Origin of the sequence: Synechococcus sp. KORDI-52 (assembly GCF_000737595.1) — a bacterium.
Lineage (GTDB): Bacteria > Cyanobacteriota > Cyanobacteriia > PCC-6307 > Cyanobiaceae > Parasynechococcus.
Genome location: NZ_CP006271.1, coordinates 1,676,326 through 2,125,675 on the forward strand (window position 1 = coordinate 1,676,326; position 449,350 = coordinate 2,125,675).

General features: G+C 57.3%; 475 protein-coding genes, 4 tRNA genes and 5 pseudogenes (2 of these 484 running past the window's edge). 242 read left to right on the forward strand and 242 right to left on the reverse strand.

Translation table 11 applies throughout. The features are described from left to right. Both dxs and KR52_RS08555 read left to right on the forward strand, forming a co-directional pair. Positions 1-552, forward strand: the final stretch of a protein-coding gene (gene dxs, locus KR52_RS08550) for a 1-deoxy-D-xylulose-5-phosphate synthase (RefSeq protein ID WP_038554724.1). The gene continues 1,380 nt to the left of window position 1, outside the view; the window shows 552 of its 1,932 coding nt (coding positions 1,381-1,932); the start codon falls outside the window, past its left edge; its stop codon occupies positions 550-552. A 13-nt stretch (positions 553-565) separates the two neighbouring features. Beyond that, the gene (locus tag KR52_RS08555; protein WP_038554728.1) at positions 566-1,753 is read left to right on the forward strand and encodes an NAD(P)/FAD-dependent oxidoreductase; all 1,188 of its coding nucleotides are present in this window, start codon (positions 566-568) and stop codon (positions 1,751-1,753) included. Positions 1,754-1,804: 51 nt separating this feature from the next. Here the strand turns inward: KR52_RS08555 and psaK are convergent, their stop codons facing one another. The 3 genes from psaK to KR52_RS08570 form a co-directional block, all read right to left on the reverse strand. Next, a complete protein-coding gene (psaK, locus tag KR52_RS08560) occupies positions 1,805-2,062 on the reverse strand; it encodes a photosystem I reaction center subunit PsaK (protein ID WP_038554730.1) in 258 nt (85 codons plus the stop codon). Positions 2,063-2,130: 68 nt separating this feature from the next. Next, a complete protein-coding gene (locus KR52_RS08565; RefSeq protein ID WP_038554732.1) occupies positions 2,131-2,418 on the reverse strand; it encodes a DUF3593 domain-containing protein in 288 nt (95 codons plus the stop codon). Then, on the reverse strand, positions 2,408-2,704 hold the full coding sequence (locus KR52_RS08570) for a DUF2499 domain-containing protein (RefSeq protein ID WP_038554735.1): 297 nt from the start codon (positions 2,702-2,704) through the stop codon (positions 2,408-2,410). Before KR52_RS08570 ends, KR52_RS08565 begins: the two co-directional genes overlap by 11 nt. Before the next feature lie 54 nt (positions 2,705-2,758). Between KR52_RS08570 and csaB the strand changes: the two genes are divergently transcribed. Continuing rightward, positions 2,759-3,826, forward strand: a complete 1,068-nt coding sequence (gene csaB / locus KR52_RS08575; RefSeq protein WP_038557122.1) for a polysaccharide pyruvyl transferase CsaB — start codon at positions 2,759-2,761, stop codon at positions 3,824-3,826. Here csaB and KR52_RS08580 read toward each other — a convergent pair. Then, complete coding sequence (locus KR52_RS08580; RefSeq protein WP_038554738.1) at positions 3,798-4,775, reverse strand: ABC transporter ATP-binding protein; 978 nt, start codon at positions 4,773-4,775, stop codon at positions 3,798-3,800. The genes csaB and KR52_RS08580 overlap by 29 nt on opposite strands. Positions 4,776-5,117: 342 nt before the next feature. On the opposite strand from KR52_RS08580, the gene KR52_RS08585 reads away from it, so the two are divergent. Further along, positions 5,118-5,357 carry a hypothetical protein gene (locus KR52_RS08585; protein WP_156957675.1) on the forward strand — a complete coding sequence of 80 codons (240 nt, stop codon included), beginning with the start codon at positions 5,118-5,120 and terminating at the stop codon, positions 5,355-5,357. A 197-nt stretch (positions 5,358-5,554) separates the two neighbouring features. Here the strand turns inward: KR52_RS08585 and KR52_RS08590 are convergent, their stop codons facing one another. Then, entirely contained in the window at positions 5,555-5,833 is a 279-nt protein-coding gene (locus KR52_RS08590; protein ID WP_038554743.1) for a ribbon-helix-helix protein, CopG family, read from the reverse strand. A gap of 579 nt (positions 5,834-6,412) precedes the next feature. Between KR52_RS08590 and KR52_RS08595 the strand changes: the two genes are divergently transcribed. From KR52_RS08595 to KR52_RS08600, 3 genes are all read left to right on the forward strand, one after another. Further along, on the forward strand, positions 6,413-6,736 hold the full coding sequence (locus KR52_RS08595; protein ID WP_038554745.1) for a hypothetical protein: 324 nt from the start codon (positions 6,413-6,415) through the stop codon (positions 6,734-6,736). A 591-nt stretch (positions 6,737-7,327) separates the two neighbouring features. Further along, positions 7,328-7,486: a hypothetical protein gene (locus KR52_RS14360; protein WP_156957676.1), complete on the forward strand. Its 159-nt coding sequence runs from the start codon at positions 7,328-7,330 to the stop codon at positions 7,484-7,486. A 739-nt stretch (positions 7,487-8,225) separates the two neighbouring features. Then, complete coding sequence (locus KR52_RS08600) at positions 8,226-8,645, forward strand: hypothetical protein (protein WP_038554748.1); 420 nt, start codon at positions 8,226-8,228, stop codon at positions 8,643-8,645. A 744-nt stretch (positions 8,646-9,389) separates the two neighbouring features. Here the strand turns inward: KR52_RS08600 and KR52_RS15125 are convergent. Further along, positions 9,390-9,650 carry a hypothetical protein gene (locus KR52_RS15125; protein ID WP_038554753.1) on the reverse strand — a complete coding sequence of 87 codons (261 nt, stop codon included), beginning with the start codon at positions 9,648-9,650 and terminating at the stop codon, positions 9,390-9,392. Between the two features lie 503 nt (positions 9,651-10,153). Here KR52_RS15125 and KR52_RS08615 point away from each other — a divergent pair. Further along, complete coding sequence (locus KR52_RS08615) at positions 10,154-10,474, forward strand: DUF1651 domain-containing protein (RefSeq protein ID WP_084222035.1); 321 nt, start codon at positions 10,154-10,156, stop codon at positions 10,472-10,474. A gap of 105 nt (positions 10,475-10,579) precedes the next feature. Here KR52_RS08615 and KR52_RS08620 read toward each other — a convergent pair. Then, positions 10,580-11,584, reverse strand: a pseudogene (locus KR52_RS08620) (carbamoyl-phosphate synthase). A 145-nt stretch (positions 11,585-11,729) separates the two neighbouring features. Continuing rightward, a complete protein-coding gene (locus KR52_RS13725; protein ID WP_071840225.1) occupies positions 11,730-11,987 on the reverse strand; it encodes a hypothetical protein in 258 nt (85 codons plus the stop codon). 993 nt (positions 11,988-12,980) lie between these two features. Between KR52_RS13725 and KR52_RS14365 the strand changes: the two genes are divergently transcribed. From KR52_RS14365 to KR52_RS08635, 5 genes are all read left to right on the forward strand, one after another. Next, a complete protein-coding gene (locus KR52_RS14365; RefSeq protein ID WP_156957677.1) occupies positions 12,981-13,145 on the forward strand; it encodes a hypothetical protein in 165 nt (54 codons plus the stop codon). A gap of 9 nt (positions 13,146-13,154) precedes the next feature. Continuing rightward, positions 13,155-13,439: a hypothetical protein gene (locus KR52_RS08625; RefSeq protein WP_156957678.1), complete on the forward strand. Its 285-nt coding sequence runs from the start codon at positions 13,155-13,157 to the stop codon at positions 13,437-13,439. 3 nt (positions 13,440-13,442) lie between these two features. Next, positions 13,443-13,898, forward strand: coding sequence for a hypothetical protein (locus tag KR52_RS14955; RefSeq protein WP_156957679.1), 456 nt, complete (start codon positions 13,443-13,445; stop codon positions 13,896-13,898). A 640-nt stretch (positions 13,899-14,538) separates the two neighbouring features. Beyond that, positions 14,539-15,114, forward strand: a complete 576-nt coding sequence (locus KR52_RS08630; protein ID WP_051834318.1) for a zincin-like metallopeptidase domain-containing protein — start codon at positions 14,539-14,541, stop codon at positions 15,112-15,114. Beyond that, positions 15,095-15,283, forward strand: coding sequence for a hypothetical protein (locus KR52_RS08635; protein WP_038554758.1), 189 nt, complete (start codon positions 15,095-15,097; stop codon positions 15,281-15,283). Before KR52_RS08630 ends, KR52_RS08635 begins: the two co-directional genes overlap by 20 nt. A 63-nt stretch (positions 15,284-15,346) precedes the next feature. On the opposite strand, the gene KR52_RS08640 is transcribed toward KR52_RS08635, so the two are convergent. Continuing rightward, positions 15,347-15,736, reverse strand: a complete 390-nt coding sequence (locus tag KR52_RS08640) for an AbrB family transcriptional regulator (RefSeq protein WP_038557130.1) — start codon at positions 15,734-15,736, stop codon at positions 15,347-15,349. Positions 15,737-15,984: 248 nt separating this feature from the next. On the opposite strand from KR52_RS08640, the gene KR52_RS08645 reads away from it, so the two are divergent. Then, positions 15,985-16,374 carry a hypothetical protein gene (locus KR52_RS08645; protein WP_156957680.1) on the forward strand — a complete coding sequence of 130 codons (390 nt, stop codon included), beginning with the start codon at positions 15,985-15,987 and terminating at the stop codon, positions 16,372-16,374. A gap of 339 nt (positions 16,375-16,713) precedes the next feature. Here the strand turns inward: KR52_RS08645 and KR52_RS14960 are convergent, their stop codons facing one another. The 13 genes from KR52_RS14960 to KR52_RS08720 form a co-directional block, all read right to left on the reverse strand. After that, entirely contained in the window at positions 16,714-16,938 is a 225-nt protein-coding gene (locus tag KR52_RS14960; protein ID WP_038557132.1) for a hypothetical protein, read from the reverse strand. 1,513 nt (positions 16,939-18,451) lie between these two features. Then, entirely contained in the window at positions 18,452-18,616 is a 165-nt protein-coding gene (locus tag KR52_RS08665; RefSeq protein WP_156957681.1) for a hypothetical protein, read from the reverse strand. Between the two features lie 165 nt (positions 18,617-18,781). Continuing rightward, positions 18,782-19,597, reverse strand: a complete 816-nt coding sequence (locus tag KR52_RS08670) for a carbohydrate ABC transporter permease (RefSeq protein ID WP_038554770.1) — start codon at positions 19,595-19,597, stop codon at positions 18,782-18,784. A 10-nt stretch (positions 19,598-19,607) separates the two neighbouring features. Next, positions 19,608-20,474, reverse strand: a complete 867-nt coding sequence (locus KR52_RS08675; RefSeq protein ID WP_038554773.1) for a carbohydrate ABC transporter permease — start codon at positions 20,472-20,474, stop codon at positions 19,608-19,610. Next, positions 20,471-21,736 (reverse strand): ABC transporter substrate-binding protein, encoded by a 1,266-nt coding sequence (locus tag KR52_RS08680; RefSeq protein WP_038554775.1) that lies wholly within the window; start codon positions 21,734-21,736, stop codon positions 20,471-20,473. Before KR52_RS08680 ends, KR52_RS08675 begins: the two co-directional genes overlap by 4 nt. Then, positions 21,733-23,223 (reverse strand): glucosylglycerol-phosphate synthase, encoded by a 1,491-nt coding sequence (gene ggpS / locus KR52_RS08685; protein WP_038554778.1) that lies wholly within the window; start codon positions 23,221-23,223, stop codon positions 21,733-21,735. The genes KR52_RS08680 and ggpS overlap by 4 nt, the downstream gene beginning before the upstream one ends. Positions 23,224-23,275: 52 nt before the next feature. Next, positions 23,276-23,836 (reverse strand): peroxiredoxin, encoded by a 561-nt coding sequence (locus KR52_RS08690; RefSeq protein WP_038554781.1) that lies wholly within the window; start codon positions 23,834-23,836, stop codon positions 23,276-23,278. 12 nt (positions 23,837-23,848) lie between these two features. After that, complete coding sequence (gene rpmB / locus KR52_RS08695) at positions 23,849-24,085, reverse strand: 50S ribosomal protein L28 (RefSeq protein ID WP_006850205.1); 237 nt, start codon at positions 24,083-24,085, stop codon at positions 23,849-23,851. Between the two features lie 78 nt (positions 24,086-24,163). Beyond that, positions 24,164-26,068, reverse strand: a complete 1,905-nt coding sequence (htpG, locus tag KR52_RS08700; RefSeq protein ID WP_038554793.1) for a molecular chaperone HtpG — start codon at positions 26,066-26,068, stop codon at positions 24,164-24,166. Between the two features lie 87 nt (positions 26,069-26,155). Beyond that, positions 26,156-26,380 carry a ferredoxin family protein gene (locus KR52_RS08705; protein WP_006851587.1) on the reverse strand — a complete coding sequence of 75 codons (225 nt, stop codon included), beginning with the start codon at positions 26,378-26,380 and terminating at the stop codon, positions 26,156-26,158. A 25-nt stretch (positions 26,381-26,405) separates the two neighbouring features. After that, positions 26,406-27,584, reverse strand: a complete 1,179-nt coding sequence (locus KR52_RS08710; protein WP_038554795.1) for an ATP phosphoribosyltransferase regulatory subunit — start codon at positions 27,582-27,584, stop codon at positions 26,406-26,408. Positions 27,585-27,606: 22 nt separating this feature from the next. Continuing rightward, entirely contained in the window at positions 27,607-28,494 is an 888-nt protein-coding gene (locus tag KR52_RS08715) for an inositol monophosphatase family protein (protein WP_038554798.1), read from the reverse strand. Between the two features lie 2 nt (positions 28,495-28,496). Continuing rightward, a complete protein-coding gene (locus KR52_RS08720) occupies positions 28,497-28,865 on the reverse strand; it encodes a 2Fe-2S iron-sulfur cluster-binding protein (RefSeq protein ID WP_038554800.1) in 369 nt (122 codons plus the stop codon). Positions 28,866-28,919: 54 nt separating this feature from the next. On the opposite strand from KR52_RS08720, the gene KR52_RS08725 reads away from it, so the two are divergent. Beyond that, positions 28,920-29,006 (forward strand) — tRNA-Ser (locus KR52_RS08725). A gap of 87 nt (positions 29,007-29,093) precedes the next feature. Here the strand turns inward: KR52_RS08725 and pstB are convergent. From pstB to pstC, 3 genes are read right to left on the reverse strand one after another with little or no spacing between them, the layout of a single operon-like run. Then, positions 29,094-29,915, reverse strand: a complete 822-nt coding sequence (pstB, locus tag KR52_RS08730; RefSeq protein ID WP_038554803.1) for a phosphate ABC transporter ATP-binding protein PstB — start codon at positions 29,913-29,915, stop codon at positions 29,094-29,096. 20 nt (positions 29,916-29,935) lie between these two features. Continuing rightward, on the reverse strand, positions 29,936-30,853 hold the full coding sequence (gene pstA / locus KR52_RS08735; RefSeq protein WP_038554805.1) for a phosphate ABC transporter permease PstA: 918 nt from the start codon (positions 30,851-30,853) through the stop codon (positions 29,936-29,938). A 1-nt stretch (position 30,854) separates the two neighbouring features. After that, positions 30,855-31,802, reverse strand: coding sequence for a phosphate ABC transporter permease subunit PstC (gene pstC / locus KR52_RS08740; RefSeq protein WP_038554808.1), 948 nt, complete (start codon positions 31,800-31,802; stop codon positions 30,855-30,857). A 124-nt stretch (positions 31,803-31,926) separates the two neighbouring features. On the opposite strand from pstC, the gene dnaK reads away from it, so the two are divergent. From dnaK to murQ, 4 genes are read left to right on the forward strand one after another with little or no spacing between them, the layout of a single operon-like run. Continuing rightward, positions 31,927-33,918, forward strand: coding sequence for a molecular chaperone DnaK (dnaK, locus tag KR52_RS08745; RefSeq protein WP_038554810.1), 1,992 nt, complete (start codon positions 31,927-31,929; stop codon positions 33,916-33,918). Next, on the forward strand, positions 33,902-34,834 hold the full coding sequence (locus KR52_RS08750) for a DnaJ domain-containing protein (RefSeq protein WP_038554813.1): 933 nt from the start codon (positions 33,902-33,904) through the stop codon (positions 34,832-34,834). The genes dnaK and KR52_RS08750 overlap by 17 nt, the downstream gene beginning before the upstream one ends. A 43-nt stretch (positions 34,835-34,877) precedes the next feature. Further along, positions 34,878-35,321 carry a DUF3110 domain-containing protein gene (locus KR52_RS08755; RefSeq protein ID WP_038554815.1) on the forward strand — a complete coding sequence of 148 codons (444 nt, stop codon included), beginning with the start codon at positions 34,878-34,880 and terminating at the stop codon, positions 35,319-35,321. Positions 35,322-35,324: 3 nt separating this feature from the next. Further along, positions 35,325-36,275: an N-acetylmuramic acid 6-phosphate etherase gene (gene murQ, locus KR52_RS08760; RefSeq protein ID WP_038554817.1), complete on the forward strand. Its 951-nt coding sequence runs from the start codon at positions 35,325-35,327 to the stop codon at positions 36,273-36,275. Here the strand turns inward: murQ and mtnP are convergent. Continuing rightward, a complete protein-coding gene (gene mtnP / locus KR52_RS08765) occupies positions 36,257-37,207 on the reverse strand; it encodes an S-methyl-5'-thioadenosine phosphorylase (protein WP_371257675.1) in 951 nt (316 codons plus the stop codon). The genes murQ and mtnP overlap by 19 nt on opposite strands. Between mtnP and KR52_RS08770 the strand changes: the two genes are divergently transcribed. Beyond that, a complete protein-coding gene (locus KR52_RS08770) occupies positions 37,206-37,649 on the forward strand; it encodes a peptidylprolyl isomerase (protein WP_038557135.1) in 444 nt (147 codons plus the stop codon). The genes mtnP and KR52_RS08770 overlap by 2 nt on opposite strands. Here KR52_RS08770 and ribBA read toward each other — a convergent pair whose 3' ends face one another. After that, complete coding sequence (gene ribBA / locus KR52_RS08775) at positions 37,650-39,245, reverse strand: bifunctional 3,4-dihydroxy-2-butanone-4-phosphate synthase/GTP cyclohydrolase II (RefSeq protein ID WP_156957682.1); 1,596 nt, start codon at positions 39,243-39,245, stop codon at positions 37,650-37,652. Positions 39,246-39,382: 137 nt separating this feature from the next. Here ribBA and argC point away from each other — a divergent pair, with 137 nt between their 5' ends. Further along, a complete protein-coding gene (gene argC / locus KR52_RS08780; RefSeq protein ID WP_038557137.1) occupies positions 39,383-40,456 on the forward strand; it encodes an N-acetyl-gamma-glutamyl-phosphate reductase in 1,074 nt (357 codons plus the stop codon). Here the strand turns inward: argC and purN are convergent. After that, the gene (gene purN, locus KR52_RS08785) at positions 40,447-41,007 is read right to left on the reverse strand and encodes a phosphoribosylglycinamide formyltransferase (RefSeq protein ID WP_038557138.1); all 561 of its coding nucleotides are present in this window, start codon (positions 41,005-41,007) and stop codon (positions 40,447-40,449) included. The genes argC and purN overlap by 10 nt on opposite strands. Positions 41,008-41,079: 72 nt before the next feature. On the opposite strand from purN, the gene KR52_RS08790 reads away from it, so the two are divergent. The 4 genes from KR52_RS08790 to KR52_RS08805 are packed head-to-tail and all read left to right on the forward strand — an operon-like array spanning position 41,080 to position 44,312. Continuing rightward, on the forward strand, positions 41,080-41,430 hold the full coding sequence (locus KR52_RS08790; protein WP_038554823.1) for a DUF1257 domain-containing protein: 351 nt from the start codon (positions 41,080-41,082) through the stop codon (positions 41,428-41,430). A 1-nt stretch (position 41,431) separates the two neighbouring features. Next, positions 41,432-43,129 (forward strand): M61 family metallopeptidase, encoded by a 1,698-nt coding sequence (locus KR52_RS08795; RefSeq protein ID WP_038554825.1) that lies wholly within the window; start codon positions 41,432-41,434, stop codon positions 43,127-43,129. Further along, positions 43,111-44,037, forward strand: coding sequence for an N-acetylmuramoyl-L-alanine amidase (locus tag KR52_RS08800; protein ID WP_038554828.1), 927 nt, complete (start codon positions 43,111-43,113; stop codon positions 44,035-44,037). Before KR52_RS08795 ends, KR52_RS08800 begins: the two co-directional genes overlap by 19 nt. 35 nt (positions 44,038-44,072) lie before the next feature. Continuing rightward, entirely contained in the window at positions 44,073-44,312 is a 240-nt protein-coding gene (locus tag KR52_RS08805) for a TIGR03643 family protein (protein ID WP_038554832.1), read from the forward strand. A 134-nt stretch (positions 44,313-44,446) separates the two neighbouring features. Here KR52_RS08805 and KR52_RS08810 read toward each other — a convergent pair whose 3' ends face one another. Then, positions 44,447-45,217 (reverse strand): hypothetical protein, encoded by a 771-nt coding sequence (locus tag KR52_RS08810; RefSeq protein ID WP_038554835.1) that lies wholly within the window; start codon positions 45,215-45,217, stop codon positions 44,447-44,449. A gap of 115 nt (positions 45,218-45,332) precedes the next feature. Here KR52_RS08810 and KR52_RS08815 point away from each other — a divergent pair, with 115 nt between their 5' ends. Further along, the gene (locus KR52_RS08815; RefSeq protein WP_038554838.1) at positions 45,333-46,931 is read left to right on the forward strand and encodes a glucose-6-phosphate isomerase; all 1,599 of its coding nucleotides are present in this window, start codon (positions 45,333-45,335) and stop codon (positions 46,929-46,931) included. Positions 46,932-46,943: 12 nt separating this feature from the next. On the opposite strand, the gene leuS is transcribed toward KR52_RS08815, so the two are convergent. Both leuS and KR52_RS08825 read right to left on the reverse strand, forming a co-directional pair. Next, a complete protein-coding gene (gene leuS, locus KR52_RS08820; protein WP_038557139.1) occupies positions 46,944-49,553 on the reverse strand; it encodes a leucine--tRNA ligase in 2,610 nt (869 codons plus the stop codon). Positions 49,554-49,599: 46 nt separating this feature from the next. After that, positions 49,600-49,821, reverse strand: coding sequence for a hypothetical protein (locus tag KR52_RS08825; RefSeq protein ID WP_038554841.1), 222 nt, complete (start codon positions 49,819-49,821; stop codon positions 49,600-49,602). A 264-nt stretch (positions 49,822-50,085) separates the two neighbouring features. Between KR52_RS08825 and KR52_RS08830 the strand changes: the two genes are divergently transcribed. The 4 genes from KR52_RS08830 to KR52_RS14965 all read left to right on the forward strand — a co-directional run bounded on the left by KR52_RS08830 (position 50,086) and on the right by KR52_RS14965 (position 53,155). After that, complete coding sequence (locus tag KR52_RS08830) at positions 50,086-51,210, forward strand: tyrosine-type recombinase/integrase (RefSeq protein ID WP_253912361.1); 1,125 nt, start codon at positions 50,086-50,088, stop codon at positions 51,208-51,210. 131 nt (positions 51,211-51,341) lie between these two features. Beyond that, on the forward strand, positions 51,342-51,755 hold the full coding sequence (locus tag KR52_RS08835) for a hypothetical protein (RefSeq protein ID WP_038554847.1): 414 nt from the start codon (positions 51,342-51,344) through the stop codon (positions 51,753-51,755). A gap of 95 nt (positions 51,756-51,850) precedes the next feature. Continuing rightward, positions 51,851-52,114 (forward strand): hypothetical protein, encoded by a 264-nt coding sequence (locus tag KR52_RS08840; RefSeq protein ID WP_038554849.1) that lies wholly within the window; start codon positions 51,851-51,853, stop codon positions 52,112-52,114. Between the two features lie 843 nt (positions 52,115-52,957). Then, positions 52,958-53,155: a hypothetical protein gene (locus tag KR52_RS14965; protein ID WP_156957683.1), complete on the forward strand. Its 198-nt coding sequence runs from the start codon at positions 52,958-52,960 to the stop codon at positions 53,153-53,155. Positions 53,156-53,900: 745 nt separating this feature from the next. On the opposite strand, the gene KR52_RS14380 is transcribed toward KR52_RS14965, so the two are convergent. Together KR52_RS14380 and KR52_RS08855 are read right to left on the reverse strand one after the other, a co-directional pair. After that, positions 53,901-54,179, reverse strand: coding sequence for a hypothetical protein (locus KR52_RS14380; RefSeq protein WP_156957684.1), 279 nt, complete (start codon positions 54,177-54,179; stop codon positions 53,901-53,903). Between the two features lie 309 nt (positions 54,180-54,488). Continuing rightward, positions 54,489-55,085, reverse strand: coding sequence for an EF-hand domain-containing protein (locus KR52_RS08855; protein ID WP_253912362.1), 597 nt, complete (start codon positions 55,083-55,085; stop codon positions 54,489-54,491). Between the two features lie 443 nt (positions 55,086-55,528). Here KR52_RS08855 and dapF point away from each other — a divergent pair, with 443 nt between their 5' ends. From dapF to dacB, 5 genes are all read left to right on the forward strand, one after another. Continuing rightward, the gene (gene dapF, locus KR52_RS08860) at positions 55,529-56,635 is read left to right on the forward strand and encodes a diaminopimelate epimerase (protein WP_038554861.1); all 1,107 of its coding nucleotides are present in this window, start codon (positions 55,529-55,531) and stop codon (positions 56,633-56,635) included. After that, positions 56,622-57,794, forward strand: coding sequence for a cysteine desulfurase family protein (locus KR52_RS08865; protein ID WP_084221975.1), 1,173 nt, complete (start codon positions 56,622-56,624; stop codon positions 57,792-57,794). The genes dapF and KR52_RS08865 overlap by 14 nt, the downstream gene beginning before the upstream one ends. Positions 57,795-57,806: 12 nt before the next feature. Next, a complete protein-coding gene (locus KR52_RS08870) occupies positions 57,807-58,523 on the forward strand; it encodes a DUF1995 family protein (protein WP_038554866.1) in 717 nt (238 codons plus the stop codon). 62 nt (positions 58,524-58,585) lie between these two features. Further along, positions 58,586-59,092, forward strand: a complete 507-nt coding sequence (locus tag KR52_RS08875) for a DUF4330 domain-containing protein (RefSeq protein WP_038554868.1) — start codon at positions 58,586-58,588, stop codon at positions 59,090-59,092. A gap of 41 nt (positions 59,093-59,133) precedes the next feature. Beyond that, entirely contained in the window at positions 59,134-60,396 is a 1,263-nt protein-coding gene (dacB, locus tag KR52_RS08880) for a D-alanyl-D-alanine carboxypeptidase/D-alanyl-D-alanine-endopeptidase (protein WP_051834419.1), read from the forward strand. On the opposite strand, the gene KR52_RS08885 is transcribed toward dacB, so the two are convergent. Next, complete coding sequence (locus KR52_RS08885) at positions 60,341-61,360, reverse strand: hypothetical protein (protein WP_038554871.1); 1,020 nt, start codon at positions 61,358-61,360, stop codon at positions 60,341-60,343. The two genes, dacB and KR52_RS08885, sit on opposite strands and share 56 nt — an antisense overlap. Position 61,361: 1 nt before the next feature. Beyond that, positions 61,362-61,853 carry a pantetheine-phosphate adenylyltransferase gene (gene coaD, locus KR52_RS08890; RefSeq protein WP_038554874.1) on the reverse strand — a complete coding sequence of 164 codons (492 nt, stop codon included), beginning with the start codon at positions 61,851-61,853 and terminating at the stop codon, positions 61,362-61,364. Positions 61,854-61,922: 69 nt separating this feature from the next. On the opposite strand from coaD, the gene KR52_RS08895 reads away from it, so the two are divergent. Genes KR52_RS08895 through KR52_RS08925 form a run of 7 tightly spaced genes read left to right on the forward strand, consistent with a single transcriptional unit; the run spans position 61,923 to position 68,034 of the window. Beyond that, positions 61,923-62,405 (forward strand): flavin reductase family protein, encoded by a 483-nt coding sequence (locus tag KR52_RS08895; RefSeq protein WP_038557141.1) that lies wholly within the window; start codon positions 61,923-61,925, stop codon positions 62,403-62,405. A gap of 9 nt (positions 62,406-62,414) precedes the next feature. Next, complete coding sequence (gene uvrC / locus KR52_RS08900) at positions 62,415-64,400, forward strand: excinuclease ABC subunit UvrC (protein ID WP_038554876.1); 1,986 nt, start codon at positions 62,415-62,417, stop codon at positions 64,398-64,400. Beyond that, the gene (locus tag KR52_RS08905; protein ID WP_038554879.1) at positions 64,397-64,684 is read left to right on the forward strand and encodes a hypothetical protein; all 288 of its coding nucleotides are present in this window, start codon (positions 64,397-64,399) and stop codon (positions 64,682-64,684) included. Before uvrC ends, KR52_RS08905 begins: the two co-directional genes overlap by 4 nt. A gap of 2 nt (positions 64,685-64,686) precedes the next feature. Then, entirely contained in the window at positions 64,687-66,183 is a 1,497-nt protein-coding gene (locus KR52_RS08910; RefSeq protein ID WP_038554883.1) for a cryptochrome/photolyase family protein, read from the forward strand. A 35-nt stretch (positions 66,184-66,218) separates the two neighbouring features. Further along, positions 66,219-66,791 (forward strand): protoporphyrinogen oxidase HemJ, encoded by a 573-nt coding sequence (gene hemJ / locus KR52_RS08915; protein ID WP_038554885.1) that lies wholly within the window; start codon positions 66,219-66,221, stop codon positions 66,789-66,791. Positions 66,792-66,804: 13 nt separating this feature from the next. Then, positions 66,805-67,452: a PHP domain-containing protein gene (locus tag KR52_RS08920; RefSeq protein WP_038557142.1), complete on the forward strand. Its 648-nt coding sequence runs from the start codon at positions 66,805-66,807 to the stop codon at positions 67,450-67,452. Between the two features lie 27 nt (positions 67,453-67,479). Beyond that, the gene (locus KR52_RS08925; RefSeq protein ID WP_038554887.1) at positions 67,480-68,034 is read left to right on the forward strand and encodes a hypothetical protein; all 555 of its coding nucleotides are present in this window, start codon (positions 67,480-67,482) and stop codon (positions 68,032-68,034) included. On the opposite strand, the gene cobN is transcribed toward KR52_RS08925, so the two are convergent. Then, positions 68,024-71,752: a cobaltochelatase subunit CobN gene (cobN, locus tag KR52_RS08930; RefSeq protein ID WP_038554889.1), complete on the reverse strand. Its 3,729-nt coding sequence runs from the start codon at positions 71,750-71,752 to the stop codon at positions 68,024-68,026. The genes KR52_RS08925 and cobN overlap by 11 nt on opposite strands. A 65-nt stretch (positions 71,753-71,817) precedes the next feature. On the opposite strand from cobN, the gene KR52_RS08935 reads away from it, so the two are divergent. The 3 genes from KR52_RS08935 to KR52_RS08945 all read left to right on the forward strand — a co-directional run bounded on the left by KR52_RS08935 (position 71,818) and on the right by KR52_RS08945 (position 76,742). Then, positions 71,818-72,732, forward strand: coding sequence for a branched-chain amino acid transaminase (locus KR52_RS08935; protein ID WP_038554891.1), 915 nt, complete (start codon positions 71,818-71,820; stop codon positions 72,730-72,732). 63 nt (positions 72,733-72,795) lie between these two features. Then, positions 72,796-76,422 carry a methionine synthase gene (gene metH / locus KR52_RS08940; RefSeq protein ID WP_038554892.1) on the forward strand — a complete coding sequence of 1,209 codons (3,627 nt, stop codon included), beginning with the start codon at positions 72,796-72,798 and terminating at the stop codon, positions 76,420-76,422. A gap of 47 nt (positions 76,423-76,469) precedes the next feature. Then, complete coding sequence (locus KR52_RS08945) at positions 76,470-76,742, forward strand: DUF4090 family protein (protein ID WP_038557143.1); 273 nt, start codon at positions 76,470-76,472, stop codon at positions 76,740-76,742. A gap of 34 nt (positions 76,743-76,776) precedes the next feature. On the opposite strand, the gene KR52_RS08950 is transcribed toward KR52_RS08945, so the two are convergent. Then, positions 76,777-77,007 carry a hypothetical protein gene (locus KR52_RS08950; RefSeq protein ID WP_006851429.1) on the reverse strand — a complete coding sequence of 77 codons (231 nt, stop codon included), beginning with the start codon at positions 77,005-77,007 and terminating at the stop codon, positions 76,777-76,779. 111 nt (positions 77,008-77,118) lie between these two features. Here KR52_RS08950 and KR52_RS08955 point away from each other — a divergent pair, with 111 nt between their 5' ends. After that, positions 77,119-77,514, forward strand: coding sequence for a DUF2237 family protein (locus KR52_RS08955; protein ID WP_038554896.1), 396 nt, complete (start codon positions 77,119-77,121; stop codon positions 77,512-77,514). On the opposite strand, the gene KR52_RS08960 is transcribed toward KR52_RS08955, so the two are convergent. Further along, positions 77,496-78,224 carry an SDR family NAD(P)-dependent oxidoreductase gene (locus tag KR52_RS08960; RefSeq protein ID WP_038557145.1) on the reverse strand — a complete coding sequence of 243 codons (729 nt, stop codon included), beginning with the start codon at positions 78,222-78,224 and terminating at the stop codon, positions 77,496-77,498. The genes KR52_RS08955 and KR52_RS08960 overlap by 19 nt on opposite strands. 75 nt (positions 78,225-78,299) lie before the next feature. Between KR52_RS08960 and KR52_RS13290 the strand changes: the two genes are divergently transcribed. Further along, a complete protein-coding gene (locus KR52_RS13290; RefSeq protein ID WP_253912364.1) occupies positions 78,300-79,220 on the forward strand; it encodes a SpoIID/LytB domain-containing protein in 921 nt (306 codons plus the stop codon). After that, entirely contained in the window at positions 79,210-80,055 is an 846-nt protein-coding gene (locus KR52_RS08970; RefSeq protein WP_038554899.1) for a DUF4922 domain-containing protein, read from the forward strand. Before KR52_RS13290 ends, KR52_RS08970 begins: the two co-directional genes overlap by 11 nt. A 14-nt stretch (positions 80,056-80,069) precedes the next feature. On the opposite strand, the gene KR52_RS14385 is transcribed toward KR52_RS08970, so the two are convergent. Beyond that, positions 80,070-80,546 (reverse strand): hypothetical protein, encoded by a 477-nt coding sequence (locus tag KR52_RS14385; protein ID WP_156957685.1) that lies wholly within the window; start codon positions 80,544-80,546, stop codon positions 80,070-80,072. A gap of 93 nt (positions 80,547-80,639) precedes the next feature. Between KR52_RS14385 and KR52_RS08975 the strand changes: the two genes are divergently transcribed. Beyond that, positions 80,640-81,209 (forward strand): sigma-70 family RNA polymerase sigma factor, encoded by a 570-nt coding sequence (locus tag KR52_RS08975; RefSeq protein ID WP_084221976.1) that lies wholly within the window; start codon positions 80,640-80,642, stop codon positions 81,207-81,209. Next, positions 81,206-81,319: a sigma factor-like helix-turn-helix DNA-binding protein gene (locus KR52_RS15350; protein ID WP_162175617.1), complete on the forward strand. Its 114-nt coding sequence runs from the start codon at positions 81,206-81,208 to the stop codon at positions 81,317-81,319. Before KR52_RS08975 ends, KR52_RS15350 begins: the two co-directional genes overlap by 4 nt. On the opposite strand, the gene KR52_RS08980 is transcribed toward KR52_RS15350, so the two are convergent. Next, complete coding sequence (locus KR52_RS08980; RefSeq protein ID WP_038554902.1) at positions 81,310-81,495, reverse strand: hypothetical protein; 186 nt, start codon at positions 81,493-81,495, stop codon at positions 81,310-81,312. The two genes, KR52_RS15350 and KR52_RS08980, sit on opposite strands and share 10 nt — an antisense overlap. Positions 81,496-81,650: 155 nt before the next feature. Here KR52_RS08980 and KR52_RS08985 point away from each other — a divergent pair, with 155 nt between their 5' ends. Both KR52_RS08985 and KR52_RS08990 read left to right on the forward strand, forming a co-directional pair. After that, a complete protein-coding gene (locus KR52_RS08985) occupies positions 81,651-83,195 on the forward strand; it encodes a DUF3370 family protein (RefSeq protein WP_038554905.1) in 1,545 nt (514 codons plus the stop codon). Between the two features lie 78 nt (positions 83,196-83,273). Next, entirely contained in the window at positions 83,274-84,224 is a 951-nt protein-coding gene (locus KR52_RS08990; protein WP_253912365.1) for a molecular chaperone DnaJ, read from the forward strand. A 63-nt stretch (positions 84,225-84,287) separates the two neighbouring features. Here KR52_RS08990 and KR52_RS08995 read toward each other — a convergent pair whose 3' ends face one another. Together KR52_RS08995 and KR52_RS09000 are read right to left on the reverse strand one after the other, a co-directional pair. Continuing rightward, the gene (locus tag KR52_RS08995; protein ID WP_038554913.1) at positions 84,288-84,821 is read right to left on the reverse strand and encodes a YqhA family protein; all 534 of its coding nucleotides are present in this window, start codon (positions 84,819-84,821) and stop codon (positions 84,288-84,290) included. Between the two features lie 546 nt (positions 84,822-85,367). Continuing rightward, positions 85,368-85,862 (reverse strand): allophycocyanin subunit alpha-B, encoded by a 495-nt coding sequence (locus KR52_RS09000; RefSeq protein WP_038554915.1) that lies wholly within the window; start codon positions 85,860-85,862, stop codon positions 85,368-85,370. 100 nt (positions 85,863-85,962) lie between these two features. Here KR52_RS09000 and rlmD point away from each other — a divergent pair, with 100 nt between their 5' ends. Further along, the gene (gene rlmD, locus KR52_RS09005) at positions 85,963-87,360 is read left to right on the forward strand and encodes a 23S rRNA (uracil(1939)-C(5))-methyltransferase RlmD (RefSeq protein WP_038557149.1); all 1,398 of its coding nucleotides are present in this window, start codon (positions 85,963-85,965) and stop codon (positions 87,358-87,360) included. Here the strand turns inward: rlmD and pheT are convergent. Beyond that, positions 87,350-89,773: a phenylalanine--tRNA ligase subunit beta gene (gene pheT, locus KR52_RS09010; protein ID WP_038554918.1), complete on the reverse strand. Its 2,424-nt coding sequence runs from the start codon at positions 89,771-89,773 to the stop codon at positions 87,350-87,352. The genes rlmD and pheT overlap by 11 nt on opposite strands. Before the next feature lie 127 nt (positions 89,774-89,900). On the opposite strand from pheT, the gene rpmG reads away from it, so the two are divergent. Genes rpmG through KR52_RS09025 form a run of 3 tightly spaced genes read left to right on the forward strand, consistent with a single transcriptional unit; the run spans position 89,901 to position 92,396 of the window. Continuing rightward, positions 89,901-90,095: a 50S ribosomal protein L33 gene (rpmG, locus tag KR52_RS09015; RefSeq protein ID WP_006851071.1), complete on the forward strand. Its 195-nt coding sequence runs from the start codon at positions 89,901-89,903 to the stop codon at positions 90,093-90,095. A gap of 38 nt (positions 90,096-90,133) precedes the next feature. Then, entirely contained in the window at positions 90,134-90,355 is a 222-nt protein-coding gene (gene rpsR, locus KR52_RS09020) for a 30S ribosomal protein S18 (RefSeq protein ID WP_006041316.1), read from the forward strand. Positions 90,356-90,365: 10 nt separating this feature from the next. After that, positions 90,366-92,396: a ribonuclease catalytic domain-containing protein gene (locus KR52_RS09025; protein WP_038554922.1), complete on the forward strand. Its 2,031-nt coding sequence runs from the start codon at positions 90,366-90,368 to the stop codon at positions 92,394-92,396. Here the strand turns inward: KR52_RS09025 and KR52_RS09030 are convergent. Further along, on the reverse strand, positions 92,384-94,171 hold the full coding sequence (locus tag KR52_RS09030; protein ID WP_038554925.1) for an FAD-dependent oxidoreductase: 1,788 nt from the start codon (positions 94,169-94,171) through the stop codon (positions 92,384-92,386). The two genes, KR52_RS09025 and KR52_RS09030, sit on opposite strands and share 13 nt — an antisense overlap. A gap of 87 nt (positions 94,172-94,258) precedes the next feature. On the opposite strand from KR52_RS09030, the gene metG reads away from it, so the two are divergent. Then, positions 94,259-95,803: a methionine--tRNA ligase gene (metG, locus tag KR52_RS09035; protein ID WP_038554928.1), complete on the forward strand. Its 1,545-nt coding sequence runs from the start codon at positions 94,259-94,261 to the stop codon at positions 95,801-95,803. After that, complete coding sequence (lptC, locus tag KR52_RS09040; RefSeq protein ID WP_038554931.1) at positions 95,790-96,956, forward strand: LPS export ABC transporter periplasmic protein LptC; 1,167 nt, start codon at positions 95,790-95,792, stop codon at positions 96,954-96,956. Before metG ends, lptC begins: the two co-directional genes overlap by 14 nt. On the opposite strand, the gene KR52_RS09045 is transcribed toward lptC, so the two are convergent. Beyond that, on the reverse strand, positions 96,901-97,551 hold the full coding sequence (locus tag KR52_RS09045; protein ID WP_038554934.1) for a cofactor assembly of complex C subunit B: 651 nt from the start codon (positions 97,549-97,551) through the stop codon (positions 96,901-96,903). The two genes, lptC and KR52_RS09045, sit on opposite strands and share 56 nt — an antisense overlap. A gap of 62 nt (positions 97,552-97,613) precedes the next feature. On the opposite strand from KR52_RS09045, the gene KR52_RS09050 reads away from it, so the two are divergent. From KR52_RS09050 to KR52_RS09075, 6 genes are all read left to right on the forward strand, one after another. Then, positions 97,614-98,021 carry a hypothetical protein gene (locus tag KR52_RS09050; RefSeq protein WP_038554938.1) on the forward strand — a complete coding sequence of 136 codons (408 nt, stop codon included), beginning with the start codon at positions 97,614-97,616 and terminating at the stop codon, positions 98,019-98,021. A 33-nt stretch (positions 98,022-98,054) separates the two neighbouring features. Next, positions 98,055-98,726, forward strand: coding sequence for a photosystem II repair protein Psb32 (gene psb32 / locus KR52_RS09055; protein ID WP_038554941.1), 672 nt, complete (start codon positions 98,055-98,057; stop codon positions 98,724-98,726). A 13-nt stretch (positions 98,727-98,739) separates the two neighbouring features. Then, positions 98,740-99,888, forward strand: a complete 1,149-nt coding sequence (gene pxcA / locus KR52_RS09060; RefSeq protein ID WP_038554944.1) for a proton extrusion protein PcxA — start codon at positions 98,740-98,742, stop codon at positions 99,886-99,888. Further along, a complete protein-coding gene (gene cobU / locus KR52_RS09065) occupies positions 99,875-100,459 on the forward strand; it encodes a bifunctional adenosylcobinamide kinase/adenosylcobinamide-phosphate guanylyltransferase (RefSeq protein ID WP_051834321.1) in 585 nt (194 codons plus the stop codon). The genes pxcA and cobU overlap by 14 nt, the downstream gene beginning before the upstream one ends. Then, complete coding sequence (locus KR52_RS09070) at positions 100,456-100,947, forward strand: tRNA (cytidine(34)-2'-O)-methyltransferase (RefSeq protein WP_038554947.1); 492 nt, start codon at positions 100,456-100,458, stop codon at positions 100,945-100,947. Before cobU ends, KR52_RS09070 begins: the two co-directional genes overlap by 4 nt. A 339-nt stretch (positions 100,948-101,286) precedes the next feature. Further along, entirely contained in the window at positions 101,287-102,075 is a 789-nt protein-coding gene (locus tag KR52_RS09075) for a M23 family metallopeptidase (protein ID WP_371257676.1), read from the forward strand. An 83-nt stretch (positions 102,076-102,158) separates the two neighbouring features. Here the strand turns inward: KR52_RS09075 and KR52_RS09080 are convergent. Together KR52_RS09080 and KR52_RS14970 are read right to left on the reverse strand one after the other, a co-directional pair. Continuing rightward, positions 102,159-102,232: transfer RNA gene (locus KR52_RS09080), tRNA-Met, on the reverse strand. Between the two features lie 47 nt (positions 102,233-102,279). Further along, positions 102,280-102,564, reverse strand: a complete 285-nt coding sequence (locus tag KR52_RS14970) for a hypothetical protein (protein ID WP_038554953.1) — start codon at positions 102,562-102,564, stop codon at positions 102,280-102,282. Positions 102,565-102,684: 120 nt separating this feature from the next. On the opposite strand from KR52_RS14970, the gene KR52_RS09090 reads away from it, so the two are divergent. After that, complete coding sequence (locus tag KR52_RS09090) at positions 102,685-103,287, forward strand: peroxiredoxin (RefSeq protein ID WP_038554956.1); 603 nt, start codon at positions 102,685-102,687, stop codon at positions 103,285-103,287. A 39-nt stretch (positions 103,288-103,326) separates the two neighbouring features. On the opposite strand, the gene KR52_RS09095 is transcribed toward KR52_RS09090, so the two are convergent. Together KR52_RS09095 and ftsH are read right to left on the reverse strand one after the other, a co-directional pair. Beyond that, a complete protein-coding gene (locus tag KR52_RS09095) occupies positions 103,327-106,074 on the reverse strand; it encodes a UPF0182 family protein (protein ID WP_038554959.1) in 2,748 nt (915 codons plus the stop codon). After that, on the reverse strand, positions 106,071-107,888 hold the full coding sequence (gene ftsH, locus KR52_RS09100; protein WP_253912366.1) for an ATP-dependent zinc metalloprotease FtsH: 1,818 nt from the start codon (positions 107,886-107,888) through the stop codon (positions 106,071-106,073). The genes KR52_RS09095 and ftsH overlap by 4 nt, the downstream gene beginning before the upstream one ends. Before the next feature lie 69 nt (positions 107,889-107,957). On the opposite strand from ftsH, the gene rpmF reads away from it, so the two are divergent. After that, positions 107,958-108,134, forward strand: coding sequence for a 50S ribosomal protein L32 (gene rpmF / locus KR52_RS09105; protein ID WP_038554963.1), 177 nt, complete (start codon positions 107,958-107,960; stop codon positions 108,132-108,134). On the opposite strand, the gene KR52_RS09110 is transcribed toward rpmF, so the two are convergent. From KR52_RS09110 to KR52_RS09120, 3 genes are read right to left on the reverse strand one after another with little or no spacing between them, the layout of a single operon-like run. Continuing rightward, positions 108,098-109,072, reverse strand: a complete 975-nt coding sequence (locus KR52_RS09110; RefSeq protein WP_038554966.1) for a phosphoribulokinase — start codon at positions 109,070-109,072, stop codon at positions 108,098-108,100. The genes rpmF and KR52_RS09110 overlap by 37 nt on opposite strands. Further along, a complete protein-coding gene (locus tag KR52_RS09115) occupies positions 109,062-109,373 on the reverse strand; it encodes a DUF565 domain-containing protein (protein WP_038554970.1) in 312 nt (103 codons plus the stop codon). The genes KR52_RS09110 and KR52_RS09115 overlap by 11 nt, the downstream gene beginning before the upstream one ends. After that, entirely contained in the window at positions 109,370-110,149 is a 780-nt protein-coding gene (locus KR52_RS09120; RefSeq protein WP_038554973.1) for an HAD-IA family hydrolase, read from the reverse strand. The genes KR52_RS09115 and KR52_RS09120 overlap by 4 nt, the downstream gene beginning before the upstream one ends. A gap of 32 nt (positions 110,150-110,181) precedes the next feature. Here KR52_RS09120 and recJ point away from each other — a divergent pair, with 32 nt between their 5' ends. After that, entirely contained in the window at positions 110,182-112,080 is a 1,899-nt protein-coding gene (recJ, locus tag KR52_RS09125; protein WP_038554976.1) for a single-stranded-DNA-specific exonuclease RecJ, read from the forward strand. A gap of 11 nt (positions 112,081-112,091) precedes the next feature. On the opposite strand, the gene psb30 is transcribed toward recJ, so the two are convergent. After that, positions 112,092-112,199, reverse strand: coding sequence for a photosystem II reaction center protein Ycf12/Psb30 (gene psb30, locus KR52_RS09130; protein ID WP_025362280.1), 108 nt, complete (start codon positions 112,197-112,199; stop codon positions 112,092-112,094). Positions 112,200-112,307: 108 nt separating this feature from the next. Between psb30 and KR52_RS09135 the strand changes: the two genes are divergently transcribed. The 11 genes from KR52_RS09135 to fmt all read left to right on the forward strand — a co-directional run bounded on the left by KR52_RS09135 (position 112,308) and on the right by fmt (position 122,282). Then, on the forward strand, positions 112,308-112,682 hold the full coding sequence (locus tag KR52_RS09135; protein WP_038554979.1) for a YkgJ family cysteine cluster protein: 375 nt from the start codon (positions 112,308-112,310) through the stop codon (positions 112,680-112,682). Continuing rightward, complete coding sequence (locus KR52_RS09140; protein WP_038554982.1) at positions 112,672-113,004, forward strand: TMEM165/GDT1 family protein; 333 nt, start codon at positions 112,672-112,674, stop codon at positions 113,002-113,004. The genes KR52_RS09135 and KR52_RS09140 overlap by 11 nt, the downstream gene beginning before the upstream one ends. A 2-nt stretch (positions 113,005-113,006) precedes the next feature. Then, positions 113,007-113,324: a TMEM165/GDT1 family protein gene (locus KR52_RS09145; protein WP_038554985.1), complete on the forward strand. Its 318-nt coding sequence runs from the start codon at positions 113,007-113,009 to the stop codon at positions 113,322-113,324. Between the two features lie 103 nt (positions 113,325-113,427). Then, on the forward strand, positions 113,428-115,749 hold the full coding sequence (locus KR52_RS09150; RefSeq protein ID WP_038554988.1) for an RNB domain-containing ribonuclease: 2,322 nt from the start codon (positions 113,428-113,430) through the stop codon (positions 115,747-115,749). Positions 115,750-115,752: 3 nt separating this feature from the next. Then, positions 115,753-116,361, forward strand: coding sequence for a flavin prenyltransferase UbiX (locus KR52_RS09155; protein WP_038554992.1), 609 nt, complete (start codon positions 115,753-115,755; stop codon positions 116,359-116,361). Continuing rightward, positions 116,358-116,831 carry a hypothetical protein gene (locus KR52_RS09160; RefSeq protein ID WP_038554995.1) on the forward strand — a complete coding sequence of 158 codons (474 nt, stop codon included), beginning with the start codon at positions 116,358-116,360 and terminating at the stop codon, positions 116,829-116,831. Before KR52_RS09155 ends, KR52_RS09160 begins: the two co-directional genes overlap by 4 nt. Before the next feature lie 45 nt (positions 116,832-116,876). Beyond that, on the forward strand, positions 116,877-117,314 hold the full coding sequence (locus tag KR52_RS09165; RefSeq protein WP_038554997.1) for a DUF2996 domain-containing protein: 438 nt from the start codon (positions 116,877-116,879) through the stop codon (positions 117,312-117,314). A gap of 66 nt (positions 117,315-117,380) precedes the next feature. Further along, complete coding sequence (gene acsF, locus KR52_RS09170; RefSeq protein ID WP_038555000.1) at positions 117,381-118,451, forward strand: magnesium-protoporphyrin IX monomethyl ester (oxidative) cyclase; 1,071 nt, start codon at positions 117,381-117,383, stop codon at positions 118,449-118,451. Positions 118,452-118,483: 32 nt separating this feature from the next. Next, the gene (locus KR52_RS09175; RefSeq protein ID WP_038555004.1) at positions 118,484-119,893 is read left to right on the forward strand and encodes a TldD/PmbA family protein; all 1,410 of its coding nucleotides are present in this window, start codon (positions 118,484-118,486) and stop codon (positions 119,891-119,893) included. After that, positions 119,893-121,263 (forward strand): TldD/PmbA family protein, encoded by a 1,371-nt coding sequence (locus KR52_RS09180; protein WP_038555007.1) that lies wholly within the window; start codon positions 119,893-119,895, stop codon positions 121,261-121,263. The genes KR52_RS09175 and KR52_RS09180 overlap by 1 nt, the downstream gene beginning before the upstream one ends. A 2-nt stretch (positions 121,264-121,265) precedes the next feature. Continuing rightward, on the forward strand, positions 121,266-122,282 hold the full coding sequence (fmt, locus tag KR52_RS09185; RefSeq protein WP_038555009.1) for a methionyl-tRNA formyltransferase: 1,017 nt from the start codon (positions 121,266-121,268) through the stop codon (positions 122,280-122,282). A 1-nt stretch (position 122,283) separates the two neighbouring features. On the opposite strand, the gene KR52_RS09190 is transcribed toward fmt, so the two are convergent. Continuing rightward, the gene (locus KR52_RS09190) at positions 122,284-122,502 is read right to left on the reverse strand and encodes a hypothetical protein (protein WP_038557155.1); all 219 of its coding nucleotides are present in this window, start codon (positions 122,500-122,502) and stop codon (positions 122,284-122,286) included. 1,055 nt (positions 122,503-123,557) lie between these two features. Here KR52_RS09190 and KR52_RS14395 point away from each other — a divergent pair. From KR52_RS14395 to KR52_RS13945, 4 genes are all read left to right on the forward strand, one after another. Further along, positions 123,558-123,812 carry a hypothetical protein gene (locus KR52_RS14395; RefSeq protein WP_162175618.1) on the forward strand — a complete coding sequence of 85 codons (255 nt, stop codon included), beginning with the start codon at positions 123,558-123,560 and terminating at the stop codon, positions 123,810-123,812. Positions 123,813-123,885: 73 nt separating this feature from the next. Next, on the forward strand, positions 123,886-124,023 hold the full coding sequence (locus KR52_RS14975) for a hypothetical protein (protein ID WP_156957688.1): 138 nt from the start codon (positions 123,886-123,888) through the stop codon (positions 124,021-124,023). An 833-nt stretch (positions 124,024-124,856) separates the two neighbouring features. Beyond that, entirely contained in the window at positions 124,857-125,162 is a 306-nt protein-coding gene (locus KR52_RS14405) for a hypothetical protein (protein WP_156957689.1), read from the forward strand. 84 nt (positions 125,163-125,246) lie between these two features. Beyond that, positions 125,247-126,227, forward strand: coding sequence for an HNH endonuclease (locus tag KR52_RS13945; protein WP_084221977.1), 981 nt, complete (start codon positions 125,247-125,249; stop codon positions 126,225-126,227). Between the two features lie 705 nt (positions 126,228-126,932). Here KR52_RS13945 and KR52_RS15130 read toward each other — a convergent pair. Both KR52_RS15130 and KR52_RS09210 read right to left on the reverse strand, forming a co-directional pair. After that, complete coding sequence (locus KR52_RS15130; RefSeq protein ID WP_038555017.1) at positions 126,933-127,271, reverse strand: DUF6464 family protein; 339 nt, start codon at positions 127,269-127,271, stop codon at positions 126,933-126,935. Beyond that, a complete protein-coding gene (locus tag KR52_RS09210; RefSeq protein ID WP_038555020.1) occupies positions 127,261-128,001 on the reverse strand; it encodes a DUF475 domain-containing protein in 741 nt (246 codons plus the stop codon). The genes KR52_RS15130 and KR52_RS09210 overlap by 11 nt, the downstream gene beginning before the upstream one ends. A gap of 38 nt (positions 128,002-128,039) precedes the next feature. Here KR52_RS09210 and KR52_RS09215 point away from each other — a divergent pair, with 38 nt between their 5' ends. Continuing rightward, positions 128,040-128,786: a hypothetical protein gene (locus KR52_RS09215; RefSeq protein WP_038555023.1), complete on the forward strand. Its 747-nt coding sequence runs from the start codon at positions 128,040-128,042 to the stop codon at positions 128,784-128,786. A gap of 601 nt (positions 128,787-129,387) precedes the next feature. Here KR52_RS09215 and KR52_RS09220 read toward each other — a convergent pair. Next, positions 129,388-129,654 carry a hypothetical protein gene (locus tag KR52_RS09220; RefSeq protein WP_038555025.1) on the reverse strand — a complete coding sequence of 89 codons (267 nt, stop codon included), beginning with the start codon at positions 129,652-129,654 and terminating at the stop codon, positions 129,388-129,390. Between the two features lie 156 nt (positions 129,655-129,810). Continuing rightward, a complete protein-coding gene (locus KR52_RS09225) occupies positions 129,811-130,242 on the reverse strand; it encodes a hypothetical protein (RefSeq protein ID WP_038555028.1) in 432 nt (143 codons plus the stop codon). 25 nt (positions 130,243-130,267) lie between these two features. On the opposite strand from KR52_RS09225, the gene KR52_RS09230 reads away from it, so the two are divergent. After that, positions 130,268-130,774, forward strand: a complete 507-nt coding sequence (locus KR52_RS09230; RefSeq protein WP_038557157.1) for a hypothetical protein — start codon at positions 130,268-130,270, stop codon at positions 130,772-130,774. 168 nt (positions 130,775-130,942) lie between these two features. Here KR52_RS09230 and KR52_RS14980 read toward each other — a convergent pair whose 3' ends face one another. The 3 genes from KR52_RS14980 to KR52_RS14415 all read right to left on the reverse strand — a co-directional run bounded on the left by KR52_RS14980 (position 130,943) and on the right by KR52_RS14415 (position 132,106). Then, positions 130,943-131,110 (reverse strand): hypothetical protein, encoded by a 168-nt coding sequence (locus KR52_RS14980; RefSeq protein WP_216725516.1) that lies wholly within the window; start codon positions 131,108-131,110, stop codon positions 130,943-130,945. 375 nt (positions 131,111-131,485) lie between these two features. After that, the gene (locus KR52_RS15135) at positions 131,486-131,638 is read right to left on the reverse strand and encodes a hypothetical protein (protein ID WP_253912367.1); all 153 of its coding nucleotides are present in this window, start codon (positions 131,636-131,638) and stop codon (positions 131,486-131,488) included. 261 nt (positions 131,639-131,899) lie between these two features. After that, positions 131,900-132,106 (reverse strand): hypothetical protein, encoded by a 207-nt coding sequence (locus KR52_RS14415; protein WP_156957691.1) that lies wholly within the window; start codon positions 132,104-132,106, stop codon positions 131,900-131,902. Between KR52_RS14415 and mfd the strand changes: the two genes are divergently transcribed. After that, positions 132,105-135,683 carry a transcription-repair coupling factor gene (mfd, locus tag KR52_RS09235; RefSeq protein ID WP_038555030.1) on the forward strand — a complete coding sequence of 1,193 codons (3,579 nt, stop codon included), beginning with the start codon at positions 132,105-132,107 and terminating at the stop codon, positions 135,681-135,683. The genes KR52_RS14415 and mfd overlap by 2 nt on opposite strands. A gap of 79 nt (positions 135,684-135,762) precedes the next feature. After that, positions 135,763-135,930: a hypothetical protein gene (locus KR52_RS14805; protein ID WP_173402216.1), complete on the forward strand. Its 168-nt coding sequence runs from the start codon at positions 135,763-135,765 to the stop codon at positions 135,928-135,930. Between the two features lies 1 nt (position 135,931). Here KR52_RS14805 and KR52_RS09240 read toward each other — a convergent pair whose 3' ends face one another. From KR52_RS09240 to KR52_RS09255, 4 genes are read right to left on the reverse strand one after another with little or no spacing between them, the layout of a single operon-like run. Continuing rightward, positions 135,932-137,281, reverse strand: a complete 1,350-nt coding sequence (locus tag KR52_RS09240; protein WP_038555034.1) for a S41 family peptidase — start codon at positions 137,279-137,281, stop codon at positions 135,932-135,934. Between the two features lie 33 nt (positions 137,282-137,314). Then, complete coding sequence (ispG, locus tag KR52_RS09245) at positions 137,315-138,511, reverse strand: (E)-4-hydroxy-3-methylbut-2-enyl-diphosphate synthase (RefSeq protein ID WP_038557159.1); 1,197 nt, start codon at positions 138,509-138,511, stop codon at positions 137,315-137,317. A gap of 20 nt (positions 138,512-138,531) precedes the next feature. Further along, positions 138,532-139,095, reverse strand: coding sequence for a uracil-DNA glycosylase (locus tag KR52_RS09250; RefSeq protein WP_038555037.1), 564 nt, complete (start codon positions 139,093-139,095; stop codon positions 138,532-138,534). After that, positions 139,092-139,484, reverse strand: coding sequence for a VOC family protein (locus tag KR52_RS09255; protein ID WP_253912368.1), 393 nt, complete (start codon positions 139,482-139,484; stop codon positions 139,092-139,094). Before KR52_RS09255 ends, KR52_RS09250 begins: the two co-directional genes overlap by 4 nt. A gap of 95 nt (positions 139,485-139,579) precedes the next feature. Here KR52_RS09255 and KR52_RS09260 point away from each other — a divergent pair, with 95 nt between their 5' ends. From KR52_RS09260 to KR52_RS14810, 6 genes are read left to right on the forward strand one after another with little or no spacing between them, the layout of a single operon-like run. Continuing rightward, positions 139,580-140,758: a pyridoxal phosphate-dependent aminotransferase gene (locus KR52_RS09260; RefSeq protein ID WP_038555040.1), complete on the forward strand. Its 1,179-nt coding sequence runs from the start codon at positions 139,580-139,582 to the stop codon at positions 140,756-140,758. Positions 140,759-140,785: 27 nt separating this feature from the next. Beyond that, positions 140,786-141,709, forward strand: a complete 924-nt coding sequence (locus KR52_RS09265; protein ID WP_038555043.1) for a putative selenate ABC transporter substrate-binding protein — start codon at positions 140,786-140,788, stop codon at positions 141,707-141,709. Beyond that, positions 141,706-142,410, forward strand: a complete 705-nt coding sequence (locus tag KR52_RS09270; RefSeq protein WP_038555046.1) for an ATP-binding cassette domain-containing protein — start codon at positions 141,706-141,708, stop codon at positions 142,408-142,410. The genes KR52_RS09265 and KR52_RS09270 overlap by 4 nt, the downstream gene beginning before the upstream one ends. Further along, complete coding sequence (locus tag KR52_RS09275) at positions 142,389-143,921, forward strand: ABC transporter permease (RefSeq protein ID WP_038555049.1); 1,533 nt, start codon at positions 142,389-142,391, stop codon at positions 143,919-143,921. Before KR52_RS09270 ends, KR52_RS09275 begins: the two co-directional genes overlap by 22 nt. Beyond that, on the forward strand, positions 143,918-144,604 hold the full coding sequence (locus KR52_RS09280) for a GDSL-type esterase/lipase family protein (protein ID WP_038555051.1): 687 nt from the start codon (positions 143,918-143,920) through the stop codon (positions 144,602-144,604). The genes KR52_RS09275 and KR52_RS09280 overlap by 4 nt, the downstream gene beginning before the upstream one ends. Before the next feature lie 54 nt (positions 144,605-144,658). Then, complete coding sequence (locus KR52_RS14810) at positions 144,659-144,826, forward strand: hypothetical protein (RefSeq protein WP_173402217.1); 168 nt, start codon at positions 144,659-144,661, stop codon at positions 144,824-144,826. A gap of 3 nt (positions 144,827-144,829) precedes the next feature. Here KR52_RS14810 and KR52_RS09285 read toward each other — a convergent pair whose 3' ends face one another. Beyond that, positions 144,830-144,994: a PCP reductase family protein gene (locus tag KR52_RS09285; RefSeq protein WP_038557163.1), complete on the reverse strand. Its 165-nt coding sequence runs from the start codon at positions 144,992-144,994 to the stop codon at positions 144,830-144,832. Between the two features lie 113 nt (positions 144,995-145,107). On the opposite strand from KR52_RS09285, the gene KR52_RS09290 reads away from it, so the two are divergent. After that, the gene (locus KR52_RS09290) at positions 145,108-145,527 is read left to right on the forward strand and encodes a sigma-70 family RNA polymerase sigma factor (RefSeq protein WP_038557166.1); all 420 of its coding nucleotides are present in this window, start codon (positions 145,108-145,110) and stop codon (positions 145,525-145,527) included. A gap of 48 nt (positions 145,528-145,575) precedes the next feature. Continuing rightward, positions 145,576-145,833 carry an RNA polymerase sigma factor gene (locus KR52_RS09295; RefSeq protein WP_038555055.1) on the forward strand — a complete coding sequence of 86 codons (258 nt, stop codon included), beginning with the start codon at positions 145,576-145,578 and terminating at the stop codon, positions 145,831-145,833. On the opposite strand, the gene KR52_RS09300 is transcribed toward KR52_RS09295, so the two are convergent. Further along, complete coding sequence (locus KR52_RS09300; protein ID WP_038555058.1) at positions 145,834-146,553, reverse strand: TIGR00297 family protein; 720 nt, start codon at positions 146,551-146,553, stop codon at positions 145,834-145,836. Between the two features lie 86 nt (positions 146,554-146,639). Here KR52_RS09300 and KR52_RS09305 point away from each other — a divergent pair, with 86 nt between their 5' ends. Beyond that, on the forward strand, positions 146,640-147,071 hold the full coding sequence (locus tag KR52_RS09305; RefSeq protein ID WP_038555061.1) for a hypothetical protein: 432 nt from the start codon (positions 146,640-146,642) through the stop codon (positions 147,069-147,071). On the opposite strand, the gene KR52_RS09310 is transcribed toward KR52_RS09305, so the two are convergent. Both KR52_RS09310 and KR52_RS09315 read right to left on the reverse strand, forming a co-directional pair. Further along, positions 147,061-147,792, reverse strand: a complete 732-nt coding sequence (locus KR52_RS09310) for a 16S rRNA (uracil(1498)-N(3))-methyltransferase (protein WP_038555065.1) — start codon at positions 147,790-147,792, stop codon at positions 147,061-147,063. The genes KR52_RS09305 and KR52_RS09310 overlap by 11 nt on opposite strands. Then, entirely contained in the window at positions 147,785-148,234 is a 450-nt protein-coding gene (locus KR52_RS09315; protein ID WP_038555068.1) for a DUF3531 family protein, read from the reverse strand. Before KR52_RS09315 ends, KR52_RS09310 begins: the two co-directional genes overlap by 8 nt. 41 nt (positions 148,235-148,275) lie before the next feature. Here KR52_RS09315 and KR52_RS09320 point away from each other — a divergent pair, with 41 nt between their 5' ends. Together KR52_RS09320 and hslO are read left to right on the forward strand one after the other, a co-directional pair. After that, the gene (locus KR52_RS09320; protein ID WP_038555070.1) at positions 148,276-148,914 is read left to right on the forward strand and encodes an ABC transporter ATP-binding protein; all 639 of its coding nucleotides are present in this window, start codon (positions 148,276-148,278) and stop codon (positions 148,912-148,914) included. Positions 148,915-148,928: 14 nt separating this feature from the next. Then, positions 148,929-149,846 (forward strand): Hsp33 family molecular chaperone HslO, encoded by a 918-nt coding sequence (gene hslO / locus KR52_RS09325; RefSeq protein WP_038555073.1) that lies wholly within the window; start codon positions 148,929-148,931, stop codon positions 149,844-149,846. Between the two features lie 2 nt (positions 149,847-149,848). On the opposite strand, the gene KR52_RS09330 is transcribed toward hslO, so the two are convergent. The 4 genes from KR52_RS09330 to KR52_RS09345 form a co-directional block, all read right to left on the reverse strand. Continuing rightward, positions 149,849-150,544, reverse strand: a complete 696-nt coding sequence (locus KR52_RS09330; protein ID WP_038555075.1) for a CPP1-like family protein — start codon at positions 150,542-150,544, stop codon at positions 149,849-149,851. 41 nt (positions 150,545-150,585) lie between these two features. After that, the gene (locus KR52_RS09335; RefSeq protein WP_038555078.1) at positions 150,586-150,807 is read right to left on the reverse strand and encodes a hypothetical protein; all 222 of its coding nucleotides are present in this window, start codon (positions 150,805-150,807) and stop codon (positions 150,586-150,588) included. 69 nt (positions 150,808-150,876) lie between these two features. Continuing rightward, complete coding sequence (locus tag KR52_RS09340; protein WP_038555081.1) at positions 150,877-152,523, reverse strand: peptide chain release factor 3; 1,647 nt, start codon at positions 152,521-152,523, stop codon at positions 150,877-150,879. Between the two features lie 6 nt (positions 152,524-152,529). Beyond that, positions 152,530-153,216 carry a trans-aconitate 2-methyltransferase gene (locus KR52_RS09345; protein ID WP_371257677.1) on the reverse strand — a complete coding sequence of 229 codons (687 nt, stop codon included), beginning with the start codon at positions 153,214-153,216 and terminating at the stop codon, positions 152,530-152,532. A 112-nt stretch (positions 153,217-153,328) separates the two neighbouring features. Here KR52_RS09345 and nrdJ point away from each other — a divergent pair, with 112 nt between their 5' ends. Together nrdJ and KR52_RS09355 are read left to right on the forward strand one after the other, a co-directional pair. Next, positions 153,329-155,659, forward strand: a complete 2,331-nt coding sequence (gene nrdJ, locus KR52_RS09350; RefSeq protein ID WP_038555084.1) for a ribonucleoside-triphosphate reductase, adenosylcobalamin-dependent — start codon at positions 153,329-153,331, stop codon at positions 155,657-155,659. A 57-nt stretch (positions 155,660-155,716) separates the two neighbouring features. Next, positions 155,717-155,803, forward strand: a tRNA-Ser gene (locus KR52_RS09355). A gap of 124 nt (positions 155,804-155,927) precedes the next feature. Here the strand turns inward: KR52_RS09355 and KR52_RS15140 are convergent. Further along, a complete protein-coding gene (locus KR52_RS15140; RefSeq protein WP_038555087.1) occupies positions 155,928-156,275 on the reverse strand; it encodes a type I restriction-modification system subunit M N-terminal domain-containing protein in 348 nt (115 codons plus the stop codon). Between the two features lie 295 nt (positions 156,276-156,570). Between KR52_RS15140 and KR52_RS14985 the strand changes: the two genes are divergently transcribed. Next, entirely contained in the window at positions 156,571-156,732 is a 162-nt protein-coding gene (locus tag KR52_RS14985) for a hypothetical protein (RefSeq protein ID WP_156957692.1), read from the forward strand. A 38-nt stretch (positions 156,733-156,770) separates the two neighbouring features. Here the strand turns inward: KR52_RS14985 and KR52_RS09365 are convergent, their stop codons facing one another. The 3 genes from KR52_RS09365 to KR52_RS14425 all read right to left on the reverse strand — a co-directional run bounded on the left by KR52_RS09365 (position 156,771) and on the right by KR52_RS14425 (position 160,472). Further along, complete coding sequence (locus tag KR52_RS09365; RefSeq protein WP_253912369.1) at positions 156,771-157,121, reverse strand: hypothetical protein; 351 nt, start codon at positions 157,119-157,121, stop codon at positions 156,771-156,773. Between the two features lie 1,063 nt (positions 157,122-158,184). Continuing rightward, complete coding sequence (locus tag KR52_RS09375) at positions 158,185-158,409, reverse strand: DUF3104 domain-containing protein (RefSeq protein WP_038555096.1); 225 nt, start codon at positions 158,407-158,409, stop codon at positions 158,185-158,187. A gap of 1,349 nt (positions 158,410-159,758) precedes the next feature. Beyond that, entirely contained in the window at positions 159,759-160,472 is a 714-nt protein-coding gene (locus KR52_RS14425) for a hypothetical protein (protein WP_156957693.1), read from the reverse strand. Positions 160,473-162,577: 2,105 nt separating this feature from the next. Here KR52_RS14425 and KR52_RS09390 point away from each other — a divergent pair. Continuing rightward, entirely contained in the window at positions 162,578-162,868 is a 291-nt protein-coding gene (locus tag KR52_RS09390) for a hypothetical protein (RefSeq protein WP_038555105.1), read from the forward strand. 480 nt (positions 162,869-163,348) lie between these two features. Here KR52_RS09390 and KR52_RS15150 read toward each other — a convergent pair whose 3' ends face one another. Continuing rightward, on the reverse strand, positions 163,349-163,630 hold the full coding sequence (locus KR52_RS15150; RefSeq protein WP_371257710.1) for a thermonuclease family protein: 282 nt from the start codon (positions 163,628-163,630) through the stop codon (positions 163,349-163,351). 162 nt (positions 163,631-163,792) lie between these two features. On the opposite strand from KR52_RS15150, the gene KR52_RS09405 reads away from it, so the two are divergent. Beyond that, the gene (locus KR52_RS09405; protein ID WP_038555108.1) at positions 163,793-164,149 is read left to right on the forward strand and encodes a hypothetical protein; all 357 of its coding nucleotides are present in this window, start codon (positions 163,793-163,795) and stop codon (positions 164,147-164,149) included. A 1,053-nt stretch (positions 164,150-165,202) separates the two neighbouring features. Then, entirely contained in the window at positions 165,203-165,490 is a 288-nt protein-coding gene (locus tag KR52_RS09415) for a DUF3104 domain-containing protein (protein WP_038555114.1), read from the forward strand. Positions 165,491-166,567: 1,077 nt separating this feature from the next. Here KR52_RS09415 and KR52_RS09420 read toward each other — a convergent pair. Together KR52_RS09420 and KR52_RS14430 are read right to left on the reverse strand one after the other, a co-directional pair. Continuing rightward, a complete protein-coding gene (locus tag KR52_RS09420; RefSeq protein ID WP_156957694.1) occupies positions 166,568-166,831 on the reverse strand; it encodes a hypothetical protein in 264 nt (87 codons plus the stop codon). Continuing rightward, positions 166,828-166,971, reverse strand: coding sequence for a hypothetical protein (locus KR52_RS14430; RefSeq protein WP_156957695.1), 144 nt, complete (start codon positions 166,969-166,971; stop codon positions 166,828-166,830). Before KR52_RS14430 ends, KR52_RS09420 begins: the two co-directional genes overlap by 4 nt. A gap of 460 nt (positions 166,972-167,431) precedes the next feature. Between KR52_RS14430 and KR52_RS09425 the strand changes: the two genes are divergently transcribed. Next, complete coding sequence (locus tag KR52_RS09425) at positions 167,432-167,683, forward strand: hypothetical protein (RefSeq protein ID WP_162175620.1); 252 nt, start codon at positions 167,432-167,434, stop codon at positions 167,681-167,683. Positions 167,684-167,717: 34 nt separating this feature from the next. Here the strand turns inward: KR52_RS09425 and KR52_RS09430 are convergent, their stop codons facing one another. Next, entirely contained in the window at positions 167,718-168,002 is a 285-nt protein-coding gene (locus KR52_RS09430; protein WP_038555123.1) for a DUF427 domain-containing protein, read from the reverse strand. Between the two features lie 324 nt (positions 168,003-168,326). Between KR52_RS09430 and KR52_RS09435 the strand changes: the two genes are divergently transcribed. Both KR52_RS09435 and KR52_RS09440 read left to right on the forward strand, forming a co-directional pair. Beyond that, a complete protein-coding gene (locus tag KR52_RS09435) occupies positions 168,327-168,563 on the forward strand; it encodes a hypothetical protein (protein ID WP_038555125.1) in 237 nt (78 codons plus the stop codon). A gap of 17 nt (positions 168,564-168,580) precedes the next feature. Continuing rightward, positions 168,581-168,973: a hypothetical protein gene (locus KR52_RS09440; RefSeq protein ID WP_038557170.1), complete on the forward strand. Its 393-nt coding sequence runs from the start codon at positions 168,581-168,583 to the stop codon at positions 168,971-168,973. On the opposite strand, the gene KR52_RS09445 is transcribed toward KR52_RS09440, so the two are convergent. The 7 genes from KR52_RS09445 to KR52_RS09475 all read right to left on the reverse strand — a co-directional run bounded on the left by KR52_RS09445 (position 168,957) and on the right by KR52_RS09475 (position 173,204). Next, positions 168,957-169,361: an HIT family protein gene (locus KR52_RS09445; protein WP_253912370.1), complete on the reverse strand. Its 405-nt coding sequence runs from the start codon at positions 169,359-169,361 to the stop codon at positions 168,957-168,959. The two genes, KR52_RS09440 and KR52_RS09445, sit on opposite strands and share 17 nt — an antisense overlap. Before the next feature lie 73 nt (positions 169,362-169,434). Beyond that, a complete protein-coding gene (locus KR52_RS09450) occupies positions 169,435-169,722 on the reverse strand; it encodes a hypothetical protein (protein ID WP_038555131.1) in 288 nt (95 codons plus the stop codon). A 69-nt stretch (positions 169,723-169,791) separates the two neighbouring features. Further along, positions 169,792-170,487, reverse strand: a complete 696-nt coding sequence (locus tag KR52_RS09455) for an SDR family NAD(P)-dependent oxidoreductase (protein ID WP_038555134.1) — start codon at positions 170,485-170,487, stop codon at positions 169,792-169,794. Next, a complete protein-coding gene (locus KR52_RS09460; protein ID WP_038555137.1) occupies positions 170,487-171,029 on the reverse strand; it encodes a TIGR00730 family Rossman fold protein in 543 nt (180 codons plus the stop codon). The genes KR52_RS09455 and KR52_RS09460 overlap by 1 nt, the downstream gene beginning before the upstream one ends. Before the next feature lie 149 nt (positions 171,030-171,178). Further along, positions 171,179-171,586 (reverse strand): hypothetical protein, encoded by a 408-nt coding sequence (locus KR52_RS09465; protein ID WP_038555140.1) that lies wholly within the window; start codon positions 171,584-171,586, stop codon positions 171,179-171,181. A gap of 813 nt (positions 171,587-172,399) precedes the next feature. After that, positions 172,400-172,630 (reverse strand): hypothetical protein, encoded by a 231-nt coding sequence (locus tag KR52_RS09470; protein ID WP_216725517.1) that lies wholly within the window; start codon positions 172,628-172,630, stop codon positions 172,400-172,402. A 274-nt stretch (positions 172,631-172,904) separates the two neighbouring features. Next, positions 172,905-173,204 (reverse strand): hypothetical protein, encoded by a 300-nt coding sequence (locus tag KR52_RS09475; RefSeq protein WP_162175621.1) that lies wholly within the window; start codon positions 173,202-173,204, stop codon positions 172,905-172,907. 374 nt (positions 173,205-173,578) lie between these two features. Between KR52_RS09475 and KR52_RS09480 the strand changes: the two genes are divergently transcribed. After that, a complete protein-coding gene (locus KR52_RS09480) occupies positions 173,579-174,346 on the forward strand; it encodes a hypothetical protein (protein ID WP_038555150.1) in 768 nt (255 codons plus the stop codon). 688 nt (positions 174,347-175,034) lie between these two features. On the opposite strand, the gene KR52_RS09490 is transcribed toward KR52_RS09480, so the two are convergent. After that, positions 175,035-175,301 (reverse strand): hypothetical protein, encoded by a 267-nt coding sequence (locus KR52_RS09490; protein WP_038555157.1) that lies wholly within the window; start codon positions 175,299-175,301, stop codon positions 175,035-175,037. A gap of 1,504 nt (positions 175,302-176,805) precedes the next feature. Then, positions 176,806-177,084 carry a hypothetical protein gene (locus KR52_RS09495; protein WP_038555160.1) on the reverse strand — a complete coding sequence of 93 codons (279 nt, stop codon included), beginning with the start codon at positions 177,082-177,084 and terminating at the stop codon, positions 176,806-176,808. Positions 177,085-177,259: 175 nt separating this feature from the next. Between KR52_RS09495 and KR52_RS09500 the strand changes: the two genes are divergently transcribed. Next, a complete protein-coding gene (locus tag KR52_RS09500) occupies positions 177,260-178,066 on the forward strand; it encodes an SdiA-regulated domain-containing protein (protein WP_038557172.1) in 807 nt (268 codons plus the stop codon). Next, positions 178,053-179,006: an SDR family NAD(P)-dependent oxidoreductase gene (locus tag KR52_RS09505; RefSeq protein WP_038555163.1), complete on the forward strand. Its 954-nt coding sequence runs from the start codon at positions 178,053-178,055 to the stop codon at positions 179,004-179,006. The genes KR52_RS09500 and KR52_RS09505 overlap by 14 nt, the downstream gene beginning before the upstream one ends. A 34-nt stretch (positions 179,007-179,040) precedes the next feature. On the opposite strand, the pseudogene KR52_RS09510 reads toward KR52_RS09505, so the two are convergent. Next, positions 179,041-179,939, reverse strand: a pseudogene (locus KR52_RS09510) (DUF389 domain-containing protein). Here KR52_RS09510 and KR52_RS15355 point away from each other — a divergent pair. Together KR52_RS15355 and KR52_RS09515 are read left to right on the forward strand one after the other, a co-directional pair. Next, positions 179,938-180,060: a hypothetical protein gene (locus KR52_RS15355; RefSeq protein ID WP_371257678.1), complete on the forward strand. Its 123-nt coding sequence runs from the start codon at positions 179,938-179,940 to the stop codon at positions 180,058-180,060. The pseudogene KR52_RS09510 and the gene KR52_RS15355 sit on opposite strands and share 2 nt — an antisense overlap. A 163-nt stretch (positions 180,061-180,223) precedes the next feature. After that, complete coding sequence (locus KR52_RS09515; protein ID WP_038555167.1) at positions 180,224-181,090, forward strand: EamA family transporter; 867 nt, start codon at positions 180,224-180,226, stop codon at positions 181,088-181,090. Here the strand turns inward: KR52_RS09515 and cobW are convergent. Continuing rightward, complete coding sequence (gene cobW / locus KR52_RS09520) at positions 181,027-182,133, reverse strand: cobalamin biosynthesis protein CobW (RefSeq protein ID WP_038555169.1); 1,107 nt, start codon at positions 182,131-182,133, stop codon at positions 181,027-181,029. The genes KR52_RS09515 and cobW overlap by 64 nt on opposite strands. 5 nt (positions 182,134-182,138) lie before the next feature. Next, positions 182,139-182,630 carry a pentapeptide repeat-containing protein gene (locus KR52_RS09525; protein WP_371257711.1) on the reverse strand — a complete coding sequence of 164 codons (492 nt, stop codon included), beginning with the start codon at positions 182,628-182,630 and terminating at the stop codon, positions 182,139-182,141. A 73-nt stretch (positions 182,631-182,703) separates the two neighbouring features. On the opposite strand from KR52_RS09525, the gene KR52_RS09530 reads away from it, so the two are divergent. The 3 genes from KR52_RS09530 to ilvD are packed head-to-tail and all read left to right on the forward strand — an operon-like array spanning position 182,704 to position 185,343. Beyond that, positions 182,704-183,309, forward strand: coding sequence for a uracil phosphoribosyltransferase (locus KR52_RS09530; RefSeq protein ID WP_038555175.1), 606 nt, complete (start codon positions 182,704-182,706; stop codon positions 183,307-183,309). Positions 183,310-183,346: 37 nt separating this feature from the next. Further along, the gene (locus KR52_RS09535; protein WP_038555178.1) at positions 183,347-183,625 is read left to right on the forward strand and encodes a hypothetical protein; all 279 of its coding nucleotides are present in this window, start codon (positions 183,347-183,349) and stop codon (positions 183,623-183,625) included. A 44-nt stretch (positions 183,626-183,669) separates the two neighbouring features. Beyond that, positions 183,670-185,343 (forward strand): dihydroxy-acid dehydratase, encoded by a 1,674-nt coding sequence (gene ilvD / locus KR52_RS09540; protein ID WP_038555181.1) that lies wholly within the window; start codon positions 183,670-183,672, stop codon positions 185,341-185,343. A gap of 11 nt (positions 185,344-185,354) precedes the next feature. Here ilvD and KR52_RS09545 read toward each other — a convergent pair whose 3' ends face one another. The 7 genes from KR52_RS09545 to glpX all read right to left on the reverse strand — a co-directional run bounded on the left by KR52_RS09545 (position 185,355) and on the right by glpX (position 192,252). Then, entirely contained in the window at positions 185,355-185,723 is a 369-nt protein-coding gene (locus KR52_RS09545; protein WP_038555185.1) for a hypothetical protein, read from the reverse strand. 4 nt (positions 185,724-185,727) lie between these two features. Next, positions 185,728-186,288 (reverse strand): CIA30 family protein, encoded by a 561-nt coding sequence (locus KR52_RS09550; protein WP_038555188.1) that lies wholly within the window; start codon positions 186,286-186,288, stop codon positions 185,728-185,730. Continuing rightward, positions 186,269-186,982, reverse strand: a complete 714-nt coding sequence (pgl, locus tag KR52_RS09555; protein WP_038555189.1) for a 6-phosphogluconolactonase — start codon at positions 186,980-186,982, stop codon at positions 186,269-186,271. Before pgl ends, KR52_RS09550 begins: the two co-directional genes overlap by 20 nt. An 11-nt stretch (positions 186,983-186,993) precedes the next feature. Next, complete coding sequence (gndA, locus tag KR52_RS09560) at positions 186,994-188,412, reverse strand: NADP-dependent phosphogluconate dehydrogenase (protein WP_038555191.1); 1,419 nt, start codon at positions 188,410-188,412, stop codon at positions 186,994-186,996. Between the two features lie 88 nt (positions 188,413-188,500). Then, a complete protein-coding gene (locus tag KR52_RS09565) occupies positions 188,501-189,796 on the reverse strand; it encodes a glucose-1-phosphate adenylyltransferase (protein WP_038555202.1) in 1,296 nt (431 codons plus the stop codon). Between the two features lie 121 nt (positions 189,797-189,917). Next, positions 189,918-191,216 carry a glutamyl-tRNA reductase gene (locus KR52_RS09570; protein ID WP_038555205.1) on the reverse strand — a complete coding sequence of 433 codons (1,299 nt, stop codon included), beginning with the start codon at positions 191,214-191,216 and terminating at the stop codon, positions 189,918-189,920. Positions 191,217-191,247: 31 nt separating this feature from the next. Beyond that, positions 191,248-192,252, reverse strand: a complete 1,005-nt coding sequence (glpX, locus tag KR52_RS09575) for a class II fructose-bisphosphatase (protein WP_038555206.1) — start codon at positions 192,250-192,252, stop codon at positions 191,248-191,250. Positions 192,253-192,401: 149 nt separating this feature from the next. On the opposite strand from glpX, the gene rpe reads away from it, so the two are divergent. After that, a complete protein-coding gene (gene rpe, locus KR52_RS09580; protein WP_038555208.1) occupies positions 192,402-193,085 on the forward strand; it encodes a ribulose-phosphate 3-epimerase in 684 nt (227 codons plus the stop codon). A 1,281-nt stretch (positions 193,086-194,366) separates the two neighbouring features. Here the strand turns inward: rpe and ccsB are convergent. From ccsB to KR52_RS09620, 8 genes are read right to left on the reverse strand one after another with little or no spacing between them, the layout of a single operon-like run. Next, a complete protein-coding gene (ccsB, locus tag KR52_RS09585; protein WP_038555211.1) occupies positions 194,367-195,311 on the reverse strand; it encodes a c-type cytochrome biogenesis protein CcsB in 945 nt (314 codons plus the stop codon). A 37-nt stretch (positions 195,312-195,348) separates the two neighbouring features. Then, the gene (locus KR52_RS09590) at positions 195,349-196,479 is read right to left on the reverse strand and encodes an LptF/LptG family permease (protein WP_038557174.1); all 1,131 of its coding nucleotides are present in this window, start codon (positions 196,477-196,479) and stop codon (positions 195,349-195,351) included. 29 nt (positions 196,480-196,508) lie between these two features. After that, entirely contained in the window at positions 196,509-197,237 is a 729-nt protein-coding gene (lptB, locus tag KR52_RS09595) for an LPS export ABC transporter ATP-binding protein (protein ID WP_038555213.1), read from the reverse strand. Next, positions 197,234-197,671: an LptA/OstA family protein gene (locus KR52_RS09600; RefSeq protein ID WP_038555215.1), complete on the reverse strand. Its 438-nt coding sequence runs from the start codon at positions 197,669-197,671 to the stop codon at positions 197,234-197,236. The genes lptB and KR52_RS09600 overlap by 4 nt, the downstream gene beginning before the upstream one ends. Positions 197,672-197,723: 52 nt before the next feature. Then, positions 197,724-198,080: a DUF309 domain-containing protein gene (locus KR52_RS09605; RefSeq protein WP_038555217.1), complete on the reverse strand. Its 357-nt coding sequence runs from the start codon at positions 198,078-198,080 to the stop codon at positions 197,724-197,726. After that, positions 198,080-199,888, reverse strand: a complete 1,809-nt coding sequence (typA, locus tag KR52_RS09610; RefSeq protein ID WP_038555220.1) for a translational GTPase TypA — start codon at positions 199,886-199,888, stop codon at positions 198,080-198,082. The genes KR52_RS09605 and typA overlap by 1 nt, the downstream gene beginning before the upstream one ends. A gap of 57 nt (positions 199,889-199,945) precedes the next feature. Next, the gene (locus tag KR52_RS09615) at positions 199,946-202,477 is read right to left on the reverse strand and encodes a U32 family peptidase (RefSeq protein WP_038555222.1); all 2,532 of its coding nucleotides are present in this window, start codon (positions 202,475-202,477) and stop codon (positions 199,946-199,948) included. Further along, positions 202,474-203,226: a D-alanyl-D-alanine carboxypeptidase family protein gene (locus KR52_RS09620; protein ID WP_038557177.1), complete on the reverse strand. Its 753-nt coding sequence runs from the start codon at positions 203,224-203,226 to the stop codon at positions 202,474-202,476. The genes KR52_RS09615 and KR52_RS09620 overlap by 4 nt, the downstream gene beginning before the upstream one ends. Positions 203,227-203,334: 108 nt before the next feature. On the opposite strand from KR52_RS09620, the gene chlP reads away from it, so the two are divergent. Continuing rightward, the gene (chlP, locus tag KR52_RS09625; RefSeq protein ID WP_038555223.1) at positions 203,335-204,702 is read left to right on the forward strand and encodes a geranylgeranyl reductase; all 1,368 of its coding nucleotides are present in this window, start codon (positions 203,335-203,337) and stop codon (positions 204,700-204,702) included. Positions 204,703-204,750: 48 nt separating this feature from the next. Here the strand turns inward: chlP and KR52_RS09630 are convergent, their stop codons facing one another. Then, complete coding sequence (locus tag KR52_RS09630) at positions 204,751-205,026, reverse strand: hypothetical protein (protein WP_253912371.1); 276 nt, start codon at positions 205,024-205,026, stop codon at positions 204,751-204,753. Continuing rightward, positions 205,027-207,192, reverse strand: coding sequence for a glycine--tRNA ligase subunit beta (glyS, locus tag KR52_RS09635; protein WP_038555225.1), 2,166 nt, complete (start codon positions 207,190-207,192; stop codon positions 205,027-205,029). A 73-nt stretch (positions 207,193-207,265) separates the two neighbouring features. Between glyS and KR52_RS09640 the strand changes: the two genes are divergently transcribed. Beyond that, on the forward strand, positions 207,266-209,023 hold the full coding sequence (locus KR52_RS09640; protein ID WP_253912372.1) for an NADPH-dependent assimilatory sulfite reductase hemoprotein subunit: 1,758 nt from the start codon (positions 207,266-207,268) through the stop codon (positions 209,021-209,023). Here the strand turns inward: KR52_RS09640 and KR52_RS09645 are convergent. The 11 genes from KR52_RS09645 to KR52_RS09690 form a co-directional block, all read right to left on the reverse strand. Then, on the reverse strand, positions 208,987-209,688 hold the full coding sequence (locus KR52_RS09645; protein WP_038555227.1) for a M15 family metallopeptidase: 702 nt from the start codon (positions 209,686-209,688) through the stop codon (positions 208,987-208,989). The genes KR52_RS09640 and KR52_RS09645 overlap by 37 nt on opposite strands. Positions 209,689-209,710: 22 nt before the next feature. After that, complete coding sequence (gene recG, locus KR52_RS09650; protein WP_038555229.1) at positions 209,711-212,227, reverse strand: ATP-dependent DNA helicase RecG; 2,517 nt, start codon at positions 212,225-212,227, stop codon at positions 209,711-209,713. Next, complete coding sequence (locus KR52_RS09655) at positions 212,182-213,303, reverse strand: hypothetical protein (RefSeq protein WP_038555232.1); 1,122 nt, start codon at positions 213,301-213,303, stop codon at positions 212,182-212,184. Before KR52_RS09655 ends, recG begins: the two co-directional genes overlap by 46 nt. A gap of 5 nt (positions 213,304-213,308) precedes the next feature. Continuing rightward, positions 213,309-213,971, reverse strand: coding sequence for a translation elongation factor Ts (gene tsf / locus KR52_RS09660; RefSeq protein WP_038555235.1), 663 nt, complete (start codon positions 213,969-213,971; stop codon positions 213,309-213,311). Between the two features lie 84 nt (positions 213,972-214,055). Then, positions 214,056-214,772 (reverse strand): 30S ribosomal protein S2, encoded by a 717-nt coding sequence (rpsB, locus tag KR52_RS09665; protein WP_006850376.1) that lies wholly within the window; start codon positions 214,770-214,772, stop codon positions 214,056-214,058. Between the two features lie 130 nt (positions 214,773-214,902). Then, a complete protein-coding gene (locus KR52_RS09670; protein ID WP_038555239.1) occupies positions 214,903-215,835 on the reverse strand; it encodes a glycosyltransferase family 2 protein in 933 nt (310 codons plus the stop codon). Between the two features lie 90 nt (positions 215,836-215,925). After that, entirely contained in the window at positions 215,926-216,081 is a 156-nt protein-coding gene (locus KR52_RS14815; protein WP_006850288.1) for a hypothetical protein, read from the reverse strand. A gap of 33 nt (positions 216,082-216,114) precedes the next feature. Further along, complete coding sequence (locus tag KR52_RS09675) at positions 216,115-216,795, reverse strand: ATP-binding cassette domain-containing protein (protein ID WP_038555241.1); 681 nt, start codon at positions 216,793-216,795, stop codon at positions 216,115-216,117. Continuing rightward, positions 216,795-217,964, reverse strand: coding sequence for an ABC transporter permease DevC (devC, locus tag KR52_RS09680; RefSeq protein ID WP_038555243.1), 1,170 nt, complete (start codon positions 217,962-217,964; stop codon positions 216,795-216,797). Before devC ends, KR52_RS09675 begins: the two co-directional genes overlap by 1 nt. Next, entirely contained in the window at positions 217,961-218,857 is an 897-nt protein-coding gene (locus KR52_RS09685) for an HlyD family efflux transporter periplasmic adaptor subunit (RefSeq protein WP_038555245.1), read from the reverse strand. Before KR52_RS09685 ends, devC begins: the two co-directional genes overlap by 4 nt. Continuing rightward, positions 218,857-219,600 (reverse strand): phycocyanobilin:ferredoxin oxidoreductase, encoded by a 744-nt coding sequence (locus tag KR52_RS09690; RefSeq protein ID WP_038555247.1) that lies wholly within the window; start codon positions 219,598-219,600, stop codon positions 218,857-218,859. Before KR52_RS09690 ends, KR52_RS09685 begins: the two co-directional genes overlap by 1 nt. Positions 219,601-219,618: 18 nt before the next feature. On the opposite strand from KR52_RS09690, the gene KR52_RS09695 reads away from it, so the two are divergent. After that, a complete protein-coding gene (locus tag KR52_RS09695) occupies positions 219,619-220,902 on the forward strand; it encodes a pitrilysin family protein (RefSeq protein ID WP_038555250.1) in 1,284 nt (427 codons plus the stop codon). Continuing rightward, the gene (locus KR52_RS09700) at positions 220,899-222,155 is read left to right on the forward strand and encodes a pitrilysin family protein (protein WP_038555253.1); all 1,257 of its coding nucleotides are present in this window, start codon (positions 220,899-220,901) and stop codon (positions 222,153-222,155) included. Before KR52_RS09695 ends, KR52_RS09700 begins: the two co-directional genes overlap by 4 nt. Here KR52_RS09700 and KR52_RS09705 read toward each other — a convergent pair. Further along, positions 222,152-222,379 carry an NAD(P)H dehydrogenase assembly family protein gene (locus KR52_RS09705; RefSeq protein ID WP_038555255.1) on the reverse strand — a complete coding sequence of 76 codons (228 nt, stop codon included), beginning with the start codon at positions 222,377-222,379 and terminating at the stop codon, positions 222,152-222,154. The two genes, KR52_RS09700 and KR52_RS09705, sit on opposite strands and share 4 nt — an antisense overlap. Before the next feature lie 56 nt (positions 222,380-222,435). Between KR52_RS09705 and KR52_RS09710 the strand changes: the two genes are divergently transcribed. From KR52_RS09710 to KR52_RS09720, 3 genes are read left to right on the forward strand one after another with little or no spacing between them, the layout of a single operon-like run. Then, on the forward strand, positions 222,436-223,005 hold the full coding sequence (locus tag KR52_RS09710) for a biotin transporter BioY (protein WP_038555257.1): 570 nt from the start codon (positions 222,436-222,438) through the stop codon (positions 223,003-223,005). Further along, the gene (gene lspA, locus KR52_RS09715) at positions 223,002-223,478 is read left to right on the forward strand and encodes a signal peptidase II (RefSeq protein ID WP_038555259.1); all 477 of its coding nucleotides are present in this window, start codon (positions 223,002-223,004) and stop codon (positions 223,476-223,478) included. The genes KR52_RS09710 and lspA overlap by 4 nt, the downstream gene beginning before the upstream one ends. Positions 223,479-223,512: 34 nt before the next feature. Next, positions 223,513-225,102, forward strand: a complete 1,590-nt coding sequence (locus KR52_RS09720) for a YcjF family protein (RefSeq protein ID WP_038555261.1) — start codon at positions 223,513-223,515, stop codon at positions 225,100-225,102. A gap of 121 nt (positions 225,103-225,223) precedes the next feature. On the opposite strand, the gene KR52_RS09725 is transcribed toward KR52_RS09720, so the two are convergent. Then, complete coding sequence (locus KR52_RS09725) at positions 225,224-226,633, reverse strand: pyridoxal-dependent decarboxylase (protein ID WP_038555264.1); 1,410 nt, start codon at positions 226,631-226,633, stop codon at positions 225,224-225,226. A gap of 100 nt (positions 226,634-226,733) precedes the next feature. Here KR52_RS09725 and KR52_RS09730 point away from each other — a divergent pair, with 100 nt between their 5' ends. Continuing rightward, positions 226,734-227,177, forward strand: a complete 444-nt coding sequence (locus KR52_RS09730; protein WP_038557184.1) for a nucleoside deaminase — start codon at positions 226,734-226,736, stop codon at positions 227,175-227,177. On the opposite strand, the gene KR52_RS09735 is transcribed toward KR52_RS09730, so the two are convergent. Next, positions 227,149-228,333 (reverse strand): alanine--glyoxylate aminotransferase family protein, encoded by a 1,185-nt coding sequence (locus KR52_RS09735; protein WP_038555267.1) that lies wholly within the window; start codon positions 228,331-228,333, stop codon positions 227,149-227,151. The two genes, KR52_RS09730 and KR52_RS09735, sit on opposite strands and share 29 nt — an antisense overlap. 107 nt (positions 228,334-228,440) lie before the next feature. Then, on the reverse strand, positions 228,441-228,965 hold the full coding sequence (locus KR52_RS09740; protein ID WP_038555270.1) for an allophycocyanin subunit beta: 525 nt from the start codon (positions 228,963-228,965) through the stop codon (positions 228,441-228,443). A gap of 206 nt (positions 228,966-229,171) precedes the next feature. Here KR52_RS09740 and glnA point away from each other — a divergent pair, with 206 nt between their 5' ends. Then, the gene (gene glnA, locus KR52_RS09745; RefSeq protein WP_038555273.1) at positions 229,172-230,593 is read left to right on the forward strand and encodes a type I glutamate--ammonia ligase; all 1,422 of its coding nucleotides are present in this window, start codon (positions 229,172-229,174) and stop codon (positions 230,591-230,593) included. Between the two features lie 306 nt (positions 230,594-230,899). Here the strand turns inward: glnA and KR52_RS14440 are convergent, their stop codons facing one another. Further along, complete coding sequence (locus tag KR52_RS14440) at positions 230,900-231,268, reverse strand: PilZ domain-containing protein (protein ID WP_156957698.1); 369 nt, start codon at positions 231,266-231,268, stop codon at positions 230,900-230,902. 350 nt (positions 231,269-231,618) lie between these two features. Next, positions 231,619-231,987, reverse strand: a complete 369-nt coding sequence (locus tag KR52_RS09750; protein WP_156957699.1) for a hypothetical protein — start codon at positions 231,985-231,987, stop codon at positions 231,619-231,621. 479 nt (positions 231,988-232,466) lie between these two features. Here KR52_RS09750 and KR52_RS09755 point away from each other — a divergent pair, with 479 nt between their 5' ends. The 3 genes from KR52_RS09755 (at position 232,467) to KR52_RS15155 (ending at position 234,507) form a co-directional block, all read left to right on the forward strand. Beyond that, a complete protein-coding gene (locus KR52_RS09755; protein ID WP_038555279.1) occupies positions 232,467-233,540 on the forward strand; it encodes a class I SAM-dependent methyltransferase in 1,074 nt (357 codons plus the stop codon). A 74-nt stretch (positions 233,541-233,614) separates the two neighbouring features. Next, the gene (locus KR52_RS09760) at positions 233,615-233,929 is read left to right on the forward strand and encodes a copper-binding protein (RefSeq protein ID WP_038557187.1); all 315 of its coding nucleotides are present in this window, start codon (positions 233,615-233,617) and stop codon (positions 233,927-233,929) included. A 323-nt stretch (positions 233,930-234,252) separates the two neighbouring features. Further along, complete coding sequence (locus KR52_RS15155) at positions 234,253-234,507, forward strand: DUF6439 family protein (RefSeq protein WP_071840233.1); 255 nt, start codon at positions 234,253-234,255, stop codon at positions 234,505-234,507. On the opposite strand, the gene KR52_RS09765 is transcribed toward KR52_RS15155, so the two are convergent. Continuing rightward, positions 234,467-234,904, reverse strand: coding sequence for an ATP-binding protein (locus tag KR52_RS09765; protein WP_038555282.1), 438 nt, complete (start codon positions 234,902-234,904; stop codon positions 234,467-234,469). The genes KR52_RS15155 and KR52_RS09765 overlap by 41 nt on opposite strands. Before the next feature lie 53 nt (positions 234,905-234,957). Beyond that, on the reverse strand, positions 234,958-235,677 hold the full coding sequence (locus KR52_RS09770; protein ID WP_038557189.1) for a GUN4 domain-containing protein: 720 nt from the start codon (positions 235,675-235,677) through the stop codon (positions 234,958-234,960). A 40-nt stretch (positions 235,678-235,717) separates the two neighbouring features. Here KR52_RS09770 and mnmH point away from each other — a divergent pair, with 40 nt between their 5' ends. From mnmH to KR52_RS09790, 4 genes are read left to right on the forward strand one after another with little or no spacing between them, the layout of a single operon-like run. Next, entirely contained in the window at positions 235,718-236,761 is a 1,044-nt protein-coding gene (mnmH, locus tag KR52_RS09775; RefSeq protein ID WP_038555286.1) for a tRNA 2-selenouridine(34) synthase MnmH, read from the forward strand. Between the two features lie 29 nt (positions 236,762-236,790). Further along, on the forward strand, positions 236,791-237,174 hold the full coding sequence (gene psb28 / locus KR52_RS09780; RefSeq protein ID WP_038555289.1) for a photosystem II reaction center protein Psb28: 384 nt from the start codon (positions 236,791-236,793) through the stop codon (positions 237,172-237,174). Continuing rightward, complete coding sequence (locus KR52_RS09785) at positions 237,171-238,250, forward strand: AI-2E family transporter (protein WP_038555293.1); 1,080 nt, start codon at positions 237,171-237,173, stop codon at positions 238,248-238,250. Before psb28 ends, KR52_RS09785 begins: the two co-directional genes overlap by 4 nt. After that, a complete protein-coding gene (locus KR52_RS09790; RefSeq protein ID WP_038555297.1) occupies positions 238,247-239,236 on the forward strand; it encodes an AI-2E family transporter in 990 nt (329 codons plus the stop codon). Before KR52_RS09785 ends, KR52_RS09790 begins: the two co-directional genes overlap by 4 nt. A 107-nt stretch (positions 239,237-239,343) precedes the next feature. Here KR52_RS09790 and KR52_RS09795 read toward each other — a convergent pair whose 3' ends face one another. Further along, complete coding sequence (locus tag KR52_RS09795) at positions 239,344-239,556, reverse strand: hypothetical protein (RefSeq protein ID WP_156957700.1); 213 nt, start codon at positions 239,554-239,556, stop codon at positions 239,344-239,346. Between the two features lie 144 nt (positions 239,557-239,700). On the opposite strand from KR52_RS09795, the gene KR52_RS09800 reads away from it, so the two are divergent. Further along, entirely contained in the window at positions 239,701-239,877 is a 177-nt protein-coding gene (locus KR52_RS09800; RefSeq protein ID WP_253912373.1) for a hypothetical protein, read from the forward strand. Here the strand turns inward: KR52_RS09800 and KR52_RS09805 are convergent. The 8 genes from KR52_RS09805 to KR52_RS09840 form a co-directional block, all read right to left on the reverse strand. Continuing rightward, positions 239,868-240,083, reverse strand: coding sequence for a hypothetical protein (locus tag KR52_RS09805; RefSeq protein ID WP_156957701.1), 216 nt, complete (start codon positions 240,081-240,083; stop codon positions 239,868-239,870). The genes KR52_RS09800 and KR52_RS09805 overlap by 10 nt on opposite strands. Then, the gene (secF, locus tag KR52_RS09810) at positions 240,076-241,065 is read right to left on the reverse strand and encodes a protein translocase subunit SecF (RefSeq protein ID WP_038555306.1); all 990 of its coding nucleotides are present in this window, start codon (positions 241,063-241,065) and stop codon (positions 240,076-240,078) included. Before secF ends, KR52_RS09805 begins: the two co-directional genes overlap by 8 nt. Before the next feature lie 3 nt (positions 241,066-241,068). Beyond that, positions 241,069-242,550: a protein translocase subunit SecD gene (secD, locus tag KR52_RS09815; RefSeq protein ID WP_038557194.1), complete on the reverse strand. Its 1,482-nt coding sequence runs from the start codon at positions 242,548-242,550 to the stop codon at positions 241,069-241,071. Between the two features lie 5 nt (positions 242,551-242,555). Further along, positions 242,556-243,539: a pyruvate dehydrogenase complex E1 component subunit beta gene (locus KR52_RS09820; RefSeq protein ID WP_038555309.1), complete on the reverse strand. Its 984-nt coding sequence runs from the start codon at positions 243,537-243,539 to the stop codon at positions 242,556-242,558. Positions 243,540-243,721: 182 nt separating this feature from the next. Next, on the reverse strand, positions 243,722-244,039 hold the full coding sequence (locus tag KR52_RS09825) for a DUF3082 domain-containing protein (RefSeq protein WP_038555312.1): 318 nt from the start codon (positions 244,037-244,039) through the stop codon (positions 243,722-243,724). Continuing rightward, complete coding sequence (ispE, locus tag KR52_RS09830; RefSeq protein WP_038555315.1) at positions 244,036-244,959, reverse strand: 4-(cytidine 5'-diphospho)-2-C-methyl-D-erythritol kinase; 924 nt, start codon at positions 244,957-244,959, stop codon at positions 244,036-244,038. The genes KR52_RS09825 and ispE overlap by 4 nt, the downstream gene beginning before the upstream one ends. A gap of 9 nt (positions 244,960-244,968) precedes the next feature. After that, the gene (rsmA, locus tag KR52_RS09835; protein WP_038555317.1) at positions 244,969-245,793 is read right to left on the reverse strand and encodes a 16S rRNA (adenine(1518)-N(6)/adenine(1519)-N(6))-dimethyltransferase RsmA; all 825 of its coding nucleotides are present in this window, start codon (positions 245,791-245,793) and stop codon (positions 244,969-244,971) included. A gap of 14 nt (positions 245,794-245,807) precedes the next feature. Beyond that, entirely contained in the window at positions 245,808-246,176 is a 369-nt protein-coding gene (locus tag KR52_RS09840) for a YraN family protein (protein ID WP_038555320.1), read from the reverse strand. Between the two features lie 72 nt (positions 246,177-246,248). Here KR52_RS09840 and KR52_RS09845 point away from each other — a divergent pair, with 72 nt between their 5' ends. Genes KR52_RS09845 through KR52_RS09865 form a run of 5 tightly spaced genes read left to right on the forward strand, consistent with a single transcriptional unit; the run spans position 246,249 to position 249,069 of the window. Continuing rightward, a complete protein-coding gene (locus tag KR52_RS09845) occupies positions 246,249-246,734 on the forward strand; it encodes a pentapeptide repeat-containing protein (RefSeq protein ID WP_038557196.1) in 486 nt (161 codons plus the stop codon). Between the two features lie 3 nt (positions 246,735-246,737). Then, positions 246,738-247,166, forward strand: coding sequence for a hypothetical protein (locus KR52_RS09850; RefSeq protein ID WP_038555323.1), 429 nt, complete (start codon positions 246,738-246,740; stop codon positions 247,164-247,166). Further along, positions 247,163-247,597, forward strand: a complete 435-nt coding sequence (locus KR52_RS09855) for a 23S rRNA (pseudouridine(1915)-N(3))-methyltransferase RlmH (RefSeq protein WP_038555326.1) — start codon at positions 247,163-247,165, stop codon at positions 247,595-247,597. The genes KR52_RS09850 and KR52_RS09855 overlap by 4 nt, the downstream gene beginning before the upstream one ends. Positions 247,598-247,633: 36 nt before the next feature. After that, positions 247,634-248,467, forward strand: coding sequence for a hypothetical protein (locus KR52_RS09860; protein ID WP_253912374.1), 834 nt, complete (start codon positions 247,634-247,636; stop codon positions 248,465-248,467). Positions 248,468-248,469: 2 nt separating this feature from the next. Further along, positions 248,470-249,069 (forward strand): 2OG-Fe(II) oxygenase, encoded by a 600-nt coding sequence (locus tag KR52_RS09865; RefSeq protein ID WP_038555332.1) that lies wholly within the window; start codon positions 248,470-248,472, stop codon positions 249,067-249,069. On the opposite strand, the gene KR52_RS09870 is transcribed toward KR52_RS09865, so the two are convergent. Beyond that, positions 249,038-249,427: a hypothetical protein gene (locus KR52_RS09870; RefSeq protein WP_038557199.1), complete on the reverse strand. Its 390-nt coding sequence runs from the start codon at positions 249,425-249,427 to the stop codon at positions 249,038-249,040. The genes KR52_RS09865 and KR52_RS09870 overlap by 32 nt on opposite strands. A gap of 89 nt (positions 249,428-249,516) precedes the next feature. On the opposite strand from KR52_RS09870, the gene KR52_RS09875 reads away from it, so the two are divergent. Together KR52_RS09875 and KR52_RS09880 are read left to right on the forward strand one after the other, a co-directional pair. Next, the gene (locus tag KR52_RS09875; RefSeq protein ID WP_038555335.1) at positions 249,517-249,948 is read left to right on the forward strand and encodes a LexA family transcriptional regulator; all 432 of its coding nucleotides are present in this window, start codon (positions 249,517-249,519) and stop codon (positions 249,946-249,948) included. A 12-nt stretch (positions 249,949-249,960) separates the two neighbouring features. Then, positions 249,961-251,235: a Y-family DNA polymerase gene (locus KR52_RS09880; protein ID WP_038555338.1), complete on the forward strand. Its 1,275-nt coding sequence runs from the start codon at positions 249,961-249,963 to the stop codon at positions 251,233-251,235. Between the two features lie 9 nt (positions 251,236-251,244). Here the strand turns inward: KR52_RS09880 and KR52_RS09885 are convergent, their stop codons facing one another. The 4 genes from KR52_RS09885 to dnaG are packed head-to-tail and all read right to left on the reverse strand — an operon-like array spanning position 251,245 to position 254,292. After that, a complete protein-coding gene (locus KR52_RS09885) occupies positions 251,245-251,631 on the reverse strand; it encodes a hypothetical protein (protein ID WP_051834325.1) in 387 nt (128 codons plus the stop codon). A 3-nt stretch (positions 251,632-251,634) separates the two neighbouring features. After that, on the reverse strand, positions 251,635-251,931 hold the full coding sequence (locus KR52_RS09890; protein ID WP_038555345.1) for a hypothetical protein: 297 nt from the start codon (positions 251,929-251,931) through the stop codon (positions 251,635-251,637). After that, positions 251,931-252,188, reverse strand: coding sequence for a hypothetical protein (locus KR52_RS09895; protein WP_038557201.1), 258 nt, complete (start codon positions 252,186-252,188; stop codon positions 251,931-251,933). The genes KR52_RS09890 and KR52_RS09895 overlap by 1 nt, the downstream gene beginning before the upstream one ends. 55 nt (positions 252,189-252,243) lie before the next feature. Beyond that, positions 252,244-254,292: a DNA primase gene (gene dnaG / locus KR52_RS09900; protein ID WP_038555348.1), complete on the reverse strand. Its 2,049-nt coding sequence runs from the start codon at positions 254,290-254,292 to the stop codon at positions 252,244-252,246. Positions 254,293-254,345: 53 nt separating this feature from the next. Here dnaG and KR52_RS09905 point away from each other — a divergent pair, with 53 nt between their 5' ends. Beyond that, on the forward strand, positions 254,346-255,236 hold the full coding sequence (locus KR52_RS09905; protein WP_038555351.1) for a DMT family transporter: 891 nt from the start codon (positions 254,346-254,348) through the stop codon (positions 255,234-255,236). Positions 255,237-255,239: 3 nt separating this feature from the next. Here KR52_RS09905 and KR52_RS09910 read toward each other — a convergent pair whose 3' ends face one another. Continuing rightward, positions 255,240-255,701 carry a hypothetical protein gene (locus KR52_RS09910; RefSeq protein ID WP_051834326.1) on the reverse strand — a complete coding sequence of 154 codons (462 nt, stop codon included), beginning with the start codon at positions 255,699-255,701 and terminating at the stop codon, positions 255,240-255,242. A gap of 22 nt (positions 255,702-255,723) precedes the next feature. Between KR52_RS09910 and ruvA the strand changes: the two genes are divergently transcribed. Genes ruvA through KR52_RS09925 form a run of 3 tightly spaced genes read left to right on the forward strand, consistent with a single transcriptional unit; the run spans position 255,724 to position 257,120 of the window. Beyond that, entirely contained in the window at positions 255,724-256,368 is a 645-nt protein-coding gene (gene ruvA / locus KR52_RS09915; protein WP_038557205.1) for a Holliday junction branch migration protein RuvA, read from the forward strand. A gap of 56 nt (positions 256,369-256,424) precedes the next feature. After that, positions 256,425-256,694, forward strand: a complete 270-nt coding sequence (gene rpsO / locus KR52_RS09920; protein ID WP_038555354.1) for a 30S ribosomal protein S15 — start codon at positions 256,425-256,427, stop codon at positions 256,692-256,694. A 12-nt stretch (positions 256,695-256,706) separates the two neighbouring features. Continuing rightward, positions 256,707-257,120, forward strand: coding sequence for a PAM68 family protein (locus tag KR52_RS09925; protein WP_038555356.1), 414 nt, complete (start codon positions 256,707-256,709; stop codon positions 257,118-257,120). A 22-nt stretch (positions 257,121-257,142) separates the two neighbouring features. On the opposite strand, the gene KR52_RS09930 is transcribed toward KR52_RS09925, so the two are convergent. From KR52_RS09930 to trpD, 8 genes are all read right to left on the reverse strand, one after another. Next, positions 257,143-260,661 carry a DNA polymerase III subunit alpha gene (locus KR52_RS09930; protein ID WP_038555358.1) on the reverse strand — a complete coding sequence of 1,173 codons (3,519 nt, stop codon included), beginning with the start codon at positions 260,659-260,661 and terminating at the stop codon, positions 257,143-257,145. 70 nt (positions 260,662-260,731) lie between these two features. After that, positions 260,732-262,207, reverse strand: a complete 1,476-nt coding sequence (gene gatA, locus KR52_RS09935; RefSeq protein WP_038555360.1) for an Asp-tRNA(Asn)/Glu-tRNA(Gln) amidotransferase subunit GatA — start codon at positions 262,205-262,207, stop codon at positions 260,732-260,734. A gap of 28 nt (positions 262,208-262,235) precedes the next feature. After that, entirely contained in the window at positions 262,236-262,481 is a 246-nt protein-coding gene (locus KR52_RS09940) for a DUF1816 domain-containing protein (protein ID WP_038555362.1), read from the reverse strand. 56 nt (positions 262,482-262,537) lie between these two features. Next, on the reverse strand, positions 262,538-264,085 hold the full coding sequence (gene rlmB, locus KR52_RS09945; RefSeq protein WP_038555365.1) for a 23S rRNA (guanosine(2251)-2'-O)-methyltransferase RlmB: 1,548 nt from the start codon (positions 264,083-264,085) through the stop codon (positions 262,538-262,540). Positions 264,086-264,100: 15 nt separating this feature from the next. Continuing rightward, complete coding sequence (locus tag KR52_RS09950; protein WP_038555368.1) at positions 264,101-264,511, reverse strand: Mini-ribonuclease 3; 411 nt, start codon at positions 264,509-264,511, stop codon at positions 264,101-264,103. After that, positions 264,508-264,897, reverse strand: coding sequence for an STAS domain-containing protein (locus tag KR52_RS09955; protein WP_038555371.1), 390 nt, complete (start codon positions 264,895-264,897; stop codon positions 264,508-264,510). The genes KR52_RS09950 and KR52_RS09955 overlap by 4 nt, the downstream gene beginning before the upstream one ends. A 42-nt stretch (positions 264,898-264,939) precedes the next feature. Further along, positions 264,940-266,100, reverse strand: a complete 1,161-nt coding sequence (gene carA / locus KR52_RS09960) for a glutamine-hydrolyzing carbamoyl-phosphate synthase small subunit (RefSeq protein ID WP_173402218.1) — start codon at positions 266,098-266,100, stop codon at positions 264,940-264,942. A 7-nt stretch (positions 266,101-266,107) separates the two neighbouring features. Then, entirely contained in the window at positions 266,108-267,154 is a 1,047-nt protein-coding gene (gene trpD, locus KR52_RS09965) for an anthranilate phosphoribosyltransferase (protein ID WP_038555378.1), read from the reverse strand. Between the two features lie 150 nt (positions 267,155-267,304). Here trpD and KR52_RS09970 point away from each other — a divergent pair, with 150 nt between their 5' ends. The 4 genes from KR52_RS09970 (at position 267,305) to msrA (ending at position 270,476) form a co-directional block, all read left to right on the forward strand. Continuing rightward, entirely contained in the window at positions 267,305-269,068 is a 1,764-nt protein-coding gene (locus tag KR52_RS09970; RefSeq protein WP_038555380.1) for an ABC transporter ATP-binding protein, read from the forward strand. 68 nt (positions 269,069-269,136) lie between these two features. Next, positions 269,137-269,406, forward strand: a complete 270-nt coding sequence (locus tag KR52_RS09975) for a hypothetical protein (RefSeq protein ID WP_038555383.1) — start codon at positions 269,137-269,139, stop codon at positions 269,404-269,406. Positions 269,407-269,504: 98 nt separating this feature from the next. Then, entirely contained in the window at positions 269,505-269,735 is a 231-nt protein-coding gene (locus KR52_RS09980; RefSeq protein ID WP_038555386.1) for a hypothetical protein, read from the forward strand. A 24-nt stretch (positions 269,736-269,759) separates the two neighbouring features. Beyond that, on the forward strand, positions 269,760-270,476 hold the full coding sequence (msrA, locus tag KR52_RS09985) for a peptide-methionine (S)-S-oxide reductase MsrA (protein WP_038555388.1): 717 nt from the start codon (positions 269,760-269,762) through the stop codon (positions 270,474-270,476). Between the two features lie 40 nt (positions 270,477-270,516). On the opposite strand, the gene KR52_RS14445 is transcribed toward msrA, so the two are convergent. The 3 genes from KR52_RS14445 to KR52_RS14990 all read right to left on the reverse strand — a co-directional run bounded on the left by KR52_RS14445 (position 270,517) and on the right by KR52_RS14990 (position 273,037). Beyond that, positions 270,517-270,822: a hypothetical protein gene (locus tag KR52_RS14445; protein WP_156957702.1), complete on the reverse strand. Its 306-nt coding sequence runs from the start codon at positions 270,820-270,822 to the stop codon at positions 270,517-270,519. Positions 270,823-271,262: 440 nt separating this feature from the next. Next, entirely contained in the window at positions 271,263-271,466 is a 204-nt protein-coding gene (locus KR52_RS09990; protein WP_038555391.1) for a hypothetical protein, read from the reverse strand. A 1,085-nt stretch (positions 271,467-272,551) separates the two neighbouring features. Further along, positions 272,552-273,037: a hypothetical protein gene (locus KR52_RS14990; protein WP_084221980.1), complete on the reverse strand. Its 486-nt coding sequence runs from the start codon at positions 273,035-273,037 to the stop codon at positions 272,552-272,554. Positions 273,038-273,804: 767 nt separating this feature from the next. Here KR52_RS14990 and KR52_RS14455 point away from each other — a divergent pair. The 3 genes from KR52_RS14455 to KR52_RS10000 all read left to right on the forward strand — a co-directional run bounded on the left by KR52_RS14455 (position 273,805) and on the right by KR52_RS10000 (position 274,460). Beyond that, entirely contained in the window at positions 273,805-273,969 is a 165-nt protein-coding gene (locus tag KR52_RS14455; protein ID WP_156957703.1) for a hypothetical protein, read from the forward strand. A gap of 67 nt (positions 273,970-274,036) precedes the next feature. After that, the gene (locus KR52_RS09995; protein ID WP_038557207.1) at positions 274,037-274,372 is read left to right on the forward strand and encodes a hypothetical protein; all 336 of its coding nucleotides are present in this window, start codon (positions 274,037-274,039) and stop codon (positions 274,370-274,372) included. Between the two features lie 14 nt (positions 274,373-274,386). After that, a tRNA-Pro gene (locus KR52_RS10000) sits at positions 274,387-274,460 on the forward strand. 80 nt (positions 274,461-274,540) lie between these two features. Here the strand turns inward: KR52_RS10000 and KR52_RS10005 are convergent. From KR52_RS10005 to KR52_RS10025, 5 genes are all read right to left on the reverse strand, one after another. Then, positions 274,541-275,176: a Crp/Fnr family transcriptional regulator gene (locus KR52_RS10005; protein ID WP_038557210.1), complete on the reverse strand. Its 636-nt coding sequence runs from the start codon at positions 275,174-275,176 to the stop codon at positions 274,541-274,543. 180 nt (positions 275,177-275,356) lie between these two features. Further along, a complete protein-coding gene (gene pstS, locus KR52_RS10010) occupies positions 275,357-276,331 on the reverse strand; it encodes a phosphate ABC transporter substrate-binding protein PstS (RefSeq protein ID WP_038555393.1) in 975 nt (324 codons plus the stop codon). A gap of 181 nt (positions 276,332-276,512) precedes the next feature. Further along, on the reverse strand, positions 276,513-277,517 hold the full coding sequence (gene pstS, locus KR52_RS10015; protein ID WP_038555396.1) for a phosphate ABC transporter substrate-binding protein PstS: 1,005 nt from the start codon (positions 277,515-277,517) through the stop codon (positions 276,513-276,515). A 23-nt stretch (positions 277,518-277,540) separates the two neighbouring features. Then, entirely contained in the window at positions 277,541-277,810 is a 270-nt protein-coding gene (locus KR52_RS10020) for a hypothetical protein (protein WP_038555398.1), read from the reverse strand. Positions 277,811-277,889: 79 nt separating this feature from the next. Then, a complete protein-coding gene (locus tag KR52_RS10025; RefSeq protein WP_038555401.1) occupies positions 277,890-278,732 on the reverse strand; it encodes a 3'-5' exonuclease in 843 nt (280 codons plus the stop codon). Between the two features lie 85 nt (positions 278,733-278,817). Here KR52_RS10025 and KR52_RS10030 point away from each other — a divergent pair, with 85 nt between their 5' ends. Continuing rightward, complete coding sequence (locus KR52_RS10030; protein WP_038555403.1) at positions 278,818-279,273, forward strand: peroxiredoxin; 456 nt, start codon at positions 278,818-278,820, stop codon at positions 279,271-279,273. Positions 279,274-279,275: 2 nt separating this feature from the next. After that, positions 279,276-280,004 (forward strand): DUF1350 family protein, encoded by a 729-nt coding sequence (locus KR52_RS10035; RefSeq protein WP_038555406.1) that lies wholly within the window; start codon positions 279,276-279,278, stop codon positions 280,002-280,004. On the opposite strand, the gene acs is transcribed toward KR52_RS10035, so the two are convergent. Beyond that, a complete protein-coding gene (acs, locus tag KR52_RS10040) occupies positions 279,994-281,967 on the reverse strand; it encodes an acetate--CoA ligase (protein WP_038555409.1) in 1,974 nt (657 codons plus the stop codon). The genes KR52_RS10035 and acs overlap by 11 nt on opposite strands. 129 nt (positions 281,968-282,096) lie before the next feature. On the opposite strand from acs, the gene KR52_RS10045 reads away from it, so the two are divergent. Further along, positions 282,097-282,747 (forward strand): HAD family phosphatase, encoded by a 651-nt coding sequence (locus KR52_RS10045; protein WP_038555411.1) that lies wholly within the window; start codon positions 282,097-282,099, stop codon positions 282,745-282,747. A gap of 23 nt (positions 282,748-282,770) precedes the next feature. Here the strand turns inward: KR52_RS10045 and sds are convergent, their stop codons facing one another. From sds to KR52_RS10070, 5 genes are read right to left on the reverse strand one after another with little or no spacing between them, the layout of a single operon-like run. Further along, positions 282,771-283,742, reverse strand: a complete 972-nt coding sequence (sds, locus tag KR52_RS10050; protein WP_038555414.1) for a solanesyl diphosphate synthase — start codon at positions 283,740-283,742, stop codon at positions 282,771-282,773. Between the two features lie 37 nt (positions 283,743-283,779). Further along, positions 283,780-284,577 carry a glutamate racemase gene (gene murI / locus KR52_RS10055; protein ID WP_038555416.1) on the reverse strand — a complete coding sequence of 266 codons (798 nt, stop codon included), beginning with the start codon at positions 284,575-284,577 and terminating at the stop codon, positions 283,780-283,782. Then, positions 284,574-285,668 carry an N-acetylmuramoyl-L-alanine amidase gene (locus KR52_RS10060; RefSeq protein WP_038555419.1) on the reverse strand — a complete coding sequence of 365 codons (1,095 nt, stop codon included), beginning with the start codon at positions 285,666-285,668 and terminating at the stop codon, positions 284,574-284,576. Before KR52_RS10060 ends, murI begins: the two co-directional genes overlap by 4 nt. Before the next feature lie 5 nt (positions 285,669-285,673). After that, positions 285,674-286,495 (reverse strand): carbon-nitrogen hydrolase family protein, encoded by an 822-nt coding sequence (locus KR52_RS10065; RefSeq protein WP_038555422.1) that lies wholly within the window; start codon positions 286,493-286,495, stop codon positions 285,674-285,676. Positions 286,496-286,529: 34 nt separating this feature from the next. Continuing rightward, complete coding sequence (locus tag KR52_RS10070; RefSeq protein ID WP_038555425.1) at positions 286,530-287,261, reverse strand: 2-phosphosulfolactate phosphatase family protein; 732 nt, start codon at positions 287,259-287,261, stop codon at positions 286,530-286,532. 63 nt (positions 287,262-287,324) lie between these two features. On the opposite strand from KR52_RS10070, the gene KR52_RS10075 reads away from it, so the two are divergent. From KR52_RS10075 to glmU, 4 genes are read left to right on the forward strand one after another with little or no spacing between them, the layout of a single operon-like run. Beyond that, a complete protein-coding gene (locus KR52_RS10075) occupies positions 287,325-288,887 on the forward strand; it encodes a UbiD family decarboxylase (RefSeq protein WP_038555428.1) in 1,563 nt (520 codons plus the stop codon). A gap of 24 nt (positions 288,888-288,911) precedes the next feature. Then, entirely contained in the window at positions 288,912-290,237 is a 1,326-nt protein-coding gene (gene aroA, locus KR52_RS10080; protein WP_038555430.1) for a 3-phosphoshikimate 1-carboxyvinyltransferase, read from the forward strand. Next, positions 290,218-291,135, forward strand: a complete 918-nt coding sequence (locus KR52_RS10085; RefSeq protein WP_038555433.1) for a tRNA (5-methylaminomethyl-2-thiouridine)(34)-methyltransferase MnmD — start codon at positions 290,218-290,220, stop codon at positions 291,133-291,135. The genes aroA and KR52_RS10085 overlap by 20 nt, the downstream gene beginning before the upstream one ends. A gap of 36 nt (positions 291,136-291,171) precedes the next feature. Further along, positions 291,172-292,524, forward strand: coding sequence for a bifunctional UDP-N-acetylglucosamine diphosphorylase/glucosamine-1-phosphate N-acetyltransferase GlmU (gene glmU, locus KR52_RS10090; protein ID WP_038555444.1), 1,353 nt, complete (start codon positions 291,172-291,174; stop codon positions 292,522-292,524). Between the two features lie 10 nt (positions 292,525-292,534). Here glmU and murF read toward each other — a convergent pair whose 3' ends face one another. From murF to menD, 6 genes are read right to left on the reverse strand one after another with little or no spacing between them, the layout of a single operon-like run. Next, complete coding sequence (gene murF / locus KR52_RS10095) at positions 292,535-293,899, reverse strand: UDP-N-acetylmuramoyl-tripeptide--D-alanyl-D-alanine ligase (RefSeq protein ID WP_038555447.1); 1,365 nt, start codon at positions 293,897-293,899, stop codon at positions 292,535-292,537. Next, entirely contained in the window at positions 293,896-294,615 is a 720-nt protein-coding gene (locus KR52_RS10100; RefSeq protein WP_253912375.1) for a hypothetical protein, read from the reverse strand. Before KR52_RS10100 ends, murF begins: the two co-directional genes overlap by 4 nt. A 59-nt stretch (positions 294,616-294,674) precedes the next feature. After that, a complete protein-coding gene (glgA, locus tag KR52_RS10105; protein ID WP_038555450.1) occupies positions 294,675-296,210 on the reverse strand; it encodes a glycogen synthase GlgA in 1,536 nt (511 codons plus the stop codon). A 55-nt stretch (positions 296,211-296,265) separates the two neighbouring features. Continuing rightward, positions 296,266-296,811, reverse strand: a complete 546-nt coding sequence (locus KR52_RS10110; protein ID WP_038555453.1) for a L,D-transpeptidase — start codon at positions 296,809-296,811, stop codon at positions 296,266-296,268. A 5-nt stretch (positions 296,812-296,816) separates the two neighbouring features. After that, positions 296,817-297,686, reverse strand: a complete 870-nt coding sequence (gene menB / locus KR52_RS10115) for a 1,4-dihydroxy-2-naphthoyl-CoA synthase (protein ID WP_038555456.1) — start codon at positions 297,684-297,686, stop codon at positions 296,817-296,819. A 5-nt stretch (positions 297,687-297,691) separates the two neighbouring features. Then, complete coding sequence (gene menD / locus KR52_RS10120; protein WP_051834328.1) at positions 297,692-299,377, reverse strand: 2-succinyl-5-enolpyruvyl-6-hydroxy-3-cyclohexene-1-carboxylic-acid synthase; 1,686 nt, start codon at positions 299,375-299,377, stop codon at positions 297,692-297,694. A gap of 57 nt (positions 299,378-299,434) precedes the next feature. Between menD and lepB the strand changes: the two genes are divergently transcribed. Beyond that, on the forward strand, positions 299,435-300,025 hold the full coding sequence (gene lepB / locus KR52_RS10125) for a signal peptidase I (RefSeq protein ID WP_038555459.1): 591 nt from the start codon (positions 299,435-299,437) through the stop codon (positions 300,023-300,025). Positions 300,026-300,074: 49 nt separating this feature from the next. Beyond that, positions 300,075-300,428 (forward strand): DUF760 domain-containing protein, encoded by a 354-nt coding sequence (locus tag KR52_RS10130; RefSeq protein WP_038557215.1) that lies wholly within the window; start codon positions 300,075-300,077, stop codon positions 300,426-300,428. Here the strand turns inward: KR52_RS10130 and KR52_RS10135 are convergent. Then, positions 300,418-301,614: a DUF4336 domain-containing protein gene (locus KR52_RS10135; protein WP_038555461.1), complete on the reverse strand. Its 1,197-nt coding sequence runs from the start codon at positions 301,612-301,614 to the stop codon at positions 300,418-300,420. The genes KR52_RS10130 and KR52_RS10135 overlap by 11 nt on opposite strands. 243 nt (positions 301,615-301,857) lie before the next feature. On the opposite strand from KR52_RS10135, the gene KR52_RS10140 reads away from it, so the two are divergent. Next, positions 301,858-302,952, forward strand: a complete 1,095-nt coding sequence (locus KR52_RS10140) for a hypothetical protein (protein ID WP_253912376.1) — start codon at positions 301,858-301,860, stop codon at positions 302,950-302,952. A 31-nt stretch (positions 302,953-302,983) separates the two neighbouring features. Here KR52_RS10140 and KR52_RS10145 read toward each other — a convergent pair whose 3' ends face one another. Next, positions 302,984-303,289, reverse strand: coding sequence for a hypothetical protein (locus tag KR52_RS10145; RefSeq protein ID WP_038555466.1), 306 nt, complete (start codon positions 303,287-303,289; stop codon positions 302,984-302,986). A gap of 151 nt (positions 303,290-303,440) precedes the next feature. On the opposite strand from KR52_RS10145, the gene KR52_RS10150 reads away from it, so the two are divergent. Genes KR52_RS10150 through KR52_RS10165 form a run of 4 tightly spaced genes read left to right on the forward strand, consistent with a single transcriptional unit; the run spans position 303,441 to position 310,480 of the window. Continuing rightward, positions 303,441-305,129, forward strand: coding sequence for a class I SAM-dependent DNA methyltransferase (locus tag KR52_RS10150; RefSeq protein ID WP_253912377.1), 1,689 nt, complete (start codon positions 303,441-303,443; stop codon positions 305,127-305,129). Further along, the gene (locus tag KR52_RS13295; RefSeq protein ID WP_051834329.1) at positions 305,122-306,450 is read left to right on the forward strand and encodes a restriction endonuclease subunit S; all 1,329 of its coding nucleotides are present in this window, start codon (positions 305,122-305,124) and stop codon (positions 306,448-306,450) included. The genes KR52_RS10150 and KR52_RS13295 overlap by 8 nt, the downstream gene beginning before the upstream one ends. Beyond that, positions 306,450-309,557, forward strand: a complete 3,108-nt coding sequence (locus KR52_RS10160; protein WP_173402220.1) for a type I restriction endonuclease subunit R — start codon at positions 306,450-306,452, stop codon at positions 309,555-309,557. The genes KR52_RS13295 and KR52_RS10160 overlap by 1 nt, the downstream gene beginning before the upstream one ends. After that, positions 309,554-310,480 carry an endonuclease NucS domain-containing protein gene (locus KR52_RS10165; RefSeq protein WP_038555468.1) on the forward strand — a complete coding sequence of 309 codons (927 nt, stop codon included), beginning with the start codon at positions 309,554-309,556 and terminating at the stop codon, positions 310,478-310,480. The genes KR52_RS10160 and KR52_RS10165 overlap by 4 nt, the downstream gene beginning before the upstream one ends. Positions 310,481-310,483: 3 nt before the next feature. Here the strand turns inward: KR52_RS10165 and rmuC are convergent, their stop codons facing one another. From rmuC to KR52_RS10195, 5 genes are all read right to left on the reverse strand, one after another. Continuing rightward, entirely contained in the window at positions 310,484-311,923 is a 1,440-nt protein-coding gene (gene rmuC, locus KR52_RS10170) for a DNA recombination protein RmuC (protein WP_038555471.1), read from the reverse strand. 994 nt (positions 311,924-312,917) lie between these two features. After that, the gene (locus KR52_RS10180; RefSeq protein ID WP_038555476.1) at positions 312,918-313,286 is read right to left on the reverse strand and encodes a hypothetical protein; all 369 of its coding nucleotides are present in this window, start codon (positions 313,284-313,286) and stop codon (positions 312,918-312,920) included. Further along, complete coding sequence (locus KR52_RS10185; protein WP_038555478.1) at positions 313,270-313,755, reverse strand: hypothetical protein; 486 nt, start codon at positions 313,753-313,755, stop codon at positions 313,270-313,272. Before KR52_RS10185 ends, KR52_RS10180 begins: the two co-directional genes overlap by 17 nt. A gap of 82 nt (positions 313,756-313,837) precedes the next feature. After that, positions 313,838-314,365 (reverse strand): hypothetical protein, encoded by a 528-nt coding sequence (locus tag KR52_RS10190; RefSeq protein WP_156957704.1) that lies wholly within the window; start codon positions 314,363-314,365, stop codon positions 313,838-313,840. Positions 314,366-314,381: 16 nt separating this feature from the next. Continuing rightward, positions 314,382-315,731: a hypothetical protein gene (locus KR52_RS10195; RefSeq protein ID WP_156957705.1), complete on the reverse strand. Its 1,350-nt coding sequence runs from the start codon at positions 315,729-315,731 to the stop codon at positions 314,382-314,384. Between the two features lie 560 nt (positions 315,732-316,291). On the opposite strand from KR52_RS10195, the gene KR52_RS10210 reads away from it, so the two are divergent. Beyond that, entirely contained in the window at positions 316,292-317,827 is a 1,536-nt protein-coding gene (locus KR52_RS10210) for a sulfotransferase domain-containing protein (protein ID WP_253912378.1), read from the forward strand. 17 nt (positions 317,828-317,844) lie between these two features. On the opposite strand, the gene KR52_RS10215 is transcribed toward KR52_RS10210, so the two are convergent. From KR52_RS10215 to arsB, 4 genes are all read right to left on the reverse strand, one after another. Next, positions 317,845-318,525: a glutathione S-transferase N-terminal domain-containing protein gene (locus KR52_RS10215; RefSeq protein WP_038555494.1), complete on the reverse strand. Its 681-nt coding sequence runs from the start codon at positions 318,523-318,525 to the stop codon at positions 317,845-317,847. Positions 318,526-319,119: 594 nt separating this feature from the next. After that, a complete protein-coding gene (locus KR52_RS10225) occupies positions 319,120-319,929 on the reverse strand; it encodes a glutathione S-transferase family protein (protein WP_051834330.1) in 810 nt (269 codons plus the stop codon). Between the two features lie 354 nt (positions 319,930-320,283). Continuing rightward, entirely contained in the window at positions 320,284-321,468 is a 1,185-nt protein-coding gene (chrA, locus tag KR52_RS10230) for a chromate efflux transporter (RefSeq protein ID WP_038555499.1), read from the reverse strand. Positions 321,469-321,481: 13 nt separating this feature from the next. After that, positions 321,482-322,492: an ACR3 family arsenite efflux transporter gene (gene arsB, locus KR52_RS10235; RefSeq protein ID WP_038555502.1), complete on the reverse strand. Its 1,011-nt coding sequence runs from the start codon at positions 322,490-322,492 to the stop codon at positions 321,482-321,484. Positions 322,493-322,984: 492 nt separating this feature from the next. Between arsB and phnC the strand changes: the two genes are divergently transcribed. From phnC to KR52_RS10270, 7 genes are all read left to right on the forward strand, one after another. Further along, positions 322,985-323,749 carry a phosphonate ABC transporter ATP-binding protein gene (phnC, locus tag KR52_RS10240; RefSeq protein ID WP_038555505.1) on the forward strand — a complete coding sequence of 255 codons (765 nt, stop codon included), beginning with the start codon at positions 322,985-322,987 and terminating at the stop codon, positions 323,747-323,749. A gap of 44 nt (positions 323,750-323,793) precedes the next feature. Next, positions 323,794-324,690, forward strand: a complete 897-nt coding sequence (phnD, locus tag KR52_RS10245; protein WP_038555508.1) for a phosphate/phosphite/phosphonate ABC transporter substrate-binding protein — start codon at positions 323,794-323,796, stop codon at positions 324,688-324,690. A gap of 55 nt (positions 324,691-324,745) precedes the next feature. Further along, complete coding sequence (phnE, locus tag KR52_RS10250) at positions 324,746-325,555, forward strand: phosphonate ABC transporter, permease protein PhnE (protein ID WP_038555510.1); 810 nt, start codon at positions 324,746-324,748, stop codon at positions 325,553-325,555. Further along, on the forward strand, positions 325,552-326,553 hold the full coding sequence (locus KR52_RS10255; RefSeq protein ID WP_084221983.1) for a phosphonate dehydrogenase: 1,002 nt from the start codon (positions 325,552-325,554) through the stop codon (positions 326,551-326,553). Before phnE ends, KR52_RS10255 begins: the two co-directional genes overlap by 4 nt. Next, entirely contained in the window at positions 326,550-327,320 is a 771-nt protein-coding gene (locus KR52_RS10260) for a phytanoyl-CoA dioxygenase family protein (RefSeq protein WP_038555513.1), read from the forward strand. The genes KR52_RS10255 and KR52_RS10260 overlap by 4 nt, the downstream gene beginning before the upstream one ends. Next, on the forward strand, positions 327,317-327,922 hold the full coding sequence (locus KR52_RS10265) for a hypothetical protein (RefSeq protein ID WP_038555515.1): 606 nt from the start codon (positions 327,317-327,319) through the stop codon (positions 327,920-327,922). Before KR52_RS10260 ends, KR52_RS10265 begins: the two co-directional genes overlap by 4 nt. Positions 327,923-328,263: 341 nt before the next feature. Beyond that, complete coding sequence (locus KR52_RS10270) at positions 328,264-330,333, forward strand: 4Fe-4S binding protein (protein WP_038555518.1); 2,070 nt, start codon at positions 328,264-328,266, stop codon at positions 330,331-330,333. Positions 330,334-330,448: 115 nt separating this feature from the next. Here KR52_RS10270 and KR52_RS15280 read toward each other — a convergent pair whose 3' ends face one another. Continuing rightward, positions 330,449-330,577 (reverse strand): hypothetical protein, encoded by a 129-nt coding sequence (locus KR52_RS15280; RefSeq protein WP_256382161.1) that lies wholly within the window; start codon positions 330,575-330,577, stop codon positions 330,449-330,451. 45 nt (positions 330,578-330,622) lie between these two features. Between KR52_RS15280 and KR52_RS15160 the strand changes: the two genes are divergently transcribed. Continuing rightward, the gene (locus tag KR52_RS15160) at positions 330,623-331,153 is read left to right on the forward strand and encodes a hypothetical protein (RefSeq protein ID WP_038555521.1); all 531 of its coding nucleotides are present in this window, start codon (positions 330,623-330,625) and stop codon (positions 331,151-331,153) included. Here the strand turns inward: KR52_RS15160 and KR52_RS10280 are convergent. The 4 genes from KR52_RS10280 to KR52_RS10295 all read right to left on the reverse strand — a co-directional run bounded on the left by KR52_RS10280 (position 331,150) and on the right by KR52_RS10295 (position 337,382). Further along, positions 331,150-331,536: an EAL domain-containing protein gene (locus KR52_RS10280; RefSeq protein ID WP_084221985.1), complete on the reverse strand. Its 387-nt coding sequence runs from the start codon at positions 331,534-331,536 to the stop codon at positions 331,150-331,152. The two genes, KR52_RS15160 and KR52_RS10280, sit on opposite strands and share 4 nt — an antisense overlap. Before the next feature lie 296 nt (positions 331,537-331,832). Then, the gene (locus KR52_RS10285) at positions 331,833-332,726 is read right to left on the reverse strand and encodes a DUF4434 domain-containing protein (protein ID WP_051834331.1); all 894 of its coding nucleotides are present in this window, start codon (positions 332,724-332,726) and stop codon (positions 331,833-331,835) included. Continuing rightward, positions 332,723-335,164, reverse strand: a complete 2,442-nt coding sequence (locus KR52_RS10290) for a hypothetical protein (protein ID WP_156957706.1) — start codon at positions 335,162-335,164, stop codon at positions 332,723-332,725. Before KR52_RS10290 ends, KR52_RS10285 begins: the two co-directional genes overlap by 4 nt. Positions 335,165-335,216: 52 nt before the next feature. Beyond that, positions 335,217-337,382: a glycosyl transferase family protein gene (locus KR52_RS10295; protein WP_038555528.1), complete on the reverse strand. Its 2,166-nt coding sequence runs from the start codon at positions 337,380-337,382 to the stop codon at positions 335,217-335,219. A 576-nt stretch (positions 337,383-337,958) separates the two neighbouring features. Between KR52_RS10295 and KR52_RS10300 the strand changes: the two genes are divergently transcribed. The 3 genes from KR52_RS10300 (at position 337,959) to KR52_RS15170 (ending at position 338,898) form a co-directional block, all read left to right on the forward strand. Beyond that, the gene (locus KR52_RS10300; RefSeq protein WP_038555531.1) at positions 337,959-338,264 is read left to right on the forward strand and encodes a helix-turn-helix transcriptional regulator; all 306 of its coding nucleotides are present in this window, start codon (positions 337,959-337,961) and stop codon (positions 338,262-338,264) included. 95 nt (positions 338,265-338,359) lie between these two features. Further along, a complete protein-coding gene (locus tag KR52_RS15165) occupies positions 338,360-338,728 on the forward strand; it encodes a pentapeptide repeat-containing protein (RefSeq protein ID WP_253912379.1) in 369 nt (122 codons plus the stop codon). After that, positions 338,653-338,898, forward strand: a complete 246-nt coding sequence (locus KR52_RS15170) for a pentapeptide repeat-containing protein (protein WP_253912380.1) — start codon at positions 338,653-338,655, stop codon at positions 338,896-338,898. The genes KR52_RS15165 and KR52_RS15170 overlap by 76 nt, the downstream gene beginning before the upstream one ends. 222 nt (positions 338,899-339,120) lie before the next feature. Here the strand turns inward: KR52_RS15170 and KR52_RS10310 are convergent. After that, positions 339,121-339,537 (reverse strand): annotated as a pseudogene (locus tag KR52_RS10310) (chromate transporter); the annotation flags it as partial. Between the two features lie 276 nt (positions 339,538-339,813). On the opposite strand from KR52_RS10310, the gene KR52_RS13760 reads away from it, so the two are divergent. After that, on the forward strand, positions 339,814-341,061 hold the full coding sequence (locus tag KR52_RS13760; protein WP_071840234.1) for a patatin-like phospholipase family protein: 1,248 nt from the start codon (positions 339,814-339,816) through the stop codon (positions 341,059-341,061). Between the two features lie 545 nt (positions 341,062-341,606). Here KR52_RS13760 and KR52_RS10315 read toward each other — a convergent pair. Next, on the reverse strand, positions 341,607-341,891 hold the full coding sequence (locus KR52_RS10315; protein ID WP_051834333.1) for a hypothetical protein: 285 nt from the start codon (positions 341,889-341,891) through the stop codon (positions 341,607-341,609). Between the two features lie 324 nt (positions 341,892-342,215). Then, positions 342,216-342,356: a hypothetical protein gene (locus KR52_RS14460; protein ID WP_156957707.1), complete on the reverse strand. Its 141-nt coding sequence runs from the start codon at positions 342,354-342,356 to the stop codon at positions 342,216-342,218. Positions 342,357-343,013: 657 nt separating this feature from the next. Here KR52_RS14460 and KR52_RS13765 point away from each other — a divergent pair. Continuing rightward, positions 343,014-344,045: an aromatic ring-hydroxylating dioxygenase subunit alpha gene (locus KR52_RS13765; RefSeq protein ID WP_071840235.1), complete on the forward strand. Its 1,032-nt coding sequence runs from the start codon at positions 343,014-343,016 to the stop codon at positions 344,043-344,045. On the opposite strand, the gene KR52_RS13770 is transcribed toward KR52_RS13765, so the two are convergent. The 6 genes from KR52_RS13770 to KR52_RS10350 all read right to left on the reverse strand — a co-directional run bounded on the left by KR52_RS13770 (position 344,009) and on the right by KR52_RS10350 (position 351,515). Next, on the reverse strand, positions 344,009-345,184 hold the full coding sequence (locus tag KR52_RS13770; RefSeq protein ID WP_084221987.1) for a Rieske 2Fe-2S domain-containing protein: 1,176 nt from the start codon (positions 345,182-345,184) through the stop codon (positions 344,009-344,011). The genes KR52_RS13765 and KR52_RS13770 overlap by 37 nt on opposite strands. 192 nt (positions 345,185-345,376) lie before the next feature. Continuing rightward, the gene (locus tag KR52_RS13775) at positions 345,377-346,534 is read right to left on the reverse strand and encodes an MFS transporter (RefSeq protein ID WP_156957708.1); all 1,158 of its coding nucleotides are present in this window, start codon (positions 346,532-346,534) and stop codon (positions 345,377-345,379) included. An 896-nt stretch (positions 346,535-347,430) separates the two neighbouring features. Then, complete coding sequence (locus tag KR52_RS15360; protein ID WP_371257712.1) at positions 347,431-347,712, reverse strand: DUF1330 domain-containing protein; 282 nt, start codon at positions 347,710-347,712, stop codon at positions 347,431-347,433. A 608-nt stretch (positions 347,713-348,320) separates the two neighbouring features. Next, entirely contained in the window at positions 348,321-349,259 is a 939-nt protein-coding gene (locus KR52_RS10340) for a phycobilisome rod-core linker polypeptide (protein ID WP_038555540.1), read from the reverse strand. A 331-nt stretch (positions 349,260-349,590) separates the two neighbouring features. Then, positions 349,591-349,719 carry a hypothetical protein gene (locus tag KR52_RS15285; protein ID WP_256382165.1) on the reverse strand — a complete coding sequence of 43 codons (129 nt, stop codon included), beginning with the start codon at positions 349,717-349,719 and terminating at the stop codon, positions 349,591-349,593. A 1,310-nt stretch (positions 349,720-351,029) separates the two neighbouring features. Beyond that, positions 351,030-351,515, reverse strand: coding sequence for a CAAD domain-containing protein (locus KR52_RS10350; RefSeq protein ID WP_084221988.1), 486 nt, complete (start codon positions 351,513-351,515; stop codon positions 351,030-351,032). A gap of 964 nt (positions 351,516-352,479) precedes the next feature. On the opposite strand from KR52_RS10350, the gene KR52_RS13780 reads away from it, so the two are divergent. From KR52_RS13780 to KR52_RS10395, 6 genes and pseudogenes are all read left to right on the forward strand, one after another. Further along, the gene (locus KR52_RS13780) at positions 352,480-354,567 is read left to right on the forward strand and encodes an EAL domain-containing protein (RefSeq protein ID WP_071840238.1); all 2,088 of its coding nucleotides are present in this window, start codon (positions 352,480-352,482) and stop codon (positions 354,565-354,567) included. Between the two features lie 1,079 nt (positions 354,568-355,646). Further along, positions 355,647-356,746 (forward strand): annotated as a pseudogene (locus tag KR52_RS10370) (S-(hydroxymethyl)glutathione dehydrogenase/class III alcohol dehydrogenase). A 115-nt stretch (positions 356,747-356,861) separates the two neighbouring features. After that, complete coding sequence (fghA, locus tag KR52_RS10375; protein ID WP_253912381.1) at positions 356,862-357,629, forward strand: S-formylglutathione hydrolase; 768 nt, start codon at positions 356,862-356,864, stop codon at positions 357,627-357,629. A 331-nt stretch (positions 357,630-357,960) separates the two neighbouring features. Continuing rightward, positions 357,961-358,941 (forward strand): phosphate/phosphite/phosphonate ABC transporter substrate-binding protein, encoded by a 981-nt coding sequence (locus tag KR52_RS10380; RefSeq protein WP_216725518.1) that lies wholly within the window; start codon positions 357,961-357,963, stop codon positions 358,939-358,941. An 89-nt stretch (positions 358,942-359,030) separates the two neighbouring features. Next, the gene (locus KR52_RS10385) at positions 359,031-361,310 is read left to right on the forward strand and encodes a bifunctional diguanylate cyclase/phosphodiesterase (protein WP_162175623.1); all 2,280 of its coding nucleotides are present in this window, start codon (positions 359,031-359,033) and stop codon (positions 361,308-361,310) included. Between the two features lie 401 nt (positions 361,311-361,711). Continuing rightward, a complete protein-coding gene (locus KR52_RS10395; RefSeq protein WP_038555559.1) occupies positions 361,712-361,963 on the forward strand; it encodes a hypothetical protein in 252 nt (83 codons plus the stop codon). Between the two features lie 107 nt (positions 361,964-362,070). Here the strand turns inward: KR52_RS10395 and KR52_RS10400 are convergent, their stop codons facing one another. Next, positions 362,071-362,274: a hypothetical protein gene (locus KR52_RS10400; protein ID WP_156957709.1), complete on the reverse strand. Its 204-nt coding sequence runs from the start codon at positions 362,272-362,274 to the stop codon at positions 362,071-362,073. Between the two features lie 394 nt (positions 362,275-362,668). Between KR52_RS10400 and KR52_RS15175 the strand changes: the two are divergent. The 3 genes and pseudogenes from KR52_RS15175 to KR52_RS10415 all read left to right on the forward strand — a co-directional run bounded on the left by KR52_RS15175 (position 362,669) and on the right by KR52_RS10415 (position 365,583). Beyond that, positions 362,669-363,129: pseudogene (locus KR52_RS15175) on the forward strand (GGDEF domain-containing protein). A gap of 318 nt (positions 363,130-363,447) precedes the next feature. Then, positions 363,448-364,653, forward strand: coding sequence for an iron-containing alcohol dehydrogenase (locus KR52_RS10410; protein ID WP_253912382.1), 1,206 nt, complete (start codon positions 363,448-363,450; stop codon positions 364,651-364,653). A 111-nt stretch (positions 364,654-364,764) separates the two neighbouring features. Continuing rightward, the gene (locus KR52_RS10415; protein ID WP_038555564.1) at positions 364,765-365,583 is read left to right on the forward strand and encodes an alpha/beta fold hydrolase; all 819 of its coding nucleotides are present in this window, start codon (positions 364,765-364,767) and stop codon (positions 365,581-365,583) included. A gap of 8 nt (positions 365,584-365,591) precedes the next feature. Here the strand turns inward: KR52_RS10415 and KR52_RS10420 are convergent, their stop codons facing one another. After that, complete coding sequence (locus KR52_RS10420; RefSeq protein ID WP_051834338.1) at positions 365,592-366,980, reverse strand: cytochrome P450; 1,389 nt, start codon at positions 366,978-366,980, stop codon at positions 365,592-365,594. A gap of 246 nt (positions 366,981-367,226) precedes the next feature. Between KR52_RS10420 and KR52_RS10425 the strand changes: the two genes are divergently transcribed. The 5 genes from KR52_RS10425 to KR52_RS10445 all read left to right on the forward strand — a co-directional run bounded on the left by KR52_RS10425 (position 367,227) and on the right by KR52_RS10445 (position 371,476). Further along, positions 367,227-367,622 carry a thioredoxin domain-containing protein gene (locus KR52_RS10425; RefSeq protein WP_156957710.1) on the forward strand — a complete coding sequence of 132 codons (396 nt, stop codon included), beginning with the start codon at positions 367,227-367,229 and terminating at the stop codon, positions 367,620-367,622. Positions 367,623-367,655: 33 nt separating this feature from the next. After that, complete coding sequence (locus KR52_RS10430) at positions 367,656-368,477, forward strand: cytochrome c biogenesis CcdA family protein (protein ID WP_051834340.1); 822 nt, start codon at positions 367,656-367,658, stop codon at positions 368,475-368,477. Continuing rightward, a complete protein-coding gene (locus KR52_RS10435) occupies positions 368,474-368,986 on the forward strand; it encodes a sigma-70 family RNA polymerase sigma factor (RefSeq protein ID WP_051834341.1) in 513 nt (170 codons plus the stop codon). The genes KR52_RS10430 and KR52_RS10435 overlap by 4 nt, the downstream gene beginning before the upstream one ends. A 2-nt stretch (positions 368,987-368,988) precedes the next feature. Then, entirely contained in the window at positions 368,989-369,705 is a 717-nt protein-coding gene (locus KR52_RS10440; RefSeq protein WP_156957711.1) for an anti-sigma factor, read from the forward strand. 64 nt (positions 369,706-369,769) lie between these two features. Beyond that, positions 369,770-371,476 (forward strand): alpha-keto acid decarboxylase family protein, encoded by a 1,707-nt coding sequence (locus tag KR52_RS10445; protein ID WP_038555570.1) that lies wholly within the window; start codon positions 369,770-369,772, stop codon positions 371,474-371,476. Between the two features lie 34 nt (positions 371,477-371,510). Here the strand turns inward: KR52_RS10445 and KR52_RS13310 are convergent, their stop codons facing one another. The 4 genes from KR52_RS13310 to KR52_RS10460 form a co-directional block, all read right to left on the reverse strand. After that, a complete protein-coding gene (locus tag KR52_RS13310) occupies positions 371,511-372,224 on the reverse strand; it encodes a Coq4 family protein (protein WP_162175624.1) in 714 nt (237 codons plus the stop codon). A 64-nt stretch (positions 372,225-372,288) separates the two neighbouring features. Then, the gene (locus KR52_RS15180; protein WP_253912383.1) at positions 372,289-372,840 is read right to left on the reverse strand and encodes an ecdysteroid 22-kinase family protein; all 552 of its coding nucleotides are present in this window, start codon (positions 372,838-372,840) and stop codon (positions 372,289-372,291) included. 12 nt (positions 372,841-372,852) lie between these two features. Continuing rightward, complete coding sequence (locus KR52_RS15185; protein WP_253912384.1) at positions 372,853-373,362, reverse strand: ecdysteroid 22-kinase family protein; 510 nt, start codon at positions 373,360-373,362, stop codon at positions 372,853-372,855. A gap of 500 nt (positions 373,363-373,862) precedes the next feature. Then, entirely contained in the window at positions 373,863-374,351 is a 489-nt protein-coding gene (locus KR52_RS10460; RefSeq protein WP_038555572.1) for a DM13 domain-containing protein, read from the reverse strand. 348 nt (positions 374,352-374,699) lie between these two features. On the opposite strand from KR52_RS10460, the gene KR52_RS13315 reads away from it, so the two are divergent. Next, entirely contained in the window at positions 374,700-376,463 is a 1,764-nt protein-coding gene (locus KR52_RS13315) for a GGDEF domain-containing protein (RefSeq protein ID WP_156957712.1), read from the forward strand. A 432-nt stretch (positions 376,464-376,895) separates the two neighbouring features. On the opposite strand, the gene KR52_RS10470 is transcribed toward KR52_RS13315, so the two are convergent. After that, on the reverse strand, positions 376,896-378,275 hold the full coding sequence (locus KR52_RS10470) for a glutamine synthetase (protein ID WP_051834344.1): 1,380 nt from the start codon (positions 378,273-378,275) through the stop codon (positions 376,896-376,898). A 154-nt stretch (positions 378,276-378,429) separates the two neighbouring features. On the opposite strand from KR52_RS10470, the gene KR52_RS10475 reads away from it, so the two are divergent. Then, positions 378,430-378,615: a hypothetical protein gene (locus tag KR52_RS10475; RefSeq protein ID WP_038555574.1), complete on the forward strand. Its 186-nt coding sequence runs from the start codon at positions 378,430-378,432 to the stop codon at positions 378,613-378,615. Beyond that, positions 378,612-380,069 (forward strand): sodium:solute symporter family protein, encoded by a 1,458-nt coding sequence (locus KR52_RS10480; RefSeq protein WP_038555576.1) that lies wholly within the window; start codon positions 378,612-378,614, stop codon positions 380,067-380,069. The genes KR52_RS10475 and KR52_RS10480 overlap by 4 nt, the downstream gene beginning before the upstream one ends. Before the next feature lie 151 nt (positions 380,070-380,220). On the opposite strand, the gene KR52_RS13320 is transcribed toward KR52_RS10480, so the two are convergent. The 4 genes from KR52_RS13320 to KR52_RS14995 form a co-directional block, all read right to left on the reverse strand. After that, positions 380,221-381,669: a GGDEF domain-containing protein gene (locus tag KR52_RS13320; RefSeq protein ID WP_084221992.1), complete on the reverse strand. Its 1,449-nt coding sequence runs from the start codon at positions 381,667-381,669 to the stop codon at positions 380,221-380,223. Continuing rightward, the gene (locus tag KR52_RS10490) at positions 381,666-382,610 is read right to left on the reverse strand and encodes an ABC transporter substrate-binding protein (protein ID WP_156957713.1); all 945 of its coding nucleotides are present in this window, start codon (positions 382,608-382,610) and stop codon (positions 381,666-381,668) included. The genes KR52_RS13320 and KR52_RS10490 overlap by 4 nt, the downstream gene beginning before the upstream one ends. 263 nt (positions 382,611-382,873) lie before the next feature. Next, positions 382,874-384,514, reverse strand: coding sequence for a bifunctional diguanylate cyclase/phosphodiesterase (locus tag KR52_RS13790; RefSeq protein WP_162175625.1), 1,641 nt, complete (start codon positions 384,512-384,514; stop codon positions 382,874-382,876). 830 nt (positions 384,515-385,344) lie between these two features. Then, positions 385,345-385,491, reverse strand: coding sequence for a hypothetical protein (locus KR52_RS14995; protein WP_156957714.1), 147 nt, complete (start codon positions 385,489-385,491; stop codon positions 385,345-385,347). Between the two features lie 195 nt (positions 385,492-385,686). On the opposite strand from KR52_RS14995, the gene KR52_RS10500 reads away from it, so the two are divergent. Beyond that, entirely contained in the window at positions 385,687-385,950 is a 264-nt protein-coding gene (locus KR52_RS10500) for a hypothetical protein (RefSeq protein ID WP_038555582.1), read from the forward strand. 10 nt (positions 385,951-385,960) lie between these two features. On the opposite strand, the gene KR52_RS14470 is transcribed toward KR52_RS10500, so the two are convergent. Beyond that, positions 385,961-386,176, reverse strand: coding sequence for a hypothetical protein (locus KR52_RS14470; RefSeq protein WP_156957715.1), 216 nt, complete (start codon positions 386,174-386,176; stop codon positions 385,961-385,963). A 155-nt stretch (positions 386,177-386,331) separates the two neighbouring features. Between KR52_RS14470 and KR52_RS10505 the strand changes: the two genes are divergently transcribed. Next, complete coding sequence (locus KR52_RS10505; protein WP_038555585.1) at positions 386,332-386,514, forward strand: hypothetical protein; 183 nt, start codon at positions 386,332-386,334, stop codon at positions 386,512-386,514. A 2-nt stretch (positions 386,515-386,516) separates the two neighbouring features. On the opposite strand, the gene KR52_RS10510 is transcribed toward KR52_RS10505, so the two are convergent. The 4 genes from KR52_RS10510 to KR52_RS10525 all read right to left on the reverse strand — a co-directional run bounded on the left by KR52_RS10510 (position 386,517) and on the right by KR52_RS10525 (position 389,346). After that, positions 386,517-388,151: an FAD-dependent oxidoreductase gene (locus KR52_RS10510; RefSeq protein WP_038555588.1), complete on the reverse strand. Its 1,635-nt coding sequence runs from the start codon at positions 388,149-388,151 to the stop codon at positions 386,517-386,519. Between the two features lie 238 nt (positions 388,152-388,389). After that, positions 388,390-388,599 carry a hypothetical protein gene (locus KR52_RS10515; protein ID WP_038555592.1) on the reverse strand — a complete coding sequence of 70 codons (210 nt, stop codon included), beginning with the start codon at positions 388,597-388,599 and terminating at the stop codon, positions 388,390-388,392. Beyond that, the gene (locus tag KR52_RS14825) at positions 388,592-388,744 is read right to left on the reverse strand and encodes a hypothetical protein (RefSeq protein ID WP_173402221.1); all 153 of its coding nucleotides are present in this window, start codon (positions 388,742-388,744) and stop codon (positions 388,592-388,594) included. Before KR52_RS14825 ends, KR52_RS10515 begins: the two co-directional genes overlap by 8 nt. A gap of 410 nt (positions 388,745-389,154) precedes the next feature. Further along, positions 389,155-389,346 carry a hypothetical protein gene (locus tag KR52_RS10525; RefSeq protein ID WP_253912385.1) on the reverse strand — a complete coding sequence of 64 codons (192 nt, stop codon included), beginning with the start codon at positions 389,344-389,346 and terminating at the stop codon, positions 389,155-389,157. A gap of 538 nt (positions 389,347-389,884) precedes the next feature. Here KR52_RS10525 and KR52_RS13795 point away from each other — a divergent pair. Beyond that, positions 389,885-389,989, forward strand: a complete 105-nt coding sequence (locus KR52_RS13795; RefSeq protein WP_071823061.1) for a DUF4278 domain-containing protein — start codon at positions 389,885-389,887, stop codon at positions 389,987-389,989. Positions 389,990-390,242: 253 nt separating this feature from the next. Here KR52_RS13795 and KR52_RS10530 read toward each other — a convergent pair whose 3' ends face one another. The 9 genes from KR52_RS10530 to KR52_RS10580 all read right to left on the reverse strand — a co-directional run bounded on the left by KR52_RS10530 (position 390,243) and on the right by KR52_RS10580 (position 397,973). Further along, positions 390,243-391,028 (reverse strand): J domain-containing protein, encoded by a 786-nt coding sequence (locus KR52_RS10530; RefSeq protein ID WP_038555601.1) that lies wholly within the window; start codon positions 391,026-391,028, stop codon positions 390,243-390,245. 15 nt (positions 391,029-391,043) lie between these two features. Further along, positions 391,044-391,709 (reverse strand): SDR family oxidoreductase, encoded by a 666-nt coding sequence (locus KR52_RS10535; protein WP_038555603.1) that lies wholly within the window; start codon positions 391,707-391,709, stop codon positions 391,044-391,046. Between the two features lie 68 nt (positions 391,710-391,777). After that, entirely contained in the window at positions 391,778-392,011 is a 234-nt protein-coding gene (locus tag KR52_RS10540) for a hypothetical protein (protein ID WP_253912386.1), read from the reverse strand. A gap of 483 nt (positions 392,012-392,494) precedes the next feature. Beyond that, positions 392,495-392,764 (reverse strand): hypothetical protein, encoded by a 270-nt coding sequence (locus tag KR52_RS10550; RefSeq protein WP_253912387.1) that lies wholly within the window; start codon positions 392,762-392,764, stop codon positions 392,495-392,497. 1,991 nt (positions 392,765-394,755) lie between these two features. After that, on the reverse strand, positions 394,756-395,121 hold the full coding sequence (locus tag KR52_RS10560) for a hypothetical protein (RefSeq protein WP_038555616.1): 366 nt from the start codon (positions 395,119-395,121) through the stop codon (positions 394,756-394,758). Positions 395,122-395,598: 477 nt separating this feature from the next. After that, the gene (locus tag KR52_RS10565; protein WP_038555619.1) at positions 395,599-395,922 is read right to left on the reverse strand and encodes a hypothetical protein; all 324 of its coding nucleotides are present in this window, start codon (positions 395,920-395,922) and stop codon (positions 395,599-395,601) included. Positions 395,923-396,030: 108 nt separating this feature from the next. Next, a complete protein-coding gene (locus tag KR52_RS14475; RefSeq protein WP_156957716.1) occupies positions 396,031-396,429 on the reverse strand; it encodes a hypothetical protein in 399 nt (132 codons plus the stop codon). Positions 396,430-397,388: 959 nt separating this feature from the next. After that, positions 397,389-397,553 carry a hypothetical protein gene (locus tag KR52_RS10575; RefSeq protein WP_156957717.1) on the reverse strand — a complete coding sequence of 55 codons (165 nt, stop codon included), beginning with the start codon at positions 397,551-397,553 and terminating at the stop codon, positions 397,389-397,391. Between the two features lie 81 nt (positions 397,554-397,634). After that, positions 397,635-397,973, reverse strand: coding sequence for a phenylpyruvate tautomerase MIF-related protein (locus KR52_RS10580; RefSeq protein WP_038555629.1), 339 nt, complete (start codon positions 397,971-397,973; stop codon positions 397,635-397,637). A 158-nt stretch (positions 397,974-398,131) separates the two neighbouring features. On the opposite strand from KR52_RS10580, the gene KR52_RS10585 reads away from it, so the two are divergent. Genes KR52_RS10585 through KR52_RS15290 form a run of 3 tightly spaced genes read left to right on the forward strand, consistent with a single transcriptional unit; the run spans position 398,132 to position 400,141 of the window. After that, positions 398,132-398,473: a hypothetical protein gene (locus KR52_RS10585; protein WP_038555632.1), complete on the forward strand. Its 342-nt coding sequence runs from the start codon at positions 398,132-398,134 to the stop codon at positions 398,471-398,473. 13 nt (positions 398,474-398,486) lie between these two features. Then, complete coding sequence (locus KR52_RS10590; RefSeq protein ID WP_051834350.1) at positions 398,487-399,977, forward strand: glycosyl hydrolase family 57; 1,491 nt, start codon at positions 398,487-398,489, stop codon at positions 399,975-399,977. Positions 399,978-400,018: 41 nt separating this feature from the next. After that, positions 400,019-400,141, forward strand: coding sequence for a hypothetical protein (locus tag KR52_RS15290; RefSeq protein ID WP_256382167.1), 123 nt, complete (start codon positions 400,019-400,021; stop codon positions 400,139-400,141). Positions 400,142-400,262: 121 nt separating this feature from the next. Here the strand turns inward: KR52_RS15290 and KR52_RS15005 are convergent, their stop codons facing one another. Then, complete coding sequence (locus tag KR52_RS15005) at positions 400,263-400,424, reverse strand: hypothetical protein (protein WP_216725519.1); 162 nt, start codon at positions 400,422-400,424, stop codon at positions 400,263-400,265. A 332-nt stretch (positions 400,425-400,756) separates the two neighbouring features. On the opposite strand from KR52_RS15005, the gene KR52_RS14830 reads away from it, so the two are divergent. After that, positions 400,757-400,915, forward strand: a complete 159-nt coding sequence (locus KR52_RS14830) for a hypothetical protein (protein ID WP_173402222.1) — start codon at positions 400,757-400,759, stop codon at positions 400,913-400,915. Positions 400,916-400,918: 3 nt separating this feature from the next. Here the strand turns inward: KR52_RS14830 and KR52_RS14665 are convergent, their stop codons facing one another. Next, positions 400,919-401,095 (reverse strand): DUF4175 domain-containing protein, encoded by a 177-nt coding sequence (locus KR52_RS14665; protein ID WP_162175626.1) that lies wholly within the window; start codon positions 401,093-401,095, stop codon positions 400,919-400,921. A gap of 158 nt (positions 401,096-401,253) precedes the next feature. Between KR52_RS14665 and KR52_RS10600 the strand changes: the two genes are divergently transcribed. Next, a complete protein-coding gene (locus KR52_RS10600) occupies positions 401,254-401,694 on the forward strand; it encodes a DUF1499 domain-containing protein (RefSeq protein WP_253912388.1) in 441 nt (146 codons plus the stop codon). Positions 401,695-401,701: 7 nt separating this feature from the next. On the opposite strand, the gene KR52_RS14835 is transcribed toward KR52_RS10600, so the two are convergent. After that, entirely contained in the window at positions 401,702-401,842 is a 141-nt protein-coding gene (locus KR52_RS14835; protein WP_173402223.1) for a hypothetical protein, read from the reverse strand. Positions 401,843-401,928: 86 nt separating this feature from the next. On the opposite strand from KR52_RS14835, the gene KR52_RS10605 reads away from it, so the two are divergent. The 3 genes from KR52_RS10605 to KR52_RS10610 all read left to right on the forward strand — a co-directional run bounded on the left by KR52_RS10605 (position 401,929) and on the right by KR52_RS10610 (position 404,437). After that, complete coding sequence (locus KR52_RS10605) at positions 401,929-403,305, forward strand: DUF2130 domain-containing protein (protein ID WP_038555641.1); 1,377 nt, start codon at positions 401,929-401,931, stop codon at positions 403,303-403,305. A gap of 3 nt (positions 403,306-403,308) precedes the next feature. After that, positions 403,309-403,806, forward strand: a complete 498-nt coding sequence (locus KR52_RS13800; protein WP_071840241.1) for an early protein (E6) — start codon at positions 403,309-403,311, stop codon at positions 403,804-403,806. Positions 403,807-404,119: 313 nt separating this feature from the next. Then, positions 404,120-404,437: a hypothetical protein gene (locus tag KR52_RS10610; RefSeq protein ID WP_038555645.1), complete on the forward strand. Its 318-nt coding sequence runs from the start codon at positions 404,120-404,122 to the stop codon at positions 404,435-404,437. Positions 404,438-404,449: 12 nt separating this feature from the next. Here the strand turns inward: KR52_RS10610 and KR52_RS14840 are convergent, their stop codons facing one another. Further along, on the reverse strand, positions 404,450-404,605 hold the full coding sequence (locus tag KR52_RS14840) for a hypothetical protein (RefSeq protein WP_173402224.1): 156 nt from the start codon (positions 404,603-404,605) through the stop codon (positions 404,450-404,452). 169 nt (positions 404,606-404,774) lie between these two features. Between KR52_RS14840 and rpsU the strand changes: the two genes are divergently transcribed. The 3 genes from rpsU to KR52_RS10625 all read left to right on the forward strand — a co-directional run bounded on the left by rpsU (position 404,775) and on the right by KR52_RS10625 (position 406,045). Beyond that, positions 404,775-404,951: a 30S ribosomal protein S21 gene (rpsU, locus tag KR52_RS10615; protein ID WP_009790002.1), complete on the forward strand. Its 177-nt coding sequence runs from the start codon at positions 404,775-404,777 to the stop codon at positions 404,949-404,951. A 161-nt stretch (positions 404,952-405,112) separates the two neighbouring features. Then, complete coding sequence (locus KR52_RS15010; RefSeq protein ID WP_038555649.1) at positions 405,113-405,352, forward strand: hypothetical protein; 240 nt, start codon at positions 405,113-405,115, stop codon at positions 405,350-405,352. A 3-nt stretch (positions 405,353-405,355) separates the two neighbouring features. Further along, on the forward strand, positions 405,356-406,045 hold the full coding sequence (locus KR52_RS10625; RefSeq protein WP_038555652.1) for a hypothetical protein: 690 nt from the start codon (positions 405,356-405,358) through the stop codon (positions 406,043-406,045). Here KR52_RS10625 and KR52_RS13805 read toward each other — a convergent pair. The 4 genes from KR52_RS13805 to KR52_RS10635 all read right to left on the reverse strand — a co-directional run bounded on the left by KR52_RS13805 (position 406,035) and on the right by KR52_RS10635 (position 407,611). Continuing rightward, positions 406,035-406,337: a hypothetical protein gene (locus KR52_RS13805; RefSeq protein ID WP_071840242.1), complete on the reverse strand. Its 303-nt coding sequence runs from the start codon at positions 406,335-406,337 to the stop codon at positions 406,035-406,037. The two genes, KR52_RS10625 and KR52_RS13805, sit on opposite strands and share 11 nt — an antisense overlap. A 195-nt stretch (positions 406,338-406,532) precedes the next feature. Further along, positions 406,533-406,688: a hypothetical protein gene (locus KR52_RS14845; protein WP_173402225.1), complete on the reverse strand. Its 156-nt coding sequence runs from the start codon at positions 406,686-406,688 to the stop codon at positions 406,533-406,535. Positions 406,689-406,797: 109 nt separating this feature from the next. Beyond that, positions 406,798-407,301 (reverse strand): DoxX family protein, encoded by a 504-nt coding sequence (locus tag KR52_RS10630; protein ID WP_038557249.1) that lies wholly within the window; start codon positions 407,299-407,301, stop codon positions 406,798-406,800. A 91-nt stretch (positions 407,302-407,392) separates the two neighbouring features. Next, on the reverse strand, positions 407,393-407,611 hold the full coding sequence (locus KR52_RS10635; RefSeq protein ID WP_038555655.1) for a CP12 domain-containing protein: 219 nt from the start codon (positions 407,609-407,611) through the stop codon (positions 407,393-407,395). Between the two features lie 190 nt (positions 407,612-407,801). On the opposite strand from KR52_RS10635, the gene KR52_RS14480 reads away from it, so the two are divergent. Beyond that, a complete protein-coding gene (locus KR52_RS14480) occupies positions 407,802-407,960 on the forward strand; it encodes a hypothetical protein (protein WP_156957718.1) in 159 nt (52 codons plus the stop codon). Between the two features lie 94 nt (positions 407,961-408,054). Here the strand turns inward: KR52_RS14480 and KR52_RS14675 are convergent, their stop codons facing one another. Then, positions 408,055-408,225, reverse strand: a complete 171-nt coding sequence (locus KR52_RS14675; protein WP_216725520.1) for a hypothetical protein — start codon at positions 408,223-408,225, stop codon at positions 408,055-408,057. Between the two features lie 75 nt (positions 408,226-408,300). On the opposite strand from KR52_RS14675, the gene KR52_RS10645 reads away from it, so the two are divergent. From KR52_RS10645 to KR52_RS10670, 7 genes are all read left to right on the forward strand, one after another. Beyond that, positions 408,301-408,798, forward strand: a complete 498-nt coding sequence (locus tag KR52_RS10645; RefSeq protein WP_038555662.1) for a hypothetical protein — start codon at positions 408,301-408,303, stop codon at positions 408,796-408,798. A gap of 762 nt (positions 408,799-409,560) precedes the next feature. Further along, positions 409,561-409,806: a hypothetical protein gene (locus tag KR52_RS10650; protein WP_038557251.1), complete on the forward strand. Its 246-nt coding sequence runs from the start codon at positions 409,561-409,563 to the stop codon at positions 409,804-409,806. Positions 409,807-410,571: 765 nt separating this feature from the next. Then, positions 410,572-410,724 carry a hypothetical protein gene (locus KR52_RS13815; protein ID WP_253912389.1) on the forward strand — a complete coding sequence of 51 codons (153 nt, stop codon included), beginning with the start codon at positions 410,572-410,574 and terminating at the stop codon, positions 410,722-410,724. Between the two features lie 289 nt (positions 410,725-411,013). Continuing rightward, positions 411,014-411,250, forward strand: a complete 237-nt coding sequence (locus KR52_RS10655; protein ID WP_038555665.1) for a hypothetical protein — start codon at positions 411,014-411,016, stop codon at positions 411,248-411,250. A 1,382-nt stretch (positions 411,251-412,632) separates the two neighbouring features. Then, positions 412,633-412,863 (forward strand): hypothetical protein, encoded by a 231-nt coding sequence (locus KR52_RS13820; protein ID WP_071840245.1) that lies wholly within the window; start codon positions 412,633-412,635, stop codon positions 412,861-412,863. Between the two features lie 31 nt (positions 412,864-412,894). After that, positions 412,895-413,161, forward strand: a complete 267-nt coding sequence (locus tag KR52_RS10665) for a hypothetical protein (protein ID WP_253912390.1) — start codon at positions 412,895-412,897, stop codon at positions 413,159-413,161. 744 nt (positions 413,162-413,905) lie between these two features. Further along, complete coding sequence (locus tag KR52_RS10670) at positions 413,906-414,676, forward strand: sulfite exporter TauE/SafE family protein (RefSeq protein WP_038555673.1); 771 nt, start codon at positions 413,906-413,908, stop codon at positions 414,674-414,676. On the opposite strand, the gene KR52_RS10675 is transcribed toward KR52_RS10670, so the two are convergent. Next, complete coding sequence (locus KR52_RS10675; protein WP_038555676.1) at positions 414,653-414,883, reverse strand: hypothetical protein; 231 nt, start codon at positions 414,881-414,883, stop codon at positions 414,653-414,655. The two genes, KR52_RS10670 and KR52_RS10675, sit on opposite strands and share 24 nt — an antisense overlap. Before the next feature lie 96 nt (positions 414,884-414,979). Here KR52_RS10675 and KR52_RS10680 point away from each other — a divergent pair, with 96 nt between their 5' ends. The 7 genes from KR52_RS10680 (at position 414,980) to KR52_RS10705 (ending at position 418,002) form a co-directional block, all read left to right on the forward strand. Next, positions 414,980-415,249: a hypothetical protein gene (locus KR52_RS10680; RefSeq protein WP_038557252.1), complete on the forward strand. Its 270-nt coding sequence runs from the start codon at positions 414,980-414,982 to the stop codon at positions 415,247-415,249. Positions 415,250-415,329: 80 nt separating this feature from the next. Beyond that, positions 415,330-415,455, forward strand: coding sequence for a hypothetical protein (locus tag KR52_RS15295; protein ID WP_256382169.1), 126 nt, complete (start codon positions 415,330-415,332; stop codon positions 415,453-415,455). A 4-nt stretch (positions 415,456-415,459) separates the two neighbouring features. Beyond that, positions 415,460-416,359 (forward strand): DUF481 domain-containing protein, encoded by a 900-nt coding sequence (locus tag KR52_RS10685; protein ID WP_084221995.1) that lies wholly within the window; start codon positions 415,460-415,462, stop codon positions 416,357-416,359. A gap of 14 nt (positions 416,360-416,373) precedes the next feature. Beyond that, complete coding sequence (locus KR52_RS10690; protein ID WP_038557255.1) at positions 416,374-416,808, forward strand: nuclear transport factor 2 family protein; 435 nt, start codon at positions 416,374-416,376, stop codon at positions 416,806-416,808. 19 nt (positions 416,809-416,827) lie between these two features. After that, complete coding sequence (locus tag KR52_RS10695; protein WP_253912391.1) at positions 416,828-417,343, forward strand: ATP-binding protein; 516 nt, start codon at positions 416,828-416,830, stop codon at positions 417,341-417,343. Between the two features lie 57 nt (positions 417,344-417,400). After that, entirely contained in the window at positions 417,401-417,583 is a 183-nt protein-coding gene (locus KR52_RS10700) for a hypothetical protein (protein ID WP_038557258.1), read from the forward strand. A 17-nt stretch (positions 417,584-417,600) separates the two neighbouring features. Then, positions 417,601-418,002 (forward strand): OsmC family protein, encoded by a 402-nt coding sequence (locus KR52_RS10705; RefSeq protein WP_038555682.1) that lies wholly within the window; start codon positions 417,601-417,603, stop codon positions 418,000-418,002. Positions 418,003-418,522: 520 nt separating this feature from the next. Here the strand turns inward: KR52_RS10705 and KR52_RS10710 are convergent. The 4 genes from KR52_RS10710 to KR52_RS10725 form a co-directional block, all read right to left on the reverse strand. Further along, positions 418,523-418,720 (reverse strand): hypothetical protein, encoded by a 198-nt coding sequence (locus tag KR52_RS10710; RefSeq protein ID WP_038555685.1) that lies wholly within the window; start codon positions 418,718-418,720, stop codon positions 418,523-418,525. Between the two features lie 220 nt (positions 418,721-418,940). Continuing rightward, entirely contained in the window at positions 418,941-419,801 is an 861-nt protein-coding gene (locus KR52_RS10715) for a bile acid:sodium symporter family protein (protein WP_038555688.1), read from the reverse strand. Positions 419,802-420,015: 214 nt separating this feature from the next. Next, positions 420,016-421,092: a photosystem II q(b) protein gene (psbA, locus tag KR52_RS10720; RefSeq protein WP_038555691.1), complete on the reverse strand. Its 1,077-nt coding sequence runs from the start codon at positions 421,090-421,092 to the stop codon at positions 420,016-420,018. 140 nt (positions 421,093-421,232) lie between these two features. After that, entirely contained in the window at positions 421,233-422,555 is a 1,323-nt protein-coding gene (locus KR52_RS10725; protein ID WP_038555694.1) for a YcjF family protein, read from the reverse strand. Between the two features lie 112 nt (positions 422,556-422,667). Here KR52_RS10725 and KR52_RS10730 point away from each other — a divergent pair, with 112 nt between their 5' ends. The 5 genes from KR52_RS10730 to KR52_RS10750 all read left to right on the forward strand — a co-directional run bounded on the left by KR52_RS10730 (position 422,668) and on the right by KR52_RS10750 (position 426,587). After that, positions 422,668-423,594: a cation diffusion facilitator family transporter gene (locus tag KR52_RS10730; RefSeq protein WP_084221996.1), complete on the forward strand. Its 927-nt coding sequence runs from the start codon at positions 422,668-422,670 to the stop codon at positions 423,592-423,594. Continuing rightward, positions 423,587-424,114 (forward strand): hypothetical protein, encoded by a 528-nt coding sequence (locus KR52_RS10735; protein ID WP_038555696.1) that lies wholly within the window; start codon positions 423,587-423,589, stop codon positions 424,112-424,114. Before KR52_RS10730 ends, KR52_RS10735 begins: the two co-directional genes overlap by 8 nt. A 16-nt stretch (positions 424,115-424,130) precedes the next feature. Continuing rightward, positions 424,131-424,661: a hypothetical protein gene (locus KR52_RS10740; protein WP_038555697.1), complete on the forward strand. Its 531-nt coding sequence runs from the start codon at positions 424,131-424,133 to the stop codon at positions 424,659-424,661. 3 nt (positions 424,662-424,664) lie between these two features. Then, positions 424,665-425,678 (forward strand): tryptophan--tRNA ligase, encoded by a 1,014-nt coding sequence (trpS, locus tag KR52_RS10745; protein ID WP_038555699.1) that lies wholly within the window; start codon positions 424,665-424,667, stop codon positions 425,676-425,678. 312 nt (positions 425,679-425,990) lie between these two features. After that, a complete protein-coding gene (locus KR52_RS10750) occupies positions 425,991-426,587 on the forward strand; it encodes a glycoside hydrolase family 104 protein (RefSeq protein WP_156957719.1) in 597 nt (198 codons plus the stop codon). On the opposite strand, the gene KR52_RS10755 is transcribed toward KR52_RS10750, so the two are convergent. Continuing rightward, a complete protein-coding gene (locus KR52_RS10755; protein ID WP_051834352.1) occupies positions 426,572-426,928 on the reverse strand; it encodes a DUF2605 family protein in 357 nt (118 codons plus the stop codon). The two genes, KR52_RS10750 and KR52_RS10755, sit on opposite strands and share 16 nt — an antisense overlap. A gap of 3 nt (positions 426,929-426,931) precedes the next feature. On the opposite strand from KR52_RS10755, the gene thrS reads away from it, so the two are divergent. The 6 genes from thrS to KR52_RS10785 are packed head-to-tail and all read left to right on the forward strand — an operon-like array spanning position 426,932 to position 434,888. Beyond that, positions 426,932-428,767 (forward strand): threonine--tRNA ligase, encoded by a 1,836-nt coding sequence (thrS, locus tag KR52_RS10760; RefSeq protein WP_038555703.1) that lies wholly within the window; start codon positions 426,932-426,934, stop codon positions 428,765-428,767. Continuing rightward, positions 428,764-429,159 carry a DUF1824 family protein gene (locus KR52_RS10765; protein ID WP_038555705.1) on the forward strand — a complete coding sequence of 132 codons (396 nt, stop codon included), beginning with the start codon at positions 428,764-428,766 and terminating at the stop codon, positions 429,157-429,159. The genes thrS and KR52_RS10765 overlap by 4 nt, the downstream gene beginning before the upstream one ends. 35 nt (positions 429,160-429,194) lie before the next feature. Next, positions 429,195-430,229 (forward strand): glucokinase, encoded by a 1,035-nt coding sequence (locus KR52_RS10770; RefSeq protein ID WP_038555708.1) that lies wholly within the window; start codon positions 429,195-429,197, stop codon positions 430,227-430,229. Between the two features lie 14 nt (positions 430,230-430,243). Further along, the gene (gene thrB / locus KR52_RS10775) at positions 430,244-431,191 is read left to right on the forward strand and encodes a homoserine kinase (protein ID WP_038555711.1); all 948 of its coding nucleotides are present in this window, start codon (positions 430,244-430,246) and stop codon (positions 431,189-431,191) included. Between the two features lie 57 nt (positions 431,192-431,248). Beyond that, positions 431,249-432,784, forward strand: coding sequence for an NAD(P)H-quinone oxidoreductase subunit 4 (locus tag KR52_RS10780; RefSeq protein WP_038555714.1), 1,536 nt, complete (start codon positions 431,249-431,251; stop codon positions 432,782-432,784). Position 432,785: 1 nt separating this feature from the next. After that, complete coding sequence (locus KR52_RS10785) at positions 432,786-434,888, forward strand: M3 family metallopeptidase (RefSeq protein ID WP_038555717.1); 2,103 nt, start codon at positions 432,786-432,788, stop codon at positions 434,886-434,888. 2 nt (positions 434,889-434,890) lie between these two features. Here the strand turns inward: KR52_RS10785 and KR52_RS10790 are convergent, their stop codons facing one another. Genes KR52_RS10790 through KR52_RS10810 form a run of 5 tightly spaced genes read right to left on the reverse strand, consistent with a single transcriptional unit; the run spans position 434,891 to position 442,522 of the window. Next, on the reverse strand, positions 434,891-435,478 hold the full coding sequence (locus KR52_RS10790; protein WP_038555720.1) for a triacylglycerol lipase: 588 nt from the start codon (positions 435,476-435,478) through the stop codon (positions 434,891-434,893). Next, positions 435,475-435,846: a dihydroneopterin aldolase gene (locus KR52_RS10795; RefSeq protein ID WP_038555723.1), complete on the reverse strand. Its 372-nt coding sequence runs from the start codon at positions 435,844-435,846 to the stop codon at positions 435,475-435,477. Before KR52_RS10795 ends, KR52_RS10790 begins: the two co-directional genes overlap by 4 nt. Next, positions 435,846-437,153: a glutamate-5-semialdehyde dehydrogenase gene (locus KR52_RS10800; RefSeq protein WP_173402226.1), complete on the reverse strand. Its 1,308-nt coding sequence runs from the start codon at positions 437,151-437,153 to the stop codon at positions 435,846-435,848. The genes KR52_RS10795 and KR52_RS10800 overlap by 1 nt, the downstream gene beginning before the upstream one ends. 8 nt (positions 437,154-437,161) lie before the next feature. Continuing rightward, entirely contained in the window at positions 437,162-438,070 is a 909-nt protein-coding gene (locus KR52_RS10805) for an ROK family protein (RefSeq protein ID WP_038555729.1), read from the reverse strand. Positions 438,071-438,073: 3 nt separating this feature from the next. Continuing rightward, entirely contained in the window at positions 438,074-442,522 is a 4,449-nt protein-coding gene (locus tag KR52_RS10810; RefSeq protein WP_038557265.1) for a translocation/assembly module TamB domain-containing protein, read from the reverse strand. 66 nt (positions 442,523-442,588) lie between these two features. Between KR52_RS10810 and KR52_RS10815 the strand changes: the two genes are divergently transcribed. The 7 genes from KR52_RS10815 to hemE all read left to right on the forward strand — a co-directional run. Beyond that, positions 442,589-443,026: a Ycf51 family protein gene (locus tag KR52_RS10815; protein ID WP_038555732.1), complete on the forward strand. Its 438-nt coding sequence runs from the start codon at positions 442,589-442,591 to the stop codon at positions 443,024-443,026. Continuing rightward, positions 443,026-443,427 carry a DUF4332 domain-containing protein gene (locus tag KR52_RS10820; protein WP_038555735.1) on the forward strand — a complete coding sequence of 134 codons (402 nt, stop codon included), beginning with the start codon at positions 443,026-443,028 and terminating at the stop codon, positions 443,425-443,427. The genes KR52_RS10815 and KR52_RS10820 overlap by 1 nt, the downstream gene beginning before the upstream one ends. Positions 443,428-443,473: 46 nt before the next feature. After that, on the forward strand, positions 443,474-443,755 hold the full coding sequence (locus KR52_RS10825) for a hypothetical protein (RefSeq protein ID WP_038555738.1): 282 nt from the start codon (positions 443,474-443,476) through the stop codon (positions 443,753-443,755). Continuing rightward, a complete protein-coding gene (locus KR52_RS10830) occupies positions 443,745-445,349 on the forward strand; it encodes a CocE/NonD family hydrolase (RefSeq protein WP_051834353.1) in 1,605 nt (534 codons plus the stop codon). Before KR52_RS10825 ends, KR52_RS10830 begins: the two co-directional genes overlap by 11 nt. A 10-nt stretch (positions 445,350-445,359) precedes the next feature. Beyond that, positions 445,360-446,070: a DUF3887 domain-containing protein gene (locus tag KR52_RS10835; RefSeq protein ID WP_038555744.1), complete on the forward strand. Its 711-nt coding sequence runs from the start codon at positions 445,360-445,362 to the stop codon at positions 446,068-446,070. A 60-nt stretch (positions 446,071-446,130) separates the two neighbouring features. Next, positions 446,131-448,428: a 1,4-alpha-glucan branching protein GlgB gene (glgB, locus tag KR52_RS10840; protein ID WP_038555747.1), complete on the forward strand. Its 2,298-nt coding sequence runs from the start codon at positions 446,131-446,133 to the stop codon at positions 448,426-448,428. Between the two features lie 81 nt (positions 448,429-448,509). Then, a protein-coding gene (gene hemE, locus KR52_RS10845) for a uroporphyrinogen decarboxylase (protein ID WP_038555750.1) crosses the window boundary here: on the forward strand, positions 448,510-449,350 show its 5' portion. The gene runs 218 nt beyond the window's last position; only the first 841 of its 1,059 coding nucleotides appear in the window; it begins with the start codon at positions 448,510-448,512; its stop codon lies off the right edge, out of view.

The following is a 449,350-nucleotide window of genomic DNA, read 5'->3' on the forward strand; positions in this document are numbered from 1 at the left end:
CTGGTGACCTGCCTGCATCACGACGGGCCCACGGCGCTTCGGATTCCCCGGGGCTCCGGGGAAGGCGTGCCCTTGATGGAAGAGGGTTGGGAATCGCTGCCGATCGGCCGCGGTGAACTGCTGCGGGAAGGTGATGATCTGATGATTGTGGCCTATGGCTCGATGGTGGCTCCGGCCCTTGCCACAGCAACGCTGCTGGAGGAAGCCGGGCTCTCCACCACCGTGATCAACGCCCGCTTCCTGAGGCCTCTGGATCAAGCGCTGATCCATCCCCTGGCGCGACGCATCCCTCGTGTGGTCACCATGGAAGAGGGGGCTCTTCCGGGTGGTTTTGGCGCAGCGGTTCTGGAGTCGTTGACCGATCAGGACATCAACGTATCAATGCTGCGGATCGGCATTCCGGACCAGCTGGTCGATCACGCCACGCCGCAGCAGAGCAAGGAAGCTCTTGGCCTGACTCCGACGCAGATGGCTGAACGCATCCTTGAGCGCTTCAGCAACGCCTCTGGTGATCTGCCAGCCAGCGCTTCGATCAAGGCTCTGCAGGCCTGAAGCTGAGGCATCGGTGTCGGTTCTGATCGTTGGCGCCGGGCCGTCCGGTGCCCGTCTGGCGATTCAACTAGCGCGAGCTGGTGTTGAGGTGACCTTGGTGGATCGTTTGGCCGATCCCCACCGCCATGCCTACTCCAGTGGTGCTCTGCCTCTGGAGGCTGTTCGTCGGTTGGCTCTGCCGGATGAGGCTATTGCCGCCACCTGGCAGGGCTGGCAGTTGCATGATCCCTCGGGTCTGGTTCATCAGTGGTGGTCTGCCGGCGATCTGGGGGTGGTGCTCGACTTCGGCCGGCTGCGGTCCTGGCTCTGGGAGGAAGCGCGCAGCTATGGGGTGGAGTTGATCCAGGGCTGCCGTGCTGCTCTGAGCACGCTCACGGTCGATCACGCCAGTGTGCGGCTTCAAACACGCGATGGCCGGTCGTCATTGCGTTCAGCGCGCTGGCTGATTGATGCCACCGGTGCACGCCGAGATCTGCTGCAGCAGGCCGGCCTCAGCCCTAGCCCCGAGGATCCGCTGCTGCAGGGCATCGGCGTTGAGTGGTTGCTGCAGGCCGATCACCGTCAGTCCGCTGCCTGGCGGGATCGGATCAGTTTCTTCCTGGGCACCGCCTGGATCCCCCATGGATACGGCTGGATCTTCCCCATGCAGGGGCAACGGTTGAAGGTGGGCGTCTGTCACCTCCCACCGGCGGATCGTCCGACTCCCGGCAGCCTGGCTGGGCCCCTTCAGCGCTTGATTCAGCGCTGTGGCTTGAGTGCTTGCCCGGTGCTGGACCGCCATGGCGGGCCCTTGTCCAGCAGCATCTCCCGCTCCGAACCATTGGCGGCCGGTGCGCTGCTGGCGGTGGGGGATGCGGCCAGTTCCGCCAATCTGCTGGGCGGAGAAGGGATCCGCCATGCGATGGACAGCGCGGATCAACTTGCCGATCTGTTGATCACTGAAGGGATGCCTGGGGACTCCACGGCCATTGCCTTTCGCTATCAAGAGCAGCTCAAGGCCCAGCAGAGTTGGCGCTGGTTGGTGTCGGGCCGTTTGGCGAGGCGCACCTGGTGGGGCCTCGACAATCCAAGGGCGGACCGTCGTCTCGAACGACTGATCCATGGGCTTTCTGAGACAGCTGAAGCCGCTTCCCTTTCAGAGCTGTTGTTCGAATACAACTTCGAGCGTTACGGCCTCAGGCTGCTGCCGTATCTGCTCTGAGCCAAGGGTTGTTTCAGGGAGGAGACTGGCTCCTCCCTCAAGACTTGTGCTTCAGAGCACGCCGCGGGCGGCCAGACCCTGGATGGCGCCGATGCCGATGATGTGGCCGAGGCTGGTGGTGCCGAGCAGGGCTGCGTGACCCATCCCGCCGAAGAAGGAAGCATTGGGTAGTGCAGCACCGACGTTGGGGTGCTTGATCGTGGCCTTGCCGACCATGATGGCAACCACATTGCAGAGGATCATCACCAGGGCGACCTTGGGAGACCAGGACACGGTGGCGGGAGCGATCGCGAAAAGGTGGGTCAGCATTCGAGCCAATGAGCGACACCTCATCTTCCGGCGATAGCGACGCCTTGCCTTCCTCTCTTAAGAGTTGTTCACCCTTTTTTGGGGGTTGGTAACACCAGACCGATCACCAAAACCGTGTTGCTGAGGGTGAGAAAGGCTTCTGCCCCTCCGTGCAACCAGTCAATCTCCACCAGTTCCGCTGAGCAGCAGCGCAGGGCGGCAATGGCGGCACCAATCGTGACGGCCACAAACAGCAGGGTGAGCTGGAAGCCCCGTTCCGCCATCAGTGGAAGCGCCTCACTTTTGCGGAGCCAGTAGAGAAACAGCAGATAGGGGATCAGCGAGGCCGCGAACAGAGGTGCGGGATCAAAGGCCATGGCCAACTCCGTTCACTCTCCGGCGACGATGGAGCTGCCAGGCTGCCAAGGCCAGGGCGCCATTGCCGATCACGGTGAACAGGGCCTGAAGGGTGACGAGCCCCCGCAGCGCCTCGCTGTTGTCATACAGATGCCAGGTGCAGGCTGCCATTGCACTGACAAGGGCCGGAAGCATGGCCCAGGCCATGCCCGACAGCCCGCGCCGATTCATCAACACGATCGCGACACACCACTCCACCACGGAGGCGACGTGGATCCACCAGGTTCCGAGCGACAACGCGTGCATGCCCTGAATCCTAGGAATCGGTTGATAATGCCCGGAGTGAACAGGTTGCTGCCCGTGGTCCGCCCCACTGCGCCTGTACTGCTGCTTTGTGGCTACTACGGGGAGCACAACCTCGGCGACGATGCCTTGCTTCAGGTGCTCGTGTCGTCACTTCCCCAGCCGCAGCAGCTGCTGATCACCGCCCGCGATCCGGCACCCGTTCTTGCTTTGGCTCCCTCAGCGCAGACGGTGAACCGCCGTTCTTTGCTGCTCTGTGTGCGTGCGGCCCTGCGTGCGGATGTTCTGGTTCTGGGTGGCGGCAGCCTGCTGCAGGACAGCACCAGCTTCAGCAGCCTTGTCTATTACCTGCTGCTGATGGCGGTTGCCCGCCTCGGTGGCGCCGAGCTGGTTCTCTGGGGGCAGGGCCTTGGACCCCTGCAGCATCGGATCAGTCGGCTTTTGGTTCGCACGGTTTTGCCCTTCTGCACGGCAGCGAGTTGGAGGGATCAGCGCTCCTTTGACTGGGCCCAGCGCTGGGCCCCCAGGCTCCCGTCGGTGCTGGCCGTCGATCCGGTCTGGCAGATGCCAGCGCGCCCTTGGATCGGAGGCGACGCCATCGTGCTCAGCTGGCGTCCGACACCTTTGCTGGATCACTTGGGCTGGCGTCGCTTGACGGAAGCTCTGGATCGGCTCAGTGCTGAGTTGGACGTTCCGGTGATCTGGTTGGCGTTCCATGAACATCAAGATGCACCCTTGCTTCAGCGGCTGAGCGACGAAGGCCTCCTGCCCATGCGCCTGAAGAAGCGCAGCTCAACCCTGGTGCCCCAGTCCCTGGAGGCCGTGTTCGACCTGGTGCAGCGAGCGCGCCTGGTGCTGCCCATGCGCTTGCATGCCCTGATCCTGGCCCGACTGGCCAACAGCCCGATGGCTGCTCTCAGCTACGACCCGAAGGTGGAGGCCGCCGCGGCCATGGCCAAGGTCCCCTGCGTCGCTCTGACGTCGGTTCCTTCGCTGGATGACTTGCTTGCCCTTTGGCGTGACCAAGTCGATCGCCCAGCAGATCCTGATCAGACCGAAGCCCTGCGACGCCAGGCGTCAGCGCACAGCGAGCTTCTCAATCGGATGGCAGTCGACGTCCGCTGACGGCATCGAAGCGGTGCTCGCAAGTGCTGGGCCAACTGATGTGTGGTTCAGCTTCAATCTCTGTTTCTCCGGAGCAGACCAGCCGCAGGTCGCCGCGATCGCAGCGCACCAGCAACATCTGGTTGGCTCCGAACCATTCACGGCTGAGGACCGTGCAGGGCGAGCCCTCCGGATCGAGCAGCAGATCGTCCGGTCGGATGCCGATGATCACCCCGTCCTTGGCAGGCAACAGGTTCATCTGCGGGCGGCCGATGAACTGGGCGACATAGGTGCTGGCCGGTTGCAGGTACAGCTCGCGAGGCGTTCCGATCTGTTCAATGCTTCCCTCTCGCATCACAGCAATGCGATCCGCGAGCGCCATCGCCTCCTGCTGGTCATGGGTGACGTAGACCACCGGCTGTTCACCGCCGATCATCAGCCGGCGCAACTGAGGACGAAGGTCTTCTCTCAACTGAGCATCAAGATTGCTCATCGGCTCATCCAGCAGGTACACCAGGGGATCCCGCAGCAGCGCACGGGCCAGTGCGACCCGTTGGCGCTGTCCCCCGGAGAGTTGTGATGGGCGTTGCCGGGCCTGCCCGCTGAGCTGCAACACCTCCAGCATGCTGTGGATTCGCTCCTCGCGGGTTCGGACGTTGCTGCCACGCATGCGTAGGCCGAGTTCGAGGTTCTCCCACACACTCAGGTGTGGGAAGAGGGCATAGCTTTGGAACACCATCCCCACCCGCCTCCGTTCGGCGGGAACGTCAACCACTTCGGTGCCGTTGATGCGAATCGAACCTTCATCAGGTTGCTCCAGACCAGCAATTAGACGCAAGGCCGTGCTTTTCCCGCAACCGCTGGCACCCAGCAGAGCGACGCATTCGCCCTTCGCCACATCGAGGTCCAGACGGTTGAGAACCTGACGTTCGCCGAAACTTTTGTTGATAGCCCGTAGCTCGAGAGTCATCCCTTGATGTCGAAGATGTTTTTTATTGCGACGTGCCTGAGACTGATGGGAATGCACTGGAGCCCTTGCCCGAGAACGTTAGGTAGCCACGGTGAAGCCACAGGTTCGGGGCAATTGATCGCATGAGATTAAGGGTGAATTCTCTTGAACATGCTTCGCCCTCTCCAAACAGTTGTCACCTACGTCTGAGTGGAGAGGGTGCGGGTGTATTTCTTCGAATCAACCTTATGGAAGAGCGGCCTTTCATTGATGGGAGAGTACTGATTCCCTTCCGCGGGACGTAGAGCTGTTCCGCTTGTCAAAACTTTGTGTAAGTGATCCTTGTTCAATGTCAGGTGCTGGGTGCTGCTGCCCAGGCAGCAGCTGGCCTCTTTCTGCATGACGATGCTCTCCGTACCGCGATTGCCCCCCCGTTACAACAAGTCGGATGAGATCGGTAAGCCAGTTCAGGTGAATGGCCACGGTTATCACTTCAGGAAACCTAAAGCCCCCGACCAAGCCATTGCACCAGAGAAGATGACACCTGCTGGACGTGATCTTCTGCGCAAGAAAGGGCTTCTCAAACAACAACCAATCTCATAAGAAATGAATTGAAGTGCAATGACAGACGATCCGCTCGATCCAAAAGTCATGCGCGTGACAGATCGCGGCATCAGTGTTGTGGTGCAAGGCCGTTGCTTCATGAACGTGGTCCTGCCGTCTATTGGTGCGTGGATGCCAGCCAGTCAAGCGGTGTGGCAAGAAGACGAGGAGCTGCTGGACCAGTTGCAGACAGATCTTCAGGCGAACGGGTCGTTGTCTTCTCCGGGGAACACAGTTTTCTCCAGTCGGTTGATGCGAGCCAAGATGTCCTTGACGATTTCCCTGGCTCTCTCGTCCACAACTTGTATTTGGTCGGCAGAGGCTGGATCTCTTGTGTTGATGTTGCCATTGAGCTTGTCGGTTGCTGCGTGACGCAACCAATTGCTCCTGTCTTGACCTGACGCTGCGGCCGCCTTGTCGATCTGCTCCAGCAGGTCACTGGAGATGCGGAGGTTGATGGTCTTCATCACGGCCATGCGCCTTGTCCATTATTTGTATATACGAAAACAGTAGCTCGAGGCTGGTTGACTGGAAATAGATGGACAAAGACTGGGCGCTGTATGCCAGAAATTTCAATTGTCACATAGACACCGTGTGCACAAAGCGTTTAGAGCATGGGTATTGAGAGGCAGACGGGTCTCCCGTTATCAACCTCCGACCTACACGCAGCATCTACAGGTCATGACAACCACCACCGCCACCCACGCCGAGCGCCACGAAGCGCTCGCCACTGTCGGCACAACGCTGACCGCCCTCGGCCTCGTCCTCCTCATTCTTCTCTGAACCATGGACGCCGAACTACGCGAATACCTCGCCACCGTCGGCGCAGGACTAGGCACTTGGTTCATCATCATTATCATGCTTTGAACCCATGACGAACGAGAAACACCAGCTCCCTTTATCCGCACGACAGCCGATGGCTGCTACAGCCACCCTTACAAGACATGGACACCATAGGGATGCTCAGTTGCTGTTCGACCGATACATCTGCATGTCAGTCATCGCAGTCCTGCAACTGAATCCCCAGCCGCCGAACCCCAAGCACCATCAAAACAATGATTGGAAATTTTCTCGTTGCTGGTGCTCTCACGATTCCTTACTGGGGGTTCCAGAAAGTCACCAATCAGCCCAAGGGCGGTTCAACCCAACGTCGTTGGCGTCTCTTCTCGGCAGCCTTTGGAACCTTCTGTGCTCTTGATCTTGGGTTCGCTGCAATCATCGGACAGGCAAGCACGAACCCAAACAAAGGGAGCATTGCCACCCGAGCTGCTGCCCTGCCTGCTGTTTTCTTAATCACCGGATTTGGTACCAAGAAGGTCTGGATGCGTAAGCACTTCAAGGCGTTCGAAGATCCAACCGAACCCGTTACTCTCAGCTGAATTTACTACACCTGTATGCATCACATACAGAGCGATGAATCGTGTCAACGGTATTACCTCTGTCGAGAGGAATTAAGCAGCTCAAAGTTGGTATCAAACGGATGATCAACTGCGTCGCAGTGGGTTTACGTATTGCAGTGGCGGAGTACAAAGACTGCAATGTTGCGGGCTTTTGATTCTCTCTAGGTTTTTCCTATTGGCATCCGTAGGGGCAACCGTTGCAAGTGTGGCCAACTCCCGTAAAGACCTTGCCTTGCTCGCGGGCACCTTCCTCTTAGGGCTTGGAGCCATAAAAGCAGTCCTCTCTTTCTTTGGCGTCTAATCCACTGGCCACTGCTTTCACTCTGTGCCATCGGGTACTTCCGGTGACGCTTTCAAGTCCTTGGGTTCATCTCACGACACGCACCACTTACGGCAGACGACAAGGCATATCGAAGTAATCGCATCTGATACCTCCAAGGTGAGCAACGGACCCGTGCCAACCCGCTATCCACCTGTCTTCGCCAGCTTCAAATGTGTTGCATTTGAACCAAACCCAAAAGCGTTCTCCGCTGCCATCCTTGGCGCGTTAGTCACTTGAGTGATTGATCAATGGACCTTGCCGACTGGTTTCGACTACGCATTTTTCTGTTCGTAGCGGGTTTTGTCGTCTTGTGCATCGTGTCCCTTTCACCATGGAATATCGAGTGGATGAGCAACGACACCCAGCAGCAGGTTGAAGAGCAACTGGAGCAGGAGCGTCAGCCCTGATGCCTCCAAGTGATGGCTGATTGGGGCTGTGCAAGACCACCGAACAAAAGAACCGTTGGATGGGTGGTGTTGAGTACCTCATTGGTGGTAGTGATTCTCAGTTGAAACAGCGATGCTGTGTTCGCGGTGCAAGAACCTCACACATCGCATAATAATCATGCTTTTAAAAGAATCGGCAGAGGTAGTCAGGTGACCAAAGGTTCTGGGATTGGCCATTGGACTGGGTCTTATCGCTGCACCGCTCACAGGTTGTCTAACCCTTGCATATGTGGGGTACCACGCAGCATTAGCGGCAGCTACGGAAAAGAAAAGTTAGATCAGGGATTAAGTTTATTTCTCCATCAACCACGATCTTGATAAAATCAACTCTTTCTTGTTATCACCACCGCTACAATGGTTTGTGCGATGCCAACATGAACCGTCTGTGCTGAAAGTATTTCAGTCTTTGACGTATTTAGGGAGTGCGTTCTGGTGTTAATGAGCCAATCTTAATGATTGCGTAATTAAATATTAAAGAACACTCGTCGTCATCGAAACTGGTGCAGTTTGTCCAAAGTCATAGCCTGTTCCAGGGCCTCGGAGAGTGGACTTGTTCCCGATAAAACTTTCAATCCGTCAGTCATGACGTGATTTTTCTGCACATTTGGATGTGTGACCAAGATCACAAGTTCTGATGACTGGGGTCATCACTTGGGTTGTTGATTGCGGAGATCGTGTGTGCATCGAGAGGTTTCAAGCAATGAATGATTTCCTCAGAGGATCCGGCTGTGTTTGTCTCGGTACTCTCGCTGGTGCAGGCCTGGGTGCGGCGTCGTTTTTCGCCATAGAAGCGGTCTTGCCCACACAAGCCGACGCGGCGCCTGCGCACACCGTTGCCAAAACCAACAAGCATCAGCCGAAGCTCAGTGCAAGGCAAACCATCCTTGAGGCGAACCGCCACCTGATCGCGAATGGCTGGCATCCCGCGCCGGAAAAAACACCAACGCCGGAGGACCGGCGTCTGGCCTCTGTTGCGCTCGAAAGCCTTTCGGCCTGTTCCGGCACGGGTGTTGGCTTCTGCATCTTTGATTACCGCCGAGATCTGCAGCGGCTGTCGGTGGTGACGGTGCCCAGTAAGCCGGGCCGTCCGTCCGTTGGGCGCGTTGACCGTTGGTGGTGAACAAGAATTCCTACCTGCCCCAGTCAGAAATGGCGGGTTTTTTTGTTGTCCTCTCCCACGAAGGAACACCCATGGCAGTCACACAGGAGTCAGACCACCGAAGCAACCATTGCCCTGTTCCTGACGTCGGAGCTGGTTGCGCCGTTAAGGACTAACAAGCCGGAAACCCTCAGGCTTTCGCACCTTGGTGGTGTGCAAGACCTTGGGGAATCGTTGGTGGAGTAGCTATTACTGGAATCGTATGAACCGTTTCTGCTGGTGGAAGATCAGGACAGGCTCCAGGCCTCGCACCTGGGGGTGATCCCTTAACCATCTGAAGAGGCTGGCTGGCCTGGTGTAAAAGAAGTATCTGATGTCGAGTCATGAGCTTTACCCCGCCTCATGAACCCAACCTTCTGAATTCTTCAAGGAGCACCCGATTCAGTCGGTCATCGCAACCAACGACCATCTGGGGATAGATGGTTCCCTCTCGGTAGGGGGCATGGGCAACGGAACAGACGTCTTTTGTTACTTGTTCCCATTTCTCGAGGATCTCTTGAGGTAACTGCTCCTTGAGCGCTCGTCGTGATTCTTCCAACCCTTTGGATGCGCACCACCGCATTTCAACGGTGTTCTGTCCAGGGCACAGAATCTCTGGTTCCGCTGCTCTCACAGAGAAAATTGGGAAAAGCAGCAGGAGAAATAACAGCTTTCTCATGTTCGAATGACGACAGCGGTACTTGAATCGATCAGCCTGATCGACGTCTAGCTCCCCTGAAGGGACTGGCTGTGAATAGTCGTCATCGTATTTTTTAGATCGCCAACATCCCGAAGTCCTTCTGCACTAAACCACGGAGCATTCTCCCAACTGAACCCCTCGCCAAACGTGTTGTCTGGCGCAGTGATGTACCAGTGACAATTCACGTCGGGAGTATCAACTGAGCACCTGGACCAATCCGGATGCCATTGGGGAACTTGGACCCACATCACTGCTGCAAAAACTACGGAGAACAAAGCTTTCAGCATGGCCTGGGAACTGTGAATGAAACTTTATACGAATTAGTCTTAGGTTTGGAACCTTGGAATGAGTTAGGTCACCAGGTCAACAAGCGGGAACTGGTCGAGATGGGTCGTCAGGTGTGGCAGATCAGGTGGTGCAGCTGACGCTGGAGACACACCTGGTCATCAACCCTGTGTGCGGTGATCACAGCCTGTTCACACGTCTGCTGCAGGTTGGAGTTTGCGGGAAGTCGCCCAGCCTCTGGCGTTGAGAGTTGCACCAGGGGTTCTTCCTGCCGTAGCGGAGGGGAGGCTTATGTTTTCCCCGCTGATCTGGTTGTGAATACTGTGGAGGAGAGTCCAGGTGGCCTTCGATCCCCGCGTGGCGGCCGGTTTCCCTGCCAGACCCACACCATCACCATGTCCAGCAGATGGTGAGTGGTGGCGCTCTGCCACAGTTTTTTTTCAGGCGACAGCGTTGCAGCGTTCACGCATCCATGGCTCGTACATGTGTACTTGCTAGATAGATGATGCGCGAGGGCTGGCTGATCGACCGCGACGACTTCTGGATCTGGCGGTTTCACCGGGACGAGAAGGCATGGATCCAGGCCCCAAAGGCCTTGGTTGATCGGGATGGGACTACGCACGATGCCCCGCCACTGCTCAAAGAACGCCGATACCTGCGCAAGCAACCTGCCGACCTGCTGTGGCAATCACTCCAGAGTCAAGGCTGGAAACGGTCGCAGACTTGTGCCTGGGATGTAGCGGTTGAGGTCTGTCACCCTCGCCTGGAGGAGCGCATTCATCAACCCTTCAGCGACGGTGTATTGTCTTTAACTAACAATTCCTGAGCTCAATAGTGCCAAGAATTGGATGATGATTTTTGAATTATTGGTGTGACTGAAGCAATAAAAGCCCCCTGCAGCAGGCCTACGGCATCCTCTATATCTCTCGTCTTACTTATTCATCTCATACCTATCCCTCAAACCATACGGCGAACCTTCCCCTAGACAGTAGTAGGGTATGTGGCCTGTTTGGTCAGGTTCACATTGTCCGTCATGCACCCTCACATCCCGGTTGCTTGGCGGTGCTGTTAAGGCATTGATCACAGGTTGTTGCTGAACTTCCTTGCGCTGTGCTGTTGTGCTGGCACCACCAAAACGAACTTTAAGATCTGCTGAAACTCTGGTCTCGAATGCCTCGTCATAGGAGATATTCACTCCTGCTGGTAAGCCATTGCTGATTTCATAGGCAACTCGTCCAAGCACACCAGAAGCATCAGCCGTACCTAGATCACCATTTTGGTAGTAATAACCAAGTGAAGCATTCAGCTCTGGAGTGATGAAATACCCCACATCAAGCCCGTAGGTATCCAGTGCACCGCCTTGGTAATACCAGTTCAGTGGTTGCTCGGTATCACCAACAGGAATCAAGGCATAAGCGTTGAAATTTCAGTCATTGGAAACAGCCTCAGCATTGACTGCGACCTGCTGGAAGAAAGCACTCTTTTCCGTTCCAAACAACGGAATGCCGGTATCGGTTCCACCTGTATTCATTGGGCGACTGTCTTAACCAGCATTCAGCCCATACATCCAAGAGCGGTCACCATTGAGCCAGCGGTAACCAAGCCGCGATGAGGTGCTGATTGTGGTGCCAGCTACCTTGGTGTTGATGACGCTGCTGTTGTTCTCGTAATCAGCGAAGTTGATATTGGCGAGGACATCAAGAAACCAGACACTGTTGTCGCCAACAGAGAGAGGTAAGAAACCACCAATGCCTGCCTGATTCGGAGTACCCGCTCCTTGCAGCGCACCTTGAAAACCAAAGGTGGGCTTGACCACATCCTTGAGGCTGATGCTCATCACACCGAGATCATCAGCACTGCCGTCCTGTGCCTTCAAAGGCAGCGGGGCGATGGCAACAACATAAGCCAGTAATCCAAGCGACAGGTGGCGGAACATTGGGCTGGCGTCACTGCGCGCATGATTCCAGGCTTTGCTTAATGGTGCTACCCAGCGCAATTGACTGTCGCCATTTCGGCTGAGAAAGCTCTGGAGGCGTCATCCGAATTGACTACGCAGTCGGGTCCAAGCGTTGACTTGTGGATTAGCTTTGTGACTTGAAACCCTTGGTGGAAGGTTCAGCCTTTTTCTTTTTCGCAGGCACGCTGATTCGTGTTTCTGCCGGTTCGTCTTTGAAGACCTTGCCTTCTATCCAGACTGTTAATGCATAGACCAGAATCAGTGCAGGAACTAGAACAAGCCACTCGTTAGTAAACTCATAAGGAATCTGCCTTACCCCAAATACCGTTAGATATCCAGTAGCAAGCGTCAGAATAAGCCGCCGTATGGTTCCAGAATTCAATTGACCTATGCCAGAAATCGAAGTCTATTGGTTGGATCCGTTCTGAACGGCGTTGTTTCAATCTTGTGGTCTTTGCTTTGATGCCATTCTGTGACCGGTGATGCACCCTGTTGTCCTTCATTGGAGTTATGACAGGAGTGCTCCAGTTGATTTGCACCTCTCCGGAGCGGCGAAGCTACCTTTCGAGGGTGTGGCTTCGCTTGCTAGCAATTTCTCTTGTTAACTCTGATGCATGTCACGTAATTCACCATCCCAGCATTCCGTAGATCAAAGTGTTTTGGTGATTCTATAATTTCCTTCGACCTTATTTTGTTGTGATTTATGTCAAGAGATGATGCGGTAAAATGCATGGTAATTTTCTTTTGTTCGCTTAGGTTGAATTGAGCCTGTTGTCGCGTGTGCGAGTTGCTGAGGGTGCCTGAGTGAATTCAGCTAGAAGTGACTTTTTCTGGCACCCTGCTTTCAGTGACCTTTTTTTGGTGGTCTACTCAGAGTTTTCTTGGCTCCTGGTTCTGTAGTTGCATTTACCTGCATCTGCTCGGCTCTTTTGGGATATATAAAATTCTAACTTCCGGCGTATAGAGTTGAAAAAATTTGCTGGAACTCTAATACTCTTCCATCCCCTCTTCTCCTCTCATTGAACAAAATAAGGCATAGTTGAACTAACTTCTGTTTCTGTTCAAGGGTGTTTTGCTCGTGCGCTATAACCATAGTTTTTGTTCAGTGTTATGGGTTTGTGGTGCTAGATGCTCCTCATTTTTGAAAGACTTAGTGCCTTTGCGTGTACCGCTCTTGCTTGCTGGATAGCACAGATCAAAACGTCTAACGCTGGTTTTTGGCTTCAGTAAGGATTGAAAAAGTCAAGGTTGATCTGGTTGTCAGGTGCACGGGCACAACAATCGTCAACAAATCATTTCAAACTTTATTTAGTACCAATCAATTACTATTTTCACAAACTCTGATGGCAGCTACAGAATTATGCTCAGTACTCCAGTGCTTGAGGCTGCTGTCTTTGGTGCAGGTTTTTCTCCTGCCTTAAACAGTGACGCATCCTTTGCCGGATTTGATGGTGGAGTTGAAGTGACCAGCGGTGGCCTGATTACCTATGCCTTTTACACCGCAGTCCTAACAGCCATGGACACCACCCCTGCAGTTTGAAGTGGAATGATGACCAGAAAAGTACAGAGGCAACTCATCCTCAATCAAACGTGGTCAGTTACGAAAGGCGCTTTGCCAGCCGTCGTGAACATTGGCTCCCTCCTGGTCCTCTGTCCTTGGCTTGCACTGCCGGTGACTGTTTCTGGATTCTTTGTGGGTGCTGTCATGACCACGCGTCTGATTTGCAGTGCGATCGATGCTTTGCCCCAGGTTCAGCGTGAAGAGATCAGAGACAAGGCCCAAGTCTTGGGTGTTGATGTACCTGGCATCACTTCTGGGCATGCAGGAGCCTGACCAATGAAGATCCTGATCGATTCAGCTGCAGTTGTTGCTGTATTGCTGGCTGTTCTTTCAATCCGCCTCGTCATTCCTGTTTTGAACCTTTTGTATCGAGCAATCGAGGCATGGTTCGTACCAACGGATGAGCCTGCTCCTGATTCGGTAGCAGTCACTCCAATCAAAAGCACCGCAGTCGGTAAGCCTCGTGCTACTCGTAAGCGACGTACCAGCACTATGAGGCCGCTGCGGTACAAGTCCTTACTTCTAATTAATGTGGGGGAGGAAGTACTTCCTTGCTTATTTAAAGCAATAACCTTTCTCCCTTTGTTTCAGTTCTCTAGCTTAAGTGGTGACCTTTCGATCAAGGTCTTACCTCTATATCTTTGTCACCTAGCAAATGGACAACTGTTCGTTTCGACTTTGGCAGCAAGGCCTCTTCCGCTAAGCGCGTCAACTGTTGCTCCCTTGCCTTGATTGCTGTTGGCCATCTCCTTTTCTGAATTGTATTGATCACCATGATCATTCCTTTAGGTGGACAGTATTTGAGTGGATTCATCTGAATCACATTGCTTGTGGAAGCTAACGGCCTTTTTTCTTGGCCTGTGAGCGATCTCAATATTTGTTCAACCAGGTTCAGTCTGCTACAGCATTTCAGTATCCCGCCATACGTATATGGCTTGCTGTCCCTTTGCGGCTAAAGGCTTTGCCGGTTCATACCGGCTCTTTTCTCTCGTGTCATTCATATCTTCCAATGGCAATGTCCTACACCCCTTCCGAGGACAAGCTCCTTAAAGACCTTGTTACTTTGCTCGAATGCACTGATCATTCGCCGTTGCGTACGCTTGGGCTGGACACCAGGCGAACACCTTAACCTCATCACAGGCAAGCCCTACCAAGGCGTCAATCCTTTGCTGCTTGAGATGGGTCTGTTGCTCTGTGAATTCGACTGGCCTCTTGGGTGTGGTGCTGGTTAAGCCAAAGCATTCGATTGGTTCCCGCAGAAAGGCAGCAAGGGTGTTCGCATCCTTCGCCTTGAATTGAACAGCCGTGAACTGTTGATGCTGATGGAAAACTGCAGCTGGATAGCGAGGGGCAACCTCTCGTATCAGCGTGGGTGTCCTACAAGTCGGTCGTTGTCTTCAATGCCAACGACCTGACGGGTGGAAATGATGACGCCATCGCTGAGCTGAACAAGCGCACTGCTACTCAGCTTGGTGCTTCTCAACTCCCAACTGGTGATGAAGAACGCGTCCTTGATGCTGAAAAGAATCTCTGGACATGGCCAGTACCCACCAACTTCGTTGGCACAAGGGTTTGCTACAGCTCATCCCTCGATCGGATTTCAATGCCGCAAGACGTGAGCTTTGAATCCCGTGAATCCTTTTGTTTCACCTGGCTGCATGAGCAAGCCCACTCCACAGGACATAGCTCTCGCCTTGATCGCAAGCTCGGTAATCAGTTCGGTTCTGCTGCCTACGCAGTAGAAGAGTTGATTGCTGAGATGGCTTCTGTTCTTGCCTGCTACAGGCTGTGGATCGGCTACGACCTTCCGCAACACGCTGCCCACATGAGCAGCTGGGTGAAAGCTCTTAAAGAAGGTGGTGCCAAAGAGCTGATGAAGGTTGTCTCTGAAGCTCGGATTGCTGCTGACTTGATTGCACCTGAGCCTGGTGGGGAGGTGGGGCTATGAACCCTTTCCCATCCCGTCCAACTACACCGCCAACGTGTTCACCGATGGGACCTTCACCTGGCAGTGCACCATCCATTACATGGGTCGTGACTTCAGCTCTCCAGAATTCCAAAACCACAACGACATGCGTCAGTGGGCGAGCGACTTCTATGAGCGCAATAGACGCTGACTCAAAAGCCCCACCACTTGTGTGGCAGGGCTGCAATTGAGCGCTACGGACTAACCGTGGTCCTCATTCATCAACGGCTTCCGCACCTTCACTGTGTTCTGCCGCTGCTCCAGTTGGGATCAGTCGAATGGCTTTCTTGCCCAGCTTGATCTCGAATTCGTCACCGGCCTCCAGGTTCAGCATCGCCGTATAGGCCTTGCCGATCAGCAGATTGCCGTTGCCTTGCACTTTTGCGGTGTAGCTCAGCTTGCGTCCGCCCTTGCCGATCGCAGGGCCACCTGTTGAGAAGTTGATGCCCTTGGCTTCCAGCAGAGCCTCGTAGAACGCTGTGAAGTTAAGGCGTTCGCCGCCATCCTTCTTGTCAGATACGTAGCCGCAAGATCTTACCAGGTCGGACTTAGAAACGTCACCAAGATCTTTCACCTTCGTGAGAAGGTCGGTGCCTGTAAGCATTGGATTGATCCCCATCGGATGACTAATAAATAACTGTTGTTGTGGATACATGTCAACAGTTCTCGCCAAATAATTCAGCCATTACCGCTCAACAGCGGTTCTTTTCCTGGGTGTTCTCAGCCTTGAGAACGTCCTTTGTCAGATCGTCCAATGACCCTATCCATCGTTCCTGTTGATGGTCTTGGCATTGACAACATTGCTGAGCTCTTGGGTTTCCTCGATGAAACCCAAGAGCTCAGCAATCGATGATGACAACGTTGTTCATCGCAGGTGCCAGTGACGCCAGTCATGGCCGCTGTTCTTACCTGCTTTTGGATGACGGATCGCGCATGTGGGTGCCGAATTCCCTGCGCTGCTGGCTGGTGGATTTATCGATCAAGACCCAGCAGTACGCGAGCTACGACCCGCTCGAAAAGCTCCTGATCCGCGTGACTGCTGCTGATGGCATGACCTACGTTTATCGTTGTGGCTTCGACAGCTGGACAGCGACGAGCCCCTTCAAAGAGTTCAAATACATGACTCACAACCAGCTTGCAGATCATGTGACCATCACCTTTCAGGGTAAGGGACAAGCGACTTTTGTTGTCGTCTCCTACTGGGAAGATGGTGCTTTCTTTCCATCGGGTTCAGCTGCCTGAGTCTGCATTCAACGCAGACAAGCTCGGCTACGACGACAAGCTGGACAGCATCAGCTACGTCAATGGCACCAGTCAGGACACCGAAGGTTCACCCTGGTGGTGGCTCAAGTCCAAGCAGAGGACGAGCCTTCGAGGTTCCAGCTGCGGTGCTCGATCAATTGCTTGACGAAATAGCTCAGCCCAAACGGGCACGTTGAAAAGCCAGCGCAGCTCAGACAAAAGAATCTGCCACTGCCTAGGCCCTTGCCTCTCGCCTAACGGTGGGGGGCTTTTGGCATTCAAAGCGTCCACCAAGGAAGCTGACGCCAAACACTCACTTGATCGAGCCAATCCAGCCGTTTATTTCTGGCCCCAGTTGAATCCGAATCGCTTCTGGGCAGCGGCTTCAATCTCCTTTCGGACCTGCTGCATTGCTTCTCGGGCAAATGACTTCTCATTTTCCTGTAACGTAATGATCTGCTTCGTGAGAGCTCGAAGCTTTTCGATGTCCTTACAGCCGTCGATCTCTCTGAAGGCTGCTTCTAGATGACAACGTTGTTCAATTGAAAGATGGTGATTGGTCATTGGAAACATGCAACAGCAGGTGCAACCTTTCGTTTAAGAGAATGCTGCTGGTTCGTTGAAGACCGCTCAGGCTGCAGAAATACTCAACGGTGCAGCTGGATCGCTTATGGGCATTGGGTCAGGCTTGCCTTCTGCAAGGGCCTTGGCACGACGTACATCTGACTGTTGATTGTTCCTTGTGCCTCCATTGCTGCTGCAACAACAGCCCAATTGTGAATTTCAGTAGTCGTCTTGGAAATGAAATTGACTCATTAAATTTCGCAAGAACTTCCGTTAAGTGTGAGGTGGATAGCCGTCTACTGACCGAACCACACCTGTGCCAGGTAGCTGCTAAGAGTCGTTGACATCAGCAAGACCATGCGGGTGCGTCTTAAAAACCAGCGCAGCTAATGCACAAGAATCAGCCACTGCCTCAGACCTTCGGCCTCACCTGTCGCTGGGGGCTTTCCTTTTTCTCCTCTTACGGCTAACGCCGGTCCCTTCTTTACTTGTTTTGCTGCCCTTTCTTCTCCTTGCGGTGTGCCCTGGCCAGGCATCAAAGTCATGCATCCCCTCGGCCTTTGCTTAACCAGCGGTCTCGTTCATCGCTTCAGCCAGCTTGAGTTCTTCAGCGCTGCATCGATATGCTACCCATCCTCATCCTGAATGTTGGCACCTAAGCGGTGGACGTTCAAGACTCCTTTGTAGTGGGCTTGGTTGTTGACTGCCATCTTCAAATACTCAACTCACTTGCCTTGTCATGCAGCAACGTGCTGAACACTGCTGATGTTGAAGTTGGTTTCATCAGTTCCTTCGAGGCCTTGGCGATGTCTTTGTTTTCTTGAATTACCCTGAAGATGCCATCTGATTAAATTATTTTTCTGGTTGGTCTTTTGGTGTTTGTCGACATCAAATCAATTGCCGATATAGAGCGATTCCGTAAAATTTGTATTTACAAATCTATCGGTTACGGTAGCGATTCCAGGTGTGGTGCAGGTGTTGGCGGACGTGTCGATCTTCAGTTCATCAGGTTAATGAAGCTGGGTGACCTCGATGGGCTCAGCAACATGGTCTAGATACTGCTCGACTTGCTTTTGACTCACGCCAACACGGTCGATTTCGCAAATTCCTCCTGCATCTCGCCTCGCACTCATTCGTCGATCAGTTGTTCGAATAAGACCTCCTCGCAGGCAGCGGAGGTGCCTTGCTCTCCATGTCTCTGGTTTGAAAGTCACCGTCCTTCGATCGAGCGGAATCTGCCTCCACCATTTCCTAATCCCCTTGGTGTTACTTCCCGGTCTGCTGCATCAGAGCTTCGGAAGGCTCAATCGCCATCTCATTCAGGATTGGTTTCAGCAATATGTCTGCAATCTCTGCGCGTGCTGCTGCTTGGCCTCTGCATCGCCCTGTTTCTCTCGTTCAAGCAGGACCGTCAGTGTGATGAGCGCCATTCCACGACCCTCTCCCCAACTCCCAGTGGCTTTCGCCCATCAACCGCTCTATTTCGCAGTTGTCAGCAAAGTTATGCAGTTATTCACGTCACATCCTTGGGAGACAGGGCAGATACGGGCTCCGTTGTCGACGATTTCGACTGATGTTTCGCTTTTGCTGCTGCAATCTCAGCTTCAACATGGGCACTGGACTCGGTCCACTGCTTGATCAACCACTTATCGATGAGTTCAAGGGAGTTATCCGGCATCAGTACCGTGGTCAGCTCTAATTGCCCCAACCTCTACAGCTAAGGCAACAACTTCGGCTTGCGCGGCATTAAGAGGGCGTAGCCACTGTTCAGCAACACGTCTAACCGCTGAAAGTCACTGCGACGACTAAGGTTATTGCGAATACAGCAGTCTCGACGCCTGCTTTAACCCTTGATGGCTCCGTTGGTGAGTCCACTGACGATCTGGCGCTGAAACACCAGCACCAGCATAAGAAGAGGAATGGCACCGAGCACGGTGGCTGCCGCGTAGGTGCCGTAGGGGATCGAATAGGTGGATGATCCAGCAATCCGGGCCATCGCCACAGGCAGGGTGAGCAGATTGCTGCGGCTCAGCCAAGTGAGGGCCACGGGATATTCGTTCCAGGCGAACAGGAACACAAGGATTGCCGTGCTGGCGGAGGCCGGTGCAATCAAGGGGAGCAGCACCCAGCGCAGCCGCTGCCAAAGCGATAAACCTTCAAGCTTCGCGGCGTCCTCAAGATCGTTGGGCAGAGCTTCAAAGGCTGCCGTGAGCAGCAGCAGGGCCAGAGGCATCGACAGGGCGCTGTAGGGAATGGCGATGGCGATCAGGTTGTTGCCTAGCGCAAAGCTGCGGGCCAATTCGAGCAGCGCCAGGAACAGCAGCACATAGGGAAACAGGGCAGCTCCCATCACTGCTGCTCGAAGGCTTCCCTTCCACCGATTCGGGAGTTTGGCCATGCCGTAGGCAGCGGGGATGGCGAGCATCAAGGTGAACAGTGTGGTGAGGGAGGCCACAAAGCTGCTGTTGAACAGATATCTCCAGAACGGCGGATCCGTGCTGAGCAGATCCCGGTAGTTGTCGAGGGTCCAACGGCTCCAGAAACTCAGTTGGTCATTGACGAGGGCATCAGCGGTGGTGAAGGAACTCACCAGCTGCCAGAGCATCGGCCCAATGGACCAGACCAGCAGCAGTGCAATCCAGAGGGAACGTCGCGTCATCGATTCACGCTCATCGGTCCAGGGCCTTCAAAACACCGCCGCTCTTCAGCAACAACGTGCCTGCCAGGATCAGTGCGGTAAGCAACAGAAATCCTGCGAGCATCACCGTGGCGCTGTAGCCGAAATCAAGGAAGCGCATGCCGTTGAGGTAGGCATAGAGCGCGATGCTTTCGGTGCTGCCGGCGGGACCGCCACCGGTGAGCACCTGCACCAGATCGAACACCCCGAAAGCCTGAGCAAGTCGGAACAGAAGGCTCAGCAGGATGTAGGGGAGCAGCAGCGGCAGGGTGACTCTGCGAAGCGCCTGAAGGGGCGTTCCCCCTTCCAGGCGAAAGGCGCTGTAGAGATCATCGGGAATGCTCTGAAGCCCCGCCAGAAGAATCAAGGTGATGAAGGGCGTTGTTTTCCAGACATCTGCGAACACGGTCACCAGCCAGGTGATTGATGGGGTGGACAACAGATCCAAGGAGTTGAGGCCAATGCTGCGTGCCAGCACCTCGATCGGACCGTAGGGGGTGTTAAAAATCCAGCGCCAGCCCAGGGCCATCATCGTTGTGGGCAGGGCCCAGGGCAGCAGGGTCAAAGCGCGAACAGCACCCCTCCCACGCCAGCGTTGATTCAGCAGCAGCGCAATGGCCAGGGCCAACAGCAACTCCAACCCCACGGAGATCAGAGCGAATCGCGCGGTTTGTCCGGCATCCAGCCAGAAGCGCTGATCAGCCGCCAGTCGCAACCAGTTGGCCCCGCCATTGGCCATCGGTTCAAGGCCGGTAAGAACGGAATCAGCGTGGAAGCTCAGCCAGGCATAGCGAAGCATCGGCCAGCCGAAGACCACCATGATCAACAGCAGGGCAGGAGCTGCCAGGAGCATGGTCATGGCGCGGCTCCCGCAGCACGCAGCAGGGTCTCGCTGCGTTGCTGAGCGATCTGCATGGTTTCTTCAGCCGAGCCGTTATCTGTGAACAACCCGTTCAGTTGCCGTTGCAATACATCGCTGAGCTGGGCGTATAGCGGGGTTGGTGGACGCACCACCGCATGGTTCAACGCCAGCAGGAGATCCGGCAGCACAGGGGAGCTGGCCAGCATCTCCGGGTCGCTGAACAGATCGGCCTGGGTGGGGGTGTAGCCGTTGATGAGAAAGCGAGAACGCTGCGAGGCTTCGCTTGTGAGGTAGCGAATCGCTTCGACTGCCGCCTCCTTGTGGAGGGACTGCCGCATAAGACTCAGTCCCCAGCTGCCCAGGGTCGCGCCTGGACGTTCGCCCGGTTGCGCCACCATCAGGCTGATGCCGACGTTGCCCTTCACAGTGCTGTCCTCCTTCTGTAGTTCAGCCCAGGCGTAGGGCCAGTTGCGCATCAGGGCAGCATCACCGGCCTTGAAGGCCTGAAGCGACTCCGCTTCGGCGTAGTTGGTGACGGCATAGGGACTGACCCCATCAACAATCAGATCGTCTAACCATCCCGCCGCTGCCGTCGCTGCTGGCGTATCGAGCTCCATGGTGTTGGTGGTGGTGTCCATCCAGTGACCGCCAAAGCCCTGGAGCACTTCGAGGAAGTCGCAGCTCAGGCCTTCATACTGTCGCCCCTGCCAGACGAAACCACTGTTTACAGCTCCGGTCTGCACGAGTTGTCCGACAACAGCCACCAGCTCGTCGGGCGTGGAAGGTGGTTGATCCATCAGATCCGTGCGCCAGTAGAGAAGTCCCACATCCGCTACAAGAGGCCAGCGGTAGAGATGGCCGTCGTAGTCATTGCCCAGCCGCGCTCCTTGCACCAGCTGCTCCTGGTCGCTCTGTTTAAACCAGGGATCCAGAGGTTCCAGCCAGCCGGCGGCGGCATATTTCGGCAGCCAGGTGATATCCATTAGCAACGCGTCGAAGGGCGCATCCCCGAGCAGCAGACTGCTAATAGCCAGGTCTGAAATCGATTCCGTGTTCAACGGACCTCGAATCAACGTGAGATGAATCCGGCCGCGATGCTCGCGGTTGAAAGTCTTCACCAGATCCGCACTGGCATCGGTGAAGGATGAGGGCATGAGGATGCTCACCTCCTCCGCTCGCATCGAGGCTGATCCAACCAGAACACCCAGGCCGATCAGCAGCGCCAAGGCGCCGCCTGCGAGCCAGCGGCGCATTTTCATTGCGGGGTCGAGGGCGACAGACCCGACATCTGTTCCTCCGCCCAGTCGCTAACCGTGTAGCTCTCCACGGCATCGGTCATGCGGCTCATCCGCTCGCGTTGTTCGTCTTCATTCATTTCCAGAGCTGATTCGATGGCCTCATCCATGCGGCGATTCGAATAGGGGTTGGTGAGCACGGCACCATTCAGCACAACTGAGGCTCCGGTGAATTCCGAGAGCACAAGAACCCCACCACGATTGCGTCGAGCTGCGGCGTACTCCTTGGCCACCAGATTCAGGCCATCCCGCAGCGGTGTGATCCAGCAGACATCGGCATGGCAGAACCAGGCGATCATTTCGTCGTAGGGGATCCGGCGGGTGGAAAAGCGGATGGGGACCCAATCGATCTGGCTGAAGCGACCATTAATCCGCCCCGCCATTTCCTCAATCGAGCGTTGGGTGTCTTCGTAGATCTTCATTCCACTGGCAGCGGCCACACAGGCCAGCATCAGCACCACCTGGCCATGCAGGTCTTTGCGTCGTTCCAACAGACGTTCAAAGGCCAGCAGAAGCTCTTCGTTCCCCTTGGTGTAATCCACCCGACTGGCGGAGAGGATCAGTTTTCGGCCTTTTTTGGTGTCTTGAACGATCAACTCCCCATGGCTTTCAACCGACGGGCTCCAGCACAACTCCTGAATCAGATCCGGTGAGGTGCCTACCGGAGAGCTGAGGAGCTGAATGGTGCGACCGTTGTGCTCAAGGTGACTGGTCACCGTGCCTTCCGACAGGGCGGTGCCGACCTCAATGAACTTCTGATCCACAGGGACTTTGGGGCCACGTTTGGCGCCCACCAAAGTTGTGGCGGCACGGGCAAAGTTTTCCGTGTAGCGGGGGATGTGGAAGCCAACGACATCACAACAGAGCAAACTTTCCAGAATCTGCTCACGCCACGGGAGGATCGCGAAAACATCATTCCCCGGGAAAGGAGTGTGATGGAAAAAGGCAATCTTCAGGTCAGGACGTTCGGCTCGGATGTATCCAGGAGCCAGCCATAGGTTGTAATCGTGCACCCACACCGTTGCACCTTCAGCGGCTTCAGCGCATGCCGCCATGGCAAAACGCTTGTTGACCTCTTCAAAGATCTTCCAGTTCGCATTGTTGACATTAAAATAGGTTGGAAATGTATGAAGAATTGGCCAGAAGCATTCTTTGGATGTGATGTGATAAAAGCTGGAGATTTGTTCATCTTCCAGGGGGATTCGGCACATCGTGAACGGCGAAGGGTTGTCCATTTCAAACCGTTCGGTACCTTCATTCGACTGATCGTCGACGCGTCTCCAGGCAATCCAGGTGCCTTTTTCGCAACTGCGAAAAAGATTGCGAAGCGTTGGGATGATTCCGTTAGGGCTTTTCTGATCGACCCATATTCTTTTTCCGTTCTTGTCTTTTGATTCGTCGAACGGCGTGCGGTGGTAGAGGATTACGAACGAACTCTGACCCGCACCCATTTATTCGAACAACGCTTTGTTCGTCCCACCTTTCAGCAAAAGGGCTTTTTTGTCAAACGGTGGCTTTGGTCTGAAAAGACGTCAACGAATCCAGCACCTCGCGGGCGTGACCGTTGGGTCGCACCGCCACCCAACGCTCTCGCAAAACCCCATCGGGATCGATCAGAAAAGTGTGGCGTAGCGAGTACGGCGCCATCCAGGACCCGTAGGCCTTGCTCACGCTGCCATCGGGGTCGGACAGCAGGGGGAAGCTCAACCCTTCGCTTTCGCAGAAGGATTCATGGTCGTCAACGCTGTCAGCGCTGACGCCAACGACCTCGGCCCCGGCCTGAAGAAAGTCGTTGTGGAGGGTTTCGAAGCCCCTGGCTTCAATCGTGCATCCACCGGTGAAATCCCTTGGATAGAAATAAACCGCCAGCCAGCGGCCGCGCAGATCACGGCTGTTCCAGTGGTCGCGATCAGGTTCGGATTGACTTGAACCGGGCAGATCAAAATCGGGAACGGTTGCGCCCGTTTCCAAAACAAGACCCCCGAGGGCCGAAGCCCGCGAGGGTGTGAGCGTCAGAGCTGCAAGGAAAAGGCCGGACTTGATCAGTAATTCCCGCCGATTCACCTGTTGAAGATCTCAGATCTTGGCCAGGTTAATGCCCAAAGACTTGGCGTAGGCGCCGAGGCCTTTCTTCTGGATGGTTTTCAGAGCGCGGGTGGTGACGCGAAGCTTCACCCAGCGGTTGCCTTCCGCCCACCAGAGACGACGCTGCTGCAGGTTGGCCTGCTGCAGCTTCTTGGTGCGGATGTGGGAATGGCTCACGGCCATGCCGTTGTTGGCGCGAGTACCGGTGAGCTGACACACCCGTGACATGACGATGTCCTTCTACTGAGAGGTTGTTTGGAGCTGAAAATCAGTTCCAAACGACCAATTTAGCAAAAGGTCTTCAGCTCATAGACCTCTCTGCATCAAGGCACCCATCAATTCAGCACTGCGGGTTTGGAAACCGGCCAGCTCATTGGGCTCCAGCCCCCCGACGCCCAGACGCGCCATGTCATACAAATGGCGGGCCACATCCTCGGCCAGGCTTGCGGTGGGTGACGTTTCCGCCGCTCCCACCAAAACGCCACCGGCACGCAACTTCAGCATCCCTTCCACGAGGGGATGGCGCCGGTTCACCAGCAACACGTGATGCTCGGGAAGGCCTGGCAGGCGTTGTTCCATCAAGGCGCCCATGTCGTTCAGTCGGCGCATCTGTTCTGGCAGAAGGATCATGGCCGGCGGTGCCCCTTCGGCTTTCAGGGCCTGCACCTGAACGGTCACCTTGTCGTTGGCCAGAGCCGCCTTGATCAGATCCCGCAGTCGGTCGGACTCGGTGGAGCCGTCCTGATCGGTGAGTTCGGCGTCGTTGTCCTTGAGGCTCTCGTCCAGTTCCGAGTCGACACGCTGGAAGGTGAGCTCCTCATGGCGATGCTCCAGCCAGGGGATGAACTGGGTGTCGATCACCGTCTCCAGCTTCAGCACTTCCGCGCCCTGGGAAGTCCAGAGGTTCAGCGCTCCGGCCTGGGCAACGTCATCTGTGATGTACAGCACGCGCTTGTTCTGATCCTCAGCCAGTCGGCTGCGGTATCCCTTCAGGGTGGTGAAGGCACGGCCATCGCAGGCGATCGGGTCCGCGTCATCCCCTTCCCCGGCTGCTGCGGTGGTGGCGAACAGGATCAATTCAGACACCTGTTCGGCGAACTTCTCGTCCTCCATGGCGCCGATCTTCACGAAGGGTGCCAGGGCATCCCAGGCCTCGGCATAGGCCTTTGGATCCTCTTTTTTCAGGTTCCGCAGCCGGTCGGACACTTTCTTGGCAACGAAATTGCCGATGGAGCGAACGCGACGGTCGGTCTGGAGAGCACTGCGGCTCACATTCAGAGGAATGTCGGGTGAATCGATCACACCTCGCAAAGGCAAGAGGTAGCGGGGAACCACTTCCTTGATCGAATCGCTGACGAACACCTGGTTGCAGTACAGCTTGATTTCCCCTTTCTCCCAATCGGCACGACCGGTTTGCTTGGGAAAGAAAAGAATGCCCTGAAGGTTGTAGGGGTAGTCGGTGTTGAGATGAACCCAGAGCAGGGGGTCGCCCTGGAAGGGATACAGGTAGTGATACAGATCGATGTAGTCCTGATCCGTCAGATCTCTGGCGCTTTTGCGCCAGGGCGCATCCATCTTGTTGATGGTTTCCCCTTCCAGCTGCACCGGTACTGCCATGAAGTCGCAGTAGGTGTTGATCAGGGTGCGGATCCGAGCCGGTTCGAGATATTCGAGCTCGTCCTCCATCAGATGAAGGATCACATCCGTGCCCGGCTGCTCTTTCTCCGCGGCGGTGAGGCTGAAGTTCGGTGAACCATCGCAGCTCCAGCGCACGGCTTCAGCATCGGGCCGGGCTGAACGGGTCATCAGCTCCACCCGCTCGGCCACCATGAAGCTGGAATAGAAGCCGAGGCCGAAGTGGCCAATGATGGCGTCGTCTTCCTGTTTGTACTTCTCCAGGAAGTCCTCGGCACTGGAGAAGGCCACCTGGTTGATGTAGCGCTTCACCTCATCGGCGGTCATGCCGATGCCGTTGTCGCTGATGGTGACCGTCTTGGCCTCCCGATCCACCGTGATCCGGATGGCCCCGTCATCACCTTCGCTGCAATCGCCTGCCATCGCTGCCATGCGGCGCTTGCTGATGGCGTCAACGCCATTGCTGACCAGCTCCCGTAGAAACACCTCGTGGCCGGAATAGACGGCCTTCTTGATGATCGGGAAAATGTTTTCGGTGTGGATCTGAATCTGACCCTGTTCTTCCAGCACCGCCATTCCTTTGCTGCGAAAAACTGACACTAGAGACAGGTTTCACCCCAGCTCAACGGCCGTTTCAGGGGGGTCTCCGTACCTGTTTCCGGTTCAGGGCGTCTTCTGCAGGTCTGGACGCTCTTCGGCAACGATGGCCCCCTCAACGGGACACACCTGCAGGCAGATCCCGCAGTCGATGCAGGTGTCGAAATTGATCCAGTAGAAGTCCGTTCCCTTTTTGTTCTTTCCTTTCCCTTGGTCAATGCAGGCCACGGGGCAAGCATCAACGCAGTCGGCGATGCCTTCGCAGACGTCAGTGACGATGGAATGAGCCATGGAGGACATACGGATCTGCGGGATCCTAAGAATCGACCCAATCCAGCTGGAGACCACCCTGGGCCTTCGCCTGCTGCTCAGCCTCCTGCTTGGACGCCAGGGGTTCAAGGGCCATCACGGCTGTGCGTCCCTGCTCATGCCAGCTGCGTTGACGTTCCATGGCGGATTCCAGATTCGAGGCCGTTGAAAAAGCAACGAGAACATCGGAATGCTGTTCTTCGGAAGCATTCAGGTCCGCAATCAGTTCGCGGATCGGATCGATTGCCAAGCTGAAGCCAGCGCCATAGGCCTGGTGATCGGTCGCGCCGCAACGGCGCACCAGATCGTCGTAGCGGCCGCCGCGGGCAATCACCACCGGTGAGCTGCGGCCATCACAGACCAGTTGGAAGACCAGGCCGGTGTAGAGCTCGAAATGGGGCTGGAAGGTTGGGTCCAGCTGGATCGTCACCGCTTGATCCTCAGCTGCCTGGGCGAGATGGGTGCAGAGGCGATGCAGCTCATCGAAGACCGGTTGTTCCCCGCAGAGGCGGGCAAGCTGCGTTAGCACCTGGTCTGGGATGCCCCTGCAGTCCAGGAGGGAGAGCAGCCTGGTCTTCTCAGCGTCGGCCAGATCGAAGCTCTCGATGGCCAAGCGGTCGAAATCGATCAGGGCCGTGCGGATCTGATCACGCATCGCTCCGCTGAACGGACGGAGCACCAGATCCATCAGAGCGGTGTGCCCTAGCAACAGCCTTGGTTTCTGGCTGGATTGCAAACACAGGGTCTGAACGGAAGCCATCAATAGGCTGAGCAGTTCCATCTCCGCTTCATTGCCGCGGACGCCGAACAGTTCAACGCCGCTCTGAAGGTTTTCCTCAATGCACTGCCCCCCCTCATCGGCGGAACGGGTGCGGAACACGGTTCCGGACGCCCAAAGCCTCAGCGGCCTCTGACGATTTGCAAATCGGGTGCAGGCGGCTCTGGCGATGGAGGCCGTCATCTCCGGTCGCAGCCCGAGGGGGTCATCGGCCACCAGTCGAACAATGTCTGCGCTGTCGATGGCACCGCCGGCCATCAGGGTGGCCAGGCGTTCCACCCGGGGTGGAGAGACCTCGTCGTAACCCCAGAGGCGGTAAACCGACGCCAGACGTTCCGTCAGCTGTCGGTTGGTTTCCACCTGACGTGGATTCAGATCCTTTGCGCCAGCTGCAGGTTGCAGCGCCATCTCACGTCCTCTCGGCCACGCCTCAGGATCCCATGGCCGTGACCTCGGGGGCCCCGAAGGCGGCTCCTGGCAATGGTTTCACCTGGGACAAACCCTCGGTGATCGCCGCATGCAGGCTGGCGCCAGCGGCAATGACCCGTCCACTGGAGAGGTCGAAGGGTTGATTGCCATAACCGCTGACGGTTCCACCGGCCAGATCCACCAACGCCACTCCAGCGGCCAGATCCCAGGGAGACAGGCCCCGTTCCCAATAGCCATCCTGGCGCCCAGCGGCCACAAAGGCCAGGTCCACCGCTGCAGCACCGCCCCGGCGCACGCCGTGGCTGCGATGGGTGAACCAGCAGAACTCGGCGTAGTTGTTGTCCAGTCGGGTGTGCCGGTCGTAGGCGAATCCTGTCACCAACAGGGAGTCTTCGAGCCGATCGCAATGGCTCACCTGCAGGGGGCTGTCGTTGCAGAACGCTCCGATCCCCGGTGCCCCCCAGTACATCTCCTTGAGAAAGGGCACAGCGATGGCCCCGAGAATGGGCTGCTGGCCCAGGGTGAGGCCGATCGAGGTGGCAAAGAAGGGATAGCCGTGGGCGAAGTTCGTGGTCCCATCGAGGGGGTCAACACACCACCTCAGGCCGTCCTGCTGACCGGCTGCCCCGCTTTCCTCCGCCAGTACGGCAATCTCAGGGGTCTGCTCCGCCAGCAGCTTCAAGACGATTCCCTCGGCTGCAACGTCGGCATTGGTGACCAGGTCGCCGATGCGGCCCTTGCTTTCGATGGATGACAGGCGCCCGTAATGGCGCATCAGTTCCCGGCCGCCGGCATCCGCTGCTGAGCGGGCCACAGCGACAAGGCGCTCCAGATCGCTTGGGCTGAGATCGGCCTCGTGGGCGGCACGGTTGCAGATCGATTCCGGCATGCTCACTCCTCCTCGAGGGGAATGCGAGCGGTGACGCGTCCTTTGCCGAAGTGGCGTCCGAACTGAAGCTCGTACACCTCATCTTCATCCTGGGTTTCAGCTTCCAGAGGGCCAACGGCGCGGGCCACACAGAGCAGGCCGTAGCCCTTGGCCCTCAGCTCCCGCGACAGACCCATGGCTTCCCTTTGGTCGAGGCTGCCGTTCTGCACGCGAACCGCGCACTCGGTGCAGCATCCGTTCCTGCAGGAGAACGGAAGTGGGTCGCCCTGTTCTTCGAAACTGTGCAGGATGTACTCCCCTTCTGGGACGTCGTGGGTGATGGTGCGACCCTCCTGACGCCAATGAATCGTGATCCTGTGGCTGGGGCGCATGCCGTCCCGCTGGAAACGCCCTGCTACATTGGCATCTGCCCCACGTCAGCCGCTGGAGAGGTGGCCGAGTGGTCGAAGGCGCAGCACTGGAAATGCTGTATAGGGGCAACTCTATCGAGGGTTCGAATCCCTCCCTCTCCGCTTCTCCGGTCCGCAAGGGCCGGATTTTTTTTGTCCTTTTTGAGGTCTGAAAGCCCATCAAGGCCCTGCTCGGGACCGGCTAGACGATCAGCCGAAACGACCGGAAACGTAGTCCTGGGTGGCTTGCTGTTGGGGAGCGTTGAAGATCTTGTCGGTCTCGTTGAATTCCACCAGATAACCCACTTTCCCGGTTCCGCCTTCAACGGCCTCTGCGTTGTAGAAGGCGGTCATGTCGCTGACGCGAACGGCCTGCTGCATGTTGTGGGTGACGATCACGATGGTGAAGCTCTTCTTAAGCTCATGCATCGTCTCCTCGATCTTCAACGTTGAGATGGGATCGAGGGCTGAACAGGGTTCATCCATCAGGATCACTTCCGGCTGAATCGCGATCGTGCGCGCGATGCAGAGGCGCTGCTGCTGTCCGCCGGACAGCGAATACCCGCTCTCATTCAGCTTGTCTTTGCATTCATCCCAAACCGCCGCCTGGCGGAGGGAACGCTCTACAAGCTCATCCATGTCTCCCGAGTAGCCGTTGATGCGAGCACCAAAGGCGATGTTTTCGTAGATGCTTTTCGGGAACGGATTGGGTTGTTGGAACACCATCCCGATCCTGCGGCGCACTTCCACGGGATCAATCTTGGGCCCGTAGAGGTCAACACCTCCAAAAAGGATGCTTCCCTTGAGTGAGCAACCTTCGATCAGATCGTTCATTCGGTTCAAGGAACGAAGCACCGTGGACTTTCCACAGCCGGATGGGCCAATGAAGGCTGTCACTTTGCCACGAGGAATCTCGCAGTAGACGTTTTTGACGGCTTCGAAATTGCCGTAGCTGATCGTGACGTTCTGCAGGGAAAGAGCGACGTCCCTGTTGTGGGACTCGGTTGCTTGGGGCTGTTGAAGAGTCGTCATTGTTTTACGTAGAAAATGGTTTATTTGGCAGCAAATCTCGCCAGCCAGCGAGAGAAGAGGTTCAGGGCCAGGATCATTACCACAAGCACAAACGATGCGGCCCACGCCAGCTCGTTGTGAAATTCGTAGGGCATGATCGCGAAGTTGTAGATCATCACTGAAAGGGTCGCAATTGGAGCGAAGATCCCCTCCGGCGTGAGCAGATCCGACCAGAACGGTGAGAACAGAGCAGTGAAGATCAAGGGAGCTGTTTCCCCTGCTGCTCGGGCAATACCAAGAACAACCCCTGTGGCAATCGGGGTTAATGCGGCAGGGAGGGTGATTCGAACAACGGTGACGAACCGGGAAGCCCCCACGCCGAGGGCACCACGCCGGAGATCGTCGGGCACCAGCTTCAGGCCTTCATCAGTGGTTTTGATCACTGTCGGAAGCATCAGCACCGCCAGTGACATGCCCCCGGCCACGGCGCTGTAGGCGTTTCCGAACAGAATTCGACTGGTGACGATCGTGCCGTAAATGAAAACGCCAGCAATAATCGAAGGTACCCCCGCCAGCACATTGGTGCCGAAGCGGATGAACTGAGCGAACCATCCCGACTGGGAGTATTCAGCCAGAAACACGCCTCCGCCAACGCCCACCGGAACGGCAATCAGTGCGGCGATGGCCGTGACCACCAGCGTTCCGACGATGGCATTGGCAATGCCGCCATCCTCAAGGCCTGGCGGAGGTGGAAGTTGGGTCAGCAGGGCCAGGCTGATTTTGCTTCCACCCTGCACGAGCACATAACCCAGCACCAGGATCAGGGGGAGAACAGCGATGACAGCAAACAGGGCCGCCAGGAACGAGAGTGCCCTGCTGCTGATGTTTCTGCGTTGAAAGGGTTTGTAGCTGAGGTCAGGTGTTGCCTCAACGTGGTTGTGGGTGAGCGTGTGTGTCATGTCAGTACTTCAGGCTTAATCGCTTCACGATCCACTGGGCAAAAATATTCACGCACAAGGTGAGAACAATCAGGACGAATGCTGCGTACATCAGTGATGACACCTGGGAGCCGTCCGCCTCGCCAAACTGATTGGCCAACATCGCCGCGATGGTGTTGCCGGGTGCCAGCAGCGAAACACTGAAATTATTGGAATTGCCGATGATCATCGTGACCGCCATGGTCTCGCCCATGGCCCGGCCCAAGGCCAGCATCACACCACCAATGATCCCGGAAATCGCTGCAGGAAGGATCACATTGACGATGGCGCCCCAGCGCGTTGTGCCCACCCCATAGGCCGCCTGACGAAGTTGTGGTGGAACCTGATTCAGGCAATCGCGGGAGATCGCTGTGATGATCGGCAGGATCATCACCACCAAAATCAACACCGCAGGGATGGTGCCAGGACCCATCGGAGGTGTGCTGAACAGCGGGAACCAATTGAACAGTTGATAAAGAAGCTCCAGTCCCGGACGGATGAACGGTTCCATCACAAAAATGGCCCAGAGGCCAAGCACCACTGATGGGATCGCTGCCAGCAGCTCCACCATCAGGCCGATCACGTCCCGGATTCGCTTGGGGATGATGTTTTCAGTGATGAAGATGGCTGTCCCGATCCCTAGCGGCACCGCGACCATCAACGCGAGCAGTGATGTGATCAGGGTGCCGTAGATCGCGGCCCCGGCCCCGTACTGATCATCCACCGGATTCCAGTCCGAGGTGATCAGAAACTTCCAGCCGTAGCGGGCCATGGACTCCAGGCTCCCCTGGAAGACAACAATCAGGATTGCGAGGAGAACAATCGCCACCACGGAGGCCATGGCGATGGAAAGATTTCTGAAACTGATGTCCACCAACTTTTCTGCCAGTGGACGGCTTCGGAGCAGGTATCGACTGTCCGGGGCGGACATGCATCCAGCGGCGCGCCAGTACAACGTATGTCCCGACCTGCTTGGGGTCATTAAGAACGGCTTAAGCGGGGGGCTGGAGCGGGTTGAAACCTGCCGTTAGCGTGGAGATCAAGTTTCGAGGGATATGGGGCGGATCGTCGGAATCGATCTGGGGACCACCAATTCGGTTGTCGCTGTGCTGGAGGCGGGACGCCCCCATGTGATCGCCAATGCCGAGGGCGGACGAACCACCCCATCTGTGGTGGGTTACACCAAGGATCAGGAACTGCTGGTGGGGCAGCTGGCCCGCCGTCAGCTCGTGCTCAGCCCCCGCAACACCTTCTCCAACCTGAAGCGGTTCGTCGGCCGTGACTGGGACGAACTGGAGGACAGCAGCCTCTCGGTTCCTTATACGGTGCGTGCCAACGATCAGGGGCAGGTTCGGGTGCCCTGCCCGGTGACTGAGCGGGAGTATGCGCCCGAAGAACTGGTTGCCAGCATCATCCGCAAGCTTGTCGACGATGCGTCCACCTACCTAGGTGAACCTGTGGAAGCGGCGGTGGTGACCGTGCCCGCCTACTTCAACGATGCCCAGCGTCAGGCCACCCGCGACGCTGGACGCCTGGCGGGCATCTCGGTGGAGCGCATTCTCAATGAACCCACCGCGGCTGCTCTGGCCTATGGCTTTGACCGCAGCGCCGTCAAACGGGTTTTGGTCTTCGACCTCGGTGGAGGCACCTTTGACGTGTCGCTGCTGCGCATTGCCAATGGAGTTTTTGACGTCAAGGCGACGAATGGCGACACGCAACTCGGCGGCAACGATTTCGATCAACGCATCGTCAACTGGCTGGCTGATGCCTTTGAAGAGGAGCACAAGGTTGATCTGCGGCGCGATCGGCAGGCCCTGCAGCGGTTGACGGAAGCGGCTGAAAAGGCCAAGCAGGAACTCTCCGGTGTGCTCAGCACCCCGATTTCACTTCCCTTCATCGCCACCGGCAGCGATGGTCCGCTGCACATCGAAACCCGCCTGGACCGTGCCACCTTCGAAGGGCTCTGCCCTGATCTGCTGGATCGTTTGCTGAGTCCCGTCCAGGCCGCCCTGCGCGACTCCGGCTGGTCGGCCGACGACATCGATGACGTCGTGCTGGTGGGTGGTGCCACGCGGATGCCGATGGTTCAACAACTGGTGCGCACCCTGGTGCCGATCGATCCCTGCCAGTCGGTGAACCCTGATGAGGTGGTGGCGATCGGTGCTGCGGTGCAGGCCGGAATTCTCACCGGTGAACTCAGGGATCTGCTGCTCAACGACGTCACCCCCCTGTCGCTTGGCCTTGAGACGATCGGTGGACTGATGAAGGTGTTGATTCCCCGCAACACGCCGATCCCCGTGCGTCAGTCCGATGTATTCAGCACTTCGGAAGCCAATCAGTCGTCCGTGGAAATCCACGTCTGGCAAGGGGAGCGCCAGATGGCGACGGACAACAAATCCCTCGGTCGTTTTCGGCTATCCGGGATTCCGCCTGCCCCGCGGGGGGTTCCCCAGGTGCAGGTGGCCTTCGACATCGATGCCAATGGCCTGCTCCAGGTCAGTGCCACCGACCGCACCACCGGCCGCAAGCAGTCGGTGTCGATTCAGGGTGGCTCGAATCTCAATGAAGAGGATGTGACCGCTCTGCTGGCGGAAGCAGAAGCGAGGGCTGATGAGGACAGGCGCAAACGCAATCAGATCGAGCGCCGCAACCGGGCTCAGACCTTGCTTGCCCAGGCGGAGCGGCGGCTGCGCGATGCCTCTCTCGAGCTGGGGCCCTATGGGGCAGAACGGCAGCAACGGGCCGTTGAAATGGCCATGCGTGACGTTCAGGACTGCCTCGCCAACGACGACCTTCAGGAGCTTGATCTTTGTGTGAGCGGTCTCGAGGAGGCGTTGTTCGGGCTGAACCGTCGTCTGTCGGCAGAACGTCAGGCTGATGGCAGCCCGCTTCAGGGGATCCGCAACACACTCGGCTCCCTCAAGGATGAGCTGTTTGCCGATGACTGGGACGACGATCCCTGGGGGCCCCCCAGCCGACCGGGTGAACGTGGCCGTGGTCTGAGCCGGCGTGACCCTGCAGCTTGGGACGATGACTTCTACCGCTAAGCCTGATTACTGGTCTCTGCTGGGGGTCGATTCCGACTGCACGGATCAGCAACTGAAACGGGCGTTTCGCCGGGAGGCACGCCGTTGGCACCCCGATCTCAACAGCAATGATCCTGTTGCTGAAGAGCGCTTCAAGTTGGTCAATGAGGCTTATGCGGTGCTCAGTGATCCCCGCCGGCGTGAGGCGTGGCAGCGGGGAGGTGGATCCCGTACGGATGTTGTCGATCCCTTTGCCCATGGCTTCCCTGATTTTGATGACTACCTCGATGTCATTTTCGGCGGCGGAACAGCTCCTTCCTCAGCTGAGGTTGAGGACGAGCCTGATCAACCCTTCCGGGGTGATGACGCCAGCCGTGAAAACAGAGGTCATGAACCTCCGGTTTCGGCACCGCCGCCGCCGCCGCCTGTGCGTGCTGTAGAAGATCTCGAGTCGGTGGTTCATCTCAGCCCGGATCAGGCTCTCCAGGGAACCGTGGTGGAACTGACGCTCGATGACGGCACGGTGATCGAGCTGAACACGCCTCCGTTAGCAGGAGATGGATGGCGTCTGCGGCTTGAGGGCGTTGCCCCCGGTGGCCGGGATCATTTCCTGCAGCTCCGGGTCGTGACCGACGACGGGCTCCGGATCGACGGCCTGCGGGTTCTCTACAAGCTGATGCTGTTCCCACCGGATGCAGCCCTAGGCTGCGCTGTGGATGTGCCGACACTGGACGGCCCTGTGACACTGCAGGTTCCTCCAGGTTCATCCAGTGGACGTTTGCTGCGGCTGCGGGGGCGCGGGCTGCAGCTGGATGACGAGCGGGGCGACCAGTTGGTGGAGATCGTTGTGGTGATTCCCTCGGATCTGGGTGATGCGGAACGGGCCCTCTACAGGCGTCTTCAGGAACTGGCGAGCGAATCCGAGCAGGGTGGTTGACGATGGGTGAGACTCCGGTCCGGTTGATCTGACGGTTTTCCCGATGCGCGTCCACGTCCTGCTCTTTGATGCCGGTACGGATAGCGAAGGCATCCACTCGCTTGAAATCGCCGGACGAACCGTGGTTCTGTTGTTTGAGAATCCCGACGATGCCGAGCGTTATGCCGGCCTTCTGGAGGCCCAGGACTTTCCGGTTCCAACGGTGGAGGCCCTTGATCGGGAAGACGTTGATCTGTTCTGCCGTGAGGCCGGCTATGAGGCCCGGCTGATTGAGTCGGGCTTTGTGCCCAGCAATGACGAGGAGCGACTGTTCATGGCGCCGCCTCAGAGCAACCGCGATGTGAGCAACTGGAAGGAGGACGCCATGCCTGAGGATGCAAACGCGGATGTACTGGCCTCTGAGCCGGCGCGCCAGGGACTGGAGACCGAACCGGAATCCAATCCTGAACTGGACGAACTGCGGCGCCGCTTGGAGGGTCTGCTCTGAGCCATGGCCGTGTTTGACCCTGATCTGCAGCCCTCCAGCGACCGCGGCCACCTGCTCACCGAGCAGAGCAACCAGCGCAGTTCACACCTGGATCAACTCGACACACTCGCCCTGGTCGAGTTGTTCGCGGACGAGGATCGCCGCCCCCAGGAAGCGGTCGCCGCGGCGGCCCCGGCCCTGGCCCAGGCGGTTGATGCCGTGGCCGAGCGTCTTCGTGCCGGTGGTCGCCTCTTCTATCTAGGTGCTGGCACCTCCGGTCGGCTGGGGGTGCTGGACGCCGCGGAATGTCCGCCCACCTTCTGCAGTGATCCCCAGCAGGTGCAGGGGGTTCTTGCCGGTGGTTCCGCCGCGCTGCTGCGCAGCTCCGAAGGGCTTGAGGACATTGAGGCCGCCGGTCGCTCGGATCTCGAGGATCGGGGCTTCTGCGCCAAGGACTGCCTGGTGGGCATCGCTGCCGGCGGCACCACCCCCTACGTGCGCGGTGGCTTGGCTTTTGCGAAAGGCATGGGTGCTCTGGCCATTGCCATGGCCTGTGTTCCGAGGGACCAGGCACCTCTTCCCTGCGACATCGACATCCGCCTGCTCACGGGCCCTGAGCTGCTGACGGGATCCACCCGGATGAAGGCCGGAACCGCCACAAAACTGGCGTTGAACACCCTCTCCACCGCTGTGATGGTGAAGCTGGGCAAGGTCTATGGCAATCGGATGGTGGATGTGGCCGCCAGCAACAGCAAGCTGGTGGACCGTTCATTGCGGATTCTTCGTGATCTGGCTGGTGTGAAGCGAGAGCAGGGATTGACGCTGCTGAAGGAGGCTGGTGGATCGGTGAAACTCGCCCTGTTGATGGCAGCTGCCGCGTTGTCGGTGGATCAGGCCGAAGCCCTTCTTCAGCAGCACAACCAACAGCTCCGGCCTGCCTTGGTCGCCTGCGGCGCTCAGCTGGACGAGGCGTGATCGAAGGGGCCCCAATAGGGAGCGGTGAACAAATCCAGGTTGGACCGGGTCTGCGCCGGGACTTGATCTTTGGGGGTAATCAAGGCATCGGCTAGGGCTGTATGGGCCGGCGAGGAGGGAGGGTCCTGGCTGAGCCGCTGCATCAATCCACTCAGGATCGGTTCTGTGGCTGAGGCATTGGCCTGAAGGTTTCCGATCAGCATGTCCACGGAGACGGCCTCGTGATCCTCGTGCCAGCAGTCGAAGTCCGTCACCATGCTCAGGGAGGCATAGGCCACTTCGGCTTCCCGGGCCAGGCGAGCCTCGGTGTGGTTCGTCATCCCGATCACCGAACAGTCCCAGGAGCGGTAAAGCCTGCTTTCGGCCCGGGTGGAGAAGGCTGGACCCTCCATGCAGAGATAAGTGCCACCGCGGTGAAGTCGTTGACCCTCAGGCAAATTCTGCTCCGCGGCATCGGCCAGAAGGGCACTCAACCTGGGGCAGAAGGGGTCCGCAAGGCTGACATGGGCCACACAGCCGTTTCCAAAGAAACTGGCCGGCCGATCACGGGTGCGGTCGATGAACTGATCGGGCACGACCATGTCGCGCGGGTGCAGATGGCCCTGCAACGACCCCACTGCTGAAAGCGAGATCAACCAGCGCACCCCCAGCGACCGCATGGCCCAGATGTTGGCCCGGTAAGGAATTTCACTGGGAAGCAGATGGTGATGGCGGCCGTGGCGAGCCAGGAAGACGGTCTCAACCCCTTCGAGCTCTCCCAGTCGCAGATGATCGGATGGTGCCCCGAAGGGTGTGTCGACCGTACGTTCCTCAACCTGGCGTAAGCCGGGGATCGTATAGAGGCCGCTGCCGCCGATCACACCGACGCGGGCTTGAGAGAGGTTGAGCATGGTCGGCGTCTCTTTACACTCCAATTTTGCTCGCGCCACCATGACCAAGGCCTTGATGGAAACTGAAGCAGGCCTGATCGAGCTCGAGCTGTTCGAAGCCGATGCGCCGAACACTGTTGCCAACTTCGTGAAGCTGGCCAAGGACGGCTTCTATGACGGACTTGCCTTTCATCGCGTCATCCCCGGCTTCATGGCCCAGGGGGGATGCCCCAACAGCCGTGAAGGCGCCCGCGGCATGGCTGGAACCGGCGGTCCCGGCTACCAGATCGATTGCGAGATCAACCAGCAGAAACACCAGGCCGGCACCCTGGCCATGGCCCATGCCGGTCGCAACACCGGCGGCTCGCAGTTCTACATCTGCCATGAGGCTCAGCCCCACCTGGATGGCGTGCACACCGTTTTCGGTCACACCGGCAACATGGACGTGGTGCTGAAGCTGGCCAACGGCTCCAAGATCAACAAGGTGTCGATTCAGGACGGCTGATCAGCTCCGGGTCCAGTGCAGCAGTGACGGGCCGTTTTCCAGAAGTCCGTCATTGCTGCTGTTCAACAGATCCTTGAGCTGACGTTCCACCCGCTCCAGGGTCTGGGGAGGATGCAAGGCCATCCGTTCGGTAGGCACCCGCATCAAACCCACGCGTTCTGTGGCCGCCATGGAAGCAATACGGCGGATCACGGCTGAGGCGTCAGTCGTATCAGGGGATAGCTTCCAAACGAACTGCGGCCGGTCCCAGAGTGCCAACAAGCGTGGTTCGTGCAGCGGCTCAAGACTGAATCCACTTGAGTGCGCGATGGCTTCCACCTGCAACCTCACGGTTGACCAGTGTTCCGGCCCGACGTTCACGGCCAAAGCAAGAACCATGCATGGATTTTCTGATTCGAACAGATGGCCGAGCTTTTGTCGCTTGGTCTCCAGATAACCGGCGTTATGGGCGCCGGGGTCCATCACCAGTGGCACCCGCTCCTCCACCTGCAGGCCGTAGCCACCGAGGCCGGCGATTTTGCGGGGGTTGTTCGTCAGCAGCCGCAGCCGGTGGATGCCCAGGTCGGAGAGGATCTGAGCGCCGACGCCGTAGTTGCGCAGATCAGCCGGGAAGCCGAGCCGCTCATTGGCTTCAACGGTGTCGAGCCCCGCTTCCTGGAGGCTGTAGGCCTTCAATTTGTTGATCAGGCCGATGCCCCGACCTTCCTGGCGCAGGTAGACGACCACACCCTCGCCTTCCGCCTCGATCTGGCGTAGGGCAGCCTCGAGTTGGGGCCGGCAGTCGCAGCGCAGTGAGCCGAAGGCATCGCCCGTGAGGCATTCGGAATGCATGCGCACCAAGACGGGTTCGCTCAGGGAATTGGGCTCACCCTTGATCAGGGCAACGTGTTCGGAGCCATCCAGCTCATTGCGGTAGCCCACCGCTTGAAAGCTGCCGAAGCGGCTGGGCATCTGGGCCTGGGCCATGCGGCGAACGAAGCGCTCGTTCTCCAGCCGGTAGCGGATCAGGTCGGCAATGCTGATCAGCTTCAGACCCCAGCGATCGGCGTAGCTGCGCAGTTCCGGTAACCGGGCCATGGAGCCATCGCTGTTCTGGATTTCACAGATCACCCCAGAAGGGCTGAGGCCCGCCAGCTGAGCGAGATCCACGGCGGCTTCGGTATGACCAGCCCGTTTGAGCACGCCGCCGGCGCGGGCGCGCAGGGGAAAGATGTGCCCGGGGCGGCGCAGTTCAGCCGGCCGAGTGGCTGGATTGAGGGCCACCTGAATCGTGGCGGCGCGGTCCTCGGCTGAGATGCCGGTGGTCACCCCATGCTCAATGCCGGCATCAATGCTCACGGTGAAGGCCGTTTCATTGGCATCGGTGTTGCGGTCCACCATCAGCGGCAGATCCAGTTCGTCCAGCCGCTGCCCCTCCATGGCGAGACAGATCAGGCCCCGTGCCTCGGTCGCCATGAAATTGATCGCTTCCGGTGTGGCGAACTGGGCCGCGCAGATCAGATCGCCTTCGTTCTCCCGTTGTTCGTCGTCCACCACGACAACGCACTCCCCATTGCGGATCGCCGCAAGGGCGTCGCTGATGGCATCAAACGCGATGGGTGCGTTCGCGGGGTCAAGGGAACTGGGTTTCAGGAGCCTGGTCGCCGGGAGATGACTTCATTATTGATCTCTGTACGATCAACCGTTGGCTGGTTGGTTCAATGGCAGGCAGGACAACGTCGGCGGTTGAAGCGATGGCAACGGTGAAGGGCGGACGGGTTGCAGTCATCGGGGCCTCCGGTTACGGCGGCTTGCAGACCATCCGTTTGCTTCAGGGTCACCCCGGTCTGTCTGTGAGTTTTCTCGGCGGTGAACGCAGTGCTGGTCAACGCTGGAGCTCCGTCTGCTCCTTTCTGCCTCTTCCGGATGACCCAACGGTGGAATCGGCGGATCCGGATCGGATTGCGGCCTGTTCCGATTTCGCTGTTCTGAGCCTCCCCAACGGCCTGGCCTGTCAGTTGGCACCGCAGCTGTTGGAGCGGGGTGTGCGGGTGGTGGATCTCTCCGCCGACTTCCGTTACCGCTCCCTGGACCAGTGGTTGCAGGTCTATGCCAAGGAAGCCGGCTCCCTCAACCGTCAGGACGCTGAGCTCTGCAGAAGTGCCGTCTACGGCCTGCCGGAATGGAACGGCCCCGCCATCGCTGACGCGACCCTCGTTGCAGCTCCAGGTTGCTTCCCCACCGCCAGCCTGCTGCCCCTGCTGCCGTTCCTCAAACAGGGGCTGATCGAGACCAGCGGCATCATCATCGATGCCAAGACGGGCACCTCTGGCGGTGGGCGGGTGCCGAAGGAGGCGATGCTGCTGGCGGAGGCCTCGGAATCCATCGCGCCCTATGGCGTGATCGGTCATCGCCACACCTCTGAGATCGAACAGATGGCGATGGAGGTGGCTGGCCAGGACGTGCAGCTTCAGTTCACGCCGCACCTCGTGCCGATGGTGCGTGGTCTGCTGTCCACGGTGTATGCCCGCCTGCGTGATCCCGGTCTCACCGCCGAGGATTGCACCACGGTTCTTGATGCGATCTACCGTCACCACCCCTGCGTTGCAGTTCTGCCGGTGGGCACCTATCCCGCCACCAAGTGGGCGCGCCACACGAACCGTGCCCTGCTGTCGGTTCAGGTGGACACCCGCACCGGCCAGCTGGTGTTGATGAGTGCCATCGACAACCTGATCAAGGGTCAGGCGGGGCAAGGCGTGCAGTGCCTCAACCTGATGGCGGGCCTTGCCCCCGAGACGGGACTGCCGTTGCAGTCGTTCTATCCCTGACGCCAGGTTGGCCTTAGCTCAGCCAGTGCTCTGGGAAGTAGCAGGTGTTCCTGCTCCTGAATCCGTTTGGAGAGCTTGGCGTGGTCATCCCCATCAAGAACGGGAACGGCGGCCTGGGCCAGGATCGGGCCGGCATCCAGCTCTTCGGTGACGATGTGTACCGTGCAGCCGGTGACTTTCACCCCGGCCTGCAGGGCCTGCCCGATGGCGTCCAGACCACGGAAGCTGGGCAGCAAGGAAGGGTGGATGTTGATCAGGCGGTTCGAGTAGCCACTGACCAACACATCAGTGACGATCCGCATCCACCCCGCCATCACCACTAGCTCCACCTGGTCGGCCTGAAACAGGCGCACCAGTTCGCCGTCCAGCTCGCGTCGGTCCTGGATCAGGCGATGGTCGAGCACCGAGACGGGAATGCCGAGACGCTCCGCCCGTTGCTGGGCACCACAGCTCGGATTGTTCACCACCAGCCGCCGGATCCGCGCGTTGAGATGCCCGGCTTGTATCGCCTGGGCCAAGGCCTCGAAGTTGCTGCCGCTTCCGGATGCCATCACCCCCAGCTGCAGCGGGGCCTGGTCAGCTCGAATGTTGTGGCTAGGGTCAGTCAAAGCGGGGTCCGGTCCATGTCCCATCTCTCCATCCTGCCGACTGTCTTCACCGACCTCGAGCGTCTGGTTCAGGCCCTTTCTGATGAGGGCTTCACGGTGGAGCGATCGACCGAATTGCAGGGATTCGCGGACGACTCCCATGCTGTGGATCTGCTCGCGTTTCAGGGCTCAGCCATGCCCTTGGGCTGGACGCAGCAGGAGGACGGCACGATCGTGATGCATGGCGACATCCAACGGATCAGCCGCCAGCCGGGGCTTGAACAGCGCTTGCAGCGGGTGACCCGTCGCTATGCCCTGCTCCATGCCATGGACCAGGTGCGCCTCGGTGGCGTGGGTTCCGCCGAGCTGACCCTGCAGACCCGCTGACGTGTTCGAACCGGTTCAGATCCGGCTCGATCTGAGCCATCCCGAAACGCAGACGGTCGGTGTGTCCATCCAGTGGACACCTCAGACCCAACGCCAGACCTTCCATCTGCCGGTGTGGACTCCGGGGTCGTACACGGTGCGTGATCACGCCCAGCACCTGCACAGCCTGCAGCTGTTGGCCAACGGTGAGGAACTGCCGGTGCATCGGATGGCGCCGCACCAGTGGCTTTGTGATCTGCCGGACCTGAGCCCGCTCACGCTCAACTATCAGCTTGAGGCCCGGGATCTGACCGTACGCACCGGGTTGCTGGATCCCGATTTCGCCTCGCTCTGCCTGGCCGCTGTGGCCATGGACATCGACGGCTGCCGCTGGTCACCACACCACGTTGCCGTGACGGCCCCGGAGCACTGGAATGTGCATCTGCCGCTTGAGGCCATCGCTGAAGGCTGGGTCGCTGCCGATTTCGATGCCCTCGTGGACAGCCCGCTGCATGCGGGGCCCTTTCAGGCGGAATCTTTCACGGTGGAGGGCAAACGCCATGAGCTGCTGCTGATCGGCACGCCGCCGATGGGGTGGCCACCGAGCTTCATCAGCGACATCGAGAAGGTGTGCAGTGCCACTTGTCGTTTGCTGGGAACCCTTCCGCCGGCGGGGGACCGCTACCAGCTGGTGCTGCAACTGCTCGATCAGGGCTATGGCGGCCTGGAACACGATCACAGTGCTGTGCTGCAGTTCAGTTGGTCGGCGCTGGCCAAGCCCAAGGGGTACCGGCAGCTGTTGCAGCTGATCGGCCATGAATATCTGCACCAATGGAATGTGAGGCGGCTGCGGCCCGTTGAGCTACGTCCCTACGACTACGGCCAGGCGGTGATCACCGAAGGGCTCTGGTTTGCCGAGGGAATCACCAGCTATTTCGACCTCAGCCTGCCCCTGCTGGCGGGTTGTTCGGATCGGCCGACCCTGCTTAAGGATCTGGGGGAGGAGCTGTCCAGCGTGCTGATGTCACCCGGTTGTTCAATCCAGTCGCTGGCGGCCAGTGCCCGTGAGGCTTGGATCAAGCTTTACAAGGCAACGCCAGCGTCCCGGGACAGCCAGATCAGCTACTACCGCCTTGGTGCTGCGGTGGCCTTCTGCCTGGATGTGCGCCTGAGGCAGCGCGGCCACTCCATGGCCGCCATTCTTCGGGATCTTTGGTTGAGCCATGGTTGCCAGGCCCGCGGCTACACCCGCGGTGACATCAAGGCCGCCTTGCTGCGAAGGGATGCCGAACTGGCGACAGATCTGGATCAATGGCTCGACAAGCCTGAGGCGCTGCCCTTGATCGCTTGTGTGGAGGCCCTGGGGCTGCGCATGGATCCGGTTCCGCTCAAGCACCTCGATCATGGACTCACAATCAAGAATGGAGAGGGCGCCGCCTTGATTCAACGGGTGCGGCGCAACAGTCCCGGGCAACGGGCTGGGCTCGTGGTTGGCGATGAATTGTTGGCGATCAATGGCTACCGGGTCCGCTGTGTCAATGATCTCCCGGTTCTGCTCGAGCAGCAGGTCTGTGTGAGCGTCACCTATGCACGACGCAGCCTCCTTAAGGAGACCCAGATGTTTCCTGACCGAGGTGTGGACCATTGGACGTTGGATTGGGATCCTGGGTGCACAACGGAACAACGTCAACTGCGGGATCGATGGTTCGAGATCGTTTAAGTCGTTGTTGGATCGGACTGCGGCACCGCGTCCATGAGCACCGGGCGCTCTCGCTCACTGCTGCAGCCGCGGGCTCGTTGGCGTTGGGTCTGCTCGGCTGGGTGTTGGTCGATCACGTGGGTCTCTCCCATGCCGGGGTTCGGCCGTCTCTGATGGAACTTCTCGAGCAGATGGGTGAGGAACAAGATCGCCCGCGGGACGAGAACTCCTCCTCCTTATCGCCGTTACCGCCGAAGTCACGATCATGGCGCTCACCACTGGCTCGCCAGTGCTCTGATATCGACAACGGACTCAGGTCCCGTTTGAACAAACTCGATGCCCGCTCGAGCTCATGGAGGGCTTTCGTGAAGATCGATCCCACCAACTTCGGTGAGCGACACGACAAGGATGCCTTCGGTCGTCGAATCGATGCCACGCCTCGGGTTGTGGTTCTGCACGAGACTGTTTATTCGCTGACCTCTGCCTTGAACACCTTCATGACCCCCCACCCAAGGGATGAAGATCAGGTGAGTTACCACACGCTGGTTGGCCAGGATGGTCGTGTCCTTGACATCGTGGATCCGTTGAAGCGCGCCTATGGCGCCGGATTCTCCGCTTTTCTCGGGGAGTGGGCGATCACCAACAAGAAGCTCAAGGGCTCTGTGAATAATTTCGCTTTACATCTGAGCCTGGAAACACCGCCTTCTGGAGCCAACGCCAATGGCTCCCATGTCGGCTACACCACTCAGCAATACGACGCGTTGGCGTTGGTCTTGTCGGGTTGGATTCGCTCCTTCAATCTTCCACCAGCAGCGATCACCACCCATCGCCATGTGGATCTCGGCGGTGAACGGGGTGATCCACGCAGTTTTGACTGGTCGGAACTTCAGGCTCGGCTGGCTGCCCTTGGCGACCTCTGCGTGACTTGAATGTCGTTACCGTTACATCTCAGCTCAAGCCGCCGTTGACAACGTTCACCAGTGAAGATCTCGATCGGATCATCGAAATGGCTTGGGAAGACCGCACTCCCTTCGAGGCGATTGAGTTTCAATTTGGACTCTCCGAGCCCCAGGTGATCGCTCTGATGCGTCAACAGATGAAAACGTCGTCATTCAAGCTCTGGCGCAAGCGTGTGAGCGGGCGTCAAACCAAACACGCCGCCACCTGCCGCTCCAATCGGTTTCGGGCCAGTTGCCACAAATAATTGAGTGCTGCGACGAGAGTCGTTGCAGGTCATGCGCAGAGTTCTTTTGATGCTTCGGATGACGTGGGGCCAGAAGATGTATTGCAGCAACAACTAGGGGCTTGACCGCAGGCAATGAAATCCCCTGAACGTATTCAAACCGTGATGTCGGGATTCGGTTGGCGGCCGCCGTAGATCAGCCCGTGCAATTCAGGGTCTTGCATGTAACCGAGCACCCGAGCGGGGTAATCCAGTTTGCCGTTATGCAGATATGTGAGGGTGGCGATCGCCTTGGCATCCAGATACGAACGACTCGCCTGCAGCATCAGGGTTTCTGGCAGACCAAGGGCCACCTTCAGCCGCTGGAACTTTGCCGCCAGCAGGGTGATGTTCATCTCGGGATCCAGCAACTGATTGCGGGCCCAAGTGATCTCTTCCTGCGTGGGGTTCGCCGGCAGTCGATTTTGGTGGATCAATTCTGAGATGCCGATCTGGGCTGGACCGTGTGTTTTGACCAGACCGGAATGGGCGATGAACGGCAGGCTCTCACCAGGCTTTGAATGCTGAATCTCATCGAAGAGAACGGCCGTGATCAACATTGGATTGACCTGATGCGTTGCCGATTCGCGAAGAATGACGGGCTTCAGTTCGCGCAGGCGAACCAACGTTTGTGAGCGCAGGGGTTGGAGCTGATCAACGCCGCTGGTGAACAGTTGCGCCAGCTGAGTTTGGGGCCCATGCACGCCGAAGCGTCGTTGCAGAAGTTTGAGTTCTTCCGGTGAGAAGTCTGTTGGTTCGAGCCTGTCCTCCATCACCACAGGTCCCTGATCATCACGATCGGCAATGGGATGCGACCACTGACCAACGAGGCAGAAGCTGGCTGCTATTGCCAGCAGTGCCGTTGTCCAACGCAGTGGATCAGGCATGGGGGCTGGAATCGTGATCGGCGAAAGGTGACATGAAACTAGCTTGGGTGTCCTTTTGCGTGGGCATTCGGTCAGATCCTGGATACGTTCAGCGTGTCTGCAACGCCCTCCCGGCATGAGCTTCCCGGATTTCAGCGCCTCCGACGCTCAGATTCAATGGCAGCGGTTCTGTGATCTCGGCTGGTACCACGATGATCTTGGTGTCTGGCTTGACATCAGCCGGATGCATGTCAACGCCGCGGACCTTGAGCAGCTGACGCCGCCGATGGAGACAGCCTTCACTGCCATGCAGCAGTTGGAAGCAGGAGCCATTGCCAATCCGGATGAACAGCGTCAGGTGGGGCACTACTGGTTGCGCACTCCCGAGCTCGCCCCCTCTTCAGAGCTGCAGCAACACATCTCCAGGGAAATCGATCTGATCGCTGCCTTCGGGCGCGATGTGATCAACGGGACAATCAAGGCACCCAACGGTGAAGTCTTCACCGATGTGCTCTGGATCGGTATCGGCGGCAGTGGTCTGGGACCTGCCTTGATGATCAAGGCTCTTCAGAAGCCCTGTGAAGGGCTCCCGTTTCACTTCTTCGACAACGTTGATCCCAACGGGATGAGCAACGTCCTTTCTGGGTTGGAGGGACGCCTGGATCGCACTTTGGTGGTGACGGTGAGCAAGTCGGGGGGCACCCCAGAACCGCACCTCGGCATGGAGCAGGCCCGCTATCGTCTCGAGTCTGCCGGCGGCAAGTGGGCCGGTCAGGCCGTTGCCGTGACGATGCTTGACAGCAAGCTGGATCAACAGGCCCAGGCCGAGGGGTGGCTCAAACGCTTCGACATGTTCGACTGGGTCGGTGGCCGCACCAGCATCACCAGTGCCGTTGGTTTGTTGCCCGGGGCCCTGATCGGTTGCGACATCCGTGATTTTCTCGCCGGCGCGGCACAGATGGATGCCGCCACCCGCACCCCGGATCTGCGCCGCAATCCAGCGGCCCTGATGGCTGCTTCATGGCACGTGGCCGGTGGCGGTCGGGGGCAGCGCGACATGGTAGTTCTGCCTTACCGGGACCGCCTTGAGGTGTTTAGCCGCTACCTCCAGCAGCTGGTGATGGAATCCCTGGGCAAGCGCCTTAATCGCAACGGTGATGTGGTGCACCAGGGCATTGCCGTCTACGGCAATAAAGGCTCCACCGACCAGCATGCCTACGTGCAGCAGCTGCGCGATGGCGTCGACAACTTCTTCGCCACCTTCGTCGAGGTGCTTGAGGACGTCAGTGATATCCCCATGATTGACGGAGAGTGCCCCGGCGATTTCCTTGACGGATTCCTGCAAGGCACCCGCTCAGCCCTTACCGAGGGTGGGCGCCAGAGCATGACGATCAGCATGCGTTGCTTTGATGCCCGTCGTCTTGGCGCGCTGATCGCCCTTTTCGAGCGTGCCGTCGGCCTCTACGGCGAACTCGTCAACATCAACGCCTACCACCAGCCCGGCGTTGAAGCCGGCAAAAAAGCAGCTGCAGCGATTCTTGACCTGCAGGGTCGTGTGGAAGCGATCCTGGCCGATGGTGTCGCCCGTTCCGCTGATGAGATCCGCATGGCTCTTGGGGATGGAACCGACGAATCCATCTTTTGGATTCTGCGTCACCTCACCGGCAATCAGCGTGGCTTCAATGCCCAGGGAGACTGGAGCAAACCCGCCTCCATACGTTTCAGCAAAAGCTGATTGCGATGGGGATCAGGGCACCAGGTTGACCAGTTTCCCGGGAACAACAATCACCCGCCGAGGGGCGGCTCCTTCCATCCATTTCTGCGCCACATCACTGGCCAGGGCCAACCGTTCCAGCTCCTGCTTGTCGGCTGAGGCGGGTACTTGCAATTTGCCTCGCACCTTTCCTTTCACTTGGATCACCACTTCAACGCTGTCCTGCACCAGGGCCGTCGGATCCAGAAGCGGCCAGCTTTCACGGTGCACGCTGCCGCTTCCCCCCAGACGGCTCCAGAAGTCCTCCGCCAGATGCGGCGCGAACGGAGCCAGCAGGCGAACCAGACCTGAAAGCGCCTCTTGCAAGACCGGCGTACTGAGAGCGTCGACGCCTGTGGAACTGATGGCATTGGAGAGCTTCATCAACTCGGAGATCGCCGTGTTCAGCTGAATCTCGTCACTGAGGTCTTCGCTGACGGCTTCGATGGCCAGGTGCAACGCCCGACGCACGCCGCTGTCGGCATCATTCAATTCGCTCGGACGTTGCAGCGGCTCCAGAGAGTCGATGCGGAAAGCACCCGCCTCAACCAGGCGCCACAGCCGTTGCAGGAAACGGAACTGGCCTTCAACATCGGCGTCATCCCACTCCAGATCCTTCTCCGGGGGTGCCTTGAACAGGATGAACATGCGGGCCGTGTCTGCGCCGTAGCGATCAATCACCGCCGCAGGGTCGACACCGTTGTACTTCGATTTCGACATCTTCTCGAACAACACCTCGAGTTTGTCTCCGGTGTTGGGGTCCTGGGGATCTTCGGGATCTGCCACGTCCGCTGGAGCGATGTACTTGCCGGTTGTCGCATTGCGGTAGGTGACGCCCTGCACCATGCCTTGGGTGAGGAGCCGTTCAAAGGGTTCGTTGATGTCGATCAGGCCGCGATCCTTCAACGCCTTGGTGAAGAAACGCGCATAGAGCAGATGCAGGATCGCGTGTTCGATGCCACCCACGTATTGCTTCACCGGCAACCAGCGGTTCACCGCCTCCTTGCTGAAGGGTTTCTCGCTGTTGTGGGGATCCGCGAAGCGCAGGAAATACCAGGAGGAACACATGAAGGTGTCCATGGTGTCGGTTTCCCGCTTGGCCGGCTGGCCGCAGATTGGGCAGGACACGTTGACCCAGTCACTCTGCTGACTCAGGGGCGAACCGCCTTTGCCTGACAAATCAATGCCCCGGGGCAGTTCCACCGGAAGATCCTCGCGCGGCACAGGAACAGCCCCGCAGTCATCGCAGTGGATGACGGGAATCGGGCAGCCCCAGTAGCGCTGACGCGAGATCAGCCAGTCGCGCAGGCGATAAGTGACCTTGCTGCGGGCCCAACCCTGCTCGGCGCCGTGGCCGGTGATGGCGCCCTTGGCCTCGCTGGAGGCAGTGCCATCGAAGACGCCGGAGTTGATCAGGTTTCCGGCATCCGTCCAGGCCTGACCGGCAGCGATGGCGTCAGCAGCTCCCTCGGCATCGATCACCTGCTGGATCGGCAGATCATTCGATTGGGCAAACGCGATATCGCGTTGGTCGTGGGCCGGTACACCCATCACAGCGCCGGTGCCGTACTCGGCCAACACGTAGTCGGCGATCCACACCGGCAGCACTGACCCCGTCAGCGGATTGATCACGTGACTGCCGATGGGCACACCCCGCTTGGGCCTGTCATCACTGGTGCGTTCGATCGTGCTGAGACGAGCCACCTCCTTGCGGAAGGACTCCACCGTGCCCTTCTGTTCAGCGCTGGTGAGACTGTCCACCAGCTCGTTTTCCGGTGCCAGCACCACATAACTCGCTCCAGCGAGGGTGTCGGGGCGCGTGGTGAACACGGTGATTGTCTGATCCTGTGACCCCTCAACGGAGAAGCTAATCTCCGCGCCTTCGGAACGACCAATCCAGTTGGCTTGCATGGTGCGCACCCGTTCCGGCCAGCCCTCGAGGGCATCCAGGTCGTTGAGCAGCGGTTCGGCGTAGTCGGTGATGCGCAGGAACCATTGGTTCAGCTGGCGTTGTTCCACCAGGGCCCCTGAGCGCCAGGAGCGGCCGTCGCCATCCACTTGCTCATTGGCCAGCACGGTCTGATCAACGGGATCCCAGTTGACGGTGGCGTTCTTGCGATAAGCCAGCCCGCCTTCAAGCAACTCAAGGAACAGCCACTGGGTCCAGCGGTAATAGTCGCTATGGCATGTCGCCTGTTCGCGCTTCCAGTCGATCGACAAGCCAAGACGGTCCAGCTGCGCCCGCATCTGATCAATGTTGCGGTCGGTCCACTCGCCGGGGTCAACATTGCGTTCAATCGCTGCGTTTTCGGCGGGGAGTCCGAAGGCATCCCATCCCATCGGGTGCAGCACGGCATGGCCACGCATGCGTTGGACGCGGGCGATCACATCGGTGATCACGTAATTGCGCACATGGCCCATGTGCAGACTTCCCGACGGGTACGGGAACATCGACAGGGCAAAGAAACCAGGCTTTTCACTGTTTTCTTCGGTCGAGTCCACCCCCTCGGCCTTCCAGCTCTCCTGCCAACGCTGCTCCAAGGCAGCTGGGTCATAACGACCGGTCTGGGCACTGGTGTTGACGGCAGGGTTGGCAGCGTTCACGGAACCAGCGCTCGGCAAGGTTGCGATCGTGCCACACGCCTGGTGCTCAACCGAGCGAGCGGATCACGCTGATCTGGCGTCGGTTGATCAGGACAGGCCGACTGGATCCTGGGCGCTCGATGGCCAGAAATTCAGGGTCCTGCCAGATGAGACGCCCTTCGATGGGCTCCTGCCCCAGAACCGCGATGCTGAGGGGAAGCTGTTCCCGAATCCAGTTCTGCAGCAGTCGAACCCCCGGCAGACTTGGGTCGAGGTGCGTTGTCTCCATAGGATTCGAGTGCAATACCGGCCACGCATGCTGCAGTTCAGCAAAGAGTGGAGCCGACGTCAAGAGAACCCAGAACACCACTGATACCAGTTGCTCTCAGCAGGTCCAGGGCATACAATCTGGGCATACACAGCACAAAGTCCAGGTGCTGAGCCTGGTGCTGTCAAAGCAATGCCCAACTACCTGACGAGAAGACAGGGCCGCGATGGCTGGTACTTCCAGCGCCGAGTGCCCCCAGCTTTAACGAAAGAGATCGGCTGTGCCATGTGGCGTAGGAAAGCCGGAACAACCCTTGCTGAAGCGAAGAGGAATGCTGCTGTGTTCCTCCAAGAGACAGAACAACTGATCCAGCAGGCACAAGGTCAGCAACAGACCGACGAGCAGAAGCTCTTATCACTCATCCCTAAGCGTGAAGAGATCCCTGACGACATCGATGCTCACGACCTGATCCAATCCGTCACCAGAGAGCCCACGTACCTGGACAGCAAGGGAACAGTTAATCCCGAGTACCTGAAGCTCTACGAGACGGCCAAGAACGTCCTGGATGGCTCTGCAAGGCCTATGCACACCCCTGAGCAGCTACTGACCCGTGCAGCCCTGCTGAAGGACCCCTCACAGTCCACAGCCTTCGAGTGGCGGCGCTACCTGCTCAAGCTGATGGAACACAGCGGCAAGGAATACATCCAAGAGATCACCAGGGATGACGCCTTGGCTTGGCGTGCAGAGGAGTTGGGCAGGTGTCAGGCATCAACAGTGAAGACACGCCTGAGATTCCTCAATGGACTGTTTGGTGTGGCAGAGGAAGAGGGCTGGGTTCAGTCGAACCCCTTCAAAGACCTCACCAAGCGTGTGAAGGCAAAGCCGAAGAAGAAAGAGGTGGTTGTACTGGACCAAGCCGATCAGAGCTGGCAGAAGCTGCCTCAACACCATCAACTGCTCTGGCACATTCTTAGGTGGTCTGGCGCTCACGCATCAGAGGTGGGTGGACTGCGGTGGGAGGACATCGACCTGCAGGAGGAAGTGATCCACTTCAAGAGCCACGAGACCAGGCCACTGAAGAACTCATACCGAGTGAGGACTGTTCCCATCCATTCACGGCTCCTGCCAATCCTCAAGCAAGAGCAACTAGACGAACGTTGCGAGGGGTTGATCTTCCCCTGGGCCTACAGCGCAAAGCGTGACCGGTGGTGTGAAGCAATGCACTGGCACAAGATCATCGGAGTCAGCCCCAAAGCAACCCATGACTGGGCCGCTACTTGTCTCCGATCCAAGGACATCAATGAGTCTGTGATCGGCAGATTGTTCGGCCACACTCCCAAGACTCAGACAAGTGTTTATGGCGCTGTTGATCTACCAACGATGAGGAAGGCATTGGAACAGTTGACCTAGCTCTCCTCTCAGAATCGTCTCTAACAGGCCTCTAAATTTGCTTTGACTGGGTACAACCAAAGCGCTAAACAGAGGCCTTAGAGAAGCACACAGGCGCCTTGCAGAGAATGTCTAACTGTTCCCAGAATCCTATGGCCAACGCTTACACCTTCACAACACACCTTGATGGCTTCGTGAACGTGCTTCGAGATGCCAATAAATATGACAACAGGTGCTTCAGCTACAAGATCGATGAAGACACCCATGATCAGATCCACGGGGATAGGTGGGAGCTAATCAGATTTGCCAAGGAACAGACCAATGCTAAGAAGCCCTATGAAATACCACTTCCGTGGGATGACGACTTGTGCATCAGATACATCTACAGCGCTGCACTCCCTTCGTGGATCCCTGTGTTCGTAGATGCAGAGGGTAGGGAACTGAACCAAGCCCAGTTGGAGCTGATCAAGAGAGGCTCAAAGGTTGAGCTGTACGTGGAACAGACCCCATTCCTGATGGACACCAAAGTGGCAAGAGCGTTCACGCAAGGGTGGGCACAGTGCTGAGAGTGAAGAGAGTCCGGTGTCTGGACATAGTTGGGACCAGATCCTGGTCACAGGTGAGCAGTCACACCAATAGTTCTCAAGGGAGGTGGGCATCAATGCGCACTGCTGTGGAAAACGCTCCGGTGCGAATCGGCACCGAGAATGTGGAAAACACAGCGTGGCGGAAATCCGCCGCGATCATGCAGAAGCAGTCACTGATCAACCCGATGGACCGCACCCTCTCCGACTTGGTAGGCAGCGCCGTGGTGTTTGACCTGCAGCAACTGCTTGAGACATACCTGCCGGTGGTTGGCAACGAAGGAAGGAATGAACTGATCCAAACCATCAGGACTGCTGCGATGGAATACCTGGATCAGTAGATGATCTGAATCTCTGCGAAAAAGTACCTTGCGCGTTGGCGTAGAACTACTGGGGGTTAGACCCCCTTGATGTTCATTAGGATACATCTTTTCTTTGCAACTGACACAGTGAGTTTCTATGCATGTAAAGATCGTGCGTGCGCACTGACCCACAAATTTCCCTGTCATACCAATGGATCCCACAAACCGTAATGTTCTCGTAAACCCACTGCAGGAGAGGAGATCTCAGCGAAATAAAATTTGCACATTGCTTATAATGCATAAGACGCATACCGGTCACTTAGCATCACCTAGTCACATACCTCGCATACCGACATAGGGTATAAACTACTGCTATGACTATGTTTAGACAATATAAATCTAGTTATAACTTAAAGGCGGGTAAATCAAAAAAAGAGGAGAAGAGACTGTTCCAATCTCTGCTGTGTTCCCTGTGAGGCCACGCTTCGCGTGATGCCACAGGACAACACAACTTTCCTCTGAGGAGATCTTGATCACCATCACCGCAACCCTCTTGATGTTGTGTCTGCTGTGCCCGACGCCGAAGGCGTTATTGCACAGACCACACAGGCTGTTATAACTTCTTTGGGACCAGTATTAAATACATATCACTCATCATCCTCATCTGAGGATTACTCTTGTGTGCTTTCTAAGCCTTCTGTGTGCCCCTCAGGCAAGCGAAAGGGGCGTCTTAGGTATATCTTCAACGTGATATTTCAGGGGCGTTGTAGCTGATCCTGAGAGAAGTAATAAATTCTGTGTCTCTATTGAGGGGTGGATGGTGATCTACATCACAGACCCTCGGTAACTGCACGGGTAAATTCCGTCACCGCCTGTCTTGTCATGAGCTACTGGGAGCAGAACTTCAGAAAGAATCTCAAGCTCATAACCGTGGATGACATCCCATCCGCCCAGCAGCTTCAGGTATCCAAGTGGCTGCAAGTCAGGTGCCATCACCTTCTTGGCGCTTCCAATGACCTTGAGGCTGAATGCCTGATCCAAGAGTTTGACGACTTCGAAAATACTTGCAGCCAGCCATGACCATAAATTTCCAATCATTGGGATGGTATTTGGTCGCAGACCTCCTAGTTATTGGTGCCTTTAGGATCTATGCGCCTGAATTCCTGAGCAAACAAAACACCATAGTTCTATTTATCTCCAGTATTCTTTTATGGATTATCTTTGATATCAAGAAGAGGCGATAATCAGATGAGTAAAAGATTTAGGGTCTCATTCAAGTTTGTGTTTGATCCTAATCCTGCGACATGGATTACACGGTCTTAGACAAATCCCTCTTTTCCTCTAGCGGAGCTGGCCTAACACAAGAGAACAACCATTAGTGAACTGGTCCAGTCCTCCCGCAAAACAAAGATCCGCCAGGGAAAGGTGCTGCTGAACTGATGGCTTTAGATCTGACACCCGTCCAGGCATCCGCCTATCGCTTCACATCTTCGGCAGCAAGAGGCAATACGAGGAACGAGTGGCGCTTCTTCCTGTCCGAGTGCATTTAATTGTTATATTTCAGTCTATCTCTCTCTTGATTCTCTTAAAAACACGTTGTTGAGCATTAGTTATATCTCCGCCTGTATTGGTGCGAGCTTTCGTGCCAACAAGGGGCTTTTCTTGACAATGTCTTTCATTATTTCTATGAATAAAACTTATTTTGTTCTTGCATTTCTTGTAGCGTAAAATGATATTCATGAACAGGTAGCAACTTTGGGATGATCTCATCAATGGTAATCGCTACTTCTTTGGCAATGTCTAACACTTTATTTATCAGCTCAGATTAATTAGGATATTGTGATATTGGCCGCATTTTAAAGTTTTGCACCAGATGTTTTTGCGTATTGTCATGAGCCTGTCTAGCGCCAGACACATTGAAATAGTGCCTTAATTCCGTCTCAAAATTGCCTGTAGGTCTATATCCCAAATATTCAGCCTTAATAACATTGCTTTTAGGGTATATTTTGTCCCAACTAGAAAGACCTGCTGGAGTCAAGACGCCAGTTAAGCCAATGATTGCAATTAATACCTCGTTTCCTTTTGTCTTCTTTTCGGTGCTCATGGTGTCCAGCTCGTCTCATTTTGAAATACAACAACGCTTTGGTGAAATCCTGCGGATGGCGTCCAAACGGATGAGTGCATGGTAAAAACGGAGAACCATCAACCTGACGGCATCAATCAATCGTGGGTGGAATGACCTTCGAGGTGTCGGCACCATCAAAGAGCCTGTTCCCGGCTCCAGTCAGCCGCAGCAGACCAGGGAGGGGGTGACTGGGTTCGTGGGCTCTCCACGCTTACTTTTCTACCCATCTGTGGCGTTTGTCGCCCTAGTCAATATTCAACACACGCGCTAAGTAGGTGTTTTATATATCTATTCAGGCAGCCTTCCGAACAATCTTGCACCAGGAATATTCGGTGAAGGATCGAACCAATACTGCTCAATTAGAAGTAGAAAAGTTTCTAAATCAATCCGTCCAAGTGGTTTGCCCAACATCTCCAACATGGTGTTCAGATTGGTCTCAACCCAGTCACTAGGGTGCCCATAAGCCTCTGCGTAGGCTGCAAGATCATCGGGAACCAACCATCCATCCTGATCCAAATCAAGACATGAGAAAAAGCCTCCAGCGGCCTGTCTAATGAATGCTCGCGCTTTGTCAGGAACCGCTTGAAAGTTGTTCACTACACGTTCATGGGCTTCTACAAACTCGTCTGGTTCTACCTGGCCGTCATTATTTAGATCCCTGTTGCTGTTCTCCTTTTGATAAGTGGCGTAAAGCAGTTTGAGCAGATTGGGGAATGGTCGTTTGTTGTTTCCCCAGCGAGCATCAATTGCATCAGCTACGGGAGCCAGGTCGTCCTCGAATACAAGTTGACCATCACTATTTTTATCGTAAAAACTAAAAAGGTTTCTGTAGCGCCGTTTGAGCTCTGGGTGCATATGAGCGCAAGGGGCGAAGGATTTTTCCATGTGTAGCCAATCTCTTCGCAAGTGGCACAATGCATGTGTGGCATTTGTTGTGGCCTGAAGAGATAACACTCAACGCTCAACGCGCTCTGAGCCATGCATGTGTGCATCTGCGAGCAGCCCTGCGACTCTCTTGACGCAGCTTGCGTCTCTGATCTAGCGGTCTCTCAGGCGGGCCTGGACGGCCCGCTGTCGAGTCCTTAGAGAACAGGAGTTGTATGCCCAGATTCAGGTGGTTTGTTGCCGGAGCTTTCCAGAATCCTGGGACCAGTCGCTGAGATCCATTGCGGCGCAGGGCCTCTCGGTGCATGTTTTTGTGTTCATCGGTACGTCGCAAATCACCCTCTTAAACTGATGAGTCGGGAACTGTTCCCAAGGCAAACTGGGCTTACAACGTGGGCTTAGAGGATCAGCCAAACCCATCGCAAACACTAGGCTCTCAGTCGATGCTCTCGTTCAGCAAATATCAGGGACTTGGCAACGATTTCCTGATCGTTGAAGGCCGGCAGGGACAACTGCCTCATGCCATCAGTGATCCCGATCCAGCCTGGGTGCAGCGCATCTGTGATCGGCGCTTCGGCGTTGGCGGCGATGGCCTGATCCTGGCGCTGCCTCCTCAGGCGGATGGGGACCTGCGGATGCGGATTCTCAATGCCGACGGCAGTGAAGCCGAGATGTGTGGCAACGGCATTCGCTGCCTGGCCCGCTACCTCGCCGATACCGATGGTGATGCCCCCGGCAGCAGCTGGGACATCGAAACTCTGGCGGGAATAATCCGCCCGGAACTGATGGCCGATGGCCAGTTGCGGGTGGATATGGGCCCGCCCTTCCTCACCTCCGAGGGCATCCCCACAAGTCTGATGCCCGAAGACGGAGTGCCGCAGGGGGTGTTGCTCCTGGAGGGAGAGCAACTGAAGGTGGCGGCCGTTGGCATGGGTAATCCCCATGTGGTGGTGCCCGTGGACGACCTCGCCAGCATTCCCTTTGATGCCTGGGGTGCTGCCCTGGAGGTGCATCCGGCTTTCCCGGCCAAGACCAACGTTCATTTCCTCCAAGTGCACAGCCGTGAGCGGCTGGAGATCCGGGTCTGGGAACGGGGTGCAGGCCCGACCCTGGCCTGCGGCACCGGTGCCTGCGCCACCCTGGTGGCAGCGGTGTTGCTGGGCCTCGCCGATGACTGCGCCGAGGTGGTTCTGCCCGGCGGCCCGCTGATGATTGAGTGGCGCGATCGCAACGGTTCCGTGCTGATGACGGGGCCCGCTGAAGCGGTGTTTGACGGGGTTCTGACACCCGATTTGGTGCCGGCAGATTCGACGACGGCGTCGATCAGCGCTGCCCCTGCCTCTCCACCTGCGGCGACGGCCGCGGCCGAATTCGATTGCTCCAAGGATTGCGCTGACCAGTGTCAGCGCCCTGACCACTGCCTCCGCGATGAAGCGCAGCAGAAGGTGCAGGCCTTCCTCAGCAACACATCCCTCGACTCGATGCTCAATCTCGCCAGTGAGTCCCTGGAGCAGCGCACCAAAGCGCGGTTTGAGCGTGGAACGCCCTGAGCTCTACCTGGATGCTGCTGCCACGACACCGCCCCTGCCGCAGGTGATCGCGGTGATGCAGCAGGTGCAGCAAACGGCCTGGGCCAACCCCAGCAGCCTCCATGGAGCAGGGTTGGCAGCAGCGGAGGCCCTCGAGCGGGCGCGCTGGCGCATCGCCGAGCGTTTCTTTGTCAGCCCTGACCAGTTGATCGTCACATCAGGAGCGACGGAATCCGTTCACCTTGCCCTGCTCGGCAGTGCCGCCGGTCTTGTCCCGGGCCGGTTGGTGATCTCTGCGGTGGAGCATCCAGCGGTGGTCGCTGCGGCGGACCGACTGGAGGCCTTGGGCTGGAGCATTGCTGAATGGCCCGTTGATGGCCAGGGCGTTGTGAGGCTGGACCAACTCGATCGGCTGTTGTCTGCTCCCACCCGGCTGGTCTCCCTGATTGCCGCCCAGGGCGAGGTGGGTGCACTGCAACCCGTAAGCAAGATCGCTGAGGCCTGCCGGGAGCGCGGCATCGTCATCCACAGCGATGCCACTCAGCTTGTGCCCCAGGGTTGCTTCGCCTTCGAGCGACTCGGGGTTGATCTGCTGACCCTCTCAGCCCACAAGTTCCGCGGCCCCAGGGGGGTGGGCCTGCTGATTCGGGCCCCGGGTGTGGAACTTTCACCACTCCAGGGCGGTGGCGGCCAGGAACACGGCCTGCGTTCCGGCACCGAACCCGTTGCGTTGGTCAGTGGCATGGCCGAAGCCCTGATGGCCCTTCCCAGCTTTGACCCCGTCAGCCAGCCCGTTCCACCGGGCAGCTCGATCCAGATCCGTCGCCAACGGGATCAACTGCTCGAACGTCTGCTGGAGCTATCCCAGCTTCAGCTCTGCGGTCCTCCCCCGGATCAGCGTCTGCCCCATCACATCGCGCTGCTGGCTACCAGCGCTGATGGCCAGCCCCTGCCGGGACGCGATCTGGTGCGACGGCTGGCGGCGTCGGGGGTGGCCATCAGCAGTGGCAGTGCCTGCAGCAGTGGCAACAGTGCCGACAGTGCTGTGCTCATGGCCATGGGCGTTCCTGGGCCTGAACGGCAGTCGGGCCTGCGGCTGACCCTTGGCCCCTGGCTGTCGGATCAGGATCTCGATGCCGTCTCCGGCCGCTTTGAATCCGTACTCGAGACATTTCCCTGACATGCTTTGGCCATGACTCAATCCGACGCTCCCTGTCTCGCCCTCCCCGCGGATCTGCTCGCGGCCGAGCAAGCCTTGCTGCAAGCCGCCCTGGCGGCCGTTGGATCCGGCGACGGTCAACGCTGGGCTGCAAGCCTCCGTTTTGAGGGCCTTCGCCTGCTTCCGGTGGCGGTGCGTCTGGCGCGTGCACTGATCGCTGCCGGTCAGGATCTGTTGATGGTTTGGCCCGATGCCGGTGCTGCTGCCCTGGCCCGGCGCGATGCGGAAGACCTCAAAGAGGTGATCCTTGATTTCAATCAGCTCAAACGTGCGGTGAACGACGCCCCCGACACCCGTCTGCTGCTTGCGGTGAACCCCTCCCCTGCTGATTACGAGGAGTTCCAGGCGTTGTGTGAAAACCACGCCGGAGTGGTTTTGATGCTGAATGGGCGTCTAGAAGACGCTGCCGTCGGCATCGGCAGTGTGGCCCGGGAGCGTCGAAAGGGTTTCGTGGCCAGCTGGCAGCAGGCCTACTGGCTTCAGCCCCTGGAGGGAGGTGCGTTGATGCGCTGCTTCCCCGATGACTGGCGTCTCTATCGCCAGGATCCCGATGGTTACCGGCAACTTGAGGTGCTTGCCGAGCGGCCAGACCCGGACACCACGGCAGCTTTGCTGGCTGGTGAAGATCCCGACAGCATCAAACAACAGCTGTCCGGTGTGGACCGCTTCCTTGATGGTCTGCGCAACTGAGTCGCAGATGGCTTGATCCACGTTCAGACACTCTTTAAGGTTCGTGCTCAGGCTCCTCACCGATGCTGCTCAACAGGCTGCGATCCCTTTCTGTCATCGATGCAGTGGCTGGTGTTGTCGCCCTCGCTGCCCTGGGTGGGGTGATCTGGTCACCCAAGCTCTCGAATGCGGTCGCGAAAGCCACGGGAGCCGTCAAGCCCGTGCAGGTCAGCGTTGATGTTCGACATCTTTACAGCGCTGATCCCGAGGAACTGTTCAATGCGGCCAGAGAGGAAGCGGCGCTCAATATCGTGATTCGCAACCAACCGGCCGGCCGGTTGACTCTCATTTCTGTCGATGACCTCACCAATCCTCTGATGGCCGTACAGCCCGATGGTTCGGTGGTGACAGCCGATGTCCCAAGCACCCACCTTCCCCGCCATGCCCGATTTGTGATGGAGGCGAATGCGGAAATCAAATCCTCTGGTGTTGTGATCGGCGGCACCAAGCTAAAGGTGGGCGTACCCGTGGAGTTGGAAGGTCGTCTCTATCGCCTCAATGGGGTCGTGAGTGGAGTGACCCCCCTGTGATTCGTTCCGCCCTGCTCAGCCTGTTGGTGCTGGCTCCACAAATGCCCGCCAGGGCAGATCCTCCGCTGTTGTCTCCGCCTCCTGTGGTTCAGCGTCAGGGACAGGCGTTGCTCGGCGGCGGAGCTCTATGCCCGGCGTTGCAATCAGCTCTGGAATCAGCCGTGGGCCCAGAAAAGCACGTCTGGAGCGTCAGCGTGCTTGATCAACGTGGTCGGTTGCTGGCGGATCTGAACGGGGGGATTCCCAGGGTTCCGGCTTCGAATCAGAAACTGGTCAGCACGGCGTTTGCCCTGGATCGCCTAGGCCCTGACTTCAAGCTGAAGACACAGCTCCTGCGTCACGCCGATGGGACGTTGGAAATTGTGGGTGAAGGGGATCCCGACCTCAGCATTGCTGAGATACAGAAGTTCGCCATGGTTGCTCTCGGCCAGGGGGGCTCCCGCAACCCGGCCAGCCCTTCATCAACACCTGTTCAGCTGATGGTGCGGGAGGAACCGCGTCAGCGCTGGTGGCCCGCTGACTGGGACCCAGCGGACCGGTCTTACGCCTACGGCGCACCGATCACCCGCCTGGCTCTCACCAGCAATGCTTTGCATATGGCGGTCATGAATCCAGCGGCACGGCTGCAACGGATTTTGGATTCCACGATTCGCCAGCAGGGCGGCCAGATCCGACTGCAGATGGTGGATCAGCAGACTCGAGAAGCGGCACTGGAGCGGAGTGGTGCGCCGATGGTGGTGCTGCACCGCGAAGAGTCCGCGCCGATGCACGCTCTGCTCAGCCTGGCCAACACCGAGAGTCACAACTTCACCGCTGAGGTGCTGATGCGAGAGGCAGCGGATGCCTGGGATGTGAACCGTGCGGCGCTGTCCACCACCCGTTGGATGCAGGCCCAGGGAATACCCATGAAGGGGCTGAGGGTGCGTGACGGCAGCGGACTCTCGAGGGGTAACCGTCTCACCAGTCGTTCCCTTTCTGTTCTGCTGTGGCGTATGGCACAACATCCTCTGGCGGCCTACTACCAGGCCTCGATGGCGATTGCCGGTCAGAGGGGAACACTGCGCAACTTTCTCCGCGGCACCTCTGTTCAGGGTCGCTTCTGGGGCAAGACAGGAACCCTGACCGGGGTGCGTTCGATCTCTGGAATTCTCGCCACACCCCATGGTCCCCGCTACGTGAGCATGATCTCCAATGGCGCCTACGCGCCCAAACGGGTGATGGGTCAGATTCTGCTGGCAAGCCAGGGTGTCAGCCGTTGCCCCTCATGGAACGCAGGCGGGACGCCGCACGGTGGGCCCGGCTGATGGGCACCGTCTTGGAATCGTCCCCTCCACTGGATGCAGGGGACGCTGATCGGATCGTCTGAATTTTGGACAGTTCCTGCCGGCCGGCCATTACCACCTGAGCCATTTCCTTCAAACGCACTTCCAGCTCACCCAGCGTCTGTTCTGCATAACGGTTGGCGCCGTCCTGAACGCCAGCAGCTTCTTGACGACTGCGTTGAATGAGCGACTCGCATTGCTGCTGAGTCTGCTGACGGAACTGCAGTGCATCGTTGTGGATCCGCTCGGCCTCGTCGCGGCCCTCCTTCTGTAGCCGAAGGGCCTCCAGGCGAATGGTCTCAAGATCCTGCAAGGCCTGCTGACGGTTGGCTTCATGCTGATCAGCATGTTGACGTTTCAGCTCAACAGCCGTTTTCTCAATCTGCTGGATCTGCTGTTGAGCCTGTTGGCGGGTGGCTTCGAGTCGCTCGGCGTGCTGACGCTTCAGCTCAATCGCTTCCTGATCCAGTTGCTGGCGACGCTCGAGGGCTTCCTGCTCCAGCTCCTGGCGACGGGCAGCGAACTGTTGCTCCAACTGCGCAAGCTTGCTCTGCATCTCCTGCTCCAACTTGGCACCCTGCTGTCGCGTGGTCTGCAGGAGTTGCTCACACTGCTGGCGGGTCTGATCACGCAACTCATTCACCTGCCGCTCCGCCTCCTGACGAATGGCAGCGTTGTTCACCAGCTGTTCGCGCTGGCGCTGCGCCTGCTGAACAATGTCATCGGCACTTTTGCGGGCGGTGTTGATGAACTCATCACGCCGATCAATCAATTTCACGGCCCGCTCCAGTTCCTGGGGCAAAGCATCCCGAACGGCATCAAGAAGCTCGACGGCATCGGTTTCGTTCACCAGCCGTCCACCGGTGAACGGCAGTCGACTGCCCTCGAGCACAACCTCCTCCAGCTGATCGAGTTGATCGAGAACGGTGAACCGGACGTCGTTCATCTCAGCTGGCGGAGAAAGCTGAATTAAAGAGCCTGTTGAGGTCCTTCGCCACCTCTGGCGGCACCATATGGTCGATCGATCCACCGAAACGGGCCACTTCCTTCACAACAGAGCTGCTGAGAAAGCTGTGGCGCGCCGTGGTGGCCATAAACACCGTCTCCAGATCCTCCGCTAAGGAGCGGTTGGTGTGGGCGATCTGCAGTTCGTATTCGAAGTCACTCATCGCTCGCAGGCCCCTCAGGATCAGGTCGGCGCGATGGGTGACGGCACAGTTGACGGTGAGGCCATCGAAACTGATCACCTCAACGCCGGAGAGATGGCGCGTCGCGGTGCGGATCTGTTCGATCCGTGCTTCGACGCTGAACGCAGGCCGCTTGCTCGGATTGCTGAGCACCGCAACGACCACCTCACCAAACAGGCTCACGGCCCGCTCGATCAGGTCCATATGACCATTGGTGAGAGGGTCGAAACTGCCGGGGTAGAGAGCCCGCATCGGGAATCAGCGATGGGCGGATCCTATGCAGCGGATCGCTGTTTAGATTTCAGCCAACGCATCCGTGCCATGAGCCTCGACGTCGACGCCAAGAAGGTCCTGCTTCGCAAGATCCCCCACGGACTCTTCATCTGCGGCGTGCGCAACGGCGATGAGGTGAACGGTTTCACGGCCAGCTGGGTGACCCAGGGATCGTTCGAACCGCCGTTGGTGGTGATGGGCGTTCGGGCTGACAGCAGCAGTCACGCCATCATCGAGGCCACCGGCAGTTTCTCCCTCAACGTGCTGCGGGCCGATCAGAAAGATCTGGCAGCCGTGTTTTTCAAGCCCCAGAAGGCGCTCGGTGGTCGCTTTGAAGCAGCACCCTTCGAGGAAGGTGAACTTGGTCTTCCCCTGCTCACCGATGCCGTCGGTGGTGTGGAGTGCGAGCTCGTGGGTTCGATCAAGCACGGTGACCACACCGTCTTTGTGGGAGAAGTGAAAACGGCGCGTCTGATCGCCGATGGCGAGGCTCTTAACCTGGCCAGCACTGGCTGGAACTACGGCGGCTGAGCTGTCCTGGTGGATGCCGCCTCCAGTGCACCGCTGCTGACGCAGCCCGAGCGTCTTGAATGCCGCCTGAAGGAGATCCCTGCTGAGCCGGGTTGCTATCTGATGCGGGACGGCGACGACCGGATCCTCTACGTCGGCAAATCGAAGGCTTTGCGCAGCCGCGTGCGCAGCTATTTCCGCAGCCGCCACGATCTGTCGCCAAGGATCCGGCTGATGACCCGCCAGGTCTGTGAGATCGAATTCATCGTCACCGACAGCGAGGCGGAGGCCCTCGTTCTCGAATCCAACCTGATCAAAAACCATCAGCCGCACTTCAACGTGTTGCTGAAAGACGACAAGAAATATCCCTACCTCTGCATTACCTGGAGTGAGGCCTACCCACGGATTTTCATCACCCGTCGCCGTCGCTTCCGCAGCCCTCTCGATCGCTTTTACGGTCCTTATGTCGATGTCGGCCTGCTGCGCCGCACCCTGTTCCTGGTGAAGAGGGTGTTCCCGCTTCGGCAACGGCCACGACCGATGTACCCCGATCGCACGTGCCTCAACTACAGCATTGGGCGCTGTCCGGGGGTCTGCCAGGAAAAAATCAGCTCAGAGGACTATCACCGCACACTGCGCAAGGTGGCGATGGTGTTCCAGGGACGCAGTGATGAACTGCAGCAGCTGCTTCAGGAGCAAATGGAGCGGTATGCCGAGCGGATGGACTACGAATCCGCGGCCCGGGTTCGTGATCAACTTCAGGGGCTGGATCAGCTCACCGCCGACCAGAAGATGAGTTTGCCGGACTCCTCCGTGAGTCGGGATGTGCTGGCCCTTGCCTTCGATGAACGCTTGGCGGCCGTGCAGCTGTTTCAGATGCGCGCTGGGAAGTTGGTGGGACGTCTCGGCTACACCGCCGACGCTTCAGGCCTGGAACCGGGACTGATTCTGCAACGGGTGATCGAAGAGCACTACAGCCAGGTGGACTCCGTTGAGGTGCCCCCCCAGCTGTTGGTGCAGCACGCTCTGCCCCAGCAGACATTGATGGAGGAATGGCTCTCGGAACAGCGGGAGCGCCGGGTTCAGATCCACTGCCCGCAGCGCCAGCAGAAGGCTGACCTGATTGAACTGGTGCAGCGCAATGCGGAGTTTGAGTTGCTCCGCGCCAAGCAGGGTCAGGAGAAGCAGTCGTTGGCCACGGAGGATCTGGCCCAACTGCTGGAGTTGCCGACCCCGCCGCGGCGGATCGAGGGGTACGACATCAGCCACATCCAGGGCAGTGATGCGGTGGCCTCCCAGGTGGTGTTCATCGACGGACTGCCCGCCAAGCAGCACTACCGCAAGTACAAGATCCGCAGCAGCAGCATCCGCGCCGGCCACAGCGACGACTTCATGGCGATGGCGGAGATCATGCGCCGCCGTTTTCGGCGCTGGGCCCGAGCCAAGGCGGAGGGGGTGGATGTGGGTGCCCTGCGTCACAAAGGCGGCAGTGCCTTGCAGACCGACGGCCTCAATGACTGGCCTGATGTGGTGATGATTGACGGCGGTAAAGGCCAGCTTTCGGCAGTGATGGAGGCCCTGCGGGAGTTGGATCTTCACGAGGATCTCAACGTGTGCTCCCTTGCCAAGCAGCGTGAAGAGGTGTTTCTCCCCGGCGAAAGCCAGCCGCTGGAGAGTGAACCGGATCAGCTCGGGGTTGTGCTTCTTCGCCGCCTGCGGGACGAAGCCCACCGTTTCGCCGTCAGCTTCCACCGCCAGCAACGGGGTGAACGGATGAAGCGTTCACGCCTCTCGGACATCCCCGGGGTTGGGCCCAAGCGGGTCAAGGATCTCTTGGCTCACTTCCATTCGATTGATGCCATCCAACTGGCATCGGTTGAGACCTTGTCGAAGGCCCCTGGGGTGGGCCCGGCGCTGGCACGCGACATCCACGATTTCTTTCATCCTTCCGACGATGGCAGCGACGCTGATGCCAGGACTGCTTTAGAAGAGCAGCCTCAGGGACTCTCCGCATGATTCGTCATCTCTGCATGGCTCTGGCAGGAGTGCTTCTTTTCGCCACTCCGGTCTGGGCGTCTCCCGGCCTGTGCACGGGGCCCGTGTGTGCCGATGGCATCACCCGCAGCGCCAAGAACCACTGGCAGTTGGTGTTGCGGCTCAATGACCAGCAGGGCCATCGCGAAAAAGTGGTGATGAATTGCCGTGCTGGCCAGCTAAGCCCCATGGCAGGACCCGTCGATCGCGCCTATGCCACAGCGCTTGGCCGTCGTGCCTGCCGTCTTGCTGGGGAGGGCAGCTGACGGTGGATCTCAGTCTTGTTTTTCCCCATCAGTTGTTTGAGCAGCATCCTGCGCTTCGGCCGGGGCGGGTCGTGGCCCTGATCGAGGATCCGCTGCTGTTCGGTTGCGATCCCCGCTGGCCGATCCAGGTGCATCGGCAGCGACTGCTTTTGCATCGGGCCTCGATGAATGCCTACGCCGAGATGCTTCAGGCCAGGGGCTTTACCGTGTTGCGGGTGCTGCAGGGGCAGGCGGCCAGCACGGCTGAGATCCTCGGTGATCTGCTCGAGCAGGGCTACCGGGCCTTTCATCTGGCGGATCCGGTGGACGATGTTCTGACCCGGCGGATCTCCGCCTTCGCGTCACGCCATGGCTGTGGTCTGGAGATCGTCGCCACCCCGATGCTGCTTACCCCAGATGCCGTCATCGAGGACCATTTCGGTTCCGGCAAGAAGCCCCTAATGGGTCGCTTCTACGAGATGCAGCGCAAGCGACTGGACCTGCTGATCGATCTTGATGGTGGTCCTGTCGGTGGCCGCTGGAGTTTCGATGCCGACAACCGCAAGAAGCTCCCCAAGGGAATCCTGGTTCCAGAGCCCCCTGCCGAACGCTCGAGCGGCTCGGTTGCCCTCGTTGAGGCTGCACGGCAGCAGCTGATCGGGGAGGGTGTGGCCGGCATCGGCAGCTGGGACGGGTTCCATTACCCCGTCACCCATGGCGATGCAGCCCGTTGGTTGGATCAATTCCTCGAACAACGCCTGCGCCAGTTCGGGGCTTACGAAGATGCGATCAGCGCCCAGCACCAGGTGATGTGGCACAGCGTGCTCACGCCGATGCTCAACATCGGTCTGCTCACGCCGCAGCAGGTGCTGGATCGAACGCTGGAGCGGGCTGAAGCCGGTGACATCCCCTTCAATTCACTGGAGGGCTTTCTGCGTCAGATCGTCGGCTGGCGGGAGTTCATGGCGGCGATGTACCGACGCCATGGGGTGGAGATGCGCAAGGGCAATTTCTGGGGCTTCGACGATCGGCCGATCCCTTCCGCCTTCTACACCGCATCCACTGGTCTGGCCCCGATTGATGACGCCATCCGTCATGCCCTTGAGACCGGGTATTGCCATCACATCGAACGCCTGATGTTGCTGGGCAATGTGATGCTCCTCTGCGGATTCCATCCAACCCGGATCTACACCTGGTTCATGGAGCTGTTCGTGGATGCCTACGACTGGGTGATGGTGCCCAACGTCTACGGCATGAGTCAGTTCGCTGATGGTGGCATCTTCACCACCAAGCCCTATCTCTCCGGCTCGAACTACGTGCGCAAGATGTCGGATTACCGCAAAGGTGAGTGGTGTGACACCTGGGATGGCCTGTTCTGGACGTTCATCCATCGCCATCAGGACTTCTTCCGGCGCCAATACCGCCTCGCGATGATGGCCCGCAACCTGGATCGCATGGCTCCCGACGTTCTGTTGGCCCATCAGCGCCGGGCCAGCGATTTTCTTGACGCGCTCACCTGAGCCCTGCGTAAGGTCGCTCCAGATCAGTCGTGTTGATGACGTTTTCGCCCGAGGCCTACCTCTGGTTCAAGACCCTGCACATCGTTGGGGTTGTGGTGTGGTTTGCGGGCCTGTTCTATCTGGTGCGCCTGTTCATTTATCACGTTGAAACCGAGGAACTGGCGCCGGAACTGCAGCAGCCGTTCCGCGATCAGTACACCTTGATGGAGAAACGCCTCGCCAACATCATCACCACGCCGGGAATGGCTGTGGCGGTGTCGATGGCCATCGGGTTGCTGTTGGCTCAGCCCTCCTGGCTTCAGCAGGGCTGGATGCACGCCAAGCTGGGTTTCGTGGCGGCCCTGCTGGCTTATCACGTCTTCTGTTACCGGCTGATGGGCCAACTCCAAGCCGGCACCTGTGCCTGGTCGGGCAAGCAGCTGCGCGCTCTGAATGAGCTGCCCACGCTGCTGCTGGTGATCGTGGTGATGCTGGTGGTGTTCAAAACGCAGTTCCCTACCAGCGCAGCGACCTGGTTCATTGTCGCCCTGGTGGTGTTCATGGCCGCATCAATTCAGTTCTATGCCCGCTGGCGCCGCCTGCGGGCCGAAGCCTCCGCCAAAGCCTGAGATGACGGCTGAGATGCCCCACCCCCTCCAAGCTGTTCTCGAACAAGTGGGGCCGTCGAGCTGTCCCACGACGTATAACTTTCACTGCCACACCGTTTGCAGTGACGGCAGCCTCGAACCGATCGAGCTCATCCAGCAGGCCACCGAGCGGGGGCTCAAGCACCTGGCGGTGACGGATCACCACAGCAGCCATGCCCACCGTGAGATCCAGGGCTGGCTGGATCAGCGGCGTGCCAGTGGTGTTGAGGTGCCCACGGTCTGGAGCGGCATGGAAATCAGTGCACTGCTGAAGGGGTGCCTCGTTCATGTGCTCGCCCTTGGCTTCGAGCTCAACCACCCTGCGCTCCAGCCCTACAACCGTGGTGATGCCGTCGTCGGTGAATCGCTAAGGGCTGAGGCGGTGGTTAAAGCCATCCATGACGCCGGTGGATTGGCAGTGTTGGCCCATCCCGCCCGTTACCGCCTTGGCCATGACGTGCTGATCGATGAGGCGGCCCGGCTTGGTTTCGATGGCGGTGAAGCCTGGTACGACTACGACATGCAACCAACCTGGTCCGCCAGCCCGTTGATCTGCGAGGCCATCGATCGTCAGCTGAGCAACCTTGGCCTTTTGCGTACGTGTGGCACCGATACCCATGGAATTGACCTTTGCGGCCGCTAAGTTCATTCCATCTCAGTTCCGGTCGACATGGGCTTCTTGGATCGTCTGCTGAAAAAGGATTCCGCAGATTCCGACTCCACGATTCAGCCGCGCAAGCCAGCGAAGGAGAAGCCAGCCGAGTTCTTCCTTGATGCTGATGCTTCCTCTTCCCTGGGGGATGTGAATTACATGCGCGAGTCGAAGACGATTCGCCGCACCTTCCCCGGCACGGCCGCAAGCCCCGGAACGAAGGAACAGATCATGGAGGTGGCTGCCGAAACCGAGAAGCTTGAAAAGAGGAGCGATGGCCTTGGTGGTGTGGTCAAGAAGGAAGAATCAATCACCCTCAACGCGGGCATCCCCACACCGGTGAAGAAAACCTTCGCTACGCAGGTGAGCACCGAAGAGATGAGCAAGCGCCTCAAGGGCACCGCCATCACCGGTGTGAACACGCCTGCTCCCGCAGATGCTGCTCCCGTCGGCCGCAAGGAACAGTTGAAGCCCAAGGAGGAACCGGTTGCCAAGGCGGGTTCCGCTGAGCCATCTTCCAAGCCTGGATCCATCGATCCATTCCGTCAGATGGTCCGAGATCTCAACAAATAAGGCTGCCCCGTTCAATCTGGGCTTCGCTGCTGTTCACCAGAGCTTGGAGGTGCTTCAGCTGGCGATCCGTCGCTGATATCCAGAGGCCTCGATTTGAGGCCTCTAGCAGCCTTTCGGCCATGTCCCGGAGCACCCAGGGGTTGCTCGCTTTCAGGAACTCCAGAATCCGCGAATCGCTCAGCCACTGGTCGCAGACCGCGCCGTAACACCAGTCGGGGACGCGATCGGTCGAAGCGTCGTAGGCAAAAAGGTAATCAAGGCTGGCCCCCATCTCGAAGGCACCCTTGTAGCCATGCTGCATCATTCCCTCGATCCAGCGGGGGTTCAGCATCCTGCTGCGCATCACCTTGTCCAGTTCCTTCTCCAGCCGGTGCAGGCGAGGCCGTTCTGGTCGGGAATGATCTCCAAACCACAGTTGCGGCCGTGCTCCTGACACCTCTTCCACCGCGGCACTGAGGCCCCCCTGGAACTGGTAGTAGTCGTCGGAATCGAGCAGGTCGTGCTCGCGGTTGTCCTGGTTGTGGAGCACCACCTGCACCCTGCCCAGGGCCTGCTCGAGGCCGGAACGATCGAGGCTGGGGGCAGCGCTGCCGTCATAGGACCATTGGCTCCAACTGAGAAAGGCCTGGCCCAGGTCTGCTCGGGAGTCCCAGGCGCCACTGTCGATCAGGGCTTGCAGTCCGGCTCCGTAGGCACCGGGGGCGGATCCATAAATCCGGCCCTGGGGCCCACCTTGACGGGTGAGCTCGGCCAGGGGATTCAGTTCGTCCGGTTCATCGAGGGCCGCAACCATCGACTGGGCCTGATGCACCCAGCCCACCAGTTGGGGAAAGGCATCGCGAAACAGCCCGGAGATGCGCAGCACCACATCCACCCGCGGTCGCCCCAGCAAGCGGGCTGGAATCACCTCCAAGTCCACCAACCTTCGGGTGGGGCCATCCCAGACCGGTCGAACACCGATCAGGGCTAGCAGCTGAGCGATGTCTTCTCCGCCATTGCGCATCGTGGCTGTTCCCCAGACCGACAAAGCCAGATGGCGCAGGGGTTCTCCCTGCTCCAGCAGATGCAGATCCAACAACTGCTCCGCCGAGCGTCGCCCCAGGTCCCAGGCGGCTTCCGTGGGCAAGCCCCGCAGATCGACGGAATAGAAATTTCGGCCGGTGGGCAGTACATCGGGGCGTCCGCGACTCGGTGCCCCTGAGGGCCCAGCAGCGATGCGCTGCCCCTGAATGCCCCGCAGGAATGCCTCTTCTTCGGCGGCGGCACAACCGTTCAAGCGGGGCCAGAGATCGTCGTGCAGGTTCTGCAGGCAGGGATCCTCCCGGCTCCAGGTCCGGAACGGTTCCGCCAGTCCGTCGGCTTGTTCCCCATGGATGATCCGCCTGATCAAGAGCAGGGCCTGCTGCTCCAGCCAGGCGCAACCATCCCCCACCCGTCGGCAGTCTTCGCCACTCAGCAACCTCAGACAGGCCTGATCCGCCTCCGAGAGCTTGTCGCCTTCGTCCTGCTGCCAGGGATCAAAGTCCAGACCTGCCTGCAGGGCCATGGCCTGCAGTAAACCGGGCTGCCCCTGCCGGGGGGGCCGGGCCAGGGCGATCAGCAGTTCATCGGCGGCTTCTGTCGACGGCGCGACGCCGAAGCGGTGAAGGCCTGTGCGGATCTGGGATTCCTTGAGTTCGCAGAGATAGGTCTCCGCCTGATCCAGACAGGTCTCCAGCAGCCCCGGTTGTCGGCGAATCTCCTCTTCGCTCGGGATTCCGGGCCAGTCGAGGGCCAACAAGCTGGCATGGACCGACTGTTCCAACACCTGGGCCCGCTTCCCTCCCAGCTGCCGCACCTCCACCAGCTCATCCAGCAGGCCCTCCAAGCGTTGCAGCGGTCCATGCAACCCTGCCCGCCCCAAAGGCGGTGTGAGGTGGTCCAGCACCACGGCATGACCACGTCGCTTGGCCTGAGATCCTTCGCCCGGGTCGTTGACGATGAAGGGGTACAGGTGGGGGATCGGGCCCAAGGCCAGCTCGGGGCCGCAGGCATCGCTCAACCCCACCGACTTGCCCGGCAGCCATTCGGCACTGCCGTGCTTGCCCACATGCAGCATCACCTGGGTCTGATGCACGCTGCGCAGCCAGAGGTATTGGGCCAGATACCGGTGCGGTGGCGGCAGATCCGGTGAGTGGAGATCGGCGATCTGATCGGCGTCGTAGCCGCGATCCGGCTGGATCAGCACCACCACATGACCGAAGCGCAGGCCGTGGATGGCAAACCCCTTGTTTGGATCCAGATCGCAGGCAGCTTCTGGAGGTCCCCACCGGGATTCGATTAAGCGTCGAGCCGGCTCCGGGACAGTTCTCCACCACGTCTGATACGCGGTGAGGGGCAGATGATCCAGGGCTGGGCGGTGCTGTCCCTCCGGGGCATTGGTGCGACCAGCCAACAGCTGTTGCATCAAGCCATCGCCTGAACCCGGCAAGGTCTCCGTGCCCAGGTCATGGCCGGCGTCCGCCAGCCAGCGGAGCATCCGCGCCGTGCTGTCCGGCGTATCCAGGCCAACGCCATTGGCCACGCGGCCATCGCGCACGGGATAGTTGGCCAGCACCATCGCGACGCGCCGCTCAGCGCATGGGGTCTTGCGGAGCTCCACCCAGCGGCGGCTGTGCTCGGCCAGCCAGGCGATCCCCCGTTGATCCGGCTCCAGGCAAGGAATGGCCGTCGCCAGAGATCCACTGGTTTGCCGATGGTCGCGAAAACCACAGGGCCGCGTCGTGATTCGGGCATCCAGCTCAGGCATCACCACCTGCAGCGACAGATCCATCGGATTCAGCCCCTGGCTGCTCTCCAACCACTGAGCTCGGCTGCGGCTGCTGCTGAGCAGTTGCAACACCGGTCGATCGAGCCGATCCCAGAGGGGGCTGCCCAGGCCGGCCTGTTCGGCCTGAACCGAGGCAAAAGACGTACCCGCAATCACCAGCTCAGCGTTTTGGTGCTGCAACAGGTCGTGAACGCCGGCCTGCACCGCTGGGTCTCTCAAGCTACTGACCCAGAGCAGACAGGGCCGCAGTTCCTCTCGCCGCAGGGCGGCCGTGAGGGCATCCGCCAGGGCCAGATCTCCGGCCTGAAACTGGGCCCGATACAGCACCACACCCACTGCAGCCCCCGCTTCATCGCGCCAATCCCAGGGCATCGGATCCGGGCAAGGCACCACCGCAACGCTGTCGGGCGATGGGTGGGTGCCCTCCAGCAGGGCCTCGAGGGCCTTCAGCAGCTGCCCCATGTTGTCGATGCCACCTTCCCGCAGCAGTGCCGACAGCTGATCGGCCAGTTCAGCACTGCAGGAGCCCAGCCCGTGCAGTTCATTGCACTGATCGGCGGTTCCGGCAAGAACGATCAGTTGCCGCTGCGTCCCTTCGCCGCACCAGCGCTGCAGTTGCTCCAGGCCGTAACTCCAGTGCCCACGGCTGCCGAGCAGCCGTACCATGATCAAGCGTGCGGCCTGAGCCGTGGTGTTGAGGTAGTGGTCCAGCTGGGCTGGGTGGTCCAGACAGCTGAGGGGCAATGCCCGGATCCGCTCGTTCCAGGCTGGGCAGTCCGCCAGGCAGGCGTCGAGGCAGCTGATGTCAGTGCCTGCACTGGTGAGGAACAGCACATCAGCGCTCGGCTGCTCGACGAGCACCACATCTTCCGGTGGGTCCAGACCCGGACAGGTGGCAAGGCGATGCATGGAACCATTCTCCGTGTTGCGGTGACCGGTGGTGAGAAGATTCAGCGATCGGATCCATCACGGTGATGCATCAGTTCCTGCCCTATGCCTGGTTCCAGGGCCAGTGCGTTCCCTTCGAGGAGGCCAGGATCTCCATCGCCACCCATGCGCTGCACTACGGCACCGGTGCCTTCGGCGGCATGCGCGCCATTCCCGATCCTCAGAACAGCAACACCATGCTGTTGTTCCGTGCTGATCGGCACGCCCGCCGGCTGAGCCAGAGCGCGCGATTGCTGCTCACGGATCTGAGTGAAGACACGATTCTCTCAGCCCTCACCGCGATGCTGCAGGCCAACAAGCCTGACCAGCCGATTTATCTGCGGCCCTTCGTTTACACCAGCGATCTGGGCATCGCCCCGCGCCTGCACAACATCGAGACCGACTTTCTGATCTACGGACTCCCCCTGGGGGATTACCTCTCCCCAGAGGGGGTGAGCTGCCGGATAAGCAGCTGGACCCGCCAGGAAGACCGCTCCCTGCCGCTGCGCGGCAAGATTTCTGGCGCCTATATCACCAGTTCCCTGGCCAAGACGGAAGCCGTACAGAGCGGTTTTGATGAAGCCCTGCTGTTGAACAGTCGCGGCAAGATCAGTGAAGCCAGCGGCATGAACCTGTTCCTGGTGCGTGATGGCCAGCTGATCACGCCTGGTGTTGATCAGGACATCCTCGAGGGCATCACCCGCGCCAGTGTGATTGATCTGGCCAAAGCGATGGACATCCCTGTGATTGAACGTCCGGTCGACAAAACCGAGTTGTTCATCGCCGATGAAGTGTTCCTCTCCGGTACGGCCGCCAAGGTGACGCCGATCCGTCAGATCGAATCGACGGTGCTGAATGCCAAGCGTCCTGTGATGGATGCCCTGAAGGCCAAGCTTGTGGCGATCACCGAAGGGCGAGACCCCGCCTATGAGCACTGGGTCACCCGCATTCCGCTTTCCTGAAGGAACAGCCTGAAGTTCATCCTGAGCTTTTCTTAAGATCGGTGCTTCCCCGAGGGTGCATGGATGGTGGTGACGCAGGCAGATCAGCAAGCCACCACCTCCGCATTCCTCGAGTACCTGCATGGCCCCGAGCGGCCTGTGCTCGTATTCGACGGCGCCACAGGCACCAGCCTCCAGGGTCTGGGGCTGACTGCAGATGATTTCGGTGGTCCTGATCTGGAGGGTTGCAACGAAAACCTGGCGGTCACCAAACCGGATGCGGTCAAGGCGGTGCATCGCCAGTTCCTCGAGGTGGGCTGCGATGTCATCGAGACCGACACCTTCGGCGCCGCATCGATCGTGCTGGCGGAATATGGCCTGGAAGACAAGGCCTTCGAGCTGAACAAGCGGGCAGCCGAGCTGGCTCGGGAAATGGCTGATGAATTCAGCACTCCTGAGAAGCCCCGTTTCGTGGCGGGCTCCATGGGGCCCACCACCAAGCTGCCCACGCTGGGCCACATCGATTTCGACACGATGCGGGATTCGTTCCGCGAGCAGGCTGAGGGGCTGATCGCCGGCAATGTCGACCTGTTCATCGTCGAAACCTGTCAGGACGTGTTGCAGATCAAGGCAGCGCTTCAGGGCATCGAAGAGGCCTTTGCCGCCACCGGTGAGCGGCGGGCTCTGATGGTGTCGGTGACGATGGAAACAACCGGCACCATGCTCGTCGGCACGGACATCGCTGCCGTGGTGTCGATCCTTGAGCCGTTCCCGATCGACATCCTCGGCCTCAACTGCGCCACCGGGCCCGAGCAGATGAAGGAGCACATTCGCTATCTCTCCGAGCATTCCCCCTTCACCGTCAGCTGCATTCCCAATGCCGGGCTGCCGGAAAACGTTGGTGGTGTGGCCCATTACCGCCTCACGCCGGTGGAGCTGAAGATGCAGCTCATGCACTTCGTTGAGGACCTCGGCGTGCAAGTAATCGGTGGCTGCTGCGGCACCACCCCCGCCCACATCGGCAGCCTGGCGGAACTGGCGCAGGAGCTGAAGCCAGCACAACGGCCCTCCCGCTGGGATCAGGCCAGCGCGGAGGATGTGCGGCCCAGCCTCAACTACGAGCCCGCCGCATCATCGATTTACGGTGTCACGCCTTACCACCAGGACAATTCCTTTCTGATCATTGGTGAGCGGCTCAATGCCAGCGGCAGCCGCAAGGTGCGTGAACTGCTGGCGGAGGAAGACTGGGACGGGCTGGTGTCCGTGGCCCGCGGCCAGGTGAAGGAAAATGCCCACGTGCTCGACGTCAACGTCGACTACGTCGGTCGTGATGGCGAGCGGGATATGCACGAGCTGGTGAGCCGTCTGGTCACCAACGTCAACCTGCCCCTGATGCTCGACTCCACCGAGTGGCAGAAGATGGAGGCGGGCCTCAAGGTGGCCGGAGGCAAATGCATCCTCAACTCCACGAACTACGAAGACGGTGACGAGCGCTTCTTCAAGGTTTTGGAGCTGGCCCGTCGCTACGGCGCCGCTGTGGTGGTCGGCACGATCGATGAAGACGGCATGGCCAGAACGGCGGAGAAGAAGTTCGCCATCGCCCAGCGGGCCTATCGCGATGCCCTGGAGTTCGGCATCCCGGCCCACGAGATCTTCTACGACCCCTTGGCCCTTCCCATCTCCACTGGTATCGAGGAAGACCGGCTGAATGGGCGCGCCACCGTGGATGCCATCCGGATGATCCGGAAGAACCTCCCCGGCGTGCACGTGGTGCTCGGGGTCAGCAATGTGAGTTTCGGCCTGTCACCGGCGGCCCGGATCACCCTCAATTCGGTGTTCCTCCATGACTGCTGTGAAGCCGGCATGGATTCGGCCATCGTCAGTCCCGCCAAGATTCTTCCGTTGATCAAGATCAGCGATGACCACCAGACGGTGTGTCGTGATCTGATCAACGACAACCGCCGTTTCGAGGACGGCATCTGCGTCTACGACCCGCTCACCGAACTCACCCAGCTGTTCGAGGGAGTCAGCACCAAGGAAGCGCGTGCTTCTGGTCCCTCGCTGGCGGATCTGCCGATTGAGGAACGTCTCAAGCAGCACATCATTGATGGGGAGCGCATCGGCCTGGAGCCATCCCTGGACGAGGCGCTACAGACCTATCCCCCTCTGCAGATCATCAACACCTTCCTCCTGGATGGCATGAAGGTGGTGGGTGAATTGTTCGGCAGCGGCCAGATGCAGCTCCCCTTCGTGCTGCAAAGCGCCGAGACGATGAAATCCGCCGTGGCTCACCTTGAGCCGCACATGGAAACAATCGAGGGTGAGAGCACGAGCAAGGGCAAGTTCCTGATCGCCACGGTGAAGGGCGATGTCCACGACATCGGAAAGAACCTGGTGGACATCATCCTCACCAACAACGGCTACGAGGTGATCAACCTGGGTATCAAGCAGAGCTGTGAAGCCATCGTTGAAGCCCAGCGTGAACATCAGGCCGATTGCATCGCCATGAGCGGTCTGCTGGTGAAATCCACGGCCTTCATGAAGGACAACCTCCAGGCCTTCAACGCTGCCGGGATCGATGTTCCTGTGATCCTCGGCGGTGCAGCGCTGACGCCACGCTTCGTGCAGAAGGACTGCCGCGAGGTCTACGACGGCAAGGTGATCTACGGCCGGGATGCCTTCGCTGATCTGCGCTTCATGGACGCGTTGATGGAGGCGAAGCGGAGCGATAACTGGACCAACACCAAGGGATTTCTGGCAGATGCTCCCGATGGGGTGAGCCTTGATGAAGAGTCGACAACCTCCGAGAACGCTGAAGAGACATCCGCCTCCGCGACGGATGGTCCAGCACCGGATCTGCCGCCGGTGAGCTCGGATCGTTCCGACGCCGTCCCCGCAGAAGCCGCACCGGTGCCCCCCTTCCTGGGCTCCGCTGTGATCACTGAGGCTGACATCGACATCGCTGAGGTCTTTCACTACCTCGACCGCAATGCTCTTTTTGCCGGCCAGTGGATGCTCCGCAAAACCAAGGAGCAGAGCCGGGACGACTACGAAGCGATGCTGGCGGAGAAAGCAGAGCCCGTATTGCAGGAGTGGATGCAGCGTTGCATCGATGAGTCGCTGTTGACCCCCCGGGCGGTGTACGGCTACTTCCATGCGGGACGCGATGGCAACAGCCTTCGGGTGTTCGATGCTGATGGCACGCGGGAACTCGGGCGTTTTGAACTGCCCCGTCAGCGGTCTGGCAAGCGCTACTGCATTGCCGACTTCTTCAACGATCTGGACCCTGATGGACGCCCCAGGGACGTGCTGCCGATGCAGGCCGTGACCATGGGCCAAAAGGCCTCTGTAGTGGCTCAGGAGTTGTTCAAGGGAGATCGCTACAGCGACTATCTGTACTTCCATGGCCTGGCGGTACAGATGGCCGAAGCGATGGCGGAATGGGTGCACGCACGCATTCGCGGCGAACTTGGCTTCGCTGATCCCGACGGCATGGCCCTGCGGGACGTGCTGGCGCAGCGTTATCGCGGTAGTCGCTACTCCTTCGGCTACCCCGCCTGCCCCAATGTGGCTGATTCCAGGCAACAGCTGGAATGGCTCGGCGCCGATCGGATCGGCCTCAGCATGGACGCGAGCGACCAGCTCGAACCGGAGCAGAGCACCACAGCATTGGTGGCTCTCCACTCCCAGGCGCGTTACTTCAGCGCCTGAACCCTCAGGGGCGTCCCATAGCCTGAGACGCCCTGTCTTTGCTCACCATGGCCATTGCCGGACCCGATGGTGTCGATGCCGCCATCAAAGCGGGTGTCGATCTCGATGGAAGTCCAATCCCTGAAGCGATGCTCGTGCTCTACAACCAGGTGATGGATCTGGAGAGTCAGCGCGCTCGCAGTGGTGTTCTGAAATCGATGCGCAACCGGGTGGTCAAGACCGGAGCCAAGCATTTCGACCAGGAAACGCTCAATCAGAAGCTCCAGGAGGCGGGATGGGACGGTCTCAAGGCCAAGGAGATCGCCTTCTTCTACGGATGATCCTCCGCTGACAGAGAAGCAGTTTCTGCCTGGCTCAGTCCTGGCAGAGCTTCTCCATCGTGTCGATCACCTCTTGCTGGAACGATTCCAGGGCACTGGACTCGCTCAGATCAAGGCCCTCGCCAGCGGCGTTCTGAGCCAGGTCCTGGAAATGAAAGGCTCCCTCTCCATTGGCAAGGAACTCGATCGCCGAGCTTTCGCCGCTCTCGCGAAACGCATCACAGAGCGCAAGAAACGCAGCGTCTTCAGTGAACTCCCAATCCATCGAGTGGACATGACTGAATGACCTTTAACCCGCTCCCCCAGGGGTTCGTCAACCGTCTGAAGTCAAAATGTGCCAGTCCTTGGGCAGACTCCCCCTTAATTGAGCCCTCAGATGTCCAGCAGCAGCCCCGAATTTCCGCCGGCCAGGAACGTTCTTGGCGACCCACTGCAGAGTTGCAGTTGTGAGCCGATGACAGGTTGGTATCGCAATGGTCTCTGTCAAACCGATCCATCGGATCTCGGCCAACACAGCATCTGTTGCGTGATGACTGAGCAATTTCTCAGTTACAGCAAGGCCCAGGGCAATGACCTGATCACCCCGATGCCCGCCTTTCAGTTCCCGGGCTTGAAACCAGGGGACCACTGGTGCGTCTGTGCACCACGCTGGAAGCAGGCTTACGAGGATGGCGTCGCACCACTGGTGCGCTTGGAGGCCACGGAAGACACGGCCCTGACCGTGGTGGGCCTTGAGCAGCTGAAGCAGCACGCTCACCAATCGATCGACTGACCGTCCCAGGCCAGAAAAGCCCCTGATTGTTCAGGGGTCTGCTGAAGCAACACCTCCACCAACTGCTGAGCGGCCCGTTCTGGAGAGAAAAGTTTGTCCGGTGCCACGAAGCTCTGGAACGGACGGGACAGGTCTGTGTCCGTCGTGCCGGGATGCAACAGGCTCACGGTGGCTAAGGGCCAGCGGCGGGCCCATTCAATGCTCAGGCAGCGCAGCAGCTGGTTCTGTGCCGCCTTTGCTGCTCTGTAGCCGTACCAGCCCCCGCTGCGGTTGTCGCCGATGCTGCCCACGCGAGCGCTGAGGCTGGCGAAATGGAACGGTTGATCCCGCTGCAGTAAAGGCTCGATCGCCTTGGCCAGCAGGATCGGAGCCATGGCATTGATGCCGAATTGCTGCTCCAATTGGGATCGCTCGACCTGTTGAAGACGTTTTTCCGGTTGAAGCCCTGGCCCGTGCAGGCGTCCGCTGCAGTTGAACACCAAACGCAGGGGGAGACCCTCCGCATGCAGGCTTGAGCTCAGTTGATCCAGATCACTGTCCTTCTCGATATCCAGCTGCAGTGTGGATTCAGGCGGTCCATGACGTCCGGCCGTCAGCACCTTCAGATCAGGGCAGGTGCGCTTCAGTTCTGTTGCCACAGCCGATCCGATCCCGCCGGGGCCAACCACCAGGGCCAAGCCAACCCAAGTGGTCGAGGCTGCTTCGACCATGTGATCTTGCAATGGAGTGAGGACCGTCTAGCGGAAATCGGGCATCATCGGCAGTGAGCCCCCGTACTACAGCTGGTGCCGAGTCACCGTCGTTTCTGGCCCCCAGCAGCTCTTGGTGCCCTGCTCATGGTCGGCTGGGTGATCTGGTCTGCTCGCCCTCTACCGCAACGGGTGGATGAGGAGCCCATCAGCCTCTTGAAACTCCTCGACAACGAAGCGTCCGGCAAGACTCAAGCATCACCCCGTTCATCGACGTCGCAACAGCCGCCCCATGTCGTGCCGAAGCTGCCACCGGCCGACGATGCAACTATCCCCTTGGCGATCCGTGTGGGTCTGATCAGCCAGAGCCCGGTAAGAACCTTCTCGCCTGGCCGTAACGTCCTCTGCCGAAACCAGGAGAACATGGAGATCCCCGCGCAGCAGCTGGGGAACACGATTGCCGAATCGAAACATAAGGAGATTCATTGCTCAGGTGGTCCTGTTCAGATCAACCAGCGGCGCTATTTGGGAGATGTATCGCTGTTCAGAGGTCAGCCAGACTGGCTTGCTGTGGTTTCACTTGATCTGGAGACCTATGTGGCTTCTGTGGTTGGTGCCGAAATGCCCAGCCAATGGCATCAGGAAGCCTTGAAGGCACAAGCCGTGGCAGCCCGGTCCTATGCCTTAGCGCATCTCGCGAGACCAGCCACGACGAGGTATCACCTGGGCGATACAACCCGCTGGCAAGTGTTCTCAGGAGAGTCAAGTGCCACCGAGGCCAGTCGATCCGCAACCTGGGAGACCCGCGGACTCATCCTCAGTTACAACGGCGGCATTGTGGAGAGTCTCTACGCGTCGAACGCACAAATCAGTGCTGAAGCCCATGGTCATCTCGGCGCCAGCATGAGTCAAACCGGTGCACAGCAGCTCGCCCGTCAGGGGCAACCTTTCAATGCAATTCTCAGTAGATACTACTCAGGAGCCTCGCTGGCACGGTTGAAATGGCATGACCAATGATCTGCTCCAAAAAGCGAAGGACGTCGCCACTGCAGCGCAGGCCAATGGATCCCTGGTACCGCTCGAAACCTCGCTCACACACCTGATAGGTCAGCAAGGTGCCCGCTTTGAACTGAGACATCTGCAGAGTGCAACCCCAAAACATCTGCAAGCGGAGGGACCCAAACCGAATCCATTCCTTCCCTGGGATCAACATCTCGAGGTGAAACGTATCGGGAATTCCCATGCAGTGATTCTCAACAAATACCCGGTTCAGTCCGCTCACATGCTGCTGATCACCAAAACCTGGCAACCTCAATCCGGTTGGTTGTCCATGGAGGATTGGAATGCCCTAGCTCTAGTCGATGCCATGACAACAGGTCTGTGGTTCTTCAACAGTGGGCCAGATGCAGGTGCCAGTCAGCCACACCGTCATCTGCAGTTGTTACCTCGAGCGCCAGGAGAACCGATCTGTGCCCGGCAGACTTGGTTTCAACGCTGCGCGGAGGGCATCACCTCGGTTGAGGATGAACCTCTCTTACGGAGCAGTCGCGTTGTCAAGTTGGCGTCGAGCCTGACCGGTGAAAAACTCCATCAAGTCTATTTGACTCTTGCTGAAGAGCTTGAGCTGGGTACACCGGAGCAGAACGATCGTCCACAGGGGGCTTACAACCTCTTGATGTCGAGGGATTGGATGGCCCTCATTCGACGAAGAAGGGAAGGCATACACGGCTTCAACGTCAATGCACTGGGCTTCGCGGGTTCCTTACTGAGTACGGATGCATCAGATCGTGCATGGATCGAGCGCAAGGGACCAGAGGCTCTGCTCCACGCAGTTGCTGACGCTGTTGGTTAATCGCGAAACCAGGCTCAAGCCCTGGCTTTCTCAAGTTGGCCGATGATGAAGTTCCGGTACTCGGAAGCGAGATCATGAAATCCCTGTTCGATTAAGCCGGCAATCACATCGATCGCGTCGTTTTCACATTCCGGAATCAGCATGATTCCACGTTTTCGACCCAAAATCATGTCCTGAATGATCGGTTGCATTCGTCTTGGCTTGCCTGAAGGTTCCTCAAGTACGTCTTGGGCTGGGATAAAACGTGCTCGGTGCTGATCATCGGAATTGATCTGTGCAATGAAGCAATACTGACTTCCATTAACTTCAACCAAGCCCCTGAATTCAGAGAGCTGTGCAGTGGCGTCGACACAACAGTAGTTGTTGCTTTGAGACGGAGATTCACCATTGAATCCACGAATTCTGGTGATGTCTACGTCGGTTTCGAACGACTCTCGAGCCAAGCGGATCACCAAGGATTCACAGAAAGCTTGCTTATTCAAAACATGCATGACTCAAACGCCACTTCAACCCATTCCAATACCTCTCGTTGTAGTGATCGGTACCGCTTCTGAAAGGGCACGAACAGTGCAGTGGCATCACGGATGTCAAAGACAGGCTTGGGCTGCCAGAGCTGGGAATGCCTCCGCAAGCATCCCGTGAACAAGGCCTGTCAGACGCGACGGAACCGACAGGTCCAGGACAACCTTTATTTGGTGAAACCCATTGCTCTGCATTACGCCCAACAGACGGGCCACGACCGCGATGACCTTCTCCAAGTGGGGTGCCTTGGACTGATCAAGGCCTCAAATCGCTTCCAGCCTCAGCGAGGGACCACATTTAGCAGCTTCGCCGAACCGCACATCCGAGGCGCCATTCTTCACTTCCTTCGGGACGGAGTTGGTTTGATTCGCCTACCGCGGGCCGTAGAGGAGCAAGCCATGCGAATCAAGAATGGCAGTGAAGATGGCCTGAGTGCAGCAGATGCATTGGCTGTGCACCATTACAGAAACAAGCGCCAATGGGTCGAATTGAAGGATGACATCGTCGATGACCAGCAGGAAGGAATCGGTCTTGTCGAACGATCTGAAACTTGGATGCAGGTCAGGGCGATGATTCAGAACATCGAATCAGAGGAACGACATGCTCTTCAGATGGTTGTGATCGAGGGGTGAGTCTGAGGCAGACAGCACAACAGCTTGGTGTCTCGGCAATGACCGTTCAACGGCGGGTCAAACGTGGGCTCAGCAGCCTTGCCCGCAGTTTGAAGGAAGCTCAGGACTGACTCTGTGTGTCACGCTCCATCTGATCCTGAAGTGTTTTGATGGCGGCGTTCAAGGCGGCCAATTGACGTTCAGCACTGTCCCGCCAAAAACGAAGCATCGAGAGCTTTCGTTCCTGATGTTGGCGATGACGTGTTGCTTGATCGCCGGTGGTGCTGCAGCAGAAGGGAGGAAGCATGTCAGCAAAAGAAATCTCTATGATCCTGACGGATTTTCAAGCGTGATGCGACCCGGCAAACGCTTGGCTGTGGGTGAAGGTGGAACTACGGTGTGGGCCCACGACAGTTCCACAGTGGTGTTGACGTCCAAACGCACACCACAACGCCCAGTCGCATGAGTATCAGGCGAGTCTCAGCATTGGTCTTGACATGCGTCTCGCTGGCGGGGGGCGAGCTTCTTCTTCAAGGGTCTGCAGAGGCGTACGTCGCCTTGATGGCGGGGCAACGCGCTCGTCCTCTCAACGGAACCTTCAACAACGTTCCGGTCTTGCATTCCAACCAGCCGGAGATTGTCACCGGGCCAGGAATTCTGGTGAACACAGCCCCAGGTTCAGCCATCGCTGCCGAGTCCAACAGGCCACTTCGCAATGCCGCTTACACCTTCAACGGCGAGTTCGGCGTTCACATGCACCACAAGTATTACCCCCAGGATCAGGCCAAGCTGGGGGGACGTCGATCCAGGGGGTTGATGACCCTGGCGCTGATTGCTACGAATCCTGGATCACAGCCGATCACACTTGAATTCGACCGTGGGTCAGTCAAGAACAGCTTTGAGGCGCCTTACCACTCCAACCGTTTGATGGGCGTGAAACCCCTGGGCAAGCGTCCATGGAACACAGGGCCTGGGGATGCCACAGCTGTACAACTGTTGCGCGGTGAATTGGACCGCAAATTGCCTGAGCGACTCGTTATCCCTCCTCGCAGTCGACGCGTTGTCGTGCGGACTGAGCTCCCCGCCCGTGGCATCGCTAACGGACTTTTGAGGGGACGCAGTAATGGACCATTCACCATGGCTGTCGTTGCTGCAGAACAAGCTGGGCAGGATCCCGATCTCTTTGCGGTGCTTCAGTCCGGCCGCCTGGCACCGGGACGGATTTACCTCAACCGCATTCGTGAGATTCAGCTGGGTCGCGTCTTTTCCCGGGTGGCCGGCGTCGCGCTTGGCGACGCCTACAAGGCCGAAATCAACCACGATCTCCGCCAAGGTCCACTGCACGTACCCCTCACGAGCACAAAAAGACATCACTTCGGCACCCGTGACATTCAGGTCAATCCGTTGACCACTCGAATGGTGGATTCAGCTCTCAACAACATCGGCACTTACGGGGTGCGTTACGACGTCACCCTCAATCTGACCGGTTCGGGCCCCCATCAATTGGTGCTGAGTCATCCAGTCGTTTCAGGGAAGAAAACATTCACTGCTTTTCGTGGATCACTTCAGATTGTTCAGGACCGCACCCTCCAGGAAGTTCATGTCGGCATGCGCTCAGGGGAGAGCCTGGCCCTGACGGATCTCAACCTGGCTCCAGGCACCAGCAAACCAATCAAGGTGAGTCTGGTGTATCCAGCCGATGCCACCCCAGGACACCTGCTCAGTGTTGTTCCCGTGCAGCAGCTCGCCATGCTGCACCGTCGCCAACAACAGCAGCGGGATGCCCAGTTGAAACTTGCGGAGACCAAGTCCCGCAAAGTGGGACCCAAAGCAGTCCCACCACCTCCACAAGCCATGCCCGTTGTTGTGAGGCCAGCCCCAGTCCAGCTGAGACCAACACCAGCTCCCGCATCTGCAAAACCTGTTGTCGTGCCTGCCACCACCCCGCGCTACGGAGAGGTGATCCGATCGCAACAGCAGTGGTTGATGCAGCTGCAGGGTCGATAATCTGCCCTGAGGTGAACTGAACTTTTGAGCGGCGAGGACTCAAAACGTCAACGCATCTCTGTCGAGATGTCAGAGCCCATGGTCGAGTTGATCGATCAGCTCAAGAGTGAATACGGTCTTCGATCTCGGGGTCGAGTGATCGAGAGGCTGTTGCAGGATCTGCTGCCACAGCTCGATGCATCCACAGATGCTGAGGCAAGCCCCGTTGAGCACGATGCTGCACCGACGGAATCAGCCACCAGAAGCGAGGAAGTCACAAGCCTGGTTCTGATTGGTTCGCTCAGCCAGCAAAGCACGACGCCAGAGAGTTCAACGTATGAAGCAGGTAAGGCTGCAGCCAGCGGTCCACAGGGCATTGACCTTCCAGGGTTCGTCAGCAAGCGCACCAGTCAACTCAAAGCAACCCTACGGTCCCCCCAAGCACTGGATGCCGCTCAGAGCGATCCCTTGCTCTCAACTGTGGACCCCTCTGATTTGAACAAGGCCAGTTCCGCAGCCGAAGAACACTGGAGATCGCTCTATGGCCAACCACCGGGCCCAACAGTGATCGAAGCTGCCATGACCTGGCTGGCGCGTGATGTTTGGTCCAGCACGGATGCCAGTGATGGGCGTCCATTCACATGGTCTGCTGCGAATGCGGCAGTTGAGACGCTCTGTGCCAGCTGGGAATCCCGGGATCCGTCACTGGGTCAGGTGATGGTGGTCGCTGGAACTCTCGAGGACCCCTTTGCCACATCCTCCCTGGCGGAACGGATGCCGACATTGATCCGTCGTTTTGTAAATCGGTTCCGTCGCAGCCGCCAGGTGACATCCTTCGAAACCCTCGAATCCACGATGACGGTTCATGGAGCTCTCAAATTGCTGGGCTTGTCCACGCAAGCGGGTACCTCAGTCACCCTGAGCTCAATTCGTGAGGCTTACAAGCAACGGGCCCTTGAAGAGCATCCCGATGCTGGTGGTTCCACCGATGCGATGCGCCGACTCAATGAGGCCTATCGACTGCTGCGCGAGCTGTATCGGAACCGCTGACTCAAAAGCCCGACTCAAGACTCGGAACTAGACTCGAAACGAGTCCAGCCCGAGACATCAGAATCACGTCTTGTGGTCCCTTCCGTGGCTGCGAACGATCAGCCATGCACTAAGGGCCAGGAGCGCCACCGAACCGCACAGCGCCAACAGATCAGTGGCGCTGCTCACCTCGAATCCAATCGTTTTCTTGAATGCAGCGACAATCAATCCAACAACGATCACGTTGGATAAATTGTTCTTCAGGCTCTGAAGGCTGTTCACCGAAAGAATGTTGGTGTGCTGCTCAGCACCTCCTTCAAGGCGTGGATCAAGGTCTGAAATCACCAGCTCGTAGATGCCGTAGCCAAAGATCAGCAAAGCAATGCCGATGACGAAATAATCAACACCTCCCACCATCTGAGCAATTGTCTTGGCCGCAATGCTTTTAGCGCTGAAAGGCATGCGCAGAATCACGAGAAAAGCGCTCAACACTTCAACCGACCCAATAACGAAGCAGCCAACACTTCCAAGCAAGCTAAGCACCACCGGAACAATGCTGATCAACCGGAATTTCCAGATGAGTCGCTCAAACCGCCTTTCAATCCAACGCGCGGCCATGAGCAATGTTCAGCAGAACCCATCGCTAGCACAGGCCGCAGAGTTGAATCATTAATCTCATACACAACTCACGCCTGGACTAAAAACGCGTCTCAGCTGGTTCCGGAGCTAATGATCATTCTGCAAAAAATGCATCTTTTCAGTTGATGGAGCTAGCAAATACATGCTCATGAGCATCTCGCCAAAATGATGGATTCCACGGGTCGCGCCCAACGTCCACGGCCAGTCCAAGCCCAGAAGAATCTACCGGAAGTCAGTCGTATCAGGCTTTCTTGAAGCTGCGTACCTGCTGTAGACACAGGTACGCAACTAGATGCGCAGTTTTTCAGCCCTTACTGGCCAAGTCTGGGCTCAGTCACGGGCTAATCGCATGGGAATTGCATTGGGACCCATGCCTGGTCCCATCTTGGCTCACCAACACAAAAAGATAAATCGCTGGTCTTGGTTGAGACGCGCATCAAGCCTCGCTATTGGTCTCACTTGCGATGCTTGGCAATAAAAAACCGGGCTCGAAGGCCCGGATCGTTGCTGATGTCGTTCTTTGAATTAGGTCGACGTCTGCATGCCCTGAATCAAGAAGTCGAAATAAGGAGACGCGAGCTTCACCTGCTGTTCCGACAACAACGAAAGGGACGCTTCCTTCATGCACTTCATCGCCTCAACCATGCCAGGCATTGGAACACCGAGGCTGTTGTACATCTCGCGAGCACCCACCAGGCCAATCTCCTGGATCATTTCGGTGCTGCCGGCCAGCACTCCGTAGGTGATCAGACGCAGATACCAGCTGTAATCGCGCAGGCACTGGGCACGCTGCCGCTGACCGTAAGCATTGCCGCCAGGGGCGACGTAGTCGGGCTTGCGACCAAAAAGTTGCTTGGCGGATTCGTCGACGATCTTCTTTTCGTTCTCGGTCAGAACCTTGACCACAGAAACGCGCATCGCGCCTTGGTCAAGGAAATCCACCATCGTGCGGAGTTCTCCGCTGGTGGGATACCGCAGATCGTCATCGGCCTGGAGGATGAGATCCCGGACAACGCTCATGGAACTGGGCAGGCTTTGTGGAGTTTAGTGGTCTCGACCCGTTCAACTGACCCATCACCGCCCGGGTGTTACGCCATTGCAATGGCAGGGAATCGAGAGCATGACCAAAGTCGACAGCCCGAACAGCAGTGAACCGCGGCCGGGGCTCACGATCGAGCTCGAGGCTGTTGACCTGGATCGCGACGGTAAGGGTCTGGCCCGTTGGAACAACTGGGTGATCGTCGTGCCTGATCTCTTGCCGGGGGAGCGCGCCAAGGTTCAGCTGCAGCAACGCCAGAGATCGCGCTGGTTGAGCCGTCGGGTTGATCAGATCACGTTCTCTGCAGATCGTCGCCGTCCTCCCTGCATCCTTGCTGATGACTGCGGTGGCTGCACCCTGCAACGCCTGGATGACCCCGCCCAAACCCGTTGGAAAGCCCAGCAGATTCAACAGACCATGCAGCGCATTGGGGGGATTGACGTTGCCCCTGCGCCCACGCTTGTTGATGCTGAACGCTGCTTGGGTTATCGCAACAGAGCCTTGATTCCGCTGAAGCGGGGCCAAGACGGACGAATGAAGGCCGGCTACTTCCGACCAAAGACCCACAAGATCGTCAACCTGAACCACTGCCCGGTGCTCGATCCACGCCTGGACGCGTTGGTGGAACCTCTCAAGCAAGACCTGGATGCAGGTGGGTGGCCGGCCGATCATGACCTGCTCGAAGCCCAGGGCCTGCGCCACCTCGGGCTACGGCTGGCCAGCGCCACCGGAGACGTGTTGATCACGCTGATCAGCAGCCATGCTCAACTTCGAGGCCTTGAGGACCTCGCTCATAACTGGGTGCAGCGTTGGCCCGCGGTGAAAGGGGTCTGTCTCAACCTGCAGCCCAAGGCCAACAACCTTGTTCTCGGTCGAACCACCCATTGCCTCGCCGGTGTTCCAACCATTGAGGAACAGTTCTGCGGCATCAAGCTCTCGCTGAGCAGCACCACCTTTGTTCAGGTGAACACGCCGCAGGCGGAACGGATCGTTCAGCGGCTCACGGACTGGCTATCGGCTCAGTGCACCGGCGCACGTGTCGTTGACGGCTATTGCGGCGTCGGAACCATTGCCCTTCCCCTGGCCAAGGCCGGTTTTGATGTTCAGGGTCTGGAACTCAATCCCGACTCGGTGGAGCAGGCCCGGCTGAATGCCATGCACAACGGCCTCTCTTCACGTTGTGCATTTCATGCCGGGGATGTGGCAGACCTCCTCGCTGCGCATCTGGACGACTGTCAGGCGCTGGTGTTGGATCCACCTCGCCGAGGCCTTGATCGACGCGTGGTGGACAGCATCCTTGAGCAGCCTCCGGCCGTTCTGGCCTACCTCAGCTGTGACCCCGCCACACAAGCACGCGATCTCAAAGCACTGCTCGCCCCATCAGGTCCCTACGAGCTGGAGATGCTCCAGCCCGTGGACTTCTTCCCCCAGACAACGCACCTTGAATCGTTGGCGCTGCTGAAACGGGTCAGCTCCTGAGCTCAGCCTGAAACTGCTTGCTCAAAGCGGCACGCACCTTGTCGTGAACAGGCTGAATTTTGTCGTCGGTGAGGGTTTCGTTCTTGCCGCGGTAGCGCAGACGGAAGGCCTGGCTCACTTTGTTGTCGCCCAGCTGCTCGCCCTCAAAGCGATCCACCAGTTCCACCTGCTCCAGAAGAGGTTTGCCCGCCTTGCGGATGGCTTGGATCAGATCGGCAGCTGCACTGGACCGGTCCACGATGACGGCAAGATCCCGCTCGCTGAAAGGCACGGTTGGGTAAGGCTTGAAGAATGGCGTCCAGCGGTTGCTTCGGGTGGCGGCATCCAGCAGTCGCGCAAGGTCGAGTTCGAACAGATAGGTGGCTTCAGGAAGATCGAGCTCCTCAGCCATGGCGGGGTGAAGCTGACCGAAACAGCCCAAGGGGCGTCCCTCCAACACCAGGGTGGCGGCCCGACCCGGATGTAGTCGTGCGTCGTCTGTCAGGCGACGGTCAGACAGCTCCAGCTGCAGGGCCTCCATCACCCTTGTGAGAACGCCACGGGCCTGGAAATAGTCGGGAGCCTGCGGCTTGCCGCTGGTGGCCCAGGTGGAGAGACGTCGATCTCCGCAGATCACGCCAGCCAGAATGGCGGTCTGGCTGACGTCCTCCGGGGAGCCGCTATAGGTGTTGCCGATCTCGAAGACGGAGCAACCCCGCTGCGAGGCCTTCAGATTGCGAACACAGACCTGCAGATGCTCTTCCCAGAGGTTCGTGCGCAGATGGCTTGTGTCGGCCAACAACGGATTGCTGATGGCGATGCGCTGTTCCTGCTCGGAAGCCGGTACGAGCGACAGGGTGGTGATCTCCTGTAGCCCTGTGGAACAGAACAGCTGCCGCAGTCGCCGTTCGGCCTGCTGGCGCGGTGTGAGGGCACCGGGCTCTAGCGGATCCGGCAGGTGGGCCTCAAACCGATCGAAGCCCACAAGACGAGCCACCTCCTCGATCAGATCAACTTCACGCTGGAGGTCTTGCCGTCTCGATGGCGGTGCAATCACCTGCCATCCCTGCTCATGGGGTGAGAGCTGGCAACCGAGGGCTGTCAGGCAGTTTTCGATGCTGGTGTCATCCAGATTCTCCGGGCCATCGGCAGCATCGAGGGGACCAAGCAGCTGATGGAGGGCACTCCGCCTCAACAGCACCGGTTCCGCTTCTGCGGGACCGTCACCGCCCACCCAACGCCCACTTTCAGAGCAGGAAAACTCCTGACTCAACAAGGCCGAAGCACGGGCCGAACAGGGCAGGGTCATTTCCACGGGTAGCCCTTTTTCGAAACGGCTGCTGGCATCCGTGCGCAATCCCAGGGCCCGGGCCGACTGACGAACCCTCGGAGGAGCAAACAGAGCGGATTCAAGCCAGATGTTCCTGGTGCTGGCGGTCACCCCACTCTCGAGACTCCCCATCACGCCAGCGACGGCGACAGGCCGGTCATGGCAAGTGACGACCTGCACACGGCTGTCGAGGGTTCGATTCTGATCATCCAGACCCACAAAGGTTTCCCCATCGCGAGCGGAACGGACCGCAAAACTCTTGGCGTCCACCGGTTGCCCGGTCAGTTGTTCCAGCGCATCGGCATCAAAGGCGTGGAGGGGCTGCCCCTGTTCCAGCATCACCAGATTGGTGACGTCAACCACAGCATTGACGCTGTTCACGCCACCACGCTCAAGGCGCTGCTGCAACCAGGTTGGTGAGGGCTTGGAGCCGTCCACACCCTCGATCTTGGTGATCGAATAGAAGCAGCCGTCCAGTTCTGTGTTCAGCGGAGTGGTGCTGGGATGCATATCCAGCTCGGGCAGGCTCAAGCTGCCACCGGTCAGGGCCGCCACCTCGCGAGCGATACCCACCATCGAGAGGCCGTCGGGGCGATTGGCGGTGATGGCCAGCTCCAGAACGGTGTCGTCGAGTCCCAACAGCGGGGCCACAGGCGACCCGTTGGGCGACAAGGCTTCATCAAGCTCATCCAAGATGGCGATGCCGTCGGATTGCTCCGTCAGGCCCAGCTCGGTCAGGGAGCAGATCATTCCGTTGCTGGCAACACCCCGCAATTCACCGGCTTTGATTGTCAAACCAACGGCGGGGAGGGTGGCTCCGACCATGGCCACCGGCACATGGATGCCGGCACGCACGTTGCTGGCACCGCAGACGATCTGGATGGGGTCCTGAGCTCCAACATCCACGCTGCAGACGCTGAGCTTGTCGGCGTTGGGGTGTTTCTCCCGTTCCAGCACATGGCCGACCACCACGCCCTGGGCCCGGGCGCTGAGGTCATCAACGTCGTCCACCTCAAAGCCCGCCATCGAAAGACGCTCGGAGAGATCGTCCACGGACTCATTCACCTGGACCAGCTGCTTCAGCCAGGAGATGGATACCCGCATCGGATCTAAGCCAGACAGCGCGCGATCTTAGGAAGTCCCCTCTGGGAGAGCTGCTCTGAACCTGTCGGGTCAGGGGGTAAGCTCGATGTTTGTCAATTCGCTTCGCACCTGCGGCGCAACGTCCTTTATGGCCAAGAACAAGGGCGTCCGGATCGTGATCACTCTTGAGTGCACCGAATGCCGGTCCAATCCCGCCAAGCGTTCACCCGGCGTGTCTCGCTACACGACGGAAAAGAACCGCCGGAACACCACCGAACGGCTGGAGATCAAAAAGTTCTGTCCCCACTGCAACAAGTCCACGCTCCACAAGGAGATCAAGTGACCTTGCAGGTCCGTTTTTCCTCCATCCGTTCCTGAGTCATGTCCAGCTCCTTCTTCAAGAAGCGTCTCTCGCCGATCAAGCCCGGTGATCCCATCGATTACAAGGATGTGGATCTTCTCAAGAAGTTCATCACCGAACGCGGCAAGATCCTTCCCCGTCGTCTCACAGGCCTCACCGCCAAGCAGCAGCGCGATCTCACCAACGCCGTCAAGCGTGCCCGCATCGTTGCTCTTCTGCCGTTCGTGAACCCCGAAGGTTGATCCTCCGGCGTTGAACAATTCCGTCCAACCCGGAGATACCGTCGCGGTTGTTCTCAAGGGTTCTCCTCTTCTCGGCCGTCTTCTGTCCATCAAGGGCAGCAAGGCGGTTCTTTCTTTTGGTGGTCAACGTCGTGACCAGGGCCTTCCCCTGCGCGACCTGATTGCCATTGATCCCGAGCATCGCTTCGTTAACAGTGACCTTCCTGCACCTGAGCAGGTGCAGGACAGCGCTCCATCAGCACGGGCCGTCGTGGAGGCTTGGCAGCTGCTGGAAACGGATCAACCGGGGGGATTGACTCGACTGAGCCTCTGCGAGCTGGGCGAGTTGGTGTTGACCCCGTTCAACCTCGCTGGGTTGGCAGCGCTGTGGGCCTGGCTGCATAGCAACCAACAGTTGTTCCGCTGGCGTCGTGACCGTTTGATCCAGCCACTCCCCCGCGAGGAGAGGGCCAGCCTGCGGCGCCAACGCCGAGCTGAGCGGCAGGAGCAACAGCATGAACGACGACAGCTCGCCTTACTGCGGGCTGAGCGAGCCCTCAACGACGATGAACGCCTGGAGCTGGACCCTGTTTGGGACGAGCGCTTCAGCCACTGGATTCAGTTGCTGAAAGACAATCCAGCTGCGGTGGGTTCCGACCTTGATCTCCAGCAGTGGTCGACAGCGTTGTCGATGGGATCGGATGCCGCCGATCTAAGGCAGTGGTTGATCGTGCGTGGGTTGCTCGATCCCAATGAGCCCATTTGCTTGAGGGGCAGCGTCTGGTCTCGTCGTTTTGCCTCTGATCTGGTGGAGGAAGCGAATCGTCTTGTTGCTCTTTCGAATGAAGAGCTGCCTGGGGATGAGCAGCGCATCGACCTCACTCACCTGACCACCTACAGCCTGGACGATGCGGGCACCCGAGAAATTGATGACGCGCTCTCGCTGGAGCGTCGTGATGGCATGGATTGGATCTGGATCCACATCGCTGATCCAAACCGTCTGATCGACATTGACTCCCCCCTTGATCAGGAAGCTAGACGTCGGGCTACCAGTTTGTATCTGGCGGAAGGTGTGATGCCCATGCTCCCTCTGGAGCTGGCGGCTGGCCCCCTGAGCCTGCGGGCAGGGCATCGCTGTGCAGCCCTGAGTGTGGCCGTTCGCCTCGATGACGATGGTGCTGTGGCGGAACAACGGATTGCTCGCAGCTGGATCCGACCTCGCTATGGCCTCACGTACGGCGATGGCGACGAGCTGATCGAACTGGCTCCCCCAGGGGATGAGGCCTTGTCGGATCTCTCGGGACTCTTGATGTTGCGCATGCGCTGGCGCCGCTCCAAAGGAGCCGTGATGTTTGACCGGCCTGAAGGACGCTTCCGCCGCAGCGATGGGGCCTTGACACTGCAGGTGATTGACCCGTCACCCTCCCGCCTGATGGTGAGTGAAGCGATGTTGCTGATGGGGGCTGTTGTGGCCAGCTTTGGGCAAAAGCACAGCCTGCCGTTGCCCTTCCGCAGTCAGCCTGCGGCGGAGCTTCCCTCCAGCGATGAACTCGATCGAATCCCCGAGGGACCAGCCCGTGATGCGGCGATCAAGCGCTGCCTGAGCCGTGGCGTGCAAGGCACGCGGGCCCTGCCCCATTTCAGTCTTGGCCTTGAGGCTTATGTGCAGGCAACGTCACCGATTCGACGCTATGCCGATCTCATCGCCCACCGGCAGATCATTGCCCAGCTGTCTGCTCTTGCACCGATGGATGAAGAGCGTCTTGGGGAGGTTATTGACGATCTCGATGATCCATTGCGCCAATCCATTCAAATCAGCCGAGAGGATCAGCGTCACTGGCAGCAGGTGTGGTTCGCCGAGCATCAGAGCACCGTCTGGACGGCCGTGTTCCTGCGCTGGTTGCGCCCGCAAGATCGCTTGGCCTTGGTTCATGTGAGCGACCTGGCCATGGATCTGGTGGGTTGTGTTTCTGCAGACGACCCTGCCCCTGGCGACGTTCTTGAACTCAAGGTGGGTCGTGCTGACCCGGTACGCGGTGAGCTTCAGCTTCAGTTGGCTTGATCCAGAACCCCGGTGATCCGCACCCAGGGACCCCATGGGTTGCGCACGCCGCGCAGGCTCACTCTTTGGCCGGCGTGATCCGAAGCGGAGAGCCAGCGGTGAATGGCGGCTTCCAGGGTGATCAGAGGCCAGATCCCTTCAGGGGTCTGCAACTGGTACCCCTCCTGGAGGTTGCCTGTGAGCACGCCACTGAGACCGACCTCATGGAACTGGTGTGGCGCCTGGTTCATGCCAGGGGGCATCAGCATGGTGGTCCCAGAGCCTGAAAGGCAGCCCATGGCGTCTAGGTGTTCAGGATGAGCCAAGCCCTGCTCCTGTGCCTTGACCCAGTGCGGATGCCAGTGCGGCCAGTCCCAAATCGGGAGGACTGCTGCAGGGGCCTGGGGCTCGTGGATCAGGGCTGACTGGATCGCCTCAATTGAAAGATCGCCAAGGTCACAGCCCTGGCGAACGGCCATGGCCGCCGCCAGACCCGCCACCTGGCCAAGATTGAGGATCAAAGGCTGCAACCGCGTGGCCCCGTTGGCCATGTGGCTGACGCTGAAGCCTTTCTCCGCCATCACAAGGTTGGAGATGGACTCTGAGATCAGGGCATCGAAGGGGATGCAGAAGGGTGTACCGGTCCAACGCCCTCCCCAGCGCACACTTTTCGGCGCGAGGGGCCAGTCCTCACCGGGGTAGTGATGGTCATTGGCGTAGGTGCCCACCGCGATGCTGGTGCAGCGTCCGGAGGCATCAGTCGGGAGCGGTCCCCGCAGAGCTCCCGTGGAGATCGGCAAGAGGTCGTTTTCCGTGACCGTTGTGCGACCCATCAGCCGCCGACTTTCGCGCCAGTACGGCATCAACGCCAGGCTGGGATCTGCTCCCGGGAAGGCCTCTCCGGCCGTGATCCAACCATCGCTGCATTCCTCCAGCGCCGCCAGGAAATCTTTGCTGTGTCGCTGCATCTCCTGGGCCAGCTCCGCACGAACCTCGACATCAGCGCTGAGACATCGATCGAGGCCGTTGTGCCAGTCGTTGCCCTCGAGGGGCCAGTTCAGCATGACCAGGCCCCTGGGGAGACGGCCATAGGTGATGGTTTTCTCGAGGCCGAAGCTGGCGGTGCTCCGGTCAAAGGGAAAGCGCGGGATCGCACTGGCTCGGTTCGGAGCGAGTTCTCCATGCAGTTGCCCCATCACCACCCAGGTGGGTGACTGAGTGGGTTGCTGCTGAAAGAACGCTTCGCTTTCGAGCCGTGACTGATCAGGGGCGCTGGGTTCATCCCACATCTCCTTGGCTTCCCAACCCCAGCGGAAGGCAGCTAACGAGAAGGCAAGCAGATCACCCAGGTCGCTTCCGTCAACAAAAACGTCAGCCACAAAGGTCTCAACGCCTTCAGCGCTCTGGATTTCAACAGAAGTAATGCGTCCCTGCTGACTGCGGACCTGTTCCAGCCTGCAGTGGGAACGCCACTCCAGCTTTGCTTCCTCCGCCACCCAGCGTTGCAGGATCCGTTCAGCCGTTTGCGGCCTGTATCCGAAGCAGCTCACCCAGTTGTGGTCGAGCCCGCTGGGCTCCTCCATCTCCAGCTCCCGCAGAAAGGCACCCCAGAGCCCGGTCTGCCAACAGGTCAATTCATGGCCATCCGGCGCACAGACACCCGCCGAACTCACCATGCCCCCCAGCCAGGGGCCCGGGGTTAACAGCGTGGTGTCCGCCCCTGACCTGGCGCTCTGCAGGGCAGCGGCGACACCGCCACAACCTCCGCCCCAAACCACCACGTCGCGCTTGGTCATGAATGTAGGGAATCAGGTGAGGTTCTCGACGGCCTTGATCGTTAGAGTCTGGCGTCGCTGCGGTGCAGCGGAGTTCCAATTTTTCCGATGCATTACACCCTCACGACTCCGCTCTACTACGTCAACGCCCGGCCTCACCTTGGAAGCACTTACACGACGCTGGCCTGTGATGCCCTGGCGCGGTTCGAACGCCTCTGCCGTAAGGAGGTGACCTTCGTCACCGGTGTTGATGAGCACGGTCAGAAGATTCAACGTACGGCTGAACGGCAGCAACTCAGTCCTCAGGACCACTGTGATCGTGTCAGCAGCCGCTACCGCGACCTCTGGAAGCAGTGGGGAATTTCAGACGATCGCTTCGTGCGGACGACCAATCCGAGGCACCTGAAGCTTGTCGAGCAGTTCTATGAACGGGTGAAGGCATCAGGCGACATCGTTGTCGGCAAACAGACCGGCTGGTATTGCGTTGATTGCGAGGAATACAAGGACGACCCGGCCGAAGCTGAGTCACCCTCCTGTTCAATCCACCGCAAGCCTCTCGAATGGCGCGATGAGGAGAACCTGTTCTTTCGTCTGTCCCGCTATCAATCCGCCATAGAGGAGTTGGTGGCTCGGGATGACTTCATCGCCCCTGCCAGCAGACGACAGGAAGTGCGCAATTTCGTCGCCCAAGGTCTGCGCGACTTCTCCATTTCACGGGTGAATGTGTCCTGGGGGCTTCCAGTCCCAGACCATCCCGGTCACACCTTCTACGTCTGGTTTGATGCCCTGCTGGGCTATCTCACAGCGCTTCTTGATGACGGCGAAGCGGTATCACTTGATCGACTTGCCTCCTGCGGTTGGCCCGCCTCCGTGCACGTGATCGGCAAGGACATCCTTCGCTTCCATGCAGTGTTCTGGCCTGCCATGTGCATGTCTGCCGGACTGCCGGTGCCGCAAAAGGTTTTCGGCCACGGCTTTCTCACCCGTGAGGGCCAGAAGATGGGCAAATCCCTCGGCAATGTGCTGGACCCGGAACTGTTGCTGGAGCGATGCGGCACCGATGCCGTTCGTTGGTATCTCCTGCGCGACATCCAATTCGGAGACGACGGTGATTTTCAACAACAACGCTTCGTGGATCTGGTGAACAACGACCTGGCCAACACCATTGGCAACCTGCTGAATCGCACCTCGTCGATGGCCCGCAAGTGGTTTGATCAGGGCGTTCCGCCAGCAGGAGATGCCTCAAGTGCTGACCATCCCCTGGCACGCAAAGCCGCGGAAACCGTCAGCACGGTGATGGAGGCGATGCCGCAGCTCGCGTTCAAGACCGCGGCCGAGTCGATCCTTCAGTTGGCGATTGCCGCGAATGGCCATTTGAACGACACCGCTCCCTGGAGTCGCATGAAGGAACCCGGGCAGGAAGCAGCCGTGGCCGAAGATTTGTTTGCCGTACTGGAAACCACCCGCATGGTTGGACTCCTGCTTGCCCCGTTGCTGCCCGACCTCAGCGATCGGATCCTGTCCCAACTTGGAGAAAGCTTGGATCCAGACAACTGGTCGAAACAGCTGAATTGGGGCAGGCTGAGCAGCGGTTCTGCGCTGCCGAAGCCAACACCGGTGATGCAGCGGTTGGAACTGGATGAACCGCTCTGAACAAAGCATGCTGGGTCGCTTGTCACGATGTGGTCTGACGGCAGTTCTTGTGGCGAGTGCATTGCTCACCGCTTGCACAACGAGGCGGCCCGTCGCGGTTGAACCCACGCCGTCCTTCATTTTCCGAGCTCTGGATTTGAGTCAGCGCAGCGACGATGGTGATCGAGACTGGGATCTGAAAAGCCCTGAAGCGCGTTACGACCTCACCAGTCGGACCATCCGTGCTCGAGGTCCCGAGGGCATTCTCTACCGCAACAATCAACCGCACTATCGGATCACCGCCGACCTCGCCACGGTCCTGCGGGATGGCGAGCTCGTTGTACTTGAAGGATCAGTCCAGCTTCGCCAGCTCAACCAACGGGGGGTCACCATCGCTGGAGACAACTTGATTTGGACGCCGGCTCAGTCCCGAATGGTCATCAATCAGCGCCCCACAGCCGATGATGGGGAGACTCAGATTCGTTCCCGCGAACTGGCATTCGAGCAAGACACCGAGCTGCTGGCTTTCGTAGGCCCAACACAGTTGACCCGCGTCGACGAAGCCAGTGATGAGTCAACGGTTGTACGGGGTGGCAGCGGAAGCTGGAATCTGAGCAGCGGTTTTCTGCAGGTGCCTGGTCCGGTGGAGGCCGTGCGCAGCGATGATCGGACCCTCAACGCTTCAGGGCTCGATGGCAACACCCGAGAGGGATACATCGATCTGCAACAGCCGGTCAGGTTGAAGCTCGAGAACGACCGTGGACACATCACCGCAGGCCGGACACGTTGGCTGTTTTCAGAGAAGCAGCTCCGATCCGAGCAACCCGTTCAGGCTGATTTGAAAAACGGCACAGTGAGCGGCCAGGGATTCAGGCTTGATCAGCGCAGCGGCACCGTGGTCATTCCCGGTAACTGCCGTCTGCAACAGCCAACTGAGACGCTGACAGCCCGGCGATGCAGTTGGAACTGGCGCCGTGAAAGGGTTGTGGCCGATGGAGATGTGATTCTGCGGCGGACCAATCCACAGCAAATCACAAGGGCTGCACGGATGGAGGCGAAGATCACCGACGACGGGGAGGTCCGTTTCGGCCAGCCCGGAGCGCGCGTTGAATCGACGATCAAGCTGAATCCGGATACACAGGAGAAACGACGCCAGCCTCAAGTGTCGTTCTGAGCCTCTGGCTCCATCCCTCCAGCCATCGCTCATCCGAGCGGCTGAAACAACGGGGGGACCAGCCCCCCACAATCACAACCCCCTCTTCACCCATAGGGCACACAAGGATTGCGGGCAGCGACGGAAGCATGGCGTCAAATTCCTCTCGTCCAGGAAAAAGAGATGAATTCACCAGGGAGATGGTTTGACCACGTTCCATGGCCCGTTTGCTGATGGCTCCTGGTCGAAAAGGCTCCTGACTGATCAGGCCCCGACGCAGCACGACCTGCTGCCGCCACAGCACGAGAACCGAAGCCGCTGGCGTCGCCGTCAGAAACATGTGACTGCCCCAGGCCAGTTCCTGTTGTTGATCAGCGTTGAGCTGATCTGAGATCGCCAGTCCCTGCTCGCCTGTTAGCGCAACCTTCTCCGCTGACCTTGGATTCGCCCGTGTCCAGAGAACGGCCACCAGCATCAACCCCACTGATGCCATCCCCGCCAGAACCTCTGCCCTTTGCAGGTCTGGCGTCACGGCCTCAGCGACACTCGCATTCGTCACGGTCAGACCCAGCAGCAGAAGTGCACAGATCAGAACGGCCCGGGCGGGAACTGGCATCGACGATGGGTGCTGTCAGAACGCAATCATCCTGCTCAAATACGGAAACGTGCGTCCAAGCCATGACCACCGCCGAGGCCTTTGCCGCCATTGCCCTTGCCGCTGTTGCCTGTGATGGAAAGCTCGGGAGGGACGAAGCCCATGCCCTGCGTCTTCAACTGGAGTATCGATCGCTCTACAACGACTGTTCTGAGGCATCGATGGGTGAACTGTTCGATCGGCTTCTACTGCTTCTGCGAGATCAAGGGATTCAGGGCCTGATTGCATCCGCCCTTCCGCAGCTCAATCAGACCCAGCAGCAGTCGGCTCTTGCCGTTGCTGCACATCTCGTCCATGCCGACCGCAGGGTCACGCAAGAGGAGACCGAACTCCTGAATCAACTCACCCGTCAGATGTCGTTGCCGAACAACGAGGCATGCATGGTCGTTCGAGCAATTGAAGCCCTGAACCGCGACATGCTGGACAGCTAACGGCAGACTGAGGAGGTCATAACGCTTAATGGGATGTCCCTTTTCGCCCGACGCCTGTTGGCCAGTTTGCTCAGTTTCGGGATCTGTCTTCTTCTGTGGGCTCCTCCCAGCATCGCCACCTCACCTGCCGCCTTGGGAGGAACCCTGCCGGAATCACTGGTGATCGACGATGCGGATGTGCTCAGCCGTGCAAGCCGTGGGGAATTGGAAAGCAAGCTGCGCAGTTTCGATGATCAACGGGTGGATGCCCGTCTGATCACCATTCGCCGTCTGGATTACGGCATCACTCTCAACAGCTTCGGCGAGGAACTTCTCGACATCTGGAGTTCCCCGACTGGTAATCCCTTGCTCCTGATGCTGATCGAAACCCAGAACAAGCGTTCCGCCGTGGTCGCGGATTCTGACCTGGAACCCCAACTGCCGTCTTCTCTGCTCTCCAGCACCGCCCGTACGACGATGACGGTGCCTCTGCGGGACGGGGATCGCTACCGTCAGGCGTCTGTGGATGGCCTGACCCGTCTGGCCACTGTTCTCTCAGGTGGAGAAGACCCCGGCCCCCCACAGGAGATTGAACGGGTCACCCTGCCCACCAACATTCCAACCAAGGCGGAAACAGAGGAAAGCGACGCCACCAAATGGGTCATCATCCTTTTGGTGCTGGGAACCATCATTCCGATGGCGACGTGGTGGGTGTTCTCACGCTGATTGAACGATTGCGATGAGCCGCCGTAACTGGATCAACTTGTTCAGCACCAATCAATCCATTGAATTGTCCAGTGATCTGGAGCGTGGCTATGAAGCCGCGCTGCTGATTCAAAGTCTTGAGCTTGAGTATTACGGCGATCGCCTGATTCGCCCGGACCTCAAGCTCTCCGTACCTCGTGCTGTTCAGGCCACGATTCTGCGCCGGTTCAAGACGGCACTGGCCATCTGCCGCAATTCAGCTGCCAATCTTTCTGATCAACGGGGACAACTGGATTCCCAGGAGCTGCGACAACTCCAACTGATCGAATCCGTGGTCAGCCGCTATGGATCACGGCGGTCCAGCGTCTCGCCCACGATCAGTCGTTCACCGGATGCGCTACCTCGCTCACTCCTGGGCGTGTTTGACCGCATTCGTCTGCAGTTGGACCCCTCGACTGAAGATAACGTTGTCGCCGGTTATCGACGCCGTCGTGACAGCACGCTGATCTCATTGCGAGTTCTGCTTCTGCTCATCCTCGTGCCCTTGCTGGTTCAGCAGATTGCTGGAACTTATCTGATTTCACCTGCGGTGAATCACTTTTCACCTGAACTTCCCTTCCTCAGTTATCCCAAACCGAAGCTGGAGGAGAGGGCGACTGAAAAGCTTCGTCTCTACAAACAAGAACTCGAATTCGATGCATTCCTGAACGGTGGTCAGCCCCTGGATGATCTCCAATTGCGCGACAAACTCACGGAGAAGGCAACGGAGCTGAAGCACGACGCCGATGAAGAGAGTCTCAAGGCGATCAAAAATGTCTTTGCTGATTTCGCAGGTCTGATCGCCTTTGCTGTGGTCTGCCTGGTGAGCCGCGAAGAATTGCGCGTTCTGCGGGGATTTATCGATGAGGCCGTTTATGGCCTGAGTGATTCGGCCAAGGCCTTCGCCATCATCCTATTTACGGACATCTTCGTGGGGTACCACAGCCCAGAAGGCTGGAGAGTTTTACTGGATGGCGTTGCGGAACATTTCGGGCTCCCTTCCAGCGAGAGTTTTGTCGATCTCTTCATCGCAACATTCCCCGTCATTCTGGCGACCATCTTCAAGTACTGGATCTTCAGATACCTCAACCGGGTTTCTCCATCGTCCGTTGCAACGCTCAAGGGGATGAATGGCGGTGGATAATCCAGAAACACCGGTGAATCCACCCGCTTCTGGCTTCGATCGCAGCTTGATTCTGGTCAGTGGGCCTGCCCGGAGTGGCAAGAGTCGTTGGGCAGAGCATCTGCTCCGGAGCCACCCTGTTGTGACCTACATCGCCACCGGGGCATCGCGTCCGGACGACCTTGAGTGGCAGAAACGTCTTCAAGCACATCGAGACCGTCGCCCTACCCACTGGAGTGTGGCTGAATCCGGTGGTGAGCTGGTGCAGCTTCTCGAGACCCTTGCACCTGGTCAATCCGTGCTGATCGATGCCCTTGGTGGATTCGTCGCCCATCACCTTGAGCTCGAAGCCACGGAATGGACGCTGCTGTGTGAGCGTCTCGTTGCATCCATCGCGAAATCGAACTGCACCTGTGTGCTGGTGGTGGAAGAGACAGGCTGGGGTGTTGTTCCTCCAACACGGATTGGCGGATTGTTTCGCGATCGCCTGGGAGCTTTGGCCCAACAACTTGACCGCATTGCTGACGCTGCCTGGCTTGTGGTGCAGGGCCGCGCTCTTGACCTTCATTCCTTGAGTCACGTGGTGCCATGACTGGGATCGAACCACTGCGCATCGCCCTGTTTGAACCTCAGATTCCACCGAACACCGGGAATATTGCGCGCACATCTGCGGCATTCAGGGTCCCGCTGACCTTGATCGAACCTCTCGGTTTCAAGGTGGATGACCGCAGCGTTCGCCGTGCAGGTCTCGACTACTGGCCCCACGTTCAGCTTTCGATCGCTCCAAATTTCCCGGCCTTCCAGAACGAACTCGAGCCTGGACAACGATTGATCGGTTGCAGCCGTCGCGGTGGTTCGTCGCTTTCATCCTTTGGATTCCAGCGGGGTGATGTCCTGCTGTTCGGCCGTGAAGACACTGGTCTGCCGGACACAGTGCGTGAGGCTTGCGACACGATCCTCACCATCCCCATGCCCGGTGCCGCTGACGACGCAGGGCAGGGTGGCGTACGAAGCCTCAATCTCTCTGTGGCCTGCGCCCTGGTGACCTATGCGGCTGGACAGCAGTTGCTCTTGTGGTGATCCCCTTAGTGCTCCAACCCCACTTGCATCGGGATGTTCGGGTCGTTACCTTCAACGCGTCTTAGGGATTTCATGCGCGCATTGCTTGCTCTCGCAACGGCAGTTACCCCCGTTGTCGCGGTTGGCGCATGGAGCTCGCTGCCAGGCATCGCAGACAACAGCACCTTCGAGCTTGCTGAGCTGCCACCGCTTCCAGCAGTTGAATCCCTGGATTCTGATCCCCCTTCGAACAATTCAGACACAGAGTTAACAAGTCGACTTTGGTTCACCGTTTCTGCGTCGACACCACTGAAACGATTTGCTGAATTGCTCCGCCTGGACACGACTGCCCTGACGAACTTGAACAAGGTTCCCGCCTCCCATGTCTTTGCGGCTGGGAGTTGGATTGCTCTTCCTGATTCAGCCCGGGTTGTCGCCGTGACACTGTCGTCACTCGATCGGGACAGTGAGCGTCAGACACCCCCCCTTTCAGTGCCGCCGCCGCTAAGCAACGTTGCCAGGATTCAGCGGGGAGACTCCCTCGCTGCTTTTCTCAAGCGTCACGGTGTGACTCAGGAGCAGCTCAAGGACTTCAATCCCGGCCTTGAACTCAATGCATTGACAGTTGGCCGAGAACTTCAGATCGCAAAAGCGTCGTCAGGTCAGTCTGTTCTTGCGGTTCGCCCCCTTGGCAGTGGTGGGGCAGCGTGGCCTGAGCGCAAGCCTTTGCCAACGGCCGACCAGCCCGACCTCCTCAAACCACCCATCGTCGGTTATCAATGGCCGACCAAGGGTGTGTTCACATCCGGCTATGGCTGGCGTTGGGGAAGGATGCACAAAGGCATCGACATCGCCAACAACACTGGTACTCCAATTGTGGCGGCAAGAGATGGCGTTGTTTCGTTCTCAGGCTGGAGAGGTGCTTACGGCTATCTGGTCGAAATCAAGCACAGCGATGGTGAATCCACTCGATATGCCCACAACAGTCGCCTCCTTGTCAAGAAAGGCCAAATTGTTCCTCGCGGTGCCCGTATTTCATTAATGGGAAGCACTGGACGAAGCACAGGCCCCCACCTCCACTTTGAAATCCGTCGCTCCGGTGGAGCTGCCTTGAACCCGTTGATCAAATTGCCCGCCCGTCAGGCTTGAATCTGGAGTCATACGTCAACCGACGCCTTCGAGTCGTGTTCCCCAAACGAGGGAATTGGTTGCTCAGAAGCTGGACATTTCAATGTCAGAGGGGAGACTTGAACTCCCGACCTCAGGGTTATGAATCCTGTGCTCTAACCAGCTGAGCTACTCTGACACAGGCCTCTCGGGCCAGTCGCCATCATACATCTCGGTGGTTGGGGCTCAGCGCATTTCGATCGCACCAAGCCTGTCCCGGAATGTTCTTGGCTGCTCTTCCTTGACGGGAGGTGCTGCCATCTTGATTGCGGGATCGGGCAGCCTCGAGGGGGTCGAACGATGGCTTGATCCACGGTTGGCAGCCAAGCTTTTCAATTGACCGGAACGTTGATCCCGTTCCAAAGGCTTTTTGCGTAAATCCCCCTTCAATTGGTTGAGGAGTCGGAAATGACCGGTGGTACTGAACTTGCGCAGCAGCGCTGGGTCCCAGCTGGTGATTTGATCAGTCATGACAGAATTTTATGGGGAAGGACGGCCTGAGCCGTGATAAATTGAAGATGAAACTGGAAGTCGATTCGACTACGTGATAAGTCGTTTACGTCCTTCAGCTCACTCATTCACCTCCCGATCATGACCGACACCGGTTGCTTGCGTGTGGGCCAGCAGGCCCCTGATTTCACAGCCACCGCAGTGGTGGACCAGGAGTTCAAGGAAGTCACCCTGTCCCAGTACCGCGGCAAGTACGTGGTGCTGTTCTTCTATCCACTGGACTTCACCTTCGTCTGTCCGACAGAAATCACAGCGTTCAGCGACCGCTACGCCGATTTCTCAAGTAAGAACACCGAAGTCCTCGGCGTTTCTGTCGATAGTCAGTTCAGCCACCTGGCCTGGATTCAGACTCCTCGCAACCAGGGTGGTCTTGGCGATATCAACTATCCCCTCGTCGCCGACCTGAAGAAAGAGATCTCCACGGCGTACAACGTGCTCGATGACGCTGAGGGTGTCGCCCTTCGCGGTTTGTTCATCATCGATCCCGATGGCGTGATCATGCACGCCACAATCAACAACCTTCCGGTCGGTCGCAACGTTGATGAAACCCTGCGGGTTCTGCAGGCCTTCCAGTACGTTCAGTCCAACCCTGATGAAGTTTGCCCTGCCAACTGGACTCCCGGCGAAAAGACCATGAAGCCAGATCCAAAGGGCTCCAAGGAATACTTCTCCGCCATCGGCTGATCAGCCCACTTAGCACCCATACGCCTGCAGCCCTGCCCGTTAAACGGGTGGGGCTTTTTTCATGAGCTGATCCAAGGCAAGAGACAAGCTCTGGTCCATGGCAATGGAACGACCATCACTGACGACAATTCGCGCAAGCGAGGGCAGGCCCACTTTGCTGGTGCGAAGGTAGACGGGCTCAACATATAGAAGAGCTGAGCCAACGGGAAGAACCAGCAGATTGCCTTGAACGAGTTCAAGATCGCCCTGATCCCATAGGCCGAACACTTTGCTGACCTCTGGATCTTGATGAATCAGAGCTTGGACTTGTTCTGGACCGAGAATATTTTTGTCTTTAGGGAAATCGATCAGTTCCAATTGCCCGTAATGATCGCCATCATTTCGGGCAGCCAACCATGCGGTGAGGTTTGGCCTTTCCAAGGGAGTCAATGGCTGCAGCAATAAAAATTCTGAGTTGGTATTGTCCTGCAGTTGGGCCGTAACGTGGTATGGCTCAACATCAACTTTTTGACCACCGTAGATCTCACTTGGAACCTGCCAAACATCATCACCGCTGTAGAAGACCCTGGGATCTTCGACGTGGTATCGCTTCAGCTGACTGACCTGAACGTTAAAAAAGTCCTCAGGAACTCTCCGGTGATCACGAACCAATGAGGGCATCGACTGCATCGGTTCAAACAAGCCCGGGAAAGCGCGATTCCAGGCAATCACTATCGGATCCTGAGGTTCCGAGATAAAAAAGCGAACACTGCCGTTGTAAGCATCGACAATCGCTTTCACCGAGTTTCTTAGATACCGATCAGGATCTTCTGGTGATACTGCTGCGCTATAGGCCAAGGTGGAACTGTGGGTGTAACCCTCGACAACCCAATACTGGTGTTGGTTCCGTTGATCAGAATCTCCTTGCTTCGTCGTCATGAATCCGGGAGGAGGATTCGGTATCGAAATCAGGTAAGGGTCACCACGGAAATCAATGAACGGGGCGATGGCAGCCACTCGACTTCGCACTTCACGCCGAATCAAGATTTTGGAGTCAGTATTGATTGCACTAGTTGTGAGCAGACGTAGCTCTCGAAGATAAACAGCAGCTGCACATCGTTGAAGCCAAGACCCAATTGATACCCCACCCGATCCTCGATAGTGAGTCATCACATTGAGATCTCCCTCGGGATAATCGAATTCCGGGATCTGTGTTGGAACAACGGCGTAGGGGGAAGGCAGCATGCCGTAGTACAGCGCGGCATCGCCAACAGGAATCGCCTGTTCGACCTCTGATCGATCAATTCCCAGCCCTTCATTTCCCGTGATTCGAGTATCCGTCCCGAGATCACTGATGAAATAGGAAGGCAAGCCGTCATAACTACGCTCATTCACGGGACTGACGGTGAAGCCATATCCGTGGGTGAAGATGAAATGACGGTTCTGCCAGGTTCTGGATCGGCGCGGCAAGGCGGACTGATCCAATTCACGGGCCGAGAGAATCACCTGTTGTGCCGAATCGCTCTGTTGATTGAGCGGATAACGATCAACGGCCGCATTGGAAAAGCGGTAGTAGACCCGCAGTTGCTGCAGTTGTCGGTTGGCTTCCAGTAAGGGGGCGCTGTCCCACAGGCGCACATTCTCAAGCGTGCTGGCGCCTTGGTCCAGATCAGTTTCGCTGAGCCTTGTCTGCGGTTCGATGACTTGACGTTTGATCAGATCCAGCTGAAAGCCCCTTCGCGTGGCATCAATGGCGTAGGTGAGATAACGAGATTGAAGATTGATCTCCTGCGGCCGGACCACAAGCCATCGGGTCAATGGTGTGGCGACCATCTCGAGTGCCAGAAGCGATGCCAAAGTCACCACCAGTCCTCGACGCAGCCTTCGCCGACAGGGAAACAGAAGCGCCAGAGCAATCAGAACAAGCAGCAGTGTTGTGCCAGCTCGGAACGGAAGGGTGAGGTGTTCCTGGAGCCATCCAGCCCCAGCCACAAGGCCGTGTTGGGTCCAAAGCAGCTGATGTCTTGACAGCCAGACCAGGCCGGCCAATCCCAGCACCAGAAGCGCCGACAGGGATCTGATCAGCTGAACCTGTCGCGGAGCAAAGGCAGGACTGGTCCAGTCAGAGACGGCTTTCGACCGGGCCAGGCAACACCAGAGTTCAAAGCAGAGCGTGAAGGTGGCGCCTAAAACCCAAAGCTCCAGGGCCAGATGCAATCCAGCGAAGCGCCCTAATCCGAAGCTCAGATCAGTTCCAAGCAATGGGTCGTCCAGGCCTTGGTCGGGGATCCAGAGGGCTAACGACCAGATTCCCCAGGCGCGGCTGACGACAACCACCAGCGACCCTGCAACGATCCTTGCCAACCAAGGCCTCAGGCGCGGCCAGCCCATCGCCAGGGCAATCCCCCCTGCCTGGATGAGCATCGCAACTGTGCTGATCCGCTGATGAGGCCAAAGATGCTGATCCCAATCGCCCAACTCAAAGGGATCACGGATGGCCAACGCCAGGAGATCAAGCGTCAGCAATCCACTGATCAGCACCGCTGCAGAACAGAGGGTCAGAGCTGCTCCGTAGGACCAGCCGCTCAGGCTCATCCCCTGGGATGAACTCGGCTTCTGTTCTCTGAATTGTCTGCACCAGAGACGAGCTGCCAACAACGGCAACATCGCCAAGCCCGCGAACAGAAGCTGAAGAAGCCAGCGCTTCAAGAGAACGTGGGTCCATTCGAACTGCTCAAACCAGAGCCACTCGATCTGCATCCGGGCTGCAAAAACAACCAGCGGAAGCAGAAGGAGAAGGCGTCTCATGGGAGGCCGGCGATGTCTCGGAACCGATCACCGCTGATCGTTTCCTCGGTGATCAAAACGTCTACCAGTTGATCCATCAACTCACGACGCGGTTCAAGCAGTGCAATGGCTTGCGCCAGAGCATTCTTGGCCAGCTGACGGATCTGAACATCAATGGCCTGGCCTGTGGATTCGGCATAGCCAGGCCGTTGGTTGAACCAATCGCGACCCAGAAAAACCTCTGCTCCCGGGCCCTCAAGCGCCATTGGTCCGAGGTTGGAGAATCCGAAGCGGGTCACCATCTCCCTTGCCAGTTGCGCAACCATCTGCAGATCTCCACTGGCCCCCTGGGTGATCTCAAGCGATCCGAAGACCACCTGCTCCGCAGCTCGTCCGCCCAGGGCCACCACCAGATCAGCGAGGCAGGAGGAACGTGTGATCAGCCCGGAATCCAGAACCTCCTCGTCGGGCATGAAGCGGGTGTATCCACCGGCTCCTCCCCGGGGAAGGATCGTTACTTTGTCCACCTCATTCGCAGCCGGCAGAAGGCTGGCCACCAGGGCATGGCCCACCTCGTGGTAGGCAATGAGACGTTTTTTGGCGCTGTCCTGCAGCGGGCGGTTGCTCAGGCCCATGGTGATCCGTTCCAAGGCCCCCTCCAGCTGGAACTGACCGATGCGGAGCATGTTCTGGCGAGCGGTCAAAATAGCCGCTTCATTCAGCAGATTCGCCAGGTCCGCTCCTGAAAAACCAGGCGTCCGGCTCGCCCAATCCGACAATGAGACGGAATCATCGAGGGGCCTTGTTCTGGCGTGCACGGCGAGGATGGCCTCACGACCACGGCGATCGGGCAGGCCCACATCAATGCGGCGGTCGAAGCGTCCAGGACGCAATAAAGCCGCATCGAGTACGTCGGCACGGTTCGTTGCGGCAAGAAGGATGACGCCGGAGTTCTCCTCGAATCCATCCATCTCCGTCAGAAGCTGGTTGAGGGTCTGTTCACGTTCATCGTTGCCACCGCCGATACCCGCTCCACGCTGGCGGCCCACCGCGTCAATCTCATCGATGAAGACGATGCAGGGAGATTTGTCCTTGGCTTGGCGGAAGAGATCGCGGACTCGGCTGGCACCAACACCAACAAAAAGCTCCACAAACTCAGAGGCCGCCATCGAGAAGAAGGGAACTCCCGCTTCCCCTGCAATGGCCTTGGCAAGAAGGGTTTTTCCGGTTCCGGGAGGACCGACAAGAAGCACGCCGCGCGGAATCTTGGCGCCGAGCCGAATGAACGCCTCAGGCTGTTTGAGGAAGGTAACCACCTCCTCGAGTTCCAGCCGTGCATCATTGATGCCAGCCACATCTTCAAAACGAAGCTGCAGGTCTTCCTGGGGTTTCAACCGGGGCTGACTACGGCCAAAACCCAGAGCACGATTGGCCATCTGGGCTGAACGCTTCAGCAGCAGCGACAGACCAACAACCACGAGGAGGACCAGAACAAGGGTTCCGGCAAGTTCACGCCCTGCCTCTTCACGACGGATGTCGACCACCGTCAACGGTGTCCCCGAGCTTTCGGCTGCGCGAAGGATCTGGTTGTCGTTGGCGAAAACAGGGACTGTGACCCTTTTGCCATCGTTGTATTGGACCCGGACCTCCCTTCGCCCAGGAACAAGATCCAGCTGCTTGACCTTTTTCGCGTCAATGTCGCGCAGCAGGGTGGAGTAACTCACCGTCTCCCGCTTTGTCCAGAACCCCTGCTTCGGGGAGGGTTCAATCTTCGGAGGGGTCGCTGAACCTTTGGAGCTGTCCGAACCTGCTGCCACGTCAACGCTGCGCTTCATGAAGCCTAGCGATTTGACGCAAGGGGGTTCCAAACGAGACAATCTCGGTTTGGAAATACACCAGGCGCAATGGCCGTCCCGAAGAAGAAAACATCCAAGGCCAAGCGCAACCAGCGCAGCGCCACATGGAAGGCCAAGGCGGCCGTTGCCGCCCAACGTGCAATGTCGATCGGCAAGTCCGTGTTGAGTGGTCGCGCTCAGGGATTCGTCTACCCGGTCAGCGAGGCTGAAGAGAGCGAATCCTGAATCGCACGTGGGAGGTGGATTCGCCGCAAGCTTCGATCTGGATCCACCTCCACAACAACATCTGCACGCATCTGTTGAAAACTGCTCGATGGCAGCGAGCAAAGAATCATGCGGATGAAACGTTCCAATTCGGAATCAGATAGGGATGCTCCCCTCTCTGCCAACAGCGTTTGTTCCTGTTGCCGTTTCCACAACAACGGGGCATTGAAGTCCTTCGGCCTCAATTGCCAGAGCTGATCGAAGCATCTCCAGACAACTTCGTAGCTGGCCAGGAGTGGTTGAAGTCTGTGGCGCCATTCCAGCTCCTCGGGCGTGAGTGGACTCTCGAGATGGGGCTCGTCTGCTGCAGGCTCCACTGGTGTACATCCGACAAACCAGCCTTCAAGTATCAGCAGATCGGCCTGGCAGCGGCGCCATCCGTCACGATCACCCCGCCCCTGTCGTTTGGCTTTATCGAAACAGGGCATCAACACCTCCTGGCCCTGGCGCCACTGCCTGATGCAACTGATCAGCAGATCCAGATCATGGCTGCCTGGAAGGGCGCGCGGAACGTCCCAGGGGTTGCCGCACATCGCTGCATCAAGCCGTTGAGCCTCGTAATAGAAATCGTCAAGTGACACCACCTGGATCGAGAGCCCAAGGACCTCTGCGGCAGCTTCGATCCATAGCCCCAGGGTGGTCTTTCCGCATCCCGGCAGAGCACTGAACCCGAGCAGTCGGCGTTCTCCCTGCCATTGCTCCGCCAGGCTCAGCACTGGCAGACCAATCGACCACAACCAATCAGGCGCAGCTCTGGGGTGCCATTGATCGAGGGCCACCTGGTGGCGCTTCGTCCTGCGCTGCTCAGCGAACCAGGACTTGAGATCACCCAAATCAAGGTGCTGGAGCAAACGTTCCTGATCGCAGCTCGGAATCAGACGTGGGCCCTCAGGATCCAACTTTGAACGCCTCCAGAACTACGGCATAAACAAATCCGAGGCGCAGGTTGTCGAGCCAGGGGACTCGGCGACGCCCAAGCACCATGAGCTCACAGGCCACGAGGGCGTACAACGCTGTGAATGTTCTGACCCCAACGGCATTCGCAAGGTGCACTGTGAGATTGCCACCGATGAAAAAACCGACAAGAAGCAGGAGCAAGGAAGTACTCCGTCGCCACCATGGGCCAGACCAGGACTGGCGCAGGTCTGCACCCCAATGGCTCTGAAGGCCCGCCAGTCGAGTGCGCTGGATTGAGCTCATCGATCCGGCACCGAAAGCAGATTCTCCAGATACTTCAGCGTCACTGTTCCGTCATGGCAAGAGGCGCCGGAAAGCACGGTCGCCTGTTCCCCAGGGTCACCCAGGTGATCCAACATCGCAGTGGCCTTGTCATAGGAATCACGCAAAGCATCGGCATCCCAAGGGGAAGGGGTCAGCAGACACCGCAGACCTGCGGCTCTTGCCGCCGACAGACCTGCAGCGGAATCTTCGACTGCGAGGCTGGCAGCACTGTTGGCCCCACTGCGTTCGAGAGCGAGAAGGTAGCCGTCCGGTGCTGGCTTTCCCGAAGCAACGTCATCCGATGTCACCACCCCATCGAAGCTGGGGATTTGCGTTTGGATCTGTTCCAGCAGAGCCATCACCGACGCCGATCCGCTGGAGGTGACGATCCACTGCTGCACGCCGGCGCTGCTCAACTCCTGCAAAAGCCTCTTCACACCGGGACGGAGATGCACATGCCCTTGACGGACCCGTTCCAGGTAATGGACCCGTTTCCGATCACGCACCTGGTCCAGTTGGTCCTGGCTGAGGGGCACCCCACAGGTTTCAGCATGAAGTTTCACCCTGCGGAGTCCGCCGGGGATCGCCAGAAGTCTGTTGTACAGCTCTTCATCCCAAACAAAGGGGAGATCCAGCTCCTTGAAGGCCATGTTGAAGGCCGGTCGATGACCGTCCATTTCCGTATCGGCCAAGGTGCCATCCACATCCCAAAAGACCGCTGAAAGCCTGTTCACCTTGAGGAGCAGCAACGGCACAATGCTGGAACATCACCGACTGTTGCGTTCCCTTGCCGGCCGTTCCGCTCCACTGGTCCTGGTCCCTTCCAGCCGTGGTGGAACCATCGCCATTGCGAGGGCTTGATTTGCCGCTGTCGCTGCGTTGTCTTCTCCGGCGCCGGGGATTCAGCTCGACAGTCGAGGCCGAAACGTTTCTCTCCCCTGGTGATTTACCACCCACCCGCGATCATTTCCCCGATCTCCAGCAGGCCTGTGCCCGATTGGTGGAGGCCTGCCGATCCCGTGAACGTATCGCCATTTGTGGTGACTACGACGCCGATGGGATGACCAGCACAGCGTTGCTGTTGCGGGCGTTGGCCCCGCTTGGCGCTGATCCACAGCCAGCGATTCCATCGCGGATGGAGGAGGGATATGGCCTCAATACCGTCATGGTGAAGAGGCTCTACGACGATGGAGTGCGACTGCTGGTCACCGTCGACAACGGTGTTGCCGCAAGGGAAGCCCTTGAACTGGCCGCGAGTTTGACCATGGAGGTGATCGTCACCGATCACCACACCATCCCGGCGGAACGGCCACCGATGACCGCGCTCATTCATCCGGCCACCACGCCGGAGGGCTCGCCTTACCGCGGACTCGCCGGTGTGGGGCTGGCCTATGTCCTGGCCCATGCCGTAGCAGAGGCGCTGAACAAACCAGAAGCCATCCGCGTGGCCCGGGATCTGTTTTGCATCGGCACGGTGGCCGATATGGCTCCTCTGGTGGGGGCCAACCGCAGCTGGTTGCTGGAGGGGCTGAACCACCTGCATCGCTCCGAGTGCAAGGGCGTGCAAGCGCTTCAGCGCCTGGCGGGTCTCGGGGAACGTCCGTTGACAGCCGAAGACATCGGGTTTCAGCTTGCACCACGAATCAATGCCGTCGGCCGCCTTGGCGAACCGAAATTGGTGGTGGATCTGCTCACGGCTGAGGATCCTGATTCAGCCATGGCCCTGGCACGCCGTTGCGATGATTACAACCGCCAGCGACGGGATCTCTGCGACGCAATTGAAGCGGAGGCCGTGGCGCTCGTCGAAGCGGAGACCAGTGATGCCATCCCATCCTTTTTGCTGCTGGCACAAAGTCACTGGCACCACGGGGTAATTGGCATTGTTGCTGCGCGGCTGATGGAGCGATATCACCGCCCCACGGCTCTTCTGGCCGGAGATGGGAATGGAACCCTGCGGGCTTCGGTACGAGGGCCCATCGGTTTCGCGGTGGATCGTGCCCTCTCCAATTGCAGTGATCTGTTGACCCGTTTTGGAGGCCATCCCGCTGCGGGGGGATTCACCGTCAAAGCGGAGTTTGTGCATGACCTGCATGAGCGCCTCTGCGCCGAGGCCGATGGCTGGTTGATGACCCAGGCCGAGGGGCGTCCCGTGCAACCCGACGCTCTGCTGCAGTTGAAGGATGTGAACTGGGATCTGTGGCGCCACCTGCAATCCCTGGCCCCCTTCGGCATCGGTCATCCGAAACCTCTCTTCTGGTCGAGGGGAGTGAGCGTTGAGGATCGGCGCGACCTCAAGGGAGGGCACCTGGCCCTGACGCTGCGCCAAGGAGACAGTGAGCGTCGCGCCATCGCCTGGCGATGGGATCCATCGGTGCCTGTTCCCGAGCGTTGTGACGTGGCTTACAGCATTGCGATCAACCGTTGGCAGGGCGAACAGCGTCTGCAGCTGGAGCTCAAGGCCATCCGTGCCCACACAGAGTTGGTGTTGATCGACCGCGGCTCACGGCAGTACACCGCCCAGTTGACGGAAACCTCAGGCCTGAAGCTCACCAATGGCGAAGGTGAGACGCTTCAGGCGAGCATTGAACAAGAAAAATCCCTCACCAGCGATAACGACCTGGCAAGGGATCTTCGGGTGATTCAGTTGATTGAGGAAGCCTCACTGGGATTGGGGCTTCGTCCTTGAAAGCGAGGCGATCAGAGTGCGCCGCGTCGGTAGAAGAGAATGAAGATGACAGCTGGACCGGCAATGGTGATCATCGCCAGGGCGGCAAAGTTGGCGATCAGGTGAATGTCAAAGCCCATGGCGATGCAGCGCTGTCCAAAATCGTTACGCCACCCAGGCTACGGGGCTCTGTCCCAAGAGCGACGGATTTGTTCTGATCTCTGTGATGGCTTGTCACAGCTTCAATCATGAGTCGAGCGACGCCGCAATGGACCTGCATCAAACACTGTGGAGCCTGTTGCCGACTCGCTCCGGAGGAACGCGCTGATGCCCTGGCGGCCTTGAGCGAAGACCAACAACGCACGTACCTGGCCATGGTTGGACCAGACGGCTGGTGCATCCACTACGACACGGGCAGTCAGCGCTGCACGATTTATGAGGAGCGTCCGGATTTCTGTCGCGTCAGTGGCTTAGGTCGTCTGTTTGATGTTCCCGATGATGAGTTCGATGCCTTCGCCATCGCCTGTTGCCATCAGCAGATTCGCAGCACCTATGGCGGTCGAAGTGGTGTGATGCGTAGGTTCAAGCGCGCTCAGACCGCAGGAGGTTCTGTTGAGCAGTGAGCCAACCAGCAGCGAGTCACGCAGCTTTGCTGCCGTTCTCTTCAGCACATTCACCACGGTGTTTGTGGCTGAGCTGGGCGACAAAACACAGTTGGCGACGTTGTTGCTCTCCGCCCAGTCCGGCTCACCGGTTCTGGTGTTTGTCGGTGCCGCGCTGGCTTTGATTTCCTCCAGCCTTGTCGGGGTTCTGGTGGGTCAATGGTTGGCCAGAACTCTTCCGCCTGAACGGCTGGAACTCATGGCGGGAGTGCTGATGGTGGCCCTTGGCGTCTGGCTGGGCCTTCAGGCCGCACGTTCTCTATGGATCACGTCCGGAAGCTGACGATGGATTTTCCTCTTCTAATTTCCACGTTCTTGACTGTGTTCCTGGCTGAACTCGGTGACAAGACACAACTCGCGACTGTTGCCATCAGTGGGACTTCCAATCGACCCCTGGCTGTTTTTCTCGGATCCTCGTCAGCGTTGGTTCTTGCCAGCTTGCTGGGAGCCTTCGCGGGAGGATCTGTCGCCACGGTGATTCCCAGCGACCTTCTTCAGTTAGTGGCCTCCTTTGGTTTTCTCGTGATCGGTGGTCGTCTTCTGGTCCCCATCTTCAGCAAGGCTGAACAAGCGACAGATGGAGATCAGACTCCTGAGCTTTAAAGTGTCCTGAGGAGGGTTGACTCAGCAGGGCCGGATGTACAACGTCGGCCAACCCTCACTACGTCTCTCCCGGCCCTGACGGTCGGTTTCTGCCCACGCCACGATGAAATTCTCGGTTGCCGATCTGCTGGATCAGCTCTCCTCTGAGCAACCCTCCCAGGTGGATCAACTGGCCAAGATCCTGAAGCTCAGCAACAAGTCGGACAAAGCCTCGCTTGATCTCGCTGTTTCATCACTGGTCAAAATCGGTGTGGTCGAACAGTCCAACGAGGGTGGACTCACTCGACCCACTAAGAGTGCTCTGATTGACGCGCGACTGAGATGCAGCAGCAAAGGCTTCTGCTTCGCCATACCCGAGGACGGCGGTGAGGACATTTACATCCGCGACCATCAGCTCAACCATGCCTGGCATGGTGATCGCGTTCTCGTGCGAGTAACCCGAGAAGGCGGTCGTCGCCGTTCTCCCGAAGGTGGCGTTCAGTGCATCCTTGAACGGGCCACCCGGTCACTCCTGGCACAGGTTGAGCAACAAAGCGAGCAGTTGCTGGCAGCCCCACTTGACGACAGGATTCTGGCCGGGATCAAACTGCCTCCCGAGGACTCCCAACATCTGCCGGGCGAAACGGCAGCAAGCGTTGTTGAGGTACGCATTGACCGCTATCCGGTGGCCCAGCACGCCGCCGCCGGACATGTCGTGCGTTCACTGCCACTCAACGGAGGTCCCGCTGCTGATCGGGATCTGCTGCTCACCAAGGCGGGACTCCAGGACCGTGCAGCGGCCCCCCGTAGTTCCGGTAAAACGCCCACGACCAGGGGTCGGGTCGATCTGACGGCACAACCAAGCCTGCTGCTCAAGGGTTGGAAGCAAGAGGATGCACCTGGGTTGCCTGCCGTGCATGTTGAAGCCAAGGATGGCGGTTGTCGTCTCTGGGTCCATGTGCCCAGCGTGGGCGAACGGATCGGTTTGGGCAGCAGCCTCGATGCCTGCCTGCGCGACCGCGGTGAAGCCCTCTGCCTCGGTGAAGTCTGGCAACCCCTGCTGACACCTGCCCTCAACAAAGCGACAACGTTTTCACCCGGCACGGAGGCAGATGCCGTCACTGTTCGTTTGGACATCGCAGCCAATGGTGAGCTCATCGACTGGGAGTTCATGCTGAGCTCGGTTCGTCCCGTCGCTGATGTGAGCGCCGATCAGTTGATCGCCCTTGCGGAACGCAAACCAAAGGCGCGCAGCATTCCAACGGCACTAAAACCCATCAAAGACCAGCTCGGCCAACTGGAAACCCTGCGGTTTTGCAGCACCCTGCTGCTGGAGCACGAGCGCAGCAGCGGGGCTGTGCAACTCGACCTCTGTCCTCCCCAGCTGGAGGCACTTGGGGACCTCCGCAGCGCGGATCCCTCCGGTCTGCGGCATCGCTGGGTTGATGCCTTCAACCCGGTGGACCCTCATGCTTTTCTTCAACCTCTGCTGAGGGCTGCCGACCGTGCATGGACGGCGCACAGAATCGATCTTCAACTGCCTGGGATCATCACGCAAACCGATGAACCTGATAGCAACCTTCTGACCGATGTGGCGAAGACCGCCATCGCCCTGGATCTCCCCCTTGAACTGGATGACGAGGGTTGTCCGTCCGCCTGCGAACTCAGCCAGGTTTTTCAAGCCAGCAATCAGCGTCGCGTGCTTGAACAACAGCTCAGCCACGCCCTGCCTCCAATCCAACTGGTGGCATGCCCACAGATGCCCTCTACCGCAGCTGATTCCGATGCGGAGGAGGCTGTTTCGAGCAGCGCCAACACGTCACTCACGCCTTGGACCTGTGCCACCCAGCACTATTCACACCTGGTGAATCAACAGCTGCTCGTTGCCCTGCTGACAGATGGCAAAGACCGCCCGACAGTGCGTCAGAAGAACCGTTTGAAGCTGGGTCTCAAGGGAGCGGGCGCTGATCTGACCTGGCCCCTCTTCACGGCAACCCAGGACGAAAAGCTGAATGGCCTGGTGAGCGACCGCATTGTGCATCGACTCAACAGCCGTCGACGTCAGGTTTTAGAACTTGAGAAGGATCTTCTTTCGATGATCCAGGCCCGATCAGCTCAGCCGTTGATCGGCCAGCCGGTTGAAGGCCGCATCAGTGGTGTGCAGAGCTACGGCTTCTTCGTTGAAGTTGGCGAAAGTCGTGTTGAAGGACTTGTTCACGTGAGCTCCCTCAACGATGACTGGTACGAATACAGATCCCGCCAGAATCGTTTGGTCGGACGGAAGAACCGTCAGACCTATCAACTTGGCGACGCCGTTCAGGTGCGCGTCATCAATGTTGATGTGCTGCGCAACCAGATCGACCTTGATGTGATTGGCCAGGGATCTGGTGAATCCACAGAGCCTGAATCGTCTGAACCACTGCCCGTTGCCCTCAGCGAGCGCTGATTGATGCATCCATACGTTTTGGCCGTCACCGGTGCATCGGCCCAACCCCTCGCCGAGCGTGCCCTTCAGTTGCTGTTGCTGCGAGGACGCTCAGTGCATCTTGTGCTGAGCCACGGCGCCCATGAGGTCTTTCGCGCGGAACAGGGCTTGTCCATCCCCGTGGATCCTCTGAAGCAACGGGAGTTCTGGAGAGCCAGGCTTGCGGTGGAGAGCGGCGATCTGACCTGTCATCGCTGGAATGATCAAGCCGCCTGCATCGCAAGTGGGAGCTACAAAACCAGGGCGATGGTCATCGTTCCCTGCAGCATGGGAACCGTTGGGCGGATCCATGCCGGCATTGCTGCTGATCTGATTGAACGCTGCGCTGACGTACACCTGAAGGAGCGGCGCCCTTTGGTGGTCGCTCCTCGGGAGATGCCCTTCAACTTGATTCATCTTCGTAATCTCACCGGTCTGGCGGAAGCAGGCGCCACCATTGCCGCCCCGATTCCTGCTTGGTACACCCGGCCAGAGACACTCCAGGACATGGTTGATTTTTTAGTGGTGCGTCTCTTCGATGGGCTGGAAGATGACCTTGCACCACTGAACCGCTGGAGCGGACCTCTGGAATGAGCACCGTTCAGCGGCTGCTGCTGATCCCCTGCCTGGCACCTTTGCTGGCCGTGCTGGCGTTGTGTGCAACCAACATCGGAGCCAAGACCCGACTTCGTTTGCTGGCTTGGACGAGCCCTCCGCTGCCCCTGGGGGCGTGGACAGCTCTCACCGCAAGTGGTGGTGCTGCCGGAGCCGCCCTAACAGCGTTTCTCTTGATTCCAGCGGAACGTCCCCTCAGACGCACACGCCATTCTCCTGCCCCATCCCACGCCCACGAACCGGAATCCGCTGTCAACGAAGCAGCAAGCCGATCCACGACAAGGCAAGGCCCAGAAAGGGATGTAAGGGAACCGGCTCCGACGGTCTCCGTCGCTTACCGCGTGATTCAGCCTCCTCCCTCCGCATCTCGGCAGCAACAGGCTTCATCTAGTGGATCTGGTCCGCAAAACAGCACTGACTGGGGAGATGATCCGGAAGCCAACTGGTAAGGCCACCACAAGGCTGCTTACAGTTGCCCAAGAAATCCTGGATCGGTGAGCGAAACCCCTGTCGAGAAGCAGCCTTCGGCTCAACAGCCTCCTGCCAAGCCGGCGGCAAAAGCGAAACCACCCAAGCCGGAAGACAAGCCCTTCCCGGAATTTATTGACACGCTGTTTTTGCCAGCTGTCGCCAAACAGCTAGCCGAGCACGACATCACAGCTGACCGGTTGGAGCGAGTGGACGGGCAGCGTCCGGTTGTCGGAGGAGAATGCCCGATGGTGATCGGCGAGCTGCCTGGGGGACGTCGCTTCTGGGTCTGCTTTTCCAAGGCTGATATCAACAGCTCCAAGGTGATTGCCCTGGCAGACCCTGGCAGTGAGCCCACCCTGTTGGAAAGCTTTCTGATCGACGAGAAACGCATGTCCCTGCCGCTTCTGGTGTCAAGACTGCTGCAACGACTCAACGGCCAAAAATGGCTCGGAAGTAACTAACCAGTCGCGTTGGCCTCGGGGGTTGGACTGGCGCGCCTACATTGGCAGGATCGTGAACCGCAACTGATGGTCCCTCCCACCGCCGTGGCCGAAGGCAGCGCTGTAGCCATCAAAGATCCTGTAAAGGACACAATCCTGACGCCTCGCTTCTACACGACCGACTTCGAAGCGATGGCGGCGATGGATCTTCAGCCCAATGAGGCTGAATTGGAAGCCATCTGTGAAGAGTTCAGGAAGGATTACAACCGTCACCACTTCGTTCGGAACGACGAGTTTGAGGGGGCTGCGGACAAGCTTGATCCCGAAACCCGCAAGGTGTTCGTCGAATTCCTTGAGCAGAGCTGCACGTCCGAATTTTCAGGATTCCTCCTTTACAAGGAGCTGAGCCGCCGGATCAAGGCCAAAAACCCGCTTCTAGCCGAGTGCTTTGCTCACATGGCTCGCGACGAAGCTCGCCATGCAGGCTTCCTTAACAAGTCGATGAGCGATTTCGGCATGCAGCTGGATCTCGGATTTCTGACGGCCAACAAGGACTACACCTTCTTCAAGCCGAAATTCATCTTCTACGCCACCTACCTTTCTGAAAAGATCGGCTATTGGCGTTACATCGCCATTTACCGCCACCTCGAAAAGAACCCCGACAGCAAGATCTTCCCGATCTTCAACTTCTTCGAGAACTGGTGTCAGGACGAAAACCGCCACGGCGATTTCTTCGACGCCCTGATGAAAGCCCAACCCGACACGGTCCGTGGCCCGATCGCCAAACTCTGGTGCCGCTTCTTCCTGCTCGCGGTGTTCGCCACCATGTATGTGCGTGATGTGGCCCGCAAGGAGTTTTACGAGGCTCTTGGATTGGACGCCCGCACCTACGACAAGATGGTGATCGAGAAGACCAATGAAACCTCTGCGCGCGTTTTCCCCGTTGTCCTCGACGTGAACAACGCCAAGTTCTGGACGCGCCTTGAACGTCTCGTGTCCAACAACGCCGCCTTGGAAAAGGCTGATGCCAGCGATGCCATCGCTCCTGTGAAGTTGCTGCGGAAGCTGCCCTTCTGGATCGGGAACGGTGCCGAAATGGCCAAGCTTTTCCTCATGCCTGCGATCGATAGCGATCGTTTCCAGCCAGCTGTGCGCTGAGGGGACTCCCCCAGCTCAATCGAGGAGATTTCTTGACCAACGCCTTTTCGAATCAGTGGCGAGGACTCTTGGAGTCTTTGCTGCACCGCGGCAGTACTGCAGGAGCCGACCTGGTGGAGGTGTTCCTTGAGGGCACCGATCACATCGGTTTGCTTGCTGAACAGGATCGGATTACCAGCGTCACTCCATCCTTTGCCCGGGGCGCAGGTCTCAGGGTGTTCCGTGATGGCCGAGATGGCTTCGTGAGCACCAACGACCTCAGCGAAGCTGGACTCCAGCGGGCCCTCGATCAGGCCCTTGCCATGCTCGGCCTTGAGGCGCAACAGCTCACTTCGGCGGCAGCCTTTGAGGGGTTAAAGCAGCTGACCGACCACGGTCTGACCAAAGCCGACTGGCTGGGACGCTGTCCATCTCTGGATCAAGCCAGCCAGTGCCTGCTCCAGGGCACAGCCCATCTCGATCGACTGGGTCAGCACTTGCAAGTACGACGCGGCAGCTACGCCCGCGACTGGCAGGAGGTAATGGTGGCAGCCTCTGATGGCACGTTCGCCCGCGACATCCGCCTGCATCAGTCGACTGGCCTCTCCGTGCTTGCCGCCGATGGCGATCACCGCTCCAGCATTGGCAGGCGCTACGGCAGTTCCGATCGTCCGGACGATCTTCGGGACTGGGATTCCGAAGCCAGCGCAGCTGAGGTCTGCACCAGCGCTGGAACGATGTTGCGTGCCGACTACGTGGATGCTGGACAGATGCCGGCTGTTCTCGCCAACCGCTTTGGTGGCGTGATTTTCCACGAGGCCTGTGGCCACCTGCTCGAAACAACCCAGATTGAACGGGGCACCACTCCCTTCGCTGACCGCGTTGGTGAACTGATCGCTCACCCTGCTGTCACCGCTATCGATGAAGGGCTTAGTGGTGGGTCCTTCGGTTCCCTTTCGATGGACGACGAAGGAATGGAACCGGAGCGAACCGTTCTAATCAAAGATGGGGTGCTCCAACGGTTCATCAGTGACCGGGCAGGTGAACTGCGCACAGGCCACAAACGCACCGGAAGTGGCCGGCGTCAGAGCCATGCCTTCGCCGCTGCGAGCCGGATGCGCAACACCTTCATCGACGCCGGATCGCATACCCCTGAGCAGTTGATTGAATCCGTCGACCAAGGCCTGTATTGCAAGGCCATGGGTGGTGGAAGCGTCGGCCCGACAGGTCAGTTCAATTTCTCCGTTGAAGAGGGGTATCTGATTGAAAACGGCAAACTCACCAAACCGGTGAAAGGCGCAACGTTGATCGGTGATGCCAAGGAGGTGATGCCTCGCATTTCGATGTGCGCCAATGATCTGGAACTGGCAGCCGGGTTCTGCGGATCCGTCAGTGGAAGTGTGTTCGTCACCGTGGGCCAACCCCACATCAAGGTTGATTCGATCACGGTGGGGGGCCGTTGATGATGTCCAACAACAACAGCCTCAACGCCTCAGATCTCAGGGACCGCCTGCAGGCTCTCGCCTCCCGCGAAGGAATTCGTCGTTGGGACCTTGGCGCCGCCTGCAGTGACGACTGCTCCGTTCAGGTTGATCGCGGTGAAGCCAAACAACTCAAGGCTTCGCAACGCAGCTCCATCACGGTTCGGGTCTGGAACAACGATGGCCTGGTGGGCATCACCAGCACCACCGACCTCTCGGATGGCGGCTTGGAACAAGCTCTGGTAGGAGCACATACGGCCAGCCGTTTTGGCAATCCCGAGGAGATCCCTCAGTTCTCACCACTTGCCACCGCACCACTTCCGGAGCTCGATCGACCGCTTCAACCACGCCAGGGAATCCTCCCCCTGCTGGACACCCTGCGGGATGCGGAAGCCGATCTTCTGGGTCGCCACCCAGCAATCCAGACCGTCCCCTACAACGGACTGTCGGAATCCCTTTCCCAGAGCCTCTATCTCAACAGCGATGGAGCACTGCGCCAGATGGAGCGCACCCAAGCCAGCCTGTATCTCTACGCAAGAGCGGAAGAAGCGGGTCGAAAGCCCCGCAGTGGAGGTGCTGTTCGTCTGGGTCTTGGCAGCAGCGAACTGGACGTTCAAGGCTGTATCAGCGAAGCGGTTGATCGCACCGTCAGCCATCTGGACTATCGACCGATCGAAACCGGGAGCTACAGGGTTTGCTTCACCCCTGAGGCTTTTCTTTCTCTGCTCGGTGCCTTCAGCAGCATGTTCAATGCGCGTTCGGTGCTTGATGGGGTGAGCTTGAGCCAGAGGGATTCGATTGGATCCGATGTGTCGGTGCCCTTCCTCAACCTCCACGATGACGGCCTCCACCCCGGACACATCAGTGCGGCGGCCTTTGATGGCGAGGGAACTCCGACCCGGCGGCTTTCCTTGATTGAGGGCGGAACCCTGCAGAACTTCCTCCACTCGGAAGCCACGGCCCGAGCCTTTAGTGTTGAACCCACCGGCCATGCTGGGCTTGGAGCCAAGGTTTCGGTTGGGCCTGACTGGTTTGTTGTCGGTTCCAATCCACAGGTGAGCAGCGGCAACAGCCTCAATCACCGCACAGAGTCAGGTCCGTTCGTTCTGATTGAGGATCTGTCGGCTCTTCATGCCGGTGTGAAGGCCACCCAGGGCTCCTTCTCCTTGCCCTTCGATGGCTGGTTGGTGAACAACGGCGAACGGGTGTCCGTTGAAGCGGCAACAGTGGCTGGCGACATACGGTCTGTTCTCAGCGGAATAGCTCATCTGGAAGCGGAGTCTGAAGTCACCCACCGCGGGGTTTCTCCGCATGTTTGGGTGGATGAACTCTCCATCACCGGCGAAGCCTGACGTTGAACATTCTGTTCTGGGGAACACCGGTCTATTCGGTGCCGACCCTTGATGCATTGCATGGGACGGGTCACAACATCGTTGGGGTGGTGACTCAGCCTGATCGACGGCGGGGTCGGGGCAAACAGCTGGTTCCATCACCGGTGAAGGCGAGGGCGGAAGAACTCGGTCTTCAAGTATTCACCCCTGAACGGATCCGACGGGATGACGATTGCAAAGCCAAGCTCGCTGCCCTCGGTGCTGATGTTTCGGTGGTGGTGGCCTTCGGACAGATCCTGCCAAAGGATGTGTTGGAACAACCTCCTCTGGGCTGCTGGAACGGCCACGGATCACTTCTACCGCGTTGGCGCGGTGCTGGTCCCATCCAGTGGGCCCTGCTCGAAGGGGATCAGGAAACGGGTGTGGGGATCATGGCCATGGAAGAAGGGCTGGATACTGGTCCTGTGCTGCTCGAGCAACGCACACCGATCCAACTGCTGGATACGTCCTTCGCCTTGGCCGAACGGCTCAGCACCCTCACTGCAGAGCTGATGGTCCAGGCCATGCCACTGATTGAAGACGCGGGTCCTGGCAGCGAAGAGGAGCGATTAGCAAGACTCAACGTGCGCGCTCAGACCGAGGAGACAACCTATGCCCGCATGTTGAAAAAGCAGGATTACGAATTGGATTGGTCAGCCCCTGCGCTCAACATTCATCGAAAAGTTATGGGGCTTCATCCTGGAGCGTTCACCCATTGGCAGGGCAAACGTTTAAAGGTGCTGCGGACGGAGCCACTGATCGAGCGCTTGCGGGATCAACTCAGCCCTGAAGTGCGGCAACTCTTGGGCCAATGGCCCACCGGGGGACATCCACCAGGGACAATCCTGGCCGTGATTGAGGACATGGGACTTGTGGTGAGCAGTACCGGCTGTCCTCTTCTGATTCGGGAGGCGCAGCTGGAAGGGAAAGTACGCTGCACTCCACCCATTCTGTTGCAGCATCTCAAGGCCACTCCGGGAGACCGCTTCAACAAGTGTTGATTCAGAATTCGGTGTATAACCAACGCGCCTGTGACCAGACCTGATCAAGTTCCTTCTCGGAAAGCTGAAGAGCTTCAGGGAACATCGTCGAGAGCCATTGTTGGCGATTGGACAGGGTATCGACTTCAAAAAAGGTTTGCTGAGATGCCAGCACCCTGAATTTAAGAAACTCGAGCAAACGATGACGCACCCTGATCCTTTGCTCGTAGCTCAATGCCATGGAGAATTGCAGAGAATTCAAACGCCAATGGAGACAGTACCTGTTTCTCGGTTGGACTCGAGCCAAGAGCGGAACAGTAGTAAGGGAATAGTGCATAAAGAACAAGCGGGAAACGACATGCGGATGCGTGCTGAGATGACGTGATGGCGCAACGCAGCGAACAAGAAAGAGTATGGAATGAACGCTTACTTTCAGAGCACTAAATCACGATGGTCGCCATTCAATCGCATCTGGCTAGTGGCAGATGTGATGGATGCGGTGGCAATCGAGTGGGAATAAGCAGCCAGACCAATGATTCAACAGAGCAGGATCAACAAAGCGGTATGGATAGGATTCCGTTCGGACGTTGGTCAGGTGGAGTTGAGATAGCATAGATGGTCGTGAAACCTTGATGCTGGCTATAGCGGCTGGAAGCCTTCGTTTCTAAAAGAGAACGGGAAAGGCAGGACTGGCGGTTCGGGGCATGTAAAGTTCTCAGTAGATAGATACGTTTGCAGATCAATCACCAATGCCAACTGAAATCTTCAGCGCACTCACCCAAAAACACTCTGGGACCTGATAAAAGAATAAAGACATAGTGCCAAATGAGTGACATGATGAATCGACCCAGTTGAACGATTATCTGAAACAGAGGAAAGGACAATGAAACGCTTACGAAAAGAAGGGAAGGTCCAACTCGTGTGCCTGCAAAGAAAACGGAATGCAGATCTTTTGAAAGCGCAGAACCACGAAGCGGAAAATAAATGGGAGACACCCAAGCCATGCAATCATTGCAACACAGTCGAAAGCAGGCAAAATATCTTGCAATCCATGCATGTGCAATAATTGCAACTTATAAACTCGATGATTTTGCAAGTGAGTGAAGTAAAGCCATATGTTCATTTCTAGAAGATATAGGGACTGAATATATAATTAGACAGTTAAATTATTGCTTAGACGCAACCTCGATCGAGTAAGCTACTTGGCTTATTTATGATAGTCGGTGGGTGGGGGTTCTTCATGGTCTTTGACCTAGATTAATGCTAAACCAGAGAGAATCAGGAAAGCAGCACAGAATGAAGTCAAAAGTTAATTACACAAGATATCTTCGTTACTCATTTTCCGGACAGCAGCGCCAGAAACCAATATTGCCATTGGCACTGCTGCGTGCAACACGCTTGCATTTCAAGCCAGTCCTTCCCCTGCTCGGGTCATCAGAGGCCATGATCGTTGCGCAATCCGAAGCATTGCCTGAAGAACCCAGAACGATCAATGCTGTGCTGCTGAATAATGCGATCAACAACATTGAAATGTGCCTGAACATGAAGTGAAATTTAATGAAGAATAGGATGGAAGCTTTCAAGCGTACGTCACAAGAAACATTCGAGTAAATCGCCTTAGCTCGTGGGAAAGCCTAAAAGCGAAGACGGTACAAATGGACAGAGAGAATCGAATGAAGTTGACGTTGCAGATCAGAACAAAATCAAACCAAAAAGAGATGAAAAAAGCTTGCTTGTTTATGCTAGAAACCCGCAGCAGTGAGGGTACTTATCACTATAATCGGAGGAAAAGAAATAATAATTCCAAATTGGTCTCTGGAGGTTGATGCATAGGTATTACCTCATCTATGGAATACTTGGGAGAGACAGCCATGCTGAGTATCGCGTAGTACTTGACCATAATATACAAAATAAATTCGCACATGAAGAGCAAGACTAGAACCACAAGCGAAAGAAATAATTACTGCACAACAATCAACTTTTCAGCTAGAGTTATACCTACACTATTATGAGCCCCAAACAAAAAGCAGGATCAACGCAGCAAGTGATAACGAAAGCCAGGCAACCATAAAAGTTAATCGCACGATGGAAACACCAGCCAAGTCCTAGGCTTGATTGATTCAATTAACCTAAGCTACGTCAATGAAGATATAAATAGCCAGTAGATGCTCAGAACATCGCCACCTAGACTATGCTCAAACATAAAGAACGAAAGAGCAGAAATTCCCTAAATTTTGCTCGAGTTCGGCTAAAAATACATGAAAGAAATAATCCTTTTTAAAAGCATCAAAGAGACACAAATTAAGGCGAGAGATAAAGAGACAGAGCGATTAAATAAACAGCAGTAGCCGAGCACATAGTCATTGCAATGGCTTGCAAAGTCAATACCCAAAAGCGTGTTAAACATAATCGGGAGCGGTGCTGTGCTCATTCGAATAGATTAACAGGAAAGCGTTATTTAATGGCAAAAATTAAATCAGCACTAATGCAATTCATCAGACTCTCATCCTTTTCACTCCATTTTAGAGGAGAAATTTGGAGAAGAAGAGGCAAAGCTATAAGCAGTCAGCAAAAACCATCTGAGTAGATATAAAAATGAAAAACATGAATATAGAAGCCTGGAAAAACTCATGTAATGGAGAATCAAATTCGGTACTAGAATCTGACTGGAATTTCAAACACGTAAATTATCCAGAAATAGAACATGGTCAATCAGGAAACAAGGAGCCATTGAAAAAGAGAGAACGATGGGCAATGTTCAAGATAATATGCAGCAGCAATGGATTGACTAGGACAACAAGTTGGAGAAAAGACAACTCTGAAAGAGAAACAGTTAGTAAGAATTTTCAAAAAGCAAAATACCCTGAGATAGGTATTGATAAATTCGAGTGCCACATGTAAAAAATGCATCTAAGGCATAAGCCGGTATTTACCCTCTGTCCATGGATGTCAGATTACCAGCGATCTCGTTAACACACAAGAACCATGACTACACAATCACAGAACCAAGCTTTATTAGATGGTCTCGCAGATCAGCAGAACCCAGCCGATAGTTACGTACTTTTAGGTGAAAAACTGGACGAAGCGTCAGAAATGACGTGCCCTGCACTGTTATCATCACCTGCAAAAGTAAATATCATTCATAATCCAAACAAGGAGCTTGATAACATTAAACAACTAGGAAATAAAAACGAACTTAAATCTATTGAGAAGAAATTTAAACGTAGATCATGCTTTGAGTTGGACCGTCTACAAAGACGTCAAGAGAATCTAGAACATCATCGGCGAAAGCAGAGAACACAAGCGGTAATTCATGAGGAGGAAAGATTAGTAGAGAAATCTAAATCGTCTCCAAGGGTATTGCCAAAACTGATCGGAAGCATCCTGGTTGAACACTGCTTGTATCGTGTAAATGAGGGATTTACGGAGTCCGCGATATGCACACGTGCTGGATATGAAATCGAAGAAATTGACTTGTTCCGACGGTTCTTCAGTCAAGCCTCTGAGGTAGATGTTGCGCCGTTGGAACAGATGGTTGAGGAGTTGAGGATGATTGCTAGTCCTGGGGATGAGCAGCCATCGAGAATTGGACTCTCAACGGATAGGCAACCGAGGATTGATTCGGTACAAGCATGGAGGTCCAACTTTCGTTCTGCTGTCCTGGCGTGGCATGGAAGCAAGTGTGCCTGCTGCGATATTGACGTTCCTGAATTGATGGAAGTAGCCCACATCGTGCCGCTCGAAGAGAACGGTGCAGATTCCCCTGTCAATGGGTTGCCCTTCTGTTCAACACACCGTAAAGCTTTTGACCGTTTATTATTCGCGATTCATCCGGAGACACTGGACATTGAATTAGCTGAAGGTATGAGTTACAAGTCACTCCAGATCGTAGAGAAGAGGTTGGTCACTGAGGTAAGCAAGGAAGCACTTAGAGCAAGGTGGCAATTATTTCATAAATGGAAATAACTGTGATATAATTGGAAGGATACATGGGGCTAAATGAATTAATAATTTAGAGTCTAGCATTGGCGTCAGATGGAAATATGAAATGCAGTCCACTTGAACACCATTAAACCGGTCCAAGAATGAAGCCATTGGAGATATTAAACGACAAACAAAAACAATGGACACTTTCGTTCGACCACCACATCAAGGACTCTATGAGTCAACCTTTGCTGATCTGTAAACCTGTCAGATGCACCCACAACGAACCGAGACGTATGGAAAGTCAAGAGTGAGAGGTTGTCCATGTCCAATATCAGTCAGCAATAGCTGCCCATCGATCATCGTTGATGTGTGTCCGGTTCGATCTGAATCAACGCTCAATCAAAATCGACGAAGTCAGACTTGTTCGTAGTCACTACTGCATCAGCAGAGCGGTGAAAGGGGTGAATCAAGTCCATTTAAATCATGGCTTTTCACTGATTAGAGTTAACACAATCAAAAACTGCATCACCAATCAACATAAAAACCATGACAACAAAACTCAGTCTTCAAAGAACAGGGTAATCAGAATGTAAGTTCACCATTGTGCTGCACACACAGAACGATCCAATATCTATCACAAGTCATGGAGATTGGATCTGAAACGAAGCAAGGAGAGCACCGGTTGCAGCTAAGGCGGCCCCAGGAGCCGCTGGAGTTGTCCTGTATGCCAAGCAGAATCATGATTCAACGAACTTCCCGATGGCGGCAGGTATCGCAGGGGCCTTCAGGCCACACGGCACAACGCAGCAACGGACTGAGAGCATTGAAACGACAGGTTGGATCTCCAATAACCCAGCCGTGGCGCCATGGCGATGCGTCGACAGGACGAGCGTGAGGTTTCACCAACAAGGTCACAGTCGACCTGACGTAGCAACCATTCCGCAAGGCATAGCGGTGGCGACGCTGCATCACCAGGAATGATTCATCATTCAAAATCAGCCAACGACCAGGCTCGGGTGGATCATCTAGATCCACTCGGTTGATCAAATGCTCACTCTTGACGTGACGAATCTCAACAAGCATGGCCTTGATCGGGATCGTGGTCGCTGTTGCGGATCGACATTCCCCAAGCGAAGAACGCCAAAACAACCAGGAGTGTTAACCAATCAGGTTGATTCAAGCTCGGATCAACAACATGGACGATCAGACGCAATGCAACAAAGGCAACAGCCAGAAAACCAGCTGTTTCAAGTCGGGGATACAGATCAAGCCAGCGAATGAACAAGGCAGAGGTAAAGCGCAACGCCACAATGCCAATGAAGGCTCCTGCAGTGATCAATAAAATCTGATCACTAATTGCAACAGCTGCTGCAACGCTGTCAATCGAGAATGCGAGATCCGTAAAGGCCAATAGAAGAACGGTATTGAGAAAAGGTCGATGCCTTTGGTTGGCTTCGTCCTCATCCGGATGGTCTTCATCATTGGTGGTGGAACGACTTCTGAAATGATCCACCACAAGCCAAACCAGATACGTTGCGGCCAAGAGCTGGACCCAAGCGTGTTGTAGAACCCATTGGGCAGCAATGATCAGGGCGATTCGCAACAACAGAGCAATCGAAATGCCGATGTTCAACGCCAGTCGTTCCTGCTCGGGCTGTCTGCTGCTTCTGGCTATGGCGGCAAGGGCGACAGCATTGTCAGCCGACAAGATCAGCTCGAGTACCACCAAGACAGGGAGCAGAGCAAAAATCTCTCCCCACTGGTCGGCACCTTCAAAGACATCGGATAGTGAGGGCAGTGAGGTCAGGTCCATGCCGGCAGCCTAGAAAGTTCAAGTGCTGTTCCATTGCGATGCAGATCCGGGCTGAGCTTTGTCACGTCGACACCTTGAGATGCATCGTGCGGGTTGAGGCCTGGCACGACGACGCCCTGCAGGGAAGCGCCCTCGGGGAGGCAGCAACAGCAGAGGACGCAGAGGAACGAGCCTTGATGCGGCTGAATTCAAGGCTTCAGCTCAAGCAAGAGCTCCATGTGCACCAGGGAACCCTTCGTCGGCAGAACAGAGAAAGCACGAAACAGGAGCAGCCAGCCCCAGGTAAGGATCCAAACCCGCGTGCGGAGTCCGCACCGGGCGCGGCCGCCTCTCCCACAACACAAAGACGTCCTGATACGGAGGATGTCCCTAGCGAAACTCCCACAGATCCTGATGACTGGAGTGACGAGCTGACTGCTATCGACATGGAAATAAGACGCATCGGATGGTCGAGAGAGCAGGAGCAGGCCTACCTGACACGCGCCTTTGGTCTTGGCAGTCGGCACAAACTCACACGCTACGCTGACCTATTGGCTTATTTACGGCAACTCAAGTTGATCCAAGACAACGAGGATGTGTCCACGGCACCGGCGCCAATCCGTCGTGGAGAATTGCTCAACCAGGGAGATCATATGTTGAAACAACTCGGTTGGACGTCAGATCAAGCTCGTGCCTTTCTCCAACAACATCTTGGCGCGACAAGTCGTCAACAGCTTAAGGACGAACAACTGCTGAAATTCAATATGCTCCTAGAGGAGCAGACAATGACTTTGAAAATTGATTGATAATAATGATTCATTATTGTGGATCCAGTCAAGATTTCTTCAAGAATAATTGACCAAACTCTCCATCCATTCACCTGGCAAGGATTTTACTCGTGCCTTCAGCGCAATAGTGGTCCCATGGAAGTTTGTCGCTTTACATATTCCAGCTGATGTAAAGCAATCGACCTACACTCCTACGTTTTCCAAAAAATCATGAACAAGAAAATCGACGAAATAGTGAATCAACAATCCTCTTAAGAAGAAATCGCAGGATACATTTGCTAGCGTCATCAGTTATCACTCCAAAATCCCATCCTCAGGGATTCATAAAAACAGTCGCTTGAAATATTTATTCCTAAAAGCCCAAAAGAGGTCTTCAATAATGCAAGCAAAGCCTATCCTGTCGACAGACTTAGAGAATAAATCAAAACCACACCTAACCAAAGCGAGTGGCAACTATTTCACCAAATGCCAAAAACAGTATGCCAAAGACATAACATATAGAATGTCAAAAAGTGAAGCTATTTGCATCACTTACATATAGTCAGCACTGCATCACGCGCACAAGGATTTCCCCGATGCGATAAGAGTGACGACTTTCCACTTACATATGAAAAACATACTAACTGCGAAATTTAAACTCTAATTTTGTCTTTGGCTTTTGAAATTTAATAACATTCATGACTTGCAAGCCGGTATTTTCAGACTTCCTTTCTTCAGCCAATGCCTTAAGAATCATGGATCCGGAAGCTTGCCAATCATGTTCCATCTCAATCAACTCCTTGGCGCGGACGAAATATTCGGAGGCCCTGCTTAAATGCTGAGACTTTCGATCAAGGGGAATGGCTTTTAGGGCAGAAGTGATGGCATCTATTTCGTCTCTGTACATTGTACATCATAGTTATTGCTTAAACGATCTAGGATCTAAAGTCTTCATCAATCTGGCTTACGTAGAAGGGCCTCGATGACTGAAGCGGCTTGAACTTAAAAGTGGAACCTGCGACAGACTCCAGGAAAAGGACCATCGCTTCTTGAGAAAGCCCCATTAACGGCGAGATCTCCTGTAAAGGGCTTGATGAGCAAGCGGGAATGCATAAGGCATTTGATTGATTTCACGTTTTATCGCAGACAGGCAAGCAGCTGTACCGTCCGAATAGTCATCACTAATAATACTTTCTTGAGCTTGCTTCAAGGAATATCCTTCTTGCATCCTTGCTTCAAGGTTGAAGGCCGCTTCATAGCTCTGACAGAGTTGGGCGTTGGAAGAGCCCATGCCGCTAATCACAAGCAAAAACTGTGCCATGAGTACGAGGTAAGACTGCTTAAGCATCACGAAAATGTGTCGAGGAGACCCATCAATCGGGTAAACATAAATTTTAAGCACGCGAACCGTAACTAATGCTACCACCTCAAGCTTAGCTAAAGTGTAAACATTCACAAAACCCAAATTTGTTTTTTTGGGCACATCAACTTTCAATGTAGGACTTGCTTTAAATCTGATGATGAATGATCCCGGCAATGTTGTTCGCCAACTGATCAGCGAACTCAGGGATGACATGTCCGAAGCAGGTCAAGAACTTCGAAATCGATACAACTGGGATCTGCAATGTCCTGTTGTCGTTATTGATGCGAGATCGACTCCTAAACGGGTGGTTCGCACATCAATCCGAGGGATTACAGGAGCGATTGCCACAAGCAACGTTATCGATCACCCATTGATGAGGTTATTCCTTGAGCGGTTTCGTGAAGTGGGTGCCGATCAAGCTCTGGATGAATTCATGCATGGACCTGATAGTAAGCGGTTTTCAGAACTCTGGGAGATCTACAACGATGAAGCACAACAACAAGGGTTAGCGGTCTGGTCCCACAGTGATGCTGCCAGGTTTGTGCTGAAGTCGAAAAAATGCTTCGAAGACGGACAGCTGGCCTGCGTTGCCATCACCTCAACTGAAGAACGGGATTCCCATGACGTGTTGACCTTCTCCGTTGACGCCTGTTGGTTGACTTGATCACGGCCAACTCCGGCCGCACATCACGATCGGAGCAGCTGCACCACCACCAGGAGTGCTGATGCTCCAAGAACCCAGAGGAGCCAACTGAGCTGTGGAACTGAGAATGCGAGCACAAGCCCAACAACGAAGAACATCAGGAATCGACCGAGCGTCATGAAAGCACCATTACCCCTGTATTGAAGCGAAAACCTCGGCTCGAGCCACCTGTTCAGGCCTGGATTTTGATGGTTGTTCAGGGGTGAACAGGATCGGAATCGAAGACGCCACGAGCACTCCCCCCACGGTGAGCAGCACCAACAATGGAATCGGGCGCACGACGGGTTGACGCTGCAACGGTGCAGCGCAAATTGAACAGACCGGTGTAACACCCTTGGGAGGGTGGATTACAAACGCTGGTCCACAACAGCACGACGTGCAGCGGTATCGGGCCATTGTCTGGAGCTGTTCCGCCCCAACACACTATCTCTTTGTTGCAGGCTCCAACCGATTTCCGTCCTTGGACGCCTTGAAGTTGGACAAAACAAGACGACGACTGGCGATAATGAGCGACCTGTTTGATGGAATTTTGATCATATAGTTTAGCACATTTTTTATGGTAGACGCATCAGAATGTGCCAATCAAGACTCAATACAATAAGTCAAGTAGTCGTGTAAATGATTTTTGAAGCATCAATTTAGCCTGGCATGAATTTCACTAGTAGATATAAATTACACGAGGAAGGCCAGAGTCACATTAAGAATCGCCAGCCCAACCAGGAAGAATGAAGCCAGCAAGGATGCTTCGGGGAAGAACTTGGCAATCACAAAGCCGACCCCAAAGAACACCGATGAGAGCAAGATGGCGGTGAGGTCCGTACCCATGGGTTGATGCAGACTTGATGATCCACAATGGCAAAACTTCTGTTGGTTCGCGATGGTGCAGAGCCGTCCATCCATGGACCAGATGACATCGCTTACCTCATCAGCGTTGATCCTTTGGGTGACAACTCCAGAATCGACATCTGAGACTTGAAACAAAAGGCACTTTGGATGGCGAACACCTCATTCGCAGAAAAGCACTTGTCCCCTCAAGCAGTCAGCTTCATCCGCGTGGTCCCCTCCACCGATCACAAAGTGGCCGGGTCAAATGGCCAGAAACGCATCTTCAAGCCTCACCATGAGATTGCCACGGCCATCGGAAACCAACTGCTTGGTACCCCCTGAACTCAAAGCGTTCTGATCGAGGGTTGGCAGGTTCAGCCCCATAGTCACGGCTGATTGTCTTTCAACTCGGGCAACGCTTCTGACCACCAGGTTGCGAAGATCATGGATTGCCGAGCCCTGCCCCATGCCGCTCCGTTCCCTGGTGACCAAGCTGCAGGGCACTGCACTCACCGGTGAGCTTGATGAGCGCTCAAGCCGCGCCGAACGCTTGTTGATGCGCGGAGCCGGTCGTTGTAGCCGCGCTTTGGTGGCCAGTGCGTTGTCTCAACGGCGGGGCGCACCTCTGCTGGTTGTGGTGCCAACGCTTGAGGAAGCAGGACGCTGGACGGCGCTGCTGGAATTGATGGGGTGGAGTCAGGCCAGCCTGTATCCCACAAGCGAAGGCTCTCCCTATGAGCCCTTTGACCCCACGAGCGAAATCACCTGGGGGCAACTTCAGGTTCTGAGTGACCTGCTGGGGGACCCCGACTCGTCGTCCTGGGCGATTGTGGCCACCGAACGTTGCTTGCAGCCACATCTCCCTCCGCCGGATGTCCTGAAAACGAAAACGCGCACCTTGCGCAAAGGGGATGAGGTTGATCTGGAGAAACTGGGCGAGACGCTGGCTCAACTTGGCTACGAGCGTGTCACCTCCATTGAGCAGGAGGGGAGCTGGAGCCGTCGCGGGGACATTGTCGACATCTTTCCGGTGAGCAGTGAGTTGCCTGTTCGACTCGAATTTTTCGGAGACGAGCTCGACAAACTGCGGGAATTCGATCCCGCCAGCCAACGCTCCCTGGACCCCGTCGAGGCCCTTCGACTCACACCAACAGGGTTTGGGCCTCTGATGGCGGACCAGCTCAGGGAGACGATGCCCGAGGGACTTGAGCAACTGCTAGGTAGCGAGGGCACTGAGCAGCTTTTGAACGGTGGGACACCGGAAGGCATGCGCCGGCTGATGGGTCTCGCCTGGGAGCAACCCGCCTCACTGCTCGATTACCTGCCGGACACCACAACAGTGGTGATCGATGAGCGACGCCAGGGCTTGGCCCACGGACAACAGTGGCTCAGCCATGTGGAGGAACATCACCACGACATGGCTGCTGAGGCGGGCCTGGACGAGAGCGATCGTGATCGGATCTGGCCAGCGGTTCTGCACCGTGAGATTGAATCCGCCTATGCCTTGACGGAGATCTTCCATGGCTTTGACATGGCAGAACTGCTGGAAGTCGACCAGCACCCCAACAGCTTCGACCTCGCCAGCCGACCTGTTGCGGCCTACCCCAACCAATTCGGAAAGCTCGGAGAACTGATCAAGGGATTTCAAACCGAGCGCACGGCGGTTTGGTTGCTGTCTGCGCAACCCAGCCGAGCGGTTGCTCTGCTGGAGGAGCACGATTGCATCAGTCGGTTTGTGCCGAACGCGGGAGACAGCAATGCCATTTCCCGTCTGATTGAGCAGAACACCCCCGTCGCCTTGAAGGTGAGGGGCACGGCCGAACTTGAGGGTTTGCAGCTGCCGGCCTGGCGGATTGCCCTGGTCACCGACCGTGAATTCTTTGGCCAGCAGAGCCTCAGTTCCAGTGGCTATGTGCGCCGTCGTCGCAAGGCCGCCAGCCGTACGGTGGATCCCAACAAGATGCGCCCGGGCGATTTTGTGGTGCATCGAAACCATGGCATTGGCCGCTTCAAAGCCATGGAAAAACTCGCGATGTCAGGCGACATCCGCGACTACCTCGTGGTGCAGTACGCCGATGGAATCCTTCGTGTTGCCGCCGATCAACTCGGCAGCCTGGGGCGTTACCGCGCCACGAGTGAAACACCGCCGCAGCTCAACCGCATGGGTGGCACGGCCTGGAGCAAGGCCAAGGAGAGGGCCAAGAAGGCGGTTCGCAAAGTTGCTCTTGATCTGGTGAAGCTGTATGCGGAGCGGCAACAGGCTGCTGGCTATGCCTTCCCCACCGACGGCCCCTGGCAGGTGGAAATGGAGGAGTCATTCCCCTATGACCCGACGCCGGATCAACTGAAGGCCACTGCCGACGTGAAACGGGACATGGAACGGCAGGAGCCGATGGACCGTCTGGTGTGCGGTGATGTTGGCTTCGGCAAGACCGAAGTGGCGATCCGCGCCATCTTCAAAGCCATCACCGCTGGGAAGCAGGTAGCGATGCTGGCTCCTACAACCGTGTTGGCTCAGCAGCACTGGCGCACGCTCTCGGAACGCTTCGCGCCGTATCCGATCAAGGTGGCTCTGCTCAATCGGTTCCGAACGGCTTCGGAACGCAAATCCATTCTCGATGGCCTGAAGCAGGGAACCATCGACGCCGTGGTGGGAACCCACCAGTTGCTCAGCAAAGGAGCGTCATTTCAAGAGCTCGGTCTGTTGGTGGTGGATGAAGAACAGCGCTTCGGTGTGAACCAGAAGGAAAAGATCAAAGTGCTGCGAAAGGACGTGGACGTGCTGACCCTGTCGGCAACACCGATTCCCAGAACGCTGTACATGAGCCTTTCGGGGGTGCGGGAGATGAGCCTGATCACCACACCACCGCCGCTGCGTCGTCCGATCAAGACGCACCTGGCTTCCCTGGATCCGGAGGCGGTGCGCAGCGCCATCCGCCAGGAACTGGATCGTGGGGGCCAGGTGTTTTATGTGGTTCCCCGGGTGGAAGGAATCGAGGAGGTGGCCGCAGGCCTGCGGGAGATGCTGCCGGGCCTGAAGCTGTTGGTGGCTCACGGTCAGATGGCCGAGGGCGAGCTGGAGAACGCCATGGTGGCGTTCAACGCCGGCGAAGCCGACGTGATGCTCTGCACCACAATTGTGGAAAGCGGCCTAGACATCCCACGCGTCAACACGATCCTGATTGAGGACGCCCACCGTTTTGGCCTGGCCCAGCTGTACCAATTGCGGGGACGCGTCGGTCGCAGTGGGATTCAGGCCCATGCCTGGTTGTTCTATCCGGGCAACGCATCGCTGAGCGACACCGCTCGTCAGCGGCTGCGCGCCATTCAGGAATTTGCCCAACTGGGCAGTGGATATCAGCTCGCCATGCGGGATATGGAGATCCGTGGAGTCGGCAATCTCCTTGGAGTGCAGCAGAGCGGCCAGATGGAAACCATCGGCTTTGACCTTTATATGGAAATGCTGCAGGAATCCCTGGCCGAAATTCAGGGTCAGGACATCCCCAGCGTTGAAGACACCCAAGTGGACCTCCCCGTCACGGCCTTCGTGCCTGCGGACTGGATCACTGATCCTGATGAGAAGATCGCGGCCTACCGTGCTGCCGCTGACTGCCTCACCGCCGAGTCACTGGTGGAGCTGGCTGCCGGTTGGGCCGATCGCTACGGAGCGCTGCCCGCTGCCGTCGTGTCGCTTTTGCAGCTGATGGAACTCAAACTTCTGGCGAAGCGGTGCGGCTTCTCCAGGATCAAACCGGAAAAGCCCAACATCGTGCTCGAAACTCCCATGGAGGAACCGGCGTTCCGTTTGCTGCGCCAGGGGTTGCCCCAGCATCTGCATGGACGTTTGGTGTATCAGGCCGGCAGCGGCATCCAGCACAAGGTGATGGCCCGCGGTCTCGGTGTTCTCCCCATGGAGAAGCAACTGGAGCAGCTGATGGAATGGCTGCGTCTGATGGCAGCCCAGATTCCCGACGCCGATGGCAAAACCGAGGCACAGCGGCAGGAAGAGCTGCGTGCCAAGAACGCAGAGGTGGTTAAGGTCTGAAACCTGAACCCAATTCTGAGAGAAACGTTACCAACCACGCAATTCTTCGTTACATTGGTCTGAGCGAAATCCGTTGGACATGGGTGAATTCGTCGAGATCGGTACTGGTGGCGTCTCTCTGGAACTGATCAGCGGCGTTTTCTGTGCCACAGCCCTTGGTGTCTACGCCTTGTTCCAACCTGATGCATCGGACGATGACGACTCCAACGGAGGCGGCGGTGGTGGTCTAATGCAGCCGATTTCCTGATCTACGGGAGGGCGTAGCTGAGATTGGCTTGACCCGGTTGGAATGTTGAACCAGCCTCCATCCTCTTGAGTTGCTTCACGAGGGTTCCTTCAGCTCTCCTGTACTGACTGTCTTTCTGGGTTCCGAGATCTTCGATTGAGAAATTCTTGATTTCTTTCTCGGTCATCGCTGCTTCGATATCAGGTTGAATCCCGTTCTTGTGAATATCTGTTCCCTTCGGAGTCAGATATTTGGCGATCGTGACTGTCAGACCTGATCCATCAGCCAATCCGCGCACAGCCTGAACAAGCCCTTTGCCAAACGTCTTCTGACCAACGAGCAGTGCACGGGAGTTGTCCTGCAGAGCACCAGAAAGGATTTCACTGGCACTGGCGGATCCCTGATCGATCAGGACAACAAGAGGTTTTTCAGTGATCGCACTGCCAGTAGCACGCCGCACGTCGCGAATTCCTTCCCGGGTGCGGGTGCTGACGATGGTGCCCTCGTTCAACCATTGCCGGGCGATGTCGACGCTGGCCTCAAGCAGACCACCAGGGTTGCTGCGCAGATCGAGCACGTAACCCTCAGCACCCTGAGACTCCAGATCCTTGATGGCCGAACGCATCTCACGGGTGGCGTTGGCATTAAATTGCTTGAGACGGATGTAGCCAACCTTGCGTCCGTTGGGCGCCGTGTTGAGCATGGCCTTCACGGCATGAATCTCAATACGCGCCCGTTTCAGCGGCACATTGAGAACCTGGCCCTTGCGCCTGAGTCCCAGAACCACATCGGTTCCCTCCGGACCTCGGATCAATTTGACGGCGTCCTCTGTCGTCATGCCTTTGGTGGATGCACCATCAATGGACACGATCACATCCTTGGGCTGAACGCCCGCTCGGGATGCAGGGGTGCCCTCAATCGGGGAGACGACGATCAGCTCCTTCGTGTCTTCGTCGAGACTGAGCTGGATCCCCACGCCCATCAGCTCTCCAGAGGTGTCAATCTGCATTTCCTTGAATTGCTTCGGGTCAAGGAAACGCGTGTAGGGGTCGTCGAGACTGGCCAACATGCCACGAATCACCTCGTAGGATTCGGACGTGCCCCCATAGGACTTGCTGAGCAGATCGCCGCGCAATCGGCGCCACGCTGACTCGTTGTACGTGCCCGTGGAATCCAGGTAGTCGCGATAGACAATCTGCCAGACCTGATCAATTACTTCTTTCGGGCTGTCTCGAATCGATCCGCCGGAAGCCGATGGCAGCGATAGCCCGGGGGAGCTAATACCCATGGCTGTAACCACACCTCCGATGCCGAGCATCACCAGCAACGGAGTCGACTGAACGACGGAACGAAGGCGTTGATTCAGGGCCATGCCCCCCTGGTCTGGTTCATCAGCCTAACGAGATCAGGAGGGGTCCACCCATCGACCGTCCTCTTTGATCAGCTGGATCAGGGCTTCAACACCCTCGGCTTCAGGCACCTTGCGGATTTCATCACGACCGCGATAAAGCGAAATCACGCCCGGGGTTTTGCCGACGTAGCCGTAATCGGCATCGGCCATTTCGCCGGGACCATTGACGATGCATCCCATCACTGCGATGTCCAGACCCGTGAGGTGGGATGTGGCGTTTCGAACCTTGTGCAACACCTCCTCGAGATTGAACAGGGTGCGACCGCAGCTGGGGCAGGCGACGTACTCGACCATGGTCTTGCGCAGACCCAGGGATTGAAGAATCGAGTAACAAACCGGGATCTCCTTCTCAGGGGCCTCCGTCAATGAAACCCGCAAGGTGTCTCCCAACCCATCGGCCAGCAGGGTGGCGATGCCTGCGGTGCTCTTGATCCGGCCGTAATCACCATCACCGGCTTCGGTCACGCCAAGGTGAAGTGGGTAGTTGAAACCTTCCTTGTCCATCGTGTCCGCCATCAGGCGGTAGGCCGCGAGCATCACCGGAGCCCGCGAGGCCTTCATCGAGATCAGGATGTTGTGGAAATCAAGCTCATGGCAGATGCGCACAAATTCCATCGCTGATTCGACCATCCCCTCAGGCGTGTCGCCGTAGGTGAACAGCATCCGCTCCGCCAGGGAGCCATGGTTCACACCGATGCGAAGGGCTTTGTTTTGATCCCGCAGCAGAGTCACCAAGGGTTCGAACGTCTCACGGATGCGCTGGCCGATGGCGGCAAATTCTTCGGAGCTGAACTCCTGGCGGTTCGGATCTGGCTTATCAAAAATGAACAGGCCGGGATTGATCCGGACTTTGTCGACGTGCTGGGCAACCTCCAGGGCGATCTTGACGCCGTTGTGGTGAACATCCGCCACAAGGGGAACGGTGCAGCCGCGTTGACGGAGCTCCTGACGGATCTGTCCCATCGCCTTGGCGTGGGCCATCGACGGCGTCGTCACCCGCACGATCTCACTTCCGGCTTCGGCCAGGCGGATGATGCCGGCTACAGCAGCCGCGATATCAAGGGTGTCCTCGTTGATCATCGACTGCACCACGATCGGGTGCTCGCTTCCCACGGGCACATCACCCACCATCACAGTGCGGGTCACACGGCGGTGGATCTGGGTGTCGTAGCGCCGATCCAGGGCAGTCATGGGGCCGGTGGTGAAGCGGATCAACGTTCGCACAGCCTGCGCCGAACCGCGTCGAGATCCTGTCTTGTCAGATCCAGAGGCGCGCCGACTGCTTTGGAGGGATTGCGCAGCAGATACGAGGGGTGAAAAATCGGCATCACAGAACGGCCATTCCAGCTCTGCCACTGACCACGAAGCTGGGTCATCCCACCCTTGATTCCAAGGATGGCCTCCACAGCGGTGGCTCCCGTCAGCACGATTACCTTTGGATGAACGGCCTCCAATTGCAGGTCAAGCCAGGCCCGGCAGGCAGCCAACTCAGCCTTTTTCGGTCGTCGGTTGTTGGGGGGCCGGCATTTGATCGCATTGCAGATATAGATGTCATGCTCGGGATCCAGATCCACGTCGCGCAGCAATTGATCGAGGGCACGTCCGGAGCGACCGACAAACGGGATTCCCTGAGCATCTTCCTGAGCCCCTGGTGCTTCACCGATCAGCATCAGATCCGCCTTTGGATTGCCGCGACTGATCACGACGGTTTGTCGGGTCGTGGCAAGGTCACAGGCTGTGCAGGCGCTGCAGGCCTGAAGAGTGGAGCCGGTCATGACGTCAAACCAGCAGAGGCCAAGGGAACAAGCAGCAACAGGGGATTGCCCTCCGGGTCGTGGACCCAGGCCTCGGCACCAAAGGGCTCAAGCCGCGCCTCATCGAGAAGCAATCCGCCACACTGCAGCGATGTGTTGAGAAGCCGCTGAAGTTCAGGAAGGGGCTCCTGAGAAGGGGGGAGCTTCAAGCAGGGTGCCAGCGCTCGGCCCCGGATAGGAAAAGGGCGCTGGCGGGAGGGCCGGTAGATCTCCAGCCGGGTGCCATCGCTGAATTCAACGATGCAGTGATGCTTCGCCACTCCAGGCTTCACGGTGGCGTGAAGCAGCTCGCTGTAGAAGCTCGCCAGCCTGGCAGGGTCTTCTGCGGCCAACACCCAGCTGATCTGCATCGCGTTCATGGGTGCTGTGAAATCAAGGTTGTCTGCGACACCATCTGCGGCAGGATGATGACGTTTTAAACGCACCGAGGGGAGGTGCGTTGCCCATGCCGCGCCCGCCAGAACTTTCCGACCGGGCTGTCGCCCTGAAACCGTCTCTGACGCTGGAAATCAGCGCCAAAGCGAAAGCACTACGCGACAGCGGCAAGGACATCTGCAGCCTCAGTGCCGGTGAACCGGACTTTGCGACGCCTCCGTTCATCGTTGAAGCGGCCCAGCGCGCTCTGGAATCCGGCTTCACCCGCTATGGCCCTGCCTCAGGCGATCCCGATCTACGTGCTGCTCTGGCCCACAAACTGAGCGTCGAAAACGGGATTCCAACCCAGCCGGAGCAGGTGCTGGTGACCAACGGTGGCAAGCAAGCCATCTACAACCTGTTCCAGGTGCTGCTCAATCCCGGCGACGAAGTGTTGGTGCCAGCGCCTTTCTGGCTGAGCTATCCCGAGATGGCGGCCCTGGCCGGGGCGAGCACCAGGATCATTCCCACCAAAGCGGAGGATGGCTTTCGCCTCGACCTTGATCTGCTGGACCAGCAGATCACCCCACGCAGCCGATTGCTGGTGATCAATTCACCTGGCAATCCCAGCGGCCAGGTGATGACACAGGCCGAACTGGAGGCACTGGCCGCTCTGGTGGCCCGTCACTCCCAGCTGATGGTGATGAGCGATGAGATCTACGAGTATCTCCTGGCCGATGGTCAGCAGCACTGCAGTTTTGCGGCCATCGCCGAAGAGATCCGCGGGCGCTGCTTCACCGTGAACGGCTTTGCCAAAGGCTGGGCGATGACCGGCTGGCGCCTCGGCTATCTGGCTGGAGATGTTGCCGTGATCAAGGCCGCTTCAGCCCTGCAGAGCCAGAGCACCAGCAATGTTTGCAGCTTTGCTCAACGGGGTGCCCTGGCGGCGATCGAAGGTCCCCGAGATTGCGTGCGCAAGATGGCAATCAGCTACAACCGCCGCCGAACCCTGCTCACTGAAGGGCTCCAGGCTCTTGAGGGCATCACCTTGACGCACCCTCAAGGGGCCTTCTACGCCTTCCCCCGCTTACCGGATGGCGTGCCCGATTCGATGGAGTTCTGCCGGCAAGCTCTGGAACTGGAAGGTCTGGCCATGGTTCCAGGCCTGGCCTTCGGCGATGACCGCTGCATTCGACTATCCTGTGCCGTAGCGGATGAGACGATTAACGATGGACTGATGCGACTCAAGCGGATGCTTGGTTCCTTCTGATCCAATTTGATCACTTCCGATTTCTGAATGTCTGTACGAGAACGCAGGGCCGTGATGGCTACCGGTTTGATTGCCGGCCTCACCCTCACGGCCAGTGTTTCCAGTTGTGGCGCACCCCAGAACGACGCCAAACAGACCGTTCTGCAGATCGGTGCCATCCCCGACCAGAACCCTGAGAAACTGAATCGCCTCTACGGCACGCTGTCTGAGGAACTCAGCGGGAAGCTGGATGTTCCAGTGCGTTACGTGCCGGTGAACAACTACGCGGCGGCGGTGAGTGCCTTCCGCAGCGGCAGTCTTGATCTGGTCTGGTTCGGTGGACTCACCGGTGTGCAGGCCAGGCTGCAGACGCCTGGAGCCCGGGTGCTGGCGCAACGGGATATCGATGCCGAATTCACAAGTGTGTTCATCGCCAATGGCGCCAGTGGGTTGCGCCCCTTCACCAGTGCCGACCAACTCGTTGAGCTGAAGGGACGCCGACTGGCCTTCGGATCGGAGAGTTCCACCTCCGGCCGTCTCATGCCCCAGTTCTTCATGGGCGAAAACGGCGTAAAACCTGAGGATCTGGCGGGGGGTGGACCTGGCTTCAGCGGAAGCCACGACGCCACCATTGCGGTGGTACAAAGCGGTGCCTACGAGGTGGGCGCCTTGAATGAGCAGGTCTGGCGCAGCAATGTGGCGGACGGCCGCATTGATCCAGGCAAGGTGTCGGTGATCTGGAGGACACCGCCCTACGTGGATTACCACTGGGTTGTACGGCCCGGTCTGGATGAGCGCTTTGGGGATGGTTTCACCGACAAGCTCCAAACCGCCTTGCTGGACTTGTCGGCCGAGACACAGAACGGCGCCGCGATTCTTGAGCTGTTCGGTGCGGAACGCTTCATCCCTGCCAAAGACGAGGACTACGTGATGATCGAAACGGTGGGTCGCCAACTCGGAAAGATCCGTTGACGGCACTGCTGGAGCTGCACCAGGCCTGCTTGAGCCAACGGCTCCAACCGATCACCCTCACCCTTCGTGCGGACCAGCGTGTGGTGTTGCTCGGTGCCAGTGGCGCCGGCAAAACCACCCTGCTGAAGCTCTGCAACGGCGCCCTAAGACCCGATGCAGGATCCGTGCACTGGTGTGGTCGCTCCCATCAGCAGCTGTCGCGGCGGCAAAGGCGCCAAATCGGCACGCTCTGGCAGGACCTGCGTCTGGTGGAGGAATTGAGCGTCATCCAGAACATCAACAGCGGTGCCCTGGGACGCCATGGTCTGTTCTGGGCGCTGCGGAACCTGCTTGGCAGCCTGGAACCGACCACCTGTCTTGCACTGATGCACCAGGTGAAACTGGAGGCCGATTTGCTTGAACAGCCCGTACGGGAGCTGTCCGGAGGGCAGCGCCAACGGGTGGCTCTGGGCCGTTTGTTGCATCAGCAGCCTGAGCTCGTGCTGGCGGACGAGCCCCTCTCCGCCCTTGATCCCAACCTCGCCGAGGACGTTCTCAACACGCTGCTTCTATCACCGGGCTGTCTGATCAGCCTGCACCGACCGGATCTGATTCACCGGTTTGACAGGGTTCTGGGGCTCCGTGATGGTGCCCTGGTGATCGATGCGGCTCCAGACACCATTCATCGGGATCAGTTGGAATGGCTCTACGCATCGACCTGAAACCAGCCCTGCCGTTGATCCCGTTGCTGCCGGGCCTGAGCCTGCTGGGCGTTCTTCTGGTGCTGTTGCGCGATGGGCACGGAGGAGGACTTGCTCTTCTGCACCAATTCGCCGCTGGAGCCCTGCGGCCATCGATCGATCCGATCGTGCTGGGCAGCTTGCTCAACGGACTCCAGATCACCCTCGTGATCGCCGTGATGGCCTGGGGCATCAGCAGCGTTCTCGGCGTCGGTCTCGGACTCCTGAGCTCAAGCACCTTCTGGGAGATCCTGGCGGGCGGGCGTTGGCCTGCCCTGGTCTTGCGCCGTTGCCTGGCCCCCCTGCGAGCTGTTCATGAATTGATCTGGGGGCTTCTGCTGCTGCAGGTGTTCGGACTGAATGGCTGGGTTGCGGTCTGCGCTATCGCCATTCCCTACACGGTTCTGATGGCGCGGGTGGTTGCCGATCAGGTGGATTGCCACGTTTCACCGGCCATCCCCGTCCTCAAAGGAGCCGGCGCCACGCCATGGGCCGTGATGCTCACTGGGCTAGTTCCTCCGCTGGCGGAGCCGATCAGTAACCACGTCGGCCACCGCCTCGATTGTGCGCTTCGTTCAACCTTGATTCTGGGTGTGTTCGGCCTCGGAGGACTGGGGACAGACCTCAGCCTCAGCCTGCGCTCGCTTCAATTTCAGGAGATGTGGAGTGGCCTTTGGTTGCTGGCCATCGCCATGGTGGTGCTCGACCGACTGCTGCGAATGCTGCGCAGCTGGTCAGGCGTACTGATTCTTCCCGTGGCCATGGCCAGCCCATGGGTCGCCATCGGCTGGGGAACACAACTGGATCTGCAGCTGGACTGGCCAGTAGCTGAGTGGTCGATGGTGGTTGGCCACCTCATCGACGGTTCCGTTGGGGTCAAGGCTGCACTGGAGATCTCCTGGCCAGCGGTGATTGGTGCCACGGTGTGGATCACCCTGATCGCCGGTTGTGTCGCCACCGGTCTTCCACCGCTGCTGTTGCTGATCTGGCCCAGCCAGGCCAGCCTGCGTCTGCAGGACGTGGTGTGGGGGACGTTTCGACTCATCCCGGCGCCTCTCAGCGCGCTGCTGCTGCTGATGCTGGCCAAACCGAGTCTGGCCCTGGCGGGTCTGGCCCTAGGGCTACACCACAGCGGTGTGATGGGTCGGGTGCTGATGGACGACATCCGCAGCACGGGATTGCACTCCGCCCAAACCATGAAGGCCTGCGGCGCCACCCGGAGGGTGAGCTGGCTTTATGGGCCCTTAGCAGATGTGAGTCGCGCTTACCTCACCTATGCGACCTACCGATTGGATGTGATCCTGCGCGACACCGCGATCATCGGCATGGTGGGGGGAGCCGGTCTGGGCTGGCAGCTGATGGAGGCCCTCAGCTCATTTCATTGGTGGTTGGTTCTCTGGATCGTGCTGATCTCCGCGCTGCTCACGCTGCTGGGTGAGAGCCTGGGGGAACGACTTCAGGGGAGCTGGAACAGCCGGGCCATGGCCTTATGAGCGGTGCGAACAATTCCCCCCGGCAGCTGATCGTGCTCGGGGACAGCGGCGTGCATGGTTGGGGGGACCGTGAAGCGGGTGGTTGGTGCCAACGACTCCGCTTGCGCTGGATGAACCTGCCCAGCACTCCGGTGGTGTACCCCCTTGGCGTTCGAGGAGACGGCCTGGAAAGGGTGGCCGCCCGCTGGCGCAGCGAGTGGTGCTGCCGCGGCGAACTGCGCCGTCAGACACCGGGCGGACTACTGCTCAGTGTTGGGCTGAATGACACCGCCCGCGTTGGCCGGATCGACGGCAGGCCCCAACTGGATGTTGAGGCCTTTTCGTTCGGCATGGGGCAACTTCTCAGTGAGATGACCCAGGAGGCGCAGGTGTTTGTGCTGGGCCTAACGGCAGTGGATGAGCACGTGATGCCCTTTGCCGGCTGCCTCTGGTATGGCAACCGCCAGATCGCTGCAACGGAAACGGTGATGGCAGAACAGTGCCGTGAGGCTGATGTGCCCTTCCTCTCACTGCATCAGGGGATGCTGGAGGAGCCCGACTGGTTGACCTGGATGGAGCCTGATGGGATTCATCTCAATGCCGATGGGCACCGGTGGGTCGACCAGCGGCTGAATCAGTGGGAGCCTTTGCAGACCTGGGCTGGACTCTCGCCAATCAACACATCGACACCTATCAGCATGTGAACAGCAGCCTCAACGGCGACTAATGTGTGGCTCTCCTGACATTGGTGATCAGACTTGGGACCTGACCGCTCTGCAGAACGCGCCGCCGGCCATCCCCCTGCCCAGCGCAAAACAACCCTCAAGTGGGACGAGAACGGTGAACTGACCGCTGTTGACATGGCACGAATCGTTGACCGGCTGACTCAGCCGGAACTGCAGCGCTGTGATCTCGACCCCTTCTAAAGCTCAGCTCGGGGCCATCGCCTGCTTGGCGTCCTGGTAGAAGGCCAGATCGATGTCGGAACGCCCTTCTGAACTCGCCATCGCCTCAACCCGTTGACGCACAGCAGGCCGAACGAAGAACGGAACATCCTTTTTAAGTGCTGCCTGGGCCTCTGGTTGCCAGTCCATCAATTCAAAACCGTTGCACTCATGATCCGGCACGAAAGTGCCGAATTGGGGCACGTAAGGGCCAACCGCTTCCGGCCTGAGGGTTGAACGGTTGGATCAGTTTCACTGATCCATTGATTTCTCAACGTCAATTGCGGCAGGAGTCCCGTCGCGGTCTTCCACCCTGCATTGCACGGCGCAATCAGGAGGTTCTCAAGCACCTCGGGCTGGCCCACTGCGCAGCCCAACGCCAGCGTCAACGTGGGCCTGAGGAGTTCGACGACCTGATTCAAGAATCGCGGGTGGGCTTGATCCATGGGCTTGATCGTTTTGATCAGAACCGGGGCCTCCGGCCCAGCAGTTATCTGCTGTCTCGCGCCACCGGTCAAATCTTGCACTACCGCCGCGATCGATCACGAACGATCCGGATTCCCTGGCGGCTGCGGGATCTCCATGCAGCAGGGATGAAGATCCAGCGTGAACGCGAACAGAATCAGCAACCGAGCCTCAGCGATCAAGATCTTGCCGCCGAACTCTCGGTTCGCCCTGAGTGATGGGCCTCCGCCGTTCAAAGCCATGGCGCCAGCCAGGTTCTCCAGCTGTTGGCCAGCCTTGGGGAGCCAGCACACGCCTGTGCGGAGGATGAACAGCTGGACTGGCTCAAGAGCGTGCTGCACCAGTTGGAGGGGATGACCGGGATGGTGCTGCAAGCCCACTTGATCGAAGGCCAGAGCCTCAAGGATCTGGCTCAGGCCATGAATTGCAGCCGCTCATCCCTTCGCCGTCATCTCCATGAGGGACTCAGCACCCTGCGGGAATGGGCCCGCCGCGATGGCCTGATCCACGTCCAGACCAGATGATCAGAGCGTCATCAGCAGCATCGCCAAAACTGCAGCCAACAGGGTCTGGAGAGCATTGACCAGCTCGTTGCTCAACCAGGCCACGCGATCCTGCACCAGAGCGCCGAGCAGGCTTTCGCCGAGGGTTGCCACCAGACCAACAAGCATCACCACTAAGGCCACAGGCCATGAGGGAACCAGCTGCAGGGTCAGCATCACCAGGGTCATGGCGATGCTGCCGGCGGCACTGGCCAGGGTCCCTTCCAGGCTGATGGCCCCTTCGGTGCCTGGTGGGACCGCCCGAAGGCTGGTGATCAACACCGTGGTGCGTCCGAAACGCTTGCCGATCTCACTGCCGAAAGTGTCGGCCAACTTGGCAGCGAAACTCGCTGCAAAACCGACCATCAACAGCTCGCGTGACTCGACACCGGCACCGACGAGAAGCGCCAGAAAGGCACCAACAGCAGCAGAACCCCAGACGTTTTCCGGCCCGCGCTGGCCACCGCGGGCCTCAGCGAGGCCGCGGCTCTGCTTGTTTTTAAAGCCGATCTTGGTGACCAGACTTCCCAGACAGAGGTAGGCGACCACGGCCAACCAGCCCGACCAACCCAGACAACCCCAGAGGATTGTGCCCAACGCAGCCGCATGGACCCAGCCACTGCGGGTCAGCACAGATGTCCGCTGCGCCAGTGCAATCAAAAAAGTGTTCACCACCAGGGCCTGAATCCAGAGTGCGGACATCACACCGTGTTGCAGTGCCCTAAGCATCTCCTGCCTGCGGCCATTGCAGAGGGAGAATCGGGGGCGTTCGTTCTCTGGTCGACCGGATGGTGTTCAACAGCAACAAGGGGTTTTTCCTCACCCTGGATGACTCCGCCGCTCCGGCCACCCTCGAGCTGACTCAACAAGAAGCTCCGGCAACCGAAAAAGCACCAGTCGAAGAAGCTGTTGTGACAGCCAATGCTGGTGCAACACCCATCGCACCCTCCGAGCCTTCAGCTGTCGCCAAGCCTTCAGACAGTGCGGCCGTTGCAGAAGCTAAAGCTGAATCAAGCTCTCGGCCCACAGCCTCGCTCACCACTGCAGAAGCCATTGCTGCTGAACTGGCTGAGGCAGAGGCCGCCCGCCCGGCCGTGACCTATTCCACTTTTGCACCCAGCAACCTGACGCCTGGTGGCGGACTGCGCCAGCGGAGCCGTCGACCCGGTGCAGCGCTGAAATCCTTCCGGGGCATTGCTCAGGACCTGTTCAAGAGTTGATCAGGCCATCGCGCCAACGCACCAGTCCCACAGCGCCTGCCACTGCAGCCGTTGAACTGCGCAGGATGGTTGCCCCCATCCGCACCGGCCGAATCCCTGCCTCAGAAAAAAGGCTCTGCTCGGCTGAGGTCCATCCCCCCTCAGGACCGATCACCAGCCAAGTGGCCTGAACTTGATTGGCCTGTTGGCGCAAACATTGATCCAACGATGGAGTGTCTGTCGCGCGGGTGACCCCTACGAGACGCACGCCGTCCGCCGCTCCAATCCAGTCGGATATATCAATCACCTCATGCAGCTGCGGCATCCACAACCGCTCGCACTGCTCCACCGACTCACGAATGATCGTGGCCCAGCGCTCCGGTCGATGGTCGGCCTGGGGAACACAGCGATGGCAGCGCAGGGGCTGAATCCGATCAATCCCGAGTTCACAGGCCATTCGGACCACCTCATCCATCCCCCGCCGCATCAAGGCCACAGCCAAGCCCAGCTGAGGTTGGGCCAAGGGCTCATTTTTTTGCGCAGACCTATCGAGCGCAAGCAACTGCGGTTCAACCAGGGTTGCGAGCGTGAGGCGGCCGCAACCATCGATCACATCGACCTGCTCGCCACAGCGCAAACGCAAGACCCTTCTTAGGTAGTGCTGCTCGTCGGTGTTGAGCAAAACCGATCCACCCTCCTCCAGGCGATCCGGCGACAGGAGCAAACGCCGGCGTTCAGCCACCTGAAGGGAAAACGCTATCGGGGTGATCGTCGACCGGCCAATTTTCATTGACCCCACCGACGACCAGCTCTTCGATCTGAACCACGTCGGAATCCAGTTGACGCAAGGCATTGATCAAGACATCAATGGCGACCCCATCCGATGTACCGAGATCCACCCAGCACCGTCCCCAGTCGTTGTGATATTCGAGTTGCCCCATGTTGTGCATCAGAGCGGGCATTGCCGACTCCGCCCCATCGTTGTCGTAGGCCATCCAACTGAGATCGGAACCTGCGTCATGAACCTGCAGGTTCTCTGCGTTGAAGCCCCCTAGCCGGCCGATCACGTACCAGCTGTCGAACACACCATCCACGTAATTCCGCTCCCCCTGGCTGGGAGGTTCCGAGAAACGGATCCACAACCAGCAATTGAAGGGATCGACTTCACGAAAACGAATGTCCATGGGGCCATCGCGACACCGTCATCATCGTTCAAGCTGATCGCATGCTCGAGCTCTCTGGAATCACCTATGCACCTGCAACGGCTGGTGCCCCCATCCTCGACGGCGTCGCTTTTCACGCACAGAAAGGACGGCCGCTGCTGATCGCTGGCGCCAGTGGATCCGGAAAGACATCGCTGCTGGAGATCATCAGCGGCTTGGCGTCAGCCACATCCGGCAGCATCCGCTGGAACGGAAGCGTGATGAAACGACGGCAGCTGCGCTGGCTGTGCGGCATCGTTTTCCAGTTTCCCGAGCGCCATTTCCTCGGTCTGAGCGTGGCGCAGGAACTGCGGCTGGGCCATCGGCGGCTGGGGCATGAGCGCGAACAGAGCGTGCTCGAACGGGTTGGCCTCGACAGCATCGCCTCAACAACGGCACCAGAACGGCTGAGCGGCGGGCAGCAACGGCGGCTTGCCCTCGCGGTGCAGATGCTCCGCGGCGCTGAAGTGCTCCTCCTGGATGAACCCACTGCTGGGTTGGATTGGTCGGTGCGACGCGACGTGCTGGATCTACTCGCCGGCCTGGCCCGTGAACAGGTGTTGATCGTGGTCACCCATGAACCCGAGCTGTTTCAAGACTGGGACTGCGAACGCTTGCGTTTGCAGAGCGGGCGGCTCGAACCGATGACTACATTGCCCTGAGCTTCCAAAGGGACATGGCCGACCGGCTGGTTCGAGCAACAGCCGCTGCAGGTGGCATCCGGTTGGTGGCGGTATCGACAACCAACATCGTGCGTGAGGCAAGGGAGCGCCATGGGCTGTCGTTCCTCACCAGCGTGATGCTCGGACGGGCCATGACGGCGGGACTGATGCTCGCCAGTTCGATGAAGGTGCGCCACGGCCGGGTGAATCTGCGTCTGGGCTCCGATGGTCCGATCAAGAACCTGATGGTGGATGCCGGCCGCAACGGAACCGTGCGCGGCTACGTCGGCGAGCCGGCCCTCGAACTCGACCCGATTCAGAACGAAGCAGGCCATTTCAGCTTCAACTTCAAGGAGGCCGCTGGAACCGGTTACCTCCACGTGATGCGTGACGACGGCAAGGGCGAGCCCTTCAACAGCACCGTTGAACTGGTCAGCGGAGGCATTGGTGAGGATGTTGCCTCCTATCTGCTCCACTCCGAACAAACCCCTTCCGCAGTGTTTGTGGGTGAGCAGGTGAACAGCGCCGGAATCCACGCCAGTGGTGGCCTACTGGTTCAAATTCTTCCCAAAGCGGCGGAAGAGCCGGCCCTGGTGGAGCTGATTGAACAGCGTTGCCGCGAGATCACTGGCTTCAGTCAGCGGCTGGCGGCAAGTGGAGACCAGCTGGAGGATCTGCTTCTAGACGTCTTCCCCGACCTTGATCCCAAACCCCTCGACGATGCCGAGGCCAGTCAGGAGCTGCGTTTTTTCTGCCCTTGTAGCCATGAGCGCAGCAAAGCAGCCCTGGTCCTGATGGGCAGAGACGAACTCACTGACATGCGGGACAAAGATGGCGGAGCAGAACTGACCTGCCACTTCTGCAACAACCGCTATCACGTCAGCGCAGCTGAGCTGCAGGAGCTGATTGACGGCCTGCCGTCGGCGGCCTGACGTCAGGCCAGGAACAGAGCGGCAGCCCACAGCAGCAGAGCGGCAGGCAGGGCTTGGATCTGCAGAGGACTGAGAGCCAGCTGCTCAAAAGCAGTGGGAGAGAGGGCCAGATTGAGCAACGAGCCCGCTGCCAAGCCCACGCTGAGCACCAGCAACGTCCAACCAAGGGATGCAAGCGGGCGGCGACCTCTGCGGATCTGACTGAGAAAAACACCGATGGTTGCCAGAGCCAGCACCAACTGAATGCTGCCGGCCGAGAAGACCAGCAAAGCAACGCCGACGATTCCAGCAATGATTCGCACGGAACGCCCACGCCCATCCACAAGGGCCCAATCGGGCTTCAAACCGGAGAGAGACTGAGAGGGGTCGGGAAGCTTGTTGCGGAGATTCGCGAAAACATTGGTCATCGGTGCCTGTGCAGGCAAAGCAGGGATCGCTCCCGCCGTCGCTTCGCGCTCCGAAGCGGTCGCTGCAGCAGCGCTCACCTGCCCCTGTTGGCGGTCACGCAAACGGGCCATCAGGACAGCGTCGTAAGCCGCCTCAATCTTTGCTCTGGCTTGATCATCGCCAGAGACTTCGGCGAGGCAGCGCGCCTTGGCCGCCTGAACCTGTTCAAACCCCGCATCGCGGCTCAAGCCGAGACGAGCGAATGGATCGTCCGCGTTTGCGTCGGGACTGGGTTCACCCAGGGCTGCCATGGCGTCGATCGGGTTCTTCTCAAGAGCGTATCGGGGCCGGCTCAGAAGAGGGGCGCACCATGACGAAAACCCTCGCTGCGCTCTAGCCGACTGCGGCAGCTCAGGGCATCCAGACGATTCATCCAGCAACGTCGCTTGATCAACGGCATTTGTGGAGGAAGGTGATAACCCTCGAGCATCTCCACCGATTCATCGTCGCCGCGAAAACACACGTATTCGGTGCCGCCGTCCGCATTGTTCTTCAGCAGCCAGAACGTATTCACGGGAGTTTATTTCGCGACATGATTCTGGCGAGAGCGGCGCGGAGGTGTGGATGAAGAGATCAGCCGTGTTCAAAGACTGATCGGTTCCACTCCACTCACCACTGGAGCAACACTGCTGAGTTCAAGTTCGGGATGGTCCTCCCGAAGCTGATTGAGGTTCCACTCATTCTTGAACAGCAGCACAGGTCGATTCCAGGCATCACGAACGGTCTTGCAATTGAAGATCCGCCCAACCTTCTCGAGTTCGCCCCACCCACCACTGATCCAGCGGGCGACCTGGAAACCCATGGCCTCAAGTCGAGTTTCAACGCCGTATTCATTTTCAAGCCGGTGCTGAACCACCTCCAGTTGGAGTTGTCCCACGGCCGCCAAGATCGGATCACGCTTGCTCTCATCAGTGTCGTAGAGGATCTGCACAGCCCCCTCTTCTCTCAGCTCATTCACCCCTTTGCGGAAATTCTTAAAGGCTGATGGGTTGGGGTTACGCAGCCAGCTGAAAATCTCCGGACTGAAACAGGGAATGCCTTCGTATTCCACTTTCGACCCCACATAAAGGGTGTCTCCAATGGAAAACATGCCGGGATTGTTGAGACCGATCACATCTCCCGGATAGGCGTCTTCCACGACGGCTCGGTCCTGACCGAACAGCTTTTGAGGACGTGACAGGCGAATCGCTTTGCCAGTACGGGCATGCTTCACCGTCATGTCTTTTTCAAAACGGCCGCTGCAGACACGGACGAAGGCAACGCGGTCGCGGTGCCTTGGGTCCATGTTGGCTTGAAGTTTGAACACGAAACCGCTGAACCCTTCCCGCAACGGATCCACCAGGCCGTCGCTGCTGGAGCGGGCGATCGGTCGCTGCGCCATCTCGAGGAAGGCATCGAGAAAAGGTCGGACCCCGAAGTTGGTCATGGCGGAGCCGAAGAACACCGGGGTGAGCTCACCGGCATGCACCATCTCGATATCCAGCTCGGCTCCAGCCGCTTCCAGGAACTCCATTTCCTCAACGGCCAGATCAAGGAGCTCCTCCTCCACCAGCTCCCGCAGGGTGGGGTCATCAAGGGATAGCCGTTGCTCGCTGGCCTGCTTGCCCCGTTCAGCACGGCTGAACAGAACCACCTCCTTGCTGCGGCGGTCGATCACGCCGCGGAATTGCTCGCCACTGCCGATGGGCCAGTTCACGGCCCAGGGGGTGAGGCCGAGCTCCGACTCGATTTCATCGAGCAGGGTGAGCGGTTCCCGCCCCGGGCGATCCATCTTGTTGATGAAGGTGAAGATTGGGATCTGGCGCATGCGGCAGACCTCGAACAGCTTCCGGGTCTGAGGCTCCAGGCCCTTGGCGGCATCCTCAAGCATTACGGCGTTGTCCGCCGCTGCCAGGGTTCGATAGGTGTCTTCGGAAAAATCCTGGTGACCTGGCGTGTCCAGGAGATTGATCGTGGTGGCGTCGTAATCGAACTGCAGCACCGTTGAGGTGATTGAAATGCCCCGCTGCTTTTCAAGCTCCATCCAGTCGGAGGTCACCTTGCGCTGCTCACCCCGTGCTTTTACCGCCCCTGCTTGCTGAATGGCACCGCCGTAGAGCAGCAACTTCTCGGTGAGAGTTGTTTTTCCCGCATCCGGGTGAGAAATGATCGCAAAGTTGCGACGGCGATCCACCGCCGAGGCCAAAACCTGGGCCAGATCACCATCAGTGGTCGCTTGACTGCCGCTCATCGGATTTCAGGACTTCACCAAGCCTGACACCACCAGATAACGGTCGTCCTCCGCTGACACCGTCAACTGGTGGAGATCAAGCCGGTGGAGTTCTGCGAACACCTCCTGAGGTTCGAGGGCCGCCGCCAGCGAGGCAGCGAAGTCGTGCTGCAACACCTCTGGCGCCGATGGCAGGTGTTTGAGCAGCAGCTGTTGAATCTCAGCGTCGGAGGCAGGACGCCGCAGATCCCGATGCAAGCTGCGACAACCCGGTGCTGCCAAGTCTCTGGTGACCATCCAGAGCAGATCGGGCTGGTGCAGGTGATGCAAAAGGCTGTTGCTGACGATCAGATCGGCCTGCCCAAGCAGAGGACCTTCAAGAACCTCCTGAAGGGTCTGACAAAGGAATGAGATCTCCAGCTGCTGCTGCTGCGCCCGCTCGCGGGCTACAGCCAGCATCGATTCGGCACCGTCAATGCCGATGATCCGAGCCTTGGGGAGGAGGCCGGCCAACCGAAGCGTGATGTTTCCCGGGCCACAACCCAGGTCCACCACCAGTGGATCAGGCGGCAAAGGTGAAGTGCGCGAGAGAAGACGCTGAATCGCTTCGATGGTGGCTTGATCGCCGGAACTGAAGTCAGCAGCGGCATAGGCCTGCACCTGCTTATCGCCGTTCATCAACTCAGGTTCCAAACGGCGCTGCATCATCCGCATCCCTTGCGCCGTTCAGTTTGAACTGGACACTGTTGATGGTGGTAAAGAGGCCTTGCTCCCACCATCTGTGGCGTTAGGGTTTCGATACTTGTCCTTCGCTCCTGCACCGCACGTGACCCTCACACCAAATCGTGTGCAGACCTCTGCGGGAACTGTCGCCGGGTTTGGCGACTTCCCCGCAACGGCCCCTGCTGCCAATCCGGTCTTCTATCGCACGTACAGCCGGAAAACCCCGAGCGGCCGTGAGAGCTGGAGCCAGGTGGGTACGAGGAACCTGGAGGGTCTGCGGCAGCTGGGCAACCTCAAGGCCGAGGAAGTGAGCCTGCTGGCTCGCATGCAAGCCGAAAAGAAGGCTCTCCCCTCAGGCCGCTGGCTCTGGATTGGTGGCACACGCTGGATCGAACAACCCGAAAACTTCTCCGGCTCTTACAACTGCACTTCCACGAACCTGGTGGATTGGCAGGCCTTTGGTCTGATGATGGACCTGGCGATGATGGGCTGCGGCACCGGCGCCATCATCGAGCCGCATCTGATCGAGCGGCTACCCGTAGTGCGCAACAGCTTTGAGGTTCTCAGCGTCAGCGAGATCGGCATTACCCCTGAAGCCGAGCGTCAGGACGACTGCACCCACAGCATTGATGGAAACAAGGTGACCATCAAGGTGGGCGACACCCGCCGCGGCTGGGTGGACAGCTACCAGCTCATGCTTGAACTCAGCAGCGACGAACGGTTCAAGGGCGGTCCGATTCAGATTGAAGTGGACCTCAGCGATGTGCGTCCCGTCGGGGAAACACTGAAGGGCTTCGGCGGCATGGCAAACCCGGTGAAGCTGAAGGATCTCTACGGGCGTGTGGCCCGACTGCTGAACAAAGCCCAGGGCCGTCGGCTCACCTCGGTGGAGTGCTGCCTGCTGATCGACGAAGCCGCCGTCACGATCGTGGCCGGCAACATTCGTCGCAGCGCCGGCATGCGTCAATTTGCGGCCGACGACCAGGCTGCTGCGTCCTCCAAGGACAACCTCTGGCAGCAGGACGAGGAGGGCAACTGGAGGATCGATCCAGAGCGTGATGCGCTGCGGATGGCCAACCACACTCGCGTGCATCACACCCGTCCCAGCAAAGACGTGGTGCATGCAGCGGTGACCAAACAGTTCCACTCCGGTGAGGGCGCGATCCAGTTCGCTCCCGAAGCGATCGCTCGCTCCAATGCCGATCTGCTCACCACCCCTGAACTGCGCAGTGAGTTCATCGAGATCTACTGCGATCAGGGTCGTGAAGAAGCAGGGCGCTGGCTGTCTGAGAACCATGGCCCCATCGGCGCTGAGGAGCTGGAGCACCGTCTCAGCCGCTACGGCTTGAATCCCTGCGGCGAGATCCTGGGTGCTGATTTCCACTGCAATCTGGCCGAGGTGCACCTCAACCAGATCGACCCCAGCGACGAGGAAGGCCAGGCCGATGCCTTCCGTGCAGGCGCCCTCTCGGTTGCTTGTCTGCTCAACCACCGTTTCGAGGTTGAGCGCTACCGCCAGAGTCGTGAATGGGATCCGATCGTTGGCGTCAGCTTCACCGGTCTGTTCGACTTCTTCGTGCATGCCTTCGGCACGGAATGGCTGCGCTGGTGGGAGGCCGGCCGGCCTGAAACCGAGGAAGGTCTGCGCTTCAAGGGGCAAGAAGCCGCTTACCTGAGCCGTTGGAAGGAGATCGTCAACCAAACGGTGTGGGAGTACTGCGACCGCCATGGTCTGCGTCGTCCCAACCGCTGCACAACTGTCCAACCCGCAGGCACCAAGAGCCTGCTCACCGGTGCTGCCCCCGGCTGGCATCCCCCCAAAGCCCAGCGCTTCATCCGCCGGATCACCTTCCGCAAGAACGACCCCGTGGCCATGGCCTGCATGGACTACGGCTACACCATCGTTCCCTCCCAGTCCGACAAGGATGACGAAGGTCGTCTGCTGAATGACCCCTTCGATCCCCGCTGCACCGAATGGTTGGTGGAGATCCCCACTGAGGTGAGCTGGGCCAATCTGCCGGGTGCCGATTCGGTTGACATCAATGGCTTCAGTGCCATGGCGCAATTCGACTTCTACATGCAGGTGCAGCGCCATTACACCGCCCACAACACCTCCGCCACGATCGAATTCCGCGAGCACGAAATCGAACCGTTGGCTGATGCTCTGCATCAAGCCATGGAGAATGGTGAGGGGTACATCTCAGCAGCACTTCTGGCTCGGTTCGATGCCAACGCCACATTCCCCCGCCTGCCCTTCGAACCCATTGATGCAGCAACCTATGAGGAACTGCAATCCGGAGTGGTGAAGCGGCGCGTCAGCAGTGATTTCTTCGAAGCGCTGCAGCGCTACGACCAAGGTGAGCTGACCGAAGCAGGGCCTGCTGGGTGCGATTCCGATAAATGTCTTCTGCCTCTCGCCAATCCCGAGAGCTGACATCTGATCTGATCCCTATAAAATTGTCTGGTGTCCTGCGGGGCACCTGACAACTCTGGAGAGGTGGTCGAGTGGTTTATGGCTCTGGTCTTGAAAACCAGCGTGTCTTCACGGGCACCGTGGGTTCGAATCCCACCCTCTCCGTATTTCACCCCAGTCGATGAGTGGTTTTTTATGTGCTGGAGCGGATCTCGAAGATTCCGCCACACATTTGCAGACAGTACGCGCTGGTCTCGCACCTTGTATAACCGTATATAAGGGGTAGCTTTTAGGGCACACCTTGTAGTTCGGGGACCACATCAAGGCTGTTAACCAAGGCTTGAGAGCCGACAAAGCAGGCGTATCGATCCGGCAGCGACGCAACAAACTCTGCTTGAGGGCTGTTGCAGAAGAGCTGGCCTGCTTTGCGCAGCATGAACGGCTCTGGGTCGAGCCCTTGTCCCTCTCTGAGGGCCTTCTCCTCTAGGACGGCTGCCTTGGTGGGCTCTAGGACGCAGTCGAGCCTTCGCAAGACGGTGAAAGGCAGGATGACCTTGCCGTAGTCGCTCTGCTTGTAGTCACCACGCAGCAGGTCGGCGACGGACCAGATGAATGCAGAGAGGTTGGTGTCGGACACTCGTCAGGACATCTTCAACTCGATTTTCCGCCAGTCCTGTCATGAAGTCATCCCTCGATTGAGGGATGAGGCGGTGTTTGTTCAAGCGCCTGGGCCATACAGGCAAAAAGAAACCCCCGCCAAAGGCAGGGGCTCCAAAACGTCTCTCGGGAGTGTGACCTTGTTTCCACCCCGTGAGTCGTTTTTCCTCACGCAATCAATATCTCTTCTCAACTGTCACAGTGCCAGTTGTACGTGGACGGCTTGTCGCTTGTCCTCAGTCCGTTTCGAGAATCCAGCTCGTCAATGGCACATGATGGTCATTGGCTCAGCCTTCGTGGTGATCACCCTTAAGAAATCACTGTTCAGCTGGAAGACCGCAGGAATCCTGACGGGAGTGAAGCTGGCGACACTTGCTGTCGTGCTTGGCCTGGCCCGTGCAGGCCTTCTCCCAGTCTGGTTTCCCCACAGGGGGTAGCCCGCTTCAGCAGCCGAGCCAGCCTCAGCACGCATAGATCAAGCAGATCTGGGCTGGAAGATCTGACTGAGATTCACACCAGCTTCGTAGGCCAAGACTCGAACTTCATTTTGTTGCTCTTCTGTGAGGCCATCCCAGAACGCATCCACGAGATCCATGGTGGCTTTACCTGCACCAAAGACACCTAAGACCGATAAGGGGAAGGCCATCCAAGGGAACATCATGAGAACAACTCCCAGGACAGCGCTTACAGCAGCACCCTCTTTGGCAGATGCCCAAACAGACTCAGCCACCAAACGAATTTGAGTTTGACGATCCAGAGCTCCACGCTTTCGCATGGCTTCGGTGCGAAGACCAGTCAAGAGAGCCTGATAAATGGCATAGACCAAGACCCCGCCCAAGGTGGACTCACCCACAAACTCCGTGGAGGAAACAGGACCAACACTCCTGTTGATATTGACGGACGCAAGACCTGCCAGGGGGGCGATCTCGACTCCTGCCTTTGGAATCTGATAGGGATCTCGAGAGCGTCCCATGGTTTCGACCCAGAGATTCCAACTTAAATCTGGGTTCCAATGCCTTCAACTCCACGCGCAAAGGGAAGGCGGCAATCAGCGGCGTAACCCCGGCTTCAGAAGCCCAGCCAGCCTTAGAACTCCACGTTCGTGCCCAGAGCTTGCATCTCTTCTCTCGGTAGAGCTACGACAGAGATCACCGAGCCTCATTCTGCGTCCAAAGTGTCTTACCTTGACGAAAGCTTTGGCGACATCCCGCCTCTGAAGTTCGTGACTGCGCACGAAGGGAGGGAAGCAGAGCGTGTGAAGCGTTTTATCTGGAACCGGATACTGGTCTTGCTAGGGCGCAGCAAAGAGCCCAAAGCGAACTCCATTCTTGAAGAGTTCGACGTCCCACCTGTTTGGGATGACCCACTCATGTGATCAAGTGAACAATGTCAGCTGCCTCAGTCATCTGAACTGAGATCACGCCTATACCGATCAGGGCCGAAAAACCAAATGATCAGCCGGGTGGTGAACCAGGCGAGAAACACGCCCAGAGCTATCGAGACGATCGCCTCCACAACAAGTATTCAGAGAACATCAGCCGGAGCTGGATGCCCTCAATATGTCGTGCTGATCAAGGGACTGGAGAGTGACCGTTAACGGTCAGTCGCGAACTGGCTCGTCCTTGTCTTTGGGTGCCTCGAATTGAGGCTGAGGCTTGGGTGCTGGCTTTGAAGCCAGAGAAGCCTCTAGACGCTGCAGCTGCGCTTCACGCAATGCGGCGGAGATGCTGAGAGTGCGGTCAGTCATCGGTTGGCATTTCCAAAAGCGGAGACGCAGGGCCTAGTGCTGTCGAAAGGGGGCCTACGGATCAAAAGACTGGTAAACGATAGGGAGCTCTGAGCATCTGACCAGCAGGCATAAATACTTAGGGTCAGCAAGTCCTGACCGCTCAGCCCCTTGGGCAGATGTGAGTCACGAGGTCGGCGTTGATCCAGTTGATGACGCCTGTATCGACGTCTGCCACTTGGAACAGCGTTGGAACGTTGGGGTTTCTGGCGCCGCCATCGACCCAAATCACATCAGCCATGCGCCAGGCACCTTCCGTGTCGGTGACGATCACGGTCATACCTGCTTTGACGTGCAGGAAAACCGGATCCGGCTGGGGCGCTGGCATGATCAACCGAAATACACTTATTGCTAGTACATACGTATTATTACAGGAGCCGACCAGGTGTCCAGAGGCAGACACTTAAAGACGCGTGACATCAACAGTTAAGCGATCTAAGACTTTGTAACGAGCTGAACCTTTTGTCTCGGTTGAGTCAAACGGGACTCGATTTGCTGCCTATTCCTGAGGACAGCAGGGATACATGCCATGAAAGCGACCAAGCTCACGACCGCTCCACAGGGCTTCGAGTACTACAGGGTTTGCGACCAAGAAGGCGTCTGCCGTGTAGTCAGAGGCATGTGGGCCGCCCAGCACCTGATAGAAGACATGCCTGAGCTGACAGCCACTAAGACAAAGCTCTACCCAGCGGAATGGGCTTAACCATTTAGGGCACGTTGTAGGGCACACCCGATTTAGGGCACGCACAAAATCAGTGATTGCAATGCTTTTGCAGCCCAAACAGCTGGTCTTGAAAACCAGCGTGTCTTCACGGGCACCGTGAGTTCGAATCCCACCCTCTCCGTCCCCAGTTAGTCCCAGAAAATCCTGAATATCGCAGAAGCCATTCCACGACTGTCTTTTTTGTGTCTGTTGTCCCCTGTCGTCCCAGGAAATGCAGCAGAATGCCAGAGATGTGATGGGTATGGTGATGGGTCTAAAAACCATCGGTATTGGGTATAAGTGTGCTACGCACTAGGTACTCAGACAAAGCTCAATGACAAGCAGATAGCCGCACTACACGCTAAAGACAGCAAACATATTGTCTCCTTAGGTAATTCTCTGTTCCTTGCAATCAAGCCCCTGAAGAGTGAGGGGAAGAAGGGATTCCTAGGCAGAGCAAGGGTCCCACCCGGACAGGATGGAAAGCAGATTAAGGTGCGATTGGAACCTCAAGCTGCGATTATTGACGCCTGTTCAGCGCTGTGAAGCGCGTTAGGAGCAGCGTAGAGGATTCCCATACGTGCATCTAAACGCTCTCTGAGACGCTCTCTGCGTCCTTGTGCATAACGAACCAAGTCAACTCAATGACAACAAAGCGTACTGCTGGATATTTTTAGTCAGTCTTGACTCAAACCCTCGAGCCTATCTAGCATCCAATTGATAGTTGCTTCACGAAAATCTTCTGGATTTAGCACTCGAAATCCACAATATTCCTAAAAGAGCATGTCGCCAAAAAGACAATAAAAACAAAAGACGAAGCCAAAATCTATCAAAAGAATAGTGCAAGAACACGTGTCAACCAGCCATCTTTTATTTGATGAAGCTAAATGCTTTATTGACAAGCGTACTCGCGACAATTAGCGCTCGCCAAAGGCTCATGAAATAATAAAGATTAGACGAAAATCAGAGTCCTCTTAAACACGAAAAGCGTTTCTCAACTTTTTCATAAACTTAGACGCCTTAGCGTCTTCGGCAGTCGTAAATTCTTGTGTTTTTGCGAAGTTACCCTCAGGTAGAACGTTGTAAGTCTCCCCAATGACATTGACGAGTCTTCGGGATACTGAGGATGGCGTTCGGGATGTAACACTATGAATTGAGTCAAAAGTATTGAGAAAAAAGACAAGTGTATTTGCTCTGTATTCTATCGTGCGAAACGGAAAAATCTTTCTATTGGCTACTTTATTTTTATTGAATGACCTAGATACGCGTTTTTTCCATCTCCAAAGTGTAAGGTCGCCGCCTTTTGAATAATCCAACTCGTTTCTGAAGTAAAGAAGACCTGCCCATAGCTCAACAGAGCAATCAGTGTGAGGGCCTATTACACTAGAACTGGTAGAACTTGGAGTATTAATACCAATTTGGCAATCAAGCGAGATTGGATGTTTATCATTTTCCGTAAAGCGAGTTGCGCAAGGATGCTCGGACAATGCTGGAAATAGTTCTGGGTAATAACGCTCGATAGAGGAACCGAACACTCTCAAGACATCATCTCTAAAATCCGTGGAGAGATGGTATGAAACAAAATCCTGCCAAATCTGAGGAAAATCACTGATATTCTTCAGAAAAGCTCCTCCAGGTATATCGACACGAATATTTTCACCGGGATACGAGTCAAAGTGTCGGCTCATGGATATTATGTCTGAATCTTTGGGATAAGTCCTAGAAAGTTCTTCGTATATTTTTTCGGGAAGGCATTCTTCAGTGGCAAGGTACGGGAACGGCTCTAGATGGACACTTTTCTCGATGACTGAGTTCAATACACTTAATTCTTTCATTGGTGAAGCCATAATATGTATTTAATTTAGCATGGAGAGCTTGCAATTGCGGGCGAGCAATAAATTCTTAGATGTATCATGTTGATCCTCCATCACTTCTCACCTTTGATTATGATGAAGCAGAACACTTCGTGGCAATAGTCGCGACTTTCACATGAGAGAATGATGAATTGGAATACTATTTAATTGATCAGTTCTGCAAGTCAATACTTTTCTCGTCTTGCTTCTTCTTGGCATAGGTTCTGGCAGTTGCTTCAGCACTACGCTTTTTAATATTGCTCCTGTCGTAGTGCCGAACATGGATTTCAAGACTGTGCCCAGTTAGTTTGTTTAACTAGATAGACATCATTTCCTTCTTCAATTTGATAATGGAAAGGGCGTCGATCAGTGGACGCTGAAAGAGGCAAAGGAGGAATGGGACCGCATCAGAGCGTGGACAAAAAAGACTGGAAGGGACCCACGGGACCTCTACAGGCGAGAGATGCAGGGCATTGACTCTCCAACGAGAAGACACTTAAGGACGCCATAGACACCTATATAGAGCTCTCAGGGCACAAGGAGAGCACTCTCAAGGACTACAAGAACAAGCTCTGCAATCAGGTCATCCATGCCCTTGGAGCAGAGAACTACTTAAGGGTCCTAGAGTGGAGCAGCGAAGGACGCCGGAAAGTCCTGCCGGTGCTGCTGGTGGCCAAGGTCCAATTGGAGAAGGTCCTCAGCTTGATGGTGTCGTAACTGACTTTGCAAGTCTTCCTTAGTCACCAAATAATAGTGATGTTTATTATGTCCAAGCTAACAACCTTGCCTACTTCTATGACGGGGCAATTTGGGACAGCATCGGAGAAATTGTTGGATCACAAGAAAATGCAGGTGCGCCCGCGGGGAGAATCATTTCTTACGCCGCAGCCACAGAAGCAAAAGACTATCTTGAGTGTGATGGAAGTTGATTAAACACAACTGTATATGCAAGTCTCATTGCGGCCATTGACCATTAAACGGTATCACAGGATACACATAACATGTTGGGGCAAGTATTGCTTCTAATCAGGGAAATATCCAGATGCGTTGTCCCAAACCTAGTTATTGCAAGGGTTCTCAATCTAAATTCAACACGCACCCTCTCCGTTGAGCATCTCAAATTTCCAACGAATTTGAGACAAAATCTGAGATGCGTTGGACCCAGCAGCTGAGCTGGTCAGTGAGCACAAAAAAAGTTCTCCTGTACCAGGATCTCCCCCGGTGCTGTGATTCGCCTGGTGCCTGGATCACGCCGTTGTCATCGCTCTGCTTAGGCAAAAAAAGAGGTAGGCCCCTCAGCCCACCCCCAAACGACGCATTGAAGGCATCTCTGCCCTCTCCTCCATTCTCGCTGACGGACGGGCTCTCGCCGGGTATCAGATGCACCTAATTAGGCATTAATGACTATCCAGATTTTCTCAAGTTGGCTGTGAGGATGGACGAGGCGCATGCACCTCTGCAAACGCTTGGGAGATGGAATGTTCGCGGGTTCCCTCGCCCGCGTCTCCCTAATTACCCAGTCAAGTGAGGGGTGAAAATTGTGCGGCCGATGGTGGTGCACCACCGGAGCGATTCGGCCACTTGTAGAGCTTGGTAGAGGAATCGCTTCCTTTCCGCACCAGCCTCAATTCCTTAAGAATTCTCTTAAGGGCGAGTGGACATGACCCCCACCAAAACAGAGGTCAAATCACAGCTCTCGTCGGACTCGCTCTGTCCGGCTTTCGGGCCCAATTAGCAACCCAACGAGACGATGATGCACGTAAAGTCGCTGTGGTGTCGTGCCACCGCGAGCACTTTTTAGACATCCACAAATTCACTGCGACTTCAGGTTTTGTTGGTAGCGGTTTCCCTCGCTTGACTCCCCCTCAACCCACCTCGGATCGACGAGCGAGACAGCCGCTGGATCTCAACCTACACAGAAGAGCTGTAAGCCGAAGGCAATGCCCCAGGCACTGACCGCGTTTCACCTGCTGGCTGATGGGTACAACTTTCACAACAAGATCGACACCTGCGGCTTTGCCGACAACGAGGAGCTGTGTAATCGGCTTTTCCTGAGCGGTTGGGGGTTGTTTGTTGGCTCGATCGTTGGAGTCTGCGTCTTCTACTGGCTCACCGAGAAAGTGCCGCTCATGCGCAGCTGGCGAGAGCGAGCACCTTGGCCTTTAACCGTCTTGGCCTACGCATCGATGGCGATTGCTGTCGTGCTGTGGTTCATGGCAGAGAACGTCTGACGTGGCTCACCCAGCTTCTGGTGCCCACCCCATTTCTTTTAGCAAGGTCGGACCCAAAGCTTGCATCGCTTCTTTAGGTGCTCACCCTGCTGGAGCTGCTTCTGCCTGAGGTTACAGCCCACCATCGTGTGGCAATGCTGGTCGATGCCGTAAGTGAAGTGTTGGCAGGCCATGCAGACCACGCCACCCTTCCATCCGTCCAGCTCTCGGTCGTCAATGAAATCCCATCCCTCCATGGCTCTTCCGCAGTAGTACGTCAGCACTAGCCTAAGTCCGCAATCTTTGGCAACGGGTCAGCGGAGGAGCTGGCGCTGGAGTCGCAACTGGTCACCAACCCCCTGGGTGGCGGTCACAACTTGGGCACACAAGTGCGTCAACTTGGTGTTGGCGAGGAGTCGCTCAGCCTCTGGAATTGACACCACCAGGGGTTCGCCTTGCCGCAGCGGAGGGGAGGCATACGGCTGCCTCCTTCTCCCTGAATCAGTCTTGCATCAGCTCTGCAAACCACTCGCACTGGTCGGCGTACCGCTCATCAACATCGGCGTAGCCCTCGTGGACCATCAGCTCGTTGACGTTCACGCCATCAACCTCAAGCTCTGCCACGGTCCTGCCGTAGCGATCGGTGGTCTTGCGCTTGATCACCACCTCCTTGCCAAGGATCAGATCACGGAGGAAGTCACGTGAGGCACGAGCCTTGATTGGTTCCTTCAGCTTGTAGCGGGTGGACCTCAGCTTCGGGGCATCAATGCAGTTGAGTCGGATCTTTTCACCGGCTGATGATGTTGCGTGTCACCATCGTAAGCTTTGATAATCATTACCTTAGGTGTGATGTAGCAGCCCATCAGTGGCACTGCGAGAATTAAAATTAAAAGGTTTTTGGTCATCGGTTAAAATCAAAAATGAAGATCTAGAAAGGTTATTGTTTTGGTAGAGAAAATTTTCCAGACCGCAATCGCCATCTTAGGTTCAATCGGTATTTTTTATTGGATTGCCGATCAAGTAGAGAAGCGACGAGTTGACAATGTGCAGGCAAAAAAAGAACTACTGCAACGAAAGAATGCTCGCATCAAAAAGATGGCAAGGGTTCTTCAAGGCATGAATCGTCTTGAAGTGCTTTACTCTCAAAGAGTAGGTGCACTGGAAGGCAGAAGCCCAGTGACTGTACTAAAGGAGTTCAGAGACGTGGTAAAAAAGGATTACATGAATCCCAACACTTACAGCGATTCACTTCTTCTTTCGATTCTTAATGACATCGAAGAAGAGGAATTGAACCAGCGTTAGGGTTCAGAGGAAAGAAGAAAAGTTCAGTCTCCTTCGGGAAAGCTCTCTTCAATGATTGTTGCCAGGGTCATGGCGTGGTTCAACACATGCAGCTTCCGCTGTGCCTGGTGGCTCTGCGTGTCACGTTCCGTTGAGTCACCACCTCACGCAAGGCATTCACCATTTCAAGTGAGCTGCCGAGATGCTTCACCTGTTTGAAAGAGAAGTTGCCAATGGAGATGTGGATCCAAGACTGCAATGCCTTCTCCGAGTGTTCGAAGGTGACTTGCCCTTGTACTGGGTTGAGTTTCTCGGTCTGACTAATCAACGTCCCTCAGGCTCGCCGAACACAGGGGGTAAACACATCACTCAACTGAGAGATGGATGAACAACAGATGATCTACCACCCGGATTGCGCTTCGGGTATGTGTGGTTTCAGGGACTCAGCCAAATGGGTTTTGAAATTTGTGTGGCCGACGGTGATGGATCACCGGAGCGATTCGACCACATCAACATTTTGATACCAGAATCGGTTTGCATCGATACCCACCCTGATTTCTTAAGAATGGCTCTCGATGATGAGCGGACCTGACCTCTGCCGAAACAGAGGTCAAATCTCAGCTCTCGTCGGACATCGCCCTGTCCGGCTTTCGGGTCCGATTGGCAACCCGACGAGACGATGATGCACTGAAAATCGCTGTGGTGTCGTGCCACGGCGAGCACTTTTTAGATGTCCACAAATTCACGGCGACTTCAGGCTTTTTTTGGTATGGGTTTCCTCGCTTGACTGCCCCTCAACCCGCCTCTGATTGCCGAGCCAGACAGCCACTGAATCTCGAACTGCTCAGGAAGAGCTGCACATGCAAGGCTGCTGGGAGCGAGCATCGCCGCCGATCGGGATCTTGATCATCGTCTCGGTAAGGCTGCTGTCGTGCTGTCAGTCGCGGCAGGCAACGCTTGACCCTGGACACCCACGCCAGCTGAGGAGCAAGCCGCCTTTGATCAGCACATTGAACAGTTGCCAAACCTCGGCAAGCTAGCTAACAGTACAGCCGTACTGTCGGAGGGAAGGGCATGTCGGTTGACCACAGCGCTGCCGTCAAGGGTGGTGATGCCAAGTTCCTGCATGTCCGTCCTGGGCACTTCGTGATCGTTGGCAGTGGCGATAAGGCGAAGGGTGACTGGTGGATGGGTCAGGTGGTGTTCTGCGAGGGCGGCGCCAGAGATCCCAAGGTGAATTCCCTGTTCCAGATTGCCGATGTGGATACTGGCGTCATCCGCTGGATCAATGCCGATGAAGTGAGCGATGTGCTCTGGTCGATGGATGGGTGGCCGGGTGTGGCCGATCAGGCGTGGAACTGAGGCTTGAGTTGCACCTGGTCATCAACCTTTCGTGCGCTGATCACAACCTGGTCACACAAGTGCATCAACTTGGAATCGGCGAGAAGACGCTCACCCCCTGGAGTTGAGAGCTGCGCCAGGGGTGCTTCTTGCCTCAGCAGAGGGGAGGCTTACGGCCGCCTCCCTCTCTCTGAAGCTTGGCAAGCTGCGCAGACCCTCAGTGGTTTGCCTCCTGGTGATCTCCCTCCAGATGGATCTAATGGGCTTCTAAGCGAACCATCATCAAAGCGACGTCGTTTCCAGCTTTGATACTTGTAAGCCCACCGGCGTGGGCTTTGACTGAGGAGCAAGCCCGCACTTCATTGTGTGGGCTTTTTCATGGACCACACGTTTCATGCAAAACTCGATGAAGAGGAATCAACAGCGATGCGATAGAGATTCTGTTGATTGAGAGATTAAGCTGAAGCAAGACCACTCCCGTTCCTAGTCGTCATCAGCTTGAGACAAGTTAGATCAGTAAGCATACTTGAGATCATCGCTGCAGATGCAACCATCACACGTATGCCCCCAGCAGCAACACTCTGGCGAAACGTTCTGCGATTGAGAAAGTAGTAAGACAATGTCAAAGCGACAAGAAATCTGCTAAAAACGAATGGTTGAATCAACAATCCAACAATTACTGCTAAAAGCACAAATAATTTGAACGCTGTACGTCGAGAAGTTGATCAATCGAAAACAGAAGCGCAAGAGCTGTCCCGAATGAGTTTAGAAATACGGCCAAAACATAGCCATGAATACCAACACAGTCCCTTGCTCAATATGACATCGACTCTTCATAACATCAAGAAACAGAGAATAGGCAAGCGTCAAGTTTCTATTGGGGAATTCTCATTAAAAAGCGTTCAACTTTTAGCATGGTTCAGCGGCACATGCAGGTTATGTTGGGCGAAGTGGATCCGTTATTCCGTTATGCAAGAGGCAATGCAACCGAAATAGCACAGCCTTAAGGAATGTTCAGCTGGTGAGAAACTGCAATAACTCCCGCCAATCATGATGACCATCTCTGACGCAGAAAGCGCCCGTGAGGGCACAAAGCTTTCATATCAATTGATCCCAAAACTCCTGCCGATCTTCTTCAAGCTCATCGGCATGAGCGAAATACCATCCAGAACCTCCGAATTCGTCAGCGAACCATTGCTCCCCTGCTTCCTTGGACGTAAACGTGCAAGTGATTGCAGATGGAGCACCACTGACACAGTCGTAGTGCTGTTGGGCAGTTTCAAAAAGGTGAAGAATATGCATAGAAAAAATATAAAAACGTCCGTTTCTCAAAAATGCCATATCGCAGGGCAAGGCAATCAAGAAATTGGACGGAATTTTTGGACATAGGCACCTAAGCCAAGGGCGATGGCTACTTCAATGGCTTCTTGATAGGTCGGCAAGGTGTCCCATACCATGCCACTGCAAATGACATCAAACATTTGATTACGAGCAAAGGACATAGAAGAGCAACGCTCCCGATGGAGAGCAATGTTCTTGTTTGATCAGGTTGTTTTGTATCGACAATCACAGCGTATGCGCCTTCGTCAGCAAAGAACAACAATTAACAGTGAAGAAGTCTGCCGCCTAAGCAAGTAAGCACATCAACATGGATGCACATCAGAGGCTCCACACGTCAACGATGCACCTTGGCAGCAGAAGAGAAGACTGCGCACTACACAGAGACTTTTAACAACACATCAACAATACCCAAAAAGCACCTAAAAAAGATGCCACTCTCGAATGCACCAAAATAAACAAAAGAGAATGCAGAGAAGTACCAAACCACCCTGTGTAACGACCCATCGTCCGAAGAACTTCTTCATCTTTCCCACCATTGGTCCGAGACGAGCAGGTGGGCGACGACCGCTTACACCTGCAGCTTGTAGGTTTTCGTTTTTAATTCATCAAGATGACCAGTGAATGGACGGATCACCTTCCCTGATGTTGAACATCGTTAACGATGTCCCCATCGCACGAGGGCAGTGGGAAGAACTCTGCAAAACAGGGCTTATTGATCTCGAAGAAGGCGAACCGCTCGGCTCGCGCCATGCAATAACCGCGTCCGGACGGGCTGACTCAACATCCATCCATTCCTTGCACGGTTCAATGGATGCTCTGGCGATGAATGCGGTTTGTGAGTCCCAAGATGCCCAAGTGATGAGTCTGCAATGACTCCTGAAACCTGCCAACAAATCCCTGAGGGCGATCAGACCAGCGTCACTCCCTTGTTTCGGTAGAAGGCAAAGCGCTCGCGAATGTTTTCAGCGTCTGGCTTGGGAGTGTCGTATGCCCACACAGCATTGGTAATCACCTGATCGCCAACCACCACATCCCAGTAACGGGCCGTCCCCTTCCAGCCACAGACGGTGGTGTGACTCGACTCGCGAAAGAATTCCGAGTTCATCGTTTCGCGGGGGAAGTATGGATTGCCATCCACCTTCACGATGTCGTCGCTCTCCGCAAGCACCCTGCCGTTGAAGATCGCCTGCATGGTCGCTGAATCGTGCTTTCCGGACCCTAATCAAAGCGAAACCGCCATGTGATGGAGGACTGCCAAACCAGTTTTGAGAGAGAGGGCAGCAGCCGTAAACCTCCTCTCTACTGAGACAAGGCCCTCCTGGTCGTGTCAGTCCCAGTGGGCTGAGCTCGTCCTGCCGACTCCAGGTTGATGACCAGGTGCGACTCAAGCCCGAGCGTCGTCCAAGCAACCCGAAAGCAAGTCAGAGGTGTCCAACAAATGATTTCTTAGCTACCCGCAAGTTGCCCAACAGCACCTCTGCAGTTACTTTTGGGTTGCTGAGGCGCTACATGGGTCATGATCAAAACCTCCACCCGCGAGACTCAGGTGAAGCTCACGGTCTCTGTTCCTCCGAGTCTTCATGTGCTGCTCCGCAGCTGGGCCCTGTGCGAAGGCAGAGAGCTCACCAGCGTTGTGCTGCAGTGCGTGGAGCTTTCGGTGCGTCAACTCAAGAGCAATGGCTCCATTCCCGGTGCAGCCGTCCGTGCCTATGAGGGCGCCTGTGATGAACGCCTCGCTGTGGGGAGTCTTTGATCGTGAAGATCGAATGGATGGAACAAGCCCTCCAAGCCCCTGTCATGGAAGCGGTAATCGCCCTGAGCGAACGAGTTCAAACCCTTCAGGAGAATCCGGAGGGGCGGATCTACACCGCTTATCGCGCCATTGATCGGACCCTGACTCTTGGGTATTGCGACGACATTGAGGCCATCAGTGAACAGCTTCGCAATCGGGATTTTGTACTGATGGCCAGTCGCCGCGGAACACGCCGTGAGCAGCGTTTGCTGCTTCTCACCCTCAAGGAAATCGGCATCGCCAAGAGTTACAGCGACAACTGCTTCAGCGCATCACCCGATACCTTGAGCCATCTCAAACATCTCGGCTGGCCACTTGGCAGCCTGCAGCAAAGCAGCATGACGCGTAAACGCTTCAACCTCGAGTGCTAAGCAAGGAGCGGCAGCGCTGAACCATCGTGACCACGACGGCAGAATCCGTTGCCGCTCGATCTCCGCTGTCCATCGCCCGATACAAGTCGGCAACTGCCCAGGCCTTGGAACCAGGCTCATCCAGGTGCCGGGGGATGAGATGCAGATGAAGGTGCTGGGCCCCCTCGCCAAAAGCAATGGCATAGACACGCTGACAGCCCGTGATCTGCTTCACAAGAAGACTGGCATTGCGTACGGCCCGCCCCCAGTCCATAGCTTCGGCCTCAGAGAAATCCACAGGACCTGAACAGTGGCGTAGAGAATCAAGAAGAAGCCAGCCAGGAAGAGGAGCCGGGTCGGGGTGATGGCGCAACACCCAGAGTTCAGATCGCTCAATTTCGTAACGCATTCTGGCTGCAGGGTCGGCATGCAGCTGACAGATGGCACAGGTATCCACGGGACGTTGGGAAGAAGAGTCGTGATCAACGGCGCACGGCACCGCGGCCGTTTCCGATCAAACCAAAATCAATGACCAGCCCGATCAGGACCACCAACAGACCGCTGAATGAAGCCATACCACCGAACGACGCCACAGCCCAGCAGTAACCCAGGGTTGTGGTGGGGAGAAACAGCAGACCCAGGACGGGCAGCACGGGGTTAGGAACACTGGTGTCACTGAAAGGCAGCAGCACGAAACTGCTGTTGATCACCCACATCAACACCAATACAAGACGTGGGGCCAGCAGACCGATTGCCGCCAGAAGACACATCGCAAGGTATCAACACTGCGCCATCCCTAGCGAAGTCAAAAGAGCGCGACAGCGTCGTCACCAGAAGATTCAAGTTTCCAGTGCACAATTCATGGCAACCTCAAAGGGAACGGAGGCCTCCGGCAGCGACAAGAGGGTGCTGGCGAGGGACGCAAGGTCATCGGGTTGAGTCATCGCAGCAGGCTCGACGTCCGTCACTGAACGGGCCATTGCGGTGTTGACCCAGCTGGGGCAGATGGCGGTCACGCGGATCCCATGCCCCCAACCTTCATTGCGCATGCTCTGGCAGAGCCCCATCAAGGCGAACTTGCTCACGGGGTAGCCCGCCATTCGACCTTTAACGCGTTTGCCACTCATCGATACCAGAACCTGAATCCGTCCTTGGCCGCTGGCCACCAGAAACGGCCAGGCAGCACGGGTCAGCCACCAGGGTCCCTTCACATTGATCGCCCAAAGTTCATCCAGATCGTGTTCCTCACCATCTTCAAAGAGCAGGGGTGTGCGATGCAGAATCCCCGCGCAGTGGATCAGAGTGTCGATCTCTCCCCACTGACGAACGGTGTCGTCAACCCAAGCCGCAGCGGTCGCTGGATCCATGGCGTCATAGGCGTGATGCGTAACACCGTCGACGTCCAGCTCCGTTCCTCGTAACGCTTCTGGCTCTCGTAAGCCAAGGCTGAGCCGATGGCCGTCGTCAAGCAGCCGCTTGGCGATGGAACGGCCGATGCCACGACTGGCTCCGGTGAGCAAAACCTTGCGCTGCATCAGAACGCGTTGAGGAGTCGATTGAGCAGAGATTCTGTCGTTGTTGCATCCAGCAGGAGCGCGCGATTCTGCTCCAAGAGAAAACCCGTCGAAACACTGTCATCCAAAAAGCTCAGCAAGGTCTCGAAGTAGCCATTCACATTGAGCAGTCCGATTGGTTTCGCATGTACCCGCAATTGAGCCCATGTCAGGGCCTCAAACAACTCTTCGAGGGTCCCGAGACCACCGGGCATGGCGACGACCCCATCGGCCAGCTCAAGCATCCGAGCCTTGCGCTCATGCATCGAGCCCACAACCTCTAGACGGGTCAGACCTTTATGTACCACCTCATCGAGCATCAGTGCCTGTGGAATCACCCCGATCACGTCCCCTCCAGACGCCAAAGCGGCATCAGCAACATCTCCCATCAAGCCAATCCGAGCTCCGCCATAAACCACGGTGATGCCTTTGAAGGCGAGACATGCACCCAGCTCAGTGGCAGCAGCCTTGAAAACGGCTGGTACAGCGCTCGAGGATCCGCAGTAAACAGCGACCCTCTTCATGGGTTTGAGAGAATCGAAGAATCCAGTCGTACCAACACTTTATAGCAACTGTCAGTGAAGGTGCTAGTACCACGACCCATTCACAGGCCAGAGCAGAACAACCTCTTTCATAGCTTTTAGCTGGGTTGGTCAGCGACCTAAAGGACTGATCAATCAGTCGCGGTCAAAACACTTTCAATCTGATCCGACAGTTGCTGGCCCTTTTCTGTCAGCACCAAGAGCCTGCGCCCTCTGTTACTGGGATCAGGGATCTTGTGGATCAGTCCCAGGCCTTTCCGGTTTTCCAAGCGGTGGTATTGGCTTACCCAATCACTAAGCCTGGAACTTGATGAGTCCGAAAGACGAAGCTCATGCTTCATGGCTTGCATGTGGCAAGCGTCATGGCTGACGACGTAAAGGAACGAAGAGAACACTTGGCAGGGCAGATCTACAGGCTCCATCGCCCTGATCAGTTCAACGGCTCTAAGTGCTCTCAGCAGGGTGTCATTCGTGACGCCATTTCTGAGTGGATCCGTTACAGCGGTGCGACTGGCAGGGATCTTGCCGAGGCCTGTCAACCATGGCTTCGGGGTCCGGTTGTGGGTTGGCAAGATGCTCCAGCGGCTGGAAAGCAACCGAGCCTGTACGGGGGAGAGAGGTCAAGCCATAGGAAGAAAAGACGGGAGCCCACTCCCGCCTAGCTCGTTTGAATTGCGTTGGATGAGGTCTTCCATCCCCTGACCCATCGCACCTCGCAGCAACCCGTCCCCGAGTGCTCTGCAAACGTTAACGACAGTGTTTCGTGGCCGTGGCTTGGGTTCCTTGCCCCTGCTTGCTGGACGCAATCGCTAGGTAGTCCAACAGCAGAAGGAAGAAGTCAGTGGCTTGCTCGGCTTGGGTATGTCGATGCTGGTAGAGGCGTATCGACCATGGCTTCGGGTCCAGGCTGTGCAGGACCTAGTCAGAGAAGACCCACTTCCTTGAGGGCTTTCAGCTTCTTCGCAAGAGTGATCAGCTCTTCATCCTCTTCAATCGCTGGTCATTTTTTGGTAACGACGACCTGAGAGTTGATGACCATGGGTTCAGACGTATCTGGGGTTGGTCACCGTTGCTGACGATGCGTAGTCCTCAAAGACGGCAGACAGCTCATCGGAGTTGTCACGTTGAACTGCCTTCTTCATTGCCATGAAGTCTTCACGACGGGACTGGTAGGCGTCTGACGTATCAGGGCTACCAACCCTTCATGCTGCCAGTGCCTCTCCAATGAGGTCGCCCAAAAGCCCTTACAAAGAGGTCTCCTCAGCCTTGGCTTAGGGAATTCACTTCTTCTAGGACTAATGGCTTCAGCAGCACCTGTGTACGTATCTTCGGCATCTGGGTAAAGGTTCCTGTTAACCTGATAAAACCTCACGCGCACGCAGGTTGGGACTGATCTTGCTGATCTGAAGCCACCCTTCAATGCTTCCAGACAAGACCAAGCGGAGATAGTTCTGAGCCTTATGGTTGAACTCTCCAAGGGTGTATATCTCCTGCATCTCTGAGTAGACCTTTCGTAGATCCTCTTCAAATACTGAACGTATCTGAGGGTCTGCAATCTTTTTCAGAAGTTCGAGCGTGGACATGAACTCTGTATAGAGAAACTCAACCTTGCGGGAAAGACCTTGGTTATCGTGGAACTTTGTGATGAGCGACACGAGATGGACGGAGGTGGTTCCTGTGTCGTAACTCCCTTTGCTTGTGAGAAGACGTATCAACGCACCCCTTTCGATCTGGCCGGTGGAACAGACCACAAAAAAAGACCCATTAAAGGGAGGTAGTTCAGGATTTCCTTGACCCTCTCAAAGGGTTATAGAGGTTTGGCCTTCATGCTCAACCTTCATAGGTGTAGGTCTTGATTCATTCCTTGATGACTGCAAGCTTTGCTTTCGTGGCTGCAACTAGGTCTTTGTCCGTCACATCAGTAACCACAGTGATCTCTTGAATCTTCAAGACGACATCAGTGGGTAGACCACCTCTCTGGAAGAGGACGTTACGGAGAACGTCTACAGTCACACCAAGGAAGCCTTCTACTGCTGCTTCAGCGTTGGTTAATCCAGATACTTTGATTCCAGTTGCTGACTCGACCTCGCGAATTACAGCCTCAGAAGCAAGGCTAAGAATGTTGTTGAGCATCTCCTTCCTGACAGGTAGGTTCAAATCGCAGTAGATCGGACAAGAGATTGGAGCCTGACTGTCCGTAACGTCGTCACTGGGAACTGTGATCTTCGGCGGTCTAATGGTGGGAACCGCCCTCTCTCTCGGCGTCGCGCCACCTATTTATGCGAGGATCAAGCAGCTCGAATCAAAAATGAGCAGCGGCAAGGAAATGGCAACACAACAGAATTGAAGATCAAAACATCTATCTGCTTTTAAGATCCAGATACAGCAACATACTTGAACTGTTCAAAAGTCAATGGTTCAGGAATTTACACATCAGAGCAGAAAACCCTAAAAAGTTTTGTCACGAGGTACGGCAAATAATCCGATTCGCTCTCAGCATGGAAGCCCATGTTTTGAACTGAATTTCGACCATGCCGAATCTTCTGGCTCAACTAGCAACGGATTCATTGAGGCTTGGCAAAGCCTCCGCAGCAATCCATCTGACTGCTGGATGTCTTGCACTTGTTTTTGGGCTGATTGCCACCTTCACCCGTAAGGGAGCGGGACGACATCGATTAGCGGGCAAGATAGGAGTCGGCCTGCTTCTCGTAGTCGTGTCTACAGCGTTTGTGCTGTTGATTCTTCTTGACGTGCTGCCCATGCCGGGAAACATTTCCTACAAACAGGATGCGGTCGACCTGCTAGCCCTGCTGTTCCTGACGGGAACCTATGCAACATTGCAAGGTTATCGCTGGGCGGTGAACCACAAGCCAAAGCTTGACTCAGATGTTGTTCTTATGGGAATGGCGGCATTTATCTCAATTTTTTCGTTCTACAACGCGATCGCAGACCTTGTTTTGTTCCCCTACACATCCACCGACAAGGCACTGCCCATGAACCCAATGACTGCGACAATGATCACCTTTGCCATTGGGGGGCTATTTGCTTATTTCACATACGATGACATCAAAACCTACCTTAAGGGCAAGGTGACACCGCAAGAGCGGGTCTTGAAGCACACCTACAGAATCATGGCAGCGGTCGGTGGTGTCTTCGCGGCCGTAGCTATCACCAATCTTGGCCCGATTTTTGTGACGAACAACTGGAATCCCCTTCCCGTTTACATCGTGCCACCAACACTTTTCGGTGGAATAACCATGTATCTCGCGAATCGCGTCTCCAAACCCAAGACAGCCTGATCCAATCAGTACAACAGCATCTGAATCCGGAGCGATCTCATCATAAGCTCGTCGCTCCGGCTTTTTGATGCATCAGATCGGATCTTTGGGTGCATCTTTTATTGAGGCCACAGATTGCGAAAGACAATCTATCAGGCGCCCGTTCCGCGAACATCTTGTTCTCTTCGCAGCATTCACACTTGTATGTTTCGATCATTTTTCCTTTTGTAGAATGTTATAGGTGAATAAGAAAGCGCCTAGTTGATTGCACATAGGCTTCATGTAGACGCTTTGATAGGTAAGGCGGTGTCCAAGCTAGATGTCCTAAGGAGTCCACCCTGCTCCAGACGATTGAATCGGTCGAAGTCATAGCGTACGATCTGAACCTCCTTCTCAAGAATGAGGTCTTTGAGGTAATCACGAGACACAAGATCCTCTGGCCTGCTACCTCCTCGGACCCCGGGAGCCTGAATGCAAGCCAGCCTCACACGTTCACCACGGGAAGTGGTGATTGTGCTCAGAGATATCCCCTGATGCAGCGATGTCACGAGAGACCTTTCCGACACTAAGGATACTCTAATCTTGTTCTCACCAAACCTTCAGAATAAGAGCGCTGACGATGGCTTTGATGTTTATAAGCCCCTTGCTGTGTGGGGGTGAATCGAATAGAGGGAAGCCTGCGAGCCTTGCGCGGGCTTTTTTATTGTCTTCAACTGTCAGAAAATAGCTGCCCAAGGGGCGTTGAATCAACAGCCTGATACTTCTCACCGCCACCGTTGCAGATTTGTACTGCAGTTGCAGTGAGATTTGCTTGCTGGCTGGAGTTAAGTTGGCTCCAAGATTTCTTGTCGTTGATTCCAGATGTAGTCATCACGCAAAAGTTAAAGTAATTGGCCTGGAAAATCAGCGGCGACAAATACGCAGCCGTACCAAGTACAGCGCCTGCGCATAACACACTTTTGATGAATGGATGCATCACTGATCATGCAATCTCTTGCCAATGCTACTGCCAGGGACCATCATAAGACAAACTAGTTGCCCCATAGAAGACTGGATCTGGTGTAGGTGCAGGAGTTGATCCACCATCACCACCGCCATCATCTGATTGGTCAAGATTGTCTAGAATGCATTGAAGACGATCACGTTCCTGTATGACCTGATCAAGCATGTTTTGGTGGGTAGAGATCCTTTCGTTCAGTTGATTGATTCTGTTTGTCAGGTCATAGCTGACACCTTGGCATTGGTCTGTCATTGGTCATTCAAATAAGGGGCTGTGTGTAGGTGGATAGGGAAGGGATAGTCCTAGACGGAAAGAGATAGGCTATGTAGACTCCACTTTCGTAAAACGAATCTCCAAAACCCTTCCTATCACTTGTTCGAGATTTAATACTTTCTGATATTCCTTTCCCACTCGTCTCGTTCCTTCTTTGTAAGATCTCTACCTAGGGTTGCCAGGAAGACCATCCGTGGATCAGTCCTCCATCCCTCCAGGATCTTGGAATCCTTCTTTGTTCGATTGTGTTTCACATCCTTTAGTCATATCGTTCATAAGGTTTTCCAGTGCTCTTAACTTTGCATCCATTGAAACGGAGCCATATAGATTTGTTGATGACGATGGACTGTGACCAAGGATTGCTCCAATCACACGTTCATTGACATCTGCATCTCTCAACGTTGTAGCGACAGTATCTCTGCAAGCTTTAGGTGATACACCGATCAGCCTTGCCCAGATGAGACTATGACCCCAGCGCTGGTACTTTTCTTTGTAGAGCCCTAGAAAGACATAAGCAGTTGGCGCATATCCTTTGGTGTTGATCTCTGAGGCACTTCCTTCAGTTCAGGAATCATTGGAAGTAACCGCTCTCTGAATGCTGTCTTCATGGCCGTAGTTCATTAGGTCTGATATGCAGAACATCATTCTTTAGATCAATGTCTTGGTACTGAATAGCAGCAGCTTCAGACAAATGGGTGCCTGTGTACCTCATGATGAAGTACAGCCACTGTTGATATTCAGGCAGTAGCTATCTGGCCTTTTGGTCTACACCTTTGAGCCTGACAACTTCTTTTTCTTTGACGATCCTTTGATGAATCGAAGTTTGATGCAAGCAAAAGGATTAGTGTAACTCCACTCTTCACTTACAGCCAACTCAAGCGATCCTCGGATTGTTCTGATCCGCTTCTTCAGGATGACCGGAGAGACAGTGTCAAGAAGCTGGTCTCTGTACTTCCATGCATCGTCATTGGTGATCTTGGCCGGATCGTTCTTCCCGATGATCTTCTAGACCTCTGCAACCCGTTGACGCCATTGCAGACCAGTCTGTGCAGCTGGGTCTTTGAGCTTGATAGCCAGATCAATCAGATGGTCCCATGTGCGGTCTTCGTAGGGCTTGCCTGCTTCACGGTTGGCTTGACGCTCCAAGAGCTTGTAGGCAACTTCAGCCGAATGGCGAGGGCATATGTCCTGAATATGTCCTGGGGTGTCAGACCCTGCTCTTTGAGGTCTCGTAGGACGCCATAGGCAGGGATGGAGTCGACGTGGTCAGCAACGCCTCATTCACCTCACCCGAAGCATTGACAATCTCTAGATCTGTGAAGTTCAGGAACTCAGCAAGGTTGCGCCTTGCTTCCTGCATCGTGTTGCCGACCTTTCTGATCCAGGTCTTGTTGCCGAGCTTCTCCTGTAGCGGTCGCGGAACTGCACGCTGGGCATAGAAGCCAGACCTACCAGGAACACGCTTGATGTAAGGCGTTTTGGACACAGTGCTAGTACCAGGAAGGGTAGAGAACGACTGAGTCCTTGTGCCAATAGCCTTTAAGGGCTATTCACAGCGATCAGATTCATAGCTCGTGGCTGTGATCCCTTCATCCTCACCTGCGATGGCTGGCAAACACGAGCCAAGCCGCGAGAATCACCAGGAACGGGCCCCGATGAGGATGACCTCGATGCGCCTCGAGCTGCTGCGCCGTCACCGGATTCGTGACCCAGGCCTCGGCCTGAATGAACCGTCCGGACTGACCTTGAACGGGGATGGCTCAGCGCTGTACACCGTAAGTGATGACACCAAGGCGATTTTTCGTCTGGATCTCAAGGGGAGGGTGTCGGTGAGCGACTCGTTCTTCATCGGCCTTGACGACTTGGAAGGCATTGCAATCCGTGGGAATGACAGCGAGCTACTCGTGGTGCAGGAGGAGAGCAATTCTGTGGTGGTTGTGGATCTGATCAGCCGGAGGGAACACTCCCGCCGCCCGCTCTCAGCCATGACCAACTACGACACGATCGCGCACTACTTCCGAGACCCTCCAGACAACAACGGATTGGAGGGCATCACCGTGAACACCAGGAACGACCATGTGGTTGTGGTGAAAGAGCGCCAGCCCGGTTTGCTGGTCGAACTGGATTCCACACTTACGACAATCCTCTCCACAAGAGTGCTGCAAGCCAGCCAAGGGTTCATCCATCCCGACCTGAAGGCCGAGAAGCTCGATTTCTCGGGCCTGAGCTACGACAGCAGCAGCGACACCCTCTGGATCGTCAGCGACAAGGGGCGGTGCCTGTTCCAGTACGACTGGGCAGGCGACACTGTTCTTCAGCGCCTCGATCTCACCATCAGCACGGGAGACAAGCCACAACTGATCCGCAAACCGGAGGGTGTTGCCTTCGATCCCGGACGAAAAAGGATGTACGTGGTGAGCGATCGGGACGCGGATCTCTACGAGTTCAAACTCCATGACGACTGCTGAACAGCGCCGGGTCCTGATCACCGGTGCCAGCAGCGGCATTGGCCTTGAAGCGGCAAACATCCTCCTGGCCCGTGGTGATGCACTCACCGTTGTTTGCCGCAATGCAGAACGGGCCGAGAGAACCCGCACGGCTCTTGCTGGTTCCGTTGAGACCTGCATTGCCGATCTGGGAAACCTTACGTCTGTGGCCAAGGCGATCGAACAACTCCGCCATCGCCGGATGCCATTCGATGCAGTGGTGCTCAATGCTGGGTTGCAATACGCCGGCCACGCCTCCCCCCGTTGGAGTGCACAAGGCATTGAACTGACCTTTGCGGTGAACCACCTGGCCCATCAACTTCTGGCTGAAGGATTGAAAGAGCAAACACAAGCCATCGTGATCACCGCCTCTGAGGTGCACAATCCAGCCAGCGGCGGAGGACGGGTTGGCCAGCCTGCAGGGCTGGGCTTGCTGCAGGGACTGCGCCAAGGCCCCGGGGCGCCGATGGTGGACGGAGAAAGTCCGTTCAATGCAGATAAGGCCTACAAAGACAGCAAGCTCTGCAATCTGTTGATGGCCCTGCAGATCCACCGGCAGCGTCCAGACATACCTGTCGTGACCTGGAGTCCAGGGCTGGTGATTCCACGGACATCAGGGGGATTTTTCAGAAACAGTCGCCAAGCCAATCCACTTGGGCAGGCCTTGTTTGGTTTTTTCGCTCGGGATCTCTTGCGATTGACGGAAAGCGTTGAGCGGGCTGGGGCACTGCTGGTACAGCTCATCGATGAACAGCTTCATCAGCCGGGATTCAGCTACTGGAGCAATGCGCTGTTGGGCCCTGGCCAGCGTCAATTCAAACCAACTGAACCCTCCGAGGAAGCGCAGAACAGCGACAAATCGACGATGCTCTGGATGTTGTCGAACAATCTGATCAACTCTTTTTTGACGCCATCTCGCTGAAACCTAAACCGTTCACAAGACAGCAACCATTGCGTTAATTCATTATCTGATGATCGATCTTATACACACGATTGGGGATCACACTGATGTTGACATCAAGGTCATCCAAGCCAAAGTCTTTGGCTCGTTTCAACATCTGCTGATTGACCTTGTTCATAAAGGATTGATCCAAGATGTCTTCGGGTGCATTCAGCACGACATCCAGCCTTGCCTTGTTGTCGACAACACTGACGCTGCTGTACATCAGACGAACTTTTGACCACAACTTCTGGTTGCCTTGCGCGATGGCTACGCGTTTGAATTGTCCCGCTTTGAAGCGACCAAATGCCGCATCCATCTCCTGCCGCACACTGAAGTCATGCAATGCCGATGACAACGGCAGGCTGAGCAGCCCGAGCAATGCCAACCAGACCAGAAGATTTCGCCAACAACTGCGGAATGAGCCGTAACGCTGCAGCAAAAACAACAGAAGGCTGGTGACGGTGATGCCGATCAGGTTCGCGAGGAAAAGCAGAAACGATCCCTCCGCGATCTGATTGGTGAGACCCGCCGCCGTTCCACGGCCAAACACAGCCACCATTTCCGAGCCGAGCGTGAGGCCGATGCCGCTGACGCAGAGCGGTGGCACAAGGGCAACAGCAATCGCCACCCCGGCTATCGAATTCGACAATTGTTTGCGGGTCATCGAGAACGACCCGGCAAGCGCCGCCGCAATGGCGATGCCCAGATCGATGGGGTTTGAGAGGTGCGGCTGGTGATCTCCGACTGCACATCGCTGATGCCAAGCCCCAAACTGATCAACGCTGCGGTTCCAACAACCGCCAGAACGCCGAAGCCAATGATGACGGCGAAACGTCGGATCAATTTCCCATCGCTCACGGCCAAGCCAAAGGCGAGACTGAGGATGTGGTTCATCAAAGGGGCGACGATCATGGCCCCGATCACGACTGCCGTGCTGCTGGAAATCAGCCCGAGGGTGGCGATCACCGCAGAACTGATCGAAAGAATGAAAAAACCAAGCGACGGCTTGGATGAGGCGATCCGAGCCTTATAGAGCGCTGTTCGCGAAATACGACTTTCAAGATGAACCGCCCAATGACCCGAGAGGATGTCCAGCCATAGCGCCAGCACGTTGCACGTCTTCAGGCCTCACATTCCTGAATTGTGCACAGAGTTCGGAACAGCGCAGCAGACTTGCCAACGGTGACCATCGCGCGATGACGGGAGTTCTGGCGGGTCTCGGGGCTGCCATGGCCTGGACGGGAGCCAGTGCGCTTTGGCGGTCGCTATCGGGGCGGATGACGGCGATCCAGCTCAATGCCATGAAAAACGGCCTGGCCAGCCTGTTGTTTCTGCCGGTGCTGCTCACGCTGCCACGGGGAAGTGGAGTGCAGGCCGTGGTGCTGCTGTTGATCAGCGGCTTGATCGGCATTGCTGCAGGCGACAGCTTCTATCTCGGAGCATTGCGGCGGCTTGGCACCCGACGAACCCTCACCGTGGAAGCCAGCGGTCCGGTGCTGGCCAGCATCGCTGGGGTGCTGGTGATGGGGGACAGCTTGGCCGTGAAGAACGGTCTCGGCGCGCTTTTGGTTTCAAGCGCGGTGGTTCTCATTGCCATGCAGGCGAAAGAGACGGGCCAAGGGAAGCAGGGGGGAAGCGCTGCTGACTTCGGCACCGGGCTGCTGTTGGCACTCACCGGTGTGATCTGTGGCCTGAGCGGAGCCTTTCTGGCCCGTCATGTGCTGATCAGCAGCGACCTCACCCCATTGCAGACGGCAGCCATCCGGCTGCTGGGCGGATGGCTTGGTCTGCTCCCCTTCCTCAACGGGACCTGGAGACAGACCAAGCTGATGCAACGGGAGCAATGGAAGCTTGTGATCGCCACCGTGGTCGGAACCAACGGGGGAATCCTGTTGCAACAGCTGGTGCTGCAAACGATGCCCGTTGGAGAAGGGGTGACGCTGATGGCCACGGCGCCAGTGATGGCTCTTTTTGTGGGCCGAATGGAAGGAGACCCGATTCAGCTCTCCGGCGTGGCTGCCGCGGGGCTGGCCTTGGCCGGTGTGGCCTGCACCAGCCTCTGAAGGCCTGATTCCAGAGCCGGACCTGCAGCCTCGTTCAAGGCCAGCACCACCAAATCAGCACCACAGCCCTGTTCGGGACGCCAGGCATGGCTGGGAGCTGCTTCAAACCAGCTGTTCAACCGCGGCCCCACCATCTGGATCTGGAGTGGAAGCGTTTTGCTGGGCAGCCAAACACGCCCCTTGAGTCGAACCACCTGGTGATTGCTCACAAGGGTGGGCAACAGCTGCTCGAGAGCCTGACGGTTCAACGCCCCTTCGACGCGAACATTGCTGCCGACCATGTCGACATGGCTGTGGTCGTGGTCGTGGTCGTGGTCGTGGTCGTGATGAGTGTGGTCGTGGGTTTGATGCGCGGGTTTGTGATCCAGTCCCAGCACAACGGATGTCTCCACCTGTCCCTGAGACACAGGAAGCAAAGCAGTGCCCTGGCGCACTTTGTCTTTGATCCGCCCCTGCACCTCAGCCATCGCTGATCTATCCAGGCAATCAGCCCGGCTGATCAAGACCAGGTCAGCGGCCTGGAGTTGATCCGCAAACAAGTCGTCGATCGCTGTGAGGTGATCCAGGCTGGGATCCTCGGCCCGTTGCCGCTCTAAAGCTTCGGCGTCAGCCACAGGACTGCCCTCGGCGAGGGCCTCTCCATCCACCAACGTCACCACACCATTGACGTGGACACGGCTGCGGATGGCCGGCCAATCTAAGGCCTGAAGCAAGGGCCGCGGCAAGGCCAGACCACTGGTCTCAACAACGATCCCATCCAGTTGATCCGCCCGTTCGAGCAGTTTCTCCATTGTCGGAAGGAAGTCGTCCTGCACCGTGCAGCAGAGGCAACCGTTATTCAGCTCCACCAGTCGGCCCTCCACGTCCTCCTCAGGGCAGAAGCCACAGCTGCGGATCAGGTCACCGTCCAGCCCCACGCTGCCGAACTCGTTGACCATCACGGCCAGACGCTGTCCGCCTTGGGTGAGCAGATGGCGCAACACCGTGGTCTTGCCGGCCCCAAGAAACCCGGTGATCACGGTCACCGGCAGACGTTTAGCCATGGAAATTACGGGCGACAGCCCAGGCTCTCACGGGTTGAAACCCCGCTGTTCGGATTGGTGCCGTCCGCGCGGGCGCAGAGGGCCCGTTGCTGGGGAAGATCGAGCACAGCGTTGGTGAAATCAGCACCATCGATCTGTGCATCCGTGAAGCGGCTCTGCATCATCATCGCGTTGGTGAAGTTGGCTCCCCGCAGATCAGCACCCTCGAAATGGCTAGCGAAACCAACCACATCTGAGAGATCGGCATCACGGAGATCCGCCCCCTGCAGTTGTGAGGTGTTGATCACAGCTCCCCGCAGATCCGTGCCACTGAGATTCACCTCCCGAAGATCAGCTTTGAGAAACTCCTTTTCTTTGAGATCAAGGCCGTGCATGTCGGCCGTGATCTCCTGAACCGCCCGCTGCCCACGCAGCTCGGGAGCGGTGATGGCCAGCGCTGACTCAGGCCAGAAGACCGTGCTGAGACCCAGGAGGATCACCGCCAGCAGCGAGGCCATACGTCGAAGGGCGCCCATGAGACCGGTAATTTGAGCAATCACGTTATGGCAACTGTCAGCGGAGCGAGTCGATATGGCCATGAGCTTGCGGGTGGTAGTTCCACCCCATCCCCTGATCGGTCATTGGCTGACGATGCTCCGGCACCGGGAAACTCCTGCGGCTCTTTACGCCACCGCTCTGCAGGAGCTGGGCCGTTGGCTCACCTACGAAGCCCTGCGGGACTGGCTGCCCCATCGCCGGGAGATGGTGCCCGGAATCCATGGCGACACCGAAGGCAGCCTCGTTGAGGCATCGGTACCGCTGATCGCCATTCCAGTGCTGCCCGCGGGCCTCGAACTTTGGCAGGGAGGACGATCCGTCCTTCCCGATTCCTCCCTCTGCCTGGGGACGTGCCCCCAGGAGATTGAAGCCAACGCTGGAGTGATTCTGTTCGTTGATCAGATCAGCGATGGTGAGGCCACGCTCAAGCTTCTGCAGGAGCTCCAGAGCAAGGGTGTGGATGGACGACGGCTGCGGCTGATCACTGCCCTGTGTGCCAGTCCTGGACTGAAGCTGTTGGGTGAATCGATTCCAGATCTAACGCTGCATACCGCCTGCATCGACGAAGGCCTGGGGGAGCAGGGCGAGATTCGCCCGGGAATCGGTGACCCTGTGCGACGGCTGAACCTCAGACATTGAGAGCGTGACTAACCTTTGAAACAGGTTGATCACATCCATGGCCCAGCAGCACGACACGGGCTCAGGCACCCTGGCAACCCTGGTTACCGGAGCAGTCCTCGGTGCCGCCGGGCTGGCCTGGTGGCTGCTCAATGAGGCCGACAGGCGCAGGCGCTACGGCGCGCAAAAGTCGATGATGCATGCCCCTCGGATGCAGGACGGATCCGAAGTGCTGGACAGCTCACCGAATGGACATCTCGAAGAGCGGGTGGAAAAACTCAATGCGGAGATCGCCCGCGTACGCGCTCAGCTCGAGGGTCTCGGAAGCGAAGGATGAGCGCTCGGTAGGTTGGCTTGATCGCCACTGGTCCGCTCCGTTCCATGCTTCGCTCCGACGCCGTCACCAAGGGGATTCAGCGATCTCCCAACCGCGCCATGCTGCGGGCCGTGGGCTTTGGAGACGGTGATTTCGGAAAGCCCATCCTGGGCATTGCCAACGGTTACAGCACCATCACCCCCTGCAATGTGGGGCTGAACGACCTGGCCAAACGGGCGGAGGAAGCAGCCCGGCAGGCCGGAGGCATGCCACAGATGTTCGGAACCATCACCGTGAGTGATGGAATCTCCATGGGCACTGAAGGGATGAAGTACTCCCTGGTGAGCCGTGAAGTGATTGCTGACGCCATCGAAACGGCCTGCAACGGCCAGAGCATGGATGGGGTACTGGCCGTCGGTGGCTGCGACAAGAACATGCCGGGCGCCATGCTGGCCATGGCGCGGATGAACATTCCTTCGGTGTTCGTTTACGGCGGCACGATCAAGCCGGGCAAACTTGGCGGCTGTGATCTCACTGTGGTGAGCGCATTTGAAGCGGTCGGCCAACTCACCAGCGGCAAGATCGACGAAGAGCAGCTCACTGCAGTTGAAAAAAATGCCTGCCCTGGAGCTGGCAGTTGCGGCGGCATGTTCACCGCCAACACCATGAGTGCTGCCATCGAAACGATGGGGCTCAGCCTCCCCTACAGCTCCACGATGGCTGCCGAGGATGAGGAAAAGGCCGACAGTGCCGCCCGCTCCGCTGAGGTGCTGGTGGAGGCCGTGAAAACCAACATCCGCCCCCTGGATCTGCTCACCAAGGAAGCCTTTGAGAACGCCATCAGCGTGATCATGGCGGTGGGGGGCTCCACCAATGCTGTGCTCCACCTGCTGGCCATTGCCCGCACCGCCGGCGTGGACCTGAGCATCGATGACTTCGAACGGATTCGTCAGCGGGTGCCGGTGATCTGTGATCTCAAGCCCAGCGGCCGCTACGTGACCGTTGATCTGCACAACGCCGGCGGCATTCCCCAGGTGATGAAGCTGCTGCTGGATGCAGGCTTGCTGAACGGCGACTGCCGAACAGTGGAGGGCAAAAGCCTGAAGGAGTCGCTGGCCGATGTGCCATCGGAGCCCCCCGCCGGGCAGGACGTAATCCGCCCCCTCAGCAATCCCCTTTACGCCAAAGGGCACCTCGCCATCCTCAAGGGCAACCTCGCCAGCGAGGGCAGCGTGGCCAAGATCAGCGGTGTGAAAACCCCAGTGCTGACAGGCCCAGCTCGCGTATTCGAGAGCGAAGAAGACTGCCTTGCCGCCATCCTCGACAAAAAGATCAAGGCCGGAGATGTGGTGGTGGTCCGCAACGAGGGCCCCGTTGGCGGACCAGGCATGCGGGAGATGCTGGCTCCCACCTCAGCGATCGTGGGTCAAGGCCTGGGCGACAAGGTCGCCCTGATCACCGATGGCCGCTTCAGCGGTGGCACCTATGGCCTGGTGGTGGGTCACGTGGCTCCTGAAGCTGCAGTTGGCGGAACGATCGGGCTGGTTCAAGAAGGCGACAGCATCACGGTCGATGCTGATCAGCTGCTGCTCCAACTCAACGTGGATGAAGCGGAACTGGATCGCCGCCGGGCGGCATGGAGCAAGCCCGAACAGCGTTACCTCAACGGAATTCTCGGCAAGTACGCGCGGCTCGTCTCCAGCTCGAGCCGAGGTGCGACAACAGACCACGTCGATTGAAGTTGACGGAGTCAAACAGCTGGTTGCACCAGTGCCCATAGGCGACGACCCAGCGCCTCCAGAGGGGCGGCATCCTGTGGTGCTGCGCAGCGCTGCCCCGAGGCGCCATCCATCCAGACCGGATGGCGCCCATGCCACAGCATCGGGCGATCGGGTTGGTCCCACCAACTGAGCATCAGATTGATCTCGTCGCCACTCCGATAGATTTCCAGTTCAAGATCTTGATCAGAACAGCGCTGGCCATCGCCATCGCGGCATTCAATCCGCACATGCAGGTCGTCGATTTGCTCGGGAGCCGAGGGATCGATCAAGACCACGGCATGGTTCCGGGGCTTGAGGCAAACATCCGCCGCCTTGGCAATCAACACCAGAAGGTCCATCGGATCAGGGCAAGGCGCGGATCGATCGGATGAGCATCCGAAAGGAGCCGGCGCGGAAGCCTGGATTGAGATCCCCCGCATCACCGAACTTCGAGTGCAACACCTGAATGCGCGTGATGCCACTGGGATCGAAGCGCAGCGGTAAGCCAACGGGCTTGGCACGCACCGTGGGTCTGAGGTGGGCGAAAGGCACCACAACAGGGGTCACACCGGACGGTTGGGTCGGAACATCCACCACCCAGCGGAGACCACCAGGAATCAGTTCGGTGAGTCCCATCGCCCCATCCCGGCATCCAAGGGCAATCTTCAGGGTGCGTCCCTCACCCTCAACATCCAGCTGAAGTGATGAATAGGTCGACAGATCGAGCGGAGGCTGCAGGCGTGGGGAGCGGCAGCTCACGAACCCACCGCCGGTTTCCACCAGCTCCCCCTCCAGCACGAGTCCGTCGGGGCTCACGCGACAACCGGCACGGGATCGGCCGCCCATGATCGTGTCGTTCAGGCTGGCCCAGTCAGCAAAGTCGCTGCCCTGGAAAAGGATCTGTTCAGAGGCCGGCGGCTGCATCCTGATCAGCAAGGATCAGCACATCATTAGCAGGTTGAACCAGCCGAGCGGGGGTGCGATCGGAGGATTCGGAGGGATCCACCAGTCGCCTGAGGGCCTCCTGTTTTCCAGCCCCACTGACGAGGAAGATCACCTGACGGGCGGCACTGAGCACTGGAGCCGTCAAGGTGATGCGATCCAATCCCTTGCCGCGTCCGATGGTCGTCCAGCGGTCCAAAACCGTTGGAGCCTCCGTACCGGGGAAAAGGGATGCGGTGTGGCCGTCGTCACCGAGGCCTAACAGCATCACATCGAACATCGGTGGAACCCCAGAACAAAGCTGGGCAACCTTGTCTGCGAAGGCGTCAGCACTGGCTTCGGGATTGTCCAGTTCCACAGTGGGCACTGGATGAAAGGCAGCCGAGGCTCCAGGCCCGGGTGCGAGCAGGGTGCGGCGCAGCATGCCGGCGTTGCTGGACGCATCGTCGGCAGCCACCCAGCGCTCGTCACCGAGGACGACATCCACCCGATCCCAGGGCAGCCGTTCCTGACCGAGCAGGGAGTAGGCGCTGGCGGGCGTGCTCCCCCCGGAGAGAGCGATCTGGCAACGATCCCGTTGATCCAACGCCAGATCAATCTGAGCGGCAATCGTTTCACAGGCCTGGCGGGCGAGGTCCTGAGGATTCTTCGCCCGCTCGATGCGGTAGTTGGTCATCGCTCAACCACTCAGCTGAGCCATTCGGTGTGGAACGTGCCCTCCTTGTCGAGCCGTTGATAGGTGTGGGAGCCGAAGCAGTCGCGCATCGCCTGAACCAGATTCTGGGGAAGGCGACCGGAGCGGTAGCTGTTGATGTAGTCGAGGGTGCTGCTGAAGCAGGGAACGGGAATGCCGGCCTCTGCGGCGCCGGCCACCACTTGAGCCAGCCCGGGCAGCCGTCGGTTGATCTGCTCAGCGAACCAGGGATCAACCATCAGGTTGGGCAGTTGTGGATCAGCATCGAATGCATCCTGAATGCGCTTCAGCAAACGGGCCCGAATGATGCACCCCCCCTTCCAGATCTGAGCGATCGATGGCATGTGGAGCTCATAGTCGAGGTCCTGGGAGGCGATGCGCAGCAGTTCCATGCCCTGGGCATAACTGGCGATGCAGCTCAGCACCGTGGCATCCATCAACGGAGCCATGGCATCGTCAGGCGTTCCCAGATCAAAGTCCTTGATTGCAGGACCCTTGAGGATCGATTCCGCCACCATGCGCTGGGGCTTCATCGAGCTCATCACCCGTGCATTCAGGGAGGCATAGATGGTGGGAACGGAAGCGCCCATCTGCAGTGCCGTCACCACGGTCCAGAGGCCCGTGCCCTTCTGGCCGGCCCGGTCGGTGATCTTCTCCACCAGATCGGTGCCATCGACGGGGTCCTTGGTGCGGAGACACACCTCGGTGATTTCCACCAGATAAGACGACAACTCTTCTGTGGCGTTCCATTGACCGAGAACGTCGGCCATCTGCACGCCGCTCATTCCCTTGACCCGCTTCATCAGGTCGTAGCCCTCGGCAAGAATCTGCTCGATGCCGTATTCGATCCCGTTGTGGACCGTTTTGACCAGGTGTCCTGACCCCCCGGGACCGATGTAGGTCACGCAAGGTCCGTCTTCGACCTGGGCCGCCATCTTGTTCACGAGGCTCTCGATGGCCTCGTAGGACGTCTTGGTCCCACCGGGCATCATGCTCGGCCCCTCGAGGGCACCCTTCGCACCACCGGAGACACCCATACCGATGAAGCCAAAACTCTTGCTCTCGAGCTGCTTCACCCGACGTTCGGTGTCGTGATAGTCGGAATTGCCTCCATCAATCAGCAGATCGCCTTCTTCGAGATAGGGAGAGAGCTGATCAACAACGGCATCAACGGCAGGCCCCGCTTTCACCATCATCAAAATCCGGCGAGGTCGTTCCAGCTTCCCAACGAAATCTTCGAGGTCAGTGGCACCCTGAATGTTTTTGTCCCTGCCGCGCCCCTGGAGAAAGTCTTCGGTTTTGGCGTAGGTGCGGTTGTAGACAACACTGGAAAACCCATTGCGCTCGGCATTGAGAACAAGGTTTTCCCCCATCACGCCAAGACCGATAAGGCCGAAATGAGACTTGGACATGGTCTACAGGACCACTGGCAACTGAACTCAGTGTGTTGATCTCGAGCAGCCTCAGCCGCAAATCAACCAACTAATGTCAGAAATGAGGTCAGATCACCGTGCCATCGGGGATGGTGGCGTTTTTCTGAACCACCACAATGCCGTTGCGGATGTAGAAGCCTTGATCCGAGCGATCAGCCTCCTCCACGTGATCCTTGTTGATGATCGTGACACCCGAACCGATGCGAGTGTTCTTGTCAAGGATGGCCCGCTTGACCGTCGTTCCCTTACCCACGCCCAGTGGGATACCACCTCGTTCCCGAAGTACAGAACGTTCATCGCTTGATTCAAAGAAATCGGCTCCCATAACAAGCGTGTCCTGAAGAACAACATCACTCTCGATTCGGCTACGGACTCCGAGGACGCAATGCAGAATGCTGCAGGACTTCAGGATCGACCCTTCCCCGATGATCGAATTGGTGATCTGAGCATCAACAAGCTTGCTGGGGGGCAAGTAGCGGGGACGGGTGTAGATGGGGAATTTCTCGTCGTAGAAGCTGAAGGGCGGTGTGGGCTGTTGGGTCAGGGCAAGGTTGGCTTCATAGAAAGCCCCAATGGTCCCGATGTCCTCCCAGTAGTCATCGAACACATAGCTCTGAAGCTTGTCGCCCCGTGCGAGCGCTTCAGGGATGATCTCCTTACCGAAATCCTTGTGGCCAGGATGCTTGTCGAGCAGATCAAACAGGGTCTGACGGCTGAAGACATAAATGCCCATCGAGGCCAGATACGGCCTCTCTTTGGCTGAATCGGCGCTCAAGCCAAAACGAGAGGTATCCACTGCCATTTCGAGCAGGGAATCGCCCTTGGGCTTTTCACGGAACTCTTGGATCGTGCCGTTTTCATCCGTGCGCATCAAACCAAAGGCCTCGGCCTGTTGGGGATCGACAGGAAGGGCTGCGACGGTGAGATCAGCCCCTGTACGGCGATGGTGCTCAATGAAAAGGCTGTAATCCATTCGGTACAGCTGGTCTCCGGAAAGGATCAGATATTCGTCAACATCCCACTCCTGAAAGAGCCATTGATATTTGCGTACAGCATCAGCCGTACCGCCAAACCAGGAAGGACTGTCCGGAGTCTGCTGAGCGGCAAGAACTTCGACAAAACCACCGCCGAAGGAGTTGCTGAGGTTGTAGGTCTGACTCAAGTGACGGTTGAGCGACGCACTATTGAACTGCGTCATCACATACATCTTGTTGATGTCGGAGTTGATGCAGTTACTAATGGGAATATCAATCAACCGATACTTACCAGCCAGGGGAACTGCCGGCTTGGCGCGCATTTTCGTGAGCGGATACAGGCGAGTACCGGCGCCGCCGCCCAGAATGATGGCCAAAACCCGCTTCATGCCGCTATCCCAAATCGGCGTTGCCGCAAGAACTTACCGGAGTTTTTGGCTTCAGAACCGTCTTCGAGAAGAATCAGTCGAGATTAGTGGGAATCAGATCGCGACAGAAGAGCTCAGGAGCTCAAGATGCTTCCAAATTGAACAGTCGTTCAACAATCCGCAGGGCTTGCTGACGATCCTGCCGGGTCTGCGGCGCTCGCAACTGGGTGACGGGGGTGTGAAGGATTTTGTTGATGATCCCCTTACTCAAGGCTTCAACGACCTTGCGCTCTCGAGCTGAGAAATCAGGTCCCATTCGGCTCAGGGCCTTCTGCAGTTCCTCAGAGCGGATGGACTCCATGGAAGAACGCAGCTGGTTGATCGTCGGCACCGCCTCGAGGCTGTCCCACCATTCCAAGAACTGCTGCGCTTCCTGCTGAAGCAGTTGCTCCGCTTCCCGCGCCATGGCTTGGCGGGCTTCCTGGTTGCGCGCGACGACTTCCTGGAGATCATCAACGTCGTGGGACTCAACCCCATCCACATCGGCAGCGTCGGCAGCGATGTTGCGGGGAACACCGATATCAATTAGGCGAAGCTTGCTGCGCCGGTTCAGAGGGGCCAGACGCGCGGCATGGATGATCGGGTCATCCGCGGCTGTGCTGGTGAACACCAGTGAGCAGGTGCTCAGATATTGATCCAGATCCGAAAGGGGTCTGCATTGAACGGGAAGGTCAGGAAAGTCAGCAGAGAGCTGTTCTGCCCGTTCAACGGTGCGGTTCAGCAACACGACCCCAGATGCGCCCTTGGCCTGCAGATGCTGGAGCAGGAGTCGGCTCATGCGACCGGCACCCACAACCGCGATCTGCTCACTTTCCAGAGTGACCAACTGATCGACACCACGGGATTGGCCAAGTTTGAGCTGAGCCAATTCAACAGCCGCCGAACTGATGGAAACAGCCCCTGTACCAAGATTGGTTTCGCTGCGAACCCGTTTGCCTGTGGTGACAGCCTGAGTGAGCAAGCGGTTCAGAATCGGACCCAGGGATTTGTGCTCCTGGCCGAGCCGCATCATCTTCTTGACCTGGGACAGGATCTGTCCTTCCCCCAACACGAGGCTGTCAAGACCAGAAGCCACCCGCATCAGGTGGTCGACAGCATCTTCGTGATGAAAGCTGAACAGATGTGGTGTCAGTTCACCTGTTTCAAGGCCGGAGTGGCTGCTGAGGAAGTCGCTGACGGCAGAGACGCCGAGGTCCGGATTGCGAACCAGGGTGTAAATCTCCAGGCGGTTGCAGGTGCTGAGGATCGAAGCCTCAAGCACCTGCTCATTGCCGCGAAGGGATTGGAGAGACGTCTCCATGGTCTGCTCAGGAATGCTGAGCCGTTCCCGGATCTCCACCGGTGCCGTGCGATGACTGAGGCCGACGACGGCAATATGCATGGAAACGTTCCTCTCAACCAGTGAATGACGATCAGCTCAGAGCAATGCTCTGGGCACCGTCTTTGATGTGCACGGTGTTGGTGAAGCGACAGGTGTTGTCCAGGTTGCTGATCACCAGGCTGCTTGTGCGTGTGCAATCCGATTCGAACTTAACTCCATCGAAGAGCAGTCCATCGGTGATGCCGCTTCCAGCGAAACAAACATGCTCACCACAGGCCAGCTCCTCGGCCTCGTAGACCTTGTCGGGATCGGTGATGCCCATCTCAGCCAGACGAGCCAGGTTGCCCTCCTTGGTCATATCAGCCCACTCGGAGGTCTGAGCGACAGCAGGGTCATACACCAGCTGACCCTGGAAATGGCCACCGAGAGCACGCATGGCAGCAGCGGAGATCACGCCTTCCGGTGCGGCACCGATGCCCATCAGACAGTGGGTGCCTGTGCCAGCGAAACCGCAGGCGATGGCAGCCTGGACGTCGCCGTCGGAGATGGGCTGAATGCGGGCACCGGTGGCACGGATCTCAGCAATGAGATCCTTGTGACGGGCACGGTCCATCACCACGATGGTCAGCTCGTCGGGGGCGAGTCCCAGGCACTCGCTGAGGATCTTGATGTTTTCAGTGGCCGACTTGCGGATGTCCACTTTGCCCTTGGCGGCCGGAGGAGCAGCCAGCTTCTTCATGTAGAAGTCGGGGGCGTTGAACAGACCACCACGGTCGGAGGCCGCAAGAACCGCCATGGAGCCACGCTGGCTGAAGGCGCAGAGGTTGGTCCCTTCGCAGGGATCGACGGCGAAGTCAACGCCGGGGCCCGTACCGCTGCCAACCTCCTCACCGATGTAAAGCATCGGGGCTTCATCGCGTTCACCTTCACCGATGACGATGCGACCCTGCATTTGGATCTGACCCATACGCTTGCGCATGGCCTCCACAGCAGCGGCGTCGGCCTCGTTCTTCAGGCCTTTGCCAGACAACTTGGCGGAGGCGATGGCAGCCTGTTCGACAACCTCGAGAATTTCCTGAATGAGGGTCTGATCCACGGGACTCCGGATGGGGTGGGACGGGTTGGCGAGATCTGCTGGACGGGCAGTTGCCGGTCGCCGCAGGGGATCTCGACCTCTGAGCGCGGCCCACTGTATCAGTGGTTGCAGGGGTCCCTAAAATCACTCGGCATTTGCGCTCCTCATCCATGAGCACCAAGTCCCTGGTGATCTCGCCGTCGATCCTGTCGGCTGACTTCGCACGCCTCGGCGAAGAAGTGAAAGCCGTGGACGAAGCGGGTGCGGATTGGATCCATGTGGATGTGATGGACGGTCGCTTTGTACCAAATATCACCATTGGTCCTCTGATTGTTGAAGCACTGCGTCCGGTGACTCAAAAGCCTCTGGATGTGCACCTGATGATTGTTGAACCGGAGAAATACGTTCCTGACTTCGCCAAAGCCGGCGCAGACATCATTTCCGTGCAGGTTGAGGCCTGCCCGCATCTGCACCGCAACCTTGCCCAGATCAAGGATCTGGGCAAGAAAGCAGGCGCAGTTCTGAACCCCTCAACACCGATCGACACCCTCGAGTACTGCCTCGAACTCTGTGATCTCGTGCTGATCATGAGCGTCAACCCCGGTTTCGGCGGCCAAAGCTTCATTGAGAACCAGGTGCAGAAAATCCGCGACCTGCGCCGTATGTGCGACGAGAGAGGTCTGGACCCCTGGATCGAAGTGGATGGCGGCATCAAGGCCGGTAATGCCTGGAAGGTGATCGAGGCGGGTGCCAACGCGATTGTGTCCGGCTCCGGTGTGTTCAACCAACCCGATTACGCCGAAGCCATCAAGGGCATCCGCAACAGCAGCAACAAGGAAGCCGTTCTTGCCTGATCAGCAGGGCATGATTTGAGCTCATAGAGCCCGGTAGCAATGCCGGGCTCGTGTTGCGGATGCAAGCATGAAAAGATCAATCGATCTCAGCTGATCGAGCTTAAACAAGGCCTGAGCGATTGAAAACTTTCATGATCTTCAAAGATTTTTTGGCCACACTGAGGCGAAGACCCTACCGATAGTTAGGGCATGAAAGATGACATCAAGCTCGTTGCAGCATTCCTAACCCTCAATGCTGGAGTGTTTGCGTTAATCATCGGTATTTATGTCAAAGGAGGGATGCACATCGGTGCGGTCCTACAGCATTCAGGACATTAGATCTGCTGGCTGAACTTCATCAGGCCCCGACTGCTGAGTGCTGAACTTGAGCTGGACCACGGAAGATCGAAACATCTCCTCTCACCGGCACTGGAACTGTCGAGTTTGAAGTCATCCATGCATAACGACAATTCAACCCATACACAAAACGCTGGATTCAGCTTCAAAGAACGCGAACAGATCGTGGGATCCCTTTAGGAAGCTCGCCTTTTTTGCCCCGTTGCCGGAGCCATGCCACAAACGACCGCACAACCCCTGGCCGGGCATTACACCAATCAGTGACGTTGAACACACAACAGGATTGGATATCGTGGAAGTATAAAAAAACGCGATGGACTACAGGTCACGACGCGAAATTCACCCATATACAGGAGAGCACAATGAGCAGACGGGGGATTCATCCGCTTCTCAGGGGACTTGACCGACCTCAACGGAGTTCAGCAGCGTCAAGAAGTCCTGTCAGGTTCTCAGGCCTTGAATCAGCACAACGTAAACGTTATCTCCGCTTGGAAGAAGAGGAGCACAAAGCATCCCAAACAACCCTCAGGCATCCGTCCTCCCGTTGAGACGATGTCGGCTCGTCATCGAGAGTGAGGATGCGCCGAGCAGGCGGATCACACGTGTTCACCAGCCTCGATCGGAGATTCGTCTCAGGGTGGTTGGACTACGTTTGAAATCACAACTGATGGGTTGCCCCCACCGAAACGCGCAAGGACTCAAACCCATTTTCAAGGGGGGTGGGTGGAGTGAGTCCATTAGACCTCGATCCCCTGTGGCCACCGCTATCGCCGCAAGACCCACGTGTCCTTAGTGAACAGAATTCAAAGTTACAGACCCACAGTTCAAAAGTAAGTTGAGAGTGATCTCACTCGGATCACGGTCTTATGAACGATCCAAGTCAATCATGACCGCAACAAGGATGCTCACGCCTGTTCGATCTCAGATTACGGGGCATGATGACTGTTACAAAACAGCTTGAGTGTTCATTGGGATTGAGAGGAACCATCCATAGCTGTGCAAACCGATGCCCAGCAGATTGACGCCGATGTAACACACAGCGATCACAACAAGCCCCACCACGGCCACAAGAGCAGGACGTCGACCCTGCCAGCCTCGGCTCAGTCGGGTGTGCAGATAAGCCGCATAGACCAGCCAGCAGATCAAGGCCCATGTTTCTTTAGGATCCCAGCTCCAGTAACTGCCCCAGGCTTCATTAGCCCACACGGCCCCACTGACGATGCCCACAGTGAGCATCAGAAAACCAACAGTGATTGTGCGGTAACTGAGGCTGTCGAGTTGCTCATTGGTGCTCAGCTCAACAGCGTGCAGCTGAACAGCACCAGCATCTCCAACAGACGATGCTTGCCGAAAACCACCACTGCCGATGGAACTGCTTCGCAGCTCCAAAGCCTGGTCACGATCCGTGACCAACACCGCTAAGGAGAGAAGCGATCCCACCAACAAAGCGGCGTAACTCACCATGATCACGCTCACATGCATCACCAGCCAGCTGGAACGAAGAGCTGGAACAAGAGGAGCCGCTGACTGCAACTGATCGGGCAACGCGAAACTGGCAAAAGCAATGCAGCCAAGTCCCATCGGTGTGGCCGCTGCCGCCACGATCGGTGAGGGCCATGCCCGCTCAACCAACAGCTGGGTCAACGTGCATGCCCAAGCAAGAAAACACAGCGATTCGTAAAGGTTACTGATCGGGAAGTGGCCGGATTGCCACCAGCGGAGAATCAACTGGGTTGTGAACAGCAGGTTGGCCAAGGCCACCAGCAGTCGAACAAGTGTTGCTCCCGATTGGCTCGCCGCCGCCCAGAAGGCCAAGGGCATGGCGAGCAAGAGCAGGAGGAAGCCAGCAAAGCCGAGGCCGGTGACGAGTTCAAAAGGCGTGTTCAGCACACCATTTCACAAGGGCAAGTCATTCTGACTCGGCAGGTCAGCGGCTGGCCTGTTTCAACAACAGACCACCCCCAGCCAGAAACAAAACCACAGGGAGCCACGCCGCCAGGACAGGTGGAAGGGTGCCTTTCACCCCCAGGGAGCTGAAGCTGAATCCAATCACGTAGTACACAGCAATGATTCCGAGCGTGAGGACAAACGAAAAGCTGCGACTGCTGCGGTAACTGGGCTGAGCTCCCAGAGTGGCTCCAAACAGACCGAACACCAGACAGGCCATCGGAACCGTGAACTTCTCCTGAATTCGAACGCTGAGCTTGCGGGCTTCCTTGAGGCTTCCGGCCTCCTCATAAATTCTCCGGGCCTGAACAGCTTCACTGACCGTCATGTTGACGGCATCGTTCTCGATTCCTGCTAAGCGGAGGGGGCCAGAGCCAAGAGGATAGACATAACGATCGAAATCAGCCTTGGTCGAACTTCCATTGGCCGCCAGGGTCAGAATCTGACCATCAAGAAAATCCCAGCTGGCCTGAGCATCATTCCAGATGGCCTTGTCAGCACGAAGCATCTGGGTGAAGCCGGAGCGAGAAAAATCCAGAACCGTGACATCCTGCATTTCACCGTCCTGAAACTTTCGGGAATAAAAAAGTTGTATCAGGCCCTTTCCGTCCTCCTCACCCTGAGAATCCGTACGAACACCAAAACGGGGATAGATGATGTCTCTCCCTGTCTCACTGGCCAGCGACCGACCTAGAGCCCGCTTCAACGTGACCTCGGCGTAGCGTTGGCTACGGGGCACCACCACGTCGTTGAGCACAAAGGTGAACAACGTCATCACCATGGACAGGGCGATGGTGGCGCTGATCATCCGTACCGTCGTGATCCCGAGGCTTCTCAGAGCGGTAAGTTCACTGTTCGCGGAAAGTCGGGTGAACACGAACAGCGACGCCATCAGGGTTCCGATCGGAACTGAGAAGGCAAGCCAACGCGGAATGCTGAAAAGCAGAACTTGAACAGCGATGGTGATCGGCAGGTTTTTGTCGACCATCTGCCGCACGAGTTCAAACATCACACCGCCCGTAAGCAGCAGCAGAGTGAACAGGGCGGTGAAAAACAGAAGAGGGCCCAGAAGCTCCTTCAGTAGCCAGCGATCAAGCAAAGCCAACCGCATCCATGTGGCCCGTTTGAGACGATCCACAATCACAGTTGGAATCCCTCGCCGAGGTAGTAACGACGGACCTGAGGATCAGCCGCAACCTGATCCGAGCGACCTGCAGCCAACACGGCTCCATCGTTGAGGATGTAGGCACGGTCTGTGGTGGCCAGAGTTTCGCGCACATTGTGATCAGTGATCAGGATGCCCATACCCCGCGACCTCAGCCCCTCAATCAAAAGCTGAAGATCGGCCACCGCAAGGGGATCAACCCCCGCGAAGGGTTCATCTAGAAGGAGATACAACGGTCCATTGACACCGGAAGCAAGGGCTCGGGCCACCTCGCAACGGCGACGTTCTCCACCGGAGAGTTGAAAACCGCGGCGGTTGATGAACCCAGTGAGGTGAAAGTCTTCAATCAGCTGCTGGCGCCGATCCCGCCGTTGCTCCTGGCTGAGATCAATCTGTTCCAGGGCGATATCGAGGTTTTCGCGCACCGTGAGGTTACGGAATACGCTGGACTCCTGGGGCAGATACCCCATTCCAAGACGCGCCCGTTCCGGCATAGGCAGATCGTTGACCCGCTGGCCATCAAGAATCACGTCGCCCTGATCGGGGAAAAGCAGGCCGATCACCAGATTGAAAGTCGTGGTTTTTCCGGCGCCGTTGGGACCCAACAGGCCAACCACCTCGCCGGGGGAGAGATTCAGATCCAGATCCTTCACCAACTGGCGGCCACCAAGGGTGATGGAGACATTCGACAGTTCCAGGGTCATGGGGCCACTGGATTGGTCACGGGTGCAGGATTCAACACAGGCTGGCTGGGTTGAAGCGACCACTGACTGAACACCTGCTGACCCGGAACAGGACTTGCAATGGCCCGACCATCCCCGAGGAGATAGGTGAAACGATCGGCACGCAGAGAATTGCCGTCGGCCTGGATCACGTCGACATCTCCACTCAGCACAATCCGATCCTCTTCCGTGAAGTACTGCGCTTGACGGCTTGTGGCCACAAGTCCGCGGTCGGCGTGTACCAAGCGAACGTTGCCAGTGGCGGTGACCACACCTGTGCTGTTATCTGCTGACTGCAGATCGGATTCAATCGTGATGACGCCGGCCTCGGCAGCTTGTTGAGCTTGGAGAGGCAACAGAGGACAAAGTGCAGCCAGAAGAGGCAGCAAGACCCAAGGGCCCCTGGGATGGAGCATTGACTTACATGCCACGCTTTTCAATCCACATTGCGTTGAGATTACCGGCGGTTCAGGGCTTGATCTGCAGAACGGGGACAGTGCATGACTCGGGATCACCCTCGTGCTGAAGTGCTTCGAGGCGCTGCTGCGCCGCACAGCAAAGCCCTTCAAGATCCAGGCCCAGATCAGGAGTCCCAGGACGTTTCAGACGTCCAAGAGCTTCACCGAACAAGATCGTTGCACCCCGTCGGTTTCCCCGTTGCAGATGCAACTGGGCGACAGCCACCTGAAGGATCCCTTGCAGACTGCGCCGCTCCGGATCAGTCGTTTCATGCCAGAGCTCTTCAAACAGATCATGAGCGGCGTACCACTCACCGGCGTTGAAGAGCTCGAGGCCCTGCTGAAAGCGGGGATCCGCCTGCGGCATCAGCGCTTGGCCTTCGCCGGCTTCTTACCGGGAAGTTTGCGAAGACGAATCGACTCGGGGGTAACTTCGAGCATCTCATCGGGTCCGATGTATTCGAGTGCTCGCTCCAGCGTCATCTGAACCGGAGCTTGCAGCGTGTCCAGTTCCTCAGCACCGGCGGAACGCATGTTGGTGAGCTGCTTAGTCTTGCAGACGTTGATCTCCAGATCCTGGGGCCGGTTGTACTCACCGATGATCATTCCCTTGTAAACCTTGGTGCCCGGGCTGATGAAGAACTGGCCGCGATCCTCGGCGTTCTTCAGGGCATAGAAGGTGGCCGTGCCCTCTTCAAAAGCAATCAACACCCCGTTCCGGCGGGTGTCGAACTCACCCATCATAGGCCGGTATTCATAGAAGGAGTGGCTCATGATTCCTTCGCCACGGGTGGCCCGGATGAATTCACCCCGGAAACCGATCAGACCACGAGAGGGAACGATGAATTCCAGCTGGGTGCGGCCATCAGCACTGGTTTCCATGTTCTGCATCTCGCCCTTGCGGGTGCCCAGTTTTTCGATGCAGCTGCCCACAGCGGGTTCAGGCACATCCATCACCAGGGTCTCCACCGGCTCACAGGGGGTGCCATCGATGGTGCGGTAGATCACCTGCGGCTGGGACACCTGGAACTCATAGCCCTCACGGCGCATGGTCTCGATCAGGATGCCGAGGTGCAGCTCACCGCGACCACTCACCGCAAATCGGTCGGGTGAATCGGTGTCTTCCACACGCAGGGCCACGTTGGTGAGCAACTCACGCTGCAGGCGGTCACGCACCTGGCGGCTGGTGACGAACTTGCCTTCCTTGCCTGCAAACGGGGAATCGTTGACGACGAACGTCATCTGCAGGGTGGGTTCATCCACCTTGATCAATGGCAATGCGGTGGGCTCATCCGGGCAGGCGATGGTTTCGCCGATGTTGACGTCGTCAAAGCCGGCCACGGCCACCAGGTCTCCAGCGGAAGCCTCTTCGATCTCAACGCGCTGCAGACCCTCGAAGCCCAGCAGCTTGCTGATGCGGCCCTTCTTAACGGAGCCATCGTCCTTGATCAGAGCAGCACTCTGACCCTGCTTGATTTTTCCGTTGTGAACACGGCCGATGATGATCCGGCCGAGGAAGTCGGAATAATCAAGGGTGGTGATTTGCAGCTGGAGAGGCTTCTCAGGATCACCAACCGGGGGCGGAACGTGGCGCAGGATGGCGTCGAACAGCGGACGCATGTTGTCGCTGTCGGTCTTCATGTCGGGCTTGGCAAAGCCGCCAAGACCGCTGCCGAACAGGTAGGGGAAATCGCACTGATCATCGTCAGCGCCGAGTTCGATGAACAGATCGAGCACCTTGTCAACGGCGGTCTCGGGATCCACCCGAGCCCGGTCGATCTTGTTGACGAACACGATCGGACGCAAGCCCTGCTCGAGGGCCTTCTTCAGCACAAAGCGGGTCTGGGGCATCGGGCCCTCGTTGGCGTCCACGATCAGCAGACAGCCGTCGACCATTCCCAGCACCCGCTCCACTTCACCGCCGAAGTCGGCGTGACCAGGAGTGTCAACGATGTTGATCCGGGTGTCGTTGTAGGTGACCGCCGTGTTCTTCGACAGGATCGTGATGCCCCGCTCACGCTCCAGGTCGTTGGAGTCCATCACGCACGTGGGGACGGCCTCGTTGTCGCGGAAAATGCCTGACTGCGCCAACAGCGAGTCGACCAGAGTCGTCTTGCCGTGGTCAACGTGGGCGATGATCGCGATGTTGCGGATCGCCTTGTTGTTGGCGCTCATGCGGGCTGACCGTAAGAATTTGTGAAGAACGCCAAAGGCGCAGTGCGACAGATTATCTCAACGTGAGAATCGACTGGTGCGCTCCGGACCCTTGCTGCGCAAGCTGCCGCGGGTGACGCCGAGCTGGTGGTGGATCTTCTCCTGGGACCAGACCTCCTGGGTGGCCATCCGACCGGCCAAGGCCTCGGCGTAGAGAACAACCCGGCGTTGGGTGGCGGCGGCATCCTCATCGAGAAGTTCAAGCCGGATCCTGCGCACGCCCGCTCGCAGCAGTGACGGAAGCGCCTCAACGCCCGATTGCGCCGTCCCATTGAAAAGGGTGTTGCGACAACCCAGATCAGCCCGCAAGGGATGTTCAACGCCGCTGCGGTCCCGCAGGGTGACGTGGTGCTTCTCACAGGGACGACCGCAATCGGTGTGGTCCTTGCCGTCCGAGAGGAACGCACAGAACAGGCAATGCTCCATGTGGAACAACGGCATGTGCTGATGCAGGGTGACCTCCAGCAGAGCCGGATCAACGGCAGCCGCCAGATCCAACAGTTGCTGAAGGTTGAGGTCATAACTGACCGTGAGCCGCTGCAGATTCCAGTGGTCGCGATACCAGTTGAAACTCAGGGGATTGGCGGTGTTGAGGGAAAAGTCGCCGATGCAGGGGGCCAGCGGCGTCAGCACCTCCAGCTGATCGGCATTGCGCACCAGGAAGCCGTCGGGGCGGGCACGAATCAGAGGCTCAAGGGTCCAGCGTTCGTCAGGCCGGGTGATCCGTGCTCCGGCCAACCAGAGACCATCCGCCCAGCAGCCGCGCCCGATCGCCACCGCTTCCCGCAGCTCCCGAGGCTGCTCAAGATCCGCCACCACAGACGAGATCGGCAGACCCTCTGCGGAAAGATCCACCAGCGCCTGCAACTGCTCCAAGCTGCGCACCAGAACCACCAAGCCTGGCTTGGCCTCGCTGATCGATGCGGCAGAGGGGGGACACATTCGAGCCAGAAGCTGCTTGGCATCAGGCGGTGCTGTAAGTGGACGATCAGGGCCTGAGTCCGATGGATCGGCTCGCGAGGCCTCCAACCGCTCCAGCAGGGCCCTGCGCATGCGGTTCAGTTCCGCCACCGGCAGAAAAAGATCGCCCTCCAGCTGCACCTCCAGATGCTGAAGCGACCAGCTGGTTCCTCCGAGCCGCCCCAATTGCTGCTGGAGCCGTTCCCGGTCCAGCGGGCGCTGCGAAGCGCTCTGCAGCGGCATGGCGCTGCAGAGCTTCAAATCCAATCCCTGGGGCTCCAGCACGTGCAACTCCAGCGGTGCATCCAGCCGTCCGGACACCCTCAGGGCCAGATCCCGGGACCGAGCCTCCACCGTGCGGCGCGCAGCACGCTGCCAACGGGATTGCCAGCCGGGGTCACTGGTGAGCCAGACCGAGGCGCCAGGTCTCAAGCCAGAGCCATTCACACGCTCGGGCCCTAAGCGCAGCTTCCAGCGTTCGTCGCCCATCCGCTCACACACCATGATCCGGCCACCGATCTCCCGAGGCGGCTGCAGGGGGTCGGACGACAGCTGTTCCAGCACAAGGCCCTGGCCGGGTTGCAGCTGTTCCCGGCTGCGCAGATGCAACCAACCACCCCGTTCAACCCGCAGCAACTTCCCGAGAAGCGGGCCGCGCTTCTTGCTCCAGCGGCCATGCACCAAGCGGCGATGATTTATCCCTTCCAGCCAACCAGTGGACAGACCCCGGGAAAACGCCAGCTCGAGCTGACGTTTCACCTGCGGAACCGATGCGGAGGTTTGATCCAGGCGCTGCCGATAGGCGTCAGTGACAGCTGACACATAGGCCGCGTCCTTCAAACGCCCTTCAATTTTGAGGCTGGCCACACCGATCCGCTGCAACTCCGGCAGCAGCTCCCAGGCCGCCAGGTCCTGAGGCGACAGGAGATAGCGCTGGTCTTCAAGGGCGTGGGCTTCACCATCCACCACCATTTCGTAAGGCAGGCGACAGGCCTGGGCACATTCACCTCGATTGGCACTGCGCTGCCCAAGGGATTCACTGGTCAGACACTGACCGGAATAGGCGACGCAAAGAGCGCCGTGCACGAACACCTCCAACGGCATCGCAAGGTTCCGCTTGGCCAGTTGTGTCTGCAGGCGCTCAAGATCACGAAGGGCCAGCTCCCGGGCCAGCACCACCCGCTGACAACCGAGTGCAGCAGCCTGGGCAATCCCCGCTGCACTGGTGATCGACATCTGGGTTGAGCCGTGCACACAGAGGTTCGGCACCAGCCGCTGGGCCAAGCGACAGAGCCCCACGTCCTGGACGATCACCGCATCCACCCCCGCCCGGTCTGCAGCGATCAGCAACTGAGACGCTGCCTCCAATTCATCGCTGAACACCAACACGTTGAAGGTGAGGAAACCTTTCACCCCACGCTGATGCAGCCACTGCATCACCTCAGGAAGATCTTGCAGTCGAAAATTTTCGGCCCGCTGACGGGCATTGAAGGCATTGACACCGAAATAGACCGCATCGGCACCTGAGGCGACGGCCGCCCTCATCGCAGCCCAGTCGCCAGCAGGGGAGAGCAGTTCAGGGACGTTCAAAGATCCCGCCTGGAGAACCGACTGGCCGGCTCAAACAAACGCAACGCATCCGCATTGCCCTGAAAACGCCAATGCCAGGGTTCATACATCACACCCTGTTTATTGCCCTCGGGGAACGACAGAACAAAGTGATAGCGAGCGGCGTGGTCCTGCAGCCAACGAAAGGCGTCGGTATCCTGAAAACTCTGAGACAGGTTGGTCTCAGGGAAACGGCCATCGCCGAGATCGACGGCATATCCGGTGCTGTGTTCGGAGTAGCCCGGTGGAGCCGACACTTGAGCGCGTTCTTCTGCCGTTTGGTTCCGTTCGGAAGCCACATCAAAAAAGATGGATTCCTGAAGATCCAGAGAGCGGAATCCACTGAGCAGTCGAAGATCAACCCCGTCAGCAGAGGCGGAACGCATCATCGAGTCGAGGGCATCGGCGGCCTCAACATTCAGCTCAATTCCAGGCTGAAACACCACCAGTTGATCGGCATCGGCCTCTCCATAAGGAAAGTGACCCAACAGACGACCATCAGCATCAGGACGTTCACGAAAACCTGAAATCTCGAGGCTCTGCGAAGGCTGACGACGGGACAACAGGGTGGGGGCCACCATCACCACCACCAGGGTCGCAACGCAAACGAGAACAAACCCGAACAGCAAGCCTGCTGCGCCATTCCCCTGGCGTTGACGAGGCTGTCGGGTTCGACGGGCGACCGGAATGTCCTCCCGCTGGGTGCGTCGCGCAGAGGAGGCCCGAACCAAGGCGCTGATGCATGTTGTTTCGATCGTAAAGGCAGCAACCAGGTCGACCCACAAAGGTTGGTGTGACAGTGATAGCTTCACAAAACAATCCAGCGGAGTTGGGCTGAGATGTTGCGAGTAGCGGTGATCGGCGGTGGCCCCAGCGGCTCCTGTGCTGCCGAAATTCTTGCCAAGGCTGGAATCAAGACTTGGCTGTTCGAGCGCAAACTCGACAACGCCAAACCCTGTGGTGGAGCCATTCCACTCTGCATGGTCGAAGAGTTCGACCTGCCTGACGACATCATCGACCGCAAGGTCCGCAACATGAAGATGATTTCCCCTTCCAACAGGGAGGTGGATATCAAACTGGATCCTCTCGGCTACGACGAAAATGCCTACATCGGCATGTGCCGTCGCGAGGTGTTCGATGCCTTCCTGCGTAACAGGGCCGCTGAGCTGGGAACAACCCTGATCAACGGCCTGGTGCAGAAGATCGACACCGGGACGGACCGTCAGGGCCCGTACACGATCCACTACGCGGATTACAGCGGTGGTGGCCCCACAGGCGAGCAGAAGACCCTGGCTGTGGATCTGATCATCGGTGCCGATGGCGCCAACTCCCGGGTCGCGAAAGCCATGGACGCCGGTGATTACAACGTGGCCATCGCCTTCCAGGAACGGATCAAGCTTCCTGCTGAAGAGATGACCTATTACGAAGACCTAGCTGAGATGTACGTCGGCACGGACGTCTCGCCAGACTTTTATGCGTGGGTGTTCCCCAAATACGACCACGTTGCCGTGGGAACGGGAACCATGCAGCAGAACCAGAGCCTGATCAAGGGTCTGCAGAGGGGCATCCGTGAGCGGGCCAACAAACGTCTGTTCCAGGGCGAGGTGATCAAGGTGGAAGCCCATCCGATCCCTGAACACCCGCGTCCGCGTCGGGTCGTGGGTCGTATGGCGCTTGTGGGAGACGCCGCGGGCTACGTCACCAAGAGCTCCGGGGAAGGAATTTATTTCGCTGCCAAGAGCGGCCGGATGTGTGCCGAAGCCATCGTGGAAATCTCCAACAACGGCGCCTCCATCCCCACTGAGAAGCAGATCAAGTCGACTTACCTCAAGCGCTGGGACCGCAAATACGGCGCCACCTATGCAGTGCTCGACATCCTGCAGCGAATTTTCTACCGCAACGATGCTGCCCGGGAAGCCTTCGTTGAAATGTGCGACGACAAGGACGTGCAGAAGCTGACCTTCGACAGCTACCTGTACAAGCGAGTGGTGATGATGAACCCCTGGCAACAGATCAAGCTCACCCTCCGCACCCTGGGCAGCCTGATTCGGGGCGAGGCTCTGGCTCCGTCCGACTACAACCCTGTTCCTTCGGCCGTTGGCCGTTCCGACGGTGATTTCCTGGCGGAGAAAGCAGCCCAGCAGATCAAGGCTCAGGCTGACGAATCCAAGGGTTCAGAGTCGAAAGAGAAGGCCGGCGTCTCCTGAGGGAGGCCGGCCCATAACATCGCTCCAACACCAGCGCTGAAACCCTGGCTAGTTGCGCGACTCCATCGCCTTGCCAGCCGCATCTTTGATCCGTTCAATCCCCTGCTCAAGGTTCTTGGCAGGGGATGTTTCTTTCTTGGTCGTCGACCAGACATTGACGGCATAAACGGCAGCGGCAGCCACGATCACGGCGGCAATCACAGTGCCAAGGCCATTGCCCCCCTGACGGATCACGACAGGCTGTTGGTTGCTATGGGTCTCTTGATCAGGCATTCCGTCTGAATGGACTGGCCCCTGCTTAGCCGCTGGGGCCAGTGCTGCCATTCATTTGGATTGAATCGATTCAAATTCAGCCAACACCGAAGCCTGATTGCGCAGAACGGCCAACAGGTTGAGGCGATTCAGCCGCAAGGCGCCGTCCTCCACCATCACCATCACGCTGGTGTCACCATCAAAGAAAGCCTGAAGAACCGGAGTGGCGGCCACGAGCGCATCGGCGAGGGCCTGGTACGACCGCTGCTGGGCCAGAGGTTGCAGCTGTTCCAGGGCAGCGAACAGATCCTGCTCACTGGTCGACTCAAACCGTTCAGGCTGAACCACATCGCTGGCAACGAGCTGAGCCCGCTCCAGTTCACCCTTCTCTGCCAGTTTGGCGGCGCGTTGCACAACCGCTTGCACGGCATCCAGCTGTCCACTGTCGCGAAGATCGCGCAGCAGCTGAATCCGCTGTTTCACATCAAGAGGATCACTGAGCAGGCGCGCATTCGAAACGGCCTCTCCCGCGACAGCCTGCACCAGATCCGGCGCATAGCCGTCGTCTTCCAGTTGAGACACGATCCGCTGACGCATCAGCTGGCAGAGATCGTTGTGCAGTTGGCTGGCGTCCACCGCAAAGGCTGGGAACAGGGCAGCCCACGCCGCCACGGCATTGCTAAGGAAAGCCATAAGGTCAAGGCGCCAGCCCATCCCCCAGAGAATCTGCAGAACACCGTTGCCGGCCCTTCGCAGGGCGTAGGGGTCTGACGAACCGGTCGGTCGCTCTCCCTTGGCGAAGATGCTCAGCAGCAGCTCGAGCCGCTCCGCTACGGCCACCACCGCCCCAGCTGCCGTTGCGGGCAAGTCATCACCGGCGCCCCGGGGAAGATAGTGCTCTACCACTGCGAGGGCGACATCGCGAGGCTCTCCCTCCTCCAGGAGGTACTTGCCACCCATCAGGCCCTGAAGTTCAGGGAACTCGCCCACCATCTGGCTGACGAGATCATTTTTGCAGAAATGCGCGGCACGCTGGGCCGCATCCGCCACGCTCTGATCAAGGCCCAGTTGCTTCAACAGCAGGTCCGTGAGCCGCTCGATCCGCTCGGAACGATCCAGCAGACTGCCCAGCCCTTCGGCAAAGGTGACACGGTCGAGGGCTTCACGCCGTGAAGCGCTGGACTGCCGCCGGTCAACGTCAAGGAAAAATTCGGCATCCGCCAGGCGCGCTCCGAGCACGCGTTCATTGCCGCGAACGATCATGGACGATGCAGTGGCTAAACCGTTCCCTACCAAAAGGAATTGGGGACGAAGCACAGCCTCAGCATTGAGTCGCAGGGGGTCTGCCTCCAGACCAGGCACCTGCAGCGGCACATAACGCTGGTGAGCCTGCATCACCGTGCTGATCACTTCCGGGGGAAGCTGCAGGAACCGCTCAGCGATGGTCCCCTCGAGAATCCGGGGGTCTTCAACCAGGTCCACCAGTTCCTCGAACAGCGACTCCGGACAGTCGGGTGATCCGTTGGCGGCCTGAGCCGACTGGTCAAGGCTGGTTCGGATCCGTTTGGCCCGCTCCGCACGATCAACAACAACACCCGCGGCGGCAAGGGTGTCTGCAAACTGCTCTGCTGATGCAATGGAGAGTGGCTCGTCACCATGGAGACGGTGGGCACGGCTGAAACGATCGCTGCGGACCTCGGGGTCAGCACCATCGAGCACCACAGGGATCAGCTCAGAACCCTTGAGCGCCAGCAGCCAGCGGATGGGGCGGCTGAAGCGCTGGGCTCCAGTACCCCAGCGCATGAACCGCCGACCCTGAAGAGCATCAATCCATTGGGGAATCAACCCCTGGAGCAGTTCAACACTGGCTTGACCGGGGGTGAGCACGGTTGCGAAGACGCAAGGTCCCTTCGGAGTTTCACGCTGCTCAAGCTGTGAGGGGTCAACACCGCAGCGCTTGGCGAAGCCGATCGCCGCAGGCCCTGGGATGCCGTCCTTGAAGGCCTGAGCCACGGGAGGGCCCTTGCGGTCCTCCTGAAGATCGGGTTGGCGGTCCTCCAGCTCAGCGACGGAGACCACCAATCGCCGGGGGGTGCCGAACACCGACACCGCTCCATGGCCCAGCCTTGCCTCACGCAGATCACGACTGACCCGCTGCTGCAGCTGATCAAGCGCTTGCCTGACGAAATCAGCAGGAAGCTCTTCGGTGCCGATTTCCAGAAGAAAGGTTGCCGTCACGCCAAGGTCAAAGCCGGAGGCGACTGTATTGGAAGCCGTTTCGCTACGTTCAAATCAAGACAACCTTTTCGGGGTGGGGGAAGGCTCCTTGGCAGTGGTGGAAACAGGAACTCAAACGCTGCCCAAGGCGGAGCAGCGCAAGCTGGACAGCGACCATCTGCGCGATCCGTTGTTGAGCGAGCTCAGCAACGACGATGTTCGTTTCACGGAAGATGCCGTTCAACTGCTGAAGTTTCACGGCAGCTACCAACAGCATCACCGCGAACTGCGCAAAACAGACAAGGTGCGCAGCTGGCAAATGATGCTGCGGCTGCGCAGTCCGGGCGGACGCATCCCTGCCCGGTTGTTCCTCGCCCTCGATGACCTGTCCAATCGCCTTGGAGATGGAACCCTGCGGGCCACCACCCGTCAGGCCTTCCAGATGCATGGCATCGCCAAGGCCGATCTGAAAGAGGTGATTGGCACCATCGTTCGCAACATGGGCTCGACTCTGGCGGCCTGCGGGGACATCAACCGCAATGTGATGGCACCACCAGCTCCTTTTGAGAAAGGCGGCTATCCCGTGGCTCGGCGCCTGGCGGATGAGATTGCCGATTTGCTCAGCCCCGAGGCGGCTGAGGGGGCTTATCTCGACCTTTGGGTCGATGGAGACCTGAGTTATCGCTTCAAGCCCAGCCGAGCCGTTCAGAAGGCCAGAAAGCGCCAGAGCGAAGACGAATTATTTTCCGGCAGCACTGACGAACCTCTCTACGGGGACACCTACCTGCCCCGGAAGTTCAAGGTGGCCGTCACCGTGCCAGGCGACAACTCCGTCGACCTGCTGACCCAGGACATTGGCCTGGTGGCCTTCACCGACCCCTCCGGCGATCTGCGGGGCTGCAACGTCTACGTGGGTGGTGGCATGGGCCGCACCCACAACAAGGAGGAGACCTTTGCCCGCACCGCCGATCCCCTTGGCTACGTCGATGCCGCCAATGTTCTGGATGTCGTCCAGGCGATTCTGGCGCTGCAACGCGACCACGGTGATCGGGAGGTGCGCAAGCACGCCCGCATGAAGTACCTACTGCACGACAAGGGCATCCAATGGTTCCGCGACACCCTGTGCGCGACCTACTTCAAGGGAACCCTCAAGGGGCTGCGCAATGAGCCGAAGGCCAAGCTTCTGGACTACCTCGGCTGGCACCGGCAGAAGGCGGGGATGTGGTTCGTGGGACTGCCCCTGCTCTGTGGACGCCTGAACGGTGATCTGAAGGCGGGGCTCAGGCAGCTCGTCGAGACGTACCAGCTGGAGATTCGCCTTACCGCCAATCAAGACCTGCTGCTCTGCAACATCGGCACCTCTCAGCGGGCCAGCATCCGCACCCAGCTGGAAGCTCTCGGGTTTGAGGTGCCTGAAGCCCCAGCACCTCTGGCCAGGCATGCCATCGCTTGTCCGGCTCTGCCCACCTGCGGACTCGCTATTACCGAATCAGAGCGCATCCTCCCCGATGTTCTGGATCGTCTGGATGCTCAGCTGCGGCGGCTCGAGATTGAGAAATCCCTGCTGGTGCGAATGACCGGCTGCCCCAACGGCTGTGCCCGCCCTTACATGGCGGAGCTGGGATTGGTGGGCAATGGAGTCAACCAGTACCAGCTGTGGCTCGGCGGCACCCCCAACCTCCAGCGTCTGGCGCGCCCCTACATGGAGAAGCTGCCCCTGGACGATTTGGAAAAAACCATCGAACCACTACTCCTCAGCTGGAAAGCCGCCGGAGGCCGACGCAGCTTCGGGGACCACATTGAAAAACTGGGGGATCAGGAAGTGAGCGAGCTGCTGACCGCCTCGGCATAAATCGCGACAGCAGCACTCTTTCGCCAGGCCCAGAGCTGATCGCCGAACGAGTAATGCCACCACTCGTTTGGATGCTGGGCAAAGCCTGCCGCTTCCATCACATCGGCCAGCAACTGCCGGCGTTGATGCCAACAACGGGCATCGGCCTCTTCCCGACCGGCGTAGTGCTGCGGCTCGGACACCGCTCCAATGGCATCGATCTCTCCACCCATGGCCAGCGGCATGCCATCGCTGCCGCTCAGGGTGAGGTCAACCGCGGCACCGGTGCTGTGGGGGGGTGGTGTTGCAGGATCCCGACTGGGAGCTGCCCAGAACCTCCCCACATCGGCCACCACCTGATCGAAGGCGTCCCCCGAGCACACTTCAACACCGCGTGCACGGAGGAGTTCCGCAATGCTGTGGTCCACCATGAAGGCCTGCACGGCGATCGGCCGCCACGCATCAAAAATGCTCAGGCGCAGGCTGGGGTCGTGCTCGATCAACCGCTGCTGAGCATCCAACAGGCGCTGAACGACCCCCAGACGCAATTGGAAAGGATTCCCCGACGCCCCATAGGGCGCCCCAAGCGCCATGTACGGATGGGGTTCCATCCGCAACAAAGCGGGAGGCAGCGCTTGCAAAGGCTCGCCGCACTCTTCGATGGGAATCGGACTCCAGGGGCGCATCGAATCGCGGCAACGGGATGGATCAGTTCAAGGGGGTGCCGCCACTGAGACGACGCTGCTGTGCCTCCAGGGTCTCGCGCAGCAACGGGTGCTGCTCCAGCTCAGGATCGTTGTTCAACAGCTCCTGGGCGGCTGTTCGTGCGTCCTCCAGCACAGCACCATCATCGGCAAGGCTGGCCAGGGCCAGATCAGGCAGGCCCGATTGACGCGTTCCCAGCACCTGGCCAGGCCCCCGCAAGCGAAGATCCATCTCGGCGATCTCAAAGCCATCGGTGGAGCGCACCAGCACATCCAGGCGCTGGCGGGCCAGGGGATTGGAGCTGCCATTGATCAACAGGCAATGGGAGGCGGCGGCGCCACGGCCAACGCGCCCCCGCAACTGATGCAGCTGCGCCAGACCGAAACGTTCGGCATGGTCGATCACCATCACGCTGGCTTCGGGCACATCCACCCCCACCTCCACCACCGTGGTCGACACCAGCACCTGGCTCTTGCCCGCAGCGAAATCGGTGAGCACCGCCTGCTTGTCGGCACTGGAGAGACGTCCATGCAGCAGACCGACAGCCAGATCAGGAAAAACCTCCGAGGCCAATTCGGCGTGGACCTCAACGGCCGAGCGAAGCTCGAGCTTTTCCGACTCGTCCACCAGCGGCAGAACGACATAGGCCCGCTGGCCCAGCTGCACCTCCTCACGGATCAACGCATAGGCCTGCTCCCGCTTTGCAGCCGTGAGCATGCGGGTACGAATCGGTGTTCGCCCTGGCGGCAATTCATCGATCTGGCTGACATCGAGATCCCCATGCATCGAGAGCGCCAGGGTCCGTGGGATCGGTGTTGCCGTCATGGTGAGCAGATGGGGCTGCAAGCCCTTGTTGAGCAGGCGATCCCGTTGATGCACACCGAAACGGTGCTGTTCATCCACCACCACCAGCCCCAGGCGGTTGAACACAACCGGATCCTCGAGCAAGGCATGGGTGCCCACCAGCACCTTCAGCGAACCGTTGGCCAGGTCATCCAGCAGCTCCCGACGGCGGGTCCGCGGCGTGGATCCCGTCAGCAAGGCGACGCTCACATGGAGCTGCGGCAGCCACTGACAGAGGTTGCGGTAATGCTGCTCGGCCAACACCTCCGTAGGGGCCATCAGGGCCCCCTGCCAGCCCGAGGCAATGGTGCTGAGCAACGCTGCAATGGCAACCACCGTTTTGCCCGAGCCGACGTCCCCCTGCACCAGACGGGCCATGGGTTCGCTGCGCGCCAGATCGGCTTCGATCTCCTGAAACACCCTTTGCTGGGCTGCGGTGAAGCGGAAGGGCAGCAGATCCATGAACTCCCCCACAAGCCCGCTGGAGCTGGACTGGAGATCCAGGTCCGGTCCCGTCCGGGAGCGCAGCGCCTGGCGTCGGCGCAACAGGCCGAGCTGCAGGAGCAGAAACTCATCGAACACCAGCCGGCGGCGTCCCCAATCGAGGCTTTCACGGTCCTTGGGCGCATGCAGGGCCTGCAGGGCCTCCGACAGTGCCGGCAGCTGGAATTTCCCCTGGAGCTCGCTAGGGAGAGGATCAGGCCACGATGCCGCGAGGGGCAGGACCTGATCGATCAGGCTGCGGAACCGATCCGCGCCAACCCCTTCGGTGAGGGGATACACCGGGAGAAGCCGGCCGATGCTGTGGGATTTGACCGGAGATGAAGGGCTATCTAGCACCTCGATCAATGGATCTTGAAAGGTGATGCCGTAGGGGCCGTCTTTCACCAGACCACTGACGGCCACGGTGGCACCAACGGGGTAGAGGCGCTGCTGACCTTTGAGGTAGGCCGGAGAACTGAAGCGTTTGCCCGCAAGGAAACGGCTCACTTTCAGGCGACCTGTCGGGTCCTGCAGCTGGAGCTCAATGATGGCGAGGTTGGTGTTCCGTGGGCTGACGAATCCGTTGCACCGGCGAATCGTGGCGACAATCGTGGCCGTTTCCCCCGACACCAGCGCCTCAATGCGGCGCATCGCGGAGTAATCGACATGATCACGGGGGTAATAGCGGAGCAGGTCGCGTACCAGAAGCAGGCCGATCGAAGCCAGCCGTGCCGCGAATTTCGGACCCACACCACGGATCTGGGTGATGGGACTGTCGAGCTGCAGTGGTGATCTGGCGCGCTGCTGAGGAGACGCCTGCACCTTGAGGCGTGGCGGTGCCATCGGAGCCGAGGGTTCCAGGCGATGGCGCAGCTCATGCAGCCACTGACGGGCATCGGTGACCAAACGACGGCGGGCAGGATCAGCGAGGTCCGGATAGTCGGCAAAGCCGGAGCTGAGCTTGGACATGCGCTCACTGACCCCCTGAGGAAAGGGAACGGCCGGAGGCGCTGCGAGTTGCTGCTGCAGAAAGGCGTGAAAGCGCTGCTGGCGACCCTGAAGATTCTGAAAACCACGGTCGGCCTCCAACCCCAGCGAGCGCTGAATGGGAAGCATCCAGGTGAGGAGCAGCGACAGCTGCTTGCTGGTCAGTCCCCGCTCAGCTGCTGCGTTGAATCCGATGGGTTCTGCCAATGGGTCCGGGCCTCACGATCCAGGGAGCGACGCTGCCAATGACGCTGCTGCCGCACCATTGTGAGCAGAGCATGGTGGTGAGTGCGCAAGCGTTTGCGGCACTGACGCAGACGTGGGCTGTCGAACTCCAGATCGTTGCTGCGTAAGAGCACACAGAGCACGTCCATGCCCTGGTCGAGCTCTCCTACGGCCAGAGGGAGGCGCAGGCGAAGCACGTTCGTGGCGGTTGGCTGGGTTTCGACCTGTCCCTTCAGGACAGCATCCAGAAGGCTGATGGGCAGGAGGGTCTGGGCCAGCCCTGACCGCAGCATCTGCACATTCACAGCATGGGACAGATTGCGGAGGCGTCGCTCAAGCGCCTGATCCATGGACTGGATCCAATGCAGAAGCGCGTCCGGTTCACGGGGGAGGAAGTTGTCTTCACTCCCAAAGGACGAATCCAGGCCGCCAACTGCTTCGATGGGGTGTTGGGCCTGGTGCATCGCGTCGCCGGCAAGCTCAAAAAGGGAGCGGAGCACCTCAAGGTCCCCGGAGGTTTGGGCCTCGGGTTGCTCATCAACGGGATCAGTGGCAGGAGCTGAAGCTGCGGGACTCAGGGGGGGATCAAGAGGTGAGGCCAGGCTCAACTGAATGGAACCACTGGGCTCCTCCGGCGGCGAAGCCGATGATGAGGGCTCGGACTCTGGCTCTTTGTTCTGCGTTTGACGGCTGAGGTTCTGGAGCATGGTTCGGCCGGCATGGGCCTGCTGCCGCTGCTGCTCCTGTTGCATCTGCCGAACCAACTGCATCAGCTGCTCAACGGTGAGCAGGACGCTGCAGCGATCGATCAGATCGCTCACCGACGCATGAAAGTGATGACGGGTCGACTCCGGAAGTCGACTGAACCGGGAAGGATCAACCTCCCCAAGAAGATTGAACAGGGCCTGACGCGTGGCTCCGGCAAGGAGCTCCCTCAGCACCTGGAGATAGAGAGCCTGCTCCCTGTACACGGCAGTCGCACGCAGCCGGCACAACCGTTGAAGGCGTGCCAGCTGTTCTGACGGGTCGTAAGCAGGCCTGACGTCCGGGTCGGACAAGGGAATCAGCCGGCGTTCTGCATGGACGCCACTTCAGCAGCGAAATCGTTCTCTTCCACCTCGATGCCCTCGCCCAGGGTGTAACGGGTGAAGCGACGAACTTTCACGTTCTCGCCGATCTTGCCGGCGGTTTGCTTCACGAGGTCCGCAACGGTGATGGAGCTGTCTTTGATGAAAGGCTGTTCCATCAGGGCGAGTTCCTTGAGGCGCTTGCCGATGCGACCTTCAACGATCTTTTCCTTCATCTGCTCAGGCTTGCCCTCGAGATCGTCACGGCCCATCTCGATCGCCTTTTCCCGCTCACGGATCTCGTCGGGAATCTCGTCGGTGGTGACGTACTCAACGTTGGGGCATGCCGCCACCTGCATGGAGACATCACGCAGCAGCGACTGGAACATGTCACCCCGGGCCACGAAGTCGGTTTCGCAGTTCACCTCAACCAGCACACCCACGCGGGCGCCGGTGTGGATGTAGCTGCCGATGGCACCCTCGGCGGCGGTGCGGCCGGATTTCTTTTCAGCGCTGGCGATGCCTTTCTGGCGAAGCCACTCAACGGCCTTGTTGGCATCGCCTTCCGTGGCGGCCAGGGCCTTTTTGCAATCCATCATCCCCGCGCCGGTCTTGTCGCGCAGTTCTTTGACAAGCTTGGCGGATACGGCAGCAGCCATCGGTCGGAGCAGTGAGAAGGGAAATTGAGTCGCCGCCGATTCCCTGATTGGAATCAGCGGCGTGAACTTAGCGGTGAGAGGAGATCAGCCTTCGCTGTCACCACCACGCTGATCATTGGAGCCGTGGCGGCCCTCATTGATCGCATCGGCCAAACGGCCCAGGATCAGTTGCACAGAACGAACGGCGTCGTCGTTGCAGGGAATCGGCACCTCACAGAGATCCGGATCGCAGTTGGTGTCCAGCATGGAAACCAAGGGGATGTCGAGCTTGCGGGCTTCGAGCACGGCATTCGACTCACGACGCTGGTCCACCAGGACCACAACGTCGGGCAGGCGGCGCATGTTCTTGAGACCACCCAGGTACTTCTGGAGACGCTCGAGTTCGCGACGCAGCACAGCACCCTCTTTCTTGGGGCGCATGGCGATGGCACCACTGGACTCCATCCGCTCCAGATCCTTCAGGCGGTCGATCCGAGCCTTCATGGTGGTCCAGTTGGTGAGCATGCCGCCCAACCAGCGTTGGTTCACATAGGAGGCTCCGCAGCGGGCGGCTTCGAGCGCCACCACTTCAGAGGCTTGCTTCTTGGTGCCAACGAAGAGGAAACGCTTGCCGCTGCGGGCAGCAGAACGGGTCCATTTGTAGGCGTTGTTCATGCAGACGGCGGTCTGCACGAGATCGATGATGTGAACGCCGTTGCGCGCGCAATAGATGTAGCGCGACATCTTGGGATTCCAACGACGGGTCTGGTGCCCAAAGTGGGCGCCAGCTTCCATCATCTCGGCGAGGGTGACGACAGCCATGGCTTGAGGGTTTCGGGTTCGCCTCCACCTGCCAGGGACCAGAACAACCAACAAAAGCTGGTCTCACGGTGCACCCGAAACGGGCAGGTGTGCGGAGTGAAAGGACTTATAGAAGGTATCAAAACGTTGATCAGCGGAGTCCCGCCGCTCTTGCTTCACGGAACAGGGCACGCACACCGATGCGATTGAGGGGCAAACGAAGCAGCTCCATCGCCGTGCCCGGGTAGCCATGCCGGATCAGCCAGCGAAGCAGGGGGCGAAGGCTGGCTGGGTTGATCAGGCCACCGAGGGTGAGCACCTCCCAAAGGATGCGATGGAACCAGGTGAACTGAATGATCAGGCGCACCCGACTGGTTGGGTGCTTGCGGTAGAACACCAGCCCCATGCGCGCCCGTTCTCCCTCCACTTCCACAAGGCGGGGGATCTGGTCGAGGCTCAGGGCCGGGTGCCAGTGATAACCGACAGCGTCCGGACATTTCACCAACACAACCCCCATCCGTCGCAGCCGCTCTCCCAGTTCCAGATCTTCCCAGCCGTAGAGGCGGAAACCGGTGTCGAACAGGCCTGAACGCTCCAGCACCTCGCGATCGATAGCCACATTCCCGGTGGCGAAATAAGCCCAGGACAAGTCCCTCAATTTGTGACGTTCGGAAGAGGGGGCTTCGAAATTGGCGGTGTTGATCACTGCGCCATAGGTGAAACAGAGCCGATCACCCCGCCGTTTCCAGCACTGCTTCAAGGCCTTGGCATGGGTCGCCAGGAAGGTTTCTGTGACCACCAGGTCGCTGTCGATGAAAACGATCACGTCACCACGGGCGTGGTCGACGCCACGGTTCCGCCCCTCCGCAGGACCACCGTGCTCCTGCTCGATCAGGCGTACATGGGGAAAACGATGGGCCTGCTCCCGAAGCCAGGCTGGCGTTCCATCGGTGGAACCGTCGTCCACCACCACAACTTCGTAGTCCTGAAGAGCTCCGGCAAGCTGCTGATTTTCAAGTGCCGAAAGGCATTTCTCGAGAATCGGGCGTCGGTTGTAGGTCGGAATAACGACGCTGACGAACATCGCGACAGCCGATGCAGAAGGGAGCCCACCCTACGGACAACAAAAAAGGGGCTCGAAGGCCCCCTGCTCTGAACATCTGCGATCAGTGGATCAGTCGGCTGCACCACCGTTGTTGGCGGTTCCAGTCACGCCATTACCTGCACCTTCGCCGCGGCCATCATTCCGCATCTTGCGCTTTTTGAACTTGCGCGCGTAGGCGCGGTTCCGCTCCTGCTTCTCTTTCTTCAGGTTTCTGCGCTTGGCCATGCGGAACTGCGGGCTCTGGAATCAAATTTCACTCTACTGAACGACATTCAGCAGACGCCCATCCTCCATCTGGAGCAAGCGATCAGCCACATCAACGATGCGCGGATCATGGGTCACCATCAGCACCGCACAGGACTGTTCGCGGGCAAGCCGCTGCAGCAGCTCCACCACCTCACGGCCCGTACGGCTGTCCAGGGCGGCTGTGGGCTCGTCCGCCAGAAGCAGTCTTGGACTGGCCGCAAGAGCACGGGCAATGGCGACCCGCTGCTTCTGTCCCCCGGATAAGTCATGGGGGACCTTGCCCATGTGGTCCTCCAAACCGACGGCGCGCAACCACTGTCGGGCTTCATCCCGGCGGGCTCTGTAGCTGAGATCCGGCAGAAGGTCGGCTCCCATCTGCACATTTTGTTCTGCGGTAAGGCAACGCAGCAAATTGTGGCCCTGGAAAATCATGCCGATGCGGCGGCGGACCTGTTGGCGGCGGCGGCGGCCGGCCCCACGCAGGGGCTGACCAAGCACTGAAACCTGGCCCTGCTGAACCGTCCGTAGCGCACCGATCAACGTCAGCAGCGTTGTTTTTCCACAACCGGAGGGTCCCGTTAACAGCACCACTTCACCGGGCTCAATGCTGAGACTGACGTTGTGAAGAACCTCACGACGCATGTTCCCTTGGCCAAAGCAGTGGCACAACTGATCAACAACAACTGCCGACATCAGAAGATCTCTGCAGGGTCAGCATCGATGAGACGACGCATGGCCAGAAGTGACGACACCATGCACATCACCAGGATCATCACCAACACGGTGAGCGCCCGGGAGACATCCATACCGACGGGAAGTTTCGTGGCATCGCGAACGAACCAATACAGGCCCTGGCCGGCCAGGTAGGCGGGGACATACCCCATCGCCGCCAGATAAAAACCCTCACGAATCACCACTCCCAAGAGATGGCTGAGGCGATAGCCCATGGCCATCAAGGTGGCGTACTCCGGCAGGTGATCACTCACATCGGTGTACAGCACCTGATAGACGATCACGCAACCAACAATGAAACCCATGGCGGCGCCAAGGGTGAAGATGAAACCGATGGATGTGCCGCTCTTCCAATAGTTCTGCTCGAAGTCGATGAAGCCCTGCTTGGTCATGATCGAGACGTCTTTGGGCAGGCGCTCACGCAACCGAGACACCACCTGCTCAGGGTCAGCTCCTGGCTTCAACCGCACCAAACCCACTTCGATCGCTCCTGGCGGCTTCTGAGGCATCAGATCGAGAAATGTCTCGGTGCTCGTGAGCAGATTGCCGTCGGCACCGAAGCTGGTGCCCAGGCTCACCAGACCCGCCACGCGGACACGGTTGCCGGCGATCTCGGTCTCCACCACCCGGCCATCGCGATACCAATCGGCAATGGGTCCGAATTCAGGGCGTGAAAGCTGATCGAACAGGATCCGCCCTTTCTGCTTGAGAGCGTTAGTTTTTTCAGCCAGGGAGGGGTCGACGAAGAAGGGGTCGTCGGGATTGAAGCCCAAGGCCAGGATCGACCGGTTGCGCCGCGTTTCAGGATTGCGCCAGAGCATCAACCCCCAGTGCACCGGGGTCACCCCATCGACGGCTGGATCAGCCAGGGCCTGAACCAGGCGCCGCCTGGGGAAGGCTTCCATGCTCACGGAGCTGGCGGAGCGGGGACTGATCAGAACGACATCGGCATCGAACAGCCGGTGGGCCGTGACGCTGGCATCAAAGAGGCCATCACGGAATCCGAGCTGCATGAACATCAGAATTCCCGCAAAACTGATACCGGCCAGTGCCACCAGCAGGCGAACGGGCTGACGCGTGAGCAGCAGCCAGGACAGTGGAATCCGACGGCCCCGCCAGAACCGGTTCATGGTTCAAAGCGGGCGATCACCTTCAAGCCAGCCAGACGACTGACCTTCGCGGCATCCGCTGGGGTGAGAGCCACATCAACCACCACAACGCGGGCATCCGCATCGCCGGTGGGATCAGTGGAAAGGACAGCCCGTTGTTCCACCTGCGGACTGATGCGCAACACGCGACCGGTCAGTTCATCCCGAAAACCACCGTTCTCGCTGGTCAAACGGACGGACTGGCCGATGCGGATCCGGGAGATGTCAGATTCGTAAACCTCAATGCTGGCCTGCATCGCCTGGTTGGCCCCCACGTCCATCACCCCCTCTGCACCAGGACGCTCGCCTTCACGGGCGTGCAGCTTGAGAACGACACCATCAAGGGGTGAGATCAGCTGACTCAGCGCGAGATCGGCCTCGAGCCCCTTGCGTTCAGCCAGGGCCTGATCCCGCTGACCCTGAAGGCGCACAAGCTCCTCTCGCTTGTTACCCACCAGAGACAACTCGGCAGCACCCCAGTCCGCAGCCTTGCTGAAACGCTCCACCTCAATGGTCTGCAGTCGAATCTCCTGATCCAGGCTGCGCAACTGAGCATCAACACGCTCCAGGTCTGCTAGCAGGCCCTCCCGGTGATCGAAGGCCGCAAGCACCTGGCCCCGCTTGATCAGATCACCCTCATTCACTTGGAGCGAAGCCACCCGCGGCGTCCCTGCCATTCCAGCGTTAGGGGCCGCCAGGTTGCGGATTTCACCGGCGGGCTCAAGCTGCCCCAGGGCAGCGACCGCTTCCGGACGAGCCGTGCGTTCTGGGGGCGGCTCGATGGGCTTGGGTTCTGGCGTCGGACGGAGCAACCAGCCGCCGATGACCGCGATAACCAAACTTCCAGCCAGAACAGACCAGCGTTTACGGCTCATCACAGTGCCGGTGGATTGTCGAAGAGCAGCATGTCGATGTAACGATCGGCCCAGGCCGAATCGAAGGCTTTCTCGAGCACGCGGCGGGTTTTGTCGTTGCGTTTCTGCTGAAGGCAATAGTTCAACTGACCCTCGTATCGGCGGACTGTAGTGAGAGCAGTTGATGGTTCGGGAGTCGCCTCGATCACGCTGGTGGCCATCACCTGCAAGTAATGGCTCACGAGCTCCTGGAAAGCCGCTTCCTCGTCAGCACCATCGGGGCGGATGAAGCACACCTTGGTCGAAAAGATGGCTGACCCCCAGGCCGGCAAATCCCGAACCTGACGGAACGCTGGCCATGGCTTGGCCTCAAGCCGCTGCATCAACTGCTCCGGCAGAGCATCGGAGGTGGGGGACAGATCGACGATCGCCGCAGAGATGCCTGCAGGGCCGGCCACGATGTCGGCTCCGAAAATCGGCAGGTTGTAGTGGGGATCGGGGAACCAGACGCTGTGGAGGATTTGCAGGCCGTTGCCGAGTCGCGCAACCTCCAAATGCAGCTTGCGAAGACCGATGCAGCGAAAAAGTTCGTTGCCGATCGACAGGCCTTCACCATCGAGTTGCCCCTGGATGAAGCGCAGATCCTCATCGCAAGGGAGGATCTCCAATCCGGGCAACCCCGCCCAGGCACTACGGATCGACGCCGCCAAGGCCTGCACGAGGGGATGCTGTCCTGGCGGTTTCGCCAGTGGCTTGGGCTGCATCGAAGGGGCAGGCACAGAATGGAACTTTGCCACGCAGTTCTGAACCTTCCGTTCTCCGGTCCCCCACTCGACCATTGGACCCTCCCCAACGGAGTGCGCTGCGTGACGGCCGACATGCCGGATGCACCCCTGACCTGTCTCGATCTCTGGTGCCGTGCCGGCAGTGCCAGTGAGCGGCCAGGGGAAGAGGGAATGGCCCATTTCCTGGAACACATGGTGTTCAAGGGAAGTGAGCGGCTGGCCGCAGGGGCGTTCGACGAGGCCATCGAAGCTCTGGGGGGCAGCAGCAATGCCGCCACTGGCTTTGATGACGTTCACTTCCACGTGCTGACACCACCGGATCGAGCCCGCGAAGCGTTGGATTTGCTGTTGGAACTGGTGTTACAGCCAAGCCTCGAGCCTGACGGGTTCCACACAGAACGGGGGGTGGTGCTTGAAGAGATCGCTCAATACGCCGATCAACCGAATGAGCAGGTGCTGCAACTGCTGTTGAGCAAGGGCTGTGATCCGCACCCCTACGGCCGACCCATCCTGGGGACACCGAGCAGCCTGAAGGCCATGACACCAGAGGCCATGCGGGCGTTTCATCAGCGGCAGTACCGCGGTTCCAACTGCTGCCTGGCGATAGCCGGCCCGCCATCCACTGCGCTGCGCAGTGCTCTGGAGTCCTCGGCTCTGGCGGGCCTCCTGGATGCCCCTTATCCGTCATCAGCGTCATCCCCCCTGAGCATGCGTCCTGGACGAGAGAGCGTTGTTGTGGACCGGCTCGAATCCGCCCGACTGCTCATGCTCTGGGAAGCACCCCAGGCCGAGGATCAGGCAGGCGTGATGGCAGCTGATCTCGCCACCACGCTGCTGGGGGAAGGACGACGCAGCCGTCTCGTGAACCGCTTGAGGGAGGAACTGCAGATCGTAGAGAGTGTGTCGATGGACCTCTCGGTTCTGGAGCAGGGAAGCCTGATCACGCTGGAGGTGATCTGCCCGGACGAGCATCTGGAGGCTGTGGAAGAGGAGGTGAACCGGCAGCTGCGCGCCATGGCACATGAGCTCGTCAGCGATCAGGAGCTGAAACGGGGCCAGCAGCTGGTGAGCAACGGACTGCGCTATGCCTTGGAATCGACAGGTCAGGTGTCAGGACTCAGCGCCAGCCAGACCCTCTGGAACCGCAAACAGGATCTGTTGCACCCGCTTAATTTCCTTCCGCCATGGACGGCGGAGCGGCTGCGCTCTGACCTGTTCCCCAGGCTTCAACCCGAGCAGGCCTTTGTGCTGGTTGCCCAAGCCCGGCAGGAGAACGGATGAGCAACCCCGAACTTCTGATCGAACAAGTCACCAGCCCTGGGATTCTGGCGGCGAAACTGCTGCTTCCTTTCGGTAGCGCCGACGACCCCTGCGGGAGCCGAGGGGCCCATGACCTGCTGGCATCCCTGCTGAGCCGGGGCTGCGGACAACACGACCACGTGGATCTGGCGGACCTTGTTGAGGGATGCGGCGCAGGTCTGCGCTGTGATGCCCAGGAGGACGCTCTGGTGCTGAGCCTGCGCTGCACAGTGGAAGACGCTGAGCAGCTCCTGCCCCTGTTGGCGCAAATGGTTCGTTACCCCCAGCTCAAGCCTGACCAGGTGGCCCTCGAACGTTCGCTCACGATTCAGGCCCTGCAGCGGCAGCGGGAAGACCCCTTCCATTGCGCCAGCACCGGATGGAGGCAGCTGACCTATGGAAACGGGGGCTACGGCCACGACCCGATGGGCATCGCGGAAGAGCTCGACGGTCTGGATCGAAAGGCGCTGTTGCCTCTCGCCGAACGGCTGCCAAAGGCCCGGAGCGTTCTCGCCCTGGCGGGAAGCGTCCCGCAGCACATCGTCGATACGTTGCAGTCGCTTGAGGACTTTCGCGACTGGCCAGAGGGGGGCAGCACAGATCCCTCCGGCCGCCGGTCTTACGCCGAAGCGGTGGGGCCCGAAACGATCCAGCTCGAACCGATGGACACCGAACAGGTGGTTCTGATGCTGGGGCAGGCGACGCTGGGGCATGGCCACCCGGATGAACTGGCGTTGCGTCTGCTGCAGTGCCATCTGGGGGTGGGCATGTCGAGCCTGCTGTTCCAGCGCATGCGGGAAGAGCATGGCGTGGCCTATGACGTGGCAGCGCACTTCCCTGCTCTGGCGGGGCCGGCGCCGTTTGTACTGATGGCCTCCAGCGTGGAGGAGCGCTCAGACCTCGCGCTAGACCTGCTGCTGGACATCTGGGACGAGCTGCGGGAGGTACCCCTCACTGAGTCCGCACTTGAGCTCGCACGGGCCAAGTACATCGGTCAGCTCGCCCAGGGGCTGCAGACCTGCTCCCAACGGGCAGAGCGACGGGTTCAGCTGAAGGCACAAGGGCTCCCTGAAGATCACGACCAGCGCTGCGTGAATGCCCTGGGGGAACTGACACCATCGAATGTGCGTGATGCAGCCAAACGCTGGCTCGGCGAACCGCGGCTCAGCCTGTGCGGGACCGCTACAGCACTGCATCAACTCGAACGGCGCTGGGGCCGCCGCGCCGCTGCTTAGTCCGCCTCAGCGGCATCCACCGGATCCAGCCGGTCGATGGAGATCAGGAACGTGCCGCGGCGAAAACGAACGGCAACCGTCTCCATCGGATGAAGTGCTACAACCTCGCCCGTTTCTCCCGCAGCCACAAGATCAGGCGGACGTAGCATCGGCATCGGATCGGCCGACTTGAGGTACGGAAGCTGCTGCTTCAGGCGCAGCCGATCACCAATCGATACCGTCATTTGAGTTGGGCAAGACGTGCATTCTCGAGCAGGATGGGTCGAGTTGAGGAGTTGATGTGAGGGCTCTCGCCTCCTGGTGTGGTGCCCTGGCGGGGGTTTTGGCCATCATCATCGGTGGTTTGTTGCCGGCAGCGTTGTTTCTGCCAGCGCCCGACCCCATCGTTCTCCCCCTGCCCGTGACATGGCAGGTGCCGGCACTCCTTCTGTGCGCCATGGTCAGCGGCCCGCGCGCCGGTGTGATGGCTGCGGTGGGGTACTTGACCCTTGGGCTGTTCAGCCTGCCGGTGTTCCATGGCGGTGGCGGGCTGAGCTATGTGCTTGAACCGGGTTTCGGCTATCTGGCGGGCTTCGTTCCCGCAGCCTGGCTCACCGGTCGACTGGCGCAGCAGGATGGCATGGATGACCTGCCCAGACAGTCGCTCTGTGCCCTTGGAGGACTGCTCGTTCTCCAGATCTGCGGGGTGCTGAATCTCGCCATTGGGGCGGTTCTGGGACGGTGGACGCTTGGCTTCCTGGAACTGCTGATCCAGTTTTCGATCGGTCCGCTACCGGCTCAGATGCTGCTCTGCATCGGTGCGGGAGTGCTTTCGATTGTGTTGCGACGGCTGTTGATCATCGAGCCATGAAAGGGACACTTCCGCGTCAACAGACGCTGCTGATGGCTCTGGTCATCGTTGTGGTGGACCAGGTGAGCAAAGGCTGGGCCTCGAATGCTTTGCAGGGGGGCGACACGCTTGCGCTGCTGCCCCAACTGCTCTCTCTGCAGTTGGTGCACAACACCGGAGCAGCCTTCAGCGTGCTGCAGAACTCAACAGCCCTGCTGGGACTGCTCAGCCTTGGGGTGAGCATCGCGTTGATCCTATGGATCTGGCGACAACGGGTGTTGCCGTTCTGGCAGGCCCTCGCAGCTGCTGCACTCCTGGGCGGCACCTTGGGCAATGGGATTGACCGTTGGCGCCTGGGCCACGTGGTGGATTTTCTGGCGCTCGAACCGATCGATTTCCCGATCTTCAACGGGGCGGATGTCGCCATCAATCTTGCTGTGCTCTGCTTCGCCATTGATCTCTGGACGCGCCGGGGTGACACCAGGCGCAACTGACCCAGACTTGACCTGAGGTTGGTGTGACGCAGGCATGAAACGCCAAACCCGGTTGCTCATCGGTCTCGCCGTTGCCTTTGTGGCACTTGTGCTGATCGGCGTTGCCGTTCAGACCATCCGCAGTCTGCTGTGGGACCTGAGTTACTTCCTGCCACCCTGGTTGCTCACGCCGGTGCTGCTGCTGGGGCTCGTGCTGGTGGCCACCGTGGCGGTGCAGGTGGGTTGGCCGATGTGGAAACGCCTCAAATCGCGCCCAGCCCAACGCCAACGTCAAACCTCCGCCGCTCCACGGAACCGTCGGGATGCCGCGACCACCAGCCTCGGCCACGTGGATCGTCTGATCGAACGCATCCAGGACGACATCAGTCGCCGAAGCCTTCAGAGCGAACGTGACCGGGTTGCCGAGGAGCTGAAGCGAGGCGATCTGGTGGTTGTGGTGTTCGGCACTGGATCCAGCGGCAAAACATCGCTGATCCGCGCCCTGCTCAATGAAATGGTCGGCGAGGTGGGAGCGCCCATGGGCGTGACCAAAACCAGCCGCGCCTACCGCCTGCGTTTGAAAGGTCTGGAGCGTGGACTTCAGCTCGTGGACACCCCGGGAATCCTGGAAGCAGGAGACGAAGGCCTCAGCCGGGAGGAAACAGCCCGTCGTCGGGCGGTTCGCGCTGATCTGTTGATTGTGGTGGTGGACGGAGACCTCAGAGCCTCGGAATACGCCGTCGTGACGTCCCTCGCCGGGCTCGGCAAGCGGCTGCTCCTGGTGCTGAACAAGCGGGATTTACGCGGTGTTGACGAAGAGAAAAGACTCCTGCAGGTGCTTCGCTCCCGTTGCCAGGGAGAGCTCAACCCTGCTGATGTGGTGGCCTGCAGTGCCTCCCCTCAATCGATTCCTCAACCCGGGCGTCGTCCCCTGCAGCCGCTGCCTGACGTAAACGATCTGCTGCAGCGCCTCGCCGTTGTGCTGCACGCCGAGGGGGAGGAATTGATTGCCGACAACATCCTTCTGCAGTGCCGATCCCTGGACAGCCGTGGGCGCGACCTGTTGAACGACCAGCGATCCCGGGAAGCCAAACGCTGCATTGACCGCTACAGCTGGATGGGAGCGGGAATTGTCGCTGCCAACCCGCTGCCAGGGGTGGATTTGTTGAGCACCGCAGCGGTGAATGCCCAGATGATCCTGGAGATGGCCAAGATCTACGGGGTCGAGATGTCCCGTGATCGCGCCAAGGATCTGGCCCTGTCCCTTGGACAGACCCTGGGCAAGCTGGGCATTGTCAAAGGGGCCATGAGCTTGCTGGGCACCAGCCTGAGCCTGAGCTTGCCCACTTTGGTGCTGGGTCAGGTGCTCCAGGGGGTGGTGACCGCATGGCTCACCCGAATCGCCGGAAGCAGTTTCATGCGCTATTTCGAACAGGACCAGGACTGGGGTGACGGCGGCATGCAGACCGTGGTTCAACAGGTCTTTGAGCTCAACCAACGGGAACTCTCACTGCAGCGCTTTCTGGCAAACGCCATGCGGCAAGTGGTTGAACCGCTTCAGACGTCCGCGGCGGGACGCCTTCCCCCCCGCCCAGGGCCTCAGCAGGAGGGGGAAGCATCGGCCCCCGGGCGTCAAGAACGGTGATCAAGAGCAGATAGAGCACACCAATCGCCACGGAGATCGCCCCGGTAACGATGGCAACCCAGCGTGAACCCTGCTGCTGTTCCGGCATCGAAGCGTCTCAAACGATGGCGATTGTGGACGATCAGATTGGAGCCAGCGATCGATTCAGCAGACACGACAACTCGCTGAGATGCTGAGCCGTGGTGTGGGGGTTGCCAAAGACCGCCTTGAGGCAGAAACGGTCGCCGTAGAAGGGGCGCGACAGCATGTAACCGTGAGACAGCAGCATCTGTCGAGTCTCCTCACTCCAGCAACCTGCAGCATTGGTACCCCCGTGCTTGGGATGGAACGTCAGCAGGTGAAGGTCACCCGACAATTGCGTGAACTCCCCTAAGTCCAACTGGGCAGCAAAGGCAGCTCGACGTTGCAGGGCTCCGCTGAGCGTCGCCTCGATGCCTGCCTCACCCAACTGACGCAGGCCCAGCCAAAGCTTGAGGATCTCCGCAGGTCGGGTGCCCTGCAAGCCAATCTCCCCGCCGTGATCCATTCCCTTGGGCTCCTCCATATAGGGCAGTCCCGTTGAGAAGGCCTGACGGAGATGGGTTCGATCCCGCAACAACAGCAGAGATGACGCCTTGGTGATGCCGAGCAATTTCTGGGGATTCAGCGTGATCGAATCCGCCCGTTCCATGCCGTCCATCAGGGATGCATGGCTGGAACTAAGTGCGAAAACACCACCGATGGCGGCATCCACATGCAACCAGACCTCAGTATCACGGCAGAGGGTTGCCAAGGCGGAGAGGGGATCAATGGCGCCGCGCACCGTCGTACCAGCCGTGGCCACCACCGCCAGACAAGGGCGCCCCTTGGCTTGAAGGGATCGCAAGCGCTCGGCCAAAGCCTCAAGGCAAAGGCCACCGTCTGAGGCCACCGGAAGCGTCTGAAGCGCATCATCCGCCAGCCCCATCACCCGTGCCGCCTTGTTGATTGAGACGTGGGCGTCTTGGCTGCACAGCAGCACAGGATCCCGATGCGTATCCCCCAAGGCCGCCCGTGCCGCCACCAGGGCCATGAGATTGCTCAGGGTTCCACCGCTGGCCAGAACCCCTCCGGAACCCTCAGGCAAGCCAATTCTGTGGCAGAACCAGCGGCAGAGGTCATGTTCCAAGCCGGTCAAACCCGGCGAAAGTTCCTCTGCCAGGAGGTTGTTGTTCAACCCCGCACAAACCAGTTCCGCCGCAATGGACGCTGTAAGCGGGGGCGGATCGAGATGGGCCAGAGCACCGGGATGGGACGGTTGGTAAGCCCCGTCCATCACCTGCTGAAGGTCACTGAGAAGGGATTCCAAACTGGCCCCCTCCAAGCCGGGGGCAACGTCCGGCAAGGGGCGCATGACGGGCACCGGGCTGGAACGATTGGCGGATCCGATCCAACTGCAGAGCAGATCTGAACTGCGGTGCAGAAAGTCGATCAGCACCGGGTCTACGGCCGAGGGGATGGCGAACGGAGCAAGCCGATCCGGGGGATGCTGAGACGCGGAACTGGCTTGCAACGCAGATAAGTGGACTGCAGTGATCTTCGCGTCTCGTGGGAAGGTGCTCAAAGGACGGCGTTGGACAGCAGTGGATCAGCGGGATACGTTCACTCGCTGGATGGACGTTCTGCTTCAGCGGGCCGAGGAGGTTGGTTTACAGGGAGAGGTTCCCGTCGCAGCAGTGATCCTTGATGGCCAGGGCAGGGCTATCGGCCATGGACGCAACCGGCGCCAGAACAAGAGGGATCCCCTCGGCCATGCCGAACTGGTGGCCCTTCAACAGGCAGCGATCGTTCAGGACGACTGGAGATTCAACAATTGCACCCTGATTGTCACCCTCGAACCCTGCCCCATGTGTGCGGGAGCCTTGGTGCAGGCCCGCATGGGAACCGTGGTTTTTGCGGCAACGGACCCCAAGCGCGGTGGCCTGGGGGGAAGCCTTGACCTCTCCACCCATGCCAGTGCTCATCACCACATGAACGTGATTCAAGGCGTCCGCGAAGCTGAAGCGAGGGGGCAGCTGGAACGGTGGTTCAGGCAGCGGCGGCGACGGAACCGCTGAAGCGAGGCAGCTCAGTCTCAAACAGGTTGAGAAGACGGTTCACGTTTTCAGGGGTGGAGTTGTACCCCATCAGACCGATGCGCCAGATTTTGCCGGCCAGGCTGCCGAGTCCGCCACCAACTTCGATGCCGTGGTTGTTGAGCAGGTGCTGGCTGAAGGCCTTGCCATCCACAGCTTCAGGGATGCGCACCGTGGTGAGGGTGGGCAGTCGCCGGTCGGCCGGAACATGCATCGAGAGGCCGAGACTTTCCAGACCACTCCAGAGCATCTCCGCATTGCGGCGATGGCGTGCCCAGGCCTGATCGAGACCCTCTTCAGCAAGAAGACGCAGGGCCTCTCGCATGCCGAAATTCATATTGACCGGCGCAGTGTGGTGATAGACGCGGTCGCTTCCCCAGTACTGGTTCAGCAAGGAGACATCCAGGTACCAGTTGGGGACCTTGCCCTGACGAGCAGTCATTTTGGCCTCGGCACGGGGTCCCATGGTGAAGGGTCCCAGACCGGGAGGGCAGCTCAGACCCTTCTGGCTGCAGCTGTAAGCGAGATCAACCTTCCACTCATCGATGTACAGCGGAACTCCACCCAGAGAGGTGACGGTATCGAGAAGCAGAAGGCAATCATGCTTCCGGCAGAGGTCGCCAATGCCGTCCATGGGTTGACAAACACCTGTGGAGGTTTCGGCATGAACCATCGCCAGGATGGCAGGCTTGTGCTCGATCAAAGCCGCTTCCAGCTCGTCGAGGGAAAACCAATCCCCCCAGGGCTTCTCGATGGTTTTCACCTCCGCGCGGTAGCGGCCGGCCATGTCCGCCAGTCGCAGGCCGAAGTAACCCTTCACCGCCACCAGAACGGTATCGCCAGGCTCAACGGTGTTGGCCAGAGTTGCCTCCATGGCAGCACTGCCGGTGCCGCTCATCGGAAGCGTGAGGCGGTTGTCGGTCTGCCAGGCGTAACGCAACAGTTCCTGAACCTCACCCATCAACTCCACATAGAGCGGATCGAGGTGACCGATGGGGGTCCTTGACAGCGCCTTCAGAACCGTTGGATGGGCATTTGAGGGACCGGGGCCAAGCAGGAGGCGGTCCGGTGTGGCAATCGGTGCAAACGCTTTGCGGTGACGATCGTCAACAGGAAGAAGAGAGTTCGTCGTCGCCAAAGCCCTGATCGGTGGTTCTCCTGATGAGCCTACGCAGTCACGCCGGAGGAAAGGGGTGCGTTGCGCTTGATTGCAATCTGTTCAAATCTTGTGCTGACCATCAGCCCTCAACGCTGGCGCACGTTGGTTTCACCAAGTCCCTTGGCCAGGTGATCAAAGGGTTGAAGAACGGTGGCGAGCTGATCGGACGCAGCACCGTTGGCCAGAAGCATCTCGGCAACAACGTCTCCCAAAAGAACGATGCTGCGGACTGTTGGACCGGTGGGGACGCCAAGACTCTTATAAGTGTCATCCAGACCGTTCAACACGCGTTCGTTCAGGATCGTGCTGTCGCCCGCCACCAGGGCGTAGCTGGCGTATCGAAGGAAATAATCCATATCCCTCAGGCAGGCAGCGAGCCGGCGTGTCGTGTACGCATTGCCACCGGGAAGCAGAAGGTCGGGCTCGTCTCGGAACAGGCGCTGGCTGGCCTCACGCACAATCTCGGCAGCGGAGCCGTTGATCAGCTCAACGGCCTGAATCCGCAGCGTGGATTCATCCAGATACGCATTGATGCTGTCGATCGCCGAACGATCGAAATAACGACCCAATTGGTCGTAACGACCGATCAGGCCGCTGATTGCATCGCGCATGTCCCTGAATCTCCAGAGGATCCACAGCGGAAGTTAACACCGTTGAGGCGGGCAGATCCCTTGGCAGGCCGGCATTTCAGCCAACTTGACAGAAACGGTTACGCAGTCGCCCTCTGGAGAAAGAAACGTACCCCTTGATACAAAATGGTGTCTTGTGGCTCTATACGGTCACATCACTGCACAATTCAGTCGAGCAGTCCCTTCTTATGTCGAAATCCCCTCAGGACGTCCTGCGCCAGATCAAGGACGAAGGCATCGAACTGATCGACCTCAAATTCACCGATCTGCACGGCAAGTGGCAGCACCTGACGGTGTGCACCGATTTGCTGGAGGAAGAGTCCTTCACCGAGGGCTTGGCTTTTGACGGCTCATCCATCCGCGGCTGGAAAGGCATCCAGGCCTCCGATATGGCCATGGTGCCGGACGCCAACACCGCCTGGGTGGATCCCTTCTACCGGCACAAGACCCTGAGCATGATCTGCTCGATTCAGGAGCCACGCACCGGCCAGCCCTATGAGCGCTGCCCCCGTGCCCTGGCCCAGCGGGCTCTGAATCACCTGGCCAGCACCGGCCTGGCCGACATGGCCTTCTTCGGTCCTGAGCCCGAGTTCTTTCTCTTTGACGACGTTCGTTACAACTCGGCCGAGGGAGGTTCCTTCTACAGCGTTGACACGATCGAGGCGGGCTGGAACACCGGTCGTATCGAGGAAGGCGGAAACCTCGCTTACAAGATTCAGGAGAAGGAGGGCTACTTTCCAGTTGCTCCAAACGACACAGCTCAGGACATCCGCTCCGAGATGCTCCTGCTGATGGGTCAGCTGGGCATTCCCACTGAAAAACACCATCACGAAGTGGCAGGCGCCGGCCAGCACGAGCTGGGCATGAAATTCGCCGAGCTGATCCAGGCCGCCGACAACGTGATGACGTACAAGTACGTCGTGCGCAACGTGGCCAAGAAGTACGGCAAGACTGCCACGTTCATGCCCAAGCCAGTGTTCAATGACAACGGCTCCGGCATGCACGTGCACCAGAGCCTCTGGAAGGGCGGTCAGCCGCTGTTCTTCGGCGAAGGCACCTACGCGAACCTGTCGCAGACAGCCCGCTGGTACATCGGAGGCATCCTCAAGCACGCCCCCGCCTTCCTGGCCTTCACCAACCCCACCACCAACAGCTACAAGCGTCTGGTGCCCGGCTTCGAGGCTCCGGTGAATCTTGTCTACTCCGAGGGCAACCGTTCTGCTGCCGTGCGCATTCCGCTCACCGGCCCGAGCCCGAAAGCCAAGCGCCTCGAATTCCGTTCGGGTGATGCCCTCGCCAACCCCTATCTCGCCTTCAGCGCCATGATGATGGCCGGCCTGGATGGCATCAAGAACCAAATCGATCCTGGCGATGGTGAAGATCGCGACCTGTTTGAACTTCCAGCCGAGGAACTCTCGAAAATCGCCACGGTTCCTGCATCGCTCAACGGCGCCCTGGAAGCCCTCAATTCCGATCGTGGCTTCCTCACAGCGGGCGGTGTGTTCAGCGACGACTTCATCGACAACTGGATTGACCTGAAGTATGAGGAGGTGCAGCAGCTGCGCCAGCGGCCGCACCCCCATGAATTCACCATGTATTACGACGCCTGATCGACAACGAGGGATCACTAAGTGATCCCTTTAACGTAAAAATCAGGTTTCAGAAGGGACCCAACGCGGGTCCCTTCTTTTTTGTTTCTTGACTTGAATGAAGCATCGATCAGAACGAGGGAACCCCTTCAACAGAGGGTTTTTCCCTAACCCCGTGATCTTTACCACTCACTTCACCAGAACAAAATCAGAGATGTTATGGGCCGAAAATCCAAAAGCGACATCACCCAAAACATTGAATCACTCATACGACATCAAGACGCGCAAGGAGGAGATACATTGATCGCCAACCAATGCAAGTAAAAATCATTGGATTTGCTTAAAAGAGTCAAAAAAGCTATCCCGAACAAGGTCAGTCTGATCAAATGCAACTCCAATAAATGTCACAAATACTTCCCTGTGAATCCAGCGAACAGTAGCGTTCCACGCGTAACCCTTTTTTTCAAAAGGTGCGTAGCATTCGATCCTACATTGATCTCCCACCGCAAGAGCTTCGTGAACTCCATTGAGCAAAATGCATGATCCATCTTTGGAAACGTTCCAAATCACGCACTTGGATTGATGTTCCGGAATGCTGGATGCATAAAAATATGACTCCAATCCAGCAATTGGGCTTATCGCAAGATTGAAGCGTTTATTTCTTCGGTTTGTTTGTAATTTTCTGTCGAGGGCCATTAGGGGTATTCAAGCGAACTGGAGCCCGAACAAAAATTCGTTGGTCAACCTCGTCGACATGGCGTTCCACCTCATCATAAGTGTTGCCCCACACAAAGACTACCAACCCTCCAACCACAATCAACCCCCCTTTAGCCATTTACTAGACCTACTGGGAATACACCAAACCGCTAGGAAGCCGGCAAGCATGGAGTCTTTCACAAATAAAAACAGAAATCGATAGGTCTTTCTGCCGATATCAACCTGATGCTAGCCAAAAGTTTAAACCAACAAACAGCCCGTTAATGGCATTTTGTTGTTCAGCAAGCCTGAATAAGCCGGTCATCCAAACAAGCCAGTGACTTAGGATGTCACCAGCCAGGCAAGGCGAGGTTGGCGTTGGGCCTTATTGCCACCTGAGTACCGGCAATTGAAAGCAAGTCATCGGTATCTTTATGGATGAAATTTCCTGAAATTTCGCGTACAAATTCCACTCCCAAACCATACATAGACATGCCGACAAATGACGATTCATTGACGTATTTAACGATAGCGCTGATACGGTTTGGCAAGTTAAATTGAAGATCACAAAACAAAACATCAATATCCTGGTTTGCTACTGGCGCAATGCCGCCGCCTCCCATCAAGAGGTAAGCACCAGACAAGCTGATATCAAGAATATTGGCCGTAGAGTTCAGACGGCCAGGTACTTCTAAATCGACAACAACTTCCGATGTCAACACATGCCTTTCATGATTTCGTCGACCTGCGGTACCCAAGCGAGGAGAATTTCGCCTATCAGGCACCCTTTCAAACATTGTTCAAGCCCGTAACAAATACCTGAATGAAGCCTAACCAAGCCAACCTCAGAAGTCATCGATTCTCATGCAACATTCATTGATCCAACTCATTGCACCCATAACCCCAAATCACGACGAACAAACCGGAGACACTTTCAAATCAAGGAGGAACCTTAGAAAGTCCTTAATACATGACAAAAGTTAGCTGTGAAATGACTCAAATCACATCTCCCATCTGCCAAATGTGAACTCAACCAAGTTTGGCCTAACCAAGTTTTAGACCAACAAATGTTCATTGGGAGTTTCGCTGTCTCCTAAGGACCATGCAGGGTGTCTGTTGAAACGGGTGCTTTTGTGGACTGCTGATCACGCAGTAGTGCGTCGGATCCGCTGGAATAGGCATGTTGTCTTAAGCATCGATGGCGTCTACGCCCCTGAACAAGCTTGCATACCAGACACTTCAGCAAGGCAAAAACCTCGCAGGTCTGGCCCACAAGGAGCTGAGCACCAAGCTGATGGGGTGGCTGGCACCTGATGCCGTGCCCAAAACAGTGCCCGTTCCCTCGGACATGCTTGGAGAGTTACGGCTGGACATGTCCAAGCTTCAGGATCTGGACTGGCGCGAGGCCGAACAGGGGGTCTATCCCGAGCAGCTGCTGTTTGATTCGCCCTGGCTCGAGTGGGTCAGCCGTTATCCGCAGGTGTGGATGGATCTTCCCTCCACCTGGGATCGTCGCCGCGAACGCAACGTGCGCGATCTGCCCCAGGACATCGACGCTGCCCTTTACCCCGATTACTACCTCCAGAATTTTCACCATCAAACCGATGGGTACCTCAGTGACCACTCCGCTGGTCTTTACGACCTGCAAGTTGAGATCCTGTTCAACGGCACAGCTGATGCCATGCGACGGCGGGTGTTGGCTCCGTTGAGACGCGGCTTGAAACATTTCGCTGATCGCCCCCCCGGCTCCATGAAGATCCTCGATGTGGCGACCGGGACCGGTCGAACGCTGCACCAGATCCGAGCTGCAATTCCCCACGCTCAGCTCATCGGCGTCGACCTCTCCGAGTCTTACCTGCGCCAAGCCAACCGCTGGCTAAACACTGGCGATGCCTCACTCGTTCAGCTCATCCGCGCCAATGGAGAAACACTCCCCCTTGCCGATGGAGCAGTTCAAGCCGTGACTTGTGTGTTTCTGCTGCATGAACTGCCGGATGAAGCTCGTCAAAACGTGCTGAACGAAGCCTGGAGGGTGCTCGAACCTGGTGGTGTCTTCGTTCTTGCAGACTCTGTGCAGATGGCAGATTCCCCCAAATTCTCAACGGTGATGGAAAATTTCCGGCGCGTCTTCCATGAGCCCTTTTACCGTGACTACATCGGTGACGACATCGATGCACGTCTTGCTACTTCGGGATTTGAGGGAATCACCGCAGAATCCCATTTCATGACCCGGGTCTGGTCTGCACGTAAGCCCTGCGGAAACAAACCCTGAGGGGATTTGCTGACAACATCTCTTGCACGAACGGCTGTCCGCCATAGGGTGTGCTCGAATCCGAAGGGACATCCATGACCAATCCCTTCCGGCTGCGTTGGCTTCAGGGATGGACCTTCCAGGTGGTTCTTATGGAGGGCCAGGTGCAAGTTGAAGCCCATGGGTTTGGCATCTGCCTGCGCACGGCTGTGTTGCCAGGGGAAACCCCTCAGACAGCAGCTGATCGTTTGGTTCTTTCAGAGGATCGCCGGAGGCGAGCCCTGCACAACGCGTGGCTTCAGGGGCAGGACATATCCAACCGACCGGGTGTTAAGTCCATGTCAACTGCAGCCCCTGCCTCCAATTCGCTGGTAGTGGTGGGACAAGCCCATCGCCAGAAGGCGGCCTGATTGATCAAAGCTGCGCCAGCAGCCAGGCCAGAGTGAAACCTGCTCCACCCATACGCAACGCTCGCCAGAAGCGTATCCCGGAAGCTGTCGGCAGATCCCAGCCGTCCGGAGCTGAACTAATCAAATCAACGGCAAGACGGCGACGCTGACGCCAGCGTCGGGCTGAAACGCTTGAGCCTAAACGCGACTGGCAACGTCCTTGAAGCAACAATCGAGACGCATGGTGCAGCCACAGCAGTTCAGTGCCACACCGTTTGCCTTTGCGCTGCTCCACACCAATGCATCCACATAGGGAGAAACTAGATCAATCTGCTGAACAAGGGATGACATCTCAAGCCGCACCATGGCCCGATTCCGCAACAGCGAAAGCGGAAGAGTTGCATCAGTTGCTTCTCATTGGTGATCGCGACTGGCATCAACTCAAGAACAATCAAAAGCGACGTGGAGCCGAGTTGCTGGCGGCAGCGTTGGTGCAACTCCTGCGCCAGGGAGACAACAGCGATGTTGAAGACTTAACTCAACAGGCACTCGGCTGGGTCAGAGGAGAGCTAAAGGATCCTGGCTGTCCTCGTCACTGACCGGACGACGGCAGGCCAATTGCAGACGGTTGCCACGTCGGCTCCAGCGCACATCGTCAAAACATTGGTGGATAAGAAACAGCCCCCTGCCACTGGGGGCATCAAGGGCCGTAGGCAACGATGCTTTGCGGGAGTGCTGCGGCAAACCGCAGCCTTCATCCTGAACCTGCCAAACCAACCAATTGGGCGTGAGGATGCGTCGAACACGCAGCCTCTTGGCTGGATTTTCAGCGTTGCCATGGCGAACGGCATTCACCAGGGCCTCGTGCAACCCCAACTCGATGCGTTGACTAGTCAGTACACATCCCACGGGTTCGGTGAGCAGTTCCAGCAAGGGAGCCAGTTGCAACGTGGACGGGAGCGTGAACTCTGCCCAGCGAAACCTCTTGGACGGCACAGTCAGGCCCGTTGACGTCGATCTTTAGAACTTACCGTTGATGGAAAGCCCCGTCAGGGTCTGCGCTCGACTAGGGCGGGGTGATTCAGAACAGAATCCATAAGGCGCACCCCCCTCAGCTGGTTGATCAAGGGCATGTGACCCTCGGGCGCCTCGATCGACCAGGTGAATGCAGCTGGATAGCGTGTCCAAACGCCATCACATTTCCAGCCAATTCGGGGCCACAGCCGTTCATAGCGACCATCGAGAGCTGACAACAACCGAGCTTGGGCTGTGAAGCCAAAACGGCCTTGGGAATAGACCGTCCAGAGCCGATCCAGGCTGACCAAATCAATGCCTGACATCGAAGGCACCTCAGTGAAATAGACGTACCCCCTCTTCACGGCTGCATCACCAGCCAGCTCACGCAAACACTGACTGGTGATGCGATCCGCTTCCTCGAACTGTTGATTCAGCAGCTTCTGTTGCAGCGGCCCGTAATCCAGGCCAACGACCGATTCAGCCGTCAACCAGCCTTGAGCGGTGGATTTGCCCAGCCCCGAGATGGCCGCGGGCTGATGGCGTTGGATCACCTGAAGGATCCATCCAGCAGCCCAGTCATCTCCAGCGGGATCAAAACCGGAAAGGAGATCTGGTCCAACTCTGGCCAGCTCTTGGGCGCGGGATTCGATCTGCTTGATCAGAGGGCGTCGTTGGCGAGGTGTTCCCTTCGCGAAACGATCCAGCAGCTGGTCGATGCTGAGCTTGGTGGCGGGTGTGGAACCGGAAAGCATGAGTCGCAACCGGCCCCAACTGGCTCGGTGTTGGCCCACTATGTCAGGCATGGGGGAGATCTGTTCAATCGAGATCCAGGAGCTGCGCAAGCTGAAGGGTGCACTGGTGGACGTGCGCAGCCCCGGCGAATTCGCCAAGGGGCACTGGCCAGGAGCCATCAACCTGCCTCTGTTCAGCGACGAAGAACGTGCTGCAGTTGGTACCACCTACAAGCAAAAAGGGCGACGACCAGCCATTCACCTGGGTCTTGAACTCACCGGTCCCAAACTCAGCCGGCTGGCCCAGCAGCTGGAGACCCTGCGGAACCAAGGCGATCCGAGGATCTACTGCTGGCGTGGAGGGATGCGCTCAGCCAGCGTGGCGTGGCTCGCCCAGCAAATCGACCTCAAGCCAAAACTGCTGCGGGGTGGCTACAAAAGCTACCGACGTTGGGCCCAGAGCCTCTTTGAACAGGACTGGCCCCTGCGTGTGATGGGCGGTCGTACGGGCACTGGAAAGACCGACCTGCTGTTGGCCATGGCAACCCGGGGTGTCGCCGTCGTTGATCTGGAAGGACTGGCCAACCACCGCGGCAGCAGCTTCGGTGGCCTGGGCCTGCCGGAGCAACCCAGCACCGAGCACTACGAAAACAAACTGGCCGAGATTCTTGATCTGCATCAACGCCAACGCAGAACAGCGATCTGGTTGGAAGCCGAAAGCATCCAGGTGGGCTGCTGCCGTATTCCCAAACCCCTTTTTGATCAGTTGCAACAAGCCCCCATCCTTGAGATCCAGCGGGGGCGCAACGAACGGGTGCAGCAGCTGGTCCAGGTCTATGGCCACCAGGGCCGAGCGGCTCTGGCGGAAGCAACCCAGAGGATCAGTCGACGCCTGGGGCCCCAGCGCACCAAGGAAGCCCTCGAGGCCATTGCCAGGGACGACTGGGCCCGAGCTTGCAACGCCACACTCGACTACTACGACCGCTGCTACGACCACGAGCTGGCACGATCACCCAAGCGCGACAGCATCGATATATCCGGCCTCACTGCAATAGAGGCCGCACAGACCCTGATTGAGCGCGGGTTTGTTGAAATCCACGATTAGGATCGCGCCCATTGATTGTCCAGAACGACATGAGCGAAGCAGCGATTCAGTTCTTTCGGGGAGTCAACGAGCCTGTGGTGCCCGATATCCGTCTGACCCGCAGCCGCGACGGCCGCACAGGGCAGGCGACCTTCCGTTTCGAACAGCCGGCTGCGATTGCGCCCGAAACGATGGGTGACATCACTGGAATGTGGATGGTCGATGAAGAGGGGGAGATGGTGACCAGGGAAGTGAACGGCAAGTTCGTGAATGGCAAAGCAAGTGCTCTTGAAGCCGTTTACTCCTGGAAGTCAGAACAGGATTTCGAGCGGTTCATGCGCTTCGCACAGCGCTACGCCGATGCCAACGGACTGGGTTATTCACAAAATCAGGATTCCGATCAGACTGACGCTGGCGACGGCCAGCAGGTTTGAGACTGCCTCAGTGGCTGTCGTTGACAGCCTTCATCTCAGCAATCATTTTGCTGTGGTCCCTAAAAGAACTCTTGCTGCTCTTGTTTGCAGCCATTGTTCTCGCCATGGCCTTGTGCACCCTTGTGGGCATTCTTCGAGAGCGGAGGCCGATGCAACGGCCCCTGGCCCTAGTTCTCTGCATCGGTGGCCTGCTCATGCTTGTGGCAGGAGCGGCCGGTGTTGTCGTGCCGCCGTTCCTCGATGAATTTTCCCTGCTGCTGCAGAAGCTGCCTGAAGCTGGGCAAACCCTTGTACGGATGGGAGTCGACTGGATTGACACCATCAGTGAGGCCATTTACGGGGCCGATGCCTTTCCCGACATTGATGACCTGGAACTGAATGGTCCAAGGCAGCTCGTGCCCGACGGCTCATCACTGGCGGCAGGTGTCAGCAGCGGCTTGTTGGGTCTGCTCGGGCTGGCGGGCAACCTCGGCAACGGCGTTGTGCGCCTCTTGTTTGTCCTGGCGGTTGCTCTGATGATCAGCGTCCAGCCCCAGGCCTACCGCAGTGTGGGACTTCAGCTGATTCCATCCTTCTATAGACGTCGCGGGAGCCGCATCCTGGATCAGTGCGGTGCCGCACTCAGCAGCTGGATGGTTGGCGTGCTGATCAGCTCCTTGGCGGTGTTTGTGCTGTGCAGCATCGCCCTGACCCTGTTGGGCGTGAAACTGGTTCTGGCCAATGCTCTTCTGGCGGGTCTGCTGAACGTGATTCCGAATGTGGGACCAACCATGAGCACCATCTTCCCGATGGCGGTGGCTCTGCTGGATACCCCATGGAAGGCGGCGGCGGTGCTTGGGGCCTATGTGGTGATCCAGAACATCGAGAGTTATGTGATCACCCCTTCCGTAATGCACCACCAGGTGAAACTGCTACCCGGATTGACCCTGGCGGCCCAGTTCCTGTTCACACTGTTGTTCGGCCCCCTTGGCCTGCTGATGGCCCTACCCCTTGCAGTGGTACTGCAGGTGATCATCCGTGAGGTGCTGATTCACGATGTGCTGGATCGCTGGCAACGTCTGGAGCCAGTGCAATGACGGCTGGCACGTTTCTGGTGGCGCTTACCCTCGTGGTGCTGGTGCTGTTGCTCTGGCACCTCCGCTGGGTGCTCCTGGTGGTGTTCGGTGCCGTTGTGGTGTCCGTTGCCCTGGACGTGCTGATCGTGCAGGTTCAGAAACGAACCCGCCTGGGGCGCCCCCAGGCCCTGGCTGTCGTGCTGGGGGTTTTGCTTTTGGCCGGTGGCCTGCTGGGACAGCTGCTGGTCCCGGAACTGATCAGCCAGTTCCAGCAATTGGGAAGGGATCTGCCGCAGCTGACGAGCAAAGTGTCTGACCTGCTGAGCAGTGAACCACGCCTGGCGCAACTTAATGAAGCGTTGGGTCAGGGGCTCAACCTGAAAGGACTTCAGCCGTTGCTTGGGTTCGCCGGCGGTGCAGCGAATTCGCTGATTCAACTGTTCCTGATGGTCCTGCTCGCCATCCTGCTGGCCCTGGATCCGAGTTCCCACCGCCGCATGGTGGTGGCCATGACGCCCCGCCCCGCCCGTCAGCAGATGGAGCACTTGCTGGATGAATCCCGGCAAGCCTTAGGGGGGTGGCTCAGCGGCATGACCCTCTCCGCCACCACAGTCTTCTTGCTCACCTGGGGCGGGCTGTTTCTGCTGAAGGCACCCCTGGCCCTGCTGAGCGCCCTGATATGCGGGCTGCTGACATTCGTACCCACCATCGGTCCAACGGCGGCAACCCTGCTTCCGACGGGGTTGGCACTGCTCCAATCCCCTCAATTAATGGTGTCGGTGCTGGTGTTCAGGCTGGTTCTGCAGAACCTGGAGGCCTTTCTGCTCACGCCGTTGCTGCTCCGCAAAACCGTGAACCTTCTTCCCACTGTGGCCTTGACGGCTCAGCTCAGCCTCGGCGCCCTGCTGGGGCTGCCAGGTGTTCTCCTGGCGCTTCCCCTGGTGGTCGTGCTTCAGGTGCTGATGCAGCGCGTTCTGGTGCAGCAAATCATGGACCGCTGGACCTGACCACAGGGCTTTGATCCGTAACCGAACGAACACATGGCGGCAAGAGTTGTGGCAACAAGGCGTCGAGTGATGGGGCTCCTGGGAGAGGATGCCAATCGCATGCGCGCTCAGAGCAACTGGCGTTTCTTTTTTTCGCTTGAATCACGCTCCCGCTCAACCGCCTGCCAATAGGCCGCAGAGACGGCAACCTCTTGGCCGCGTTCAATTTGATTCAGCCGCGCTTTCAAGGCTTCAACCTCGGCACGCAGCCCAAACACCACTTCGCTGAGACCAGGATTTAACTCCATGGAACCTGAGCAACCAGTTGAGTCGTAGCTCAAGCTGAACGACCGATGATGTTCAAGTCGATACCAACACCACACCCTCCCTGGCGACCAGTCCAATACTGTGTCCGATAGGTCTTGCGGCAAACTGGCTTGGACGTCATCTTCAATTTCTCGCGTTATGAGGAACTGAGGCAAGCCGTGAAGCAGCTTGTTCTTGAGAACCTCGATCCGGAGTTGCTGCACGAGGAAGCCCACGACCTGTTCGAGTCCTGGTGGTCCTCAACCCACAGTCAGGGGCGTTGGAACACCGATGTGAAGCAGCGCACCTGGGATTCGATCTGGCGTGAATTCGGGAATGGCTCCAGTCAGCCGTAACGACGCCAGAGCGAGGGCGAACCCATCAGCACAACCACAGCCAACTGGTGATGCCGAATCGCATAACCAAGACCAGTGACGGTGAACTGATCACTGAGCAGCTGAACCTCAGTCCGCAGATCGCCAAGCGCCAGCAGAATCAACAGGATCGCAAACCAGCGTGCCGGGTGGCGTCGTTGTTGCGCGTCACGGGTGCGATCAATCAAGGGATCGGTCCCAGAGTGTGAGCAGTGACGGCGCCAGAGCGATGCTTGACCAGGAGCCCACGACAACTCCCAAAGCCAGGGCAATCGCAAACCAGTACAGCGTCGCCCCACCAAAGAAGACAAGAGCCAGCAAAGGAAGCAGGGTGGTTCCACTGGTGTACAGGGTGCGGGTCAAGGTGGCCGACACCGCTTGATCCACCTGCAATGAAAGTGGGAGATCCGAGGCATCCTTGCTGCGCTCTCGGATGCGATCGAAGACCACGACCGTGTCATTCACCGAATAGCCGGCAATCGTCAGCAACGACACTGCGAAAAGGCTGTCCACCTCCAGGTGCAGAACAACACCAAGCCAGGCGAACACGCCACAAACAATCGCCACGTCATGGGCCAACGCCACCAGGGCGAGGAAGGCATAGCGACGGTCGTAGCGAAAGCTGATGTAGGCGGCGATGCCAGTGAAGGCCACAAGCAGAGAAATCAAGCTGCTGCGCAGCAGTTGCTTGCCCAAGCTCGGCCCGATGGTGTCAACCGATTGCCCACCGGAGAGGAACGGTCCTGCAACCGGGTCGACCGCTTGGATCACCGCTTGGCCCTGGGCAGCCGACAACGTTGGTAGACGCAACAACAAGGACTGACCAGCATCCAGGAGCTGAACCCTGGGTGCTCCCAGGTTGGGGAGAGGTTGCCCCTCCTCCACAGGCAACTCCAAGGTGCGGATCACGTCGGAGACTGCAATTGCCTTGAGCTCGCCGCAGGAATCATCACAACGGCGCTCCAATTGAATCTGCGTGCCGCCCGTGAAATCCAGGCCCGGGCGCAGGGGAGCTCGAATGGAAGGATCCAGCCAGCTGAGCAGAAGTCCAAGCAAACTGACCGACACCACAAGGCCTGAAATCAACCAGACCCGGCGCCGCATGCTGCTGAGGGACCAGCGCAGATTGCGAACTTGGGCCGCTGTTGCCGATGACGATGATTCAGTCATGGTTCAAGCGGTAGGGGAAGGAAGCTGCCGAGCGGGCAGGAAATTGTTGGCACGACGCAGACCGGCGTACCCCATCAGGAAACGGAGCAGAGTGCGGGTGCAGGTGAGGGCGGTGAACAGACTCAGCAGAACACCGATGCCCAGGGTCGCCGCGAAGCCTTTGACCAGTCCGGTGCCAAGGAAGAAAAGAGCCGCGCAGCTGATCAGCGTGGTCAGGTGACCATCAACGATGGATGAAAACGCCTCGGAGAAGCCGGTATCAATCGAGCGGATCAAGGTGTTGCCTCGACGCAGCTCATCTTTGATCCGCTCGAAGATCAACACGTTGGCATCGACGGCCATGCCAATAGACAGGATGAATCCAGCGATCCCTGGCAGCGTCAGCGTGACAGGAATCAAGGCATACACCGCCAGATTGAACAGGGCATAGAGGCTGAGGGCCATCACAGCCACTGCTCCAGGCAGGCGATACGCCACCACCATGAAGACAGCCACCAGAGCCAGTCCAGAGAGGGCTGCCACAAGGCTGCGGCGAATGTTTTCTGCCCCCAGCGTGGGCCCGATGGTGCGAACCTCAATGATCTCGACAGGGAGTGGCAAGGAGCCACCACGGAGCTTGACCTCCAGCTCGCGGGCCGATTCGGCACTGAAATTGCCACTGATGGTGGCCGCTCCACCGGAGATGCCAGCGCTTTTGAACTGGGGGCCAACACTGGCGGCACTGATCAGCTGATCGTCCAAGGTGATGGCCAGCAACCGATCTGTTCCGGCAATCGACTTGGTGAGGTCAGCGAAAGCCTCAGCACCCTCAGCATCGAAATTGAGGGTCACCTCCCAGCTGTTTGGATTGTTCTGCAGCGGTTGGCGGCCTGCCGTCACCAGCTGCTTTCCCGTCAGCGCTGCCGGCTCGAGCATGGTGAGCAGATCGGAATCAACCTTGTTCAGAAGCTCTCGCAGCTGCTCCTCCTCTGAGTTGGCCTGCCCATCAAGACCCAGGGTCTCCTGGGTTGACTTGAGCTGATCCAGATCCAGAGGCTCCGGCGTTTCTCCGCGGCGGATCTGATCCTCGCGGAGCCTGAGGATCGCTTCCACCTGGGAACGGAGCTGCCTCAGACCACGGAACTCAGCTTCTGTGTCAGGTTTCTGGGCACGAAACTCCAGCAGGGCCGTATCGCCCAGAACCCGAGCGGCAGCGGTGGGATCCTGTTCGCCGGGGAGCTGCAACACCAGCTGCGATTCACCCACCGTCTGCAGAGTGGACTCCGCCACGCCCAGGCCGTTGACCCGGCGATCGAGCACAGCTTTCACCGCTTCCATTTCTTCGGAGCCGACACGGGTGATCTCCCCAGCCGGCATCACCTCAACGGTGAGCTGACTGCCGCCCCTCAGATCAAGGCCGAGCTCCAACGGCGTCCGAACCAAAAACATCCCGGCGGCGATCGCCAGGGCAAGAACAAGGGCAAACCAACCCTGATAACGCGCCATCAACGTCAGATTCCCTTGTTGACCAACGCCTGAGCCGCCTCGACGATCTGATGCGGCTGAATGATCGTGAGGTTCTCCAGGGAACCGTTGTAGGGAGTGGGGATGTCCTGACTGGAGAGACGCACAGGACGAGCATCCAGGTCGTCAAAGCACTGCTCGGTGATCAGGGCGATCAGCTCAGCACCGATGCCACCGGTCTTCATGCATTCCTCCACCACAATCACCTTGTTGGTCTTGCGGATGGAGCGGCTGATTGTCTCCATATCGAAGGGCTTGAGGCTGATCAGATCGATCAATTCAACGCTCACTCCCTCTGCCTGCAGTTGCTCCACGGCCTTGAGGCAGTGATGACGCATCCGTGAGTAGGTGAGGATCGTCACATCGGTGCCTTCCTTCACCAAGTCCGCCTGGTCGAGGGCACAGATGTAGTCGCCTTCGGGGAGCTCCTCACTGAGGTTGTAGAGCAGAACGTGCTCGAAGAAAAGAACGGGATTGTTGTCCCGAATTGCAGCCTTCATCAGGCCTTTGGCATTGGTGGGCGTGCTGCAGGCCACGATCTTGATGCCGGGGACGGCATGGAAGTAGGCCTCAAGCCGTTGGCTGTGCTCAGCGCCGAGCTGACGACCCACACCACCGGGACCGCGCACCACAGTGGGAATGGTGAAGTTGCCGCCGCTGGTGTAGCGGAGCATCCCCATGTTGTTGGAGATCTGGTTGAAGGCCAGGAGCAGGAAGCCCATGTTCATGCCCTCAACGATCGGACGCAAGCCGGTCATCGCGGCACCAACCGCCATTCCGGTGAAGCCGTTCTCAGCAATTGGAGTGTCGAGAACCCGGAGATCGCCGTATTTCTCCGCCAGATCCTTGGTGACCTTGTAACTGCCCCCGTAATGGCCCACGTCTTCTCCCATCACACAGACGTGGGGGTCTCTCCCCATCTCCTCGTCGATGGCTTCCCGGAGGGCGTTGAAGAGAAGTGTTCCTGCCACGGCGTCACAGTGATCCCGGCCAATCCGGGTGGTGAGGCCAAGCTATCTCAGTCAGCGCAGGGTCAACCCCCCGCCGCGAAGGTGAACAACAGCAAAACCGAAAGCAGCATGGCCGGAGACAGCAGCAACGCCAGCTGGCCGAGGTCGTGGGGCGTCATCCAAACCCAGGCAATGAGCGGACATTAGGCAGGGTTCTGATCGCGAGCCGTAAAGAGACTGCGAAGAAACACCAGGGTCAGGCCAAGGGCGACAAAACCGGTGCTGAACGTGGCCAGGAAGGACAAGCCCACCAGCAGGGTCTTCAGGGTGACGGCGATGTTTTGGGCAATCGGCGAGCTGTAGTGCGGGGGGTGAACAGCGAAATAGACCACCATCCGCCGGCTCAGGCCCAGGGCTAGCCAGGCCAAAAGCCCAGCCGTCAGCGCTCCGGAAAGGAAACTCAGCGGACCTTTACGCGGATCCCGTGGTTCGGGGCTCTCAGGTGGAAGGACATCAGTCATGCCTCGATCCTCACGCCATCCCCGCGGAGGGCGCAAGACCAGGCCTTCAGGCCGGCGCGGTCCAACTGGGGGGCGAACTGATCCTGCGCCTGGCGGCATGACGCCAGATCGGAGAACAGCGCAAAGCAACTGGGACCGGAGCCGCTCATGGCCACCGCCAGGCTATGCGGAATGCTCTTCAACAGATCGAGCGCCGAACGCACCGCAGCTGTTTGAGGAGCGACCACCTCCTGCAGGTCATTGCGCAAGGGAGGTGGCAGATCACTGCGCAAGGGGCGGAGCCAATCAGCGCTGCGCAAGGCTTGCCGGCGTTGTTCAAAAGCTGCCTCACCAGCGAGGTAGTGGGATTGATTGAGCTCGCGGCAACGCTTGTAAGCCCAGGGCGTTGAGACGCTCACCGTGGGGTCTTTGACCAAGAGCACCGCCAGGGATTGGAGCGTTGCTGGCAAGGCTTCCAGATGTTCGCCTCGGCCGAAACAGAGCTGACATCCTCCGGCCACACAGAAGGGCATGTCTGAACCGAGCTCAGCGGCCATGCACTCCAGCTCCGCGGGACTGTGGCCCAAGCCCCACAGGGCATTCAGACCCACCAGTGCCGCGGCGCCGTCGCTGGAGCCACCAGCCAGGCCAGCACCGATGGGGATGTGCTTCTCCAGATGAATCGACGCGCCCAATTCACTGAAACCGGAACGGTCCCGCAGTAAACGGGCTGCCCTGAGAATCAGGTTGTCATCGCCAACACTGAGGTTGGGGTCATCGCAACTGAGGCTGAGTTGAGCATCGGCGGTGTTTTCAAAGCTCAGCCGATCCGACAAGTCGATGCTCTGCATCACCATGGCCAGCTCGTGGAAACCGTCGGACCGCAGTCCCAGAACCTCGAGATGCAGGTTGACTTTGGCGGGAGCCGTCACCGAGATCATGGTGGTCGTTCAGTCGCCTTGATTCAAACCCCTGGCCAGGGCGACCCAGGTGGCGGGCGCGAGTTCCTGGGGGCGCTGCTGCAAGCTGAAGCCGGCGGTGACCGCCAAAGCCTGCAAGCAATCGGGTTCAGCCACACCCGCCAGGGAGTTGCGCAACATCTTGCGCCGCGCCAGAAACGCCTGCTTCAACAGCGATTCCACCCGTACGGCCAGAGCCGGCTCCACCCGCTCCGAGGCCGGCAAGGGCTCCAGGCAGATCACCTCCGACTGCACCTTCGGTGGGGGCTGAAAACAGCGCGGCGGCACCGGACACACCGAACGACAGCGGGCCAACAACTGCATCCGCACACTCAGGGCGCTGAAACTGCTGTGGCCGGGCCGGGCACGGATCCGCTGCGCGACTTCCTTCTGCACGAGCAAGACAAGCCGTTGGTAGGGCGGATCCACCGGCCGGTCCAGTCGACCCACCAACCGCTCCAGCAACGGGCCAGTGATGTTGTACGGGATGTTGGCCACCACCTTGTCGGCGATGCGGCCATCGCTCAATTCAAGTGGAGCTTCAAGAACATCCCCTTGATGGAGGCTGAATCCAGGCTGAGCCTCAAAACGCTCCTGCAGACCAGCCACCAGATCGCGGTCGAGCTCAATCGCATGCACCGCCTTCAGCCCCGCGGCCAGGAGCCGCTCGGTCAAGGCGCCGCGTCCGGGCCCAACCTCCAGCACCCGATCGGTGGGCTGAAGATCAGCCGCCTCGACAATCCGCTGCAGCACGGAATCGTCCCGCAACCAGTGCTGGCCGAAGCGCTTTCGGGCGTGGTGTCCGGAGAAAGCCATGGATCAACTGTGCATCAGCACAGCCGTTCCACATCCAGCCAACGAATCGTGCCGCGGGATGGCAGCAAAGGCACAAGAGCCAGCCTGACCCGCAACAGCTGATCGGCTGATGCCGGATGGGCAGCACGCCAACAGCTGATCGTGCGGGCCATGCGACGCCTTTTGGCGGGATGAAAAGCATCCAGGCCATGGCGATCACGGCTCCCAGATCGGCGCCCCTTGACCTCCACCACCAGCAAGGCGTTGTGTCGCATCAGCACCAGATCCAATTCGCCCCAGCGGCAGTGCCAGTTGCGATCCAGCAATCGCCATCCATGCGCTTCAAGCTGCTGCAGGGCCTGCTGCTCCGCCCAGCGACCGCTGTATTGCGACTTCACCGGCATCAACCATCACGTCTCGATCCAAACCATTCCCCCGATGAACGGTTCTAGGGTTCATTTGTGGTTGTTTCGATCATGCGCAGACGTTTCACGGCCATTTTGATCTCCCTGTTGCTGCTGACATGCCAGTGGCTGGCAGTAGCACCGGCTGATGCCGCCATCGATGTGGCCAAACAGGTGCTAATCGGTGCCGACTACGCCGACAAGGACCTGCGTGGAGCCACCTTCAACCTCAGCAACCTGCGCGAAGCCAACCTGTCCGGATCGGATCTCCGCGGAGCCAGCCTCTACGGCGCGAAGCTGCAGGACGCTGACCTCAGCGGCTCCGATCTGCGTGAAGCCACGCTCGATTCCGCCGTGATGACGGGTACCAATCTCTCGGATACCGTGCTGGAGGGAGCCTTCGCCTTCAACACCCGCTTCAAGGATGTGGTGATCACGGGAGCCGACTTCACGGATGTCCCCATGCGCGGGGACCAACTCAAAAGCCTCTGTGCCGTTGCCGATGGGACCAATTCCGTCACCGGCCGCAGCACCCGCGAGAGCCTCGGCTGCGCTTGAACCATGAGCTTTGATCCCCGCAGCCTCGAGCGCCTGCGTGAGTTGGGGCGTCAACTCCCCGCACGCCTGCCGGAACCGGAGAAGCCTTCCGCAGAGCCCAAAGCCAGCCAGGTGCGCCACCGCGTTGAAACCGAGAAGAACCCGGAGGAGCTCTTCCGCGAACTGATGAAGGCCAGCCAGGACGGCACCGTTCCTGAACACCTCATGGCCCGCCTCAAACAGCTGGAGGCCCAACGCAAACCATCGGGTCAAGTGGTGCCCTTCAACAGCGACACCGACGTCCCGGGGCTGGCCGCACCGGCCCACAGCCGGCCCGGACCTGGAAAAAACACCCAGCCCAAACGACCGAAGGTTGACCCAGGCAGCGAGGAGGAAAGCCTCTATGTGGCTTTCGGGCAGTTGCTGCTAGAGGACGACGGAGACGACGTTTGAACCCGGCCCGTTGCCGGATTCTTGCGGTGGGCAAAGTACGTCGCGGCTGGATTCAGGACGGTATTGAGCTCTACCTCAAACGCCTGCCTGGGTTGACCATCAACGAACTCCGGGACAGCAACCCAGACAAGGAAGCCGATGCCATCCGGGCGGCTCTACGACCCGACGAAACCATGATCGCCCTGATGGAACAGGGCGACACCCTGGCTTCGGTTCCCTTCGCGCGACGTCTGGAACAGTTCGGCAACGAGAGGCTGGCCTTTGTGATTGGTGGAGCCGATGGTCTGACCCCTGCACTCAAGGCACAGGCCCACTGGCGCCTGAGCCTCTCCCCAATGACCTTCCCCCACGAACTGGCGCGGCTGATGCTTGTCGAACAACTCTTCCGGGCCCAGGCGATTGTCCAGGGCAGCCCTTACCACCGCGCCTAGGGTTCCGCGATGGTCGCCGATCTCACGTCATCCCCCATGCGTCTGGCACTGCTGTCCCCGATCCATGGCCAGTCGATTGATCACATCGCCCGACAACTCGAGAACTATCGGGTGTTTCTTGCGCCGTTTGAGTTGCGTCATTATTTCCACGTGTCTCTGGAGAGTCACCCAGATCTCCAATCCGAGCTCACCGCCTTCGCCGAACGGGAGGGGCACAACATTGTCTTCACCAAACGAAGGCAGCCCACCTGGCGGCCTTGCACGGCCTACGCCCTGTGTGAACTGATCAAAACGGCGCTTTCCGATCAGCACATCCACGACAAGGTTCTCATTCACACCGATACAGACCTCCTGGTTTCCGCAAAAGCCAAAGACCAGCTCCAAAACCACCGCATTGGCTGCGGGAACAACTTTTTCAAATTCAGCAATGTCCGTTGGAAATGGACAGGAAAAGCGAAAGCAGATCCTCGACTTCAACACTTCATCCAAGAAATGCTGGATGGAGACCTTTCAAAACTCCGCAGCGGGAGAGTTTGCGGAGTATTCATGCCCTGGGCTGTCTTCCAGCTTTTTGGGGTCATGTTCAGATACTACTTTAAAGACGATTATTTCAAGAGAAAGCCCGAGCGTCATTGGCCAGTCACTGAAATCGCGATTCCCAGCATTCTTCATCTTTTAGAAGGTCAGGACGCTATCTTCTCGCCTCCCCTAATTGAAGTACCTAAAGACAAGAAAGTACCCCGCCACATGATCGATCGACTGCTTAAGAGAGGTGATCATTTCGGTCTCAAAAAAATTGCTCGTGATCCAAACAGTGATGCATTTCAGCACGTGCTGCGCTTACAGGCCCAAGCCGCAAAGGAGCTCTGACCGTGCTGCACGTCATCGACAACCTTCTGCCCGCCAGCGCCCTCCAGGACCTACGCGACCTCTGTGACATCCATGGGCGGATCAAGGAGGAGCACGACGGCGATGCTCAGTTCAGCTGGCGCCCCGAGACCGGATCTCCCCGCTCGATCCACGCACCTGCTCAGCAAGCCATCGTCGATCGCTACCTCGACGCAGCCCTTCTCCCCCTGGCAACACCGTTCGCCCCCCAGCGGGCCGGAGTCGAGTGGTGGTGCAACACCAACAACGATCTCGACTGGCACATCGACAAGGACGAACTGGAAGGCCAACGCAGCGGCCGTTTCCTGCTGCCCTTGCTGTCCACCGTGTTCTACCCCCACGTGAGCTGCGCTGGCGGCGAACTGCTGGTGGCCGACAACCCTCCGATCGAGAACGGATACCAGGGGCCCTTACCCACCTTCCACTCAGTGATCTCGATCCCACCGGTGGTGAACCGCCTGGTGCTCTTCTCGCCCGGGATCCTGCATCGGATCAACCCCTTCGAAGGCGAGCGCTATTCCGTGGCCGTGAACATCTGGGAGCAAGCGCCCCTCACCACAACGGCTGCAGAGCCACAGGCTTGAATTTTTCGATCGAAACCGTCCAGGCCCGCGGGGAGAAAGCCTGCAATCCCGCCTTGAACGCGGCCGTATCTCCCGTGTTCAACCAGTCCGCCTTGAGCCTGGGCACGTCCTCCGGCAGCCGCTCCATCGGCAGCTCCACCAGCAGCAGGCTGTCGGCTCCAGCCGCACGCTGCAGAACACCCTGATCACTGCGCTGCCACACCCGCAGCAGCAGCTCCAGCACAAGAGCATGGCCCAACGCCTCCGGAGCTTCCCCCTGCGGAGCCACCTCTTTCTGAGACCGTCCCCCCAGAGGCAGGGCGCGCTGGCCTCGCTGATCAATCAACGCCATGGCCACGAGGTAAGGGGAGTCAGCCAACACCAGATGTCGAAGGCCACCATCTTCACCGGGCCCTCCCCCATGACAAGCAGTACATGCGTACTATTTAGTCAGCTGTTGCTGCTGCCGTGGAGCTCCAACACAGTCCGCTGCCCCTGCAGCCCAAACGCAGTCGGCTCGCGCTTCCTCTGGCTGGGGAACGCATCGCCGCTGGCTTTCCGTCCCCCGCCGATGACTATGTCGATGTGGGGATCGACCTCAATGAACAACTGATCCGGCATCCCACCAGCACCTTTTTTCTGCATGTGAGCGGCAACTCCATGACCGATGCCGGCATCCATGACGGCGATCTCCTGGTGGTTGATCGCAGCCTCGACCCGCGACCGGGGAAGGTGGTCGTGGCTGTCCTTGACGGTGCATTCACCCTCAAGCGTCTGGTGCGCCATCGCGGCCGGTTGCGTCTGGAAGCTGCCCATCCGGACTATCCCCCCCTGGAGCTTCACCGCTGCAGCGAGGTGCAGATCTGGGGCGTCGCCATCCACGTGATCCATCCGCTCTGAAGCGACATCGCCATGCCTCAGGCCACGGCCCTGATCGATGGAAACAATTTCTATGCCTCCTGCGAGCAGAGCCTGGACCCGGCCCTGATCGGCCGCCCCGTGGTGGTGCTGTCCAACAACGACGGCTGCATCGTGGCGCGCAGCGCCGAAGCCCGTGCCCTGGGCCTCCGGATGGGAACGCCGTACTTCAAGGCGCGCCGGGAGCTTGAACAGCACAACGTTGTGGTGCGCAGTTCGAACTACGCCCTCTATGCCGACATGAGCCAGCGGATGATGAGCCTGCTGGAGGCCCACTGTGAAGAGCTGGAGGTGTATTCCATCGACGAAGCCTTCGGGCGGATTCGTCGTCCCAGCAATGGCGACCTGCAAGGTTGGGCCCGCCAGCTGCGGGCACGGGCCCGACAGAACCTCGGCATTCCGATTGCCATCGGCCTGGGAGCCAGCAAGGGGCAAGCCAAGCTGGCCAATCGTCTGGCCAAGCAGACGCCGGACCATGCGGGGGTGTTCGACCTCGGCCAATGCGACAACCCGGATCACTGGCTGGAAACGATTGCGATCGAGGATGTCTGGGGAATCGGTCGCCAATTGGCCCATTGGTGCCGCCTGCGGGGCATCAGCAACGCACGGCGCCTGCGGGACATGCCGAGTGGGGAGCTCCGCGCCAAATGCGGTGTGGTGGGTCTACGGCTGCAACGGGAACTGCGCGGCCACGCCTGCCTGCCACTGGACCTGGCGCCGGCACCGAAGCAGGAAACCTGCGTGAGCCGCAGTTTCAGCCGGCCCATCACCAGCCAGGAGGAGCTGCACCAGGCCATCGCCACCTACGTGGTGCGCGCCGCCGAGAAATTGCGCAAGCAACGGCAACGGGCGGCAACTCTCACCATCTACACCCGCACCAGCCCGTTTGCTCCCGGGTTTTACAGCCGAGCGGCCAGCACGCAGCTGGATCTCCCAAGCAATGACACGGCCGTGCTGCTGCAGGCGGCACAGCCCCTGGTGGCACGGATCTTCCGGCCCCACCGTCAACTGGCCAAGGCTGGCGTGCTGATGCAGCACCTGCAGAGCCACGACATCCTCCAAACCCATCTGATGGTGCCGATGAGTGAAGAACAACAGCAGAAACGGGAATGCCTGATGCAGACCATCGACCGGATCAATCGGCGCTATGGCCGTGGAACCCTGCAATGGGCCGGTTGCGGCCTGCAACCCAGCTGGTTGATGCGGCGAGAGCAACTCAGCCGCGCCGCCACGACCCGTCTGCAGGATCTGCCGGTGGTAAGGGCCTGAAGCCGTCGATCACGGCTCACTCAGAAAACGACAGGCCGGAAGGCTGGTCGCCACCTGGTCCACACCCCTGAGAAAAGCCTCAGCATCGACAGCCCGCGTGCGTACAAAACTGGTTTGGATCTCCTTCAGCTGGGCCAGAGCGTCGTCGCGACTCAGGTCTGAGGATGTGTGGGCAAGGCTGCAGAGGGACGTGGCCACCCCACGGCCGAAGCCGCGGGAACTGGCCTGGCGCTGCACCGCAGACAGCACCATCGGGACGAGGATGCCACCCAACACGAGAACGAGGGCAATGAGGCCCCAGAGGCGACCGCCACGCACCCAGTAGGGAACGAGATAGAGACCACTGTCGGCAGGGGACGGAGACCCCAATGGTGGCGGGGAGGAAGGAGGGGTCATCACTCAGACCTCCTGCAGCAACTGAATGACCTGTTCACGGGTGCTGAGCAGCAACACCATCCGCTCCCCGTGGGCGTTGAGCCCCGTTTGCTCCCGCACCAGATCGGTGCTGGCCAACGCCAATCCGCCGGTTTCGGTGAACAGCACAGGCAGGGTGCCCTGGTGCCCGCGCATGCCCTGCAGATCCAGCGCCTGGCGGACAGCCCGCTGGGCTTTGTCGGAGCCCAGTCGCTCCACGAAGGCCGGCCAGAGGTGGTTGACCGGATCGAGCGCGGCGAAATCAAGCTGCGAATCAGACATCAGGACGGCAGCAAGGCAAGGGCTTCGCTGATCATCTGCGGGGTCACAGGAATGCGCTCGAGCGGATCAGCATTGTCGAGGTAGGCCTCAAAGGAGGGGAAGCGCTCGATCACGGGGTCGGCCCCCTCGGCGGCGCAAGCCTCGACCCAATCCCCCTCCTCCGGCTTCACCGCGACGTAGGCCTGCAGCGCTTCCTCCAGATCGCCACCGTCGCCGACGCCCTCGCCGTGCCAGATCGCTTCGAAGAATTCAGACATCTTCAACCCGAGGAACAGATCCTGATGCAGTTTGCCCAGACCACCGGCCTGTGGCTCAGGCTGCAGGAGGCACGGTGTAACTGGCACAACGCTGCTGATCCAGATGGCCGATGTGTTTTCTCTCGGTGTAATACAGCTCCTGGTAGCGCAGCGCATCACGGTTGAGGTCATCGAACAGGGCCTGAATCCGCACCTCCATATCCACGGAGGCCTGATCTGACGAAGCCTCCTGATCAATCAATACAGCGATGCAGGATTCCAGGGTTTGCAGACGCTGGCCGCCCCAGGCCTCCAACAAGTGCCGGCAGCGCTTCAAGCTTTTTTGCCGCTCCAACAGGGCAGCAATGCCCCGCAACTGCTCCAGCGGCTCCGCCAGGGCAACACGCTGCAATTCACCAGGCTCCAGCAGAGGCGTCAGGCGGGACACGAGCGCACTGCTCTCCAACAGGAGCTGATCGGTGAGCAAGCGGGGCAGATCGATGAGATCCAGCCCCTCGCCGTCGTCGTCGCAGCGGCTGATCGCCTCCAACCGCCCCTCACCCAGGTTGGTCTCCTCGAGGTCCGTGATGGCCGCCCAGAGATGGCGGTGATGGGGAATGGCGAAATCCTCCAGTTCGCGTTGGCGCAGTTCCTGGCGAATCGTGGCCCGATGCCGAGGGCAATGCAGATACAGCCGCAGCAGATCGGCCTCACAGCGCTCCCGATGTCCGGATTCCCCAGGCTGCTCGTGCCGGCTGGAGCGCCCATGCCAACGCTGGCCCTTCACCTGCTGGCGCAGGTCGTCCTCCAGCTGAAGCGCCAGTCGTCCCTGGCCACCACTGAGGCGCTCCGCCACCCGTTGGAGGTAGTGGGTGCGCACGGCGGACTGGGGCAGTTTGCCCAGCAGCCCCACCAGGGCGGTCACCGCCTGTTGGAACTGGTCGGCCCGGCTGAGATCGCGCTCCTCCAGCACCTGCTCGATCTGCCAATCCAGCCAGAGGGGGGCCTGATCGAGCAGAGCGCGGTAATCACCGGCCCCGTTCTGTTTGAGAAACTCATCGGGGTCCTTCCCGGACGGGAGGTGCAGAACCCGCAGCTCCAGCTGGCCCTGCATCGCCAGCTGCTCCACCTCACCGATGGCCCGATTGGCCGCACGAACGCCGGCGCCGTCGGCGTCGAAATTCAGAACGATCCGCTTGCTGTCGCTGACGCGGCACAGCTGGGTGATCTGCTGACTGCTCAGAGCCGTGCCGAGGGAGGCCACGGCGTTGGTGATGCCGGCGGCATGCAGGGCAATCACATCGAAATAGCCCTCCACCACCACCGCCCTGTCGTCCTTGCGGATGGCATTGGAGGCCTTGTCGAGCCCGAACAGATGCTTCCCCTTCTCGAACACTTCGGTCTCGGGGGAGTTGAGGTATTTCGGTTCGCTGCCATCAAGGCTGCGTCCCCCGAAACCGATCACCCGGCCCTGACGGTCATGGATCGGCACCATGACCCGATGGCGGAAGCGGTCATAAAACCCGTTGCCGCCCTTGCGGGGCACCACCAGCCCAGCAGCCTCCAGAAGCTCAGGTGCCAGGCCCTCGACCTGTTGAAGATGCTTGAGCAGACCATCCCACTGATCCGGCGCATAGCCGAGTTGAAAGGTCTCCTGCGTGGCGGGGCTCAACCCTCTGGCTTCATTGAGGTACTTGAGGGCCTCTGCGCCCGTTGGTGCCATCAACTGGCTGCGAAACCACCCGGCAGCCAGGGCAAGGGCCCGTTGCAGCTTGTCCCTGCGGGACAACTGCTGCCGCAGCCGTTCCTGCTGCGGACCATCCACCATCTCGATCGGCAGCTGATACCGCCGCGCCAGATCCAGCACCACATCGCTGAAACTCTGGCGCTGGAACTCCATCAGGAACTTGATGGAGTTGCCGCCAGCACCACAGGAGAAGCAGTAGTAGAACTGCTTGGCAGGCGACACCGTCATCGACGGTTTGCTGTCGTCATGGAACGGACAGATCCCGACGAATTCCCGTCCCTTCTTCTTGAGCACCACGTGCTCGCCCACCACATCGACGATGTCGGCCCGTTCCTTGACGGCCTCGATCGTTCTGGGGTGCAGGCGGGCGTTCACCATCGATCCATTCTGCGAAGTCGCAGGGTTCCGTGCACCCCGTCATCAGAACAGCCATGGCCGAACCGCAGAACCCACAGCCCTGGTGGAACCGGGAATCAGTGCGGGGCAGCCGAGCCCTGATCCTCAGCTCCCTGGCCTTCAGCCTGATGACGGTCTGCGTCAAGCAACTGAACAGTCGGCTTCCGGTGGCGGAAATCGTGCTGTGCCGGGCCCTGATCAGCATCGTTCTGACCACTGTGGGCCTGCGCCTGGCCGGGGTCTCTCCCTGGGGCCAGCGACGGGGGCTGCTGGTGGCCCGGGGTGTACTGGGCAGCCTGGCCCTGCTCTGCTTCTTCGAGGCGATCGACCAGCTGCCGCTCGCTTCAGCGACGGTGCTCCAGTACACCTATCCCACCTTCACCGCCGTGGCAGCGCTGTTGCTTCTGGGCGAGCCCCTGCGCCGACGCATCAGTGCAGCGGTTCTTCTGGGCTGGATCGGCGTCACCCTGGTGGTGCAACCGCAGTGGCTCACTGGAACAGCCCAACCTGCGCAACTGATCCCTGCCCTGATCGGCATTGCTGGCGCTCTGATGACCGCCCTGGCCTACGTGAGTGTGCGGCGGCTGTCTCAAACCGAGCACCCCTTGGTGATCATCCTCTATTTCCCGATGATCTCGGTTCCCATGACCCTGCCCTGGGTTCTGCACCAAGGGGTCTGGCCCCAAGGCATCGAATGGTTCTGGCTGCTGGGGGTCGGTGTGATGACCCAGCTGGGCCAGATCTGGGTGACCGAGGGCCTGCGCTGCCTGCCCGCCGCCCGGGCCACATCGATCAATTACGTGCAGGTGGTCTTTGCCGCTGGCTGGGGCTGGCTTTGGTTCGCAGAATCGATCAATGCCTGGCAGGTGGGCGGCGGGATGCTGGTGCTGGCCGCCACCCTGATCAGCCTGTCGGCGCGACGTTAGAGCTCAAGCTTTTTCCAAACCCAGGGGGTACGTCAGCCAGGCCTGGCGGTCGTCGGATCCGCCCTTGGGTCTGGCCAGACGCCAGCTCTGACCACGGGAGCCCCGCTGCATAAACAGTTCAAACGGACTGTCCACCTGCACACGATCGCCGGGCAGCTGCCAGTCGAAGCGGCCTGAAATCCTCAGGCCCTGCTCGTCACCCAGGGCAAAACTTTCCTGGTCCTCCACCCGCACCCGGCTCACGCTTGGGGCGATGGGCATCGGGGTGAGATCGAGGGAGCTGGCGATTGCCGACTGGGTGAGCTGAATCTGAAGGGCCAGCGCTTCATTTAGTAAAGCCCGTGGCGGCTGAGATCCATTGCATGCCGTCAGTGAAACCAAGATCGATAGAACGCACAGCACCTGAAGCAAACGGCGCACAACGCGCTTGAAAGAAGAGACAGGCAATGACAGCTGCGGCAACATGACGCGGTTGAAACCTCTCCCCATGATCGGCTGGCTGCAGGGACGACCGATGGAGTGCTGGACCCAAGGCAACCGTAGCGGCGTTCTGCTGGTTTGCGGTGGGGTGGGTTACGAGGTGCACCTCACAGAACGGCACCAGCAGAACCTTCCTGCTGAGCAGGATCTGAACCTGTGGATTCATCAGGTGCAGAGGGAGGACGGCAGCAGCCTCTATGGCTTTCCCGTGCGTCAAGAACGGGATCTGTTCCGACTGCTGATCAGCGTCAGCGGTGTCGGACCCCAAGCGGGTCTGGCCCTGATGCAGGAATGCAAGCCCCAGGAACTGGTGGACGCCATCAGCAGCGGTGACCTGCGTCGACTCTGCAAGGCGCAGGGCATCGGCAAACGCACCGCCGAGCGCCTGGCCGTGGAACTCAGAGCCTCCATTGCGGCCTTCGCCGGCGTCGATCCCGCCCCATCGCTCGCTGAGGGAATCAGCTCTGAGCAGATGCCGGAAAGCGGAGCCGACGTCGAAGCCACCCTGTCGATGCTGGGTTACGACGATCTCGAAATCCGTCGCGCCATCCGTGCCATCGCCGAGGGAGCATATGGTCAACCCCCTGCAGGAGAAGATCAGGACGCCTGGCTGCGGGGCTGCCTCCAGTGGCTGAGTCGCGAATCGGCCTAAGCCGTCCCCCGCGAAGGTAAGCTGGTTGTTTGCACTGACAGGGCCGCCCCCCGCGCATGTCGCTTGATACCACCGAGAAGCAGCAGCTGATCAACACCCACCAGACCCACGGCACCGACACCGGTTCGGCCGAGGTTCAGGTGGCGATGCTGAGTGAGCGAATCAACCGTCTCAGCAGCCACCTGCAGAACAACATCCATGACTACTCCTCACGCCAGGGGCTGCTCAAGATGATTGGCCGCCGCAAGCGCCTGCTGAGCTACATGCGCAGCAAGAGCGAGCAACGCTACGCCGACACGATCGCCAAACTGGGCATCCGCGGCTGATCCAACTGCCCCATGGCTGAGCAACGCAATGCCCTCCCCTTTGAGCCCAAAGGGTCTGGCAAGGGAAGCAAGCCTGCTTCAGGGGCTCCTCGACAGGAAGCCATTCCGCGTTACGTGGCCGATCGGATGGCTCGTCGTGTGGCTGTCTTCACAGGCCTCCCGTCCCTCGCTGGGATGGGAGTTTTTGTTGGCAGCTATGTCGTGGTCACCCGCGGCATCGCGGATATTCCTCCTGGACTGACGCTCACGGGCTCCGGCCTGTTCTTCCTACTGGGACTGGTCGGCCTCAGCGTTGGTGTGTTGACCGCCAGCTGGGACCCCGAACCCGGCTCTCTGCTCGGCTTCGAGAATTTCAAGCCGAACGTTCAGCGGATGAAGGAATCGATACGGGCCCAGAAGCAGCAGCAAAAAGACTCAAAAGCCTGATCGGATTCACCTGATGGCCTGATCAGGAGAGCACGAGACGGTCGCTGCTGCGGGCTTCAAAAGCCTGAGTGCGAAGCGAGGCGATCGCTGCATCAACATCTTTGACGCAGAACTGCGACCCAAGTCGCACGTAGCGAACGGTGTCGCCGTGACGCACCTCAGCAACCACGGGCACCTTGACGCCCAACTCATCCCGTTCCGGACGATGTTGGTTCAGGCATTCCCGCAACTTGTGTTGGATGGCGATGTCGCTGGCCTGATCTGAGGGGAGCTGAATCAGCAGAAGATTGAGCTCATCAACGGCGCGGCAGTCTTCAATGATCAGCTGAACGCGCTCGTCACGCCGATCCACGCCAGCCCACACCAACAATCGCGCTTCGGCCATCAGGTGATCGGCGAGGCGGGCGTAGCTCTTGGGGAACACCACGGCTTCGCAACTTCCGGTGAGATCCTCGAGCTGCAGAATCGCCATGCGATCGCCCTTCCGCGTGGTGACCTGGCGCATTTCAGTCACCATCGCAATGGCACTCACCTTGGCTTTGTCTGGCTGTTCTTCCAGGGAGCCCAGACCGATGGGGGCCAGGAGTTTCGAGGAGGGGGTGAGCTGCTTGAGCGGGTGATCGGACAGGTAGAAGCCCACCAGATCTTTTTCGAGACGCAGCTTTTCGGTCGGGGGATAGTCCGGTACCGGTGCAGCCTTGGGTGCATGGCTGAGATCCGCCGGCCCATCGGCATCGGCGGCAGGAGCCATCAGATCAAAGAGGTTGCCCTGGCCGCTGTCTCGGTCTTTGGCCCGTGAGGAGGCCCAATCGAGCAGCAGATCCAGATCAGCCATCAACTGAGCACGGTTGGCCTGCGGATCCATGGCATCAAGGGCACCGCAGTGAATCAACGACTCCAGACCCCGGCGGTTGAGCACCGAGGACGGGAGCCGATCGCACAGATCGGCCAAGGAGCGGAAGGGCCCGTCACTGTCGCGGGCGGCGATCAAGTGACGAATCGCACCGTCCCCAAGGTTGCGTACGGCGGAGAGTCCGAACAGGATCCGATCGCCGTTGGGGGTGAAATCGGTGAGCGAAGCATTCACATCCGGGGGCATCACCTCAATACCCATCGCATTGCAATTGGAGATGTAGCGCTGCACCTTGTCGGCGGCTCCAGCATTCACCGTGAGCAGGGCCGCCATGTAAGCAACCGGGTAGTGCGCTTTCAGATAAGCCGTTTGGTAGGTGACGGCGCCATAGGCCGTGGAATGGCTCTTGTTGAAGCAGTATTCAGCAAAGAGAACCATCTGGTCGAACAGTTCGTCGGCGACCTTTTGATCAACGCCGCGCTCTCCGGCACCTTGAACGAAAATGCCGCGGTGCTTCTGCATCTCGGACACTTTTTTCTTGCCCATCGCCCGCCGCAGCAGGTCTGCCTGACCCAGGGAGTAACCGGCCAGATCCTGCGCTATCCGCATGATCTGTTCCTGGTAGACCATGATTCCGTAGGTCTCGGACAGGATCGGCTCAAGAATCGCGTGGGCGAAGTCGATCGCCTCCCGGCCGTGCTTGCGGTTGATGAATTTGGGGATCAGGCCAGCATCGAGGGGACCCGGTCTGTAGAGAGCAAGGATCGAGGAGATGTCTTCCAGGGATGACGGCTTGAGATCACGCACGATCTGCCGCATGCCACTGGATTCCAACTGGAAGATCCCCTCCAGATCACCTCTCGCCAGAAGGGCAAAGGTCTCTTCATCCTGGGGCGGCAATTTGTCGGGATCGACACGGGTGCCACTGCTCACCTCCACCAGTTCGAGGGTCTTTTCGATCATCGTGAGGTTCTTCAACCCCAGGAAATCCATCTTCAACAGACCCATGGATTCCACGTCTTCCATGAAGTACTGCGTGATCACCTGACCATCGTTGTTGCGCTGCAATGGCACCAGTTCATCGAGGGGGTCAGCGGCGATGACCACACCAGCAGCGTGAACCCCGAAAGTTTTGTTGGTGCCCTCAATCCGCATGGCCATGTCCACCCAACGCTTCACCGTCGGATCAGCCTCGTACTTCTCGCGGAACTCGGGGTTGGGGGATTCCTCGCCGATCATCGCCTTGAGCTTGGCGGGCTTGCCGCGAACCACAGGGATCAGCTTCGCCAGACGGTCGGCATCGCCGTAGGGAATATCGAGCACTCGGGCCACATCCTTCAACACCGCCTTGGACGTCATCCGGTTGAAGGTGATGATCTGCGCCACCTTGTCTTCGCCGTAGCGCTCGGTGACGTAGTCGATCACCTCACCACGACGCTCGATGCAGAAGTCAGTGTCGATATCAGGCATCGACTTGCGTTCCGGATTGAGGAAGCGCTCAAACAGCAGGCAGTTGGTGATCGGATCAATGTTGGTGATCCCCAGGCAGTACGCGACAAGCGACCCTGCAGCGGAACCACGACCCGGGCCGACGGGGATGTTCTGTTCCCGGGCAAAGCGGATGTAATCCCAGACCACCAGGAAGTAGGTGGGGAATCCCATCTGCTCCATGATCTTGAGCTCATGGGCCATGCGCTCGGCATAGTCGTCGGGCAAGGGAGCCTCAAGGCTGAGCTCGAGCCGATCCCGCAATCCCTGCTCCGTCACCTCCCTCAGGTAGCTGACGGGGGTGTGGCCCTCGGGGATGGGGAAGCGGGGCATTTGATAGTGGCCAAGGATGTCGTAGGGCTCCACCTTCTCAGCCACCTTGACTGTGTTGGCGATCGCGTCCTGAACCACCTCAGGCTCAAGGTGATCCCCGAAAAGAAGGCCCATCTCCTCCTCGGTTTTGATGTATTCGGTACCGGTGTAACGCAGCCGCTTCTCATCGGTGATCAGCTTGCCGGTGAGCACGCAGAGCAATGCGTCGTGGGCTTCAACGTCCTGCTTGCTCAGGTAGTGGGCATCGTTGGTCGCAACGATCTGGATGCCGAGTTCCTTGGCAATTTTGACGATCTCCACGTTGACGATCCGATCCTCCGGGGATCCGTGGTCCTGGATCTCGAGGTAATAGTCGTCGCCGAAGACTTCCTGATACCAAGCTGCCACCTTGCGAGCCACATCGGGGCGACCACGCAAAATCGCCTGGGCGATCTCACCGCCGAGGCAGGCCGTGGCGATGATCAGACCTTCGCTGTGTTGCTTCAGCAGTTCCTTGTCAATGCAGGCACGGGAGAAGATCCCGCGTCCCCGCATCCCCCGCAGGTGACTGATGCTGGTGAGCTTTACCAGATTGCGGTAACCGGTGGCGTTTTTCGCCAGCACAACCAGGTGGTACCGCTTCTCTTTCTTAGGTTGCGGGTCGTCAATGGACCCATTGATCACATACATCTCATTGCCGATGATCGGCTTGAGATCCGTACCCCGACAGAGCTTCAGCAGCTCAATCGCGCCGTACATCACGCCGTGATCGGTCAGGGCGATGGCCGGCATGCCCAGCTGCTTCGCCCGCTCCACCATGGCAGGCAACTGCGACGCGCCATCAAGAAGGCTGTAGTCGCTGTGGTTGTGGAGAGGAACGAAAGCCATGGGGTCAGATTAGGACCCGACGCAAGATCCAGCGTTCAGGGGGAACACAACCCCCCACATGTGGCGCAACTCAGGGAACCAGCGCGGCTTCCGGGCGTGACGCAAACACCTGCGCGGCCTGCTCGTACTGGTGAGCCACCTGAAGCAGACGCGGTTCATCCAACACATTGCCGATCAGTTGCATCCCGATCGGAAGACCCGCCGCACTGAATCCACAGGGAACACTGATGGCGGGGAGTCCAGCCAGGTTGACCGGAATCGTCAGCAGGTCGGCCAGATACATCGCCAGAGGGTCGTCGGCGTGGGCGCCAGCCTTGAAGGCCGTGGACGGCGCTGTTGGCGTGAGCAGCACATCCACACTCTTGAAGGCCGCATCAAAGTCTCGCCGGATCAGGGTGCGCACCTGCTGCGCCTTTTTGTAGTAAGCATCAACGTATCCGGCGGAGAGGGCATAGGTGCCAATCAGGATTCGCCGTTGCACCTCGGCGCCAAACCCTTCAGCACGGCTTCTCGCCGTCATTGCAGCCAGGCTGTCGGCGTCTTCGGCACGGAAGCCGTATTTGACACCGTCGTATCGCGCCAGATTGGCCGAGGCCTCCGATGGTGCGATCACGTAGTAGGTAGCGATGCCGTCGTTGAACCGGGGGCAGCTCACCTCCACCAGTTCAGCGCCAAGAGCCTCAAGCTGGGCAGCAGAGGACTGCACCGATGCCTTTACCTCGGGATCGAGGCCTTCGGCGTCGAAGCACTCTTTGATCACCCCTACCTTGAGCCCCTTGATCGACTGGTTGAGGCCGGCACTGAAATCGGGAACCGCTGCATCAAGGCAGGTGGAATCGCGGTGATCGGGTCCTGCGATCACCTGGAGCAGTTCGGCCACATCCTCGACATTGCCGGCGAAGGGACCCACCTGGTCCAGGGAACTGGCAAAGGCCACCAGGCCCCAACGGCTGACGCGGCCGTAGGTGGGCTTGAGGCCCACCACGCCACAGAACGACGCCGGTTGGCGGATGGAGCCACCGGTGTCGGACCCCAGCGAAGCGACACAACTGCCGGCGGCGACAGCCGCAGCACTGCCACCGGAGCTACCGCCCGGCACATGGGCGGTGTTCCAGGGGTTCTGCGTGGCACCAAACGCGGACGTTTCGGTAGAGCCACCCATGGCGAACTCATCCAGGTTTGTCTTGCCCACCAACACACCACCGGCTTGCCAAAGCCGCTCGGTCACCGTGGATTCGTAGGGCGGCACGAACTGCTCAAGCATCCTGCTGGAGCAGGTGGTGCGAACACCTTTGGTGCAGAGGTTGTCCTTGATCGCCAGGGGAAGTCCAGCCAAGGGGCCCAGGTTCTCGCCGGCGGCGCGAGCTTCATCGATGCGTGACGCCTCAGCACGGGCCTTTTCGGCCGTGACTTCAACAAAAGCATTCAGCGAAGGCTCAGAACGTTCAAGCCGCTTGAGGTGCTGATCAACGAGCTCGCGGGAGGAAACCTCGCCGCACTGCAGTTGCTGACGCCACGCGCTGATCGTCATGTCCCTGCGATCCATTGCAGCAAGGACGCTATCAGCCGCAGGATCAGCCCTCCGCTGAGATGGTGAGGGGCTCGGAGCGCCGGGTCCGCAGCAGGGAATGGCTGATCGACTGGGGTTGCTCCGACTTGACGTCGTCCAGGAAGGAGCTGAGCTCGCTCTCCAGCCCCTTGCGGGTGATGAAAGGACCGAACCAATAGGTCACATCAGGGCCTGAGGTCTGAACACGCGCCCACCAAGCGACTCCAAAGCCATTGGCAAGGCTGCGCAGCGGCCGAATCAGGGGACTCATGGGAGAACAAGGACCTCGGGGCATTGTGCCCCGAGATCTTGGTAAGCGCGCTGTTTTCAGGGAGATAGCTGGATGTTCTGATCGAACGGCAAGGCAGCATCCGGCTGCGGTGGGTTCAGATCAAGATCAATCCGATGTTCCGGGGCCTTCTCCACAGGAGCTTCAGGCTGTTCAGGCGGAGCAGCAGCAGCAGCAGAATCCGTCTCAACGGACGATTCAGCACCCGCAAGATTGGGCCGCCGAATCGGCGGAGAAGGCGCTTGGCCGTGAATGTCCTTCATCCAGTTGCGACGTGCCACTTCGTAGACGCAAAGAGCTGTGGCAACGGAGGCGTTGAGGCTGGGAGTGATGCCCCGCAGTGGGATGCGAACCAGCTGATCACAATGGCGCCGGGTCATCAGCGATAAGCCCTGATCCTCGGATCCGGTGACCAGCACCAGCGGGCCGCTGAGGTCGACATCGGTGAGGGTCACATCCCCTTCAGCGGCAAGGCCCACCACCCTGTAGCCGGCGTCCTTGAGCTTTTCCAGGGACCGATTGAGGTTGACCACACGCGCCACCGGCAGGTGTTCCAGGGCTCCGGCGGCCACCTTGGCGGCCGAACCGGTCAAGCCAGCACTGCGGCGCTGGGGAATCACCACACCGTGGGCGCCCATCGCCTCAGCAGAACGAACAACTGCCCCGAGGTTGTGGGGGTCGGTGACACCATCCAAGGCCACCAACAAGGGAGGTTCCCCCAGATCCGAGCAGCCCTCGATGAGGCTGTCGAGGTCGAGGGTTTCCGCCGCCGCCGTTTGAAGGGCGATGCCCTGGTGAACAGACCCACCTGTGATCTGTCCCAGCCGGGCCCAGGTCACCTCTTCCACGAGTACGCCCGAGGCCTTGGCCTCACGCAGAAGCTGGAGGAATTTGGACGCACTGCGCATCTCTGCAGTGCACCAGATGCGATGGATGGGTCGTCCGGCCTCCAATGCGGCCTGGGTGGCATGACGCCCCCAAATCAGATCGTCTGCTGGGGGTATGGCTGCTGCGGCCTCCGGTGCTGCATCTGGGCGCTGAGGACGGCCCTCGTCGTAACGGGATCTGGTGCGTTGGGACGGTTGGCGCCGTTCATCCCCGGAACGCCGACGGTCTCCATAACGGTTGTTGCGATCGCGAAAACGTCCTGGCCCCGAGCGGTCGTTTTGAGAGTCCGAACGGGAGGCGTTCTGATCCCGGTCGTAGGAACGCGAGCGATTGCCAAACCGCTCTTTCGAGCGATCACCCGCTCGATCATCGAAACGATCCCCAGACCGCTCAGTGAACCGATAACCGGAACGATCACCACCGCTCGAGCGCTCCCAGCCGCCATCGCGTGGCGGGCGTCTGTCGCGGAAACCGCTGCCTTCCCGACCACTTTTGGCGTAAGGCGAACGACCGCCATTAGAGCGGCGGTTGCTTGGCATAGGCCGAGCATCGCTGGGGCGCCCCATCGAGGAGCGTCCTGAAGATGGTCGGCCAGCGGGCGTCCTGCCCCGTGGCGGTCGGCCACTGCCACTCCCTCCTGGCCCCGAACGTCCATCGCGGGATGGGCCGCTGGAGCGACGTTCAAAGCGAGGGCTCATGGTGTCAAGGCAACGTTATGGGTTGGATCCGGCTTGCTCCAGGTGATCGAAGAGCTCCGCAAGCCGGGCTGGATTGTTCAGAAACAGCCAGCCCACCATTGTCTCAAATCCTGTGGCCCTTCCATACACAGCGGCATCGGCACGCCGAGGACCACGGCCTGCGCTGTTGCGCCCTCGACGCACGAGATCACGTTCCTCGGAGGTCAGCAGTTCGCGATTTTCCAGCAGGGCCAGAAAACGGGATTGAGCATCGGCGCGCACATCAGCCACGACAGCGCGGTGCAAGTCAGCGGAGCGACCGGGCGTGACTCCATGGCGGAGACGCTGATGCAACTCCCAAACGGCATCACCGATCCAAGCCAGTTGCAATGGGCCCAACTGCTCGTTGATGCCGACAGGAGCGTGGTTGCGAATCCAGTCGCTCAAGCAGCCAGCTGGTTCAGGGCGGTCGGCAGATCGTCCACCAGATGCAGAAACTCTTCAAGTCGCACCAATTTGACCGTCTGGGTCACCCTCGTGTTGCCGACGAGTAGAAACGATCTCTTGGCATCCGTGCATTGTTTGGCCAGTTGCACCAGAGCTCCGAGGCCGGATGAGTCAAGAAAATCGATCTTGCTCAGGTCAAGAACAGCAGGAAGTTTGCTGGCCTTCAGGACATCGGCCACGTAGTCCATGAACTGTTTCTCGGAGTACGCATCCAATTGGCCGGTGAAGTGAAACACCAGACATCCGGCCTTCTGTTCGAATCCGCCCCTTAGAGAGACGGTCAGTCGCTGCAGTTCGCTGATGGGATCAAGCCCCCCAGGCATCATCGGCACGAAGTGTAGTGATGCTGAGCGTGGACTACCACCTCATCAACGACGATCGGCCATCAGCGTCACAAACCGGGCGAAATGATGATCCGCGTCATGGGGTCCAGGACTGGCTTCCGGGTGGTACTGCACCCCGAAAACAGGCTTCTGACGGTGGGCAATCGCCGCCACGGTGCGGTCATTCAGGTTGAAGTGCGTGACATCGATGATGGTGGGATCCAGCGAATCAGCGGAGAGGGCGAAACCGTGATTCTGACTGGTGATTTCAACCTGGCCTGTGGTGCCACAGGGGTGATTGAGACCGCGATGCCCATAGGACAGCTTGAAGGTCTCGCCGCCGAGGGCCAGGCCAAGGATCTGATGGCCCAGACAGATGCCGAACAGGGGTAGATCGGATTCCTCCAGCAACAGCTTGGCCAGGGCAATCCCATGGCTCACCGCCGCCGGGTCGCCAGGGCCATTGGAGAGAAAGACACCGTTAGGGCGATGGGAACGAACCGTGGCCAGATCCGTGTCTGCCGGCAGAACAGTGACGTCACAGCCATGGGCGACAAGGCGGTCGAGGATGGCTCGCTTGATCCCGAAATCAATGGCGACGACGCGGAAAGGAGCGTCGCTGCGACGCTGCAAACGCTGATCGAAGCCAACACTGCAGGCCTGATTCCATTGGTAGGGCTCACGGGTGGTGACGCGGTCGGCCAAATTGAGCCCCTGCATCGACGGGGCCTGCTTCAGGAGCTCCAGCAACTGCGCCGGGGTCTGGCCGTCACTGCTGATCACACCATTCATGGCCCCCACCTCACGCAGGTGACGGACCAGGGCACGGGTGTCCAAACCGCTGATACCCACCAGCTGAAAGGTCTGCATCCAGCTTTCAAGGGGCTGTTCACAGCGCCAGTTGCTGGGCAACGGAGCCAGCTGGCGAGCAATCACGCCACGGGCGTGAGGGCGATCAGCCTCTTGATCATCAGCGTTCACCCCTGTGTTGCCGAGTTCGGGATAGGTGAAGCTCACCAATTGGCCGGCGTAGGAGGGGTCTGTCAGCACCTCCTGATATCCGGTCATCCCAGTGTTGAACACCACCTCACCAATGGTGGTGCCGCGATGGCCAAAGCCGACACCGGTGAGAACCGTGCCATCGGCAAGGACGAGATAAGCCTTGTCTGATGGTGAATCGGGCATCGAAGGGCCGCCGCAGGTCATCAGTCATTCATTCTCCATCTCCGTCGGACAGGGCCTCGCGTAGAGCGACAAGCTTGTCCCAGGCCTTGCCCTCGTTCAGAACAGTCAGAGCCTGGACGGTAGCCGCCGACAGATCGGTTTGCAGCCCAGCAGCCCAGAGCACCAACGCTGTGTTGAAGGCCACCACCTCCGTCTGCGCCAGCGATCCCTGCCCCTGCAGAACGTTCTGAAGGATCTGCTGGTTCATCGCGCAATCCCCACCCCGAAGCCGATCGAGGCCCACCCGCGTCAAGCCCAGGTCTTGAGGGGAAACCTCTTTTGTCGTGATGCCCCCGGATTCGATCAAACGCAAGGCATTGGGACCCGCCAACGACGCTTCATCGAGGCCTCCAGCACCATGAACCACTACAGCGCGGGTCAAGCCCAATTGCTGAAGAGCTCCAGCCATGGGATCAAGAAGCTCCGAACGCGCCACTCCGAGAACCTGCGCCTGAGGCTGCAGGGGATTGACCAGGGGACCCAGCAGATTGAACACCGTGCGCACCCCCAAACTGCGTCGCAGCGGCGCCAGATTCACAAGGGCTGGATGCCAGGCCGGAGCGAACAAAAACGTGACCCCAGCTCCTGGCAAGGCCTCCACCACCTTGTTCAACGGTGCCTTGAGGTTGAGCCCTAACCCTTCCAGGACATCAGCTGAACCCACCTTGCCGCTGGCACTGCGGTTTCCGTGCTTCGCCACACTGACGCCACAGGCGGCGGCGGTGAAGGCGACAGCTGTAGAAATATTGAAGGTGTCAGCACCATCGCCACCGGTGCCGCAGGTATCGACCATGGCCAGATCTGGACGGGCACAGGGGAGGGGGCAGGCCTCTCGCAGGACAGCTGCCATGGCAGCCAGCTCATCGGCCACCATTCCCTTGGCCCTCAGCCCTGCCAGGAAAGCTCCGGTCTGAACAGGTTCGAGTTCCTCAGCCAGCCAGGCACGCATGAGAGCGGTGGCCTCTTCAGAGGCCAGGTTGTTGCCCTGCAACAGGTGGTCCAAACAACTGGACCAGGGACGCGTGTCTGAGGGCATGAAAGATTGGCTGGCAGTAAAAAACCCGGGTGCGAGGCACTCCGGGCCAGGTGATGGGGACCGTCCCACTATCTCTCAGATCAGCGACGAACGACCAGCGGTTGAAGTCGGATGCCTAGGTTGGCGAGCCAACGGGAGCCACGAGCTCGCATGGCTGTGCTTCGTCTCGACCTGATCGGCCGCTACCTGCGCCCCCATCGACGCACCGTCCTGTTGGGAGCCATCACTTTGGTGGTGGTCAACATTCTGCGGGTAACGATCCCGATGGAAGTGCGCAGCGTCGTCGATGAGCTGCAGGAGGGATTCAGCTATTCAGCGATCCTGCGTCAGGCGGGGTGGGTTGTGCTCCTTGCCAGCACCATGGGAGTGATTCGCCTGGCCTCGCGGCAGCTGATCTTCGGAGTGGGTCGGCAGGTGGAAGTTGATCTGCGCCAACGCCTGTTCGAGCACATGCTCCGTCAGGAACCCGAGTGGATTCAAAGCAAGGGCAGCGGTGAAGTCATCAGCCGTGCCACCAGCGATGTGGAGAACATCCGGCGTCTGCTGGGATTCGCGATTCTCAGTCTGACCAACACGCTTCTGGCCTACGCACTCACGCTTCCAGCCATGTTGGCGATCGATCCATGGCTGACCCTGGCCGCTGTGGGGCTCTATCCCGTGATGCTGAGCACTGTGCGGCTGTTTGGTGGGCGCATGATGCGTCAGAAGCGCGCCCAGCAGGAAGAACTTTCGGCTCTCAGCAATCTGATTCAGGAAGACCTCTCGGGGATCGGAGCCATCAAGATCTACGGCCAAGAGGCATCGGAACAGGAGGCCTTTGCGGCACGCAACCGCAGCTACCGAGACAGTGCCATTCGTCTGGGGAGAACTCAGAACACCCTGTTCCCTCTGCTTCAGGGCATTTCATCGATGTCGGTGCTGTTGCTGCTGGCCATCGGCAGCGGTCAGCTCGAATCCGGCCGCCTCAGTGTTGGTGGTCTCGTTGCACTGATCCTCTACGTGGAGCAACTTGTGGTCCCAACGGCACTCTTGGGTTTCACACTCAACACCTTTCAGACCGGACAGGTCAGCCTCGAGCGGGTGGAGGAATTACTGCAGCGCGAGCCTCAGATCAAAGATGCAGATCCTGTGCCTGTCCGCTCTCGCTCAACCCAGCAACGGAAGGGATGCTTTGAAGCCCGTGGTCTGACGGTGCACTACGACAGTGCTGAGAACAACACGCTCAACGGCCTGAGCTTCTGCATCGAACCGGGAGAACTCGTGGCCGTTGTTGGTGCAGTGGGATGCGGCAAAACCACCCTGGCTCGTGCCTTCGGACGCATGGTCCCCCTTTCGCCAGGCCAGCTGTTTTTGGATGGTGTGGATGTAACTCAGATGGCTCTTGAGGATTTGCGCCGTGATGTGGCAATCGTTCCCCAGGAGGGCTTTTTGTTCACCAGCTCCCTGGCTGACAATCTCCGCTATGGCGACCCTGAGGCAACGTATCAACAGGTCGAACTGGCTGCCGATCAGGCTCGCCTGGCTGATGACATCAAGGGATTTCCCGATGGTTTCGAAACCATCGTTGGCGAACGGGGCATCACGTTGAGTGGTGGGCAAAGGCAGCGCACGGCACTTGGACGGGCCTTGCTGATGTCGTCGCCTGTGCTGGTTCTTGATGACGCCTTGGCGAGCGTCGACAACAACACGGCCGCAGCAATTCTCGATTCAATTCGAGCTCAGGATGCTCGCACGATCGTGATGATCAGCCATCAGCTGTCTGCCGCCGCTGCCTGCGATCGAATCCTTGTCATGGAGAGCGGGCGCATCGTTCAACAGGGGCACCACAGCCGACTGATTCAGCAGCCCGGGGTCTACAAGCGACTATGGGAGCGTCAGCAGGCATCACAACAACTGGACACCATGGCTTCCTGAAGAATCTCGGAGCTGTTTCTGACAATTGTGATATTCGTGGCTTAGCTGGAAGAACGGCGATTGTTTTCATGACCAGCGGGTCCCCATTTGCGGTGCGCTGCACGCTCACGTTTGGCGACATCTACGGGCAAGTGCTGGCCTGGATGGCCGTGATCTTTGTGAGCCTGGCTTCAGGTCTCGCCCTGATGGGATCGTCGCGACCGGTGTTTGCCCTTGTTGGGGTGGGGCTGATTCTCGTCCTCAGTCTGCCTTTTCTACTGTTTGCGTTTGTCACAACGCTGTTGAACCATATCCAACTCGAACCACAAACCCCACTCGCTTCAGACAGCCAAAACTGACACCGAATCCTCCAGAAAGTATGGATAATTCGCGACCTTGATTGATCCAATTCAACAGCTAAAACTCCAGAGCAGCACTGCTGATCGGCTGGACAGCCATGAACAGTGAAAGCACGAAGGATTCAGCCTTCATTCCCATCACATATGAACTGTTAGCACCAACCGTCAACGATTTTCATCCATTCCTGCAGCAGGATCAAGGCATTTTTATTCCAGAACAACCTGGTTCGGCCTTCTTTTGTGCGGGCGGTCAGTCAGGCGACCATGGCATCAACTCTCGCTCGATCACGAACTTGATGCGGCAACAACGATCTGAATCAGCTGCCTAAGCTCCGTTAATTGGCGAAATCAACATGCTGCCTTCCTGGCTGTCTCCCCGTGGCGGAGCTGAAGCCTCCACACCGGATAAGCACGCAGTCTTGGGGACGCCGCTCAAAGCTCCACTGATGGCCGACCAAGAGGAAGCAGTCTTTGCCTGTGGATGCTTTTGGGGAGCTGAAAAGGGGTTTTGGCGACTTCCGGGGGTGGTGACCACTGCTGTGGGCTACGCAGGCGGCCAAACCGAGCAACCGACCTACAACCAGGTCTGCTCGGGCAGAACCGGACATACTGAAGTTGTGCGGGTGGTTTGGAGTCGCCCGGCTCTGGACTTCAGCGACCTGCTGAAACTGTTTTGGGAATGCCACGACCCCACCCAGGGAGACCGGCAGGGTAACGACACCGGCAGCCAATACCGATCAGCCATCTACACCTTCAATCCGGAACATCTGCAACTGGCACTGGCCAGCCGGGAGGCTTATCAAGCCGCCCTCACTGAGAAGGGTTATGGCGCCATCACCACCGAAATACTGGAGAATCAAACCTTTTACTTCGCCGAGGACTACCACCAGCAATATCTGGCCAAACCGGGCAGTCGCCCGTACTGCTCAGCAATGCCAACCCAGACTCTGCTCGGTGACTTTGAAGGCTCCAACTACAAACTTCCGAAGCAAGTCTGGGACAAGTACGACTGGTCAATCCAACACTGCGTGCTCCGCTCCGACAATTCCCCCATCCAGCTCTCCATCTGAAACATGATCAACAGAAAGGCGAGTCCTTAGAATTCAAAAATCAGAGATCTTGAGCTGTTGTTTTAGTCTTAAAAATGAAGCCGTTTAAATTCCGGCCTGATTCCATTGTGTTCGGTTCATAGGTTTTCGATTGAATATAGTGTCTTTCCATAAAGACGAATAGGAGATCGTTCTCGGAAATGGGGCCAACGTGACCATCTGAGTTTGTTTGCAATCCCCAATAAGCAGCATTTTTCACTATCCAGTATCTAGGGCGATCCATGGACGGATTGGCTGGATCATTGGATGTGCCCATCGTCAAACGCTGTGAGGCCGTCGCTACTGCAACACACAATCCCCATTTCATCGAAAGACTTCCTCCCGCATTTCAGATGAGTTCAATGAGAATTTGATGAACACAGTCTCCTTGCAGAAGGAATCAGACCTCGACGGCTTCACCCCTTACTGGGGACTGCTGGGGTTTTCCGCATCGCTCTGAAGTTGATGACTGCCACAACCGGTTAAAAGCTTCTTTGCGGAAGCCGTGACCTTCGTTGAGCGACGATGGGCCATCGGGGATGATCAGGCCCCTTTCGAGAAGAGTTCTGAATCTCAGATCCATGCCGTCTCATCGCGGTGAACTCACCAGATCCAGAAGTCGGCGCTGTCGACCACCCAGCCCTGAAACCTTGAAAATTAAATAGATCAACATGCACGAGCAATGAATCGATGATGGCTGCAACGATGTCACCTGTCGAGCAGGGTGACATTTTTGGGACTGGCAAGATGAACCGATCAGAACGATCATCAGCGCTGATTGGTGAATTCCGGCGGCTCACCACTGTTGCTCTTTGCCGTTGCATCGATGAGTTTGAGGACGACGAAAAAGAACATCGCTGTAGCAATCATCCCAGGACCAATCCCAATTCCAAAGATCGACAGCACCCAGCCTCCAAAAAAACTAATGAGCACCCATACAATGATTGCTTCAGTCCTCTCTGCTTGATTCATCAGAGCGATTCAACTAAAACAAGGATCCCCTCAGCGATCAGTTTCCACATCCCCCATTCGAGTGATTGAGGCAGATTTGTGTTGCCCCCTTTGGTTCAAGCACCCTTGGAGCCAGGCGAAACACATGTCGTGCTCTGCTTCAGCGAAAAAAGCATCAAGTCAGATCAGCCAAGACTCCATCACTCGATCCCCTCCAAGGTCTTGCACACCTCCAGAGTGCTAACGATTGAAGGTTCAGGACATTGGCTCGAAGTGTTGAGAGAGGTTGATCCTTCAGGGACAGCAAAGACGGTGTCGGCGGCGATGGGTCCGATGCGGTGGAGAGGTAATGCCCTTGTGTTGGGCCTCCATCAGGTTCAGCAAGCTTGCATTGATAGCAGAATGATCGTCATTTATGACAGAGAATATTCAGCTCATGAAATCTTGTAGACAGCAAATAATCAAATAGAGCTTGTGCTTTTTTGTGATTACCGGTATTCGTATAACGCCTCACTATCTTGAAAAGCTCTTGCTTGGAGGAATGAGAAATCATTATTGTCTTTGATGTGTGAGCGTTCTGGCCCGTTCAACACACCATCGGGTTCTTCGAAGATCCACTCGATGATCGATGTCGCAGGTGCCAGTAATGCTGATCACAGGGGCCCAGAACCTCTGCAACAACTGAGACGAGAGGCATACCAGCAGGTAGCACCCAGCGGCCTGCCCGGATCGTCTTCAGCGAGGTTCACTTACCCCTGGTTTGCCGGAATCTTGCACACGCGTCAGAGGCATTGGGGCGCAGTGCTAAGACAAGTTGTTCAAGCGGGACCACGTCAATGCGGGTGTTGGTGCAAGAAGGTCCAATAGAACGCAGCGCGGTCCGAAGCAACCATCCTCTTCTGGATGTTGGAATCTTTGATCAAGAGCTCTGCAACAGTGCAGCCTGGAATCGCCGCAGACGGCGGCTGAAGGGCTGGTGAATGGCAGCGGATGGCCATCGCACAACAGAGCGCAAGATTGGCAGGACTTGTATTGCTTAATTAGCTAATTAACAGACAACCACAAGAACTTAAAAATTTCCACTTTAAACTGTAGATCAAAACCATTTAATTGCTTGCAGCATGACAGACAGCATTCAGCGTATGCACATCTGCTGCACTTGAAGGCTGATTACCGTTGATCAGGCCTCGTTGACAATCTGCCCGAGCAGTGACTCGAACCCCATCAACCGTATACGTGAATTCAACATCCTCAAGCTGAGGGGATGATTGATCAATTCCGTAATCAAGCATTCGATTGGTTTCAGGCACAACAATCGTGGGAGAATTTTGCACGCGAGAATTGGCAATTGCGGATGAAATCATTGCACCGGTCGCCAATCCTGCAATTCCCCAGGCAGCTCGTCTGTCTTGATACCAGCCCCAATGATTGTGGTGCCAATGACCACCGCCACCGTGATGATGACCGCCCCCACCGTGATGATGACCGCCCCCACCATGATGATGGCCACCGCCACCGTGATGATGGCCAGCGTGAATTGGCATGACTCCTGTCAAAGTCAAAGCCGACGCAAGCACGAAAATGCGAAGCATGTCTTAGACAACACTTCTTGCTTCATAGCCACAGCCAATCAATTGACAAACAACATTAAGTAATAAAAAGAAACCTTGATGAGGCTGTGGCACCTTGGGGACATCCTCTAAAGCATGCACGATTGCTGAGCAAAACTGAATTCACATCAGCCATGGAGGAGATCATCCAGGCACCTGATTTGTGCATGGACAGCCAGGGTCAGATGAAGTTGTGGCGAAGCATCCTTCCAGCCAAGGGGTGACTCCACCCCTGGCAGTTTCAGCGACACCTCAACAGAGTCGGCGATCTCCCGTGTTCCTCAGCGACTTTGAAGGCACCCACTTGAAGCGTCCGAAGCAGGGCTGGGCCAGATGCGACTGATGGATCAGTCAGTGCACGCTCCGATCCGACAACGCCCCGATTCAGTTCAGCGCCTGAACGAGGGAATCAGAAGGATTCAAACAACAACGTCACCAGAGACAGGCCAAAGGCGAAGACCAAAAGAGCTGCTTTGGTGGGTTTCTTTTTTGATGCCATGGGTTCAACCAGCGATGGAGCCAGAAAACAGGGTGAACAGCAGGAGAGAAGCCCAGACCGCAATCAACAGAGTCTTTCGATTGGGCTTCTGATCTGTCCTATCAAGCGACATGGAAGGTGCATCCTGAGTCTTCACTAGAGGTTTTGTATCACCCATCGCGGCTGCAGAAGGTTCACAACAACCTCTTCAACCCCGGGCTGATCACCACCCGCTTGGTTCGGCCAGGATGGTGGTGAATCAAGCCACGACATGCCCGAGCCCTGGTCTGATCGTCAGGTGATCCTGGCCATCGCCCTCACTTTGATTTTGGTTCTCGGTCTGATCCTCGGCAGTGTTACGCGCAACAGAGAGCAGCAAGCACCGATGCTCTGGCGCGACACGCCGCAACCTGAGGCGACACCATTGGCAATCTGACCACCTGCGCAGAAGGAGATTGCCTCTTGGTGCGATCGTGGAAGGAGAAGGAACCCTCCGTTCTGCAGTGAGTGAACGGCCTGATCGATCCGAGCAGCGTCAACTGCATCCTTTGCCCAGGGGGCTTGTTGAGCTCTACGGCTTGATTGCCGTTCTGGTGGTGCTGATCCCTGAATGGTTGGCGGATGGGACCCTGAATCTGGGCCAGGCGAAAGGGCCTGCGGCCCTCCCTATGCGTTCGAGGGCCTGGCGCACCCTTCCGGAGCTGCGTTTGGCTGCGATGAGCTTGGCGGAGCTGCGTCAGGCAGCCTCCGAGCTGCGGCTGTACCAGTACGGGTCAGCGACGCGCGACCAGCTCACCGCGCGGTTGCTCAGGCGACTCAGACGCTGGGATGCACTGTGATAACTTAATTCTGACGGGGCGTGGCGCAGCTTGGTAGCGCACCACTTTGGGGTAGTGGGGGTCGTGGGTTCAAATCCCGCCGCTCCGATTCAACCGTGTTGTTTCCCCACCTGAACATCAACGCTTCAGGGCTTGAGCCGGCAGACATGCCGGCTCTTTTTTTTGCAATCAGTGGCGGCCGGTGCCGGTCACCACCAGATGCCTGGAGGTATCGATCTGCAGCCAGCCTTCATCCCGCAACTGACCCAAGACGCGGGTCACGGTCACCCGGGTGGTGCTGAGGGCGCTGGCGATCTCCTGATGGGTGAGGCGGAGGTTGAGCCGCAAACCGGCCTCACAGGGTTCGCCGAAGTCCTTGGCGAGCAGCTCCAGGAAACCCCGAACCCGTTCCTCAACGCGCCGCAATCCCAGCAGGGCCAGCAGCGACTCGGCCTGGCGGTAGCGGGCAGCCATGGCCTTGGCCAGGCCCAGTGCCAACTGAGGAGAGTGCTCGAGCTCCGCCAGATTGCAGCAGAGCAGATCGCAATCGGTGAGCGCTACAGCCTCATAGGCCTCCACATTGGTGAATGCCGCACCAAAGGGTTCATTAGGGCCCACCAGGCCCAGCACCAGCTCATCACCATGCACCGAGAGTGCCCCCAGCTTCACCATGCCGCGAACCACAAACCAAACGCTGTTCTTCAGCAGAGGAACAAAACTTCCCGAGGTGACATGAACAACATTGCGATTGTCGTAGCTGTTTTCAAGAAACGCCTTGAAACCAAGAGCTGTTGAACTCAGATCAGCCGACGGAGTGGCAAGCATTTGGAATCCCATGAATCCAGGAAAACTGTATTGAGGACAACATCGATTCCCAACAAAGAGCTGGGAGAGATTCGGTTAAGAAGGCTCTAACACTGATCGAAACTCGAATCATTCAGCGCACACAAAAGGGCCCCGAGGGGCCCTTTGAAGGTTGGTTTTTAAAACCACTTCAAGCGAGGATCACTTGCCGATCTTTTTCACAGCGGCCTTGGACTTGGCCAGGATATCGCCCTTGAGGGGAACGAAGCCCAGGGAAGGAGCTTTGTTCTGAGCAGCATTGCTCAGCATGTAGTTGAAGGCGTCCTGCACCACCTTGGCTTTGTCACCGTTGCCGGTTTTGTAAGCCAAAACCCAGGTGAGGGTTGCGATGGGATAAGCACCCTTGGCGGTGGGGTTGGGGTTCTTGCCAGCCAGGTCCTTGTCCAGGCTGATGCCGTTGAGGGCCTTGGCACCTGCAGCCACAGAGGGCTTGAGGAACTCACCGGACTTGTTCTGAAGCGCGGCGGCAACCACCTTGCCCTTGATGTACGACTGGTTCACATAACCAATCGCACCTTCGCGGTTCTGGATGAGGCCTGCCACACCGGAGTTGCCTTTGGCACCCACGCCTGCAGGCCACTTCACCGATTTGCCGGTTCCGAGGGTCCAGGTCTTGGAGAAGGCCTGCATCGAGTTGGTGAAGGCCTTGGTGGTGCCAGAGCCATCCGAGCGGTGAACCCAGGTGAGGGTGCCGGGCTTGCAGCCGAGCTCCTTCCAATCCTTGATTTTGCCCATGGCGACCTTCACGGCCTGCTCCTGAGTGAGCTTGAGATTGCAGCCGGGCTTGTTGTAGCCGAAGGCGATGGTGCCACCCACCATCGGGATCTGAACCACACCGCGGCTGACCTTGGCCATGTCTGCTTTCTTCATCGGGTCATCCGATGCACCGAAGTTCACGGTCTGGTCGATGAAGGCTTTACGGCCGGAACCGGAACCCACGGCCTGATAGTTGACCTGAGGGCCACCCGCCTTGGCCAGGTCGGAGAACCAACGCTGGTAAATCTTGGCTGGGAACGAAGCACCAGCACCGTTCAATTTGGGAGCTGCCGAAGCCGACATGCCTGCCCCGAGAACAAGCAGGGAGGAGGCGAGAAAAGCCTTTTGTGCAATGCGCATCACGACAACCGAAAGAGGGAGGAGGCTGTATCAACCAAGACCTAATCGGAGCTCAAACCTGCTGTCGTTATGCGCCCGTTAACAATGGTTAAGGAAGCATGAAACCCTCTTTAAACCATCAAAAAACCCGGTTTGAAAGGCCAAACCGGGGCATGACGTTCACCCAACCAAGGGTTCATGTTCAAGGCTGAATGCCCTTCACCGCACTGCGGGATTTTTCAAGAATGGTGCCCCGCAGAGGCACAAAGCCCAAGGCCGCCGCACCCTCCTGGGTGGAATCATCCAGCATGTAAGTGAAGACGTCCCGCACAGCATCGGCTTTCGCGCCATTGCCATTGGCGTAGGCGAGCACCCAGGTCAGCGTGGCGATGGGGTACGCACCAGCGGCCTCGGGGTTGGGGTTGCTGCCAGCCAGATTCTCATCGAGCTCAATGCCGTTGAGGGCTTTGGCACCGGCCTCCACGGAGGGCTTGAGGAATTCACCGGATTTGTTCTGGACCGCAGCAGCCTGCACATTCCCCTTGATGTACGACTGATTCACATATCCGATCGCACCAACCCGGTTGTCGATCACCCCAGCCACGCCGGAGTTGCCCTTGGCCCCCACGCCAACCGGCCACTTCACCGATTTGCCGCTGCCAAGGGTCCACGTTGGCGAGAAGGCCTGCATCGAATTGGTGAAGGCCTTGGTGGTGCCGGATCCATCCGAACGATGCACCCAGGTGATCGTGCCCGCTTCACAACCGAGCTCCTTCCAATCGCTGATGGTGCCAGTGGCCACGCCCACCGCCTGCTCCTGGGTGAGCTGAAGCTCGCACCCCGGCTTGTTGTATCCGAAGGCGATCGTCCCCCCCACCATGGGGATCTGGACCACCCCCTGGCTCACCTGCTGGCGGTCGGCCTCTTTGATCGGGTCGTCTGACGCTGCGAAATCCACGGTGCCATCAATGAAGGCCTTGCGTCCGGAACCGGAGCCCACAGCCTGATAGTTCACTTTGATTCCGCCGGAGCCGGCCAAGTCAGCAAACCAGCTTTGGTACACCTTCGCGGGGAAGGAGGCCCCTGCCGCATTGAGGCTGGACACATCGGAGCTGCCAGCACAGGCGGCAAGGCCAACAGCCAGGACGCTGAGGCTAGAAACAACCAGGGAACGATGGGCCAAAACTGTGTGCGTGATTTCGACCATCCTCCCAAGCCGTTGATCCACCCTCAGGTGGTGGGCACAACGCTGGATGCAACGGTGAGCCGCGTGGCCACCGCATAACAACGAAGCCAGCGGTTCACCCGTCTGCGATGGGGGGCGGGAACCTCATGAATCAACTGACTGAGTTCATCAGCCCCCATTCGTCGCAGGGCGCGGACATCCACGTGCCAAAGCGCTTCCGCTTCACGGATCAACCGCGCCCAGGTACGCACTTGCTGCCACTGGCGCAGACGGGAGCGTATGGGCCGTTGATGGGGATGCAGAAAAGCCGTCATGGCTTCAGCGTGCTTCCTGCAGCGGCACTCTCTGCAAAATCACCCAGACCCTTCGGAGTGCTGAAGCAAATGCGCAATCTCAGGCGCTGAGGCGATCGGCCTCGAGCTCAACGGGGGCGACAGCAAACTCCAGGTCCTTGACCTCGCGATCACTCAAACGACGGGTCCAGGCGCCCTTAATCGGATCGTTCCAACGGAAACCCGCTGCCTTGGCCAGATGGCGTTCATCGAAGGACACCCGGGCACGCATCAACCGACGCGGTTCCAGGCCCCGCTCCAACAGCTGCTCAAGGTCGTCACAGCGGGCGAAGACCTCCGCGATGTAGATGCAATCGCTGAGGGCGCGGTGGGCCGCCCAGACGGGGACGCCATAAGCCAAGGCCAGGTCCCGCACCGACGGCCGCGAACGCAACTGACGATCCACCGGCCAGCGGATGTCGTCCATGGTGCACAGCCATGGTGTTGCGGTGGCCGGCACCACACCCAGACCGAACCACTGGCGATCGAAGGCCGCGTTGTGGGCCACCAGCAGATCGGCAGCGTCCAGCAGATGCTCAAACCACACCAGCGCCTCCTGCCAGGGCTGGGGCCGGCGGGTGACGGCGGCGGGGATCCGGTTGATCGCCTCTGCTGCGTTGGAGTCCACCGGCAGAAGAAACGATTGCTGGGCCAGCACCGAACGACTCGGCACATCAAACAAAATGCAGCCCAGCTCAAGGCACTGATCCTGCAGCGGATCCAGACCGGAGGTTTCGGTGTCGATGATCAGCAGGGTGGACGGGGTGACCTCTGGCGCATCCTCGGGCTGATCAGTCTTGGCCTCGGGTTCAACGCCCGGCGGAGAAGGCAACGGCGTTGGCGCTGTTTGGGACTCCGCCTGAGGCTTTGAAAACCCCGCAAGCAAATCGAGCTGTTCAGGCATGGCGCAGTAACTCCCCCCGACCCTGATTCTCCCGCCCCGGGCAAGGTGGCTGCTGCCTAGGGTTCAACCTCTTCTTTTCAATCGAATGGCCCTTGGGATCGGCGATCGGCTCCCCTCCTTCAGCCTGGAAGATCAGAACGGTGACCTTCGCACTCCCGCCTCGGTGAAGGGCCGCTGGTTGGTGCTGTTTTTTTATCCCAAGGACGACACGCCCGGGTGCACGGCTGAAGCCTGCAGCTTCCGCGACAACGCGGAGAGCTTTGCCGCCCTCGATGCAGAGGTCTGGGGCATCAGCGGTGATGACGCCGTCAGCCACCGCCGTTTCGCCACCCGCCACAACCTCACGTTTCCGCTGCTGTGCGACCGCAACAACGCCCTGCGCCGTGAGATGGGTGTGCCCAAAGCTCTTGGTCTTCTACCCGGCCGCGTCACCTACATCGTTGACGGGGAGGGGGTGATCCGTCACAGCTTCAGCAACTTGTTGGATGGCCCGGCCCACGTGCGGGAAGCACAGCAGGTGCTGAATCAGCTGCGCGGTTGAGCATGGCCCACTGGCGTCAACTGGGTGCGATCTGGCAACTGCGGCCGGCAGAACCAACGGGATTGATCGAATTCATCGGCGGCAGCTATCTGGCGGCAACACCCCAGATCAGCTACCGCAGGCTGCTGGACGATCTGGCGGCGGACGGGTTGGCCGTGCATGCCTGGGCCTATGTGCCTGGGTTCGATCATCAACGCCAGGCCCGGGATGCCTGGAGCGACTTCCGCTCAGCGCGTCGCCAACTTGAGGAGCGCTGCGGAGCCCTTGCAGCTCCGCTGCGGCTTGGCCACAGCCTGGGATGCAAGCTTCACCTGCTGGCCCCCGATGGGGGTCGCGGCAGCAGGGCCCTGGTGGCCCTGAGCTTCAACAACTTCAACGCCGACCGTTCGATTCCCCTGCTGGGTGAACTGGCACCCCGGCTCGGGGTGGAAACCGAGTTCAGCCCCAGTCCCACCGAAACGCTTCGCTTGATCAGCCGCCACTACCAACAGGAGCGGAACCTGGTGGTGCGCTTCGGGCGCGATGAGCTGGATCAAAGCAGCGATCTGATCCAGGCCCTGAGAGCACGTCCATCTGATGCCAGCTCAACCCTGGACCTGCCCGGCGATCACCTCACCCCAGCCAGTGCCGGCCTGCGGCGCAGCTTTCTCGGAGACTGGGCGGATGACCCCAAGCGGGTGGCGGTCATCCGTCAGCTGAGCCGAACCATCGGCCAGGCGATCAAGCCCTGAGGCGATCCAGAACGGAGCGGTCCTCCAGGGTGCTGGTGTCGCCACTGACCTCCTGACCCGCCGCCAGGGCCCGCAAAATTCGGCGCATGATCTTGCCGCTGCGGGTCTTGGGCAGGGCATCACTGCAACGGATTTCATCCGGCCGGGCAATCGGACCGATTTCCGTTCCCACGTGGGCCCGCAACTCCTTCACCAAGTCGTCATCGCCCTCACGGCCGGCCTCCAGGGTGACGAAGGCCACGATGCCTTCACCCTTGAGTTCATCGGGCCGACCCACGACAGCCGCCTCCGCCACCGCGGGGTGACTCACCAAAGCTGATTCGATCTCCATCGTGCCGAGACGGTGGCCCGAGACGTTGATCACGTCATCGACGCGACCCATGACCCAGAAGTAGCCATCGGCATCTCGCCGGGCACCATCTCCAGCGAAATAGAGGTAGGACCCATCGGCAGGCCGGATGTGCTCCCAGTAGCTCTCGCGGAAACGTTGGGGATTGCCGTGCACCGTGCGCATCATTCCGGGCCAGGGGGCACGCACCGCCAGGTACCCGCCTTCATCGGCACCACAGCTGTTGCCCTCTGCATCGATGATGTCGGCCTGGATGCCTGGCAGGGGCAGGGTGGCGGAGCCGGGCTTGGTGGGCGTTGCCCCCGGCAGGGGGCTGATCATCACTCCACCGGTTTCGGTCTGCCACCAGGTGTCGACAATGGGGCAGCGGTTGCCTCCAATCACCTCGCGATACCACATCCAAGCCTCCGGATTGATCGGTTCGCCAACGGTGCCGAGCAGGCGGAGGCTGCTCATGTCGAACTGATCCGGCACGGAGCGACCGCTCTTCATGAACGCCCGGATGGCGGTGGGAGCCGTGTAGAAGATCGAGATCTCGTGTTTCTGGATCAACTCCCAGAAGGCCCCGGGATTGGACGGTCGGGGTGCCCCCTCGTACATCACCGTCGTTGCGCCATTCGATAACGGGCCGTAGACGATGTAGCTGTGGCCGGTGATCCAACCCACGTCTGCCGTACACCAGAAGACATCCTCATCCCGGATGTCGAAGATCCACTGGAAGGTGAGGTGGGCCCAGAGGTTGTAACCGGCGGTGGTGTGCACCACGCCCTTGGGTTTGCCGGTGGAGCCGGAGGTGTAGAGAACAAAGAGGCGGTCCTCGCTGGCCATCGGCTCAGCAGGGCAGTCGGCACTCTGACCCTCCACCAGGTCATGCCACCACTGATCACGGCCGGCAACCATCTCCACCTCCTGCTTGGTGCGCTGCACCACAAGCACGCCGGTCACCGAGGGGCAGGCGCCATTGGCCAGCGCCGCATCCACCGCGGGCTTGAGCGACACCGGCTTGTCCTTGCGGAAGCCGCCATCCGCGGTGATCACCGCTTTCACGTCGCCGTCATTGAGACGGTCGCGAAGGGCTTCCGCGGAAAAGCCACCGAACACCACCGAATGGGGCGCACCGACGCGCGCACAGGCGAGCATGGCGATCGCCGCCTCCGGCACCATCGGCATGTAGAGCGCCACCAGGTCACCCTTGCCGATGCCCATGGCCTTGAGGCCATTGGCGGCTTTGCACACCTCGGCATGCAGGTCCTGATAAGTGAACCGACGCACATCCCCCGGTTCGCCTTCCCAGATCAATGCTGTTTTCTGCGCCGTCGGCCCGTCGAGATGGCGATCCAGGCAGTTGTAGGAGAGGTTCGTGGTCCCTCCCTCAAACCAGCGCGCGAACGGTGGATTGGACCAATCGAGCACGGTGTGGAAGGGCTCGAACCAGTGCAGTTCTCGGCAAGCGGCCTCACCCCAGAACGCATCAGGATCGGCTTTGGCGGCATCGGCCATGGCCCGGTAGGCCTCGAGGCTGCCGATGCGGGCCTTGGCGGAGGTGTCTGCTGGCGGCTCGAACACCCGCTGCTCCTGCAGCACGCTTTCGATGGTGGTGTTGGCGTCGGTCACAGCAGACTGCGCAGTGCTTCTCCTCGAAGGGTAAGGATCAGGACCCCGCTTGATCCAGGTCCCGTATCAATCCGTCGGACGATGATGCAGTCGATACGAAAGGATTGAGCTGGGCATCGCCGTTCCAGGATGAAACTGCCACCTGCCGCCTGCCTGTTCGATCTGGATGGGCTGCTGCTCGACACCGAGCCGCTGCATGGCCGGGGTTGGTGGGAAGCCGCGGCCCACTTCGGTACCCAGCTGAGCGAGAACCAGTTGATGCAGTTGAAGGGCCGCCGCCGGCTCGACTGTGCGACCCAGGTGGATGCATGGCTGGAGAAACCGGTGGGCCCCAATGCCCTGTTGGAGGTGCAGCAGCCGATCGTTCGTGCCCTGCTCCCCCATGCGAGCGCGATGCCCGCAGCGCAGGAACTGGTGGCGCAATGCCACAACCGGGGCATCCCCATGGCGCTGGTCACCAGCAGCAGCAGCGACGCCGTTGCCTTCAAAGCAGCCCCCCATCCCTGGCTTGAGCAGATCCAGGAACGGGTCTACGGCGACGACCCTGAGCTTGAGGCAGGCAAACCTGACCCCGCCCCCTTTCGGCTTGCTGCCCAACGCTTGGGGCTCCAGCCCAAAGACTGCTGGGCACTTGAGGATTCCCAGGCCGGGTGCCAATCAGCCCGTAGGGCCGGTTGTCAGGTCTGGCTGGTGAGCGCCCAGGGATCGGAACATCCAGACTTCGCTGCCAACCCCTGTGAAATCAATAGCCTGGGAGTTGTATTGGATCTGTTGTGTTGAACTCGTTGTATTGAGGTTGCTGCTCAGTACAGACGGCTGAGGACAAAGTCCGGCAAGTCCATCAAGGCGCGTTGCGCCGCAGACTCCGGCAGCCAGGCGATCGATTCACGGGATTCGCGGGCAAAGGTTTCCGCCAACTCGCGGGTGCGTTCAATCGCCTTGGAGCCCCGCACCATCTCCAGCGCCTTGTCCAGATCACCGGACTCGGAGAACTGGCGATCGATCAACGGCTGCAACGAAGAATGCTCCTCAAGGGCATAGAAGGTGGGGGCAGTGAGGTAACCGCTGGCGAGATCGCTGGCAGCAGGCTTGCCGAGCTGCTGATCGTTGCCGGTGAAGTCAAGGATGTCGTCAACAACCTGGAAGGCCAGGCCCAACTGACGGCCAAATTGATAAAGGCTGTCGAGCTGGGATGGAGAGCAACCACTGAGCACCCCAGCGGCGCGGCAGCTGTTGGCGATCAGGGAAGCCGTCTTGCAATAACTTTTTTCGAGATAGGTCTCAAAAGTCTGGGCTGTGTCGAAACGATACAGACCCTGTTTGACCTCACCATCGGCGAGATCCATGATCACGCGGCTGAGCAGCTTGACCACATCGAGGTCATCAAGGTTGGCGAGGTGCCAGCTGGCCTGGGCGAAAAGGAAGTCGCCAGCAAGCACAGCGACGCGAGCATCAAAGCGGCTATGGACCGTATCCACACCGCGCCGGGTTGAAGCCTCATCCACCACATCGTCGTGAACGAGCGAGGCCGTGTGGATCATCTCTGTGATCTCGGCCAGGCGGCGATGGCGGGGCGAGAGCTCTCCCTGCGCGGAGAGGGCCCGCGACAGCAGCAGCACAATGCCCGGTCTTATTCGCTTGCCGCCGGCACTGAACAGGTGTTCAGCGGCGGCCTGGAGGATGGGATGACCTGCGCCGATCAGGCTGCGCAGATCTCCGAGCAGGGTTTCAAGGTCTGTCTCTACCGGTTGGAGTAGCTCGGTAACGGTGCTCATGACTCCCCTCGGCGCCGCGATCCTAGTGGCCCCACGCTCAGTCCTGCAGCAGCTGGAGGCTGACGGCAGGCCGCTGGCCCAACCAGGGGGTGGCACGCATCGCAAAGCCATCAGGGTCAGCGGTGACACAGAACCGGCAGCTCTCCAAGGACAACGAGCATGGGATCGAATCAATCGTTTCCGGCGGCCCCAGAACAGCGTCCAATTGACGAGCGACGCCGATGGCCGGGTCAATGATCAGGACCGACTCCGGCAGCAGCTGCCGCAACAGGGGCACCAGCAACGGGTAATGGGTGCAACCCAGCACGATCGAATCGACTGAAGCCGCCAACAAGGGTTCGAGATAGGCCTGGGCCGCACGGCGCAGGTCGTCGCTGTTCATGTCGCCGGCTTCGATCAACGGAACAAAGGCGGGACAGGCCTGCTCAATCACCACCGAACCGGGGTGAAGCGCTTCGATGCTGGCCCGGTAGGCCGAGGAGGCAACGGTGGCCGGCGTGGCCAGCACACCGACACGGCGCGTTTCCACCATCGCTGCGGCGGCGCCGATCAGGCCGATCACCGCGGCCCCGGCCTGGCCCTCGGCCACATCCCTCGCCAGCGCGTTCGTGGTGTTGCAGGCCATCACCACCGTGGAGACATGCTGATCCCGCAACCAGCCCACCACCTCTGCGGCGATGCGACGGATCTCATCCGGTTGACGGTTGCCGTAAGGGACCCGGGCCGTGTCACCGAGGTACACACAGGGAACAGCACCGTGGCGTTCGAGCACCCGTCGGAGAACCGTCAAACCACCCAGGCCGCTGTCGAAGAATCCCAGCAGTTGCTGCGTCATCGCACCTCCTGCTTCAGGTAGTTGAGAATTCCAGCGGCCAGGGCCAGGGCCAACCGGCGGCGATGGGCAGCGTTGGCCAGACGTGGCGCATCAATGGCTCCCGTAACAAATCCCATTTCCACCAGGGCCGAGGGCATGGTGGTGCGGCGGATCACGAAGAAGCGACCACGTCTGACGCCACGATTGGGCGTCCCTGGGGACACGTCCATCATCTGCTGCTGCAGGTAGGAGGCCAGGCGTCCGGAGCGAGGGTCCGAAAAGAAAAAGGTCTCAATCCCGTTCACATCGGGACGGTTCATGCTCAACGCATTGGCATGGATGCTCACGAAAGCGTTTGCCCCAGTTCGATTGGCCAGGGAGACCCGCGGCGGCAGGTCCACATCCACCTCACGCGTGCGGGTCAACCGAACATCAACACCGCGAGCACGGAGCAGATCTGCAACCTGCAGGGAAACATCCAACACCACGTTGGTCTCGCGCAGGCCACCAATGCCGATGGCCCCAGGGTCTGGCCCGCCGTGACCGGGATCGATCACGACACGGTACTTATTGCGGGTCACCGTTGGAAGCCCGGACGGGTCGACTGGCGTTCGACTAGGACGGAAGCCCCCCGGCGGACGCCATGCCGTGGCACGACCCGTCAGATCGCCCTCGCCGAAATCGTTCAAGCCTCGGGTGGGAAGGCCGGTGAAGACCAGTTCCCAGCGATCCGGGGCGGTTCCACGCAGGCGCAGATCATCGGGGTTGAGATCCACATCGGGGCGGAACTCCACCACCAGTCGGGTGGCACCGGCGCGGGGCTTGCCCAGCCGGATTTCACGGACGGCACCCCGTCCTGCCAAGCGGCGCGGGAACCTCAGCTCGCCGGGGAAGTCAATCCAAACCCTGGTGCCACGGCCATCGCTGGCCGCCTGAAAAAAAGCTTCCAACCGGGCGTTGCGGCTCGTGCGCAGCTTGAGGACCCCTTCTTCGGTGAAGGCCCAAGCCGCCAGTGCACTGGCAGCTCGGGCAGGCAAGGCCTGGGTGAAGGCAGTGCACTGCAGGGCCGCGGCCAGAAGCCAGGCCAGTCGTCGGGATGACGCTGGAGGCATGGTGCTCAGAACATGGCGGGCTGACGGTGCCGAAGGCTCGGCATCTGACCCCGAACATGACCGAGGTGATTGGTGTTGACCGGAGCAATGGCTGCTCCCGCCTGAACACCCGCATCAGCGAGAACCGTTCCCCAGGGATCAATCACCAGAGCGTGTCCGTGACTCTGACGGCGACCGTGGTGGAGTCCCGTCTGCGCCGGAGCCAGCACATAGGCCGTGTTCTCAATGGCCCTGGCCTGAAGGAGAACCTGCCAATGGTCCTTTCCGGTGAAGGCTGTGAATGCCGCAGGAATCATCAACAGGTCTGCGCCGGCACCGACGAGATGGCGATACAGCTCAGGAAACCGCACGTCGTAGCAAATGGACAGCCCCACCCTGCACAGACCAGGGATATCAACCACCGGAGGTAGAGCTCTGCCAGGATTCACCGTTGCCGACTCGCGATAGGTGTTGCCGTCCGGCAGGTCGACATCGAAGAGGTGGATTTTGTCGTAGCGGCCCAAAAGAACGCCATCACGGTCCACCAGCTCAGCGCGGTTCAGGGTGCGTGATCCATCACCCACCGGCACGGGAAAGCCACCGCCAAGCAGCGCCACCTGGTATCGACGCGCCATGGTCACCAGGAAGCGACTGCTCTGCTCAGCCAGGGTCGGGGCCAGCTCCAGGCGCTGGCTGTCCTCACCCATGAAGGCGAAATTCTCAGGCAGGCCGATCAGCTCGGCACCACGGCGTGCGGCCAGATCGATCTGCTCTTCAGCAGCATTGAAGTTGACCTCCGGATCCTGACCACTCGTCAGCTGGACGGCAGCCGCCAGGAAGTCGCTCATATCAACCGATCAGATCGACAAACTTTAGTGAGGGTCAGGTCGCCCGAAGCACTCCGGGCTCGACCTGTGTCGGAACGACACTGAGCTGGTCGAGACCAGCACAGCAGCGGAAGTCCTTGTCGTGGTCGCCCAGGCGAATCAACCTCTGACCATGGGTCGCTGTACGGAGGCACGCCTCTGGTTCGGATTGCCACAGACGCCAGAGGGAGACCGCTGCCGTGAGTTCGTCATTGGCGGCACTGCTCCCGGTGGGATCCAGCTCCAGCAAGCGATGGCCCAAGGCGCCAGCGGCCAGGGAGTCTTCCAGGGAATAGGCCCCCTCCCAACCGCTGCCGACAATCGCCACGTGGTTGGGTTGTTTCGCCAGCAAACGCTGGGCCACGGCATCGCGGTTCGGTAACGCCGCCGTCAACAGCAGGGGAACCTCGCGGACACGATCGAGAGCGCGGGTGCCATTGGTGGTGCTCATGAACAGACGCTTGCCAGCCACCCGCTCCGGCGTCACGGCAACGGGTGAATTACCCAGGTCAAATCCCTCGAGCATCTGCCCACCGCGCTCACCGAGCAGCAAACGCCCATCCGCGGGCCACGCCGTTGCCGCCGCCCGCAGATCGTCGAGGCTGGCGAAGGCCTGCACCGCCTCGGCTCCGTTGTGCAACGCCCAGGCAATCGTGGTGGTGGCCCGCAGCACATCAATCACCACCGCCGCATCGGAGTGAAGGTCCTGCGGCATCTCTGCCGGCACATGGAAGTAAGAGATCTGCATGGCCACGCTGAACACCGGCGTGCGACACAGTACCGAGATCGCCTCCGCCGAGATCGTCTTTCCATGGCCCTGTTCCAATCCGGTCCGGCCACCCGAGATCTGCGGGGCTTTCTCAAGCTGCTCGAGGACCGAGGCCAGCTGCGTCGAATTACTGCACCGGTGGACCCTGACCTCGAGCTGGCGGCCATTGCCGACCGGGTGCTGAGTCAGGGGGGGCCCGCCCTGCTGTTCGAGAACGTGATCGGCTCCTCGATGCCGGTGGCCGTCAACACCCTTGGCACCGTGGAACGGGTGGTGTGGAGCATGGGCCTCGAACGGGCCGAGCAGCTGGAGGAGCTGGGGTCACGCCTGGCCCTGTTGCAGCAACCCCGACCGCCCAAGGGGCTGCAGGAAACCATACAGTTCGCCCGGGTCTTCTGGGACCTGGTCAAGGCCAAGCCCGACCGCGACCTCACCCCCCCCTGCCGGCAGCAGGTGTTCCGCGGCGATGAAGTCGATCTCAACAACATCCCCCTGATCCGGCCTTGGCCTGGTGATGCCGGGGGCGTGATCACCCTTGGGCTGGTGATCACCAAAGACCCAGAAACCGGTGTCCCCAACGTGGGCGTCTACCGGCTTCAGAAGCACTCGGTGAACACGATGACAGTTCACTGGTTGAGCGTGCGCGGCGGCGCCCGCCACCTGCGCAAGGCTGCCACCATGGGCAAGAAGCTGGAGGTCGCTGTGGCCATCGGCGTGCACCCGCTGCTGGTGATGGCCGCCGCCACACCGATCCCGGTGCAGCTGAGCGAGTGGCTGTTCGCAGGCATCTATGCCGGAGAGGGGGTTCGTCTGGCCCCCTGCAAAACCATCGACCTGCAGGTGCCCAGCCACAGCGAAGTGGTGCTGGAGGGAACGATCACCCCAGGGGACGTGCTGCCGGATGGGCCCTTCGGGGATCACATGGGGTTCTACGGCGGTGTGGAGGACTCACCTCTGGTGCGCTTCCACTGCATGACCCAACGGCGAGACCCGGTGTTTCTCACCACTTTCAGCGGCCGTCCCCCCAAGGAGGAAGCGATGCTGGCCATCGCGCTTAACCGGATCTACACACCGATCCTGCGGCAGCAGATTCCAGAGATCAACGACTTCTTCCTGCCGATGGAAGCGCTCAGCTACAAGCTGGCGGTGATCTCGATCGACAAGGCCTATCCGGGGCAGGCCAAGCGTGCTGCCATGGCCTTCTGGAGTGCCCTACCGCAATTCACATACACCAAGTTTGTTGTGGTAGTGGACAGTCACATCAACGTGCGCGACCCGCGTCAGGTGGTCTGGGCCATCGCGGCCCAGGTGGATCCCCAGCGTGACCTGTTCACCCTGGAAAACACCCCCTTCGACACCCTGGACTTCGCCAGCGAGCAATTGGGCCTCGGGGGACGACTGGCCATTGATGCCACCACCAAGGTGGGACCTGAGAAAAATCATGACTGGGGTGAACCCCTGAGTCGGCCGGCGGATCTGGAACAACGGGTCAACGACCGCTGGGCCGAGCTGGGTCTGGAAGATCTCGGCACCGACGACCCTGACCCCAGCCTGTTCGGCTATGCCCTCGATCGCCTGATTCAGGGCCTGAAGACCGGCCAATAGGATCAGCCCAACGACGTTGCAACCTTGAGCGGCACAGGCCAACCCGACGACCCTCGTGAGCTCAAGGCCGGAGGAAGCCTCCAGGGACGGGTGAAGGTTCCAGGCGATAAATCGATCTCGCACCGATCGCTGCTGTTTGGCGCCATCGCAGAGGGCACCACAACCATTGATGGTTTGCTCCCGGCCGAAGACCCCCTGAGCACGGCCGCCTGCCTGCGGGCGATGGGCGTCAGCATTAGCCCGATCACCGACGGCGGCATCGTCACCGTTGAAGGGGTTGGCCTGGACGGATTGCAGGAGCCAGCAGAAGTGCTCGACTGCGGCAACTCTGGCACCACGATGCGATTGATGCTGGGCCTGCTGGCGGGCCGCAACGGTCGCCATTTTGTGCTGGATGGCGATGCCTCCCTGCGCCGCCGCCCGATGCGTCGGGTGGGGCAACCGTTGGCCTCGATGGGTGCGGATGTGCGTGGCCGTGATGGGGGCAACCTGGCACCGCTGGCCGTGCAGGGGCGACGGCTCAAAGGAACGGTGATCGGCACGCCCGTGGCCAGTGCTCAGGTGAAATCAGCCCTGCTCCTGGCTGCGCTCACGGCCGAGAGCCCGACCACGGTGATCGAACCGGCCCAGTCCCGTGATCACAGCGAGCGGATGCTGAAGGCCTTCGGTGCCGATCTCACGGTGGGCGGCGAAATGGGACGACACATCAGCGTGCGTCCCGGCGCCACCCTGCATGGCCAAAACGTTGTGGTCCCTGGCGACATCAGCTCAGCGGCCTTCTGGCTTGTGGCAGGAGCCTTGATCCCAGACGCCGATCTCACCATCGAAAACGTGGGGCTGAACCCAACACGCACCGGGATACTGGAGGTGTTGGAGCAGATGGGTGCGCGGATCGACGTGCTCAACCCCCGCGATGTGGCGGGCGAACCGGTGGGCGATCTGCGGGTGACCCACGGCCCCTTGAAACCCTTCAACTTTGGCGAGGACATAATGCCCCGCCTCGTGGATGAGGTGCCGATCCTCAGTGTCGCCGCCTGTTTCTGCGAGGGCGAAAGCAGAATCACTGGAGCGTCTGAACTGCGGGTGAAGGAAACCGATCGGCTGGCGGTGATGGCCCGGCAGCTCAAGGCCATGGGAGCCGATATTGATGAACACGACGACGGCATGACCATCCGGGGCGGTCTACCGCTCAAGGGAGCCGTGCTGGACAGCGAAACCGATCACCGGGTGGCAATGAGTCTCGGCGTGGCAGCCATGCTCGCTGACGGCAACTCCAGCCTGGCGAGAAGCGAAGCCGCGGCCGTGTCGTATCCCTCGTTCTGGGACGAACTTGAAAGGCTCCGCTGCTGAGCTCGGTGGGCTCCGCGTTTACCCGACGGCGGATGGCAGCTTCAGCCTGCACAGCGATCACTTCGGGGAGGCCTTTCACAACTCGGCGGGGGCCCTGAATGAGGCCCGGGCCAAGTTCGTCCAACCCGCGGAGCTGCAGCGCTTCAGCAGCGGCTCTGGCTTGAGGATCCTGGATGTGTGCCTGGGGCTCGGCTACAACACAGCCGCTGTGCTTGAGGCCTTGCCGACGGCTGGGCCGGTCGTGCAGTGGTGGGGGCTTGAGCTGGACCGCCGCCCCCTGGAACAAGCCTTGAAGCAGGCAAGTTTCCAATCCCTCTGGTCACCCCCTGTGCTGGCGAGACTTGAAGCCATTCGCGACCACGGCGGCTGGGATGAGCCCAACAGCCGAGGGATCCAGCTCTGGGGGGACGCCCGTCCGATGCTCCGGGAGATTCCTAAGCATGTTCACTTCGATCTGATCCTTCTGGATGCCTTCTCTCCCCAGCGCTGCCCGGAACTGTGGAGCGAGGAATTCCTGGGAGCCCTGGCGCATCGCTTGGCGCCGCAGGGGCGGCTGCTGACCTACAGCCGTTCCGCTGCGGTACGGACCAGCCTGAAGCGGGCGGGCTTGAGCCTGTATTCCCTGCTTCCGGCCCCGGGCGAACGGGTGGGGTGGAGCAGCGGCACCATGGCCACGCCTGCAGACGCGGCCTGTCCTCCGGACGGCCCTGGTTGGCGCCCCCTCTCGGCGATGGAGTGGGAACACCTGCAGACCAGGGCGGCCGTGCCGTTTCGCGATCCCCAGGGCAACGCCACGGCTGAGGTCATCCTTGAGTGCCGCCGCCTTGAACAAGAGCATTGCGGCTACGAAGCCACGAATGCCTGGCAAAGGCGCTGGCGCAGGGACAGTCCGTCCTGAGCCCGGTAGATTCCGCCCGTCTTCCCCCCGCTCCGCATGCTCGCCGTAGCCGTTCTGGCCGCTGGAAAAGGCACCCGCATGAAGAGCGCGCTCCCGAAAGTGCTCCAACCGCTGGCGGGAGCCACCCTGGTGGAGCGGGTGCTCGCCAGTGCTGGCAACCTGCAACCGGAACGGCGACTGCTGATCGTGGGGCATCAGGCCGAACGGGTGGAGCAACAGCTTGCTCCTCTCGGAGGTCTGGAATTCGTTCTGCAGCAGCCCCAGAACGGCACAGGCCATGCGGTTCAACAGCTGATCCCAGCGCTGGAGGGCTTTGAAGGAGAACTGCTCGTACTCAACGGCGATGTTCCGTTGCTGAGGAGCGAAACGGTCGAAGCGCTTGTGAAGCAGCATCGCGCCAGCGCTGCCGATGTCACCCTGCTGACGGCACGGCTCGCGGATCCCACCGGTTACGGGCGTGTGTTCGCCGATGCCGACGGCCAGGTCAGCAGCATCATTGAGCATCGCGATTGCACGGACGATCAACGCAGCAACAACCTCACCAACGCCGGCATCTACTGCTTCAACTGGAATGCCCTGGCCAACGTTCTGCCGAAGCTCAGCACTGACAACGATCAGGGGGAGCTCTATCTCACCGACACGGTGGCGATGCTGCCGAAGGCCATGCACCTGGAGGTGGCAGATGTCGATGAGGTGAACGGCATCAACAACCGGCGGCAATTGGCCCAATGCGAAGCCCTGCTGCAGCAACGGTTGCGCCACCACTGGATGGATGAAGGGGTCACCTTCATTGATCCCGAAAGCTGCACCCTCAGCGAAGGCTGCAGCTTCGGCAGCGATGTGGTGATCGAACCGCAAACCCACTTCCGTGGCCGCTGCGTGATTGGCGACAACTGCCGGATCGGCCCCGGAAGCCTTGTGGAAAATGCATCTTTGGGAGCCAACGTCAGCGTGGTGCACTCGGTGGTGCGGGAGGCCAACGTCGGCAACGATGTTGCGATCGGCCCCTTTGCTCACCTCCGGCCGGCCGCCGATGTCGGCGATGGCTGCCGCATCGGCAACTTTGTGGAGGTGAAGAAAAGCCAGCTGGGTGCCGGTACCAAGGTGAACCACCTCAGCTACATCGGCGACGCCCAGCTCGGGGAGAAGGTCAACGTGGGGGCAGGCACGATCACAGCGAACTACGACGGGGTGAACAAGCACCGCACCGTGATCGGCAGCAACAGCAAAACGGGTGCCAACTCCGTGCTGGTGGCCCCCATCAATGTCGGGGAACAAGCCACCATCGGCGCCGGATCAACGATCACCAAGGATGTGGCGGATGGCGCCCTGGCGATTGGACGTGCCCGCCAGATGACCAAGGAGGGTTGGGCCGAACGAAAGGCTTAATCCAGCCGGTTCAGAACCGTGGCAACAGTGGAATCAACCGCTCCAGGGCAACGCCGCGACTGGCCTTGAGTAGCACAACATCTCCGGAGTCGAGCCAAGCTGAAAGGGGCGCTGCGGCGTCTTCCGGCTTCGCCACCAGCTCCAGGTTGGGCAGGGATGCCGCAACATCAGCCATCACCTTCCCCTCGGCACCGGCATCCACCAGCACGAGGCCATCCAACCCGAGCTGCACGGCGCGGTCGGCCACCAAGCGATGCAGCTCAAGGCTGCGTTCGCCCAGTTCCAGCATGGTGCCCAGCACAGCAAAACGACGCCCCGGTTGCGCAGCCAACAGCTCCAGGGCCGCCAACACCGCCTCGGGCGACGCGTTGTAGGTCTCATCGAGGAGCGTCAAGCCACCCTGCTGCAGGCGGCGGTTGCGTCCACCCGGAACCATCACCTGCATCCCTTGCAACGCCTTGCGAGACACGCCCAATTGATCAGCCACAGCCACCGCCAACAGCAGATTGCGAGCGTTGTGGCGCCCCTCCAGTTGAAGCGGGAGACGATCCGCATCGATCAGCAACTGGTCACCTTCAATGGCTCCGATCAGATCAGCGCTCTTCAAATCGGATTCAGCCTCGGGATCGTCACTCAGGCGCACCCGCACCACGCGGCCGGACCAGACCGCCGCCAGGGCCGACTCCAGCAGTGGGTCACCGGCGGGGATCACCACGGTCCCCTGCGGATGCAACCCAGATGTGATTTCACATTTGGCCGCCGCAATCGCTTCACAGCTGCCCAAACGCCCGATGTGGGCCGTTCCGATGTTGGTGATCACCGCAAGGTCCGGCTCGGTGCAGCGGGAGAGACGCTCGATCTCCCCAGGCCCGCGCATGCCCATCTCAATCACCAAAGCCGCATCGGCCGCCGTGGCGCCCAGAACGGTGAGCGGGACCCCAACATCGTTGTTGTTGTTGCCCTCACTGGCGACGATGGAGCCCAGGGGTGCCAATGCCGCTCGCATCAACTCCCGGGTTGTGGTTTTGCCCGCTGACCCCGTCACCGCCACCAAGGGCTGAGCCAAGGCACGGCGATGCAGCAAGCCCAGCTGTTGATAGGCCAACAGGGTGTCATCCACCCGCCAATGCAGCAGCTCCGGAGGCAGCGGTTCAGCCCAACTGCGGCTCACCACAGCAGCCTGGACCTGGCGTACCGGCAGTTGATCGAGAAAGTGATGGCCATCGAACCGCTCACCCACCAGGGGGACAAACAAATCACCCGCCTGGAGCTGACGGCTGTCGGTGCACACCCGTCCCACCACGGCATCGGGTTCCAACGTGTGGCCCCGGGGTGCACCCCAGGCATCGGTCAGCTGGCGCAGCGTCAGGGTCATCCCATCAACCCGAGATCAAACAGGATCATGCCGCCTCCCACCCGAGCCGACCGCCCCAGCAACGCACCCTGTTCATTCACCAACTGAAGACTGGCGTAATCCAGATCGAGGGCCGATTGCAGCCAGCTGGAGGCGAGGGTCTGACGCTGGTCAATCGGCATCTGCGCCCAAACGTCAACAGACAACTCCAACAGCAAGCAGTCCTGCTCTGGAACGGGCTTGGCTGAACGGAGCAGTCCATCCGGAACAGCCGTGTCCTGAAACAACTCGAAAAGAGGATCGAAACTGAGTTGGGGTTGGAGAGGCTGCTCCGGCTCCGATGGCTCCAAGGCCGGCTCAACATCCACGGCTTCGGGCATGGGTGCTGGCTCCTCCTCCATGGGCCTTGGTGCTGGGATCAGCTCCGGGGCGGGAAGCTCAAGGGAGGACGTCCGCTGCAGCTCGATCGGCTCCGGACGCGGATCAAGGCGGGCATGGTCCTGCCAGAAGCGGAGCCCGGCCAGCGGCAGCAGGAGCAGCATCACCAGCAGCAGCGGCCAGAAGCTGGAGGCCAGATCCCGCGGCCAGAAGCCTGGAACCGACAGCTCGCCCTCCCGATTACGGCGCCAGAGTTCTTGCCCCCTGAGCCGAACATCGGCGGCCATGGACCGTAGGTTGCGGCCGAATTCCTGCCAGGGGCTGACATAGGGAGCCGGAAGATTGGCCGATATCTCCACGATCTGAGACTCAAATTGAACCTCAGTGGGGGAGTCAGGTCGGGCAGGCTCTCTCAAGCTCAACTGGATCGGCGACCAAAGAGACGGTTGAGGGGATTCCTTCCGGCGGACGTCACCTCAGAAGCAACCGTGGCTTCTTCAGTCTGCTCGTCCGAACGGGAGGGATCAGCAGCCTGACCCTGGGAAAACTGTTCCACCATGGCAGCATCCGGCGTGGGTTCCTTGATGCCGCAAACGTCCTTGTACATCAGGTCGTAATCGACCGCGGAACGATCCCAGCTGTAGTCCTGGTTCATGCCACGTTTCTGCAGCTCGACCCAGCTGTCGCGGTGACGGAAGGCCTCCCAGGCCCGCACCAGGGCTGTGTAGAAGTCGACCGGCTCAAAGCGATCGAAGCAGAATCCCGTCCCGCTTTCGGCAGCGGGGATGTGGGGCGGAACCGTGTCGACCAGACCACCAACCTTGCGAACCACGGGCACTGAGCCGTAGCGCATGGCGTAGAGCTGGCTGATGCCACAGGGCTCAAAGCGACTTGGCATCAGGAAGGCATCGCTGCCGCCGTAAATCAATCGCGACAGATCATCGTCATAGGTGAGGAAGACCGCGCACTTGCCAGGGTGACGGGATGCGAGTTGCCAGAGTCCGGATTCCAACCCGCGGTCCCCGGTTCCCAGCACAACGATCTGGGTGTCGGTGTAGGCCAACAGGCGATCAGCAACCTGCAGCAGCAGATCGACTCCCTTTTGGTCGACAAGACGACTGACCATGCCGAGAACGAAGGCGTCCTCCCGCACCTCCAACCCCATCCGCTCCTGGAGCACCTTCTTGCATACCGCCTTGCCGGAGAGATCGTCGGCGCTGAAGTTCGCCGGCAGGGACCGATCGGTGGCTGGATCCCAGGCATCCAGATCGATGCCGTTGAGGATGCCGCGAAGCTTGCCCGAGATGAAGTTGAGCAGACCCTCCAGCTTTTCGCCGTATTCCGCCGTGCGGATCTCCTGGGCGTAGGTGGGCGACACCGCATTGACGCGGTCGGCGTAGAGCAGTGCGGCGGCCATGGTGTGATCCCCCTGCATGTACCAAGGGCACCAGGTCATCCGGTCGAGTTTCCAGCGCCAGGGGCCCTGGTACTTGAGGTTGTGGATGGTGAACACTGTGCTGATGTCAGGGTCCTGGTGCATCCACACAGGGATCATCCCTGTATGCCAGTCGTGGCAGTGCAGCACCTGGGGTTTCCAGACGTTCCAGGAGAATTCAGCAGCAGCACTGGCGAAGAAGGTGAAGCGCCAGTCCTCATCTTCACCGCCGTATATGCGCTCCGGGTCGAACACCGGATGACCCACCAGGTAAATCGTCATCCCATTGGTGGGATGCTTCGTTTCATAGACCGCGAACTCGGTGCCCATCGTCTGGGCCCGCCAGATTGGGTCCGCCGGCACGTTGAGGCGGCTCCAGAGCTTGGCGTAGCCCGGCATGATCAGGCGCACATCGTGGCCGAGTTTGGCCAATGCCGGCGGCAAAGAGCCAACAACGTCGCCCATTCCTCCAACCTTGATCATCGGGGCGCATTCCGCTGCAGCGAAGAGGATGCGCATGTCTCAGATCGGCGTTGGCGCGGCGACTTTAAGGGGAATTTAGGAATCTGTTCGGTCAGGGAAGAACGGTCACCTGAGTTCCAAGCGACACCTGGCGATACAGAGCACCCACATCCTCGTTGTAGAGCCGCACACAGCCATGGGAGACAGCCCGTCCCACCGTCCAGCGGTGGGGGGTGCCATGGAACCCCGTGGTGGTGCATCCCTTGATCGTGATCCAGGCATCGCCGTCATGGGCATCGCGTCCGAGGCAGTCGCGTTGGAAGGCGATCCAGTGGCTGCCCAGAGGGTTGTCGGGCCCCTGCTCCTCCACCCGTTCGCCACTCACCGGATGCACCCACACCGGATTGGGAATTTTCTGCAGCACTTCAAACCGTCCAGTGGGAGTTTCCCAGCCCGGCATACCGATGGCCACCGGGAAGGCGTTGTTCAGATTTCCCTTCTCGAGCAGAAACACGCGTCGACGACCGCGCAGCATCACCACATGGCGGCTGTTCTGTCCGCGCAGATCCTTTGGCAGTGAGGCGAGACCAGCCGGGACGGAATCCGCTGCCGCCGCCTGAAGCAGGGCAAGCGGTTCCGGCGGAGGAAGAGGCAACATGCCCGTCAGGGTAACCAGCCCGTGTCGGAAAAATCAGGGGAACGCTTCTCAAGAAAGGCATTGCGGCCTTCCAAGGCTTCCTCGGTTCGGTAGAAGAGATGGGTGGCATTGCCGGCCAACTCCTGCAGCCCGGCGAGGCCATCGGTTTCGGCATTGAAGGCAGCCTTGAGGCAACGAATGGCCGTGGGGCTGTGCTGCAGCACGTCCCGGGCCCAACGCACCCCCTCCGCCTCCAGCTGCTCCAACGGCACCACGGCATTAACGAGCCCCATCTCCAGGGCCTCCTTGGCGCCGTAGCGGCGGCAGAGAAACCAGATTTCACGGGCCTTGCGCTGGCCAACCACCCGCGCCAGGTAGCCCGCCCCAAAGCCACCGTCAAAACTTCCGACCTTGGGACCGGTCTGGCCGAACACAGCGTTGTCGGCGGCAAGGCTGAGGTCGCAAAGCAAATGCAGCACCTGGCCGCCACCCATGGCGTAGCCGGCCACCAGGGCAATCACCACCTTGGGCAAGCTGCGGATGATGCGCTGCAGATCCAGCACATTCAGGCGCGGCAGGCCGTCCTCGCCGACATAGCCGCCATCGCCGCGAACGCTCTGGTCGCCACCAGAACAGAAGGCATAGCCACCATCGGGGGCTGGGCCAACGCCGGTGAACAGCACCACACCGATGTCACGGTCATCCCGGATGCGCGTGAAGGCATCACATAGCTCCATCACCGTTTGCGGGCGGAAGGCGTTGCGCTTGGCGGGGCGGTTGATGGCCACACGCGCCAGGCCGTCTGCGCAACGGTCCACCAGGATGTCCTGATAGGTGCCCCACGGTGTCCATTGCGCGGTTGGCGCACCGGGGAGCACCTGACGCATGTCACTCATCGGGTTCAGGGCTCAGTGCGCTCATTCTGAGCAGCGGCGCGCAACTGCAGACGCAGGGCGGCATCATGACCACGGTCGCTGCACAACCGCAACAACACAGGCCGTTGCTGCGATAAGCCCCAGGCCAAGGTCTCCTGCAGATCATCCAGACAGGCCACCTGGCGACCAGGAACACCATGGGCCGCCGCCAGGGCCAGGGGATCCACCTGCTGGGGCATGGCGAACAGGCGTTCGAAGCCCGGTGTGTCGATCGGCAACTGCTGAAAAATCCCGCCGCCACCGTTGTCGATCAGCACCACAAGCAGTGGTGGAGCTGCAGCAGCGGACGACGCGTGCAGCCAACCGTTGCTGTCATGCAGCAAGGCCAGATCACCGGTCACCAGAGCCAACGGACCGAGATTTGCCGCCAGGCCCATGGCGAGCGACAAGGTACCGTCAATGCCCGAGGCGCCACGGAAGCTGAAGCAGCGGTGGCTGCCGCTTGCAGGACCGCCCCAGGTCAACCAATCGCGCACCGGAGAACTGGCGGCGAGCATCACCGGCAACCGCTCCGGCAGGAGCTGGGGAAGCCAGTAGGCCAGAGCGGGCTCGTTGACGGCGCCGCTCAAGGGCAGCTGGGCCTCGATCCACGGCGAGAGGTCGTCGGTGCCGACCGATGGCTTGCTCGCCAGATCACCAAGGGGCTGTTGGGCGATCCAGGCAGCCATCCCCCCCGACCACTGGCTGGCCTGCTGCAGGGGATCCAGAGGCCTCGACTCCCCCTCCGTAATCAACACTTGGGGGCCCTGGTGCCGCTGAAGCCAGGCCTCCAGCCGCCGGCTGGCGGGCATCGGGCCAAGCCGCAACACCTGAACATCCTGAGAAAGGTTCAGCCCATCCAGTTGCAGCTCCCAGTGCTCGATCCGATTGGGGCAATCGGCGGCAACGGCGGCGAGGGGATCGGCCAGCACAGGCCAACCGCTGAGGTTCAACCAACGGTGCAACGCTTGTTGATAGGCCGCCAAAGCGGGCGAAAGTCCGCGCCAGGGGCCGGCAATCACCACCCCCGGGCGCCCAGCATTGAGATGAGGGGCAGGCCCAATCTCGGGAGGAGGCTCAACGCAAGCCGTGGGTGGGCATGCTCCCGAGACGAGCTGGTGTTGCTGCTCGAGACTGGGGTGCAGTGGCTCATCGAAGGGAAGGTTGAGCTGCACCGGTCCCGGCGGCCCGCTGCCTGCACCCTGGGCTTGCTGCCAGGCCTGAACCGCCAGGGCGTTGAGGGCGTCGTTGGCTTGGGTGTGGACGCCGTCTGCCGCTCCACTGCAGAACCAGCGGCAGGCCGCGAGCAGGAAGGATTCCTGATTGACGGTCTGGTTGGCGCCGCAGTTTTTGAGCCGGGCGGGGCGATCCGCCGTGAGCAGCAGCAAGGGCTGACAGGAGCGGTCCGCCTCCACCGCCGCGGGCAGCAAGTTGGCCACCGCTGTGCCGGAGGTGGTGACCACCGCCACAGCACGACCATGGGCAGTGGCCATGCCGAGGGCCAGAAACGCGGCGGACCGCTCGTCAATGGCCGTGACCACCTGCAGCTTCGCCTGGGAGGTCAGCACTCCCGCCGCTGTTGCCAGGGGACCGGACCGGCTGCCAGGGCAAAGCACCAGCTGCTTCAGCCCCTGGAGGCACAGTGCCTCAAGCAGGGTGAGGGCAGCCTGCACATTGATGCGAGCGATGGTCAGGGCAGCAGGCCAGGCTGGTGTGATCTTCGGTCAACGATGACCCAACCCACGACACCCGCTCCAGGAGAAGACAACAAGGGCTTCTGGCGCAATCTGATTCTCTGGGCCCTGCTCGCGCTGCTGTTGCGCTGGATGGTGGTGGAACCGCGCTGGATTCCCTCCGGCTCGATGTTGCCCACCCTGCAGCTGCAGGACCGCATCCTGGTGGAGAAGGTGAGGCCCCGCCTGGCCCGCAGCCGCCACAGCCATCTGCACCGGGGCGATGTGGTGGTGTTCGCTCCGCCCGAGCAACTCGTGGCCGCTGGCTATGACGGATCCGCTGCGCTGATCAAACGGGTGGTGGGGCTGCCTGGCGATCAGCTGGACGTGCACGACGGCAAATTGTTCCGTAACGGCGAACCGGCTGCAGAACCCTGGTTGGCGGAACCGATCAACTACGCCATGGCCCCGATCACCGTGCCAGCCGATCAGCTGTGGGTGATGGGGGACAACCGCAATGCCAGCCTTGATTCCCACCTCTGGGGATCACTGCCTGAAACCAATGTTCTGGGCACGGCGGTGTGGCGGTATTGGCCGCTGCAGAGGTTCGGACCATTACGGATCACCGACAACGGGGATGGCGGTTGATGCCAAGGGCTTGCGTTAAAGTCAAATGCGTGATGTACATCACAATCAGATGTTTAACCCTGAGTTTTTGACAGCTGACAGCAGTGATGCTCATGCGGGAAATAGCCTGATCCAATACCTGCAGGAGCAGTCGCCGGACACCCTGCAGCGGGTCGCGAAATCAGCCAGTAACGATATTCAGGACATTATTCGCCACAATGTTCAGGGATTGTTGGGAATGCTCCCTGGCGAGCACTTTGAAGTGAAGGTGACAGCGAATCGCGACAACCTCGCCAACATGCTGGCCTCAGCGATGATGACCGGGTATTTCCTGCGCCAGATGGAACAGCGCAAGGAGCTCGAGGAAACCCTGTTCGCAGACGAACAGATGGCAATCGAGCCGGACGACGAACTCAAGCTTTGATCACGGGCTGAACGGGCACAACGCCGAGATCGAGCAAACGCTGATCAATGGATCCAAGAAACTCCCAGTTGTCTGAATTGGGAGCCCAATCCTGCTGTTGCAATGAGTCGAGCAGATGTTGCAGGGTTTCGGGCGCGAAGGTGACTGGCGCGCTGTAGTGAGCCGGAACCAGCCAGCGCAGCTCAGCCAGATTGCTCAGCTCATGCAACCAACTCAACAGAGCGTGCTGAGCTCTGGGCAAGACCAGCCGCTCGAGCACCGGGGCCACCTGCAGCCTGGGCGCTTCGCTGCCCATCAAGCCATCGGCAGCCGCCTGCCACCCCGGCATCCAGCGGAAGGGATAGAGGCCGAAGTGGGCCTTAAGGGAGCGAAGCCCGGGCTTGAAGGCATCCCGCAGCAACTCCGGCAGCGCCGGAACCTCCAGTGGTTCTGGTCTCAGATAAGAGGCAAACAGCACCAGCCTGGCCCAGCCACGGCGGCGGGCTGCTGCCGAATCCGTGAGCGGCTCATCTCCGCGTTCACGGGAATGGAACAACAACGGCGTTGGGTCGAGATCGAACAATGCCGGTGGTTCAGCACTGATGCCCACCAGGGCGTCTGTCACCAAAAGAGCCCCTGACGGGCGATGGAAACAGGAGACTTCCTGGAAGCGACCCACGCCAAGGTCGAGGGGTCCGAGGGACAACCACTCACAAACATCGCCATGGGGGAGGCCATCGTCGAACAAGACCTTGGTGCGGCCTGCCGGAACGCCCAGCCAGGCCAGAGGCAACTGCACCGGGAAGCTCCACTGGCCTGGACACACCCACACCTCCGCATCGGGGAAGGCGCGGGCCAAGGGGCCGAGGGGAAGCTTGTGCTCCAAACCGGAGGCGGTGGGCAGCACGATCGTGCGCACCGGACCGTGCTGTTGTTCGAGGCCGGCGATGGCTTGGAGAACCTCGCCGGTGGGCGGTAGGGGGTTCACCAACATCAAGCCACCAGGCACCTTGGCCACGGTGAGCCGCACCGGTACGGCCACGTAATACACCCCTTGCAGCTGCTCCAGGCTCCAGAGCTGGCCGGGGATCAGCTCACTGAACACCGTGCGACGACGGCCATAGGGGTAGAGCGGCAGCAGAGGCCACCATGGCCAGACCTGATCGTCTCGCGAGATACCCTCAGTTGCACTCAGATCTCCTGCCATGACTGGATTTAACTGTCTCGTGGTCTCAAGTTGTGCAACTGGGCACAACCTTGTGCGAGTGGCTTTAGGGACAAAACAGGGATAGGCTAGGCGTGCAAGCCACTCTGTCCCTGTATGACAGCAGCCACTGGGCTTCGCCGCAACAGCGCAAGGCTGAAGGGCCTAGCCAAGTATCTCCGCACCAAGCACTCTGACCGCTTCGGTCTGTCACTGCGACGCAAGACGAGGCCCAGTGGAGAGGAGTTGATCTACCTGACCTTCAACTCCAGGCCTGACGGAAGTGGTGACCAGAAGTGGCTGAAGTTGAACGCGTCATACCAAGACGGGGATGTCGTGATCTCAACTGCCGTCGACACGGCACTCGCAGAGTTCGACAACAACCTCAAAAAGAATGCGGGTGGCCCCGTGGGCAGCTCGCTGGGGGTTTACCAACGACAAGCCTTAGGACGCATCGAAAGCTCAGGGAACTCTGAGAAACACGCTTCGCGACGTGTGAAATGGCTTAAGTCCTGCGTTCAGTGGCTGTCAGAGAACAACGGAAGGGCCACAAGCAGAGACGACCTTCTGCGTTGGATCCAGAGCTGGCCGGCCGAAGCTCGAAGTCGGCGGGATGCGATCTCTGCAGCGTGTCTTTTGTTCGACATCGCTACCGATGGGAAACGACTCAATCCCGGCCGAGAAAACGGCTATCAAGAACCCGCTGCAGGACAGGGGAAGCCAGTCGACCCTGCCGAAATAGAGCGAGTCATCCTGGGCCTTTGGAAGCGTTCTGAAAACTCAGAGCTCGCTCATGCTTGCGCTTGGATCACGAGCTGGGTCGCCCTTACGGGTGCCAGAGGAGCCATGGTGATGGCCTCTGAGTTGTTGTGGAAAGAACCTGGTCAAATTGAAGTTGCTGTTGGGAGCTACGTGCGCTGTCGGGACAGCAAGCGAGGCAGAAACCGACCAGCGAACCTTTGTCCGTCCTGGAGGGGCTTGCTGGAGAGCGTCGGAATTGAACGACTGCAACGACCACCAGTAAGGCTTCGTAAAGCCGCTAGTCCTTGGGACGACAAACCCACCCTTGAACAGCAACGAAAAACTGAACAAGAACTTGGAGCCTTACATGGATGGCTCTGGCGGGAATTATCTGATGAGAAGGGCCTCAAGGCAGACCGAGAACTTATTGGACTGCGCACACTGCGACACAACGCTGCACGACGTCTCCTCGAGGTAAAGCAGTTGGACCTACTGCAAATCGCCGGACTGCTCTCTACATCAGAAGAGATGCTGAGGCGCACCTATGCCGACCATCACCGGTTCCGCTCGCACGAAATCATTCGAGAAGTCTTCGGATAAGGGTTTACATGGGTCAGGCGCCTGCCCTTGCTCAATCCAGATCGCCGGTCTGCACCTTCTGCCGAATCGCGCGCAGCAGCTCACGAATCCACTCCAAGTTGGTCGACACTCCACCGCTGTGGCGTTCGCGCCGTGCTTCGAAGAACAAACAACAGCGCAGCTCGGTGAGCGTGGAAGGTGTTCCGCGGTTCGCTAAATCGGCACAGGGCTCAAACCCGCCCATCACCTCATAGCCGTTGATGGTGTGGGCGAAACGCTCCCAACCCCAAAGCTCTGCCTCGGGATCAGGAATGCTCTCCAGCAACAACTGCTCGTTCGGGATCAAGTGCAGTGGCATGCCCAATCCAGAAGAGATGACCTGAGCTTCGGTGGTGATGGCAACAAGGTCATCCCTCAGTTGAGGGATGAAACTCTCATCAAAGTCCCCACAAATGGGGGAGGCAAACCCAAGTCACTGCAGGCACACTGAGAGGACGGACGAAGGAGCAGTGACCGACTCAGGAACCCTTAACGACAACGTCGAAGACAGCGGTGCACTCGATGCCCTGTTGGCATCAGTACGGGCCGACGAAGCTCCCGCCACAAAGAAAAAAGGACGCAAGAAGAAAGAGGCACCCGCCAAGGACTTCAAGGCAGTGCTCTGGGCATCAGCGGACAAACTCCGTGCCCAGATGGATGCCGCTGAATACAAGCATCTGGTCCTGGGTCTGATCTTCCTGAAATACATCTCCGACACCTTCGTGGAACAGCAGCAGAAGGTGCTGGCGACGGTGAGCAACCCAGAGTCCGACTACTACCTGGGCGATGACCCAGCAGATCACCAGGAAGCACTGGAAGATCGGGACTACTACACCCAGGAGAACGTGTTCTGGGTGCCTGCTGATGCTCGCTGGGAATCCCTGAGGAACCAGGCAAAGCAACCCGACATCGGGCAATTAATAGACAGGGCACTGGTTGCCATAGAAAACGAGAACCCCACGCTTCGGGGGAAGTTGGACAAGCGGTTCGGTGCTGCCCAACTGGAACCAGGGCGGATGGGTGAACTGGTGGACCTCATCTCCACCATTGGGTTTGGCGAAGGGAAGAAGTCAGGCGATGTCCTGGGTGAGGTCTACGAGTATTTCCTTGGTCAGTTCGCCAGTGCTGAAGGCAAGAAGGGCGGTCAGTTCTATACGCCTGCCCATGTGGTGAAGACCCTGGTTGCCGTGCTGGCGCCTCATAAGGGTCGGGTTTATGACCCCTGCTGTGGATCGGGCGGCATGTTCGTCCAAAGCGAGCGGTTCGTCGAAAGTCACGGCGGGCGACGTGACGACATCTCCATTTATGGGCAGGAGAGCAATCCCACGACCTGGCGGTTGGCAGCGATGAACCTGGCGATCCGTGGGTTTGCTGCTGACCTCGGTCAGGAACCTGCTGACACCTTTGCCCGTGATCAGCACCCCGACCAGAAGTTCGACTACATCCTTGCCAACCCTCCGTTCAACATTTCGGACTGGGGCGGGGAGAAATACGACAGTGATCCCCGCTGGACCTTTGGGCGTCCTCCTGCTGGGAATGCCAACTACGCCTGGTTACAGCACATGCTTTGGAAACTTCGCCCTGGCGGGGAAGCAGGTGTGGTGCTCGCCAATGGATCGATGAGTTCCAACCAAAGCGGTGAAGGGCAGATCCGTGAGGCGATGGTTCGTGGTGATGCCGTGGAGGTGATGGTGGCGTTGCCTGGGCAGTTGTTCCTCAACACTCAGATCCCTGTCTGCCTTTGGTTCCTCACCAACGACAAGACCCAACGTGGTCGAGATAGGCGAGGAGAGACCTTGTTCATCGATGCCCGTCAGATGGGTTCGATGGTCAGTCGGGTAGAGCGAGTGCTCACCGATGAGGACATCGCCAAGGTTGCTGACACGGTTCATGCCTGGCGTGCTGATGGAGATGTCGAGACCTCTTATGAAGATGTTTCTGGGTTCTGCTACTCCGCCAAGTTCGACGAGATCGAGAAGAACAGTTTTGTGTTGACTCCTGGTCGTTATGTAGGAGCAGCAGATCTAGAAGAGGACGATGAACCCTTTGATCAGAAGATGAAGCGTTTGACTGCTCTGCTCAAGCAGCAGCAGGAAGAAGGGGCGAGGTTAGACCTACAAATCATGAAAAATTTGGAGGCAATTCTAAATAATGGATAGTCAATGGAGGGCGGTCAAAGTCAGCGATGTAGCTAAATTGATTTATAGATATCCATCGTTTTATGGATTCAATAGACCGCCCAGTGGTATACCTGTCATCAGAGGTGAGCATCTTATCGAAAACGGTGAAATTTGCTCTGACCCAAAGGAATACTGGTTTGTTAGTAAAGAGGATTCGGATAATTTCCCAAAAACGATTCTAGAGAAACATGACATCGTAATGGCGGTTCGTGGCACGGTAGGCAAGTTTTCCAGGGTGAGAAAGTCGCATGCGGGATATCAGATTTCACCCAATACCATCCGAATATCTCCCGATCCTGAGAAAATAGATCCTTCGTATATGTTCTTTGCCTTGCAGCACAGGCATGTTTCAAGTTTTCTGCTTGGGTCTGTTGCTACATCTGCGGTCCCAGGGATTCGCGCTAAAGATATTAACGAAGCGCCTTTGCTTCTTCCGTCAATGAAGGAGCAAGTATTAATAGCCGATTTTCTCTCCCTCATATATGACAAAATTAAACTTCTCAAAGAGGCAAATGAAGCGCTTGACGCTGTAGCGAAAGTTCTTTTCAAGTCCTGGTTTATGGACTTTGACCCTGTAAGGGCAAAGGTAGAAGGGCGACCGACTGGATTGCCTGATGAGATCAATGAGTTGTTCCCCGATTCATTTGAGGAGTCGGAACTGGGAGAGATTCCGAATGGGTGGAGCGTTGCATCAATAAAAGATCAGTCCTCTTATCTCTCCAGGGGAATCTCACCCAAATACTGTGAGAGCGATGAGGGTGTAGTGGTCCTGAATCAGAAATGCATTAGAGGTGGTGCTATCGATTTCTCTAAGTCACGAAGGCACGATCCTGCCAAAAAGAAAATAGCAGGAAGGGAAATTTCAAGGTTTGACTGCCTAGTTAATTCAACAGGAGTTGGGACCCTTGGTCGAGTAGCAATTGTCCCAGAGTTGACATTCGGTGATGTCATTGTTGATTCACATGTCACGGTTGTGAGGGGGAGAAGTGAGCATTCAACCTTCTACTTGACCAATACTCTTTTAAACCGCCAACTAGAAATAGAGGCGCTGGGAGAAGGTTCTACTGGTCAAACTGAATTGTCCAGGGCGGTTCTTGGCGAAATGGCAATAGTTGTGCCTCCAGAAGGCCTTTTAAATGCCTTCTACTCCTCGACTGTTTGCCTCTTTGAGAAAAGATGGTTAAACGAAGCGACATCAGTGACTCTTTCTTCGCTTAGGGATGCCCTCTTGCCCCGCCTCATCTCAGGTGAACTAAGAGTTCCAGATGCCGAGAAGATGCTGGAGGAGGTCGGTATCTGATGGCATTCATCTCAGAAGACGATCTGGAGCAGATGTCCCTGGAGTGGTTCCAGGAGATCGGATACACCTTTATCCATGGACCACTGCTTGCTCCTGACGGAGAGACCCCAGAGCGGGATGACTTCCGCCAGGTGGTGCTTACTGGTCGACTTCGTTCGGCACTGACGAAACTCAACCCAGGAGTGCCAGCAGCAACCATAGAGTCGGCAGTGCTCCAACTGGCGAACCCCAATACTCCTGGTCTGCTGCCATCCAATCGTCAGTTCCATCGCTGGATGACGACGGGTCTGCCCATCACCTACATGGATGGAAACCAAGAGATCGGCATCCGCCTCAAGGTGATTGGGTTTGACGACCCCAAATCCAACGACTGGTTGGTGGTCAACCAATTGGCGATCCAGGGTCTGAAACACAACCGACGCCCTGACGTTGTCGTCTACCTGAACGGTCTCCCCGTAGCAGTCCTGGAACTTAAAAACCCTGCCGACGAGAAGGCAGACATCTGGGCAGCGTTCAACCAACTCCAGACCTACAAGGACAACATCCCAGACCTGTTCACCTCCAACGTGCTGATGGTGATCAGTGATGGCACCTATGCCCGTGCGGGATCGCTATCCGCCTCAAAGGAACGCTTCCAGCAGTGGCGGGTGATCGACGCCGAGCAGGACCTGGATCCACTTGGCAAGTTCCGTGAACTGGAGACCTTGATCCGTGGTCTCTTCGATCAGAAGCGCCTGCTCGACTTCATCCGCTACTTCTGCCTGTTTGAGGACGACGGCAAGATCATCAAGAAGATCGCTGCCTACCACCAGTTCCATGCCGTTCGGGCAGCAGTGGAGCGGGTGGCAGAAGCAAGCAAACCAGGCGGCGACCGAAAGGGTGGAGTGGTCTGGCACACCCAGGGCGCTGGCAAAAGCATTGAGATGGCGTGTCTGGCGGGCAAGTTGCTCACCGACCAACGCCTTCAGAATCCAACCCTGGTGATGGTCACTGACCGTCAAGACCTCGATGGGCAGTTGTTTGGGGTCTTCGCTGGAGCAGGGGATCTCCTTGGCGAGAACCCTCAGCAGGCAGACAGCAGGCAAGAACTACGGGATCTACTCGCCAACCGACCCAGTGGCGGAATCATCTTCACCACGATCCAGAAGTTCGGCACCGAAGAGGGTGAGGACAAGTTCCCAACCTTGAGTGACCGCCACAACATCGTGGTCATCTGTGACGAGGCACACAGGACCCAATACGGATTCAAGGGGCGCCTCGACAGCAAAACAGGCGAGATCAAATACGGACTGGCAAAGGCACTACGGGATGCTCTGCCCGAGGCAACCTTCCTTGCCTTCACGGGAACACCCATCTCTCAAGACGACCGTGACACCCAGGCAGTCTTTGGGCATTACGTCTCCGTCTACGACATCCAGCAGGCAGTCGAAGACGGTGCCACGGTGCCGATCTACTACGAGTCCCGACTGGCGAAGTTGGGATTGAAGGAGAGCGTCCTCTCTGGCGTCGACGACCAAGTGGATGAACTCTTTAGCGATGAGGACGACATCCCTGCTGCTGAGCGAGCAAAGAGTCGTTGGGCAGCGTTGGAGGCGCTGGTGGGTGCTGAACCTCGCCTGAAGCAGGTGGCAGCAGATCTGGTCTCTCATTACGAGCAGAGATCCAAGACCCAACCAGGCAAGGCAATGGTTGTGGCGATGAGTCGGGACATCTGTGCCCGTCTCTATGACGCCATCGTTGCTCTACGCCCTGATTGGCACGACACCGATACGAGCAAAGGTGCCATCAAGGTCGTGATGACGGCATCGGCATCAGACGAGCAGCACCTCCAACCTCACCACACCAGTAAGCAGCAAAAGAAAGATCTGGAGAAGCGGTTCAAGGACCCTGCCGATCCCTTGAAGATCGTGATCGTCAGGGACATGTGGTTAACGGGATTCGATGCCCCGTGTATGGCGACCATGTATGTCGACAAACCGATGAAAGGGGCGAACCTTGCTCAGGCAATCGCCCGTGTGAACAGGGTTTTCAAGGACAAACCAGGCGGTCTGATCGTCGATTACATCGGCATCGCTCCTCAACTGAAGGAAGCACTGGCGACCTACACAGCAGCAAAGGGCAAGGGCAAACCAACACTCGACACCAGCGAGGCAGTTCGGATCCTGAGGGAGCAACTCCAGATCGCCAAGGACATCCTTCACCCAGTGGATTGGAGCGGGTTCAGGGAGAAGGGCAAAGCACTTGAACTGATCTCCAACTGCCTCGACCACATCCTTGGCATTGCTGATGGCAAGCAGCGTTTCTGTGACACCGTTCTGAAGGTCACCAAGGCATTCGCCCTCTGTGGCACCACTGAAGAGGCGATGGCGGTCTCCGAAGAGGTGGCGTTCCTTCAGGCAGTAAGAGCACCCCTGATCAAGGGTGATGGCAGCGGGTCAGGTGACCCCATCGATGTGAACTACAAACTCCAGCAACTGCTGTCTGAGTCGCTGGTGGCAGAGGGCGTCATGGATGTCTTCAAGGTTGCTGGTCTGAAGAATCCCGACATCAGCATCATGTCGGACCAGTTCCTGGCAGAGGTTGCCAAGATTCCCCAGAAGAACCTGGCGGTGGAACTGCTCCAGCGCCTGATCAAGGACGAACTGAAGACCAAGTTCAAGACCAACGTCGTCAAGCAGAAGCGGTTCAGCGAACTGCTGACGGCATCGCTGAACAAATACTCAAACCGTGCTGTCGAGGCGGCACAGGTGATCGCTGAACTGATCGAGATGGCGAAGAAGTTCCGTGAGGAACTAGAACGTGGCGTTGCCCTTGGTCTGACTGATGCCGAACAGTCCTTCTACGACGCTTTGGCAGACAACCCGTCAGCACAGGAACTGATGAAGGAAGACGTGCTGGCGACCATGGCAAGGGAATTGGCGGAGATGCTCAGACGTGACGCCACCATCGACTGGCAGTTCAAGGAAAACGTCAGGGCGAAACTCCGCCTGAAGATCAAGACGCTGCTCAAGCGATATAAATACCCGCCTGATCAGCAGGTCACTGCCATTGATTTGGTGCTCCAGCAGGCAGAGACCTTGGGAGAAGAGCTAGTGGAGGCGGCATGAGGAACTACTACAGAGTGATGCTGGGCAGAGGAAACATGTATGCCGATGTCTGTCGACAGCGGGGGTTTATCGGCGCTGGGTTCGACATCAAGCAAGACCTGAGCAACTCTCTCCCTGAAAATTGGCGTGAGTTCAACCAGAAATTCATCCCGATCTTTCTGGAGGTGAATCCGAGTAAGAGCAAGATCGCAGCAGGTCTCAGTTGTGGTGCTCTCCACACGATCTCAAAGGGGATACAGGTAGGCGACATCGTGTTGTCCCCAAACAGGCAGGGGCGTTATTTCGTCGGTGAAGTGACGGGTGAATACCGCTTCGTCGCTGGTAGCGACCAACCGCATCAACGGGCTGTCGCCTGGCATGAGGAACTCGTTGATCGATCCGACATGAGCGAATCGCTGCGGAACTCGGCAGGGTCGATCGGAACCGTCAGCAACATCTCCAAATACAGAGAGGAGCTAGAGCAACTGATCAAGGATGAGGCGAAGACCCAAGCACTCGTTAGTCAGGACCCGACGGTTGAGGATGCCACCGTCTTCGCTCTGGAGAAGCACCTTGAGGACTTTCTAGTTGCCAACTGGTCCAGCACTCCTCTTGGGAATACTCATGATCTCTATGAAACGGAAGAATCGAGTGGGCAGCAGTTCCCTACGGATACAGGTCCGATCGACCTACTCGCCATCAGCAAGGACAAGCAGGAGTTGCTTGTTGTCGAACTGAAGAAGGGACGTGCCAGCGATGCGGTGGTCGGACAGATCCAGCGATATATGGGTTATGTCAAAGAAGACGTTGCTGAAGACCACCAGCGGGTACGAGGCGTGATCATCGCTTTGGACGATGACAAGCGGATCAGAAGAGCACTACAGGTTGCTCAAGGCATCGATTTCTATCGGTACGAGGTCAAGTTCGACCTGATCAAAAGTTAATAGTCACGCCCCGGCCTGAATCTCTCGCACCACCTCATCAATCTGATCGCTCACATCAATCTCATTGCTTTGCCCGGCCAGCTCAGCGAACCGCCGGCCCTGCGGCAACAAACGGCTCTGCGCTGAACCCACCGCGGCATTGAAGCTCTTGTTCAAGCGAGTGATGTCTCTGCCTATGTCGTTGAACTTGTCGATGAAGGTGAAAAAGCGCTTGTGCAGCTCAACCGCTTGCGCCTGAATCTCGTCGATGTTTTTGGCGATCTCCGCCTGCTGGATCGTCATCGCCAATCCCTTGAGGATCGCCAACAGGCTGGTGGGGAAAGTGAGGATGATGTTCTTGCTGAAGGCGTACTCCAGCAGCTGCGGGTCCCGCTCCAAGGCCATCGATAGGGCACCTTCCACCGGGATGAACAGCACCACCCCATCCACCACTTGGCCCAGGGCGCTGAGCTTTCCGGCGTAATCCTTCTTGCTCAGCAGATCGATGTGGCTGCGCACCTTCTTCAAGTGCTCATTGAGGGCTGCGTCCCGCTGAGCTTGATCAGTGGCCTGCAGTGCATCGAGATAGCTCTCGATCGGTGCCTTGGAATCCACGATCAAGCGGCGTGAGCCGGGGATCGTGATTACACAGTCCGGCCGGTAAGCACCCTCATCGGTACCAACATGCACCTGCTCGTCGAAGTCGCAGTAGGCGATCAAGCCCACAAACTCCAGAATCCGGCGCAGGTTCACCTCACCCCACTGGCCCTTCACATTCGGGGAACGCAGCGCGGAGGTGAGCTGCTGGGCTGCACCTTGCACGTCTTCGCTGCGCTGGCGCAGATCGCGGGTGGTTTCCGCCAGCACCGTGAGCTTGGCGTTGGAATCCTTCTGCAACGCCTCCACCTGCTGGCGCAACTGCAGCACCTCCTTGGCGAACGGCTCACTCACCGTTTCCTTGGTGCTCTTGAGCAAGGCTTCGCGGGAGCCATCCAGCATCTGACCGCTCAATGAGCGGAACTGGGTGAGCAGATCCGTGCGGGCCTGCTCGAGGAACTGGGTTTGGCTCTCCTGGCTGCGCAGCTTCTCGGCCACCTCCGCCATGGTTGCCGTGAGCTTTTCTTTCTCACGCCGCAGCTGATCCATCGCTGCCAGTGCGGTGTCATGGCCGGCCTTGAGTGCATCCCGCTCCTGGCTCACGCCCTCCAGTTGCGTGCGGCTCACTGCCGCCTGTTCGCTGGCCTGTTGGACCTGCTGCTGTGCCGCCCGAAGTTCTGAGCCTTGCGCTTCCAGTTGCTGGCTGAATTGCGCCAAGCCCTGGTCGGCCTTCAGGAGCCGTTCTTCCAGTAGCCGGATCTCACCGGTGCCATCACCGCTTCTATTGCGACCAAACACCCGGCTGAGGATGAAGCCAGCAATCAACCCGGCCAGCACGCCGGTGATGAACAGAAGAGTGGGAGCCATCGCGCACCTAAACCATTCTCCTCAGGTTGCATCGATGGGCTGACAGTCGGGTCCCTCGTCTGGGGGAGAAAGAATGAAAATCTCCTGAGAAATAAATGCAACGAAGAAGATATCCCTCACCTGAAGGCTGCAGTCATTGAAAAGGGGCTGTGTAAGCCACTCGTGGCACTTAGTACAACAAAGATCTTGACCTTTTGATCCCTTTCTCGCCACAGGGGCTGTCAGAGAAGGCCAAGAGTCATCAAGACTGCTTCTTGATTCCAGAGAAATTCACCACGAGGAGCAAGTGGATTGATCTTGCGGCGATGAATACCTTCTTGCAAAAGCCCTTGGCGAAGCATATTTCCAAGAGTATTTCGATGAACTCCGAGACAAGAGGCCAACTCCCGAGTTCGCAACCAAGTAACAGGTGCGTCTTGCATCAAAACCAGACAACTAAGACAAGTTACTAGGCCTTGTCAGTGCAGACCCAACAGGCACCAGACCACAAGCGCAGGGATACAAATCACCACATCTGGTGCTAGACGCCAACCAAAACACCACGGGTTGTGTCGACCCATACGTTGTCGAGGTAAACACCACTGAGGACGTTTTCTTATGGATTTTCATCCACAAGGATTCAACAACCCTGCCTTTGGAGGGCGGAACGTAAGCCATCCGAACCTGACAAAACACGTGCAATCAAGAAATCCTCGTGTTGAAGGTGGAAGGCTTACAAGACCGGGTACGCGCGAAATGCGTCGCGCGGCAGAGCGCTTCCACAAGAAGCAGTCAAAAAAGAATAAATAACAATAGGGGCTTATGCCCCTTTTTCATGAACACGAGAAGTCCTGTAAATGCAGCGAAACTATCTCATTCAATAAGACAAGAGCTTATGTGCCTGGAACGATACTGCACAAATAGAATACAAATACAAAGATCACACCTGTTAAGACCAACCTGATGAGCATGAATTCACTCCACTCACTACTGACGAAGAACATCAACCCTGAAGTCAGCTGATTCCCATTACTTTCTTCAACATCGCCACGAGCTCCTTCTTGCTGAAGCTCTCCAATGGAGGAGGAGGTGCATGGACACCCTGAGCCTCTAGGGCCTTGCACAACTCAGGCTTTTTAAATTTTGAATAGCCCTTGATCCCGTGCTGCTTACACAACCGCTTCAGCGTGACGACAGTCTGCTGCTTGAAGCTTCCGCGACCAAGAAGAGCCTTCAAATCATTCCGGCCAAGCAAAGCAGCCTCTGATTCTCCAGCTGGAACAGATACTGCTTTCAACTCGTGATCAAGCTCACGCAGAGCCCTTGCATCTGATTCAGCTACTGCCTTGAGGTTTGCCCTGAGGGCATCAGCGATTTGTCCCATTAGTTCTCTCGTCGAGCTGCGCTTGGATTGTTTGCTGCTTATCGACGATCACCTGTAGTTGCTGCTTCGTCGAGGTCCACCTATTGATGAATCTGATCACGGCCTTGATCAGACGCCCGATGAAACCAGCACCTTGCATCGAACGACGACCCATCTGATAGGCACCGAATTCATTCACCAGGTCGTCACCGGCATCTTCCAGTTCACCCACCACATTGGTGACGATCTCCAGCATCTCGTAGGCCTCTTGGCGAACCGAGGCTTCCCGTGCAGCAATCTCTCTCAACTTCGCCTCAAGTTGCTGCATGGCGGCTCGGTTGCGGTCCGCCCTACCTCGGTACTGGCCTCGACTCACCATCAACCCCCTATAGCTCTTGCGAAGCTCTAGGTAGACAGCATCGAGCTCTTCACGTTCCAGGGAAGTGGGCTCAGCAGGAAATCGTCCTGTCGGTGGGAACGAAGTGGTCATAAGGCTCCCGAGTTACTACAGCAAGCATGAACCAACAAAAGGGCGTTTGGATCACCCACTCAGGGGATCTTCAGGGAACGGTTCAACTCGGAAGTTGGTCCAGCAGCTCAGCCACCCCCAGTGCTGTTGCCTCAGTGTTCATGGATATATCCATGGCCTTGCAACTTGCAGACAGAGCTGAGGAGAGCTCACGACCTTGAAGTGACAAGCCTTGGTGCTGATGTTGAAGAAGACTCCAACGCACAAAATCCATTAGTTCATCCGCCAGTTGCCCAAGACGACGCGAACGATCGAGCTGAAGGTCGCGGAACTCTCGCAAGTTCTTTTCATGACGATGAAGAACATCTGCAGTGCTCTGCGACCCCATCGTTTTCAGTATTTCTGCGTCGTACACGTCCAAGCGTGTCTGCCAATCCCAGCGATCGGCTCGACGACGCAAGGTTGATATGGAAGAGCCTGTGGCAACCGCAGTCTCCCTGTAAAGCCTGCCGGGTCCAGCATCGCGGTGAACGAGAAGCTGAGCGAAAGAATCGGCAGGCTCCCCTGGAAGTTGCTCGAAAGTAGGCATCGTTGTTTGAACTAGATGATTCAGGCTTCCAACGGGAACCAACAGGAGTCATCGAGCGTCACTGAGAACGTTTATGGACAAGCCTCTTCAAGTTGGCGAGGTGCTCACTGTTGGCCTTCTTGTACCACCAACGCTTCTGAGGCGATCCATATCTCTGCAACAACTCAGTGATGGCAGATGAGATAGAGGCGCAGGTGAGGCCTTCTTCTTCTGCACGTTTAAGTGCTGCCACTGCGCGCATAGACGCATCTTCTGATCGCTTCTTATTCGCTGCCTCCTTCCAGCTGCCCTCATAACAAGGATCGAAGACAGCAGCTTTTTTACAAGCAGAACGACCTGGTCGCTCCTTACGAAGAATCTCCTCAACGTGTCCGCAGTGGTCATAAAAACCAGGACAAGCCACCAACAGCTCACAGACCTCATCAGCTATGAGATCGGCCTCTGCGTGTTGACTGCGCGCAACCATCAAGGCGGCGAGCTGGAGTTGCTGAGTTTGGCCACGACCAGTCCAGCCAACCTTGAGCAGGTACTTGGCATCCTCCACGCTGATCGGTGAGAAATCAGACTTGTTAGGGGGCTCCCCCAACAGCCCCTCACCCTTAACCGCGGAAACTACTGGCGACGCGAAACGCCGTGAGAAAGGGACAACCCAATTGAGTGGAACAAACTTGAGATCACCATCGGCACGCTCCTGAACCCAGTTGTAAGGACCACAATCTGGCTCCCTATGGCTGATCAACCTGGATTCAACGAGCTGGTTGTACGGAGCAGCCTCCTCCCAGTGAGCTCGAAATGCTCCTGGCTCCTCGACGATCCCGAATCCTTCAACACAAACGCCATTCCCTTGACCTGTGCAGGGCATACGGATCGCCCTGTAATCACTGTCACGAGCCTTGTCGTTGGGAAAGACCTCCAGAACACCTCCCGATAGCTGCAGAAGTTCGGGTTCTTGGAAGGCGTAGGACTCAGCATCCAAACCAGATTCAATGCCGGGCGTTAACAGTGCCCTTTTCATGGTTAGGGCAGCATCAAAAGTCTTAACCGGCTGAGACAGCGGAAACCAGAGATGGATACCGCCACTGAAGCTGGAGCGAATTTGCAGCGGGCGATTCAGTCCCATCAAGCGGCATCTCTCAAGCAGCGTCTCGAGGGAACCCTCACCACGATCTGGATGGTGAGGAGATCGATGTTGATCAACGTCCAAGACAAGCCAGTTGGTTGTCTTGTTCGGACGGATTGCCAAGTACTGCGGCTGACCACCAGCCAGACCAAGGTGTTGAGCCAGAAGAGAGGCTGTTAACCAGCCAGATCGCGTGGTCTTTCCCCCGCTGTTTTCGACCACGTAGCCATATCCAGGGCTTAAGACCCTCAGGAACCACTCCTCAAGCCGTTCACGCTTGAATCCCATAGGCCAGGAGCAAGGGTCATAACGACGGATCAGAGCCCCGCCTCTTCAAACTACCCAGCCTCGTCATCCCCATTTGAAGGGCGTTCAGTTGCATATAACTGTCCCCAGTTGCACAAAAAATGAGGGACAACTCAAAGACAAGCCCCTCAGAACTGTTCCTGCAACTCGGAGCCAAGTGGCAGTAGCCCGAGGGCCCGTTTTGGTACTTGACCGAGATGCCCTCAGTTGCCCTGAGATCGGCGTTCATGAAGGCAAGAATTGTCGCGAGTTCCCTGTACGTGGAACTATCGGCCAAAACTCGGCTCAAGTTGCTCTACTTGAAAGCCAGAGACAATTTGAGCGAAGGAATTCTCAGGCAACTCACCCACGGAAGAAGGACCAATAGCACTGAGCTGCCAGTAGAGCTACTGCTTGCTCTGAAAAGACACGTGCAGATCGATAGCCATCGAACGCGTGCATATCTCGGACTAATAATTTTGCCTCGCGATTAGGCAGCCATCAATAGGTTGCCAATAATGAGGTTCCGCCGACTCCGTTCCATGCAATCGCTTGACCAACGTATGCAGCGTGTTGTTGTCCGGCGTCAGGAACTGGCACAGCGATGGGATGCTCTGCGGAACAACGATCTGCTCCAGCTGCTGGTCGTGACGTTGCCAAATCTGTTGCGGGCAGAGCGGTGCGGAGTGTTTGTGCTCGATCCCGATACCGATGAGCTGTGGCTAGAGGCCGGCACGAAAGTTGTGCAACGACAGATCTGTGCTGACCTTGAGGGTTCGATGGTGGGTGAGTGCGTCATCACCGGCAGCTGTGTCAACCGCTCAGGGCTGGAGATTTTGGAGGGAGCACACCAAAAAGCGGGTGAAGCTCTTTCTTACAAGGTGTCCACCGCGATCACCGTGCCAATCCACGGAGATGCGTTGGAGGTTGTCGGAGCGCTTCAAGTTTTGAACCGCATCGATGGACAGCCCTTTTCTGCTGCTGACCAAACCCAACTGGAAGCGGTGGCCAATGCAATCCAGCCATCGGTGCAGGTCATGTACGCAAGTCGGGCCCTGCAGCAGCGATCGCTCAAGCTTGATCACACCATCGAAGTGCTGCGTGATCGCCTCGAGGCGCTGCGTCCTGGCCACAGTTTCCGCACCTTTGAACCAGCACTGCTGGCCCATGAAGAAGGCTTCTTGCATCACCGCTGGAATGGCCGTTGCTATCCACCATTCATCGACTATCGAGCTACCGAGCACCTCACAAAGACTTGGGACACTCAGCCGAATGACGTGCTTCTAGCCACCCATCAGAAAGTTGGTACCCATCTGGCGAAAAAATATCTGGTGGAACTGGTGCGAGCCAATGTTGACCTGCCCGGCAGACATCCGATGGTGGATGGTGATATCGGGCATGGAGCGATGCCCTGGCCTGAGGTTCTGTTGTCCCAAGAGACCCCCGCCGATTGGCAAAGGTTCCAGGCAGCCACCTCGGATTGCCCACGGCTTTGGTATCTGCACTGCGCCGTTGACGATTTGCCATGCCGACGCATTCATCCTCAAACGCGTTTCGTTGTGGCCATTCGCGATCCACGAGCCGCGCTGGTTTCCCAGTACTTTTTCTGGGTGCGCCACCCACTTCTGCAAGTGGATCCCGAACTCGAACTGGATCGTTTCGCTGAGCTGTTTGTGCAGGGAGATCTCTACTTCGGTAGTTATTTCCGTCATATCCGCGGTTGGTTAACACCCGAACCCCGACTGCAGGCATCCCAGATTTGCGCGCTTCGTTATGAGGACATGGTTGAGCGCAAAGCTGAAACCGTTGAGCAGCTTCAGCAGTTCCTTTTCCCTTCAGCGACTTTGGAACCAGAGCGGGCTGCAGCAATTGCAGCTGGGACCGAGTTTCAGGCCATGAAACAAGGCATTACGGCGAATCCAGGCAGTTTTCATCTCAATCCCAAGCTGTATTTTCGAGCGGGAACCACAGACAATTGGCGTCAGCATCTGTCGCATCGAGCCGAGGCGTTGGTGGCGAAGGCCGCTCGGGAGCAGTGGGCAGGAATGGAGACGCATCCTCTGCTGGCAGGCTATCTCGAGGAGCTTGCTGATCTTTAGTGTTGGAGTCCTTTTGCTCAGACGCTGGAACGGTTTGGTGCATCAGGTTGCTGATCCGGTGCTGCCATTGCGAACGCTTCCAAGCTTTGACAATGCCTATGCAGGGCCACAAGCCGCTCAAACGGGCTGAGATCCAGCCCCAGGCGCATCACCGCGTCGAGCTGAGGAACCACGCAGGCGTCGGCCATTGTGGGTGAGGAATCGAGGCAAAAGGGTCCAGAAAACGACGCCAGCCAGGTGTTGAGGTCGTTGAGTGCATGGAGCTGATGCTGTCGAATGCCCGCCTGGAGGGCAGGCTCCAGTGGCGTGGCAGCCGTTTGACCGCCCGCCTCGATGATGGGTTTGCGCAAACGTGCCGGGAGGAGCAGCGGTTGCATTGAACTGTTGATTTGTTCAGCAATCGCACGGCAGATTCGTCGTTCGCGATGCGTGGTCGGCAGCAGGGAGTGCCCCTGTTCGGGGAAGGTCTCTTCCAGCGTCTCGAGGATGGCCAGTGTTTGAACCCAAGGCTCGCCATCAACCACCAGGGTTGGCAGCTCAGCTCGGGGATTGATGGCCCGGTACCAATCGCGATGTTGCTCGCCTCGATCCAAGGAGACAGGGGTGTAACTGAATGGCAGCTTTTTCAGTCGCAAACCGATCTGCAGACGTTGGGAGGCGCTAGAGCGCCAGCATCCATACAGCTCTAGGGATGGCATCAGGGAGATCGACGTTTCTAGTTCAAGATGACGCTTCTTAGCCCTTTGTCCCCGTCGTCTCTCGAACGAGCCAACCGAGTCCTACATCACGGTGGACTAGGCGCTGAGCAAAAGAATCGAATGTGCTCGGGAAAGAGAGCGAGTTAAACAACCCAGCCGACTTCTCCTCCTGCCGCTTGACTCGATCACAAAGCAATACCCAGGATTCAAGATCCTCAAGAACCATTTCCCAAGCGGTTCACGCTTGATTCCGATGAGACGGGAGCGGGAGCCACAGCGACGGATCAAAAGCCGACGCTTCAATGGATCCAGCTTCGTCACGCCCATTGGTTCCCTTTGGGAGATCGAGCCATTGCCCATCGTTCCGCAAAGTTGCACAAAATTCCAGGGACAACTCAGAGACAAGACCCCGAGACCTATTCCCGCAACTGATAGCTAAGTGGCAGCAGAGGCCAGAAACCCCAGCGCTGATCAGCAGGATTCACACCAGCTCCAGCCACCACACTCCCCATCAATGCAGTGATTCTGCACAAACAGGATCACCTCCGGAAATCACTCCCAGCAAGGATTCATGGAGCCGAGACCCCTGGCAGCTCAACTGGGTGATTTTGAAATCACAGCGAACTGACCGGCGTTACGCGCAATCTCCGACTCGATCTCGTCCGGTGTTGCATACGGAGGGCCAAAGAAAGCAGGCCTAGAAAAAGGCACGGTGAGGCCGGTACTGAAGGACGGACGCTGGTGGAGCATCTCGATCCAGGCAAGCAGATGACTCATCTCCGAGATATCGACATTGGCCCAATAGGCACTAGCGCAGTAGGGGAAACAGGCGACATCGACGAGTGTGCAGCGCTGGCCGAGCACAAAAGGGCCGCCCGATGACGCGAGCTGGTCGTCGAGCATGTGCAAACAACGTTCCGCTTCCGCAATGAAGCGACCAATGGCGAAGGGATCGTTGTGGCCGCGAACCTTGGCGATTCGCTGAAAGTACATGGCTTGCCCCATCGAAGGCCCGAGGGCGCTGACCTGCCAATGGAGCCATTGCTTCGTCTGCAGGTGCAGCTGCAGGTCCTCATCGGCAGGAGGCAGCAAAGGGCTCGCGAAGCGAGCTGCGCTGTACTCCAAGATGGCTCCCGACTCGGCGACTGTTACTCCGCGCGCACGATCAATCAGTGCCGGAATCCGACCGTTTGGGTTGATGGAAAGAAAACGTTCACTGCGCTGTTCACTCTTCTCAAAGTCCACCAGTGCCCAGTCATAGGGCACACCCATTTCTTCAAACAGGATGGGGAGCTTCCAGCCGTTTTGAGTGGCATAGATCAGACAGCAGATTTCACTATGCGCTGAAGGCGACCACGCTGCGTCAAGTGTCACCTGCCGGGCGAGCCTTGATGTTTGGCTCATGTCATCACCTCTCTCATTTCTGCATCCCTGATCAACGCTAGGGAGCTGATCCGATCGTTCAACTGAGTGCGCTAATCCTGAACTCAGATCAAATCAACCAAGCATTCTCTGGCTGTAGGCACCATGCCGAAGCCAATCTTGGCGCTCATCTCTGATGGTCGTCCAGCTGCCCTTCATTCAACCCAGTTGCACAAAATTCCGGGGAAAACTCAGGGACAAGCCCTTCAAATCCATTACAACGTCTGGGCCTAAAGAGGCAGCAGCGGCCAGAAACCCCAGCGCTGATCAGCAGGATTCACACCAGCTCCAGCCACCACGCTCCCCATCAATGCAGTGATTCTGCAGAGGAATGGATCAAGCCAGGGTCAAACCACCCACTACGGCGCAGAACAGCACCACCCGCCACGCCGGTTGCCGCCAGCACACCAACAACACAAACGCCACCAACGCCAGGCTGAACTCAGCGCCTCCGCGGATGCCTGTCTGCCATACGGGCTGAAACAACGCCGCCAGCAGGATGCCCACCACCGAAGCATTGATGCCCAGCAGGGCTCGACGCATCGGAGTCAAACGGCCCAGGTCACTCCAGAAGGGCAAGAGCCCACCAACCAACAAGAACGAGGGAAAAAAGAGGGCAAAAAGCGCCATCACAGAACCGGCAATGCCCTGAAGTCCAGGCTGCAGATCAAAACCAAGAAAAGCCGCGAAACTGAACATCGGCCCCGGCACCGCCTGGGCAGCGCCATAGCCCGCCAGAAACTGCTGCAGGTCGATCCAGCCGTTGGGAACCAAGGCTTGCTCCAGCAAGGGGAGCACCACATGACCACCGCCAAACACCAAGGCACCGGTGCGCAGGAAACCACTGAGCTGCTGAACCAACAGCGGTCTGGCCTCAGCAGACAACCAGGGCAGAGCCACGAACAGCAGCACAGCGAAACCAAGCAAAATCACCGCCACCGAACGGCGCAGCGGAACCACGAGACGTTCCGGTGCCGATGGCTCCAGCTCAGGTGGGGTCAGCGCGCACCAACCCACCAATCCGCCAAGCAGCAGTGTCAACAGCTGAGCCCAGACGCGAGGCACCAACAGCACCAGCACAGCAGCCGCCACCAACAGGCTGGCCCGCTGCCGATCGGGAGCCAGCTTGCGCTGCAGGCCCAGAACGGCCTGGGCCACCACGGCCACAGCCGCCACCATCAAGCCATGCACCCAACCCCCATCGATCAAACGGGGATGGGCTGATAGCAGCGACGCCGCCAGCACCATCAACACAGCAGAGGGCAACGTGAACCCTGCCCAGGCCGCCAGGCCGCCAAGCCAACCGGCCCGGATCAGCCCCAGACCCATGCCCACCTGGGAACTCGAAGGGCCTGGCAACAGCTGACAGAGACCAACGAGATCGGCGTAGGCCGCAGCGGTGATCCAACGCTCCCGCTGCACAAACCTCTCGTGGAAGTAACCGAGGTGCGCCACGGGGCCACCGAAGGAGGTCAACCCCAACACGAAGAACTGAACGAACACCTGCAGCGGAGCGGGCATCACGCTGCTCCTCTCAGGCGGGGAACAGGCGTCGGTTCCGGTTGGCCATCGCCACCAGCGACAGCATCACCGGAACCTCCACCAGCACGCCAACAACCGTGGCCAAGGCAGCCCCGGAGTTCAAACCGAACAGGCTGATGGCCACCGCAACTGCCAACTCAAAAAAGTTGGACGCGCCGATCATGGCCCCGGGTGCCGCAATCGATCGTGGCTGCCCTGCTGAGCGCATCCAGAACGCTGTGATCCAGAAGATCAGATAGGTCTGGAGGATTAAAGGGATGGCAATCAAAACGATGGCCAGCGGATTGGCCAGGATCGCCTGGGCCTGCACCATGAACAGCAGCAACACGGTGGCGATCAACGCGCCAATCGACAGGGGCTTGAGCCGCGTCTCCAACCGCTCAATCCGGCGAGTGCTGCGCAGGCTCAGCCGCGTGAACCATCCGGCCACCAGGGGGACCACGACGAACAGCCCCACTGCCGTAAGCATCGTGTCCCAAGGCACCAACACATCCGAAACCCCCAGCAGAAGCGCCGCAATCGGAGCGAAGGCGAAGACCATGATCAGGTCGTTCAACGCCACCTGCACCAGGGTGTAGTTGGGATCGCCGTCGCTGAGACGACTCCACACGAACACCATCGCCGTGCAGGGCGCGACGCCAAGAAGAATCATCCCCGCCACATACTCCTGGCCGATGGCTGCCGGGATCCAGGCGGAAAAAACGCCACGGATGAACAGCCAGGCAAGAGCCGTCATGGTGAAGGGCTTGATCAGCCAGTTCACGACGGCTGTCACCAAAAGCCCCCGCGGCTGCAGGCGAATCGCTCCGATGGAGGAGAAGTCAACCGCCAGCATCATCGGGAAAATCATTCCCCAGATCAGCACCGCGATCGGCAGGTTGATCCCCGCAGCCTCTAGGCCCGCAATGCTTACCGCCGCATCAGGGAACCAAGCGCCAAGGCCAACTCCCACCACAATTACCAGACCAATCCAGACGGAGAGATAGCGCTCGAACAGACCCATTAATCCATCAAGAAATCTTGATGCGATAACACTACGTCCAACAGGTTCCGGTCACAAAAGGATGTGTTCTGGAATACATGAACAACTGCCTTAAATAGCGACAAAGCCACCAGCCAAAACAAGAGCGAGCTGGATTAGGCCAAAAAATGTTGGATTACAAATCTGCCTGCCTCACGCTGCTTGTTGTACTTGCGGCGATCAACACAGTGATCAACCTTCGAGCTCACCGGAGGCGCTGAGGGAGAGCATCAATTTGCCCACACTCTTCATCGAACAGAGCCATGAACCCATCAAGGGATGCTGATGCGATGAGCCAGGAGAGACAGGCTCCGATCACAGGAAGCCACAGGTTATGAATGCAATAAGATCAGACCAAGAAATTTAAAAATTAGCAAGCGATAAGCAAGCCTCTACTAGTCCTTATCCATTTGTTAATCGTCAGCGCCAGATGAAGGCTAGATTTTCTTAGCAAGTGCTCTGGAGAACAAGGCAATGAAAGAGCTATTAAGTATCCAGCAATTATCGGTTTCATTTGGAGAAAACAATTTCGCAGTCCGAGATATCAATTTCTCGCTCCAAGATGGAGAATTTGTTGTTCTTCTGGGCTCCTCCGGGGCTGGAAAATCAACGCTGCTGCGCTCCCTGAATGGGTTGGTTCAGCCCTGTTCGGGAAGCATCCGATCACGCCACCACGGAGAGATCAGCGCGAGCACCAACCGGCAGCTCCGCGCCCACCGTCGGGACACGGCCATGGTGTTCCAGCAGCACCAGCTGATTGACCGCTTGTCCGTGCTCGACAACGTGCTGATGGGGCGCTTGGGATACCACTCCTTCCTGCGTTCACTGCTTCCACTGCCGGAGAGCGATCGCCAAAAAGCCCTCTCAGCCCTGGAGCGCGTGGGTTTGATCGATAAAGCACTGGCCCGCGTAAAAGACCTCAGCGGCGGCCAGCAGCAACGCGTCGGCATCGCACGGGCTCTGGTTCAGGAACCCCGTCTGATTCTTGCGGACGAGCCGATCGCCAGCCTGGACCCGGAAAGTTCAGTGCAGATTCTTTCACTGTTGAAAGACATCTGCCAGCGGGACCGAATTGCTGTTCTGGTGAGCCTTCACCAGGTGGAATTCGCACGCCAGTTTGCTGATCGAATCATTGGCATGGCCGCTGGTCGCATCATTTGCGACCAACACTCGGTGACGCTGGAAGAAAGCGAAATTCACGCCCTGTATCGCCACAAGCTCGAGGCAGCGGTCACCTAATCATCCGCCGTCTCGACTTCAGGCTTGCTCTTCATTTCATCCCCATGTTGTCCCAAGCTGCGCGTTTTTCAGCCGTTGCTTTTGCCTCTGCTGCGATTGTTCTGACTGGTTGCTCCAGCCAAACAACAACTGGCAAGTCTGCCGACTCCAGTGATCCCAACAAGCTGATTGTTGCCCTAATCCCGGATGAAAATGCCGCAACGGTGATTCAGGACAACCAAGGGCTGAAGGATTACCTCAACCAGAAGCTCGGTAAGGAGATCGAACTGGTGGTCACCACCGATTACTCCTCCATGATCGAGGCGGCTCGCAACGATCGCCTCGACCTGGCCTATTTCGGACCGCTGTCCTACGTGCTGGCCAAGACCAAGAGCGAAATCGAACCGTTCGCCGCTCGGATCAAGGGGGGCACCAAGACCTACCAGTCATGCCTGATCGGCAACACCGAAGCCGGTGTGACCGACTTTGAGGCGATCAAAGGCAAAACCTTTGCCTTTGGAGATCCAGCCTCAACCTCCAGCCGTCTGTTCCCGGAACTGACCCTCAAAGAAAATGGCCTCACCAAGGGTGAGGACTACGAGGGTGTGTTCCTCGGCGCCCATGACGCCGTGGCCCTGGCCGTTCAGAACGGCAACGCTCAGGCCGGTGGCGTGGCTTGCCCGATTTTCGAATCCCTGAAGGAGAAGGGCAAGATCGACGCCAACAAGGTGACCTTGATCGCCAAATCAGCGCCGATCCCGCAGTACCCCTGGACGATGCGCTCGTCGTTGAAGCCCGAGCTGAAGGAGACCATCAGCACCACCTTCATTGAACTGAACGACGACAGCGTCCTGAAGCCGTTCAAGGCCGATGGATTCGCCGTGATCACCGATCAGGACTACGACGGCATCCGCAAGGCGGGTGATCTGCTGGGCCTCGACCTCGGCAAGTTCGTCAACTGAACCCGTTCTTCTGTCCCGGTGGTTTCCACCATCGGGACCTTTTTGGTCTTCGGTTATGAGTGCTTCCGTTGATACCCATCGCGCCATTCTTCGGCGCCATGAGCTGCGATGGCGTCAGCAATTCCTGCGTGTGCTGGTGATTCTCACCGCGGTTGTTGGTTCCTTGGCCGTTGTTGGTCTGTTTGATCCGAATCGGATCGCCACTGGGGTGCCGGCGATTTTGAACTTGCTGCCAGAGATGTTTCCGCCGGATTTCGCTCGGTGGCCGTTCTGGATCAAGCCTTTGATCGACTCGATGGCGATGAGCATCGCAGGCACCTCCATCGCGGTGTTCTTCTCGCTCCTTCTTTGTTTCTTTGCCGCCCGAAACACCAGCCCCAGCTCGGCGCTTTACGTGATCGCCACGGCAGTGCTCAATGTGACCCGAGCCGTTCCCGAGTTGATCCTCGGCATGATTCTTGTGGCTGCTGTTGGCTTCGGAGCACTGCCCGGAACCCTGGCGCTTGGCCTTCACTCCGTGGGCATGCTCGGCAAGTTTTACGCCGAGGCGATCGAACTCTGCGATCAAGAGCCGATCGAAGCCGCCCGCTCATCGGGGGCATCTGAACTGCAGGTAATCGTTCACAGCATCCTTCCTCAGGTGTTTCCAGCCATGGCGGATGTCACCTTCTACCGCTGGGAATACAACTTCCGGGCTTCGATGGTGGTGGGCGCCGTTGGCGCCGGCGGCATCGGCTTGGAAATCATCAGTGCCCTGCGAATCATGGAGTACCAACAGGTCTCGGCCCTGCTGCTGGTGGTGCTTGTGGTGGTCACAGCACTCGATTCGATGAGCAATGCTCTGCGGCATTGGATGGTGCAATGACGACCCTCATGCGCCATCAACAGCGGCCCCATCTCGTGGTCACGAACTACGTGCAGGAGGAGGTGATCGACTTCCTCTCCGAATTCGCACGGGTCACCGCCAATCGCAGCCGGGAGCCCTGGAGCCGTCGCGCCCTGTTGGAAACAGCAGCGGACGCCGACGGCCTGCTGATGTTCATGCCGGATTGCGTCGATGCCGACTTTCTGGATCACTGCCCGCGGCTGCGCTCGATCGCCGGAGCCCTGCGTGGGTTCGACAACTTCGATCTCTCCGCCTGTGATGCCCGGGGCATTCGCTATCAATTCATCCCCAATTTGTTGGCGGCACCAACGGCAGAACTCACCGTTGCGATGCTGATCAGCCTGGCGCGATCCATCCAGGCAGGAGATGCCTTCATGCGCACAGGCCAGTTCCCTGGATGGCGGCCCAATTTCTACTCCAAGGGAGTGATCAACAGCACGGTTGGCATCGTGGGGATGGGGCAACTCGGCATTGAATTCGCCGAGCGCATGCGGGGCTTTGGCGCAACGCTGCTGTACTGCGATCCCGTTCGTCTTGATCGCCCATCCGAGCAACGTCTTGAACTGCAGCATGTGGAGTTCAACGACGTGATTGAACGCAGTGATCACCTGGTACTGATGGTGCCGCTCACGAACGACACGCTGCATCTGATCAATGCGGATGTGTTGGCCCGGTGCAAACCGGGGGCAGTGCTGGTGAATCCATGCCGCGGCTCGGTGGTGGATGAACAGGCTGTTGTGCGCGCGCTGCAATCAGGCCAGCTGGGGGGCTACGGAGCCGATGTTTTTGAGATGGAGGACTGGGCCCGAGAGGACCACCCCTCTTCCATTCCCCAGGGCTTGCTTGATCAGCGCGATCGCACGGTGCTCACCCCGCACATCGGGTCAGCCGTTCAATCGATCCGAGAAGACATCGCCATGACGGCGGCCCGCAATCTCAAGGCACTTGTTGAGTCCACCCTGATGCCGATCAGATGAGCAACACCACAACCACAACGCACTGGGATCCGAAGGATCTCCTGGAATTCCAAGGGCGTCATCAACAGGACGGCGTCGTGCATGTGCCCGGCTTGGTGGCAAGCGACGCCATGGCTGAGCTGCTGGCTTGGATTGACGACATCTCCAACGCATCGACATTGGGGCGCCACTACTTCGAAAGCACAGACCGTGGTCGGGTCAAAGCGCGAACCGAAGACTTCGCCAAGGATCACCCTCCCCTGCATCAGTTCCTGACCCAAGGGCGGGTGCACGATGTGCTCGAAGCCTTGTTTGGCGAGCCGCCGGTGCTGTTCAAGGAAAAGATCAACTACAAGCACCCCGGTGCCGCCGGGTACGCCCCCCATCAAGATGCCCCGGCCTATCCGTTTGGCTCGCTGCACATCACGATGCTGCTGGCCTTGGATTCAGCGGATAGAAGCAATGGCTGCTTGGAATTCGCCAAGGGGGCCCATCACAACGGGGTGATCGATATGAATGCCGATGGATGCCTCCCGATTGAGCGGGCAGCTCAACTCGAATGGACGCCGATGCCTGTGGCGGCTGGAGACGCGGTGTTCTTCAACTCCTTTGCACCGCACCGCAGCGGCACCAATCGCTCCGATCGTTCGCGCCGCGCGTTGTACGTCACCTACAACGCCAGCTCCGAAGGCGATTTGCGATCGGAGTACTACGACCACAAAAAGCAGGCGCTGGCGGAAGGGCGCGTCAGCTTGATCAACCACTTTCTCGGGGAGGACGTCTCATGACTGCTGCACTGGCCGACCACGCCATCGAATGGATGAAATCCATGCAAGCGGGGAGTCGCGAGGAGCGCGTTGACCTGCTCTTCGCCTATCTCAACACCCATGGGCAATCCAGCTACGACCCATCGGTGACGCAGCTGGAACATGCTCTGCAGACAGCGCATCTGGCCCACCAGGAGTCGCGGCAGCCCCACCTGGTGGTTTCATCACTGCTTCATGACATCGGTCATCTGATGATCGATGAACACGATGAGCAGAGGGATTTCCTCGATCAGGACTGCGCCCATGAGGCCGTCGCAGCCCGAGCACTCTCGGTATTCTTCCCCACGCAGGTTGTTGCCCCCGTACAGCGGCATGTCTCAGCCAAACGGCTGCTGTGCTCCCTCGATGAGACGTATTACGCGGGGCTATCGGATGCATCGAAACGCAGCTTTGCCGTGCAAGGCGGAGAGCTGAGCCGTTCAGAAGCAATGCGGCTTTTGGCCTTGGAGGGGATGGACGATGCCATGACCCTGCGGCGCTGGGACGACCGGGCCAAGGTTCATGGGGTTGAAGTGCCCGACTTGGATGCCTACAGACAGGTGGTCTTGAACCATCTCCTGTAGAGCAGGATTCAAGCGAGGTCAGCTCCCTGGGAGTTGCACACGATTGATCCCAGTTGCACAAAATTCCAGTGACAACTCAGGGACAAGCCCCTCAGACCTGTTCCGGCAACTGATTGCTAAGTGGCAGCAGCGGCCAGAAACCCCAGCGCTGATCAGCAGAATTATTGCCGTCTCCAGGCATGCATCTCATAAAACCAACCAAAGATTCTGTCGAGATGGATTCATCAAAGGCAAAAAGCCGTGAGTAAGGGGATGGTCCACAGCAAACCAAGCTGAATGTCTCAAACGCGGGCGGCTTCGCGAGTTTTTTCCAAACTAAAGAAAATAAATCTGGTTGGGCATTGGCCGCACCCCCTGTTCTGCTGAGTTTGGCGCCCCTGCTGGTGGGTCGTGCCCGTCGCGGTGTGGTGGGCAGTAGTCGTTACGCCAAAACGCTTCGGGAGTCCGTGCGCCAGGCCGCCGCGGATGGCCAGCGGCGAGCGGTCTTCATCCTCGGAGAACCGGGGCTGGAGAAGGACAACCTGGCGGCGCTGATCCACTTCGGATCCCCCCAGCGCAAGGAGTTAATGCTGCGCCTGGATGCGGCTCTGCTCAAGGCTGATGGCAGCGATCTGCTCGAGCCCCTGGATTCCTCGGATGGTCGCTCCCTACTTGAGCTCGTTGGTGACGGCTCACTCCTGATCGATCAGCTCGATCGTGCGCCTGAGGGCCTCAAACCGCTCCTCCTAGAACTACTGGAGGGGCAGCACGGCTTCCGAGGACGCCTGTTTTTCACCTCAGAGACGGTGTGCTCCGACATTGAGCGGCGCTGCAGCCTGATTCGGGTGCCGCCGATACGAGTGCGCCGGCAGGACCTCGGGGAGTGGTTGCGCTATGGGATCCGATTGCGCAGCCGCAAACTCGGCTGGCCCCAGGCCCCTGACGTATCCGAGGCGATAATCAAACGGCTCCAGGCCTACGACTTCCCGAACAACATCCGTGAGCTGGAGACCCTGGTTGACAGGGCCCTGCAGCAGATCCGGCGCCAGGAGGGCAGCACGGTTCCGATGCTGATTCCGGAGGACGTCTTTTGGACGTCGCCTCGCCAACAGCGCTATCGCTTCGATATCTGGCGTTGGAAGCCTCAACTGAGGGAGTGGATGCGAGCCCCATGGCTCTGGAACACTCTGCTCTTCGGCGTGGTCAGCTGGGTATTTGTTTTGGTGAATCTCTGGCTCTGGCTGGGGCCGCAGGACCGGGCCCACAACGGTGCCTTGAACCTCTTCTGGGCCTGGTGGTGGCCGTTGATCCTGCTGGGTTTTCCCCTGGTTGGCCGTCTGTGGTGCTCCTTCTGCCCCTTCATGGTCTGGGGCGAAATCAGCCAACAACTTGCGCGAATCCTGGGTTGGCGACCCGCTCGCTGGCCCCGCGGGGAAACTGACGGGTGGGCCTCCCCCCTGCTGGCGGCGGGCTTCGCCTTGATCCTGCTCTGGGAAGAGGTCTGGAATCTGCAGAACACAGCCTGGCTGAGCAGTTGCTTGCTGTTGTTGATCACCAGCGGGGCGGTGATCGGCTCGCTGCGCTTTGAGAAACGTTTTTGGTGCCGCTATCTCTGTCCCGTTGGCGGCATGAACGGGCTCTTTGCAAAGTTGTCCGTGTTGGAACTCCGCGCCCAGGTCGGCACCTGCAGCGGCAGTTGCAGCAGCTATGCCTGCTTCAAAGGCGGACCGGCCGATGGCGAAGGACTGGCGACAGCGGGTTGCCCGCTCGGCACCCATCCGGCCCACCTGCATGACAACCGCAACTGTGTTCTTTGTTTGACCTGTGCCCAGGCCTGCCCCCATCGCTCGGTTCAGCTCGCCATCAGACCCCCTGCCGCCGATATCCAGCGAGAGATGGAGCTACCCCGTGGAGAGCCCAGTCTGCTGCTGGTCCTGGCCGGCGACGTCTGTTTGCACCAGGCCCCGCGCATGCTGGCTTGGATTCCAGGTGCTCCAGCCAGCCTGGTGGAGGGTCCACTGCTGCCCCGATTGCTCATGGCGCTGCTGGCCCTCTCGATCCCCACACTGCTTTATGGCTCGGCCTGCTTGGTCTTTAACCGTCAACGTCTCCGCCGGACGCTGTATGGCCTCCTGCCCCTGATTTGGGCGCTGTTGTTGGCTAGGCACCTGCCCTTGGGCATGGGCGAAGCCGGTCAGCTTCTGCCCGTCAGCCTGTCGCCACTGAATGGGTCCTGGACTGAGTCCTTGCCGTCCTGGCAGGCGGACGCCCACGTGATCGCCTTTTGCCAGAGCCTGGCCGTTCTGCTCGGCTGGGGCTCCAGCGTGGTGCTGCTGCGGCGCCAGTTGGCGACCCATCGGACCTCCTGGCTTGGGGCCTCAGGTTTAACCGTTGCCCTGGCCGTGGCGGGACGCTGGCTTGTGGCGGCCTGAGCTCAATTCAGGCCGAATCGAACAGAGCGTATGCAAGAGCATGTTCAACACTGCGTCATCCAGTGGCCTACCGAAGCTCGTAAGCGGCCCTGCCAATGATCGGTCGGGTCTCCTCCTACACCTGCTGCGCAATCGCCAGAACTTCAGCCTTAGAGCGGATGTCCCGAAAGAGCCGTTCAGGGGAGCACATCGACAACATCACCTCACCCGAATCAGTCTGGGAGATGGCGATGCGACAGGGCATCAACACATCTGCTCCTTGATAAAAACGAGGGGTTGGGATGTAGCCATGGAGCAGGCAGTGTTGACGATCCGTCAGATCCAGGAGACCGCCCACAACAGCGACAATGCCGAACGGCCCAATTGGCCGATGCTGGTGATGCGCTCACCGAAGGGCTGCACCGGTCCAGCGGAGGTGGACGGCAAGAAGCTCGAAAACTTCTGGCGCTCCCACCAGGTGCCCATCACCGATGCGAAAACCAACCCGAAGCACCTGCAGCAGCTGGAGGCCTGGTTGAAGAGCTATCGGCCCTGGGAACTGTTTGACGAAACCGGAGCCATCCGCCCCGAGATCCGCTCCCTTTCTCCCAAGGGGGAGCGGCGCATGGGTTCAAATCCCCACACCAACGGCGGCGTGCTGCGACGCAATCTGGTGTTTCCTGATCTGACGAACTACGCCATGGCGGTGGAAACCGCCGGCACACGTGTCGACGCCAACACCACTCCGCTGGGCGAACTGATCCGCGAGATGAAGTGTTGTCTGCAAGCGCATGGGGAGAACACACAATCAGACAAAAGAGTGCTCAGCAATAACACCTAAGACTTCAATACCTCAGAGACAACGACAAATGGGAGTGGCGGAGATTTAAAAAAGCCGTGGAAGTAATCACAGCCATGACTTGCAAGAAAATCAATTTGCGAGTCGCCCTGAACGCATTCAGCAACAACTTTAAGACCCAACTCGCGGGCCATCAGAATCGTACCTTTCACTATCGCAGTATTCTCACGATTGACCGGAACAGCATCGACAAAAGCTCCGTCAATTGTGATATATTTAATTGGGAGGGTTTGAAGAACTGCAAGAGATGAATAGCCTGTACCAAAATCATCAATACATAGATCAACACCCAAATCAGCAAGCTCAGCAAAAAGCTCTTTAGCCTGAGCAAGATCAGTCAAGAGCGATGTTTCGGTAAGCTCTATAAGCTATCGAATGAAAACTCAAATACGAGTGCAATAAGCGGCTAAAAGCCAAATAGGCTCTGTGCTCAACTAAAGGGGAGAGAAGATCTAGAGAGCTGTTGAGATCTCTGGAGGTCTGATGCGTCTATTGTTCGTCAGAACTTCGTCAATATCGCATCCAATTGATTGACTATGATGCCGGCAAAAGCAGGTTCAAGTGGAAATCATGTGTTAATTATTGGCACCAATCAGATTCTGCACTATAAGATTATAGATGAATGTAAGCAAGACAACTATCTTGCGAATCGTAACAGAAACTATTGGCTTTTGAACTTAAAGGCCGGTATAGACTGTACCCAGGGCATATAACGAAGCGAGAATACACCCGTTAGATGGCAGGATTCGTACTCCTTTGGCGGTGAATACTCTGCACGAAAAGGGGTCTCAGAACTTGATGCCTGAATGAATGCTTCACGTACGATACCCACGTCACAAGGCAACTGATTGAAATAAGCCTGAAGAGCCGGCTCAGGCAGATCCTTTACTCCAGCTCCATCTTGCCACCAGACATGCAAACCTATGTCTTGAAGACCTGAAAGCCATTTAGCATTGGCATTGGGCGAGAGATAACCAAGATTATATGCACTGATATGAAGTGGCTTGTTCAAGCGCTGGGACATAAGCTGCAGTTGATTCTGGGTAAGACGGCGCCGGCCAATCGTTGTAAATAGCCGATCTGATAATTCAGATGGGAAATACCAACCAACAACTTCAATTTCTCGTTCTTTTAACAAGGGAAGTAGTTTCGAATGGAGAGATAACGATCGGCGCTGCAAGCTTGTCCAGTATTCTTCAAATCGGTCTTCCCATCCAGCTTGCAAAATCGTTTGCGAAAAGGAAGGGTCTGCATACAGACCAACAATCAAATCCAACCCCTCTTGCTGAGCGATCAGCAGGCTGGTTAGTAGCCATTCTTCCTGATCAATGAGGAAATCACCAAACTGAGTCCATTGGATAACAATGGTGCGGTATTGATTGCGATAAGCCTCACGCCAGACATAAGACCAGTCACTACTACTTATCCTGCTATCACCTTTAAGTGGTTGATAAAAAAGTATCTCACTAGCTCTAGATACTGGAGCGAACAAGACAAACAGGAAGACATAGATAGCAAAAGTAATAAGTTTGCTTTTGTGTAAGCGGAGTTTCATAAGTTGAGGGTAAGACTCAGTAAGCCACCAGGAGTATTCTGATAAAGATCAGTTGACAGAGGTTGTTGGAATTCAACGCGTATAGTAAATCGGCGCCGATAGGCTCGGAGCTCATCCTCTTGCAACCAAAACTGCCAGCGCAAACCAACACCCACACGGATATCATATTTAGTGTTCTGAAAACCAATCTGAGACAGTAGATAAGGACTTATTGTTTGGGCTGGCTTGGAACTGAGTTTCCATGTTCTACCCTGAGAGTAGCGATAGAGACCAATCAACTGAGATTGCTCCATAAAATAAGCAGTATCAAAATAGAGCGATCTTTCATTCCAGACAGCCCGATCTTCCTTCCATTCACCATTCCAACGGCCTTGGTCAAAAATAGATCCATTAAATCGAAGTATTACATCATCAGACAGGAGATCCCCAACACGGCCCTGCCAATATTCGGCATAAAGATTAAGATTTAGATCCTTATAAGGCTTGTATCGGAAACCAAGACCACTGGATAATTGAGATTCGGATCGAGCAAGATCGTATATGCCGATTGATCTAACGTAAGTAAATAACTTTTGAAATTTAAGCGTGTGCTCATAACTTGAGGAAGCAGTAACGATTTGCTTAGATTCAGGAATAAGATCATCAATCAGTAAACCTTCAATTGATTGGCCATAGGGAGATGTTGTCAAATCAATGAGCCAGTTATTCCGTCTAGATAACAGCTCATAATTGCGCTTGAGTCCGTAGAGCCTTTGGCGTTGGGAAGCTAATCCCAAGTGCTCTGTTGAGCTCGCTGGATCCTGCTCAAGTTCAATTGCTCGTTTGTAATGCTTCAATGACAACTTGATTTCACTACGACGCTTAAATAATTTGGCAATCTCTGCCTCTAACACAGCATTGCCATCGCTGATCTGACTGGCACGTAACAGAGGGGTTAGCGCCTGATCCCTAATCTGGGAATCGGAGTCTTGGCTGAGAGTAAAACCATAATCACTTAGATAGCGGAAATTATTTGGGTCCAACTCATTGGCTCTCTTCAATAAGTCACGGGCCTCAATGAGATTGTCGAGATCTCGAGCGATTAACCCTGCCTGATAGAAATCTGATGCATCAGAACTTTCACTGGAGAGAAAAATACCAAAGCGCTCATATGCAGAGTCCAAATCGCCAGACGCGGCTGCAATTAATGCACCCAATCTCCACTCATCAACTCCAAGGTCAGTTATGCGTTTCCAATGTTCTTTCGCTTTCGCAAGTTGGTTGAGCTCAAGAGAAACCTGCGCCATTCCTGCTTGTACTTCTGATTGATCCTGCTCAATGAACGGTAAATTTTCCCAGATTTCATAGGCTCGTCTTGGCTCACCGGCAGAGGCAAGACTAAATGCGAGCATGTTTTGGGCATCATGGCGTCCCAAAACGATTGCTTGCTCAAAGTAGGCCGATGCCTCGCCTGGTCTGGCACGTATTGAGCACAACCCATAGGCATACCATTCTCCAGCAGAAGCAATCTCTGCAGATCGCGAATTAAACTCAGGTAGGAGGTTACATTCACCACGGCTAGCGAGTAATTCAAAAAGAACGCCCCGTTCATTGGGAGGCAAAAGCGGGGCAAGTGAAGTTAAGACTATCGCTTCTGGAGGCTCTACTTGAGAATAAAGATTGATTAGACGTTTTGCTAGTTTAGATGGGATTAAAGAACCAACTGAATGGTTTAGAAGCAATTCCGTTTCAAGTAACTCTAATGCTTCCTTTAAGCGACCAGCTTCAATCAGTCGATAGCTAAGTTCATCAAGAGTAGGAGGCGGTAAATCTGGTGGATTTAATGTGTCCCTTGCCAAGGTCAAGCGTTCCAGGAGCACAGGCAACATCTCTGAGCCACGTTCCTCAAGGGTTGTTAACTCCTCAACGACAGCTTTCCAATCTTGGGCCAATTCAGCAAGACCACTGCGATAAGCAACATCACCACCCCGGTCGCGTAGCCAGAGCCAAGCCACTTCAGGGCCTCTCAAAAGGCGTAATTGTTCAGCACGGGCTTGAATGAGTGTTGTGGCATGGTCTCCAGAGTGATCTTGCGTGAGCCATTGTTCGACTCTGCTTTCAGGCACAGATTTCGAATCATTTAGCCAACTCAGCTGAATCTGTTGATAAAGGGGCTCATGACTATTTGGGTGCAAAGCATCAAGGGCTTCGCCATACCGTTCTTGTGCTAGAAGCGCCTCAGCCAGTATCAGCTTTGCGTGGCGGGAGTCGGGTTGAATTCTTAGAACAAAACGAGCATCTCGTTCAGCGTCTGTATATCGCTGCTCACTTAATGCACGAGAGGCTTTGGATAAGTATGGATAACTACTGAACCATTTCCAATCAAAGATCGGATCAGTAAAATCTAATGCTTTGGCAGGTTGAGCCGTACCAAAAACTATTTGAACAAAAATCAACACACTACATAGCTTGATCAAGCGATCAAAATGTGGCTTTAGTAAATAGATCACACTAACAACCCAACATCGATAGTCCAACTTGGCGATCCAATTGTTGCTCTACAATCAACGCATCAACAACTTCATCCTGAAGTATATTTAAATCGACTAAATGCTCCCCTAATTTCTTTTGCAAAGGCTCAAAACTAATCAGCGCTTGACTCAAAATTGCCTGGTTGATTAAACCCTTCTCAACAGCCAAATCACCAAGAAGGACTAAATGGCTGCAGAAGGAATCGAATACAATGATATCTGAATTGAATAATTCTACTAGTGAGTTTAAATTTGCAGATAATGCATCAGTTCTATCTGGACGAAATGCGTGAATAAGCCCTATCTGCACTCGGCCTTGTGGGACAATAACTTGTTTCGTCGGCATTTTTACTGATCTACTAATTACGCCGAGAGCAACATTGCTAATCGCACTCTCTCTAGCCAAAACCAAGACACCCGACTCAACACGTAGAGGCAAAACTGAATACTTAAATGCCAGCCTTTCACCTATAAAATTTGTCAAATTTGTGTCTATCTCGAACGGATTAATATCATCAAATTCAATATCTTGCTGCTCTGCCAAAGCTGCACTCAACTCCACTGTCGTTATCATGCCCATTTTTAGCAAGGTCCTTCCGATTCGCTGTCTACTGCTTTTTTCCAAACCCTGTTGGAGTTCTAGTTGTGTGATCACACCTTGATCTATCAATATTTGACCTAAAGGCCTTCTCCCTGTAGATGATGCAACGCTGGGAAATACATGGGTTGTTTTATCCCATGCAACCTTTCGAGCACTACCAATAGCCAAAACTTGCCGATAAGCCCTCCAATTGGCTCGGAAATTGATCCAATTAGCCCATACCATTCGAGGAATTGCAATAATGCCGGAAGATAATCCGTAGAAAATTGTTGTAAAGTAGACTCTCTGAACGACTCTATTTAAAAGCAGAAACCCATTCAAAAGAAGTAGGTAGGCGAGCAACTTGCTATTGCCTAAAACTGGTGGATAATCCCAAGTTTTGAAGTGGATAAAACCTATAATCCAGATAATGAGGAGCTGTATTAACAAAAAAATAGACAACAATCCGATCATATTGCTAATGCCACCCCTTCTATCACGCCATAAAAAATAGTTGATCAACCAATTGTTTGACCAAGGCAAAGTTACAGACCCTTGGAACACAATGCCTGTAATCCAGCGAGATTTTTGGCGAACCGATGTCGCAGCAGTATCTGGGAAGTTTTCTCGAACACATATCGAATGACTTACACGCTTCCGTACCCCAAATCGCTGTTCCTTTAATGGAGCCAGCACTGGGTCTCGTGGACTGTAATGAACAAATATTTCTCGCATGCCACGCTGACGAAGGCGAATCCCAATGTCATAATCCTCAGTCAGGCTTTGCGTGTCAAAGGCAATTCCTTCACCTTCATCTAACAGAAATGTCAATGCTTTACGGCTAAAACATGTACCAACTCCAGCACTCGGAACCAATCCTGCAAGCGCTTCACGAACAACAACCTCTTTTCCGTGCCATTCGGCGAATTCATCGGCATAGTGATTTGCTGTAAAATTCCACCAATTTCGATGAAGATATGGAAAAACAGGTACTTGCACAAGATCGTTTTCACCAACAAGTAGGTTGAATAAACGCAGTTCCAGTGGAGAAATTACATCTTCAGCATCATGCAAAATAAATCCCGAAAATTTGATTGAAGCAGCTTGTTCAAACTCCAATACAGCTGACAGAATATTATTAAGGCAGTCAGCCTTGCTTGTAGGCCCTGGCAATGCACAGATGACTTGATGCACATTGTCGAAAAGAAGGGCTGCTTCCCTAGCATCTGCTTGTGTTTCTGGATCATTAGGATATGTACCAATGAAAAATTGATAATTCTCATAATCAAGTTGTACTGCAGCAGTCTTAACCATCTGACCTATAACTCCTACCTCTCGCCATGCAGGAACCATAATTGCTAGGGGCTTTTCAGTTTTCGAATACAGAAGATCTTCATCCGCACGTCGATGACGGCTATATATGAACAATTTTTTCCATATCTTGCGAATCCAAAATAGTGAATCCACTATCAAATCTTCAAGACCAAGTACGAGCAATATCAAAGTCAAAACAAACGCAAAAAGACGCAAGCCATACAGATATAAAATCATCACGTCGGATGGCATTTACACACCCTCACTGATTCGATATCGAAGCGATCAATACTCATTTTTCTGTTAATGCTTAGCCATCTTGTTGGCTGTTGATTTATCGTTTGGATTGCATTTATCAGCAAAGCTCAAGGCAATTCTCAGCAAAGCTCAAGGAATTTCTCAGCAAAGCCCAAGTTTTAAGGTGAATATTGCTACTGTCGCGACAACAAGCCATTATCTTTACAAATGTTCATTAAAATATGAGTAGAACTTCAGACCAGCTATTGATCTGAGTTGCTGGAGTCACCTGCGCCAGGCCGTGCGCCCCTAAACCGGCGACAACGAGGCGATCCTGCCTCAACAATCCATGTCCACCTCCGCACCTCCCCAACGCCGCAATAGACGCGGCTTCTTCACCTCAGAACGATCGCTGCGTAAGCTTGGCAATTCGATTTGGAAGAAGCAAACCCTAACGGCAGAAGCGAGCGGGCAGCCCCCCTCAAGCCAACCAAAACCATGTAAACACGTTATAACAGAATCGTAATAACCTTACATGAGGATCTGGCTTTGACGCGCTAATCTCATACGACAGCTCTGCCCTTCTCCGACGTGGAACACCTAGCCGAATACTTCAAGGTGTTCTCAGAGCCCAACCGCCTGGCCGTTCTTGAGGCCCTGCGGGGAGGAAAACGCAATGTCACCGCGGTTGTGGACACCACGGGGCTGAGCCAAGCCCTGGTGTCGAAACATCTCAAGCTGCTCACGATCGCCGGGGTTGTGAGGCGATGCCCAGAAGGATCACTTGTTTTCTATGAAGTGATCGATCGCTCTGTTTATCGGCTCTTGGCTCAGGGAGACAAGTTGCTGAAGGAATCTCGCCGACAACAGCTGGATGCCCTGAGCGCTTCGCTCTGATGGTGGCCGCCCCCCCCCCCCCCACCACCGCTGAGGAACTCATGCGGCAGTTGAAGGAATGACAAACGTCCTTCCCCAACCTGAATTTCAATGGTGTGAATGGGCTGGAGCTCGACCTGCATGGTTGCGATTTACGCAATGGGAACTTCAAGGAGTCGCGATTCGGGCATGCAACATTTTCTGCAGCCAATCTCCAGGACTGTTCGTTCCAGCAAGCAATGCTATGGGGAGCAGATTTATCAGGCGCCTCAGCGCAATCATCGAAATGGCATGATTCCGACCTATCCAGTGCCAGGCTCCAAAAAGCCAACTTCAGCGGTGTTTTTTGCATCGATGCTGCCTTCGCGGTGTTCTTGCCGCCGGGAGCATTTGGCAGGGAGCGAGGTTGGTGGAAGCAGATTTCCGCTCAGGTCTCGATCAATTCACTGACCTCGGTGAAGCCAACTTGCACCAGGCAGACCTGAGCTTTGCTCAGCTCCAAGGCGCCAGTCTCAGGGGGGCAGATTTGAGTGAAAGCTGCCTGTATGGAGCTGACCTTAGCGAGAGCGATTTGCGAGGAGCAGATCTAAGGGGGTGCGACCTCAGCGGCACTCAGCTGAAAGGAGCTCTTCTCCCCGAGCATCTGAACCCTTAGGCAAGGTCCGCAATAAGGGCAAGCCCCCTGGGAGTTGCACAACATTGATCCCAGTTGCACAAAAAGCGAGGGACAACTCAGGGACAAGCCCCTCAGACCTCTTGCCACAACATATAGCTAAGTGGCAGCAGCGGCCAGAAACCCCAGTGCTGATCAGCAGGATTCACACCAGCTCCAGCCACCACACTCCCCATCAATGCAGTGATTCTGCAGAGGAATGGATCAGGCCAGGGTCAAACCACCCACTCCGGCGCAGAACAGCACCACCCGCCAGGCCGGTTGCCGCCAACTCACCAAGAGCACAAACGCCACCAACGCCAGGCTGAACTCAGCGCCTCCGCGGATACCTGCCTGCCAGACGGGTTGAAACAACGCCGCCAGCAGGATGCCCACCACCGATGCGTTGATGCCCAGCAGGGCTCGACGCATCGGAGCCAATCGGCCCAGATCACTCCAGAAGGCCAAGAGCCCACCAATCAACAAGAACGATGGAAAAAAGAGGGCCATGAGCGCCATCACAGAACCGGCGATGCCCTGAAGCCCTGGCTGCAGATCGAAGCCAAGAAAGGCCGCGAAACTGAACATCGGCCCCGGCACCGCCTGGACAGCGCCATACCCCGCCAGAAACTGCTGCAGGTCATGTAGTCACAATTCCAAATCTCGAGAAAGATGTCGTGATCTTACTGAGAAAAACAAGCAAAACCGCTAAGAGAGATATGAGGCAAAGCTCTAGGCTATATACAGTGGAAATCTGCAACTCGAGGATACAACCATATCAAAACAGTGACTAAAACATACTATTTATCTTGGGAAAAAGCAGCACGGTTGCGAAAAATCCTTCGAGAAACGAGGCACAGTCTATCTTGTGAGACAATTGAGTATAATCGTTTGACTTAGAATGCTTTGCGCAATCGAATGAAAAATAATCATGCTTGGCGCTTCTGGTTGTGGATCACAGCCTCCTTTTGCCTTGGGACTATCTCGTCACTTGTACTTATTGCGCTGGTATTCTTCGGTGTAGTTGATTTTAATCCCGAAAACAGGCTGGCCAAAAGAGTTAATATTCCAAGGGATGAACTCACTCAGCGACGGAAGCAGGAGATGGTTGAATTTCTAGAGCGCAAAAGAAGATGGACAGAAAAGCTGGTCGATCGAATGCATGACAGATACTTAGAAAATCCGAATTCGACGATGGATTTTTTGGTGATATCTGGAGGGGGTGAACATGGGGCTTTCGGAACGGGGTTTCTTGTTGGCTGGTCTAAAGTTACTGACAAGAACGGATCAATGCCTCTATTTGATGGCATAACTGGTGTTAGCGCAGGATCTCTCATAGCGCCTTTTGCGTACATTGGAACGAAGCAAAGCCTCGAAAAGATCAACCATTTTTTTCGAAATACAAGTCCCGATTTTGTTGTCTTAAGGAAGCCGATCTTTCTTGCTCCAAACAACATGAGCTTGGCGCGAGTACCAGGCCTAGAAAGAGCAGTCGGAGAAGCATATAACCAGTCAACTGCTCAGCAAATTGTCGACAAAACAAGTTCCGGTCGACTTCTGCTGATTCAGTCAACAAATCTAGACTTGGCATTTCCAGCTGTTTTTAATTTTGTTGCAGCAGCCAAGAAATCTGTAGCTGAAAATGATGCAAAACCAATGACAAATATTCTTCTTGCATCAACCGCCATCCCCGGGATGTTTCCGCCACGTGAGATGAACGGTTTTTTATATGTAGATGGAGGAGTTGAAGGTAATTTTTATTATGGAGGACATCCTTCAAAACCTGTAAATACCTTCGGCGGAATTTGGAAAAGAAAGCATCCTGGCATCCCAATTCCGAAGACCCGTTATTGGGTGATCATCAACGGTAATCTCAGGGAGTCGCCGAAAACCAGTGAAACTGGATGGGCCAGTATTGCGTATAGAAGTCTAGAAGTTTCTGAGGGTTCAGGACAAGTTGTTTCGCTCAGAGAGCTCTTCTCAATTGCAGAGTTAACCAAACTTCGTGGTCTTGGCGAAGTTGAAGTTCGTTGGATCGCTATCAACGAGCCTCTCAAACGTGGTGTTTTCCCAAAAATATTTAACAACAATGAGATGAGACGATTGTCCAATCTGGGTGAAAGTCTGGGACGCGATCCTAATTCCTGGAATTTAGCCTCACCTTGACCTTTTCAAATCATCCTGAATGTAAGAATAAAAATGGGCGGGCAACTTCGAACTTAATCAACTGTACATAAAAACTCCTCTCACAAACTTCAAGATTACATTGGGTAGATTGACTTAAGGATAAAGAAAGCAGCGATTGCTGATTTTTCACTAATTTATGAAGAACCCGAGAATGCCATCTCAAGAGCGGCCAATCAGTCCATAAGCAAACGACAAACTTTAAATAAGAACTGATCAATCACTGGATGGCTAGCAATTTCCTGGCCATGACGCTTCCTCTGGAGCATTTGGATAAAGCTTTTGAAGAATCTCCTTCGATTTCGGACCATTCTTGTCGAGCAACTCTGTCTAAAGACTGAGTGATGAATTGGGGAACAAGAACAAACCGGAGAGGAGAGGAGAGGAGAGGAGAGGTGAGGAGAGGAGAGGAGAGGAGAGGAGAGGAACACTGCTTCGCAGCAGATAGGCAGTCCAACGATTCGGGATATACCAGGAAATCATTAGGCCGTGACCAGCAAAGAGCTTGCGAAGCGAGCCGCGCTGAACTACAAGATGGCCCCAGACTCGGTAATGCTTAATCCGCGCGCCCGATCTACCAGTGCTTGAATCCGACCGTTGAGATTGATAAAAAGAAAACGTTCACTACTCTGTTCATTCGTCACAAAGTGGACCAATGCCCAGTGATAGGGCACAGCCATTTCTTCAAACAAGATGAGGAGCTTCCAGCCGTTTTGAGTGGCATAGATCAGACAGCAGATTTCGCTATGCGCTGAAGACGACCACGTTTCGGCGAGCGTAACCTGCCTGGCGAGTCTTGATGTTTGGCTCATGTCATCGTCTCTTTAATGCCAAAACCTCTAATCAACACTAGGGAGCCAGTTCGATCGTTCCACTGAGTGCTCCAATCTTGAACTTAGATCAAATCAACCAAGCATCTTCTTGCTGCAGGCACCATGACGCAGCCAATCTTGGCGCTGATCTCTGATGGTCATCCAGTTGCCCATAATTGACCCAGTTGCACAAAATTCCAGGGACAACTCAGGGACATGCCCTTCAGACCGTTAACAGGAACTGGGAATAAAGCGGCAGCAGCAGCCAGGAACCCCAGCGCTGATCCGCAGGATTCACACCAACTCCAGCCACCACGCTGCCCATCAATAGGGTGATTCTGCAGAGGAATGGATCAGGTCATTCATCAGGCCGATCACTTCATCCCACATCGCTGCAGCCATCACGGCAAGCGGTCGGATGCGCAGAACAAGCAGATCCCCTGCGCAACGCGCACCGCTGGACAACTGGTAAGTCGGAGCTGTCGAAGAGATCAGGACCGCTCAGGCTGAGCGTCGTGTCAGCCGCGCAAACTCCCTTTACATTCCCGCTGTCGGGTTAGCCGACCTTTCTTATTTGCAACCGGGATTCGTCCCACCGGCTTTTTCCGTTCTCATGACCACCACCCTCCAGCAGCGCTCCGGAGCTTCCAGCTGGCAGGCCTTCTGTGAGTGGGACACCTCCACCAACAACTGATTCATTGTTTGGCAGGAAATGCGATCGCTCAGAAGCTCAGGTCCATATCACTCTTGAGGTGGTTTTGATGCTTTTTAGCTCTTGAAAGAAAGATGATTGATTTTACTTTTAAAAGATGAATCAAAATGCATTTCGTGATCAGAACTGAACATGGTGAAATTATTTTCTTGATTTATTGTTAAGGATTGCGTGCATGTTTTGAAAAATATTTAAGGGGCATAAGTTTTATTTTAATGCTCATGACTTGCATGAGTTTAGTGTTGTGCATAGGCTCACAATCCTTCTCGCCCAAAGTAGCGCGTGCATGATACCGGCTGATCTATGCCTGCTGCATAAGCATGGGGCTAGAGAATATTTCCTGATACTATGCATAACTACTGAAAATCTTAATTTACATCTGTTGATTAGTTGATGACTACTCATAGAGGATGCTATTGACTTTCAACGTGATCGGAATCCAACGCATGCAAACGAGCCTTAAGCAATTAGAACCTTTTTGGTATCCGCTGATGCCATTGGAAGCATGGGATGGTGAGCCACTTTCGGTTCAATTGCTGGGTCGAATGCTTGTTTTATGGCGTCGCAGGGATGGTCAAATAGGCGCCTTGGATGATCGCTGCCGCCATCGTTCGGCTTCGCTTTCAGGTGGTCATGTTGGTCTGGATGGGTACCTTCACTGTCCATATCACGGTTGGGCTTTTGACACGGATGGCCACTGCCGGGAGTTGCCTCAGCAACCGAATCAGACCATCCCCAACAGATGCCACACGAAGGCTTACCAAGTCAAGGAACAACACAGCTTGGTGTGGGTCTGTCTTGCGAATCAAGCAAAGCTGCCGATCCCACCGCTCTCGAAGCTTGCGTCCGGTTGTCATCGACGCATTCAAGGGTTTCATGAGCAATGGCAGTGCTCTGCATTCCGTGTGATCGAAAATGGGTTGGACAACTTCCATCACTACTTTGTGCATCGGGGAGTTCTTGACGCCCTTTCCCCCATACCAGAGCCGATGGAAGGCGGTATCACTACTACTAGTGATGGGTTGAAATTCAGTATTCCCCTCGAACTCAGCACAACTGAGGCACTAGAGGCCACGGTTGGGGACTGCAGCCCTACGCCGCGTGTTGAAAGATATGTGCATTGGCTAGCTCCATTGGGACTCACTCTTAAGCTCACCTGGCCAAATGGAAGACAGCAATGCATCGTCTTATTCGCTGTTCCTCGTGACTCGTATTCCTGCACAATTTTGCGCTTTTATTTGCGCAACGATACGGAAGAAGAGGTGAGTCAATCTAGCGTGATTGCTTTCGAACGCACGTTAATCGATCAAGATCGACGCATTCTTGAAGCGATGCCTTCCGATTTAGACCCATGTCCAGTCGGGGAGCAGCTGATTGAGGCGGATCAACCGATCGCTCGCATGCGTCAGCTGCTCCAGAAGTTTTTGGCTACGACTTCCTGAGCAGAAACCTTTGCGTAACCAAAATCGATCGGTGTGCCTGTCATCTGTTCCAAATAGTGGAAGAAATGGTAAACAGGAGCGTCATTACATGAGGCATTGCCGATCGGAAGTTCACCTGGATCAAGAAAACGAGCTTGGCTTTCAATAAAAGGTTTATCTTCTTCACTATTTTGAATTGATAGATCACGAAGACGATTCAGAAATGGCTGAAACTCCATTGCTCCCCAAACATCAGGATCGATGTAAATGCAGCCTCGCGTCATTGTCGCCATCGAGTCTTCGGGAACGAATAGCACAGCAATGAATAATCCGTTGGCAATTTTGTTGAGCCAAAGGTTCGGAGCTCCTCCAACCTTCCAATAGGCCTGAAGGGAGTCGCTGAATTGCTGATACGTGACAAGTACCGAGCGCTCCTTATCTCTGCATTTCATATGCATACCACTAAGAGTTTCTGCTCCCATCCAGCGACGCATGCGATGCACCACTCGGGCGATCCCGTGAACCTGAAATCCATGCGTGTGGTCAATTCCGCTAGTAATTGTGATTCCCCATGGTCCACAGGGATAGCGATAGTCAAATAGCGGATGGCAGTGGAAACGAGCTGGATTGTTTAGCTGCTCGAACTCCTGAGGTAAGCAAATAGCTTCCCGCGCGGCCTCTATTTGCTCTGATGGCATGGCGAGATGTCCACGATCGTCGAATAGACGATCACTCATCGGTAACCAAAGAAATCCACCCTCCTCCAGGAGAGGCAGGTTCAGCAGCGATTCCGCATGACCTTTTTCGCCGTGTAGAGAACGTACACAGTGCCCTTTTTGATTGAATTCTTGATAGTGAAAGGGGCAGCGCACTGTGTCACCGACGACACGGGGTGGCTCATTCCCGCTAAAGAAAGATACGTGGCGATGGGGGCAACGATCGATGTGGGCAGATGCTGTCCCATCGGCACTACGTAGCAGAAGCAAAGGCAGCCCGAAAGCCTGCAAGGCGATGGCCTTCTCACGTTGAAGTTCTACAGAATTCAGTACAGGCCAGGCCAGTGGCAGTCGAGATAGCCAGGGACGGCTGAGGTCAAGACTCTTTGGATCTCGCCTACGAACCAAAGGTTGATATTCATTTTTAACTGATTCGTGGCTCAAGGGAAACGCTTTTTTATTTCGTGTATCTTCTCACATTGAATGATTCTTCCGTTCATCCTCTTGATGGTTTAATAGCAGTAGGTGGCTTAAGATACTTAGTGGCTTGGTCCACAGCATCAGGGGGCATTGAGGTCATCAACTTCACTTCATGCGCTAGATCTTTTTTTTCACAACGATGGCACGGGACAGCTCTTATTCGTGAGTCCTCGGCTGCCATGTGGGGCGTTCGACAACAATTGCAAGTCCCATCAGAGTAATTGCGAACATGCATGTGCCAGCCCACCCCCATTGGCTCCAAAACAGAGAAATTAGCGTTGAGCAGGCCGCTGCACCCAGATAGCAGGTGAGAAATAACTGACTGCTCATTCGACTTCGTGCTGCTGAATCGATCGAATAGATACGAGCTTGGTTGGCAATGAAGCTGCCCTGCACCCCAAGGTCAACGGCCATTAGTCCCAGGGCCAGTGCAGACAGTGCTTGCTTGTGTATTCCCATCAGCATAAATCCGCCTGATGCGCAAAGCACTCCTGTGAGCACGATTCGGTCGGGTCCTAGATGGTCAACAAGTCGACCAATAATCGGTGCGGCCGTAATGCTTGCTAAACCAATAAATCCAAAGCTGCCTATTACTGCCGGACCAAATTGCCAGGGTGGACTTGAAAGATAAATGGCTATTGCACTCCATATCGCCATGAAGCTGCCAAACAATAAGCCTTGTGATATGCAGGATCTACGCAGAAGTGGGTGACGGTACCAAAGGTTGATCTGTGCGCGTTGCAATCTCCAGTACGAGGTTTTGCTGGTAGGAGCTACGTCCGGCAGGCGTGTTCGAAATAGTAAAGCGATAGCAAGCATCACAATGGCTGAGAAGGCATAAATAAGGCGCCAGTCCCATAGCTCCGCAACCCAGCCGCTAACACTACGCGATAAAAGAAGTCCGCTAAATTGACCACTCAAAATGATTCCTAACATCCGGCCATGCGTGGGCTCTGGAGTGATAGCTGTCAAATAAGGGGGCATAAGCGATGGAATCAGCGCAACCATCCCAAGAGCGAAACAACTGCACAGCAGCAAACCGAAACTTGGTGCTAGCAGAACAGAACCACAAGCCAACGCCATGCCTATGGCTAACAGCGTTAGTAAGCCACGTTTCTCTCTCACATCACCCAGAGGAAGTACAAGGAGAAAACCCAATGCCATTCCCAACTGCGTGATCATTGGAGCTTGCAGGACTGTTCCCGGCGATAGCTGAAAGGCTCCTTTAATCTTTGGCAACAGGGATTGGGAATAGAAGGGATTGGCAACGCTCACCCCTACCGCTAAGGCCATGAGCCAAAGCGGCGGCGGCACACTCTGAAAATTCGGTTTTTCGTTTGATCTAGACAAAGGACGAGCTCACTGCATGTATCAGTTTGAGTCTGATCTTTCATCGGTAGGCACGACACAACCACTTTTTAACGAGGTTTTTACAGCTGCAGCACTGCACTGCTCCCATTGACAAGCAGTTAATCGCCAGTGAGACTTATTAAGGCATCTGCAATCTATTTATCGAATTTGCCTTCTACGCATTTTCGGAAGAGGTAAAGGCTGTTGCAAGAGCATTGAGTACGGCAATCAAAATTTTCCTGAGTTGCCATTAGTCGCATCATATTGCACAAAATTGCAGGGACAATCTTGGGACACTCTCGACAGAAACAATGTAAACAAGTGGTCTAAAGAGGCAGCAGCAGCCAAGAAGCCCAGTACTGATCAGCAGGAATCACACCAGCTCTAGCCACCACGCACCCCATAAACGCAGTGATACTGCAGAGAAATGAATCAGGCCAGGAGCAAACCGCCCAACACAGCGCAGAAAAGCGCCAACCTAAACGCCGGTAGCCCAGTAGGTGACATGGCTCGAACTCGCAGCGTGAAAACACACTCGAGAGGTAATCAGGCATTAATGCTTAGTAAATATGAGCACAAAAAAACCTAGGTTTGACCTGGGTCTGTTCAGCGCTTCGTTGTGAAGCTGGCCTGATCTGTTGGGGGCCGCCGCCAAGCTCGCCCCCTCCCAACCTCAGGCTTTCGAAGGCTTGCTGGTCAAAGCTGCGGACATGGCTGTGGCCAGGAGCATGCAACCAACAACGGCGAGGAATCCCATCGGTCTGAAGTGACTGCAGGAATGATTGCCTTTTGACGGACCTCTCGCCTGTCGCGGTTGCAACAGAACTGACAGGAAGCCCTTCCCCCAGACGCCGTCTCAATCAGTGACCGGCATGATCGCCTTCTTTAAGGGTCGAAAGCGGAACATCGCTGTGAGGTTGTCGAAGCCCGAGCATCACTTGGTGTGAAGGCGGCTCATAGGCAGCTTTCACTGCGGCCAGTGATAAAAACTCGATGATCACGGTCAGAGGGCCTGCGTTGGATTCACGGACATCCGTCTTGAGGTCTCTGCAGAGCAAGCGAGCTCTAGATTTAGCTAGGTAAACCTCAAAGGCCTGGAGGAATGGCCCCATAGCTTCAGGGTTGGTGGTTGTTCCAGCAATACTTCAGTAGCCCTTAGCCAATCGTTCAATGTGAGGTAACAGAAGGATTGCATGAATCAGCTGGACAGAGAATTAAGCAGGAACCATTTCATCTCTGTTCTGCATCAGTAAAACATTTGTTTTCTCTTACTCGATACGATTCTGCATTGAAATCGATTTATTCAACTCAGATGCGCCTGCTATGACATAAATAGTCGATCATTCTTCCAACGAAACTAGCACAATGATAATTGTATCAGGGCTTGCCTACAACCGCACGCTTCCCCCTTGCAAAAGCAGTAGATAGATACGACAGTGGCATTGAATTCAATTTCGCTTGGTTTGATCATGGATAAACGTGTGGAACCTGAATTACATACAAGTGACGTTCCCGCCTCAATAAATTCAATGCACAATTGATCTACTTGGCAGACGGCATGAGACCACCTTATGTCTTGCCTCATGCGAATAACCTGCATATCTACATCAGAATTAGATCACTCAAAAGAAGGGAAGTCGAAAGAACAACTTGCAAGAAGAGTTAGGCCCTATGGACAATGATGACTTTCAATTCAGCACAGGTGCAAGCCAAGACTAGCTTGCACCAATCATTGACCGGAAGGCCCGGATTAGAGGCCGAGGAACATGGCAGGTATACGGTCCAGGGCATGGATCCCCAACATTTGCGACACCACATTCACCAACATTCCAGCGATGTGAGCAGCACCCACGAGAGCCAAGCCTCTCCACAGCTTTTCATAATCAGCGGGGGGCTTATTTCCAACCCAGGCAGGAGAAACAGCTACGTATTCCGGCGCTGGGGGCACATCAATGGCCATGCTCACTCCAGAGGCAAGGCTGCTGCGGATCAAGCTGTCGTTCCCTTTAGATCGATCGCTACTCGCAAAATTTTTCTCAAGAGACGCAATTCGAACAAAATTAAGCATTGACATTCCGCTTGAAGAGGTGAATGAGCGGACGTATGGAACCCCATGATCACCGAAAACTTCTGTATATTCTGCGGAATCAATGATTGCATCAACCAGGGCATCAAAACCTTGCTCTGATTGAATTGCAGCTGCATTTGCAACTTCTTGCTGATCAAGGGGTGGTCGACCAAGTAAATGCTTGAAATTAAGCTCAATGCCGCGATATGCAGAGACTTTGTAGAAATAACGAGACTTGTAGAGTTCGCTTTTAGCGAGGCCCCTAACAAATTCGCGAGCACAAAGACGTCCATCAGCAAATTGCGCTTCAAGCACACCGCAGCGTTCATGGTCCATCACATGCGCATTACCTAAAACCTGTCTGTATGCAGCCTCTATGGCCTGATGGCATGCCTCCATATCAGATGGCGCATAACGAGCAAATGTCACCCGATAAGGACATTCAGAATGATCTCGAGGGCCTACAGGTATATGCATCTGAGCGCATGATTGGCGTAAGTACTCAGCATTCGTCAAAGGAGCTTGCTTCTCCCCAAAGGTCGCCTGCGGCGAAGAAAAACTGACATCAGCCGCTTTTGACTCGGCACCGAATCTGAATTTTGGAGAGAGAGAAGCGTTCATTTAAAGCAGAATTACTAAAAAGACTTGCAGGGCAATTGCGAGCACAAGTTGGGCTATGAATCAATTGCCTTGAAGCACCAACAATAAAATAGTTCAGCGATTGATTTTTTTCATACGGAAAAGAAAATTCAATTAAAATATGATTCGACATATTCTATTTCCTAAATATTAACGAGAAAGTCCGAAACAATTTAATTCGCGGCGACTGCTGCGCAGATCCAAGTGAACCTAGAAGCAACAAGCTTCATCTTTCAATAGCTGAACCATTGCGGGGTGTAGAGGAGTACACCATGCCAAATAACAGCGGGTAAGCCAGGAAATCAGCCATGATCTACTTGTTGAACAGAGCATGCCAGGCGACGTAGCTGCCTCCACCCAGCAGCACCAAAGGAAAGATCATCTTGCTGAAGCCCAGCAAGATGACACCACCAAGGCTGATGAGCCCGACCTTCTTGACCATGGCCTGACTAACGTCATAGATATCCCCAGCTTGAACCGGTCATTACGACACTGAGGCGGCGGAACTCCTTAGGATACCCCGTCCCTTGAGCAACCAAGACACGAGAGTTGCAGAGTTTGCTGGAAAACGGTGGGGTGAAGGAGGCAATGACGGTTGCCCTCAACGAGGTCGGAACAGGGCCCGTTCCGCATGTGAATCAGACTCTTGAATGCTTGTCCTCTAGCCAAGAGGCAGCCGTTTGCTCATTACGGCAGCCAAGGATTTGTAACGTAGGGAACATATGGTCTGGAATTGCGTGGACGGGACTCGCCTTAATGACTGGTTGTTAGATCAGCTGGAAGAACAAGATGAAACCGACAAAGCTCACCAAAGCTCCAGAAGACTTTGCCGACTACAGGGTCTGCGACCCAGAAAGAATTTGAGGTGTAGTCAGGGGAACTTTGGCGGCACTGCACCTAATCGAAGACATGCCTTACCTAAGCGCAACTATGACAAGGCTCTATACAGTTGACTGGAGCTGGTGCGCTGACAAAATCTCGAGGATAGAAGAACTCAATAAACCTACAATCAGCAATCACAGACCCAATGAAGGTGTCATTTCGGAAATAAGACGAACTCTACGGCTAACTGCATTGTTACTGGCAAGCTTTTCACACCATTGAGGTCCGAACGCTGCTGCCAAATACTTTTTCGAGGCTCTCAAGTAACGCCTCCGTTGCCCTGACTCTCCGCCAACCCAGACCAGAATCTCTTTTGTGGTTTAACTCATGTAAGATACCCTCCAACATAAGGGCTTGTCTTGATGTTCTCCGTTGATTTTGCTTCACAAAGCAGAGACTATCGATATACAAAATCTCCAACGGCAGTACACAGCACCTCCAAGCACTTCAGATCCTCCAACTATTTCATATTTGACGAGATCTATCAATATTTTGATCCCCCGCGTCTGGTTGAAGAGCAATGATCGTTGAACGTTTTGAGTAGATCCACCTCATGCAGCAAAGAGAGGGGAATACATCCTTAATCGTCTTCGACCTTAGACGGCAGTCAACAAGGTTATAAGCCTCACCTATCGAACTGTTAACGACGAGACACTGCTGTAAGCCGAATGAGTTTGCTAGTTTCCTAACAAGTGACTGACAGTTCAGCCAACCCGTTTTGAGTATCGTGTTTGAGATTTCGTTGTCGTTGTGCTGCAGTATCTGCCCCTGGCTATGGCGCACAGGTGACTTTAATAGAACTCAGCTGTAAGTGCATACTTTAAACTATGCCAATACAAACCACCATACAGTTAAAAAGCAAAAGAATATCTACTGACCAATCAACTCTTTCTTCACTGTAGCGATTCTCAGAAACAAATCGGCTCGTTTTTTCTGGAGCAAGAGGTTGGATAATACAAAGCGGCTCACCACGACCAACCCACACAGCTCTAAAACCCCACCAAGCAAATCACCAATCAAAGGCAAGTGATTTATTGAATGCAAAATATTTGACGCAATCACTAAAATCAGTGCAGCAATCACAGCACCAAGAATGGACAGAAAAACTGGATAGATCTGTTGAAAACCATTAAGATTGAGACCCTTGAGAGAATTAAGACCTTTCTGCAGATAAACCATCAATTCATCAAGACTTGACTGAGTTGCAGGCTGGGGATCATCTTTACCTGACTGAAGACTGATTTCAGCAGGATCATCAGATGCCATCTTGATGGTTTCTGCCTGATCGCTATGCACCCGGAGTGGATCCTCAAATGGCAAGCCACGCTCAGCTCCAGAGTTGGACTCAGTGGCCATCACCACTCCAATGAAGGAAGTGCCACTATCGAGGAAAAAAGCAAACCCTTCAAAATTTCTTTAAAAAAAGAAATTCAGGACACACTTCTCAGCATCAGAAGTGAGGCGCGAAAAATTTCGAAACACTCCCTCAATAAAAATCAATGAAGAGCAGTCCAGATCGCCATAAAATAAGGCCTATCAAGTGAAGTTGCCGCCCATTGTCTCAACCTTAACCGCCGGAGAAGGTTCGCAAAAGCTCAGGATGAGAAGTAGTTGCTGGCAGCAGAGGCCTGAGTTAAAGCGTCACACGCCTGGCCATGCTCAATCCGAAAAAGGCCTTAATTCCACACAAGTCAACCCAGTTGCAAAAAAATGAGCGACAGCTCAAAGACAAGCCCTACAGATCCATAGTAGTGTCTGGGAACACAGTGGCAGCAGCGGCCACAAACGCCAAAATCAATTCGTCTTCCCTTCTTAGAAAGAATGAATTCCGAAACGGCTAAAGCCAAAATATAAAATCATTCAAAAACCAGAGAAAACAGCTCATGGCAAGAAAAAAGCTGATACTGGAACGAAAAGAAAATGAATATCTAAACCAAATAATGACGAAAGATCAGTGAGGCGACAGTACCACTCACTCTGATAAGAATTATCCAGTAAAAGCAGAGAGCGTTATCGAGGCTCAACAAATTTACAGCGAGTCAACGCTTCCTTAACACATCACTTAAACCTTACGACAATAGAACAATAAGCTTGCGCTTCAACAGCTACAAGATTTGCCAAACAAAGCAAAGGGTCATTCAGTAGATCAAAGGTACTGACATCAGAAAAGCCTCTGACAAAGAGAGATGAAATCACATGATTAACATTAGCATTAATAGAGGAAATCAATAGCAAAAATAAAATAAACTGAACGTAAAGAATTAGGCGAAAGTCGCAAAAGCAGCTAAAATAATCTTTAATGGTCTTACAGCTGGCATAGGTGATAGAGCTATATCAAACAGCGAAAAAAGAATACTTATATTCAAAAAAAAAGAGCGCCAAATCCCTACGCTTTATTTGGCGTACATTTATTGTTGCTTCATCGGCGCTTTGGATCCTTCTTTTCCAAGACAATCTTCACAGAGCATCCGCAAAATACAGAAGAGAAAAGGAAGTCCATAGTGGCTTGATTCAGTTGAGACTAAACCAACACAGAACAACTGTTAAAGACTGGGGTCACTGGGATGATATGTATGAATTTGCACTTTCTGGAAATGAAAAGTTTATTGAAGAGAATGTAATGCATACGTCAATTGCAGTTGACAATCAACAATTGATTTTCGCAAAAGAGACTAAAGAACCCAAGGATCTCAAGAAAGCAGAGCTTAAAACAGAGCTCAAAAAGTGTTTAAGCAAGGAACTGCATATTTTTAAAACTCAAAAATTACCAATCATGGATTCCCGTGAGATTGTATGCAAAACATCAGAAAGGTCGTACCTTGGATCAATAACCTCAGTATTAAAATCGGACGGGAGAGGGCCATCAAGAGGCTTTCTTATACACTTAAGTTCATTTGAAAGACCAAGCTATAACAACAGCTTAAATAAAACTTTCAAGGACATTGCTGATAATCTAGTCAAACATGGGCATTTCATAGATGGAACAATTAGTACAGATCCTCTGACCGTTATTGATCAAAAAAATAATATCAAGAGCACTTCATTGCCTGCCATATATGAATCCACTGAAAAAACATTGCCATTATGGCTTTTTATTAATACCTGCCTATGGTTCATCTCTCTCATTTGCTTGGCATTCGCACGCAAAATGCGCATGAAATCACTAATCAATGCAAGGGAGCTTAGGTCAAGATCTTCTGTAGAAACATCAAGTGTAAGGTCGCTCATAACTTATTCCTCTGTTTTTATAGAAAAGCCAACAAGAAACTATTGGTTAGCTGTGATAAACATGAGCATAGAAATGCCTAAAACATTCTGCACTAATGCAGAGTCACGTAGATATGCAAACACAATACTTCAAGCTCGCTTAAAACAAGATGATGGACATATCATGGCCGCGCAAGACAAAGAAAATAATATAATTTGGGTTTTTCAAACCTACTCATCGAACGAATCACCTTGCGAAGTCCTAAAGGGGATCCTTAGTAGCTTCGAAGAAAGCGTAAACAGCACCACAAGAACCTGTGTTTCGGCAATTGTCTCACAGTGCAATTTTACAAATATAAAAGGAGCAATTGATAATTTAACATTAATCTCAGCCAACATCTGCTCAGCAAAAACTCTGCAAAAAGTCGAACTTGTTAGCGAATCAGGAAACTCCGAAGCGGAACAGATTAGAGCGGTGCAAAGGTTAGATTATTTCGTTGAACAATTAGTCACAAAACAAGAAATAGGCCATAAATTTGAAAATGTATATAACATTGAAAGCGCCTATCAAACCCCAAAAAAATTAGTATATAAGGAGATTCTCTTGTTACTGCCGGAGGAAGCAAGAGATCAAATTAGCGTAGGAGATTTCATCTGCTCAGCCGAGAAAAACAATTTAATTCATATTATTGATATAAAAATGCTTAAACTAGCAATCTCTATCCTATCAAATAAACCAAGCCATCACTTAATGATTGGAATTAACTTATCAGCCAAGACATTCTCTGAAAAAAAACATTTCGAGGAAATCATTGAAATCCTAAAACTCACTTCGAGACCCATAAGGCAAAAAATTATTTTTGAGATTACTGAGACAGCTTTCATTGAAGATAGCAATGTATTAAAGCCTCGGGTTCAGAGAATCAGGGATCTTGACGCAAAGATAGCTGTAGACGATTTTGGATCTGGATACACATCTTTCGCACAGATATTCAATCTAGATGTAGACTTTATCAAGCTTGACCTACTATACACACAGCAGCTGACGAATCCAGATGTAGATGCACTGGTTAGTTTCTTAAAAACATACTCTAAAAACAGATCAAGCCAATTGATATTAGAAGGTATTGAAACTCTTGAACAATTAGAACACTGGCTATCAAAAGACATTCATGCCTTTCAGGGGTATTACTTTGACTAACTGCTTCTCAAAAACACCAATATCACTCTTGACTTAAATACTAGCGTCTTCGACTTTAACCAATCCGGCCATATTGCAGAAGCCAAAGTGTTCCGAACAAAAAACAGGAGACAAATTCATTTAGGCGCAAGAATTCAAATGGGGGCACCGATCACGTGCAATACAAATAGTGTGGTAAGAAGGCTTGAATCACGCAGTTTTTTTTACAATAAAACCCGTCAATAATTCCTAGTCGCACAATACATCGAGAGTCGCCAGGAATATTCACATACTCAAATCAGAGATAACCGCAAAACCATGTAGCCGTCAGATGCATACTGATACAGGCCCAGAGACTGGCATGTACCCATCATTCATAGCCAAGTGCAGATCAGAGGTCGAGGCACATGGCAAGAATATGGTCGAGTGCATGGATCCCAAGCATTTCCGACATCAAATTCACCAACATTCAAGTGATGTGAGCAGCACTCACGAGAGCAAGGCCGCGCCACAGCAGCAAGGACTGCAAACCGATCATGAGATACATTCCTTCCAAAGAGATGGGAAGATTCCAGACGTAGTGGGTGGCAAACTCATACAGAAAATATCAATGTACGATAAAGGTAACCACGTGATTGCAAGCGATACCTGGCTCGCGAGCCTTGATATTAAGCTCTTGTTATCACGTTTCTACTTACTGCATCCCTAATCAAACAACTCTGAGCGGTCGATCCCATCGTTCAACTGATTGTCGCAGTCCCATCCTCAGATCAAATCATCTGACAATCGTCCTGTTACACAACATTCCAGGGAGAACTCAGCGACAATCCCTTCAGAGCAATTGTTCCAACTGAGCAGCAAGGTGCAACTTCGGCCACAAGAGGCAAGTCTGATTCCAAATGGGGGGCTTTCAGTGCAGGCCATTTAGAGGCACAACCACGAAATTTCCAGTTGTATGCGATGCGGCTGCTTGCTTAAACGTGGCATGCCCCCGTTGACATCGACAGGTGCGCTGAATCAGCAACTACATGGTCATGGCACATCCCGGAACATGAAGTGGAAGCCAAGGCTCATGATGAGGAGAGAACGAGCTGAAATCGATGGTTCGCTCCAGAGCTGCCGTGGCATGGGCACCCGGCAAACCACTCGACATCACCGAAATCGAAGTGGCGGCTCGAAAACATGGGGAAGTGCTGCTGAAAGTCGTCGCCACCGGGGTTGGTCACACAGATGCCTACACCCTGTCCGGGGCGGATCGGGAAGTACGATTTCCTGTCGTGCTTGGCCATGAAGGCGGCGCTGTGGTGAAGGAAGTGGGCCAGGAGTGACCTCAATTGCGCCTGGAGACCATGTGATCCCCCTCTACTCACCGGAATGCCGCGAATCCGCTCCGGCAAAACAAACCTTTGTCAGGGGATGCGAAGCACCCAAGGCAGGGGCGTGGTGACCGACGGCAGCAGTCGGTTCTCCCTAAGTGGTTCAATGATTCACCACTACATGGGTACATCAACCTTCTCCGAGTAAACAGTGCTTCCTGAAATCGCGGTTGCGAAGATCAATCAGGATGCACCATTGGACAAGGTTTGCTTGCTGGGCTGCGGAGTCACAACGGGGATCGGCGCCGTGCACAACACGGCCAAGGTGCAGAAGGGAAGTTCAGTGGCCGTTTTCGGTCTTGGCGGGATCGGGCTCGCCGTGATCATCGGCGCTGTTCAAGCCGGTGCCAAAAGGATCATCGGCATTGATCTCAACCCAGACAAATTCGCCATCGCCCAACAGCTTGGGGCGACGGAATGCATTAACACACGTGACCATGCAGCTCCGATTTAGGACGTACTGATCGACATCGCCGATGGAGGGGATGACTATTCATTCGAATGCATCGGCAATGTGGATGTGATGCGAGCAGCCCTCGAGGCCTATCACAAGGGTGGGGTGAGTCGACAATCATCGGCGTAGCAGGAGCTGGCCAAGAAATCAGTACGAGACCTTTCCAACTGGTCACGGGTCGGGTCTGGCGAGGATCAGCCTTTGAAGGGGTCAGGGGGAGAACCCAGCTCCCTGGCTATGTCGAGAGCTATCAGAAAGGAGACATTCCCTTGGAGAGCTTCACACCCACACGATGACATTGGACGACATCAACAAGGCCTTCGAACTTATGCATCGAGAAGAGAGCATCCGCTCTGACATCCATTTCTGAGAACAACGACCTGAACGATGGAGTTGATCAACTCTCACCGCTGCTTCGACGGAGAGCAACGCCGCTACAAACTGAACTCCCAACAGATCAACAGCTCCACGACAGTTGGAGTTTTTTGCCGAAGCAGGCGCTTGGACCGAAACCAGAACGCGCCCCCGCTCTGATCTGGCTTTCCGGCCTGACGTGCAACGACGAAAACGCTGTACAGAAAGCAGGTGCGCAGAGACGTGCATCCGAACTTGGCCTGGCACTAGTCATGACGGACACCAGCCCACGAGATGATGACATCCCAGGTGATCCAGAGGGAAGTTGGGACTTCGGGCATGGTGCCGGCTTCTACGTGGACGCCGAGAAACAGCCCTGGTCATTGCACTACAGGATGCACAGCTTTTTGGTGGAAGAGCTGATCTCACAGCTATGCAATGAAGTGCCCCTGGACGAGCAAAGGCTGGGCATCTCCGGCCACTCCATGGGAGGTAACGGTGCACTGGTCCTGGGTATGCGACATCCTGATCTCTACCGATCGGTTTCCGCAGTGGCTCCAATCGCACACCCAATCGAATGCCCTAGGGGACAGAAGGCATTCATACACCTGCTTGGGACAACATCTGACGACCAGCTCAGATGGCGTCGATGGGATGCAGTGACACTCCTGGAGGACGGTTACCTGCGGGAGGACTGCCTGCTGGTGGATATCGGTTCAGCGGATCCCTTCCTTGAGGAACAGTTGCGTCCAGAGGAGCTAAGCAACGCCTGTTCAAAAAGCGGGCAGCGTCTTGAGATGATGAGGCATGAGGGCTATGACCACAGCTATTTTTTCGTGGCCAGCGTGATCGACCGACATCTTGACCACCACGCCAACGCTTTAAAAGCAAAAATTTGAGCTGATCCAAGCCAGCTTTTGCATCAGACGAGATGTCTGCCGTTCAAAGCCCCCTTCTGGAAGCGCTCATCCTGGAAAAGCGCTTCACGTAACCACGACTAATTACACAACAAGGCAGAAACACAAAAGTGGCCGTTCACTCAGACCCAGTTGTGAGACCTGACGAATACAAGGGAATGCAATCAAAGCCCCTGCCAAGAATATCCAATAAATCTGCTTTAGCCAAAACAGCAAATAGGAAGAGAAGACCCGAAAAAAGAAATGATTCATATCTTTTCATGTCACCATTAAGGCCTGCACCTAAGATAGATTGAAGCAGATGTACGTGACCATGAATAAGATCACCAGCAAGGGCTCATGGAAAAGGCCATTAATATGCAATCAAAAAAGGCCACCAAGTCATGTACATCATAGCTCCGGCGAATTAAAATATGCAAGAAAAATCCTGTTTATGCTGATACTACTTCCACTGACCAGTTGCAATTGGAACACAACGATCGAGACAAAAAATGAAAGGGAGGTTGGGTCAGGAAATAGTGAATGCGCAGGGAACACATCCGACGATGCTGTTCGGCGGAGAATATCAATCGTGCCCCAGTTTTCTGCAACAACCATTCATGCCGCCTACTGGCCGGTATTGACACAGATCGGTAAGAAAGCAAATTTATGCTTTGAATTGGTACAGCAAGAATCTATTCCCGACTTTGAAGAAGCCCTGAGAAACAAGGAAGCCGACTATGCATTCATGAATCCTTACCATCAGGTGATGTTCAAGAAAGAATATAAACCACTTCTCAGAGACAGCAAGAAGCTGTTGACTGGCATTATCGTGATTAATCGTAAAAGCACAGCAAGTACATTAGAAGATCTCGATGGAGCAGAGTTGCTACTGCCAGCTCCAAACGCTTTTGCGGCATCCTTGCTGACACGAGCACTCTTTGATCAACAAGGAATTGAGATCAAACCACGCTATGTGAAAACTCACCAAAATGTCTATCGGGGAGTTGCACGGAACACCAAAGTCGCTGGAGGTGGCGTCAATAAAACCTACACCAGGGAAAGCAAAAATCTGCAAGCAGAGGTGATGATCCTTCAAGAAACTCCTGGCCATCCTGCCCATCCCTTCTCAGCGTCAAAATCAATGCCGTTACAAGAAACAAAGGCAATACAAAGCCTATGGATAGAGATGGCGAAGCAACCAGAATGGAAAACTCTCTTGGAAAAAGTTCAAATCCCTTTTCCGATGAGGGCCGACTACCAAAGAGATTATGCGCCGCTAGCGGGTTTAGGACTTGAGCGTTTTGTCGAATAATGTTCATAATCGAATCAATAAAGCATCTATGTAAGTCAAGTACGGAAGGGACTCAAGGTTTCAAACCGTATGCTGTTCTTACGGGATGCATGGCTATTTCAATCTTACTGGCAGATCTAGCTATTAATAACTATGTCGCGCAGAAAAGAAATAACGAATTCAAAGACGATATTATCCAATTGGGACTGTCCATCCGAAACGATCTTATCAAACGTGATTACAACCAGATCGATGAAGCTCTCCTTGGATTTCTGAGGATCAAACGAGCCGTAAACTGCTTGACGGTGTTCAATTCAAGCAATGAAATTCAATCTACAGCACTCCGCTTGCAGATCGACGAAACACCAACAATTCACTATGGTGAACTGCCCCAACAATGCCAGCTTGAACCCGCAAAGATCAAGCAAGATACAGACCGCTGGCAAATCCGAGCATCAACAATTATTGAAAATGACAATATCCCTATCGGGACATTAGTTGGTTATACGAAGACAAATCTGGAATCAATTACAACAATACGCTCCATTGAAGCAGCTCTACTGACTGCACTGAGTGCTGTCTTTATTCCGGCTTTTATTCAGTTGCGCTTGTCCGGGAAGCGTGAACTCCGCATGGAGAAGGATAAGGCGGAACGCATCTCAAGCCTAATGAACAAACTTGAAAAAGCAGAACAGCGCACGCGTTCTGCTTTCGAGGGATCAAACGATGGGTGGTGGCAGTGGAATGTTCTCGAAAACAAAGCAACGCTCTCCGGCAAAATCATCCAATTGCTTGAGGTTGCAGATGACAACACAATTTCAGAGGTTAATGCCGTAATTTCAGGGGACTGGTGGAGAGACTATGTCAGCCAGGATGACAAGGAGAACTTTCAACAGTTTCTGCTCGCCATATGCAACAAAGATGAGAAAACAGCAAGAACGTGCATCAAAGAAAAGGAACTCGTGGTCATCACAAAACGTTCCAAAACAGAGATTCACCTACGAGTCACAGCTGTCATCACAGAATATGAAAAAGAAATTCCCTCCAGCGTTGCCCTCGTCGTAAATAACATCACAAGTCAAGAAATACAAAAGAAGCGCATCCATCATCTCGCATTTCATGATCAATTAACCGGCCTTTACAACCGATCGGCACTCGAACATGGAATTGAGAGTGGAGATTCTGAAAATAGCAATTATCAGCTTGTTTTTATGGCGTTAGACCTCGATAAATTTAAATTCATCAACGACTCTTATGGCCATTCAGTAGGAGATGAGCTTCTGATCCAAGTGGCCAATCGACTCAAATCCGAGCTCAAACAAGAAGATTTCATTGCGAGGATTGGTGGTGACGAGTTTGTCGTCTTGATGCGCTTTGATTCAGAGGGACAAAGAGAAATTGTTGAGAAGGCAAAATCAATAGCGGATCGTTTGCTGACTGCACTTTCCAAACCTTATGACCTAGAAAACTGCGTAGCAAACAACACCTCGAGCATTGGTATCAGCATCGAAAAGGGGCCAAAGAAATCCGGTAAGCAATTAATGGATGAAGCAGACCTTGCACTTTATAAAGCCAAAGCTAAAGGTCGAAATCGCTACTTCTTCTATCAAGATGGCATGGCACAAGGGGTGAGGAAGCGTGCAAAAACGGCAAGCCTCCTTCAAAGCCACCTTGAACGGAACATGGCCTCCATCAAGCTGGAGCCTCTTGTTTCGCTCACTAAGACAGGATCGCCAAGTCGCGACATGACCATCACAGGCTATGAAGCACTGTTTCGATGTCCCAGCATCAGCGCAACAGTGCCCTACTTGATTCAGTGTGCAGAAGAAGCAGGAATCATCAGAATGGTCACAGACTGCGTCTTAAAAAATATCAGCAATTTAACCCGTGAGGGCAGCATAGACAACACGCATTATGTATCCGTTAATATAAGCCCACTTGAATTTCTAGAGGCAAACTTTCCCCATAGATTTTTAAACCAGCTCAACCGCAACCAACTCAATCCTCAACGTATTAAAATTGAAATAACTGAATCGACTTTGCTTCAGGATCTTGGCACAACTCGAATAAATATGCAGGAGTTAAATGCTGCTGGGGTTGAATTTCTCATCGATGATTTTGGCACCGGCTATTCATCCATCGAGCTGCTAAGAGGACTTCCATTTCATTACCTCAAGATTGACCGAAGCTATATCAATAACATGAAGCATACTTCAGGCTTGAGACTGGTTAGAGCTATGATTGAGCTAGGAAAAGCATTCGATCTCACTGTAATTGGTGAAGGAGTGGAGACACAGTTTCAGTTGAGTACACTGGAATCCCTGGGATGTGACCATGGACAAGGTTACCTCTTCAATGACAAGGCCATAAGTGGCAGTTTTATGATTTGACTTGGCAATATTTCGGAGCGTAAATATAGATAGTTAACAAACAAAAGCTCAATACAACTTGACCTCCACCTCGCTCTAGTGTAAATCAGCGCCTTTGAAGCACAATCATCCCTAGATTGGTGAATGTCAAACAGCACAGAATCCATCCATTCTGAGGCATGAATACAAAGAAGAAGAAGCGACGATCATCTGTAGAGACCAAAAAGAAGGCAATGAGCAATTATTAGGCTATGATCAACGAAGATCAAGAGAATTGAAACATTAAAATCGATTTCCAATGCAAATGGAATCAAAACCAAATCCATCTCTGTCCCATCCCAGAGAGACTTGTCCATAAACACGACAGCAGAGAAACCAAAACACTTATCGGGCAACATCACCACTGATCACAAACATCCTGGATGAAAGGAATCAACTTACATCTTAAGCAGTCACAACGATTTGCCGTGGTGCTGTGCTATCTGCAATCACCCCAACAGTTTGATCGACAAATGATCACAGAGATTCTGCCGCTTACTTCAGATACTGTTGATGCTAACATTCAGAACTTTATCAGCGAACCCATGCTGGCATCAAGACTGACCGCAGATAACAGTTTGCTGGTTGATCTCTTGCATGAGAACAAGCAACAACCTGATGCCATCGCCGCTTAGCTCACATCAATTCAACAAAACAGCGAGGTCACAAAAGCATTTCTGTCTCGGATGAGACACAGACGTATTACGGCCCGTTCGGCCTCGTGAGAACCATCAACGCCGCGTCAAGCAACGATCAGTGGTATCAGAACTTTCTTAATTCCAGAAGGGCAACTTAAAATAATATCGACCGTGATACTGCTGATCCCTCGCGCACCCTGGCGTTTGTGAACGTACGCATTGAAGGTGCGGATCGCAAACTCCTCGGCGTGGCTGGCGTGGGAATTGACGTCAATTTTTTGAGAAACAAGCTCATCAGCTATCAGCATCAATATGGAGCACGCCTGTTACTGGTTAACCAAGCTGGTCAAATCGTTCTTGCTTCGGATGCCAGACAAGGAAACCTCTCTGAGCTTGAAGACATTGGTCGACCCAGTCAAACGATCCTGAGTCATCCCTCAAAAGCCCTACAAATGCCCTACGCAGGCCGTGTTTTATTTGAAGTCCAGACCGATTCCGCGTTCCAGCTGGACTCAGGCTGTTGTTCAAACTGTCAACGCTGAAGAGCAAGCCCTAAGAAGCCTGTTGATTCAAAACATTGTTGCGGCAGTGGTGATCGGTTCTTTGTTAATCCTTGTTGACCGCCTGACGATCGGGCAAGACCAGGAAAAACTTGCACAATCAGCCAACACGGACAACCTCAGTGGACTGCTGAACCGCCAGATGTTTACAGCGATCTTCGAGAAATACACACGCGCTGGCTCGGGCTCGCACCCCAACCTCGCCAACGCCCTGATGGAAATCGATGATTTCAAACGGTTGAATGACACCTACGGCCATGCTGCCGGAGATGCAGTTATTCGCGCCGTCGCCGCCACAATCAAGGGCAGCATGCGCGAAGGTGACCCTGTTTTCCGCTGGGGCGAGAAGAGTTTCTGGTGCTCATGCCAACAGCGAACCTTGATCACGCCAGAGTTCGTTTGGAAGCGTTGCGTCGGCGTGTACGCGATATGGAGATTGAACTGAAAACCGATCGCTGCACCACAGTCACCCTGAGCTTTGGAGTAACGATGTACAGACCCAACGAAGCCAACGAGTCGGCTCTGGACCGGGCCGACCAAGCCCCCTACAAAGCCAAGCACACGGGTCGTGATCGGATCGTCGTCTTCGATCCGCCGGGATGACATAGCCCAAACAGGACGATTTCCATTGAGAACTGATCAATCATTGCTCGACTTCAGTGGAACATTGCCCGTCTCAAATCATGAGCAGTTTGAATCAAGAGGCGAACCAGAGAATCTGAAACGAAACACACGCAGTGGACACCACAGAAAAGCAGCCCTGATGCAAACACGACATCGATGAACCAACCAAGTATGGACAGACTCCCTGGAAGGTTCGGATCGATCTCAGTGGAAATCTTTCCTCGCTCTATCCACATCAAGCCTGAGAGTTGCCTCCGACGGCTGAAACGCTTAGGAATCAGGTCATATCAGCGGCTGTTGCATGGACTGGCCCTGGTCCTTCCCTTTCCGCAAGCCCAGCTGCTGGTGGGTCGCGGAAGCGTTCAGACGCTCGCTGCTGAAGTTCGACGTCGACGTTGGTCCCGCCCCCTGCTGGTCACCGACCAGACATTGATTGAGCTTGGAGTCGCGCAGCATCTGCTCGACCATTTGACAGCCATAGATGTCCGCTGCGCCGTCTACCACCAGGTGGAGGAGAACCCCTCCCTCAGCTGTGTGGAACAGGGACTCCAGCACTACCGCAACGAAGGCTGCGACAGTCTGATCGCCGTCGGCGGCGGATCCGTGATCGACGTTGCCAAGGGCATTGGCGCCCGAGCAGGCAACCCCTGGCTCTCTCTGCGCTGGATGGAGGGTCTGTTCCGGGTGCTGCTGCCTCCTCCACCGCTGAGCTGTGTTCCCACCACTGCCGGTTCCGGCTCCGACGCCTCTATCGCAGCGGTGTTGACCGACCCGGCGAACGGACGAAAGCTCACCATCGCCGATTTCAAGCTGATGCCACGGCTTGTTGCGATCGATCCCATGTTGATGCTGGCACTTCCACCGGCCGTGACCGCTGCCAGTGGCATGGATGCCCTCACCCATGCAGTGGAGTCCTACATCGGCCGCAATGCCACACCGTTCAGTGAGAACAAGGCCCTTTCCGCCCTGCGACGCATCGCCGCCTGGCTGCCTCAGGCCTACCGCCAGGGGAACCATGAACAGGCACGACTGGAAATGGCCCTGGCAGCCCACGAGGCGGGACAAGCATTCACCCGCACCAATGTGGGCTACGCCCATGCCATCGCCCATGCCCTGGGCTGCACCTACGCCATTCCCCATGGCCTAGCCAATGCCATGGCACTGCCGGAAGTGCTGCGTTGGTCGCAACCATGCTGCGAGCAGCGGCTCGCCAGCCTGGCTCGAGAGCTTGGCCTTGGTGAGAGGAACGCGGCCGATGGAGATGGAGAGCTCGCCACGCGATTCATCGTCTGGGTGGAAAACCTCAATTCACAGCTGGGTATCCCGGCGGCCGTGGCATCACTGCACAGCAATGACATCCCGGCCATCAGCCGCAGGATCCTGCAGGAAGCCCATCCCAGCTATCCGGTGCCACGCCTGCTGAATCACGCCGACTGCGAAGCCTTGCTGCGGCGTTTACAGCTCAGAGACACCATCAACGACCTGCAATCGCCCACACAGTGATTGTCATTTGTCGGGTCTTCGCTGATCACCAGCGGAACTGCTGTCTATTTCAGGCGGCCGCTACTTTCTCTCCAGCAATCCAGCAAGCCGATGACATCGACAGCCAGATCCATGCCATCTCTGCTGCTGATTCACCCGATTGGCGTGGGGCTGTCCTCCCGCTTCTGGGAACGGTTCATCCGGCGTTGGCAACGCGACGACCCCGAGGCCGTATTGATGGCTCCGGATCTAATCGGCTGCGGTCAGGCCCCCAGCAGTCGCGATCCCCTCACACCAGAGGACTGGGCAGAACCACTGGCAGCCATGCTGCGGGAGCGCAACAGCGGGCCCGTGGTGCTCGTCACCCAGGGGACCTCGCTTCCCATCGCTCTTGCCCTGCTTGAACGGGTGCCGGAACTGGTCTGCGGACTGGCAGCAATCAGTCCACCGGGATGGCATGTGTTGCATCAACCGTTTCCGATCGAGCGTTCCCGGCGGCTCTGGCGCTGGCTCTTCCGCGGCCCCATCGGCAACCTGTTCTATCGCTACGCGCGGCGGCGCCGCTTCCTGCTGAGCTTCTCTCGAAAAAACCTCTTCGCACGAGCGGAAGCCGTTGATGAGGAATGGTTGCAAACCTTGAGTGAAGGGTCTCGCGCGATGAACACCAGATGGGCGGTCTACTCATTTTTGGCCGGCTTCTGGCGGCGCGACTGGGAACCTCAGCTCACCGGCCTGACCCTGCCCTTGCAGGTGGTGTTCGGAACATCCGCGACGGGCATCGGCCGTTCACGCAGCTGGGATGATCTCAACGAGCGTCTCGCCACGTACCGGCAGAAGCTGCCCCATGCCGTGATCGAAACCATCCCTGGCAGGAATGTTCTCCCCTATGAATCCACCGAGGCCTGCGTCAATTCCGTCAGACGATGGTTCTCAGAGCAGCACTGGAGGTGAGGGCCTTCTCAACGCCTCATCGCCACCACCTGCAGACGCACGGGATTTGACGGGCCCAGCGTGAAACCACGCCGGCGTGGTTTGTTGTCCCGATCGCTGGGGGACGTCAACCGGTAATTGGCACCTCGAAGCAAGCTCACGAGAATCAGCTTCATTTCATACGCGGCCAAAGCCGCGCCGATGCAGCGCCTGGAACCGGCCCCGAAACTCAGGAATTCGTGGGAGCCGTAGCTGCGTCCGACGAAGCGATCAGGATTGAAGCGGAGCGGATCCGGATACAGATCACTGCGTTCGTGCAAAGCCTGAATGCAGACGAGCAACACGTCACCGGGATGGAAGACGAAGCCGCCCATGGTCACGGCTTGCTCCACCCGACGCGGAAACATGAGCATGGCCACCGGATGAATCCGCAGCACCTCGCTCACCACAGCCGAGAGGTAAGGAAGTCTGGTGATCGCCTCCGGATCGTCGGGATCGGGAAGCCCGTCCAGCTCCTCCAGCAGACGGCGTCGGACGTCTGGACGGCGATGTAACCAGTGAAGTGCCCAGGTGAGTGCGGTGGCCGTGGTCTCATGGCCAGCGAACAGCAGGGTGAAGAGTTCATCGTGGAGCTCGTCATCGCTCAGACCTTGCCCCTGTTCGTCGGTGCACGCCAACAGCAAGCTGAGGATGTCGACCGGTTGATCATCTGCCCTGGAACACTCCAGTGCACGACGTCGTGCCGTGATTTGCCCAAGCAGCACGCGGCGTACGGCGGCCTCCGCAGCTTTGATGCGCCCGCCGGGGCTCCAAGACCCAAGGTCTCGACGCAGGAAGGGGAAGAAAAGCAGCAGGGAACCCAAGCGCCCAGAGCGAATGCCCAGACTCGCGTTCAACGTTTGTTCGACCTGGCGCATGGATTCGCCGTCGTGCAACCCAAACACGGCGGTGAGGATGACGCGCATCGTGATGCGTTGCATCCGAGAGCGGGCATCGAAAACATCCCCCGGTGAAAGGTCGGCCATCACCTGTTCGGCCAGGGCCGTGATCAAGGAGCCGTAGGCCTTGAGGCGTTCACCGTGAAACGGCGGCGTCAGGAGTTTGCGACGCTGGCGATGCATCGCAGGCGATAAGAGAATGATCGAGTGCTGACCAACCACCTGCGACAACAGGCCGTTGAGCTCACCCGGTGCGCTGATGGAAGGGCCACCATCGTGATTGATCAGATCCTTGATCACCGCCGGGTCACTGATCAGCACCTGCCGAGGCGGCAATGTGGGCGACATTCGAACCCGAATCACACCCGAAGACGCACGGAAGCAACGCCGGTAATAGGCAATCGGCCGAAGGATCGCTTCCAGAACCTGACGGTAAGGCGGTACGTGCAACTCAGGAATCTGCTTCACGTCAGTGCGCATTGATCCCCAACACCCGTCTGCTGAAGGCTAAAGACACCGGCACGGCTGAACAGACAACCGACCACTGACGCACGGAAAACAGCCCGAGAAAGGATGGCTTGTGAATCCAAAGCGGCATCCCATCTGTATGGATAGCAGCAACGCTCATCTGCTTTGAAATCTCCTTTGAAAAAGCATGTTGTTGGCCTCGGCCTGCTTATCGGTGCCGTGATTCCTGTCGCAGCGCCATTTGCTCCACCGTTGATCATGTCAACCGGCGCACTCCACACCTCACCTGCCCATGCCGCCACTCCACTTCCAGCACCGCTACAGGGCAAACCAGTGGTCGTTGAGATTGTTGCGTCATGGTGCAGCGCTTGCCAGACCATCAAGCCGGTGATGCAGACCCTCCGCCAGCAAGAAGGCGACGCGGTGCACTGGGTGCGTTTTGATGTGACAAATCCCGCTTCCACACAACAAGCTGCTGATCGCGCAGAACACCTCGGACTGGGCCCATTATTCAAGCGCCACCGCAGCCAGACCAGTCAGGTGAGCGTGATCAACCCCGAAACAGGACAGGCCGTCAAAACATTTCGAGCCCAACCCAATCTGGATTCCTATCTCAAAGCCATCGCAACCACCCGTTCGATGATCGGCAGTTAGGCGGCCATGTCAGTAGAAAAATCCAAGCGATGCTTGTCCCGTCGAAAACAGATCGCAGTTCTTGCTGTGATCGCAGCCGCTCTTGTGGTTGCAGCAGGCCCGATTGAGTTGGCTGTTCTATCCATCAGCCAAAGCTATGCCGAATGGCTCAACCGCTGGAGCAACAGTCATGCCTGGGCGACGCTGGGATTGCCTGTGCTGGCCTTCGGGGGCGGATTGATTGCCAGCGTGTCGCCCTGCGTGCTGGCACTTCTGCCCGTTCAGCTTTCCTATCTCGGTGCTCATCGGCAGCAACAGCCAAACCCCGGCAAGGTGATCCAGTTCAGCCTTGGCGTGGTGACGGCTTACAGCCTGCTCGGATTATTCACATCGTTAGCAGGAACGTTGCTGATTGACCATCGCGGCGGGTTGTTGATCACGGCAGGTGTGATCGTGATCTGCATGGCGTTGCAACTGAAAGGGTGGGGTCCACGGATTCCATGGAATCGTCTGAATCTCAGCCCCAAAGGTGATCTCAACCGGATCAAACACCTGCCGGTCGGGGCCTTTGTGATTGGGTTCACGTTTGCGCTGGTCACATCCCCCTGTGCCAGCCCTGTGCTGGCGGCAGTGGTCAGTGTCTCCGCAGCCACTGGCTCGCCTCTTCTGGCCACCGTGGCCATGGTGTCGTACGCCATTGGCTACAGCATGGTGATTCTGCTGGCGGGTTTAGGCGTTGAACTCGGTGGTTTGCGGCGTCAATTGCTCGCCCATGGCAACCAGGTCTCGGGAATCAGCGCCATGGTTCTGTGCAGCTTCGGGGTGATCTACGTCTGGAGCGGATTTCAAAATCTGCAGCTGATGGGTTCTCTGTGACCTCTGAGCATGAGATCCACCCAGAGGTGTTGGGGCGTCTCTTCGACGACCATGCCGCTGCGGTGTATCGCCTGGCCTTCAGTCTTCTCTCTCAACGCCAGGACGCCGAAGATCTCACCCATGATGTCTTCCTGCGGTTTCAACGCGGCGGCTTCAATTCGGAACGCGGTTCGATCCGTCAATACCTCCTTCTGTTGACCCGATCCATGGCCCTGAACCGATTGAATCAACAGCACAATCGCCGCCGCATTCTCGAGTGCTTCAGACCTGGTTGCGGGCAACAAGACCCCATCGATCTGCAGGCCATGAATGAACGCGTCGAGCTTGAGCTGGCTCTGTCTCAGCTCTCGCCCCGCGAACAACAGATTCTTGCCATGAACTACCACAAAGGCGTCAGCCAAAGCACGATTGCGACCACACTGAGCCTGCCCTTGGGCACCGTGAAGACGATCAGCCGTCGCGCGTTGATCAAACTCCGCAATGCACTGGTCTCTCGCGAGGTGAGTTGATCATGGCCTCAAATCCCAACACGAACAGAGAATTCAGCAAGAGGAATGAACTGCTTGCCGGCCAGGTCCTGGGAAACCTCAGTGCAGATGAACGGGCGTCTTTGACGGAACATCAGCCACGGTCAGCAGAAGAGCAGTCACTGCTTGAAGAGCTGCAAACAGCGCACAGCCGTATGGAGCATCATTGCCCCCCTCCGCTCTCGGAGACGGTCAAAGAGCGACTGTTGAACTCGGCTTACAGGGCAAGAACGTCTCATCCTGAACGCTGGATCATTGGTGGATTGCTTCTGATTCTCACGTTGACTGGAGGGGAGCTTTATCGATCGAAGCTGAAGCTTGCACAGCAAACACCAACCTCGCCATCGGTTGCTCTACGGACAGAAGACCTCGCCATTGCACTTCACGCGACCAAGCCAGGTGCCATGAATCAGGCCCACGGCGAAGTCGTGATACGTCCGGGACAGGGGAGCAATCTTCTGCGGGTGAATCACTTACCACAAGCACCCCAAGGAAGGCTCTATCGACTTTGGGCCCTCACCCCAGATGGAATGAAAGGTTGTGTCCATTTTCTTCCTGATCCACAGGGAAAGATCGAGATGTCCATCCCGCCACAACCCACGGGATCAGCCACACAACTTTTGATCAGTCTTGACCCTCTTTCATCCCGTGAAAACGTTGATTCTCAACCCGTGGAACCGGTTCTCACGAGTGCCATCTGAACGCTTTGTTGCCATTTGGAACCGCGACGGTCAAGCTCGATGAATTCAACGCAACGAAGGCAGGATGTCTCCCTCTGTCGTGACCTATGCCCTCGATCGCCTCGCCGATCTCGGCATCGGCCATGTCTTCGGTGTTCCCGGCGACTATGCCTTCCCAATCAACGATGCCGTGGAGGTGCATCCGCGGTTGCAGTGGGTGCCGTCGGCCAATGAACTGAATGCTGCCTATGCGGCTGATGGCTACGCCCGCCGACGAGGGGCTGGCATTGTCTGCACCACCTATGGCGTGGGGGAACTCAGTGCACTCAATGGCCTGATGGGTGCCATGGCCGAACGTCTTCCCGTCTTTCATTTGGTCGGCACACCCAGTCAACGGATCGTGCGCCAGGGGCTGATCTGTCATCACACCCTCGGAGATCAAACCTATGACCGTTTTGAAGCGATCTCTGCGAGCGCAAGTTGTGTCAGCGCCAGGCTCACACCTGAAAACGCCGTCATCGAACTGGAACGGGTGATTGACAAGGCTCTGGAGGAATCAAAGCCTGCTTATCTCACCTTTCCGATGGATCTGGCGCTGATGCCGATCACCGGTAAGCCGATCCAGGGATCTCCAATCGGCCAGGTTGATCAACACGCAAGTGTGAGCCGGGAACTGGAGGCCGTCCTCGATCTCCTGGAGGCAAGGATTGGCGCAGCATCCAATCCCGTGGTGCTCCCCACCATCACCCTGAAACGTTTCGGTCTTGTGCCTGCCCTGGAACGTTTCCTCGAGGCATCCGGCCTGGCCTATGCAACAACGCCGATGGACAAGTCGCTCCTGAGTGAAGACCATCCCGCTTTCCTTGGGATGTACAACGGCCATCGATCGACGCCCGCAAGCCTTGGCAAGGTCGTGGAAGAGGCTGATCTGCTGCTCGATCTGGGTGGATTGGTCCTGGAGGACCTCAACACAGGCCTCTGGAGTGGATCACTTGATTCCAACCGACTCATCGCGGTGCATGCCGACTGGGTGCAGGCAGGGCATCAGGTGTTCACGAGCGTCAGCATCAGCGATGTCCTTGCCGGGTTGACAGAACGCCTTCGGAAAGCGTCGCCGAGTCTGTCCTCCTGGGGAGATCAGAGGGTTGTACAACCGGCTGCGTTGCTTCCCCTCAGTGAAGCCATGGATCAGCCCACCGATTCGGCGAGCTTCTACCCCCTACTTCAACGATTTCTACGCCCCACTGACCTTTTGGTGTCCGATACCGGCACCTGCCTGTTGAAACTCAATTCCATCCGGTTACCCGCAGGGGTGGCCATGGAAAGTCAGACCCTCTGGTCATCGATCGGGTGGGGAACACCATCGGCTCTGGGATGCGCCCTTGCTGAACCGGAGCGCAGGGTCGTTCTGGTCACCGGCGATGGCGCCCACCAACTCACGATGCAGGAGATCGGGGTGATGGGGTTCACCGATGTGAAGCCTGTGGTGATCGTTCTCAACAATGGCCTGTATGGCGTGGAGGCCTTGATCAGTGAGACCGGGCACGCCTACAACGATTTGCCCCCCTGGCGTTATGCCGAGATCCCGTCAACGCTTGGATGCGAAGGTTGGTGGTGCGGGCGAGCGGCAACCGTTGCCGAACTGGAGGAGGCATTGACCTCAATCAACGCGCATCAGGGGGCGGCGTACCTGGAAGTGGTCATACCGGCAGAAGAGAGCCAGCCCCTGGAGGAAGAGGTGATTGAAACCATGCATCAAACAATGACCCCGGATTCCACGTCGCACAACTGAGCGATGGAAGCAACGTTGGGGAGTGACCTCGACGTCAGTCACGAACGGCCTCTCCCGGCAGAAGCGGAAATGGGCTGGACTGCAGAAGCCGACGAATTCCCAGCCGGTCACGCCACTGACTCAGAGGGGTCTGCCAACCCTCCTCCCACCGCTGAGCCAGAAAGGGTTGGGCCTGGGCACCAAGATTGAGGCCGTAGGCGATGGCCACGCCCACGTCCACAGCTCCACCCTCAGCCGGATCAGCATCGCTGACGCGATGAACCAAATCGGCCGCGATCAACAAGGCACTGCCAGGCCAGCGCAGCTGTTCCGTGGTCAGACCATTGGCCGCTGCCTCACCAGCCAGTGTGATCGGCAGCCCGGCGACCACATGCCAGAGATCATGGGTCTGGCGGATGCGCATCTGAAGGTAGGCGTCGTCGCCCCGTATCGCATCGGGAAGTTCTGGCGGGGGCAGATCATCCAACCCCTGCGAGGCCTTGAACAAACCGTAGACGTGTCCCAATGATCCAGCCGGCATCGCGATCAACTGAGACAGGGCTGGCCAATCCCCCCAGTAACGCTGAGAAACCAGTGGCGAAATCGCCGGATGGGTCTTGAGGCGATCACGGGCCGCCTGTGCCACGTCGGTGGAGTAGGTGGCATTGAGGAGATCAAAGGCATGATCGAGATCATTAGGATCACTGCAGAGGGCAGCCAGGTCGACAGCCAGGCGTTTCAACAGGGAGCGATTGGTCGGTGCGATCAAGACAGTTGGTTCGTTGAACAATGATGGTTTCCTCTCAGGGCAGGCCCCCTGATGAAACCAAGGCTCAAGCTAGAGAGGGCAGCATCTCCAACGCCTCAAGCTCAACAACGAGGGAGCAGGATCTCTCAATCCACTCATCATTCAGCAAAATCGCACGGGAACTGATGTTGGGATCCAGCTGCCAGTTATGAAGATGCAGCACCGAACTCAAACTGCGAAGAGCTGCTAGTTGCACATCAGCCCAGGCGTCGGCAAACGCATAGTCCTTCACACCATGCGAACTCAAACTCTGATGCCAACACGTGCAAAGCTCTTGCAATCGACCACGTCGTGCAGGCATCGGAACACCGCCGCCGATGAGATAAGCGAAATCCAGGGCTGCCATCGACCGGGTGGGAGTGCCCCAGTCGAGCAAAACGACATCGCGTTGCGACGCATCCCTCCCGAACAACACGTTCTCAACACGCAAATCGCCATGAACCAGGGTTGCTGGTCGATCCGCCATCGCGGCGTCGATGGCCTCTGAATGCTCAATGACAAGGGCGATCGCCTTGAGGGCCTCCGACTCAATCCGCAACTCATAGTCATCCAAAAAGTTGCGATAAAACGATGACAACGTGTCTGTACTTCATTGAAACCAAACCTGATGATCAGGCAGCCAGTCATGCCCATTCAGGGCAGGAGAATTCCAGAATCTGGCATGAATCTGCCCAATGACTTCAAGCACCTGAGAACAAGCATCAGCGCTCACATCGCGCACCTGGTTGCCGACCTTCATGGACGAAAGGTCCTCCATCAGCAACCAGCGCCCTTCATCGCTGGAGCCATTGCCCGTCGCATAGGAGAGCGGTACCAACGAGGAGAGCTGCGGGGCAAACAAGCGATAAAACCCCATTTCCCGGCGAAAGCAATTCAACTTCAACGCCACTTCCTGGCTGCGGGGATCATCACTATCAATCTTGAGAATCAGGGATGAGGGCAGGTCCCCAGAATCCCCCCTGGGCCGCAGACGCATGGTGTTGGATGCAAACCCCTGAGGCACGCCCAAAGCCTCAATCTCAAGCCCTTCAACACGAAGGCCCAACTGCTCGCTGAGCCATTCGGCATCAATGGGTACACCAGAGGGAAGCGAGGGCACGGATCATCGATGCAGCGCTTGTTCCACATAGTTGAAATGAACAATCAAACCCGAAACAAAAACAGCTTCTAGCTCAACAATTCCAACAGCCGGAACGAATCAAGAGAAGACAGACAAGAATTCAAGGAACATTGGAAAGCCATGAAGTCACATCAAAAGGCACCAACAAGAAACCGTGGAGAAAGGAGACCTTTGACAATCACCGCCACAAAACACGCGGACTAACTCAAAACAAAGACCTTTTAACTCAACCTCGAGCACTGGCACGAACAAAAATCAAACGAATACAAGTCCAACAAAAAGGAGCAGTCAATACACTAAAAAAGGAATTGCAATTGTCTAAACAAAGCCATTAGAGCAGAGCAACAGACACAATGGCGTCGAAGCCTGTTCACGATGAAGGTCAGGCATACACATTCAATTGTGTACGGCTTCACCGACATGCGGCCCAACAAACATCAAAACAGAAACGCCAGCTCAACACGCACAAGGTGAGCCGATCACTTCAGGGGTGCCCACGCCATCGTGGCATTGAACTTCTCACACCAGATCAAAATGGAGCCTTGGCGGGGAAGATCGATCGATGCCGGAATCACATAACGCTGAGCACCGGAAGTAGACCGCAAAGGTGCCATGACCGTGTAAGACCCAGCACGAAGTGGGTAGGCCGGTGGACTGCTCGTCGCCAACGGGGTAGTGGACGGGCTAAATGTGATTTTCAAATCCGGCGCCAGGTCGTTGGTCTTGAAATCACTGCTGAGTTCAAGCACCAGCTGCGAGCCTTCTTGATGGATTCGGAAGCCACCTTGAACAGGCGTTTCGGCTGCACGAAAACTGCCTTGCATCGCCGCGAACGCGACGAGGTCTACCGACGAAGATGTATGGGCAGTGGATGGCCGCACACGATGAACAAAAGCGGCAGAGCAGGCCACAAAGACCAATGCCGCCAAAAGCAGGGGAAACGGAGAATGCTGCGGCTTGACGACCATGCTGATCAAAATCAGTGCTCCTAGGTCAATTTAAAGCCAAGTGAACTAAATACACCACGCCTGCCTCGAGAGCGCCAAATAGCGACAAGCATGCAAGAGCCTGAATTCATGAAGGCAGACGAAAACTTGCCGAATAGACGTAAGAGCTTGACTTCAATGATCAACAAAGGGAGGGGCATGACCATAAAGCACAAAACAAACACGCAAGAAGCGTGGAGCCAAGACCACAAAAACCAACCCTTAAAAAAGATTAAAGTTTCGCCATCAAGCCAGTAGCTTGCTAACATAAGTTTATTCTTTTCAATAAAAATAATTTTTGATTATTTTCTTCAGCAATTCACTAACATTTTGATTTTTAAGCGACTGCCAAACTTTATCAAGAGTGAAGCATCGGCTGGGCCTGCCGCACGAATCATTGCTTCATTAGCACCAATAACATTAGTGCTATCAGCAGGAATGCTTTCAATCAATTCATTACGCCAACAGTATATTTTTACATCTAAAGAGATACAGGGAATCGATGATATTGAATTCCTGATTCACTTGAAAACATTACTAAAAGAGGCCCGGGGGTTAAGACAGTTCTCTGCCACGATGCCCGGACAGGATCTTCTGCTCCATAGACAAAGCCACAGCCATAGCGATTGGTCAAACAAACTTGGGCATTCAATCGACAAACATGAGCACACAGAACACTCCGACCCTTCAGCAGAAGCCGTAAGCTCAAAGAACATAACGATCAATTCACTCATTGCTCAAAACAGAGCTGCTGTAGCCGAAATCCTTTCTTCTCGTGAATGGCTTTCAATCAAAAGACGCTATGGCTTCCACAGGGGTGACATCAAAGTGGAACTTGTTAGACAACCAGAAGACAAAGGGTTTTCCTTTGAGAAAGATTTTCAACAATACACAGACCGGATCAATGAGCTGGATGAATACTTTGGAATTGTTGCCGATCGCTCAAATTTAATCTTAGACCCTGAGATTGACACCTACTATTTAACATTGTTAACAACATCAACCCTTCCATCAATTGCCGATCTAATCGCCCTTAGTCGAGGCCAGCGCGTGGACTACGACCTGAGAAAGAAAACCTCACAAATGAATACAGACAAGAAAAACGAAGTTTTTCTAAGATTAAGCAATTTGCTTGACTATCAACTGAGTTCTCTCAATCGAACGATTAATATTCTCGGTTACGCGTCCCCAGAATCATATAAATCTCTGAAAATCAACCGTCTTAATCTTGTCGACAAAATCAATGACCTGAGTTTTGGAATCAGATCAAAAGACTCAATGGGCTTTGATGCTGCAGTGGAGCACTGGAACGAATCAACTCAATTGCTTGAATTGCTGCAGAGCATTCAGTTCAATGGAATGTCAGTCCTTAGATGGAGGCTTGAAGAGAGACGCAGAAATATTGGACTGGAAATCCTATTAATTTCCATACTTTTACTGACAGGAAGTTTAATAATCTTCTTTGTCAATAATCGTCTATTTGGACGGCTTGCCAATGCGCTTACAGACATCAAAATGCTTGCCAATACGGATTCATTAACCAAGCTGTTATCAAGACGTAGCTTGCCTCATTTATATCAACGCGCAATAACAGGCGAGGATAGCAATTCTGAAGGCATTGGTCTTTGCATCTTTGATGTTGACTACTTTAAATTATTTAATGATAACTATGGTCACCTTGAAGGCGATGACGCCTTGGTTAAGGTCGCCACTTTTGTAAAAGATTCACTCCTAAGACAAACAGACTATGCATTTCGTTTTGGAGGCGAAGAATTTTTAATCATATTAAGCTCTTCCAGTCTTAAAAAATTCGAATATTTTTTACAAAGTATTCGCAGAGGCATTGAAAACCTCCAAATCAAGCACAAAGCAAGCAGTACTTCAGACTATCTCACGGTTTCGATGGGGGGGGTTTACATCCCACAAAGATCATCTGAGATCAAGCTTGACGTAGCTCTTCTGCAAGCAGATCGAGAACTTTACAAAGTAAAGCAAAGCTCAAGAAATGCAGTTTCGATTACAACATTGACCGACAAGATGGCGTCTGAGCTAAAAAAAGAGCTGGACTGCAATACAGACCGCCGTACAGGTTGAATATGATAGTTTTGGTGGGATAGACTTTAAACCAGCGCCTGATTTTTCGCAAAACAACGCAAGCCCTTGCCGAGAAGCACAAATTTAGACGTAGAGAAAGAATAACACCAACTCACTTCAACACCAGATATCCTGAATCCTTATCAATTGGCTGCATGAATACCTTGTGCTGTAAAGCTTCCAATTCGTTAAGTGTATAATCAAACTTGCGTGGAAGAGCAGATAAGCCCAAAGGTCGAACACACCCAGAAAACAAAGAGCATGCCTCTGCCTTGATAGATAATTAAAAAACGAAGAGTAAGATACAGTCACTCCCGCTAGATTTAACCAAAACAAATCTCGATTCAAAAGCATCGTGATGCAGGCAGAAAAAATATAACAATGTCAATACAAGGATGTCATGATTGATTGCAGTTCATAGTTGCTGACAGGTCATCCCCGATTCGACTGGTTTCTGGGTGAAAGATCCTGGAAAAGTCCACCCACAATCGGCCACCAGCAGGTGCTCGCCACCTGTTGCTCTGGAGGGAGGTCTTCAACGCGATTGATTTCCCCAGCAAAGCTATCGAGCAGCGAACCGTGCAGAAGTTCCCCCATCGCGCTGCGCAAGACGTGATCTCCCTCCAAGGCATGACGTGCTTCCACCAGAGTTGAAGGAAGTCGGGCAGGGGGGACCTCCATACCCGCCGGATCTCCCATAACCGGAGCTGGGAGCGTAGACGGATGGCTCAACGCATGAATCACCAATGCCTGAAGTGCACCCAAAAGAAGATAGGGATTGGTGGTTGGATCCACAGCTTTGATTTCAAGGTGCGCTGAACAGTGATCCAAGGCAGTTGGAATGAGTCGCAGAGCTGCTTCCCTGTTCTCAACACCCCAGACCTGATAAGGCGCGGACCAGGTGCTGGGACGCAGCCGTAGGTAAGACACGGGGGACGGACTGGCAAGGGCGATGAGGGCCGGGAGCTTCTGGAGAAGACCTGCGATCAACGCTTCACCCTCCTGGCGTAATCCAGCAGGGCCAGGGCCTCCCTGAAGAACTGGACCTTGCGCATCCGCCACACTGAAATGAAGATGGCCACCATTGCCCACCCAGTCCATCCTGGGTTTGGCACTGAAACTGCAGAACCAATTGAACTGGCGCGTGACACGTTGAATCAGAAGTCGGGCGCGAATCAGACCATCAGCAACGTTGAGAGGTGCGTCCGGACTGAAGGACAACTCGAATTGAGACGCTCCATATTCTGGATGAAACTGAATCCAAGGCAGATCCGCTTGATCCAGAGCCATCAGCAGTGCCGAGACGTAATCAAGGCCTTCGATCAAGCGATCAGCTCCATAGGGCCCCCCAGGGATGACGGGCTGCGGAACGCCATGGCGATCGGGTGTAACAACAACCCACTCAAGTTCAAAACCGGCAGTCATCGAGAGTCCGGCCCTCTCCAAATTGCGGCCCATCGTTCGGCAGAAAGTTCGCTGATCAGCGGCGTAAGGACCAAGGTCCCGATCCCAGCGATCACCTGCTGCCCAGGCCCAACCGTTGGCAGCATCCAGAAGCGCGATGGAATCAGGATCCGCCTTGAGGCGTAGATCACCATCGGGGCGGGTCAACCGGTGGTGCGGTTCGATGACCCCATCTGAGCGGAAGGCATCTGATACAGGAGAAAAACCAACCCCGGTGTGGATGGCATGGTGAAGTTGCCTCACCGGAACGACCTTCACCAGTGATTCGCCCGCATGATTCACCCAGGTGACCGCGATCTGACGCACTCCGGATTGGACCAAGGCTTCAACATCAAGGCGAGGGGACATCGCAATCCACGGACGTTCTCATCTTCAGGATGCAGCGATCGCAAGGGTTCGCGCCACGGCTGTGCCAACCGTTGATTCGACAAGACACCCAGGGCAACAGGTGGCAAGCCATCTCCTGTCTGGACAGACTTCAAACAGAAGTTGACCAACATCCGTGGGTGAAGCAACAAGGATCAAGGGTTGGATGGCCATCGGCGGCATCTGCAGCCTTGCCCTGCTGATCCAACAGCTGGTCACGACAGGGGAGACTCTCATCCTTGGTCTACCGCCCTGGATCCTGCTCTTCATCCTGTTGCAAGTTGCACTCACGATCACTGCCGCCTGGATGGCAAAGCCATGAACATCACGCTTGCCACGTCAGTGATTGCGCTGAGCCTGTATCTCGGCACCTTGATCTGGCTGGGAACCCGAGATGGGATTCAGAAGGAAGCCAATGCCGACACTTACTTTCTGGCGGATCGCCGTCTGCAAGCAGGCGTTCTCTTCTTCACACTGATCGCAACCAATTTCAGCGCATTCTTCTTCCTTGGTTTCGCGGGTGCCGGCTATCGAATCGGCATGGCCTACTACCCGATGATGGCCCTGGGAACAGGTCTGGCCGCACTGACGATCGGCAGCTTCGGTTGCAAAGTACGGCAGATCAGCAAAGACCACCAACTGATCACACCATCGGAGCTGGTGGGCCACCTGCTTCCCGGTGAGGGCTTACGGCTGCTGGTGTTTCTGCTGATGCTGATCTTCACCCTTCCATACCTGGCGCTTCAGCCCATCGGAGCTGGTTATCTGCTCGAAAGCATGACCGGCGGTACGGTGCCATTCGGAGCCGGTGCGGTGCTTCTCACCCTCGTGATCGTGCTGTACGTGATCACAGGAGGGATGAAAGCGGTGGCCTGGACTGATGTGCTCCAGGGAATTCTGATGTTCGTGTTGATGATTCTGGCGTTCGTCACGATCGCCCAAAGCCTTGGCGGGGTGGAACAGATCAATCGTCTGGTGATGACTCAAAAGCCTGAGCTGTTCTCCGGAGCAGGCGTGGACACGTTCTTCTCATTGCCAACGTTCGCAAGCTATTTACTTCTTTGGCCTCTTTGCCTGCCGATGTTTCCCCAGCTGATGATGCGTTTCTTCGCCGCGGGAGATGACCGTTCACTGAAACAATCCATGGTGCTCTACCCAGTCGTTGCGGGCGTCCTGTTCATCTTCCCTGTTCTGATCGGCGTATGGGGGCATATCAGCTTCCCTGATCTTGATGGTCGAGCCACCGATCAGGTTCTGCCGATGATGTTGAGCCAGCACAGCCCTGAGTGGGTGGTCGGACTGGTGATGGTGGGAGCCCTGGCCGCCTTCATGTCCACCCTGGATTCGCAGTTGTTGGCACTGTCTTCGATGGTCACACGGGACATCTATTGCCGTTACTGGCGACCGAAGGCCTCCTTGATCGAGCAGGTACGTGTCGGCAAGGTTGCGGTCTGTGCACTGGCCGTGGGTGGGCTGGCCATCGCCATGCATCCACCTGAAGCAATCCTGGCACTTGCCACCAACGCGTTCTCTGGTTTGGCTGTGCTGTTTCCAATGATGGTTGGCGCGACGTACGGCATGCGCTGGTCCAACTCGGGAGCCATCCTTTCGGTGCTGGGCGGAGAAACGATGCTGCTCGGCTTGCACATGGGCTGGATTCCAGCAGGCGTGAGCGGTGAATGTCTGCCGGTTGTTCCAGCGGTGATCGTGACTTCAGGGGTGTTGTTGCTGGACCATCTGGCAAGCAGAAAACAGCTCGACAGGTCGCATCAATGAGCAGCAATACAAAACGATCGCTCGAAAAGAGAAACAAACTTACAAATCTAATCACCACACAACGTGAGCATTCATCGCTTCCAAACGAACAGCCGAGTAAAGCAAAACAGAGAGTAACGACGCCTGAGCAATCAAAAATAAAGACAAACGGTCAAATTTCATAGGAAATATTATTTGCATCGCAGGTAAAAATGGAAGCCTGATTACGGCCTCTAGATTTAGAGCGGTAAAGCTCTTGATCAGCGAGATGAATCGCATCATCCATCGTCAGTCCGCCAGGATTATTCACATAACATGCACCACAACTGACCGTAACCGCCTCAAAACTGACACCATTATGTTCAATCGAGAGACCCCGAACAGAAGCGAGCAGACGAGAACAGTAGCCTTTAAAGTTTTCGCCGGACATATCAAACAAAATGATCAAAAACTCTTCTCCTCCGTAGCGAAAACATTCATCAAGGGGACGCAACAACAAACCAGACAGACATTGGGCAATCGAGACCAAGACCTCATCACCCTTTCTATGTCCATAAACATCATTGAATCGCTTAAAATGATCAACATCAACCATGACAATGCCAATGGAGCTGGATGTTCGTTGCGCCTGTTTCCAGGTTCGAAGACCATAGGTATCAAGCGACCTCCGATTACCAATCTGACATAATTGATCAGTCATGGAAAGATCATTTAGAGTCCTGAAAGAGAAGCTAAGGCGCTCAAGTATTCCAGAAATCATGAGTCGTAGCATCGCGATTTCTCTCACGCCACCAGTTGAGTCCTGAAGTTTCCTCGATATATCCTCAAGGCCTATAATAGCTTGGGATGTATCAGCATTTTTATCAACAATCGGAATAGCAGAAGCAAATGATGAAATCGCCTCCAGAGGTTTCACAATTGTTTTCTGATAGACAATAAAAGACAAACCTATTGCTGCCAACGACACAATAACAAGAGCAGCAAGAAGCATCTGTTCATAGAAGAGATCAAGCTCTTCCAATTGAACTTCAAGCGACAATGCCAATTCATTCAAATCCTTGTGTGATGCAACAAGATTGCTTCGAACCATCCGTAGATCGGTTAAAGGATATGAACGCAGAAGCTGCAGCACATCATCTCGACTTAATTCACGGTTGAGAAGCAAGTATGAGGAGACAACCCGCTCAGCACGTAAAATGCGAAGATGAGCCGAATCAAACTCCTTTGTAATCAACAAGGGAAACTCATCCTGAGTAAGCCTAACCGAATCATCAACAAAAATAGAATTGAGAAATGTAAGTTTTTCCTCCAAATCCACGACAAGGCTTCTTGGAGCAGATGTAGATACTCGTGGAGCGAGAAGAAAATCTTCTTTGATTTGGTTCACTTCACCCAACAGAGCGGCCAAACGGACAAACTGATCCTCTTGCACAAGAGCGGAGTTGAGCTGCTGTTTTAACCTCTGGGACGAGGTCCAGGAAAACGACTCAATCAAGAATGTCGAAAAAAGGATGACAAAGACTGTGCCAAGTTGGATGTAGAGGACAAGTCGTCCCGCGCTGCTGTTCAAACCAGTAAGCCGCTTTAACCATGAACGCCGCAGAGGCTCTGACACGTTCATGGCAAGTAACGATCTGAAACCACAGGAGATGGAGTGTCCTGTCGAATTAAATTCAGATGCTCCATGACTTGCTTGACGGACTCAATATTTCGTACGATTGGTCCATTAGAAGCCATCAACATCTTTTGCTCATTGACGTTGGCCTTAAAGGCAATACCCTTCAATGTTTGCCTAAGTTGCTCAATGGACAAATTCAAGCTTGATGCGATAAAAGAACTGGATGCCACCTCTTGCTCGGATGCATAGCGGTGAGCCAGAAACCAACTAGCAACCACTGAGGAAACATCATCTGGTCGTGATGTAACAACAGATGGCGAGACGGCAAGAACATCAAGAATCTGGCCAGGGATCTGAGAGCTGTCGAAAATAGTTTGTGCACCATAGGATCTCACCTTTTCACTATTGGGGGGATACAAAACAGCAGCATCGACCACGCCTGTCGCTAGAGCTTCTGGCATATCTGAAAGAACCATGGGGTTGATACTCAAATCGTCAATTGTCAGACCAACCGACATCAGTGCCTTGTGCAAAACAAACGGGCCGAAAGAGTTGCTAGCGACAGCGACTCTTGTGCCAGCAAGATCATCAACGTTATTGATATGAAAGGACATAATCTGATCACCACCAACTGATTCATTCAAGACCAACACAACAACGGGACATTGTTCAGGTAGTTTCGAACAAACATCTAAAATATCAACAGTGGTCAGCTGAACAACGTCAAGTTCTCCCCGCAAATAGGACCTCACCACCTCTGACTGATCGACCAGCGGGATAACCTCTGCGTTCGAAACAAATCCCTTCGACACAGCAAGGTTGAGATATTCGTAACCAGGCCACTCCGAATGGGAGATTTTTAATGGTTGACTACGGATTAAACTGCATGCAGAAAGGCCAAAAGTAATCGCCAAACAAGGTAATACCCTTAGAAATCCAAACACTTAAAGGTGATTCTCAGGAATTACATCTTTAATTATAGAAGCAGGAGGCCTATGATTCAAGAAAATCTCAGACAACTATCAGAGAAGCATGAGGCCTATGATTCAAGAAAATCTCAGACAACCATCAGAGAAGCAGAATGATTCGCTACTGTTGCTGTACAAAAGGGTTAAGGAACTGTTTGACGTGCAGCCAAGGCATTGGCAAGATCTCATCAATAAAATCAAACGATACGAGGACCAGAACATGAGCAATAACAGGAAAATCAAACTTGCACATTGTTCAAAATGGTGCCAGAGATCTCTAGAGCAGATATAGGCTTAGACTTATAATAACCTTGAAAAAGATGACAGCCATGGGCAATCAAGAATTCCATCTGCTCTTTTGTCTCAACACATTCGGCACAGACCTCCAGACCAAGCTCGTTGGCCATCGATATGGTGCCTTTTGCAATGGCTGCATTTGATAGTTTAGTTGGCAATCCAACGATAAAACTGCCATCTATTTTGATGCATTTGATGGGCAAAGCCTGCAGGATTGACAAGGAAGAGAATCCTGTTCCAAAGTCATCAATGCATAGGTCTACACCGATACGAGTGAGGTCGTCAAACAATTCTTTCGCTTTACACAAGTCAGTCAACAAAGAGGTTTCAGTAAGCTCAATTTTTATATTTTTCGGGGAAGTTTTATATTTTTCACAGCACTCTTTGATTTGCTTGGCATAGGAAAATCCAGTGTTTTTATAGTATTCAACTTGTATAGCCGAAAAATTTAAAGCCAAAGATATATCCTTGAATTCTTTTTTCAATAATTGAACAGTTTTGACTGCCTCCTCAAGAACCCAGTCCCAAATACGGTGGATCATTCCTGAGGATTCAGATAAGGGAATAAACAACTCAGGAGACACCTGTTGCCCATCGTGAACCCATCGACACAAGACCTCAAACCATTTTACTTCACCGAATTGATCGAAAATTGGTTGATAGACAAGACTGAGCTCGTTCTTTTTAATAGCAACAGAAAGATTTGCTAGAATTTCTATCTCGTCATCAGTTTTTGTTTTTCTTAGCGAAGCCAGCTGCGAGGGATGAATAAAGTCATTAATTCGTGATTTTTGAGACTTTTTGGCAGACAACATGATTGCATCAGCCTTCCTGAATCCCTCCAAAATTCCGTCTTGCTCTGATGACATGCAGACACCAACTGCTGCATTAATTCCTGCCGCAATCAGTTCATTGCTAAGTCGATTATGAATAGAACTTGAGATATCTTCTTTAGATTTAAACAAAAGACAAAATTCATCACCCCCTGTTCTGTAGACTTTATCTTGATTGTTTCTAATCAAGCGGTGAAGAGTAAGGCCAAGCCTTTTAAGAACTCGATCTCCAGCTTCATGGCCAAAATCATCATTAATACTTTTAAAGTCATTAAGATCTACAACCGCAACACAATATTTATGCCGGCAACACCCCAGAACTCTATCATTTGCTTCAATCAAATCCCAAGCCTTTCGATTCAAGCATCCAGTAAGACTATCGACATGAATATCCTTCTGGCTGGTGATGTCTGTAAAAATCCAAACACGTGATCTAGCAGAATGCGGGCCTGGGAAAACAATGCTATTTCTTGCAAAGACACGGCCATCTTTAAATCTTATTTCATCATTCCAGGGCTGATCGCATCCATGAAGTGATTCAATCGTTTTCAAAAACTCTGTAGGATCAACGACTTGCTCTACAACATGATTCAAAAGAGCATAATCGTCGCCCTGATGAGCGATATTTCCAGGGATGCTCCACATACTCGTAAACTTTTCATTAAAGTAGATAACTTCTCTCGTTTCATCGTTAACGATTAAAATACCGTCAAGTAATTGATTAACGGTTAGGTCAAGCAGCTGAGCCAAAGCCTCAGGCTTACAGTTCGAGAAAAGCATTTTCGGAATGCTTCTACATCAACCATCATAATAGCAACACAGCAACTTATGCCAACCATTCTCATTAAACCCTAAGACAATAAATATCAAAACATCAGATAGAAGAAGCTTAAAAACAAGTCTTACAAATAATATAATACAAATTCATTACATCGAATGCTCAATCGAAGATTTGAACATCTTTGATAGGTCAGTTAATCACTGTTTTCACCAAACACAATCAATAGCATTCATGGCATGAGATCAAGACTTAGAGTTTCCCTATGCAGGCTTGTCGGAGCCAATCGACAAGGAATTAGCTCTGATATCTTGATCATTTCTAAGACATGAGGGAATCTTAAGTGAGCGACGCGGTTGGATTTTTGAGTGGCTGTGTTTCGATGACAGGTGTAACAAACTGGAGGCCTGATCTTGCTCTTCCACTTGGATGAGCTTTTTTACAAGATTCCAGGTGTCCTGTGCAGACATTTCCCCATCAAGCTCCCATTTAATGCTCGATAGTTCAGAGGGTGACATTAAAAGTCGACATGAATTAATAATCTACAGATTTCAATCTGCTCGTGGTCGTTAGCACAAAGGATGTCACAAAGAAAATCAGATTTTGGATCGTTTTGATACAGGACTTGCGCCGAGACCATAAAGAAGCCCCTGCGAGGGAGGCTGGAGCCAAGTGCTGGGGACCTTGTTCAAGTACCGGTCCTAGAACGGCAAGCGAAGACAAGGGTCTCCACATCTGCTGGTCAAACCCATGCTGAAGACACTCCTGGCCGCTTCAACCACCAGATGGAGAACAAGCAGGGTCAGTGCGAACCGAACCAGGAGCAACAGGTGCCGAGACGGATCGTCAACAGCATCAGAACGCCAAGCGCCGCAGCCACAAAAGACACCCCTATCAGCTGCTGACGGCGCTTCTCACTGCTGGCATCGACCGATTGGCTGCTGTTCAACGGACAAAAACTGGTAATTGATCCTAAGGGTTTTCGGTCACAAGCGCTACCAACTTGAGTGTTCTCCCTAGGCGGTGGCCTCAGTTCATCTTGCACCAGTGGTCGCCAGCTACAGATGCGCACACAAAACAACACCCTCTGTAATCGCAGCAAACAGCCCCAACTGATACACCTTGACCAGATTTGGGCCAAGCCATGGGCGACCTGAGCAAAGAGCAGGAACAAGCCATCGCGCGGTCGACGATGTATCTGGTCGCAGCAGTCCTGACCATCCTGATGGTTTTCATTGCAGGGTTGTTCCTCAGTGCAGAGCTCGAACAACAAGCCTTGATGAAAGCGGAGACAGCACTACGGATCGCAGATCAAAGTGAGAGCGCTCCTCCAACCAAGCGACCTTGGAGCCTTTGGAGCAGGCACGATTCAGCAATCTTGCCCGTGAAAACCTCGAGCTTGCGTTGATGGCTAAGCATCAGCGAACTTCCACCAGGCGGCGGCTGCGTGCGCTGAGCTGCATGCGCGCCCTGAGATGACGGTGGCGGCGACAGGGCCTTGCATACAGGTCGGCACTGTTTTTCCATGACCGCGGGTAGGGCCAACTGCGTTTGACCGCAGGCGAATTGGTTGTTCTGCAACACCACCAGGCGTGAAGCCACAGGGCGGTCATGCCACAGATCAAACCAGTCATGGCTGCATGATGAACCCCATCGGGCCGGCGTCAACGGCAGATCAGCAAGCTACGCAAGGCTGCGACATCCCCCGCAGCTCTGCATGAATGAGTGATACGGCCAGTTGCCAAGTGCCCTTGGGCCGATGCAGAACGGGTGAATCGAATCAGCAGCCATGGCCAAGCGTCGCTTTCTCGAGAAGCAACCGCTCACCGAAGCGCAAGGACTGACCGCCCTGATCATGATGGGCGTGGGCCTCACCCTGGGTGGCATCAGCGTCACCATCTTGATGGCGCTCAACGCCTCAGCCGCGGGGTCCTGGCAGGAGCTCTGGCTTTCAGGTCAACTGAATTTCTGAACTCAGGCCAACCAAGGCCAACGCATTCCCAAAGCCTCCAGGGGATCCATCACGAGCTTGTTGAGGGCCCGGCCCCACACCACCTGGGGTTCTTCCGGACGGATCGGACGCACCGGATGTTCTTGGCAGCTCGATGCATCTGGCCCCTTCACCACCCCATTGCGCAACAAGGCATTAGCCGCCTCAAGGCCAGAGACGTAAGCCCGTTCCTGGCACAGTCCCTTGGCACCGTGCTCGCGTTCGCCCATCCGCACCCAATCTCCGGCGCAGACCACAGACGGAAGTGATGTTTGCAGAGGCGGGCGTTGATTGAAACTGCCAGGGGAGAACAACGACACCGAGCCCGGGTACCGCCGGACCTCAAACTCAAGCACCTGCGCCTGCCGAAAGCCTGGCACCGCCTGAGGCAACAGGTCATGCAGCAGGGTGTCGACGATCTCCTGATCACGCAGCGCAGCAATCGTCGTGGCGTTGTAGAAGTCGCTGGCCACCACGGAACCCTGGGGCTCGCTGCCACCCCAGAGTGAGTCTTGATCTGCGTTCTGCAGCTGGTCAAGCATGAAAAAAGTAGCGCCCGCACCCCGCAAGGCCTCAAAGCGCGAAAGCACATTTGCGGGGTCGGCGACCGCGATGGTTCGATCTAACCACAGCCGCACCGACACCACATCGATCGCTCCCAAACGGCCAGCGGCCACCAGCTCCGGCAGCACTTCGGCGGAGCGCGGAGACTGCGCCATCAGGGCATTCATGCCCTTGGCACCCACCGCCAGCACGACGCAATCAACGTCCTCAACAACGCTGAATCGGCCCGTTGCTCTGCAACGAAACTCTATCGACTGAATCGCTTCGCCTGGGTGATCAAGGTTCAGGCGCGTGGCCAACGTGCCTCCCAGAACAGTGAGCAGACCAGAGTCGAGCAGGCGTTCCGCCAGGGGAGCGATCAGCCGCTCGGTGATGCTGCCGGAACGAATCCAGCGCACGTCAAAGGAGTCTTGATGCGCCAGGGCGTAGTAATAGAGCAGCTCCATGGTGACGGCTGCCGATAATGCCTCCGGTGGCTTGAACAGACCCACCAAAAGAATCGGACGCAAAAACTCGTCGATCATCCGCTCAGAGATTCCGAGTTGGCGGAACAGGGTCAATGCATCGATGGCGTCGTAGCGCCGGAAGGTCTCCTCGTTGCGGTTCAGATCAAGCATCGCCACCAAAAGGCCGGCAATGCTCAGGCGATCGGCAACAGGCAGGCGCTTGAAGTTCTTGATCGTCGCCATGGCCTGCCCCAGGGGGCTGGGCAACTGCAGCCCATCACCGAACACCGGGGCAGTGGCCTCCAGACCGGCGGGAGACCAGAAGGCACTGGTGGTGAAGTCAGTGAACACATCGGTGAGCCCAAGCTCATCCGTCAGCGCACTGATGTTCGGGTAATCCCTCCAAAAGCCCCGGGTGCCGGCTTCGAAGGGTTTACCGCTGGCGGTGCGCATCGGCGTTCCCCCCGTGGGATCCGACATCCCATCGACCAGGGTGACGCGAACGCCGGCTTCACAGAGAGCTTTTGCAGCACCCCACCCCGCCCAGCCAGCACCGATCACAACCACATGAGAGGAATTACCGATAGCGGCCTTGGAAAGCTCAAGCATCGTCCAAACAGAGACGGTTGGGGAGGGCTCACATCATGCAGCCATGGCACGGAAACGGTCGCCATCGCCACAGAGAAGAAGGGATGAATAACGTCTTTTGAGTTCAAACCCGCTCTATGGACACCAACTCATCTGTGCGATGGCCAGTGTTTCTGCCATTGGTGCTGTTCTTTGGTGGAATCGGTGCCGCAGCAGCGATGACTCAGTTGCTGGGATCGTTCTGAACTTCCAAGCGCGATCAGATCAGGTTCAAAGCCTCAAGCACTTGAGCCCGAATGCCTCCGAGACGGAACCAAGCTTGAACGGCATCGGCCTTGCAGGTGTAGGGCCGCCAGTCGTCGTCTTCAATGCGCCGTTGAATGTGACGCACCACCCGTTCAGCGACGACACGATCGCTGGATGCCTTCAGCACGATCTGCCGGCCATTCAACTCAAACGAGTCAGCCATTTTTGGGTGGTTTGATCAGCTCACCGGTCTGCAACGACACCACAGCGAAACTGCCCACAAAGACAACAGCCACCAGGACAAGAAAGGCCGCTGTGAGATTGCTGATTTCAAGCTGCCCGAGCATGAAGGCCAACAGATCTGGCATCAACGGCAGCGAGGGTGATTTAGCTTAAACCCACTCGGGTGTGGTCGGAATTCCTGGAGCAACACCATCCAGGGAGAAGGCTTCACCAAACATATCAACGGCTTCCAACATGAGGCTTCTCAGGAGATGCTCGATGAATTGGGCTGAGCCATGGTGCTGGAGGACTTCTCTGGAGCTTGCACAGAAGAATCGGATGGTTTCTGAGGCTGCCAGGTGGAGGCTGCTGAACAGCGGGTGGGATTGTTCAACCAGGAACTGCGGCCCATCATCTTTCAATCAGCTAGGGCAAGGATCGCGGCAGAAGCCTTAAAAATCTGTCTGATCGGCGACCGACGACGAAGGCAAGGTGATCGATCACGAAGCACTTCTGGGTCTTGATCCAGACCCAAACAGTTCAAGCATGGCTGAGGTTAAATGCGCGGAATGATCGCATCGTTGGGAAAGAACTCCTCAAACACACAAATACGGTCGGCCCAACGGGCCTCGACTTCCAAACGCATCAAGCGATTGCGCACCCACATCAAGGTGTCCACATCAATGGGCTTATTGAATTTGTGATGCTGCGCCCTCACCCAGTCATCCCTGTTCTGAGAGCTGTTCATGGCCCCTAAAACTGATGTCCACATACGGTACGAGGGGAGGCTTTGGGCGCCAGCAGCTTCACATTGAGTAAGCATCAGAAATCACTCAACCGCAGACGAACTGTTCGGCAGAACAACAAATTAATAGAAGCTTTGCGTCCGTGAAGGGTTGATCAGAGCTCGAACAACACGATCGGTAGCCGATCCATCATTCCGTTCATGCAAGCAGCGACACAATAAAAGCAATTCATCTCCAGCCGTGATGACGCAAATCAGTGCCAGCCACACTCAGTTGCAGACCATCACGAATGCAACCCCAAAAGCACCGCAACTCAAACCACGCCCAGTGCACACACCGCCCAAACCTGCTTGAGCCGTCCGAAGGCCTGCCCGACCGGAATTCGTGTTCTGTAACAGCCTGAACGACACGTGGATGGACAACCCCTCTATAGAGGGTTTGTGGCAACCGCTACCCAATCACGTTCACCTCGTCTTCGGCGAGGCGCAGTTCGACTCAGGCCATGGAACGGGGACCTGAGCTTGCTTCGAGGAACCCATCATGACCCTGACCTATCGCGGCCAGAAGTACAACCAGAACAACGCTGCTGCGTCCAACGTCCAGCGTCCTGTTCTTGTTTATCGCGGTCAGAAAGTCGCCAGCTGACAACAGCACGACGAACACGTTCAAGCCCCGCATCGGCGGGGTTTTTTAATGGGTTCATTTGCCTTCAGGATCCTGCTGTTTGGCCTTCCAACGTTCAAACCAAACCGCGACGGCGAGGGACACACCCACAGCAAAACCAGCTCCAATCAGCACCACCCCAACTTCCACCGGCATCAACTCGACCTAGCGCTACCCCCTAATCATCGGACAACAGCAATCAATCCATCCAGAGCAGCATCCCTGAACCAACGCGTTATTGAACCAACGCCTGATAAGCCTCATTGACGCGTCGAAACGCTTCAGCCGAACCACCGAGATCGGGATGGTGCTGCTTCACCAGTTTTCGATGCGCCTGCTTGATCTCCACCAGAGACGCGTTGGCATCCAGACCCAGGACCCTTAAAGCGGCCATGCGTGAATCACGGGGGTGAACCGAACCCACACGATCCGTTCGCCGTTGATCACTTCGGGTGCGGCGACCCTGCCGGCTGGAGCTTGAACGGTCTTGGCGCTGACGCAGCTGCTCCACCACCCGCCGTGGATCTTCATCCAGCCATTCAATGGCGCGAACACCAAACAAGGCAAACGCCGCCAGAACTGCCGTTGTTTGTTTGTTGGGCTTGGCTCCCACTGCAGCCAGAACATCAGTTCCCAAACCCGGAACCAGCCGGTCCAGTCTCTGTTCAAGGGTCAAGCGGGCAGGAAAACTGCTGCGGTTGAGCTGATCAATCAACAGCTCCAACCCGCGCTGACGCAGAGCTGACCATCCCGACTGCTGAGCGAGGGACTGCCCCCATGCCTGCACCTGTTGGCGGCTGATGCGTGGTGGTGGCTGGGCCGATGGTTCGCCCCAAGGGCGCTGCGAGCTGGGGTCCTGACGAGAGCGTTGGCGTTGCTGACGTTGAAGTCGCTCCAACTCACGGCTGAGCCGCGACACCTCGCGACGCAGAACATCGTTCTCGGCCAGCAACGCCTCAACGTTGCTCGTGACCCGTTGTTCTGAACGGCCGCCTGACCAATGGCGCGGGTCAAATCCCAAACGGTATCTCCTGTCTCACCACGGCAACAACGCACCGTTGGCATGCCAGAAGCTGCCGCTGGTGGCCATGGTCAAGCCATCGATTCGAGCCAACAAACCCGTCACCGCCTGCTCAGGCGAAATACCACTTGGATTGAAGCGGATCATGCGGGTGCGCACCAATCCAGGATGCAAAATCGCCACGGCGATGCCCCGCGGTTCCAGATCAATCGCCAACGATTTTCCGGCCATGTTGAGTGCCACCTTGGACATCCGATAGCCGTAGGAGCCTCCAGAGCTGTTGTCATCAATCGACCCCATGCGGCTGGTCATCAGTACCAACTTGGCACCGCGCGGCATTTGATCCACCAAGGCCCTAGCCAGCAGCAAAGGGGCAAGGGCATTCACCTCAAACTGGCGACGGATTCCCGCGGGATCCAAATCCGCCAGCCCCATTGACTGCAGGATTCCGGCATTGAGGATGACGCCATCCAGAGGCAAACCATCCAGACGCTGAAGCAGGTCGTTGATGGCGTGGCTGTCGGTCAGTTCAAGGCCGGCTTCAACCCGCACTCTCAGGCGTTCCAGTTCATCACTGCCTTGACGGCAGACGGCTATGACGTCCTCCCCTCGGGCCTCGAGCTGGCGACAGTATTCCAAGCCGATCCCACGGTTCGCGCCGGTGACCAGAAACGTCGCCATGGGGTGATGTCAACCACCGCCATCCTGCCGGCTCTTGCTTCGAACAAACGTCACCATCGCCAAATCAATCAACCCGACCAATCGCCCTCGACGCCGTATTGATGCAAACACTGCTTGACCGTGAGCACCGAGACCGTGCTGCCGGTCTCAGCATCCAGCAGCAGATAAGGACAACCGCGAAGCACACAGCGACGTCGTGCATCGATGTAGGCATCAAAAGCATTGGCATGGAAACACTCCTCCACCCAACCGTCACTGCTGAGATAACGGGTGAGAATCATGCCCACGGAAGCCGAGGCCACCGGTTATGGCTCAGACCATGTCCAAACCCGGGAAGCGACTTGAAGTCTTCGGGATCAAAGCTGGATCAAAAGCGACGGTCACATCCCTCAATGGGATTCAGCCGATCCCTGCACGACGGTGACCACCTGATTCCAGGTGGCATGAACCACGCGATAGGTCTTCAGAGTGGCGCGTGATTTCGTGCGGGCATTCACAAAAGCTTTGAACTCAGTTTTAAAGCAGATCTCCTGGATCCACTGCCCTCCCGAATCAAGCCTTTCAATGCAGTACATCAGAGATTACGACACTTATCACATCACAACCGCACAACTTTTGCTGAGCACGAAAACAAAAGATGTTGTTTGGGATTGACAAAGAAAAAGCCCCCGCGGTGAGCGGAGGCCTGGGTGGTGTGAGGAGTCGACGTTTGTTACCAATGCCGACCCTGATTTCATAGCCTAGTTCCGAGGCGCCAGCCCCTTCAGCCACAAAGCTTTATCCCATCAAAGATAGAGAACACTGGCACGACAACGTCGGAGAGCCAAACGCACGGCATTCAGTGCAGCAACATCAGGCCGTTGCAGTCCATCAGGCACCAGCAGCACATCATCCGCATCCAGGCGGACCCTGGCCGAGAACCAGGTCCCAGGTCCCGGAATAGAGGCACGGCAGATCGGCTCTTGACTGTCATCCAACCGGCGCTCGATCAACCAACCCTCCACACGATCCAAGGGTTGAAATGCCGTTGATCCCAGCGCGACAGGCGCACTCATGCTGAGCATCAACCAAGACAAAGCATGCACCACAACACCAGAACGACGGAAGCCCCCATCGTCACAGAGAACACCGGCTCAGCAGCCCCGTTGCGTTAGAAGAGTTGTGTCGCAGATCTGCCGATGCCGTTATTCCGCTGTGCAGGATGTTCAATGCGCATCGAACGCTCAATGGCGGCTTACTGGCGGAGCAAGGGGAAATTGCTTTGCTCCACTTGTCTTGATAAGCAACAGGCGCCCAAGAAGAAGGCAGAAACAAAGGCCTAGTACCACTTTTGTACTGCTTTTCTCAGGGTTGTTCCACTTCCCCCTCGAGCTCGGTGATGCTGACGTTTGCGGCCTCGTTCACCTTTTGGAGCCAGGCCTCGCGAACCAGCTCCTTCCGCAGCGCAAGCAGTTCCCTTGATGCCTTGGCAGCGGCTCAAGCCTCGGCAGCTTCTTTGGCCCAATCCTTCTCAAAGTACTGTCGCCAGCTTGCGTCCATCTCAGCTTTTTCCTTGGCGGCCAGTGCGGCAGCTTCAGCTTCATGCCGCTTAAGGGTGCGCTCAACAGCGGCCTGTCTGTCGGCCAGAGGGGTGGAGGTCAGGCAACCCCTAGCCCGTCTCGGCAATCGCCCACGGCTCTCAGACAGGCCCCTCAAAAAACCCATGGGGATCCCTGGGTGCACATTGAAGCTCAGTTCGGCAACCCGTAAGCACAAATGCTTATTGGGCGGTGTTAGACCAGTCGAATCGCATGAGAGCGAGGAACCCAGGGGGGCAAACAATCCTGGGTCTTTTCTTGGAAAACGCTCACGGCACCCACGGCAGTCCCTGCTCATCGATGAAGGTGATAGTCGCTTGGCGTCGTCCCGCCCTGCGGCACTTTCAGTTTCCGAAGGAGCGATAGGGATACCGCTCCTTTTTTGTGCCCTAACGAACTTCCCTATTTGCTGCCTAGTTGCCGACTTTTTCCAGGAGGAGGGGCAGCGTGGTGGTTGTAAGAACAAGTGACATGGAGCACGGGAATCCAGGTCTTTTTTGTGCCTAGGCGGATTGACGGGAATGAGTCCCCGCCGCCTAAATCCCAATCCAGTAAAAATCGCTGCCGCTGCCTTTATGGCGGGTGCCTACAACCTCAAAAAGGTGTTGCCTCGCCATGTCTTACAGAGACGCCAACCACCTCAAATCAACCTTCCAGCGGGAACTTTGGAGTGAGGCGGGGACCTGGTTGCTGGAGAGGACTCAAACGCTTTGGGATGGCGGGATGCCCGATGAAGCATCTGCCCTCTATTCAGAGTTCTCCAGGGGTCCTGCTTTGGGTGAATGACTGTGTACCTGAGGGATACAGAAAGCGGTAATTCCGCTCATGCCTTGGTGCTCTGACACGCCTTAGAACAGGAATGAGGTCAGAGGCCGTTGAAGCAGAACCAGGTCTCAACGACCTTCAGGGGGGTCTTGCACCCCCCTTCTCAATGAGCGGTTCTACGGATTACGAAGGGTCTGTAGCGGCGCGAACGTATTTTCATTCCTCGTAAGGGGGATGGGAATGTGTCGTGAGGGGAGCGGGTGGTACCGCTCCTTTTTCTTGGTTGCTTCACACCAGGGATGTTTTGTCGCGATCGCGACAACTTGTAGGTATTTCATCCATCAACTTGATTTTGTTCCCTTTGGTGAGGGGACGATGCGTCGTACGGGGAGGGATTAGGGACCCTCCTTTTTTTTCGCAGTTCGTAAACAGCACCCACGGCACCCCTGACTGCCTGAAGAGAGTGGTTGGGCTGGTAGTACCAGCACCTTTGACGCATCATTCCCCTTGTTGTTGGCGGCATTCCCTGCCGCCTTTTTTTTGCCTGCAGAGCCTCCTAGCCCGCGTTCAGGAACTTGAGACCCAGATGGAACAACTGCAGTTCAGCAAAGTTGAGAACACTTTCAGCTCGATGTTCGACAAGCCATGAAAAGGCCCCCTCTGTAGCAGGAGCCATACCCTTGTTATCTACAGCAGGGTGCCGATCAGGCCACAGCAGAGATGTCGGCGTGAATGTCGGTGGCCGTCGATGACAAGCCCAACCGAGCAGCCCTGATGCCGAAGCCTCGAGTGTGACCAGCCAGACGGTAGGTGCCTGCAACAAACGCAGACTGCGTTGGCCCCTTGAAGTCCTCCCAACCGAAGCTGAGGTTTTTGGTGACGCCACCCTTTTGGACCTGGATGATCACTTCGTCAGTGTCTGCAGCCAGTGTGGCCACGATGTTGATCTGTGCGGTCTTGGCGCTCTCCAGGCCAACAATGGATTGAAAGCTGGTTGTCAGCAGGCCAGCGTCATCATCAGAAGATGTGGTGTTGGGGAAGATCCCAGATGAGCGAGAAGTTGGTGCCATGGGTTGCTGATTGAAGGCTCCATAGGCTTCCGCTGCCGTCGGCTGAACCCTTGCTTTGTTCTCCGTCTATCGAAATCAGTGGGGTAGAAATCATGATGACGGCGCAGTAGCAGGCGATACGAAAACGAGGTCACTCACTCGTTTTTCAGGAAACTGAGATTTGCGAGAGAAATGGTGGCAGGCCTCGCAACCTGCCCCCACACTGGGTCCCCAGATGGTTTTGACGCTGTCTTGGCAGCTCGGGTGAGCGACCCGTTGGCTGGCAGTAAAAGCACCCTTGGCACGAGCGATTGTCAGGGGGTGCTTTCTGCGCTTGTTGCAAACTCGAAGAAATTTGGTGCATTTGCCACACACGTTGGTGATCCGCCGAAGGTGATTGAGCGGATACTGCATCGCTCGGGGAGGACTCGCTCCTCCTCGCAGTTCCGTGGCCCCAAGTCCTTGTTTCGGTTGTTATCCCACCGACGGAGGGGTCTGTTAGCTGAATCCAGGGATGTATACCCGCTCAACACCATCAATGCCGACCGTCGGCTGCAGCAGCGCATGACTACCGCGACCCCAAACAACAGGGGCGCTACCAGGAACGTCTCCACAGCAACCTGACCAGCGCACGTCCCCAGGAGAGAAACCGCTCCGAATCCACCGTTCTGCGACGAATCGAATCCCGTAGGTGGCGGCATCAGCCAGGTCATCTGGAGCCCGCTTTTTGTCCAGGGCGATGTTCCGCATCTGGGCGTGCAGCACTGACAGCAGATCGAGCCCCTTCACCGCATGGATCTTGCAGTTAGCTCCCAATCCCAAAATCTGAGATTGGCGGGCCTTCTTCGATCTGCCCTCGTGGGACAGGCCAACGACGTTGAAGTTACGTTCACCGATCCGGTTGTCCAGCGACTTCAGGATGCGGAAGCCCTAGGCGGCCTTCTCCACCCCAAACGTGTGGGCGTTGAAGGGCTCAGCGAACTCCACGATCTGCAGTAAGGCTTCATCAACATCACCCTTAAGGAAGTACAGCCCAACGATCACCACCGCCTGGTTCTGCATCCCGACAGCCACCAGCGCTGAATCGTCACCACCATCGAGCGACATGTCGATGGCGATCATTGTTCCCTTGATGGCCACCTTTTCAAGGTCAATCTCCTTGATGAAGGACGTCTTCCACGCGCAGTACCCCGCGTCCTGTGTCACGTCCAGGCAGTACATCGCAGCGAAATCCTGGGGTGGCATTTGGGCCTGCAGGCTGGCTGCAAACTCAGGCGGGAACCGATGGCTGACGGGTGTCCCTGGTTCGCCGTACTGCGGCTGCTTCACCCTCCAACTGTTGGAGTGGCTGGCAACGATCTCTACATTCCGTTCTTCGGTTGGCGGCAGAAAAGGGCACGCAACCACCGTCCAGGGTGTTGTCCGCAGACCTTCCGCCTCAGCGATCTTTTCTTGGGCGATAAGCCATCCAGTTGGGTCCTCTGGCCCCAGTCGCTGGGCCGTGATGCAGATGCCACCTCCCCCTTGGTGAGCCTGGTCAGCGCATCGAACGGTCAATGGCGGCTTAATGGCGCAGCAAAGGGAAATTGCTGTGCTCGTATGCCTCGATCGCCTGGACAACCCTCTGGAAACAGCCGAAGAGCAGCGAAAGACAAGTTCTTCAGGATTCCGTGCCAACGACAACAAAAACTGATACACGGCATGGGAATGATGTTGAGGTGATACCACCTGAATCATGGGTTTCCTCGCCGTCGCTGGATGCATGCTTCTGGCAACTGCCATGTCTGCTGCACTCACCACCAAGCCCTCCAAGGCCTGAGCCACTGGAGCATTCGCAAACCAAAAAACCGGGCCGAGACCCGGTTTTTTTGTGGCTGTGCACCGACAGCCATCTTGTTTTTCTCCGACCAACGAGATTTAGAACTGCAAATCAAGGGTTCAAGGGGAACCCTAGCGGTTGTAAATCCATAATTCTGCTCGTGAATTCCATGGAGAGCATCAGCCGTATCTGCCTTGCCTCTCATGGCACGACCATCGATGCCATTGGCCAAGGGCGTTACCGCGTTTGCAATCGTGACGCTGTTTGTTCAGAAGTCGACAGTCTCTGGCAGGCCTACGAAACCCTGAGGCGGCAGGAACAATCCCCAAATTGATTCATGGAGTCAGGAATAGGTATCAACACTTACAGCACCACAGTGTTCCCTGCGTAACACTTGAGACACCCCGGTGAGGGGTAATGCGTCGATCTCGGGAGGGCCTAGGGAACCCTCCTTTTTTATGCTTTCGCGTCAGAGCCTCAGGCTGCCGGTGCTGTCTTCACCAAACTCCAGATACAGACAACGCGCGTCTTCGGCCCGACCGCAATCAATCAGGTGCTGAACCCGCTCTCGCCACCACAACGACACCCCGGAACTCAATTCCTTGCCTTGAATACCATCAAAGGATTCACTCACAACAACATTTTGGTTGGGCAAACGCTAATCAAACGGATTGATCACATGATCTGACTTGTTACGTGCTGTTAGCAGCAGTTGCTACCCAAAGGTATTGCCGTTCCACCCCCAGCAACTGGCCTGCACATCCTCAAAACCGATGTACACCCGGTTGGCGGGGATTCCCGTACGCGCCTGGATCAATTCACAGAACGCAGCCGTCATTGCGGGTGGACGGAGCGCGCCGATCGATTTGACCTCCACGTAGGCACAGGGCTCATGACTCCCAGCGAAGGTCATCGGCACCCCTGTTTCCAAGAGCGTCATCACATAGGCCTCCGGCTTACCGGTCTGATTCGCCAGTTCCGAGGAAAGCTCCTGCAGCAACGCCGATCCATCCTTCAGCGCTGGAAGGGACGTGCGCACGTTGATGAGAGGCATTGTCTCGAGGAAGCTGAGAAAATTTTGGCACTCTCCAGCCCAGAGTGCCAAAGCCTATCTGAGCTCCAAACCGGAACATTTACGAGCGTGAACATCATCAACCTGAACAGTTCAACTCAAGCAGACCCCTTAAATTTCCAGAGAAAGTGATCAATCACATGATCCTGCTTCACTTCTTTGGCCTCGGAGATATTCTGCGACGTTTTGAACTCGAGCAGATCACGGGCCTCACCATCATGGGGTTCAGGCCACTGAGCCTCGACGAGTTAATGCAATGGTCACAACATATTGCCGATCAACAGCAATGGGATGTTGATGCCATCCGCAAGGACGTGATGAGCACATGGATGGATCAAGCCGACGACATCACCCACTGGAGACAGCGGCTGGATCAGGCGCCCGCCGAAGTCGAAGTTCTGGCCGGCATTGGCGATCAGCACACCTGGCGTGATCATTGGGAAGGCATGCTGCGCCAAACACCGCGCACTGGCTGGTCATAACGAGCGGAGTGCAATGACAGTTTGTCCACCGATCAGCGGACGTGAAGCTGATGTCGCCGCTTTGATGCTGAAACCGCGTCACGCATGGACGAACAGCTCCATCGAGCTGGAACAACTGCGATCAGGATTCGCCTGCGCGCTTCACATGCACCAACCGACGGTGCCAGCGGGAGCAAACAACAGCTTGATCTCCCATCTTCAGTACATGTTCGATCACCCCAACGAGGGGGATAACCACAACGCTGAACCATTCGCCCACTGCTATCGGCGCCTTGGCGAGCTGCTACCTGAGCTGATCAGCGAGGGTTGCAGTCCAAGAATCATGCTCGACTACTCGGGCAATCTGCTCTGGGGAATTGAGCAGATGGGGCGTCACGACATTGGCGATGCCCTCAAACACCTCGCCTGTGATCCGTTGATGCAGGGGCATGTGGAGTGGCTGGGAACGTTCTGGAGCCACGCCGTGGCTCCATCTACACCGATCCCAGACCTGAAACTGCAAATCAGCGCCTGGCAACAACAGTTCATCGCCTGTTTTGGCAGCGCCGCTCTGGAGAGGGTCAAGGGGTTCTCGCCACCAGAAATGGCGCTCCCCAATCATCCCGACACCCTGTTCGAATTCGTCAAAGCCCTCAGGGAATCGGGATATCAGTGGCTCCTGGTTCAAGAGCACAGTGTTGAGTGCATGGACGGCAGCCCACTGCTGCGCAGCCAATGCTTTGTTCCCAATCGACTTCTCGCCAGAAACAGCGAAGGCGAGGAGATCAGCATCACGGCGCTGATCAAGACTCAGGGATCTGACACCAAACTTGTGGGTCAGATGCAGCCTTATACCGAGGCATTGGGTCTCGAACGGCAACGCCTCGGCGACGTCGAGGTGCCATCTCTGGTGAGCCAGATTGCCGATGGAGAAAACGGTGGCGTGATGATGAATGAATTCCCAGAGGCATACCAGCAGGCCAATCGCCAGATCCGTGACAACCCCAAGGGGACCGTGGCCATCAACGGCAGTGAATACCTTGAAGCCTTGGAGCGCAACGGCGTGACTCCCCAGCAATTCCCCACCATCCAGGCTGTGCACCAACACCGCCTTTGGACTGAAGTTGACGACGACAGCTCAGCCAACAGGATTGAACAGGCCATCAGCAGACTGAGGGGTAAAGACTCCAGCTTCAGCATGGAGGGTGCCTCTTGGACCAACAACATGAGCTGGGTCGAGGGCTACGGCAACGTGCTTGGCCCGATGAAACAGCTCAGCGCTGAGTTTCATTCGCAATTCGACACCGCAGTCGCCGAAGCCCCATCGACCACCTGCACCCGGTCCTATCAGGAGTTGTTACTGCATGTGCTGCTGCTGGAAACCAGTTGTTTTCGGTATTGGGGGCAGGGAGCCTGGACCGACTACGCCCGTGAGATCCATCGCCGCGGCAAAGAGCTGCTGAATCAGATCAACGTCGCAGCTTCACACCGGGCAGGGGCACCTGCCGAACAACGCTTTACGTAGCGTTACATTCGTGTAGGGTATATGCAGTAAAGGATCTCTCCATGGGCGACTACACAACGGCGATCCTTGCCATGGTGGGCATTGGAATCGTGCTGACGGCTGCTGTGGTGTTCGCCCTAATGCGACCCAGTGACCTGCCGATCATTGATGAAAATCGCAATTGATCATGGGGATCATTGCTGAACTGCTCATCGCCGCCAGTGAAATCGGAATCGCTCTTGTGGTAGCCGTTTCCCTACCGCCCACTGAACCCCAGAGCTGAATTCCTGAATTGAATTATTGAGTTCAGATCACTTCCTTCGAGCAGAATTCCAGAACAATGGAAGTGGCATCGCGCTTGCGATCAAGTTCGTTCAGATCGCTGCATCGCGCTTGCATCCAATAAACTGTTTCTCTCCAAATTTCCAGCCGGTAACGTCGCTCGAGGTTTTGTCCGGAACCGTCCAAAGCTCTGCAAGTATCTCCCACTGAATGTAAGCAAATCAGAATCACAATGTAGGGGATGTCAACATTCACCCATCGGAGCTTGACCCACAACACGTTAACAGTCACGCAACAGTTACCGCTGTCTCACACCCATCAGCGCAAAGGCAGCGCATCAGCCTTGATCAGCGACGTGCATGACATGAATCGAACAACTGCGCAAAAAGAATCTGCTGTTGCGACCACACAGATTCATACCCATCCATGGCGCTGACACCGACCAACCCTCCGACGCGGAACAGCAACCCACACCAGAAATAACGCTTCGTTAAAATAAGTTGACATACTTGCAACACATGGACCTAAGTCTGCCTCAGCAGTTCGAAGCTGAAACGATCAAGCGGTCCATCGAGGACGCAGACGATCTCAACACGTTGAAAGCATTGGCGCGTGAACTTGCTGACCTCTACGTGCGTCAAAGGGCTGCCACGGCCTGGGTGATTGCTGAAAAATAGAGATCACACCTTGCTGTCGTTTCTCCAGGAACGTTCCAAACGCTGACGCGCTTCGTCAACTGTGTAAGCGCGGGTTGGCGTCGTCTTGTCGCGATAAGGGCGCGTGATCGACCAAAACTTGACGGCAGAAGCGAAAGCCACCACCAACCATGCGAGCACAATCCATCCCGGATTCGTCATCGTTGCCCAGCAATGGACTCCATGATGGCGAAAAAATCAGTCTCAGACCTGCAAGCTCCCCCAATCAGCGCAATCGTGGATCCTGAGGTGAGGAATTTCGTGATCAGCCAGTTGACGGTGATCGCACTACCGGTTGGAACCCTTTTCGGCGTCTGGCTTTGGATGCTCAACTGGAGCGGTCGTTCCCGCAGAAACCAGTGACTGTCCTGGCCGGCCTACTGGCGCCCGTCTTGATGCTGTTCCATCTTGTTGGCCCCGTCCCTGCGGATCTCGGTGTGAGCAACGGGGCGTTACGCGACTGCCCGACAACAGCTCATTGTTCCAGTCAAACCTGGGAGAGCTCCAACCCGATGGCTGAATTCAACGAGCTGAGTGGGTTGGTGCAGGAGTCGCCGCGGACGGTTGTCGTCCATCAAACCGAGACCTACCTCCATGCCGAAGCCACTAGCGCCTTCTTTGGCTTTGTGGATGACCTCGAACTGTTCGCTGATCGCGACAACAACCGGATCCAGGCAAGATCCGAGTCGCGCCTCGGCGACTCGGATCTTGGTGTGAATGCCGCAAGATTAGCGGCGTTGCGGTCGGGGCTGGACAGGTGAAGGCCGCTTAAACCTTGGCGCGGCGAAGTTTGCTCAGATCGGTGATCATTTCCTTGATGCCAACCACGAATCCGATGGCGGCCAAGGCCACGATGCTCAAGATGATCGCCGTGTCGAGCAGCGAGCGTGGATCGATCCAATCGGGCATGGCATGAACCTGGGCTGATCTCGTGTTAGCCAGAGCCCGATAAAATTCGAGCACATGGCGCGAACGGTCAACACAAATCGTCAGACATGCACGACATCATCTGCCCGCACTGCAGCACAGCCTTCAAGGTGGATGAGGCAGGCTATGCCGACATCCTCAAACAGGTGAGGGATCGAGATTTTGAACAGCAACTGAACAAGCGCCTTGCCCTGGCGGAACAAGACAAACGCAATGCCATCGAGTTGGCCATTGCCAAAAAAGACAGGGAGATGCAAACGCTGGAGGCACAACTCAAGCAAAGTGCGATGCATCAGGAACTGGCGATTAAAGACGCCGTTAACCAAGCGGAGAGGCAGCGCGATCGCATTGCCATTGAACTCCAGCAAATGCGTGAGCAGCAGGAAACAGAACGACGCCTAGCAGAAACCAAATTCGCCAAAGAAATGCAGGCGATGACGCTGCAAAAAGACAATGAAGTAAGGGATCTGCAAGCGAAGCTCCAGGCTGGGGCCATGCAGCGCCAGCTGGCCGTGAATGAAGCGGTAAGTTCCGTTGAAAAACAACGGGATGCACTTCAGAGCGGCTTGAAGGAAGCGGAACTGAAGCATCAACTGGAATCTCAATCACTGAAAGATCGCTACGAAGTCCAGCTCAGTGATCGGGATCAGGCCATTGAACGCTTGCGCGACATGAAGGCACGGCTCTCCACCAAAATGGTTGGAGAAACCCTCGAACAACACTGCGAAACCGAATTCAACAGGATTCGTGCAGCGGCTTTCCCAAAGGCCTATTTCGAAAAAGACAATGACGCGCGCAGTGGAAGCAAGGGTGACTACATCTTCCGCGACCAAGACGACCACAACAACGAAATCATCTCGATCATGTTTGAGATGAAAAACGAGGCCGACACAACAGCCACCAAAAAGAAGAACGAAGACTTCCTCAAAGAACTGAACAAAGACAGGAACGAAAAAAATTGCGAGTATGCGGTGCTCGTCTCCCTGCTGGAGCCTGAAAATGAGCTGTACAATTCAGGCATCGTCGATGTGTCGCATCGCTTCCCGAAGACCTATATCATTCGCCCACAATTCTTTATCCCATTCATCACATTGCTCCGCAATGCCGCCATGAAATCTCTGGAATACAAGGCTGAACTGGCTTTGGTCAAAGCCCAGAACATCGATGTCACCAACTTCGAGAACGACCTCGAAACCTTTAAAACAGCCTTCTCACGCAACTACGACCTCGCCTCAAGACGCTTCCAAACGGCAATCGATGAAATCGATAAGTCGATTGATCACTTGCAAAAAACCAAGGACGCCCTGATGGGTGCTGATCGAAACCTGAGGCTTGCCAATGACAAGGCACAGGATGTGACCGTTAAAAAGTTGACCCGGCGCAATCCAACGATGGCGGCCAAGTTCGCAGACTTGGACACCGCTGCTGATCAGAAATCCGCCTGAGCAATGCCCTCAAGTCCACGCAACCGGATCGGCGAGGTTTACGGCAAACTCACTGTGGTGCGCCCTTCAGAGCGGCGAACTAAAGCAGGAAACACTTTTTGGTGGTGCCGCTGCAGCTGCGGGGCCGAGCGGGAAGTTCCCAGCGACAAGTTGTCGCTGAACACGGCACGCCGCAAACCAACCGTGAATGCCTGTGAAGCATGTGCTCGCGAGTTTCAGATTGAAGGCGTGTATCGCAAAAACGATCGCGAGGAAAAGCAACGCCGCCAAGCAGCGCTTGAAGCTAGATCACAGCTGAAGGGTCAAGTGCCTGAACGCTGGCTTTCCCTACCGCTCACCGATGCCCACGCACGGGAACTCGGGCAAAAACTCTTTTTCCGCGGCACAACTTGTCTGCGTGGACATCTGGCGCCATACCGCATCAATGGCGGCTGTCAGGCTTGTTCTGGCCAGACTCCATCTGCTTCAGATTCGCCATCAACCAGGCCCAAAGAGTCATAACCGCGGCACCAAAGGCCAACATCGCCAGGAGCTTGGCTTCCATTCAGAGGAAATCGAAATCGTCTTCCGAATCACCGGAAAATGCATTCATCACAAGTGCAGAAAACGGCACAAAGAGGGCCGCCATCACTAATATTTCCACGATTTTGAAAGCACCTGATTTAACTTAACGAATTTGACTTTACAAAAAGTCATCAGCACTACCGTCCCACTGAAGTGAGTTCAAATACTCATTTCGGATTCAGGTCTAGGCATTTCACCCCGTTGTCAGCCCAGACGGCCGAATCAGACTGAATTCAGTCGTACAACGACGATGCCAAAGGTGCTGAAGGCGGCTTCACAGACGATTCGCAATCTGCTCAAGCCAGCTGCCCAACACGGCTTCTCCGAAGACCGGCTCCGCAACGACCGGCAGAGCTACATCGCAATGACGCGGGCACTCGTCGATGCCCAGCTCGAATGGCGTGATGCCGAGCTCAGCTCACGCCTCTGGAAAGACGTGGCCGACCGTGGCATGGATCGCGGTCGGCTGCTTCACCTGATCTACAGCGTTGAAGCGCATCACGATGAGGAGGCCCTGCAGAAGGCCGACACGGCCTACCTGCAGTTGGTTGATCCCAGCGATCCCTGAGGCGGAACTCCCTCAGAGCTCGAACAGCGTCCCCAGCAGCATGGCGGGATGGGTCGACTCCCCTGCGGTGCTGCGTTCCAACTGAACGGCCATAACGCAGTGGGCCATGAATCGAACGGCCGAAAGAACAGCCAGACCAATGCACAGGGGGCAGTGCGTGAGGGTCAAGACAGGTGCCTACCGGAGTGATGGACCCATCCCAAGACAGAAGCGGGGACGCGCCACGATCTCTTCAACAAGCGTCATGCAACACGCGCAACCACATTAAGCGGGTGGTAGTGAAGGGGGAAAGGTAGGCTGGTAAGGTTGATGTTTATTGCTCTCTTTCGGGGAACGGATGAGTCAGGTCACAGTCGGCGAAAACGAAGGTATTGAATCCGCATTGCGGCGCTTCAAGCGCTCCGTCGCCAAAGCCGGCATCTTTTCTGATCTGCGTCGGATCCGTCACCACGAGACCCCCGTTGAGAAGTACAAGCGCAAGCTGAAGCAGCGTTCACGCAACCGTCGTCGCTGAGCTAACCCATCACAGCAGTTGATAACGGGCCCTCGGGCCCGTTTTTTTGTGCCCGTCCCCAGCTCACAGCGGATCAGGTCGCCACGTCACGGTGCCCTCTTCACAGTGCGCTCTTGTTTTCGCCAGACTTCATAAATGCTTAAGAAGGCCAAAACCAACCGATGGTGTTGATCAATCCATTTTGCCCAATCAGCGCGGCAAAAATTGCTGGCTTGAAGGCCACCGTGGTCTTGCTGCTGGTGCTGTTGATGAAATCGAAATTGCTGCGGATCAAGATGTCCTTTTTTGGATCTGTTCTTGGATTCGCGATGTTGGTGAGCTTTTTGCTGACCACAGGCCTGCTCGCTGTGATCACTGGCGGAGCCGTTGCTTACGCCGCCACGCAAAACCGGAGCAACTGAGTCATGCGCAATCGTCTTCCATTCCTGAGTGGACTTGCATTGGCAACCCTCGGGGTTTCAGGTCTTGCCGGCGGTGGTTTGCTTTGGAATTTTCAAGGCCGCACCCTGGGGCTTGGTAGCACTATCACGGCGTTGGCTCTGCTGGGAATCAGCTTTGTTCTGCTTCGGCCTGAACCACTACTTTCACCCGTTGAAGTCCCTGAAGCCAGCCAGCCACTCAAAATCAAAGCGCCACAAGCATCGGTCCTCGGCCTGATGCTGGCTGCCCTCGGCACCTTCGGGATGGCGGGTTCTGGCTTGCTGTGGAACTTTCAAGGTATGGCTTTGGGTCTCACCGGCACGCTCACGGCCGCCGTCGCCCTTCTGCTGAGCCTGGTTTTTCTGTGGCCTCTCGGCCCCGCCAAGGCCTTCAGGCAACCTGTTTCCTCGATTGCGGCCATCGGCAACAGCTTGGAACCAGAATCGGTTAAGTCGTTGGAACCCGTCTCACAGAGCACACCTGCCCCGCAAACAACAGCAGAAGCGATTGCTGAACTCTTGGCGGCCGAACAGCATGAGCGAGCGGAACCAACGTTGGTGAACTTTGCTCCGCTGAACCTTTTGCCGGGCCAAAGTGTTCCCACAAAGTCTCGACGCGGTGGCAGTTCTCTTGCTCGTTATCGCTCAATGGCCAGTGACTTGTTCAAGAGTTGACATCTCTCCAGAAATTGAAATTGCGAATTTTTCTGTACCAGGGAGTGATGTTCAAGTCAGGTCGCTGAAGGGTTGATCCTGGCTTATCAACACTGAATCCAGCTTCGTCCATCTCCCTTTTCAGACGACGGGTCACCGGGATAAGTGCGATTGAAAGCACCAAGGCTGCTAAAAGCAGGATGGGAAGTAACGTCACCAGCCAAACGGTGGCAATACAAGTGATTGCAGCCGCCATGACCGTCTTCAGCCATCGCGGCAGAGTTCTGCGCCGTTGAGGTGGAAGTTGCTTCATGGCTCAGGACAGTCCATTTGCTCTCGAAAAAATCCGCTGGAGTTCACGCTGAAACGCTCTTGCGTTGAGAGGTTCCCCCAAGCGCCTGCGTTGGTAGCGTCGCAGCACAGCCCCAATCCAACAAACCTGTAGAGCTATCAACAGTGAAGCAATGATCAGAACAGGAGATTCAGGATCATTCCACTGCATCTCGGCTCAGTAGCTGGATTGGGGCAAGGTGAAGCCCGACTGCATATGACCAACATCAAGCATCACGTAGGTGAGCCAAATCAACACTGCTGCAACACCAGCCCCTGCTGCAATTTTCGCCAATGAACGGCCAATCATCTCGAGCAGGCTGACCTCTTTCATCGCGTTGATCCAATTTCCCTGATTCTGACGCGTCCTTAGCCCATACCGTCGCCAGCCATCAAAAAAGCCCCGCGATCTGCGGGGCTTTTGCAGGTGATCACACTGAAAGTCATCGGGGTGCGACGGCTTCTTCCAGAACAGCAACCTTGCCATTAGCAAACTCCGCATCCTCCACAGCTGTAAACTGCATGTCAGGCTCAAGTCGGCGAACAATGAGTTCGTCAATGGAAAAGACACCAGGACCGCAGGCAAGAACGGCAATGGCAGCCGCGAAGTAGAGCCCAAGCAGCTCAAGAAGATAGATGTTGAAGCCCGCGGTGACGATGGCGTGATAGATGGCGACGGAGATGGTCCCTGCGACGGCCAAAGCTCCCATCCGCGTCAGCAACCCAGTAATCAAGAACCAGCTGCCGATGACTTCGGAGAACGCCGCGACGTAGGAGAGAAGAATCGGAAAGGGCAAATGCAGCGGTCGGACAAATGCATCAGCGAAGTTCTCGATGTTGGCGAGCTTCTCGTACCCGTGGTGAATCAGCAGAGCACCGGTGAATACCCGAAGCACGAGCAGACCGAGATCGCCAGCGATGGGGCGGGACAGGATGGCGCGAATCACCACAGGACATATCGACTACACACAACTTAAATAAGTTGTGTGTAGTGTCGCGGCTTCGCGCCTCGCCGTGGCCAGGAATAAGTACTTCTACTCAGTCGTCGTACACCAGGCACTCCGGTTCATCGGGGTTCTGCTCGCAGAACAGCTCAAGGGGAGAGGGGTCATGGGGATCGTCAGGAAATTGCTTCTTGTGATCCAACAGCCACTGCAGCTCCTCGGTGAGATGACGCACCTTGCCTTCATTGTGCTCAGACAGGGCCTTGAGAAACTCCTCCTGGTCCTTCTGGATGTGCTCGTCAATCGTTTTCATGACTGAAACTGTCATCTGGCTGACATTCAGTTATTAGCGAAAACAAGCCCTGTCGATCAGTCAGTAGATCTACCTTTGTGATCGAAAGAACACAAAGGTAGATCTGCATCGGCGCCCATCACGTCCTGTGACACTGCAGTGGCCATTGGAGGTTCGCCGAAGGAAAGTCAGAGGGCCTCTCGTTGGGTGGATGTCATTTTCCGAACGCAGTGTTCTGACGGGACTGCTGGTCTTTGCCGTTGGAGTTGTGGTGGGTATCGGTATTGGTTCAGCCAGTGCTGTTGCGGCCCTGACCCAGGGGGCGCCCGATGTGCTCCAGTCATGGTCGGGGGTGGTTGCTCTGCCGTGAAAAGCTGGCATCAGCTCCAGTTTTCGCCGTCCGGAATCCGTAGTAGAGCGAAGGCCTTACAACGTTTGCATGAACCACGAACGGGATTAGCGCGCTAACGCGCTCCAACACTGATGCTGCCTGCGCCGATGAGGTGCTCGAGCCTTGCTGTCAGCTTCAACTCCGTGCGATCAAAACGATCTTGATGGCCAGCCAGGTAAGCGAGCTCTTCGTGGGTGATCACCTGATGGGTAACGGCATCCAGATAGATCTCAACCAGGGACATCTCAGCATCACCAAGGATGCGCCATCCTGGCAACACGGGGACGCCAACTGGGAACCGTGCAACGGATAGCTCACCATGGACCGTCAGACCATTCAAAGCCTTGTCAAGCAATGCAGTTTGGGGCTGTTTGATTTGGCTTGTGCGGTCAGTGGTCGCCCCAGCTGGGATCTGAACCTGCCCGTTGGTGTGATCGATGCGAGACGCACCAAACCGAAGCTGATCGTGAGCGCCATCGGCACCATCAACTCAACCTTGAAAGCATCGTCGACCATTGCTCACCCGCTGATGGTGCGTTTGTTCGAGCGTTTCGACGCTGTGGGCTTGGAACAGGCGCTCGTTGAAATGAAGAGCGGTGATGACGGGGAGGCCTTCGCGGAGGTCTGGCAGGCCTACAGGGATGAACGCTGTTCCGGGGATGCCCCGATGTGGAGCATCGAAGACGCAACGGCGTTTGTTGTGCAATCGCGTGAGGCCCATGCCGACAGGGAGGTGGCATGCGTCGCCATCCTGCCCGGAGATCCCCATCGCATCATCACGTTTTCGATCCCGATTGCATTCCTCACGCGAGATTAAGGAGATGCATGGAGTGGGTCCTGCCTCGCTGAACTCGAACATGGCTCCTGTTGCGTGGAGTCGCTGAAGAGATTGATTGTAATCAAATCACACCTACAGCAACAAAATCTTCAGCAGAAGCTAACAGCATTTTGCTATTTTACAAACCATAAATTACACCCAGCATCAAAAAGAGACAAAAATAACTTGCCATATCCAAGCAAACGCAGAGCACAGAATCGACACGCATAGGAGACTAAATTCAAGCCCTCAGTCTTCTGAAGCTTGAGCCCTTACCTAAACGCCCTTGAAGGATTTATCGAGTGAATTGCACGCTTTCTAGTACCCATACCCACCATGATAATGAGCAACTATGGCTTGATCAGATGTGGGAATCAATCAGCTATTTCTGGATCAAATTCGCCGCATGATATCTAGAGCACTGGTGTACGTGAACTCTCTGCTCAAAAGTCTTGTTGATCAGCATCACATGTATTTCATAGCCTTCATTAATAGATGCTGATTGCTGCTCGGAGCTGAGGCGACAGATCCTCAAGATGCGGCTTGATAAAAACCTGCTGTCTCTCCAGAGCAGAGATCGCGCTGATGCCCTTGAAGAGATGTGCCAGCACAGCCGTTCAAGCCTTTCTCACCGATGGTGGCCCATTTCAACCAGCGGACTCTCTAATGACCGATGCAGCCAAAGGCCTCAGCACCATCTCGGAGCAACCGATGCTCATCGGCGATGAACTGGCTAAACAGTGGTTGTCTGATCCACTGAGCATGAAAAAGGTCCTCTTAGCCCTGTTTGTTCTTGCCTCATCAGCACCTGCAGCAATGGCCCAAAAGGAAATTCCCAAGGCTCCTGGCCATGACCAGTGTCCGCTTGGTTACGTCAACACGCTTGGGACCACCTGTGTTTCGCCGATTTATTACGAAGTGGCACCCACAAACGGCAAAGCCTGCATGTCGGGCTGGATGAACATCGGGGCCGGCTACTGCAAAAAGAAAACACTCGGGATTTTCTAGCCAGAACAGCCTGCACCGCAGCCCATCCCGTGACGATCAGCACCACTGCTTGTCTCGATCTCGGTTCCTCAGATCACAGGTCAAACTTAGGAGTCGATCACCATGGCTATCGGAAATGGATTGGTGCCGGGATTCACAACTGAACCGTTTGCGCAGAGGCATCAACGTCTAAGAGATGCGCTGGTTTGAGAGGGTCGCCACCGTCAGGCAGGCCGTCTCCTGACAAACCCACGAAACTCTCAGCTTTCACTCATTTTATTGCTCTACAAACAGAGCATGGTTGTGCTGTGAGTGAAAAGCAGACCCCTGGATTTGGAATGCTCCGGGGGTCTTTCTGTGATCAGGACAGTCCAAGGATGTGCAGCCCGGCATCGAGACTGCGTCTGCACTGCAGCACCAACCGTTTCAGCAGGCAAGAATCAAGGCCCTGACAAAAGCCCTGATGGTTTCGTTGTGGCGTGATTTGCCCTCAATGACCAACATCGAACGGATCGTCGGGTGCAGGTCTCGATCGGTTCCAGAACCTCGCGAATGCAGAGATATCCCTGAAAAGGGCGGGCGCCAGCACCGCCCAGTTCTCCACTCTGCTCTTTCTGGTCAGTCAGCATCGGCTCAACGGAGCCCGACCGAGAAGCAGGCCTCCCCTGTGGACAGCACGATGAGCCTTGGGACAGCTCAGCCGTTGACGGCTAACTTGCCGGACCCGAGCCATCTGCTCTGATCGAGCAGAGCTCAGCCATCGACGCCTCTGTTCCAATCACCCCCATGAATGCCCATGTGATCGATGCCAAGGGGCGCTGGACCTACATGGGCGAGGACGGATGCCGTGGCAGTGTTGGTGATCCCTCGCTGTTGGAACAGCTTCGAACGCTTCGTGACCAGCCCACCGACGATGGCTGCGGAAGTCTGCAGTCTTGACCTGCAGTGATCGAGCGTGAACAGGTCGCGGTCCTCGCGGTCGATCTCTAGCAACGATGCAACTCTGTTCACCAGATTCATGTCCATGCTGTCGAAAGAGATTTCAAGAGCAAACCTTCTCGAGCAGATGCCAATCAGAACCGTTCCCTATGTCGAAGGCGCACTGTGCACACTTCAATTTCACTCGACATATAACTGAAAACGGTCCTGAAGATCAGCACTTAAACAAGCTGATGTAGCAGCACGAAAACAGGCAATATCCACATTCGCCTGAGAAAGCATTCCAACCATGCAACCTCAGCTGGAGGCAGCTGATAACACGGCTAAAAATATATTTCAGCTGCCCATTTCAGGCTTTTTTGCTATTACTATAGACTTTCTTACACCATGGAACATCAAGGCCATGATTCATGATATTCAAGAAAAAGCAATACAGATACTGCACAAGAAGCAAAACAGGCTAAGCGACGACAGACGCGATTACTTTTCACTGCATTCAACATCCACACCCATTCAAATCACTTAATCCAAAGCCAAAATCGAACTCTAATCAACACACTACCAACTTCAACATGAACAGACACATGGGCGTCGTTCAAAGACTAACGATGAGAGCAGAGATGATGGAGGTACGACCTGCGGTCAACAGAACCACTGCTCAAGATACAATTCGTTGATGATAATGAATCAGGCGATTGCCGACGGGACACTGAGAACTCACCGGCTGGAGAGGTCGTTAAACCAAATTCAAATGACCAAAAAACGGCTGACCCCAAAACAACCATCAAGCAGCCAATGAACCAATGGCCTCTTGAAAGCCCATAATCCATCTCTAGAGCACCAATCAACGGAATATGACTTAAATAGCTCCCCACAGAAAAAACTCAAAACATTCTAATAAGAATCATAGGAATTTTAATGGGATTCTCATTAACCTCACAAGGATCCCAACCCTCAAGCCCTCAATAACAACAAGACCAGCGATGAAGAGTACGGCAATGGCCTCGTAGCAAAAGAGGTCGCACCTTCCTTCTCCCAAGCGAGCTCGCGAACATTACACGACCGCGAAAACCTCAACAACAACCGAAATACAATTCAGACTAAAACAAATCAGCGGACATTGCAGGCAAGCAACAACACATTGGCAGCCACCCAATTCGTTAGCCATTCATCACAATGGCAAACTCGCAGCCAAGTCCAACGAATCCATTGCGGGTCACCAATCGCTCTCGATAACGTGTGCCGAACAGAGCAGCAGTGGCTATGAATCCCAAGCCAAAGCCCAAAAACCAAAATCGACCAGAAAATTCAAACAACATTAAATAGGACTCATCGACAATCAATTTTCAAATTAGATATTGAAAGCATAAATGATGATCCTAAAAAAATCTAAGCTTTTTGATTCACGATGAACTGATTAAAAATCAAGATGAACACAAAGCACATGGGGCTTATCAACAGCACTTTAGAAGCATGGCATTCGCAACATTCAGCAACCCATGAAGTAGAAATGATACAAGGGAGCTCAATACAAGGCGCACGAATGCTGCAGCACTAATGGGCGAGATGGGCAGCCATGCGTTGCGAAAGATTCTCGGTAGGAGAAATAACCAGAGAAGATTGAAAACGACTGATCGCAATTTGATGGATCAAAAAATTAGCCAACGAGAGACCCGCGGCACTGACGATTGCGATAGCGCAAAACAGATATTTCTTGGACAAAAGTGCTTGTCAATCGATTGTTGCTCAATATTAAGACCTTCTGCCCCCCCCCACTGAACTCGCGATGCGATAACGCTTCTGAGCCCCTCCATGCCGCTACCACCAGCACGATGGCGAAGACAGCCTGACCTCGCTTGCCAAAACCGATACGCTCTAGCTAGTACTGGTGTATTACATCCAGAGGTCATGGAGGAGTGGGACTTCTTTGAAGAGCGTGAACTGCAGGGCTGGAAAGGGGGTGTGGTCTGCATGACCTGTCAGCACTTCACCTATGGCGTTGACCAGCACTGCCACACGCTTGTGGGCTGCAGCCTCAGAAAGAGACAACTTCAACAGGGTGAACACCTGAAAAAGCGCTGCAAGCTCTGGGCCTCCACCTGGCAGACGCAAGTGGGCTGGGCACCCGAATCAAGTTGAACAGCTCAGGTCTTGGTATCCAGACAGTGGCTTGTCCAGACAGAAACCAGCTGAAAATCAACAGCAGCTTCAAATGAAAGTGGCGCGTTTTTTACTCAGAGACGGCAACAAGGTTGGTGCAGCAGTTTGCCCTGACGGGCTAGAGGTCTTCACCTACACAGACCAAAAAGGCCAAGTGGTCCACGCGTTGGCGACGGTCAAAGCAGAAAGGCAATTCCTCAAGCAAGTGCCCTCAAAACTGCTTCCGTTGTATATCCGCATGGATCAAGCTCTTGCCAAGAGCGTTGGTCGGAGTTGAAGAGCTTTCACGCTGCGCCTCAACCATCACGGCACTAAGAAGATGCGGGTCCTTGCAACACGCATCTTCTTTGCAGTGGCCTCACCACCTGACCTTGACCTCACCTCCGTTCGGTCCCTGGAAAGAAACACTCCCTGATTTGTTTCGAGGTTCGTAGTAAGGGCCCCATTCAACGGGCCTTCCCCCCGTCCACCACTCTCCATTCCTCACGCAGCGCCCATGACCTGCGTAGTGATAGCCGAGTGCACAAACGTAGTGATCGTGATTGTGGTGGTGGTGTTTTTTGTGGTGGTGGTGATTTGCCGTGCAATAGCCAGCACCAAGAGCTGGCCCCGTCTGAACCCAATGGGCACCTTGTCCGCAATTTTGAGCCGCTTGCGCAGGCACCGCACCCATGCAGACCGCTGAAGCGGCTGCCCAAACAGCGCAGAACACCGGCAATCGTTGAAGCATGAGACGAAAACAAACTCTTTTCAGCTTGACCACGCCAGGCTTTTTTGTCAGATGCGTCCGCCATGAAGAAGGACCTGAGGGAGCCTTATCTGTTGAATCGGCTTGATCAACGGCAAACATGCGTGTTGATGGTGATGATGCAGGCAAGGGGCCAGGCTCCACAGATTGCCATTGACACTCAAATGTCGTCTGAACGCGACGTTGAGGCTGTCTGCACCACGCAGGTGTCAGGAATGGCTGTGAAGGCTAGGTTTTGCAGGGGTTTTGAGGTTTGGATCACACCATTCAGCCATGAGTGCTTCCGAACTGCTTGCCCAGATCAGCCTCCTTGGCATCGCCATAGGTGCCAATGCCCTTTCCGCTCTGGCAGGGGGTGGAGCTGGCCTGGTTCAACTGCCGGCACTCATCCTTCTTGGCCTGCCATTCGCCATGGCGCTGGCCACCCACAAGGTGGCGAGTGTTGCCCTGGGGCTGGGAGCGACCGGGCGCCATTGGCGTGCCAGCAGTCTTGACCTCAAACGCTCTGCACTTGTACTGGCTGCCGGGCTACCGGGGGTCTGCTTGGGGGCCAGTCTTGTTCTTGTGCTCCCGGATCAAGCCGCTACCAGGAGCCTCGGCCTGCTGACACTGGGACTCGGCATTTATTCCGCTCGGAAGGACGATCTGGGCACAACGGACAACCCCCGTCCGCTGACAGCCCGGACCATCGGAGTCGGAGCCTGCGGACTGTTCATCGTTGGCATCCTCAACGGTTCTCTCACTTCAGGCACCGGTTTGTTTGTCACCCTGTGGCTGGTGCGCTGGTTCGGACTCAGTTACCCAAGAGCTGTTGCCCACACGCTGGTGCTGGTGGGTTTGGCCTGGAATGGCACCGGAGCACTGGTTCTGGGGTTGAACGGCGAGATCCGCTGGGACTGGCTTCCGGCACTGGTTCTCGGATCACTGATCGGAGGCTTCCTCGGCGCCCACTATTCCCTGGTGAAAGGAAGTCGCGTGGTGAAACGGTCCTTCGAGATCTTGGCACTGCTGATGGGTGGATCACTCCTGGTCCGCAGCTTCTGAATCGGATTCAGAGAGAAAACGCCCGGAAAATCGCGTCGCCAACACAACCGTTGCAGCCCCGTAGGCGATGAACGTCACCGCTTGACCTGCACTGGCTGTTTCGTAAACCTCGCCCGTCAGCAACATCCAGTCCATCAAGGACGAAACCGTTCCCCAGATCACCACCCAGACGGACACGTAGGCAACACCGCGAACAATCCGATTCACTCGCCCATGGGTCGGTTGTCCCAACGCTAAGGGAAGCCCATCGAAGGGTGAGGGCCAGTGGCTCCCGTAATGTCGCTCATTGATCCGGTTGAGGTGATGCCGAAGAAACGCCGCAAGCTCAACAAGGACATGGAAGCGGAGATGGCCGCTGCCAAGCGAAAGATCGAGCTGGTCGGTGCGCTGATCAACGACATCCGGGATGAGGACATCCAGGCTGAGTACCTCGGTGCCTTCACGCAGATCCGCAGCGCCGTCGTGAATCTGATCGCGAAGTACACCACCGATGGATTCTGCGAAGAAACCGAGGGCCTCCTCGCCCTTTACAACGGGCTGATCCAGCAGTTCGAAGAGGAGTACGAACTCTGAAGACGCGACAGCATCGGTTGTCGTCGAAGCAGACACGGGCGAAGCCCACCCATTAGGTTCGACAGCCTTTGTGGCATGCCATGGCTCTTCGCCAGAACCAACAGCAGGTGTCACCACTGCGCCTGAAGATCACACTCCTGATCGCCGGCTTCGGGCCACTGGTCGCCATCGGCCTCTGGCTTCAGTCCAAAGGTTTTTTCAACTGACTCCATGCACCGTCTCATCACCACCGCAGGGCTGCTGACCCTCGGAATGATCCCTGGAATGAGCTGGGCCGAGACCGTCACATTGACCCTTCGCAACGGCGACAGCCTTCAGGGCGAACTGGTTGAACGGAATCCAAAGGATGGAACCACCGTGCTGGAGCATCCCCAGCTTGGGCGGTTGACACTCACCGCGGAGCAACTCAAGCCTGTCGAGACCAAGCCCCTTTGGACAAGCTCTGTCTCCGCCGGTCTGATCGGGAACGAGAAGGATGGTGACAGCTCTCTTTCGATCAGCTTCTCCGGCAACACCCGTTACAAAGACGAGCAGCAGACGCTGTCGTTACGCGGCAGTTTCAACGCAAGCCAATCGAAGGATGCAGGGAAACCAATTTCCATCGATACGGAGAAGGGCTCCGCTGAACTCCGGTACGACAAACCCATCGGATCCAACCTCAATTTGTTTGCTCTGAGCAGCTATCAGTACAACGGCACCAACGATTCGGGTGTGAACACCGTGTTGGGCAACATGGGTGTGGCAGTTCCCGTGATCAAGTCAGACAACACTGAACTCACGGTCTCGATCGGACCTTCGCTGCAGTGGAGTGGAGGCGGACGAAACTGTGACAGCGACGCTTTTTGCGACAACACATACGGCGGCGCAACACTGACCGCTGACCTCGGCTGGAAACCCTTGCCAACGCTGCGTTTCGGACTGCAAAACCAGTTCACAACAGTGTGGGCAAGCGACGTTCAACCCGCCAACACCCTGACTGCTGAGATCCGTTATTACCCCTCAGTGAACAGCAAGTTGTTCACAACCTTGCGGGTCCAATCGATTTACCAAAGCATGAGCACGCCGCAGATCAACAACACCATCACAGCTCAGGTGGGCGCTGACTTCTGATGACAACACCCCCGATGATTCATCCCCCGCTTGACGCCGAACAGATCCGTGCCTTGTTCACCAAGCCCTACGGATCACCGGGACCCACGGCTGAACAATGGAAGGCTGTCTACGCCGAGGACGTTCACTTCACCGATCCAACCCAGGAAAGGCAGGGCATTGATGCTTACATCCTTGCCCAAGAGGGCCTGATGCAACGCTGCGATGACGTTGTGCTGGAAGCTGAAGCGGTGGCGGTCAACGGCCAGACGGCCTTTGTTGAATGGCGCATGGGCCTCAAAATCAAGGGAATTGAGTTCATCTATCCCGGCACAACCCGTCTCAGCTTCAATGCAGACGGAAAGATTGGGGATCACCGCGATTACTTCGATTTCGTCGGCCCCACCTTCGCTCCTGTTCCTGTGATTGGCGGGCTGGTGCGGTGGCTGTACAAACGGTTCGTTGCTTGAAGCGTCAAGGCATGGGCACGTGCTGATCGGCCCACCGGGCAGTGGAAAGTCCACACTGGCTGCCACTCTCGCTGAATCGCTCCGTGCCCCGGTGGTCTCCAGCGACAACTTGAGGCAGGAGCTCTGGGGGGATGCTGGTATTCAGGGCCCCTGGTCTGAGTTGGAACCTCGACTGCATGGGGCGATCGACAACGCCCTTGCCGCAGCCGGGACCGTGATTATGGATGCGACCCATGCGCAACTCAGCTGGCGCCAACGGTTGATGCAAAGACATCAGGAAGCGAGGCGTGTGCAATGGATCGGCTGGTGGCTGCAGACACCGTTGCACCAGTGCCTGGCCTGGAATCGCTCCCGTCATCGACACGTTCCAGAACCCATCATTCGTGCGATGCACAAACGGCTGACCACCCCACCTGACCAACCAGATCCATCGGAGGGATTCACAAGCTTGATCCGGCTCAATCCTTGCGGCGCTTGTCTAAACAAGCAGGTCAACCGGGCACTTCAGATCATCCATAGCCATGAAGAAAGGTGAGCAGGTCGTGCATCCCCCTTGGAGTCCCATCAACGTGATTTCAACTGCATCAGTGCCATGACGGTCGGAGAACTGTTTCTCGAAGCCATGTCCACCGGCGTGATCACGAATGGCGAGATGGCGTGGGTGACCGCCCGGCAAGATCAATTCACACGCACCGAGGAAGCCGTTGCCCAGAGGCTGGGGCGGTTGATCGATGAGGGCACGATTCAACTGGGCTGCCGCATGCCCATGGCCTGATTGAAGGCACGGCTCTGATGACGCGCATTTCCTGCCGCTACGAGGGAGATCTGCACTGTTCAGCCGAACATGGGCCCTCGGGCGTGGCGGTGCATACCGATGCACCGCCAGATCACGACGGCCGGGGGGAAAGCTTTTCACCAACAGATTTGTTGGCCACCGCTCTGGGCACTTGCATTTTGACCGTGATGGGAATCACGGCCAAACGCCGGAATTGGTCGGTCACTGACGCAACAGCATCTGTTGAGAAGGTGATGAGTCAAACAGGGGCGAGAAGAATTGACACCCTTCGGGTGTTGATCACTCTCCCTCAAGGGTTATCGGAGGATCAAGTTCAGTTGTTCAAGCGTGTTGCCTACGACTGTCCTGTGAAACGCAATTTAGAACCATCCATGTCGATCGATTTGATCTGGTGCTGATCATGCTCTGTTCGGCCACACCAGCTTCAGAGCGTACGGGGTGCACCAGCATTAGTTGAAGACAGAGCAGAAATGATGTTTGTAAGGCTTGACGTGCATCTGCAGCGATCACGAGGCTCAGTGATGGTGCTTGCGTCGCCGTGAATGACGACGCATGCGCTTCACCAGGCGGTCGCTGACAGAGCGATTTTCAACACACTCGAACTGGTTCCAACGCCATCCCAACAAGGACAACAACAGAACGATGGCAAGGGCAATCAACCAACCCACTGGAGCCACTCAGAGACAAAGACTGCTGGTCCACAGCTCTTCATCATCACCAAGATGCGTCCGAACGCAGGAGGTGACGCATTCACCATCATCGATCGAACACGTGGTGATGCACTCCAGGCATGCTTCAACCGAATCCCAGGATCCAGCCTGTTGTTGCTCCATGGCGTTCCCAACCGACTAGAAGAGTTGTAGGTCGGCGATTGATCCCTGTCGCTCCTTCCATGAAGACGCGTGAAGGAAGCGGGTTTCACCGCTGAGCGTCCTGATCGAGACTGAACTCGAGCAAGGCTGCCGTGAGCAGGGTCTTCATGGCCTGCAGTGCCTCCTGCTCCCGCGGATCCGGCCCCCCAGGCCATTTCTCAAGGTGAAAGCTCACCGAGCGGTGGAGCAGGCGAACGGCTTCGAGATCCAGATCGAACTGGAGGCTGGCACGAGATTCACTCATGGCCACATTCTCCCCAATACGCCCACGGCAGCGCCACCGCCTTAACGGCAGAAGAGCAGTCTTGGGGGGTTCTGCTTGTTCATGGAGATCGTCAAGGTTTCCCTGCCAACCAACGGGGCGCACGGCATGTCGACCATGCGAGCCTCCACAAAGCGTCAACTGCTGGTGGCCTAGGCAGCACAGCTTGATCTCAGGCCCTTGGAAGCGGCGAGCCGCCACCTCATCTCCCGAGAGAACGACGCCAGACAACAAACGGAGCCACGGTGATCAACATCAGCACGCCATAGACCGCTGAAGGGAGACTCATTTCCGTCAACACCGCATTGAAACCGGGCTGACTGAGCATGGCCCCCACAACAATGCCAACAGTCCCGTTCTGAAAGCCACTCTCAATGGCCAATGTCGTCACTTGAGGCCTGGGCAAAGCCAGTAACGGACCCAGCGTGCAACCCAGCAAGAGCATCAGCACATTGAGGCTGATCAGGATCGGACCAAGCACCTCCAGATGGGCCGTGAACACGTCCCATTGGCTGATCAATGTGGCAAGAAGGATCAGCGCGAACAGCAGGTTCGCCAAACGGGAACAACGCCGTTCCCACTGGATGGTGGCTGAAGCATGCAGCTTTCTGAGCATCACGCCGATCAGCACAGGCAAGGTGGCAAGCGCAAACACCTTGAAACTGAGTGGAACAACAGCAAATTCAAGATCCGAGGTCGCAAGAAACCGGCCTGCGGCTGATCCAAGAATGAGTGGGAGTGTGAATGCCGTCAGCAGACTGACGATGGCTGTGTAAGAGATGGAGAGGGCCACATCGCCCCGAGCCCAACGGGACATCACATTGGATGTGATCCCTCCAGGACAGCAACTCAGGATCATCACGCCGAATGCCAAGTCCCCCTGCAATCGAAACAATCCAATCAGCACATAGGCCATCAATGGCAAAAGAATGACCTGACAGAGCAAGCCCGCCAGCAAGGCTCTCGGTTGACGAAAGGCAACAACAAAATCCTTGAGCTCCAAACTGAGCCCAAGGGAGAACATGATGAAGGCAAGACTGAGTCCAAGAGCGAGCTCAATCATTGAGCAGCGCTGCGATTACAAGGCTGGAGACTTTATCGAACAAACAGACGAAATCAGTCCCAAAGCCGAAACAGCTGCCCAGCAACGCATCAAAACCGAAATGTTATGGCTCTAATTCTTAGCTCATAAAAAAGCCCCCTCCGAGGAGGGGGCTTTCCGATTCAGTTGATCTGAATCGTTTGTGCTGTTCAGATGTGAACAGGTTGATTCCAGATCAACCGATGGCGGGAGCCTGCAGAGCCACAGGAGTGGACTCCACAGCAGCCAGGTCGAGGGGGAAGTTGTGAGCGTTGCGCTCGTGCATCACTTCCATGCCGAGGTTGGCGCGGTTCAGCACATCAGCCCAGGTGTTCAGGACACGGCCCTGACCATCAAGGATGGACTGGTTGAAGTTGAAACCGTTCAGGTTGAAGGCCATGGTGCTGATGCCCATGGACGTGAACCAGATGCCAACGACAGGCCAGGCAGCCAGGAAGAAGTGAAGGCTGCGGCTGTTGTTGAAGGAGGCGTATTGGAAGATCAAGCGACCGAAGTAACCGTGGGCAGCCACGATGTTGTAGGTCTCTTCCTCTTGGCCGAACTTGTAGCCGTAGTTCTGGGACTCGCTCTCGGTGGTTTCACGCACCAGGGAGGAGGTCACCAGGGAGCCGTGCATGGCGGAGAACAGAGATCCACCGAACACACCTGCGACACCCAGCATGTGGAAGGGGTGCATCAGGATGTTGTGCTCAGCCTGGAACACCAACATGAAGTTGAAGGTGCCAGAGATGCCCAGGGGCATGCCGTCAGAGAAGGAACCCTGACCGAAGGGGTAAACCAGGAAAACAGCGAAGGCGGCAGACAGCGGAGCGCTGTAAGCAACGCAGATCCAGGGACGCATGCCAAGGCGGTAGGAGAGCTCCCACTGGCGACCCATGTAGGCGGAGATGCCGATCAGGAAGTGGAAGACCACCAGCTGGTAAGGACCGCCGTTGTACAGCCACTCATCGAGAGAAGCAGCTTCCCAGATGGGATAGAAGTGCAGGCCGATGGCGTTGGAGGAAGGAACAACAGCACCGGAGATGATGTTGTTGCCGTAGATGAAGGAACCAGCAACAGGTTCACGGATGCCGTCGATATCAACCGGGGGAGCGGCGATGAAGGCAATGATGAAGCAGATCGTGGCCGCCAGGAGGCAGGGAATCATCAGAACGCCGAACCAACCCACATAAATGCGGTTGTTGGTGTCGGTCACCCACTGACAAAAGGCTTCCCAGTTGCTCTGACGTCCGCTGCGAATTGCGGTGGACATAGAAGAAAAGAAGACGTATGGACCTCTCCCCAAAGAAGGGACAGGTGCATCAAGCTTATGGAGGGAACCTTCCGTTACATGAGAACTCAACAATCAGAATCAGCTCTCAAAAAAACTTCATTAAGAACTTCATGAAGCCTTCATGAAGTTCCATGAAGCAGCCAATTTCTGGATTGCTGAACGAAGCCGTTCCAGTTCATTCGTTCCTCTTCTGCAGCCCGGGCGACCAGCAACGGGGCCTGCTGTTTAAACGCCACTAGATCAAGCTCGTCCACACCGGCGTTGATCGCCAGCCAATCCGCCATGGAACGGCCCACCACGCGGGTGAGATAGGCCGCACTGAGGGCCTGCATCGCACCAGCAATCAGCCAACTTCCCCCATCGAGCTTGGCCAGACCGAGCAAGGTCTGGCCAGTCCACTCCACCACGCCCTGGGCGAGGGCGACCCGCGCCAGCTGCGCCGCCGCTTCCCGGAGCACATCCGGCTGCAGCGACGTGCACCAGATCTCTCCCATCTCCTTGATCATCAAACCGTTCGCGACGGCGACGGCGAGGAGATCAAGGCTGGCAATGGGGGAGGCCATCACAGAACCGGCCACCAGCCACTGGGTGCGCTGCTGGAGCTGAAGAAACCGATCTCGCCGGAGCGATTCCAGTTCGCGCTGCCAGCGCCGGTGCAGTTCCGCCAGAAGCCGGGGCCGTGTCTCGGCCGCAGCCTGTTTCAGCGAACGACGCAGAGGCGCAAGAGCAGACCGCAGCGAGAGCGATGGAGCCTCAACAAGAATCCGGTCACGCCAACGCGCGGGAAGATCATCGCGAACAGCGGCAATGGCATCAGCCGTAGGCGCTTCCTGCCCTTCGGTAGCCAGAAGCAGCCAAGCAGGTTGGTCGGCCGGCACCTGCTGAAGCCAAAGCAGATCGGAGGCCAGCAAGGGCGCTTTCAGGCTGAACAGGATCAGATCCTGATCCACCAGCCCGCTGGGCCAGCAGCGGCTGCCGTCGTCGGTGGTCAAGGGGTGGCACAGCGACAGCGTCAGCGGCACAGAGCCCGCCAGGGAACGGCTGAAGTCGGCTTCGTTCGTTGCCAGAGAGACACCCAGGGCCACCATGGCAACGCGCACAGGAGTTTCTGCGCGTTCCACCACTGACTTCAGATCAGCGCGACGGGCCTGATCCGCAGCTGGCTGATGCTCAAAGCGCGCGAACTGATCCAGCACCTCCTGACATCGAGCCATCCATCCCTCCAGCGACACCGGTGCTGCGAATCGCGGCTGGCTTGGTTTGCGGCCGAGCCAGATCACCACGCCACCGGCAGCCAGAAGCCCCATCCCCCCACCGGGGAGATGCATCACATCACTGATCAGCCACTGGCCTGCAATCAGCCCAACTCCTGTCAGCGCCAAAGGCCGCAGGAGCGACGCCTGTGGCATCACCAGGTCTGGCAAGGAAGCCGGGAATTTCAAGAGAGACCCTGCTCGAGCAGTTGCCCTTCTTAGCTCAACCCACCCCATGGCACCAGATTTTCAGGTCAGAGGAACGACTTCTCCATAAGTTGGGAACAGGCCACGGACAGCCGTGACACAGAGTCATCCCATCGCGATCGTCGACAACCGCCAGGGGGTGCGCCGGGTTCTTTTGGTGGCCCTTGGCTTGAACATCGCCATGTCGCTTCTGAAACTGCTGGTGGGGGCCATGAGTGGATCCCTGGCGGTGATCGCGGATGGCATGCACAGCGCCACCGATGCTCTCTCCAGCCTGACGGGTCTGGTCACCAACAAGCTCTCCGATCCACAACCCGATCGCGATCACCCCTACGGCCATCGCAAATATGAGGCGGTAGGCGCCCTCGGCATTGCCGGTTTCATCCTGTTCACAGCCATCGAGATTCTGTTGCGTTCTGGGGAACGGCTTCTGGAGGGGCTTCCACCCATCCGTGTCACCGGGCAGGAGCTGGTGCTGCTCACGCTGGTGCTGGGATTCAATCTCCTGCTCGCCGGCTATGAACTGCGGGAAGGTCGACGACTGAAGAGCAACCTGCTCAAGGCTGATGCTCGGCATGCAGCCAGTGATGTGTGGACCACCGTGGTGGTGCTGGTGGGCATGGCTGGGGCGGTTTGGTTGCAGGTGAACTGGCTCGACGTCGCACTGGCAATCCCCATGGCCCTGCTGCTGATCCGTGCCTGCGCGGAAGTGCTCCGGGGGACCTTGCCCTGGCTTGTGGACCACATGGCAGTGGCACCAGAGGCCATCTATGCCGAAGCGATGGCAACCGGCGGCGTGATGAACTGCCACGACATCGCCAGCCGAGGGGTTCTGGGGCAGCAGGTGTTCATTGAAATGCACATGGTTGTTGATGCCGACGACCTCACGACGGCGCACCAGATCACCGAAAGGGTGGAAGAGCGCTTGGAGACAGCCTTCGGCCCCGTGCGGTGCACCATCCACCTGGAACCCAAGGACTACGTGGAGGACGGGATCACCTACTGCGGTGCCCATGGCTGAAGCTGATGCCCTCACGATGGAGCTCGCCGGACTGACCGAGCGTCAGCAGAGGGGTCTGATTGACGTGCTCGATGAAATCCGCCATGCCGATGGCTGGTCTTGGCAACTACCGGTCTTGCTGCGGAATCGCTGCTGGCTGCGGCTGTCACGCATACCTCTCAACGAACTGCATCACCTGTTCCCCCCGGATGGGCGCGATGAAGCGCCGGAACTGATGCAGTACCGGCGGTTGCTGCACCAGGGAGTAGATCCACTCCTGGCCCAGCAGAGCTGCTGGCAGGACTTCGGCATGGAGGACTGCCAGAGGGCGCTGCAGGCGTACTGGCGCAGCCGCGACACTGCGATCCACGGATGGACGGCCCAGCGGTACAGACAGCTGGTGAGCAGCTACCGCGAACGGATTGAACGGAAGATCACGACTGTGCCGATGCTGGTGCTCGCACGGAAAAACAGCCTTGAAAACCACCGGTTGCTCTGGATCACTGAAAACACTCCGGTGATGCGTCACACTTGCGCCTGATTCCAGGCCATGGGCCATGAGTGATTCCTACAGCGATCCCCAACACCAGGGGGGACAGGGAGACGGCGGCCGCGACGGTCAACGCCTTCGCAGCAACCGTGGCGGTGGCCGCGAAGGCGGAGGTTTTCGCATCCGTCTGAGTGACAACGAAATGCGCTCGGCAAGGGCACTTCAGGAGGCCTTCAATCTTCGATCCACCGTTGCCGTCCTGGGTTTCGCCGTCCGCAGCCTTGGCCAGATGCTGGAAGACGGCCAACTTGACGCCCTGATCGAGCAGCAACGCAATCAACCGGCCCGGGGTGGCCGGCGTGATGGCGGCGGTCGTGATGGCGGCGGTCGCGGACGTCGGTTTGATGACGAGCGCGGAAACCGTGGCTCCCGTCCGAACCCCTTCGCTCGGCCGGCTAAACCCCAGCCTGAAGCTCAGGCAGAACCGCTGACAGAGCCGGGGTCCGAACCCGAAGCGTCCCCAAGCGACGACGCCAGTACAGCCCCTGTTGCGGACGTGTCCACGGACGACATCAAAACTGAAGCAACCGAGGGCTGATCGATGAACCGGCCAAGGGTTCTTTCCGGGGTGCAACCGACCGGAGCACTGCATCTCGGCAATTGGCTGGGTGCCATTCGCAACTGGGTTGACCTACAGGACACCCACGACACCTTCGTCTGTGTCGTGGATCTCCACGCCATCACCGTTCCCCATGAGCCCAGCCATCTTGCTGAAAACACCCGCTCCACGGCTGCGCTCTACCTGGCCTGTGGGATGGATCCCAGGCGCTGCTCGGTGTTTGTGCAGAGCCAGGTGGCAGCCCACAGTGAACTCTGCTGGCTGCTGAATTGCGTCACACCACTCAACTGGCTGGAGCGGATGATCCAGTTCAAGGAAAAAGCGGTGAAGCAGGGGGACAACGTATCCGTTGGCCTGCTGGATTATCCAGTTCTGATGGCTGCCGACATCCTTCTCTATGACGCGGACCTGGTGCCCGTCGGTGAAGATCAGAAGCAGCATCTCGAACTGGCGCGTGATATCGCCCAGCAGCGCATCAATGCCCGCTTCGGCGACAAGGACACCCCGGTGCTCAAGGTTCCGAAACCGTTGATCCTCAAGGAAGGAGCTCGGGTCATGAGCCTGACCGATGGTCGCAGCAAGATGAGCAAAAGTGATCCGAACGAGGGAAGTCGCATCACGCTCCTGGACCCTCCTGAACTGATCACCAAAAAGATCAAACGTGCCAAAACCGATCCCGAGCGTGGCTTGGAATTCGGAAACCCGGAGCGGCCGGAAACCGACAACCTGCTGGGGCTCTACGCGATCCTCAGCGGCAAGGGCAGGGAGCAGGCCGCCTGCGAATGCGCCGAAATGGGATGGGGGCAGTTCAAGCCGCTGCTGGCCGATGCCACCGTGAACGCCCTCGAGCCCATCCAGGCGCGCTACGGAGAACTGATGCGCGACCCCGCTGAACTCGACCAGGTGCTGAGCGAGGGACGCGAGAAGGCCGAAACCGTGGCCAACGCCACGCTGGAACGTGTTCGCGAGGCCCTGGGCTTTGCCCGGCGAGCCTGATTGCCCTTGAAGAAAACCATCAGCTGCTCTTATCAATGCGCCGGGCAGGATCTCGCGCAGCGACCTAAGTAATTAGACGGAGACAACCCCAGTGACAGCGGAGAGTCTCGCAAGACTCTCACCATTCTCTCAGCTGCCTAGACACAACACGGCAGACACGTCAACCCCACAAGCGCCGGCCTCGCATCCAGACCTTGTGGGCCAGCACTGTGACCGTCCACCCGATTGTTGTGCGTGCATCGTCTTCTGTCTGCGTCCAGCCCAGCCACGCGTTGGAACCGACCTCTTATCGGTGCAGCTCTGAGCGCGGGAATGATTCTGTGCGCTGGAGCCTCTCAGCCCCGCCAGAGCGTTCAGCCAGTCGCCGCATCCGTTGAAGAAGACGCCCCCAGCAGCCGTGCCCACCTCGCGTCCGGCAACGAAGGAGGGCGCTATGAGCTGACCCCAGAGCGTCGAGCACTGCTCAACACCATCCGCTACGCCGAAGGCACCTGGAAAGATGGCGAAGACAAGGGCTATCAGATCATGTATGGCGGCGGGCAGTTCCAGGATCTGACCCGCCATCCCGAGCAGGTGGTCGTCAAGCGCTACTCCAGCGCCGCAGCGGGTGCATATCAGTTCCTCCCCAAGACCTGGAAAGGAGTGGCGCGGGAACTCAAGTTGGCCAGCTTCGAACCCAAGCACCAGGATCAGGCCGCCCTGCACCTTGCCGAGCGACGGGGCGCACTTGAGGACATTGACCGGCAAGGGCTGACCAAAGACGCCATGGCAAAACTGGCACCCGAATGGGCATCCTTCCCGACCAAAGCCGGCCGCTCTGCCTACGGCCAACCCGTCAAGAGTCATCAGGAGTTGGCGAGCTTCTACAGCAGCAACCTGCGCCAGCTTCGCAATCAGCTGGGAGCCTGAGGAGAGCGGAACTCCCCCAACCTCGCAGCCAGGGCCCACACCTCCGTGACCAAACCATGCCAGGGATTCATCACCTCCATGGAGACGGCCATGGGCTGCGTTGATGCAGCCACAAGCGAACGTGTTGCAGCAATGGCCTTCTTGCCGTCCTGCAGCCGCTCCTCCATGCGTCGGCGCTCCTGCAACGGCATCACCTCCTCCGGACAGGCCTGCAACAGCTCCTCGCCGCGCTGAAACCAATGCTCGAAGTCATCCAGCAGGGATGTCAGCAACTCATCCAAAAGTGCGCCAGCTTCCTGATTGGTTGACTCACCCACCTGGTGCCCTCGGGTCTCGCCCATAGGATGGCGGGCCCTGAACCTGAACCGGTGAGCAGCGCTGCAGCAACCACCCCAGCCCCTTCAGCACCGGTGGTTCTGCCCAAGACCAGCGAAAGCGATCAACTGCTGAAGATTCGACACTCCATGAGCCATGTGATGGCCATGGCAGTGCAGCAGTTGTTTCCCAAGGCACGCGTCACCATCGGCCCCTGGACCGAAACAGGTTTTTATTACGACTTCGACAATCCCGATCCCTTCACCGAGGCCGACATGAAGGCGATCAAGAAAGGGATGATCAAGATCATCAACAAGAAGCTTCCGCTCGAGCGTGTCGAAGTGACGCGCGCCGAAGCAGAAAGCAAGATCAAGGCCCAGAACGAGCCCTACAAGCTCGAAATTCTTGAAGGACTGCAGGAGCCGATCACCCTCTACACCCTCGGTGAACAGTGGTGGGATCTCTGTGCTGGCCCGCACGTGGAGCACACGGGTCAGCTCAACGCCAAGGCCTTTGAGCTGGAGAGCGTCGCGGGAGCCTACTGGCGCGGCGATGAAACCAAGGCGCAACTGCAACGCATCTACGGCACGGCCTGGGAAACCCCGGAACAGCTGGCGGAGCACAAGCGACGTAAGGAAGAGGCCCTTCGCCGCGACCATCGCCGCATCGGCAAGGACCTTGACCTCTTCTCCATCGAGGATGAGGCTGGGGCCGGCCTGGTGTTCTGGCACCCCCGCGGTGCCCGCATGCGCCTGTTGATCGAGGAGTTCTGGCGCCAGGCCCACTTCGAGGGCGGATACGAGCTCCTATACACCCCCCACGTGGCGGACATCAGCCTCTGGAAGACCTCAGGCCACCTCGACTTCTACGCCGAGAGCATGTTCGGCCCGATGGAGGTGGACGAGCGGGAGTACCAGCTCAAGCCGATGAACTGCCCGTTCCACGTGCTCACCTACGCCAGCAAACTGCGCAGCTACCGGGAACTGCCGATCCGCTGGGCGGAGCTTGGAACGGTGTATCGCTACGAGCGCCCCGGAGTGATGCACGGTCTGATGCGGGTGCGGGGCTTCACCCAGGACGATGCCCATGTGTTCTGCCTGCCCGAACAGATCAGCGACGAGATCCTGAAGATCCTCGATCTCACCGAACGGATCCTCTCCGCCTTCGATTTCAGCAGCTACGAGATCAACCTCTCCACCCGCCCCGAAAAGTCCATCGGCGATGACGCTGTGTGGGACCTGGCCACCAAGGGACTGATTGAAGCCCTGGAGCGCAAGGGTTGGGCCTACAAAATCGATGAGGGCGGCGGTGCCTTCTACGGCCCGAAAATCGACCTCAAGATCGAAGACGCCATCGGCCGGATGTGGCAGTGCTCCACCATCCAGTTGGATTTCAACCTGCCGGAACGCTTCGAGCTCGACTACATCGCCGCCGACGGCAGCAAGCAGCGGCCGATCATGATTCACCGCGCCATCTTCGGTTCGCTGGAGCGGTTCTTCGGGATCATGACCGAGAACTACGCCGGCGATTACCCCTTCTGGCTGGCCCCCGAGCAGGTGCGTCTGCTTCCGGTCACCGACGAGGTGCAGCCCTACGCCGAACACGTGTTGGACCAACTCACCAAAGCTGGCGTTCGCGCCACGATCGACCGCAGCGGTGACCGGCTCGGCAAGTTGATCCGTACCGGCGAACAGATGAAAATCCCTGTGCTGGCGGTCATCGGTGCCAAGGAAGCCGAGCAGAACGCCGTGAGCCTTCGCAGCCGACGGGACGGTGACATTGGGGTCACAGCGGTGGCTGAACTGCTCAATGCAGCCAAGAGCGCGAACAGCCAGCGCGCCGCAGGCCTGGAGCTGAACCAATGACGGATTCCCCTGTGCAGCACCTGGCCGATCTCGCCCGCTTGCGGGGAGCGCCGGAGTTGCTTCCCCAGATCAGAAACAAGCTGCGAGGAGAACTCGATCAGGCGATGGCCAAGGCCAGCTGGTTCACCATCGGCATCATGGCCCCGTCCAGAGAGCAGGCCCTCACGGCGCTGCGCAGCCTCGAGCAAAGCCAACAGTGGGAGCCGCTTGAGCTCGTCGACAGCCCCGAGGAGCAGGGCCCTGTTTTCCTGAAAGCCAACCAGAAGGGGGGCACGATCCGCATTCGGATCGAGCACGGCCTTGGCGAAGGAATTCTGATCAGTGGCCACGGTGACGACGACACCACGCCAAGCACCACCTGGGGACCACTTCCACTGGACTTCTTCTCGTGAGCAAACCACGCTGTTAGGAGTTGTCGCAGCCCTGGATGGCCACCACCACACTCCTGGCGGGGGACATGGGAGGCACCAAGACTCTGCTTGCTCTCTACGGGAATGAGAAAGGCCAGCTGCGCCTGCTGCATCAGGAACGCTTCCGCTCCGGAGAATGGTCATCCCTTGAGCCGATGCTCGAGACCTTCCTCAACAACCGCCCCGCTGATCTCCCGGCTCCAGCGCATGCCTGCATCGCCGTTGCTGGTCCGGTGCGACACAGGGAGGCCAGGATCACCAACCTGCCCTGGCGGTTGCAGGAGGCCGATCTGGCGCGGGCTGCAGGCACGGAACAGCTCGAGCTGGTGAACGATTTCGGTGTACTGATTTACGGGCTGCCCCATTTCGACGGCCATCAACAGGTGATCCTTCAGAAGGGCCGCCAAGACAAGGGTCCCCTGGCCATTCTTGGTGCCGGCACCGGCTTGGGCATGGCAAGGGGGCTGCAGAGCGAACAGGGACTTGTAGCCCTGGCGAGCGAAGGAGGTCACCGCGAATTTGCTCCGCGCAATGAAGAGGAATGGGAGCTGGCCTCCTGGCTCAAACAGGATCTGGGGATCAGCAGATTGTCGATTGAACGCATCGTGAGTGGCACCGGACTGGGGCACGTGGCCCACTGGCTGCTGCAGAAACCGGATGCCGCCATGCACCCCCTGCGCAGCGTGGCGGAGGCCTGGCGACGCAACAGTTCCAACGATCTTCCCGCTCAGGTAACCGTCGCCGCTGAAGGGGGGGATCCCTTGATGCAGCGCGCCTTACAGCTCTGGCTGGAGGCCTATGGCTCAGCGGCAGGCGATCTTGCCCTTCAAGAACTGTGCACAGGAGGCCTCTGGGTCGGTGGCGGCACCGCCTCCAAACAACTGAAAGGACTTCAATCCGCCAGCTTTCTCAACGCGATGCGCGACAAAGGACGGTTCCGCGAGCTGATCGAGGGGTTGCAGGTCACGGCGGTGATCGATCCCGAGGCCGGACTGTTCAGTGCCGCCTGCCGTGCACGGATGCTGGCGGAGTCAGGTGGGACACTGGCCTGAGCAGAGGATCAGCGATGGCGCTGCCGCGCATCGGTCAGAAAGTCGTCGTGGACGTCCCGGCAACCACGGCCAATCTCGGACCTGGTTTTGACTGCCTCGGTGCAGCTCTCGACCTGAACAACCGATTCGCGATGCGGCGGATCGAAGGGGGCGGCGAGCGTTTTGAGCTGATCATTGAGGGAACGGAGGGCAGCCATCTCCGCGGGGGACCGGAAAATCTCGTGTACCGCGCGGCCCAGCGGGTGTGGAAAGCGGCTGGGCTGGAACCCGTCGCCCTGGAGGCCCGTGTGCGACTTGCTGTGCCGCCAGCTCGGGGGTTGGGCAGCAGTGCAACGGCCATCGTGGCGGGATTGATGGGAGCCAATGCCCTCGTTGGTGAGCCCCTCTCCAAAGAGAAGCTGCTGGAACTGGCCATTGACATCGAAGGACACCCCGACAACGTGGTGCCCTCTCTTCTGGGAGGCCTCTGCATGACGGCCAAGGCCGCGTCCCAGCGCTGGCGGGTTGTGCGCTGCGAATGGATGCAGGGCGTGAAAGCCGTTGTTGCGATTCCATCGATTCGCCTGAGCACAAGCGAGGCCCGCCGGGCCATGCCCAAAGCCATCCCCGTCGGCGATGCTGTGGTCAACTTGGGTGCCCTGACGCTCTTGCTGCAGGGATTGCGCACCGGCAACGGTGACCTGATCTCCGATGGCATGCACGATCGACTTCACGAGCCGTATCGCTGGCGACTGATCAAAGGAGGTGACCAGGTGAAACAGGCCGCCATGGAGGCAGGTGCTTGGGGCTGCGCCATCAGTGGCGCAGGGCCGAGCGTGCTTGCACTCTGCTGCGAAGACAAAGGCCCAGCGGTCAGCCGAGCGATGGTGAAAGCCTGGGAAGCCGCAGGGGTCGCCAGTCGCGCACCCGTGCTGAATCTGCAGACCTCAGGCAGCCACTGGCAACCAGCCGAAGATGAGTAGATCCACCTAAATACAGGGATCAGCCCTGTTAGCTTTGTTAAAGATTGCGGACAAGGAATGGACGCTGGGTTAGCAGAGCTTGCTGTCTCGAGCAGTCCCTTCCCATGGTTGTCTTTGATTGTGCTGCTGCCTGCGGCAGCGGCCCTCGTCTTGCCGTTGGTGCCTGCCCGTGAGGACCAACCTTCCCCTTTGCCCAAAACCATCACGCTGATCGTCCTGCTGGTCGATCTGCTGTTGATGATGGGGGTGTTCGCCACCCGGTTCGACCCCAGCGTCGAAGGCCTGCAGCTGGTGGAGCGAGTGAGCTGGCTTCCGGCTCTCGGGCTCGAGTGGTCGCTAGGTGTCGATGGTCTCTCGGCGCCTCTCGTCGTGCTCAGCGGCTTGGTGACCTTCCTGTCGGTGGCTGCCAGCTGGTCGGTTCAACGCAAACCAAGGCTCTACTTCGCTCTGATGCTGGTGCAGGCCTCGGCCCAGGGCTTGGTGTTTCTGTCCCAGGATTTCCTTCTCTTCTTCCTGGCCTGGGAGCTGGAACTGGTCCCTGTTTACCTGCTGATCGCCATCTGGGGAGGACAAAACCGCCAATATGCGGCAACCAAATTCATCCTCTACACGGCGCTGGCCTCTCTGCTGATCCTGATCAGTGGGCTGGCGCTGGCGCTCTCCGGAGACAGCTTCACCTTCAACCTCACGGAACTGGCCAATCGCTCCCCCGGCGGCAGCTTCGGTCTGTTGTGCTACCTCGGCTTCCTCATCGGCTTCGGCGTGAAACTGCCGATGTTCCCTCTTCACACATGGCTCCCCGATGCCCACGGTGAAGCCAATGCTCCGGTGTCCATGCTTTTGGCCGGAGTGCTCCTGAAAATGGGCGGCTACGCCCTGCTCCGCTTCAACGTGCAGATGCTGCCGGATGCGCACTTCATCCTGGCGCCTGCGCTGGTGATCCTCGGGATCGTGAACATCGTCTATGGCGCCCTTAACGCCTTCGCCCAGGACAATGTCAAACGCCGGATCGCCTGCAGTTCCGTCAGTCATATGGGCTTTGTGCTTGTGGGAATCGGTGCCGTCGATGCCCTCGGGATCAGCGGAGCCATGCTCCAGATGGTGAGCCATGGCCTAATCGCCGCCGCGATGTTCTTCGTTACGGGCGTGTTCTACGAGCGAACCAAGACCCTTTCAATCCCCAACATGGGCGGACTGGCGAAGGCCCTGCCGATCACCTTTGCCTTCTTCCTGGCCAGCTCCCTGGCGTCACTGGCGCTGCCGGGCATGAGTGGCTTCATCAGTGAAATCACCGTCTTCCTTGGCATCACCAGTCAGGAGGCCTTCACATCGGTGTTCCGCTCGATCACGGTGCTGCTGGCCGCCATCGGTCTGGTGCTCACACCGATCTATCTGCTCTCCATGTGCCGCCGGGTGTTCTTCGGCCCCAGGATTCCTGCCCTCGCCAGCGTTGCTGACATGCGTCCCAGGGAACTGGTGATAGGCCTCAGCCTGCTGGTGCCCACCCTTGTGATCGGCATCTGGCCCCGCGTTGCCATGGATCTCTACGAAGCCTCCACCAACGCCCTCGCCCTTCAATTCATCGCAAGCTGATATGACTGCTGTTTCCCCCCTCCTGCGCGGCGAAGGGCTTCCTGAGTTCCGTGCCATTTCCCCTGAGCTCGTCAGCGCAGACATTCCTGTTCTGCTTGCACAGCTGGATCAGGACTTCAGTGCGCTCGAGCAGACTCTGGATTCAGCCCTCGCCGGACCCTCAAAACTGTCCTGGGATGGGGTGATGCAACCGCTGCAGGCCATCGGCGAACGGCTGCGGTGGAGCTGGGGTGTGGTGTCACACCTCAATGGCGTCTGCAATTCCGCTGAACTGCGGGATGCCCATGCCGCCCAGCAACCCGAGGTGGTGCGCCTCAGCAACCGACTTGGCCAAAGCCAGATTCTTCATCGGGCCCTGATGGCCCTTCAAAGCGATCCTGCAGAACCGCTTAACCCAACCCAACAGCGAATTCTGAGCTCAGAACTGCTGTCGATGCAGCAGCGCGGTGTTGGCCTCAGTGGCGATGAGAAAGCAGCCTTCAACAGCACCAGTGAACGTCTCGCCGCACTGTCCACCCAGTTCGGCAACCACGTGCTCGATGCCACGCAGCAGTGGACCCTGAAGCTCACGCAAGCCAGCGAGGTGGACGGTCTGCCGCAACGGTCCCTGGAGGCACTGGCCGCAGCGGCGCGCGACGCCGGGGACGCTGAAGCGTCCGCGGAAACAGGCCCCTGGCTGCTGGGGCTGGACATGCCTCGCTACCTGCCCTTCCTCACCCACGCCAACAACCGCTCCCTGCGGGAGCAGGCCTATCGCGCCCATGTGGGGCGGGCCAGTGAAGGAGAGCTCGACAACCGGTCACTGATTGAAGAAATCCTGACCCTGAGGCGCGAACAAGCCTCCCGACTGGGCTATGCCCACTGGGCAGACTTCAGCCTCAGCGCCAAGATGGCCGACGACGTTCCGGCCGTGGAAGCGCTCCTCGAAGAACTTCGCGCTGCAGCCTTCCCAGCGGCCAAGCAGGAACTGCAGGATCTTCAGGCGATCGCCCGGGAACACAAGGCCCCGGAAGCGGATGACCTGGCCCCCTGGGACATCGCCTACTGGTCGGAAAAATTACGCCAATCCCGCTTCGACCTGGACCAGGAAGCCCTGCGCCCCTGGTTCCCACTGCCGCAGGTGCTCGAAGGCCTGTTCAGCCTCTGCTCACGGCTGTTTGACGTGGAAATCGTCGCCGCCGACGGCGAGGCACCGACCTGGCACGCCGATGTGCGTTTCTTCCGGGTGAAGCGCCCCGATGGCACACCGATCGCCGGTTTCTACCTCGACCCTTACAGCCGGCCTGCCAGCAAACGCGGTGGAGCCTGGATGGATGAATGCCTGGGCCTCAGAAAGAAACCAGATGGATCTGTTGTTCTCCCGGTGGCCTACCTGGTCTGCAACCAGACCCCACCCGTTGGCAACACGCCCAGCCTGATGAGCTTCGAGGAAGTGGAAACCCTGTTCCATGAATTCGGCCATGGGCTGCAGCACATGCTCACCACCGTTGATGAGCCGGAAGCGGCTGGCATCAGCAACGTGGAATGGGATGCCGTGGAACTCCCCAGCCAGTTCATGGAAAACTGGTGCCTTGATCACGCCACCTTGATGGGCATGGCGCGGCACTGGCAGACCGGTGAACCCCTGCCCGAGGCGGAATTCAACAAGCTGCGCAGCAGCCGCACCTTCAACGCGGGGCTGGCCACCCTGCGGCAGGTTCACTTCGCCCTCAGTGACCTTCGCCTCCACAGCCAGTGGACCCCGGAACTTGGCGTTACCCCAGACGAACTGAGGCGTGAGATTGCCGACACCACCACGGTGATGGCCCCCATCCCTGAGGATCAGTTCCTCTGCGCCTTCGGCCACATCTTCGCGGGGGGCTACTCAGCCGGGTACTACTCCTACAAGTGGGCTGAGGTGCTGAGTGCAGATGCCTTCTCCGCCTTTGAGGAGGTGGGTCTGGATCAGGAGGATCAGGTTCGCGAAACCGGAGCCCGCTTCCGCGACACCGTGCTCAGCCTCGGTGGCAGCCGCTCCCCAGCAGAAGTGTTTGAAGCCTTCCGCGGTCGCCCGGCCAGCACCGAGGCACTGATCCGCCATTCCGGCCTGGTGGCCGCGGCCTGACTTCAGGCGCGCAAGCTTCTGCAGAGCCGTCGGATCGCATCGGGGTGGCTGATCAGCTGCTGATGGGTCCAGACGGGGATGTCCTCACACCGACCCACCGGCAGAACGGCTCTCCAGCCGGGGCAGACCATCAGATCCCAGCGGCAAAAGAAACTTGAGCACTCGATCCCAGCCAAGGCATCGGGTTGGCGATTCAGCTCCCGCAGCAGGCGACTTCCCACTTTCATATCTGCCACACCGGCCAGCAGCGGGCGAGGAATCATCTGAGCGGCAAGGGTGCCCTGCTGCGGGCTGCCCACGCTGAAGAAGCGCCGGGTGCGCTGCACCCCCCCCAGCTCCTGCAGCCAGATCCTGCCGATCACGCCCCCCATCGAAAAACCCAGAAGATCGACCCTGGTCTCTGCACCGAAGCGCTGCTGAATGTGCTGATCCAGACGCGAGGCCAGCTGCCGCAGGGGAACCCAACCCAGACCATGGGCCAGGTGCGGCGCCAGCAACGGGCGATCAGGCTGGTCCAGCCCCTGAATCAATCGGTGAAAGAGACGGGGCGTGTCCCAGAGACCATGCACCAACACCAAAGGGATGCTCACAGGGCTGATCTGCCGCCATGGCGCGAGCGTTCCACGAACACCCGACCGTTGAACCCTGGAACCGGCGCAGCACACTTGGTCAATCGCAACCACGTCGGCATGGACCCGTACAGGTTGTCGAGCCGATCCAGCATCTGCTCGCTGAAGTGCTCGATGGTGAGGCAACGAACATGCTGGGACAGATCCTGCAGGGCCTGAATGGCCACGCTGTAGTCCAGGCTCCCGCTCAGGTCGTCAGCCACGGCAGAAGCCTTCAGATCGAGCTGAACACTGAAATCGACACTGAACCACTGGCCATCCCGGCGTTCGTGGTCCAGGACCCCGACATGGGCCCACAACCGCAGCTCCCGCACGCCGATGCAATCCATCAGAGCGGCCGATCGATGTGGGTAAAGACGCGGCCGCCATTGGCGTAGTCGGCAGCGATGTGGCCCTCGCCGCGCAAGCGATAGCGGTAGGTCACCAACCCTTCAAGGCCGACGGGGCCCCGGGGAGGCAGGGTCTGGGTGCTGATGCCCACCTCAGCACCGAATCCATAACGGAACCCGTCGGCGAAGCGGCTGGAGCAGTTGTGATACACCCCGGCGCTATCCACCGCCGCAAGAAAACGATCAGCCGTCTGGGCATCCTCCGTCAGGATCACGTCGGTGTGACGCGACCCGTAGGAGCGGATGTGATCGGTGGCTGCCTCCAGATCGTCCACCAACTTCACCGCCAGGATCAGATCCAGATACTCCGTGCTCCAGTCCTCCTCCGTGGCCGGTTCCGCCACGCCCAGGGCCACGCTCTCGGCATCGCCCCGCAGCTGCACTCCTGCAGCTGCGAAGGCCGGCAGCGCAGCTGCCAGAAAAGGCTGGGCAATGGAGCGGTGCACCAACAGGGTCTCGATGGCGTTGCAGGCAGCGGGGTACTGGCTCTTGCTGTCCACCGCCACCCGAACGGCTTTATCCACATCGGCCGCCGCATCCACGTAGAGATGGCACACCCCATCGGCATGGCCCAGCACCGGAATGCGGGTGTTGTCCTGGATGAAGCGCACCAGCTCGTTGCTTCCCCTGGGGATGATCAGATCCACGAGGCCATCCAGACGTAACAAGGCCAGGCTTTCCTGACGGGTGGTGAGCAACGCCAAAGCATCGGCAGAAACCGGACTGGCCGCCAGGCCTGCCTGAAGGGCATCCATCACGGCCTCATTGGTGCAGCGGGCCTCACTGCCCCCTTTCAACAGGGCACCATTACCCGAACGGATCGCCAGGGAGGCGATCTGCATCACCGCATCCGGCCTGGCTTCGAAGATCACACCCACCACCCCGAGCGGCACGGAAACCCGTTCCAGCACCAAGCCCTGGTCCAGCTCCCGGTGCAACTGACGACAACCCAGCGGATCGCTGAGGCTGGCGACCTTACGAACGCCATCAATGGCCGCCGCCAGTTTGGTGTCGTCCAACTTCAGCCGGGCCATCAACGCCGGCGCCAGCCCCTCGGCCGCAGAGCGTTCAAGGTCTTCACAGTTGGCCGCGAGGATGGTTGCTGCCCGCTCGGTCAACGCATCCGCCATCGCCTGGAGCGCCAGGGCGCGTTGGTGGTCATCGGTCTGCCCCAGATCAACTGCAGCACGGCGGACAGCCGCGGCACGCTGCAACAGCGCAGCGGAAGGCTCTGGAACGCTGGACATCAAGGCAATCAATCTGGAGCCATCATCCCGTTCAGCCGCTGCAGAGCGAGCCGGGCTGCCCCCAGGCGTCCAGCACCATTGCCCAGGCAGGCGGCTTCGATCCGTAACCCCTCCCGTGAAACGGCCTGAACCCGGGACTCCACTTCGCGACGCACCGACGGCAAAAAGTGATGGGCGGCACCCGCCAGCCCCCCGCCCAGCAGGACCAACTGCGGCGTGAGCATGTACACCAGCGAAGCAACGCCACAGCCCAGGCGCTCGCCGTAGCGGCTCCAGACCTCCAGGGCCACAGGATCACCGGCATCGGCCTCTGCACTGAGCTCGCGCGGATCGCGATCACACAACCGCCGCAGGCCAGTGATGCTGGCGAACTGCTCCAGAGAACCACGGTTGCCGCTGTTGCAGGCGGGACCATCGGGCTGGATCCCAATCAGCCCAGGTTCCGCTGCAGCACCGTTATGGCCTGTAAAAAGCTCACCTCTTAAAAGCACCCCCCCTCCCACGCCGGTGCCGAGGGTGAGCAGCACCACATCATCAACACCACGGGCTGCGCCGAGCCAGGCCTCGCCGACCACCGCACAGTTGCCGTCGTTGGCCAGGGTGACCCGGCGATTGATCCGCGACTCCAACCAGTCCGCCAGCGGCACGTCCTCCCAGCCAGGCAGGTTGATGCAGACCCGGGCCACCCGTGCTGCTGCATCCATCGGACCGGGAAGTCCGATGCCAACCGCCTTCGCCGCATGCTCGGGATCGATCTGTTCGATGACCTCACACAGGGCCATCGTCACAGCACCAGGCACGGCTGGCTGGGGTGTGGGGCATTGCGCCTCCGCCAGCACCGTGCCGTCAAAACGAATCCGAGCCAACTTGATCGCCGTTCCCCCGAGATCCACCCCAATCACTTGCGCATCAGGCATCCCTCAGAACCGGAAGAACACCTGCAACTGGCTCTGCCAGGTGCCATTGGCATCCACTGACCCGGACACGGAGGTGCTCGGCGTCAATTGGTAGGAGACGGTTGCTTGCGGAGGAACATCTGTCGTGTTCGGTGCCATCAGCACGGAGAGATCGAACTTGTCGGTCACAGCCACACCAAACTCCGTCACCACTGTGAGTGTCGGGGGGACCCTGCCAGAGGTGCGCTCCGTCTCTGATTTCACATCGGGATTGACGTAGGTGGGGAAGATCGCCACCTGGAGCCGTTGCCCCATGGCATCGGTCAAGGTGCCCAGCACCGGAGACAGAAGCGACTGACCCAGCACCGTGGCCAGAGCAGCCCCACCGGTTCCGCCCAGAGACGCCAGAGTGTTACCACCGATCAGACCCAAAAGCTGCTGCTCGCTCATCGGAGGTGAACTGCGCAACACAAGGTTGTTGGGATCAGCCAACCGATTGGCCAGCCCGGTGGCCTGAACGGTGACCTTGACCAGCCGCAGCTCGCCACCACCGGCGTAAGCGCTGCCACTTCCATTGGTATCGAACACGTTGGAGGTGGTGATCTGGTTGCCACTTCCCACGCTGACGGAATCGGCGACCCTGGATTGCATGGCGATATCCACGTAGGGAACGAGCCCCAAGGAAGGCGTGAACACCGCAACATTCGCCTCCTGCGGATCCAAACGAAGGGGAGCGAGAGGAGGAATCCAGATCCGCCCCGAGTTGAGCCGGATCAAGCCTCGGGCCTCCAAAGAGGGATCCAGGGGGCCGTTCAACGTCAGCGCACCATCCCCTTTGAAACTGATCAAAGGAGGCATGAGCACCTGTAGATCAGGGCCAAGCGCAAGACGAAGATTCTCGAAGCGAATTGCAGGGAGATTCGGAATGAACCGTTGCAGCTGATCCGAGCGCCGGATGGGTTGATTGGGCCCCATCAGCACCAGTGGCTCCTGGAAATCCCACTTCTCCTCCAGCAGTTCGTTCACAGATTCAAAACTGGGTTGCGCCGCTGTTGAGGGCCCCTCAACACCCGAGGCCACCAAGCCTTGAAGTCCACCTCCACCCCGCCGCAGCCTTCCGAAGAATCCGGACTGTGGCCGTAGCGTGCCTCGGGACAGGGTCAACGCTCCGGACAGGACGGGTTGCACCATGGCCCCGGAGATTTGCAGTTCGCCATCGGCCTGGAACTGCACGATCGGCTGACGAATCTGACCTTGACTGATTTGCAGCGTGAGGGGTGGAGCATCGCTCTGAGGAGCAAACAAACCAAGCGTTCCCGAAGCGCTGAGCGTGCCGCCGCGGCCCACCTCAGCCTCGAGGTTTTGGACCAACACCCGGTCGAAGTCGAACAGAATTGAGGCTCTGATCCGGCTCAACTCCTGTTCACCGATGCTGAGGTCACCGTTGGTGACCACGAGAAAACCGTTGGCTTGGGGTTGCTTCAAGGACCCGCGCAGCAGCAGCCGCAGATCGGTGCCCCCCTGCCTGACCGTCAACGACTCTCCAGCCAGCAGTGTCAACGCTCCGAGGGCATCCCCATGGCTTTCCAGCGTCAGGTTCAAATCGGCATCAGGGTCGAAGGGAACATCCCCCGAGACGGTGATGGCTTCCTTGCTCTCACCAGCCCTCAGGGCGAGATCCAGGCGAATCGCCTCGCGATCGACAACAATCGATCGCTGCTCCAACTGCAGAGGCTGGCCCGCCAAGCTTGCGGAATCGAGCAGCAGATCGGAGACCAGCAGTGGAGCCTTTCCGCTGAGGTCGTACCGGCCGCGGATGCCGATGCTGCCTCGGAGTTGCGAAGGCACAGGTGCCAGCAACGCCAGCAGAGACAACGGAAGCTGCAGCAGCGAGAGGTCACCGGATCCACCGCTCAGCGGGCCGCGCAGTGTGGCGACCACCGGTTCCAGCTGCAGTGCCTTGACCTGGTCATCCCCCTCAATCCAAAGATGCGCCTTGGCAACCAGATCGGCCTGCAGACGACTTAAATCCGGCCCCTCAATGGTTCCCGACAGATTGACCCGTCCTTCCAGGCGCTCGAGTTCAGGGCCTTTGCTGGGATGAGCCAGGTCGTAAGCCGCCAGAGCACGCCGCGATTGCGCCAGGGCTCTCAACTGCCCGTCAAGAGAGCCGCCGAAGGTGTTGATAACCAAGGTTCCAAGATCCTTGGCCGTTCCGGAGGCCAGACCAACACTGGAATCACCCCCTCGCAATTGACGGGCGAGGAACGTCAGCCAGGTCACATCCAAGCCTTCGGCCTCGATCGCGCTGTGCATCCGCCCACCCAGATCTCCACGGGCCTTCAGCCGGATGCTGCCCTCTAGGGGCGTCAGCGCTGCATCGGCCAGAAAGCGTCCATCGGTCAGGGAACCCTCCAGATTGAGGCTCTCCATGGCGACACCCGCCAAGGAGGGGCCAGCGATTGCAGCAGACCCACGGATCGCGAGGGGGGCCATGGCCAGGCTGCCTTCGCCCGTCAGACGACCAGCCACCAGTTTGGGTTGGTTGACCGGCGGAACGATGAAACGAAGACCATCGATGTCGAGGTCCGCTGCACGCCAGCGGTAGCGGCGTTGTCCACCACGCTGCGCCAATCCGTCGAGGCGCAACTGCCCCTCACCACGGTCCAGGCGCACGGTTTTGGGCCAAACGTCTGCATCAAGATCGGCCACGAGCGTCCCAGGCTCGGCGGGCTGCTGGGCTGTCATCGCCAGGCGCGCACCACGGCCGAGTTCCCCGCTGAGGCTGCCTTGCCAACGCTCGGGAACCTGCACAACCCCGACGCGGGGTTGATCCAGCATCAGCGTGATGTCCGGCTGAAGCGCTGACAGCGGACCGTTCAATCGACCCCGCGCCGCCAGCCGACCATCCAGGGGCAGGCCGATCAAGGGGGTGAAGCGGCTGAGTTCGAAAGGTTGAAGTTCAAAGCCGCTCTGAAGAGCACCAGCCTGCAGCCGCCCCTGCTCCAGCTTCAAAGGCAGGCGCGCTTCCGCCCGCAGCATCGGGCTGGTGAAACGATCCAGCACCAGAGCCGAATCCTCCGTGGACCATCGGGTTTGGAACGACCAGCGCTCCAGGAGTGGATTCACCGCCTGACCAAGCTGCAGGGCCAGATCCGGGGAGGCCAGTGCTCCACTGACGTCGACAGCCCCCGTGATCGGAGCGGTCTGGCCCAAGCCTGCCTGCAGGGACGGCACCGCAGACCAGAAGCGGGGATCAATCTGCAGCTCCGTACTGCGCAGGTCCAGATCGGCTCCGATCGTTCCTGCAAGCCCGAAGCGGAGCCCCGGTGCACTGAGCCGGAGCCGATCCACCAGAACAGCCTGTTGCTCGGGTTGCAGCCAGGGGGTACGCCACTGACCGTCCAGCTTCAGGGGGGTTGTGAAGCCGATGGCTTCAGGAAGGCGGAGCTGGCCTTGAACGGTCCACTGAGGCTCTTCCCATGGGCCTTGGATCCGGAATTGCAACGGATCCTTGCGGGCGGGACCGACGTCCGAACTGCGAACTTCAGCGCGAAGATCAAAGCTCTTGTTCAACACCACGGCCCCTGAGGCCAGCGCCTCAAACGAGCCGAAACGCAGTGTCCCAGGCTCCAGCTTCAACTGATCACCCTGGCAACCGATGCTGAAGCGAGGGCTACGGACCGACGCAAGCTGGAGACCGGTCAGCCTGACTCCACCACGACAATTCACGGAATCGCCGGTCCAGCTGATCTGGACATCCCCCTGCAGTTCCCCTGAAGCCTTCTGATCCTGGGAGGGAGCGATGACGGCTTCCAACGGTTGCAGGGCGACACGATCAAGCCGGCTTCGCAGCCTGAAACTGGGGCGATCCCAGTGACCTTGACCGTCCAGGCGTACTGAGCCTTGGCCATCGACCCAGCGAAGCTCGGATTCGGTGCTGAAGAAGGCCTCTCCCAGCAGAACCGAGCCCTGACTGCGGAGCTCAAGGGTCTTGCGCTGAGGTCCAAGACGCAGCAGCGCAGGGTCGGCCAGCCTGTACTGGAGACCAAGTCGCGGCAGGTCTCCGCTGCCTCGCGGAGCACCAAAGGTCCAGTAACGCCCCTCCTGATTGGCCTCCAGCTGACCGCGAACGTTGTGCAACGTGAGCTGCACAACCGGCTGCAAACGCCGGAGACTGGCCAGGGGGGCCAGGCTGATGTCTAGCCCAGCCAAGCTCAGTTCCGAACGATCCGCCGTTGACGGAGGAACCCGGGTTGGGCCAATTGCGAACCCCCAGGGGCGGAGTCCTTTGTAGGGACCAATCTTGAGGGGATGGCCGAGAGGAGCGGAAAGAGCCCGCTCCAAATCGGGACGGAAGCGGACCAAGGCGCGCTCCGCCGCACGGTCCAGGGCGATGAAACCCGCGGTTCCAACTCCGATCAGAACAAAACTGCCCGCTGCCAGCCAGGCCCTGCGCCGCGTTTTCCCCATCAGACGCGACGGACTCCCCGGAATCTCGCGCAATATAAGGAGACTGTTTTCAGTGCACCAGACCCCATGGCCTTCGATCAGCTGCTGCTTGCCGCCGCTCCCTGGCTGGGCTGGTCAGGCCTTGGGCTGGGCGTGCTGACCGCTGTTGGCTTTTTCGCCCGTTGGGGCATCCGCTTTCGATTGGTGGGCGTCAGCAGCTTCACCCTGCTGCTGGCGGTGAGCTGCTGGGCCTTCGGCGTGAGCTACACCCCCCCCGTGGTGGTGGAGGGCGCCGTGCGAGCGCCGATCGTGTTCGACAACGGCAACGATCTGGTGGTGGCGCAGGTTCCCGCTGACCTGGCACCAGCAACAATTGAGGCCACCCTGGAACAGTTGCAAGGGAACCTGCGGGGCTCCGGTCGCTCCAGTGACACAGTGCTGGTGCGGTTGCGGGGAATCAAAGCCGAAGGCGATGGCCAGGGCCGTCCCGTCATCCTTGGCGAGGTCAGCAAGACCTTTCGCTGATGCCGGACTTCAACGACGCCATCGAGGAATTACCCCAATCGTTTCGCAGGGAGAAACAGGAACTTGACCAGGCCGGCATCAAGAACTGGTCCGCGATTTGTGGCTTAACCGATCTGGAGCTGAGCCAGCTCGCCCGCAGCGGCCAGGCATCGGCCCGCAACCTCAAACGTCTACGGGGCATGGCGGATTTGGTCTGCAGCTTGGGCCTGCCCCCCCAGGACGCCGCACTGCTGATGCATGCCGGCATTGCCACGCCGGCCGCCCTTGCGACGTGCAGCCCCGAACGTCTGGTGCGCCAGACCGGCAGGCTTGAGCGCAGCCTTGGAACCAAACGCCCTGCCGTCGTGGATCTGCGGGTAGCCAGCGATTGGATCCAACGGGCCAGGCAACTTGCGAACTGACCCCATCGCGCCTGACCAATCGGCCGAACCTGCGTATGAATTGACCATGAGGTTGAACGTCCTGCCCACAGCTCTGGTTGCTCTTGCCCTGATCGGGTCACCTCTGCTGGTGGGTGCCGCCGAATCGGATTTGCTCAACAGGGTCAAACGCAATCCCGACCAAGCCAAAGCCATGTGCCGTTCGTTCCGCGCCATGAACGGCAACGGCCAGTCGGCCTACTCCAAACAAGCCATCCGCGGGGTGGCGAAAAATCAGAACCTGAGCTTTCAAGATGCAGAGATCCTCGTGACCTACGTCGTGGGGATGCATTGCGCGGATGTCCGCTGAGACAAGGGCAATGGCCTGCCGCCAGGAAGCCCTGACGCTTGCCGATGGCGTTGTGCTGCGGTCGAGGCTGTGGCACCCCAGCGGGGAAGGGCCTTGGCCCGCACTGCTGATGCGGCAGCCCTATGGACATCGCATTGCCTCAACCGTCACCTATGCCCACCCCAGCTGGTGGGCCTCCCATGGATTCCTCGTGGTCGTCCAGGACGTGCGGGGGCAAGGCGAATCCGGCGGTAGCTTCGGGGGGTTTGGTCAGGAAGCAGCCGACACCAGTGCAACCCACGCCTGGGTTCGCCAGCTGCCGGAATGCAATGGACGGCTGGGGGCCTACGGATTTTCCTATCAGGGCTTGACCCAGCTCACCGGAGCTGAAGCGACCCCGCCACCGGAGTGCACCGCACCGGCGATGACCGGACTGGATGAACGTCGCCACTGGAGTTGTGAAGGCGGTGCCCACTGGTGGCAGCTTGGGCTCGGCTGGGGGCTCCAGCTCGCCGCCCTGCAGGCCCAGCGACGTGGTGACACAAAGGCCTGGCTGGAGATCCGCCGAAGCCTGGACGACAGCACCTACCTGCGGGATGGGCCTCGACTGCTGCAACGCCATGACCCCGATGGCATGGCCTGGACATGGTTTCAAAACGAGCCGGCCATGGACAAGCAATGGACGGTGCATCGTGTGCCGAAGACCTGGCTCCAACGCCCGATGCTGTTGATCGGCGGATGGTGGGATCCGCATCTGGTGGGGCTTCTGGACCTCTGGCATCGCAGCAAGGCGGCCGGAGGTCAGCCATCCCTGCACATCGGGCCGGCCTCCCACCTGCAGTGGTGGCCTGAAACTCAGCAGCTGATGCTGGAGTTCTTCCAACAGCATCTGCAGGATCGACCACCGCTTGAACCGACACCTGCCCAACAGCTCTGGAACATCACACGCCATCGGTGGGATGCCATTCCCACACCCGAGGCGATCGGTCCCTCGTCATGGGGGCTGCGGGGGCATGGATTGGCCTGCATCGATCCAAGCGACGGTGCCCTCCTGGCGGATGGTGAGGGAGAGGGTCGCGTGGTCATCGTTCATGACCCCTGGCGACCGGTCCCGGCCATCGGTGGACATCTCGGGACCCCTCCCGGCCCGGCTAACCGCCTGGCAGTGGATCAACGCAGCGACGTCGCCACCTTCACATCTGTCCCCCTTGGTGATGAGCTTCTGCTCTCGGGTCAACCATTGCTGTGCCTGAACGCCCTCGCAGACCAGCCCGGGTTTGATCTCTGCATCAGCCTCTCGCGTCTGCCTGCACAGGCCGACAGCGTTGAGCAACTGAGCACAGGCGTCCTGCGGGTTCGGGGGGGAGAGGCCCTGCAAAACGTCAGACGCAGCGTGACCCTTCAGCCGCTTCAGGTGACCCTGGATCCAGGCGATCGATTGCGGATCTCCATCGCAGCAGCAGCCTGGCCCGCCATTGGCGTCAACCCTGGCCACGATGTCGTGCCCTGCGGAGCTCCGAGCCCAGACCACCGCGTGGTGACGTTGACACTGGAACTTGCTGGCTCCACCCTGCAGCTGAACCCCTTCGACTCCGGCAGACTGAAGCTCGACTGACCTTTGTGCTTTGAAGCTCTCCGCTGCCCTGCTGGCCATCGCCCTGTCAGCCCCCATGGGGGTCATCAGTCCCGCAGCAGCGGAGGAGCTCACCAAGACTGAACTCACGCCCGCGCAGGCGACAGCGGCGGCTGAACTGCTGTTGGGGGCTCTTAAAGAGCGCCAGGGAGATGTCTTGCACGATGCCCTCGCCAGACCGGTTCAGGCCAGTGTTGATGTGAAAACGGTCCAGACACGCCTGGACCAGCGTGAGGCCATCGAGGCAACCCGCGTTGTCAGTGTGATTCCCGGCTACAACACAACCACGGTTGACGCTGTCGTGAGCACCGCCTCCGGCGATGAGGGGATGCTGATGGTGCTGGACGAAGACGGCAAGCTGCTCGCCTGGAAGTGGACCGATCGCATCCAGCCCATCGAAACAACGGCGCTCGACTTCACCCGCGATCTGGCAGCAGGGCGTTGGGTCACAGCACGATCCAAGCTCTCGTTACAGCTGCAGGAGGACTTGGCCCCTGGTGACCTTGAACGCAAGTGGACGAAGCTCAGCAACGTCTCCGGTGGGTTCCGTAAGGTGAAAGACGCCGTCATCGCCCATCAGGGCGGAGAGCAACAGCTCGTGCTGGTGGCTGTCGCCTTCGGCAAAGCCACAACTAACCTGTTCGTGATTTTCGATGAACGCGGTCGGATCATCAACGTCGATATTTCCCGAGACTTCGTCTGATCAACAGCTGATCTGTTTCGTAAATCGGGCTTAACATCGCGCCCAATTCTCAGATCTCCCATGGGTGTCGCCGCAGTCCTCGACTGGATGGTGCAGGACGGCGAACGGTTGGCAGGTTGTCGCCATGACCACCCGTTCGCGGTGCTCGGTCCCCAATCCTCTGAGCAGGGGTGGACCGTACGAGTGTGGATGCCTGAAGCCCAATCGGTCACCCTGCTGCAGGCTGGCGAAACCCTCGCCATGTCCACCCCGAACCACCCCTGGGTGTTCGAGGCACAACTCAACAGAGATCCAGGCAGCGACTACAGGGTCAGGGTTGAGCGCGGTGGGATCGTGCATGAACAGCACGACCCCTGGGCGTTCCGTGGTGAATGGATGGGCGAGATGGATCGCCACCTGTTCGCTGAAGGCAACCATCACCACATCTGGCAAAGGATGGGTGCCCACCTCACCGAGCGTGACGGCATCACCGGTGTGATGTTCTGCCTTTGGGCTCCCAACGCTCTCACCGTCTCCGTGATTGGAGACCTGAACTCATGGGACGGACGGCATCACCCCATGCAGAAACGTGTTGGGGGCATCTGGGAACTGTTTGTTCCCGGACTCGGTGAAGGACATCTGTACAAATACGAAATCCGCACCCAGGACGGCCACTGTTACCAAAAGGCTGATCCCTACGGCTTCCAACACGAAGTTCGTCCGGACAACAGTTCCGTCGTGGCACGTCTGAACGGATTCCAATGGTCCGATCAGGGCTGGATGCAGAAGCGCGACAGCAGCAACGCGCTGGATCAACCCATTTCGGTGTACGAAATGCACCTGGGCAGCTGGATTCACGCTTCAGCAGAGGAGCCCTGGATTCAGCCCGATGGGACACCGCGCCCGCCAGTCCCCGCAGCTGACATGAAGCCCGGAGCTCGGCTGCTCACCTATGCCGAACTGGCCGATCGCCTGATTCCTTACGTGAAGGACAGGGGCTTCACCCACATCGAGGTGATGCCGATCACGGAGCACCCCTTCGATGGATCCTGGGGCTATCAGGTAACGGGTTGGTACGCCCCCACCAGCCGCTACGGAACGCCCGATGAATTCAAGGCATTTGTAGACCGCTGCCACGCTGAAGGCATCGGCGTGATCATCGACTGGGTTCCTGGCCATTTCCCGAAGGATGCCCACGGCCTGGCTTTCTTTGATGGCGCACACCTTTATGAGCACAGCGATCCCCGGATCGGGGAACACAAGGAATGGGGAACGCTGATCTTCAACTACAGCCGTAACGAAGTTCGCAACTTCCTCGTCGCCAATCTCATCTTCTGGTTCGAGCAGTTCCACATCGATGGCATTCGTGTGGATGCCGTGGCCTCGATGCTCTATCGCGACTATCTGCGGCCCGATGGTGAATGGCTCCCCAATGAGAACGGCGGCCGGGAAAACACCGAAGCGGTGCGTTTCCTTCAGCAGGCCAACCACGTGCTGTTCCAACACTTCCCAGGCGCCCTCTCCATCGCAGAGGAATCAACAACCTGGCCGATGGTCACCCAGCCAACCGACAGCGGCGGCCTCGGATTCAACCTCAAATGGAACATGGGTTGGATGCACGACATGCTCGATTACTTCGAGCTGGACCCGTGGTTCCGCCAGTTCCACCAGAACAACATCACCTTCTCAATCTGGTACACCTACACCGAGAACTTCATGCTGGCGCTCAGCCACGATGAAGTGGTGCACGGGAAGAGCCATCTCCTGCACAAGATGCCGGGAGATGACTGGCAGAAGTACGCCAACACCCGGGCGTTGCTCGCCTACATGTGGACACACCCCGGCAAGAAGACGATCTTCATGGGGATGGAATTCGGCCAGCGTGCCGAATGGAATGTGTGGGGCGATCTCCAGTGGGATCTGCTCAATTACGAGCCCCACAAAGGCATCCAGCGGTTGGTGGATGACCTCAACGTTCTCTACAAGGCAGAACCGGCCCTCTGGCGGGACGATTTCGACCAGTTCGGCTTCCAGTGGATCGATTGCAACGACAACCGCCACTCCGTGATCAGCTTCATGCGTCGGGAAAGTGCCAGCGGCACCTGGCTGGTGGTGGTGGCGAACTTCACGCCCCAAAGTCACTCCCACTACCGCGTGGGCGTTCCGCTCTCCGGCTTCTACGAGGAGATCTTCAACTCCGATGCAGCCAAGTACGGCGGCAGCAACCTCGGCAACATGGGCGGCAAACTGACGGACGAGTGGGGCATCCACGGCTACGAGAACTCCTTGGATCTCTGCCTGCCGCCGCTGAGCCTGATGGTGTTCAAGCACGACCCGAAACGCAGCCTGAGCAGCAGCGATCCGGACAACATCGTGTGACGAACGTGATGACAATGAGGGGGTAAAGCTCTAGCCAAGGCCTCGATTCGGGTAGGTTTCCGGCTGACCTGACCGGGCTTGATGAGCGACTCTTTACCCCTGCTCCTGCGTGCTGCGCGCGGTGAATCGGTGGAGCGTCCTCCGGTGTGGATGATGCGCCAGGCCGGTCGCTACATGAAGATCTACCGGGACCTGCGGGACAAGTACCCCAGCTTCAGGGAGCGGTCCGAAAACCCTGATCTCTCCTACGAGATCTCGATGCAGCCGTTCCACGCCTTCAAGCCCGACGGCGTGATCCTGTTCTCCGACATCCTCACGCCGCTGCCGGGCATGGGGATCGACTTCGACATCATCGAGAGCAAAGGCCCCCAGATCGGCGATCCGATCCGGAGCATGGCCCAGGTGGATGCCCTGCGCCCGCTGAACCCCGCCGAGTCGATGCCCTTCGTGGGAGAGGTGCTGGGTCGTCTGCGCCAAAGCGTTGGCAACGAGGCTGCTGTTCTCGGTTTCGTTGGTGCCCCCTGGACCCTGGCCGCCTACGTGGTGGAAGGCAAGAGCAGCAAGAACTACGCGGTGATCAAGGCCATGGCCTTCCGCGAACCCGAGATCCTGCACAAGCTGCTCGACCACTTCGCCGAGTCGATCGCCAATTACCTGCGCTACCAGATTGATTCCGGTGCCCAGGTGGTGCAGATGTTTGATTCCTGGGCCGGTCAGTTGAGTCCTGCGGACTACGACACCTTCGCTGCGCCTTATCAGAAGAAAGTGGTGGATCTGGTCAAGCAGACACACCCTGACACCCCCTTCATCCTTTACATCTCCGGCAGCGCCGGCGTGATCGAGCGGATGGCCAACACCGGTGTTGACATCGTTTCGCTGGATTGGACCGTGGACATGGCGGAAGCCCTGGCACGGCTGCCCG

Bases quoted from the DNA above. Each gene is read 5' to 3' on its own strand.
- KR52_RS14830 (WP_173402222.1), top strand. From the start codon at position 400,757: ATGGACCTAAGTCTGCCTCAGCAGTTCGAAGCTGAAACGATCAAGCGG.
- KR52_RS09505 (WP_038555163.1), top strand. From the start codon at position 178,053: ATGACGACTGCTGAACAGCGCCGGGTCCTGATCACCGGTGCCAGCAGC.
- lspA (WP_038555259.1), top strand. From the start codon at position 223,002: ATGAAAGGGACACTTCCGCGTCAACAGACGCTGCTGATGGCTCTGGTC.
- coaD (WP_038554874.1), bottom strand. From the start codon at position 61,853: ATGCGGGCTCTCTACCCCGGCAGTTTCGACCCTCTCACCAATGGTCAT.
- arsB (WP_038555502.1), bottom strand. From the start codon at position 322,492: ATGGGTCTGTTCGAGCGCTATCTCTCCGTCTGGATTGGTCTGGTAATT.
- pxcA (WP_038554944.1), top strand. From the start codon at position 98,740: ATGAGCCGCCGTAACTGGATCAACTTGTTCAGCACCAATCAATCCATT.
- KR52_RS15280 (WP_256382161.1), bottom strand. From the start codon at position 330,577: ATGCCCTGTCGCATCGCCATCTCCCAGACTGATTCGGGTGAGGTGATG.
- KR52_RS09790 (WP_038555297.1), top strand. From the start codon at position 238,247: ATGACGGCTGGCACGTTTCTGGTGGCGCTTACCCTCGTGGTGCTGGTG.
- KR52_RS09445 (WP_253912370.1), bottom strand. From the start codon at position 169,361: ATGCGTTACGAAATTGAGCGATCTGAACTCTGGGTGTTGCGCCATCAC.
- KR52_RS10160 (WP_173402220.1), top strand. From the start codon at position 306,450: ATGGCATTCATCTCAGAAGACGATCTGGAGCAGATGTCCCTGGAGTGG.
- KR52_RS08645 (WP_156957680.1), top strand. From the start codon at position 15,985: ATGACAACGTTGTTCATCGCAGGTGCCAGTGACGCCAGTCATGGCCGC.
- KR52_RS10750 (WP_156957719.1), top strand. From the start codon at position 425,991: ATGATTCTGTGCGCTGGAGCCTCTCAGCCCCGCCAGAGCGTTCAGCCA.
- KR52_RS10820 (WP_038555735.1), top strand. From the start codon at position 443,026: ATGCCGGACTTCAACGACGCCATCGAGGAATTACCCCAATCGTTTCGC.
- KR52_RS13800 (WP_071840241.1), top strand. From the start codon at position 403,309: ATGCCCTCAAGTCCACGCAACCGGATCGGCGAGGTTTACGGCAAACTC.
- KR52_RS09685 (WP_038555245.1), bottom strand. From the start codon at position 218,857: ATGAGCCGTAAACGCTGGTCTGTTCTGGCTGGAAGTTTGGTTATCGCG.
- KR52_RS08675 (WP_038554773.1), bottom strand. From the start codon at position 20,474: ATGACCATGCTCCTGGCAGCTCCTGCCCTGCTGTTGATCATGGTGGTC.
- KR52_RS10690 (WP_038557255.1), top strand. From the start codon at position 416,374: ATGATTCATCCCCCGCTTGACGCCGAACAGATCCGTGCCTTGTTCACC.
- KR52_RS14990 (WP_084221980.1), bottom strand. From the start codon at position 273,037: ATGCTTCGCATTTTCGTGCTTGCGTCGGCTTTGACTTTGACAGGAGTC.
- KR52_RS14985 (WP_156957692.1), top strand. From the start codon at position 156,571: ATGGTCATTGGCTCAGCCTTCGTGGTGATCACCCTTAAGAAATCACTG.
- KR52_RS09755 (WP_038555279.1), top strand. From the start codon at position 232,467: ATGGCGTCTACGCCCCTGAACAAGCTTGCATACCAGACACTTCAGCAA.
- KR52_RS10560 (WP_038555616.1), bottom strand. From the start codon at position 395,121: ATGGCACCAACTTCTCGCTCATCTGGGATCTTCCCCAACACCACATCT.
- KR52_RS09480 (WP_038555150.1), top strand. From the start codon at position 173,579: ATGCCGAATCTTCTGGCTCAACTAGCAACGGATTCATTGAGGCTTGGC.
- KR52_RS10715 (WP_038555688.1), bottom strand. From the start codon at position 419,801: ATGATTGAGCTCGCTCTTGGACTCAGTCTTGCCTTCATCATGTTCTCC.
- KR52_RS14970 (WP_038554953.1), bottom strand. From the start codon at position 102,564: ATGACTGATCAAATCACCAGCTGGGACCCAGCGCTGCTGCGCAAGTTC.
- KR52_RS14380 (WP_156957684.1), bottom strand. From the start codon at position 54,179: ATGAGCACCGAAAAGAAGACAAAAGGAAACGAGGTATTAATTGCAATC.
- KR52_RS09850 (WP_038555323.1), top strand. From the start codon at position 246,738: ATGAGCTTTGATCCCCGCAGCCTCGAGCGCCTGCGTGAGTTGGGGCGT.
- rpsU (WP_009790002.1), top strand. From the start codon at position 404,775: ATGAGTCAGGTCACAGTCGGCGAAAACGAAGGTATTGAATCCGCATTG.
- KR52_RS10655 (WP_038555665.1), top strand. From the start codon at position 411,014: ATGCAACCTCAGCTGGAGGCAGCTGATAACACGGCTAAAAATATATTT.
- KR52_RS08960 (WP_038557145.1), bottom strand. From the start codon at position 78,224: ATGGTCGAAGCAGCCTCGACCACTTGGGTTGGCTTGGCCCTGGTGGTT.
- KR52_RS09590 (WP_038557174.1), bottom strand. From the start codon at position 196,479: ATGCGGTTGGCTTTGCTTGATCGCTGGCTACTGAAGGAGCTTCTGGGC.
- KR52_RS10060 (WP_038555419.1), bottom strand. From the start codon at position 285,668: ATGCCTCCAGCGTCATCCCGACGACTGGCCTGGCTTCTGGCCGCGGCC.
- KR52_RS09320 (WP_038555070.1), top strand. From the start codon at position 148,276: ATGCTCGAGCTCTCTGGAATCACCTATGCACCTGCAACGGCTGGTGCC.
- KR52_RS10425 (WP_156957710.1), top strand. From the start codon at position 367,227: ATGTCAACCGGCGCACTCCACACCTCACCTGCCCATGCCGCCACTCCA.
- murI (WP_038555416.1), bottom strand. From the start codon at position 284,577: ATGACGCAGCAACTGCTGGGATTCTTCGACAGCGGCCTGGGTGGTTTG.
- KR52_RS08640 (WP_038557130.1), bottom strand. From the start codon at position 15,736: ATGCTTACAGGCACCGACCTTCTCACGAAGGTGAAAGATCTTGGTGAC.
- KR52_RS10255 (WP_084221983.1), top strand. From the start codon at position 325,552: ATGACGACCCTCATGCGCCATCAACAGCGGCCCCATCTCGTGGTCACG.
- KR52_RS09210 (WP_038555020.1), bottom strand. From the start codon at position 128,001: ATGGACCTGACCTCACTGCCCTCACTATCCGATGTCTTTGAAGGTGCC.
- chrA (WP_038555499.1), bottom strand. From the start codon at position 321,468: ATGCCCGCTCCGCTGCAGGTGTTCGTTCAGTTCTTCGTGTTGGGGTTG.
- KR52_RS10470 (WP_051834344.1), bottom strand. From the start codon at position 378,275: ATGTCCCCTCGCCTTGATGTTGAAGCCTTGGTCCAATCCGGAGTGCGT.
- KR52_RS13805 (WP_071840242.1), bottom strand. From the start codon at position 406,337: ATGAAGCAACTTCCACCTCAACGGCGCAGAACTCTGCCGCGATGGCTG.
- KR52_RS09425 (WP_162175620.1), top strand. From the start codon at position 167,432: ATGGACGGATCACCTTCCCTGATGTTGAACATCGTTAACGATGTCCCC.
- pstS (WP_038555393.1), bottom strand. From the start codon at position 276,331: ATGCGCATTGCACAAAAGGCTTTTCTCGCCTCCTCCCTGCTTGTTCTC.
- pgl (WP_038555189.1), bottom strand. From the start codon at position 186,982: ATGACCAACTACCGCATCGAGCGGGCGAAGAATCCTCAGGACCTCGCC.
- devC (WP_038555243.1), bottom strand. From the start codon at position 217,964: ATGAACCGGTTCTGGCGGGGCCGTCGGATTCCACTGTCCTGGCTGCTG.
- KR52_RS09895 (WP_038557201.1), bottom strand. From the start codon at position 252,188: ATGTCTGAATTCTTCGAAGCGATCTGGCACGGCGAGGGCGTCGGCGAC.
- KR52_RS08955 (WP_038554896.1), top strand. From the start codon at position 77,119: ATGTCCAGCAGCAGCCCCGAATTTCCGCCGGCCAGGAACGTTCTTGGC.
- KR52_RS09190 (WP_038557155.1), bottom strand. From the start codon at position 122,502: ATGGCATTGAGCTACGAGCAAAGGATCAGGGTGCGTCATCGTTTGCTC.
- KR52_RS09690 (WP_038555247.1), bottom strand. From the start codon at position 219,600: ATGCAGCCCAAGCCACTGGCGAAACCGCCAGGACAGCATCCCCTCGTG.
- purN (WP_038557138.1), bottom strand. From the start codon at position 41,007: ATGGCATCCGGAAGCGGCAGCAACTTCGAGGCCTTGGCCCAGGCGATA.
- KR52_RS09220 (WP_038555025.1), bottom strand. From the start codon at position 129,654: ATGTACAGAGACGAAATAGATGCCATCACTTCTGCCCTAAAAGCCATT.
- KR52_RS10680 (WP_038557252.1), top strand. From the start codon at position 414,980: ATGCCGAAGAAACGCCGCAAGCTCAACAAGGACATGGAAGCGGAGATG.
- KR52_RS10415 (WP_038555564.1), top strand. From the start codon at position 364,765: ATGCCATCTCTGCTGCTGATTCACCCGATTGGCGTGGGGCTGTCCTCC.
- KR52_RS09435 (WP_038555125.1), top strand. From the start codon at position 168,327: ATGATCAAAACCTCCACCCGCGAGACTCAGGTGAAGCTCACGGTCTCT.
- KR52_RS10610 (WP_038555645.1), top strand. From the start codon at position 404,120: ATGCCAAAGGTGCTGAAGGCGGCTTCACAGACGATTCGCAATCTGCTC.
- KR52_RS09180 (WP_038555007.1), top strand. From the start codon at position 119,893: ATGATGTCCAACAACAACAGCCTCAACGCCTCAGATCTCAGGGACCGC.
- KR52_RS09390 (WP_038555105.1), top strand. From the start codon at position 162,578: ATGCCCCAGGCACTGACCGCGTTTCACCTGCTGGCTGATGGGTACAAC.
- mtnP (WP_371257675.1), bottom strand. From the start codon at position 37,207: ATGGTGGCGCGAGCAAAATTGGAGTGTAAAGAGACGCCGACCATGCTC.
- KR52_RS09925 (WP_038555356.1), top strand. From the start codon at position 256,707: ATGGCTGAGCAACGCAATGCCCTCCCCTTTGAGCCCAAAGGGTCTGGC.
- KR52_RS14425 (WP_156957693.1), bottom strand. From the start codon at position 160,472: ATGAGCCGACACTTTGACTCGTATCCCGGTGAAAATATTCGTGTCGAT.
- KR52_RS09910 (WP_051834326.1), bottom strand. From the start codon at position 255,701: ATGTTGCCGCAGCTGTCATTGCCTGTCTCTTCTTTCAAGCGCGTTGTG.
- KR52_RS14445 (WP_156957702.1), bottom strand. From the start codon at position 270,822: ATGAAATGGGGATTGTGTGTTGCAGTAGCGACGGCCTCACAGCGTTTG.
- KR52_RS09500 (WP_038557172.1), top strand. From the start codon at position 177,260: ATGACCTCGATGCGCCTCGAGCTGCTGCGCCGTCACCGGATTCGTGAC.
- KR52_RS09740 (WP_038555270.1), bottom strand. From the start codon at position 228,965: ATGCGCGATGCAATCAGCGGCCTGATCGGTCGTTACGACCAATTGGGT.
- KR52_RS09675 (WP_038555241.1), bottom strand. From the start codon at position 216,795: ATGTCGGCAGTTGTTGTTGATCAGTTGTGCCACTGCTTTGGCCAAGGG.
- KR52_RS10195 (WP_156957705.1), bottom strand. From the start codon at position 315,731: ATGGGATTCAAGCGTGAACGGCTTGAGGAGTGGTTCCTGAGGGTCTTA.
- trpS (WP_038555699.1), top strand. From the start codon at position 424,665: ATGAACCGGCCAAGGGTTCTTTCCGGGGTGCAACCGACCGGAGCACTG.
- phnE (WP_038555510.1), top strand. From the start codon at position 324,746: ATGAGTGCTTCCGTTGATACCCATCGCGCCATTCTTCGGCGCCATGAG.
- KR52_RS10510 (WP_038555588.1), bottom strand. From the start codon at position 388,151: ATGCTTGAGCTTTCCAAGGCCGCTATCGGTAATTCCTCTCATGTGGTT.
- KR52_RS09880 (WP_038555338.1), top strand. From the start codon at position 249,961: ATGCCTCAGGCCACGGCCCTGATCGATGGAAACAATTTCTATGCCTCC.
- KR52_RS10625 (WP_038555652.1), top strand. From the start codon at position 405,356: ATGCGCAATCGTCTTCCATTCCTGAGTGGACTTGCATTGGCAACCCTC.
- pstB (WP_038554803.1), bottom strand. From the start codon at position 29,915: ATGACGACTCTTCAACAGCCCCAAGCAACCGAGTCCCACAACAGGGAC.
- ilvD (WP_038555181.1), top strand. From the start codon at position 183,670: ATGCTTCGCTCCGACGCCGTCACCAAGGGGATTCAGCGATCTCCCAAC.
- metG (WP_038554928.1), top strand. From the start codon at position 94,259: ATGCATTACACCCTCACGACTCCGCTCTACTACGTCAACGCCCGGCCT.
- KR52_RS14675 (WP_216725520.1), bottom strand. From the start codon at position 408,225: ATGTCCCTGGTTGAGATCTATCTGGATGCCGTTACCCATCAGGTGATC.
- KR52_RS09315 (WP_038555068.1), bottom strand. From the start codon at position 148,234: ATGGACATTCGTTTTCGTGAAGTCGATCCCTTCAATTGCTGGTTGTGG.
- cobU (WP_051834321.1), top strand. From the start codon at position 99,875: ATGGCGGTGGATAATCCAGAAACACCGGTGAATCCACCCGCTTCTGGC.
- KR52_RS09550 (WP_038555188.1), bottom strand. From the start codon at position 186,288: ATGCAGCCGCCGGCCTCTGAACAGATCCTTTTCCAGGGCAGCGACTTT.
- rsmA (WP_038555317.1), bottom strand. From the start codon at position 245,793: ATGGCTTTCTCCGGACACCACGCCCGAAAGCGCTTCGGCCAGCACTGG.
- KR52_RS14960 (WP_038557132.1), bottom strand. From the start codon at position 16,938: ATGACCAATCACCATCTTTCAATTGAACAACGTTGTCATCTAGAAGCA.
- lptB (WP_038555213.1), bottom strand. From the start codon at position 197,237: ATGACCCTGGAACTGTCGAATGTCTCCATCACCCTTGGTGGCCGCCAG.
- KR52_RS10445 (WP_038555570.1), top strand. From the start codon at position 369,770: ATGTCTCCCTCTGTCGTGACCTATGCCCTCGATCGCCTCGCCGATCTC.
- KR52_RS10020 (WP_038555398.1), bottom strand. From the start codon at position 277,810: ATGACGGCTTTTCTGCATCCCCATCAACGGCCCATACGCTCCCGTCTG.
- KR52_RS10550 (WP_253912387.1), bottom strand. From the start codon at position 392,764: ATGAGTGCGCCTGTCGCGCTGGGATCAACGGCATTTCAACCCTTGGAT.
- KR52_RS09415 (WP_038555114.1), top strand. From the start codon at position 165,203: ATGTCGGTTGACCACAGCGCTGCCGTCAAGGGTGGTGATGCCAAGTTC.
- KR52_RS09990 (WP_038555391.1), bottom strand. From the start codon at position 271,466: ATGAATCAAGCAGAGAGGACTGAAGCAATCATTGTATGGGTGCTCATT.
- rpmF (WP_038554963.1), top strand. From the start codon at position 107,958: ATGGCCGTCCCGAAGAAGAAAACATCCAAGGCCAAGCGCAACCAGCGC.
- KR52_RS09840 (WP_038555320.1), bottom strand. From the start codon at position 246,176: ATGCCGGTGAAGTCGCAATACAGCGGTCGCTGGGCGGAGCAGCAGGCC.
- KR52_RS10215 (WP_038555494.1), bottom strand. From the start codon at position 318,525: ATGCCATCCCTAGAGCTGTATGGATGCTGGCGCTCTAGCGCCTCCCAA.
- KR52_RS08570 (WP_038554735.1), bottom strand. From the start codon at position 2,704: ATGCACGCGTTGTCGCTCGGAACCTGGTGGATCCACGTCGCCTCCGTG.
- KR52_RS14480 (WP_156957718.1), top strand. From the start codon at position 407,802: ATGTCATTTTCCGAACGCAGTGTTCTGACGGGACTGCTGGTCTTTGCC.
- KR52_RS10525 (WP_253912385.1), bottom strand. From the start codon at position 389,346: ATGAACAGCTCTCAGAACAGGGATGACTGGGTGAGGGCGCAGCATCAC.
- typA (WP_038555220.1), bottom strand. From the start codon at position 199,888: ATGAGCGCCAACAACAAGGCGATCCGCAACATCGCGATCATCGCCCAC.
- KR52_RS10135 (WP_038555461.1), bottom strand. From the start codon at position 301,614: ATGGCAGGAGATCTGAGTGCAACTGAGGGTATCTCGCGAGACGATCAG.
- ruvA (WP_038557205.1), top strand. From the start codon at position 255,724: ATGATCGGCTGGCTGCAGGGACGACCGATGGAGTGCTGGACCCAAGGC.
- KR52_RS10395 (WP_038555559.1), top strand. From the start codon at position 361,712: ATGAAAGGAATCAACTTACATCTTAAGCAGTCACAACGATTTGCCGTG.
- KR52_RS09115 (WP_038554970.1), bottom strand. From the start codon at position 109,373: ATGAGCTCAATCCAGCGCACTCGACTGGCGGGCCTTCAGAGCCATTGG.
- KR52_RS10295 (WP_038555528.1), bottom strand. From the start codon at position 337,382: ATGCCATCCGACGTGATGATTTTATATCTGTATGGCTTGCGTCTTTTT.
- KR52_RS09300 (WP_038555058.1), bottom strand. From the start codon at position 146,553: ATGTCCGCACTCTGGATTCAGGCCCTGGTGGTGAACACTTTTTTGATT.
- ispG (WP_038557159.1), bottom strand. From the start codon at position 138,511: ATGACTGCCCTGGATCGGCGCTACGACACCCAGATCCACCGCCGTGTG.
- rlmD (WP_038557149.1), top strand. From the start codon at position 85,963: ATGACCAAAGTCGACAGCCCGAACAGCAGTGAACCGCGGCCGGGGCTC.
- KR52_RS10030 (WP_038555403.1), top strand. From the start codon at position 278,818: ATGGCCCTTGGGATCGGCGATCGGCTCCCCTCCTTCAGCCTGGAAGAT.
- dnaG (WP_038555348.1), bottom strand. From the start codon at position 254,292: ATGGTGAACGCCCGCCTGCACCCCAGAACGATCGAGGCCGTCAAGGAA.
- secD (WP_038557194.1), bottom strand. From the start codon at position 242,550: ATGGCGCGTTATCAGGGTTGGTTTGCCCTTGTTCTTGCCCTGGCGATC.
- KR52_RS15135 (WP_253912367.1), bottom strand. From the start codon at position 131,638: ATGGGTACGGACCTCACCGCCATCTTGCTCTCATCGGTGTTCTTTGGG.
- KR52_RS10700 (WP_038557258.1), top strand. From the start codon at position 417,401: ATGACGGTCGGAGAACTGTTTCTCGAAGCCATGTCCACCGGCGTGATC.
- KR52_RS08810 (WP_038554835.1), bottom strand. From the start codon at position 45,217: ATGCCTGATCCACTGCGTTGGACAACGGCACTGCTGGCAATAGCAGCC.
- KR52_RS08595 (WP_038554745.1), top strand. From the start codon at position 6,413: ATGATTGGAAATTTTCTCGTTGCTGGTGCTCTCACGATTCCTTACTGG.
- glmU (WP_038555444.1), top strand. From the start codon at position 291,172: ATGCTCGCCGTAGCCGTTCTGGCCGCTGGAAAAGGCACCCGCATGAAG.
- KR52_RS10145 (WP_038555466.1), bottom strand. From the start codon at position 303,289: ATGCCACTGCACTTGATCCCGAACGAGCAGTTGTTGCTGGAGAGCATT.
- KR52_RS10025 (WP_038555401.1), bottom strand. From the start codon at position 278,732: ATGCCTGAACAGCTCGATTTGCTTGCGGGGTTTTCAAAGCCTCAGGCG.
- KR52_RS09605 (WP_038555217.1), bottom strand. From the start codon at position 198,080: ATGCCGCAGGCGGATCCCCGCTTTCAGCAGGGCCTCGAGCTCTTCAAC.
- KR52_RS10755 (WP_051834352.1), bottom strand. From the start codon at position 426,928: ATGGGCGAGACCCGAGGGCACCAGGTGGGTGAGTCAACCAATCAGGAA.
- pheT (WP_038554918.1), bottom strand. From the start codon at position 89,773: ATGCGGGTATCCATCTCCTGGCTGAAGCAGCTGGTCCAGGTGAATGAG.
- KR52_RS08990 (WP_253912365.1), top strand. From the start codon at position 83,274: ATGGTCGAGTTGATCGATCAGCTCAAGAGTGAATACGGTCTTCGATCT.
- murF (WP_038555447.1), bottom strand. From the start codon at position 293,899: ATGACCCTGACGCTGCGCCAGCTGACCGATGCCTGGGGTGCACCCCGG.
- KR52_RS09045 (WP_038554934.1), bottom strand. From the start codon at position 97,551: ATGCCAGTTCCCGCCCGGGCCGTTCTGATCTGTGCACTTCTGCTGCTG.
- KR52_RS10385 (WP_162175623.1), top strand. From the start codon at position 359,031: ATGGCTATTTCAATCTTACTGGCAGATCTAGCTATTAATAACTATGTC.
- KR52_RS14815 (WP_006850288.1), bottom strand. From the start codon at position 216,081: ATGGCCAAGCGCAGAAACCTGAAGAAAGAGAAGCAGGAGCGGAACCGC.
- cobW (WP_038555169.1), bottom strand. From the start codon at position 182,133: ATGGCTAAACGTCTGCCGGTGACCGTGATCACCGGGTTTCTTGGGGCC.
- KR52_RS08715 (WP_038554798.1), bottom strand. From the start codon at position 28,494: ATGCCGGAATCGATCTGCAACCGTGCCGCCCACGAGGCCGATCTCAGC.
- KR52_RS09240 (WP_038555034.1), bottom strand. From the start codon at position 137,281: ATGGCCCTGAATCAACGCCTTCGTTCCGTCGTTCAGTCGACTCCGTTG.
- KR52_RS09970 (WP_038555380.1), top strand. From the start codon at position 267,305: ATGGCTGTGCTTCGTCTCGACCTGATCGGCCGCTACCTGCGCCCCCAT.
- KR52_RS08815 (WP_038554838.1), top strand. From the start codon at position 45,333: ATGAGCTTCCCGGATTTCAGCGCCTCCGACGCTCAGATTCAATGGCAG.
- mfd (WP_038555030.1), top strand. From the start codon at position 132,105: ATGCCGCTCCGTTCCCTGGTGACCAAGCTGCAGGGCACTGCACTCACC.
- KR52_RS08975 (WP_084221976.1), top strand. From the start codon at position 80,640: ATGTCAAAGACAGGCTTGGGCTGCCAGAGCTGGGAATGCCTCCGCAAG.
- KR52_RS10480 (WP_038555576.1), top strand. From the start codon at position 378,612: ATGAACATCACGCTTGCCACGTCAGTGATTGCGCTGAGCCTGTATCTC.
- lptC (WP_038554931.1), top strand. From the start codon at position 95,790: ATGAACCGCTCTGAACAAAGCATGCTGGGTCGCTTGTCACGATGTGGT.
- KR52_RS08905 (WP_038554879.1), top strand. From the start codon at position 64,397: ATGATTCGTCATCTCTGCATGGCTCTGGCAGGAGTGCTTCTTTTCGCC.
- KR52_RS13820 (WP_071840245.1), top strand. From the start codon at position 412,633: ATGGAGGAGTGGGACTTCTTTGAAGAGCGTGAACTGCAGGGCTGGAAA.
- KR52_RS08830 (WP_253912361.1), top strand. From the start codon at position 50,086: ATGTGGCGTAGGAAAGCCGGAACAACCCTTGCTGAAGCGAAGAGGAAT.
- KR52_RS09930 (WP_038555358.1), bottom strand. From the start codon at position 260,661: ATGGCTTTCGTTCCTCTCCACAACCACAGCGACTACAGCCTTCTTGAT.
- KR52_RS10535 (WP_038555603.1), bottom strand. From the start codon at position 391,709: ATGGCGACGTTTCTGGTCACCGGCGCGAACCGTGGGATCGGCTTGGAA.
- KR52_RS08565 (WP_038554732.1), bottom strand. From the start codon at position 2,418: ATGGCCTTTGATCCCGCACCTCTGTTCGCGGCCTCGCTGATCCCCTAT.
- gatA (WP_038555360.1), bottom strand. From the start codon at position 262,207: ATGGATCGCAGGGACATGACGATCAGCGCGTGGCGTCAGCAACTGCAG.
- KR52_RS09340 (WP_038555081.1), bottom strand. From the start codon at position 152,523: ATGAGCGGCAGTCAAGCGACCACTGATGGTGATCTGGCCCAGGTTTTG.
- KR52_RS10825 (WP_038555738.1), top strand. From the start codon at position 443,474: ATGAGGTTGAACGTCCTGCCCACAGCTCTGGTTGCTCTTGCCCTGATC.
- KR52_RS10710 (WP_038555685.1), bottom strand. From the start codon at position 418,720: ATGAGTGAATCTCGTGCCAGCCTCCAGTTCGATCTGGATCTCGAAGCC.
- murQ (WP_038554817.1), top strand. From the start codon at position 35,325: ATGGCCGTGTTTGACCCTGATCTGCAGCCCTCCAGCGACCGCGGCCAC.
- KR52_RS08580 (WP_038554738.1), bottom strand. From the start codon at position 4,775: ATGACTCTCGAGCTACGGGCTATCAACAAAAGTTTCGGCGAACGTCAG.
- KR52_RS13815 (WP_253912389.1), top strand. From the start codon at position 410,572: ATGAATGCCCATGTGATCGATGCCAAGGGGCGCTGGACCTACATGGGC.
- rpsB (WP_006850376.1), bottom strand. From the start codon at position 214,772: ATGGCTGTCGTCACCCTCGCCGAGATGATGGAAGCTGGCGCCCACTTT.
- KR52_RS10585 (WP_038555632.1), top strand. From the start codon at position 398,132: ATGATCCTGCTTCACTTCTTTGGCCTCGGAGATATTCTGCGACGTTTT.
- KR52_RS10035 (WP_038555406.1), top strand. From the start codon at position 279,276: ATGGCCCACTGGCGTCAACTGGGTGCGATCTGGCAACTGCGGCCGGCA.
- KR52_RS08680 (WP_038554775.1), bottom strand. From the start codon at position 21,736: ATGAAAATGCGCCGCTGGCTCGCAGGCGGCGCCTTGGCGCTGCTGATC.
- KR52_RS10075 (WP_038555428.1), top strand. From the start codon at position 287,325: ATGGCCCTGTTCCAATCCGGTCCGGCCACCCGAGATCTGCGGGGCTTT.
- KR52_RS10810 (WP_038557265.1), bottom strand. From the start codon at position 442,522: ATGGGGAAAACGCGGCGCAGGGCCTGGCTGGCAGCGGGCAGTTTTGTT.
- KR52_RS10650 (WP_038557251.1), top strand. From the start codon at position 409,561: ATGAAAAAGGTCCTCTTAGCCCTGTTTGTTCTTGCCTCATCAGCACCT.
- KR52_RS10315 (WP_051834333.1), bottom strand. From the start codon at position 341,891: ATGAGCCAAACATCAAGACTCGCCAGGCAGGTTACGCTCGCCGAAACG.
- KR52_RS09305 (WP_038555061.1), top strand. From the start codon at position 146,640: ATGGTGTTCAACAGCAACAAGGGGTTTTTCCTCACCCTGGATGACTCC.
- thrS (WP_038555703.1), top strand. From the start codon at position 426,932: ATGGCGGGCCCTGAACCTGAACCGGTGAGCAGCGCTGCAGCAACCACC.
- KR52_RS15160 (WP_038555521.1), top strand. From the start codon at position 330,623: ATGGAGCAGGCAGTGTTGACGATCCGTCAGATCCAGGAGACCGCCCAC.
- glgA (WP_038555450.1), bottom strand. From the start codon at position 296,210: ATGCGCATCCTCTTCGCTGCAGCGGAATGCGCCCCGATGATCAAGGTT.
- KR52_RS10340 (WP_038555540.1), bottom strand. From the start codon at position 349,259: ATGAACGCTTCTCTCTCTCCAAAATTCAGATTCGGTGCCGAGTCAAAA.
- KR52_RS09070 (WP_038554947.1), top strand. From the start codon at position 100,456: ATGACTGGGATCGAACCACTGCGCATCGCCCTGTTTGAACCTCAGATT.
- KR52_RS09490 (WP_038555157.1), bottom strand. From the start codon at position 175,301: ATGCATCCATTCATCAAAAGTGTGTTATGCGCAGGCGCTGTACTTGGT.
- KR52_RS09530 (WP_038555175.1), top strand. From the start codon at position 182,704: ATGGCCATGAGCTTGCGGGTGGTAGTTCCACCCCATCCCCTGATCGGT.
- KR52_RS10800 (WP_173402226.1), bottom strand. From the start codon at position 437,153: ATGTCCAGCGTTCCAGAGCCTTCCGCTGCGCTGTTGCAGCGTGCCGCG.
- psbA (WP_038555691.1), bottom strand. From the start codon at position 421,092: ATGTCCACCGCAATTCGCAGCGGACGTCAGAGCAACTGGGAAGCCTTT.
- KR52_RS08600 (WP_038554748.1), top strand. From the start codon at position 8,226: ATGAATGATTTCCTCAGAGGATCCGGCTGTGTTTGTCTCGGTACTCTC.
- KR52_RS10605 (WP_038555641.1), top strand. From the start codon at position 401,929: ATGCACGACATCATCTGCCCGCACTGCAGCACAGCCTTCAAGGTGGAT.
- KR52_RS15155 (WP_071840233.1), top strand. From the start codon at position 234,253: ATGACATCTCAAGCCGCACCATGGCCCGATTCCGCAACAGCGAAAGCG.
- KR52_RS09720 (WP_038555261.1), top strand. From the start codon at position 223,513: ATGAAACGCCAAACCCGGTTGCTCATCGGTCTCGCCGTTGCCTTTGTG.
- KR52_RS08750 (WP_038554813.1), top strand. From the start codon at position 33,902: ATGACTTCTACCGCTAAGCCTGATTACTGGTCTCTGCTGGGGGTCGAT.
- gndA (WP_038555191.1), bottom strand. From the start codon at position 188,412: ATGTCCAAGTCTCATTTCGGCCTTATCGGTCTTGGCGTGATGGGGGAA.
- glgB (WP_038555747.1), top strand. From the start codon at position 446,131: ATGGGTGTCGCCGCAGTCCTCGACTGGATGGTGCAGGACGGCGAACGG.
- KR52_RS15355 (WP_371257678.1), top strand. From the start codon at position 179,938: ATGGCCCCGATCACGACTGCCGTGCTGCTGGAAATCAGCCCGAGGGTG.
- KR52_RS10500 (WP_038555582.1), top strand. From the start codon at position 385,687: ATGGGCGACCTGAGCAAAGAGCAGGAACAAGCCATCGCGCGGTCGACG.
- KR52_RS09525 (WP_371257711.1), bottom strand. From the start codon at position 182,630: ATGGCCTCGCTGCTGGCGGTGATCCTCCTGGGTCTCAGCACGGTCTTC.
- KR52_RS08720 (WP_038554800.1), bottom strand. From the start codon at position 28,865: ATGCGCCCCAGCCACAGGATCACGATTCATTGGCGTCAGGAGGGTCGC.
- KR52_RS08885 (WP_038554871.1), bottom strand. From the start codon at position 61,360: ATGAACGACGTCCGGTTCACCGTTCTCGATCAACTCGATCAGCTGGAG.
- KR52_RS10795 (WP_038555723.1), bottom strand. From the start codon at position 435,846: ATGGATTGCATCGGCGTGCGGGAGCTGCGGTTGTGGGCCCATGTCGGG.
- KR52_RS09825 (WP_038555312.1), bottom strand. From the start codon at position 244,039: ATGACTGATGTCCTTCCACCTGAGAGCCCCGAACCACGGGATCCGCGT.
- KR52_RS08980 (WP_038554902.1), bottom strand. From the start codon at position 81,495: ATGCTTCCTCCCTTCTGCTGCAGCACCACCGGCGATCAAGCAACACGT.
- KR52_RS13295 (WP_051834329.1), top strand. From the start codon at position 305,122: ATGGATAGTCAATGGAGGGCGGTCAAAGTCAGCGATGTAGCTAAATTG.
- KR52_RS14825 (WP_173402221.1), bottom strand. From the start codon at position 388,744: ATGCCAGATCTGTTGGCCTTCATGCTCGGGCAGCTTGAAATCAGCAAT.
- KR52_RS08835 (WP_038554847.1), top strand. From the start codon at position 51,342: ATGGCCAACGCTTACACCTTCACAACACACCTTGATGGCTTCGTGAAC.
- msrA (WP_038555388.1), top strand. From the start codon at position 269,760: ATGCTGCCTTCCTGGCTGTCTCCCCGTGGCGGAGCTGAAGCCTCCACA.
- KR52_RS09280 (WP_038555051.1), top strand. From the start codon at position 143,918: ATGAGCGGTGCGAACAATTCCCCCCGGCAGCTGATCGTGCTCGGGGAC.
- psb30 (WP_025362280.1), bottom strand. From the start codon at position 112,199: ATGGGCTTTGACATTCACCTGATCGCCAACTTTGCCGCCCTGGCGATG.
- KR52_RS10110 (WP_038555453.1), bottom strand. From the start codon at position 296,811: ATGTTGCCTCTTCCTCCGCCGGAACCGCTTGCCCTGCTTCAGGCGGCG.
- KR52_RS08950 (WP_006851429.1), bottom strand. From the start codon at position 77,007: ATGGATTGGGAGTTCACTGAAGACGCTGCGTTTCTTGCGCTCTGTGAT.
- KR52_RS13320 (WP_084221992.1), bottom strand. From the start codon at position 381,669: ATGAACGTGTCAGAGCCTCTGCGGCGTTCATGGTTAAAGCGGCTTACT.
- KR52_RS10420 (WP_051834338.1), bottom strand. From the start codon at position 366,980: ATGCGCACTGACGTGAAGCAGATTCCTGAGTTGCACGTACCGCCTTAC.
- KR52_RS09760 (WP_038557187.1), top strand. From the start codon at position 233,615: ATGACCAATCCCTTCCGGCTGCGTTGGCTTCAGGGATGGACCTTCCAG.
- rpmB (WP_006850205.1), bottom strand. From the start codon at position 24,085: ATGTCACGGGTGTGTCAGCTCACCGGTACTCGCGCCAACAACGGCATG.
- KR52_RS09700 (WP_038555253.1), top strand. From the start codon at position 220,899: ATGAGCAACCCCGAACTTCTGATCGAACAAGTCACCAGCCCTGGGATT.
- KR52_RS10440 (WP_156957711.1), top strand. From the start codon at position 368,989: ATGGCCTCAAATCCCAACACGAACAGAGAATTCAGCAAGAGGAATGAA.
- KR52_RS14470 (WP_156957715.1), bottom strand. From the start codon at position 386,176: ATGACTGGTTTGATCTGTGGCATGACCGCCCTGTGGCTTCACGCCTGG.
- KR52_RS08855 (WP_253912362.1), bottom strand. From the start codon at position 55,085: ATGGAAAAATCCTTCGCCCCTTGCGCTCATATGCACCCAGAGCTCAAA.
- KR52_RS10705 (WP_038555682.1), top strand. From the start codon at position 417,601: ATGACGCGCATTTCCTGCCGCTACGAGGGAGATCTGCACTGTTCAGCC.
- KR52_RS08925 (WP_038554887.1), top strand. From the start codon at position 67,480: ATGGGCTTCTTGGATCGTCTGCTGAAAAAGGATTCCGCAGATTCCGAC.
- KR52_RS10460 (WP_038555572.1), bottom strand. From the start codon at position 374,351: ATGGTCGTCAAGCCGCAGCATTCTCCGTTTCCCCTGCTTTTGGCGGCA.
- KR52_RS10045 (WP_038555411.1), top strand. From the start codon at position 282,097: ATGAAACTGCCACCTGCCGCCTGCCTGTTCGATCTGGATGGGCTGCTG.
- KR52_RS09440 (WP_038557170.1), top strand. From the start codon at position 168,581: ATGGAACAAGCCCTCCAAGCCCCTGTCATGGAAGCGGTAATCGCCCTG.
- KR52_RS10735 (WP_038555696.1), top strand. From the start codon at position 423,587: ATGGCTGAAGCTGATGCCCTCACGATGGAGCTCGCCGGACTGACCGAG.
- KR52_RS15130 (WP_038555017.1), bottom strand. From the start codon at position 127,271: ATGCTTGTTGAGATTCGTCACGTCAAGAGTGAGCATTTGATCAACCGA.
- KR52_RS08800 (WP_038554828.1), top strand. From the start codon at position 43,111: ATGGTTCGAGATCGTTTAAGTCGTTGTTGGATCGGACTGCGGCACCGC.
- KR52_RS09600 (WP_038555215.1), bottom strand. From the start codon at position 197,671: ATGCTCCATCCCAGGGGCCCTTGGGTCTTGCTGCCTCTTCTGGCTGCA.
- KR52_RS15125 (WP_038554753.1), bottom strand. From the start codon at position 9,650: ATGCTGAAAGCTTTGTTCTCCGTAGTTTTTGCAGCAGTGATGTGGGTC.
- KR52_RS09890 (WP_038555345.1), bottom strand. From the start codon at position 251,931: ATGTCTGATTCGCAGCTTGATTTCGCCGCGCTCGATCCGGTCAACCAC.
- KR52_RS10180 (WP_038555476.1), bottom strand. From the start codon at position 313,286: ATGGGACAAATCGCTGATGCCCTCAGGGCAAACCTCAAGGCAGTAGCT.
- KR52_RS08825 (WP_038554841.1), bottom strand. From the start codon at position 49,821: ATGGAGACAACGCACCTCGACCCAAGTCTGCCGGGGGTTCGACTGCTG.
- rpe (WP_038555208.1), top strand. From the start codon at position 192,402: ATGAGCACCAAGTCCCTGGTGATCTCGCCGTCGATCCTGTCGGCTGAC.
- pstS (WP_038555396.1), bottom strand. From the start codon at position 277,517: ATGGTCGAAATCACGCACACAGTTTTGGCCCATCGTTCCCTGGTTGTT.
- KR52_RS09980 (WP_038555386.1), top strand. From the start codon at position 269,505: ATGAACAGTGAAAGCACGAAGGATTCAGCCTTCATTCCCATCACATAT.
- KR52_RS09955 (WP_038555371.1), bottom strand. From the start codon at position 264,897: ATGATGCCTGGGGGGCTTGATCCCATCAGCGAACTGCAGCGACTGACC.
- chlP (WP_038555223.1), top strand. From the start codon at position 203,335: ATGTTGCGAGTAGCGGTGATCGGCGGTGGCCCCAGCGGCTCCTGTGCT.
- KR52_RS10505 (WP_038555585.1), top strand. From the start codon at position 386,332: ATGGCCAAGCGTCGCTTTCTCGAGAAGCAACCGCTCACCGAAGCGCAA.
- KR52_RS08970 (WP_038554899.1), top strand. From the start codon at position 79,210: ATGACCAATGATCTGCTCCAAAAAGCGAAGGACGTCGCCACTGCAGCG.
- KR52_RS09630 (WP_253912371.1), bottom strand. From the start codon at position 205,026: ATGGCAGCACTGGCCCCAGCGGCTAAGCAGGGGCCAGTCCATTCAGAC.
- KR52_RS09705 (WP_038555255.1), bottom strand. From the start codon at position 222,379: ATGACGGTATCGATTGGTGATCGGCTGCGCCTGAAGCAGCAGCTTCCG.
- pstA (WP_038554805.1), bottom strand. From the start codon at position 30,853: ATGACACACACGCTCACCCACAACCACGTTGAGGCAACACCTGACCTC.
- KR52_RS08790 (WP_038554823.1), top strand. From the start codon at position 41,080: ATGTCCCATCTCTCCATCCTGCCGACTGTCTTCACCGACCTCGAGCGT.
- KR52_RS09250 (WP_038555037.1), bottom strand. From the start codon at position 139,095: ATGACCGGCTCCACTCTTCAGGCCTGCAGCGCCTGCACAGCCTGTGAC.
- KR52_RS09450 (WP_038555131.1), bottom strand. From the start codon at position 169,722: ATGTGTCTTCTGGCGGCAATCGGTCTGCTGGCCCCACGTCTTGTATTG.
- KR52_RS08705 (WP_006851587.1), bottom strand. From the start codon at position 26,380: ATGGCTCATTCCATCGTCACTGACGTCTGCGAAGGCATCGCCGACTGC.
- KR52_RS09160 (WP_038554995.1), top strand. From the start codon at position 116,358: ATGAGCACCGTTCAGCGGCTGCTGCTGATCCCCTGCCTGGCACCTTTG.
- metH (WP_038554892.1), top strand. From the start codon at position 72,796: ATGGTGGTGACGCAGGCAGATCAGCAAGCCACCACCTCCGCATTCCTC.
- cobN (WP_038554889.1), bottom strand. From the start codon at position 71,752: ATGCATCGCCTTGCCACCTGTCCGGGTCTGGACCCACCGGAAGATGTG.
- KR52_RS09940 (WP_038555362.1), bottom strand. From the start codon at position 262,481: ATGAGTCCCCTGATTCGGCCGCTGCGCAGCCTTGCCAATGGCTTTGGA.
- KR52_RS10815 (WP_038555732.1), top strand. From the start codon at position 442,589: ATGGCCTTCGATCAGCTGCTGCTTGCCGCCGCTCCCTGGCTGGGCTGG.
- KR52_RS13795 (WP_071823061.1), top strand. From the start codon at position 389,885: ATGACCCTGACCTATCGCGGCCAGAAGTACAACCAGAACAACGCTGCT.
- KR52_RS10740 (WP_038555697.1), top strand. From the start codon at position 424,131: ATGAGTGATTCCTACAGCGATCCCCAACACCAGGGGGGACAGGGAGAC.
- KR52_RS10225 (WP_051834330.1), bottom strand. From the start codon at position 319,929: ATGAGCCAAACATCAAGGCTCGCCCGGCAGGTGACACTTGACGCAGCG.
- psaK (WP_038554730.1), bottom strand. From the start codon at position 2,062: ATGCTGACCCACCTTTTCGCGATCGCTCCCGCCACCGTGTCCTGGTCT.
- KR52_RS08840 (WP_038554849.1), top strand. From the start codon at position 51,851: ATGCGCACTGCTGTGGAAAACGCTCCGGTGCGAATCGGCACCGAGAAT.
- KR52_RS08935 (WP_038554891.1), top strand. From the start codon at position 71,818: ATGCATCAGTTCCTGCCCTATGCCTGGTTCCAGGGCCAGTGCGTTCCC.
- KR52_RS10780 (WP_038555714.1), top strand. From the start codon at position 431,249: ATGGACGCTGGGTTAGCAGAGCTTGCTGTCTCGAGCAGTCCCTTCCCA.
- pstC (WP_038554808.1), bottom strand. From the start codon at position 31,802: ATGTCCGCCCCGGACAGTCGATACCTGCTCCGAAGCCGTCCACTGGCA.
- KR52_RS09145 (WP_038554985.1), top strand. From the start codon at position 113,007: ATGGATTTTCCTCTTCTAATTTCCACGTTCTTGACTGTGTTCCTGGCT.
- KR52_RS14965 (WP_156957683.1), top strand. From the start codon at position 52,958: ATGAGCTACTGGGAGCAGAACTTCAGAAAGAATCTCAAGCTCATAACC.
- KR52_RS10645 (WP_038555662.1), top strand. From the start codon at position 408,301: ATGGACCGTCAGACCATTCAAAGCCTTGTCAAGCAATGCAGTTTGGGG.
- KR52_RS10580 (WP_038555629.1), bottom strand. From the start codon at position 397,973: ATGCCTCTCATCAACGTGCGCACGTCCCTTCCAGCGCTGAAGGATGGA.
- KR52_RS09460 (WP_038555137.1), bottom strand. From the start codon at position 171,029: ATGAAGAGGGTCGCTGTTTACTGCGGATCCTCGAGCGCTGTACCAGCC.
- KR52_RS10515 (WP_038555592.1), bottom strand. From the start codon at position 388,599: ATGGCTGACTCGTTTGAGTTGAATGGCCGGCAGATCGTGCTGAAGGCA.
- KR52_RS10770 (WP_038555708.1), top strand. From the start codon at position 429,195: ATGGCCACCACCACACTCCTGGCGGGGGACATGGGAGGCACCAAGACT.
- KR52_RS09215 (WP_038555023.1), top strand. From the start codon at position 128,040: ATGCAGATCCGGGCTGAGCTTTGTCACGTCGACACCTTGAGATGCATC.
- KR52_RS10400 (WP_156957709.1), bottom strand. From the start codon at position 362,274: ATGCTGATAGCTGATGAGCTTGTTTCTCAAAAAATTGACGTCAATTCC.
- KR52_RS14835 (WP_173402223.1), bottom strand. From the start codon at position 401,842: ATGCCCGATTGGATCGATCCACGCTCGCTGCTCGACACGGCGATCATC.
- KR52_RS15295 (WP_256382169.1), top strand. From the start codon at position 415,330: ATGGCTCTTCGCCAGAACCAACAGCAGGTGTCACCACTGCGCCTGAAG.
- KR52_RS10380 (WP_216725518.1), top strand. From the start codon at position 357,961: ATGAATAAGATCACCAGCAAGGGCTCATGGAAAAGGCCATTAATATGC.
- KR52_RS09570 (WP_038555205.1), bottom strand. From the start codon at position 191,216: ATGCATATTGCCGTCGTCGGCCTCAGTCATCGCACGGCACCGGTGGAG.
- KR52_RS15285 (WP_256382165.1), bottom strand. From the start codon at position 349,719: ATGGTCAAGAAGGTCGGGCTCATCAGCCTTGGTGGTGTCATCTTGCTG.
- KR52_RS09535 (WP_038555178.1), top strand. From the start codon at position 183,347: ATGGCCCAGCAGCACGACACGGGCTCAGGCACCCTGGCAACCCTGGTT.
- acsF (WP_038555000.1), top strand. From the start codon at position 117,381: ATGGTCCCTCCCACCGCCGTGGCCGAAGGCAGCGCTGTAGCCATCAAA.
- ispE (WP_038555315.1), bottom strand. From the start codon at position 244,959: ATGATCTCGGTGACGGCTCCCGCCAAAGTCAACCTGCATCTCGAGGTT.
- KR52_RS09285 (WP_038557163.1), bottom strand. From the start codon at position 144,994: ATGGACTGGCAACCAGAGGCCCAGGCAGCACTTAAAAAGGATGTTCCG.
- ggpS (WP_038554778.1), bottom strand. From the start codon at position 23,223: ATGGGTGCGGGTCAGAGTTCGTTCGTAATCCTCTACCACCGCACGCCG.
- KR52_RS09455 (WP_038555134.1), bottom strand. From the start codon at position 170,487: ATGCAGCGCAAGGTTTTGCTCACCGGAGCCAGTCGTGGCATCGGCCGT.
- KR52_RS13765 (WP_071840235.1), top strand. From the start codon at position 343,014: ATGCTATTGACTTTCAACGTGATCGGAATCCAACGCATGCAAACGAGC.
- KR52_RS08755 (WP_038554815.1), top strand. From the start codon at position 34,878: ATGCGCGTCCACGTCCTGCTCTTTGATGCCGGTACGGATAGCGAAGGC.
- dnaK (WP_038554810.1), top strand. From the start codon at position 31,927: ATGGGGCGGATCGTCGGAATCGATCTGGGGACCACCAATTCGGTTGTC.
- KR52_RS10685 (WP_084221995.1), top strand. From the start codon at position 415,460: ATGCACCGTCTCATCACCACCGCAGGGCTGCTGACCCTCGGAATGATC.
- hemJ (WP_038554885.1), top strand. From the start codon at position 66,219: ATGACGTTTTCGCCCGAGGCCTACCTCTGGTTCAAGACCCTGCACATC.
- KR52_RS09430 (WP_038555123.1), bottom strand. From the start codon at position 168,002: ATGCAGGCGATCTTCAACGGCAGGGTGCTTGCGGAGAGCGACGACATC.
- KR52_RS08870 (WP_038554866.1), top strand. From the start codon at position 57,807: ATGACTCAATCCGACGCTCCCTGTCTCGCCCTCCCCGCGGATCTGCTC.
- ftsH (WP_253912366.1), bottom strand. From the start codon at position 107,888: ATGAAGCGCAGCGTTGACGTGGCAGCAGGTTCGGACAGCTCCAAAGGT.
- KR52_RS15290 (WP_256382167.1), top strand. From the start codon at position 400,019: ATGGGCGACTACACAACGGCGATCCTTGCCATGGTGGGCATTGGAATC.
- KR52_RS09845 (WP_038557196.1), top strand. From the start codon at position 246,249: ATGCGCAGACGTTTCACGGCCATTTTGATCTCCCTGTTGCTGCTGACA.
- KR52_RS10765 (WP_038555705.1), top strand. From the start codon at position 428,764: ATGACGGATTCCCCTGTGCAGCACCTGGCCGATCTCGCCCGCTTGCGG.
- KR52_RS08945 (WP_038557143.1), top strand. From the start codon at position 76,470: ATGGCCATTGCCGGACCCGATGGTGTCGATGCCGCCATCAAAGCGGGT.
- sds (WP_038555414.1), bottom strand. From the start codon at position 283,742: ATGAGCACCGTTACCGAGCTACTCCAACCGGTAGAGACAGACCTTGAA.
- tsf (WP_038555235.1), bottom strand. From the start codon at position 213,971: ATGGCTGCTGCCGTATCCGCCAAGCTTGTCAAAGAACTGCGCGACAAG.
- KR52_RS09375 (WP_038555096.1), bottom strand. From the start codon at position 158,409: ATGCCAGCGCCCCAGCCGGATCCGGTTTTCCTGCACGTCAAAGCAGGT.
- KR52_RS10265 (WP_038555515.1), top strand. From the start codon at position 327,317: ATGACTGCTGCACTGGCCGACCACGCCATCGAATGGATGAAATCCATG.
- hslO (WP_038555073.1), top strand. From the start codon at position 148,929: ATGGCCGACCGGCTGGTTCGAGCAACAGCCGCTGCAGGTGGCATCCGG.
- rpmG (WP_006851071.1), top strand. From the start codon at position 89,901: ATGGCCAAGAACAAGGGCGTCCGGATCGTGATCACTCTTGAGTGCACC.
- lepB (WP_038555459.1), top strand. From the start codon at position 299,435: ATGACCCAACCCACGACACCCGCTCCAGGAGAAGACAACAAGGGCTTC.
- KR52_RS13760 (WP_071840234.1), top strand. From the start codon at position 339,814: ATGAAAAATAATCATGCTTGGCGCTTCTGGTTGTGGATCACAGCCTCC.
- trpD (WP_038555378.1), bottom strand. From the start codon at position 267,154: ATGCCCTCAGACACGCGTCCCTGGTCCAGTTGTTTGGACCACCTGTTG.
- KR52_RS09470 (WP_216725517.1), bottom strand. From the start codon at position 172,630: ATGTCCACGCTCGAACTTCTGAAAAAGATTGCAGACCCTCAGATACGT.
- KR52_RS09030 (WP_038554925.1), bottom strand. From the start codon at position 94,171: ATGACCAAGCGCGACGTGGTGGTTTGGGGCGGAGGTTGTGGCGGTGTC.
- KR52_RS09695 (WP_038555250.1), top strand. From the start codon at position 219,619: ATGGAACTTTGCCACGCAGTTCTGAACCTTCCGTTCTCCGGTCCCCCA.
- KR52_RS10590 (WP_051834350.1), top strand. From the start codon at position 398,487: ATGACAGTTTGTCCACCGATCAGCGGACGTGAAGCTGATGTCGCCGCT.
- menB (WP_038555456.1), bottom strand. From the start codon at position 297,686: ATGAGTGACATGCGTCAGGTGCTCCCCGGTGCGCCAACCGCGCAATGG.
- KR52_RS08985 (WP_038554905.1), top strand. From the start codon at position 81,651: ATGAGTATCAGGCGAGTCTCAGCATTGGTCTTGACATGCGTCTCGCTG.
- KR52_RS09150 (WP_038554988.1), top strand. From the start codon at position 113,428: ATGAAATTCTCGGTTGCCGATCTGCTGGATCAGCTCTCCTCTGAGCAA.
- mnmH (WP_038555286.1), top strand. From the start codon at position 235,718: ATGTCAGGCATGGGGGAGATCTGTTCAATCGAGATCCAGGAGCTGCGC.
- rpsR (WP_006041316.1), top strand. From the start codon at position 90,134: ATGTCCAGCTCCTTCTTCAAGAAGCGTCTCTCGCCGATCAAGCCCGGT.
- KR52_RS10285 (WP_051834331.1), bottom strand. From the start codon at position 332,726: ATGAAACTCCGCTTACACAAAAGCAAACTTATTACTTTTGCTATCTAT.
- KR52_RS10670 (WP_038555673.1), top strand. From the start codon at position 413,906: ATGAGTGCTTCCGAACTGCTTGCCCAGATCAGCCTCCTTGGCATCGCC.
- KR52_RS09645 (WP_038555227.1), bottom strand. From the start codon at position 209,688: ATGCGCCCCTGGAGTCCGATTCCCATCGAAGAGTGCGGCGAGCCTTTG.
- KR52_RS09730 (WP_038557184.1), top strand. From the start codon at position 226,734: ATGGACGTTCTGCTTCAGCGGGCCGAGGAGGTTGGTTTACAGGGAGAG.
- KR52_RS10350 (WP_084221988.1), bottom strand. From the start codon at position 351,515: ATGGCCACTGAGTCCAACTCTGGAGCTGAGCGTGGCTTGCCATTTGAG.
- rpsO (WP_038555354.1), top strand. From the start codon at position 256,425: ATGTCGCTTGATACCACCGAGAAGCAGCAGCTGATCAACACCCACCAG.
- KR52_RS09095 (WP_038554959.1), bottom strand. From the start codon at position 106,074: ATGAGACGCCTTCTCCTTCTGCTTCCGCTGGTTGTTTTTGCAGCCCGG.
- KR52_RS09545 (WP_038555185.1), bottom strand. From the start codon at position 185,723: ATGGACCTTCTGGTGTTGATTGCCAAGGCGGCGGATGTTTGCCTCAAG.
- KR52_RS08995 (WP_038554913.1), bottom strand. From the start codon at position 84,821: ATGGCCGCGCGTTGGATTGAAAGGCGGTTTGAGCGACTCATCTGGAAA.
- KR52_RS08770 (WP_038557135.1), top strand. From the start codon at position 37,206: ATGACCAAGGCCTTGATGGAAACTGAAGCAGGCCTGATCGAGCTCGAG.
- KR52_RS09265 (WP_038555043.1), top strand. From the start codon at position 140,786: ATGTCTGTACGAGAACGCAGGGCCGTGATGGCTACCGGTTTGATTGCC.
- dapF (WP_038554861.1), top strand. From the start codon at position 55,529: ATGCTCTCGTTCAGCAAATATCAGGGACTTGGCAACGATTTCCTGATC.
- KR52_RS08625 (WP_156957678.1), top strand. From the start codon at position 13,155: ATGACCAGAAAAGTACAGAGGCAACTCATCCTCAATCAAACGTGGTCA.
- KR52_RS09885 (WP_051834325.1), bottom strand. From the start codon at position 251,631: ATGACCCCTCCTTCCTCCCCGCCACCATTGGGGTCTCCGTCCCCTGCC.
- KR52_RS09515 (WP_038555167.1), top strand. From the start codon at position 180,224: ATGACGGGAGTTCTGGCGGGTCTCGGGGCTGCCATGGCCTGGACGGGA.
- KR52_RS08615 (WP_084222035.1), top strand. From the start codon at position 10,154: ATGCGCGAGGGCTGGCTGATCGACCGCGACGACTTCTGGATCTGGCGG.
- KR52_RS09275 (WP_038555049.1), top strand. From the start codon at position 142,389: ATGGCTCTACGCATCGACCTGAAACCAGCCCTGCCGTTGATCCCGTTG.
- KR52_RS10210 (WP_253912378.1), top strand. From the start codon at position 316,292: ATGCAGCGTGTTGTTGTCCGGCGTCAGGAACTGGCACAGCGATGGGAT.
- argC (WP_038557137.1), top strand. From the start codon at position 39,383: ATGGCAACGGTGAAGGGCGGACGGGTTGCAGTCATCGGGGCCTCCGGT.
- KR52_RS14395 (WP_162175618.1), top strand. From the start codon at position 123,558: ATGAAGTCAAAAGTTAATTACACAAGATATCTTCGTTACTCATTTTCC.
- secF (WP_038555306.1), bottom strand. From the start codon at position 241,065: ATGACTGAATCATCGTCATCGGCAACAGCGGCCCAAGTTCGCAATCTG.
- KR52_RS08670 (WP_038554770.1), bottom strand. From the start codon at position 19,597: ATGACGCGACGTTCCCTCTGGATTGCACTGCTGCTGGTCTGGTCCATT.
- KR52_RS08590 (WP_038554743.1), bottom strand. From the start codon at position 5,833: ATGGCCGTGATGAAGACCATCAACCTCCGCATCTCCAGTGACCTGCTG.
- KR52_RS10005 (WP_038557210.1), bottom strand. From the start codon at position 275,176: ATGCTTGCCACTCCGTCGGCTGATCTGAGTTCAACAGCTCTTGGTTTC.
- dacB (WP_051834419.1), top strand. From the start codon at position 59,134: ATGCCCGCCAGGGCAGATCCTCCGCTGTTGTCTCCGCCTCCTGTGGTT.
- KR52_RS09975 (WP_038555383.1), top strand. From the start codon at position 269,137: ATGACCAGCGGGTCCCCATTTGCGGTGCGCTGCACGCTCACGTTTGGC.
- KR52_RS09330 (WP_038555075.1), bottom strand. From the start codon at position 150,544: ATGGCAGCCCTGGGTGAACCCAGTCCCGACGCAAACGCGGACGATCCA.
- KR52_RS10065 (WP_038555422.1), bottom strand. From the start codon at position 286,495: ATGAGCGACTTCCTGGCGGCTGCCGTCCAGCTGACGAGTGGTCAGGAT.
- KR52_RS14955 (WP_156957679.1), top strand. From the start codon at position 13,443: ATGAAGATCCTGATCGATTCAGCTGCAGTTGTTGCTGTATTGCTGGCT.
- rlmB (WP_038555365.1), bottom strand. From the start codon at position 264,085: ATGAGCCCTCGCTTTGAACGTCGCTCCAGCGGCCCATCCCGCGATGGA.
- KR52_RS10165 (WP_038555468.1), top strand. From the start codon at position 309,554: ATGAGGAACTACTACAGAGTGATGCTGGGCAGAGGAAACATGTATGCC.
- phnC (WP_038555505.1), top strand. From the start codon at position 322,985: ATGAAAGAGCTATTAAGTATCCAGCAATTATCGGTTTCATTTGGAGAA.
- KR52_RS09565 (WP_038555202.1), bottom strand. From the start codon at position 189,796: ATGAAGCGGGTTTTGGCCATCATTCTGGGCGGCGGCGCCGGTACTCGC.
- psb32 (WP_038554941.1), top strand. From the start codon at position 98,055: ATGTCCCTTTTCGCCCGACGCCTGTTGGCCAGTTTGCTCAGTTTCGGG.
- KR52_RS09260 (WP_038555040.1), top strand. From the start codon at position 139,580: ATGCCGCGCCCGCCAGAACTTTCCGACCGGGCTGTCGCCCTGAAACCG.
- KR52_RS08710 (WP_038554795.1), bottom strand. From the start codon at position 27,584: ATGGCGCTGCAACCTGCAGCTGGCGCAAAGGATCTGAATCCACGTCAG.
- KR52_RS14405 (WP_156957689.1), top strand. From the start codon at position 124,857: ATGAAAAACATGAATATAGAAGCCTGGAAAAACTCATGTAATGGAGAA.
- KR52_RS09860 (WP_253912374.1), top strand. From the start codon at position 247,634: ATGCGTCTGGCACTGCTGTCCCCGATCCATGGCCAGTCGATTGATCAC.
- phnD (WP_038555508.1), top strand. From the start codon at position 323,794: ATGTTGTCCCAAGCTGCGCGTTTTTCAGCCGTTGCTTTTGCCTCTGCT.
- glnA (WP_038555273.1), top strand. From the start codon at position 229,172: ATGTCGAAATCCCCTCAGGACGTCCTGCGCCAGATCAAGGACGAAGGC.
- KR52_RS10805 (WP_038555729.1), bottom strand. From the start codon at position 438,070: ATGCCTGATGCGCAAGTGATTGGGGTGGATCTCGGGGGAACGGCGATC.
- carA (WP_173402218.1), bottom strand. From the start codon at position 266,100: ATGACCTGCGGCGGCCCTTCGATGCCCGATTCACCATCAGACAAGGCT.
- KR52_RS09090 (WP_038554956.1), top strand. From the start codon at position 102,685: ATGACCGACACCGGTTGCTTGCGTGTGGGCCAGCAGGCCCCTGATTTC.
- KR52_RS14805 (WP_173402216.1), top strand. From the start codon at position 135,763: ATGGGTGAATTCGTCGAGATCGGTACTGGTGGCGTCTCTCTGGAACTG.
- KR52_RS13945 (WP_084221977.1), top strand. From the start codon at position 125,247: ATGACTACACAATCACAGAACCAAGCTTTATTAGATGGTCTCGCAGAT.
- KR52_RS09230 (WP_038557157.1), top strand. From the start codon at position 130,268: ATGAATGATCCCGGCAATGTTGTTCGCCAACTGATCAGCGAACTCAGG.
- KR52_RS10785 (WP_038555717.1), top strand. From the start codon at position 432,786: ATGACTGCTGTTTCCCCCCTCCTGCGCGGCGAAGGGCTTCCTGAGTTC.
- KR52_RS14430 (WP_156957695.1), bottom strand. From the start codon at position 166,971: ATGTCCTTTGCTCGTAATCAAATGTTTGATGTCATTTGCAGTGGCATG.
- KR52_RS14385 (WP_156957685.1), bottom strand. From the start codon at position 80,546: ATGCATGTTTTGAATAAGCAAGCTTTCTGTGAATCCTTGGTGATCCGC.
- KR52_RS08895 (WP_038557141.1), top strand. From the start codon at position 61,923: ATGAGCCTCGACGTCGACGCCAAGAAGGTCCTGCTTCGCAAGATCCCC.
- KR52_RS09155 (WP_038554992.1), top strand. From the start codon at position 115,753: ATGCATCCATACGTTTTGGCCGTCACCGGTGCATCGGCCCAACCCCTC.
- psb28 (WP_038555289.1), top strand. From the start codon at position 236,791: ATGAGCGAAGCAGCGATTCAGTTCTTTCGGGGAGTCAACGAGCCTGTG.
- KR52_RS14665 (WP_162175626.1), bottom strand. From the start codon at position 401,095: ATGACGAATCCGGGATGGATTGTGCTCGCATGGTTGGTGGTGGCTTTC.
- htpG (WP_038554793.1), bottom strand. From the start codon at position 26,068: ATGGCGGTGCTGGAAGAACAGGGTCAGATTCAGATCCACACCGAAAAC.
- KR52_RS09000 (WP_038554915.1), bottom strand. From the start codon at position 85,862: ATGAGCGTTGTCCGGGATCTCATCCTCCAGGCCGATGACGATCTGCGG.
- KR52_RS10830 (WP_051834353.1), top strand. From the start codon at position 443,745: ATGTCCGCTGAGACAAGGGCAATGGCCTGCCGCCAGGAAGCCCTGACG.
- KR52_RS10070 (WP_038555425.1), bottom strand. From the start codon at position 287,261: ATGCAGATCTCTTACTTCCATGTGCCGGCAGAGATGCCGCAGGACCTT.
- KR52_RS09905 (WP_038555351.1), top strand. From the start codon at position 254,346: ATGGCCGAACCGCAGAACCCACAGCCCTGGTGGAACCGGGAATCAGTG.
- KR52_RS15010 (WP_038555649.1), top strand. From the start codon at position 405,113: ATGGTGTTGATCAATCCATTTTGCCCAATCAGCGCGGCAAAAATTGCT.
- KR52_RS09670 (WP_038555239.1), bottom strand. From the start codon at position 215,835: ATGTTCGTCAGCGTCGTTATTCCGACCTACAACCGACGCCCGATTCTC.
- KR52_RS10185 (WP_038555478.1), bottom strand. From the start codon at position 313,755: ATGACCACTTCGTTCCCACCGACAGGACGATTTCCTGCTGAGCCCACT.
- KR52_RS14845 (WP_173402225.1), bottom strand. From the start codon at position 406,688: ATGAAAGAGGTCAGCCTGCTCGAGATGATTGGCCGTTCATTGGCGAAA.
- KR52_RS08920 (WP_038557142.1), top strand. From the start codon at position 66,805: ATGCCCCACCCCCTCCAAGCTGTTCTCGAACAAGTGGGGCCGTCGAGC.
- rmuC (WP_038555471.1), bottom strand. From the start codon at position 311,923: ATGGCTCCCACTCTTCTGTTCATCACCGGCGTGCTGGCCGGGTTGATT.
- KR52_RS09345 (WP_371257677.1), bottom strand. From the start codon at position 153,216: ATGCGGATGATGCAGCGCCGTTTGGAACCTGAGTTGATGAACGGCGAT.
- KR52_RS10260 (WP_038555513.1), top strand. From the start codon at position 326,550: ATGAGCAACACCACAACCACAACGCACTGGGATCCGAAGGATCTCCTG.
- KR52_RS09770 (WP_038557189.1), bottom strand. From the start codon at position 235,677: ATGCTTTCCGGTTCCACACCCGCCACCAAGCTCAGCATCGACCAGCTG.
- KR52_RS14415 (WP_156957691.1), bottom strand. From the start codon at position 132,106: ATGGGGCAGGGCTCGGCAATCCATGATCTTCGCAACCTGGTGGTCAGA.
- KR52_RS14360 (WP_156957676.1), top strand. From the start codon at position 7,328: ATGGACCTTGCCGACTGGTTTCGACTACGCATTTTTCTGTTCGTAGCG.
- KR52_RS08875 (WP_038554868.1), top strand. From the start codon at position 58,586: ATGCTGCTCAACAGGCTGCGATCCCTTTCTGTCATCGATGCAGTGGCT.
- KR52_RS10130 (WP_038557215.1), top strand. From the start codon at position 300,075: ATGTTTAACCCTGAGTTTTTGACAGCTGACAGCAGTGATGCTCATGCG.
- KR52_RS14455 (WP_156957703.1), top strand. From the start codon at position 273,805: ATGCCCGAGCCCTGGTCTGATCGTCAGGTGATCCTGGCCATCGCCCTC.
- thrB (WP_038555711.1), top strand. From the start codon at position 430,244: ATGGCGCTGCCGCGCATCGGTCAGAAAGTCGTCGTGGACGTCCCGGCA.
- KR52_RS14440 (WP_156957698.1), bottom strand. From the start codon at position 231,268: ATGGCCCTCGACAGAAAATTACAAACAAACCGAAGAAATAAACGCTTC.
- KR52_RS09135 (WP_038554979.1), top strand. From the start codon at position 112,308: ATGAGTCGAGCGACGCCGCAATGGACCTGCATCAAACACTGTGGAGCC.
- KR52_RS08665 (WP_156957681.1), bottom strand. From the start codon at position 18,616: ATGCCGGATAACTCCCTTGAACTCATCGATAAGTGGTTGATCAAGCAG.
- KR52_RS09050 (WP_038554938.1), top strand. From the start codon at position 97,614: ATGACCACCGCCGAGGCCTTTGCCGCCATTGCCCTTGCCGCTGTTGCC.
- KR52_RS09255 (WP_253912368.1), bottom strand. From the start codon at position 139,484: ATGCAGATCAGCTGGGTGTTGGCCGCAGAAGACCCTGCCAGGCTGGCG.
- KR52_RS10635 (WP_038555655.1), bottom strand. From the start codon at position 407,611: ATGAAAACGATTGACGAGCACATCCAGAAGGACCAGGAGGAGTTTCTC.